Source organism: Pantoea graminicola, from assembly GCF_048452665.1.
Lineage (GTDB): Bacteria > Pseudomonadota > Gammaproteobacteria > Enterobacterales > Enterobacteriaceae > Pantoea.
In genome coordinates this window covers 55,427-516,799 of sequence record NZ_JBLWSJ010000002.1, presented here as the reverse complement: position 1 = coordinate 516,799, position 461,373 = coordinate 55,427, and the positions used below count along the sequence as shown (strand labels likewise).

The 461,373-nt window shown below is 56.4% G+C and carries 410 protein-coding genes, 5 tRNA genes, 3 pseudogenes, 1 riboswitch and 1 other annotated feature (1 of these 420 running past the window's edge); of the genes and pseudogenes, 262 read left to right on the top strand and 156 right to left on the bottom strand.

All coding sequences use genetic code 11. The features are described from left to right. Positions 1–196, top strand: partial view of an SMP-30/gluconolactonase/LRE family protein gene (locus tag ACNY69_RS06395; RefSeq protein ID WP_111141180.1) — the final stretch only. It extends 680 nt beyond the left edge of the window; 196 of the gene's 876 nt are visible here — the last part of the coding sequence; its start codon lies off the left edge, out of view; it ends in the stop codon at positions 194–196. A gap of 34 nt (positions 197–230) precedes the next feature. Here ACNY69_RS06395 and ACNY69_RS06390 read toward each other — a convergent pair whose 3' ends face one another. Continuing rightward, the gene (locus ACNY69_RS06390; protein WP_111141181.1) at positions 231–1,457 is read right to left on the bottom strand and encodes an L-lactate MFS transporter; all 1,227 of its coding nucleotides are present in this window, start codon (positions 1,455–1,457) and stop codon (positions 231–233) included. Between the two features lie 294 nt (positions 1,458–1,751). Between ACNY69_RS06390 and ACNY69_RS06385 the strand changes: the two genes are divergently transcribed. Then, positions 1,752–1,985, top strand: coding sequence for a hypothetical protein (locus tag ACNY69_RS06385; RefSeq protein WP_111142270.1), 234 nt, complete (start codon positions 1,752–1,754; stop codon positions 1,983–1,985). Positions 1,986–2,021: 36 nt separating this feature from the next. Here ACNY69_RS06385 and ACNY69_RS06380 read toward each other — a convergent pair. Further along, positions 2,022–2,591: pseudogene (locus ACNY69_RS06380) on the bottom strand (DMT family transporter); the annotation flags it as partial. Between ACNY69_RS06380 and ACNY69_RS06375 the strand changes: the two are divergent. Next, positions 2,592–3,122, top strand: a pseudogene (locus tag ACNY69_RS06375) (VasL domain-containing protein); the annotation flags it as partial. Between the two features lie 455 nt (positions 3,123–3,577). Here the strand turns inward: ACNY69_RS06375 and ACNY69_RS06370 are convergent. The 10 genes from ACNY69_RS06370 to ACNY69_RS06325 all read right to left on the bottom strand — a co-directional run bounded on the left by ACNY69_RS06370 (position 3,578) and on the right by ACNY69_RS06325 (position 12,642). Beyond that, the gene (locus ACNY69_RS06370; RefSeq protein ID WP_418797641.1) at positions 3,578–5,545 is read right to left on the bottom strand and encodes an ATP-binding protein; all 1,968 of its coding nucleotides are present in this window, start codon (positions 5,543–5,545) and stop codon (positions 3,578–3,580) included. 396 nt (positions 5,546–5,941) lie between these two features. Then, positions 5,942–6,754, bottom strand: coding sequence for a hypothetical protein (locus ACNY69_RS06365; protein WP_418797639.1), 813 nt, complete (start codon positions 6,752–6,754; stop codon positions 5,942–5,944). Positions 6,755–6,769: 15 nt separating this feature from the next. After that, the gene (locus ACNY69_RS06360; RefSeq protein ID WP_418797637.1) at positions 6,770–7,045 is read right to left on the bottom strand and encodes an ogr/Delta-like zinc finger family protein; all 276 of its coding nucleotides are present in this window, start codon (positions 7,043–7,045) and stop codon (positions 6,770–6,772) included. After that, positions 7,036–7,596 (bottom strand): phage polarity suppression protein, encoded by a 561-nt coding sequence (locus ACNY69_RS06355; protein WP_418797635.1) that lies wholly within the window; start codon positions 7,594–7,596, stop codon positions 7,036–7,038. The genes ACNY69_RS06360 and ACNY69_RS06355 overlap by 10 nt, the downstream gene beginning before the upstream one ends. Next, positions 7,593–8,336, bottom strand: coding sequence for a phage polarity suppression protein (locus ACNY69_RS06350; RefSeq protein WP_418797633.1), 744 nt, complete (start codon positions 8,334–8,336; stop codon positions 7,593–7,595). The genes ACNY69_RS06355 and ACNY69_RS06350 overlap by 4 nt, the downstream gene beginning before the upstream one ends. Positions 8,337–8,747: 411 nt before the next feature. Next, positions 8,748–11,420, bottom strand: a complete 2,673-nt coding sequence (locus ACNY69_RS06345) for a DUF927 domain-containing protein (RefSeq protein WP_418797631.1) — start codon at positions 11,418–11,420, stop codon at positions 8,748–8,750. Positions 11,421–11,429: 9 nt separating this feature from the next. Then, positions 11,430–11,807 (bottom strand): DUF5375 family protein, encoded by a 378-nt coding sequence (locus ACNY69_RS06340; RefSeq protein ID WP_418797629.1) that lies wholly within the window; start codon positions 11,805–11,807, stop codon positions 11,430–11,432. Further along, entirely contained in the window at positions 11,804–12,085 is a 282-nt protein-coding gene (locus ACNY69_RS06335) for a hypothetical protein (RefSeq protein WP_418797627.1), read from the bottom strand. The genes ACNY69_RS06340 and ACNY69_RS06335 overlap by 4 nt, the downstream gene beginning before the upstream one ends. Before the next feature lie 28 nt (positions 12,086–12,113). Beyond that, positions 12,114–12,470, bottom strand: coding sequence for a hypothetical protein (locus ACNY69_RS06330; protein ID WP_418797625.1), 357 nt, complete (start codon positions 12,468–12,470; stop codon positions 12,114–12,116). Further along, the gene (locus tag ACNY69_RS06325) at positions 12,463–12,642 is read right to left on the bottom strand and encodes a host cell division inhibitor Icd-like protein (protein WP_418797623.1); all 180 of its coding nucleotides are present in this window, start codon (positions 12,640–12,642) and stop codon (positions 12,463–12,465) included. Before ACNY69_RS06325 ends, ACNY69_RS06330 begins: the two co-directional genes overlap by 8 nt. Positions 12,643–12,773: 131 nt before the next feature. Here ACNY69_RS06325 and ACNY69_RS06320 point away from each other — a divergent pair, with 131 nt between their 5' ends. Continuing rightward, positions 12,774–12,947 carry a hypothetical protein gene (locus tag ACNY69_RS06320; protein WP_418797621.1) on the top strand — a complete coding sequence of 58 codons (174 nt, stop codon included), beginning with the start codon at positions 12,774–12,776 and terminating at the stop codon, positions 12,945–12,947. A gap of 33 nt (positions 12,948–12,980) precedes the next feature. Here ACNY69_RS06320 and ACNY69_RS06315 read toward each other — a convergent pair whose 3' ends face one another. From ACNY69_RS06315 to ACNY69_RS06290, 6 genes are all read right to left on the bottom strand, one after another. Further along, entirely contained in the window at positions 12,981–13,199 is a 219-nt protein-coding gene (locus ACNY69_RS06315; RefSeq protein ID WP_418797619.1) for a helix-turn-helix transcriptional regulator, read from the bottom strand. 101 nt (positions 13,200–13,300) lie between these two features. After that, positions 13,301–14,170, bottom strand: a complete 870-nt coding sequence (locus tag ACNY69_RS06310) for a hypothetical protein (protein WP_418797617.1) — start codon at positions 14,168–14,170, stop codon at positions 13,301–13,303. Between the two features lie 32 nt (positions 14,171–14,202). Continuing rightward, on the bottom strand, positions 14,203–15,456 hold the full coding sequence (locus ACNY69_RS06305; RefSeq protein ID WP_418797615.1) for a tyrosine-type recombinase/integrase: 1,254 nt from the start codon (positions 15,454–15,456) through the stop codon (positions 14,203–14,205). Positions 15,457–15,642: 186 nt separating this feature from the next. Beyond that, positions 15,643–15,714 (bottom strand) — tRNA-Arg (locus tag ACNY69_RS06300). A 316-nt stretch (positions 15,715–16,030) separates the two neighbouring features. Continuing rightward, positions 16,031–16,966: a formate/nitrite transporter family protein gene (locus tag ACNY69_RS06295; protein WP_293772083.1), complete on the bottom strand. Its 936-nt coding sequence runs from the start codon at positions 16,964–16,966 to the stop codon at positions 16,031–16,033. Positions 16,967–17,013: 47 nt separating this feature from the next. Then, positions 17,014–17,223: a hypothetical protein gene (locus tag ACNY69_RS06290; RefSeq protein ID WP_199560047.1), complete on the bottom strand. Its 210-nt coding sequence runs from the start codon at positions 17,221–17,223 to the stop codon at positions 17,014–17,016. Here ACNY69_RS06290 and ccmA point away from each other — a divergent pair. The 10 genes from ccmA to mlaA all read left to right on the top strand — a co-directional run bounded on the left by ccmA (position 17,210) and on the right by mlaA (position 25,090). Beyond that, positions 17,210–17,827: a cytochrome c biogenesis heme-transporting ATPase CcmA gene (ccmA, locus tag ACNY69_RS06285; protein WP_111141970.1), complete on the top strand. Its 618-nt coding sequence runs from the start codon at positions 17,210–17,212 to the stop codon at positions 17,825–17,827. The two genes, ACNY69_RS06290 and ccmA, sit on opposite strands and share 14 nt — an antisense overlap. After that, complete coding sequence (ccmB, locus tag ACNY69_RS06280) at positions 17,827–18,486, top strand: heme exporter protein CcmB (RefSeq protein WP_367395667.1); 660 nt, start codon at positions 17,827–17,829, stop codon at positions 18,484–18,486. The genes ccmA and ccmB overlap by 1 nt, the downstream gene beginning before the upstream one ends. Positions 18,487–18,553: 67 nt before the next feature. Next, positions 18,554–19,294 (top strand): heme ABC transporter permease, encoded by a 741-nt coding sequence (locus tag ACNY69_RS06275; protein ID WP_367395666.1) that lies wholly within the window; start codon positions 18,554–18,556, stop codon positions 19,292–19,294. After that, a complete protein-coding gene (ccmD, locus tag ACNY69_RS06270) occupies positions 19,291–19,524 on the top strand; it encodes a heme exporter protein CcmD (protein WP_293772077.1) in 234 nt (77 codons plus the stop codon). Before ACNY69_RS06275 ends, ccmD begins: the two co-directional genes overlap by 4 nt. Continuing rightward, on the top strand, positions 19,521–20,006 hold the full coding sequence (gene ccmE, locus ACNY69_RS06265; protein WP_111141974.1) for a cytochrome c maturation protein CcmE: 486 nt from the start codon (positions 19,521–19,523) through the stop codon (positions 20,004–20,006). Before ccmD ends, ccmE begins: the two co-directional genes overlap by 4 nt. Continuing rightward, the gene (locus ACNY69_RS06260) at positions 20,003–21,961 is read left to right on the top strand and encodes a heme lyase CcmF/NrfE family subunit (RefSeq protein ID WP_418797611.1); all 1,959 of its coding nucleotides are present in this window, start codon (positions 20,003–20,005) and stop codon (positions 21,959–21,961) included. Before ccmE ends, ACNY69_RS06260 begins: the two co-directional genes overlap by 4 nt. Further along, the gene (locus ACNY69_RS06255) at positions 21,958–22,515 is read left to right on the top strand and encodes a DsbE family thiol:disulfide interchange protein (RefSeq protein ID WP_111141421.1); all 558 of its coding nucleotides are present in this window, start codon (positions 21,958–21,960) and stop codon (positions 22,513–22,515) included. The genes ACNY69_RS06260 and ACNY69_RS06255 overlap by 4 nt, the downstream gene beginning before the upstream one ends. Beyond that, a complete protein-coding gene (locus ACNY69_RS06250; RefSeq protein WP_199560032.1) occupies positions 22,512–22,967 on the top strand; it encodes a cytochrome c-type biogenesis protein in 456 nt (151 codons plus the stop codon). The genes ACNY69_RS06255 and ACNY69_RS06250 overlap by 4 nt, the downstream gene beginning before the upstream one ends. Next, positions 22,964–24,175, top strand: a complete 1,212-nt coding sequence (ccmI, locus tag ACNY69_RS06245; RefSeq protein ID WP_111141420.1) for a c-type cytochrome biogenesis protein CcmI — start codon at positions 22,964–22,966, stop codon at positions 24,173–24,175. The genes ACNY69_RS06250 and ccmI overlap by 4 nt, the downstream gene beginning before the upstream one ends. Before the next feature lie 150 nt (positions 24,176–24,325). Further along, on the top strand, positions 24,326–25,090 hold the full coding sequence (mlaA, locus tag ACNY69_RS06240) for a phospholipid-binding lipoprotein MlaA (protein ID WP_111141419.1): 765 nt from the start codon (positions 24,326–24,328) through the stop codon (positions 25,088–25,090). A 92-nt stretch (positions 25,091–25,182) separates the two neighbouring features. On the opposite strand, the gene fadL is transcribed toward mlaA, so the two are convergent. Continuing rightward, positions 25,183–26,466 carry a long-chain fatty acid transporter FadL gene (gene fadL, locus ACNY69_RS06235; RefSeq protein ID WP_111141418.1) on the bottom strand — a complete coding sequence of 428 codons (1,284 nt, stop codon included), beginning with the start codon at positions 26,464–26,466 and terminating at the stop codon, positions 25,183–25,185. A gap of 357 nt (positions 26,467–26,823) precedes the next feature. Between fadL and ACNY69_RS06230 the strand changes: the two genes are divergently transcribed. The 4 genes from ACNY69_RS06230 to sixA all read left to right on the top strand — a co-directional run bounded on the left by ACNY69_RS06230 (position 26,824) and on the right by sixA (position 31,392). Further along, positions 26,824–27,120, top strand: a complete 297-nt coding sequence (locus ACNY69_RS06230; protein WP_111141417.1) for a YfcZ/YiiS family protein — start codon at positions 26,824–26,826, stop codon at positions 27,118–27,120. A gap of 158 nt (positions 27,121–27,278) precedes the next feature. Next, positions 27,279–28,589 (top strand): acetyl-CoA C-acyltransferase FadI, encoded by a 1,311-nt coding sequence (fadI, locus tag ACNY69_RS06225; protein WP_418797608.1) that lies wholly within the window; start codon positions 27,279–27,281, stop codon positions 28,587–28,589. Then, the gene (gene fadJ, locus ACNY69_RS06220) at positions 28,589–30,685 is read left to right on the top strand and encodes a fatty acid oxidation complex subunit alpha FadJ (RefSeq protein ID WP_111141415.1); all 2,097 of its coding nucleotides are present in this window, start codon (positions 28,589–28,591) and stop codon (positions 30,683–30,685) included. Before fadI ends, fadJ begins: the two co-directional genes overlap by 1 nt. A gap of 224 nt (positions 30,686–30,909) precedes the next feature. Beyond that, positions 30,910–31,392, top strand: coding sequence for a phosphohistidine phosphatase SixA (sixA, locus tag ACNY69_RS06215; RefSeq protein WP_111141414.1), 483 nt, complete (start codon positions 30,910–30,912; stop codon positions 31,390–31,392). 31 nt (positions 31,393–31,423) lie between these two features. On the opposite strand, the gene smrB is transcribed toward sixA, so the two are convergent. Next, positions 31,424–31,972 (bottom strand): endonuclease SmrB, encoded by a 549-nt coding sequence (gene smrB, locus ACNY69_RS06210; RefSeq protein ID WP_111141413.1) that lies wholly within the window; start codon positions 31,970–31,972, stop codon positions 31,424–31,426. A 159-nt stretch (positions 31,973–32,131) separates the two neighbouring features. Here smrB and prmB point away from each other — a divergent pair, with 159 nt between their 5' ends. From prmB to ACNY69_RS06180, 6 genes are read left to right on the top strand one after another with little or no spacing between them, the layout of a single operon-like run. Then, complete coding sequence (gene prmB / locus ACNY69_RS06205; protein ID WP_111141412.1) at positions 32,132–33,064, top strand: 50S ribosomal protein L3 N(5)-glutamine methyltransferase; 933 nt, start codon at positions 32,132–32,134, stop codon at positions 33,062–33,064. Between the two features lie 45 nt (positions 33,065–33,109). Further along, positions 33,110–34,195 carry a chorismate synthase gene (aroC, locus tag ACNY69_RS06200; RefSeq protein ID WP_111141411.1) on the top strand — a complete coding sequence of 362 codons (1,086 nt, stop codon included), beginning with the start codon at positions 33,110–33,112 and terminating at the stop codon, positions 34,193–34,195. Positions 34,196–34,199: 4 nt separating this feature from the next. Next, positions 34,200–35,024 (top strand): penicillin-insensitive murein endopeptidase, encoded by an 825-nt coding sequence (mepA, locus tag ACNY69_RS06195; protein WP_111141410.1) that lies wholly within the window; start codon positions 34,200–34,202, stop codon positions 35,022–35,024. An 8-nt stretch (positions 35,025–35,032) separates the two neighbouring features. After that, a complete protein-coding gene (locus ACNY69_RS06190) occupies positions 35,033–35,836 on the top strand; it encodes a sulfite exporter TauE/SafE family protein (RefSeq protein ID WP_111141409.1) in 804 nt (267 codons plus the stop codon). Between the two features lie 19 nt (positions 35,837–35,855). Then, positions 35,856–36,401, top strand: coding sequence for an elongation factor P hydroxylase (locus tag ACNY69_RS06185; protein WP_111141408.1), 546 nt, complete (start codon positions 35,856–35,858; stop codon positions 36,399–36,401). Positions 36,402–36,433: 32 nt separating this feature from the next. After that, the gene (locus tag ACNY69_RS06180; protein WP_111141407.1) at positions 36,434–36,718 is read left to right on the top strand and encodes a YfcL family protein; all 285 of its coding nucleotides are present in this window, start codon (positions 36,434–36,436) and stop codon (positions 36,716–36,718) included. Between the two features lie 34 nt (positions 36,719–36,752). Here the strand turns inward: ACNY69_RS06180 and mnmC are convergent, their stop codons facing one another. Next, the gene (gene mnmC, locus ACNY69_RS06175; protein WP_418797604.1) at positions 36,753–38,759 is read right to left on the bottom strand and encodes a bifunctional tRNA (5-methylaminomethyl-2-thiouridine)(34)-methyltransferase MnmC2/FAD-dependent 5-carboxymethylaminomethyl-2-thiouridine(34) oxidoreductase MnmC1; all 2,007 of its coding nucleotides are present in this window, start codon (positions 38,757–38,759) and stop codon (positions 36,753–36,755) included. Positions 38,760–38,913: 154 nt separating this feature from the next. Between mnmC and fabB the strand changes: the two genes are divergently transcribed. After that, the gene (fabB, locus tag ACNY69_RS06170; RefSeq protein WP_111140438.1) at positions 38,914–40,134 is read left to right on the top strand and encodes a beta-ketoacyl-ACP synthase I; all 1,221 of its coding nucleotides are present in this window, start codon (positions 38,914–38,916) and stop codon (positions 40,132–40,134) included. A gap of 146 nt (positions 40,135–40,280) precedes the next feature. Here fabB and pdxR read toward each other — a convergent pair whose 3' ends face one another. After that, positions 40,281–41,714: a MocR-like pyridoxine biosynthesis transcription factor PdxR gene (pdxR, locus tag ACNY69_RS06165; protein WP_418797601.1), complete on the bottom strand. Its 1,434-nt coding sequence runs from the start codon at positions 41,712–41,714 to the stop codon at positions 40,281–40,283. 87 nt (positions 41,715–41,801) lie between these two features. Between pdxR and ACNY69_RS06160 the strand changes: the two genes are divergently transcribed. After that, positions 41,802–42,245 carry a rhodanese-like domain-containing protein gene (locus ACNY69_RS06160; RefSeq protein ID WP_418797599.1) on the top strand — a complete coding sequence of 148 codons (444 nt, stop codon included), beginning with the start codon at positions 41,802–41,804 and terminating at the stop codon, positions 42,243–42,245. A gap of 1 nt (position 42,246) precedes the next feature. On the opposite strand, the gene flk is transcribed toward ACNY69_RS06160, so the two are convergent. The 4 genes from flk to ACNY69_RS06140 all read right to left on the bottom strand — a co-directional run bounded on the left by flk (position 42,247) and on the right by ACNY69_RS06140 (position 46,352). Next, positions 42,247–43,293, bottom strand: a complete 1,047-nt coding sequence (flk, locus tag ACNY69_RS06155; RefSeq protein ID WP_111140441.1) for a flagella biosynthesis regulator Flk — start codon at positions 43,291–43,293, stop codon at positions 42,247–42,249. A 111-nt stretch (positions 43,294–43,404) separates the two neighbouring features. After that, positions 43,405–44,910 (bottom strand): tripartite tricarboxylate transporter permease, encoded by a 1,506-nt coding sequence (locus ACNY69_RS06150; protein WP_111140442.1) that lies wholly within the window; start codon positions 44,908–44,910, stop codon positions 43,405–43,407. Positions 44,911–44,920: 10 nt separating this feature from the next. Continuing rightward, on the bottom strand, positions 44,921–45,352 hold the full coding sequence (locus ACNY69_RS06145) for a tripartite tricarboxylate transporter TctB family protein (RefSeq protein ID WP_111140443.1): 432 nt from the start codon (positions 45,350–45,352) through the stop codon (positions 44,921–44,923). 19 nt (positions 45,353–45,371) lie between these two features. Next, positions 45,372–46,352, bottom strand: coding sequence for a Bug family tripartite tricarboxylate transporter substrate binding protein (locus tag ACNY69_RS06140; RefSeq protein ID WP_293772035.1), 981 nt, complete (start codon positions 46,350–46,352; stop codon positions 45,372–45,374). 120 nt (positions 46,353–46,472) lie between these two features. Between ACNY69_RS06140 and tctD the strand changes: the two genes are divergently transcribed. After that, positions 46,473–47,144: a transcriptional regulator TctD gene (gene tctD / locus ACNY69_RS06135; protein WP_111140445.1), complete on the top strand. Its 672-nt coding sequence runs from the start codon at positions 46,473–46,475 to the stop codon at positions 47,142–47,144. After that, complete coding sequence (locus ACNY69_RS06130; protein WP_418797596.1) at positions 47,135–48,523, top strand: sensor histidine kinase; 1,389 nt, start codon at positions 47,135–47,137, stop codon at positions 48,521–48,523. The genes tctD and ACNY69_RS06130 overlap by 10 nt, the downstream gene beginning before the upstream one ends. Here ACNY69_RS06130 and ACNY69_RS06125 read toward each other — a convergent pair. Continuing rightward, positions 48,504–49,403 (bottom strand): DMT family transporter, encoded by a 900-nt coding sequence (locus ACNY69_RS06125; RefSeq protein WP_111140447.1) that lies wholly within the window; start codon positions 49,401–49,403, stop codon positions 48,504–48,506. The two genes, ACNY69_RS06130 and ACNY69_RS06125, sit on opposite strands and share 20 nt — an antisense overlap. A 267-nt stretch (positions 49,404–49,670) precedes the next feature. Between ACNY69_RS06125 and pdxB the strand changes: the two genes are divergently transcribed. From pdxB to hisP, 14 genes are all read left to right on the top strand, one after another. After that, entirely contained in the window at positions 49,671–50,804 is a 1,134-nt protein-coding gene (gene pdxB / locus ACNY69_RS06120) for a 4-phosphoerythronate dehydrogenase PdxB (protein WP_293772028.1), read from the top strand. A gap of 171 nt (positions 50,805–50,975) precedes the next feature. Next, positions 50,976–51,983: an aspartate-semialdehyde dehydrogenase gene (locus tag ACNY69_RS06115; RefSeq protein WP_111140449.1), complete on the top strand. Its 1,008-nt coding sequence runs from the start codon at positions 50,976–50,978 to the stop codon at positions 51,981–51,983. Positions 51,984–51,985: 2 nt separating this feature from the next. Further along, positions 51,986–52,789 (top strand): tRNA pseudouridine(38-40) synthase TruA, encoded by an 804-nt coding sequence (gene truA, locus ACNY69_RS06110; RefSeq protein ID WP_111140450.1) that lies wholly within the window; start codon positions 51,986–51,988, stop codon positions 52,787–52,789. Positions 52,790–52,818: 29 nt separating this feature from the next. Beyond that, entirely contained in the window at positions 52,819–53,481 is a 663-nt protein-coding gene (locus ACNY69_RS06105) for a DedA family protein (protein WP_111140451.1), read from the top strand. A 144-nt stretch (positions 53,482–53,625) separates the two neighbouring features. Continuing rightward, the gene (gene accD, locus ACNY69_RS06100) at positions 53,626–54,540 is read left to right on the top strand and encodes an acetyl-CoA carboxylase, carboxyltransferase subunit beta (protein ID WP_111140452.1); all 915 of its coding nucleotides are present in this window, start codon (positions 53,626–53,628) and stop codon (positions 54,538–54,540) included. Between the two features lie 94 nt (positions 54,541–54,634). Continuing rightward, positions 54,635–55,903, top strand: a complete 1,269-nt coding sequence (folC, locus tag ACNY69_RS06095) for a bifunctional tetrahydrofolate synthase/dihydrofolate synthase (protein WP_418797592.1) — start codon at positions 54,635–54,637, stop codon at positions 55,901–55,903. Beyond that, positions 55,893–56,681, top strand: a complete 789-nt coding sequence (gene dedD / locus ACNY69_RS06090; protein ID WP_418797590.1) for a cell division protein DedD — start codon at positions 55,893–55,895, stop codon at positions 56,679–56,681. The genes folC and dedD overlap by 11 nt, the downstream gene beginning before the upstream one ends. A gap of 263 nt (positions 56,682–56,944) precedes the next feature. Next, positions 56,945–57,430, top strand: coding sequence for a colicin V production protein (gene cvpA, locus ACNY69_RS06085; protein ID WP_111140455.1), 486 nt, complete (start codon positions 56,945–56,947; stop codon positions 57,428–57,430). A 37-nt stretch (positions 57,431–57,467) separates the two neighbouring features. Continuing rightward, positions 57,468–58,985, top strand: a complete 1,518-nt coding sequence (purF, locus tag ACNY69_RS06080; RefSeq protein ID WP_111140456.1) for an amidophosphoribosyltransferase — start codon at positions 57,468–57,470, stop codon at positions 58,983–58,985. 112 nt (positions 58,986–59,097) lie between these two features. Continuing rightward, positions 59,098–59,667 carry a UbiX family flavin prenyltransferase gene (locus tag ACNY69_RS06075; RefSeq protein WP_293772011.1) on the top strand — a complete coding sequence of 190 codons (570 nt, stop codon included), beginning with the start codon at positions 59,098–59,100 and terminating at the stop codon, positions 59,665–59,667. Between the two features lie 259 nt (positions 59,668–59,926). Further along, entirely contained in the window at positions 59,927–60,709 is a 783-nt protein-coding gene (gene argT / locus ACNY69_RS06070) for a lysine/arginine/ornithine ABC transporter substrate-binding protein ArgT (RefSeq protein ID WP_418797587.1), read from the top strand. Positions 60,710–60,867: 158 nt separating this feature from the next. Beyond that, positions 60,868–61,557, top strand: coding sequence for a histidine ABC transporter permease HisQ (locus tag ACNY69_RS06065; RefSeq protein WP_111140459.1), 690 nt, complete (start codon positions 60,868–60,870; stop codon positions 61,555–61,557). Further along, positions 61,550–62,266: an ABC transporter permease gene (locus tag ACNY69_RS06060; RefSeq protein ID WP_293772006.1), complete on the top strand. Its 717-nt coding sequence runs from the start codon at positions 61,550–61,552 to the stop codon at positions 62,264–62,266. The genes ACNY69_RS06065 and ACNY69_RS06060 overlap by 8 nt, the downstream gene beginning before the upstream one ends. An 8-nt stretch (positions 62,267–62,274) precedes the next feature. Then, complete coding sequence (hisP, locus tag ACNY69_RS06055; RefSeq protein WP_111140461.1) at positions 62,275–63,048, top strand: histidine ABC transporter ATP-binding protein HisP; 774 nt, start codon at positions 62,275–62,277, stop codon at positions 63,046–63,048. Between the two features lie 35 nt (positions 63,049–63,083). On the opposite strand, the gene ACNY69_RS06050 is transcribed toward hisP, so the two are convergent. Then, positions 63,084–63,983: a TIGR01777 family oxidoreductase gene (locus tag ACNY69_RS06050; protein WP_367395660.1), complete on the bottom strand. Its 900-nt coding sequence runs from the start codon at positions 63,981–63,983 to the stop codon at positions 63,084–63,086. A 182-nt stretch (positions 63,984–64,165) separates the two neighbouring features. On the opposite strand from ACNY69_RS06050, the gene yfcF reads away from it, so the two are divergent. Next, positions 64,166–64,780 carry a glutathione transferase gene (yfcF, locus tag ACNY69_RS06045; RefSeq protein ID WP_418797583.1) on the top strand — a complete coding sequence of 205 codons (615 nt, stop codon included), beginning with the start codon at positions 64,166–64,168 and terminating at the stop codon, positions 64,778–64,780. 135 nt (positions 64,781–64,915) lie between these two features. Next, on the top strand, positions 64,916–65,440 hold the full coding sequence (gene yfcD / locus ACNY69_RS06040; protein ID WP_293772003.1) for an NUDIX hydrolase YfcD: 525 nt from the start codon (positions 64,916–64,918) through the stop codon (positions 65,438–65,440). A gap of 96 nt (positions 65,441–65,536) precedes the next feature. Here yfcD and pta read toward each other — a convergent pair whose 3' ends face one another. Both pta and ackA read right to left on the bottom strand, forming a co-directional pair. Beyond that, a complete protein-coding gene (gene pta / locus ACNY69_RS06035) occupies positions 65,537–67,666 on the bottom strand; it encodes a phosphate acetyltransferase (protein WP_111140465.1) in 2,130 nt (709 codons plus the stop codon). A gap of 85 nt (positions 67,667–67,751) precedes the next feature. After that, the gene (gene ackA / locus ACNY69_RS06030) at positions 67,752–68,954 is read right to left on the bottom strand and encodes an acetate kinase (protein ID WP_111140466.1); all 1,203 of its coding nucleotides are present in this window, start codon (positions 68,952–68,954) and stop codon (positions 67,752–67,754) included. A gap of 337 nt (positions 68,955–69,291) precedes the next feature. Here ackA and yfbV point away from each other — a divergent pair, with 337 nt between their 5' ends. From yfbV to ACNY69_RS06015, 3 genes are all read left to right on the top strand, one after another. Then, entirely contained in the window at positions 69,292–69,744 is a 453-nt protein-coding gene (yfbV, locus tag ACNY69_RS06025) for a terminus macrodomain insulation protein YfbV (protein WP_111140467.1), read from the top strand. A 145-nt stretch (positions 69,745–69,889) separates the two neighbouring features. Then, a complete protein-coding gene (locus tag ACNY69_RS06020; protein ID WP_111140468.1) occupies positions 69,890–70,384 on the top strand; it encodes a YfbU family protein in 495 nt (164 codons plus the stop codon). Between the two features lie 13 nt (positions 70,385–70,397). After that, positions 70,398–71,057, top strand: coding sequence for a sugar phosphatase (locus ACNY69_RS06015; protein WP_111140470.1), 660 nt, complete (start codon positions 70,398–70,400; stop codon positions 71,055–71,057). A 27-nt stretch (positions 71,058–71,084) separates the two neighbouring features. Here the strand turns inward: ACNY69_RS06015 and yfbR are convergent, their stop codons facing one another. Both yfbR and ACNY69_RS06005 read right to left on the bottom strand, forming a co-directional pair. Beyond that, positions 71,085–71,684 carry a 5'-deoxynucleotidase gene (gene yfbR / locus ACNY69_RS06010; RefSeq protein ID WP_111140469.1) on the bottom strand — a complete coding sequence of 200 codons (600 nt, stop codon included), beginning with the start codon at positions 71,682–71,684 and terminating at the stop codon, positions 71,085–71,087. Positions 71,685–71,753: 69 nt separating this feature from the next. Beyond that, the gene (locus ACNY69_RS06005) at positions 71,754–72,971 is read right to left on the bottom strand and encodes a pyridoxal phosphate-dependent aminotransferase (RefSeq protein ID WP_293771996.1); all 1,218 of its coding nucleotides are present in this window, start codon (positions 72,969–72,971) and stop codon (positions 71,754–71,756) included. Positions 72,972–73,932: 961 nt separating this feature from the next. Between ACNY69_RS06005 and lrhA the strand changes: the two genes are divergently transcribed. The 15 genes from lrhA (at position 73,933) to ACNY69_RS05930 (ending at position 91,239) form a co-directional block, all read left to right on the top strand. After that, positions 73,933–74,856, top strand: coding sequence for a transcriptional regulator LrhA (gene lrhA, locus ACNY69_RS06000; RefSeq protein WP_003854247.1), 924 nt, complete (start codon positions 73,933–73,935; stop codon positions 74,854–74,856). A gap of 638 nt (positions 74,857–75,494) precedes the next feature. Further along, positions 75,495–75,938, top strand: a complete 444-nt coding sequence (locus tag ACNY69_RS05995; protein WP_003854246.1) for an NADH-quinone oxidoreductase subunit A — start codon at positions 75,495–75,497, stop codon at positions 75,936–75,938. Positions 75,939–75,953: 15 nt separating this feature from the next. Continuing rightward, the gene (locus ACNY69_RS05990) at positions 75,954–76,631 is read left to right on the top strand and encodes a NuoB/complex I 20 kDa subunit family protein (protein WP_009089012.1); all 678 of its coding nucleotides are present in this window, start codon (positions 75,954–75,956) and stop codon (positions 76,629–76,631) included. A 113-nt stretch (positions 76,632–76,744) separates the two neighbouring features. Next, the gene (gene nuoC, locus ACNY69_RS05985; RefSeq protein ID WP_293771992.1) at positions 76,745–78,544 is read left to right on the top strand and encodes an NADH-quinone oxidoreductase subunit C/D; all 1,800 of its coding nucleotides are present in this window, start codon (positions 76,745–76,747) and stop codon (positions 78,542–78,544) included. A gap of 2 nt (positions 78,545–78,546) precedes the next feature. After that, a complete protein-coding gene (gene nuoE, locus ACNY69_RS05980; RefSeq protein WP_111140112.1) occupies positions 78,547–79,062 on the top strand; it encodes an NADH-quinone oxidoreductase subunit NuoE in 516 nt (171 codons plus the stop codon). A 2-nt stretch (positions 79,063–79,064) separates the two neighbouring features. Beyond that, positions 79,065–80,405 (top strand): NADH-quinone oxidoreductase subunit NuoF, encoded by a 1,341-nt coding sequence (gene nuoF, locus ACNY69_RS05975; protein WP_208721853.1) that lies wholly within the window; start codon positions 79,065–79,067, stop codon positions 80,403–80,405. A 112-nt stretch (positions 80,406–80,517) separates the two neighbouring features. Further along, on the top strand, positions 80,518–83,241 hold the full coding sequence (gene nuoG / locus ACNY69_RS05970; RefSeq protein WP_418797578.1) for an NADH-quinone oxidoreductase subunit NuoG: 2,724 nt from the start codon (positions 80,518–80,520) through the stop codon (positions 83,239–83,241). Further along, positions 83,238–84,215, top strand: a complete 978-nt coding sequence (gene nuoH, locus ACNY69_RS05965) for an NADH-quinone oxidoreductase subunit NuoH (protein ID WP_009089020.1) — start codon at positions 83,238–83,240, stop codon at positions 84,213–84,215. Before nuoG ends, nuoH begins: the two co-directional genes overlap by 4 nt. Positions 84,216–84,226: 11 nt before the next feature. Further along, positions 84,227–84,769, top strand: a complete 543-nt coding sequence (nuoI, locus tag ACNY69_RS05960) for an NADH-quinone oxidoreductase subunit NuoI (RefSeq protein WP_111140108.1) — start codon at positions 84,227–84,229, stop codon at positions 84,767–84,769. Between the two features lie 10 nt (positions 84,770–84,779). Continuing rightward, complete coding sequence (gene nuoJ / locus ACNY69_RS05955; protein WP_111140107.1) at positions 84,780–85,331, top strand: NADH-quinone oxidoreductase subunit J; 552 nt, start codon at positions 84,780–84,782, stop codon at positions 85,329–85,331. Beyond that, a complete protein-coding gene (gene nuoK, locus ACNY69_RS05950; RefSeq protein ID WP_003854236.1) occupies positions 85,328–85,630 on the top strand; it encodes an NADH-quinone oxidoreductase subunit NuoK in 303 nt (100 codons plus the stop codon). Before nuoJ ends, nuoK begins: the two co-directional genes overlap by 4 nt. Beyond that, complete coding sequence (nuoL, locus tag ACNY69_RS05945; protein WP_111140106.1) at positions 85,627–87,462, top strand: NADH-quinone oxidoreductase subunit L; 1,836 nt, start codon at positions 85,627–85,629, stop codon at positions 87,460–87,462. The genes nuoK and nuoL overlap by 4 nt, the downstream gene beginning before the upstream one ends. A gap of 205 nt (positions 87,463–87,667) precedes the next feature. Continuing rightward, positions 87,668–89,188: an NADH-quinone oxidoreductase subunit M gene (gene nuoM / locus ACNY69_RS05940; protein ID WP_128084683.1), complete on the top strand. Its 1,521-nt coding sequence runs from the start codon at positions 87,668–87,670 to the stop codon at positions 89,186–89,188. Between the two features lie 6 nt (positions 89,189–89,194). Further along, positions 89,195–90,652 carry an NADH-quinone oxidoreductase subunit NuoN gene (gene nuoN, locus ACNY69_RS05935; protein WP_111140104.1) on the top strand — a complete coding sequence of 486 codons (1,458 nt, stop codon included), beginning with the start codon at positions 89,195–89,197 and terminating at the stop codon, positions 90,650–90,652. 128 nt (positions 90,653–90,780) lie between these two features. Further along, a complete protein-coding gene (locus ACNY69_RS05930; protein WP_293771983.1) occupies positions 90,781–91,239 on the top strand; it encodes a GNAT family N-acetyltransferase in 459 nt (152 codons plus the stop codon). Positions 91,240–91,279: 40 nt separating this feature from the next. Here the strand turns inward: ACNY69_RS05930 and ACNY69_RS05925 are convergent, their stop codons facing one another. Beyond that, on the bottom strand, positions 91,280–92,938 hold the full coding sequence (locus tag ACNY69_RS05925) for a glucan biosynthesis protein D (protein WP_111140102.1): 1,659 nt from the start codon (positions 92,936–92,938) through the stop codon (positions 91,280–91,282). A 335-nt stretch (positions 92,939–93,273) separates the two neighbouring features. On the opposite strand from ACNY69_RS05925, the gene elaB reads away from it, so the two are divergent. Together elaB and ACNY69_RS05915 are read left to right on the top strand one after the other, a co-directional pair. After that, entirely contained in the window at positions 93,274–93,585 is a 312-nt protein-coding gene (gene elaB, locus ACNY69_RS05920; protein WP_111140114.1) for a stress response protein ElaB, read from the top strand. Between the two features lie 201 nt (positions 93,586–93,786). Then, complete coding sequence (locus ACNY69_RS05915) at positions 93,787–94,983, top strand: nicotinamide mononucleotide deamidase-related protein YfaY (protein ID WP_418797574.1); 1,197 nt, start codon at positions 93,787–93,789, stop codon at positions 94,981–94,983. A gap of 99 nt (positions 94,984–95,082) precedes the next feature. On the opposite strand, the gene yfaE is transcribed toward ACNY69_RS05915, so the two are convergent. The 4 genes from yfaE to ubiG all read right to left on the bottom strand — a co-directional run bounded on the left by yfaE (position 95,083) and on the right by ubiG (position 100,055). After that, positions 95,083–95,343 (bottom strand): class I ribonucleotide reductase maintenance protein YfaE, encoded by a 261-nt coding sequence (yfaE, locus tag ACNY69_RS05910; RefSeq protein WP_111140100.1) that lies wholly within the window; start codon positions 95,341–95,343, stop codon positions 95,083–95,085. A gap of 2 nt (positions 95,344–95,345) precedes the next feature. Continuing rightward, positions 95,346–96,476 carry a class Ia ribonucleoside-diphosphate reductase subunit beta gene (gene nrdB / locus ACNY69_RS05905; protein WP_111140099.1) on the bottom strand — a complete coding sequence of 377 codons (1,131 nt, stop codon included), beginning with the start codon at positions 96,474–96,476 and terminating at the stop codon, positions 95,346–95,348. A gap of 75 nt (positions 96,477–96,551) precedes the next feature. Beyond that, positions 96,552–98,837 (bottom strand): class 1a ribonucleoside-diphosphate reductase subunit alpha, encoded by a 2,286-nt coding sequence (gene nrdA, locus ACNY69_RS05900; protein WP_111140098.1) that lies wholly within the window; start codon positions 98,835–98,837, stop codon positions 96,552–96,554. 492 nt (positions 98,838–99,329) lie between these two features. Further along, positions 99,330–100,055 (bottom strand): bifunctional 2-polyprenyl-6-hydroxyphenol methylase/3-demethylubiquinol 3-O-methyltransferase UbiG, encoded by a 726-nt coding sequence (ubiG, locus tag ACNY69_RS05895; RefSeq protein ID WP_111140097.1) that lies wholly within the window; start codon positions 100,053–100,055, stop codon positions 99,330–99,332. 177 nt (positions 100,056–100,232) lie between these two features. Between ubiG and gyrA the strand changes: the two genes are divergently transcribed. Both gyrA and rcsC read left to right on the top strand, forming a co-directional pair. Beyond that, the gene (gyrA, locus tag ACNY69_RS05890; RefSeq protein WP_111140096.1) at positions 100,233–102,905 is read left to right on the top strand and encodes a DNA topoisomerase (ATP-hydrolyzing) subunit A; all 2,673 of its coding nucleotides are present in this window, start codon (positions 100,233–100,235) and stop codon (positions 102,903–102,905) included. 443 nt (positions 102,906–103,348) lie between these two features. Further along, complete coding sequence (gene rcsC, locus ACNY69_RS05885; RefSeq protein WP_418797571.1) at positions 103,349–106,201, top strand: two-component system sensor histidine kinase RcsC; 2,853 nt, start codon at positions 103,349–103,351, stop codon at positions 106,199–106,201. 46 nt (positions 106,202–106,247) lie between these two features. Here the strand turns inward: rcsC and rcsB are convergent, their stop codons facing one another. From rcsB to ACNY69_RS05865, 4 genes are all read right to left on the bottom strand, one after another. Continuing rightward, entirely contained in the window at positions 106,248–106,898 is a 651-nt protein-coding gene (gene rcsB / locus ACNY69_RS05880; protein WP_111140094.1) for a response regulator transcription factor RcsB, read from the bottom strand. 1 nt (position 106,899) lies between these two features. Continuing rightward, positions 106,900–109,557, bottom strand: coding sequence for a phosphotransferase RcsD (gene rcsD / locus ACNY69_RS05875; RefSeq protein ID WP_418797569.1), 2,658 nt, complete (start codon positions 109,555–109,557; stop codon positions 106,900–106,902). Positions 109,558–109,576: 19 nt separating this feature from the next. Continuing rightward, a complete protein-coding gene (locus tag ACNY69_RS05870) occupies positions 109,577–110,731 on the bottom strand; it encodes an MFS transporter (RefSeq protein WP_418797567.1) in 1,155 nt (384 codons plus the stop codon). 127 nt (positions 110,732–110,858) lie between these two features. Further along, entirely contained in the window at positions 110,859–111,059 is a 201-nt protein-coding gene (locus tag ACNY69_RS05865; protein ID WP_128086569.1) for a hypothetical protein, read from the bottom strand. Positions 111,060–111,467: 408 nt separating this feature from the next. Here ACNY69_RS05865 and ACNY69_RS05860 point away from each other — a divergent pair, with 408 nt between their 5' ends. The 5 genes from ACNY69_RS05860 (at position 111,468) to ompC (ending at position 136,512) form a co-directional block, all read left to right on the top strand. Then, the gene (locus ACNY69_RS05860; protein ID WP_418797566.1) at positions 111,468–129,482 is read left to right on the top strand and encodes an Ig-like domain-containing protein; all 18,015 of its coding nucleotides are present in this window, start codon (positions 111,468–111,470) and stop codon (positions 129,480–129,482) included. A gap of 631 nt (positions 129,483–130,113) precedes the next feature. Continuing rightward, on the top strand, positions 130,114–131,469 hold the full coding sequence (locus ACNY69_RS05855) for a TolC family outer membrane protein (protein WP_418797565.1): 1,356 nt from the start codon (positions 130,114–130,116) through the stop codon (positions 131,467–131,469). Between the two features lie 16 nt (positions 131,470–131,485). Beyond that, a complete protein-coding gene (locus tag ACNY69_RS05850) occupies positions 131,486–133,630 on the top strand; it encodes a type I secretion system permease/ATPase (RefSeq protein WP_111138721.1) in 2,145 nt (714 codons plus the stop codon). Then, positions 133,627–134,796 (top strand): beta-barrel domain-containing protein, encoded by a 1,170-nt coding sequence (locus ACNY69_RS05845; RefSeq protein WP_111138722.1) that lies wholly within the window; start codon positions 133,627–133,629, stop codon positions 134,794–134,796. Before ACNY69_RS05850 ends, ACNY69_RS05845 begins: the two co-directional genes overlap by 4 nt. 600 nt (positions 134,797–135,396) lie before the next feature. Further along, the gene (gene ompC, locus ACNY69_RS05840) at positions 135,397–136,512 is read left to right on the top strand and encodes a porin OmpC (protein ID WP_111138723.1); all 1,116 of its coding nucleotides are present in this window, start codon (positions 135,397–135,399) and stop codon (positions 136,510–136,512) included. Between the two features lie 17 nt (positions 136,513–136,529). Here ompC and ACNY69_RS05835 read toward each other — a convergent pair whose 3' ends face one another. Both ACNY69_RS05835 and ACNY69_RS05830 read right to left on the bottom strand, forming a co-directional pair. After that, positions 136,530–136,724, bottom strand: a complete 195-nt coding sequence (locus ACNY69_RS05835; RefSeq protein WP_111138724.1) for a hypothetical protein — start codon at positions 136,722–136,724, stop codon at positions 136,530–136,532. 149 nt (positions 136,725–136,873) lie between these two features. Beyond that, positions 136,874–136,984, bottom strand: a complete 111-nt coding sequence (locus ACNY69_RS05830; RefSeq protein WP_199559966.1) for a response regulator — start codon at positions 136,982–136,984, stop codon at positions 136,874–136,876. A 168-nt stretch (positions 136,985–137,152) separates the two neighbouring features. On the opposite strand from ACNY69_RS05830, the gene apbE reads away from it, so the two are divergent. From apbE to ACNY69_RS05815, 3 genes are all read left to right on the top strand, one after another. Next, entirely contained in the window at positions 137,153–138,202 is a 1,050-nt protein-coding gene (gene apbE / locus ACNY69_RS05825; protein ID WP_418797564.1) for an FAD:protein FMN transferase ApbE, read from the top strand. Next, complete coding sequence (alkB, locus tag ACNY69_RS05820; RefSeq protein WP_418797563.1) at positions 138,202–138,843, top strand: DNA oxidative demethylase AlkB; 642 nt, start codon at positions 138,202–138,204, stop codon at positions 138,841–138,843. Before apbE ends, alkB begins: the two co-directional genes overlap by 1 nt. A 95-nt stretch (positions 138,844–138,938) precedes the next feature. After that, a complete protein-coding gene (locus ACNY69_RS05815; RefSeq protein WP_293771949.1) occupies positions 138,939–140,591 on the top strand; it encodes a multidrug ABC transporter permease/ATP-binding protein in 1,653 nt (550 codons plus the stop codon). A 170-nt stretch (positions 140,592–140,761) separates the two neighbouring features. Here the strand turns inward: ACNY69_RS05815 and ACNY69_RS05810 are convergent, their stop codons facing one another. Further along, complete coding sequence (locus tag ACNY69_RS05810; protein WP_418797562.1) at positions 140,762–141,478, bottom strand: 4'-phosphopantetheinyl transferase family protein; 717 nt, start codon at positions 141,476–141,478, stop codon at positions 140,762–140,764. A 71-nt stretch (positions 141,479–141,549) separates the two neighbouring features. Beyond that, entirely contained in the window at positions 141,550–141,753 is a 204-nt protein-coding gene (locus ACNY69_RS05805; protein ID WP_111138729.1) for a hypothetical protein, read from the bottom strand. 564 nt (positions 141,754–142,317) lie between these two features. On the opposite strand from ACNY69_RS05805, the gene ACNY69_RS05800 reads away from it, so the two are divergent. Next, positions 142,318–142,506 carry a DUF4225 domain-containing protein gene (locus ACNY69_RS05800; protein WP_293771943.1) on the top strand — a complete coding sequence of 63 codons (189 nt, stop codon included), beginning with the start codon at positions 142,318–142,320 and terminating at the stop codon, positions 142,504–142,506. Positions 142,507–142,872: 366 nt separating this feature from the next. Here ACNY69_RS05800 and ACNY69_RS05795 read toward each other — a convergent pair whose 3' ends face one another. After that, on the bottom strand, positions 142,873–143,877 hold the full coding sequence (locus ACNY69_RS05795) for a hypothetical protein (protein WP_111138732.1): 1,005 nt from the start codon (positions 143,875–143,877) through the stop codon (positions 142,873–142,875). Positions 143,878–144,859: 982 nt separating this feature from the next. On the opposite strand from ACNY69_RS05795, the gene ACNY69_RS05790 reads away from it, so the two are divergent. Continuing rightward, positions 144,860–145,975 carry a YecA family protein gene (locus tag ACNY69_RS05790; RefSeq protein WP_418797561.1) on the top strand — a complete coding sequence of 372 codons (1,116 nt, stop codon included), beginning with the start codon at positions 144,860–144,862 and terminating at the stop codon, positions 145,973–145,975. A 716-nt stretch (positions 145,976–146,691) separates the two neighbouring features. On the opposite strand, the gene ACNY69_RS05785 is transcribed toward ACNY69_RS05790, so the two are convergent. Beyond that, positions 146,692–147,174 (bottom strand): Hcp family type VI secretion system effector, encoded by a 483-nt coding sequence (locus ACNY69_RS05785; protein ID WP_418797560.1) that lies wholly within the window; start codon positions 147,172–147,174, stop codon positions 146,692–146,694. Positions 147,175–147,256: 82 nt separating this feature from the next. Between ACNY69_RS05785 and ACNY69_RS05780 the strand changes: the two genes are divergently transcribed. Next, positions 147,257–148,048 (top strand): DUF4225 domain-containing protein, encoded by a 792-nt coding sequence (locus ACNY69_RS05780; protein WP_034937997.1) that lies wholly within the window; start codon positions 147,257–147,259, stop codon positions 148,046–148,048. Here the strand turns inward: ACNY69_RS05780 and ACNY69_RS05775 are convergent. From ACNY69_RS05775 to ACNY69_RS05755, 5 genes are all read right to left on the bottom strand, one after another. Beyond that, entirely contained in the window at positions 148,036–148,362 is a 327-nt protein-coding gene (locus ACNY69_RS05775) for a hypothetical protein (protein ID WP_034937995.1), read from the bottom strand. The genes ACNY69_RS05780 and ACNY69_RS05775 overlap by 13 nt on opposite strands. Before the next feature lie 113 nt (positions 148,363–148,475). Further along, positions 148,476–148,856, bottom strand: coding sequence for a hypothetical protein (locus ACNY69_RS05770; protein WP_418797559.1), 381 nt, complete (start codon positions 148,854–148,856; stop codon positions 148,476–148,478). Positions 148,857–148,859: 3 nt separating this feature from the next. Further along, positions 148,860–149,444: a DUF4755 domain-containing protein gene (locus ACNY69_RS05765; protein ID WP_418797558.1), complete on the bottom strand. Its 585-nt coding sequence runs from the start codon at positions 149,442–149,444 to the stop codon at positions 148,860–148,862. 242 nt (positions 149,445–149,686) lie between these two features. Continuing rightward, positions 149,687–150,928 (bottom strand): relaxase/mobilization nuclease domain-containing protein, encoded by a 1,242-nt coding sequence (locus tag ACNY69_RS05760; RefSeq protein ID WP_418797557.1) that lies wholly within the window; start codon positions 150,926–150,928, stop codon positions 149,687–149,689. Beyond that, entirely contained in the window at positions 150,897–151,325 is a 429-nt protein-coding gene (locus tag ACNY69_RS05755; protein ID WP_418797556.1) for a hypothetical protein, read from the bottom strand. Before ACNY69_RS05755 ends, ACNY69_RS05760 begins: the two co-directional genes overlap by 32 nt. 202 nt (positions 151,326–151,527) lie before the next feature. On the opposite strand from ACNY69_RS05755, the gene ACNY69_RS05750 reads away from it, so the two are divergent. The 4 genes from ACNY69_RS05750 (at position 151,528) to ACNY69_RS05735 (ending at position 154,236) form a co-directional block, all read left to right on the top strand. After that, entirely contained in the window at positions 151,528–152,046 is a 519-nt protein-coding gene (locus tag ACNY69_RS05750) for a hypothetical protein (protein WP_418797555.1), read from the top strand. 66 nt (positions 152,047–152,112) lie between these two features. After that, positions 152,113–152,949 (top strand): Kiwa anti-phage protein KwaB-like domain-containing protein, encoded by an 837-nt coding sequence (locus ACNY69_RS05745; protein ID WP_418797554.1) that lies wholly within the window; start codon positions 152,113–152,115, stop codon positions 152,947–152,949. A 138-nt stretch (positions 152,950–153,087) separates the two neighbouring features. Continuing rightward, positions 153,088–153,762: a hypothetical protein gene (locus ACNY69_RS05740; RefSeq protein ID WP_418797553.1), complete on the top strand. Its 675-nt coding sequence runs from the start codon at positions 153,088–153,090 to the stop codon at positions 153,760–153,762. Positions 153,763–153,828: 66 nt separating this feature from the next. Continuing rightward, positions 153,829–154,236 carry a hypothetical protein gene (locus ACNY69_RS05735; RefSeq protein WP_418797552.1) on the top strand — a complete coding sequence of 136 codons (408 nt, stop codon included), beginning with the start codon at positions 153,829–153,831 and terminating at the stop codon, positions 154,234–154,236. A gap of 660 nt (positions 154,237–154,896) precedes the next feature. Here ACNY69_RS05735 and ACNY69_RS05730 read toward each other — a convergent pair. The 6 genes and pseudogenes from ACNY69_RS05730 to ACNY69_RS05705 all read right to left on the bottom strand — a co-directional run bounded on the left by ACNY69_RS05730 (position 154,897) and on the right by ACNY69_RS05705 (position 160,511). Beyond that, positions 154,897–155,025, bottom strand: coding sequence for a hypothetical protein (locus ACNY69_RS05730; RefSeq protein WP_004170291.1), 129 nt, complete (start codon positions 155,023–155,025; stop codon positions 154,897–154,899). Positions 155,026–155,601: 576 nt separating this feature from the next. Further along, positions 155,602–156,768 carry a restriction endonuclease gene (locus tag ACNY69_RS05725; RefSeq protein ID WP_418797551.1) on the bottom strand — a complete coding sequence of 389 codons (1,167 nt, stop codon included), beginning with the start codon at positions 156,766–156,768 and terminating at the stop codon, positions 155,602–155,604. A 104-nt stretch (positions 156,769–156,872) separates the two neighbouring features. Continuing rightward, positions 156,873–158,138 (bottom strand): annotated as a pseudogene (locus ACNY69_RS05720) (integrase domain-containing protein). A gap of 218 nt (positions 158,139–158,356) precedes the next feature. After that, positions 158,357–158,433 (bottom strand) — tRNA-Pro (locus ACNY69_RS05715). A gap of 73 nt (positions 158,434–158,506) precedes the next feature. Continuing rightward, positions 158,507–160,261 carry an LPS biosynthesis-modulating metalloenzyme YejM gene (yejM, locus tag ACNY69_RS05710; protein ID WP_111138733.1) on the bottom strand — a complete coding sequence of 585 codons (1,755 nt, stop codon included), beginning with the start codon at positions 160,259–160,261 and terminating at the stop codon, positions 158,507–158,509. 22 nt (positions 160,262–160,283) lie between these two features. Then, complete coding sequence (locus ACNY69_RS05705) at positions 160,284–160,511, bottom strand: YejL family protein (RefSeq protein ID WP_111138780.1); 228 nt, start codon at positions 160,509–160,511, stop codon at positions 160,284–160,286. A 158-nt stretch (positions 160,512–160,669) separates the two neighbouring features. On the opposite strand from ACNY69_RS05705, the gene yejK reads away from it, so the two are divergent. Beyond that, positions 160,670–161,674: a nucleoid-associated protein YejK gene (gene yejK / locus ACNY69_RS05700; RefSeq protein WP_111138734.1), complete on the top strand. Its 1,005-nt coding sequence runs from the start codon at positions 160,670–160,672 to the stop codon at positions 161,672–161,674. A 118-nt stretch (positions 161,675–161,792) separates the two neighbouring features. Here yejK and rplY read toward each other — a convergent pair whose 3' ends face one another. Beyond that, complete coding sequence (rplY, locus tag ACNY69_RS05695) at positions 161,793–162,077, bottom strand: 50S ribosomal protein L25 (RefSeq protein ID WP_111138735.1); 285 nt, start codon at positions 162,075–162,077, stop codon at positions 161,793–161,795. 151 nt (positions 162,078–162,228) lie between these two features. Next, the gene (gene radD / locus ACNY69_RS05690; RefSeq protein WP_111138736.1) at positions 162,229–163,983 is read right to left on the bottom strand and encodes a DNA repair helicase RadD; all 1,755 of its coding nucleotides are present in this window, start codon (positions 163,981–163,983) and stop codon (positions 162,229–162,231) included. 155 nt (positions 163,984–164,138) lie between these two features. Here radD and rsuA point away from each other — a divergent pair, with 155 nt between their 5' ends. The 3 genes from rsuA (at position 164,139) to ACNY69_RS05675 (ending at position 166,691) form a co-directional block, all read left to right on the top strand. Then, on the top strand, positions 164,139–164,858 hold the full coding sequence (gene rsuA / locus ACNY69_RS05685) for a 16S rRNA pseudouridine(516) synthase RsuA (protein ID WP_111138737.1): 720 nt from the start codon (positions 164,139–164,141) through the stop codon (positions 164,856–164,858). Positions 164,859–164,892: 34 nt separating this feature from the next. Further along, positions 164,893–166,089, top strand: a complete 1,197-nt coding sequence (locus tag ACNY69_RS05680) for a Bcr/CflA family multidrug efflux MFS transporter (RefSeq protein ID WP_111138738.1) — start codon at positions 164,893–164,895, stop codon at positions 166,087–166,089. Between the two features lie 281 nt (positions 166,090–166,370). Next, the gene (locus tag ACNY69_RS05675; protein WP_111138739.1) at positions 166,371–166,691 is read left to right on the top strand and encodes a YejG family protein; all 321 of its coding nucleotides are present in this window, start codon (positions 166,371–166,373) and stop codon (positions 166,689–166,691) included. Here the strand turns inward: ACNY69_RS05675 and yejF are convergent. The 9 genes from yejF to yeiP all read right to left on the bottom strand — a co-directional run bounded on the left by yejF (position 166,678) and on the right by yeiP (position 177,472). After that, positions 166,678–168,282: a microcin C ABC transporter ATP-binding protein YejF gene (gene yejF, locus ACNY69_RS05670; RefSeq protein ID WP_418797550.1), complete on the bottom strand. Its 1,605-nt coding sequence runs from the start codon at positions 168,280–168,282 to the stop codon at positions 166,678–166,680. The two genes, ACNY69_RS05675 and yejF, sit on opposite strands and share 14 nt — an antisense overlap. Next, the gene (locus tag ACNY69_RS05665; protein ID WP_111138741.1) at positions 168,283–169,305 is read right to left on the bottom strand and encodes an ABC transporter permease; all 1,023 of its coding nucleotides are present in this window, start codon (positions 169,303–169,305) and stop codon (positions 168,283–168,285) included. Next, positions 169,305–170,396 carry a microcin C ABC transporter permease YejB gene (gene yejB / locus ACNY69_RS05660; RefSeq protein WP_111138742.1) on the bottom strand — a complete coding sequence of 364 codons (1,092 nt, stop codon included), beginning with the start codon at positions 170,394–170,396 and terminating at the stop codon, positions 169,305–169,307. The genes ACNY69_RS05665 and yejB overlap by 1 nt, the downstream gene beginning before the upstream one ends. An 11-nt stretch (positions 170,397–170,407) precedes the next feature. Beyond that, entirely contained in the window at positions 170,408–172,216 is a 1,809-nt protein-coding gene (locus tag ACNY69_RS05655; protein ID WP_418797549.1) for an extracellular solute-binding protein, read from the bottom strand. Between the two features lie 24 nt (positions 172,217–172,240). Continuing rightward, the gene (locus ACNY69_RS05650; RefSeq protein WP_418797548.1) at positions 172,241–173,803 is read right to left on the bottom strand and encodes a cyclic di-GMP phosphodiesterase; all 1,563 of its coding nucleotides are present in this window, start codon (positions 173,801–173,803) and stop codon (positions 172,241–172,243) included. A gap of 219 nt (positions 173,804–174,022) precedes the next feature. Beyond that, positions 174,023–174,598 (bottom strand): bifunctional murein DD-endopeptidase/murein LD-carboxypeptidase, encoded by a 576-nt coding sequence (mepS, locus tag ACNY69_RS05645; protein ID WP_046102239.1) that lies wholly within the window; start codon positions 174,596–174,598, stop codon positions 174,023–174,025. A 512-nt stretch (positions 174,599–175,110) separates the two neighbouring features. Continuing rightward, a complete protein-coding gene (locus ACNY69_RS05640; protein WP_293771910.1) occupies positions 175,111–175,818 on the bottom strand; it encodes a phosphatase PAP2 family protein in 708 nt (235 codons plus the stop codon). A gap of 43 nt (positions 175,819–175,861) precedes the next feature. Continuing rightward, positions 175,862–176,830 carry a CobW family GTP-binding protein gene (locus ACNY69_RS05635; protein WP_293771907.1) on the bottom strand — a complete coding sequence of 323 codons (969 nt, stop codon included), beginning with the start codon at positions 176,828–176,830 and terminating at the stop codon, positions 175,862–175,864. A 69-nt stretch (positions 176,831–176,899) separates the two neighbouring features. Beyond that, entirely contained in the window at positions 176,900–177,472 is a 573-nt protein-coding gene (gene yeiP / locus ACNY69_RS05630) for an elongation factor P-like protein YeiP (RefSeq protein ID WP_111138747.1), read from the bottom strand. Between the two features lie 163 nt (positions 177,473–177,635). Here yeiP and ACNY69_RS05625 point away from each other — a divergent pair, with 163 nt between their 5' ends. The 4 genes from ACNY69_RS05625 (at position 177,636) to fruA (ending at position 181,963) form a co-directional block, all read left to right on the top strand. Further along, the gene (locus tag ACNY69_RS05625; protein ID WP_418797547.1) at positions 177,636–177,890 is read left to right on the top strand and encodes a YkgJ family cysteine cluster protein; all 255 of its coding nucleotides are present in this window, start codon (positions 177,636–177,638) and stop codon (positions 177,888–177,890) included. Positions 177,891–178,162: 272 nt separating this feature from the next. Beyond that, positions 178,163–179,293 carry a fused PTS fructose transporter subunit IIA/HPr protein gene (gene fruB, locus ACNY69_RS05620; protein ID WP_111138749.1) on the top strand — a complete coding sequence of 377 codons (1,131 nt, stop codon included), beginning with the start codon at positions 178,163–178,165 and terminating at the stop codon, positions 179,291–179,293. Then, a complete protein-coding gene (gene fruK / locus ACNY69_RS05615) occupies positions 179,290–180,228 on the top strand; it encodes a 1-phosphofructokinase (RefSeq protein WP_111138750.1) in 939 nt (312 codons plus the stop codon). The genes fruB and fruK overlap by 4 nt, the downstream gene beginning before the upstream one ends. A 16-nt stretch (positions 180,229–180,244) precedes the next feature. Next, positions 180,245–181,963 carry a PTS fructose transporter subunit IIBC gene (fruA, locus tag ACNY69_RS05610; RefSeq protein ID WP_111138751.1) on the top strand — a complete coding sequence of 573 codons (1,719 nt, stop codon included), beginning with the start codon at positions 180,245–180,247 and terminating at the stop codon, positions 181,961–181,963. 151 nt (positions 181,964–182,114) lie between these two features. On the opposite strand, the gene nfo is transcribed toward fruA, so the two are convergent. Both nfo and ACNY69_RS05600 read right to left on the bottom strand, forming a co-directional pair. Next, a complete protein-coding gene (nfo, locus tag ACNY69_RS05605; protein WP_418797546.1) occupies positions 182,115–182,960 on the bottom strand; it encodes a deoxyribonuclease IV in 846 nt (281 codons plus the stop codon). 51 nt (positions 182,961–183,011) lie between these two features. Then, positions 183,012–184,067: a YeiH family protein gene (locus tag ACNY69_RS05600; protein ID WP_418797545.1), complete on the bottom strand. Its 1,056-nt coding sequence runs from the start codon at positions 184,065–184,067 to the stop codon at positions 183,012–183,014. Positions 184,068–184,173: 106 nt separating this feature from the next. On the opposite strand from ACNY69_RS05600, the gene ACNY69_RS05595 reads away from it, so the two are divergent. From ACNY69_RS05595 to ACNY69_RS05575, 5 genes are all read left to right on the top strand, one after another. After that, complete coding sequence (locus ACNY69_RS05595; protein ID WP_418797544.1) at positions 184,174–184,548, top strand: YkvA family protein; 375 nt, start codon at positions 184,174–184,176, stop codon at positions 184,546–184,548. Between the two features lie 9 nt (positions 184,549–184,557). Next, complete coding sequence (yieE, locus tag ACNY69_RS05590; protein WP_111138755.1) at positions 184,558–185,424, top strand: DNA-binding transcriptional regulator YeiE; 867 nt, start codon at positions 184,558–184,560, stop codon at positions 185,422–185,424. A gap of 116 nt (positions 185,425–185,540) precedes the next feature. Further along, complete coding sequence (locus ACNY69_RS05585; RefSeq protein WP_111138756.1) at positions 185,541–187,007, top strand: amino acid permease; 1,467 nt, start codon at positions 185,541–185,543, stop codon at positions 187,005–187,007. A gap of 216 nt (positions 187,008–187,223) precedes the next feature. Continuing rightward, complete coding sequence (locus ACNY69_RS05580) at positions 187,224–188,300, top strand: FecCD family ABC transporter permease (RefSeq protein WP_111138757.1); 1,077 nt, start codon at positions 187,224–187,226, stop codon at positions 188,298–188,300. Further along, positions 188,300–189,088 (top strand): ABC transporter ATP-binding protein, encoded by a 789-nt coding sequence (locus ACNY69_RS05575; RefSeq protein WP_293772126.1) that lies wholly within the window; start codon positions 188,300–188,302, stop codon positions 189,086–189,088. The genes ACNY69_RS05580 and ACNY69_RS05575 overlap by 1 nt, the downstream gene beginning before the upstream one ends. A gap of 93 nt (positions 189,089–189,181) precedes the next feature. Here the strand turns inward: ACNY69_RS05575 and fghA are convergent, their stop codons facing one another. The 3 genes from fghA to ptrR all read right to left on the bottom strand — a co-directional run bounded on the left by fghA (position 189,182) and on the right by ptrR (position 192,173). Further along, positions 189,182–190,024, bottom strand: a complete 843-nt coding sequence (gene fghA, locus ACNY69_RS05570; RefSeq protein WP_111138758.1) for an S-formylglutathione hydrolase — start codon at positions 190,022–190,024, stop codon at positions 189,182–189,184. Positions 190,025–190,036: 12 nt separating this feature from the next. Continuing rightward, entirely contained in the window at positions 190,037–191,161 is a 1,125-nt protein-coding gene (locus ACNY69_RS05565) for an S-(hydroxymethyl)glutathione dehydrogenase/class III alcohol dehydrogenase (RefSeq protein WP_313653984.1), read from the bottom strand. A gap of 100 nt (positions 191,162–191,261) precedes the next feature. Next, positions 191,262–192,173 carry a putrescine utilization regulator PtrR gene (gene ptrR / locus ACNY69_RS05560; RefSeq protein ID WP_293771886.1) on the bottom strand — a complete coding sequence of 304 codons (912 nt, stop codon included), beginning with the start codon at positions 192,171–192,173 and terminating at the stop codon, positions 191,262–191,264. A 117-nt stretch (positions 192,174–192,290) separates the two neighbouring features. Here ptrR and ACNY69_RS05555 point away from each other — a divergent pair, with 117 nt between their 5' ends. The 7 genes from ACNY69_RS05555 to mglC all read left to right on the top strand — a co-directional run bounded on the left by ACNY69_RS05555 (position 192,291) and on the right by mglC (position 200,533). After that, entirely contained in the window at positions 192,291–193,418 is a 1,128-nt protein-coding gene (locus ACNY69_RS05555; RefSeq protein WP_111138761.1) for a YbfB/YjiJ family MFS transporter, read from the top strand. A gap of 125 nt (positions 193,419–193,543) precedes the next feature. Continuing rightward, entirely contained in the window at positions 193,544–194,209 is a 666-nt protein-coding gene (folE, locus tag ACNY69_RS05550; RefSeq protein ID WP_111138762.1) for a GTP cyclohydrolase I FolE, read from the top strand. A 50-nt stretch (positions 194,210–194,259) separates the two neighbouring features. Continuing rightward, complete coding sequence (gene yeiB, locus ACNY69_RS05545) at positions 194,260–195,420, top strand: DUF418 domain-containing protein YeiB (protein WP_111138763.1); 1,161 nt, start codon at positions 194,260–194,262, stop codon at positions 195,418–195,420. Between the two features lie 147 nt (positions 195,421–195,567). Continuing rightward, positions 195,568–196,608 (top strand): HTH-type transcriptional regulator GalS, encoded by a 1,041-nt coding sequence (gene galS, locus ACNY69_RS05540; RefSeq protein ID WP_111138764.1) that lies wholly within the window; start codon positions 195,568–195,570, stop codon positions 196,606–196,608. A 310-nt stretch (positions 196,609–196,918) separates the two neighbouring features. Then, positions 196,919–197,914, top strand: coding sequence for a galactose/glucose ABC transporter substrate-binding protein MglB (gene mglB / locus ACNY69_RS05535; protein ID WP_111138765.1), 996 nt, complete (start codon positions 196,919–196,921; stop codon positions 197,912–197,914). A 68-nt stretch (positions 197,915–197,982) separates the two neighbouring features. After that, positions 197,983–199,503, top strand: coding sequence for a galactose/methyl galactoside ABC transporter ATP-binding protein MglA (gene mglA / locus ACNY69_RS05530; RefSeq protein ID WP_111138766.1), 1,521 nt, complete (start codon positions 197,983–197,985; stop codon positions 199,501–199,503). A gap of 19 nt (positions 199,504–199,522) precedes the next feature. After that, positions 199,523–200,533 (top strand): galactose/methyl galactoside ABC transporter permease MglC, encoded by a 1,011-nt coding sequence (mglC, locus tag ACNY69_RS05525; protein ID WP_111138767.1) that lies wholly within the window; start codon positions 199,523–199,525, stop codon positions 200,531–200,533. 371 nt (positions 200,534–200,904) lie between these two features. On the opposite strand, the gene sanA is transcribed toward mglC, so the two are convergent. From sanA to metG, 6 genes are all read right to left on the bottom strand, one after another. Further along, the gene (gene sanA / locus ACNY69_RS05520) at positions 200,905–201,624 is read right to left on the bottom strand and encodes an outer membrane permeability protein SanA (RefSeq protein WP_111138768.1); all 720 of its coding nucleotides are present in this window, start codon (positions 201,622–201,624) and stop codon (positions 200,905–200,907) included. A gap of 136 nt (positions 201,625–201,760) precedes the next feature. Further along, positions 201,761–203,458 (bottom strand): NAD-dependent malic enzyme, encoded by a 1,698-nt coding sequence (locus ACNY69_RS05515; protein ID WP_111138769.1) that lies wholly within the window; start codon positions 203,456–203,458, stop codon positions 201,761–201,763. A 268-nt stretch (positions 203,459–203,726) separates the two neighbouring features. Beyond that, positions 203,727–204,617 (bottom strand): cytidine deaminase, encoded by an 891-nt coding sequence (gene cdd / locus ACNY69_RS05510; RefSeq protein WP_111138770.1) that lies wholly within the window; start codon positions 204,615–204,617, stop codon positions 203,727–203,729. Positions 204,618–204,737: 120 nt separating this feature from the next. Then, positions 204,738–205,430 carry a CidB/LrgB family autolysis modulator gene (locus ACNY69_RS05505; RefSeq protein WP_111138771.1) on the bottom strand — a complete coding sequence of 231 codons (693 nt, stop codon included), beginning with the start codon at positions 205,428–205,430 and terminating at the stop codon, positions 204,738–204,740. Then, positions 205,423–205,815, bottom strand: a complete 393-nt coding sequence (locus ACNY69_RS05500) for a CidA/LrgA family protein (RefSeq protein WP_111138772.1) — start codon at positions 205,813–205,815, stop codon at positions 205,423–205,425. The genes ACNY69_RS05505 and ACNY69_RS05500 overlap by 8 nt, the downstream gene beginning before the upstream one ends. Positions 205,816–206,012: 197 nt before the next feature. Beyond that, the gene (gene metG, locus ACNY69_RS05495) at positions 206,013–208,046 is read right to left on the bottom strand and encodes a methionine--tRNA ligase (protein ID WP_111138773.1); all 2,034 of its coding nucleotides are present in this window, start codon (positions 208,044–208,046) and stop codon (positions 206,013–206,015) included. Positions 208,047–208,223: 177 nt separating this feature from the next. On the opposite strand from metG, the gene apbC reads away from it, so the two are divergent. Then, positions 208,224–209,336, top strand: coding sequence for an iron-sulfur cluster carrier protein ApbC (apbC, locus tag ACNY69_RS05490; RefSeq protein WP_111138774.1), 1,113 nt, complete (start codon positions 208,224–208,226; stop codon positions 209,334–209,336). Here apbC and ACNY69_RS05485 read toward each other — a convergent pair. Continuing rightward, a complete protein-coding gene (locus ACNY69_RS05485) occupies positions 209,333–209,788 on the bottom strand; it encodes a GNAT family N-acetyltransferase (protein WP_111138775.1) in 456 nt (151 codons plus the stop codon). The genes apbC and ACNY69_RS05485 overlap by 4 nt on opposite strands. A gap of 236 nt (positions 209,789–210,024) precedes the next feature. Between ACNY69_RS05485 and ahpC the strand changes: the two genes are divergently transcribed. Both ahpC and ahpF read left to right on the top strand, forming a co-directional pair. Continuing rightward, positions 210,025–210,588 carry an alkyl hydroperoxide reductase subunit C gene (ahpC, locus tag ACNY69_RS05480; protein WP_111138776.1) on the top strand — a complete coding sequence of 188 codons (564 nt, stop codon included), beginning with the start codon at positions 210,025–210,027 and terminating at the stop codon, positions 210,586–210,588. 71 nt (positions 210,589–210,659) lie between these two features. Beyond that, the gene (ahpF, locus tag ACNY69_RS05475; RefSeq protein WP_111138777.1) at positions 210,660–212,228 is read left to right on the top strand and encodes an alkyl hydroperoxide reductase subunit F; all 1,569 of its coding nucleotides are present in this window, start codon (positions 210,660–210,662) and stop codon (positions 212,226–212,228) included. A gap of 307 nt (positions 212,229–212,535) precedes the next feature. Here the strand turns inward: ahpF and ACNY69_RS05470 are convergent, their stop codons facing one another. After that, positions 212,536–212,733, bottom strand: a complete 198-nt coding sequence (locus tag ACNY69_RS05470) for a hypothetical protein (RefSeq protein WP_111138778.1) — start codon at positions 212,731–212,733, stop codon at positions 212,536–212,538. A 504-nt stretch (positions 212,734–213,237) separates the two neighbouring features. Here ACNY69_RS05470 and ACNY69_RS05465 point away from each other — a divergent pair. From ACNY69_RS05465 to ACNY69_RS05450, 4 genes are all read left to right on the top strand, one after another. After that, positions 213,238–215,226: an alpha-glucuronidase gene (locus ACNY69_RS05465; protein ID WP_418797543.1), complete on the top strand. Its 1,989-nt coding sequence runs from the start codon at positions 213,238–213,240 to the stop codon at positions 215,224–215,226. 50 nt (positions 215,227–215,276) lie between these two features. Then, positions 215,277–216,839: an MFS transporter gene (locus ACNY69_RS05460; RefSeq protein WP_418797542.1), complete on the top strand. Its 1,563-nt coding sequence runs from the start codon at positions 215,277–215,279 to the stop codon at positions 216,837–216,839. A gap of 24 nt (positions 216,840–216,863) precedes the next feature. After that, on the top strand, positions 216,864–219,257 hold the full coding sequence (locus tag ACNY69_RS05455) for a glycoside hydrolase family 3 N-terminal domain-containing protein (protein ID WP_293771847.1): 2,394 nt from the start codon (positions 216,864–216,866) through the stop codon (positions 219,255–219,257). 226 nt (positions 219,258–219,483) lie between these two features. Further along, complete coding sequence (locus ACNY69_RS05450) at positions 219,484–220,197, top strand: oligogalacturonate-specific porin KdgM family protein (protein ID WP_111142197.1); 714 nt, start codon at positions 219,484–219,486, stop codon at positions 220,195–220,197. Positions 220,198–220,283: 86 nt separating this feature from the next. On the opposite strand, the gene ACNY69_RS05445 is transcribed toward ACNY69_RS05450, so the two are convergent. Beyond that, positions 220,284–221,465: a XylR family transcriptional regulator gene (locus ACNY69_RS05445; protein ID WP_418797541.1), complete on the bottom strand. Its 1,182-nt coding sequence runs from the start codon at positions 221,463–221,465 to the stop codon at positions 220,284–220,286. 428 nt (positions 221,466–221,893) lie between these two features. After that, positions 221,894–221,990, top strand: a riboswitch (TPP riboswitch). Between the two features lie 34 nt (positions 221,991–222,024). Between ACNY69_RS05445 and thiM the strand changes: the two genes are divergently transcribed. Further along, positions 222,025–222,822: a hydroxyethylthiazole kinase gene (gene thiM, locus ACNY69_RS05440; RefSeq protein WP_367396346.1), complete on the top strand. Its 798-nt coding sequence runs from the start codon at positions 222,025–222,027 to the stop codon at positions 222,820–222,822. Next, positions 222,809–223,609, top strand: a complete 801-nt coding sequence (gene thiD / locus ACNY69_RS05435; RefSeq protein ID WP_111139170.1) for a bifunctional hydroxymethylpyrimidine kinase/phosphomethylpyrimidine kinase — start codon at positions 222,809–222,811, stop codon at positions 223,607–223,609. The genes thiM and thiD overlap by 14 nt, the downstream gene beginning before the upstream one ends. A gap of 43 nt (positions 223,610–223,652) precedes the next feature. On the opposite strand, the gene ACNY69_RS05430 is transcribed toward thiD, so the two are convergent. The 13 genes from ACNY69_RS05430 to ACNY69_RS05370 form a co-directional block, all read right to left on the bottom strand. After that, a complete protein-coding gene (locus ACNY69_RS05430; RefSeq protein WP_111139171.1) occupies positions 223,653–224,339 on the bottom strand; it encodes a GntR family transcriptional regulator in 687 nt (228 codons plus the stop codon). 55 nt (positions 224,340–224,394) lie between these two features. Continuing rightward, complete coding sequence (locus tag ACNY69_RS05425; protein WP_111139172.1) at positions 224,395–225,900, bottom strand: mannitol dehydrogenase family protein; 1,506 nt, start codon at positions 225,898–225,900, stop codon at positions 224,395–224,397. Positions 225,901–225,963: 63 nt separating this feature from the next. After that, on the bottom strand, positions 225,964–227,247 hold the full coding sequence (locus ACNY69_RS05420; protein ID WP_418797540.1) for an MFS transporter: 1,284 nt from the start codon (positions 227,245–227,247) through the stop codon (positions 225,964–225,966). A 76-nt stretch (positions 227,248–227,323) separates the two neighbouring features. After that, the gene (locus ACNY69_RS05415; RefSeq protein WP_418797539.1) at positions 227,324–228,334 is read right to left on the bottom strand and encodes a Zn-dependent oxidoreductase; all 1,011 of its coding nucleotides are present in this window, start codon (positions 228,332–228,334) and stop codon (positions 227,324–227,326) included. Positions 228,335–228,344: 10 nt separating this feature from the next. Continuing rightward, complete coding sequence (gene manD, locus ACNY69_RS05410; protein WP_418797538.1) at positions 228,345–229,559, bottom strand: D-mannonate dehydratase ManD; 1,215 nt, start codon at positions 229,557–229,559, stop codon at positions 228,345–228,347. Between the two features lie 208 nt (positions 229,560–229,767). Next, on the bottom strand, positions 229,768–230,667 hold the full coding sequence (gene yegS / locus ACNY69_RS05405) for a lipid kinase YegS (RefSeq protein ID WP_111139176.1): 900 nt from the start codon (positions 230,665–230,667) through the stop codon (positions 229,768–229,770). Between the two features lie 218 nt (positions 230,668–230,885). Then, entirely contained in the window at positions 230,886–232,268 is a 1,383-nt protein-coding gene (gene trhP, locus ACNY69_RS05400; RefSeq protein ID WP_293771821.1) for a prephenate-dependent tRNA uridine(34) hydroxylase TrhP, read from the bottom strand. Positions 232,269–232,390: 122 nt separating this feature from the next. Continuing rightward, positions 232,391–233,098, bottom strand: a complete 708-nt coding sequence (gene baeR / locus ACNY69_RS05395; RefSeq protein ID WP_111139179.1) for an envelope stress response regulator BaeR — start codon at positions 233,096–233,098, stop codon at positions 232,391–232,393. 6 nt (positions 233,099–233,104) lie between these two features. Further along, the gene (gene baeS, locus ACNY69_RS05390; protein ID WP_111139180.1) at positions 233,105–234,493 is read right to left on the bottom strand and encodes an envelope stress sensor histidine kinase BaeS; all 1,389 of its coding nucleotides are present in this window, start codon (positions 234,491–234,493) and stop codon (positions 233,105–233,107) included. After that, the gene (gene mdtD / locus ACNY69_RS05385) at positions 234,490–235,896 is read right to left on the bottom strand and encodes an MFS transporter (RefSeq protein WP_293771817.1); all 1,407 of its coding nucleotides are present in this window, start codon (positions 235,894–235,896) and stop codon (positions 234,490–234,492) included. Before mdtD ends, baeS begins: the two co-directional genes overlap by 4 nt. A 51-nt stretch (positions 235,897–235,947) precedes the next feature. Continuing rightward, entirely contained in the window at positions 235,948–239,022 is a 3,075-nt protein-coding gene (gene mdtC / locus ACNY69_RS05380) for a multidrug efflux RND transporter permease subunit MdtC (RefSeq protein WP_418797537.1), read from the bottom strand. Further along, positions 239,019–242,141, bottom strand: coding sequence for an MdtB/MuxB family multidrug efflux RND transporter permease subunit (locus tag ACNY69_RS05375; RefSeq protein ID WP_418797535.1), 3,123 nt, complete (start codon positions 242,139–242,141; stop codon positions 239,019–239,021). Before ACNY69_RS05375 ends, mdtC begins: the two co-directional genes overlap by 4 nt. Beyond that, complete coding sequence (locus ACNY69_RS05370; RefSeq protein ID WP_111139184.1) at positions 242,141–243,376, bottom strand: MdtA/MuxA family multidrug efflux RND transporter periplasmic adaptor subunit; 1,236 nt, start codon at positions 243,374–243,376, stop codon at positions 242,141–242,143. Before ACNY69_RS05370 ends, ACNY69_RS05375 begins: the two co-directional genes overlap by 1 nt. Before the next feature lie 238 nt (positions 243,377–243,614). On the opposite strand from ACNY69_RS05370, the gene ACNY69_RS05365 reads away from it, so the two are divergent. Next, entirely contained in the window at positions 243,615–244,574 is a 960-nt protein-coding gene (locus ACNY69_RS05365) for an aldo/keto reductase (protein WP_418797534.1), read from the top strand. A gap of 208 nt (positions 244,575–244,782) precedes the next feature. Then, complete coding sequence (locus ACNY69_RS05360) at positions 244,783–246,120, top strand: carbohydrate porin (RefSeq protein WP_418797533.1); 1,338 nt, start codon at positions 244,783–244,785, stop codon at positions 246,118–246,120. Positions 246,121–246,255: 135 nt separating this feature from the next. On the opposite strand, the gene yegD is transcribed toward ACNY69_RS05360, so the two are convergent. The 3 genes from yegD to ACNY69_RS05345 form a co-directional block, all read right to left on the bottom strand. Further along, positions 246,256–247,608 carry a molecular chaperone gene (gene yegD, locus ACNY69_RS05355; protein ID WP_111139187.1) on the bottom strand — a complete coding sequence of 451 codons (1,353 nt, stop codon included), beginning with the start codon at positions 247,606–247,608 and terminating at the stop codon, positions 246,256–246,258. Positions 247,609–247,683: 75 nt separating this feature from the next. Continuing rightward, positions 247,684–251,016 (bottom strand): diguanylate cyclase, encoded by a 3,333-nt coding sequence (locus tag ACNY69_RS05350; protein ID WP_418797531.1) that lies wholly within the window; start codon positions 251,014–251,016, stop codon positions 247,684–247,686. A 163-nt stretch (positions 251,017–251,179) separates the two neighbouring features. Next, on the bottom strand, positions 251,180–251,794 hold the full coding sequence (locus tag ACNY69_RS05345) for a phosphatase PAP2 family protein (RefSeq protein ID WP_111139189.1): 615 nt from the start codon (positions 251,792–251,794) through the stop codon (positions 251,180–251,182). A 284-nt stretch (positions 251,795–252,078) separates the two neighbouring features. On the opposite strand from ACNY69_RS05345, the gene udk reads away from it, so the two are divergent. The 3 genes from udk (at position 252,079) to asmA (ending at position 255,218) form a co-directional block, all read left to right on the top strand. After that, positions 252,079–252,720: a uridine kinase gene (udk, locus tag ACNY69_RS05340; RefSeq protein WP_004571279.1), complete on the top strand. Its 642-nt coding sequence runs from the start codon at positions 252,079–252,081 to the stop codon at positions 252,718–252,720. An 83-nt stretch (positions 252,721–252,803) separates the two neighbouring features. After that, positions 252,804–253,385 (top strand): dCTP deaminase, encoded by a 582-nt coding sequence (gene dcd / locus ACNY69_RS05335; protein ID WP_111139190.1) that lies wholly within the window; start codon positions 252,804–252,806, stop codon positions 253,383–253,385. Positions 253,386–253,397: 12 nt separating this feature from the next. After that, positions 253,398–255,218, top strand: coding sequence for an outer membrane assembly protein AsmA (gene asmA / locus ACNY69_RS05330; protein ID WP_418797529.1), 1,821 nt, complete (start codon positions 253,398–253,400; stop codon positions 255,216–255,218). A 34-nt stretch (positions 255,219–255,252) separates the two neighbouring features. On the opposite strand, the gene ACNY69_RS05325 is transcribed toward asmA, so the two are convergent. Further along, positions 255,253–256,815: a TerC family protein gene (locus ACNY69_RS05325; protein ID WP_111139192.1), complete on the bottom strand. Its 1,563-nt coding sequence runs from the start codon at positions 256,813–256,815 to the stop codon at positions 255,253–255,255. A 797-nt stretch (positions 256,816–257,612) separates the two neighbouring features. Here ACNY69_RS05325 and wbaP point away from each other — a divergent pair. From wbaP to gndA, 22 genes are all read left to right on the top strand, one after another. Beyond that, complete coding sequence (gene wbaP, locus ACNY69_RS05320) at positions 257,613–259,046, top strand: undecaprenyl-phosphate galactose phosphotransferase WbaP (protein WP_111139193.1); 1,434 nt, start codon at positions 257,613–257,615, stop codon at positions 259,044–259,046. Positions 259,047–259,330: 284 nt separating this feature from the next. Next, the gene (locus ACNY69_RS05315) at positions 259,331–260,470 is read left to right on the top strand and encodes a polysaccharide export protein (protein ID WP_111139194.1); all 1,140 of its coding nucleotides are present in this window, start codon (positions 259,331–259,333) and stop codon (positions 260,468–260,470) included. 9 nt (positions 260,471–260,479) lie between these two features. Continuing rightward, positions 260,480–260,914 (top strand): arsenate reductase/protein-tyrosine-phosphatase family protein, encoded by a 435-nt coding sequence (locus ACNY69_RS05310; RefSeq protein WP_111139195.1) that lies wholly within the window; start codon positions 260,480–260,482, stop codon positions 260,912–260,914. Between the two features lie 12 nt (positions 260,915–260,926). Further along, a complete protein-coding gene (gene wzc / locus ACNY69_RS05305; RefSeq protein ID WP_111139208.1) occupies positions 260,927–263,110 on the top strand; it encodes a tyrosine-protein kinase Wzc in 2,184 nt (727 codons plus the stop codon). 276 nt (positions 263,111–263,386) lie between these two features. Then, a complete protein-coding gene (locus ACNY69_RS05300; protein ID WP_111139196.1) occupies positions 263,387–264,523 on the top strand; it encodes an EpsG family protein in 1,137 nt (378 codons plus the stop codon). A 128-nt stretch (positions 264,524–264,651) separates the two neighbouring features. Further along, the gene (locus ACNY69_RS05295) at positions 264,652–265,569 is read left to right on the top strand and encodes a glycosyltransferase family 2 protein (protein WP_367395630.1); all 918 of its coding nucleotides are present in this window, start codon (positions 264,652–264,654) and stop codon (positions 265,567–265,569) included. Between the two features lie 70 nt (positions 265,570–265,639). Then, the gene (locus ACNY69_RS05290; RefSeq protein WP_293771777.1) at positions 265,640–266,392 is read left to right on the top strand and encodes a glycosyltransferase family 2 protein; all 753 of its coding nucleotides are present in this window, start codon (positions 265,640–265,642) and stop codon (positions 266,390–266,392) included. 46 nt (positions 266,393–266,438) lie between these two features. Beyond that, positions 266,439–267,473 (top strand): glycosyltransferase family 4 protein, encoded by a 1,035-nt coding sequence (locus tag ACNY69_RS05285; RefSeq protein ID WP_367395628.1) that lies wholly within the window; start codon positions 266,439–266,441, stop codon positions 267,471–267,473. A gap of 82 nt (positions 267,474–267,555) precedes the next feature. Beyond that, positions 267,556–269,772 (top strand): phage tailspike protein, encoded by a 2,217-nt coding sequence (locus ACNY69_RS05280; RefSeq protein WP_418797527.1) that lies wholly within the window; start codon positions 267,556–267,558, stop codon positions 269,770–269,772. Between the two features lie 160 nt (positions 269,773–269,932). Then, positions 269,933–271,195, top strand: coding sequence for a colanic acid biosynthesis pyruvyl transferase WcaK (gene wcaK, locus ACNY69_RS05275; protein ID WP_111139199.1), 1,263 nt, complete (start codon positions 269,933–269,935; stop codon positions 271,193–271,195). Between the two features lie 4 nt (positions 271,196–271,199). Then, positions 271,200–272,423, top strand: coding sequence for a glycosyltransferase (locus tag ACNY69_RS05270; protein ID WP_111139200.1), 1,224 nt, complete (start codon positions 271,200–271,202; stop codon positions 272,421–272,423). Beyond that, the gene (locus tag ACNY69_RS05265; protein ID WP_367395626.1) at positions 272,420–273,760 is read left to right on the top strand and encodes a lipopolysaccharide biosynthesis protein; all 1,341 of its coding nucleotides are present in this window, start codon (positions 272,420–272,422) and stop codon (positions 273,758–273,760) included. The genes ACNY69_RS05270 and ACNY69_RS05265 overlap by 4 nt, the downstream gene beginning before the upstream one ends. Positions 273,761–274,038: 278 nt before the next feature. Continuing rightward, positions 274,039–274,941, top strand: a complete 903-nt coding sequence (gene galF, locus ACNY69_RS05260) for a UTP--glucose-1-phosphate uridylyltransferase GalF (protein ID WP_418797526.1) — start codon at positions 274,039–274,041, stop codon at positions 274,939–274,941. A 42-nt stretch (positions 274,942–274,983) separates the two neighbouring features. After that, entirely contained in the window at positions 274,984–275,997 is a 1,014-nt protein-coding gene (galE, locus tag ACNY69_RS05255; RefSeq protein ID WP_111139203.1) for a UDP-glucose 4-epimerase GalE, read from the top strand. A 304-nt stretch (positions 275,998–276,301) separates the two neighbouring features. Further along, the gene (locus tag ACNY69_RS05250; protein ID WP_288476118.1) at positions 276,302–277,069 is read left to right on the top strand and encodes an ABC transporter permease; all 768 of its coding nucleotides are present in this window, start codon (positions 276,302–276,304) and stop codon (positions 277,067–277,069) included. Beyond that, entirely contained in the window at positions 277,069–277,806 is a 738-nt protein-coding gene (locus ACNY69_RS05245; RefSeq protein WP_367395625.1) for an ABC transporter ATP-binding protein, read from the top strand. The genes ACNY69_RS05250 and ACNY69_RS05245 overlap by 1 nt, the downstream gene beginning before the upstream one ends. 11 nt (positions 277,807–277,817) lie before the next feature. Next, positions 277,818–279,722 carry a DUF4422 domain-containing protein gene (locus tag ACNY69_RS05240; RefSeq protein WP_418797525.1) on the top strand — a complete coding sequence of 635 codons (1,905 nt, stop codon included), beginning with the start codon at positions 277,818–277,820 and terminating at the stop codon, positions 279,720–279,722. A 3-nt stretch (positions 279,723–279,725) separates the two neighbouring features. Then, a complete protein-coding gene (gene glf, locus ACNY69_RS05235; RefSeq protein ID WP_367395623.1) occupies positions 279,726–280,877 on the top strand; it encodes a UDP-galactopyranose mutase in 1,152 nt (383 codons plus the stop codon). Beyond that, positions 280,874–281,776 (top strand): glycosyltransferase, encoded by a 903-nt coding sequence (locus tag ACNY69_RS05230; RefSeq protein WP_367395622.1) that lies wholly within the window; start codon positions 280,874–280,876, stop codon positions 281,774–281,776. Before glf ends, ACNY69_RS05230 begins: the two co-directional genes overlap by 4 nt. After that, a complete protein-coding gene (locus ACNY69_RS05225) occupies positions 281,776–282,900 on the top strand; it encodes a glycosyltransferase family 4 protein (RefSeq protein ID WP_293771743.1) in 1,125 nt (374 codons plus the stop codon). Before ACNY69_RS05230 ends, ACNY69_RS05225 begins: the two co-directional genes overlap by 1 nt. After that, positions 282,887–284,131 carry a capsular polysaccharide export protein, LipB/KpsS family gene (locus ACNY69_RS05220; protein ID WP_418797523.1) on the top strand — a complete coding sequence of 415 codons (1,245 nt, stop codon included), beginning with the start codon at positions 282,887–282,889 and terminating at the stop codon, positions 284,129–284,131. The genes ACNY69_RS05225 and ACNY69_RS05220 overlap by 14 nt, the downstream gene beginning before the upstream one ends. A 147-nt stretch (positions 284,132–284,278) precedes the next feature. After that, complete coding sequence (gene gndA / locus ACNY69_RS05215) at positions 284,279–285,688, top strand: NADP-dependent phosphogluconate dehydrogenase (protein WP_111141976.1); 1,410 nt, start codon at positions 284,279–284,281, stop codon at positions 285,686–285,688. A gap of 83 nt (positions 285,689–285,771) precedes the next feature. Here the strand turns inward: gndA and ACNY69_RS05210 are convergent, their stop codons facing one another. The 12 genes from ACNY69_RS05210 to hisL all read right to left on the bottom strand — a co-directional run bounded on the left by ACNY69_RS05210 (position 285,772) and on the right by hisL (position 296,207). Beyond that, the gene (locus ACNY69_RS05210; RefSeq protein WP_293771735.1) at positions 285,772–287,067 is read right to left on the bottom strand and encodes a succinylglutamate desuccinylase/aspartoacylase family protein; all 1,296 of its coding nucleotides are present in this window, start codon (positions 287,065–287,067) and stop codon (positions 285,772–285,774) included. 105 nt (positions 287,068–287,172) lie between these two features. Further along, the gene (locus tag ACNY69_RS05205) at positions 287,173–287,964 is read right to left on the bottom strand and encodes an ABC transporter substrate-binding protein (protein ID WP_418797521.1); all 792 of its coding nucleotides are present in this window, start codon (positions 287,962–287,964) and stop codon (positions 287,173–287,175) included. Between the two features lie 66 nt (positions 287,965–288,030). Beyond that, positions 288,031–288,507: a YbaK/prolyl-tRNA synthetase associated domain-containing protein gene (locus tag ACNY69_RS05200; protein ID WP_418797520.1), complete on the bottom strand. Its 477-nt coding sequence runs from the start codon at positions 288,505–288,507 to the stop codon at positions 288,031–288,033. A gap of 473 nt (positions 288,508–288,980) precedes the next feature. Next, the gene (gene hisIE, locus ACNY69_RS05195) at positions 288,981–289,592 is read right to left on the bottom strand and encodes a bifunctional phosphoribosyl-AMP cyclohydrolase/phosphoribosyl-ATP diphosphatase HisIE (RefSeq protein WP_293771727.1); all 612 of its coding nucleotides are present in this window, start codon (positions 289,590–289,592) and stop codon (positions 288,981–288,983) included. After that, the gene (hisF, locus tag ACNY69_RS05190) at positions 289,586–290,362 is read right to left on the bottom strand and encodes an imidazole glycerol phosphate synthase subunit HisF (RefSeq protein WP_128084194.1); all 777 of its coding nucleotides are present in this window, start codon (positions 290,360–290,362) and stop codon (positions 289,586–289,588) included. Before hisF ends, hisIE begins: the two co-directional genes overlap by 7 nt. Then, the gene (gene hisA, locus ACNY69_RS05185) at positions 290,344–291,081 is read right to left on the bottom strand and encodes a 1-(5-phosphoribosyl)-5-[(5-phosphoribosylamino)methylideneamino]imidazole-4-carboxamide isomerase (RefSeq protein WP_111142172.1); all 738 of its coding nucleotides are present in this window, start codon (positions 291,079–291,081) and stop codon (positions 290,344–290,346) included. Before hisA ends, hisF begins: the two co-directional genes overlap by 19 nt. Further along, positions 291,081–291,671: an imidazole glycerol phosphate synthase subunit HisH gene (gene hisH / locus ACNY69_RS05180; protein WP_111142173.1), complete on the bottom strand. Its 591-nt coding sequence runs from the start codon at positions 291,669–291,671 to the stop codon at positions 291,081–291,083. The genes hisA and hisH overlap by 1 nt, the downstream gene beginning before the upstream one ends. Then, a complete protein-coding gene (gene hisB / locus ACNY69_RS05175) occupies positions 291,671–292,738 on the bottom strand; it encodes a bifunctional histidinol-phosphatase/imidazoleglycerol-phosphate dehydratase HisB (RefSeq protein WP_418797518.1) in 1,068 nt (355 codons plus the stop codon). Before hisB ends, hisH begins: the two co-directional genes overlap by 1 nt. Further along, positions 292,735–293,811, bottom strand: a complete 1,077-nt coding sequence (gene hisC, locus ACNY69_RS05170) for a histidinol-phosphate transaminase (RefSeq protein WP_111142175.1) — start codon at positions 293,809–293,811, stop codon at positions 292,735–292,737. The genes hisB and hisC overlap by 4 nt, the downstream gene beginning before the upstream one ends. Then, the gene (gene hisD / locus ACNY69_RS05165; RefSeq protein WP_418797517.1) at positions 293,808–295,112 is read right to left on the bottom strand and encodes a histidinol dehydrogenase; all 1,305 of its coding nucleotides are present in this window, start codon (positions 295,110–295,112) and stop codon (positions 293,808–293,810) included. The genes hisC and hisD overlap by 4 nt, the downstream gene beginning before the upstream one ends. A 3-nt stretch (positions 295,113–295,115) precedes the next feature. Beyond that, positions 295,116–296,015 (bottom strand): ATP phosphoribosyltransferase, encoded by a 900-nt coding sequence (gene hisG / locus ACNY69_RS05160; RefSeq protein ID WP_111141500.1) that lies wholly within the window; start codon positions 296,013–296,015, stop codon positions 295,116–295,118. 48 nt (positions 296,016–296,063) lie between these two features. Further along, positions 296,064–296,184, bottom strand: a sequence feature (His leader region). Then, a complete protein-coding gene (gene hisL, locus ACNY69_RS05155) occupies positions 296,160–296,207 on the bottom strand; it encodes a his operon leader peptide (protein ID WP_100396937.1) in 48 nt (15 codons plus the stop codon). (Overlaps the previous feature by 25 nt.) Before the next feature lie 179 nt (positions 296,208–296,386). On the opposite strand from hisL, the gene ACNY69_RS05150 reads away from it, so the two are divergent. Beyond that, positions 296,387–297,214: an SDR family oxidoreductase gene (locus tag ACNY69_RS05150; protein WP_418797515.1), complete on the top strand. Its 828-nt coding sequence runs from the start codon at positions 296,387–296,389 to the stop codon at positions 297,212–297,214. 153 nt (positions 297,215–297,367) lie between these two features. On the opposite strand, the gene ACNY69_RS05145 is transcribed toward ACNY69_RS05150, so the two are convergent. The 3 genes from ACNY69_RS05145 to puuD are packed head-to-tail and all read right to left on the bottom strand — an operon-like array spanning position 297,368 to position 299,982. Beyond that, the gene (locus ACNY69_RS05145; protein WP_111141496.1) at positions 297,368–298,645 is read right to left on the bottom strand and encodes an NAD(P)/FAD-dependent oxidoreductase; all 1,278 of its coding nucleotides are present in this window, start codon (positions 298,643–298,645) and stop codon (positions 297,368–297,370) included. 19 nt (positions 298,646–298,664) lie between these two features. Continuing rightward, entirely contained in the window at positions 298,665–299,222 is a 558-nt protein-coding gene (gene puuR, locus ACNY69_RS05140) for an HTH-type transcriptional regulator PuuR (protein WP_111141494.1), read from the bottom strand. Beyond that, positions 299,215–299,982: a gamma-glutamyl-gamma-aminobutyrate hydrolase gene (puuD, locus tag ACNY69_RS05135; protein WP_111141492.1), complete on the bottom strand. Its 768-nt coding sequence runs from the start codon at positions 299,980–299,982 to the stop codon at positions 299,215–299,217. The genes puuR and puuD overlap by 8 nt, the downstream gene beginning before the upstream one ends. Positions 299,983–300,186: 204 nt before the next feature. Between puuD and ACNY69_RS05130 the strand changes: the two genes are divergently transcribed. Then, positions 300,187–301,602: a glutamine synthetase family protein gene (locus ACNY69_RS05130; RefSeq protein ID WP_367395615.1), complete on the top strand. Its 1,416-nt coding sequence runs from the start codon at positions 300,187–300,189 to the stop codon at positions 301,600–301,602. Positions 301,603–302,005: 403 nt separating this feature from the next. Next, on the top strand, positions 302,006–303,358 hold the full coding sequence (locus ACNY69_RS05125) for an APC family permease (protein ID WP_111141489.1): 1,353 nt from the start codon (positions 302,006–302,008) through the stop codon (positions 303,356–303,358). Positions 303,359–303,450: 92 nt separating this feature from the next. Here the strand turns inward: ACNY69_RS05125 and ygbI are convergent, their stop codons facing one another. Next, entirely contained in the window at positions 303,451–304,212 is a 762-nt protein-coding gene (ygbI, locus tag ACNY69_RS05120) for a DNA-binding transcriptional repressor YgbI (protein WP_111141487.1), read from the bottom strand. Between the two features lie 267 nt (positions 304,213–304,479). On the opposite strand from ygbI, the gene ltnD reads away from it, so the two are divergent. From ltnD to ACNY69_RS05095, 5 genes are all read left to right on the top strand, one after another. Then, positions 304,480–305,385: an L-threonate dehydrogenase gene (gene ltnD, locus ACNY69_RS05115; protein ID WP_111141485.1), complete on the top strand. Its 906-nt coding sequence runs from the start codon at positions 304,480–304,482 to the stop codon at positions 305,383–305,385. Further along, the gene (otnK, locus tag ACNY69_RS05110) at positions 305,385–306,647 is read left to right on the top strand and encodes a 3-oxo-tetronate kinase (protein ID WP_418797785.1); all 1,263 of its coding nucleotides are present in this window, start codon (positions 305,385–305,387) and stop codon (positions 306,645–306,647) included. The genes ltnD and otnK overlap by 1 nt, the downstream gene beginning before the upstream one ends. Next, on the top strand, positions 306,640–307,284 hold the full coding sequence (gene otnC, locus ACNY69_RS05105) for a 3-oxo-tetronate 4-phosphate decarboxylase (protein ID WP_111141483.1): 645 nt from the start codon (positions 306,640–306,642) through the stop codon (positions 307,282–307,284). The genes otnK and otnC overlap by 8 nt, the downstream gene beginning before the upstream one ends. Continuing rightward, positions 307,284–308,069 carry an HPr family phosphocarrier protein gene (locus ACNY69_RS05100; protein WP_111141482.1) on the top strand — a complete coding sequence of 262 codons (786 nt, stop codon included), beginning with the start codon at positions 307,284–307,286 and terminating at the stop codon, positions 308,067–308,069. Before otnC ends, ACNY69_RS05100 begins: the two co-directional genes overlap by 1 nt. Before the next feature lie 123 nt (positions 308,070–308,192). After that, positions 308,193–309,551 (top strand): GntP family transporter, encoded by a 1,359-nt coding sequence (locus tag ACNY69_RS05095; protein WP_111141481.1) that lies wholly within the window; start codon positions 308,193–308,195, stop codon positions 309,549–309,551. A gap of 67 nt (positions 309,552–309,618) precedes the next feature. On the opposite strand, the gene sbcB is transcribed toward ACNY69_RS05095, so the two are convergent. Beyond that, complete coding sequence (gene sbcB, locus ACNY69_RS05090) at positions 309,619–311,046, bottom strand: exodeoxyribonuclease I (protein WP_418797512.1); 1,428 nt, start codon at positions 311,044–311,046, stop codon at positions 309,619–309,621. A 181-nt stretch (positions 311,047–311,227) separates the two neighbouring features. Here sbcB and ACNY69_RS05085 point away from each other — a divergent pair, with 181 nt between their 5' ends. Continuing rightward, positions 311,228–312,409, top strand: coding sequence for a tyrosine-type recombinase/integrase (locus ACNY69_RS05085; RefSeq protein ID WP_418797510.1), 1,182 nt, complete (start codon positions 311,228–311,230; stop codon positions 312,407–312,409). On the opposite strand, the gene ACNY69_RS05080 is transcribed toward ACNY69_RS05085, so the two are convergent. The 7 genes from ACNY69_RS05080 to ACNY69_RS05050 form a co-directional block, all read right to left on the bottom strand. Then, complete coding sequence (locus tag ACNY69_RS05080; RefSeq protein ID WP_140029008.1) at positions 312,390–312,581, bottom strand: helix-turn-helix transcriptional regulator; 192 nt, start codon at positions 312,579–312,581, stop codon at positions 312,390–312,392. The genes ACNY69_RS05085 and ACNY69_RS05080 overlap by 20 nt on opposite strands. Before the next feature lie 51 nt (positions 312,582–312,632). Further along, on the bottom strand, positions 312,633–312,980 hold the full coding sequence (locus tag ACNY69_RS05075; RefSeq protein WP_418797509.1) for a hypothetical protein: 348 nt from the start codon (positions 312,978–312,980) through the stop codon (positions 312,633–312,635). Positions 312,981–313,109: 129 nt separating this feature from the next. Further along, positions 313,110–313,781 (bottom strand): hypothetical protein, encoded by a 672-nt coding sequence (locus tag ACNY69_RS05070; protein ID WP_418797508.1) that lies wholly within the window; start codon positions 313,779–313,781, stop codon positions 313,110–313,112. Next, a complete protein-coding gene (locus ACNY69_RS05065) occupies positions 313,774–313,998 on the bottom strand; it encodes a hypothetical protein (protein WP_418797783.1) in 225 nt (74 codons plus the stop codon). The genes ACNY69_RS05070 and ACNY69_RS05065 overlap by 8 nt, the downstream gene beginning before the upstream one ends. Then, positions 313,998–314,330 carry a hypothetical protein gene (locus ACNY69_RS05060; protein ID WP_418797507.1) on the bottom strand — a complete coding sequence of 111 codons (333 nt, stop codon included), beginning with the start codon at positions 314,328–314,330 and terminating at the stop codon, positions 313,998–314,000. The genes ACNY69_RS05065 and ACNY69_RS05060 overlap by 1 nt, the downstream gene beginning before the upstream one ends. A 10-nt stretch (positions 314,331–314,340) precedes the next feature. Further along, on the bottom strand, positions 314,341–314,499 hold the full coding sequence (locus ACNY69_RS05055) for a DUF1317 family protein (RefSeq protein WP_418797505.1): 159 nt from the start codon (positions 314,497–314,499) through the stop codon (positions 314,341–314,343). Then, the gene (locus ACNY69_RS05050) at positions 314,486–315,070 is read right to left on the bottom strand and encodes a hypothetical protein (RefSeq protein ID WP_418797503.1); all 585 of its coding nucleotides are present in this window, start codon (positions 315,068–315,070) and stop codon (positions 314,486–314,488) included. The genes ACNY69_RS05055 and ACNY69_RS05050 overlap by 14 nt, the downstream gene beginning before the upstream one ends. A 727-nt stretch (positions 315,071–315,797) precedes the next feature. Here ACNY69_RS05050 and ACNY69_RS05045 point away from each other — a divergent pair. Continuing rightward, a complete protein-coding gene (locus ACNY69_RS05045) occupies positions 315,798–315,959 on the top strand; it encodes a DUF2767 family protein (protein ID WP_418797502.1) in 162 nt (53 codons plus the stop codon). A 138-nt stretch (positions 315,960–316,097) separates the two neighbouring features. Here the strand turns inward: ACNY69_RS05045 and ACNY69_RS05040 are convergent, their stop codons facing one another. The 3 genes from ACNY69_RS05040 to ACNY69_RS05030 form a co-directional block, all read right to left on the bottom strand. Further along, positions 316,098–316,679 carry a type II toxin-antitoxin system VapC family toxin gene (locus tag ACNY69_RS05040; RefSeq protein ID WP_418797501.1) on the bottom strand — a complete coding sequence of 194 codons (582 nt, stop codon included), beginning with the start codon at positions 316,677–316,679 and terminating at the stop codon, positions 316,098–316,100. Beyond that, positions 316,676–317,374 (bottom strand): hypothetical protein, encoded by a 699-nt coding sequence (locus ACNY69_RS05035; protein WP_418797500.1) that lies wholly within the window; start codon positions 317,372–317,374, stop codon positions 316,676–316,678. Before ACNY69_RS05035 ends, ACNY69_RS05040 begins: the two co-directional genes overlap by 4 nt. An 88-nt stretch (positions 317,375–317,462) precedes the next feature. Continuing rightward, complete coding sequence (locus ACNY69_RS05030; RefSeq protein ID WP_418797498.1) at positions 317,463–318,176, bottom strand: LexA family protein; 714 nt, start codon at positions 318,174–318,176, stop codon at positions 317,463–317,465. 101 nt (positions 318,177–318,277) lie between these two features. Between ACNY69_RS05030 and ACNY69_RS05025 the strand changes: the two genes are divergently transcribed. The 7 genes from ACNY69_RS05025 (at position 318,278) to ACNY69_RS04995 (ending at position 322,325) form a co-directional block, all read left to right on the top strand. Continuing rightward, a complete protein-coding gene (locus ACNY69_RS05025) occupies positions 318,278–318,499 on the top strand; it encodes a Cro/CI family transcriptional regulator (RefSeq protein ID WP_418797496.1) in 222 nt (73 codons plus the stop codon). A gap of 28 nt (positions 318,500–318,527) precedes the next feature. Then, a complete protein-coding gene (locus ACNY69_RS05020) occupies positions 318,528–319,076 on the top strand; it encodes a YmfL family putative regulatory protein (protein ID WP_010246575.1) in 549 nt (182 codons plus the stop codon). 186 nt (positions 319,077–319,262) lie between these two features. Next, the gene (locus ACNY69_RS05015; protein WP_111533613.1) at positions 319,263–319,445 is read left to right on the top strand and encodes a DUF4222 domain-containing protein; all 183 of its coding nucleotides are present in this window, start codon (positions 319,263–319,265) and stop codon (positions 319,443–319,445) included. Then, the gene (locus ACNY69_RS05010; RefSeq protein ID WP_418797493.1) at positions 319,435–320,328 is read left to right on the top strand and encodes a conserved phage C-terminal domain-containing protein; all 894 of its coding nucleotides are present in this window, start codon (positions 319,435–319,437) and stop codon (positions 320,326–320,328) included. Before ACNY69_RS05015 ends, ACNY69_RS05010 begins: the two co-directional genes overlap by 11 nt. 13 nt (positions 320,329–320,341) lie before the next feature. After that, positions 320,342–320,776: a winged helix-turn-helix transcriptional regulator gene (locus tag ACNY69_RS05005; protein WP_418797492.1), complete on the top strand. Its 435-nt coding sequence runs from the start codon at positions 320,342–320,344 to the stop codon at positions 320,774–320,776. Next, positions 320,773–320,895 (top strand): hypothetical protein, encoded by a 123-nt coding sequence (locus ACNY69_RS05000; protein ID WP_418797491.1) that lies wholly within the window; start codon positions 320,773–320,775, stop codon positions 320,893–320,895. Before ACNY69_RS05005 ends, ACNY69_RS05000 begins: the two co-directional genes overlap by 4 nt. Then, positions 320,892–322,325, top strand: a complete 1,434-nt coding sequence (locus ACNY69_RS04995; protein ID WP_418797490.1) for a dATP/dGTP pyrophosphohydrolase domain-containing protein — start codon at positions 320,892–320,894, stop codon at positions 322,323–322,325. The genes ACNY69_RS05000 and ACNY69_RS04995 overlap by 4 nt, the downstream gene beginning before the upstream one ends. Before the next feature lie 187 nt (positions 322,326–322,512). On the opposite strand, the gene ACNY69_RS04990 is transcribed toward ACNY69_RS04995, so the two are convergent. Next, complete coding sequence (locus tag ACNY69_RS04990) at positions 322,513–323,613, bottom strand: hypothetical protein (protein WP_418797489.1); 1,101 nt, start codon at positions 323,611–323,613, stop codon at positions 322,513–322,515. Between the two features lie 402 nt (positions 323,614–324,015). Between ACNY69_RS04990 and ACNY69_RS04985 the strand changes: the two genes are divergently transcribed. From ACNY69_RS04985 to ACNY69_RS04825, 33 genes are all read left to right on the top strand, one after another. Next, positions 324,016–324,732, top strand: coding sequence for a phage antirepressor KilAC domain-containing protein (locus ACNY69_RS04985; protein ID WP_418797488.1), 717 nt, complete (start codon positions 324,016–324,018; stop codon positions 324,730–324,732). Further along, positions 324,729–325,745, top strand: a complete 1,017-nt coding sequence (locus tag ACNY69_RS04980; RefSeq protein ID WP_418797486.1) for a DUF968 domain-containing protein — start codon at positions 324,729–324,731, stop codon at positions 325,743–325,745. Before ACNY69_RS04985 ends, ACNY69_RS04980 begins: the two co-directional genes overlap by 4 nt. A gap of 20 nt (positions 325,746–325,765) precedes the next feature. Next, entirely contained in the window at positions 325,766–326,560 is a 795-nt protein-coding gene (locus ACNY69_RS04975) for an antitermination protein Q (RefSeq protein ID WP_418797485.1), read from the top strand. Between the two features lie 421 nt (positions 326,561–326,981). Then, complete coding sequence (locus tag ACNY69_RS04970) at positions 326,982–327,224, top strand: phage holin (RefSeq protein ID WP_418797484.1); 243 nt, start codon at positions 326,982–326,984, stop codon at positions 327,222–327,224. 3 nt (positions 327,225–327,227) lie between these two features. Further along, positions 327,228–327,737, top strand: a complete 510-nt coding sequence (locus ACNY69_RS04965; protein ID WP_418797483.1) for a lysozyme — start codon at positions 327,228–327,230, stop codon at positions 327,735–327,737. Beyond that, on the top strand, positions 327,721–328,191 hold the full coding sequence (locus tag ACNY69_RS04960; RefSeq protein WP_418797482.1) for a lysis protein: 471 nt from the start codon (positions 327,721–327,723) through the stop codon (positions 328,189–328,191). Before ACNY69_RS04965 ends, ACNY69_RS04960 begins: the two co-directional genes overlap by 17 nt. A gap of 76 nt (positions 328,192–328,267) precedes the next feature. Then, positions 328,268–328,492: a hypothetical protein gene (locus ACNY69_RS04955; protein ID WP_418797480.1), complete on the top strand. Its 225-nt coding sequence runs from the start codon at positions 328,268–328,270 to the stop codon at positions 328,490–328,492. A gap of 119 nt (positions 328,493–328,611) precedes the next feature. After that, positions 328,612–328,767, top strand: coding sequence for a hypothetical protein (locus ACNY69_RS04950; RefSeq protein WP_418797479.1), 156 nt, complete (start codon positions 328,612–328,614; stop codon positions 328,765–328,767). 153 nt (positions 328,768–328,920) lie between these two features. Beyond that, on the top strand, positions 328,921–329,259 hold the full coding sequence (locus tag ACNY69_RS04945) for an HNH endonuclease (RefSeq protein ID WP_418797478.1): 339 nt from the start codon (positions 328,921–328,923) through the stop codon (positions 329,257–329,259). Positions 329,260–329,430: 171 nt separating this feature from the next. Then, entirely contained in the window at positions 329,431–329,895 is a 465-nt protein-coding gene (locus tag ACNY69_RS04940; RefSeq protein WP_107319502.1) for a phage terminase small subunit P27 family, read from the top strand. Continuing rightward, positions 329,849–331,594, top strand: coding sequence for a terminase large subunit (locus tag ACNY69_RS04935; protein WP_418797477.1), 1,746 nt, complete (start codon positions 329,849–329,851; stop codon positions 331,592–331,594). Before ACNY69_RS04940 ends, ACNY69_RS04935 begins: the two co-directional genes overlap by 47 nt. Beyond that, positions 331,594–332,898, top strand: coding sequence for a phage portal protein (locus ACNY69_RS04930; protein WP_418797476.1), 1,305 nt, complete (start codon positions 331,594–331,596; stop codon positions 332,896–332,898). Before ACNY69_RS04935 ends, ACNY69_RS04930 begins: the two co-directional genes overlap by 1 nt. An 11-nt stretch (positions 332,899–332,909) precedes the next feature. Next, on the top strand, positions 332,910–333,755 hold the full coding sequence (locus tag ACNY69_RS04925; protein WP_418797475.1) for a head maturation protease, ClpP-related: 846 nt from the start codon (positions 332,910–332,912) through the stop codon (positions 333,753–333,755). A gap of 12 nt (positions 333,756–333,767) precedes the next feature. Beyond that, positions 333,768–334,988 carry a phage major capsid protein gene (locus ACNY69_RS04920; protein WP_126689581.1) on the top strand — a complete coding sequence of 407 codons (1,221 nt, stop codon included), beginning with the start codon at positions 333,768–333,770 and terminating at the stop codon, positions 334,986–334,988. 42 nt (positions 334,989–335,030) lie between these two features. Next, positions 335,031–335,339, top strand: a complete 309-nt coding sequence (locus tag ACNY69_RS04915; protein WP_418797473.1) for a DUF7210 family protein — start codon at positions 335,031–335,033, stop codon at positions 335,337–335,339. A 9-nt stretch (positions 335,340–335,348) separates the two neighbouring features. Next, a complete protein-coding gene (locus tag ACNY69_RS04910) occupies positions 335,349–335,678 on the top strand; it encodes a head-tail connector protein (RefSeq protein ID WP_418797472.1) in 330 nt (109 codons plus the stop codon). A gap of 1 nt (position 335,679) precedes the next feature. Beyond that, positions 335,680–336,069 (top strand): phage head closure protein, encoded by a 390-nt coding sequence (locus ACNY69_RS04905; RefSeq protein ID WP_418797471.1) that lies wholly within the window; start codon positions 335,680–335,682, stop codon positions 336,067–336,069. Beyond that, positions 336,062–336,568, top strand: a complete 507-nt coding sequence (locus tag ACNY69_RS04900) for a hypothetical protein (RefSeq protein ID WP_418797470.1) — start codon at positions 336,062–336,064, stop codon at positions 336,566–336,568. Before ACNY69_RS04905 ends, ACNY69_RS04900 begins: the two co-directional genes overlap by 8 nt. Next, positions 336,565–337,125 (top strand): phage tail terminator protein, encoded by a 561-nt coding sequence (locus ACNY69_RS04895; protein WP_418797469.1) that lies wholly within the window; start codon positions 336,565–336,567, stop codon positions 337,123–337,125. The genes ACNY69_RS04900 and ACNY69_RS04895 overlap by 4 nt, the downstream gene beginning before the upstream one ends. Before the next feature lie 3 nt (positions 337,126–337,128). Then, positions 337,129–337,317 carry a DUF2635 domain-containing protein gene (locus ACNY69_RS04890; RefSeq protein ID WP_418797468.1) on the top strand — a complete coding sequence of 63 codons (189 nt, stop codon included), beginning with the start codon at positions 337,129–337,131 and terminating at the stop codon, positions 337,315–337,317. Beyond that, a complete protein-coding gene (locus tag ACNY69_RS04885) occupies positions 337,317–338,813 on the top strand; it encodes a phage tail sheath subtilisin-like domain-containing protein (RefSeq protein WP_418797467.1) in 1,497 nt (498 codons plus the stop codon). Before ACNY69_RS04890 ends, ACNY69_RS04885 begins: the two co-directional genes overlap by 1 nt. Further along, complete coding sequence (locus ACNY69_RS04880) at positions 338,813–339,169, top strand: phage tail tube protein (RefSeq protein WP_126689574.1); 357 nt, start codon at positions 338,813–338,815, stop codon at positions 339,167–339,169. The genes ACNY69_RS04885 and ACNY69_RS04880 overlap by 1 nt, the downstream gene beginning before the upstream one ends. Continuing rightward, positions 339,166–339,489 (top strand): phage tail assembly protein, encoded by a 324-nt coding sequence (locus tag ACNY69_RS04875; RefSeq protein WP_126689573.1) that lies wholly within the window; start codon positions 339,166–339,168, stop codon positions 339,487–339,489. Before ACNY69_RS04880 ends, ACNY69_RS04875 begins: the two co-directional genes overlap by 4 nt. Positions 339,490–339,573: 84 nt before the next feature. After that, positions 339,574–341,595, top strand: coding sequence for a phage tail tape measure protein (locus ACNY69_RS04870; protein ID WP_418797466.1), 2,022 nt, complete (start codon positions 339,574–339,576; stop codon positions 341,593–341,595). A gap of 57 nt (positions 341,596–341,652) precedes the next feature. Continuing rightward, positions 341,653–341,847 (top strand): hypothetical protein, encoded by a 195-nt coding sequence (locus ACNY69_RS04865; protein WP_418797465.1) that lies wholly within the window; start codon positions 341,653–341,655, stop codon positions 341,845–341,847. 38 nt (positions 341,848–341,885) lie between these two features. Beyond that, complete coding sequence (locus tag ACNY69_RS04860) at positions 341,886–343,262, top strand: DNA circularization protein (protein ID WP_418797464.1); 1,377 nt, start codon at positions 341,886–341,888, stop codon at positions 343,260–343,262. After that, positions 343,259–344,329 (top strand): phage baseplate assembly protein, encoded by a 1,071-nt coding sequence (locus ACNY69_RS04855; protein WP_418797463.1) that lies wholly within the window; start codon positions 343,259–343,261, stop codon positions 344,327–344,329. Before ACNY69_RS04860 ends, ACNY69_RS04855 begins: the two co-directional genes overlap by 4 nt. Then, on the top strand, positions 344,329–344,886 hold the full coding sequence (locus ACNY69_RS04850; protein ID WP_418797462.1) for a phage baseplate assembly protein V: 558 nt from the start codon (positions 344,329–344,331) through the stop codon (positions 344,884–344,886). Before ACNY69_RS04855 ends, ACNY69_RS04850 begins: the two co-directional genes overlap by 1 nt. Beyond that, on the top strand, positions 344,883–345,296 hold the full coding sequence (locus ACNY69_RS04845) for a phage GP46 family protein (protein ID WP_418797460.1): 414 nt from the start codon (positions 344,883–344,885) through the stop codon (positions 345,294–345,296). Before ACNY69_RS04850 ends, ACNY69_RS04845 begins: the two co-directional genes overlap by 4 nt. Next, positions 345,289–346,356, top strand: coding sequence for a baseplate J/gp47 family protein (locus ACNY69_RS04840; RefSeq protein ID WP_418797458.1), 1,068 nt, complete (start codon positions 345,289–345,291; stop codon positions 346,354–346,356). The genes ACNY69_RS04845 and ACNY69_RS04840 overlap by 8 nt, the downstream gene beginning before the upstream one ends. After that, positions 346,347–346,928: a YmfQ family protein gene (locus tag ACNY69_RS04835; protein WP_418797457.1), complete on the top strand. Its 582-nt coding sequence runs from the start codon at positions 346,347–346,349 to the stop codon at positions 346,926–346,928. The genes ACNY69_RS04840 and ACNY69_RS04835 overlap by 10 nt, the downstream gene beginning before the upstream one ends. 2 nt (positions 346,929–346,930) lie before the next feature. Then, positions 346,931–347,767, top strand: coding sequence for a hypothetical protein (locus tag ACNY69_RS04830; protein ID WP_418797455.1), 837 nt, complete (start codon positions 346,931–346,933; stop codon positions 347,765–347,767). After that, complete coding sequence (locus ACNY69_RS04825; protein ID WP_418797454.1) at positions 347,767–348,018, top strand: hypothetical protein; 252 nt, start codon at positions 347,767–347,769, stop codon at positions 348,016–348,018. The genes ACNY69_RS04830 and ACNY69_RS04825 overlap by 1 nt, the downstream gene beginning before the upstream one ends. Here the strand turns inward: ACNY69_RS04825 and ACNY69_RS04820 are convergent. Beyond that, on the bottom strand, positions 348,010–348,819 hold the full coding sequence (locus ACNY69_RS04820) for an FkbM family methyltransferase (RefSeq protein WP_418797453.1): 810 nt from the start codon (positions 348,817–348,819) through the stop codon (positions 348,010–348,012). The two genes, ACNY69_RS04825 and ACNY69_RS04820, sit on opposite strands and share 9 nt — an antisense overlap. A gap of 838 nt (positions 348,820–349,657) precedes the next feature. Here ACNY69_RS04820 and ACNY69_RS04815 point away from each other — a divergent pair. The 5 genes from ACNY69_RS04815 (at position 349,658) to tmaR (ending at position 353,855) form a co-directional block, all read left to right on the top strand. After that, positions 349,658–349,897, top strand: a complete 240-nt coding sequence (locus ACNY69_RS04815) for a DNA polymerase V (RefSeq protein WP_418797452.1) — start codon at positions 349,658–349,660, stop codon at positions 349,895–349,897. A 1-nt stretch (position 349,898) separates the two neighbouring features. Then, a complete protein-coding gene (locus ACNY69_RS04810) occupies positions 349,899–350,222 on the top strand; it encodes a S24/S26 family peptidase (RefSeq protein ID WP_418797450.1) in 324 nt (107 codons plus the stop codon). 659 nt (positions 350,223–350,881) lie between these two features. Continuing rightward, on the top strand, positions 350,882–352,045 hold the full coding sequence (dacD, locus tag ACNY69_RS04805) for a serine-type D-Ala-D-Ala carboxypeptidase DacD (RefSeq protein WP_199560053.1): 1,164 nt from the start codon (positions 350,882–350,884) through the stop codon (positions 352,043–352,045). 264 nt (positions 352,046–352,309) lie between these two features. Then, entirely contained in the window at positions 352,310–353,368 is a 1,059-nt protein-coding gene (locus tag ACNY69_RS04800; RefSeq protein WP_111142096.1) for an FUSC family protein, read from the top strand. A gap of 160 nt (positions 353,369–353,528) precedes the next feature. Then, entirely contained in the window at positions 353,529–353,855 is a 327-nt protein-coding gene (gene tmaR, locus ACNY69_RS04795; protein WP_004571340.1) for a PTS system regulator TmaR, read from the top strand. A 94-nt stretch (positions 353,856–353,949) separates the two neighbouring features. Here the strand turns inward: tmaR and ACNY69_RS04790 are convergent, their stop codons facing one another. Continuing rightward, positions 353,950–355,011 carry a LacI family DNA-binding transcriptional regulator gene (locus tag ACNY69_RS04790; RefSeq protein ID WP_418797449.1) on the bottom strand — a complete coding sequence of 354 codons (1,062 nt, stop codon included), beginning with the start codon at positions 355,009–355,011 and terminating at the stop codon, positions 353,950–353,952. A gap of 134 nt (positions 355,012–355,145) precedes the next feature. After that, positions 355,146–356,060, bottom strand: a complete 915-nt coding sequence (locus ACNY69_RS04785) for a ketopantoate reductase family protein (RefSeq protein WP_111142097.1) — start codon at positions 356,058–356,060, stop codon at positions 355,146–355,148. Positions 356,061–356,376: 316 nt separating this feature from the next. Here ACNY69_RS04785 and ACNY69_RS04780 point away from each other — a divergent pair, with 316 nt between their 5' ends. Beyond that, a complete protein-coding gene (locus ACNY69_RS04780; RefSeq protein ID WP_111142098.1) occupies positions 356,377–357,399 on the top strand; it encodes an LLM class flavin-dependent oxidoreductase in 1,023 nt (340 codons plus the stop codon). Between the two features lie 391 nt (positions 357,400–357,790). Beyond that, positions 357,791–360,010, top strand: coding sequence for a catalase/peroxidase HPI (gene katG / locus ACNY69_RS04775; protein ID WP_418797448.1), 2,220 nt, complete (start codon positions 357,791–357,793; stop codon positions 360,008–360,010). Between the two features lie 256 nt (positions 360,011–360,266). On the opposite strand, the gene ACNY69_RS04770 is transcribed toward katG, so the two are convergent. Next, positions 360,267–360,342: transfer RNA gene (locus ACNY69_RS04770), tRNA-Asn, on the bottom strand. Between the two features lie 331 nt (positions 360,343–360,673). On the opposite strand from ACNY69_RS04770, the gene ACNY69_RS04765 reads away from it, so the two are divergent. Further along, positions 360,674–361,795 carry a Gfo/Idh/MocA family protein gene (locus ACNY69_RS04765; RefSeq protein WP_111140697.1) on the top strand — a complete coding sequence of 374 codons (1,122 nt, stop codon included), beginning with the start codon at positions 360,674–360,676 and terminating at the stop codon, positions 361,793–361,795. Positions 361,796–361,861: 66 nt separating this feature from the next. On the opposite strand, the gene ACNY69_RS04760 is transcribed toward ACNY69_RS04765, so the two are convergent. The 3 genes from ACNY69_RS04760 to ACNY69_RS04750 all read right to left on the bottom strand — a co-directional run bounded on the left by ACNY69_RS04760 (position 361,862) and on the right by ACNY69_RS04750 (position 364,802). Then, on the bottom strand, positions 361,862–362,692 hold the full coding sequence (locus ACNY69_RS04760) for a glycosyltransferase family 8 protein (RefSeq protein WP_111140696.1): 831 nt from the start codon (positions 362,690–362,692) through the stop codon (positions 361,862–361,864). A gap of 12 nt (positions 362,693–362,704) precedes the next feature. Next, on the bottom strand, positions 362,705–364,087 hold the full coding sequence (locus tag ACNY69_RS04755; protein ID WP_111140695.1) for a D-arabinono-1,4-lactone oxidase: 1,383 nt from the start codon (positions 364,085–364,087) through the stop codon (positions 362,705–362,707). A gap of 82 nt (positions 364,088–364,169) precedes the next feature. Next, positions 364,170–364,802 carry a TetR/AcrR family transcriptional regulator gene (locus tag ACNY69_RS04750; protein ID WP_111140694.1) on the bottom strand — a complete coding sequence of 211 codons (633 nt, stop codon included), beginning with the start codon at positions 364,800–364,802 and terminating at the stop codon, positions 364,170–364,172. Between the two features lie 139 nt (positions 364,803–364,941). On the opposite strand from ACNY69_RS04750, the gene ACNY69_RS04745 reads away from it, so the two are divergent. After that, a complete protein-coding gene (locus ACNY69_RS04745; protein ID WP_111140693.1) occupies positions 364,942–365,481 on the top strand; it encodes a DUF2058 domain-containing protein in 540 nt (179 codons plus the stop codon). A gap of 12 nt (positions 365,482–365,493) precedes the next feature. Here the strand turns inward: ACNY69_RS04745 and ACNY69_RS04740 are convergent, their stop codons facing one another. Together ACNY69_RS04740 and ACNY69_RS04735 are read right to left on the bottom strand one after the other, a co-directional pair. After that, positions 365,494–366,192: an RluA family pseudouridine synthase gene (locus tag ACNY69_RS04740; RefSeq protein ID WP_111140692.1), complete on the bottom strand. Its 699-nt coding sequence runs from the start codon at positions 366,190–366,192 to the stop codon at positions 365,494–365,496. A gap of 82 nt (positions 366,193–366,274) precedes the next feature. Next, entirely contained in the window at positions 366,275–366,397 is a 123-nt protein-coding gene (locus tag ACNY69_RS04735) for a hypothetical protein (RefSeq protein ID WP_367395611.1), read from the bottom strand. Between the two features lie 200 nt (positions 366,398–366,597). On the opposite strand from ACNY69_RS04735, the gene ACNY69_RS04730 reads away from it, so the two are divergent. Further along, entirely contained in the window at positions 366,598–366,858 is a 261-nt protein-coding gene (locus ACNY69_RS04730) for a hypothetical protein (protein ID WP_128084522.1), read from the top strand. A gap of 344 nt (positions 366,859–367,202) precedes the next feature. Here the strand turns inward: ACNY69_RS04730 and ACNY69_RS04725 are convergent, their stop codons facing one another. Beyond that, positions 367,203–369,125, bottom strand: a complete 1,923-nt coding sequence (locus ACNY69_RS04725; RefSeq protein WP_418797447.1) for a methyl-accepting chemotaxis protein — start codon at positions 369,123–369,125, stop codon at positions 367,203–367,205. Positions 369,126–369,995: 870 nt separating this feature from the next. Between ACNY69_RS04725 and ACNY69_RS04720 the strand changes: the two genes are divergently transcribed. The 5 genes from ACNY69_RS04720 (at position 369,996) to ACNY69_RS04700 (ending at position 374,044) form a co-directional block, all read left to right on the top strand. Next, positions 369,996–370,778, top strand: a complete 783-nt coding sequence (locus ACNY69_RS04720) for an alpha/beta fold hydrolase (protein WP_418797445.1) — start codon at positions 369,996–369,998, stop codon at positions 370,776–370,778. A 100-nt stretch (positions 370,779–370,878) separates the two neighbouring features. Beyond that, positions 370,879–371,460 carry a peptidylprolyl isomerase gene (locus ACNY69_RS04715; protein ID WP_418797444.1) on the top strand — a complete coding sequence of 194 codons (582 nt, stop codon included), beginning with the start codon at positions 370,879–370,881 and terminating at the stop codon, positions 371,458–371,460. A 24-nt stretch (positions 371,461–371,484) separates the two neighbouring features. Beyond that, complete coding sequence (locus tag ACNY69_RS04710; protein WP_418797442.1) at positions 371,485–371,811, top strand: hypothetical protein; 327 nt, start codon at positions 371,485–371,487, stop codon at positions 371,809–371,811. Between the two features lie 10 nt (positions 371,812–371,821). Then, on the top strand, positions 371,822–372,658 hold the full coding sequence (locus ACNY69_RS04705; RefSeq protein WP_418797441.1) for an MBL fold metallo-hydrolase: 837 nt from the start codon (positions 371,822–371,824) through the stop codon (positions 372,656–372,658). Between the two features lie 174 nt (positions 372,659–372,832). Next, complete coding sequence (locus ACNY69_RS04700) at positions 372,833–374,044, top strand: acyltransferase family protein (protein ID WP_418797440.1); 1,212 nt, start codon at positions 372,833–372,835, stop codon at positions 374,042–374,044. A 148-nt stretch (positions 374,045–374,192) separates the two neighbouring features. Here ACNY69_RS04700 and ACNY69_RS04695 read toward each other — a convergent pair whose 3' ends face one another. Beyond that, on the bottom strand, positions 374,193–375,080 hold the full coding sequence (locus tag ACNY69_RS04695; protein WP_111140683.1) for a LysR family transcriptional regulator: 888 nt from the start codon (positions 375,078–375,080) through the stop codon (positions 374,193–374,195). A 464-nt stretch (positions 375,081–375,544) separates the two neighbouring features. Between ACNY69_RS04695 and ACNY69_RS04690 the strand changes: the two genes are divergently transcribed. From ACNY69_RS04690 to ACNY69_RS04675, 4 genes are read left to right on the top strand one after another with little or no spacing between them, the layout of a single operon-like run. Further along, entirely contained in the window at positions 375,545–376,972 is a 1,428-nt protein-coding gene (locus ACNY69_RS04690; protein ID WP_111140682.1) for a bifunctional 2-methylcitrate dehydratase/aconitate hydratase, read from the top strand. A gap of 46 nt (positions 376,973–377,018) precedes the next feature. Then, positions 377,019–378,161: a hypothetical protein gene (locus ACNY69_RS04685; protein WP_418797439.1), complete on the top strand. Its 1,143-nt coding sequence runs from the start codon at positions 377,019–377,021 to the stop codon at positions 378,159–378,161. Next, entirely contained in the window at positions 378,158–379,138 is a 981-nt protein-coding gene (locus tag ACNY69_RS04680; RefSeq protein ID WP_111140680.1) for an aminoglycoside phosphotransferase family protein, read from the top strand. The genes ACNY69_RS04685 and ACNY69_RS04680 overlap by 4 nt, the downstream gene beginning before the upstream one ends. 28 nt (positions 379,139–379,166) lie before the next feature. After that, a complete protein-coding gene (locus ACNY69_RS04675; RefSeq protein WP_111140679.1) occupies positions 379,167–380,549 on the top strand; it encodes an MFS transporter in 1,383 nt (460 codons plus the stop codon). 232 nt (positions 380,550–380,781) lie between these two features. Here the strand turns inward: ACNY69_RS04675 and ACNY69_RS04670 are convergent. Beyond that, positions 380,782–380,857 (bottom strand) — tRNA-Asn (locus tag ACNY69_RS04670). A gap of 503 nt (positions 380,858–381,360) precedes the next feature. Here ACNY69_RS04670 and ACNY69_RS04665 point away from each other — a divergent pair. The 24 genes from ACNY69_RS04665 to ACNY69_RS04550 all read left to right on the top strand — a co-directional run bounded on the left by ACNY69_RS04665 (position 381,361) and on the right by ACNY69_RS04550 (position 412,921). Further along, positions 381,361–382,284, top strand: coding sequence for a sugar ABC transporter substrate-binding protein (locus ACNY69_RS04665; RefSeq protein ID WP_111140678.1), 924 nt, complete (start codon positions 381,361–381,363; stop codon positions 382,282–382,284). A 32-nt stretch (positions 382,285–382,316) separates the two neighbouring features. Further along, complete coding sequence (locus ACNY69_RS04660; protein WP_111140677.1) at positions 382,317–383,801, top strand: sugar ABC transporter ATP-binding protein; 1,485 nt, start codon at positions 382,317–382,319, stop codon at positions 383,799–383,801. A gap of 23 nt (positions 383,802–383,824) precedes the next feature. Continuing rightward, a complete protein-coding gene (locus tag ACNY69_RS04655) occupies positions 383,825–384,850 on the top strand; it encodes an ABC transporter permease (RefSeq protein ID WP_181162214.1) in 1,026 nt (341 codons plus the stop codon). 448 nt (positions 384,851–385,298) lie between these two features. Then, positions 385,299–386,216, top strand: a complete 918-nt coding sequence (gene nac / locus ACNY69_RS04650; protein WP_111140676.1) for a nitrogen assimilation transcriptional regulator NAC — start codon at positions 385,299–385,301, stop codon at positions 386,214–386,216. A 920-nt stretch (positions 386,217–387,136) separates the two neighbouring features. After that, complete coding sequence (cbl, locus tag ACNY69_RS04645; protein ID WP_418797436.1) at positions 387,137–388,096, top strand: HTH-type transcriptional regulator Cbl; 960 nt, start codon at positions 387,137–387,139, stop codon at positions 388,094–388,096. A 157-nt stretch (positions 388,097–388,253) separates the two neighbouring features. Beyond that, the gene (locus ACNY69_RS04640; protein WP_418797435.1) at positions 388,254–389,711 is read left to right on the top strand and encodes an NAD-dependent succinate-semialdehyde dehydrogenase; all 1,458 of its coding nucleotides are present in this window, start codon (positions 388,254–388,256) and stop codon (positions 389,709–389,711) included. A 444-nt stretch (positions 389,712–390,155) separates the two neighbouring features. Next, positions 390,156–391,625, top strand: a complete 1,470-nt coding sequence (locus ACNY69_RS04635) for an aldehyde dehydrogenase family protein (RefSeq protein WP_418797433.1) — start codon at positions 390,156–390,158, stop codon at positions 391,623–391,625. 27 nt (positions 391,626–391,652) lie between these two features. After that, the gene (locus ACNY69_RS04630; RefSeq protein WP_418797432.1) at positions 391,653–392,321 is read left to right on the top strand and encodes a haloacid dehalogenase type II; all 669 of its coding nucleotides are present in this window, start codon (positions 391,653–391,655) and stop codon (positions 392,319–392,321) included. Positions 392,322–392,331: 10 nt separating this feature from the next. Further along, a complete protein-coding gene (locus ACNY69_RS04625) occupies positions 392,332–393,609 on the top strand; it encodes an NAD(P)/FAD-dependent oxidoreductase (RefSeq protein WP_418797431.1) in 1,278 nt (425 codons plus the stop codon). A gap of 81 nt (positions 393,610–393,690) precedes the next feature. Then, complete coding sequence (locus tag ACNY69_RS04620; RefSeq protein ID WP_367395602.1) at positions 393,691–395,298, top strand: ABC transporter substrate-binding protein; 1,608 nt, start codon at positions 393,691–393,693, stop codon at positions 395,296–395,298. Positions 395,299–395,339: 41 nt separating this feature from the next. Beyond that, a complete protein-coding gene (locus ACNY69_RS04615) occupies positions 395,340–396,296 on the top strand; it encodes an ABC transporter permease (RefSeq protein ID WP_111140669.1) in 957 nt (318 codons plus the stop codon). After that, a complete protein-coding gene (locus tag ACNY69_RS04610) occupies positions 396,293–397,144 on the top strand; it encodes an ABC transporter permease (protein ID WP_111140668.1) in 852 nt (283 codons plus the stop codon). Before ACNY69_RS04615 ends, ACNY69_RS04610 begins: the two co-directional genes overlap by 4 nt. Beyond that, positions 397,141–398,805, top strand: a complete 1,665-nt coding sequence (locus ACNY69_RS04605; RefSeq protein WP_418797430.1) for an ABC transporter ATP-binding protein — start codon at positions 397,141–397,143, stop codon at positions 398,803–398,805. The genes ACNY69_RS04610 and ACNY69_RS04605 overlap by 4 nt, the downstream gene beginning before the upstream one ends. A 143-nt stretch (positions 398,806–398,948) precedes the next feature. Next, positions 398,949–400,280 (top strand): NAD(P)/FAD-dependent oxidoreductase, encoded by a 1,332-nt coding sequence (locus ACNY69_RS04600; protein ID WP_367395601.1) that lies wholly within the window; start codon positions 398,949–398,951, stop codon positions 400,278–400,280. 11 nt (positions 400,281–400,291) lie between these two features. Beyond that, a complete protein-coding gene (locus ACNY69_RS04595; protein WP_418797429.1) occupies positions 400,292–401,134 on the top strand; it encodes a GNAT family N-acetyltransferase in 843 nt (280 codons plus the stop codon). After that, positions 401,134–402,060: a 2-hydroxyacid dehydrogenase gene (locus tag ACNY69_RS04590; RefSeq protein WP_111140664.1), complete on the top strand. Its 927-nt coding sequence runs from the start codon at positions 401,134–401,136 to the stop codon at positions 402,058–402,060. The genes ACNY69_RS04595 and ACNY69_RS04590 overlap by 1 nt, the downstream gene beginning before the upstream one ends. A 1-nt stretch (position 402,061) precedes the next feature. Next, complete coding sequence (locus tag ACNY69_RS04585; RefSeq protein ID WP_293771593.1) at positions 402,062–403,195, top strand: M20 aminoacylase family protein; 1,134 nt, start codon at positions 402,062–402,064, stop codon at positions 403,193–403,195. A gap of 113 nt (positions 403,196–403,308) precedes the next feature. Next, positions 403,309–404,625: a 4-aminobutyrate--2-oxoglutarate transaminase gene (gabT, locus tag ACNY69_RS04580; RefSeq protein WP_367395599.1), complete on the top strand. Its 1,317-nt coding sequence runs from the start codon at positions 403,309–403,311 to the stop codon at positions 404,623–404,625. A gap of 285 nt (positions 404,626–404,910) precedes the next feature. Then, a complete protein-coding gene (locus ACNY69_RS04575) occupies positions 404,911–405,423 on the top strand; it encodes an Lrp/AsnC family transcriptional regulator (RefSeq protein WP_111140661.1) in 513 nt (170 codons plus the stop codon). A gap of 243 nt (positions 405,424–405,666) precedes the next feature. Further along, complete coding sequence (locus tag ACNY69_RS04570; RefSeq protein ID WP_418797428.1) at positions 405,667–406,113, top strand: GNAT family N-acetyltransferase; 447 nt, start codon at positions 405,667–405,669, stop codon at positions 406,111–406,113. Positions 406,114–406,131: 18 nt separating this feature from the next. Beyond that, entirely contained in the window at positions 406,132–408,177 is a 2,046-nt protein-coding gene (locus ACNY69_RS04565) for a hydantoinase/oxoprolinase family protein (protein ID WP_418797427.1), read from the top strand. Between the two features lies 1 nt (position 408,178). Beyond that, positions 408,179–410,137 carry a hydantoinase B/oxoprolinase family protein gene (locus ACNY69_RS04560; RefSeq protein ID WP_418797426.1) on the top strand — a complete coding sequence of 653 codons (1,959 nt, stop codon included), beginning with the start codon at positions 408,179–408,181 and terminating at the stop codon, positions 410,135–410,137. Between the two features lie 62 nt (positions 410,138–410,199). Further along, positions 410,200–411,987 carry a thiamine pyrophosphate-requiring protein gene (locus ACNY69_RS04555; RefSeq protein WP_418797425.1) on the top strand — a complete coding sequence of 596 codons (1,788 nt, stop codon included), beginning with the start codon at positions 410,200–410,202 and terminating at the stop codon, positions 411,985–411,987. Between the two features lie 91 nt (positions 411,988–412,078). Beyond that, complete coding sequence (locus tag ACNY69_RS04550) at positions 412,079–412,921, top strand: oxidoreductase (protein WP_111141378.1); 843 nt, start codon at positions 412,079–412,081, stop codon at positions 412,919–412,921. 210 nt (positions 412,922–413,131) lie between these two features. On the opposite strand, the gene ACNY69_RS04545 is transcribed toward ACNY69_RS04550, so the two are convergent. Continuing rightward, positions 413,132–413,788: a hypothetical protein gene (locus ACNY69_RS04545; protein ID WP_418797424.1), complete on the bottom strand. Its 657-nt coding sequence runs from the start codon at positions 413,786–413,788 to the stop codon at positions 413,132–413,134. A 355-nt stretch (positions 413,789–414,143) separates the two neighbouring features. Here ACNY69_RS04545 and ACNY69_RS04540 point away from each other — a divergent pair, with 355 nt between their 5' ends. Genes ACNY69_RS04540 through biuH form a run of 3 tightly spaced genes read left to right on the top strand, consistent with a single transcriptional unit; the run spans position 414,144 to position 417,560 of the window. Then, entirely contained in the window at positions 414,144–415,580 is a 1,437-nt protein-coding gene (locus tag ACNY69_RS04540) for an amidase (protein WP_418797423.1), read from the top strand. Then, positions 415,577–416,881 (top strand): purine-cytosine permease family protein, encoded by a 1,305-nt coding sequence (locus tag ACNY69_RS04535; RefSeq protein ID WP_418797421.1) that lies wholly within the window; start codon positions 415,577–415,579, stop codon positions 416,879–416,881. The genes ACNY69_RS04540 and ACNY69_RS04535 overlap by 4 nt, the downstream gene beginning before the upstream one ends. Further along, positions 416,874–417,560: a biuret amidohydrolase gene (gene biuH, locus ACNY69_RS04530; protein WP_111141382.1), complete on the top strand. Its 687-nt coding sequence runs from the start codon at positions 416,874–416,876 to the stop codon at positions 417,558–417,560. The genes ACNY69_RS04535 and biuH overlap by 8 nt, the downstream gene beginning before the upstream one ends. A 45-nt stretch (positions 417,561–417,605) precedes the next feature. Here biuH and ACNY69_RS04525 read toward each other — a convergent pair whose 3' ends face one another. Beyond that, positions 417,606–419,780, bottom strand: a complete 2,175-nt coding sequence (locus ACNY69_RS04525) for a putative bifunctional diguanylate cyclase/phosphodiesterase (protein WP_293771562.1) — start codon at positions 419,778–419,780, stop codon at positions 417,606–417,608. A 378-nt stretch (positions 419,781–420,158) separates the two neighbouring features. On the opposite strand from ACNY69_RS04525, the gene ACNY69_RS04520 reads away from it, so the two are divergent. The 3 genes from ACNY69_RS04520 (at position 420,159) to ACNY69_RS04510 (ending at position 423,530) form a co-directional block, all read left to right on the top strand. Further along, positions 420,159–421,250 carry a mechanosensitive ion channel family protein gene (locus ACNY69_RS04520; RefSeq protein WP_293771559.1) on the top strand — a complete coding sequence of 364 codons (1,092 nt, stop codon included), beginning with the start codon at positions 420,159–420,161 and terminating at the stop codon, positions 421,248–421,250. Positions 421,251–422,010: 760 nt separating this feature from the next. After that, positions 422,011–422,724, top strand: coding sequence for a bacteriorhodopsin (locus tag ACNY69_RS04515; protein ID WP_418797420.1), 714 nt, complete (start codon positions 422,011–422,013; stop codon positions 422,722–422,724). Further along, positions 422,721–423,530 carry a Brp/Blh family beta-carotene 15,15'-dioxygenase gene (locus ACNY69_RS04510; RefSeq protein WP_418797419.1) on the top strand — a complete coding sequence of 270 codons (810 nt, stop codon included), beginning with the start codon at positions 422,721–422,723 and terminating at the stop codon, positions 423,528–423,530. The genes ACNY69_RS04515 and ACNY69_RS04510 overlap by 4 nt, the downstream gene beginning before the upstream one ends. A gap of 52 nt (positions 423,531–423,582) precedes the next feature. Here the strand turns inward: ACNY69_RS04510 and ACNY69_RS04505 are convergent, their stop codons facing one another. Continuing rightward, entirely contained in the window at positions 423,583–424,395 is an 813-nt protein-coding gene (locus tag ACNY69_RS04505) for a hypothetical protein (protein WP_418797418.1), read from the bottom strand. A 341-nt stretch (positions 424,396–424,736) separates the two neighbouring features. Between ACNY69_RS04505 and phnF the strand changes: the two genes are divergently transcribed. The 14 genes from phnF (at position 424,737) to phnE (ACNY69_RS04435) (ending at position 436,036) form a co-directional block, all read left to right on the top strand. After that, on the top strand, positions 424,737–425,450 hold the full coding sequence (gene phnF, locus ACNY69_RS04500; protein WP_111141388.1) for a phosphonate metabolism transcriptional regulator PhnF: 714 nt from the start codon (positions 424,737–424,739) through the stop codon (positions 425,448–425,450). After that, entirely contained in the window at positions 425,450–425,896 is a 447-nt protein-coding gene (gene phnG, locus ACNY69_RS04495) for a phosphonate C-P lyase system protein PhnG (RefSeq protein WP_418797417.1), read from the top strand. Before phnF ends, phnG begins: the two co-directional genes overlap by 1 nt. Next, positions 425,896–426,471, top strand: coding sequence for a phosphonate C-P lyase system protein PhnH (gene phnH, locus ACNY69_RS04490; RefSeq protein WP_111141390.1), 576 nt, complete (start codon positions 425,896–425,898; stop codon positions 426,469–426,471). The genes phnG and phnH overlap by 1 nt, the downstream gene beginning before the upstream one ends. After that, complete coding sequence (locus ACNY69_RS04485) at positions 426,471–427,547, top strand: carbon-phosphorus lyase complex subunit (RefSeq protein ID WP_293771543.1); 1,077 nt, start codon at positions 426,471–426,473, stop codon at positions 427,545–427,547. Before phnH ends, ACNY69_RS04485 begins: the two co-directional genes overlap by 1 nt. Further along, complete coding sequence (locus ACNY69_RS04480) at positions 427,540–428,388, top strand: alpha-D-ribose 1-methylphosphonate 5-phosphate C-P-lyase PhnJ (protein ID WP_293771540.1); 849 nt, start codon at positions 427,540–427,542, stop codon at positions 428,386–428,388. Before ACNY69_RS04485 ends, ACNY69_RS04480 begins: the two co-directional genes overlap by 8 nt. Continuing rightward, positions 428,378–429,139 (top strand): phosphonate C-P lyase system protein PhnK, encoded by a 762-nt coding sequence (phnK, locus tag ACNY69_RS04475; RefSeq protein ID WP_418797414.1) that lies wholly within the window; start codon positions 428,378–428,380, stop codon positions 429,137–429,139. Before ACNY69_RS04480 ends, phnK begins: the two co-directional genes overlap by 11 nt. Then, positions 429,140–429,853, top strand: coding sequence for a phosphonate C-P lyase system protein PhnL (gene phnL / locus ACNY69_RS04470; RefSeq protein WP_418797413.1), 714 nt, complete (start codon positions 429,140–429,142; stop codon positions 429,851–429,853). It abuts the gene before it with no gap. Further along, on the top strand, positions 429,850–430,986 hold the full coding sequence (phnM, locus tag ACNY69_RS04465; RefSeq protein ID WP_418797412.1) for an alpha-D-ribose 1-methylphosphonate 5-triphosphate diphosphatase: 1,137 nt from the start codon (positions 429,850–429,852) through the stop codon (positions 430,984–430,986). The genes phnL and phnM overlap by 4 nt, the downstream gene beginning before the upstream one ends. Beyond that, positions 430,986–431,522, top strand: a complete 537-nt coding sequence (gene phnN, locus ACNY69_RS04460) for a ribose 1,5-bisphosphokinase (protein WP_418797411.1) — start codon at positions 430,986–430,988, stop codon at positions 431,520–431,522. The genes phnM and phnN overlap by 1 nt, the downstream gene beginning before the upstream one ends. Positions 431,523–431,575: 53 nt before the next feature. Beyond that, entirely contained in the window at positions 431,576–432,346 is a 771-nt protein-coding gene (gene phnP, locus ACNY69_RS04455) for a phosphonate metabolism protein PhnP (protein ID WP_111141556.1), read from the top strand. Between the two features lie 79 nt (positions 432,347–432,425). After that, positions 432,426–433,253 (top strand): phosphonate ABC transporter ATP-binding protein, encoded by an 828-nt coding sequence (gene phnC, locus ACNY69_RS04450; RefSeq protein WP_367395585.1) that lies wholly within the window; start codon positions 432,426–432,428, stop codon positions 433,251–433,253. 26 nt (positions 433,254–433,279) lie between these two features. Next, the gene (gene phnD, locus ACNY69_RS04445; RefSeq protein ID WP_111141535.1) at positions 433,280–434,206 is read left to right on the top strand and encodes a phosphonate ABC transporter substrate-binding protein; all 927 of its coding nucleotides are present in this window, start codon (positions 433,280–433,282) and stop codon (positions 434,204–434,206) included. Positions 434,207–434,294: 88 nt separating this feature from the next. Beyond that, the gene (gene phnE, locus ACNY69_RS04440) at positions 434,295–435,155 is read left to right on the top strand and encodes a phosphonate ABC transporter, permease protein PhnE (RefSeq protein ID WP_418797410.1); all 861 of its coding nucleotides are present in this window, start codon (positions 434,295–434,297) and stop codon (positions 435,153–435,155) included. Beyond that, positions 435,152–436,036 (top strand): phosphonate ABC transporter, permease protein PhnE, encoded by an 885-nt coding sequence (gene phnE, locus ACNY69_RS04435; RefSeq protein ID WP_111141540.1) that lies wholly within the window; start codon positions 435,152–435,154, stop codon positions 436,034–436,036. The genes phnE (ACNY69_RS04440) and phnE (ACNY69_RS04435) overlap by 4 nt, the downstream gene beginning before the upstream one ends. Here phnE (ACNY69_RS04435) and ACNY69_RS04430 read toward each other — a convergent pair. Beyond that, a complete protein-coding gene (locus ACNY69_RS04430; protein ID WP_418797409.1) occupies positions 435,990–438,593 on the bottom strand; it encodes an ATP-binding protein in 2,604 nt (867 codons plus the stop codon). The two genes, phnE (ACNY69_RS04435) and ACNY69_RS04430, sit on opposite strands and share 47 nt — an antisense overlap. 147 nt (positions 438,594–438,740) lie before the next feature. Here ACNY69_RS04430 and ACNY69_RS04425 point away from each other — a divergent pair, with 147 nt between their 5' ends. The 4 genes from ACNY69_RS04425 to ACNY69_RS04410 all read left to right on the top strand — a co-directional run bounded on the left by ACNY69_RS04425 (position 438,741) and on the right by ACNY69_RS04410 (position 443,002). After that, positions 438,741–440,255 (top strand): sugar ABC transporter ATP-binding protein, encoded by a 1,515-nt coding sequence (locus ACNY69_RS04425; protein ID WP_367395582.1) that lies wholly within the window; start codon positions 438,741–438,743, stop codon positions 440,253–440,255. 10 nt (positions 440,256–440,265) lie between these two features. Beyond that, entirely contained in the window at positions 440,266–441,246 is a 981-nt protein-coding gene (locus tag ACNY69_RS04420) for an ABC transporter permease subunit (RefSeq protein ID WP_111141546.1), read from the top strand. A 90-nt stretch (positions 441,247–441,336) separates the two neighbouring features. Continuing rightward, positions 441,337–442,275 (top strand): ABC transporter substrate-binding protein, encoded by a 939-nt coding sequence (locus tag ACNY69_RS04415; protein ID WP_111141548.1) that lies wholly within the window; start codon positions 441,337–441,339, stop codon positions 442,273–442,275. A gap of 43 nt (positions 442,276–442,318) precedes the next feature. Continuing rightward, positions 442,319–443,002 (top strand): D-lyxose/D-mannose isomerase, encoded by a 684-nt coding sequence (locus ACNY69_RS04410; protein ID WP_111141550.1) that lies wholly within the window; start codon positions 442,319–442,321, stop codon positions 443,000–443,002. Between the two features lie 56 nt (positions 443,003–443,058). Here the strand turns inward: ACNY69_RS04410 and ACNY69_RS04405 are convergent, their stop codons facing one another. Both ACNY69_RS04405 and ACNY69_RS04400 read right to left on the bottom strand, forming a co-directional pair. After that, positions 443,059–443,790, bottom strand: a complete 732-nt coding sequence (locus ACNY69_RS04405) for an AraC family transcriptional regulator (protein WP_418797408.1) — start codon at positions 443,788–443,790, stop codon at positions 443,059–443,061. Then, positions 443,774–443,947 carry a hypothetical protein gene (locus ACNY69_RS04400; RefSeq protein WP_418797407.1) on the bottom strand — a complete coding sequence of 58 codons (174 nt, stop codon included), beginning with the start codon at positions 443,945–443,947 and terminating at the stop codon, positions 443,774–443,776. Before ACNY69_RS04400 ends, ACNY69_RS04405 begins: the two co-directional genes overlap by 17 nt. Positions 443,948–444,082: 135 nt before the next feature. Here ACNY69_RS04400 and ACNY69_RS04395 point away from each other — a divergent pair, with 135 nt between their 5' ends. Next, positions 444,083–444,802, top strand: coding sequence for an SDR family oxidoreductase (locus tag ACNY69_RS04395; RefSeq protein WP_418797406.1), 720 nt, complete (start codon positions 444,083–444,085; stop codon positions 444,800–444,802). Positions 444,803–444,842: 40 nt separating this feature from the next. Here the strand turns inward: ACNY69_RS04395 and ACNY69_RS04390 are convergent, their stop codons facing one another. Continuing rightward, positions 444,843–445,586, bottom strand: coding sequence for a response regulator (locus ACNY69_RS04390; RefSeq protein WP_293771513.1), 744 nt, complete (start codon positions 445,584–445,586; stop codon positions 444,843–444,845). Between the two features lie 422 nt (positions 445,587–446,008). On the opposite strand from ACNY69_RS04390, the gene ACNY69_RS04385 reads away from it, so the two are divergent. Beyond that, positions 446,009–447,307, top strand: a complete 1,299-nt coding sequence (locus ACNY69_RS04385) for an NCS2 family permease (protein WP_233499003.1) — start codon at positions 446,009–446,011, stop codon at positions 447,305–447,307. Positions 447,308–447,662: 355 nt separating this feature from the next. On the opposite strand, the gene ACNY69_RS04380 is transcribed toward ACNY69_RS04385, so the two are convergent. The 3 genes from ACNY69_RS04380 to ACNY69_RS04370 all read right to left on the bottom strand — a co-directional run bounded on the left by ACNY69_RS04380 (position 447,663) and on the right by ACNY69_RS04370 (position 451,197). Continuing rightward, complete coding sequence (locus tag ACNY69_RS04380) at positions 447,663–448,328, bottom strand: PAS domain-containing protein (RefSeq protein ID WP_111141203.1); 666 nt, start codon at positions 448,326–448,328, stop codon at positions 447,663–447,665. A gap of 4 nt (positions 448,329–448,332) precedes the next feature. Then, on the bottom strand, positions 448,333–449,016 hold the full coding sequence (locus ACNY69_RS04375; RefSeq protein ID WP_111141202.1) for a helix-turn-helix transcriptional regulator: 684 nt from the start codon (positions 449,014–449,016) through the stop codon (positions 448,333–448,335). A 726-nt stretch (positions 449,017–449,742) separates the two neighbouring features. After that, positions 449,743–451,197 carry an AMP nucleosidase gene (locus ACNY69_RS04370; RefSeq protein ID WP_367395579.1) on the bottom strand — a complete coding sequence of 485 codons (1,455 nt, stop codon included), beginning with the start codon at positions 451,195–451,197 and terminating at the stop codon, positions 449,743–449,745. Positions 451,198–451,647: 450 nt separating this feature from the next. On the opposite strand from ACNY69_RS04370, the gene ACNY69_RS04365 reads away from it, so the two are divergent. The 3 genes from ACNY69_RS04365 (at position 451,648) to ACNY69_RS04355 (ending at position 454,634) form a co-directional block, all read left to right on the top strand. Further along, positions 451,648–453,057, top strand: coding sequence for an EmmdR/YeeO family multidrug/toxin efflux MATE transporter (locus tag ACNY69_RS04365; protein ID WP_128084378.1), 1,410 nt, complete (start codon positions 451,648–451,650; stop codon positions 453,055–453,057). A 174-nt stretch (positions 453,058–453,231) separates the two neighbouring features. Next, on the top strand, positions 453,232–454,344 hold the full coding sequence (locus tag ACNY69_RS04360) for a lactonase family protein (protein WP_418797405.1): 1,113 nt from the start codon (positions 453,232–453,234) through the stop codon (positions 454,342–454,344). A gap of 134 nt (positions 454,345–454,478) precedes the next feature. Beyond that, a complete protein-coding gene (locus ACNY69_RS04355; protein WP_418797404.1) occupies positions 454,479–454,634 on the top strand; it encodes a hypothetical protein in 156 nt (51 codons plus the stop codon). 544 nt (positions 454,635–455,178) lie between these two features. On the opposite strand, the gene ACNY69_RS04350 is transcribed toward ACNY69_RS04355, so the two are convergent. Together ACNY69_RS04350 and ACNY69_RS04345 are read right to left on the bottom strand one after the other, a co-directional pair. Further along, positions 455,179–455,559: a YidB family protein gene (locus ACNY69_RS04350; RefSeq protein ID WP_111141198.1), complete on the bottom strand. Its 381-nt coding sequence runs from the start codon at positions 455,557–455,559 to the stop codon at positions 455,179–455,181. Positions 455,560–455,585: 26 nt separating this feature from the next. Further along, positions 455,586–455,846, bottom strand: a complete 261-nt coding sequence (locus ACNY69_RS04345) for a GlsB/YeaQ/YmgE family stress response membrane protein (protein WP_111141197.1) — start codon at positions 455,844–455,846, stop codon at positions 455,586–455,588. Between the two features lie 154 nt (positions 455,847–456,000). Between ACNY69_RS04345 and ACNY69_RS04340 the strand changes: the two genes are divergently transcribed. After that, the gene (locus tag ACNY69_RS04340) at positions 456,001–456,255 is read left to right on the top strand and encodes a LysM peptidoglycan-binding domain-containing protein (RefSeq protein ID WP_111141196.1); all 255 of its coding nucleotides are present in this window, start codon (positions 456,001–456,003) and stop codon (positions 456,253–456,255) included. A gap of 224 nt (positions 456,256–456,479) precedes the next feature. Here ACNY69_RS04340 and ACNY69_RS04335 read toward each other — a convergent pair. From ACNY69_RS04335 to ACNY69_RS04325, 3 genes are all read right to left on the bottom strand, one after another. Then, a tRNA-Asn gene (locus tag ACNY69_RS04335) sits at positions 456,480–456,555 on the bottom strand. Between the two features lie 103 nt (positions 456,556–456,658). Then, on the bottom strand, positions 456,659–457,432 hold the full coding sequence (gene mtfA, locus ACNY69_RS04330; protein ID WP_233499002.1) for a DgsA anti-repressor MtfA: 774 nt from the start codon (positions 457,430–457,432) through the stop codon (positions 456,659–456,661). Between the two features lie 168 nt (positions 457,433–457,600). Beyond that, the gene (locus tag ACNY69_RS04325; RefSeq protein WP_111141194.1) at positions 457,601–458,278 is read right to left on the bottom strand and encodes an ASCH domain-containing protein; all 678 of its coding nucleotides are present in this window, start codon (positions 458,276–458,278) and stop codon (positions 457,601–457,603) included. 611 nt (positions 458,279–458,889) lie between these two features. Between ACNY69_RS04325 and ACNY69_RS04320 the strand changes: the two genes are divergently transcribed. Further along, a complete protein-coding gene (locus tag ACNY69_RS04320) occupies positions 458,890–459,594 on the top strand; it encodes a phosphohydrolase (protein WP_111141193.1) in 705 nt (234 codons plus the stop codon). 71 nt (positions 459,595–459,665) lie between these two features. Beyond that, positions 459,666–459,947, top strand: coding sequence for an Arc family DNA-binding protein (locus ACNY69_RS04315; protein WP_418797402.1), 282 nt, complete (start codon positions 459,666–459,668; stop codon positions 459,945–459,947). Between the two features lie 40 nt (positions 459,948–459,987). Here the strand turns inward: ACNY69_RS04315 and dcm are convergent, their stop codons facing one another. Further along, on the bottom strand, positions 459,988–461,373 hold the full coding sequence (gene dcm / locus ACNY69_RS04310; RefSeq protein WP_418797401.1) for a DNA (cytosine-5-)-methyltransferase: 1,386 nt from the start codon (positions 461,371–461,373) through the stop codon (positions 459,988–459,990).

The window sequence follows — 461,373 nt, the reverse complement described above, 5'->3', positions numbered from 1 at the left end:
CGTCGATGAGATCCTGCTGCCGGTGAAGTGGCCGACGATGGTGGCTTTTGGCGGTGCCGATCTGAAAACGCTGTTTATCACCAGTTCGCGGGAAGATCGCACGGTAGAGGAGCTGGCGCGCTATCCACACTCCGGCGATATTTTTGCGGCGGAGGTCGCTGTCGCAGGTATGGCAGAGCCGCTGTTTCGCGGCTAGAGAGAAGCGGGCCACGTAAGGCGGCCCGCGCTGTTTAATGACGTTGCAGAACCGGCGCCGTCGTGACGGAACTCTGTGGTAAGCGGATGGTGAGTGACAGGAACAGGGAGATAACCAGCAGCGTCATGATCAGGCTGAAGGTGACGGTGAAACCGCCAGACAGCGAGGCGACCAGGGAACCCAGCACGCTGCCGATACCAAATCCCAGATAGAGCAGACCGTAGTTTTTGGTCAGATTGTTGAGACCGAAAAAGTCACTGACCAGCGACGGGAACACCGTGATGGTTCCGCCAAAGCTGAAGGCGACACAGGCGAGCGAGAGGAAAAAAGTCACCTCGTTCATCCGGGTAAAGAGCAGCACGCTCATGCCGATCAGTGAGACGATCTGCGCCAGCGAGATAACCCGGATACGCAGCATTCTGTCAGACAGCACTCCAAGCACCAGACGGCCGCTCAGGTTAGCGATCGCTATCACGGTGACGGCGCTGGCGGCACTCTGAGTCGAAAGATGCACCAGACCTTCGCCGATATCTTTGGCGACACCGATAACGTAGAGCCCGCTCATGCAGGCGGTCAGAAACATCAGCGCCAGCATCCAGTACTGCGGCATACGGACGGACTGGGCCAGTGTGTAATCCCGCGCAGGCTGTTGTCCCTGATGACGGGAACTTTTTTCCTGAACGGGCGCGTCACGCATCAGCAGCGCACCCAGGATGATCATCGACATCGCTATCACGCCCCAGATCATAAAAGTCTGCTCCAGACCGATCGTCGCCAGCAGGGCCCCGCAGATAAATTTGAAGCCCAGGCTGCCCAGACCATACGCGCCAATGGCGCAGGCGGAGATCATCCCTTTGCGTTCCGGGAACCACTTCACACAGTTAGAGAGCGTCATCAGATAGCCCGCGCCATCGGCCAGACCGACCAGCAGACCGGCGCTGAAATAGAGCATCATCAGGTTATCCGCCTGCGACGTAAGCCAGAATCCCATTGCCATCAGGATCCCGGCGCCAATCGTCACGCGGCGTACCCCAAACCGCTCCTGCAATTTACCGGCCAGCGACGAGGCAATAGCCAGACCCAGACTCAGCAGGCCAAACGAAAAAGCAACCTGACTGATGGGTGCATCCAGCTTCTGCGACAGCTGGCCGTTGAACAAACTCCATGTATAAACTGACCCCAGTGCGAACTGAGTGATGACGGTGCCGAATAATGTCAGCCAGCGTGAACGCTGGTAAGAAACCTGCTGAGTCTGGTTCATCATTTATCTCTCCCATCCGGGAATCTGGAAACTGCGGTCAGCATAACGCAGTCGCGTGCGCGGGCAGGCGGCAAAGGTATGAACGGAACGGATCGGGGAATGAAATGCCTTTCATCGGGTATGAATGGCATTGCGTCGTAAATCGCGGCACGGCGGTGCTGCGTGAAAAGTAACCAAAAAGGCAGCTTAATCAGGAAGCGTAACCACCCGTAAGATAATGTTTCAGCGCGTCGGTTAGGTGTGCAGGTTTGCGGATTATTTGCCAGGCTAATAGTTCACTTAACAGGAGGAAATATGAAAGACCGGACATATGAATCCACCACCAGTGAGGATGAAGTTTGCTGCATCATCGGTCAGGCCGTGATTGAACTGAGTACAGAACAACAGCCTGTGACCAAATCGACGCTGGCATTGAAACTGCTATCGATGGCCGATCGCGACAGCGATGATGAGCGTGTTCTGCTCTACTGGATCGCCCGTAAGGCGATCAATCAACCACAACAACTTCTTCAGCAGCAGTGGGCATAGTGCCTCTCCGGATGCGGGCCACCGCCCACTCTCTTGTCAGACGGTGACCCGGCGACGGCTTGCCGGCCAGCGGGCAAACATCACGATATTGCCCAGCAGAATCATGACAAGGCCAGGGATGGCGCTGGCATGCCATTCATATCCTTCGTAACGGGTAGAGAGTGCCAGCGCCACCAGCGGAAACAGAACCGTCGTATAGGCTGCCCGACTGGCGCCAATCCGTCCCACCAGTGTGAAGTAGGCCCCGAAACCGACCACCGATCCTACGATAGCCAGATAAGTTAACGCCCCCAGCCACTGCGTATTCCAGGTCGGTTGCAGTGAAACGCCCTGCAACAGCGAAACCAGTGCCATGATCAGCGCACCGTACAACATGCCGTAACTGTTGGTGGTCAGCACATCACGCTGCAAACGCTGATGCCGCTGACTGATCATATTGCCGAAGGAGAAGCCCAGTGTGCCCAGCGCACTCAGACCGATGCCCCAGATCAGTCCGGCCGAGGCCTCCGTGCTGCGTAAATCGTGCCAGAACAGCGCAACGATGCCGGTCATCCCCAGGGCGATGGCCGGGATTAGACGCACGGAAGGGCGCTGACGGAAGAACAGCTACCCGCCGCGCTCACGCCGGAACAACTCGATGCATTACAGCACCGCAATCCGCTGCCGCAGGCTCTGCTGGCAGAAACAGCGCAGCAGCTTACCCGGCTGGACCGGCTGCCGCCTGACTGGAATATTCGCTACAGCCAGCAGCTGGCAGAACAGGCGCAGAAACTCTGGCCGGAACAGGCAAAACCTCTGATGCAACGGTGGCAGCAGCAACTCAGCGCGGCTGCCCTGCCAAAAGAGCAGCTTAATGGCTGGCATCAGGGGATGTCATCGCTTCAGAAGCTCAGCGACAGACTTAACGGCCTCGACGAGCAGAAGGGAAAATATATGACGGTCAGCGAACTGAAGTCGGCAGTTTTTTCCACCATTCAGGCGTTTAATCAGTCGCCACCGGCTGAAGAGCAATTGCGGATCCTGTCGCAAATGCCAGCGGATGAACCCCTGCCTGATGCAGCCAGCGCGCAGCTGGAGATGCATCTGAAACAGCTGATTGCCCGCTACGCCGAAATCAGGCAGCGAGCATCCAGATAAGAAAGGTTTTTCAGCCCCCGACGCTGGCGGATGATAACCGCCACGCTTCCACCGCTCAGACGGACAATGTCGCGCATTTGCGGAGCGCGCTGCGCTTTCCTTCAGAAGCGAACGGGTACCAGCCCGGACATCGTTTTGCTCTGCCGGTAAACAGTCAGCATCATCAGTTCGTGTCGGGTATTGATAAGTTTCAGGGTTGAGCAAGAGAGAAGGCTGGGGCGATGAAGGTGGATGGCGATCAGAGTGGTGTCCCCTGCAGGAATCGAATTTTATTTTAATTTCTTGTTTTTAATGTAAAAAAATCAAAATTAAAGATTGGATACCATCATGAATACCATCAGTGCAGCGAGTCTACTCATATGTAGAAGTGCTCACAAAGCAAACAAAGATCTTTGATTTACAAAATAGAGCACTTGACTAAACGAGATTAAATTATTTTCAATGTATGATACCTATCACGCCGTTTTTTTTGTTATCTCAGCACTTATTTCATCTGGCCCCATTTCTTGAGCAATTTCAATCTCTTTAAGCTTTAGCTTATCAATTAAGTCATTATATCTAAGATCATATTCATTAAGAATTTGCTTCCAAGTTCTAACATAAATCTTCATGTTGTTTGTTTTTTGCACTAAGCCAAACTCACCATGAATTTTGTTGGATTCAAGGTCTGATGCTAAATTAGCTGCCGTTATTTTACTTTGAGATATATCATTCCCAACCAAAATAAAATCCCATCTAGTATTACCATCGTTAAATTCATCAGTATTCGAAATAATGTTTTTATATAATTTAATTTGATTAAGTTCTTCATCGCCAAGTTTGATGCTTGGTTTTTTTAACTCGATTACAATGCAGTGAAAATACTCTTCATTGTTTTCTGTGTAGCGCTTTATTTTTTGAGCGGCAAATATATCCATTTCTTTAAGTTTATCAGGGTGAGAGACGCTGTATTTATTATAATGTTCCTCATTAAAGCCTTTGACTTTTTCTAGATAGTTTCTTAGTGCTTTATCAAATTTTTCTTCTTCGGATGAAACAAGGGTGTATTGCTCACCAAAAAGCCATAAATTATTTTCTATGTTTTTTTGCACGTGATTGACTTCATATGAGATCTTTTTGTTTTCATATATAACTTTTTTAAAGTAGTCAATTATATCTAGTCTGTCATTGATGAATGATAATGTCCGTGTAATATTAGACAAAGAACTTCTTTTTATAACAGATGAAAGCTTATCAATTTCATCTTCGCTTAGCGATATAATACCTTCAAAAATATCAAATAAATTGGATAAATTATTGGTTTCAATAATTCTATCTATAAGCTTTACTAGTACTTTCTTTTGCTTTTTATTAAGTGAAGAAAAGATTTGAGGTTCAGCTTCATAGATTACCTTAATAGTTTCAATGAGTTGATTCCTTTTGAATTCGCTAAGCATCCTATTTTCACCTTTGTACTCGGGAAATACTCCTTCAGTTAAATAAGTTTGGATGAGATTGTCGGCAGCGTTATCCTTGTACTTTCTATATTCTTCTCTGAGCTGCCTTTTAACTGTAGCACTGATGAACTTGAAAGCCTCGGACTCAATAATGTTATCGCTTGGGCTTAGAAGATCGCTCTCTTCGGTAAAGTTATTAAACCAATCTGAAGTTACATAGGAAGAACAATCAAATCCTTTTCTGTTCATTTCGGATGATTCTTTATGCACTACATTGTTATTACTATCTAAGTAATAAATGCAAGACTTCTCTATAACCGGCTTCTGCGACCAGATTACTGTTTTTAGGTTGAATGTATCAGTTTCAAATTCGGTGACTGTTGATGATGATGCATAATTAACTGGCTGGATGTTATTGCCATTTATAATTAGGTTTAATTCAGGGTTGGTTATTAATAGCCAGGAAACATCATTCTGAATAAATGGTACAACTTCTGAATTAAAATGCTCTTCAGTGATTGTGATTGGGTTGAAATATACTTTAGTGCCGGGTTTTTTTTCTGAGTTTGGCAGTAAGTCTGAATGCTCATATTCATTTAGATGAGATGAAACAATGCTAAGTTTAAATTCTTTGCCTGAGTTCCAGCTTGTCCACTCTGCTTTATCTGAAAACTTACAGAAAGAAAAACGACCTTTTCCTTTATGTCCTCTGGTGGTAGGCGTTCTTTTTATTCTTTTCTTTGAATCTAAAAATTGCCCGAAAGTGTCGTCAATTTCATCAAAGTTTATTCCCATCCCATCATCAATTATTTCTATTGATGTCAGTCCACTGAGTCCATTAGGAATGGTGTTAATAATCACAGTTTTTGCATTAGCATCAAAAGCATTCCAAACATACTCGGAAATGGCTTTTTCAGCTGTAAGCTTTTCCAGCTGGCTTTGTATGCTTGTTTCAGAGTTTTTAGTTTGTTTTTTTTGAATAGCCATAATCATCCTGCATCCATACCAAGACCCACTGTAAGGGAGATTGTAATGGTTTTTTTAAAAAACACTATAAGTTGCAATGAGCATACGCTGCGTTCATTTAAAGAGCATGCGCATGCTCTCATGGTTCTGTGCATTGTGAAAGCAGGTGTTAACCATGGCCTTTACCCCTCTGCGCGCGCTCGTAGCCCCGCCACGCCTGCCCGCTTTATGCAGTGGTTTTCATGCACCTGCATGAGTGGCTCCGGGCCGCGCCGCTGCTGGCCTTTGCTGCCGCTTTAGGGTGCCTGAGACTCATGCGTTTTCATGCAGCATAGACATGCACGCTCACGCTGACGAGCGCAGGCACAAAAAAGCCCGGCACATGGCCGGGCATCTGTGGGATTTTAAATCAGAGACTCAGAAAATTTTGCGCTTGCGCCGGTCGGTTCTGGCTCCCCTGACAGGATAAGCGCCAGCCAGGCTGATGACGTCATCGCGGAACATCAGCGGCAGGTTTTTATGCGTCCACTTCTCAATGAGGTTCACGGCAAATTTACGGTACAGCGTATCCGCATCGTTCGCTCCCTCAATCACGCCGGGCGCATGCACCGAGCCGTTTCGCTCAAACTGGCTGTATTTCATTCTGAGCAGGCTGCCGAGTTCAACGCCGTTCACCATAAAAAATTCATCAATGAGCGTGTCAATACGCTCGTCCGTAATGCCGTCATGGCAGAACACATAGGCATTTGCCTTTCGTCCGGTCGCATCGGCCAGCGCGGGCAGCTGTTTTTCTCTTTCGGCAATCAGTCCGGCAAGGTCAGATGCCGTTTCCTGCTGCTCCAGATATTCTGCGCGCAGCGCTTTCATTTCCGGCGTGACGGTGCCGCCGTTCTGCTCAAGCAGCTCACGAAAGCGCGCACGGTTGTCCTGGCTGGCCTGCTCCGTTTCGGCCTTACGCTGGCGCAGCGCGCTGATGTTCTCCTCAGCGGCGGCTTCTGCCTGTTTTGCCTCCAGCCAGGCCAGCATTTTGCACTGGAGGTCCTGTACGCGGGCCTGCCAGCCAGCGGGAAGATCCCTCACCAGCGCGGTCGTGTGGCTGATAACGTCGGCCTCGGGCAGCTTCAGGAGCCATCCCGCATCCTGCAGCGGCTTCCGGCTTCTTGCCACGAGCGAGCCAACGAGTTCAGCGGTTGTCTTCATCTCTTCTTCTGTCATGTTCTGCTGTGTCATGCTTTTTTCTCTCTGTCAGGGCTGTGCGTGGCGGTCGCGGCGGGTGCAGGCGTCGCCATAGCGGCCCAGCGTCTGCGGCTGACGCGCCGCGCTCAGTGGTTCAGTTGCGGGTTCTGACTCCACAGGCTTCTGCGGCTTCATGATGATTTTCTCGACGCTCTCCAGCGCGGTGAACGTGCAGGAGCAGTCAAGGTTGGTGCACTGATACCAGGTGCGCTTGACGGTCGCTGACTCGTAGGCGCTGGTGCGTGTGTGCGCGGTGGTGCCGCACTCCGGGCATTTCAGGGCCATTGCGCGCCCTCCTGCGAAATCCGGTCCCGGCGGTGCGCAAAGCGCAGGTGCTGCGCGGGGGTGTGGCTGCCCTGACAGTCGCGCAGCATACCGGCCTCCGGGGCAAGGCCCGATTCGGCCAGCGCGTCCTGATAGGCTGCGGCCACCGCCGGGCGCGTCCGCTGCACCTCACGCGCCACGGCGCTGCGCAGCAGCCGGGCGGCCACGTCAAGCCCGCCGGGGCCGTTCAGGAACGGGGCCAGCGCGGAGGTGAGCGCCGGGCCGTGTTCGCTCATAAAACCGCTGAGCGCATCCTCCGTGCAGGCCTCCAGCACCATCCGCTGTGCATAAACGCCCTCGCGCGCGGCGCAGTTAATCTGCCAGTCCAGCACCGCGATGCGCTCGCGCAGCTGCGGCACACGCTCACTGTAATCAGCCGTATTTTCGCCAGCCGTGAGCAGGGTATTCAGCGCCGCTTCGGCCTCCTGACGCTCACTCAGGTGTGTCTGCCACTGGCTGCGGGCGGTGCGGAACTGCGCCAGCGCCTGTGCGGGTGTGGTTGCAACGGTCATTGTGCCTGCTCCTTCTGCGCCATTTCGCGGCGGATCAGCATTCTGTTCCGCGCTGCCGGTGTCGGGCCTTTGCTGAGGTCAGCGCGGGCTGCATGGTCCGGGAACACACCTGCCAGCCTGAAGGCTGCGTCCTCCTCCGGCAGGGCGTCGCGCTCAAGCGCAGGGCGCGTGATGTGTTTAGCGATGAATTCCCTGAGCACGCTTTCCGGGTCGTTGACGCCCCGGACGACGCCGGTGGTGATGGATGCCTCGCGGCCCAGCGTAATTTTCAGCAGGCTCAGCGTCTGAATCAGCGGCCCGCCGTGCGCCTGCATGAAGTCCTGCCACAGCTGCATGGCGCGCAGCCGGACGAGTTCGTTATGGGCGCTGATGTAATCTTTCGCGCGGTCGGCAGTCTCCCACGGCAGGAACTCACTTTCCTGTACGTGCAGGGCCAGCAAGGCGTCAAACTCTTCCAGCGACTCGCGGTCGAGCGCAATCTCCGTGCGCAGCTTCTTCATCTCCGGCGTCATCACGCCGCCGTTCTCACGGAACAGCCTGCGCCATTCGTCGTTCTGTGCGGTCGCGTTCGCCTCAGTCTCCGCGCGGCGCTGGCGGATGGTGTCAGCCTGCGAGGCCGCTGAATCCTGTTTATGGCGCGTCTCAATCCAGGCGTTTCGGGCTGCGTTTACTTTTTCCAGCGCGCTCTGCACGGAAGCGGGGAGCGCATCAGCTGCTGTTACGATGGTGTTATCGGTCATGGGCATTCCTGTCGGGTTATTTTCGGTCAGTCAATTGTGCCGTGGCTGGCACAGTGCATCTATCTGCGGGCTGTGTGTGGTGGCTGGTACAACGCCGGTTGGCATGACCGCCGTGCCTGACTACCGGCCTGCCAGAAAAAGAGGCTTAAACGGCGCTGCATATCAGACTCCTTCCTTTTCTGATGTAACACGGGTAACAGGTGTTACATCGTTGTATCTGAAAAGGTTTTTATAAAATATCTGGTGTAACACGACGGGTAACAGGGTGTAACAGCGGAGAGGAGAACTGTTACACCCGTTACACCTCACCGATTTATAAGGTGTAACAGGCTCAGCCCTTGCCGGATGCCGCTGTTACACCTGTTACACCTGTTACCCTTTAAAAATAAGACTCACGCAAAGCTCTTAACGTCAGCCCGGCACCTCGCTGTTGAAGACGTAGAGCCTGCGCACGTTCATCTCTGGCGGGCGGATGCTGGTCTGAAGCTTGCCGTCGGCGGAGGCCATGAGATAGCCACGGTCGGCGCACAGGCGCGCCACCTTGCGCGGGTCAAACCCCCTGCAGATTTCCTTCCAGCCGGACGGCATGACGTAGAACGTCGTGGCCGCCTCGGTGCCCTGCGCGGTATTGCCTTTTTCCACCCTGCGCCAGCCCACCATGTTGCCGGGGCGGTTGCGCTCGTCGTGCCAGTCGGCAAAGCGGCTGTACTGGTTGGCCGTGAAGAAGCTGCGCACCTGCTCAAGTGCGGCAATGTCTTCCTGGTTGGCGGTATGGCCGCGGTCTTTCAGCCAGGCGTTCAGGCATACGCGGGTTGCGCGCAGCGCCTCACCTTCCTGCCAGCCGGTAATACCCAGCCGGGTCGCCAGCTCACCGGCCATTGCCACCAGGGCAAAGCGGTTGACCGCGCGGCCCACCTGATTGCCCGCGTCAGACGGGGTCAGGGCGGCGGTGTACTCCTTCAGCAGCGTTTTAGCCTGGGCCGTCAGCCCGTTCAGGTCGGCGGTCAGCGCCTTCAGCCACTCGCGGAACGGTGCACCGTAGTAGCTGGCCGTGGCCCATTCCAGATGTTCGGCCAGCGCCTTGCCGCTACCGAAGCCGTGCAGCTCCTCAAACACGCCGAACTTCCCTGAGTCGCTGGGTATCTGGATCATCCTCACCTCCATTCCGGCAAAGGTGCGCTCACCCGCCTTCGCGGCGTGCTCGGTCAGCGACAGTTCGCCGGTGGAGAAGAACAGCAGCCGCCACTGCTTGCGGGTGCGCAGCTCGCCGTCCGTACCGGCACGGCCCTTGCCCTGACCGTTTGCCAGCATGTAGGCGATGTTGCCCGCTTCGCGCCCGTCCACCTCGCGGATTTCGTCGAGCATCATGGCCGCGTCGTTGCGGCGGCTGGCGCAGCCCTCCAGCGCGTTGCCGGTGGCGCGCCACGTCTGCCAGTAGTCCGGCCCGCCGCACACGGAGGTGGCCGCCTTCATGGTGGTGGTCTTGCCGTCCGTGGATTCCCCCTTGAGGTGGTAGCCGCCGCCGTCCATGCCGACCAGCCGCAGCAGCGGGGCGGCAAAGGCGAGGCTGACCGCAAACGCCACGCGGGAGTTGCCGGTGCAGAAGCGGGAAACGTGCTCGCGCCACTCCTCCGTGGTGCCGGACACGCGGAAATCGCGCCCCTGTACGGAGGTGGTCTGGAGTATCACGCTATCGGCCCCGTCGCCGCTCACCTCGTCCTGGAGGACGTAAACCTGACCGTGCCAGCCGGTGCGGCTCACGCAGGTCACGCGGCGCTCCGGCTTGCACAGCGAGATATATTCCATCAGGCGCGCGCGGGCCTCGCCGGTGGTGCTGATGTACGACAGGCCGTTGACCAGCAGCACCCGTCGCAGCTCCTCGCCGCTGCCGCTCAGCATCTCCATCGGCATGGCCCAGCGGCGGCGCTCGCCCCAGGTGTCCTCCCACTCCAGCAGGCGGCCAAAGTTGCCGCCGTCGGCGTCGCAGGTGATGGCCGTGACGCGCAGCGGATTGCAGATTTTGACGTTCTGGATTTCGGTTTCGCCGTTGCGCTGCACCTGCTTTTCGTACCAGAGATACTCCTGCGTCAGCCGGAACCCTTGCGGCAGCTGCGTGCGGCCCTCACCGCACAGCACCAGACCGTTACGGAAGGCTTCGCGGGCGCGGGTCAGGCCGTGCTCCCGGTGAAAGTCGTTCCAGTCGGCTTTGATTTCGCCCGGCGGCAGGCTCACCCAGCCACTGACGGCTTTTGCTGCCTTCTCCGCAAACGCCCTGCCGGGATTCTCTCCCGCATCCTGAAAATCGTTGTCACCGGCGATGATGATTTTCACCTCCGGCCAGCGCGCCCGCAGCGCCTGCGCCACGTTCGGCAGGTTGCCCGCCGAAATCGCGGCCACCACGCACCCGGCGGTCAGCTGGCTTACCGTGAGCGCCGTGGCGTAGCCCTCGGTGATGGCCACCTGCACCGGCGGCTCAGGCGGCAGCGGGTTGATCGCCACAAACGCACCCTTCATGGTGCTGCCGGGCAGCAGGCTCTTTTCACCCGTGGGAGCAATCAGCTGCGCGCCGGTCACCGCGCCGTCTGATGTGGTCAGCGGCAGCAGCAGGGAACCCGCAGGGAAGGCCGTGCCGCCAACGCGCTGTGCGCTGCCGGTCAGACAGGCCGGATAACCGGCAAAGCCTTTGCCTGCGAGGTAAACACTTTCACCACTGTGGCTGCCCTTCACCAGCGCACTGACGGTGGCGGCCATGTCGCGCTTCGGGGCTTTTTCTCTGGCAGGCTTAACCGGCAGGGCCTGCACGTCACGCCCGTCCAGCACCTCTGCCACCGCCTGCGCAGCCTGCTTTCCCCCTTTGCCCGTCACCAGCTTTACCAGGTCAAGGCCGTCACCGTGGCCGCAGTGGCTGCAAATCCACGTACCCCGGCCCTCAAGGTCATCCATGCGGAAACGGTCTTTGCCTTCACACTTAGGGCAGGGGCCGTGCCTGCCGCCGTCGGGCACGTTCACGCCCAGCACCTGAAGAATGACCGGCCAGCGGCCACGCGCGGCGGCAGTGATGTGTGATACTGACTGTACTGTCATAACGCCTCCTTAATGCCGGTACAGCGACGCGCCGGTGTCGCAGAACGATTCAAAAGCCGCCGGAAGCGTGGCGTAAAGCCCTTCCATCACCTCACACCCGCGCGCCGTCAGAGCGGGCGGCGCGGTCAGGAGCGTCGGCTCCACCATGTCGGTAAGCAGGGCCAGCGCCGCCGCAGCGCCGTGTGCTTCGCCATACTCGTTAACCATCGCGCTCTCAACATGCAGGGCGATAGCCATCTCGATACGCTCCACCGTCATGCGGTGCGGGCCGCGCATTTCGCTGCCGGTGTCGGCCAGATGCCTGGCCCGCCATGCGGAAGCAATGGCGCGGCGGTACAGTGCCGTGGTCAGTTCCGCCGGAAAAACGGATACCTGTGGCTTCTTCATGCGCGGATCTCCTCAATCAGTGCGCAGCAGCGCGTGACGTCTGTCAGGTCGGCGCGCAGGTAATCCATCAGTGCGGCCAGGCCGGGCACGCTGTGCGCGCTGAATGAACCCGGACAGGAATGCTCGGAAAACAGGAGCTGGAGGAGGTCGCAGGCTTCCTTTGCACGGGTCAGCTTTTCAAAAGCGTCTTCCGGCAGGCCGTAGGTAAAGGCGGCAAAAGTACCGTTTTCAGGCAAGGGGATGCCCTGAGCACCGTTGTGCCCGATTGAAACTGTCATGATTTACTCCGTTAAAGCTGGCTGTATGTCAGAGGAATTTTGAGTAGTGGCCGTCGTCAGGCTCCGCAGGCTGCTGTGCAGCCCGCTCCCGCCAGCGCTCGTACTTCACCGTGGGATGCAGATTAAACGGGCTGAACCCGCCGCTGCCTCCGGTCGGGGCGGTGAGGCGATGCGGTGCACCGGCAAGCCGGGTGTAGTTTTCCTCAAACCACGCCAGCGGGGAGGAGGTCACCTGACCGTCGCTGTCGTAGCGATACAGCACCTCGTGACTGAACTCAGGGTTAGCGGATGCGACTGACGCAGGCGCATCTGTAAAGCGCAGTACCGTCACCGTCCAGCCCTGTGAATGCTGCCAGCGTTCGCCGCTCTGAGGATATTCACGCATGGCAGCCTCCGCGGCAGGGCAGGCGGCCCGCAAAGAGCAGGATGTAATCAGTCGCCATCCGGCTGCGGGCGCTGCGCTCGTCAATGGCACTAATACGCAGCATGGCGGGGCGGCAGGACAACTGAGAACGGTTGATTGCCGCGAAGATCCAGGTAGACTTTTGTTTAGCCATTTTCGTTATCTCATCTAACGAGTGGTTAGGTGCCCGAGTTATGTTCCAGCATGCTCGGGCATTGTCTTTTATGGTAAGTGCCAGTACAATGGTAATTACCATGTAGGTTAATATAGGTATTGGTAATTACCATGTCAACACAAAAAGAGAAAAGATCACCGCCTTTCCAGATGCGGCTTACCGATGAGTTTAGAGAGCAATTAGAGAATGAAATGCGCAAAGATGGTGATGCAGCTTTAGCGTCATGGATAAAAAGAATTCTTCGTAAAGAGCTGCAAGATCGCGGCATAACACCAAAAGTTTGATATTCAGAAAACAGGCATAATTTCGCCTGTTTTCTAACTATGATTTTCATCATTGCTCTTAGCTCTCAAGTCTACCCATTCACGAATTTCCTCAGCTTTAAAGATTGATACCCTTTCGGATAAGCGGGTGGATTTTGGAAAGTCGCTTTTATTTTTCTGCCATCTCCACAATGTGACAGTACTTATCCTGAGGAAATCAGCTGTTGCTTTGGGGCGAGCATGGCCTTCAAGGGGGTAGGAATTGTTCTTCATGAATTTACCTGCTGTGTTAAGTTAACTATGAAATCAACACAGCGGATTAAACTATAAAAAAAACGGAGTTTCTTCGAAATTTTGAACTTGTTGTTAAAAATTTAGAGCTTCAAGTATCTTTCTAATGTTGGTGATGAAGGTATGTCATAGTCAACTTCAATACCTTTCCTCTTTAAGTTTTCTATATATTCTCTAAAAAGCTTATGCCTGTTGTTTGCAGTAGTGCTTAAAATATTTTTACTGATGGTTGGATTTGTTTTTATTAAAAATTTAATGAATTCAGAAAGTTTCTCTTTATGAGGGGATATGATTGTTTTTTCATTTTTATTATCGTCATCGAAATTTCTAGCGCCATCAACTAATGGCATTTCATTTCCGCTAATGGCGTGCGAATGAATTTTTTCGATGTATTTTTTAGTTATGAATATATTTGAAATTGATACGTCCATGCATTCTTGATTGTCTGGATGAAATAAGCATGACATTATTTGACTGGATGGTGAGACTATCGCAGTTATCGATTCATAATGTTTTTCATTGTTATTTAATAAATCCAGTAAGTTCCTAGAGGTTATTGACCAGATGCCCGATGCAAATGCTGGTATTTCATATTTTGTAATATGATTTTTAACTACAACTTTGGGTTCAAGCCTCTCCATATTTTCTTTTTTTATACTAAACAATTTTGAGTGGTGAGACCAAAGTTTTTGAACTCTGGCGAGTTCATTTAGAGTCATAACATTCTCATTATATAGCTTGAAAGCATCACCTTTCTTATTGTGTATTTCGGTGATTAATTTTCCTTTTTTTTCGGATAGTCTCAGGCACAAAGTTATTGAACCTACATCATGCCAATGAAGTAAATCTTCTATTTCGCATTTTAATAGTCTTATTGCTCGTGAGAGTGAGCAAAATTCAAGGGGAGCGATTTCGTTGGCTGACCACACATTTTTGCTGTTTCTATTACTCATAATTATTCCTCTAAATTTTGATAATTATGGAATTACATCTCATGCGGAGAAATAAAACCTTCAGAGTTTCTTGAAATATAATTAGACCACCACTGCATCATTTTGCGCCGTTCATGCATGTGCTGTGCCAGGTGAGTGTAAGCTGCACGGACTTCGTTTCTTTCTATATGACTCATTTGACGTTCAACTGCATCTCTTGACCACAGTCCAGACTCAGTAAGAGCTGAGCATGCCATAGCTCTGAATCCATGAAGACAAATATCTACCTGTGTGTCGTACCCCATGTTGCGTAGTGACTTATTAACTGTGTTTTCACTCATGGGTTTATAAGGATTGCTATCTCCGGGGAAAATAAGCTCATATTTCCCACTAATTTCTTTTATATTTTTTAAAATATTTATTGCTTCATTAGATAGAGGAACATAATGGATGCTGCCCATTTTAGCACCGCGTTCTGAGTGCTTTACTCCATCAATTTTTTCCCTCTTAGCAGGGATAATCCACATAGCAGTCTCGAGATTAATTTCTGCCCATCTTGCGTGCCTAAGTTCGCTGGATCGAACAAAGGTGTGAAGGGACAATAAGACCGCTAGTTTGGTTAATGGTCTTCCTGTGTACTCTTCAATTTTTGAAATTAACTCACATAATCTTTCTAACGGAAGCGCAGGGCGATGTTTGGTTTTGGGGTTGGTAATTGCCCCTTTGAGATCGTGCGTAGGATTGTATTCAACAATCCCAAGCTGAATAGCGTATCGAAAAACACTTGCAAGAGTAGTTTTCACTCTTCCTGTTGTGGATCCAATGCCTTGCTCACTCATTCTTACCAGCAACTTTAGAAGATCGCTTGTTTTTAGTGAATTTATAGGTTTAGTTCCAATAAACGGAAAAATATGATTTTCCATTTCTCTGAGTATCTTTATGCTCGTAATTTCTTTCCACTCAGGATGACCAATAGCGCCTTTGTGCCACTCTAAAGCGATAGTTTGGAATGTCGATGATGTTGGTTCTGTCGGAGCTATCCTTTTAGTAACCCTTGGGTCAACCCCCTCAGCTAATAGTTGTCTGGCTTCATCTCTGCGTTTACGTGCTAGTGCTAGCGAAACGTCAGGGAAGACGCCCAGCGCTAACGTAGCTTGCTTGCCGTTGTATCTGTAGTTCATTCGCCATGCTTTAGTCCCGTTCTTTTTGACTAAAAGATACAGGCTGCCACCGTCGGTCAGCTTGTAGTCTGTCTCTTTGGGTTTGGCGTTTTCAACTTTTTTGGGGGATAGCTCATTAAGTGCCATGAGGAGTGATCTTAGCTATTGGTTGATGGTATCGGCTTATCGAACCGTGAATACCATCAACAATACCATCAGAAGCATGCAATGTCATGAAATGAACTGAAACCTATTCGAGGCTTCATTCATTGATTTTAAAGGGTTTATCGGGGATTTTGTGATGTTATGAAACGTGATGAAATGAAAGAAAATTGTCCCCTGCAGGAATCGAACCTGCAACTAGCCCTTAGGAGGGGCTCGTTATATCCATTTAACTAAGAGGACCGCGGCGCGCAGTATAGCGCAAACAGGCCGGGAGATTCACTACATCGGTGTGCGTTTGCTCATTCCGCCAGCAATCGGGTAATTTGCCTGAGCATAACAGGGCACCACGTGGCGGAAACCGTTACATTCTGGCGCGGGATGATGCTCAGTTGCAGAGGCGGTGGTAACCGGCAGAACAGTGGCGCGTGCGGCCAGGGCGGGTGCAGGCGTTGCTGCACCCGTTAAGTTCCCGCTGGCGGCGCAAACGCTCAACTGCTGCACTATCTCAACGCAGAAAGCAGACCGGTCCGCTAAAGTGGCGCTGTCTGCCAGAGCGTTACTCTGCGTTTTCCTGCTCTTCGCGCTGACGGCGCTTCTCCTGCTTACGCTTCTCCGCCTTCGCTTTAGCCACGGCAGCTTCACTCATGTCATTGCGGATCTGCGCATGACTGATCAGGGCAAAAATCAGCGTGCCGCCGGTAATGTTGCCGAGCAGGGTCGGCAGGGCAAACGGCCAGAGGAACTCATGCCAGCTTATGCTGCCACTGAACACCAGATAGAGCACTTCTACCGATCCTACGACGATATGCGCCAGATCGCCCAGCGCAACCAGCCAGGTCATCATCACAATCACCAGCAGCTTGGCCCCGCCCGCAGAGGGGAACATCCAGACCATAGTGGCGATAATCCAGCCGGAGATCACCGCATTGGCAAACATCTCGCCAGGCGTGTTCTCCATCACCTTCTTACTGATCTCCGTAAATGCCTGACGGGTCGCCTCGTCGAATATCGGCATCTCATTAAAGGCCAGCGCACCCAGCGCTGTGCCAATCAGGTTACCCAGCAGCACAATCCCCCACAGCCGTAACAGCAGCCCGCCATTACCCCAGGTGGGCTTATGCATCACCGGCAACACGGCGGTCACGGTGTTTTCGGTAAAGAGCTGCTGCCGGGCCATGATGACGATGACAAAACCAAAGGTATAGCCGAGGTTCTCCAGCAGGAACGCACCCGGAACGCCATCAAGGTGGACCTGGAATATACCTTTCGCCATCAGTGACGCACTCATAGAGAGGCCCGCCGCAATCGCAGACCAGAGCAGCGCCATGCCGTCGCGCTCCAGCTCTTTTTCCCCATCCTGGCGGATCTCTTCATGGATTGCCGCTGCACGGGAGGGCAGCGCCTCCTCATCGACTTCAATATCAGTGCCCTGTTCCTTCTCTTCACTGTCTACGTCATTAGGACCCTGTTCATTACCTGATGAAGGCTTCATATTTTCTCCTGGTGATAGTGCTGCTGCGTAATAAGCGTAGCCCTTTTTTATTTGCCGATAATGTTACGGCTGATGCGAATAAGCGTAACAACCTTTTTCAGAACTGCATTTTTATTCAGATGCCAGGCAATACCGCACGAATAAGCCGCTGAGAGCAAAACTGAGCGGTAGCTCACACTTCGGCCCGCAGCAACATTGTGGTAATATCCCGGCCACTTTTTAGCTGGTGTGACTCCCCCCTCGATGTTGGAAATCATTACGCTCACTTGTGCTTATGACGAACGTTCGCTGTTCCGTCGGCTCTCATTTCGCGTTTCCGCAGGTGACATTGTGCAGATTGAAGGGCCCAACGGGGCGGGCAAGACGTCGCTGCTGCGCCTGCTGGCGGGCCTGAGCCGTCCGGAGGAGGGTGAAATACGCTGGCAGCAGCAGCCGATTCAGCGGCAGCGTGAAACCTGGCATCAGGCGATGCTCTACCTGGGTCATCATCCGGGCATCAAAGGCGTGCTCACGCCACTGGAAAATCTGCGCTTTTATCATCCCGACCGCAGTGACGCACAGATCTTTGCGGCGCTGGAGGCGGTGGATCTTACGGGGGAGGAAGAGGTGCCGGTCAGCCGTTTATCCGCGGGGCAGCAGCGCCGCGTGGCGCTGGCGCGACTCTGGCTCAGCCCGGCGCGCATCTGGATCCTCGACGAGCCACTCACCGCCATCGACAAAGCGGGTGTTGAAAAATTAATGGCACAATTTGCCCGCCATGCCGATAACGGGGGCGCTGTGATCCTGACCACCCATCAGGATCTGCCTGCGGAGGCGGCACGGGTGCGCAAAATCCGTCTCGGCGATGAGGAGGCTGACTGATGCTGTTTCGCCTGATCCAGCGTGAACTGCGCATCGCCTTTCGTGGCGGGGCGGATGTAATTAATCCGCTCTGGTTTTTCCTGATCGTGATTACGTTATTCCCGCTGGGCATTGGACCCGATCCGCAGCAGCTGGCGCGCATCGCCCCGGGGGTGGCCTGGGTTGCCGCCCTGCTGGCGTCGCTGCTGGCGCTGGAGCGGCTGTTTCGTGACGACTTCAGCGATGGTTCGCTGGAGCAACTGGCGCTGCTGCCAACGCCGCTGCCGGTCATCGTCATCGGTAAAGTGATGGCGCACTGGCTGGTGACCGGCGTGCCGCTGATTGTCCTGTCACCGCTGGCCGCACTGCTGCTGTCGCTGGATATAAACGGCTGGTGGGCGATGGCGTTAACGCTGCTGCTGGGCACACCGACCCTCAGTTTCCTCGGGGCGATTGGCGTGGGACTGACCGTAGGTTTACGGCGCGGCGGTGTGCTGCTCAGCCTGCTGTTACTGCCGCTGGCGATTCCGGTTCTGATCTTCGCCAGCGCGGCGATGGAGGCGGCCAGTCAGGGATTGCCGGTCGGCGGTTATCTGGCGATTCTCGGCGCGATGCTGCTGGGCAGCGCCACGCTCTCGCCGTTTGCCACGGCGGCGGCGTTACGCATTACTTTGCAATAACCGGTGTGGGAGTAACGCGCGTAAAAGACGCGGCAACCCTTTTTTATCGTTAATGTGAGCACTTGATATGTGGAAAGCGTTACATCAGCTGGGCAGGCCCGAACGGCTCTATCAGTTGTCAGGGCGACTGGTGCCCTGGTTCGCCATTTCAGGGCTGGCGGCGTTGCTGCTGGGCTGGGTCTGGGGATTTGGATTTGCACCCGCTGACTATCAGCAGGGCGACAGTTTTCGCATCATGTACATTCATGTGCCCGCCGCGATGTGGTCGATGGGCATCTACGCCTCTATGGCCATCGCCGCTTTCATCGGCCTGGTGTGGCAGCTGAAAATGGCCGATCTGGTCTCTGCCGCGATGGCACCAGTGGGCGCGATCTTTACCTTTATTGCGCTGGTCACCGGGGCCGCCTGGGGCAAGCCGATGTGGGGCACCTGGTGGATCTGGGATGCACGCCTGACTTCGGAGCTGGTGCTGCTGTTTCTCTATATGGGCGTGATTGCGCTCTATCACGCGTTTGACGATCGCCGCACCGCAGGCCGGGCCGCGGGCGTTCTGATTCTGGTCGGCGTGGTGAATCTGCCCATCATTCACTTCTCGGTGCAGTGGTGGAATACCCTGCATCAGGGATCGTCGGGCATTCTCCAGCAGGCGATTGCGCCGGTGATGCGCACGCCGCTGCGCTGGGCCATCATCGGTTATCTGCTGCTGTTTGTGACGCTGACCCTGATGCGGCTGCGCAACCTGATTCTGTTAACGGAACGTCACCGCCCCTGGGCCCTGACGGTTGCAACACGGGGAGAGCAGGGATGACGCCAGCCTTTTCCTCCTTGCACGCCTTCTTTGCGATGGGGGGCTACGCCTTCTACGTCTGGCTGGCGGTGGCCTTCACGCTGCTTCCGCTGATCGGTCTGACGCTGCACACGCTGCTGCTGCGCCGCCGCCTGCTGGCTGAGATCCGCCAGCGCGAGGCGCGTGAACGTCGTATCCGGGCAGCAAAAACTAAAAAAGCCGCAGCTGAAGCGGCAGGAGAGAGATTGTGAATACCCGTCGACGCAACCGCCTCTATGCGGCGGTGGCGATTCTGCTCGGCCTTAGCCTGGCGACCGCGCTGGTGATGTATGCGCTGCGCTCAAACATCGATCTCTTCTATACGCCGGGTGAAATCCTCTACGGCAAAGGCGAGTCACACGAGAAGCCCGAAGCGGGCCAGCGACTGCGCGTGGGCGGCATGGTGATGCCGGGCAGCGTCCGGCGCGATCCGAAAACGCTGGCCGTCTCCTTCAAACTCTACGATGCCCGCGGCGTGGTCAGTGTCACTTTCGAGGGCATCCTGCCGGATCTGTTCCGGGAAGGGCAGGGCGTGGTGGCGCAGGGCGTTCTCACGGCGGGTAACCGGGTTGTCGCCAAAGAGGTGCTGGCGAAACATGATGAAAAATATACGCCGCCGGAGATCGAAAACGCGATGAAGAGTCATCCGGGTGACCCGCAGTCGCCTTACCTGGCAGGAAGTAAATCATCATGATGCCAGAAATTGGAACCTTTCTGTTCTGTCTGGCGCTGGGCCTCGCGCTGCTGCTGAGCAGCTATCCGCTGTGGGGGGCCGTGCGTCAGGACGCCCGCCTGATGGCGATGGCGCGACCGCTGGCCGGTGGCCTGTTTGTCTGCATCGCGGCGGCGTTTGCCCTGCTGGTCTGGGCCTTTGTCAGCAACGATTTTACCGTTGCCTACGTTGTCACCAACTCGAACAGCCTGCTGCCGGTCTACTACCGTATCGCCGCCACCTGGGGCGCACATGAGGGGTCGCTGCTGCTGTGGGTGCTGCTGCTCAGCACCTGGACACTGGCGGTGGCGATCTTCAGTCGCGGGATGCCGCAGGATGCGCTGGCGCGGGTGCTGGCGGTGATGGGGATGATCAACCTCGGCTTCCTGCTGTTTATCCTGCTGACCTCCAATCCCTTTGCCCGCACGCTGCCGGACTTCCCGATCGACGGGCATGACCTGAATCCGATGCTGCAGGATATCGGCCTGATCTTCCATCCGCCGCTGCTTTACATGGGCTACGTCGGCTTTTCCGTGGCGTTCGCTTTTGCCATCGCCTCGCTGATGGCCGGACGGCTGGACACCGCCTGGGCGCGCTGGTCGCGTCCCTGGACAACGGCAGCCTGGGTCTTTCTGACCATCGGGATTGTGCTCGGCTCTGCCTGGGCCTATTACGAGCTGGGCTGGGGAGGCTGGTGGTTCTGGGACCCGGTAGAGAACGCCTCCTTTATGCCGTGGCTGGCGGGAACGGCCCTGATACATTCGCTGGCGGTTACCGAAAAGCGCGGCACCTTCAAGGCCTGGACCGTGCTGCTGGCTATCACCGCGTTTTCACTCAGCCTGCTGGGCACCTTCCTGGTGCGCTCCGGTGTGCTGGTGTCGGTGCACTCTTTTGCCTCCGATCCGGCGCGCGGGATGTTTATCCTCGCGTTTCTGGTGATTGTGATCGGCAGTTCGCTGCTGCTCTACGCCATTAAAGGCGGTCAGGTGCGTGGCCGGGTGCAGAATGAGACCTGGTCGCGCGAATCGTTTCTGCTGGGGAACAACGTGCTGCTGATTGCCGCGATGCTGGTAGTGCTGCTCGGCACGCTGCTGCCGCTGGTGCACAAACAGCTGGGCCTGGGCAGCATTTCGGTCGGCGAGCCGTTCTTCAACACCCTGTTCAGCTGGCTGATGGCACCCTTTGCGCTGCTGATGGGGATCGGCCCGCTGGTGCGCTGGCGGCGTGGTGAGCCGCAGAAACTGGCTAAGCGCCTGGCGCTGGCGCTGGTCGTCACCCTGGCCTGTTCCATCATCATTCCGTGGTGGCTGCAGGATCGCATCGCGGCGATGAGCGTGGTGGGTCTGCTGATGTCCCTCTGGATTATCATCCTGACGCTGCTCGAACTGCACGAGCGCGCCACGCATCGCCATCGCTTCTTTGCCGGTTTACGGCACCTGTCGCGCAGCCACTGGGGAATGGTGCTGGGGCATCTGGGCGTGGGCGTCACGGTTATCGGCATCGCGTTCAGCACGCAATACAGCGTGGAGCGCGATGTCCGCATGAAGGCGGGCGACAGCATTGATATCCATCACTATCACTTTGTTTTCCGCGGCGTGCAGAATCTGCAGGGGCCTAACTACAGCGGCGGCATGGGGATCATCGAAGTCACCCGCGACGGCAAACCGGAAGCGACACTGCAGGCAGAAAAGCGCTTTTATACGGCTGCCCGCACCATGATGACCGAAGCAGCGATTGATGGCGGCTTCAGCCGCGATCTCTATGCGGCGCTGGGTGAAGAGCTGGATGACGGCGGCTGGGCCGTGCGCATCTACTACAAACCCTTTGTGCGCTGGATCTGGGCCGGTGGCGTGCTGATGGCGCTGGGCGGCCTGTTCTGCCTGTTTGATCCCCGTTACCGTTCGCGCAAAAAAGCCGAACGTGAGGAGCGGACGTGAACAAAAAAATTCTGTTTATTCCCCTGATGCTGTTTCTGCTGCTGGCGGCGGCGCTGCTGTGGCAGCTGACACGCAACGCAGAGGGCGACGATCCGACCCGTCTCGAATCTGCCCTGATTGGCAAGCCAGTGCCGCTGTTCCGGCTGGAAGCACTGGATCAGCCGGGCCAGACCTACGATCAGCGCGTGCTGACGGAGGGTAAACCGATCCTGCTGAACGTCTGGGCAACCTGGTGCCCGACCTGCCGCGCCGAACATCACTACCTGAACAGCCTGGCGGAGCAGGGGATTCGGGTGGTGGGACTGAATTACAAAGACGATCGTCAGAAAGCGGTGAACTGGCTGAACACGCTGGGGAATCCCTATGCGCTGAGTCTCTATGATGGCAACGGCATGCTGGGGCTGGATCTTGGCGTCTATGGCGCGCCGGAGACCTTCCTGATCGACGGCAAAGGCATTATCCGTTATCGCCACGCGGGCGATCTCAATCCGCGCGTCTGGGAGCAGGAAGTGAAACCGCTGTGGGTGAAATACAGCGCGGAGGCGGGATCATGAGAGCGCTGATAGTGATCTGCGGCCTGCTGTTCAGCTTCTCACTCTGGGCCGCCATCGACACGTTGCAGTTTGACTCGGTCGCGCAGGAGGAGCAGTACCGCGATCTGACCGCCTCGCTGCGCTGCCCGAAGTGCCAGAACAACAGCATCGCCGATTCCAATGCGATGATTGCTGCCGATATGCGCCTGAAGGTCTATCAGCTGATGAAGCAGGGCCAGAGCCGCCAGCAGATCATCGACTATATGGTGGCGCGTTACGGCAATTTCGTCAGCTATTCGCCGCCGGTCACCCCTGCAACGCTGATTCTGTGGGTAGGGCCTGCGCTGTTTGTGCTGCTGGGCGGCGCGGTGATTATCGTGCGCAGCCGTCAGCGCAAAACCCGCAGTGAGCTGAGTGAAGATGAACAACAGCGTCTTGATGCGCTACTGAAATCTGACAGGAAGCCGTCATGAGTGCATTCTGGATCACCCTTTTTCTATTACTGCTGGCGGCCTGTACGCTGTTTCTGGCCGCAGGCTGGCGGCAGCGTGAGGCCAGCCCGGGCGATCGCGACCGTCTTAACCAGCGTTTCTACCATCAGCGGGTTGAAGAGCTGGCACAGGATGAGGCGCAGGGCGTCGTTGCTGAGCGACCGCTGATGGAGCGTGAGCTGCAGCAGACGCTGCTGGCAGATATTCCGCCAGCAGAAGCCCAGGCCTCACACCGCAGCCACCGCTGGATTCTGCTGCCGGGCGTTGTCGTGCTGGTTGTGGTCTCGCTGGGCACTTATCTGAAAACCGGCGGCCTGGCACAATTCTCCGGCTGGATGCAGGTCCGGCAGGCGTATCCTGAACTGCGGGCTCGCCTGATGGACCCTGGCGCGAAACCGCTGAGCATGGAGGAGCTGGCGCGTCTGCAGCTCGGATTGCGTACCGCACTGCAGCAGGAACCGGATAATCTGGCCGACTGGACGATGCTGGGACGGCTCGGCATGGTGCTCAACAATGCGGAGATCGCCAGCCAGGCCTTTGAGCGCGCATTGCAGCTCGCTCCCAACGATCTGGCGCTGAAGCAGGATTATGCAGAGGTACTGACGCGATCTTCCGATCCGCAGGATAACCGTCAGGCGACCCTGCTGCTGCAATCGCTGCGCAAAGCGGATCCGCAGAATCTGCGCACGCTGAGCCTGCTGGCGTTTAACGCCTACGGGCAGCAGCAGTACGATCAGGCTATCGACGCCTGGCAGACGCTGCAGGGGCTGCTGCCAGCGGGCGATGCGCGCCATGCGATGATCGCCCGCAGTATCGAAAAGGCCCGGAGTGCGGCCGGACAGCAGGGGCGTCAGCTGGCGCTTAAGGTGACGCTGACGCCGCAGGCAGAAAAAATGTTACCGCAGGACGGAGTGTTGTATATTTCGGTTTCTGACGGGGTGTCACCGGTGCCGGTGGCGGTTAAACGCCTGCCGCTCAGCCACTTCCCGCTGGCGCTGACGCTGGATGACAGCAACGCCATGATGCCGGATCGTCTGCTTTCGGCGCAGCATCAGGTGGCGGTCCGGGTGCGGATCTCCCGCGACGGCAGCGCCACTCCTCAGCCGGGCGACTGGCAGGGCCAGAGCGCGGTAACGCCCTGGGACGGGCAGCAGCCGATAGCGGTAGAGATTAGCCAGCAGACCCCCTGATGAGGCTCTGCGACAACATTAATAACCACAGGTGCCATTGCCTGCTGCCTCTGGCACAAAGTCAGCTATGCTCATCGGGTAAGCCGCTTCGATACCCGGCCGTAACCTGAACGATGGGTAGACCTTTTTCATCCGCACAGGGAGATTGGAATGAATTTTCGCCTGACCAGCCTGGCTGTTGCCAGCGTCCTTCTGGTGGGTTGTGCCAGTTCAAAGCCGGCGAATAGCGATCCTGCTGAACGCAGCGATCCGTTCGAAGGCTTTAACCGCACGATGTTTAACTTTAACTACAACGTGCTGGACCCCTATCTGCTGCGTCCGGTAGCGGTGGCCTGGCGTGACTATGTGCCGGTCCCGGCGCGTACCGGCCTGAGCAACTTCCTGGGCAACCTTGAGGAGCCAGCCAGCATGGTCAACGCCATTCTGGTAGGGGATGGACGCGATGCGGGCATTCACTTTACCCGTTTCTTCCTGAACAGCGTGCTGGGCCTGGGCGGTTTCATCGACGTTGCCGGTAAAGCGAACCCGGCGCTGGCGCGTGAAGAGCCGCACCGTTTCGGGACCACGCTCGGCCACTATGGCGTCGGCTATGGCCCCTACGTCGAACTGCCTGCGTACGGCAGCTTCACGGTCCGTCAGGATGGCGGCGACTACGTGGATACGCTCTATCCGATCCTCGGCTGGCTCACCTGGCCGATGTCGATCGGTAAGTGGACGCTTGAAGGGATTGAGTCCCGTGCGCAGCTGCTGGATTCCGATGGCATCCTGAAACAGCAGCGCGACCCTTATGCCTTTATCCGCAACGCCTACTTCCAGCGTCACGACTTCCTGGCGCGCGGCGGTAAGCTGAAGCCGGAAGATAATCCTAACGCGGCGGCGATTCAGGATGACCTGAAGGATATCGACGCGCCGTAGTTGCAGGCGAGCAGGCTGCGGATCCGGTATGCGATCCGCAGCCATAAAAAAAGGGCGACTCATCCGGGTCGCCCTTTTTTTCATGCCGTCTGTCAGAACTTATAGTTAAAGTTTGCGCCGTAGAGCCACGCCTTACCTTCAGAGGTAAAGGTATAGGGGCCTTCTTTCACCGTCACTTTTTGTCCATGCATGTAAGAGATGCCTACATCCACCGAGGCATCATCGTTAAAGGCATAGGAGGTCCCGGCGCTCAGCCACAGGCGATCCTGGTCGGGAATGGAGATGGAACGCTTGTCGGCGGGCACCGGACTGTCGTCAAACGCGATACCGGTGCGGAAAGTCCAGTTTTTGTCGTAGGAGTAGGTGGTGCCCAGCGCGATGCGGTAGGCATCGTGGAAGCTCTCATCTTTATAGAACAGCGTCTGGCCATTCGATCCGGTCGCTTTCAGCTCCTGGAACTGACTCCAGCTGGTGTACGCCATGCTGTAGTGCACCGCCCACTGCGGCGCCACTTTATGCCAGCCCGACACTTCCCACATCTCAGGCAGATTCAGGGTCAACGCACCCGGAACGGTGGTGCCGCTGGTGCCATAAGGGATGCCGGTCACGGTCGGATTGTTCACCGCATTCAGGCGCGATGAGAGGCTGCTCTTATAATCGCCATCGAAATCGACTTTGACTTCTGAACGGTAGGTAAAGCCGAAGCGGTTATTCTCATCCACTTCATACAGGACACCGGCGTTCCAGCCGTAGCCCCACTCGTCGCCTTTCAGATGGGCCACCTGCGTGTCTGCCGGTACGCCCAGTCTCGCGCCGGATTCACCCGCATAACGTTCAATTTTAGCTTTCGCATAGACCGCATCAAAACCGACGCCTACGCTGAAATGTTCATTTAACCGGTAGGCGGTGCTCAGATTGAAGTTGCCGGTGACCAGGTCGGTCTTGCCGCCATAGCCGCCTGCGGTGTAACCATTATTAAACTCTGTTGCTAAGCCGTAGTTAGAGGTGGCTGACGCCCCGATCCACCACTGATCGTTAATAGGCTGAACGTAATGAATATTCGGCACCCACTGATTCGGGGCAATATTATTCGCATCCAGGCTGCGTCCGCTGGGACTGCGACCACTGATATTGACGTCCGGCGCAATATACACCGCACCGATAGAAAACTCGGGGCGATCCATTAACGCCATGGTTGCCGGGTTACGGCTGGCGGAGGCTGCCGTATCACCCATTGCCCCTTCGCCTGAATATGCGCGACCTAAACCAATCGAAGAGAACTCATTTAACTGAAACCCAGCTGCGTAAACGTGTGAAGAGACAAGCGCCACTGCAGCCGCCACGGCTGACTTTGCAAACAGGTTTTTATGGTTCATGACCACAACCTCATGTGAATTATTATTTAACGCTATAACGTCGCGTAACAAAGGACGGCGGATTGTAGGGACTGACGTAAAGCGCACATATCAGACCAGTGCGGAGAGTATAGGTCCGACCTGTGTGCAAGTTGCAATATTGTTTTTAAAATATTTCAGGTTTGATCGTTTAAAAGTCGATCTGCATAACAAAACTGACCTGATTCTGCACAGCATACCGATTCCAGTTTGTTCTGGATCAATTTTTATTGTGATATTCGTCACTTAGCGCCAGGCGCGTGGCACATCCTCAGGCAAGCAGGTAAAATTTCGGCCATAAAATCGCTCAACCACCCGATTGCGGGTCAGGAGAATGAAATGACTGATGCCATTAAAAAATGCAGTGCGAATGAAACCGCCGCCTGCTGTTGTGTCGATGTGGGTACGGTGATGGATAACACCGATTGCACCGCCAGCTGGTCTGAGTGGTTTGCCAGCCGCGCGGAAGCGGACGCTAAATTAGCGCAGCTGACCCGGCGCGCCCGCGAGGTAGAGTCGGAACCCTGTGTCATTGCAGCCCGCTTCAGCGACGTGAATCAGGGCGTGCAGCTCGACATCGATTTCACGTTCAGCTGCCAGGCAGAAACCCTGATTTTCCAGCTCGGTTTGCGCTAAATCCCCCGACGCCGCGTCACTGCGGCGTTTTTCATTTTCGTGTTTCTCTTCGCACTTTTTCCTTTCCGGTATTGGCGGCTCACCCGCTTGTGGTTAACACTGATCAGGTCAGACCTCTTCAGGCAATGATGCCACAGTCCCAGCCACAGGTGAGAACAATGAGCAAAGCGCAGCCGCTGCTGACGCGCGATGGTGAACGCATCGCAATAACCCACGGGTTACGCACCCCTTTTCTGCGCCAGGCGACCGGCTTTCATGGCATCCCCGCCATTGAGCTGGGGCGAATGGTGGTCAGCGAATTAATGGCGCGCAGTGAGCTGCCGCCGGAGGTTATCGAACAGCTGGTCTTTGGTCAGGTGGTGCAGATGCCGGAAGCGCCAAACATTGCGCGCGAGATTGTCCTGAGCAGCGGGCTCGGCGTGCAGACCGACGCTTACAGCGTCAGTCGCGCCTGCGCCACCAGTTTTCAGGCGGTTGCCAGCGTGGCGGAGAGCCTGATGGCGGGCACCATCTCGGCGGGCATCGCCGGTGGCGCGGACTCCTCGTCCGTGCTGCCGATTGGCGCCAGCAAAACCCTGGCGCGTGCGCTGGTGGATCTCAACAAAGCCCGCAGCGTCGGACAAAAACTGCAGATCCTGCGCCGTCTGCGCCCGCGCGATCTGCTGCCGGTGCCGCCCGCCGTGGCGGAGTACTCCACCGGGCTGCGGATGGGCGACACGGCAGAGCAGATGGCGAAAAGTCACGGCATTACGCGGCAAGCCCAGGATGCGCTGGCGCTGCGTTCTCATCAGCGTGCCGCCCGAGCCTGGCAATCCGGCGTTCTGCAGCAGGAGGTGATGGCAGCCTTTGTGCCGCCGTGGAAAAGCGCCATCGATCAGGACAACAATGTGCGCATGGACGCGAAAGCTGAAGACTACGCCCGGCTGCGTCCGGCGTTTGACCGTCAGCACGGCAGCGTCACCGCCGCCAACAGCACGCCGCTGACCGATGGTGCGGCCGCGGTGATTCTGATGCGCGAAGGCCGCGCCCGGGAGCTGGGCCTCAGCCCGCTGGGCTATCTGCGCAGCTACGCCTTTACGGCAATTGATGTCCAACAGGATATGTTGCTGGGGCCTGCGTATGCCTCGCCGCTGGCGCTGGATCGGGCCGGGGTCACGCTGGATGATCTGACGCTGATTGATATGCATGAAGCTTTTGCAGCCCAGACGCTGAGTAACCTGCAGCTGTTCCGCGATGAGCGCTTTGCCCGGGAGGTGCTGAATCGTCCGCATGCGCTGGGCGAAGTAAATGAAGAGCGCTTCAACGTGCTGGGCGGATCGATTGCCTATGGTCATCCGTTTGCCGCGACGGGCGCGCGCATGATCACGCAGACGCTGAACGAACTCCGGCGGCGCGGCGGCGGGCTGGGACTGGTCACGGCCTGCGCGGCGGGTGGTCTGGGTGCGGCAATGGTTCTGGAGGCCGAATAATGGAGCAGAAAGCGTTTCATCTGACGATGCGCGGCGATCACGTCGGCATCATTACTATTGATGTTCCCGGCGAGAAGATGAACACCCTGAAAGCGGAATTTGCCGCAGAGATCACGGCCATTATTGCGGAGGCGCGGCGCGATCCGCAGCTGGCGGGGCTGGTGCTAATCTCCGGTAAAACGGACAACTTTATCGCTGGCGCAGACATCAGCATGATCGACCGCTGCCAGAGTGCGCAGGAAGCCGAAGCGCTGGCAAAGCAGGGCCAGGAGGTGATGGCCGCCCTGGATGCGCTGCCGTTTCCGGTGGTCGCGGCGATTCACGGCGCCTGTCTCGGTGGCGGCCTGGAACTGGCGCTGGCGTGCGATGCGCGCATCTGCTCGCTGGATGATAAAACCCGGCTCGGGCTGCCGGAAGTACAGCTCGGCCTGCTGCCGGGGTCAGGCGGTACCCAGCGATTGCCGCGGTTGATCGGCGTCCGGCAGGCGCTGCCGCTGATCCTGACCGGCAAAAGCGTGCGGGCGAAGCAGGCGCGCAGGCTGGGGATCGTTGACGACGCCGTGCCCCGGTCGATTCTGCTGGAAACCGCCATCGCCAGGGTAAAGAAAGGCAAGGTCAGCGGACGAGCGCTGCCGCTGCGTGACCGTCTGCTGCAGGGTCCAGCCGGTCGTCAGGCGCTGTTCACGCTGGCGGCCCGCCAGACGGCCGCGAAAACCCAGGGTAACTATCCGGCGGCACAGCGCATCATCGATGTAGTGCGCACCGGGCTGGCGCAGGGCAGCCGGGCCGGTCACGAGGCGGAAGCGCGCGCCTTCGGTGAACTGGCGATGACGCCCGAATCAGTCGCACTGCGCGGGATTTTCTTCGCCACGACCGCCATGAAAAAGGAGCGGGGCGGAGAGGCGGAACCCGCCAGCGTCAGACATGTTGCGGTGCTTGGCGGCGGTCTGATGGGCGGCGGTATCGCCAGCGTCACCGCCATCCACGCCGGCTTGCCGGTGCGCATCAAAGATATCAGCCTGGAAGGGGTTAACCACGCGCTGAAAAGCAGCTGGGAGCTGCTGAGCAAAAAGGTCAGGCGACGTCAGATTACCCCGGCACAGCGTCAGCAGCAGATGGCCCGCATTACCGGCGGCATCGATTATCAGGGCTTTGCCCGGCGCGATGTGGTGATCGAAGCCGTCTTTGAGGATCTGGCGCTGAAGCAGCAGATGGTTCGCGAAGTGGAAGCACACTGCCAGCCCCATACGCTGTTTGCCTCCAACACCTCCTCGCTGCCGATTGCGGAGATCGCCGCAGGTGCGCAGCGCCCGGAGAATGTGATCGGGCTGCACTACTTCAGTCCGGTAGAGAAGATGCCGCTGGTGGAGGTGATCCCCCATCTCAATACCTCCACCGCGACGCTGGTGACCACGGTGGCACTGGCGCGCAGCCAGGGCAAAACGCCTGTTGTGGTGGCGGACAAGCCTGGCTTTTATGTTAACCGTATCCTGACGCCCTACATCAATGAGGCGATGCGTTGTCTGCTGGAAGGGGAGCCGATCGACCATATCGATCGCGCGCTGGTGAAGGCCGGGTTCCCGGTAGGGCCGCTGCAGTTGCTGGATGAGGTCGGTATCGACGTTGGCAGTAAAATCAGCCCGATTCTGGAGCAGGCTTACGGTGAACGCTTTGCCGCGCCCGCCGCGTTTGATGCGGTGCTGAAGGATGGGCGCAAAGGCCGTAAAAACCGCAAAGGCTTCTATCGCTATGACCAGCCTCGCTGGCAGCGTAAAAAACCTGATGCTTCGCTCTATGCGCTGCTGAAGGTGACGCCGCAGGCCCGTCAGAGCGAAGCGGAGATTGCGGAACGCTGCCTGATGATGATGCTCAATGAGGCGGCTCGCTGTCTTGATGAACAGGTGATTCGCTGTGCCCGCGATGGGGATATTGGCGCGGTGTTTGGCATCGGTTTTCCGCCTTTCCTGGGCGGTCCGTTCCACTACATCGACCGGCTGGGGGCGGCAGAAGTTGTTAACCGATTAACCCGGCTTACGCAGCGTTATGGCGACCGGTTTACCCCCTGTGACGCGCTGATTCAGGCGGCCAGAAAATAGACGAAATTTTACATTTCTGCTGAAAGTGGAATAACCAACCCAATTCAGCGGGTTAGAAATGCGCCGCCAGAGTGTGCGGCGCAGCATGATTCTGAGAAGTGCTTATTTAATAAACAACCGGTTGACTATACTGAAGTCATTAGGGTAAAACACAGCGTTCACTCGCAGAGTGAAGAGTCTGGCGCGACGCGCCGGGCGATATCGACAAACAACAGCGGTGCTTTATGCAAGTTTTTATCATGCGTCACGGCGATGCGGCTCTGGAAGCAGCCAGTGATTCTGTCAGGCCTTTAACCTTATGTGGCTGCGATGAATCCCGTCAGATGGCTCACTGGCTGAACAGCCAGACGCCGGAAATTGAGCGTGTCCTGGTGAGTCCCTATTTACGCGCGCAGCAGACGCTCGCTACCGTGCGTGAAGCCTTCTCCCTGCCTGAAAATCAGGATGTGCTGCCGGAGTTAACGCCGGGTGGCGATCCCGAACGCGTCGGCTGCTATCTGCAGATGCTGGCGAACGAAGGCGTGAAATCGGCTCTGGTGATCTCACACCTGCCGCTGGTTGGCTATTTAGTCTCTGAGCTCTGCCCGCAGGAAGCACCGCCGATGTTTGCCACGTCTGCGATCGCCTGCGTAGAGTTTGACCCTGCAGAGCATGCCGGCAAACTGCTCTGGCAGGTCAGTCCGAAAAAGCTGGCCAAAGCTATCTGATCCCGCCGGGCCGCTAACACCGGCCCTCTTCTTAAGGCAACACGGGCGGTTGCCACTCCTCAATTTCAATCAGCACCAGCAGCGCGGCGTCGCCGCCGAACAGTTTCGGTGCCTGATGAAAAGCCATCACCCACGGATGCTGGGCCAGCCAGAGCGGCGTCTGCTGCTTCAGAATATGTTTTCCATGACCGGTCATAACGCTGGCGCAGAACAGATGTTCACGGCGGCAGGCGGCGATCAGAGCGCCCAGCTCCTGCTTGGCCTGCTGCTGTGTCAGGCCGTGCAGGTCGAGGAAAATTTCCGGCGTGTAGTCGCCGCGACGCAGTTTTTTCAGCTCAAAGTGGCTGACGTCGGCGCGCACATAGCGGGTTGCGCCTTCGGTCGACAGCAGCGGCTGAAACTCATCCGAGAAGTAGTGGCTGTTGTCCGCCTGCTCTGAAAGCAGACGTTTTATCGGCACCTGGCGCGTTTTTACTGGCGCTTTATGGACAAAAGTGTCCTGTTTTAACTGACGCGTGCCAGTCATTAACTGGCGAAACAGCGCCTGATCATCCGGGCTTAAGGGCGTTTTTTTACTCATGGCAGGTCAGTCATATCAGAAAAGGCTGTCACACAGCAGAGCCGATACCTTACCGTTAAGTATGATTAATTGTCAGCTTTTTCACCTCGCTGCGCTGAATTCTCTCCGGCTTCATGGCACACTACTGGCCGATTTAGCAAAAGGCCTGCGGAGGGCTACGTGGACAAAATTTTCGTCGATGAGGCAGTGAACGAACTGCACACTATTCAGGACATGCTGCGCTGGGCGGTCAGCCGCTTTTCCGCTGCCGGAATCTGGTACGGGCATGGCACAGATAACCCCTGGGACGAAGCCGTTCAACTGGTCCTGCCGTCACTCTGGCTGCCGCTGGATATTCCTGAAGATATGCGCAATGCGCGTCTGACCGCCAGCGAACGTCTCTTAATCGTTGAACGCGTGATCCGTCGCGTCAACGAGCGCATCCCGGTCGCCTATCTGACCAACAAAGCCTGGTTCTGCGGCCACGAATTTTTTGTGGATGAGCGCGTGCTGGTGCCGCGTTCACCCATCGGCGAACTGATAGAGAACCGCTTTGCCGGTCTGGTCAGCACACCACCGCGTCATATTCTTGATATGTGTACCGGCAGCGGCTGTATCGCGATCGCCTGCGCCTACGCCTTCCCGGAAGCGGAAGTCGATGCGGTTGATATCTCGACCGGTGCGCTGGCGGTGGCCGAGCAGAACATCGAAGAGCATGGCCTTATCCATCAGGTTACGCCAATCCGCGCCGACCTGTTCCGTGAACTGCCGCCGCTGAAATATGATCTGATCGTCACCAATCCGCCTTATGTGGATGCGGAAGATATGGACGATCTGCCGAACGAATATCGCCACGAGCCGGAGCTTGGTCTGGCGGCCGGCAGCGACGGCCTGAAGCTGGTGCGCCGCATTCTGGCCTGCGCGCCTGACTACCTCAGCGAGCAGGGCGTTCTGGTCTGCGAAGTGGGCAACAGCATGGTGCACATGATCGAGCAGTATCCTGATGTGCCGTTCACCTGGCTGGAATTCGACAACGGCGGGGATGGTGTCTTTACCCTGACGCGCCAGCAGATCGTCGACGCACAACACCATTTCTCTTTTTACAAAGACTAAAAGTGGGGCGACGCCTCGCCCGCCGAACTCTGACAAGGAAACAGCATGGCCGGAAACAGCATCGGGCAATTTTTTCGAGTAACCACCTTTGGCGAATCCCACGGTCTGGCGCTGGGCTGTATCGTTGACGGCGTGCCGCCGGGCATTCCGCTGACGGAAGCCGATATCCAGCACGATCTCGATCGTCGTCGTCCTGGCACCTCGCGCTACACCACACAGCGCCGCGAGCCGGATCAGGTGAAAATTTTGTCGGGTGTTTTTGAAGGGGTCACCACCGGCACCTCCATCGGCCTGCTGATTGAGAACACCGATCAGCGGTCGCAGGATTACGGTGCCATTAAAGATCTCTTCCGTCCGGGCCATGCTGATTACACCTACGAACAGAAATATGGTCAGCGCGACTATCGTGGCGGTGGCCGCTCGTCAGCGCGCGAAACCGCGATGCGCGTGGCGGCGGGGGCGATTGCCAAAAAGTATCTGCAGATGAAGCATGGCGTGGTGGTGCGCGGCTATCTGGCGCAGATCGGTGACGTCGCCTGCGAGCTGAAGGACTGGAGCATTGTTGAACAGAACCCGTTCTTCTGCCCGGATGCCGACAAGCTGGAGGCGCTGGATGAGTTGATGCGTGGCCTGAAAAAAGAGGGCGACTCCATTGGCGCAAAAGTCACGGTGATGGCGGACAACGTGCCGCCGGGCCTGGGCGAGCCGGTGTTTGACCGTCTGGATGCCGATCTGGCGCATGCGCTGATGAGCATCAATGCGGTGAAAGGGGTCGAAATCGGTGACGGTTTTGCCGTCGTGAACCAGCGCGGCAGCCAGCATCGCGACGAAATCCGCCGCGAGGGTTTCCAGAGTAACCATGCGGGCGGCATTCTGGGCGGCATCAGCAGCGGCCAGACCATCAGCGCCAACCTGGCGATGAAACCGACCTCCAGCATCACCGTACCGGGCAAAACCATTACCCGTGACGGCGAAGAGGTGGAGATGATCACCAAAGGCCGCCACGATCCCTGCGTCGGGATCCGCGCTGTGCCGATCGCCGAGGCGATGATGGCGATCGTCCTGATGGATCATCTGCTGCGCCAGCGGGCGCAGAACGGTGACGTCAACAGCACCGTGCCGCGCTGGTGATGGGATGAAGAGACTCCTGCTTATCCTGAGCGCGCTGCTGGTCAGCGCCTCCAGCCTGGCAGCCACGCCGTGGCAGCGTATTCAGCAGCCTATCAGCGGCGCACCGCAGTCCATCGGTGGCTTCGCCAACGGCTGCATTGTCGGCGCCGAGGCGTTGCCGCTCAATTCGCCTCACTATCAGGTGATGCGTCAGGATCAGCGTCGCTATTTCGGTCATCCCGATCTGATTCAGTTTATTCAGCGACTCAGTAACCAGGTGCACAACCTGCAGCTGGGCAATGTGCTGATCGGCGATATGGGGATGGCAGCAGGTGGCCGCTTCAGCAGCGGTCACGCCAGCCACCAGACCGGGCTCGACGTCGATATCTGGCTGCAGCTGCCGAAAACCCGCTGGAGCGCGCAGCAGCTGCTGAAGCCGCAGCCGCTGGATCTGGTGGGGCCGGGCGATCGCAATGTGATTGCCCGCCACTGGCAGCCGGAAATCGATAGCCTGATCAAACTGGCTGCGAAAGATGATGAAGTCACACGCATTTTCGTCAATCCGGCGATCAAAAAGCAGCTGTGTGCCGATGCCGGAAGCGACCGGGCATGGCTGCGAAAAGTGCGTCCGTGGTTCGCGCATCGCGCCCATATGCATGTGCGGCTGCGCTGCCCGGCGGGCAGTCCCGGCTGTGAAGAGCAGCCAGAACCGCCTGTGGGTGACGGCTGTGGTGCCGAGTTGCAGAGCTGGTTCCTGCCGAAGCAGCCGGGTTCCGGTGCGCCCGTGAAACGCGAGCCGCCACCGCTTCCGCCTGCCTGTCAGGCCCTGCTGGATAAACATCTACTGTAAGGGATTCCATGGATTGGTTTGTGGTCAGCCCGCTGCTGGTCGGGCTGCTGTTTTTAATCGCTATGCTCGCCGGTTTTATCGATTCCATCGCGGGTGGCGGCGGGTTACTGACCGTGCCTTCGCTGCTGGCTGCGGGTCTCTCTCCGGCTCAGGCGCTGGCGACCAATAAACTGCAGTCGGTTGGCGGATCGTTCTCCGCCAGCCTCTATTTTGTCCGGCGCGGTGCCGTCAAACTCAATGAGCAGTGGCTGAACATCGCCATGACGCTGCTGGGCTCGGTGCTGGGGGCAATCCTGATCCAGCGCCTGCAGGCTGATTTCCTGCGCCAGATGCTGCCGCTGTTTTTAATCGCTATCGGCCTGTGGTTCCTGCTGATGCCCCGCCTGGGGGAAGTGGATCAGACGCGCCGCCTGCACGGCCTTGCCTATGCGCTGGTCGGCGGCGGGGCGATTGGATTTTACGACGGATTTTTCGGACCCGGAGCAGGCTCCTTCTATGCGCTGGCGTTTGTCACGCTCTGCGGCTACAACCTCGCCAAAGCGACTGCCCATGCCAAGGTGCTTAACTTCACCTCCAACGTGGGCAGCCTGCTGTTCTTTATGTTTGGCGGCAAAGTTGTCTGGGGAACCGGTCTGATTATGATGCTCGGTGCGTTCTGTGGCGCACGCATGGGCGCCCGGCTGGTACTGAGCCGCGGACAGAAACTGATCCGCCCGATGGTGGTGATTGTCTCCGCCGTCATGAGCATGAAATTATTGTGGGACAGCCACGGCAGCGCCGTTATGGCCTGGCTTGCCACGCTGCAATCGTAACTTTTCGCGTGATACCGTCATGAACCCGACCCATCATTACGAACAGCTGATTACGCTGTTCGATCGCTGCTTCAGCGATGAATTTCAGACCCGTCTAATTAAAGGCGACGATGAACCCATCTATCTTCCCGCTGACGAAACGTCGCCGTGGAACCGGGTGGTCTTCGCCCACGGCTTTTACGCCAGCGCCCTGCATGAAATCTCTCACTGGTGCATCGCCGGGGAAGCCCGTCGCAGGCTGGTCGATTTTGGCTACTGGTATTGCCCGGATGGCCGCGATGCACAGACGCAGAGCCAGTTTGAAGCGGTCGAAGTGAAGCCGCAGGCGCTGGAGTGGATGTTTTGTACCGCGGCAGGCTTTCCCTTCAACGTGAGTTGTGACAATCTCGATGGAGATTGTGAGCCGGATCGCATTGCGTTTCAGCGTAAGGTACATGCTCAGGTGATGAGTTATCTGACGTCGGGCATTCCCGCTCGTCCCGCGCGTTTTATTACCGCCCTGGCGGAATTTTATGGCAGACCGCCATTAACCGCGTCACAGTTTCCCTGGCCGGACGATCTGTGATGCAGCAAGGCATGATTAAAAGAGGAATTGAGATGATCGCAGAATTTGAAGCGCGTATTCTGGCCCTGATTGACGACATGGTTGATCATGCCAGCGACGATGAGCTGTTCGCCAGCGGTTATCTGCGCGGGCACCTGACTCTGGCGGTCGCGGAAGTCGAGCAGCTGGATGAACACACCCCGGAGGCGCTGCAGATCCAGGTGTCACGCAGCCTGCAAAATGCCATTGCCGCCGGTGAACTCTCGCCGCGCGACCAGGCCCTGGTCGTCGGCATGTGGGATAACCTGTTCGTTCAGGCTCGTCAGATTTCCGCGTAAATCGTGTCGGGCGGCGTGCCGCCCGATGCGTCTGTCAGACTGCTTTTCCCTTCAGTAATTTTCTGACCCAGTAACGATTCGGATTGAGCGCCGCCAATGTCGCAGCATCCAGCGGCTGCGGTTCGCCCGCCAGCTGGGCTGCCAGCACTTCGGCCACCAGCGGTGCACTGCACAGGCCGCGTGAACCCAGCGCGCCAGCGATAAACAAGCCCGGCAGATCGGGTGCCTCAGCGACCTCACCGCCGCTGGCCAGTGTAGCCTGCAGGTCGGCATACTGCGCCAGCGTCGCCGCATAATCGGGTACGCTGCCCACCATCGGCAGGTGATCGCGCGATGCGCAGCGCACGCCCATTCTCGCTTCGCCGTCACTGACATCGACGGTTCTGGCCCACTCGCCGTCCGGCAGACAACGCACCAGGCGACTGCGGTTCTCCTGCTGATCCGCTTCGCGATAATCGGTGGCCGTCTCGCCCCGACGGTAGCTGGCACCAATGCAGTGCGTTCCAAACTGCGGGCTGACAGGCGTCAGATAGCCGTCGTAGCAGAGCACCGTCTGCAGCGCATCGAGGCCCGGCGTGGAAGGAACGTGGCTGACCTGACCGGCCACCGCATAGGTCGGCAGCGGGGCGCTTTGGATAAAGTCAGCAATCGTGTGACCGTTCGTCAGCACGACGCTGGTGTGGCGAACCGCCGGACGATCGCGGAAGGTCAGCGTCCACTGTTCATCTTCGCGTGAAAGCGCCTCGACACGGTGCAGCCAGTGAATGCGCAGACCCTGGGTTTCGCCCCAGGCCAGCATCGCTGTGGTCAGTTCAGCCGGTGAGAGCCAGCCGCCCTGCGGATAGAAAATACCCTCATGACCATGTTTAACATTCGCCAGCCTTTCTGCCTCAGCGACATCGACACGATGGGCGATCGTCTCAGGCAGCCCCATCGACAGCATCTGATCGATCTTTTTACGGCTCTTCTCATCCCAGCCCAGCTGTAGCACGCCGCTCCAGGCGTGTTCATAGCTGACGTTCAGCTGGACATAGCACCGCCGGGCGAAGCCAAAGGCCGCCGGAAAGAAGGTCGCCAGGGCTGGATCGTGCTGGTTAAGAAGCGGATAGAGCGCCCCCTGACGGTTGCCGGAGGCACCCAGTGCAGGCGCTTCATCGGCACAATAGAGCGTCACCCGCCAGCCACGACGCAGCAGCGCCAGCGCCAGGGTGGCACTGGCAACGCCACCGCCAATCAGGGCCACCTCGCGCTGTTCAGCGGCGCGACGGTGATACCACGGCTGCGGGCAGCGCAGTAAAGGCGCATCCTGCAGTGTGCCGCACAGCATCTCCCGCTTGGGGCCAAATCCTTTGCGACGGATAACCTCAAAGCCCGCCTGCTGCAGCCCGCGCCGCACAAAACCGGCGGCGGTGAAGGTAGCAAAGGTCGCCTGCGGCCGCGTCAGCCTTGCCATCATGCCGAACAGCTCTGGCGTCCACATATCGGGGTTCTTCGAGGGGGCAAACCCATCCAGGAACCAGGCATCCACCTGGCGATGCAGACTTTCATCCAGCTGATCCCTCAGCGCGTTTATATCCCCCAGCCAGAGATCCAGCGTGACGCGGCCGCCATCAAACAGCAGCCGCTGACAGCCGGGCAGGGCGGCAGGCCACTGCGCCTGCAGCGCCCCGGCCCAGTGTGCCAGTTCAGGCCAGTGCTGATGGGCCGCCGCCAGATCGGCGCGGGTCAGGGGGAATTTTTCAAAGCTGATAAAATGCAGCCGTCGGAGGGTGGCATCCGGCTGTTCACGCTGGAAGGTGTCAAACGCCTGCCACAGTGTCAGAAAATTGAGGCCGGTGCCGAATCCGCTTTCCGCCACGATCAGCAGGTCGCGTGGATGCGCAGCAAAACGTTGGGGAAAACCGTTCCCGCCGAGGAAGACATAGCGCGTCTCCTCCAGACCGTTGTCATTGGAGAAATAGACGTCATCAAACGCTCGGGAAACAGGTGTACCCTGTTCATTCCAGTTTAGCTGTGCATGTTCAACCGGGGTTAATTTCACGGCAAAGGCTCATTTTTCAGGCAGTGGCGCGATTCTAACGACCCGCGTGACATGACGCAAATTTACAAAAGGAAATAGCTGATCGGACTTGTTCGGCGTACAAGTGTACGCTAGAGTGCATGCCAATTAAGAAGAAGTGGATGAGGAAGATTGAATGAAACGTGCTGTGATTACTGGCTTAGGGATCGTTTCCAGTATTGGTAATAACCAGCAGGAAGTGCTGTCATCTCTGCGTGAAGGACGCTCTGGCATCACCTTTTCTGAAGAGATGAAAGATTCCGGCATGCGTAGTCACGTCTGGGGTAACGTTAAATTAGATACCACCGGCCTCATCGATCGCAAAGTTGTGCGTTTTATGAGTGATGCGTCCATCTATGCTTATCTCTCCATGGAAGAAGCGATTAAAGATTCCGGTCTCAGCGCTGAAATGTATCAGAGCAACCCGCGCGTGGGTCTGATTGCAGGTTCAGGCGGCGGTTCGCCACGTTTTCAGGTCTTTGGTGCCGACGCCATGCGCAGCCCGCGTGGTCTGAAAGCCGTGGGTCCCTATGTCGTGACTAAGGCGATGGCTTCCGGTGTCTCTGCCTGCCTCGCCACGCCATTTAAAATTCATGGCGTAAACTACTCGATCAGCTCCGCCTGTGCCACCTCTGCGCACTGCATCGGTAACGCGGTTGAGCAGATTCAGCTGGGCAAACAGGATATCGTTTTTGCCGGTGGCGGCGAAGAGCTGTGCTGGGAAATGGCCTGTGAGTTCGATGCGATGGGCGCACTCTCTACCCGCTACAACGACACGCCAGAAAAAGCGTCACGCACCTATGATAACGAGCGCGACGGCTTTGTTATCGCCGGTGGCGGTGGCATGGTTGTGGTTGAAGAGCTGGAGCATGCGCTGGCCCGTGGTGCGCACATCTATGCCGAAATCGTCGGTTACGGTGCAACCTCCGACGGTGCAGACATGGTTGCGCCGTCAGGCGAAGGCGCAGTGCGCTGTATGAAGATGGCGATGAACGGTGTGGATACCCCAATCGACTATCTGAACAGTCACGGCACCTCCACGCCGGTGGGTGACGTGAAAGAGCTGGGTGCCATCCGTGAAGTGTTCGGCGACAACACGCCATACATCTCTGCAACCAAAGCTATGACCGGTCACTCACTGGGTGCGGCGGGCGTGCAGGAGGCGATCTACTCACTGCTGATGCTGGAACATGGCTTTATCGCGCCAAGCATCAACATCAGTTCACTCGATGCGGCGGCGGAAGGCATGAATATCGTCACCCAGCCGATGGAAAAAGAGCTGACCACGGTGATGTCCAACAGCTTCGGCTTCGGTGGCACCAACGCTACGCTGACCATGCGTAAATATCAGGCGTAATCGTTACGTCAGGACAGAGAAGGGCCGGCCTGCCGGCCCTTTTTATTTGCCCGCCGCCGCGCGCTTCGCTGTCACATTGACGTTTCACCTGGCGTAGGGCGCATCCGTCTGAACGCTCCCTCCCCGCACCTGTTTCACGCTCCGCCTTAACCCGCCTGCAGCAGCTCTGACAATTTTTCGCATCCTGCCACGATCTCGTCCGGCGTCAGCGCCGCAAAGCCCAGGATCCAGCCCTGCTGGGGCATGGGCCCGGCATAGAGCGGGCTCAGACGCGGCAGCAGCAGACCCCGTTGTGCCGCCAGCGCCGTGAGCCGCACCTCCTCCTTTGGTGCCTGCTGCTGAAGTTTCACCGTGACCTGCAGGCCGCCGCCGCTGGCCATCGGGGTGAGCCAGGATGACAGCCGCTGCGTAATCTGCGCCAGCAGAAGATCCCGACGACTGTGATAGAGCTGCCGCATCAGCCGCAGATGGCTGGCGAAGTGTCCCTGTTGCAGAAAAGCGGCGGTGATCGCCTGTGACAGCAGGGCACTGTGGCCGTCCAGCACGCTGCGCGCCTGGCCGAGAGGGGTAATCAGCGCGGGCGGAACCACCATCCAGGCCAGCCGCAATGAAGGAAACAGCGACTTAGAAAAGGTGCCCAGCGTGATCACCCGCTGACAGCGATCCAGGCCCTGTAGCGCCGGAATGGGACGTTCGTCGTAATGAAATTCGCTGTCATAATCGTCCTCGATCAGCCAGCTCTGGTGGCGCTGCGCCCACGCCAGCCACGCCAGACGTCGTGGCAGGCTCAGCGTGACGCCCGTGGGATAGTGATGCGAGGGGGTCAGGTACATCAGCTTTGCGCTGCCGCTGGCGGGCAGGGCACCTTCAGCGTCCACCTCAATGCCGCGCACCTGCGCGCCTGCGGCCAGAAACGCATTGCGGGCGCCGGGATAACCGGGCTCCTCCATCCACACCTCATCACCCGGATCGACCAGCATCATAGCCAGCAGCTGTAGTGCCTGCTGCGAACTGGTTAGAATGATGACCTGCTCCGGCTGGCACACGACGCCCCTGGCAAGCGACAGATAATCGGCGAGGGCGCTGCGCAGCGGCAGATAGCCGCACGGGTCGCCATACCCCATGGCAGCACTGCCCAGGCTGCGCTGCACGCTGCTGGTTAACCGCCGCCAGAGATCGTGAGGAAACGCGCGCAACTCCGGCGAACCGGCGGCAAACGCATGGGGAAAAGGGGGATCCTGACAGCCGCCGGTCGCCAGCACCTGCCGGCCTCGCGCCGAGAACCGGGCAGGCTGAGGGCGGACCGGCGACGACGGCGGGCTGACGGGAACGGTAATGGCAACAAAGGTGCCACGGCCTGTCTCGCGTCGCAGATAGCCTTCACTCTCCAGCTGCCCGTAAGCCGCCTCCACCGTGACGCGGGAGAGTCGCAGGTCCTGCGCCAGCTGTCGGCTGGAAGGCAACTGCTGCCCGGCGTGCAGATGGTGACGGTGGATTGCCAGCCGCAGTGTGGCGCAGAGACGTTCCCGCACGCCGCCGCTCGTCTGATGCTGAAAAAGCTGTAACAGCGGAGAGCTCATATGGGTCTTATACCTGATGGGGAATGGGTATCAGAAAGCAGTCCAATTTGCCCTAAACTGGTCGTTCACCACAACAGGAGAAGCGCGATGTCATCAGTTTTACGCACAGCGGCCGCAACGCCGCAGGAAAGCCTGGCGTATTTACAGGCAAAACTCACTTACTACACCGATGCCTGGGATCTGGCGGAAGACTTAGGGCAGCAGTGCACCGGGATCGTGGTGATCGATGCGCGCGCCCCGGACGCCTATCGCGCCGGGCACATCAGCGGCGCGATTAACTTCCCGCATCGCAGCATGAACGCGGAGACCACGGCCCGGCTCGACCGCAGCAAAGTCTATGTCACCTATTGTGACGGCATCGGCTGCAACGGCTCGACCAAAGCGGCCCTGAAGCTGGCTTCGCTGGGATTTCAGGTCAAGGAGCTGACTGGCGGGCTGGATTCCTGGAAACGGGAGGGTCATCCGCTGACGTGGGGGGAGGCGGCGGGCGAATGGCCCGTTTCCGGGCCTGCGGCATCCTGCGGCTGCTGACTCAGAACACCAGCCAGAGCAGGAAGATGACTAACAGCGCGACAAACAGGCCCAGCAGGGGACGCTGAGCCAGAGGTTGCAGGCCCGCGGGCAGGGAGGCGACAAACGGCGACCAGATCGGCTGCGGCCTGATTTCGCCGGGCGCCAGCGGCTGCTCATGCAGCTTTTCTGCCCGCTCAGCGCGACGGCTGAACAGGAAGTTAAGCAGATCCTGCGTCTGGGTCACGGTGAGCACGGTCTGCGGCGTCGCCTGGAAACGCTGCTGGCTGTACTCCTCCAGCTGACTCTGCTCCTGCTTATCCAGCGGCTGTTTCAGGGACGCTTCCAGCAGTTGCAGCGTCGGTGCGCTCTGCTGGCTCAGCGTCTGGCGCACCTGCAGATACTGGGTCAGCAGCGGAAAGTGGCGCGACGGGATCGGGTCGCCGCTGGTCAGATTCACCAGCTTCAGGGCCGCCGACCACAGCTTGCCGGTTGATTCACCGGTAGCAGCCGCCAGACGAATGACCTGCTGGTTCAGCGTATGGTGCTCAGCAGGCAGCAGGGTGCGATCGCTGACGCGGATCTGCTGCGGCTGCGGGATCGTCATCTGCCCGTTCTGCAGCATGGTCAGCACCTGGCGCAGCTGATCCTGACTCAGTGCGCTCAGCACGGTCTGACCAAACTGCTGACGGATAAAATCGCTGACCGCCTGACGGTTGTTGCCTTTTGGCAGCAGTTCGGTGAGCTGGGTCATCAGCTGACGCGTGGCATGCCCGTTCTGGGCCTGGGTCAGACGGCTGTTAAGGTACTGTTCCGCTAGGGGAAAGTGGCGCGACTGCAACTCAGCTTCGCTCTTCACGCCGACCTCATGCCGCACACCCGCCCAGAGTTCAGGCGCTTTGAGATTGCTCAGTGAGGAGATACGCACGATCAGACGTTCTAAGGTGGTGCGCTGAGCAGGGGAGAGCGGCTGCTCACCAGCCACCGAACCGTGACGTGACGCGCCGGTTTGCGGATTGACAGATGAACGATCGCCGACCGGCACACCGGGGCCGCTGAGAGGTTGCATGGCGGATTCCTTGGAAAAACAGAACAGCGTGGGGTGCGCCGGAATAAGAATAGGCCATGATAGCAAAAGCCCCCGTGAAATCCCACGGGGGACATCTGTTTGATGCGAGATTTACTCTTCCGCCAGCTTCAGGCGATGACGACGCCAGCGTTTCCAGAGTGGCGGGACAAGCAGGACTGCAATCGCCAGCACCAGCAGCACTTTGCAAATCAGGCTTTCCCACAGGATCACCAGATTGCCGTTACTGATCGACAGGGCGCGGCGCAGGTTCTGCTCCAGCATTTCACCCAGCACAAAGCCCAGGATCAGAGGCGACATCGGGAAGTCCATTTTGCGCAGGATATAACCGAATATCCCCAGGCCGACCATCAGCAGCAGATCGAAGGTGGTGCTGTGCACGGCATAAACGCCCACGGCGGAAATCGCGGCGATGGCTGGCACCAGGAACCAGAGCGGGATGCTCAGCATGCGGGCGAAGACGTTGATCATCGGAATGTTCATCACCAGCAGCATAACGTTGCCAATCAGCAGTGCCGCGATCAGACCCCAGACGATATCCGGCTGCTCGACAAACATCGCCGGCCCCGGCGTGATGTTATAGAGCGTCAGGGCGCCGACCATCACCGCCGTCGTGCCGGAGCCAGGGATCCCCAGCGTCAGCATCGGGATAAAGGAGCCACAGGCGGAGGCGTTGTTTGCCGCTTCCGGGGCGGCCACGCCGCGAATATCACCTTTACCGAACTGGTCACTGCCGCTGATTTTTTTCTCCGTCATATAGGCGATGGCGCTGGCGATGGTCGCACCGGCACCCGGCAGAACGCCGACAAAAAAGCCCAGGAAGGAGGAGCGCAGCGTTGCACCGGTTGCCATCGCCGCCTCTTTCATGTTGAACATCATGCGGCCGCTGGCCCGCACCGCCTTCTGACCACTGCTGGTGGATTCCAGCATCAGCAGAATTTCACTCACCGAGAACAGGCCAATTACGACGACCACAAACTGAATGCCGTCGGAAAGGTGGACGCTTTCGAAGGTAAAGCGGTAGACGCCGGTATTCGCATCCACCCCGACCGTCGCCATGCCCAGGCCGATTAAGGCGGCAAGGAACGACTTCAGCGGATTGTGGCTCATCATGCTGCCCAGGCAGGCGATGGCGAACACCATCAGGGCAAAATATTCTGCCGGGCCGAACGCCAGCGACCAGCTGGCCAGCAGCGGAGCAAACAGAATGATCCCCAGGATAGCGATGGTGGAGCCGATAAAGGAGCTGACCGCCGAGATGGAGAGGGCAACGCCCGCTTTGCCCTGTTGCGCCATCGGGTAACCATCCAGCGCGGTCATGATGGCTCCGGCATCGCCCGGCACGTTGAGCAGAATCGAGGAGATTCGCCCTCCATATTCACAGCCGATGTAAACCGTTGCCAGCAGGATCAGCGCCGATTCGGCCGGCAGGTGCAGCGCAAACGCCAGCGGCATCAGAATCGCCACCCCGTTAATCGGGCCGAGACCAGGCAGCAGGCCGACGATGGTGCCGATAAAGCAGCCGATCAGGGCAATCAGCAGATTCTCTGGCGTCATGGCGACGGCAAAGCCCTGCATTAAAAAGGACCAGGTATCCATGATGCTCTCCTTAACTCAGCCAGCTGCCGACCGGAAGCGTGACTTCCAGCAGACGGTCAAATGCGTAAAACAGTGAGGTGCCCATCACCAGCCCGGCCAGCGCGGCGGCCCACCAGCGCGCGCCAAACAGCAGGCCAATGCCAAAGGTCAGCAGCGTCGTGCAGATGGCAAAGCCCAGCGTCTCGAACAGCCAGCCATAGAGCATCATCATCACCGCCAGCGCCGCCAGCCGTTTCAGGGTGCCGCTGGCAGGCCACTGAATAGTGTCCGGTTTACGAAAAAGCATCAGCACGGCGCAGATAGCCATCAGGCCCAGGATCGCCATCGGGAACGGACGCGGCCCCACCGGTTCGTAACTGTATTCACTCTGAATCTGCCAGGCCACCACCATGCCGCCGAGGCACAGTGCCAGCCACAGGGCAGCAAAAATACGATCGCTCATCATCTGCTCCCGTTATTTGTTATTTGGCCAGGCCAAAGGATTTTGCCTGCTCACGGTAATCTGCCACCTGCTTCTTCACGTAGCTGTCGAGCGCCTGACCGGTCAGGTTAAACTCGAACAGGCCGCGCAGGTCGCGCTGCTTTTTGAACTCCGGCGTCTCTGTCATCTTTTTGAACGCCTCTTCCCACCACTGATAATCGGCATCGCTGACTTTGGGACCCAGGTAGTAGCCGCGGATCACCGGCCAGACGATGTTAAAACCCTGCTCTTTGGCGGTCGGCACCTCCGCCAGCTGGCCCGGCAGACGCTGATCGGACATCACGGCCAGCACCCGCATTTTGCCGCCCTGCAGGTGCGGCACCATTTCACTCATGTCACCGGAGACCACCTGAATGTGGTTGCCGAGCAGCGCCGTCACCGGCTCACCGCCGCCCTCAAAGGCGACATAGCGCATCTTGCGGGGATCGATACCGGCTTCGCGTGCCAGCAGCGCGGTCTTCATCCAGTCCTGGCTGCCGATGGACGCTCCGGCACCCACCACCACTTTGGTGGGATCTTCTTTCATAGCCGCCATCAGCTCACCCAGGGTTTTCCACGGCGCGTCATCACGCACCGCCACCATGCCGTAATCGGTGCCGACGGCCGCCAGCCACTTCACGTCGTCAACGGTATAGCGGCCAAATTTGCCCTGAGAGAGGTTAAGCAGCGAGCCGCCGGAGAAGGCGACAACGGTGCCCGCTTCGGCCGGACGCTGGGCGATAATGGCGTTATAGGCGACCGCACCGACGCCGCCGGGCATGTAGGTGACGCGCATCGGCGTCTTAATCTGGCCGGTTTCCTGCAGTGAGACCTGCAACAGTTTGCAGGTCAGATCAAAACCGCCGCCGGGTTTCGCGGGCGCGATACATTCGGTGCGGCCCGGCCCCTCTGCGGCGACGGCATGGGTCGCCATCAGCGTCAGCAGGGTGGTGGCGAGGGCGGCAGGCATTAATTTTTTCATTGCAGGCTCCATTCATTCATCCAGAGTGTGATTGCTGCTGAAACATCAGCGTTATCGAATTGTTAAGACAGCTACCTTTCATTTACCTTTCAGGGAGCGGATTTAATAACAGGATGTGATATGCGTCTCTTACTGGTGGAAGATACGGCTGACCTGGCGCGCTGGCTGCAGAAGGCGCTGACGCAAAAAGGGTTTGCGGTTGACTGGGTAGCGGATGGCGTGGCGGCCGATCACGCGTTGCAGTGTGAAGCCTATGCGCTGGTGGTGCTGGATGTCTCTCTGCCTCGGATCGATGGCCTGGAGGTGCTGACCCGTCTGCGGCGGCGGGGTCAGAGCGTGCCGGTGCTGTTGCTGACCGCGCGCAGCGCGCTGGACGATCGGGTGCGCGGCCTGAACCTGGGCGCGGATGACTACCTGACCAAACCCTTTGAGCTGGATGAGCTGGAAGCGCGGCTACGGGCGCTGCTGCGGCGCAGTCAGAGTCAGACCCCGCAGAATCAGTCGCTGGGCCAGCTGAGGCTGGACAGCGAAGGCTATTTCCTGCTGGCCGACAGGCCGCTGGCGCTGACGCCGCGCGAATCGAGCGTCCTGACGACGCTGATGCAGCGTCATGGCCGGCCGGTCTCCCGGCAGTTTCTCTATGAGCAGACCTTCAGCCTGGCGGATGAAGCCAGCCCGGAGAGTATCGAGCTTTACGTGCACCGCGTCAGAAAAAAACTGGCAGGCAGCGATGTGGCGATTGTGACGCTGCGCGGGCTGGGCTACAGCCTGGAAACGCTGCCATGCGGCTGACGCATTCGCTGCGGGGTGAGCTGCTGGCCTGGTTTGGCCTGCCGCTGCTGTTGCTCTGGGCGCTGTCGGTTTACACCCACTATCAGAGCGGGCTGGCGGCCGCGAATCAGGCTTACGATCGCTCGCTGCTGGCGTCCGCCCGGACGGTGGCGGAGCGGCTGGTGGTGCGGCGGCAGCATCTGGAGGTGGATGTCCCCTGGGTCGTGCTCGACAGTTTTGAGCGCAACATGAACGATCAGCTCTTCTACCAGGTGATCTCCCCGGAGGGCAAAACGTTATCCGGTTACAACGACCTGCCGCCGATCCCCATCACCAGCAAAATGTCCACTGCCTATCCGGCGCTGGTGCACTTCTATGACGGCCGCTATCACCAGCAACGCATCCGGGTTGCAGCACTCTGGCAGCCGGTGAGCGAGTCAGGTGTGGATGGCATGGCGCTGGTGCTGGTGGCCGAAACCATTCACTCCCGGCAGGAGTTTGCCCGCGGGCTGATGCGAACCGCGCTGATCAGCCAGAGCGGACTGGTACTGATGACACTGCTGCTGGCGGGCCTGATGCTGCGCCGGGTGTTGCGCCCGCTGCGGCGGCTGTCCCGCACCGTGTTACAGCGCGACGGCGGTGAATTGACGCCACTTCCCTCGCTGCCCTGGTCGGAACTGCAACCGCTGATCATCGCCTTTAACCGCTATCTTGCCCGGTTGCGGGGGCTGCTGGCGCGCCAGGATCGTTTCAGTGCTGACGCGGCGCACCAGCTGCGGACGCCGCTCACCATCCTGAAAACGCAGGTCAGCGTTGCGCTCAGCAGTGAACGTCCCGAAGCCTGGCAGGAGAGTCTGCTCGGTATGCGCCATACGCTGGATGAGACTATTGTCCTGACCGATCGGCTGTTGCAGTTAGCCCGCATCAAAGCGCGTCACGGCGAGGATAAACCGATGACGCGGGTGGATCTGGCGGCCATCGTGCGCGACGCCTGCTTCAGCCGCTATACGGCGGCCCGCACCCGGCAGATCGATCTGGGCTATGAAGGAGAAGAGAGCAGCCTGATCGCGGGCGATGGCGTGCTGATTGGCGAACTCTGCGCCAATCTGCTGGACAACGCGATCAAATATACCCCCTGTCACGGCATTGTCACCGCCCGGGTAAGGGCGGGCGGGCTGGAAATTGAGGACAGCGGGCCGGGCATCGAGGGGGCGGAGCAGCTGAAAGCGTTACAGCCTTTTCAGCGGCTGGACAATGCCGGGATGCAGCCGGGCGCCGGTATCGGCCTGGCGCTGGTGCAGGATATCTGCGCCTGGCATGGCGCGACCCTGCAGCTGGATCGCAGTTCGCAGCTCGGCGGACTGCGGGTGACGGTACGGTTTACAACGGATGCAGGTTAGTCGCTTTTCGCCGGGTGAGGGGAGTACGCAGCCGCTGCGCCAGGATCACACCAGCGAGGGTCAGACCGCCACCAATCCAGTGGTAGCTGTGCAGATGTTCATGCAGAAACAGCACGGCGATCAGGGCGGTAAACAGCGGGATCAGATTCATAAAGATACTGGTGGTGCTGGCCCCCAGGCGCTGCACGCCGTGGATCCACAAAAAGGGCGCGATGATCGAGGCGAACAGGCCGGCAAACAGCACCAGCGGCAGGTTGTGCAGGTTCAGTGCGATCGTCGGTGCCAGCAGGAAGCCTGGCAGTAACAGCAGCACACCAAAGAAAATCTGTACGTAGAGGCTGTGCCAGATCGGCAGCGGCAGCGCCCAGCGGCGGGTCAGCACGCCATAGAGCGCATAGGCAGTCGAGGCGGCCAGCATCATCAGTTCTCCCTTGCCCAGCCCCTGGCTCAGCAACCGGGTGACGTTGCCCTCGCTCACCAGCCACACCAGGCCGGTAAAGGAGATCACACTGCCGAGCAGGATCCCGAGCGTCGGGGCAATCCGCAGGATCACCACGCTCAGCAGCACCGTAAGCAGCGGGATCAGCGCACCAATAATCCCCATAAAGAGTGCGCTGACGCTGTGCGCGGCGTAATAGGCCAGGCTCTGATAAAGTGCCATTCCCAGCAGACCGAGCAGTGCCAGCCGCCACAGATGCGGCTTAATCGTCTGACGCGTGCGCCAGACGCCAGGCAGCACAAACGGCGTCAGCACCAGCAGCGCCAGCAGCCAGCGATAGAATGAGATCGCCGAGGGATCGATCGCGCTGGCCGAAAGCTTGCTGACAATCGAGTTAATCGACCAGATCACGACCGCAACAAGCGGGTAAAGAAAAAACATGCTGACGCTCCGGAAACCTTAAAGAGGCGCAGTGTACGCTTCTGCGGATTTATTCCGATAGTGAATATCGGACAAAATAATGTGTCAGGGGGACAGAATGATCCTGCAAGTCACCAGGCAGCCGCCGATGGATACGCCGCAGTCAGGCTACGTTCTGCGTCATGAGCAGGCAGGCACACCGTCAGATCGCTACCGCGCGCGGTTAGGCTAACGCGCCGCTTTGTGCCAGAATAATCCCCCTCATATGTAACTGACAGGAAAGCCGTGGTGAAAATTCTGGTCGATGAAAATATGCCCTATGCCCGTGAGCTGTTCAGCCGGACCGGCGAGGTGGTTGCGGTGCCGGGGCGTCCGCTGCCGGTGGCAGAACTGGCCGACGCTCAGGGGCTGATGGTGCGCTCCGTCACCCAGGTTAATGAGGCGCTGCTGGCGGGCACGCCGGTGAAGTTTGTCGGCACCGCCACGGCAGGCACCGATCATATCGACGAGGCGGGACTGCAGCGGGCAGGCGTCGCGTTCTCCGCAGCGCCCGGCTGCAACGCCATCGCGGTTGTGGAGTATGTCTTCTCCGCGCTGCTGCTGCTGGCGGAACGTGATGGGTTCCAGCTGCGCGATCGTACCGTCGGGATTGTGGGGGTTGGCAATGTTGGCGGGCGGCTGCAGAAGCGGCTGGAAGCCTGGGGCATCCGCACCCTGCTGTGCGATCCTCCGCGCGCCGATCGCGGTGATGAAGGCGAGTTTCTGTCGCTGGACGCCGTGGCAGCGCAGGCCGATATCCTGACGTTCCACACGCCGCTGTTTAAAGAGGGCCCCTACAGGAGCTGGCATCTGGCCGATGCGGCGCTGCTGATGGGGCTGAAACCCAATACTATTCTGATTAACGCCTGTCGCGGCGCGGTGGTGGACAACGCCGCCCTGCTGGAGGTGCTGAACATGCGGCACGATCTGAGCGTGGTGCTTGATGTCTGGGAGCCGGAGCCGGATCTCTCGCTGGCGCTGCTGGACAAGGTCGATATCGCCACGCCCCATATCGCGGGCTACACGCTGGAAGGCAAGGCGCGCGGCACGACCCAGGTGTTCGAAGCCTGGTGCGACTTTATCGGTCAGCCGCAGCAGGTGCCGCTCAGCACTTTACTGCCGGTGCCGGAGTTCAGCGAGATCACCCTGAATGGCCCGCTGGATCAGCCAACGCTGAAACGCCTGGCGCATCTGGTGTATGATGTGCGCCGCGATGATGCCCCCTTGCGTAAAGTGGCGGCAAAACCCGGTGAGTTCGATCGCCTGCGTAAGCAGTATCAGGAGCGCCGCGAGTGGTCATCGCTGCAGGTAAACTGTGATGATGCCGCCACGGCGGCGATGCTGAATCAGCTGGGCTTTAATGCACTCTTCTCCCCAACATAATACCGGCTGCGGGCCTGCCAGCTGTTTCCGTATGGAATAAGACGGAACGGTCGCGGTGCGCAGTGCTGACGCCCCATCGGACGGCGGGTTAAAGGGGGGGATAAATCTGAATCCCCGGGCGGTGAATATCACCGCCTTCTGTTTTTATGTCATTGTCTGGAGTAAACCAACATGTCTGACGGCTGGAATATTGCGCTACTTGGCGCGACAGGCGCAGTAGGGAACGCTGTACTGGAACTGCTGGCGGAACGCCAGTTCCCGGTTGGTGAATTATATTTACTGGCCAGCGAGAACAGCGCGGGCGAAACGAAACGCTTCGAGGGCCGATCGCTGCGGGTTGAAAATGCAGAGTCGTTCGACTGGTCACAGGCGCAGCTGGCCTTTTTCGTCGCGGGACGTGACGCCTCCGCGCGCTACGCCGACGACGCGGCCAACGCGGGCTGTCTGGTGATCGACAGCAGTGAGCTGTTTGCGCTGGAACCCGACGTGCCGCTGGTGGTGCCGGATGTAAACCCGCATGTGCTGGCGGATTATCGCAATCGCAACATTATCAGCGTGGCCGATAACCTGGTGAGCCAGCTGCTGACCGCCATTAAACCGCTGGTGGATGCGGCGGGCCTGGGGCGTCTGCAGGTGACGAATCTGCTCTCTGTCTCCAGCTACGGCAAAGTCGCCGTGGATGCGCTGGCGGGTGAAAGTGCCCGTCTGCTGAATGGTATTCCGGCCGATGAGCACCATTTCGGTCGCCAGCTGGCTTTTAACCTGATGCCACAGCAGGCCGATGCCGAAGGCAGCGTGGAGAGCGAGCGCCGTCTGATCGATCAGGTGCGTAAGGTGCTACAGGACGAAGGCTTACCGATTGCGGTCAGCAGCGTGCAGGCGCCGGTGTTTTACGGCAATGCGCAGATTGTCCACATCGAAAACCTGCGTCCGCTCTCGGCGGAAGAAGCGCGTGCCGAACTGGCGCTGGCGGCAGATATCCGTCTGAGCGAAGAGGATGAGGTGCCGACACCGGTGACGGATGCGTCGGGCAATGGCGAGCTGAGCATTGGCAGCGTGCGCAATGACTACGGTATCCCGGAGCTGCTGCAGTTCTGGTCTGTAGCGGATAACATTCGCTTTGGTGGCGCGCTGATGGCGGTGAAAACCGCCGAGAAACTGGTTCAGGAGTACCTGTAACCATGTCAGAAGGTCAGACGCACAAACTGGCGCTCGGCATCGAGTATGACGGCAGCCACTACTATGGCTGGCAGCGTCAGAACGAAGTCCGCAGCGTGCAGGAGAAGGTGGAGCGCGCCCTGTCGAAAGTGGCTGACCATCCGGTCAGCATTTTCTGCGCGGGCCGGACCGATGCGGGCGTGCATGGAACCGGGCAGGTGGTGCATTTCGACACCACCTCGCAGCGACCGGATGGGGCCTGGACGCTGGGCGTCAACGCCAATCTGCCGCCGGATATTGCAGTCCGCTGGGTAAAGGCGGTGCCGGACGATTTCCATGCCCGTTTCAGCGCCACGGCGCGACGCTATCGCTACCTGATCTACAATCAGCGCCTGCGTCCGGCGGTGCTGGCGAAGGGCGTGACGCATTTTTATCATCCGCTGGATGCGGAGAAGATGCATCGCGCCGGGCAGTGCCTGCTGGGCGAGAATGATTTCACCTCGTTCCGCGCGGTGCAGTGTCAGTCACGCACGCCGTGGCGCAACGTGATTCACCTCAACGTCACGCGCCTGGGCGCTTACGTGATTGTGGATATCAAAGCCAACGCCTTTGTGCATCACATGGTGCGCAATATCGTGGGCAGCCTGATGGAGATAGGCTGCGGCAATCAGCCGGAGTCATGGATGGCAACGCTGCTGGCGGCGAAGGATCGGACATTAGCTGCAGCCACAGCCCGGGCAGAGGGGTTATACCTGGTGGCGGTGGATTATCCATCGCACTTTGCGTTACCACAGCCGCCGATGGGACCCTTGTTCCTCGCGGATTAATTCACTTTCAGGACTTTAAAGGGCGCGCTATGGAGTTTCTCCATTTTCTGGTTGATTTTATTTTGCACATTGATGTGCATCTTGCCGAACTGGTTGCGCAGTACGGTGTCTGGATTTACGCTATTTTGTTCCTGATTCTGTTCTGCGAAACCGGACTGGTGGTCACGCCGTTCCTGCCAGGTGACTCGCTGCTGTTTGTCGCGGGCGCGCTGGCGGCGCTGCCGGGCAACGATCTCAATGTGCACCTGATGGTGACATTGCTGGTGGTGGCGGCCGTGCTGGGCGATGCGGTGAACTACACCATTGGCCGTCTCTTCGGTGAGCGGTTGTTCAGCAACCCGAACTCGAAGATTTTCCGTCGCAGCTATCTGGATAAAACCCATGCGTTTTACGCCCGTCACGGCGGAAAAACCATTATCCTGGCGCGTTTTGTACCGATTGTCCGGACTTTTGCGCCGTTTGTGGCCGGAATGGGCCATATGTCTTATCGCCACTTCGCGCTGTTCAACGTGACGGGTGCGCTGTTATGGGTGCTGCTGTTCTCCTATGCCGGCTACCTGTTTGGCGATCTGCCGGTGGTACAGGAAAACCTGAAGCTGCTGATTGTGGGCATTATCCTGGTCTCTGTTCTGCCGGGTGTGATCGAAGTCTGGCGTCATCGCCGTCAGGCTAAGCAGCAGAAGCTGCCATAACGTTTCGCTCAGGGGTAAGACCAGATTTTTATCCACAGTCTGAACAGGTTGTGGTTTAATGAGCGACATTTACCGTCTGCTGAAGCGGTTTTCAGCAGTATCAAGACGACTGGACCAGGTCAGTTTTAAACAGAAAGGTCATCAATGAGCTGGATTGAACGCATTCTTAATAAAAGCACCACGACGCCTGCGCGCAAAGCTAGCATCCCGGAAGGGGTGTGGACGAAGTGTGACAGCTGTGGACAGGTGCTGTACCGCGCTGAACTGGAGCGCAATCTTGAGGTCTGCCCGAAGTGTGACCACCACATGCGTATGCATGCCCGTGAGCGCCTCGGCAGTTTCCTCGATCAGGGCACTATGGTTGAGCTTGGCAGTGAACTTGAACCCAAAGATCTGCTGAAGTTCCGTGACTCGAAAAAGTATAAAGATCGTCTGGTTGCAGCGCAGAAAGCGACTGACGAGAAAGATGCGCTGATCGTGATGAAAGGTCAGCTGCACGGCATGCCGGTTGTGACAGCCGCCTTTGAATTTGCCTTTATGGGCGGCTCAATGGGCTCTGTCGTCGGCGCCCGTTTTGTCCGTGCCGTTGAGCAGGCGCTGGAAGATAACTGCCCGCTGATCTGCTTCTCCGCCAGTGGTGGCGCACGTATGCAGGAAGCACTGATGTCGCTGATGCAGATGGCGAAAACCAGTGCGGCGCTGGCAAAAATGCAGGAGCGCGGTCTGCCTTACATTTCTGTGCTGACCGACCCGACCATGGGCGGCGTCTCCGCCAGTTTTGCTATGCTGGGCGACCTCAACGTCGCGGAACCGAAAGCGCTGATCGGCTTTGCCGGTCCACGCGTTATCGAGCAGACCGTGCGTGAAAAACTGCCGCCGGGCTTCCAGCGCAGTGAGTTCCTGATTGAGAAGGGCGCGATCGATATGATCATTCGCCGCCCGGAAATGCGCTACAAACTGGCGAGCCTGCTGGCAAAAATGATGAACCTGCCGGCACCGCTGCATGACGGTGAACAGTCCGTTCCTGCGACGACTGAATCGGAAAGCAACGAGGCCTGACAGGAGATAGAGAGGCACGCCCGTCGTGCCTCTTACCAATGCACCGTATACCGCAGCATCAGTCTGACGGGTATCAATAAGCAAAACGGGACATATGGACAATCTTCACCTTCCTCAAGCCACGTCGCCTTTGGCCGCGTGGCTTTATTATCTTGAGCACCTGCATACTCAGGCTATCGAACTGGGTCTGGACCGTATTCGCCAGGTGGCACAACGTCTCGACCTGCTGAAACCCGCCCCTTTCGTCTTTACCGTCGCCGGAACCAACGGCAAGGGCACCACCTGCCGCACACTGGAAGCGCTGCTGATTGCCGCAGGCTATCGCGTGGGCGTCTACAGTTCGCCACATCTGGTGCGCTACACCGAACGCGTCCGGGTGCAGGGTGAGGAGCTGAGTGAGGCGCAGCACTGCGCCAGCTTCGCGGAGATCGACGCCGGACGTGGCGAAATCTCGCTGACCTACTTTGAATTTGGCACGCTCTCGGCGCTGAACCTGTTCCGCCAGGCGCAGCTCGATGTGGTGATCCTCGAAGTCGGTCTGGGCGGACGGCTGGATGCCACTAATATTGTGGATGCCGATGTCGCCGTCATCACCAGCATCGCGCTGGACCACACTGACTGGCTTGGCCCGGATCGCGAAAGCATCGGGCGCGAAAAGGCCGGTGTCTTTCGAGCCGGCAAGCCGGCCGTCGTCGGCGAAGCCGATATGCCGCAGAGCATTGCCCGCGTTGCGCAGGAAAAGGGCGCGCAGCTGCTCCAGCGCAACATTGACTGGTCATGGCATGCGCAGGCCGGGAGCTGGTCGCTGCGCGACGCGATCGGTGAACTGAACGATCTGCCACTGCCGCAGGTCCCGCTGCCGAATGCGGCGACCGCGCTGGCGGCGCTGCGGGTTTCCGGGCTGACGGTCAGCGAGGCGCAGATCCGCGCCAGCCTGCCGCTGGCGATGCTGCCGGGGCGCTTTCAGACCCTCAGCGAGTCACCGCGCGTGATTCTGGATGTTGCTCACAATCCGCACGCAGCGACCTATCTGGCGTCGCGACTGGCGGCGCTGCCGAAACAGGGCAAAGTGCATGCCGTTGTGGGCATGCTGCATGATAAAGATATCGCCGGTACGCTGGCGGCGCTGGTACCGGTCGTCGATGCCTGGTACTGCGCGCCGCTGGAAGGACCGCGCGGCGCTACGGCTGAGCAGCTGCTGGATGCGCTGCCGCAGGGCGAGGCGTTTGGCTCGGTTGAGCTTGCCTGGCAGCAGGCACGTCAGCGTGCCGCGCCGCAGGATATTGTGCTGGTCTGTGGTTCATTCCACACCGTAGCACAGGTCATGGAATCGATTAAAACGGAGAAAGGACGTGGCGAGTAAGTTTCAGAACCGTTTAGTCGGTACCATTATTCTGGTGGCCGTGGGCGTGATTGTGCTGCCCGGCCTGCTGGATGGTCAGAAAAAGCATTACAAAGAGGAGTTCGCCGCCATTCCGCTGGTGCCCAAACCCGACGATCAGCAGGATAGCGAGATGGTGCCGCCGGTCACGCAGTCGTTACCGGCTCAGCCGCCGGAAGGCGCGGGCAGTGCGGTCAGCAGCAGCAACAGGAGTAACGCTACGGCGGAGCAGGGGCGGACGCAACCTGAAGAAGAGAGCGAGCCGGTTGTGGTGTCGCCACCGCCTGTGCATCAGTCTGTGCCTGCACAGACGGTGACGAAGCCGAAAGCGGAAGAGACGCGCAAGCCCAAAGTGACCGAGCAGACGAAGCCGAAAACGGTCGAGCAGCAGAAGCCAAAAACGGCAGAGCAGCCTAAACCGAAGCCGGTCGAACAGCCAAAAGTGGTGGAGCAGCCGAAGCAGGAGCAGCCGAAGCAGGAAGAACCGCCGAAAGCCGCAGAGAGCACGGCCCCGGCAGGGCAGGCTTACGTTGTACAGCTGGGTGCGCTGAAGAACGCCAGCAAGGTGAATGAGATCGTCGCGCAGCTGCGGCTGTCGGGCTACCGCGCCTTTACCGTGCCTTCCACGCCGGTACAGGGCCACATCACCCGCATTTATGTGGGACCGGATGCCTCCAAAGCCAAAATGCAGAGCGCGGTGGGCGAGCTGAAAAGTATCTCCGGGCTGGGCGGCGTCGTGAAGCCGTACAGCGCACGCTAAGGGATCATTGACGCTGCCGATAGCAGTAACAGGCAGCGTCTTTGCGCCGCCAGACTCACCGGTTAAGCCGGTCTCTGGTCTGAAAATATGAAGATTTTCAACGGATTGTCTGGCTGAAAATCACCCGGGCGATGGTCTTTTTTTTCATCGCCCTTTTTATGGATGCAGAAAAAGAAAACCGCTACGCAAACGTTTTCTTTTTCTGTTAGAATGCGCCCCGAACTGGATGCAGGGGTGCAATTGCACTGGCGCTGGAAAAGTTCATGATCTGGATTGATTACGTCATTATTGCGGTAGTTGGTTTTTCGGCTCTGGTCAGCCTCGTTCGCGGGTTTGTCCGGGAAGCCTTATCTCTCGTTACCTGGGGATGCGCGTTTTTTGTCGCCAGTCATTACTACGCCTACCTTGCAGTCTGGTTTACAGGCTTTGACGACGAACTGGTTCGTAACGGTATCGCCATCGGTGTGCTGTTTGTGGCTACCCTGATTGTGGGGGCTATCGTGAACTACGTTATCGGCTCGCTGGTGGAAAAAACCGGCCTGTCGGGAACCGACCGGGTGTTGGGCGTCTGTTTCGGGGCGTTGCGGGGTGTGCTGATCGTAGCCGCTTTGCTGTTCTTCCTTGATACATTCACTGGCTTTTCCAGAAGTCCGGACTGGCAGCAGTCCCAACTCATTCCCGAGTTCAGTTATATCATCAGGTGGTTTTTTGATTACCTGAAAAGCACGTCGAGTTTTTTACCCCGGTGATGTGACCGGGAGTGCGGCTTAATGAGGAAATGACAACATGTGCGGTATTGTCGGTATCACCGGTTTCATGCCGGTCAACCAGTCGATCTATGACGCGTTAACGGTGCTCCAGCACCGCGGGCAGGATGCCGCAGGCATTTGTACTATCGATGCGCTGAAATGTTTTCGCCTGCGAAAGGCAAACGGCCTGGTCAGCGACGTTTTCGAAGCACGCCACATGCAGCGTCTGCAGGGCAACATGGGGATTGGTCACGCGCGGTATCCCACAGCGGGAAGCTCCAGTGCCTCTGAAGCGCAACCTTTCTACGTAAACTCGCCGTATGGTATTACCCTGGCGCACAACGGTAACCTGACTAACGCCCATGTGCTGCGTAAGCACCTGTTCGAAAAGGGCCGTCGTCACGTTAACACCACATCAGATTCTGAAATCCTGCTGAATATCTTTGCGCAGGAGTTAGACCGTTTCCAGAACGACCCGCTGGAAGCCGACAACATTTTTGCGGCGGTCGCCGCCCTGCATCAGCAGGTGCGTGGCGCCTACGCCGTCGTCGCAATGATTATCGGTCACGGTATGGTCGCCTTCCGCGATCCGAACGGCATCCGTCCGCTGGTGCTGGGTAAGCGCGTCATCGCCGACGGCCGCACCGAATACATGGTCGCCTCCGAGAGCGTGGCGCTGGATACGCTGGGCTTTGAGTTCATTCGTGACGTGGCACCCGGCGAAGCGGTCTATGTCACCGAGCAGGGCCAGCTCTCGACCCGCCAGTGTGCGGAAAACCCGAAGAGCAATCCGTGCCTGTTCGAGTATGTCTATTTTGCCCGTCCTGACTCTTTCCTGGACAAAATCTCGGTCTACAGCGCCCGCGTTCGCATGGGCACCAAGCTGGGCGAGAAGATTGCCCGCGAATGGGAAGATCTTGATATCGATGTGGTGATCCCGATTCCGGAGACCTCAACCGATATCGCGCTGGAAATTGCCCGTATTCTCGACAAACCCTATCGTCAGGGCTTTGTGAAGAACCGCTACGTGGGCCGTACCTTTATCATGCCAGGTCAGCAGTTACGCCGCAGCGCGGTGCGCCGCAAGCTCAACGCGAACCGTGCCGAATTCCGTGATAAAAACGTGCTGCTGGTGGATGACTCGATCGTGCGCGGCACCACCTCCGAGCAGATTATCGAGATGGCGCGTGAAGCGGGCGCGAAACGGGTCTATCTGGCCTCTGCGGCCCCGGAGATCCGTTTCCCGAACGTCTACGGTATCGATATGCCGAGCGCCACCGAACTGATCGCACACGGTCGTGAAGTGGAAGAGATTCGTCAGCTGATCAAAGCCGATGCGCTGATCTTCCAGGATCTGGACGATCTGATCGAGGCGGTGCGTGAAGAGAACCCGGAGATTGCCCAGTTTGAGTGCTCCGTGTTCAACGGCGTCTACGTCACCAAAGATGTCGATCAGCAGTATCTGGAGTATCTCGAATCGCTGCGTAACGATGATGCCAAAGCGCTGCAGCGTCAGAACGAGGTCGAGAACCTTGAGCTGCACAACGAAGGCTGATGCGGTGTTAAGCCGGGTCGCATAGAGCAGGGCGGGAGCAATCCCGCCCTGTTTGTTTTCAGAATCCCGCTGGCCGCGTATGATGGCGCACTGGCAGACATAAGGTTGGACTATGAAACGACTCATCATTGGCATCTCTGGCGCAAGCGGGGTGATCTACGGCGTGCGCATGCTGCAGGTGCTGCAGCAGGTGGAAGGGGTGGAAACGCATCTGGTCATGAGCAACGCGGCGCGTCAGACCCTGGGGCTGGAGAGCGACTATTCGCTGCGCGATGTGCAGGCGCTGGCCGATGTGGTGCATGACGTGCGCGATATTGCAGCAAACATCTCGTCCGGCTCGTTTAAAACCCTGGGCATGGCGATCTTACCCTGCTCGATGAAAACGCTGTCGGGCATCGTACATAGCTACAGCGATTCGCTGCTGACCCGCGCCGCTGATGTGGTACTGAAAGAGCAGCGCAAGCTGGTGCTGTGCGTGCGGGAAACTCCGCTGCACGTGGGACACCTGCGGATGATGACGACCGCGGCAGAGCTGGGGGCGATTATCATGCCGCCCGTGCCGGCGTTTTATCACCGTCCTGAAACCATCGACCAGCTGATCGATCAGACCGTAAACCGGGTCATCGACCAGTTTGATATTGAACTGCCGGAAGATCTTTTCACGCGCTGGCAGGGTGCATAAAGTTCCGCTGGCGCACTTATTTAGTGCATAAGCGCGCCACGGATCACTCTTCGTGCATTTGATGCACCAAAAGTTAACAACGTCGCTTTTTCTCTTTTACTTCGCTGCTATATTCCCCTCACAAACACAGCGTTTTCACCTGTCTGACATCACGCTAACTGCGTGGATTACTTGCAGAACTGGCATGAAACATGCAGATTAATTTGCGCAAGCACATCATGAACCACATAACAAAAAGCACTTTACTTGAGGGTAATCTATGAAAAAGCGTGTTCTGGCTCTTTCCCTGATGCTGGGCTTATCCAGTGCTGCCAGCGTTTTTGCGGCGGTACCGGGTTCCATCCGTATCGGCACAGACCCAACTTACCCACCGTTTGAGTCGAAAAACGCGCAAGGCAAGTTAGTGGGCTTCGACATCGACCTCGCTAACGAAATCTGTAAACGCATTCATACCCAGTGTACCTACGTGGAAAGTGACTTTGATGCGCTGATCCCGTCGCTGAAAGCGAAGAAAATCGACGCCATCATCTCCTCACTCTCGATCACCGCCAAACGTCAGGAAGAGATCGCCTTCTCAGAAAAACTCTACGCGGCAAATGCGCGTTTAGTGGCACCGAAAGGCTCTAAAATCGAACCGACCATCGAGTCGCTGAAAGGGAAAAATATCGGTCTGCTGCAGGGCACCACGCAGGAAACCTATGCCAATGAGAACTGGCGGCCAAAAGGGGTGACCATCACGCCTTACGCCAACCAGGATCTGGTTTATCAGGATCTGAATGCCGGACGTATCGATGCGGCCTTCCAGGATGAAGTGCAGGCCAGTGAAGGTTTCCTGAAGCAGCCGGTCGGTAAGAACTACGCGTTCGCCGGTCCTGCCGTGAAAGATGACAAGATTTTTGGCGTCGGCACCGGCCTGGGTCTGCGTAAAGATGACAGCGAGCTGAAAGCGGCCATCGACAAAGCGTTTACTGAAATGCGTAAAGATGGCACCTACGACAAGATTGCGAAGAAATACTTCGACTTTAATGTGTACGGCGACTAACCATCCTGTCGCTTTATCCGCTCTGCAGTACGCCGTTCTGCCCGCCTGAGCCGCTTCGCTCAGGGCAGAGGGTGTCTGCAACCACGAGATAGAGCTAAACTGCCCGTCGGACGCTGGCGGGCAGCGTTTCGTTTTCACCCCACGACAGGACCCTCTCGATGCTGTATGGCTATTCTGATGTAATTCTTCGGGGCACCCTGGTGACGCTGGAGCTGGCGCTGACCTCTGTGCTGCTGGCAGTGCTGCTGGGCCTGATAGGCGCTGGCGCAAAACTGTCGCGCAACCGGCCACTGGCGTTCGTCTTTGAAGGCTACACCACGCTGATTCGCGGCGTACCTGACCTCGTACTGATGCTGCTGATCTTCTATGGTCTGCAGATTGTCCTCAACCAGGTTACCGATGCGCTGGGCATGGCGCAGTTTGATATCGACCCGATGGTGGCCGGTATCATCACGCTCGGCTTTATCTATGGTGCCTATTTTACCGAAACCTTCCGTGGCGCCTTTATGGCGGTGCCGAAAGGGCAGATCGAAGCGGCCACCGCGTTTGGCTTTACCAGCGCGCAGGTGTTTCGTCGTATTCTGTTCCCCGCCATGATGCGCTATGCGCTGCCGGGGATCGGCAATAACTGGCAGGTCATTCTGAAAGCCACCGCACTGGTTTCGCTGCTGGGGCTGGAGGATGTGGTGAAGGCGACCCAGCTGGCAGGCAAAAGCACCTGGCAGCCGTTCTACTTCGCCATTGTCGCCGGTGTGATCTATCTGGTGTTTACCACCCTCTCCAACGGGGTGCTGTGGTGGCTGAACCGGCGCTATACCGTCGGCGTGAAGAGGGCGAGTTATGATTGATATTATTCAGGAATACTGGAAATCGCTGCTCTGGACCGACGGCTACCGTTTTACCGGCGTCGCCATCACCCTGTGGCTGCTGATCCTGTCGGTGACGCTGGGCGGATGTCTGGCGATTCTGCTGGCGATCGCGCGGGTTTCGCCTAACCGCTTTATCAGTTTTCCGGTCTGGCTTTTCACCTACGTGTTTCGCGGTACGCCGCTCTATGTGCAGCTGCTGGTGTTCTACTCCGGCATGTATACGCTGGAAGTTGTGAAGGGCTCGGAACTGCTGAACGCCTTTTTCCGCAGCGGACTGAACTGTACGCTGCTCGCGTTTACGCTCAATACCTGCGCCTATACCACGGAAATCTTCGCGGGAGCGATTCGCTCGGTGCCCCACGGCGAGATCGAAGCGGCGCGGGCCTACGGCTTCTCCACCTTTAAACTCTATCGCTGCATCATCCTGCCCTCGGCGCTGCGGACGGCGCTGCCGGTTTACAGCAACGAAGTGATCCTGATGCTGCACTCTACGGCGCTGGCCTTTACCGCCACGGTGCCGGATCTGCTGAAAATCGCGCGGGATATTAACTCCGCAACCTATCAGCCGTTTACCGCTTTTGGTCTGGCGGCTGTGCTCTATCTGATTATCTCTTACGTGTTGATCAGCCTGTTCCGCCTGGCGGAACGCCGCTGGCTGGCTCACGTGAAACCCTCTTCATCGCATTGAGTAGAACTATGGCTGACAACAAATTAAGCGTCACCGAATTGCATAAGCGTTACGGTGAACATGAAGTGCTGAAAGGGGTCTCGTTGACGGCTCAGGCGGGCGATGTGATCAGTATCATTGGCTCGTCCGGTTCAGGGAAAAGTACCTTTTTACGCTGCATCAACTTCCTCGAAAAACCGAGTGAAGGCGCCATCGTGGTCAATAATCAGCAGATCACGCTGGTACGCGACAAAGATGGCCAGCTCAAAGTGGCGGACAAGGAGCAGCTGCGGGCGTTACGCACCAGCCTGACCATGGTGTTCCAGCACTTTAATCTCTGGAGCCACATGACGGTGCTGGAGAATGTGATGGAAGCACCGATTCAGGTGCTGGGGCTGAGTAAAGCGGACGCGCGTGAACGCGCCATACGCTATCTGGATAAAGTGGGCATCGATGCGCGCGCCCAGGCGAAGTATCCGGTGCACCTCTCAGGGGGCCAGCAGCAGCGCGTGTCGATTGCGCGCGCGCTGGCGATGGAGCCGGAGGTGCTCCTGTTCGACGAACCGACCTCTGCGCTGGACCCGGAGCTCGTCGGTGAGGTGCTGCGTATCATGCAGAAGCTGGCGGAAGAGGGCAAAACCATGGTGGTTGTTACCCACGAGATGGAGTTCGCCCGTCACGTCTCCAGCCATGTGATTTTCCTGCATCAGGGCAAAATCGAAGAGCAGGGGCCGCCTGCCGAGCTGTTCGGCAATCCGCAAAGCCCGCGTTTACAGCAGTTCCTGAAAGGGTCGCTGAAGTAAGCCACTGCCCGCGTCGGATCGGCGCGGGCAGAAGCTTAAGCCTTCACCACATCCTGCAGCGCCTCCTGCAGATCGTACCAGCGGAAGCCAAAACCAGAGGCTTCCAGCCGCTTTGGCAGCACATGCTGTCCGCCCAGCACCAGAACCGACGACTCTCCCATCATCAGCTTAATGGCGCTGGCCGGCGTGCGCATAAAGGCCGGACGATGCATTACCCGGCCCAGCGTGGCGGCGAACTGCTCATTGCGCACCGCGTAGGGCGCGACCATGTTGAACGGGCCGCGCAGATCGTCATGATCCAGCAGCCAGAGGATGGCGTTGACCATATCATCCAGATGGATCCACGGCATATACTGCTTGCCGCTGCCGAGCGGGCCGCCGATCCCGAGCTTAAAGGGCAGTTTCATCCTGCTGAGCGCGCCACCTTCGGGGGCCAGCACGACGCCGGTGCGCAGCAGGCAGACGCGGGTTCGTTCGCTCTCCGCCGCCAGCGCAAGCTGCTCCCAGCGGGCGCAAAGCTGATGGGTAAACTCATCGTGACCCTGATCCTCTTCCGTCAGCACCAGATCGCCGGTATTGCCGTAATAGCCGGTCGCCGATCCTGAGATCAGTACGGCGGGCGGCGTACTGCTGGCGTTGATCAGGGAGGCGATCTGCTCGGTGATCTGCCAGCGACTCTCGCACAGTTGCTGCTTGTGAGGCTCCGTCCAGCGTTTATCGGCGATCGGTTCGCCCGCCAGATTAATTACCGCATCGATATTATTCAGGTCCGGCTGCTGTGCCAGACCGGACCAGAGCGCGACCTGATCGCCCAGTTTCTCACGCGCGCTGACCACATCCCGCGTCACCACGCTGATCTGATGCCCCAGCTGCTGCAGGCGCGGAATCAGGTGACGGCCAATCAGTCCCGTGCCACCGGTAATGAGAATGTGCATGTTGCGGCTCCCTTGATGTTTTTGTTATTTGCACCTTTCAGCATAGAAGAGTCGTGCCACTCTATCGTGCGTCGCGTCGCGCTTTCTTCTTCCGGCAGCAGAGATCGGATGAGCCCGCCGTTGCCTTCCCAAAAAAAAATCGGTAAACATGATGCAACCCTGACAGCCAATTGAGGTAACCGATGAATTATCCGCCCATCACCCTGTGGTCCGATTCATCATTTTTCAGTCCTTACGCCATGTCGGCCTATGTTGCTCTCTCCGAAAAAGGGATCCCCTTTCAGCTTAAACGCGTCGATTTGTCTCAGAATCAGCAATATGCCGAGGCGTACCGCGCGCTGTCGCTGACCTGCCGGGTTCCGACCCTGCAAATCGATACTTTTCTGTTAAGCGAATCTTCGGCAATTACCGAATATCTCGAAGAGCGGTTCCCGGCACCCGAATTTGAACGCCTGTATCCCCGTGACCGGGAGAAGCGCGCCCGCGCCCGGGAAATCCAGGCCTGGCTGCGCAGCGATTTTCTCTGGATCCGTCAGGAGCGACCGACCGAGGTGCTGTTTGCCGGAGAACGCTTTGCGCCGCTGACGGCCTCTGCGCAGCAGGCGGTGGATAAACTGATTACCGCGGTCGAGCGCCTGCTGCCGGACGGGCAGCAGAACCTGTTTGGCGAGTGGTCCATTGCCGATACCGATCTGGCGGTGATGCTTAACCGGCTGGTCCTGCATGGCGACCCCTTGCCCGCTCGTCTTCGGCATTATGCTGAGTTTCAGTGGCAGCGAGCCTCGGTACAGCTGTGATTAGCAGAAAGTGGTAAAAATCGGTAAGCGCCAGGGCTTGCTCAGGCTGGCGGAAGTGATTACCTTACGCCACATAAAAATAACGACGTGGCAAACTGCGTACCCAGGTGTACGCCAAACTGGAAAGGGTTACTGATGGTGGATCAAACCGCGGGTGACGGCATCGAGTGGGTCGATATCGTTAACGAAGAGAATGAAGTCGTTGCTCAGGCGACACGCGCGCAGATGCGTGCTCAGTGTCTGCGTCATCGTGCCACCTATATCGTGGTTCATGACGGCATGGGCAGGATTCTGGTGCAGCGCCGCACTGAGATAAAAGATTTTATGCCGGGCAAGCTGGATGCGACCGCAGGCGGCGTAGTGCAGAGCGGTGAAGATATGCTTGAATCTGCGCGCCGTGAAGCAGAAGAGGAGCTGGGGATTGCCGCGGTGCCGTTTGCTGAGCATGGCAAATTCTACTTCGAAGATCAGCACTGCCGCGTCTGGGGCGGTCTCTTCAGCTGCGTCTCGCATGGGCCTTTCGCCATGCAGGAGTCGGAAGTCGATGAGATTATCTGGATGACGCCCGATGAGATCACTGCGCGCTGTGACGAGTTCACTGACGATTCGCTGAAAGCGCTGTCACTCTGGATGAGCCGCAACGGCGATAACCGCGCCTGAGTGAACGCTCCCGGTCGCGTGACCGGGCGTATTGCCGGCTAACCGGCAAAAAAAAAGGCATGCCCTGCGGCATGCCTTTTTCGTGAGCACCAGAGGTTAGCCTTCCGCCTGCTGGGACTGAATGGCGGTCAGAGCGATGGTATAGACGATGTCATCTACCAGTGCGCCGCGCGACAGGTCGTTGACCGGCTTACGCATACCCTGCAGCATCGGCCCGATAGAGATCAGGTCAGCTGAACGCTGTACCGCTTTATAGGTGGTGTTACCGGTGTTGAGATCCGGGAAGATGAACACCGTTGCGCGACCGGCAACCTGCGAGTCTGGCGCTTTCGATTTCGCCACATCTTCCATGATCGCGGCGTCATACTGCAGCGGACCATCAATCACCAGATCCGGACGTTTCTCCTGAGCGATACGGGTCGCTTCACGGACTTTCTCCACATCGCTGCCTGCACCTGATGTGCCGGTAGAGTAGGAGATCATCGCCACGCGCGGATCGATGCCAAAGGCTTTGGCAGAATCGGCTGACTGAATAGCAATCTCTGCCAGCTGCTCAGCCGTTGGATCGGGGTTAATCGCGCAGTCACCGTAGACCAGCACCTGCTCCGGCAGCAGCATAAAGAACACGGAGGAGACCAGTGAGCTGTTCGGGGCGGTTTTGATCAGCTGCAGTGGCGGACGAATGGTGTTGGCGGTGGTGTGTACTGCACCGGACACCAGACCATCGACTTCGCCGCTCTCCAGCATCATGGTGCCCAGCACCACGTTATCTTCCAGTTGCTCCTGAGCGACCACTTCGGTCATGCCTTTATTCTTACGCAGTTCGACCAGGCGCGGCACGTAGTTTTCACGCACCTGTTCAGGATCAACAATCTCTACGCCTTTACCCAGTTCAACACCCTGAGCCGCAGCGACGCGCTGGATCTCATCCGGGTTGCCCAGCAGAACGCAGGTCGCGATACCGCGTTCGGCACAGATGGCGGCGGCTTTCACCGTACGCGGCTCATCGCCCTCTGGCAGCACCACGCGTTTGCCCGCTTTACGCGCCAGCTCGGTCAGCTGATAGCGGAAGGCTGGCGGTGAAAGGCGACGGCTGCGCTCTGAGGTGGCGGTCAGGGACTCAATCCACTCCGCGTTGATGTAGCCGGCGACATACTCCTGCACCTTCTCGATGCGCTGCGTATCGTCAGCCGGCACTTCCAGGTTGAAGCTCTGCAGGCTCAGTGAGGTCTGCCAGGTATTAGTTTTCACCATAAACACCGGCAGGCCGGTCTGGAAGGCGCGTTCACAAAGACGGGCGATGCGGTCGTCAATCTCGTAGTTACCGGTCAGCAGGATGGCACCGATCTCAATGCCGTTCATGGCGGCCAGACAGGCGGCGACCAGCACATCGGGGCGGTCGGCTGAGGTGACCAGCAGTGAGCCCGGACGGAAATGTTCCAGCATGTGCGGGATACTGCGCGCGCAGAAGGTAACCGATTTTACCCGGCGGGTCTGAATCTCACCTTCGTTAATGATGCGGGCATCCAGATGGCGGCACATATCGATCGCACGGGTTGCGATCAGATCAAAGCTCCACGGTACGCAGCCCAGCACTGGCAGCGGGCTGTCCGAAAAGAGCTGTTTAGGATCGATGTTGGCGATGCTGGCTTTGGACGAGTCATCGAAAATCTCTGACAGGTCAGGGCGGGTACGCCCCTGATCGTCAACCGGCGCGTTGAGTTTGTTGATGATCACGCCGGTGATATTTTTGTTCTTCTGGCCGCCGAAGCTGCTCTGTGTCAGCTCGATGCGCTCTTTGAGCTGTGCCGGAGAGTCATTGCCCAGCGCCATCACGAAGACGATTTCCGCGTTCAGGGTTTTGGCGATTTCATAGTTCAGCGCGTTGGCGAACTGATGTTTACGGGTCGGCACCAGACCCTCAACCAGCACCACCTCAGCATTCTGGCTGCTGGCATGGTAACGGGAGATGATCTCTTCCATCAGCGCATCCTGCTGGTTCGAACCCAGCAGTGATTCCACGCGTGACATCTGCAGCGGTTCGGCGGCAGGAATGGAGGAGTTTTTACGGATGATGGTGGTGGTCTGATCCGGGTTGTCGCCGCCGCTGCGTGGCTGGGCAATCGGCTTGAATACGCTGAGGCGGACGCCTTTGCGCTCCATCGCGCGGATCACACCGAGACTGACGCTGGTCAGGCCGACGCTGGTGCCGGTCGGAATGAGCATTATTGTACGTGACACGTTTAAACCTCTCAGTCATGGCTGGGTGTCAGAAACAACGCCGTCAGCCTGGGCTGACGGCGAAAAGGACTCAGGCGGTCAGACGCGCGGCGTCCTGGGCGATGACCAGCTCTTCGTTGGTCGGGATCACCAGCGCCGGGCGGGTGCCTTCCTTATTGATGTAGCCTGACTTGCCGAAACGGGCTGCCAGGTTGCGATCGTGGTCAACATCAAAGCCGAGCAGCGCGAGCTTTTTCAGTGAAAGTTCACGCACCATCGCGGCGTTCTCACCAATGCCGCCGGTAAAGACCACGGCGTCAAGGCGGCCATCCATCAGCGCAGTGTAGCTGCCGATATATTTCGCCAGACGATGACAGAAGACATCCATCGCACGCTTCGCATCTTCTTTAGTGGCGTAGTTATCTTCCACGTAACGGCAGTCGCTGGTCACTTCGGTCAGGCCCAGCAGGCCGGACTCTTTGGTCAGCAGTTTATTGATGGCGTCGACGCTCATGCCCAGGGTGTCGTGCAGGAAGAAGACGATGGCCGGGTCGATGTCACCGCTGCGGGTGCCCATGACCAGACCTTCCAGCGGGGTCAGACCCATGGAGGTGTCTACGCACTCGCCGTTGCGAATCGCGGAAACGGAACCGCCGTTGCCGAGGTGACAGGTAATGATGTTCAGTGACTCAAGCGGCTTGTTCAGCATTCTGGCGGCTTCGTGGGTCACGTAGAAGTGGCTGGTGCCATGCGCGCCATAGCGACGGACGCCATGCTCTTTATACAGTTTGTACGGCAGGGCGTAGAGATAGGACTCTTCCGGCATTGTCTGATGGAAAGCCGTGTCGAATACCGCCACATTCTTATCTGACAGGTGAGGGAAGTTTTTCATCGCTTCATCAATCCCGATCAGGTGAGCCGGATTATGCAGCGGTGCAAAAGAGGCGGCATCTTTAATGCCCTGAACTACCTCTTCCGTAATGACGACAGACTGCGTCAGCTTCTCGCCACCGTGAACGATGCGATGACCGATTGCAGCAATTTGTGCCGACAGCTCAGGTTTTTGTGCCAGAATGGTTTTAACGATAAAGTTCAGCGCTTCGCTATGCGCTGCGCCAGCACCCAGAGGCGCTTCCTGTTTTTCGCCTTCCAGCTTCCATTTGATGCGGGCTTCAGGAAGGTGGAAACATTCTGCCAGGCCCGACAGGAATTCTTCACCGCTTGCAGGGTTAAGGATGGCAAACTTGAGGGAAGAGCTGCCACAGTTCAGGACCAGAACTAACTTACTCGACATGGAAGTACCTATTTTTTGAGAGTGGCTAAATAAAACGCAATCAGACTAACAGCGTAGCCCATGAAAGCTGGTAGATTAATGACAAACATCATGCGGTAGACAGAATTCTGCTTTTCCGCAAAAAATTTCGTTAATCTTACGTGAAAATTTGAAAATTGCCTTGTCAAAAATAGGGCTCAGGCCTCTTCCCAAAGGCGCATTCCGCATCCGAAGGGTATCGGAGCGGCGTCAGGATAGCCGGAGTCCCCTTTAAAGACAAAAATAATTGAAGGATGTCACGTAAAGTTGTGTAGTTGTAACTATTTTTTAATCTTTGCAGTATTAGTTGAGGTGAGCCATGGCGAATGAATCTGGCAGTACCAGTTGGTTTCGGATATTTCAGCGCGGCCAGCACTATATGAAGACCTGGCCTGCTGATAAGCGCCTGGCACCCGTGTTCCCGGAAAATCGCGTTTCAACGGCGACCCGTTTCGCCATTCGTTTTATGCCGCCTCTGGCGATCTTTACGCTGACCTGGCAGATTGCGATGGGCGGGCAGTTAGGTCCGGCCGTGGCGACGGCGCTGTTTGCCTGCAGCCTGCCGATGCAGGGGTTGTGGTGGCTGGGTAAACGCTCTGTCACGCCACTGCCGCCGACGCTGCTGAACTGGTTTCACGAAGTGCGTACCCGGCTGGAAGAAGCGGGGCAGGCGATCGCTCCGGTAGAGGGCAAGCCAACCTATCAGGCGCTGGCCGATCTGCTGAAGCGCGCGTTTAAACAGCTCGACCGCACTTTCCTCGACGATCTCTGATCTTTCCCGGGCTGGCGGTATAATATTTACCGCTGACCTGCGGCCAAATCAATGAAAGGCGATACGGCGATGTCCGTGTCGCTGACGCTATGCAATCATCACGCTATTGTCGGTTAACTGAGCGGTCTCTGACCGGGAGCGAATGATGGAAATGACCCATGCACAGCGTTTGATACTCACCAACCAGTATAAAATCATGGCCATGCTTGAACCGGAGAATGCCGAGCGCTTTCGCCGCTACCAGACCATTATCGAACGCGGTTACGCGCTGCAGATGCGGGAGCTGGACAAGGAGTGTGGCGAACTCAGCGAAACGGTCTGCCGGACGGTTATCGACATCATGGAAATGCATCACGCGCTTCACGTCTCCTGGTCGAATCTCAAAGAGCGCCCGCAGCTGGATGAACGGCGGCTCGCTTTCCTGGGCTTCGATGCCGTCACAGAAGCCCGCCTGCTGGGCTATGTACGCTTCATGGTCAATACAGAAGGGCGTTACACTCACTTCGAATCCGGTACGCACGGCTTTAATGCGCAGACCCCGATGTGGGAAAAGTATCAACGCATGCTGGCTTTATGGCAGACTTGTCCGCGCCAGTACCATTTGAGTGCAAATGAAATTGCGCAAGTGATTAATGCCTGATGAGGAGGAGCGCGTGACCTACAGAGGTTTTCTTTTTGATTTAGACGGCACGCTGGTGGATTCCCTGCCAGCCGTTGAACGAGCCTGGAGCCAGTGGGGTGCCCGTCATGGCATCGCGGCGGATGAGATTCTGGATTTCATTCACGGCAAACAGGCGATTACCTCTCTGCGTCATTTTATGGCAGGCCAGCCGGAAGCCGCGATTCAGGCAGAGTTTATCGCGCTGGAACAGGCGGAGGCGGCGGACACAGAGGGCGTGCAGGCGCTGCCAGGCGCAGCATCGCTGCTAAACCAGCTGAATGCGCTGCAGATCCCCTGGGCGATCGTCACGTCCGGCTCAATGCCGGTGGCGCATGCGCGTCATCGGGCTGCGGGCTTACCGACGCCTGACGTGTTCATTACGGCGGAGCAGGTTGCAAAAGGAAAACCCGAGCCCGATCCCTATCTGCTGGGCGCGGAGAAGCTCGGCTTAGCGGCATCATCCTGTGTGGTGGCCGAAGATGCTCCCGCAGGGATCGTATCCGGCCTGAGCGCGGGCTGTGCGGTGGTCGCGATCAAGCCCTCCGCGCACACGCCACGCCTGGATGAGGTCGCGCTTCAGCTCGACTCACTGGCCCAGCTGGCGATAACCCGTAAGTCTGACGGCAGCTTCAGCTTCGGTCAGAAAGAGTAAGCAGAGCCCGGCGGCCTGGCCGTCGGGTTACAGCGGTGTCTCCTGCGAGATCTCATCCAGTGACAGGCTGAAACTCGGAATAAATACCTCAACGAAGTAATCCATCTCCGGTGAACGCCGCTGCGCCAGCGTCTTCTCCAGCCGCGCTTTGGCCAGTAAGAACTCGTTGTTCCCGGCAGAGAGCTCCTCAAGGCATTTTACATAAGCACAGAGCGCATCCGCCTGCTTTACGACGGCCTGCTCCTCTTCGCTGTGCTGATGCTCGTCGATCAGCGGCGCATAGATCGCCTGAAACTCTTCGGGCAGCATCGCGATCAGCTTCTGCTGGGCAATCTTCTCGATCTTCTTATATTCGTGGGCGATCTGCGCGTTGTAATACTTCACCGGCGTTGGTAAATCCCCGGTGAGTACCTCACTGGCGTCGTGATAGAGCGCCAGCATCGCAATGCGATCGGCATTGAGCGTTCCGCTGAACTTAAGGTTTTTGATCACGGCCAGGGCGTGCGCCACCATGGCGACCTGCAGGCTGTGCTCGGACACATTTTCGGTACGCACATTGCGCATCAGGGGCCAGCGATTGATCAGCTTAAGACGTGAGAGGTGAGCAAAGAAATGGCTTTGAGTCATGCGCGTTCCTGTTGGCCGGCAGGGGAGAGATCGGCTCTCCCCAAATAGCGTCAGTATACGCGCGCGTGATTACTGACGATAGCCTTGCAGGAAACGGCCAAACTTATTGATCGCCATCTCCAGATCGTCCACACGCGGCAGCGTCACGATGCGCAGATGATCGGGCCACGGCCAGTTAAACGCGCTGCCCTGAACCAGCAGCACTTTCTCCTGCAACAGGAAATCCAGCACCATCTTCTGGTCGTCGAAGATATTGAATTTTTTTGCGTCAATTTTCGGGAACATATAGAGCGCACCCTGTGGCTTCACACAGCTGACGCCCGGGATGTCGTTAATCAGTTCCCACGCGCGCTGGCGCTGCTCATAAAGACGACCGCCCGGCATGATAAATTCGCTGATGCTCTGATAGCCGCCCAGTGCCGTCTGAATAGCATGCTGTGCCGGCACATTGGCGCAGAGACGCATAGAGGCGAGCATCTCAAGCCCTTCAATGTAACCTTTTGCATGCTTTTTCGGCCCGTTCAGCACCATCCAGCCCTGACGGAAACCGGCAACGCGATACGTTTTGGAAAGGCCATTGAACGTAACCGTCAGCAGATCGGGTGCCAGTGCCGCAATAGAGTGATGCTGGGCCTCGTCATAGAGGATCTTGTCGTAAATCTCATCGGCGAAGATGATCAGGTTGTGCTGACGCGCAATCTCCACCACTTCCAACAACAGCTCTTTGCTGTACACCGCGCCGGTCGGGTTGTTGGGGTTGATAATGACGATCCCGCGCGTGCGGGGAGTGATCTTGCTGCGGATATCATCCAGATCCGGGAACCAGCCTGCTGACTCGTCACACAGATAATGCACTGCTTTACCGCTGGAGAGCGAAACGGCGGCGGTCCATAAGGGATAGTCCGGGGCGGGCACCAGCATCTCATCGCCGCTGTTCAGCAGCGCCTGCATCGCCTGTACGATCAGCTCTGAAACGCCGTTACCAATGTAGATGTCCTCTACCGTGACATCGCGCATCTCGCGCGCCTGGTAATGCTGCATGATCGCTTTACGGGCGGAATAGAGACCCTTGGAGTCGCAATAGCCCTGCGCGCTGGGCAGATTACGAATCACATCAACCAGAATCTCATCGGGCGCTTCGAAACCAAACGGCGCGGGGTTGCCGATGTTCAGTTTAAGAACTTTGTTGCCTTCTTCTTCGAGGCGCTTCGCCTCTTTCAATACCGGACCACGGATGTCATAGCAGACGTTATCGAGTTTTCCGGATTTATCAATTTGAAAAGTCATTGTTACCGCCTTAATGGGCAGCATCCTTTCGGCTGCCACAGAAATCGAACCAGCACAATGTACTCTCCTCACGGACACAAAAGAAGGGCGGTGCCCCGTTTTGGCGGGTTCAACAACTTTTCGCCCGGCGCACAGCGTAAAAATGATAGAGTGGGGAGAAGGGCGGTTAATAAAACCACTATTGATTACTGTTTCGATATTTTAATCTGGTGAAAGCCGAGCCCAGCCCACATATCGCTTTGCAGATGGTCGGGCAATAAAGAGGGTACGCCGCAACGTTTTTCCCGGAACAGGAAATACCCACTTAGTGAAATAGTTAAAATATATTTTACAAACGATCAATTTTCAGGCGTTTTTGGGCTATCCGCCAGGATGACGCCTTAACAGCGCTTAAGGGTCGCCATTTTAAGGCCACGCAAGCGCGGAAAAAGTGCCTGAAGAAGAGGCGCATATGAGACTCAGGTCGCACGATTGTGAGCCGCACTTAACACTTCCTCACTAAATTTCAGAATGCTGAAGGCTTAAAAAGTGATCAGTAATGTGGCATAAGGGTCCGTAAATGCCTTTGGCACAAAATTTACAGCGCTTTTCACAAAATCATTTCCATTTTGAAGTCAAAAATGATTAAGTATAATTTATTATTTAATGCACTTTGCCGCATCGTTCTGCCAGCGAGCAAAGCGTTATTTTTGTCCCGTCCGACACGTCCGGAGGGAATTGAGACAATTACGCAGCTTCCTGCATTTCCGCACCCAGTGCCATTGGTTCAGAAGTTGTCTCTGTCTTGAGGCGCATTGTGACCCCGTCAGGAGCGTCATCAGTGCAGGCTCCACATGAAAATTTCTTTGTGCCAGTCTTCACACAGGACTGTCATTGAGCACCATTACTGCTTATCACTTTGATAAGCCTGTAATAACACCAGGGTAGTAGTTCGTAAAAATCTTATAAGTGAAGAAAAAACATGACTAATGCAAATCGTCCGATACTGAATCTCGACCTCGATCTGCTGAGAACTTTCGTTGCCGTTGCGGATTTGAATACCTTTGCAGCTGCCGCTGCAGCGGTCTGCAGAACCCAGTCAGCAGTCAGTCAGCAGATGCAGCGTCTGGAACAATTGGTAGGTAAAGAGCTGTTTGCCAGACATGGACGTAATAAGTTGCTGACAGAGCACGGGATCCAGCTTTTAGGCTATGCCAGAAAAATCCTTCGTTTCAACGATGAAGCCTGTACCTCTCTGATGTACAGCAATATTCAGGGTGTCCTGACCATCGGTGCCTCTGATGATACCTCAGACACGATTCTGCCGTTCCTGCTGAACCGGGTGACCTCGGTTTATCCGAAGCTGGCAATCGATGTGCGGGTCAAACGTAATCCATTTATGATGGAGATGCTGAATCAGGGTGAAGTGGACCTGGTTGTGACCACCTCCAGCCCGGGCAACTTTACCTATCAGGTACTGCGTACTTCACCCACATTGTGGTACTGCGCCGCAGACTATATCTTCCAGCGCGGCGAAGCCATTCCGCTGGTGCTGCTGGATGAGCCAAGCCCTTACCGTGACATGGCGATCGACCACCTCAATGAGGCGGGCATTCCGTGGCGTATCTCCTATGTGGCTTCGACCCTGGCTGCTGTTCGTGCCGCGGTGAAAGCAGGCCTGGGCGTCACCGCACGTCCGGTAGAGATGATGAGCCCGGAACTGCGTGTGATGGGGGCGGCCGAAGGTCTGCCGGTACTGCCGGATACGCAGTATCTGCTGTGCCGCAATCCTGACAGCGACAATGAGCTGGCGCTGGCTATCTTTAATGCCATGCAGTCCACCAACGATCCTTATAACCTGAGCAACAACCCGGACGGTGCGCTGCTGCTGGATGACGAAGAGTAATATCGTTAACGTGTTCTCCTCAATGTCCGCTGGGCTGTCTTAATAAACGCTTATAAATAAGCCTCTCGTTCCCTGAAGAGAACGAGAGGCTTTTTTATGCCTGATTCCCTCTTTTTACCTTTTTTCAGTTAACCCTCCTGCCTTTATCCTGTCTGTAAATTCCACTCAAGCCTGAACTGAAATTTATCAGCCGAAAAAATGAACGCGCCGTTTCGTATCGCCATTTGAAGTGGAGAATTTTCACGCAAAAAGGGCAAAAGTGTGTTCTGGATCAAGAAAATACCCCTGGTAAGGGGAAGGAAAACAGAGTGATACCTGTCAAAATATGTTTGTTAAATGCACGATCCATGCATGTGAATACCCGCTACACTAAAATTAACCCTACAGACTGAAGCGATTTAGCTGGAAAGCGGGGCATCATTTGTTAATAATATGATGCAGGTGTGAAATAATGTTTGGATACTTTTGTCAAAGTTGACAAAAGGTTATAGAAAGGAGTAAAAAACCCCATAAAATTGCTGTTTATTAAATAATAACAGCAACATTTAAAAGGTTTTTACCCTTCCCTTGAATCGATGTGGTCAGTTTGCTGCGGGAAACGCGTGCAGGATGCCAGCGCCACTTTTGATGAGTAAGCAATGAGTATGTCAACTACCACCGAAATCATCGCTCAGCACTGGGCGTTTATCGTCTTTATCGTTATTGCCTTTGGCCTGTGTGCTTTCATGCTGACCGGAGGATGGCTGCTTGGCGGCAGAGCACGCGCACGCTACAAAGATACGCCATTCGAATCGGGCATCGAATCCGTTGGTGATACCCATATCCGCCTGTCGGCAAAATTTTATCTGGTTGCGATGTTTTTCGTCATCTTCGACGTCGAAGCCCTCTTTTTGTACGCATGGGCGACCTCGATCCGTGAAAGCGGATGGGTCGGCTTTGTGGAAGCCGCAATTTTCATTTTGGTGCTCCTGGCGGGTCTGGTCTATCTGGTACGCATCGGCGCACTGGACTGGGCGCCAGCTCGCCGTCGCGTAGTGGTGAAAACGACTACGGTCAGTCACACCAATCCTCATAAGCAGTAAAAGAGAGGCAATAAGATGGACTATACGCTCACCCGCATAGACCCGAACGGTGGTGAGAACGACCGTTACCCTCTGCAAAAGCAGGAAATCGTCAGTGATCCGCTGGAGCAGCACGTTCACCGCAGCGTTTACATGGGCAAACTCGAAAATGCCCTGCATGACATGGTGAACTGGGGACGTAAAAACTCACTCTGGCCTTATAACTTCGGCCTGTCCTGTTGTTACGTGGAAATGACGACCTCGTTCACCGCGGTTCACGACGTCGCCCGTTTCGGTGCAGAAGTTATGCGTGCCTCGCCACGTCAGGCTGACTTTATGGTCATCGCCGGCACCCCTTTCACCAAAATGGCACCAGTGATTCAGCGCCTCTACGATCAGATGCTGGAACCGAAATGGGTCATCTCCATGGGCGCCTGTGCGAACTCCGGCGGCATGTATGACATCTATTCGGTTGTGCAGGGCGTCGATAAATTCCTTCCGGTTGATGTTTATATTCCAGGCTGCCCGCCACGTCCAGAAGCGTACATGCAGGCGCTGCTGCTGCTGCAGGAGTCGATCGGCAAAGAGCGCCGTCCGCTCTCATGGGTAGTGGGCGATCAGGGCGTTTATCGCGCCAATATGCAGTCGGAGCGTGAAAGAAAACGCGGCGAGCGCATCGCAGTCACAAACCTGCGCAGCCCGGACGAAGTTTAACACCGTATGGATGGACAATCGCGCCTGCAGCAGAACATCACAATTTAATGCATGGCCCCATCCTGACGCCTTCATTTGAGTGCCTGAGACCAGGCCGGAATGGTGAGTAACGTATGACAGATTTGACCACGCAAGATCTCGCTCAGCCATCATGGCAAACCCGTGATCACCTCGATGACCCGGTGATCGGCGAGTTGCGTAACCGTTTTGGGCCGGATGCCTTTACCGTTCAGCCAACCCGTACCGGTATTCCGGTGGTGTGGGTAAAGCGTGAACAGATACTGGAAATCACCGAATTCCTGCGTAAATTACCCAAGCCTTACGTCATGCTGTATGACCTGCATGGCGTCGATGAGCGTTTACGTACCCACCGCGCAGGCCTGCCTGCAGCGGATTTTTCCGTTTTCTATCACCTGCTGTCGATTGAACGCAATCGCGACATCATGCTCAAGGTGGCGCTGTCTGAAAATGACATGCACCTGCCCACCATTACCCGCCTGTTCCCGAATGCCAACTGGTATGAGCGTGAAACCTGGGAGATGTTCGGGATTACTTTTGACGGTCACCCGCACCTGACGCGCATCATGATGCCGCCGACCTGGGAAGGGCATCCGCTGCGCAAAGATTACCCGGCGCGCGCGACCGAATTTGATCCCTTTACGCTCACCAAACAGAAAGAAGATTTAGAGATGGAGGCGCTGACCTTCAAGCCCGAAGACTGGGGCATGAAGCGCAGTACCACCAACGAAGACTTCATGTTCCTGAACCTCGGGCCTAACCACCCGTCTGCGCACGGTGCGTTCCGCATCATTCTGCAGCTGGATGGTGAAGAGATCGTCGACTGCGTTCCCGACATCGGTTATCACCATCGTGGTGCCGAGAAGATGGGCGAGCGCCAGTCCTGGCACAGCTACATTCCTTACACCGACCGTATCGAATACCTCGGTGGCTGCGTCAACGAGATGCCTTACGTTCTGGCGGTGGAAAAGCTGGCCGGTATCGTGGTGCCCGATCGCGTTAACGTGATCCGCGTGATGCTCTCTGAGCTGTTCCGCATCAACAGTCATCTGCTCTATATCTCCACCTTTATTCAGGACGTCGGCGCCATGACGCCGGTGTTCTTTGCCTTTACCGATCGTCAGAAAATCTACGACGTGGTCGAAGCCATTACCGGTTTCCGTATGCACCCGGCCTGGTTCCGTATCGGTGGCGTGGCGCACGACCTGCCGCGCGGCTGGGAACGTCTGCTGCGTGACTTCCTGGACTGGATGCCGAAGCGCCTGAAAGAGTATGACAAGGCCGCACTGCGTAACTCGGTGCTGATTGGCCGTTCTAAAGGCGTCGCCGCTTACAATATGGAAGAGGCGCTGGCGTGGGGGACCACCGGTGCCGGTCTGCGCGCCACCGGTCTGGACTTCGACGTGCGTAAATGGCGTCCTTATTCAGGCTACGAAAACTTCGATTTTGAAATCCCGGTCGGATCGGGCGTCAGCGATGCCTACAGCCGTGTTCAGCTGAAGATGGAAGAGATGTGGCAGTCGCTGCGTATTCTTGAGCAGTGCCTCAACAATATGCCAGAAGGGCCGTTCAAGGCGGACCACCCGCTGACCACGCCGCCGCCGAAAGAGCGCACGCTGCAGCACATCGAAACCCTGATCACGCACTTCCTGCAGGTTTCGTGGGGACCGGTCATGCCCGCCAATGAATCCTTCCAGATGATTGAGGCGACCAAAGGGATCAACAGCTACTACCTGACCAGCGACGGCAGCACCATGAGCTACCGCACCCGCGTGCGTACGCCAAGCTTCCCGCATCTGCAGCAGATTCCTTCGGTAATCCGCGGCAGCCTGGTATCCGACCTGATTGTCTATCTGGGTAGTATCGATTTTGTTATGTCAGACGTGGACCGCTAATTATGCACGATCAACACATTGCCATTAAAACGATCGACCCTAACGAGGTCTTCGTGCTGAGCGCGGAAGAACATCACGCCATCGAGCACGAAAAACACCACTATGAAGATGCGCGTGCAGCCTCAATCGAAGCGCTGAAGATCGTGCAGAAGCAGCGCGGCTGGGTGCCGGATGGCGCTATCAACGCGATTGCTGAGGTGCTGGGCATTCCGGCCAGTGACGTGGAAGGCGTGGCGACATTTTACAGCCAGATCTTCCGTCAGCCGGTTGGCCGTCATGTGATTCGTTACTGTGACAGCGTGGTCTGTCATATCACGGGTTATCAGGGCATTCAGGCTGCGCTGGAGCAGCAGCTGAACATTAAACCAGGCCAGACGACGGCCGATGGCCGCTTTACGCTGCTGCCAACCTGCTGTCTGGGCAACTGTGACAAGGGGCCAACGATGATGGTGGATGAAGATACACATGTTCATCTGACGCCGGAAGGCATCCCGACTTTGCTGGAGCAGTATCAATGACAATGAAAACGATCATTCGTACTGCTGAAACCCATCCGCTGACCTGGCGGATGCGTGATGACAAACAACCAGTCTGGTTTGACGAATACCGCAGCAAAAACGGCTACGCCGGTGCGGATAAAGCGCTGAAGACCATGTCACAGGATGAAATTGTCGCAGCCGTTAAAGATTCCGGCCTGAAAGGGCGCGGCGGTGCAGGCTTCTCTACCGGACTGAAGTGGAGCCTGATGCCGAAAGATGAGTCGATGAACATCCGTTACCTGCTGTGTAACGCCGATGAGATGGAGCCGGGCACCTATAAAGACCGTCTGCTGATGGAACAGATGCCGCACCAGCTGGTGGAAGGCATGCTGATCAGCGCCTTTGCCCTGAAAGCGTATCGCGGCTACATCTTCCTGCGCGGCGAATATATCGAAGCTGCGGTGCATCTGCGTCGTGCGATTGCCGAAGCGACTGAGGCGGGCTATCTGGGGAAAAATATTCTCGGAACCGGTTTCGACTTTGAGCTGATCGTCCACACCGGTGCGGGCCGTTATATCTGCGGTGAAGAGACGGCGCTGATTAACTCGCTGGAAGGCCGTCGTGCTAACCCGCGTTCCAAACCGCCATTCCCGGCGAGTGCGGGCGCGTGGGGTAAACCGACCTGCGTCAACAACGTCGAAACCCTCTCCAATGTCCCGGCAATTCTGGCTAACGGCGTGGAGTGGTACAAAGGCATCTCGAAAAGCGAAGATGCCGGCACCAAGATGATGGGCTTCTCCGGACGGGTGAAAAATCCCGGCGTCTGGGAGCTGCCATTTGGTATCACCGCGCGTGAAATTCTTGAAGATTATGCCGGTGGCATGCGCGACGGACTGAAGTTTAAAGCCTGGCAGCCCGGTGGCGCCGGTACGGACTTCCTGACCGATCAGCATCTGGATCTGCCAATGGAGTTCGCCAGCATCGGTAAAGCCGGAAGCCGTCTGGGTACCGCGCTGGCGATGGCGGTGGATCACGAAATCAACATGGTCTCGCTGGTGCGCAATCTGGAAGAGTTCTTTGCGCGCGAATCGTGCGGCTGGTGTACGCCTTGCCGTGATGGTCTGCCGTGGAGCGTAAAAATTCTGCGTGCGCTGGAGCAGAAGCAGGGTCAGCCTGGTGATATCGAAACGCTGCTGCAACTCTGCCGTCAGCTTGGCCCGGGTAAAACCTTCTGTGCGCATGCGCCGGGTGCGGTTGAGCCACTGCAGAGTGCCATCAAATATTTCCGTGAAGAGTTTGAAGCCGGCATGGCACCGCAGGTGTTTGGTAATACCCGCGCAATTGGCGGTATTCAGCCTAACCTGCTGAAAGCACGCTGGTAATCCGCCGCAGAACACGGAACAGGCCTGGTGCCGCCGCCCCGACAATGTCGTGTGTCGGGGCAAGAATATGATTAACGCTCGTCTCTGACGAGCCTTACGGAAGCATGTCACTATGGCTACAATTCATGTAGACGGTAAAGAGTATGATGTGAACGGAGCGGACAACCTGCTACAGGCATGTCTTTCTCTGGGCCTTGATATTCCTTACTTTTGCTGGCATCCGGCGCTGGGAAGCGTTGGGGCCTGCCGCCAGTGTGCGGTAAAGCAATTCCAGAATGCCGAAGATACCCGTGGTCGTCTCGTCATGTCCTGCATGACGCCGGCCTCTGACGGCACATTCATCTCCATCGATGATGGCGAAGCGAAAGAGTTCCGCGAAAGCGTGGTGGAGTGGCTGATGACCAACCACCCACACGACTGCCCGGTGTGCGAAGAGGGCGGTAACTGTCACCTGCAGGATATGACAGTGATGACCGGCCACAGTTTCCGCCGCTATCGCTTCACCAAACGTACCCACCGTAATCAGGATCTCGGTCCGTTTATCTCCCATGAGATGAACCGCTGTATCGCCTGCTACCGCTGCGTGCGTTACTACAAAGATTATGCCGACGGCAAGGATCTGGGTGTCTACGGTGCGCACGACAACGTCTACTTCGGCCGCCCGGAAGATGGCACGCTGGAGAGCGAATTCTCCGGCAACCTGGTGGAGATCTGCCCGACCGGCGTCTTCACCGACAAGACCCACTCCGAACGCTATAACCGTAAATGGGACATGCAGTTTGCGCCGAGCATCTGTCAGCAGTGCAGCGTCGGCTGTAACACCAGCCCGGGTGAGCGCTATGGCGAACTGCGCCGTATCGAAAACCGCTACAACGGCAGCGTCAACCACTACTTCCTCTGCGACCGTGGCCGCTTCGGCTATGGCTACGTGAACCGTAAAGATCGTCCGCGTCAGCCGATGCTGCTGCGTGGCAACGACTGGGTCACGCTGAACGCCGAACAGGCGGTCAACGCCGGTGCCGATCTGCTGCGTCAGGCGAAAAAAGTGATTGGTATCGGCTCGCCGCGCGCCAGCATCGAAAGCAACTTCGCGCTGCGTGAGCTGGTCGGTGCAGAAAACTTCTCGACCGGGATGCCCGCCGATGAGCAGGCACGTCTGGAACTGATGCTGAAAGTGCTGCGAGAAGGTGGGATCTATACGCCATCGCTGCGCGAAATTGAAAGTTACGATGCGGTGCTGGTGCTGGGTGAAGATCTGACGCAGGTCGGCGCCCGCGTCGCCCTGTCGGTGCGTCAGGCGGTGAAAGGCAAAGCCCGCGACATGGCGGCGGCGCAGAAAGTGGCTGACTGGCAGATCGCTGCGATCCTGAACATCGGTCAGAACGCGAAGCATCCGCTGTTTGTCACGCACGTCGATGAAACCCGTCTGGATGATATCGCCGCGTGGAGCTATCGCGCGCCGGTTGAAGATCAGGCGCGTCTCGGCTTCGCGATCGCCAGCGCGCTGGATGAATCCGCGCCTGCGGTTGCCGATTTCGACAGCGCGCTCAGCGGAAAAATGGATGTGGTCGTTCAGGCGCTGGCCGGAGCGAAAAAACCGTTAATTATCTCCGGCACCCACGCGGGCAGCACGGCGGTAATTGAAGCCGCAGCGAACGTGGCCAGAGCCCTGAAAGCGCGCGGCGCGGATGTCGGCATTACCCTGCTGGCCGATCACGCTAACAGCATGGGCCTGGGCATGATCGGCGGTAATCCGCTGGAGCATGCGCTGGAGCAGCTGAGCAGCGGTGAAGCGGATGCGCTGGTCGTGCTGGAAAACGATCTCTATCGCCATGCGCCAAAAGCGCAGGTGGACGCCGCCCTTGCCCAGACCACCAACGTTATCGTGGTTGACCATCAGCGCACTGCAACGCTGGAAAAAGCCGGTCTGGTGCTGTCGACCGCCAGCTTCGCGGAGAGCGATGGCACCTCGATCAACCATGAAGGTCGCGCTCAGCGTTTCTTCCAGGTTTACGATCCGGCGTACTACGACAACAGCGTGGTGATGCTGGAGAGCTGGCGCTGGCTGCATTCGCTGCACAGCACCCTGGAAAGCCGTCATGTGGACTGGACGCAGCTCGATCATGTGATCGATGCCGTGGTGGCCCGTCTGCCGCAGCTGGCTGGCATTAAAGAAGCGGCACCGGATGCCAGCTTCCGTATTCGCGGTCAGAAACTGTCGCGCTCGCCTATTCGTAACAGCGGACGCACAGCGGCACGCGCCAATATCAGCGTGCATGAACCGCGCCAGCCGCAGGATCAGGACACGATGTTCGCCTTCTCTATGGAAGGGAACAACCAGCCTTCGGCGCCGCGTTCGCAGATTCCGTTTGCCTGGGCGCCAGGCTGGAACTCACCGCAGGCGTGGAACAAGTTCCAGGCCGAAGTGGGCGGCAAACTGAGTCACGGCGATCCGGGCGTGCGCCTGTTTGACGCCAGCAGCGCTCAGCTGCCGTGGTTCACCACCGTTCCGGCTGCCTTCAGTCGTGATGCGCAGTGGCGCGTAGCACCGCTTCATCGCCTGTTCGGCAGCGAAGAGATGTCACAGCGTTCACCGGTCTTCCAGCAGCGTATGGCCGAGCCTGCGCTGGTGATTAACCCGGAAGATGCAGCGAAACTGGGCCTGAACCAGGGCGCAGCGGCAGAGTTCAGCTGTGCCGGTGAAACCGTGCGTCTGCCGGTTCGTCTCTCGGCGTCACTGCAGGCGGGACAGATTGGCCTGCCGCTGGGCATGCCGGGCGTTCCGCCATTCCTGGCGAACGGTAAAATTGAGACTCTGCAGGAGGCGGCGCAATGAGCTGGTTAACACCGGACGTTATCGACATTCTGCTGGCCATTGTTAAAGCCATCGTCATTCTGCTGGTGGTCGTGGCCTGCGGCGCGTTCATGAGCTTCGCCGAGCGTCGTCTGCTCGGCCTGTTCCAGAACCGTTACGGACCTAACCGCGTAGGCTGGGGCGGCTCGCTGCAGCTGGTCGCGGACATGATCAAGATGTTCTTTAAAGAGGACTGGGTCCCGCCGTTTACCGATCGCTTTATCTTTACCCTGGCGCCGGTTATCGCCTTCGTTTCACTGCTGCTGGCCTTTGCTATCGTGCCGGTGTCGCCGACCTGGATGGTGACAGACCTGAACATCGGTCTGCTCTTCTTCCTGATGATGGCGGGCCTGGCCGTGTATGCCGTGCTGTTTGCTGGCTGGTCGAGTAACAACAAATACTCGCTGCTGGGTGCTATGCGCGCCTCGGCGCAGACCCTGAGCTATGAAGTGTTCCTGGGGCTGTCGCTGATGGGCGTCGTCGCACAGGCGGGCTCGTTCAATATGAACGACATCGTTAACAGCCAGACGCATCTGTGGAACATCATCCCGCAGTTCTTTGGTTTCGTGACCTTCTGTATTGCGGGCGTGGCGGTGTGTCACCGTCACCCGTTTGACCAGCCGGAAGCGGAACAGGAGCTGGCAGATGGTTATCACATCGAATATGCCGGTATGAAGTTCGGCCTGTTCTTTGTCGGCGAATATGTGGCTATTACCACCGTATCAGCCTTGATCGTGACGCTGTTCTTTGGTGGCTGGCACGGCCCATTCCTGCCGCCGTTCATCTGGTTCGCCCTGAAAACGGCGTTCTTTATGATGATGTTCATCCTGATCCGTGCTGCGCTTCCGCGTCCACGTTACGATCAGGTGCTGTCATTCGGCTGGAAAGTGTGTCTGCCGTTGACGCTGCTGAACCTGCTGGCTACGGCCGCAGTGATTCTCTACACAGCGTCGTAAGGGGTTAACAAATGACTTTGAAAGATATTGTCGTAGGCTTTGGCACGACAGTTCGCAGTATCTGGCTGATCGGCCTGCACGCCTTCGCCAAACGTGAAACTCAGATGTACCCGGAAGAGCCGGTTTATCTGCCGCCACGTTACCGTGGTCGTATCGTGTTAACCCGCGACCCGGATGGCGCCGAGCGTTGCGTCGCCTGTAACCTCTGTGCGGTGGCCTGTCCGGTCGGCTGTATTTCGCTGCAAAAAGCAGAAACCAAAGATGGCCGCTGGTATCCGGAGTTTTTCCGCATCAACTTCTCACGCTGCATCTTCTGCGGCATGTGTGAAGAGGCCTGTCCGACCACGGCGATTCAGCTGACCCCCGATTTCGAACTGGGTGAGTTCAAGCGTCAGGATCTGGTGTACGAAAAGGACGATCTGCTGATTTCGGGACCGGGTAAATATCCGGAGTACAACTTCTACCGCATGGCGGGTATGGCGATTGACGGCAAAGATAAGGGCGACGCGGAAAACGAAGCGAAGCCTGTCGACGTCAAAGGCTTATTACCTTAAGGAGCAAGGCATGGAATTTGCGTTTTATCTTTGCGGACTGGTAGCGGTGCTGACGACGTTGCGCGTCATTACCCATACTAATCCGGTACATGCGTTGCTGTACCTGATCGTGTCGCTGTTATCGATCGCCGGTGTCTTCTTCTCAATGGGTGCCTACTTTGCCGGTGCGCTGGAGATCATCGTTTACGCCGGGGCCATTATGGTGCTGTTCGTCTTCGTGGTCATGATGCTGAACCTGGGCAAACAGACTGAGAAGCAGGAGCGTGAATGGCTCAGCCCGTCACTGTGGATTGGACCGGGTCTGGCTTCGATGCTGCTGCTGGTGGTGATGGTCTATGCCATTCTGACGGCAAATGATCAGGGCATCGATGGCACCGTCATCGACGCGAAAGCGGTCGGCATCAGCCTGTTTGGTCCTTATGTCCTGGCCGTTGAGCTGGCTTCCATGCTGCTGCTGGCGGGGCTGGTCGTGGCGTTCCACATTGGTCGTGAAGAGCGTCAGGGTGAAGTTCTGAGCAACCGTCCTGCTGACGCCGCCCAGGTGAAAAAGGAGAGCGCATGATCCCGTTACAACATGGATTGATTCTTGCCGCCGTGCTGTTTGTCCTCGGACTGACATCACTGGTGATACGCCGCAATCTGCTGTTTATGCTGATCGGCCTTGAAATCATGATCAACGCCGCCGCTTTAGCTCTGGTGGTTGCCGGAAGCTACTGGGGTCAGGCCGATGGACAGGTGATGTATATCCTGGCGATCAGCCTGGCGGCAGCGGAAGCCAGTATCGGTCTGGCACTGCTGCTTCAGCTCTATCGTCGTCGTCAGACGCTGAACATTGATACTGTGAGCGAGATGCGCGGATGAATCTTCTCTATTTAACTGTCTTGTTTCCGCTAATCGGCTTTCTGCTGTTAGCGTTTTCGCGCGGTCGCTGGTCTGAGAACCTGTCGGCCACGGTAGGTATGGGATCGGTGGGTCTGGCGGCCCTGACTACGGCGATGATCGGTTTCGACTTCTTCGCTAACGGTCAGCAGGCTTACACCCAGTCACTCTGGACCTGGATGCATGTCGGCAACTTTGACATGAAAGTTAACCTGACGCTGGATGGCCTGTCGCTGACCATGCTGTCGGTCGTGACCGGCGTCGGCTTCTTCATTCATATGTTCGCCTCCTGGTACATGCGTGGAGAGGAGGGCTATTCCCGCTTCTTCGCCTATACCAACCTGTTTATCGCCAGCATGGTGGTTCTGGTGCTGGCCGATAACCTGATGCTGATGTATCTGGGCTGGGAAGGGGTAGGGCTCTGCTCCTATCTGCTGATCGGCTTCTACTACAGCAACCCGGAAAATGGCAAAGCGGCGATGAAAGCGTTCATCATCACCCGCGTCGGCGACGTCTTCCTGGCTTTCGGCCTGTTCATCCTCTACAACGAGCTGGGCACGCTGAACTTCCGTGAGATGATGGAACTGGCACCGGCACATTTCGCTGCTGACAACCATATGCTGCAGTGGGCAACGCTGATGCTGCTGGGTGGCGCGGTCGGTAAATCGGCGCAGCTGCCGTTACAGACCTGGCTGGCGGATGCGATGGCCGGTCCGACCCCGGTTTCGGCTCTGATCCACGCCGCGACCATGGTGACGGCGGGGGTTTATCTGATCGCCCGCAGCCACGGTCTGTTCCTGCTGACGCCGGAAGTGCTGCATCTGGTGGGCATTGTCGGCGCGATTACGCTGGTGCTGGCAGGTTTTGCGGCGCTGGTGCAGACCGACATCAAACGCGTTCTTGCGTACTCCACCATGAGTCAGATTGGCTACATGTTCCTGGCGCTGGGTGTTCAGGCATGGGATGCGGCGATTTTCCATCTGATGACGCACGCTTTCTTCAAAGCGCTGCTGTTCCTCTCGTCGGGCTCCGTCATTCTGGCCTGCCATCACGAGCAGAACATTTTCAAAATGGGTGGCCTGCGCAAGAGCATTCCGCTGGTCTACACCTGCTTCCTGGTCGGTGGTGCGGCGCTGGCGGCACTGCCGCTGGTGACGGCGGGCTTCTACAGTAAAGATGAGATTCTGTTTGGCGCACTGGCTAACGGTCACATCAATCTGATGGTGGCGGGTCTGGTCGGGGCGTTCCTCACCTCCATCTACACCTTCCGCATGATCTTTATCGTGTTCCACGGTGAAGAGAAAATCCACGCGCACGCCGGCAAGGGTATTACTCATCACCTGCCGCTGATCGTGCTGCTGCTGCTCTCCACCTTCATTGGTGCGCTGATCACGCCACCGCTGGCGGGCGTTCTGCCAGCCAATGAATCTGGTGAAGCGGGCAAAGTGGGACTGGAAATCACCTCTGGCGTTGTCGCAATCGTCGGCATTCTGATCGCGGCTGCGCTGTGGCTGGGCAAACGTGAACTGGTTACCCGTATCGCAAACAGCGCACCGGGCCGTTTCTTCGGCACCTGGTGGTTTGCGGCCTGGGGCTTCGACTGGCTCTACGACAAAGTGTTCGTCAAACCTTATCTGGGCATTGCGTGGCTGCTGAAGCGCGACCCACTGAATGGCGTGATGAACCTGCCTGCACTGCTGTCACGTGTAGCTAACAAAGGCCTCGTCGTCAGTGAAAACGGCTACCTGCGCTGGTACGTGGCGTCAATGAGCGTCGGTGCCGTGCTGGTGCTGGCTCTGCTGCTGGTGATTTAAAGATTGATGAGCGGGGTGAGTTCGCTCACCCCAATGAAGAATGTCAAAATAACCTGAGTAATGAGCGTTATCGACGCAGCCCGTTTCATCATCGCCAGCGCACAGCGACCGGAGCATACTAAGGTATGTGAGGGTTGCCAGCACTGCCGGGGGTGAAAATGGCGAGTAGGGTAGCTCAGAAAAGGAAATATAAGGGAAGTGTGCCGTGTTATTACCTTGGCTAATTATCATACCCTTCGTCGGCGGTCTGATCTGCTGGCTCACTGAGCGCCTCGGCGCGAAGGTGCCACGCTGGATCGCGCTGATTACCATGGGGCTGACGTTGGCGCTTTCGCTGCAACTCTGGTTGCAGGGAGGCTATTCACTGACGCAGGCAGCGGGCATTCCGCAGTGGCAGTCAAGTTTCTCCGTTCCCTGGATCCCACGCTTCGGCATCAGCTTCCATTTAGCCATTGATGGGCTGTCGCTGCTGATGGTGGTGCTGACCGGCCTGCTGGGTCTGATGGCGGTGCTCTGCTCCTGGAATGAGATCTCAAAGTATCAGGGCTTTTTCCACCTGAACCTGATGTGGATCCTGGGCGGCGTGATCGGTGTGTTCCTCTCCATCGACCTGTTCCTGTTCTTCTTCTTCTGGGAAATGATGCTGGTGCCGATGTACTTCCTCATCGCGCTCTGGGGTCATAAAGCGTCAGACGGTAAAACCCGTATCTCCGCGGCGACCAAATTCTTCATCTATACCCAGGCGTCGGGTCTGGTGATGCTGATTGCGATTCTGGGACTGGTGTTTGTTCACTACAACGCGACCGGCGTCTGGACATTCAGCTATGAGCAGCTGCTGCAGACCCCGATGTCGAGTGGCGTGGAATACCTGCTGATGCTGGGCTTCTTTATCGCCTTCGCCGTGAAGATGCCGGTGGTGCCTTTGCACGGCTGGCTGCCGGACGCGCACAGTCAGGCACCGACCGCGGGCTCCGTCGACCTGGCCGGTATTCTGCTGAAAACCGCAGCGTACGGTTTGCTGCGCTTCAGCCTGCCGCTGTTCCCGAACGCCTCCGCCGAGTTTGCGCCGATTGCCAACTGGTTGGGCATCATCGGTATCTTCTACGGCGCCTGGATGGCTTTCTCGCAGACCGATATCAAACGCCTGATCGCCTACACCTCGATTTCGCACATGGGCTTTGTGCTGATTGCCATCTACACCGGCAGCCAGCTGGCGCTGCAGGGTGCGGTGATTCAGATGATTGCGCACGGCCTCTCCGCCGCCGCACTCTTCATCCTGTGTGGTCAGCTTTATGAGCGTCTGCATACCCGCGATATGCGTCAGATGGGTGGACTCTGGTCGCGCATCAAGTGGATCCCGGGTCTGTCGCTGTTCTTCGCGGTCGCCAACCTCGGGATGCCGGGTACCGGTAACTTCGTCGGCGAGTTTATGATCCTGACAGGCAGTTTCCAGGTGGTGCCGACGATTATCGTCATCGCGACCTTTGGTCTGGTGTTCGCCTCCGTTTACTCGCTGGTGATGATGCAGCGCGCTTACTACGGCGAAGCGAAATCGAAAGACCCGCTGCCAGGCATGTCCCCGCGTGAGTTTATGACCATCGGTGTTCTGGTGGTGCTGCTGGTGCTGCTGGGCGTCTATCCACAGCCGATTCTGGATACTTCGCACGCTGCCATGAGCAATATTCAGCAGTGGTTTACCGCTTCAATTTCAACTACAAGGCCGTAATTCGCCATGACAATAACTCCTCAACAATTGATTGCGTTGCTGCCGCTGTTAATCGTCGGATTGACGGTGGTGGTTGTGATGCTCTCCATTGCCTGGCGACGCAACCACTTCGTTAACGCCACGCTAACGGTGGCTGGCCTGAACCTGGCGCTGCTCTCGCTCTACTTTGTCGGGCAGGTCGGCGCGATGGATGTGACGCCGCTGCTGCGTATCGACGGCTATGCGATGTTCTATACCGCGCTGGTGATGCTGGCCAGTCTGGCGACCTGTACCTTTGCCTATCCGTGGCTGGCAGGTTATCCCGATAACAAAGATGAGTTCTATCTGCTGGTCCTGATTGCGGCCCTGGGCGGCATCGTGCTGGCCAGCGCTAACCATCTGGCCTCGCTGTTCATCGGGATTGAGCTGCTGTCACTGCCGCTGTTTGGTCTGATTGGCTACGCATTCCGCCAGAAACGTTCGCTGGAAGCGGCGCTGAAATATACCATTCTGTCGGCGGCGGCCTCCTCATTCCTGCTGTTTGGCATCGCGCTGATCTACGCGGACTCCGGCAACCTGAGCTTTGTGGCGCTGGGCAAAAGTCTGACTGACAGCATGATCCATGAACCGCTGCTGCTGGTAGGGCTGGGCATGATGATCATCGGTCTGGGCTTTAAGCTTTCGCTGGTGCCGTTCCATCTCTGGACGCCGGATGTCTATCAGGGTGCGCCTGCGCCGGTCTCCACCTTCCTGGCCACCGCCAGTAAGATTGCGATCTTCGGTGTCATCATGCGCCTGTTCATGTATGCGCCGGTGACCGACAGCGAAGCCGTTCGCACCGTGCTGGCAGTGATCGCCTTCGTATCGATTCTGTTCGGTAACCTGATGGCGATTTCGCAGAGCAACATCAAGCGTCTGCTGGGGTACTCCTCGATTGCGCACCTCGGCTATCTCCTGGTGGCGCTGATCGCGGTAAAAGATCATCAGCTGTCGCTGGAAACCTCCGGCGTCTATCTGGCAGGTTACCTCTTCAGCAGCCTGGGCGCCTTTGGCGTGGTGAGCCTGATGTCCAGCCCGTATCGTGGCCCGGATGCCGACTCGCTCTATTCCTATCGTGGTCTGTTCTGGCATCGTCCAATCCTCTCTGCGGTCATGACCGTGATGATGCTGTCGCTGGCCGGGATCCCAATGACGCTGGGCTTTATCGGTAAGTTCTACGTCATCGCATCAGGCGTCAGTGCCCACCTCTGGTGGCTGACCGGTGCCGTGGTGGCGGGCAGTGCGATTGGTCTCTACTACTATCTGCGCGTGACCGTGAGTCTCTACCTCAGCCCGCCGGAACTGCATACCCGTGACACTCCGGCGAACTGGGCGTTTACGGCCGGTGGTGTGGTGGTGCTGATCTCCGCCATTCTGGTGCTGCTGTTAGGGGTGTACCCGCAGCCGCTCATCAGACTGGTGCAGCTGGCCCAGCCACTGATGTAAACCGCACTCTGCGACGAATTAATCAGGCCTTCGGGCCTGATTTTTTTTATCTGCAGTTCGGGGCACCGGCAGGTGCGGGGGATGGCGCGCTCAGGTAATGTATCCCTTTCATTCAGCAGGGAGAGACCATGGACATTGAGTGGCAGGACAGACATCACAGTGAACTCACGCCGCATGAACTCTATGCGCTGCTGGCGTTGCGCAGCGCCGTGTTCGTGGTGGAGCAGCAGTGCGCCTATCTGGACGTGGATGGTAACGATCTGCGGGCAGACAACCGCCATCTGCTGGGCATGGCCGGGGGACAACTGGTGGCCTATGCGCGACTCCTCTCCCCGGAGGATAAGAGCAGTCCGGTGAAGATCGGACGCGTCATCGTTTCGGGTCGGGTGCGGGGTGCACGGCTGGGCAACCGTCTGATGGAGCAGGCCATCGCCCGCTGTCAGCAGCACTGGCCGGGGCGAGACCTGTTTCTCTCCGCGCAGGCTCATCTGGAAAACTTCTACCAGCAGCACGGCTTTATCGCGGTGGGGGAGACCTATCCGGAGGATGGTATTCCGCACGTTGATATGCGAAAGCGCGCGCCATAAGACATAAGAAAAGGCGAGACCGGAGTCTCGCCTTTTTTCATCAACCCACCGTCATCTGACGGTCGTCGACATATTTCCGCTGATCCGGCGCAGGCGGGTGGTACTGATAGAGCCAGGTTTCGCTCAGCGTCTCCTCTTTGCTGCGCAGGAACAGGCGCATCTCCACCGGCTGCGTGGAGTCGCTGTTCGGATACCAGTCAAACAGGATGCGATAGCCTTTCAGCGGATCGACATAGAGGATCTCAACCTGCTTCACGCTGCCGGATGAGACGGTGATCACCGGCTCAATGCCTTTGGGGGCCGCGGCCTGCAGGTCACCACCAATAAAGTCGATAGCGAAGCGGCGGCACCAGGTTTCCGGGAAGTGTTCGCCAGGCGCCCAGCCTTCCGGAAAGCCACCGATACCGGTACGGGTGGCGTCAACGCGCGCCAGACCGCTGCGCACCGGCGGCAGACCGCTCCAGTAGAGTTTATAGGCGAAGCTCAGCTCGCTGCCCGCTTTGACCGGCTCAGATGGCTGCCAGAAGCAGACGATATTATCCAGGGTTTCACCGGTGGTCGGGATCTCCATCAGGTTGATCGCGCCTTTGCCCCATTTGCCGACCGGCTCCACCCACAGGCTTGGCCGTTTGTCATACCAGCCAATCACATCCTGATAATCTTTGAAGTCGTGATTGAGCTGCAGCAGGCCAAAGCCACGCGGATTCTCATCTTCGTAGGCGTTGAACTGCAGACGCTGCGGATTGTTGAGCGGACGGGCAATCCATTCACCTTTCCCGGTCCACATCGCCAGGCGATCGGAGTCGTGGATCTGCGGATGATAGGTGTTGCACATGCGGCGCTCGTTGGTGCCGCAACTGAACATACTGGTCATCGGCGAGATACCAATCTGACGGATCTCTTTACGGGCGAACAGGTGGTTCTCCACTTCCATCACCACGCGCTTCTCTTCGCAGTGGATAATAAACTTGTAGGCGCCGGTGAGGCTGGCACCATCCAGCAGGGCGTAACAGGTAAAGGTGGTGTCCTCCGCTTTTGGCGTTTCAAACCAGAAGGCGGTGAAATCCGGGAACTCTTCCTGTCCATTGCTGAAGGTGTTGATGGCGACGCCGCGTGCGGAGAGGCCATACTGGAAGGTTTCGTCAACCGCGCGGAAGTAGCTGGCACCGAGGAAAGAGACGATATCGCGACGAGCCAGTTCTGGTTTTTTAAAGGCGCGGAAACCAGCGAAGCCGAGATCAGTCTTGCCCTCCAGCTGCTTTGTGTCGACACCGGCATTGTTGTAGTTGAACAGCTCCGGGCGGAAGTGAATTTCGCGCGCCTCACGGCTCTCGCCATCCACAGAGAACATACGGATGCGCCGCTTAAAACCCATGCCTACATGGAAGAACTGCACATCCAGCTGACGGTCCGGCAGATTGTTCCACAGCGAGTGATTCGCATCATACTGAATTTCGTTGTACGCCTGCGGCGTCAGCGTGGCCAGGGTCTCCGGCAGTGCGCCAGGCGCGCCGCCCCAGGGCTTTTTCGCCAGTGCCGCCGCGTTTTTCTTCAGTACGTCGAAATCGAAGCGCACGGCATTCCCGTCAGCAATGCCATCTTCTGCCCATGCGGATTGCGCAAACAGCGTGGAGAGGCCGGTCATGCCGCTGACGGCCGAGAAGGCCATTGACGCTTTCATAAACATTCTTCGATTCATGCCAGAAATCATTCCTTAGCTGTTCGAGGGTGTCGTGACTGTCGTGCAGAATGCACTTTCATGGCCCGATAATCACAGGCAACAGAGGGTTACGACAGCAGGGTTACTGGAAAATTCAGTCACGTTAAAATTTATCAGATTAATCAAAGAAGCGAAGCGAAATTCAGGGGCGGCGGCCGGGTCTTACACTTCTTTGCGCAGCGAAGCGGCAGGCCGCCGGGATCGTCCGCTTTTAGCAGATGAAAAATCAGGGGATTCCTGGCGCAGGAAATCAGCAGTTCGCCAGATTGTGACTATAGTTAATGAACTGCTTTGCAATTCACACGGAGGAAACGATGGTAAATCAGACAAATCAATTCGAAACGGGCCTCGATGACGATATTGCGTTACTGACTGAAACGCTGGAAGAAGTGCTTAAATCATCAGGCGATCCGGCCGATCAGAAGTACATTGAGCTTAAAAGCAAAGCCGAACAGGCGCTGAACGACGTGAAATCCCGCGTCAGCCAGGCGTCCGACAGCTACTACTATCGCGCGAAACAGGCCGCATACCGGGCTGACGACTATGTGCACGAGAAACCGTGGCAGGGTGTCGGTATCGGCGCAACGGCTGGCCTGGTTCTGGGTCTGCTGCTGGCGAGTCGCTAATCGCGACCGGCTGACACCATGAACGTGAATAAATAAACGGCGGGGCGATCCCGCCGTTTTTGTTTTCCACTCCTGCGCCATTCCCCGGTTTTATACGCTACGTGCTGCTCCGGACGTCACAGCCATATTCGCTGACGCGGCCAATTGTGTTTCTCTGGCGGACTTCCTACAGTTAAGCAAACGTGAAAAGGAGAACCCGACGTGATTAGAGTAGAGATGCTGTCAACCGGGGATGAGGTGCTGCACGGCCAAATCGTCGATACCAACGCCGCCTGGCTGGCGGATGTGCTGTTTCAGCAGGGGCTGCCCATGACCAGCCGCACCACGGTAGGCGATTCACTGGAATCGCTGATTGCCACGCTGCAGTCACGCAGCCGCGAGGCCGACGTGCTGATTGTGAATGGCGGGCTGGGACCGACCAGCGACGATCTCAGTGCGCTGGCCGCCGCCAGAGCCTGTGGCGTGGCGCTGGAGATGCAGCACGAATGGCTGGCACAGATGGAAGCCTGGTTCGCCAGCCGGGGGCGCGTCATGGCTGCCAGCAATCGCAAGCAGGCTGAGATCCCGGCTGGCGCGGAATTGATCGATAATCCAGTTGGCACCGCCTGCGGTTTTGCTTTGCAACTTAATCGCTGCTGGATCTTCTTTACGCCCGGCGTGCCGTCGGAATTTAAAGTGATGGTGGAGCAGCAGATCATCCCGCGACTGAAAGCGAAATTCTCGCCGCCTGAGCCACCGATCTGCCTGCGGCTCACCACCTTTGGTCGCGGTGAAAGCGACATCGCCGCGGAGCTGGAGCCGCTGTCGCTGCCGGAAGGGGTGGTGATGGGTTATCGCTCCTCTATGCCGATCATCGAGATCAAGCTCACCGGCCCGGCGAGCCAGCGGGTGGCAATGGAGCAGGTGTGGCAGCAGGTTCGTCTGCAACTGGCAGAGTGCACGATTTTCGAAGGTACGGAAGGGTTACCGGCGCTGCTGGCCCGCGAGCTGGTGCAACGGGGGGAGCTGCTCGCGGTCAGCGAGCAATACACCGCCGGGCTGCTCTGCTGGCAGCTGGCGTCGGCCAGCGTACCGCTGCGCGGTGGAGATATTCTGCCGCCGCAGACGGAGACGCTGGAGCAGCAGGTCGCCCGCACCCGCCAGCTTGCAGCGCAGCAGCAGGCGAGCCTCGCGCTTTCGGTGGGCAGTCTGGATCAGGAGGCGATTTCAATCGCGCTGCACACGCCGGACGGCAGCGTGGGTCAGCGTGTGAAGTTCAGCACCGGTCGCCATAATCTGGAGACGCGGCAGAAGGTGGTGGCAATGATGGCGATGAACATGCTGCGCCGCTGGCTTCACGGCAGTGAGGTTAGCACGGGTCACGGCTGGATTGAGGTAGTGGAAACGGTCCGGCAGTAACATCTGCACATTAAAACGGGCGCCTGAGGCGCCCGTTCTGATTCTGACCTTTGCCTGCGCTGGCGCGACTTCACGCAGCGCGAGATCTCCTGGCCAGCCTTATAACTCAAGCTCAATCTCGCCTTTGGCTTTGCAGCAGCAGGGCAGGATCTCATCCTGCTGCACAAAAGCCAGTGGCTGCTGCGGGTAGTGTACTTCGCCTTTCAGCAGCCGCATCCGGCAGGAGCCGCAGTAGCCTTCGCGGCACTGAAACTCCACACAGAAGTTATTCGCCTCCAGCAGCGTCAGCAGGCTGGTGTGCTCGTCCGTGCATTCCAGCCGGGTGCCGGAACTGCGCAGAATAACAACGTCGCGGCTCATAATCAGAGCTGGAAGTCGTCGAAGTCGTTAGCGCCCACTTCAGAATCGATCTGACCCACCAGATAGGAGCTCACTTCCACTTCCTGTGGCGCGACCTGCACGTTGTCAGAGACCAGCCAGGAGTTGATCCACGGAATCGGGTTTGAGCGGGTCTGGAACGGCAGATCCAGGCCCACTGCCTGCATACGGATGTTGGTGATGTACTCGATGTACTGGCAGAGGATATCTTTGTTCAGGCCGATCATCGAACCGCCACTGAACAGATAGTCCGCCCACTCTTTCTCCTGCAGTGCGGCTTTCTTAAACAGCTCGAAGCACTCTTCGCGGCACTCTGCGGCAATCTCTTTCATCTCGGGATCGTCTTCGCCGCTGCGCAGCAGGTTCAGCATGTGCTGCGTGCCGGTCAGGTGCAGGGCTTCATCGCGGGCGATCAGTTTGATGATTTTGGCATTGCCTTCCATCAGCTCACGCTCAGCGAAAGCGAACGAACAGGCGAAGCTGACATAGAAACGGATCGCTTCCAGCGCATTGACGCTCATCAGGCAGATATAGAGCTGCTTCTTCAGGGCGCGCAGGCTGACGACGACCTGTTTGCCGTTAACCTGATGTGTGCCTTCGCCCAGCTGATGCCAGTAGTTGGTCATCTCAATCAGATCGTCGTAATAGCGCGAGATATCCTGCGCACGCGCCAGGATCTGCTCGTTGGTGACGATATCGTCGAACACCAGCGCCGGATCGTTGACGATGTTACGGATGATGTGGGTGTAAGAACGGGAGTGGATCGTCTCGGAGAACGCCCAGGTTTCAACCCAGGTTTCCAGTTCAGGAATTGAGATCAGCGGCAGCAGTGCCACGTTCGGGCTGCGGCCCTGAATCGAATCCAGCAGCGTCTGGTACTTCAGGTTGCTGATGAAAATATGTTTTTCATGCTCAGGCAGTGCCTGGTAGTCGATGCGGTCGCGCGAAACGTCCACTTCTTCCGGGCGCCAGAAGAAGGAGAGCTGCTTTTCAATCAGCTTTTCAAAGATGTCATATTTTTGCTGATCGAAGCGCGCCACGTTTACCGACTGACCGAAAAACATCGGCTCTTTCAGCTGATCATTTTTGTTCTGTGAGAAAGTGGAGTAAGCCATAAATGTTGTCCAAAAAAGTAGACGAAGCCAGGCCTCGTGAAATGAATGAGGCGGGAGGGATCTCCCGCCTGACCATTAGATCTTACAGGCGCCGCTCTCGCAGCCATCATCCTGGATAGAAGGTGCCAGGTCATCCTGCGCATCTTCTGCACCGTCACGGGTGTTCTGATAGTAGAGCGTTTTCACGCCGAACTTATACGCGGTCAGCAGATCTTTCAGCAGCTGCTTCATCGGCACCTTGCCGTTGGCAAAGCGTGACGGATCGTAGTTGGTGTTGGAGGAGATCGCCTGGTCGATGAATTTCTGCATCAGACCCACCAGCTGCAGGTAGCCGTCGTTGTTTGGCATTTCCCACAGCAGCTCATACTGATCTTTCAGACGGTCATACTCCGGCACCACCTGGCGCAGGATGCCATCTTTGGAAGCCTTGATGCTGATGTGGCCGCGTGGCGGCTCAATGCCGTTGGTGGCATTGGAGATCTGCGATGAGGTCTCAGATGGCATCAGTGCCGACAGCGTGGAGTTGCGCAGGCCGTGCGTTTTGATCGCTTCACGCAGCGCTTCCCAGTCGAGATGCAGCGGTTCATTGCTGATCGCATCCAGGTCTTTCTTATAGGTGTCGATCGGCAGAATGCCCTGCGCATAGGTGGTTTCATTGAACCACGGGCAGGCACCTTGCTCTTTCGCCAGTTCGTTTGAGGCTTTCAGCAGGTAGTACTGAATGGCTTCAAAGGTTTTGTGCGTCAGGCCATTTGCACTGCCGTCGGAGTAGCGCACACCATGTTTCGCCAGGTAGTAGGCGTAGTTGATGACGCCGATACCCAGAGTACGACGACCCATTGCACCACGCTGTGCAGCCGGAATCGGGTAGTCCTGATAATCGAGCAGGGCATCGAGGGCGCGGACGGCCAGGGTCGCCAGCTCTTCCAGGTCATCGAGGCTTTCGATCGCACCGAGGTTGAAGGCGGAAAGCGTACAGAGGGCGATCTCACCATTTTCGTCGTTAACGTCTTCCAGCGGTTTGGTCGGCAGGGCGATTTCCAGGCAGAGGTTAGACTGGCGAACCGGCGCGATGCTCGGATCAAACGGGCTGTGCGTGTTGCAGTGGTCAACGTTCTGGATGTAGATACGGCCGGTTGAGGCGCGTTCCTGCATCATCAGCGAGAAGAGATCGACCGCTTTCACGCGCTGTTTGCGGATGCTCTCATCCTGCTCATATTTGGTGTAAAGGCGCTCAAATTCATCCTGATCAGCGAAGAAGGCGTCATACAGGCCAGGCACGTCAGACGGGCTGAACAGCGTGATATCTTCGCCTTTCAGCAGGCGCTGATACATCATCTTGTTGAGCTGGACGCCGTAGTCCATGTGACGCACGCGGTTGCCTTCAACACCACGGTTGTTTTTCAGCACCAGCAGGCTTTCGATTTCCAGATGCCACATCGGGTAGAACAGCGTAGCGGCACCGCCACGCACGCCGCCCTGAGAACAGGACTTCACTGCGGTCTGGAAATGTTTGTAGAACGGGATACAGCCGGTGTGGAACGCTTCACCGCCGCGAATCGGGCTGCCCAGCGCACGGATACGGCCCGCGTTGATGCCGATACCGGCACGCTGAGAAACATATTTCACGATGGCGCTGGAGGTGGCGTTAATGGAGTCGAGGCTGTCGCCGCACTCGATCAGCACGCAGGAGCTGAACTGACGCGTTGGGGTACGCACGCCGGACATGATCGGGGTCGGCAGCGAGATTTTAAACGTCGAGATCGCATCATAGAAACGCTTGATGTAATCCATACGTGTGTCGCGCGGATAGCCGGAGAAGAGGCAGGCCGCGACCAGAATGTAGAGGAACTGCGCGCTCTCGTAGATTTCACCGGAGACGCGGTTCTGTACCAGATATTTGCCTTCCAGCTGCTTCACGGCGGCATAGGAGAAGTTCATGTCGCGCCAGTGGTCGAGGAACTCGTCCATCTGTGCAAACTCTTCCTTGCTGTAATCTTCCAGCAGGTGGCGATCGTATTTGCCCAGATCAACCATTTTAACCACCTGGTCGTAGAGCTTCGGCGGCTCAAACTGACCGTACGCTTTTTTGCGCAGGTGGAAGATAGCCAGGCGGGCGGCCAGGTACTGATAGTCAGGGGCATCGCGAGAGATAAGGTCTGCTGCGGCCTTGATGATGGTCTCATGAATGTCAGAGGTTCTGATGCCATCATAGAACTGAATGTGAGAGCGCAGTTCCACCTGTGAGACAGAGACGTTGTTCAGCCCTTCGGCAGCCCAGTCCAGCACACGGTGAATTTTGTCGAGGTCAATGCGCTCCTGGCGGCCATCGCGTTTAGTAACGAGCAGACTCTGGTTCATGTCGCGTTTTTACCTTTGCGTGAGTATCCAAAAATTAAAAGAAATCCCGGTTTATACACAGCCTATTCATTGTGAATAATATGTGGATAAACACTACATCTAGGGGGTGATGGGAAAAGCTACAACTACATGGAGGCATATTTTAGTATTTTGCGGCGGGTTAACAAGAGCAAAAAATGATGGCGGGAGGGGTTGTAATTCTGTCGAAAATTCTCAGGCCACGCCTTGTAAGGGCTGCCATCGTGTCAACCAGATCACACTTTTTTTTCTAACTTTGATCGGGCGCGTATTTCTTATTCAATCCTCCCGATTCTTCGCCAGCGGGGAGGAAAAATAGTCAAAAGCCGCTAGCAGGGTCATCGGCAGCCTGAAATCCGGCGGTCGCAAACGTGGCCTGAGCGCCGTAACCTGCTGGTAAGGCTCAGAATAGCGCGGGATGAAAAGCGGGCGGGGAGATGATGAGGCCCGCCCGGATTCGGGCGGGCGGCTCGCTTACACGGCGCGGTGGGTGTGGACCATGTAATTGACGTCGGTCCCAGGTGCCAGTTTGAAACGGTTGGTCACCGGGTTGTAGTGCAGGCCAATGATGTGGCGTTCGCGCAGAGCGGTTTCATCGACCCAGCCCAGCAGCTCAGAAGGGCGGATAAACTTTTTCACGTCATGCGTTCCGCGCGGCACCATGCGCAGCACATATTCTGCGCCAAACACCGCCAGCAGCCAGGCTTTTGGATTGCGGTTCAGCGTAGAGAAAAAGACGTCGCCGCCCGGTTTGACCAGCTTTGCACAGGCGTGAACCACCGAGCGCGGGTCCGGGACGTGCTCCAGCATCTCCATGCAGGTCACCACATCATATTTCCCGGCATGCTCTTCCGCGTGCGCTTCCACGGTCTGCTGCACGTAGTCCAGCGTGACGCCGCTCTCCTGCGCATGCAGGCGCGCCACGGCCAGCGGTTCCGCGCCCATGTCCAGGCCGGTGACGATCGCGCCTTCACGCGCCATGCTTTCGGCTAAAATGCCGCCGCCGCAGCCGACGTCGAGCACGGTTTTACCAAACAGGCCGTTGCTGTGCTCGGCGATATAGCCTAGGCGCAGGGGGTTAATACGGTGCAACGGTTTAAATTCACCCTCCAGATCCCACCAGCGCGAGGCAACGGCCTCAAACTTGGCAATTTCCTGCGCATCGACGTTCTGCTGATGATTCTGCGGTTGTGCATTCATTGAATCGTAACTCCTGACAAAATGTGCCCACAGTATAAACGCTTAACCGCAGATGGCACACCTTTCAGGCGGAAGGAAAAGCGGGCGATATCGGTGGTTAACGTTCACCAGAGGATTGCAGTGTGATATACTTTCGCACCTTTAAAATCCGGGATTAAGTAGAGGGATAGCGGCTCCATGAGCGACCTTGCGAGAGAAATTACACCGGTCAACATCGAAGAAGAATTAAAAAATTCTTACCTCGGTTACGCCATGTCGGTCATCGTTGGCCGAGCTTTACCCGATGTGCGTGATGGCCTGAAGCCGGTTCATCGTCGTGTACTTTATGCGATGAGCGTACTGGGTAACGACTGGAACAAACCCTATAAAAAATCTGCCCGCGTTGTCGGTGACGTTATCGGTAAATATCACCCGCATGGTGATTCCGCCGTTTACGACACTATCGTACGTATGGCCCAGCCTTTCTCCCTGCGTTACATGCTGGTGGACGGACAAGGCAACTTCGGTTCCATCGACGGCGACTCCGCCGCGGCGATGCGTTATACCGAAATTCGCATGTCGAAAATCGCCCACGACCTGTTAGCTGACCTGGAAAAAGAGACCGTCGATTTCGTGCCGAACTACGACGGCACTGAGCAGATCCCTGAGGTTCTGCCGACCAAAATCCCGAACCTGCTGGTGAACGGCTCTTCCGGTATCGCCGTAGGTATGGCAACCAATATCCCGCCGCACAACCTGCGCGAAGTGATTAACGGCTGCCTGGCTTACATTGAAGATGAGAATATCAGCGTTGAAGCGCTGATGGAGCACATTCCGGGGCCTGATTTCCCGACCGCCGCCATCATCAATGGACGCCGTGGCATCGAAGAGGCGTACCGCACCGGACGCGGTAAAATCTATATTCGTGCGCGTGGCGAAGTCGAGGCCGATGCGAAAACCGGCCGCGAAACCATCATCATTCATGAGCTGCCCTATCAGGTGAACAAAGCCCGCCTGATCGAGAAGATTGCGGAGCTGGTGAAAGAGAAGCGTGTCGAAGGCATCAGCGCACTGCGTGATGAGTCTGACAAAGACGGCATGCGCATCGTGATTGAGATTAAGCGTGATGCGGTCGGCGAAGTGGTGCTGAATAATCTCTACTCGCTGACGCAGCTGCAGACGTCGTTTGGCATCAACATGGTTGCCCTGCATCAGGGTCAGCCAAAGATTATGGCGCTGAAGGAGATTCTGGACGCCTTCGTTCGTCATCGTCGTGAAGTGGTGACGCGTCGTACCATTTATGAACTGCGCAAAGCCCGTGACCGTGCCCATATCCTGGAAGGTCTGGCGATTGCGCTGGCGAATATCGATCCGATCATCGAGCTGATTCGTCGTGCGCCAACGCCGGCAGAAGCGAAAGCGGGTCTGATCGCACAGGCGTGGGATCTCGGTAATGTGTCCGCGATGCTGGAGCGTGCAGGCGATGACGCTGCGCGTCCGGAGTGGCTTGATGCGCAGTTTGGTATCCGCGACGGTCGCTACTATCTGACCGAGCAGCAGGCTCAGGCGATTCTGGATCTGCGTCTGCAGAAACTGACCGGCCTTGAGCATGAGAAGCTGCTGGACGAGTACAAGGCGCTGCTGGAGCAGATTGCCGAGCTGCTGCACATTCTGTCGAGCGCCGAGCGTCTGATGGAAGTGATCCGCGAAGAGCTGGAGCTGATGCGCGACCAGTTTGGCGACGATCGTCGTACCGAGATCACCGCGAACTCTGCCGATATCAATATCGAAGACCTGATCAATCAGGAAGACGTTGTGGTGACGCTGTCGCATCAGGGCTACGTGAAGTATCAGCCGCTGAGCGACTATGAAGCACAGCGTCGTGGTGGTAAAGGCAAGTCGGCCGCACGTATCAAAGAAGAGGATTTCATTGATCGTCTGCTGGTGGCCAATACCCACGATACGATCCTCTGCTTCTCAAGCCGGGGCCGTCTCTACTGGATGAAGGTGTATCAGCTGCCGGAAGCCAGCCGTGGCGCGCGCGGACGTCCAATCGTCAACCTGCTGCCGCTGGAAGCCAACGAGCGTATTACGGCGATTCTGCCGGTACGCGAGTATACCGAAGGCTTCAATATCTTTATGGCGACCGCGCTGGGAACCGTGAAGAAGACTGCGCTGAAAGAGTTCAGCCGTCCACGCAGTGCGGGCATTATTGCCGTGAATCTGCGTGACGACGATGAGCTGATCGGCGTGTCGCTGACCAATGGTAACGATGAAGCGATGCTGTTCTCCGCAGCCGGTAAAGTGGTGCGCTTTGCAGAAACCGCTGTCCGTGCGATGGGGCGTACCGCCTCGGGCGTACGCGGCATCAAGCTGGCGGAAGGCGATCGCGTCGTGTCGCTGATTGTGCCGCGTGAAGAGGGTGCCATCATGACCGTGACGCAGAATGGTTACGGTAAGCGTACGGCCAACAGCGAATATCCGACCAAGTCGCGTGCGACGCAGGGTGTGATTTCCATCAAAGTGACCGAGCGTAACGGTCCGGTGATTGGCGCGGTTCAGGTTGTCGATAGCGATCAGATTATGATGATCACCGATGCCGGTACGCTGGTACGTACCCGCGTGTCAGAAGTGAGCGTCGTGGGTCGTAATACCCAGGGTGTGATTCTGATTCGTACCGCAGAGGATGAGAATGTCGTGGGTCTGCAGCGTGTTGCTGAGCCGGTTGAAGAAGAAGAGCTGGATTCCATCGACGGCAGCGTAGCGGAAGGCGAAGATGATATTGCGCCGGAAGCAGAGATCGATGATGAAGAGATTGCACCGGAAGAGGATGCTGACGGTGAAGACGACGCGGCGGAAGACGAAGAGTAATTTGTCTGGAATAAGCTAAGGTCGTTGCAGAAACGGCAGGTCAGGGGAAACCCGGCCTGCCGTTTTTTTTGGCTGTCGGTAGAGGAGGGGTAAATCGCTTTGAGCCGGGCGCTGCCGAAAGACCCGCTATGCCCGATTGCCAGGGAGGCCCGCATCCCTGCGGATCGGCCACGCCCTCCCTGGCGTGGACGCTTTGCTCCTGAGGCATGGCGGCTCTTGCCCGTTTAAAGGTGGAGTTGCTTAAGATTATTGTGAACAGGTGTTGGTTTATGGAGCAGAAGCGACCCTCTGGGGCAGGCGTTAACGATGTTGTTACGCTGTCCTAAAAGCGTCTCAAATCCCGCGCTAAGCCTGCGGCTGGCTGGCTTTTTACGCCCGATAAAGCTAGTGTATGAGCATTAAAAATCGACGATGCGACTAACCTTGCCAACTGCGAGTTACCTTTGAAATATCCTGTCTCTTTCCGCACCACGCTTCGCATCTCGCGTTATCTTTTCCGCGCGCTGGCGCTGCTAATCTGGACGCTGGGCGCCGTTCTGACGGCGTTTTACATCATCAGCGTGCTGCACAATAAAGAGACGCAGGTTCGTCAGGAGTTTGCCAGCAACTACGGCACGATACAGTGGTATGTGCGCCATTCGGCGGACATGATGCGTGAGCTGAAATATATCACCGAGAATCGCCTGACCAACGCCAGCAGCGGGCTGGATGTCCTGACGGGCATGATGCCGGGCAAAACCACCCAGCCGCAGTTTACACCGCTGTTTTCTGATGGCGACTGCACCGCGATGAGCAACACCTGGCGCAACTCGCTCGATTCCCTGAGTTACTACATCAATTACTGGAAAAGCAATTTCGCCTCGTCATATGAACTGAATCGGGTGTTCTTTATCGGTGGCGAGAGCCAGTGTCTGGCCGACTTCACCATCGGCAGCAGCAATGCTGACCGGGAGCGCAGCCTGAAATCGCTGCGTGAAAATGTGCTGCGCTACCGCAACAACAGCGAGGAAGAGCGCCGTAATCCGATGTACTGGATCAACAGCAGCGCGCAGCCCGGCGTCGGCACTTTCTATATGGTGGTGCCGGTTTACGTCGCGAATAAACTGCAGGCGCTGCTGGGTGTTGAGCAGAACATCCGGCTGGATGAGTTTATCCAGCCTGGCAGCCTGCCGATTATCGCCTCCATTACCGATGAAAATTACCGTCCGCTGCTGAACTCGCGGCGCGGCGGGCTGGGCTTCTCGCTCGATAGTCTGCCCGACGATAAAACCTGGTTCGGCTACCTGAACGGTTATCGTCAGCTGGTGCTGAAAAAGCCGCTGCCGCCTTCAGATCTCAACGTGGTCTGGTCGATACCGACCGACGTGATGGTGGATCAGCTTAAGCTGATGATTATCAATGCGCTGCTGCTCAACATTTTCAGCGCCGTGATCCTGATTACACTTGCCTGGATATTTGAGCGCCGGATGTTCCTGCCGGCAGAAGAGAACGCCCATCGGCTGGAGGAACATGAGCAGTTCAACCGCAAGATTGTCGCCTCGGCGCCGGTCGGGATCTGTATCTTACGCACCAGCGACGGCACCAATATTCTGAGTAATGAGCTGGCGCATAACTATCTGACGCTGCTGACTCAGGAAGATCGTCTGCGGCTGAATGAGATCATCGGCGGGCAGCAGGTCAACTTTGTCGATGTGCTGACCGGCAGCAATACCAACCTGCAAATCAGTTTTGTTCATTCGCGCTATCGTAACGAGAACGTGGCGATCTGCGTGCTGGTTGATGTTTCGGCGCGCGTGCGGATGGAGCAGTCTCTGCAGGAGATGGCGCACGCGGCAGAGCAGGCCAGCCAGTCAAAATCGATGTTCCTTGCCACGGTCAGCCATGAGCTGCGAACGCCGCTCTATGGCATTATCGGTAACCTCGATCTGCTGCAGACCAAAGAGCTGCCCAGCGGGATCGATTCGCTGGTAACGGCGATGAACAACTCCTCCAGCCTGTTACTGAAGATCATCAGCGACATTCTCGACTTCTCGAAAATCGAGTCGGAGCAGCTGAAAATTGAGCCGCGTCCGTTTGCCCCGCGTGAAATTGTCACTCACATCGTCGGCAACTATCTGTCGCTGGTGGTGAAGAAGCGGCTGACGCTCTACTGCTTTATTGAACATGATGTTCCACAGGTGCTGGATGGCGACCCGCTGCGCCTGCAGCAGGTGATTTCGAACCTGCTGAACAACGCCATCAAGTTCACCCACACCGGCTGTATCATCCTCCACGCCTATGTGGAGCAGGGCTATCTGGCGTTTCGTGTGCGTGACACCGGCGTGGGGATCCCGGCCAAAGAGCTGCCGCGCCTGTTTGACCCCTTCTTCCAGGTGGGAAATGGCGTACAGCGTAATTTCCAGGGCACCGGGCTGGGGCTGGCGATCTGCGAAAAACTGATCAATCTGATGGATGGCGATATTGAGGTCGACTCCGAGCCGGGTATGGGCAGCCAGTTCATCGTGCGCATTCCGATTTACAAAGGGCAGAAACCGTCACTGCTGCTGCTGGAAGATTTACAGGATAAGAAGATCTGGCTGGCCATGCGCAACGACTATCTTGCCGCCTTCATTACGCGGCAGATCCAGCAGCAGGGTATACAGGTGGCGGAGTACGACGGTAAGTCTGGCCCCGACGATGTGGTGATGACCGACTACGATTTCGAACCCGAACTGCCGCTGCGTGCGCTGGTCACCTTCGACGGATCGCATGTGGATATGCCGCGTGAACGTCAGCCCGGTCACTGGGTCCACTCTACCGCCACGCTGCATGAGGTTCCGGCGCTGCTGGCGCGCATTTACCGGATCGCGCTGGGACAGGATGCAGCGGATGCGCTGCTGCTGGCCGCACCGGTCGAAGAGAAGGTGCATAATGATGACATCATGGTGCTGATTGTTGATGATCATCCAATCAACCGTATGCTGCTGTCGGAACAGCTGGGTACGCTGGGCTATCAGGTGAAGACCGCCCAGGATGGCGTCGATGCGCTGAATGTCCTGAGCCGTAATGAGATCGACATCGTGCTCACCGACGTCAACATGCCAAACATGGATGGTTATCGTCTGACACAGCGGCTGCGCCAGCTGGGTCACCTCTTCCCGGTTATCGGTGTCACAGCGAATGCGCTGGCGGAAGAGAAGCAGCGTTGTATGGATGCGGGTATGGACAACTGCCTGTCGAAACCGGTGACGCTGGATGTGCTGAAGGGAACGCTGGCAATCTATGCGGAGCGGGTACGTAAAACGCGGGCAGGATAGGGCAGGTGAGGAGAGGCGGTACGGGCTGTACCGCCTCAGAAACACGTTAGTCTCTTTCGACCTGCGTCTGGCTGACAGATGACAGATAGTTCAGCAGTGCGATATCGTTATCCACGCCCAGCTTCATCATCGCTGATTTCTTCTGGCTACTGATAGTTTTGATACTGCGGTTCAGTTTCTTGGCGATTTCGGTCACCAGGAAGCCTTCGGCAAACAGGCGCAGCACTTCGCTCTCTTTCGGTGACAAACGTTTGTCGCCGTAACCGCCCGCACTGATCTTCTCCAGCAGTTTCGCCACGCTTTCCGGCGTATATTTTTTGCCTTTCTGCAGTGCAGCCAGGGCTTTTGGCAGATCCGTTGGCGCACCCTGTTTCAGCACGATCCCTTCGATATCGAGATCCAGCACGGAGCTGAGGATAGCCGGGTTATTGTTCATGGTCAGAACAATAATCGAGAGATCAGGGTAGTGACGTTTAATATATTTAATCAGCGTAATGCCGTCGCCATACTTCTCACCTGGCATAGAGAGATCGGTGATCAGGACGTTGGCGTCGAGCCTGGACAGATTATTGATCAGTGCTGTTGAGTCTTCGAACTCACCTACAACGTTGACCCATTCAATTTGTTCCAGAGATTTTCGGATACCGAAAAGGACAATTGGATGGTCATCGGCAATAATTACATTTAAGTTATTCATCTTATTGGTTACCTTGCTGCAGCAGTTGATTGACGTAAGCGTCAATATCACTGGTGGTATTTGTAATGTTTGAATCGTCACACGCTTTAATGTGGTGTTCTAACTCTTCACAAAGCTGTTTGCCGGGAGTCAGATTGAGCATGGCAAACACGCCCTTCAGGCGATGCGCTGTCTGAGCAAGCGAAGCGTAGTCCTTTTCCGCCGACTCAGTATACAGTCTCTTCACATCATCCGGTACTGTCTCCGTAAACAGCTGGAAATAGCCACCGCTCATCAATGGCGTGGCTGCGTCGTCTTCCGTGTCGTTATCCATCACATCATGCGACAGTTGCTTCTCAATCAGGGCCAGCAATGCATCAAGCAGCGCATTACTGAGATTGAAGTTAACCCGATACTGCTGGTCGTTGAGGGCATGATGCCCCAGTTCATCCCCGGCCAGCAGCAGTGCCCAGCCGCTGAGCTTTGAGGGATCGTCGGTGACCAGCACATCGTGATCCTGACCGGAGATACGCTCGTCAGGCGTCAGACAACGCGCTCCCCAGTTTTCCAGATGCCGGCAGACGATCTTATGCACGTCCTCCACGGTGATCTCCACCAGCGCGGTCACGCCATCCAGAATCTTTTCCTCTTCTTCTTCATGCTTCTGCTGCAGGGCCAGCGGCAGCTGCATGTTGTAGCGCGTGCCGATATCCGCTTTGGCCACGATATCGAGACTGCCGCCCATCTGCTTGCAGAGCTGCTTACACAGGAAGAACGCCATGCCCGACGCCTGCCCGTAGCGATCCTGACTGGTGTCGCCCAGGAACGGGAAGTCAACGTTAGCCAGCTCATCCACCGTCAGTCCGGCCCCGGTATCGACCAGTTCGATGATCAGTCTGTCGGGCTGCTTTTCTGTCGTCTTCACTTCCAGGGTGATTTTTCCCCAGCGGGTGGTGGTCAGAGCATAGTGCATCAGCGTGGTCAGCACCTTGCGCAGGGCGCGACGGTCGCCAAAGCGCGTCTCGTCATTCGCCCGATGGTTGTTCACCACCAGCGACAGCCCTTTGCGTCGCATCAACGGCAGGCTCTCCAGCGCAATCTCATCCAGCAGATCCTGCAGGTTAAAGACCGTCGCATCCGGTGACCAGTCGTGCGCCTCCAGACGGTTGAGCAGAACGATATCATCGACCAGCCGCGCCAGCCCCTGGCTCTCATCGAGCAGGTCGAGCACGGTTTCATCGGCATCGCGCTGACTCAGCTGCACCAGTTGCGCCACCATCTTCTCCAGCGGCTGATTCAGCGCATGGCCCAGATTGTGCAGCAGCTGCTGCCGCATCTGGTGGTTGCGATCCAGCACCTGCTGCGCCTTCTGCAGTTTTTTGTTCACCAGCAGCTCGCGATCCTGATCGCGCATCATAAACAGCTGCGTATGCGGCGACAGCACGCTGCGGGCGTGGCGGATCTCATACACTTCATTGTTGATCGTAGCCTGAAGCACGCCCTGATGCTGGTCGGACATATTAATAATCTTCTGCAGATTGAGGTGAGGCAGAAGATGTTCGGCAATTTTATTGCTCAGCAGGGTGCGGTTGCTGGCGAAGTCATAGACCAGCAGGCCAACCGGCAGGCTGGCCACGATCTCTTCATTCAGTACCCGCAGCGAATCGAGTTCCGCGCTCTGGTTTTCGCTGGGGCGCAGCGACTGCTGACGCAGCAGCACAATCCCGGCCAGCGACAGCAGGAACAGCAGCAGGTTGATCAGCAGCGGCCAGAGCAGGTTGTAGAGGCTGTCGAGGAGCAGACGGGTAATCGGCACCTGATAAACCAGCTGCAGCGAGGTGCTGGGCAGGGTCGCTGTGATTTCGATGTTCGGGTTCACCAGCGAGATGCGGGTGTTTTCCACCTCCTGCTGATCGCTGCTGCTGGCAGGCAGGCTGCTGTCCTGGCGCAGCTGGAAATTCTCCAGCGGCATGTTCTGCGGAATCAGGTCGTTGACCGGCAGATCGAAGGCGACCACCGTCGCCAGGTGGCCCGGCTGGTTAAAGGTCGTGCGCAGCGTGAAGTAGTGATCGTTCTGGAAAGCGAGATGGCGAAGCGGCGAGAAACTTTCCCGCTCATCCAGCGCATTGGCCTGCTGCAGCATCTCCGCGCGGCGCCCGTCAACCATAGAGCTGATGGCGCTCTCTTTGTAGCGCGTTGCCATATCTTTCAGCGGCAGGGTCGAGATCATAATCAGGCTGTTATCCTGACCGTTGAGAAAATACATCGACCAGGTGGGATTTTCCGCGCCCCACAGGGTATCGAGATAGTTCGACATCCGCATCGTCATATCCAGCGTGCTGCTGTCGTGCGAGCCGAAAATCAGTGCTTCGGTTTTACGCCGGGTTTTTTCCAGATAATAGACATCAGGACGCAGCCGCGTCTCCTGCAGATTGCTGCCGGGTGTGGCGCCCGCCGCGCTGGTGGAGAGATTTTCATAGATCTGCCAGGTCGCAAAGCGATAGGCGTCGATGCGCTTCTGTACGTCGCGCGCCAGATCGTCCATGGCATAACGTTTCCCGGTCAGCCAGGCATTCACCGAGTTATGCACCATAAAGCCCAGCGCCAGCAGGAGCACCAGATTGAAAACCACAAAAAAGCGGGTGACGTTGCCGGAGGTCAGTGGAAACTTATACAACATAGCGTGTCAGGTACCTGAATTATCGCGCAACTTTTCGCGCACTGGCGGCTACCGCTAACAGCAACAGGGCAATAACTAAAAATGCACCACTGAGGCTGATCCATTGCGAAATGAATCCGATTAAAGCCGGACCTGAGAGAATACCCGCATATCCCAGCGTTGTCATGGCAGAAATCGCCAGGTTCGCAGGCATATCCCGTTGATTCCCGGCAGCATTGAACAACATCGGCACCGTATTAGACAAACCGAAGCCAACCAGCAGGAAGGCGAGCAGGGCGATCTCCGGCCACGGCAGCCAGACGGCCAGGCTCATGCCCGCTGCAGCGGTCAGCGCACCCGTCAGCATTACCGGATAGCGGCCAAAGCGTGCAATGATCTTATCGCCGCTGAAACGGCCCAGCGTCATTGCCACTGAGAAGATCGCATACCCCAGTCCGGCATAGGCCGGGGTCATCGCCGGATTCTGCAGCAGCAGCAGGGCGCCCCAGTCCAGGACGGCGCCCTCCGCCAGAAAGAGAATAAAGCAGAGCAGGCCAAGAAATGCGACCCAGCCGCGCGGGATCACCAGCCAGGGCTGGTCGGGCTGGTGCAGGCGCTCGTTCATTAATACCGGCAGCCGCCACAGCAACAGCAGCAGCATAACGGCCATCACCACCAGCGTGGCGGCCAGCGGGGTAAAGGACCGGCTCAGCAGCAGGCTGACCGTGCCCGCGCCCAGAATGCCGCCCAGACTGAAGAAGCCATGAAAGCCGGACATCATCGGTTTGTCAGCGGCCTGCTCGACCTGCACCGCCTGATAGTTCATCGCCACATCCAGCATGCCCAGCCCGGCACCAAACAGCATCAGCGCCGCCGCCATCACCAGATGCGAGTCAGCCGTTGCCAGCAGCGGCATCATCATCAGCACCAGCAGCGTCGAAAAGGCCATCACCCGGCGGCAGCCAAAGCGTGCCACCAGCGTGCCGGTGACGGGCATGGCGGCGAGCGACCCGATCCCCAGACAGAGCAGCAAGGCACCCAGCGAAGCGCCGCTGAGCTGCAGGCGATCGCGGGCAAACGGAACCAGCGGTGCCCAGGCGGACATCCCTAAGCCATTGATCAGAAAGATGGTGCGCGTGCCCCAGTTCAGGCGGCTCTGCTGTTTATGTTGTTGTGCAGCGTCCAGTGCGGTCATAGGTCAGATTCATCAAAGGTAAAGCGGAAAAGTGTAGCACTGGCCGTGAGTGAGCGGCCCTTGCACCTCTTATCAGAAGTCGTGCAGCAACATCGTATAAATCATAAAGCCGGGAGTTTACCGACTTTTATTGCGCCGCGAATTTTTTCCAGAACTTTCCTGGCATCAGTCGGCGGTGCGCCTGTCGACTTAACGCAAATTTCCTGCTCGCTTTGAACGGGTTAACGGCGGCCAGCGAAAAAAGGGCCACCAATAAATGCTGGCCGACTCGCATATTTAACAAATTTTTTAACGCGCTATAAAGTTTCTGAAACGCGGGTTTGTTCACCTTTTTACATCATTTATGGAAACAGTCAGCAATAAATTGACATGAAAAAACAATGGGGAAGCGCATTTTCAGAAAACGCTTTTCCACGTTTCTCTTATGTAAAAAGTATTAAATCATAATGAAATCTGCACATTGAAATTGATTTTTCATCGGGCTACGCTAAAAATCAATCTGTCAGAACCGTTACGTTTCCCGCGAGTCTGTACGAAAACTCCAACAAAAAATAGCGACACTTCCCGTGATGATTCGGGTCTTTGCCGTAGTTTTGCTGCGCCGTTTATCCGGCCACCAGGTGGATATGCCTTCCGTTTCCGGGAGGATAACCTACATGTGAATTTCATAAGCATAAAAATAATTTATGTTTATGGATTCAGTATATTAGCCAGTCTGGTGGAATAGAGGTTAAAAATGGCAGAACTCACGCAAGGCCGTGTAGACATTATCTCGCGCGAAAATGGCACGCTCATCTCGCAATCTGTTGGCGGTTCATCACAATCCATTAACCTCACCGAGCCCAGCGTCGTGCGCATCAATGGCACGCGCGCCCTGGTGACCCAGTATGAACGTCAGGGCAACGACCTGGTGCTGCACATGCGCGATGGCAGCACCGTTCGCTATCAGAAATTCTTTCTGGACGACGCTGATGGCCAGCACAGCGAGCTGGTGTTCGACGATGGCGTCAATCCGCCGGAACATGCGCTTTTCCCGCAGACTGCCGAGAGCGCTGAACTGGCATCCAGTTCGGTTACGCCTACCTATGAATCCCTGGACAGCGTAGAGCCGCTGCTGCTGGCCGATAACACCAACACTTCGATGGGCGTGATCACGGCGGGCGGTCTGGGCGTGCTGGGCTTAGCCGGACTGGCCGTGGGCTTAGGCGGTGGTGGTGGCGGCGGCGGTGGCGGGGGGAACGGTGGCGGCAGCGATCCCGGAACCCCGGTCACGCCAGGCACCCCCGCCATCACCCTGAACGCCTTTGCCGGCGATGGCGTACTGGATAACGCCGAGAAAACCAGCGATCAGGTGGTGAGCGGCAGCACCAGCAATGTCGAAGCGGGCCAGATTGTCACCGTGACGCTGGGCGGCCAGACCTACAACACTACCGTCGGGGCGGACGGCAGCTGGAGCGTCACCATTCCGGCCGCCGCGCTGGCGGCCCTCCCGGCGGGCGCCACCACCATCGATGTCAGCGTCACCAACGGCGCGGGCACGACGGCGAATGGCAGCCTGCCCGTCACCGTGGCCGCACCGGATCCTGGCACGCCCGCCACGCCTGGTATCAGCGTCAATCCGTTTGCCGGCGACAATCTGCTGGATAACAACGAGAAAACCTCACCGCAGACCCTCTCCGGCAGCACCAGTAACGTCGAGGCCGGGCAGATCGTGACGGTCACCCTGGGCGGTCAGACCTATAACGCCACCGTGGGCGCAGATGGCAGCTGGAGTGTCTCCATTCCGGCCGCCGCGCTCTCCGCGCTGGCCGCAGGCAGCAGCACCATCAACGTCAGCGTCACCAGCGCCGCCGGCACCACGGCATCCGCCAGTCTGGGCATTCAGGTGCAGGCCCCGGATACCACGCCTGGCGTGCCAGCCCTGACCATCGCGCCGTTTACCGGCGATGACGTGCTGAGCAACGCCGAAAAAACCACGCCGCAGACGCTCTCCGGCAGCACCAGCAACGTCGAGGCCGGACAGATCGTGACGGTCACCCTGGGCGGGCAGAGCTACAGCGGCAGCGTCGCGGCCGACGGCAGCTGGAGCATCACCGTGCCTGCCGATGCGCTGGCGGCACTCGCCTCCGGCACCACCACCGCCACGGCCACCGTCACCAGCCAGGCGGGCACCGTCGCCAGCGGCAGCCTGACCTTTACCGTCGAGGCACCGGTGACGCAGCCGGGCACGCCGGTTATCACCATCGATCAGTTTGCGGGGGATGACATCCTCAGCAACAGCGAGAAAAACAGCGACCAGCTGCTGAGCGGCAGCACCGCCAACGTGGAGGCGGGGCAGGTTGTGACCATCACGCTGGGCGATCAGACCTACAGCGCGGTGGTGGATGCGCAGGGCAACTGGAGCGTCACGCTCTCGTCTGCGGCGCTGAATACCCTGGCCGCCGGATCGATCGCAATCTCCGCCGTCGTGACTAACCAGGCGGGCACCGAGGCCAGCGAAAACCGCACCATCAGCGTCGATACGCCGGTAGTGACCGGCCCGCCAGCGATCACGCTGGATGACTTTACCGGCGATAACCAGCTGAGTAATGCCGAGAAAACCACCGACCAGACCGTGACCGGCAGCACCAGCAACGTCGAGCCGGGTCAGCTGGTGACGGTGATCCTCGGCGGACAGACTTACAGCGGCACCGTGGATGCACAGGGCAACTGGAGCATCACGCTGCCGTCGGCAGCCCTGAGCGCACTGGCGGCGGGCACGACCACCCTGACGGTGTCGGTCAGCAATGCGGCCGGTGACACCGCGACCAACAGCCTGCCGCTGAATGTCGAGGCCCCGGTCACGCAGGCGGGCGATCCTGTGATCACCATCGGTCAGTTTGCCGGGGATGACATCCTGAGCAATGACGAAAAAGGCACCACCCAGACGCTCTCCGGCACCACCACCAACGTCGAGGCGGGTCAGACAGTGACCGTCACCCTGGGCGGCCAGACTTACCTGGGCACCGTGGATGGCGATGGAAACTGGAGCGTGAGCATCCCGGCCGCCGCGCTGGGGGATCTGCCTGCAGGTTCCAGCGCGATCGACGTATCGGTCAGCAACGCCGCGGGCGTCATCGCCACCGAAACCCGCGACATTGCGGTGGAGGCTCCGGCCACGCAGCCGGGCGAGCCGGGTCTTATCCTTGATAACTTCGCGGGCGATAACCTGCTGAGCAACGAAGAAAAAGCGGTCGGTCAGCCGGTCAGCGGCACGACCACCAATATTGAACCTGGTCAGATTGTCACGGTCACTCTGGGCGGGCAGACCTACAGCGCCAGCGTACAGAGTGATGGCAGCTGGAGCGTCACGGTGCCTTCAGAGGCTCTCAGCGCGCTGGCGGCAGGCAGCACCACGCTGACCGTTTCGGTCGCGAATGCGGCGGGCGACAGCGTTACCGCCACACTGCCGATCACCGTCGAGGCCCCGGCAACGCAGCCGGGCGCCGCTACCCTCACCATCGACGCCTTTGCCGTGGATGACATCCTCAGCAACAGCGAAAAAGCCAGCGATCAGCTACTGAGCGGTGGCACGACCAACATCGGCGAAGGCCAGCAGGTCTCCATCACCCTGAACGGAGAACTCTTCACGGCTACGGTTGGCGCGGATGGCCGCTGGAGCGTCACGATCCCGGCCAGCTCTCTGGCGGCGCTGAACGCTGGCAGCGCAACCCTGAGCGCCACGGTCAGCGATCAGAACGGCACGGCGATCAGCGAAACGCGTGACTTCCTGGTCGAGGCATCCGGCACCGCGCCCGGCGCGCCGACCCTGGTCATCAACGTTTTTGCCGGTGATAACATCCTCAGCAACGATGAGAAGCTGGAGGCGCAGGCAGTCTCCGGCAGCACGACTAACGTCGAGGCGGGCCAGCTTGTCACGGTGACGCTGGGCGGTCAGAGCTACAGCGGCACGGTCAACGCCGACGGCAGCTGGAATATCGCCATCCCGGCGGATGCGCTTGCCGCCCTGGCCGCCGGAACGGTCACTCTGGTGGCCACGGTCAGCAACGCGGCGGGAACCGCCGTCAGCGACAGCCTGCCGATCACCGTTGAGGCGCCGGTGACCCAGCCGGGCGAGCCCGTGATCACCATCAATCCGTTTGCCGGTGATGATGTGCTGAACAACGATGAGAAGAACAGCGAACAGCTGCTCAGCGGCACCACCTCGAATGTCGAGGCTGGTCAGATTGTGACGGTCACGCTGGGCGACCAGACATACAGCGCCACGGTCAACGGGGATGGCAGCTGGAGCCTGAACGTTCCCCCCAGCGCCCTGGCCGCTCTGGCGGCGGGAAGTGTGACCATCAGTGCCAGCGTCACCACCCAGGCCGGGATCGTAGCGAATGAAGATCGGGCGATTGTGGTAGAGACCCCGTCACAACCGGGCACACCGGCGATCGCGATCGCCATCTTTGCGGGTGATGACCTGCTCGATAACAGCGAGAAAGCGCTGGATCAGACCCTCTCCGGCAGCACCAGCAATGTGGAGGCGGGCCAGACGGTCCTGATTACGCTCGGCGGCCAGAACTACAGCAGCACGGTCAATGCCGACGGCAGCTGGAGCGTGTCGATTCCGTCTGCGGCACTCAGCGCCCTGGCGGCGGGGAGCGCCACCATCGCGGTCAGCGTTTCGACGGCGGCGGGGCTTCAGGCGACCAACAGCCGCGACATCAATGTGGAGCCCGCGCCAGGACAGCCGGGTGTTATCACGATCACCGAACCTGTCAGCCTGGATGGCTTCCTCAACCTGCAGGAGCTGAGCAGCGACCTGGTTATCAACGGCTCTGCGGTGGGTGTCAATCCGGGACAGGCGGTGCTGGTTGATTTCAACAACAGCACCTACAGCGCGGTGGTGAACAGCAACGGGTTCTGGAGCATCACCGTACCGGCGGGCGATCTTGCGGGGATCACCGACGGCATCAAACTGATTTCGGCGACGACCACCGACGCCACCGGCGCGCTGCTGACTGACGCCGCCCAGCTGAACGTGGTGGTGAACACGCTGCCACAGATTACGCTGGCAGAGAGCGCGATCAGCGATGGCGTTCTCAATCAGCTGGAGGCGGGCAGCGATCTGCTGATCGGCGGCAGCACCGGGAAAGCCGTGGCGGGCCAGCGGGTCGAGCTGCAGCTTAACGGCAGAACCTACAGCACCACCGTCAACGATGACGGAAGCTGGAGCCTGTCGCTGCCAGCGGGCGATCTGGCTCTGCTGCCGCAGGGTGCCAACAGCCTGACGGTCACGGCGATCGATGAGGCGGGCAACCGCGTGGACGAGACGCTGAACTTCAGCGTCAATACGCTGCCGCCGGTTCTGATTGTGGGGGAGATCGCGGGCGGCGATGGCATCCTCAACAGCCTTGAAGTGGCGGCAGGCGTGCCGGTCAGCGGTTCAGGTGCCCGGCCGGGCGAGGTCGTTTCTGTTTCGCTGAACAACCAGACCTACACTGCTACCGTGGATGGGGAAGGCAGCTGGCGTGTGGATCTGCCTGCGAGCGCGCTGCAGGCGCTGGCCGATGGCAGCAGCTATCCGCTGACCATAACGCTGACCGACGCCAGCGGTAACACGGCTTCGCAGACCGAAACCCTGACGGTCAGCACGCAGCTTCCGGTGGCCACCGTCAATGCGCCGGGCGGCGATGGTGTCCTGACAAACAGTGAACTGACGGTGCCCCTGCAGATCAGCGGCACCGGTCAGCCAGGCGACAGCGTGTCGGTGACGCTCAATAACAAAACCTACAGCGCCCTGGTTGGCGATGACGGCAACTGGAGTGCCGCCGTACCGGTAGCCGATCTGACTGTGCTGCCGAATCAGACCCTGCCGGTGACGGTCACGGTGACCGATCCGGCCGGGAACAGCAGCACCCGGAGCACCGCGCTGCGGGTGTCGACGGCGCTGCCGTCGCTGACGCTGAACGATCCTGCTCCGGATGGGGTGATTAACGTCGAAGATGCCCGGCAGCCGCTGATCGTCAGCGGAACCGGCGATGAAGGGGATATCGTTCGTGTCACCCTGAACAACCTGACCTATTCCGCTGTTGTGGCGCAGGATGGCAGCTGGAGCGTGACCGTTCCGGCCGCCGACCTGACCCGTGTGCCTGACGGCACGCAGCTGATATCGGTCGTGGCGACAGACGCCGATGGCAACAGCACCCAGACCGGCAGTTCGCTGATCTTTGCGACCACACCGCCGCTGCTGGAGCTCGCTACGCCAGCCAGCGATGGCTATATCAATATTGTGGAACATACTCAGGATCTGGTGCTTGACGGACGTGGCGGCGCGCAGGGCAACCTGGTCAGCGTGACGTTCAACGGTGAAACCTACACGGCGACCGTGGGCACTGATGGCCTCTGGAGCGTGACGGTGCCTGCCGCGATCGTCAGCCAGCTGGGCGATGCGAACTATCCGATTAACGTGGTGCTCAGCGACGCCTATGGCAACAGCAGCACGCTGAGCTCCGGCGTCACTGTGCTGGCGGAGAACCCGCCGGTGCTGACCATCAATGCCGTCACCGGCGATAACCAGATCGACAGCGCCGAACAGCTGACGGACATTCTGGTGACGGGCAGTGTCACCAACGTTCCGGCCGGCCAGCCGGTGCTGCTGACCATTAACGGTCAGTCTTATGATGGCGTCGTCCGGGCTGACGGCAGCTGGCTTGTCACGCTGCCCGCCGGATCGCTGGGCGCGGCGGGGGATAAACCCTTTACCGTGGCGATTTCGGACCTGGCCGGTAACCCGGCGCAGCCTTCCGGCGGACAGCTCACCGTCGTCACCTCTGCGGAACCGCTGCTCTCGATTGCGCCAGTCAGCGATGATGGCACGCTGAATGCGCTGGAAGCGGAGAGTGATCTTATCCTTAGCGGTGCATCGGCGAACCTGCCTGCGGGCAGCCCGATCAGCGTAACCCTGGTGCCGGGCGGGACGGTTTACACCACCCTGACCGATGAAAACGGTGCCTGGACGCTGAGCATACCGGCCGCCGATCTGGCGAATCTGCCGCAGGGCACGCTCACCGTCACCGCGTCGTCAGGTGGGGTGCAGGCCAGTCAGCCCCTGCTGGTGGCGACCACACCGCCAGGCGAACCGCAGGTGAATACGCCTTTTACCGATGGCGTCCTCAATACGGCGGAAGCCAGCGTGGCGCAGACGCTGACCGGCTCGGTCGAACCGGGGCAGGCGGTCAGCGTGACCCTGGGCGGTATCAGCTATCCGGCCACGGTTGAGGCGAACGGCAACTGGAGCGTGACGCTGCCGCCGTCCGTACTTCAGGCACTGGCGCAGGGCAGCAACCCGATTACCGTGACGGTCACGGATGTCGCGGGCAACAGCAACAGCATCAGCGTACCGCTGACGGTCGATACCGGACTGCCGGTGCTGACCGTCGATCCGATTGCCACCGATGGCATCATCAGCGCGGCGGAAGCGGCAGCCGATCTGACCATCAGCGGATCCGTGACGCCAGGCAGCAGCGTCAGCCTGACGCTGAACGGGGAGTCCTATGACGCGGTGGTGGACGCTGCTGGTCGCTGGACCGCCACGCTGCCCTCTGCCGACCTGCAGTCGCTGAACGATGGACGTTACGATCTTAACGTGACCGTGACCACGGCGAACGGCAATGTGGCTACCACGCCGTTCCCGGTGACCGTCGACACCGCCGCCCCGGACTTCAGCCTGAATACGCCTGCCGGGGATGGCATCCTGAATAACGCCGAGCAGGCGGCCGGCTTCAGCTTCAGCGGGTCGGGAAGCGCGGGCGACCGCGTCAGCGTGACGCTGAATGGCGTGACCTACACCGGCACGGTTGACGAGGCGGGTAACTGGTCACTGCCGGTGCCGCCTGCGGCGCTTGCCGGACTGACCAATGGCAGCAGCTATCCGGTGGTGGTGACCGTGACCGATGCCATCGGGAACAGCAACAGCCAGAACAGCGTGCTGACGGTAGACACCACGCTGCCGCCGCTGGCCGTCGCCCCGATCGGCGGGGACAATGCCCTGAACAGCAGCGAAGTCCTGCAACCGCTGCAGGTAAGCGGCAGCGGTCAGAATGGCGACATTGTCACCGTTCAGTTTAATGACCAGCTCTACAGCACCACCGTCGGTGTCAACGGTCAGTGGACGCTGCAGATTGCGCCTGAGGCGCTGGCTGCGCTGCCGCCGGGCACGCTTCCGGTTACCGTTACCGAAACCGGCACGAACGGCAACCAGAGCAGCCAGGTAGTGAATCTGAACGTTGCCACTGCGCCGGAGATCCAGCCGGTGCTGAGTGTCGACAGCAGCACCTTTGCCGGCGACGGCATCGTCACGGCGGCCGAGCAGCTGCAGCCGATTACGGTCAGCGGCAGCAGCAGTAACGTCGAGCCGGGGCAGCAGGTCATCCTCTCCCTGAATGGCACCGACTACAGCGGGGTCGTCGGGGCCAGCGGCAACTGGCGTATTATTCTGCCTGCGGGGGCGCTGGCGGAGCTGGGTGAGGGCAGTCAGAGCCTGAGCGTCAGCGTGATCAACGCCGTGGGGAACAGCACCAGCAGCCAGCTTGATTTCACGGTCGACACTACCCTGCCGTCGCTGGCGCTGGCGCCGATCAGCGGCGACAACTACCTCAGCGCGCTGGAGCGGGGTGAGCCTGTCGCGGTCAGCGGCAGCACCAGCGGCCTGCCTGCGGGCACGCTAATCACCGTGGTCGCCAGCGGCGCCACGGCCAGCACGACGGTAAATGCCGATGGCAGCTGGAGCCTGACGCTGCCGCCGGAGACCTTCAGCACGGCGGCCGATGGCCCGCAGACGATCACCGCGACCGCCAGCGACGTTAACGGAGTGACGCTGGCAACCGGCGACGCCACCCTGACCGTGGTGGCCAGCGCCCTGCCGGTCGCCACACCGGGCGTGGCCTTTACGGATGGCATTCTCAACGCTGAGGAAGCCGCTGCCGGTGGCGCGATCACCGGCAACACCGGCGTGACGGGCGACGGCCAGACCGTCAGCATCACCCTGGGCGGGATCAGCTACAGCGGCACGGTCGATGCCGCAGGCAACTGGCAGGTGGCGCTTCCGCCACAGGCGCTGGCTGCGCTGCCCCAGGGCAGCACCCCTTACACCGTGGAGGTCAGCGATGTCGCGGGCAACAGCAGTCAGGCCGGGGGGACGCTGCAGGTCGATACGCTGCCGCCGGCGCTGAACTTTATCACCCCGTCCGATGGCATCATCAACGCGGTGGAGAGTCAGCAGCCGCTGACGCTGAGCGGCAGCAGCGACGGCAATGCGCTGATCGTGGCCAGCTTCAATGGCACCACCCTGAGCACCACCGCTGACATCAACGGCAACTGGTCGCTGGCGCTGCCCGCCACTGTTTACAGCGGGCTGGGCAACGGCAGCTATCCGCTGACGGTCACCGCCACCGATGAAGCCGGAAACAGCACCACCAGCAGCCGCGATCTGACGCTGAAAGTGGAGGCGGGCACGCTGCCCACCCTGACGCTGGATGCCTTTGCCGGTGACAACGTGGTGGATGGCGCGGAACGCCTGACCGATCAGCGTCTGACCGGCACCACCACCAACGTCGAAGCGGGCCAGCTGGTCACGCTGGCGTTCGACGGTACGGTTTACAGCGGCGTCGTGCAGGCCAGCGGGGCATGGAGCCTGATCGTGCCAGCCGGTGCGCTGGCCGCCCTTGCCGATGGCAGCGCCACCTTCACCGTGGCCGTCAGCGATGCGGCGGGCAACACCACCACCCGTGATCTGACCTTCGACGTCAACAGCAACGCCTCTGGCCTGTCGCTTGACGCCATCAGCGGTGACAACTACCTGAATGCGCTGGAGCTGGGTCAGCCGCTGATCGTCACCGGCAGCGCCGTCAACGTGCCGCAGGGCGATCTGGTTACGCTGCTGTTCAACAGTGTCAGCTACACCGCCCAGGTGTCGGCCGACGGCCGCTGGAGCGTTATCGTTCCGGCTGAGGCGCTGACGGCGCTGGCTGACGGCCCTTACACGCTGACGGTCACGGCGACGGACAGCGGGGGGGCGGCCCTGAGCAGCGAAGCCTCGCTCAGCGTGCTGACCACGCCGCCGGCACCCCAGATTGTGTCGGCCTTCGGTGACGGCACGCTCAACAGCAGCGAGATCGCCACCGCCCAGACGCTGAGCGGCACCACGGGCATCACAGGCGACGGTCAGACGGTCAGCGTGCTGCTGAATGGCCTCACCTACACCGGCACGGTCGACAGCAACGGCAACTGGCAGGTCAGCGTGCCCGCCACGGCGCTGGCCGATCTGCCGGAAGCGGTGGTGGACTACACCGTGACGGTTCAGGATGCCGCCGGGAACAGCGGCAGCAGCCAGGGCAGCGTGACGGTCGATCTGACGCCACCGACCCTGACCCTGAATGCCGTCGCGGATGACAACATCGTCAATATCGCTGAAAGCCTTGCCCCGATTGAACTGAGTGGCAGCAGCAGTGCGGAGGCCGGACAGCGGGTCACCGTGACCCTGAATAATCAGATTTGGACCACCACCGTGGGCCAGGATGGCGACTGGAGCCTGACGCTGCCTGCCGGGGCGCTGGCGGGCATTCCGGCCGGGGCCTATATCCTGACGGTAACGGTCAGTGATGCGGCAGGCAATCCGGTGACTGAAACGCGCGAGATCAGCGTGGCGACCGGCGACCTCGCGATCAGCCTTAACACCCCGTTTGGCGACGGCTATCTCAACCTGGCCGAGTCGGCGCTCAGCCAGACGCTGAGCGGCACCACCGGCGTCGCGGGCAGCGGCCAGTCGGTAACGGTAACGCTGGGCGGAAATGATTACTCTGCGACGGTGGATGCGCAGGGCAACTGGACACTGACCTTAACGCCGGAACAGCTGCAGTTACTGGCCCCGGGCGTCAATGATCTGGTGGTCACGGCCAGCGATGCCGCCGGTAACAGCGGGTCGCTGACCCGCGCGGTGACGGTGGATCTGACGCCACCGGCGCTGACCCTGAATCCGATCGGCGGTGACAACATCATCAACTCACTGGAGGTGCTGGAACCCGTCACCATCAGCGGCAGCGCGTCGGTCGGGGATGCCGGACAGACCGTGACCGTCAGCTTCCAGAATGTGGATTACACCACCCTGGTACTCTCTGACGGCAGCTGGCAGGTCACGCTGCCCGCCAGCGTCCTTCAGGGGCTGGCAGACGGCAACTATCCGGTTGAGGTGACGCTGACGGATGCGGCGGGCAACCCGACCACGGTGCCGCAGACCCTGACGCTTGCTGCGGACAGCGCGAATCTGCCTGCCCTGACCATCGATCCCATCAGTGGCGATAACTTCCTGAATCAGGCCGAAGCGCAGCAGGATCTGGCTATCAGCGGCGGCAGCACCAACCTGGCGACAGGCCAGCTGGTGACGGTTACGCTGAACGGGATCCAGTACAGCGGCACGGTCGACGGAGAGGGACTCTGGACGGTGACCGTTCCTGCCGCCGATCTCGCTAATCTGCCGGATGGCGACCAGCTGCTGGTGGTGGTCTCCGCCGATGCATCGGGCAATCCGGCCAGCAGCAGCGCCTCGCTGGTCGTGCTGGCCAGTGATCAGGTTCAGCCGACGCTGACGCTCGATGTGGTGGCCGGGGATGATGTGATCAATGCGATTGAGGCCGCCGCGGATGTGGTGGTCAGCGGCGCCAGTACCCGGCTGGCCGCCGGCACGCAGGTCACGGTATCGTTTAACGGCAATGATTACACCACCACTCTCGACGCTGACGGCAACTGGAGCGTAACGGTGCCGTCCGGCGCCTTTACCGGCCTGGCGTCCGGCAGCACGCAAACCTTTACCGTCACGGCCAGCGACGCGGCCGGTAATCCGGCCACCGTCAGCCAGGAGGTCAGCTTCATTACCACCCCACCTGCACTGACCGGCATCACGGTCAGCGCAGGTGATATCCTGGACGTGGCGGAATCGCTCCAGGATCTCACCATCGGGGGCACCACCACTGGTGGCCTGCCGGTCACGGTGACGCTCAATAACGTCAGCTACACCACCACGGCCGCGGAGGACGGCAGCTGGTCGGTCACGATACCCACCGCCGATCTGCAGCAGCTGGCGGATGGCACGAACGGCATCAGCGTGTCGGTCACCGACGCCGCGGGCAATGTCACGACGAACAGCGATCTGTCGATCGATGTGGCGATTAATGCGCCGCCCGCCCTGACCCTGCAGACGCCGTTTGGCGATGCGCTGGTCAGTGACGCCGATATTGCAGGGTCGCTGACGCTGAGTGGCGGCAGCACCAACCTGGCGGAAGGCACCGTACTGAGCATCACTGTCGGTTCGCAGCCGTTCAGCACCACTACCGATGCCAGCGGCAACTGGACGCTTACGCTGGATCCGGACGCGCTGGACGCGCTGGTCGATGGGGTGACGCAGGTGGTGGTCACCGCCACAGATGCGGCCGGCAATCCGGCGCAGGTAACCGCAGACGTGGAGGTCCTGAGGACACCTCCGGTTTCCGCCGTTTTCACCGATATTCTGTTTGGTGACAACATCATCAACATCACGGAAGCGGGTGTGGTTCAGCAGGTCACCGGCACCTCAACGGTGGTGGCCGGTCAGACCCTGAGCGTCACGGTGGGCGATCAGAACATCCCGCTGGCAGTCACGGTTGACGCCAGCGGGAACTGGAGCGCCAGCCTGACGCCGGAGGTGATCGCCAGCCTGGGCGCCGGTGTGCACACGCTGACCCTGGTGACGACCGACCGCGCAGGCAACAGCAGCCAGGTGAGCAAAACCTTCACCTCGGCACTGACGCCACTGGCGGAGCCGACGCTGGATACGCCCTTCACCGATGGCCGTATCAATGCCGCAGAGGCGGCCGAGGGCGGTTTCCTGACCGGGGCCGTGAACAGTCAGGATGCCGAGAGCGTGACGGTGACCATCAATGGCACGCGCTATGACGCGGAACTGAGTGCAGACAGGACGCGCTGGACGCTCGACCTCTCTCCGGCCCTGCTGCAGAGCCTGCCGGACGGTAACTGGCCGGTCAGCGTGACGGTCACCTCCGCCAGTGGCAACAGCGCCAGCATCAACGGCACGGTGCTGGTGGCCATCAACACGCTGCCGGATGTCACACTGAATCTGCCGTTTGGCGACGGGGCGCTCAACGTGGCCGAGGCTCTCAATCCGCAGGTTCTGACGGGATCCACCGGTATTACCGGTGCCGGACAGACGGTGGCGGTGCTGATCTCAGGTTTCAACGACAATGAGCCACTGGCCGCCACGGTGCAGAACGATGGCAGCTGGTCGCTGACGCTCTCGCCAGATCAGTTAGCGACCTTTACCACCGGCAGCCACACCATCACCGTGACCGCGACAGACATCGCCGGTAACAGCGACAGCACCGCGCTGAACGTGGTGACGGCGGTTACCCTGCCGGTACCGACCTTTAGTCCGGACACCTTTGGCGGCGATAACCAGCTGAACATCAGCGAAGCCGCGGCCGGGGTCACTCTGACCGGTACTACCGGCAGCACCGGGGCAAATCAGGCGGTCAGCATTACCGTTGACCTCAACGGCAGCCGCTATTCCGGTACGGTGGATACGGACGGCAACTGGACGGTGGACATTCCGGCCAATGCCCTGAATTCGCTGACGAATGGCGCGCAGACGCTGACGGTTAACGTCGTGGATGCGGCGGGCAACAGCGCATCAGCGCAGCTGCCGTTCTTCGCCAGCTTCATCGCACCGAAACCGGTGGTCAGCCCGGATTTCCTGGGCAGCTATGTGAATGCTGATGAGGCTGCCGCCGGGATTAACCTGAGCGGCACGACCGGCAAGGCGGAGCCGAATCAGCGCGTCGAGCTGACGCTGGGGGGCGAACGCTACACCACCACGGCCGATAGCAGCGGTAACTGGGCGGTGCCGCTGACAGCGGACCAGCTTTCGGCGCTGACGGATGGCACCTATCCGGTCACCATCACGGTCACCGATGGCGCGGGTAACAGCGCGACGATTAACAGCTCGCTGGTGCTCGACACCACGCCGCCGGTGCTCAGCATCACGGACTTTACCGGCGACAACGTGCTGAATTACGGCGAGAGCATTCAGCCGCAGCTGCTCAGCGGCACGGCGACTGGTGCCGAACCGGGAACTGTGGTGACGGTTTCGCTGAATGACACGCTGCTTGGCACCGCGATTGTGGCGGCCAACGGCAGCTGGAGCGTGACGCTGACGCCAGAGCAGATGGCGACCTTTGGCACCACGACAACCCTGGCCCTGGCGGTGACCGATCTGGCCGGCAATACCGGCACGGGCTCGGTCAGCCTGGCGGTCGATCTGACGCCTCCGCCAGGGCCGCTGGTGACGCTGGGCACCGTCTCGGGTGACAACATTATCAGCACCCAGGATCTGGCGGGCGGGGTGGTAGTGAGCGGCACCTCATCCGGGCTGGGTGCCGGTGGCGTGGTCACGGTGGTGATCGCGGGGCTGGATTACAGCACCACGCTGGATGCGCAGGGCAACTGGTCAACGGCGGCCCTGCCGGTCAGCGCGTTTGGGGAGGCGGACGGCAGCGTGACGATCACGGTGAATGCCACTGACGGCACCACGCCGGTCAGCACCAGCGGAGATATTCTGATCGACCTGACGCCACCGGCGCTGTTTATCAATAACTTTGCCGACGATAACCAGGTGAACAGCAGTGAAAGCGGTGTCAGCCAAGTCATCAGCGGCACCACCGACGCCAGCGAAGCGGGCCGCCAGGTCACCGTCACCTTCGATAATCAGACCTACAGCGCCGTTGTGCAGAGCGACGGCAGCTGGTCCACCACCGTACCCGCCAGCGCCATGCAGGCGCTGACCGACGGCTCGACGCTGGTGATCACCGCGCAGCTCACCGATCTGGCGGGCAACGTGGGCACAGCCAGCCAGCCGGTCACGGTGAATACCTCTGCGCCGCTGGTGCAGGTGGATGCATTCCTGGGCGACAACCTGATCAACGCCGCTGACCTGGTGACCAGTCAGGTGCTGACCGGCAGTGCGCAGGGGGCCGAGGGCCAGACGATCGCTCTCTACCTGGGCGATGCGGCGCCTCTCGCCACCGCGACCGTCGGTGCGGATGGACGCTGGAGCCTTAACCTGACGCCGGAGGTGCTGGCGGGCCTGACGGAAGGTGTGCTGGTGTTTGGCGTGCGGGTCAGTGACGGCGCCGGAAACCAGACAGACGCCACGCTGACGGTCAACAAAGTGGTCAACAGCGCGCTGACGCTGGTGGTCGATTCGGTGTTTGGCGACGGCACGCTCAGCGCGCTGGACGCCACCGTGGCGCAGACGATTTCCGGGGTGGCGACCTCGGCGGGCGTGGGCGCGACCGTGTCGGTGCTGCTGGGCGGAACCACGCTCTCCGCCAGCGTAGGTCAGGATGGAAAATGGGCCATCGTGGTGCCGCCGTCGGTGCTGGGTCTGTTGGGCGATGGCAATCTGGCGTTTAACGTGACCCTGACGGATGGCGCGGGCAACACCCGTACCGTGGGGGAATCCGTGACGTCGATTGTCAATGCGGTGCCGGTGGTGGGTGAGCTTACCGGGCTGTTTGGCGGCGATAACCTGCTGAACATCGCGGAAGCCGCGGCCGGGCAGCTGGTCGGCGGCGTGATCCAGAATGCGGCGGCCGGTTCGCAGGTGACGGTTACCTTTGGCAGCAAGAGCTACACCACCACGGTGCAGGCGGGCGGGGCCTGGAGCGTAAACCTGCCGGCCAGCGATCTGACCGCACTGCTCGATGGCAACCTGACGCTGGGCGTCAGCGTCCGGGATGCGGCCGGCAACGTGGCCTCCGGCAGCACAACCATCGGTGTCTTTACCCAGGCGCCGTCGGTTTCGCTGACGTCGCTGTTTGGTGATGGCGTGCTGAACCTGGCCGATATCGCCACCAGCCAGGTGATCAGCGGCGTGGTGACCAACGTTGCCCAGGGCGCCACGGTGACGCTCACGGTCGGCAACAGCCAGGTCACCGCGACGGTGGGTGCGGGCGGGGCGTTCAGTGCCACGGTCACGCCGGATATTCTGGGCACACTGGCGCAGGGCAACCTGACCGTCGGCGCGTCGGTGACGGACGCGGCGGGCAACACCGCGTCCACCAGCGCCGGGTTCCGGGTCGATACGCTGCTGCCGACCATCACCATTAATCCGCTGTTTGGTGACGGTCTGCTGAATGTGGCAGACGCGCTGCTCGCACAGACGGTGGGTGGGGTGATTGGCGGCGCGGAAGCGGGATCGCGCGTGGTGGTTTCTGTCGGCGCGCAGCAGTTTGTCACGTCGACCGATGTGAACGGCAACTTTAATGTTCCGCTATCGCCAGCCCTGCTGCAGGGGCTGGCGGATGGCACGCTGACGGTCGGCGTCAGCGTAACCGACAGCGCCGGTAACACCAGCAGCGCGAATGCCACCGCCCTGGTCGGCATCCACACTCTGCCAAAAGTCACGCTGAATCCGCTATTCGGGGATGGCGTGCTGAACCTGGCGGAATCGCTGGTGACGCAGACCATCAGCGGCACCGTTTCCGGGGTCGCAGCAGGCAGCCGCGTCACGCTGGCGATTGGCAATACCACCGCCACGGCGCTGGTCAACGCAGACGGCAGCTTCTCAACGACGGTGTCGCCAGCGGTGCTCTCGACGCTGCTGAACGGTAACTTCACCGTCAGCGCGTCGGTGACCGACCTGGTCGGCAACGTCAGCAGCACCAGCGCGGGCGTTTCGCTGGGGCTGGTTCAGCCCACGCTATCCGTCAATACGGTGTTTGGCGATGGCGTGCTGAGCGCGGCGGATCTGGCCTCTAACCAGACGCTGAGCGGCACCTCCAGCCTCTCAGCAGGCTCTGTGGTCAGCGCCACGCTGAATGGCCTGACCTACACCACCAAAGTGGTCAGCGGCGGAAACTGGAGCATCAGCGTACCGAAGGCGGATCTGACGGCGATCACCGATGGCACGAAGACCGTCACGGTGACCGGTACGGACGCCTACGGCAACGTGGTCAACAGCAGCGGTACACTCAGCGTTATCAGTCAGTCGACGCCGGTGGTCGCCATTACCTCACTGTTTGGCGACAGTGCCCTGAGCGCCGTGGATGTGAAAACGGCCCAGACCATCAGCGGCACCGCCAGCAACGCCGAGGGATCGGTGGTGCGGGTGACGCTGGGCGGCCAGACCTACAGCACCACGGTCAGCAGCAACGGCAACTGGAGCCTCTCCGTGCCGGCGGCTAACCTCGCCGCCATCGCGGATGGCCTGCAGACCGTGACCGCCAGCGTGGTCAACGGCGCAGGCAGCACCGGTACAGTGTCGTCGTCGCTGGCGGTGGTGAGCCACACGCTGCCGACGGTGAGCGTGAACAGCTTCTTTGGCGGCGATGGTTACCTCAACATCGCGGAAGCAAACAGCGGTGAAATCATCCGGGGAAGCAGCACCAACGCGGTGGGCGGCAGGGTCACGGTTAACGTGGCGGGTGCGGTTCTCACCACCACGGTCGGGGCGGATGGCACATGGAGCGTCAGCGTGCCGTCAGCAACGCTGAAAGGGATCGCGGACGGCAGTCATCCGCTGACCGTGACGGTGGCGGATATCGGTGGCAACACCGCGACCAGCAACAGCACCTTTACCGCGCTGTCGCATAACCAGCCGCTGGTCGGGGTCGATCCGGTGCTCAGCCTGGTCGGTTCTGCGCTCTATGGCCTGGTGGTGCAGGGCGGTTCGCTGAATGCGGCCCAGGGCTCGAAAGTCAGTGTGACGCTGCTGCTCTCCAACGGCAGTAACGGACCAACGCTGACGACCACGACCGATGCGCTGGGACGTTACGCCGTTAACTTCTCACCGTCGCTGCTGTCGGTTGGCGGTCTGCTGCTGTCGCTGAATACCCTGGCCAAAGTCTCGATTGTCGATGCGGCCGGAAACAGCTACACCACCACCAACACCCTGATCCTGGGCTCGCTGCTGCCGGTGACGCTGGCGGCAACCGAGTCGGTTGCCCTGTTCTCGGTGGTGGATGACAGCGCCACGCTCGCCAGTGTCGGCTCTGAGACGCAGCACACGGCCAGCACCAGCGGCGAGGAGAGCAGCGCCACGGTGGCGGTAGCCTCCACGCTGGTCACGGAGGCGGATAGCGTGACGCCGGTCAGCAGCAGCGAAACCGCTCCGGTCAGTGAGACCGTGGCGGCAGTGGCCGCAGACCCGGCCCCGGCAGAGGAGGTGGGCTACACCATCGGCGGCGTGGTGATCACGCTGGCAGATGGCAGCACGGCAGAAGGCGCCTCGGTGGTCGGCAGCAGCGGTGCGGATATCGTGACGGTCAGCGACCTTAACTTTACCCACATCGACGGCGGTGCAGGCACCGATACCCTGGTGCTTAACGGTGAGAATCTCACGCTGGATCTCACCGCGCTGGGCCTGAAGGTCGAACACATTGAGGTACTCGACCTGGGCAGAACCGGCACCAACGCCGTGAAGCTCGATCTCAATGAGGCACTCAACATCACGGATAAACAGAGTGACGATCTGCTGATCAAAGGGGCGGATGGCAGCCAGGTGACGCTGGCGAACAGCAACGGCGGGATCTGGGAAGTCAGCGGCGAGCGCACGGTGGAGGGCAGAGTCTTTGAGATCTACCACAACTCGGCACTGAGCAGCGATAACACGCTGGGGGATGTGCTGGTGCAGCAGAATCTGCAGGTTCACGTCGTGTAACGACCCCGAACGCTGACAGGGTAAGGGACGAAGCGGGTGCGAAAGCACCCGCTTTTTTGCGTGTCTTCATCCCGGCACTTTCCAGACTATCGCCACTATCCATCAACAGCCTGAAAGTTTAGGGTAAGCGCAGCAAACGGCATCGCACCAGGGGGCCCGTTCCGGCGCTCTGTATCAGCGGCCCGCGCTGACAGGTCAGACGGTTCCGGAAGCGTGACAGAGGGTGCTGTTGCCTGTTTCAGGTGGCTGATTCAGAACGGCGTTACGCGATCACTACAGACCCGCTTAAACAGCGGCTGACGCCGTCTGCGGCACGCCCGGGATCAGGCGCGAATACATTAATAAAATCACTGCCTGCTGCGCCGTACTGTTCACTCAGCCTGGCGGCATGTGAGGCTGGAAGGTGGCTATTTTTCAGCCATCCGGCAGAAATATCAAAGATTTCATCTGTTTTTAGCAGGAATCTGCGCGTGAAATGATCTAATAATGTTAAAGGTCGTGGAGCGTCTGACTTGCGACCCATAAATAAAATATTGAAAAAGTACCCTCAGCTTCTGAGCAGCACCCCTTTTGCACGCTTTGTTCACCGGGAAAAACACCATGATGATAAGAACCCCTGTTGGTATGGATAATGAACAAAGCGCGATTAACTTTTTTGCTCTACGCCCTGAGTGGTGTTGTCACTCCTGCGGCACTGGCCGCACCCTTACCTAAAGCCGAATTTAACTGGCGTGCCGCCCCCAGCGAAGAGCAGGTTGCCAGCTTAACGCTGCGTGACGCCATTCTCCGTGCCTTCGCCCGCAATCCGAAAATCTCGGAAGCGGCGGCACAGATCCATGTGGGGCAGGGCGATCTGGATGCCGCCCGCAGCGCCTGGTATCCGCAGATTGCCCTGCAGGGCGCGGCGGGGCGCTCTCATCAGACCGACTCCGCTGGCAGCCTGAACAACAACGGTTCGGGCGGGATTACGCTCAGCCAGCTTCTCTATGACTTTGGTCGCACCGGCAGTGCCATCGATGAGCAGCATGCGCTGTCGGATGCCTATCGCTATGGGTTGTTCGACTCGATGACGACCGTGGCAGAAGATACCCTGCAGGCCTACCTCGAAGTCAAACGCTATCAGGCGCTGGCCGACACGGCGCGCACCAATATCACCTCGCTGCAGCGGGTACGCGATATTGCAAAACTGCGCGCTGATGCCGGGCTCAATTCGCAGTCAGATGTGCTGCAGGCGGAAACCCGCATCGCCGCTATGCAGGCAACGGTGGAGCAGTATCGCGCGCAGCTTCGTTCCGCTACCGCGCAGCTGACCGTGCTGACCGGCGTCGTCCCCGCCACGCTGCCTGAACTGCCTCAGGCGCTGCTGAAACAGCAGATCACCCTCGACCGGATCGCCTACGAAAGCAGCGCGGCGGTGCGCAGCGCCCAGGCGAAGCAGGAGGCGGCCCGTGAGCGGGTGCGTCAGGCCGAATCGGGCCACTGGCCGACCATCAAAGTGCAGGCGGGGCGAACCCGTTATGAAAACGATCGCCAATCCTACTGGGACGATGAAGTGCAGCTGCAGGTGGAAGCCCCGCTTTATCAGGGCGGCCTGGTCAATGCCAGAACCCAGTCAGCCGAGGGGGATCGTGAGGCGGCTCAGGCCGCGGTTCAGCAGGCCAAGCTCGCCATCAATCAGAACGCCTCGACGGCCTATGCTGACATGATCGGCGCACAGCAGCGACAGGCGGCCGGGGAAGTACAGCTCGCCAGCGCCGACCATACCCGCAATGTCTACGCCGATGAGTATCGCCTGAGTAAGCGCAGCCTCAACGATCTGCTCAGCGTAGAACAGGATGTCTTTCAGGCTGACAGCTCACGCATTACCGCGCTCTACGATGGCTGGGATGCGACCGTGCGTTATGCCGCCGCCGTAGACAATCTGCTCGACATCATGGGCATCGATCGCCAGCAAAGCAGCGGCGATCTCCTTCCTTCGCTGCAATAGGGATAAGGCATTAATCATGAGTATGAATACGGACAACTGGATCGCCGCCATGCTGCGTGTGGCCGCGCGATTCGGCAAGCCTGCCGAGGGTAAAACCCTGCGTCAGCAGATGCGCTGGTTCGAACATCTGCCGGTGGCACAGCAGCTCGAACGGCTCTCCGGGCTACTGGGGCTGCATCTGACCATGGTGCCGCAGGATTCGCTGCGCTGGCGCCAGGAGATCACGCCGGTGGTGCTGGTGCTGGAGAATGCCAGCGTGGCGGTGCTGGAGGAAATTGATGCCGATGAGAGTGCGCGTTACTGGCTCAGTGAAGGCGGCGATGTGGTGCGTGAGAGCCCCCTGTCAGAACTGCTGGCACGCGCCAGAGGTGATGTCGGTGTCGTGGGCGTGGCCGCGCGTGGCCGGGATGCGCGCATCGACGAGTTCATTCAGCCCTATGAACCGCACTGGTTCTGGAAAAATTTTCGCGGCATGGGACGGCGCATCACCGAGATCTCGCTGGCTTCGGTGGTCAGCAACGTGCTGGCGCTGGCCGGGATCCTCTTTTCGATGCAGGTCTATGACCGGGTGATCCCGGCCCAGTCGGAATCCACGCTGTGGGTACTGTTTGTCGGTGTGCTGATCGCGGCGGCCATTGAATATCTTATCCGGCTGATGCGAACCCAGGTCTCCGACCTGATGGGGAAACGCATCGACCTGAAAGTCTCGTCTATGCTGTTTGCCCGGGCGATGAGCATCCGCAATGAGGCGCGACCGAAATCGACTGGCTCCTTTATCTCGCAGCTGCGTGAGATTGACCAGGTGCGAGAGCTGCTGACCTCGACTACGGTCGGGGCGGCGGCCGACCTGCCGTTTGTGATCCTGTTCCTGTTTATCATGTCGTTTGTGGGCGGCTGGCTGGTGTTGATCCCGCTGGCGGCGATCCCACTGATCGTCATTCCCGGCCTGCTGGTGCAGATCCCGATGGCGCGGCTGGCGAAAGAGGGGTTGCGGGAAGGGGCACTGCGCAATGCGGTACTGGTGGAAACCATCGAAGGCATTGAGGATATCAAGGCGCTGCAGGCAGAACCCTACTTCCAGCGTCAGTGGGAGCAGACGCACGAAGTCAGTGCCTCAATCAGTAATCAGCAGCGGCTCTGGGGCGCGCGTCTCACCGGCTGGGCCTCAACCGTACAGCAGCTGACCTACGCAGGAATGCTGGTGTTTGGTGTCTATCTGGTGCTCGACTCGCAGATTACCACCGGGACGCTGGTCGCCTGTAGCCTGCTCTCCTCGCGCACCATCGCGCCGCTGATGCAGCTCACCATGGTCTTCTCGCGCTGGCAGCACGCCAAAATGGCGATGAAAGGGCTCGATGAGCTGCTGAAAAAGCCGCTCGATCAGCCGGACACGGCGACCCTGGCCCACTGTCCGACGCTCACCGGCCAGTACGATCTGCGCAATGTGCATTACAGCTATGACGAGGAGAACGAAAAGAATGTGCTGAATGTGCAGCAGCTGCAGATTAAGCCCGGCGAGAAGATCGCCATTCTGGGCAAGGTCGGGGCGGGCAAATCGACGCTGCTGAAAATTCTGGCCGGTCAGGCGCTGGCGACCCAGGGCAAAGTGATTGTCGATGGCGTGGACATTGAGCGTATCGACCCCATCGATTTACGCCGTCAGCTTGGCTGGCTCTCGCACGACTCCCGCCTCTTCTTTGGCACGCTGCGGCAGAATCTGATGCTCGGCAATCCTCATGCCAGCGAGCAGGAGATGCTGCAGGCGCTGCGCATCAGCGGCGCGCTGTCGCTGATCCAGCAGGATGCGGCCAGCCTGGATCGGATTATCAATGAAGGCGGGCGCGGCCTCTCGGGCGGTCAGCGGCAGATGGTGATGCTGAGCAGGATGATCCTGCGTCAGCCGCAGGTAGTGCTGCTTGATGAGCCCACTGCGGCGATGGATGAGCAGCTTGAGGAGCATGTGATCCGTCAGCTGCAGGGCTGGATCAGCGGCCGGACCCTGCTGCTGGTCACACACCGTCCGGCGCTGCTGAAGATGGTCGATCGTATTGTGGTGATGGATAACGGCCGGATCGTGGCCGATGGCCCGCGCGACGAGATCCTGCGCCGCGCGACGGTGCCGGCGACCTCGCCATCAACGAATAAAGGAGAGGGCGTATGAGTCTGGTTATCGTGGATAAAGATCTTGCCCGTCATGAACGCCGCACCTCGGCGATTATCTGGCTCTGCACCGCCGCGCTGGCGGTTTTCCTGATCTGGGCACACTTCGCGATACTCGATGAGGTCACGGTCGGCAGTGGCAAAGTTACGCCCTCCAGTCGCGCACAGGTGATCGACAGCCTGGATGGCGGCATCGTCAAACAGCTCAACGTGCACGAAGGTGACATTGTTGAGAAAGGGCAGGTGCTGGCAACGCTTGACCCGACCCGCTTTCAGTCAAACTTCGGTGAGGCGCAGGCTAAAGTGCGCACGCTGCGCGCCTCCTCGGAGCGACTGGAGGCGGAACTGGCGGGCACGCCGCTGACCTTCAGCGCCGAAACGCTGAAGGAGCCGCAGCTGGTGCAGCGTGAACGCCAGCTCTATGAGTCACGGCGTCGCAACCTTACGGAAACCATCAGCAACCTGCAGCAGTCGCTGCGGCTGGTCCAGGATGAGCTGCGGCTCACAGAACCGCTGGTGGCTAAGGGCGCGGCAGGGCAGGTAGAGGTGATCCGTCTGCGTCGTCAGGTCAGCGATCTGCGCGGCAAAATCGATGAGGCGCGCAACGACTATCTGGTGCGCGCCCATGAAGAGCAGGTAAAAAACAATGCGGAGCTGGATGCGCAGTTGCAGGTTGCCGCCGGTAAAGAGGATCAGCTGACACGCGCCACGCTCTACTCGCCCGTTCGCGGTATCGTAAAAGATATTCAGGTGACGACGGTGGGGGGCGTTCTGGAACCGGGCGGCAAACTCATGGAGATCGTGCCGCTGGAGGATCAGCTGCTGATCGAGACGCGCATCAACCCGCGCGATATCGCCTTTATCCGGCCGGGCCTGGCGGCGATTGTCAAAGTGACCGCCTATGACTCTTCTATCTATGGCGACCTGCCCGGCGAGGTGGAAACGGTCTCGCCAGATACCCTGCAGGATGAGGTGAAACGTGACCAGTACTACTATCGCGTCTACGTCCGCACGCAGAAAGCGGAGCTGACCAACCGTGCAGGCCGAAAATTCCCGATTGTGCCCGGCATGGTGGCCAACGTGGAGATTAAAACCGGACAGAAATCCGTCATGGATTATCTGATTAAGCCACTGAATAAAGTCAAAGAATCGCTGCGTGAGCGCTGATCATCCGGCGCACCCGAAATCGCCGCCTGCTTAATTACGCAGGGAAATTAACATGGCGGATATTTCACCACTACGCGACCCGATAGCGCCGGAATTTATCAATCTGTGCGGAAAGAAGGTGGGGTTATTTTAATCGGGTGAAGAAAGTTGACAGAGATATAGCGAAACGGCGGAGAGCAGGCAAAAAAAAGCCGGACGAATAGTCCGGCGGGAAATATTAAGTTGTACATCTCATTCGGGGAGAATGAAGGTAATAATGGAATAAATGATGATAGCGGGGGCTATTCTATTCCCGGATGAGACATAAGTTTTATCATTCAGTGCTTCGGAATGGTCTGATGTAACCCCTTGATAATCATAATTGAGGATCCGGATTAACGATTCGTGCGCCATTTTTTATCGATCTGTGCTGATGATAAGTTCCCCGAAAATTACATCCTGAAATAACTGTTTCGCATTATGAAACAGTTTTGGAAATTTCGTAGCATTTTCCTGGTGGATTATTACCCGCTATAAAACAACAATGGCCTGCCGGCTGAATTTTTAAGCGTTCAGCTCGCAGTGGCAAATAATAAAAGGCACATAACAGAGGGTAATAAAATGAAACGTCGCGTTCTCTCCCTGATGATCCCTGTATTGCTGGTGGCAGCAGGATCAGCAAACGCAGCTGAAATTTATAATAAAGATGGCAATAAACTGGACCTGTTCGGGAAGGTAGATGGCCTGCACTACTTCTCTGACAACAGCAGCGCCGATGGCGACCAGTCCTACGTGCGCTTTGGCTTTAAAGGCGAAACCGAAGTCAGCGATCAGCTGACCGGCTATGGCCAGTGGGAATACCAGGCGGCTCTGAACAACTCTGAAGATGAAGGCACCGCCAACAGCTTCACCCGTGTCGGCTTTGCCGGGGTGAAATTTGGTGATGCAGGCTCGTTCGACTACGGTCGTAACTACGGCGTAGCCTATGATATCGGCGCATGGACCGACGTGCTGCCTGAGTTCGGCGGCGACACCTATGGCGCGGATAACTTCATGTATCAGCGCGGTAACGGCATGGCGACCTACCGCAACAACAACTTCTTCGGCCTGGTGGATGGCTGGAACTTTGCCGTGCAGTATCAGGGCAAAAATGGCAACAGCAGCGAGTCACCGAACGGTCGTGACGTGCTGGGGCAGAATGGCGACGGCTGGGGCCTGAGCACCACTTATGATCTGGGTTCAGGCTTTGGCATTGGTGCGGCGACCTTCCAGTCCGACCGTACCAACGACCAGAACAGCGCCACCTCCGGCATCCTGGGCCGTGGCGACAAAGCCCAGGTCTACACTGGCGGTCTGAAATATGATGCGAACAACGTCTACCTGGCGGCGATGTACTCACGCTCACTCAACGCAACCCGCTTCGGCGACAGCAGCAACTCCTCAGCCTTTGGTTACGCGGATAAAGCGGATAACTGGGAAGTGGTGGCACAGTATCAGTTCGACTTCGGCCTGCGTCCGTCTCTGGCCTATGTCACTCAGCGTGGCACCGACGTTCAGAACTGGGGCAAACAGAATCTGAAAAAATATATCGACGTTGGCGCGACCTACTACTTCAACAAAAACATGTCTACCTACGTGGACTACCAGATCAACCTGCTGGACGACAACGCGTTCACCGACGCCGCCGGTATCAATACCGACGACGTAGTGGCGCTGGGCCTGGTTTACCAGTTCTGAGTTGTCAGGGCGCGCGGTTACGGCTGCGCGCCCGCCTGATCCTGCTGGCGGGGGGCATCTGCCTTTCGCCATGTCGTGGCTTTTGCCGCCACGGTCGCCGACGGCACGACGCAGCCGAAACGTGCGCCTTCAAACGCCACGCCTGCCAGGGTGAAGGCTGAAAAGCTCAGCCAGTGCTGCCAGACCGACTGCCACTTCTGTGAATTTTTCATTCTGCACCTCTCAGGGATAAACACTGTTTCAACAGTGCAGAATTCATGCCAGCTCTACCGCTCTCACAGCCACAGACATTTCGCCCGTTTTGGTACACTTGCCGCGCTGGTCACGGCTGCGTTGCCCCAAACTGGTGCAGTAAAGCCTGTTAATGGCGCGGACGTGACGGGGCCATGTGGCGATGACGGCGCTGTTCGATGGCTTTATAACTGCCAAAAACAAACAGGCCGAGGGCGATGGCGAGAATCATATAGATCATCTGCTGCTCCTTTATGTGATTCAGAGGGATCGCCTGTCGACAGGCGGGCTCAGGATAGATGACGGGTGAATGTTCTCGTGGTTCGGAGGAAGATTCAACGCTCTTTAAGCTAATTTACCCGAAGTTTATGCTTTGTAGTGGCTATTAATAAAGTGTTACATGCGAGGAATGATGCGTTATAAGCTTAATCTGCTGTTTGTGCCGCTGCTGGCGCTGATGCTGACCGGTTGCGATAAACCTGCGGCGACCTCCGCGCTGGTGCTGGAAGGTAAAACCATGGGCACCGTCTGGCGGGTAAGTCTGGCTGGCGTGGACAGCGAACGCAAAGCGGAGCTGCAGCAGCGTATCCAGCAGCGGCTGGACGCCGACGATGCCGAGCTTTCCACCTGGAAGCCGGACTCCGTGCTGTCGCGCTTTAACCAGAGCCGCGATCTCTCACCCCAGCCAGTCAGTGAAAACATGGCCGATATCGTCACCACCTCCCTGCGGATCGGCCGCAAAACCGGTGGCGCGATGGATATCACGGTCGGCCCGCTGGTCAATTTATGGGGCTTTGGCCCGACGAAACAGCCTCTGCATACCCCGGATGCGGCACAGATCGCGGCCGCCCGGGCAGAGACCGGATTACAGCATCTGCGGGTGCTGCAGGGCGCGAACGGACAGTGGCTGCAGAAAGATCTGCCGGGCCTCTATGTCGATCTCTCCACGGTGGGTGAAGGGTTTGCCACCGATCACCTGGCGCGACTGATGGAGCAGCTGGGGATAAATAACTATCTGGTGTCGGTGGGGGGCGCCGTGCTGAGCCGCGGCCTCAATGCGCAGCAGCAGCCGTGGCGGGTGGCGATTCAGAAACCCACTGACCAGGAAAACGCGGTTCAGGCGCGTGTGGATCTGCAGGGGCATGGGATCAGCACTTCCGGCAGCTATCGCAACTATTATGAACTGGACGGCCACCGCATTTCTCATGTCATCGATCCCGTTACCGGACGACCGATTGAGCATAAACTGGTGTCGGCCACGGTGATCGCCACTACGGCGCTGGAAGCCGACGGCTGGGACACCGGGCTGATGGTGCTTGGCACCGAGAAAGCCAAAGCGCTGGCGACCCAACAGCATCTGGCGGTCTATCTGATCAGCAAACAGGGCGATAAGTTTGTCAGCTGGATGTCGCCACAGTTTGCTGCTTTCCTGATCCCCGCCGAATCCGGAGAAAACTGATGTTAGATCTTTTCAGTGAAGAGCAACCCTGGCAGGAGACGCTGGCTGAGGGTGCGGTCATCCTGCGGCGCCGGGCGCGCGCTGACGCAGAGGCGCTTTATCAGCAGCTGCTGGCGATTGCCGAACAGAACCCCTTTGCCCATCGCATCACGCCTGGCGGGCATCGCATGTCGGTCGCCATGACCAACTGCGGCGATTTTGGCTGGTCGGTGGATTCGCGCGGCTATCGCTATCAGCAGGAGGACAACCTGAACGGACGTCGCTGGCCGGCCATGCCGCCGCTGTTCCGGACGCTGGCACAGGAGGCTGCGTCAGAGGCGGGCTTCGCCGGGTTTAATCCGGATGCCTGCCTGCTTAACCGTTATGAACCGGGCGCAAAGCTGACGCTGCATCAGGATAAAGATGAGAAAGATATGCGCCAGCCTATCGTGTCGGTGTCGCTGGGCTTACCGGCGGTCTTTCAGTTCGGCGGTTTCGAGCGGGGCGATGCGACCCAGCGCGTGCTGCTGGAACATGGCGATATCGTGGTGTGGGGCGGGCCGTCGCGCCTGCGCTACCACGGTATCCTGCCGCTGAAACCGGGCGTGCATCCGCTGGTCGGCGCCTGGCGCTATAACCTGACGTTTCGCCGCGCCTTATAATCCGTCATGCCCGCAGTGGCATGATGCGAATAACTATTGCTATCATTTGGCATCCTATTACACTGCAGGCAGTTTTTTGCTGATGGATTGCCTGCATGACGTTGCTAAGCGTTGTTTTTCGCCAGTTCCGCTGGCCTTTTATCGGGGTGATTGCGCTGACGCTGCTCAGCGCCGTGCTGGGGATCGGCATGATCGCCTTTATCAACCGCGAGATGATCGTCGCGATAAACACTTCGTTTGCCGTCCTGCCACAATTTCTGCTGCAGCTGGTGCTGCTGATGGCGGTAACGCTGGCGTCACAGCTGGCGCTGACGATGCTCGGCCATCAGTTTGTCTGGCGTCTGCGTGGCGAATTTATCAAGCGGATCCTCGATACCCGGATCGAACGCATTGAGCAGCTCGGCAGCGCCCAGCTGCTGGCGGGACTGACCAGCGACGTGCGGGCCATTACCCTGGCCTTTGTGCGTCTGCCGGAGCTGTTCCAGGGCGTCATCATCACGCTCGGCTCGGCGATCTACCTGGCCTGGCTCTCACCCGCGATGTTGCTGGTCACCAGCCTCTGGCTGGGCGTGATGCTGGTGGGCGGCTGGATGCTGGTGTCGCGGGTCTATCAGCACATGGCGAAGCTGCGGGAGATCGAAGATAACCTCTATCGCGATTACCAGACGGTGATCGAAGGGCGCAAAGAGTTGCAGCTCAATCGTTCACGCGCGCAGCAGGTCTATGACACCGTCTATCAGGAGGATGCCCGCGCTTGGCGTCACCACATCGTCCGCGCCGACACCTATCATCTCAGCGCCGTCAACTGGTCGAATATCATGACCCTGGGCGCTATCGGCATGGTTTTCTTCATGGCTAACAGCCTGGGCTGGGCCAACACCGCCGTCGCTGCAACCTTTTCTCTGACACTGCTCTTTTTACGCACGCCACTGCTCTCGGCGGTTGGCGCACTACCCACGCTGCTCAGTGCTCAGGTCGCCTTTCGTAAGCTCAACGCTTTTGACCTCGCCCCCTATCAGCCGGGATTCCACCCCCCTTCGGCCACCACTGAGTGGCAGACGCTGGAGCTGCGCGATGTCGCTTTTCATTATGGCGACAACGGTTTTCAGGTCGGGCCGGTTAACCTGACGCTGCGCCGGGGAGAGCTGGTATTCCTGATTGGCGGCAACGGCAGCGGGAAATCGACCCTGGCGATGCTGCTGACCGGACTTTACCGGCCGCAGTCCGGTACGCTGCTGCTGGATGGCAAACCGATCACAGCGGACGAACTCGACCACTGGCGCAGCCATTTCTCGGCGGTCTTTACCGATTTGCATCTGTTTGACAGGCTGATCGGACGCGAAGGCGTCGCGGCGAATCCCGCCCTGGTTCAGCAGTGGCTGGAGCGGCTGAAGATGCAGGATAAGCTGAAGATTGAAGGTAACAGGGTGCTGAATCTGCGGCTCTCCAAAGGGCAGAGCAAACGGCTGGCGCTGCTGCTGGCCGTCGCAGAGGAGCGCGACGTGCTGCTGCTGGACGAGTGGGCGGCGGATCAGGATCCCCATTTCCGTCGCATCTTTTATCGCGAACTGCTGCCGTGGCTGCAGCAGGCGGGGAAAACGGTGCTGGCTATCAGCCATGACGACCACTATTTCGTGCATGCCGACCGGCTGCTGGAGATGCGCGAAGGTCAGCTGACGGAGCTGACGGGCGGAGAGCGCGATCTTGCCACGCTCGACGCGGTAAAACGCACCGACACCGGCCTTTGAACGCGGCTGGCATAACTTAGCAGAAATGCGCACTGGCGCCTCTGCCGTGAATCAGGCTACGTTAGCCAGCGGCAGACGCGCCGGTTTCTGCCATCCTGAATATCTTCTTTTATCTGTGTTAACCCGGCTAAACCGCACACGCCCCGCAGCGTACTGTTTAGCCGGTTTTTTTACAGCGGATGGGTCACCTGCGTCATCACCTGATCCGCCTGCCACAGGAAGCTGGCCTGCAGTAACGTCCCCGCCGGAAAGCCTGTACTGAACGTCTGCGTCAGTCGCAGCGTGGCGCGCCCCTGCGTCCAGTCGACCGCCTCCAGCGCCGCATCCGTAAAGTCCATCGGCTGATGCAGTTGTGGCCACAACGCCTTGTACAGACTCTCTTTCAGCGAAAAGAGCAGGGTCGCGGCCGCGTGGAAGGGCACGGGCAGGGTGCCTAACAGCTGCTGCTCCTGCGCGTTCATCAGATACGCCGCCGTTTCACGCGCGGTCGTCTCAGACATCCACTGCTCAACATCGACACCAATAGCCAGATTCTGCCGGGTAGCCACGACAACGACGGTGCCTGTTGTATGCGACAGCGACGCCTGAATACCGGCGGGCCAGCGGGGGGAGCGGTCAGGGGCGCTGTTGAGAATAAAATCCGCGATGCCAAACTCCGCCATTACGGCGCGGACCAGCAGGCGGCTGGCCAGATATTCGGCCCGCCGTTTGACCACGGCGCGCTGCAGCCGCTCAGGGAGCGTAAGACCCCACTCCTCAGCCAGCGCGTCATGATAGTGCTGCGGATCAAAGTAGCAGACCGCCAGTAACGGATCACCGCGGTGAAGAAGACGGGAAAGAATAAAGCCGCCTGAAACAGGCGGCAGCGGCTGATCGGGAAAGTGCATGCGAAACCGTGACAAGGGCTAAAAAGCCATTAAATCAGGCGCAGCAGAGCAGGGCAAGGCGCCCGCGGCGATCAGTCGTTAGGCGGGATGGCAAAACTTTTCAGGGAAACGACGAAATGGTGATGACCTCTGCTGATGCGCGCGCCCCTGTCGCACCAGTGGCTTGCGAGACGAAAGAAGTCGTCGCTGCCAATGTCATACGCCAGTTCCACTTTGCTGATGCCCGAGTGCAGTAACGCTTCTGCATCTTTCAGGCTTTTCGCTTTGATCGGCATGATATTTATCCAACAATTTCCGGGGAGTTCAGAGTAAGTATTTTCTGTGACATTTTTGTTTCAGTTTGATGAAAAAGCGCTGAACGTGGCGAGTTTTGTGAGGCGGATCAGGTTATGAAATGCAGGCTAACCTGCTGTTCAGGAAGGAAATAACGTTTAAATGGGAAAACTCTGAATCTGTCATGAAGCCGGAGCAGAAACAGAAAGGCCGCGTCGTACGCGGCCCTGTGGGTTACTTCTGGTCTGGCGGGGAAGGTTGCTTGTCGCCAGATTCCGGTGCTTCAGTTGGATCGTCTTTTTCGATAAAGGTCATAAACTCTCCTCTGCTTACCCACGGACGTTTAAGTATAGAACGGATTACGCAGGGTGCCTCTTAAATCCGGACTTATAGGAAAAATGAGAGACACGAATCTCTGTTCATAAACGTATAAATTATAATTCTCTGTTTGCTTCACTACCCCAATCTAAGCTTCTTCGGACGGATCAGGTGGCATTGCATGCTTTAGTAAAATTCATTCAGCAAGGGGGGCCTTTGAGGATACGTTATTAACGGTGTAGGCGGGAATGAGTGGGATACAGGTGGTCGCTGGCTTTGAAGTCATAGCCGCTTCAGCTGCAACCGCAAATCTGACAGGGGTTGAATTTGGTGCGATGCTTTCACTTCATAGAGTGAATGGCATTCAGGAAACTGTAATGAATGTCATCACTGGAAAAAACTATCCTGGTGTAGTTAAAGAATTTGATAGCGGATAAGAATAGCAATCAACCCAAGTAGCAGACAGCATGAAAAACCCAATAAAAACGTATAGTAAAGTGGTCTGATGCTGTTGATCTTTTTTTGATTACTTTCTTCCTGGGGAAATTTATAAGCATGGTTATTACTGTCTAAAAAAATGATTTTTTTATTCTTTTTCAACCGGGTAAAAAAGTAGGTCATTAGTGGCGAACCTAAGTACCCCATATTACTATGCAAAAGATAAGGGGTTGGCAGAGTGTGCTTTTTCTGAAAGTCGGAAATCAACTTCTGGTAGCGCGATCTGTTGGTCAGATACAAAACAACGCTAACCACTAAGCAAACTAAAGGAAGCATAATTAAAACCATGATGACCGACTTCATTTTCAAATTCCCATGTATTCATAGATAGTATCCATGATAGAGTCGCTCGCTTTGGCACCTGCATAACCGGCAGCGATCGAACCAACTGCTGCGCAGACTACCGCTCCGGTTCCCGCAGTGGCTATCCCTATTGCTGCACATGCCCCTAATCCTGCTAAAGAACCTGCTGCACCAGCCCCCACTCCTGTTAAAGTTGAAGCGCCAAACTTCCCATACTCTTTGAATGCTGTCCTTTTACATTCGCTTTCACGCCCTTTAACGCAGGCATTGACCACGTCATTCGTTGTTCCGGCAAAGGAAAAACCTATACCTATATAGCCACCAGATTTTAAAAATTTTGCCGCTTTAGCTGCATTACCTGCATAAGTTGAATAGCCTGGTATCCCCCCAAGTCCTACTGTGGACCATTCATGTACTATAGAGCGGCTGGATAGATTCAGTGCTCTGCGCATGTCTTCGTAAGGTCTGAATTTAACCGTATTACGTATCAACGATTTTAGTAGCGGCTTGTTTACAAGCTCTTTTAGTTGAGTGAAGAGCTGGTTACGCTCTGCGAAGAATTGCTGACTAATCAGTGTTCCCTGCGTACGAAACTGGTTTTGATAGCTGACTTCTATCTTTTTAAGGGTATTCTCGATTTCTGAAAAATATCTCTCACCCACGTCACCAATAGTGCTAAAAATTTTATCTCCCGCAGTTGTGAGTGCAGCGATCAAACCGTAGTGTTGCTGCATGAAACTCGCTTCTTCAGAAGTTACGCCAACGAACGCAATATTGGTTTTTTGTTTAGCTTGCCTTAGCGTGCTCAACATTTGTGCAGTTTGCGCAGAAGCTGGGTCTGCTACAATGACTATCTGACCTGGGTTCAGCCATGGCGTGTCTGCATTGGTTTTTATAAAGAGGCGTGCAGCTTCTGAATTGCTGTCATTGAAAAGCATCCTTGCCTGAAATCCTAGACTGCCAGATTGCTGAACTACACAATATGCAGGGGAGAGGTTGCGTGACATTCCATTTGCTCCGCTAAAACAATGATTTAAAGAATGAGCCAGGCCTGTTGGTCCTGAATAGCCTGAATCAATTGTGCCGGGTACTGTAAATAAATTTAATGATTATGGCAAAAACTATCACCTCTTTACCGGGGGCAGGCAACGAAAAATTTCTCCTGAAGCAGATACAACACTACCTCTGTAATATCGTGATGTTTTTCCCTGTTTCCGTTTAGCTGTAGAGTACAAATCTAAAAGACAGGCTCAGGTAGGTTAGTGATGTTTGTGAGCAGTTTTCCTGATAGCCTGCCATTTTGCTGACAATGCTGTTCTGTCTTTCCGTACCTTCAGGGGCGATCGCTTTGCTGAAAATCGCGGGCAGACTCACCATGCTGGCGAACTCTTGAAAGCGAAGGGAAGGGGATAAACCAAAGCTGGTCGTGATGCATTCAGGCGTCCGGGGTCGGTAGTCACGACATCTTCAGAGCTGTGTAACTCCGGCAGTGACCTGTGATTCCCCTTCCAGGACCAATATCCGAATGTATGCCTGGCAAACGGCATCAGGCAGGTTTTGATCAGAAAACAGCAGGTCGTGAGAAGCAGATGTTCAGAGGATTTGCACTGACAGCAGCAGGCAGAAACGAAAAAAGCAGCCTTTTGGGCTGCTTTTCGGGAGAATTTGGTCGGCACGAGATCACTGGAGTTAGTTTCAATAAATCAATGATTTGTATCAGGAAATACTGATTTTGACTTTCTGACGCTAGGCCTAATATTAGGCCATAAATCTTGGCATACAATCAGACCGTTCAAATCAGACTAAGGTAATCTAAAATCTCTTCGATCTTGTAAGGTTCAGGGTAACGATATTCAGTAAACAGTTTACAATAGTAGTCACCAGCTATGTTATAAAGTAACAAATTTTTTTGAATGAAAATTTTAGCCCAAAATTGAGTGTGACTAGGTTATTTAAGCATTCCGTATTTAGAAAATTGAGGGATTCAATGTGATCAAGCTTGGAAGAAATGATAGGTGTTGGTGTGAGTCTGGTAAAAAGTATAAAAATTGTCATTTAGGACGCGATAAAGCAGCTCCTTATTCCAGTGGTGAAGCACACAGGCTTCTTAAAACATTCACAAATACGAGCAAATGCAGTGTTCCAGAAAAATTAAGAAAGGAATGTAATTCAAGAATAGTCAAAGCTCATACATTGTCTAAAGGAAACAGTTTAAAATCGATAGCTCATGAAGGTCATGTATTAGGTATCAAACATGGTTTAGGTGGTTTAGAGAAAAATAAAGGGCGAATTGTTTTGGAGAGGATAGGTATAAATCAGGCTTCTACTTTTACAGGATTTTGTTCACACCATGACAAAGAGCTTTTTTCAAGCATTGAAGACAGACCATTTGTCGAGAGTAGAGAACAGTGCACCATGCTCGCTTACAGGCCATTGATAAGAGAAATTTACGTCAAAGAAGCAAATTATAAAGTAATGGAAGAATCGAGAAATTTTGACAGGGGAATGTCTTTTCCTGAACAGTTGGAATGGGCTAGAATGAGCCAAATCAATCTAAAGGCTGCAGAATTATCGCTACAAGATTTAAGTCATATCAAAAATAAAGTTGAAATATCTATCGAAGAAAGAAAGTACAATGTGCTAAATCATTTTATATTACGTTTGATTGAACCTCCCAAAATTATGGCTTGTGGAGTACATGGTCCATTTGTCGATATCAATGGAAAAGATATTCAAAACATAGATTTAGATGAAAATGTCAGACCTGCGTATGTGGCTGTTAATCTTATAGCTTTGGATGGTAAAGGGTACATGATATTTTCGTGGTTGCCAGAAGACGATGAGGTTATTATGAGATTTATCAGTAGTATCCAAGAGTGTCCAATAGACTTTATAGGAGATAAACTCACAAAATATACTTTTACTTTCTTTGAAAATATTTTTTGCTCAGAGGTGTGGTGGGAGAAAATTGGAGGGTTACAAGAGAGGGTTAATGAAATGATGATGCAAGGTGTGATTATGAACATATATAATTTCTCTAGCATTGAAAATGACAGCAATAATTATCAAGCTATTAATGTTCAATCTATGACATTGCTTCGATAACTGTAAATAACCATAAATACCATGATTTTCAATCAAATTCTATTATTGGAGTATTTTTTTGATTCACAAACTGAAACCTTGCCGTTTAAAATTAACTTCTCAAATCTGATTTTCTCGGTAAGATGATTATCTAGTAATAATTCAAAGTGTTCTTTTATATCATTATAACTGGAGAAGTCTATACATAAATCTTCAGTTAATTTATCATTTAATAAGTATTTTAAATTTAAATAATTTTAGAAAGTTGTAATGAGCGCCTATCATAAAGCTTAAGCCAGTCATAGCAATGTCCACACTTGAATTAGTGAAAGTATTCTTCGAATCCCAGAATATAAAAAAAGTAATTAGTGATATTATGAAAAGAGTTGCAACTTCAAGCCTGCAACTCTTATATAATTTACGCATGTATGGCGTATTATAGTTCAGAGTGGACGTAACAAAATCAAAACTATAAATGATAAAAGTAATCCAGCTGGCAGAAATTAAATTATATTTAAACATGCCTACTGTAAGATTAAATGAATCAGCGAATATTTCATTGATATTTGTGCTAGGAGAGGTTAGCATTTTTAGTGGACTGTAATCTGGGAATGCATGCCAGCACCAGAAAGTGGATATAAAAAGAACAATCAAAATTATATATTTCATATGCGATATTAACTTCTCGTTACGTTGGGCGTAAAAAATTCTATACTTTAAAAGATTAAAGATAAGCGCTAAATTTCTTGGCTGGTTTTAATATTCCAACCCGACTGACTTTCTGCGCCTTTGCCGCCAGTAGAGGATTGCTCCCAATACTGGGTTTTGACTTTTGAACCCTGAAACTGGTAGGACAATCCGATAAGGTCACGATTTGTCGTACCATGGAATGTTACGTTTGTGATTAATACGTCTTCCAGAGTTATACGGCAATACTCTATCTGGCTGCCGCCTGCTTTACAGACTGATAGCTCTATTTTGCCGATATGCTTGCCGTTTGAGACGTATCGCATGATAGCGGGTGTTGCTTTGTCGATTTGGGTCTGTACTGTTAGATCGCGAAACTGAACCTTACCAGCGCCGCCGCCGCCGCCAACTGACATATTACCAGGTTGCGTTGCACCCCATGTGAAAGAGTCTACGTTGATCCAGCCTTTGTGGTTGCTGTCCTGAGATTCACCTGTAATGCCATCGATTTTTAAGAAGAGATCAGTACTCATGATTGGTCCTTTTTCTTTAACTCAGCAAACTTATCTGATTAAATAAACTTATAGATAAACATAATGACATAAAGGGTCAGTCATGGACTACTGGAAACCGAACAGATTCGCAGATTACTTCCTGACGATGGCTAATGCCGAGGCAAATCAGCTTCTTGCTCATGCTAATCACCTGTCTCTTATTTATCTTAAAGACGGGCTTAATCGCTTGCAGTTTCAGGACGATGTCAAAGCTTTTGTGAATGCTCAACTTAACATAATCCGGTCAGGATCTTCAGATGAGCAGTGCCAGAACTGCATACAGAATCTGAAAAAGGAAAATGAATATCTAACGATTCAGGACAGAATGCTTCGTGCTGGTACAGCTGCTGTACATGCGTCAGTTGAGCTCGTTAAGAAGGGAGATATCTGGGGCTATGTGATAAATGGAGTAGGTGTAGTTCTAAGTGGTCTGCAGGTCATAGCCGGAGTATCGGTCGTTGGCGCTTCCCTTGCTACCGGAACAATCATTGGAACGGCTTTTGGCGGAATGTTAGTTCTCCATGGGTTAAACGGTGTTCAGGAATCAGTTGAGAATCTGATTTATGGCAAAAGCGATAGCGAAGGGCTGCTGAAGCAGGGCTATGTAGCTACTGCGGAATTTTTGGGCTTTGATCAAAAGGTCGGACAGATAGCCTATAGCTCAATGGATCTCGCGCTATCGGTGTATGGCATTGTTCGTCTGGTTCAGAAACCGGAGGCTTGGAGACTTTTCTACTTCCTCAACACTGACTACGTTCGCGGTATCAAGGAAATGAGTAGAAAAGAGTTGTTTATTGAAGTTTATAACGACGGCATGGCAATCAAATCAATCAGTGATAATTATAATGAATGACCATGCTTTCTCATGAATCTGAACGCTTTAAATGCAGGTTTCAATGGAACAAAAACATACATGATTCCGAAACCTATTAAAAACGTAATCGAGTAAGAGACAAGGCTCTCATGAGTACCATGGCTTAATGTGAAGATAAAGCCTGCGAAAAGTATGATCAGCAGGATAATGGAAACAATAAATCTCTTTGACAGTTGAGATAACAACCAAGGATAGGGGTAGGCGTCTTTCTCAGCATGTTGACGAATCACGGAAATTTCTTTAGGTGTGAACCCTTCCTGTCGTAAAAGTTGTTCGATTTGTAGTTTATTCATATCCATTATCCGTGAAACATAAGAACATTTCAGGATTGTAACCGATAAGCTGTGCTTAACACAAACTAAAAGACCCCAGGTTTAAACCCGAGGTCTTAGCCATTAAGAGTTCTTTAAAGTCCGTTATGAACTGAATCGTTGCTCTCACTGAAAGACCAGTTCTCGACTTTGTCACCTGCAAATGTGATAGTCAGATTTTTACTTTTCATATCAGTTCCGTTCGAGAATAGTCCTACAATTGGGATATACGACGTTGCTGACATATTCGAGTTCATGATTGAGTAAAACCACATGTCTTCATTAGTATCAACGGTGGTTTTACGCGTTGGCTCACCGAATTGCTGCAAAATGTCCTGCTTAGTAGTTCGACCTTTCATAATCTTTGACGCAATACTTTGCTGCGTCTCATTTTTAATTGATTGATTCCCTGCTGTTGACGCACAACCGGATAAAACGATAATAGTTAATAAAGCTCCTGCAACCTTAGCTTTCATTATTTATTCCTTGTTAATAACCTGAGAAAGAACTCTCAACCAGCGTTTAATTTGCATTTCCATATCTTTATAACCCGTGTCCTGGTGAAACTTCCCTTTTTGCGGATAGAACCTGATCTGCCATTCGGGAAACATGACGTCCTTAACTTCAATGAAAAGACCTGAGTTGTTGAGATTTTGCTGTCTGATAGCGCCGGTACCAAAGCCGCCGTCATATCCGCCTGAGTCAAGATTGAAATGCCAACTGATTACTGAGCTAAACGGATACGTTTTTTCGTTAGCACCATTTTTGATAGTGATAGTTTGCTGCTTCTCATTAAGCAGTAGCTTTGAGTCGTTGAATTCATGGCTCCAGAAGCCGTCATTGCCTTCGTTGAAGCAATCAACTGTAGAAGCATTGTCTTTCTTATGTTTGTAGCTGACCCCTGCGGTTACCAGAAGAAAAAATGCAGGAATGCACCAGAGGAGCAGCATACCGAGAACGTCAGTGTGCTTCGCTTTGAAAACGATGAGGAGAGCTACACCAATAGTGAATAAAACTCTAACCGACCGAAAATATGAAGGTTTACGAATACTCATGCTGCTCATGTTGAATTCCTTGTAAAACCAATAGTTGAGGAATTTGTGGTTTGTAACTAACTGATTGGTCACTGCTTTTAGTGGGCATTTTTGAGCAAGCTCAAAACTTAAGCAAATCACTTGTACCGATCAATCGATCTTGTTTGATAGTCAATACCTATCATATATCGATTAATTGATCTGTAAAAACGATCAATTGTTTGTGTATTGAAGTGGTTAGGCAGGAAAGATGATGTTCTTCAAAGGTTTGGTTAATGAGGCGTGTATAAGCTTTTTGAAAAGTCTTCAGGTGCTTCGTTTGAAGTTTTGACGTCAGGCTCAGCTGATCTGACCGTGCTGATAACGGAAAATGAGGATTTTCTGTGGAGAAACGTTTTACCGGCCTTTTTAAGCAACTCTGTGAACACTGTAAGGTAGGGAATGCTCAGTAGCCATTTTATGACTGCTGTCATGATGTAGTCTTTCTTCCTTGCTGGTTCCAATGCTGTTAGAACAATGCTGGCAGGCGTATGTGCTTCGCAGGTTTCCGCTGTCTCTACTCTATGTGCTTGCTGGGGAGGAGGTACAATAATTTCTGACTCTAACGAAGCCGGTAATGACGGCGTAGTATCCTCGGTCGTAGCTTCTGTTACTGAATCACCCGTCTCATTACTTCTCATAGCCGGGGCTTTCAATGAAAAGAGCAGGGGGTTGTCGCGTTCAGGTGCGTAGCGAAGCTTCTCTTGCAGCGTTGCCCATGAGTAAGCTTTACCTAATTGAGAGGCTTTGAAAGCTATACCGGAATATTCGAACGAAAAACCATTCATACGACCCGTGGAGGAAATGTTAGGTAAGGGTTTTATCCCATTCTCAGCAAGTGCTTCAACGAAGCTCTGAATATCATTGTGAGTACGGAGGATTGTATCTATTGTATTCTGCAGGAACGCCTTGGGGCTTGGCTGACCTTCGCGCTTCTCTTTCTGTTCCTCACCACGTGATAGTCTCTTACGTCTACTGGAGGGGGAAGGACCTTGTAAAGGGGAAGGGCCCTTGGTTCTGGTCAGGTCATGTGCTGACTCGAGTTCCTGAATTACTCGTGTACTAATCAGATTTTCATTTTTGCCCAGGTATAGCTTCCCTCCTACCAAGTCGACTCTGGTGGCAATTATATGAATATGCTGGCCGGCCTCGTCGTCATGTATGACATAGCAGCGTAGGTGTGTCTCACTGAACCCCATGCGATTCATATAGTCGTCGGCAAACATAACCCATTGCTTACCTGTCAGGGATTCACCCTGTGGCAGGCGAAGCGAGTTGTGCCATACAGGTTTTGCAACGTCAGCCCGAAGTGAAGCAGAAGCGCTGAACTCAGTAATCAGTTCAGGTGCTGAAGCGCCCAGCATGTTCCCCCCTATAACCACTGGGTCAGTTTTATGGTGAATGCCTGGCTTTAACGCATATAGAACAACCCCTGCGAAGCTCTTACCTCGTTTGATCTTCTGCATGCCCTTCATGAGAGGGGATACTCCAAAGATCGGTTGTAATGAGGCGAGAGCGAAGATCACTGATTTGACGTTTCACAGCGAAGAGTTCTGTCTTGGTCAGAGGGCTGCATGATTGCTTAGCATTCAAGTGGTTTAAGAGCTCGTTGAGTTTGTGATTTATGTCAGCAAACATTTTCCATGCTGCTTTGTTGATCTCAGGAACGATAACAGGTTGGTTTTTCATGAAGCAAATTCGAAGCCATTCGCCTTTGGCATGCTTATCACGCTCTTTGTCTAACTTTGAGAGTTCACTGCTATTGAGTCTCACACTTACACAGCTGAGGCGAAGCGCCCGAGGTTTATGTTCGTAATTTGGATTAAGACAAAGTTTGTCTTCAGTTTGATTAGTTTGACTTGATCTTTTCATAGCAACTCCTTTTGCTGTAAAAGATTAAAAAAAACATAACCCATTGATTATGATGATAAATAACAAATATCAAATAAATTGATTTTGTCAACACGGTCACTATAATGAAAAGTATTATTAATGATGCTTGGCATTGAAGCTGATCGCTATGACCACAAATTGCATGTATACTGTGTTTTTATACAGTTATAATAGGTGGTGTATGCTAAACGGATTCGCTCGTTACGCTTTGACAGCTAGTTCAGTAGCACCCGTATGCCTGACACTGGCATTTTTAGCCTTCATTAATGATAATAATAAAATTCTTATATGCTCGGTTTCATTAGCTGTAATAAGCATACTTTTTTGTGTGTTTATTATTAACCAGGCTAAAAAGTATAACCCTGTGACTACCAAGAATCTGGAATCAGCTTCACCTGCTGATAAAGAGATAACGAATTACTTTTTAACTTATCTCTTTCCATTGATTTCAGGTCCAACAACCTTTATGGATTGGAGGCTTGCTTTATTTTTCTATTTAAGTCTCTTTTTCTATATAAAACACTCGTCTTCATATAGTTTTAACCCGATTTTATCCATTATTTTCGGATTCAAATTTTATGAAGCTGAAGACGATACCGGGGTGAGTTTTGTTCTTTTGTCAACCAAACCACTCACCGACGCCAAAGTAAAGGGTTTAAAGGTTAAAAAACTCACTGAACATACTTACCTCATAGTATAAGGACCATAAATGTAACTTTTTGCGATTACAGACAGCGAGATACCTACAAGAATTGTTAAAATTGATTTGGACGCTCCAGCTCAGACACTTGTTGAAAACTTATTCAGAACACAAAAAAGCGAGCTGTTTAACGATGAGTCAGAAGAAATTGATTTTTGCGCTTCATATAATGTGCAAGATAATGAAATCTTTTCAATAAACCCGTTCGATGACGAAATGGGGCTGATAAACGCTATTGAGCGACCAGACGCAGTGCCTGTTTGGGATCCAGACGATATCTCTGTTCATTATTTTAAAGCTCTATTTACTGGTGAACCTGCTTCAAATGGTAATCCTGCCGAAGTATTGATTCAATGCTTCGATAGAAGGCAAATAATCAATAATGAAAAGTCATTTTTCAAAATGGCAACTCAACCTGGAAATAGATTTTCAGTTTCAACCCGTCCAGGTTTTTCACTCAGTGACAGATTGACGGCTATTCTTATTGGAGACAAACTGGTATTCAAAAGCTTCTTTATGCTTCGCCGCTTCTTTAATATGGAAGAGTATTTTAATGAGGCAACAAAAGAGGATTTAGATAATTTTATAGCTAAGGAAATTTTTCATGTTGAAAGTAATGAGGGGTTCATGACATTCGCAGATTCTGCGATTAAGAAAAAAGTATCCTTGATCATGAGTTCAGGCATTTTAAATGACCAACCTATACAAAATCTAATAGAATGCGCACAGAAAATAGGATATCAGTTAGGTATAACAAATGTCGATGGTGCTGATAAAATCACTATGCCCAACTCAAAAAAAGAAGTGAAGCAACTATTATACTTTTTAGATCAAGGCTACTTTAATTCTATCATTACCAATGAACTAATGTTGACGAATTCTAAGCGTCCAATAAGAATTTGAATTTAGGGTTTCCCTTTACCAATCGAAGAGCGAGTAAAGCAAGGCTACACAGCTTCGCTGAGTTAGCCCTTGCTTAGTACGTATTATACAATATTTTAATTTTAAGACTGATGTAATTTGCATGCGCTGAGGTATAACATGAATTTTAGCAATCAACTAATATTGGCAGTTCTTATTACGAGTACTAACTCTTTTGCATCTGATAATTTAATTGATCAACAATTATTGTTAACCCGGAATGCAGTATCGTTATGCCGCGTTTTTGAAGCCTCGGGGAGTGAGTCTTCAATATCAGGAGGTGGTGATGCTAATATCGAGCTCAACTTAAAAAAACTAAAAAGTCTCGATTTGGGAGAATTGAAAGGGAATTTTAATGGTTCCCACTCAGACTGGGATGGTATACCGAGAGTAGAGAAAAGAGATCAGCTTTCTGAAAATAAGAGAATGTCTGACTGTGTTCTAAAGGCATTTTCTATGTTATCTCAAGATTATCTAAATAGACTCGAGTTACAAGATAAAAAACAAAATTTACTAAATCAAGAAAAAGTAATTCCAACATCGAATGAACTGCCTCGTGAATATATTTTTAGCAGTAATAAGTTGCGTTTATTGCCAGGGCTGTATATTGTCAGTAAATCTTATTTTTCCTTAGGAAATGATGAATCTTTGGATATTGAAACCTCTAATAATCATAAAATTCGAATGACCAATGGGGTTAAAGAAACTTTTGATTTCAAAGATAAATATTACAAAATATCATTTCGTACAAATAGTAATGGCCAAGTAATTATTAAATTGGAGGATGATAAATAGAAATAAATTTGATGTTTGAAATTTAATAAAGCATCCTTGTTAAATTATTAACAAGGAGCTATTGAAATGAAAAAAAATACCTTACTATTTTTTATGTTTTTGCCTGCATATTATGTCAATGCACAAAGTATTTGTGTAGATTATAAAAATGAGGCGCAGAATGAAAAGCTTTATGAATTGATTATTAAAAGGAGTTTTAGTTCTATAGAGCACAAAGATATAATAAAGGTTAAAAGTTTCGGTAATAAAACAATCCAAGTTTATGATATCAATAAGGATGCTTTTAAATCAACGAATAATGGTTATAACACAAAAGTTTCTTTTCTCAGAAATACAAAGATTTATATTGATATGTATTCAATGGATAAAGTCTCTTTAAACAATTGCACTATGATAGTGTTAGGCAACAATAAAAATAAGACTGCTAAACTAATTATCGATAATGATATCACGGTTGAGATTAAGAGAGACTAGGCTTGCAGGATATTTTTTAGTTCATTGGTGCTGGTTTACTTTGTCTTAGTCAGATTTTTTCTGCAAGAGTGCATTTAATTCCTCGCTGTCTATAGACTCCTAAAAGTGACCGCAATGCGGTCACCAATTATTAAGCGTACTGAGTCAGCCTCCAGGTAACCGACTTTCCGTTGTACGGAGGAAAACGATTGTTTTTTGCAATCGGTGCAGTCGTAGAGGGCGTTCCAACAACAGTCCATACTCCACTTTCAGGACATGTTCCGCCAGTAGTGCCAGTAGTTCCGAGTGGTACTTTTGACATATATCAATCTCCAGAGGTTTTGTTAAAATTGTTGACATGCTTTTTTCCTAATGCAGATTGATATTATCATGTTTATAAAGGCTGTTAACTTTGTTTGACTTAAGCGATTAAAAATTTGATAGCTGGAGCGATTAAGCTTATAAAATTTGAGTTAAATTGTAATGGTAATTAATTTCTACCAATACTTTTTTTACTAGTAGCTATTTTATGTATTTGATTGTTATCTTACGAATAAATATAGTAAATATAAGGCTTTAAGAAAGTAAAATATAAAAATTTCGGTGAGATATTACAGCAGGCCGAAGTTCCGCGATTAAAAAAAGCCCCGAAGGGCTTTTATACGTTTAAATTTAAAGTTATCATTTTTTCGAAGATTTACTAGGCTTCAGATCTGGAGTATTTCCAGGCGTGTTTTTGTTATCACGCTGGCGCTGATCAGGTTTGCCAGTTGATTCAGCAATGCGTTTTGGTCCTGGTTTAAGTGACATGATTGGTATCCTATATGTTCGAGAGGGAAATCTCTCAAGAATAGATATATACGTACTTGCAGGTGTTATCAAGTCTAATGAGAGAATTATTTTTTTATAATAAAAGAATCATTATTAATAATTGACTACGTTTTTTATGAGAGGATTTATGGAATGGATTATTGGTGGGGTCATTTTATTGGCAATTATAGGCGCGATTCTGAAACCACGAAGATGTGATATCTGTGGAGTGTTATTTAAAAGAAACTACTATACTTGGACAATTGAAGGTCGTAAACAACATTTATGTCCTAATTGCAACAATAAAATGAGCCGAAGAGTCAGTAACAAAAGATTTACCGACAGATTCGGATAATGAGATTATTGTAGATACTCTGTGCGGGTCTTTATTTTTTATTTTCTAAAGGTCAGGGTGGTGTAGTACTAGGATTGTATGTCCAAGATTACTAGATAACCACCCTTAAATAGTGTTCCAATTATACACTCAGTCAGCAAAATTTGTGCTAATTCTTTAAATGCCTTGTTTAACATCAACTTTATTTGTTTCGCGAAAACTATAGTTATTCGATTATTCAATCATTCGAAGTCTTCAATTATTTTTTGGTTATAATCTTCCAAGTATTTCTGTAATTCATTTCTGTCAATCAAACGTACTTTTGCTGATTCAGCAAGTTCTTTAGCCGAATTAGTGAAATGTGAATTTGTAATAACCATTGCTTCGTCACATGAGTAAAATGCCTTAGCGGAGATAGCTTGTTGTACTGCTGAATTACCAACTGAGCCAGAATAATTTTTTGCCTGAATAACAATATTTTTATCGAAACGAGTGACAAATAGATCTGCACCTTGATCTTGAGTTCTCTTAGTTTCTTTAACATCGTATCCAAGAGTTTGGAATATCTTGACTAAGAAGTCTTCAAATTCAAAACCATTCATTGAATCAACTGAGTACATATTAACATATTTATCGGGATTGAAATGTTCAAGGCGTATAGCCAATCTTTCTACCAGTATGTCAAAATATATAGTTTCACAGATTGATATATACTTTCTAACATTATCAATTGAGATCAATGGTTTGCCCGGAGTGTTTTGTGCGTTCTCATTGAATTCTAATGCAGAGAAGGCTATGTTATTGCTCCAGACAAAGTATAGAAACAATGATAGATCAGATCTAAATGTCGTTCCTGCTTCTTCAATCCATGATTTTAAAGATTCTGTTAATGTAGGTTTGATATGTCTTTTGATCTCTTTCGCAAACCCGTTATATACAGCGTTAAATGATGTAGTAAGTAAAAGCTTGTCCAAAAGCATTGGCAGCTCTTCCAATTCATTAAACCCCTTTCGAACAAGTACTTCACGAAATAATACAAAATCAGAATAAGTGCTTTTGTCTTCCGATAAATCACTTTCTGATCGCTTATCATGTGAAAACTTTGTTGTGTAAATGAAATTAGTGAAATAAGGATCCTTAAACGTTGCATATTTATCTAAAACATTTTGCAAGAGACTATTGAGTTGGGACTGCTCTTTCTTTTTCCCGAACAAGTCTTTGATAATTCCTTTTGACTGATACTGAAATTCTGGATAAAAAGAGGGATTAAGAGGGATCATTTGTTCTGAGGTAATAGGGGTGGGCGTTTTTGTGCCCCATGAATTCGTTGCAGTTGGTACTCCGCCAGAACACCAGGGACAAATAATTTCGAAAGATGTCTTGCTGCATGAGTAACACTGATAAATCATTAGGCTATTTCCTTATATAATTATTAGGCTTAGTCATGATCTTTGGATCATAAAGTTGAGTTGCTATTCTTGTAGTAGAGTACAATGTTAAATGCAAATAATTATTATACTTTTAAATCATGGTAATGATTTAATGAATCATTTTCCAATCCTGATGAAAAGCTGTAGTTGCAACTTGCTGAAAGTTCAACATGCCTTCCCCACCACGCCATCATATCTCTTCGTTGCTCTAGATATTGAGAACGGTTGTAAGCTCTTCTGACCTCATTAGTATCAATGTGTGCCAGTGCTGCTTCAATCACGTCAGGCTGAAACCCTTTCTCATTGAGAACAGTTGAGGCTATGGATCTCATACCATGCGCAACAAGGATATCTTTGAAGCCCATACGTTTTAGCGCCATGTTTGCCGTCTGACTGTTCATTGGTTCCAGTGGATTACGGTAGCCCGGAAAAACGTGTGGTCTATGTTTACTGATAGCCTTCATGATTTCTAATACGGCAAGTGCCTGGTCAGACAACGGAACAATATGCATACGTTTCATTTTCATGCGCCCGGCAGGAATGCGCCATTCCTTTGTCTCAAAATTGATCTCGTCCCACCGGGTCATTGCTGCTTCGGCTGGCCGCGTCATAGTAAGAAGCTGCTATTCAATCAGGCAACGCGTCTGTCTGCCAATACTCGCAAATGCGAGAGCCTTCATAAGTAGGGGGAGTTGTTCGGGTGCAAGGGCAGGGCGGTGCTTTACTGTCGGCTTATGGAAGGTTCTACTGATTCTCGCAGCAGGATTGAAAGTCACTAATCCTGAATTGAGGGCGTAGTCCATGACTTCATTGATACGCTGCGTAAGACGTTTAACTGTTTCCAGCCTTCCGGCTGAGTGAGTTGGTTCAAGCGCCCCAATGAATTGCTGAGCGGTGATTTTTGCGATAGGCAATGAGCCAATGTGTGGAAACACATACTTACTTAGAGAGCGCCAGATGTCGTTTAGCGTGTGCTGGGTTAGTCCGGCAGCTTCTTTAGTCTTGAACCATAATGCAGCAACCTTTTCGAATGTGTTTTCTGTTGCTTCTCTTTGTTGAAGTCTTTGCGCCTTCCTGTGCTCTTGCGGATCAATGTCCTGCTGCAGAAGTTTTCGGAAGTCTGTACGGAACTGGCGAGCTTCTAAGAGAGAGATTTCTGGGTAGGAACCGAAGCTGAGGATAGTGCGTTTGCTTGTAAAAGGTCTGTAGTAACGGAAGCGCCAGAGTTTTGAACCGGCTGGATTGATCTGAATTTCTAGTCCGTCTCCGTCATAGAGGACGATGGCACGTTCTGAACACTTGGCGTTTTTGATTTCAGTATTTGTAAGAGGTTTAGTCTGTCTTGCCACAGTAGCTCTCCATTTCAGTCCTTAGCAGTGATAGGCATATCGCTTTTCAAGTCAATGTATGACTAAGCCTAGAGATAGGCCTATCAATCGTGGATTTCAATGTAAGACTATGGACGTCACTAGACAATAAAAAGTACAGCGGATCATGTTAACCCACTGTACTTTCAATATTTATAGTCTTGTCTGGACTTAGCTGGACAAAACTTTGAAGAGGTTTATGGTCGGCACGAGAGGATTTGAACCTCCGACCCCGGACACCCCATGACCGTGCGCTACCAGGCTGCGCTACGTGCCGAACACTGGAGGATTAGTCTACTGGTTATCGTCATGAATGCAAGATACCTGTTGACTATTTGCCTGATAATTAATCAGTTAGCGATAAATCGCTTCTCTTCCGTTAACACCTGCAACAACAGTGTCAGTTCCGGCTTGTGATCTTTCAGCGCATTGCCCTGTGCATCATACGCGCGATAGCTGCCGTTGTTGTTGAGCACCAGCGTCACCTGCGGCGTGGTTATCACCAGCTTATTCTCTTCGCTGCTGGCAACCCAGTCGTGGCGACGACGTGCCGCGAACAGATCCTCACCCTGCGAGTAGTTCACCGGATTGGTCCGCACATGCAGCAGTCGCTGCATCAGCGTGGTCATCACATCCTGATGATCGGAGAGCCGATCGACAGTCTGCGCAGGCGTGTCGGGCCAGTGGATCACGAGCGGCACCTGCAGCGTCTGGCGATTACCGGCGCTGTCAGGATTGCCATCCAGCGCCAGACCGCGCTGTGCGGTGATCACCACCACGGTGTTCTTCAGCAAATCACGCGCCTGCAGTTCGTTAAGCACGGCGCGAATCTGATCGTCCACCGCAGGTGCCTGACGCAGATAGCTGCGCTGACGCGCCTTCGCACTCTCACCGGTTACGTCAGGGCCGTTCAGGGCAATCCATGAGAACCACGGTGCCTGCGAGCCTTTCTGCCTGTCCAGCCAGTTCTGCCATTGCGCTACGGTACTGGCGTTAGGCTGGCTGTTGGTGGCAGGCAGCGAATAGTCGGTCAGCAGCGCCTGTCGGTAGAGCGGCGGATTAAAGCCTTCCGACGAGAAGAGGCCAAACTGATAACCCTGGGTGCTCAGCGCGCCGAGAAGGGCGGACGGCGTCCGCGAGGCCAGAATACCGTTCATATAGCTGGAGGAGATGCCGTAGAACAGGCCAAACAGCCCTTTCTCCGGGGTATCTCCGGCGCTGTAGTGCTGCGTGAAGCGCACGTTCTCGCTGGCGAACTGATTAAGTGCCGGCAGCGCCTTAGGCAGCGTAGCGTTGTTCAGGCCATCGACCGTCAGCACCAGCAGGTTGTTGCGTGTGCCGCCATCGCGGAACGTAATATCACTGAGCGGATACTCCACCGCCAGTGCTTCCGGGTCGCCCTGTTGTACCAGCCGGCGCTGATACTCCTGCGCATCCAGCAGACCATGACGCTCCAGGAAGCGACGGGCGGTCATCGGGTAGGAGAGCGGCAGGTTGGCGCGCTGCATCGTAATCGGGCGATAGAAGTTCGCATCGGCCCAGATATACATCAGGTGGCTGGCAAAGAAGGCGCTGATAAACAGGCCAGCCAGAGGCTTGCCAAACGAACGGCGGTTCAGGCTGCGCAGTTTCTGCCAGCTCCAGGTCGCAAACAGCATCTCGACCAGGAATATCAGCGGCACGCTGATAAACATCAGCTGCCAGTCACGCGCCATCTCGCTCTGATCGGGGTTGATGACCAGCTCCCACACCACCGGATTAAGATGCAGGTGGAAGCGGCTGAAGACCGCGCTGTCGACCATCACCAGCGTCAGCCCGGCGGTGGCGACGACGGCCGATAACACCCGCATCAGCCGTTGCGACATCACCACAAAGGTCAGCGGGAAAATAATCAGCAGGTAAGTGGCGAAAACGATAAAACTGAAGTGGCCTACCCAGCTGGTATAGGCGTAGATACGCCCCGCCAGAGAAGAAGGCCAGTCGGCGACCAACAGGTAGCGACTGCCTAAAATCAGCGCGAATAGGATATTAAACAGAGCAAACCAGTGCCCCCAGCTAATCATCTGAGAGACTTTTTCGCGGTAGCGCTGCCGGTTGGTTACCATATTATAAAATCAAATCAGCTAATTAATGGGCGTTGTCGTCACGCACGGATGCCTGCAGGGCATCGGCGAAAGAGCGGGCCAGTGAGCGACGCTGCGCCGGCGCGACATCGCTGTTAATTAAGTTAGTCACCATGTTTCCCAGCACCATCAGGGAGAGGTCGGTGGGGGCTTTATCCTTGTGCAGGATTTGGGCCAGATCCGCGAGGAGTTGTTCCACGCGTTCGTCACTGTAACGGGATGATTGTGCCATATCGTCGTCTAAGCTCATTTCAAAAGGCGATATATTACCGGAACAACGCACTTTTTACCGCAATTTTATCGAAAGCAGCGCGTTCACTTTACGCATGGAGTTGAAAGCCGATGCTGGCGGTGTTTGAATACGCGCCTGTGCTAAAAGGAGAGTCTACCATGAGTCTGGATATCGACCAGATTGCCCTGCATCAGTTAATCAGACGCGATGAAAACCAGCTGGACGTGGCGCTGCGCGATTCGCTGCTGCCTGCGACCCAAACCGTCAACGCGATGGTGGAGGAGTTACACCGGGTTTACAGCGCAAAGAGCAAAGCCTACGGCCTGTTTAATGCGGAAAGTGAACTGGCAGAAGCCCTGCGCGATTGCCGTAAGGGCAACGACGATTTTCTTGCTTTTAGCCGTGCCGCGACGGGCCGCCTGCGCGACGAACTGTCAAAATATCCCTTCGCCGAAGGCGGCGTGGTGCTGTTTATCCACTATCGCTATCTGGCCGTGGAGTATCTGCTGATTGCGGTACTGAACAGCCAGTCCAGTATGCGGGTGAATGAGCAGCTGGATATCAGCAGCACTCACTATCTCGACATCAATCATGCCGATATCGTCGCGCGCATCGATTTAACCGAGTGGGAGACCAATCCTGAGTCGAGCCGTTACCTGACCTTCCTGCGCGGCCGCGTCGGCCGGAAAGTGGCGGACTTCTTTATGGACTTCCTTGGTGCCGAAGTCGGGCTGGACACCAAGGCGCAGAACCGTGGGCTGCTGCAGGCGGTGGATGACTACTGCAACGAGTCGGCGCTGGATAAGCAGGAGCGGCAGAACTATCGCCAGCAGGTCTACAGCTACTGTAACGAGCAGTTGCAGGCGGGCGAGGAGATTGCGCTGGAAGATCTGTCGAGCGAGCTGCCTCCGCTGGGCGAAAAAAGCTTCCAGGCGTTTACCCAGGAGCAGGGCTATGAGCTGGAAGAGAGTTTCCCGGCTGACCGCTCGACGCTGCGTCAGCTGACCAAATTCGCCGGCAGCGGCGGGGGACTGACCCTGAACTTTGATGCGATGTTACTGGGCGAACGTATTTTCTGGGATCCGGCAACGGACACTCTGACGATCAAGGGAACGCCACCGAATCTGCGCGACCAGCTGCAGCGCCGGACCAGCGGCAAATAAAAAAGCCGGGCTCAGCCCGGCTTTTTTACCCCTCCCGGCGATAAGTTTCACCGGGAGGGGACAAAACAAAAGGGCCGGTTTCGCAACCGGCCCTTCTGCTTTTCAACTCTGTCAGCGATTAAGCGCGAACGAAGTCGATATGGAACAGTTTTGGCTTGAACGGGTGACGCTGAACAGCCTGAACTTTCACTTTGGTTTCTTTACCGTCAACAACCAGAGTCAGCACTTCTTCGTAGAAACCAGGCTTAGCCTGCATGTTCATTACGGAGTCGTGATCCAGGTCGATGGCAACAGCCGCTTCAGAACCACCGTAAACGATAGCCGGGAAACGGTTAGCTGTACGCAGGCGGCGGCTCGCACCCTTACCCTGCTCTTTACGTTCTACTGCATTGATAGTGAACATTAATACGTCTCTTTATATATTTCCTGCTACAGGCGACCCAGTAACAGGCAGGTTATTCAACACTGCTGATGCACATGCAAAAGCGGGCGGCATTATAGCCGTAATGCCAGGCGGTAGCAAACGATATACCCATCCGCTCGGGGCCGGGCGGTCAGCGCAGCTCATTGGCCCGGCGATAGCGCCCCTGATAGTCGAACATCTTCTCGCGGATCTGCCAGTACTGGCCTTTGGCGCGCGCCACCACAAAGTCGGGATGGCGTAACAGCGGCTGCAGCGCCACGACGTCAGCGGCGGTCTGCCAGCCCAGCGGCACGCCGGGCGCGCGCTGGTGCGGACGCATAAACAGCTGCTCGAAGGCTTTGCGCTGGGCTGGCGTCTGCAGGCGAAATCGTTCGCTGACGCTGGTGCCGTCCTCGTCAAAATAGGTCGCCTTCAGCCATTCGCCTTTGGCATCCGCCCCCTGTTCCAGCGTCATGCCGCCACAGCGCAGCACCAGCGCATCTTTGAGTTTCAGCGCCGCTTTAAGCATATCGTCCGGGTCGACCAGAATTTTGTCGCACTGGTGGCAGCGGCGGGCGGCAATATCGTTCTCTGCGCCACAGTCCGGGCAGCTCTTAAAGCGGAAGCGGAAGTCACACTGCTCACGTTCGCCCTCATCATCTTCCAGCACGCCCTGGCAGCGGCGGCCAAAATGCTCGATCACCATGCCATCTTCTGTCGCTTTGCCCCAGAAGGTGTTGGCGAAACCGCAGGCCGGGCAGAAGACCTGTACCGGCTGGTTATCGCTTGCCCCTTTGGGCGCGCCGACTTCCGGCGTGAAGAGATCGTGCGGATTACCGGCATAATCGAGGATCAGACAGCTGGTTTTACCTGGCGAAAGCCGCAGGCCGCGTCCGACGATCTGCTGATAGAGGCTGACCGACTCGGTGGGGCGCAGGATGGCGATCAGGTCAACGTGCGGCGCATCAAAGCCGGTGGTCAGCACCGCGACGTTCACCAGGTATTTCAACTCCTGCGCCTTAAAGGCCAGAATCAGGGCGTCGCGCTCACGGGCGGGCGTTTCGGCGGAGATCAGCGCGCTGTTGTCGGGCAGCAGCCGCAGGATTTCATGCGCATGATCCACCGTGGAGGCGAAAATCATCACCCCGAGCCGCTCCTCCGCAAACTCCACAATCTGACGGATGATATGCGGCGTAACGCGCTGCTGCTGTTTCAGTTCACGATTGAGATCGGCCTCGCTGAACAGGCCACTGGCCTGCGCCGTCAGCCGGCTGAAGTCATACTGTACCACCGGCATATCCAGCCGCTCCGGGGGCACCAGAAACTGATGTTTGATCATGTAGCGCAGCGGCAGTTCATAGATACAGTCGCGGAACAGCGATTTTTCGTCGCCGCGCACCATGCCGTGATAGTGGAACTGATAGATCCAGCCTTTGCCCAGCCGGAACGGTGTGGCGGTCAGGCCCAGCAGACGCAGTTGCGGATTGTGTTGCCGCAGATGATTAAAGATCTGCTGATACTGACTCTCTTTGTCATCGCCAATGCGGTGACACTCATCCACGATCACCAGCGAGAAGGCGCTGTCGAACTGGTCGAGGTTGCGCGCGACGGACTGTACGCTGCCGAACACCACCTTGCGCTGGCTCTCTTTGCGCTGAAGGCCCGCCGCAAAGATATCCGCTTCCAGACCATAAGCCTGATATTTGCTGTGGTTCTGCGCCACCAGCTCTTTGACGTGCGCGAGCACCAGCACCCGGCCACGCGCCAGCCGGGCCAGTTCAGCGATGACCAGACTCTTTCCGGCACCGGTCGGCAGCACAATCACCGCAGGCTGGTGATGACGACGGAAATGCGACACGGTGGCATTCACCGCATCCTGTTGATAGGGGCGTAAGGTAAAGGACATGTTGCTCACTTTTGCAAAACTGGTGGCAATTATGCCACGAAAGGGCGGTAAACGCGCTGTCAGGCTGGCGTGGATCACGTTATACTTCCCGCACATTTTCAACGGTTAACCAGGCCGTTTCAGATTCCCTCCGCAGTAACAGGCAAAACGAATTCATGCGACTCGACAAATTCATCTCTCAGCAACTGGAAATCAGCCGCGCCATCGCCCATCGCGAGATCCGTGGTCAGCGTGTCACCGTGAACGGTGAAGTGGTGCGCGATACCGCGTTTAAACTGCTGCCCGATCACGAAGTGATGTATGACGGTAACCTCCTGCAGATGCTGACCGGCCCACGCTACTTTATGCTGAACAAGCCGCAGGGCTATGTCTGCTCTACCGACGATCCCGATCATCCCACCATCCTCTATTTCATCGAAGAGCCGATGGCCTTTAAGCTGCATGCAGCAGGGCGCCTCGATATCGATACCACCGGGCTGGTGCTGCTGACCGACGATGGCCAGTGGTCACACCGCATTACCTCGCCACGCCACCACTGCGAGAAGACCTATCGCGTCACGCTGGAGTCGCCGGTCGCGGACGATACCGCCGCACAGTTTATGGCGGGTGTGCAGCTGCACAACGAGAAGAGCCTGACCAAACCGGCCCGGCTGGAGGTGATTACGCCGACAGACGTGCGGCTGACGCTGAGCGAAGGGCGCTACCATCAGGTGAAACGGATGTTTGCGGCCGTGGGCAACCGGGTCGTGGAACTGCATCGCGAGCGCATCGGTGAGATTGTGCTGGATGAGGATCTGGAACCGGGTGAATACCGTCCGCTGACCGAAGATGAGATTGCCAGCATTGGTCTGCCAAAAGAGCTGCAGGCAAAATAGGGCCTGCGTCAGGATGATAAGGAGAGGAGAGGGCGTGCGTAAGGAAAAAAATTCGCCAACGGGATTGGTCGTTATCCTGGGGCTGTTAGCCATGCTGATGCCGTTATCGATCGACATGTATCTGCCGGCCATGCCGCAGATTGCCCGTGAGTTTGGCGTCTCCGCCGGCAGCGTGCAGATGTCGCTCAACCTCTATATCCTGGGCTTCGCGATCGGTCAGCTCATCTACGGGCCGCTGGCCGACAGCTATGGCCGCAAGCCCGTGATCGCGCTCGGTACGCTGATCTTTGCCTGTGCCGCCGCAGCCTGTGCGCTGTCGCAATCGATCGACCAGCTCATCCTGATGCGCTTTCTGCATGGCCTGTCGGCCGCCGCCGCCAGCGTGGTGATCAATGCGCTGATGCGGGACAGTTACTCGAAAGAGGACTTCTCGCGCATGATGTCCTTTGTGATGCTGATTACCACCATTGCGCCGCTGCTGGCCCCGATTATCGGCGGCTGGCTGCTGGTGCTCTGGAGCTGGCACGCCATTTTCTGGGCGCTGGCCGGGGCCGCGTTAGTGACCACCGTGCTGGTGACCACCCAGATCCGTGAAACCCTGAAGCCCGAGCAGCGGCAGCGCTTTCATCTGCGCACCACGCTGGGCAATTTCGTCACGCTGTTTCGTCACAAGCGCGCCTTCAGTTACATGCTGTCGAGCGGCTTCTCCTTTGCCGGGCTGTTTACCTTCCTCAATGCCGGGCCGTTTGTGTACATCGAACTGAATCACGTCTCACCGCAAAACTTCGGTTACTACTTTGGTCTTAACGTGGTGTTTCTGTTTGTGCTGACGCTGATTAACAGCCGCGCGGTGCGCCGCTTTGGTCCGGTAGCGATGTTCCGGCTGGGGCTGCTGATTCAGTTCTGCATGGGGATCTGGCTGTTGCTGGTCAGCGCCTTTGACCTGGGCTTTCTGCCGCTGGTGATGGGCATCGCGATGTTTATCGGCTGCGTGTCGATGGTCTCCTCCAACGCAATGGCGGTGATCCTGGATGAGTTTCCGCATATGGCCGGCACCGCGTCGTCGCTGGCGGGCACGCTGCGGTTTGGCGTCGGTGCGTTTGTCGGTGCACTGCTCTCCCTGCTGAGTTTCAACAGTGCCTGGCCGATGGTCGGCACCATCGCGCTCTGTGCCTCTCTCTCGCTGCTGCTCTTCTTCTACGCTTCCCGGCCCCGCGCATCCTCCCGCTGATTCGGCGCATTTTGCTGCCCGCCATCTCCGGCGGGCGGCGCGCCAGCACTATGTTTATTTAATGTGAAGATTTTTAGTTAAAAAAGTAACCATATTGCGTCTAAAATGATTGTTAACAGCGTGTGAACGCGGTAAATATAGCCTGAAGTGCGACATGAGTCGCAAAAATGCGCTTCTGCAGTTCGCACGGCGAAGAGATCCTGCCGGATTCCGCCACCACCGGCCGTTTTCGCGTCGGTGTCTGTGCGTTGCGACATACACTCATCCGGGGAGAGTAAATTATGCTGCAACTTTCAATCGTGCATCGCCTGCCGCAGCGTTTTCGCTGGGCCAGCGATCACCACAGTACCATCGAATCCGATGACGCTGTGCTGGATGATCAGGAGTTTGTGGCGCTGCGGCTGATCAGCCATGACGGCATACCGGCATGGGAGATCCTGCAGCAGCTGAAAGAGGTGCTGGCTGGCATTCAGGTTGACTGTAAAGTGGCCGAGTGTGAAGGACAGCCCTGCCTGTTCATTCGCCGTCGTGACGAAAGCGCGACCAACTGCTGCCTGAAAAATCAGGGCGTGGCGATCGCCGAAACCTTTATCGCAGGCTAGCTGGCGAGGCCTGCAGCAGCGCCCGGGTATACGCCGTCGCAGGTGACGTAAACAACTTTTCGCATTCGCCCTGTTCCACCACTTCCCCCTGACGCAGCACAATGAGCTGGTGACACAGGGCGCGCACCACATCGAGATCGTGACTGATAAAGAGATAACTGAGCTGGCGCTGCTGCTGTAAACGGCGTAACAGCGTCAGGATCTGCTTCTGCACCGTGCGGTCCAGCGACGAGGTCGGTTCATCCAGGATCAGTAACTCCGGTTCCAGAATCAGCGCCCGCGCGATAGCGATACGCTGCCGCTGCCCGCCGGAAAATTCAGCCGGATAGCGATGACGACTATCAGCATCCAGGCCCACCTCTGCCATTACCGCCATCACCCGCTGCTGCTGCTGCTCCCGATCGAGCGCGGGCTGATGCACCGCCAGCCCTTCAGCGATAATCTGCTGAACCGTCATGCGTGGATTAAGCGAAGAGTTCGGGTCCTGAAAGACCACCTGGATGCGCTGCCGCAGCGGCAACAACGCCCGGCGCGACAGCTGATGCAGGGGCTGCCCCGCAAACCAGACATCACCGCGTGAGGCAATCAGCCGCAGCAGCGCCAGGCCAGTCGTGCTTTTCCCCGATCCCGACTCGCCCACCAGCCCGAGACTTTCGCCCCGGCGCAGGCGGAAACTCAGACCGCTCAGCACCGTTTTCTCATCGTCCTGCCGACGGAACAGGCTGCGCCGCCGTGGAAAAGTGACCGCAAGCCGATCGACCTGCAGAATGACCGGCGCATCTGCGGGCAGCGGCAGCGCCCGTCCTTCCGGCTCGGCGGCCAGCAGCTGCTGACTGTAGGGATGCTGCGGCTGACTCAGCAGGATCGGGCTGCGGTTCTGCTCCACGATGCGCCCGTTACGCATGACGCTGATGTTATCCGCCAGCTGGCGCACGATGTGCAGGTTGTGAGTGATAAAGAGCATCGCCATGTTGCTCTCACGCTGCAGGTCGCGCAGCAGCGTCAGGATCTGCGCCTGTACCGTCACATCCAGCGCGGTGGTCGGCTCATCGGCAATCAGCAGCTGAGGCTCTGTCAGCAGCGCCATTGCGATCATCACCCGCTGACGTTCTCCCCCCGACAGCTGGTGGGGAAAATCATTGAGCCGAGCGGCGGGCTGGCGGATACCGACCCGATCAAGCACGCTGAGGATCTCCATCCGCGCGGCCGCGCGCCGCAGCCCGCGATGCAGCGACAGCACTTCATAAAGCTGCTTCTCTACGGTGTGCAGCGGATTGAGCGACACCATCGGTTCCTGAAAAATCATCGCGATCTGGTTGCCACGAAGGGCGCGCAGCCGCGGCTCCGGCGCCCGCAGCAGATCCTCACCGTTAAACAGGATCTCGCCGCCGGGATAAGCCACCGTCGATTCATGCAGCAGCCGCATCACGGAGAGCGCCGTCACGCTCTTGCCGGAGCCCGACTCACCGACCAGCGCCAGCGTTTCACCTGCCGCAATATGCAGGGAGAGATCATCCACCACCTGGCGAAGCGTCTCACCCTGACGAAAGGCGACAGAGAGGTGGTTAATGGCAAGCAAGGGCGTTGTCATCTAGGCTCCTTTGCCCGGATCAAAGGCGTCGCGCACCGCTTCGCCAATAAAAATCAGCAGCGACAGCAGGATCGCCAGAGTAAAAAAGCCCGCCAGGCCCAGCCAGGGGGCCTGCAGATTATTCTTGCCCTGCAGCAGCAGCTCACCCAGCGAGGGCGAGCCGAGCGGCAGACCAAAACCCAGAAAATCGAGCGAGGTCAGGGTGGTAATCGAACCGCACAGGATAAAGGGCAGAAAGGTCAGGGTGGCGACCATCGCGTTAGGCAGCATATGACGCAGCATAATCCGGCCATCGCTGACGCCCAGCGCCTGCGCCGCACGGATATAGTCAAAGTTGCGGGTTCGCAGAAACTCCGCCCGCACCACGCTCACCAGACTCATCCAGCCAAACGCGACGGTGACCAGCAGCAGCCACCAGAAGCCCGGCTGGATCACGCTGGAGAGCAGAATCAGCAGGAACAGCGCAGGCATCCCGGACCAGACCTCAATCAGCCGCTGCCCGATCAGGTCTATCCGCCCGCCGAAATAGCCCTGCAGCGCACCGATTACGATCCCGATGACGCTGGAGATAAGCGTCAGCAGTATGCCGAACAGCAGGGAGATGCGGGTGCCGTAGAGCAGTCGTGCCAGGACGTCGCCGCCATTCGCATCCGTGCCCAGCCAGTTCTGCGCCGACGGCGGCGAGGGGAAGGGAACCCGGGTGGCAAAATTGATGGTGCTGTCGCTGAAGCGGATCGGTGCCCATAGTGCCCAGCCGTTCTGGCTGATGCGCTGCCGCAGCCAGGGATCCTGATAATCCGCCGTGGTCGCCAGCACGCCGCCATAGTCGGCCTCGCTGTAGTCAGACAGCAGCGGGACCATCCAGCGCTGCTGATAGTGCACCAGCAGCGGCTTCTCATTGGCGATCAGGTCGGCGCCCAGCGACAGCAGGAAGAGGATCAGAAAGATCCACAGCGAACAGTAGCCGCGCCGGTGATGGCGAAAGCGCTGCCAGCGCTGCTGGTTAAGAGGAGAGAGCGGCATCAGCGGCGTCCAAAATCAATGCGGGGATCGACCAGCATATAGGTCAGATCGCTGAGGATATTCATCAGCAGACCTATCAGCGTAAAAATATAGAGTGTGCCAAACATCACCGGATAGTCGCGCTGCAGGGTAGCGTCGTAGCCCAGCAGCCCCAGGCCATTAAGGGAGAACATCACCTCGATCAGCACCGAACTGGTAAAGAACATGCTGATAAAGGTGGCAGGAAAGCTGGCGATCACCAGCAGCATCGCATTGCGAAACACATGGTGATAGAGGATACGTCGCTCCGGCACCCCTTTCGCGCGTGCGGTGACCACATAGAGCTTGCGGATCTCATCCAGAAAGGCGTTTTTCGTCAGCATGGTCAGCGTGGCGAAGCCGCCGATCACGGTAGCCAGCACCGGCAGGGCGATATGCCAGAAATAGTCCAGCACTTTGCCATACCAGGGCAGGGTGTCGGACTGCGCGGAGGTGAGCCCGCGCAGCGGAAACCAGTCGAGATAGCTGCCACCGGCAAACAGCACGATCAGCATGATCCCGAACAGAAACGCGGGGATGGAGTAGCCGATGATAATAAAGGCGCTGCTCCAGACATCAAAGGCGCTGCCGTTGCGCACCGCTTTGCGGATCCCGAGCGGAATCGACACCAGATAGATGATCAGCGTGCTCCAGAGCCCCAGGCTGATCGAAACCGGCAGGCTCTCTTTGATCAGCCCGATCACCGAGGCGCTGCGAAACAGGCTGTCGCCAAAATCCAGCCGCAGATAATTCCACAGCATCTCGCCATAACGCTGCCAGATCGGCTTATCGAAGCCGTAACGTTTTGTGATCTCCGCAATGACTTCCGGGTCCAGCCCGCGCGCGCCGCGATAGGTATTCCCGGCCGGGTTCAGCGGCGAGACGCTGGCGCGTGCACCGGCGCTTTCCGTCGCGCCGCCGGGCATACCGGTGGTCTGCCCGAACTGAATATTCGCCAGCGCCTGATCGACAGGTCCGCCCGGCGCAATCTGGACGATAAAGAAATTGAGCGTGATGATCGCCCACAGGGTGGGAATAATCAGCAGTAACCGGCGCAGAAAATAGGCGGCCAACGGTTCTCTCCTCAGCGTTTGCTGGCCGGCAGACGCCCGGCTTTGTGCGTGTCATACCACCAGTTGTCCAGCCCGCTGCTGTAGGCGGGCTTGATGGCGGGATGAGAAAACTTATTCCAGTACGCCAGCCGCTGCTCGGCGCTGTACCACATCGGGATCATATAGGCATTCCACAGCAGCACGCGGTCCAGCGCCTGGGCCAGCGGCCGCAACGCAACGGGATCGCCCTGATGCGCGACAATCTGCTTCACCAGGTGATCGACCAGCGGATCCCGGACCCGCGCGGTATTCCACGACGAGGCGATATAGTCAGACTGCCACAATATCTCCAGGCTGGAGGTCGGAATCGGCATCGCGCCATAGACGGTGGCTATCATGTCATAGTCCCCTTTGCGCAGGCGACGCAGATATTGTGAGCTGTCGACCTGCCGCAGGTTCAGCGCAATGCCGAGCCGGGAAAGATTGTGCTGCAGCGGCAGCGCCCAGTCGATGTTGCTGCCACTGCGCAGCAGCAGCTCCACGGTAAAAAGCTGACCGGTTTTCGCATTCACCAGACGGCGATCTTTTATCTGCCAGCCCGCCTGTTGCAGCAGGTCATAGGCTTTTAACAGGCTGGCGCGATCGTAGCCGCTGCCATCGTTCACCGGCGGCTGATAGGACTGGCTGAACAGCTCAGGCGGGAGCCGGGCGCGCCACGGTGCGAGCAGGGCCTGTTGTTCTGCGTCGGGCAGCCCGCGGGCGGCGTATGCCGTGTTCTGGAAATAGCTGCTGGTGCGCTGCCAGGCACCATAATAGAGGGCCCGGTTCATCCATTCAAAATCAAACATCTGTGAGAGGGCCTGACGAACGCGGCGATCCTGAAACAGCGGGTTTTCGTTGTTAAACGCCAGCCAGCGGGTATCGGTGGCGGCGCGAAAGGGCGTCGTCTCTTTGACGATGCTGCCTCTGGCGAAATTGCCGCCGCGATAGCGGATCGCCCAGTTCTTTGCTGAGGTCTCTTCACGCCAGTCATAAGCGCCCGCCTTGAAGGCTTCAAAGGCCACATTGTCATCCAGATAGTAGTCATAGCGCATCCGGTCGAAATTAAAACGTCCGCGATTGACCGGCAGATCGGCGGCCCAGTAATCCTTTACCCGGCTGAACTCAATAAACTGGCCCAGTTTCCAGCGCGTGATGCGATAAGGTCCGCTGGAGAGCGGAGGGGCGCTTAACGGCTCATTAAACTTTTTATCATGCCAGAACGCCTCCGCGATCACCGGCAGCGTCAGTAATCCCAGCATCAGATCTCTGTCCGGTCTGGTGGTCTCAATACGCAACGTCCGCGCGTCCAGGGCTTTCAGGCTCACCCCACGGTAGGCGACGCGGAACGGCGGCACACCTTCGGTCATAAATTTCTGAAAGGTGAAGGCCACGTCGCGGGCGGTGATCGGGGTGCCATCCTGAAAACGGGCGCGGGGATTCAGGCGAACCTCAATCCAGCTGAAATCGCTGGCGTAGCGTGCAGATTCGGCGATCAGCGGATAATAGCTGCCCGGTTCGTCGTCGGAGCTGGTGTAGAGTCCATCATAAAGCGCGCCGGTGTTGATGCCCGGATTGCCGCGTGAGGCGTAGCGGTTAAAATTATCGTAGGTGCCAGCCACCGCCAGCGTGATGCTGCCGCCTTTGGGCGCATCGGGATTGGCATAGTCATAATGATGGAAGCCGGGGGGATATTTCGCCTCACCGAGCTGCGTAAAGGCGTAGCTTTGCAGGACGGTTACCGCCTGAAGCGAACCGCTGAGCAGGGCGCACAGCAGCAGAAGTCCGGAACGAAGCAGCATAGCGGTCTCTTCTCCTGTCAGCGATCAGCCGTTATAACGCCGGAAATAGTCTATCAGCGTTTCCGGCCGCAGCGGACGGCTGAAGATGTAACCCTGCAGATGTGTCACACCACGATTGATCAGCCAGGCCGCCTGCTCGCCGGTTTCGACCCCTTCCGCCACGCTCTTCAGGTTCAGTTTCTTCGCCAGCTGTAGCACGGTATCCAGCACCGGTGAGGTCAGCGTCTCCGTTCCGATACTCTGAACAAAGCCGCGATCGATTTTCAGGTAATCAAACGCATAACGCTCCAGGTAGATCAGCGCGCTGTGACCGGTGCCGAAATCGTCGATCGCGATATGGATCTGCTGCTGATGGAGCCAGTCAAACTGCTCGCCGACATTGTCGTCGCGCACCATCGCGCGTTCGGTGATCTCAAACACATAATTAAAGTGAGCCGCAGGCATGGTATCCAGCCAGCGTAGCACATCCTGACGGAAACTGCTGTCAGCCAGATGCAGAGGCGAAATGTTGAGACTGAGACAGGCGTGGCGGGGAATGGTATGGCACAGCAGATGCGCATCGCGGGATACCAGCTGAAACAGATGCCGGGTCAGGGGGATAATCAGGCCGTGCGACTCAGCATAGTGAATAAACACATCGGGCGGAATCGCACCCTTCGTCGGATGGGTCCAGCGGAGTAATGCCTCCATCCCATAGGGCTGCCCATCGCGCGAGGTCACCAGCGGCTGATATTCAACATGAAACTCGCCGCGTTTCATGCCCTGAATCAGCTCTTTACCCGGACGCAGATAGATCGACAGCAGCAGCCAGCAGGCCCCGGACACCAGCAGCGACAGCAGCAGACTGCTCAGCAGGATGGCCTGATAATCGCTGAACGCCAGCGTGGAGCCGTAGAGCGCCAGCCGGAGCGGGTAGCCTGTCAGCGCCTGCTGATCCAGCGCCGCTGGCAGATTCTGACGCTCGATGATACCGGGCTGCCAGCTGGTCAGGGCGCTGCGCGGGTCGATCAGCGCCACACCGGTGATCTCCGGCCGCGTTGACGCCATCAGCTGATAGGGCGCCAGGGTAATATTCAGCGTGGCGAAGACGCCGGATTGCAGATTGCCGGGATTTTTAATCCACAGTGCGAGCGCCGGTTTATTGGGCTGCAGCGGCGTGCCGGGCATCAGCCGCAGATCGAGATCGCGCGAAATATCACTCTGCGGCGCAATCACATTGAGCGGCAGACTGAAGCTGCCGGTCGCCGAGGAGCAGAAAGCGTTGCCATTATTGACCAGCAGGATGGCGCGGAGATTTCCGGCGAAGGCGGCGCGTGAGGTGAGTTCACGATTAATGGTATGGCAGGCGGTCTGGGTGAACGGAAGCAGGGGGCTGAGGGTACTGTTGAGCAGCGAAGAGAGCGTCTGCTGTAATGCCGTACGGCTTTTTTCCAGCAGCTGCTGATGCTGCCGTTCGCGCTTTTGCCAGGTCTGATGAAGCGTCAGTGCGGCAAACAACAGAAAAAATAAGCCGCCCGCCATCGCGCTACTCCATGCGATACGGCGAGGATAGTTGGTGTGGCGCCGCAGCGCCCCCGACAGTGGCATGAGGTGCTTCCCCTGATCAAATTATTATTATGTTATTGCGCACGACTGCTTCGGTTTAAGCGACCGAGAATATAACGAGAACGTCCGTAATGTCTCGTTAATAATCTGAAATGCAATGCTTTTATCTTATGTCACCGCTGACGCTCAGAACAGGCAAAAAAAAACGCTGCATAGGCAGCGTTTCCTGTTCTCTGGCTGAGAGAAGATCGAAGGTGATTGTCAGCTCGGGTTACGGCTTAACACGCGGCGTCCTTCACGGTAACGCTTTTTCCAGTAGTCATCATTGAGGCTGGAGATCATCACACCACTGCTGGTGGAGGCATGAACGAAGTTGTCATTGCCCAGATAGATGCCGACATGGCGGCCGGTGGAGCCAGCACGGAACATCACCAGATCGCCAGGACGCAGTTTACTGCGGGTGATCTCTCTGCCGGTGTCCTGCTGCTCAGAGGTGGAGCGCGGTAATTCTAAGCCAAACTGATCGCGGAAGGTGCGCTGAACAAAGGCGGAACAATCGATCCCGCGTTTGGTATCGCCACCAAGGCGATAGCGCACACCTTTCCAGACGGCGTATTGTTCCATGATGCGCGACTTAACGTCGACATTACGCACCATTTCTTCAAACTCATCCTGAGACGCCTGAAGTAAAAAACCATTCTGGTTGTTAACTTCATGATTCTCGTTATTCGCGTTTTGACTGCTATGGGTACTGCTACATGCTGAGAGGAGTGTTGCCAGCGCCAGTGCGGGCACGATCCGCAAGATATATCTCAGTATTGGTTGAGACTTGACCATTATTCGGGTTTTCCTTCGGGTTCCTTACGACACAATTGTCGCCAGCCAGATGACAAAGCAGGGAGATTAATAAGCGAAACAGACTAAGACAAATCCTTAATCACTAAAATGTGTTAATGGACACATTTTAATGTAAAAAAAACTGGCTTTTCTGACGCTGTGGCCTCACTGCGACTGAGGTTAACTGATTACAGACGCCGTGGCGAGTGCTTTTAATCAATTTCACATAGGTTTTTTTGATGAGAATCAAAACGTAACACAATGACTAATTTAGCGACAATTGTGAGCGAATGATGGTGAGAACAGGCGGTGAAACGGGCGTCAATTCAGGGCATAGCCCCGTTTTCGCGGTTTTCTGAAGAATTAACAGGGAATGATGACTATTTAACCGGTCTGCGGAAAAGATAACCTTTTCTTTTCGTCATATTAATTAGCAGGCTAATAGTGAGAGGGTGTTTCTTATAAGCGCGGACGGTTCAGTGGCGGATGATTAAACCGACCGCGCTTATCATTTACATCACGGGCTTATATTTGCCCGGTAATTTGCGATTAAACCAGTTAACCAGCACGTCGCTGGCTGGCGTTAATAACCACCAGCTCAGCCCGACCAATACCACCGACAGCGATCCGACGGCAATATCAGTAAACCAGTGCGCACCGGCCATAACGCGCGGCAGCGAAAATAGCACCACAATGGCGGCGGCAATTAAAAAACGGCTGAAACCAAAATAACGCCAGATAAAGCAGGCAAAAATAATCAGCATCATACCGTGGTCGCCAGGGAAGCTATCTTTCGACGCATCCTTCGCCGGGATACCGGTGAGTTCGCTGACACGATGCACATTCTCAAAGAACAGCGTCGGGCTGGAATGCTTCACCGGCAGCAGGTGGCCCAATTGATTGAGGATAACGGCCGTCAGCAGCATGGTGATGCCGATCGCCAGCATCCGGCGCCGAGCGGGCGGTGTCTCCTGACGCCAGATCGACAGATAGAGCAGGCCCATCGCCAGCAGTGATACCACATCAAAACCCCGGAAGTTGGTGATCGCGACGATCAGGGCAAACAGGGGATGAGTCACCATCTGGTTATTGAAGCCATAAAAGATCGCTTTATCGATGCCGAACCAGAAACCATGTTGTGGTGGCAGATACCAGGACAGAAACAGTACTACACCCAGTGCATTCAGCAGCAGGATGGTAACGAGGCGGGTTGCGCGCATAAGTAAACTCATTTCAAAAAAATAACCGCCGACAATACCTTTACTAGCGTAAACGGCACTTCAACAACGCCGATTGTAGTCGATTCCAGTCAGCCTGCTGAGAATGAATGACTTCAATACGGCTATCGGGTGGCGACACAGCAGAGGTTTCACTGTGCAGCGCTTTTGCCTCGCCGTTAATACGCATTGTGCCTTCGGCCGTGCGCATCACCCCTTTTATCCGATCAACCTGCGCCTGCTGCGCCCACGCCAGCAGGGCGGCGCTGTCGAACAGCGTGTCGCCATCAAACAGCCAGCCGCAGGCGCTGTAGCCCTGGCCCTGATTCAGCGACCGGCGCCAGCGCGCGCCACCCGTCAGCCGCAGCGCCGCTACGCCGCTGGCGGGCACGGCCGGATGATGATGGTGCGGAAGGGGAAGCGCGCGAGGCTGATGGGGCGCATCCAGCAGATGAAGGGGGATGCGGCCAAATTCTGTTTCTGTCACGGGACGTGGCGGCTGGCTCTGCTGCAGCCACTCAGTCAGCCGCTGGCGATCCTGCGTGTCCCAGCTATCGCGCTTGCTGGCGATGATGATATCGGCGGCCGCCAGCTGATCGCGAAAGTTTTCATTGGCTGCGATACGCGGATCGGCGAGCTGACGGGGATCAAGCAGCGTCAGGGTGGCATTGAGCTGCAGCCAGGTCTGATAGACCGGGGACTTCAGTATTTCCAGCACCCGGCGCGGATGACCGAGGCCGGTAGGCTCAATCAGCAGCCGGTCGGGCTTATCTTTCAGCAACAGATTCAGCCCGACCTGCAGCGGCAGACCATTCACGCAGCACAGGCAGCCGCCGGGGATCTCTTTAACGGTTGCGCCGCGATCGGCCAGCAGCGCACCATCGATTCCGATCTCGCCAAATTCGTTGACCAGCACCGCCCACTTTTCGTTCTGCGGCCGGGCGGCCAGAAGATGGCAGAGCAGCGTGGTTTTTCCGCTGCCCAGAAAACCGGTGATCAGATTAACGCGTGTCATGGTGCGGGCTCCTGCCTGGAATGCTGATAATGTTATATTATAACACTACCAGACTCCGGCCTGCGCCAGTTAATCGGCACGACCCATATAGCGGCGTTCAGCGATATGAATACGGATGCGGTCACCGTTGCTGAGGTATTCCGGAACCTGAATGGAGAGACCGGTACTCATTCCGGCGGGTTTGGTGCGGGCGCTGGCGGAAGCGCCTTTGATGCCCGGCGAGGTATCCACGATTTCCATATCCACCGTCTGTGGCAGCTCCAGCGCCAGCACCTGGCCATCCATCGTCAGTACGTGAATGCCAGGAATGCCGCCTTCGGGGATAAACAGCAGCTCTTCTTCGATCTGATCCTGCTTAAAGGCGTAGGGGGTGTAATCCTCATCATCCATGAAGATATATTCGTCACCATCTATATAAGAGAAGGTGACGCTGCGACGGCTGAGCGAAATGGCATCGATAATCTCGTCGCCCTTGAAGCGCTCTTCCACTTTTAAACCGGTGCGGACATCGGTAAAGCGCATTTTGTAGAGGGTCGCCGCACCGCGTGCGCTGGGGCTCTGGACATCAATATCTTTAACCAGCAGCAGTTTGCCGTTGTGCGTGACGGCCATCCCTTTTTTGATTTCATTGGCTTTTGGCATTGCTGTTCTCGCTATCATGAGAGTGAAGTGCGCGCAACGTTACCCGCGCCAGGGAAAACTGGCAATATCGCGGGTGCGAAATTTTGTGTCAGGCCGTGGCTTTCATGGTAATTGTCGTCACGGGCTGCTATTGTCAGCGCCTCTTTTTCTGCCGGAGCACAGCATGCAATGCCGTAGCCAATGCGGTGCCTGCTGCACAGCACCCTCTATCTCATCGCCTATCCCCGGCATGCCTGACGGCAAGCCTGCCAACACGCCCTGCGTTCAGCTTGATGAAGATCTTCGCTGTAAACTGTTTGGCTCGCCGCTGCGGCCTGCCGTCTGCGCCAGTCTGCAACCCTCATTCAGCATGTGTGGTCAGTCGCGCCAGCAGGCGATGACCTGGCTGCTGAAACTTGAAGCCGATACCGCCCCCTGAAAGGCTGACACAGCTGACGCTTTTTGCCTGATGAGTGGGACGTGACAGCAACTGCGTCAGCCTGACTCTCCGCTGGTCCTCTTCCTGCCGCCGAAATGTGCGTAACGTCAAAAATCTGCTACGCCGTTTGCGCATTTTCTTGCCTGACGAAAGCGTCTGCATCACAATTCCTGAAACGTTTCAGCGGTGACGGGGCTGGCTGACAGAGACAGCAAGGCGTGAAAACCTGCCTGCTAGCTGAAACGATTCAATCTCAGCAAGCGAGGAGAATTATGTTCCAGCTCGAATTGCAGGCCATCCACACCGGAGCCAGCGCCCAGAATAAAGAAGAGGCCATTCGTCAGGTTGCTGCCGCGTTAACCGCGGCGGGCAATGTGGCTGAAGGCTATGTCAACGGTATGCTGGCGCGCGAACAGCAGACCTCCACCTTTCTTGGCAACGGCATCGCAATCCCGCACGGCACCACCGACACCCGCGACCTGGTGCTGAAAACCGGCGTCCAGGTGTTTCAGTTTCCGCAGGGTATTGCCTGGGGTGACGATCAGACCGCCTATGTCGCGATCGGGATTGCCGCGAAGTCAGATGAACATCTGGCGCTGCTGCGTCAGCTGACGCATGTGCTCAGCGATGACTCCATTGCCGAACAGCTCAAAACCGCCTCTGCTGAAGATCTTCGTGCGCTGCTGATGGGCGAGAAACAAGCCGCCGAATTCAGCTTCGACACCTCACTGGTGACGCTTAACGTCGCGGCCAGCGATCTGATTACCCTGCAGGCGATGAACGCCGGCCGGCTGCAAGCCGCGGGCGTGGTTGATGCCAGCTACGTCGCCGATGTCGTCTCAACCCCGCCGCTGAGCCTGGGGCAGGGCATCTGGCTCAGCGACAGCAGCCTGGGCAATCTGCGCAGCGGCGTGGCCGTCAGCCGTACCGAGCATGCCTTTGAACATCAGGGCGAACCGGCGTCGATGCTCATCAGCGTGTCAGCCACCGATGAACGTCCGCTGGAAGTGCTGGGTTACCTCAGCGCGCTGCTGCAGCAGGGCAAAGCTGATCGTCTGCTGAAAGCCGATGCGGCGGGTGTCTACGCCCTGCTGACCAGTGAAGTCGATGAGCAGGCCGACGTGCTGACCGCCGAATTTACCATCCGCAACGAACATGGCCTGCATGCCCGTCCGGGCACGGCGCTGGTCAGTGTGATCAAGCAGTTCAACAGCGACATCACCGTGACCAACCTCGACGGCAGCGGTAAACCGGCTAACGGTCGCAGCCTGATGAAAGTCGTGGCGCTGGGCGTGAAGAAAGGCCACCGCCTGCGCTTTACCGCCAGCGGTGAAGATGCACAGCAGGCGCTGAACGCGATTGAAGAAGCGATCACCAGCGGTCTGGGTGAGGGGGCAGCATGAGCAGACGTGTCGCCACCATTACGCTGAATCCGGCGTATGACCTGGTGGGATATACCCCTGAAATTGAACGCGGCGAAGTCAACCTGGTGAAAACCACCGGACTGCACGCGGCGGGCAAGGGGATCAACGTCGCCAGAGTCCTGAAGGATCTGGGTATTGATGTCACCGTGGGTGGCTTCCTGGGCAAAGAGAATCAGGATGGCTTTCAGCAGCTCTTCAGCGAGCTGGGCATTGCCAACCGTTTCCAGGTGGTGCCGGGCCGGACCCGTATCAACGTTAAACTGACCGAACAGACCGGTGATGTGACCGATCTGAACTTCTCCGGTTTTCAGGTGACGGCGCAGGACTGGGATCGTTTTACCAGCGATTCACTGACCTGGCTGGGCCAGTTCGATATGGTCTGCGTCAGTGGCAGCCTGCCAGAAGGTGTGGATCACGAAGCCTTTACCCGCTGGATGACCGAACTGCGTACCCATTGCCCCTGCATCATCTTCGACAGCAGCCGCGAGGCGCTGGTGGCAGGACTGAAAGCCGCGCCGTGGCTGGTCAAACCTAACCGCCGTGAGCTGGAGATCTGGGCCGGTCGTAAACTGCCCACCTTGCAGGATGTGATTGGCGCGGCGCACGAGCTGCGCGAACAGGGCATCGCCCATGTGGTGATCTCGCTGGGCGCAGAAGGCGCGCTGTGGGTCAACGCGTCTGGCGAATGGATTGCGAAACCGCCGGTGTGTGAAGTTGTCAGCACCGTCGGTGCCGGTGACTCAATGGTTGGCGGGCTGATCTATGGCCTGCTGATGCGTGAATCCAGCGAGCACACGCTGCGTCTTGCGACGGCGGTGGCGGCCATGGCCGTCAGCCAGAGCAACGTTGGTGTGTCCGATCGTACTCAGTTGGCCGCAATGATGGCGCGCGTCGACTTACAACCCGTTAACTGACAGCAGGAGAGCGATAATGAAAACGCTGCTGATTAAAGACCCTACACTGGGACTGGCCTCCGCCTATATGGCGCAACAACGTCTGGCTGCCGCTGCGGCGGCGGCAGGCCTGACTCTGACTGAAAACCCTGCTGAGGCGGAACTGGCGATTGTGCTGGGCAAAAAGGTGCCGGACGATGCGGCCCTGAACGGCAAGCCGGTCTGGCTGGGCGACCTCCAGCTGGCGGTTCGCGAGCCGGAAAACTTTCTGAACCGGGCGAAGGCAGAAGCCAGAACCTGGCAGGCTCCGGCTGCGGCGGCAACCCCGGCGGCGGCGTCAGCCGCGACCCCGGCGCAGGCGGGTGCACCAAAACGTGTGGTTGCCGTGACAGCCTGTCCGACCGGCGTCGCGCACACCTTTATGGCGGCTGAGGCGATCCAGGCCGAAGCGACCCGTCGCGGCTGGTGGGTCAAGGTTGAAACCCGCGGTTCCGTAGGTGCCGGAAACGCGATTACGCCAGAAGAAGTGGCGGCGGCCGATCTGGTGATCGTGGCGGCGGATATCGAAGTGGATCTGGCGAAATTTGCCGGTAAGCCGATGTACCGCACCTCCACCGGTCTGGCGCTGAAGAAAACCGCGCAGGAGCTGGATAAAGCGGTCGCAGAAGCGAAGCCTTATAAAGTGGCGGCCAGCGGCCAGAGCACGGCAAACAGCGAAGAAGAGAAGAAACAGGGCGGCGCGGGCGCCTATCGCCACCTGCTGACCGGGGTGTCCTACATGCTGCCGATGGTGGTGGCGGGGGGGCTGAGTATCGCTCTGTCGTTCGCCTTTGGTATCACCGCCTTTAAAGAGCCAGGTACGCTGGCTGCCGCGCTGATGCAGATCGGTGGCGGTAGCGCCTTTGCCCTGATGGTCCCGGTGCTGGCGGGCTTTATCGCCTTCTCCATCGCTGACCGTCCGGGTCTGACGCCGGGTCTGATTGGCGGCATGATCGCCACCAGCATCAACGCAGGCTTCTTAGGCGGGATTATCGCGGGCTTCATTGCCGGTTATGCGGCGAAGCTGATCAGCGGCAAAGTGAAACTGCCGCAGAGCATGGAAGCGTTGAAACCGATACTGATTATTCCGCTGTTCGCCAGCCTGATCACCGGCCTGCTGATGATCTATGTGGTCGGTAAACCGGTGGCGGGTATCATGAGCGGCCTGACGCACTGGCTGGCAAACATGGGTACGGCGAATGCGGTCCTGCTGGGCGCGATTCTGGGCGGCATGATGTGTACCGATATGGGTGGCCCGGTAAACAAAGTGGCCTACGCGTTTGGTGTCGGCTTACTGAGTTCGCAGACCTATGCACCGATGGCCGCCATCATGGCAGCCGGTATGGTGCCGCCGCTGGCGATGGGTCTGGCCACCCTGGTTGCCCGTCGTAAATTCAACAAAGGTCAGCAGGAAGGCGGTAAAGCGGCACTGGTTCTGGGGCTCTGCTTTATCTCTGAAGGGGCGATTCCGTTTGCTGCCCGTGACCCGATGCGCGTTCTGCCATGCTGTATCATTGGTGGCGCCGTGACCGGTGCGATCTCAATGGCGATTGGTGCCAAACTGATGGCCCCGCACGGCGGACTCTTTGTACTGCTGATCCCTGGCGCAATTACACCGGTGATCGGTTATCTGATGGCGATTGTCATCGGCACCGCAATTGCCGGTCTGAGCTATGCGGTTCTGAAACGCCCGGAAGAGCAGCTGGCGAAAGCCTGATTAACGCGGAAGTGAAGATAACAGGGAGCCGGATGGCTCCCTGTTTGTTTTTGCAGACGGCGCAGGCAGAGCAGGGCAGGGATGGCAGGGCACAGATTTTCTGAAGCTGCAGGCGATAGCCGCGAAAAGGGAGCCAGACGGCTCCCTTTGATTATCCCTGCTGCTCGGCTTTCAGCCAGGCGATCTCATCTTTCCAGATATCGGGATTGATGGTCTCCAGAATCAGCGGGATCCCGTCAAACCGGGGATCTTTCATCAGCCAGCTGAACACCGTCCGGCCGATGTTGCCTTCCCCCAGGCTGTGATGGCGGTCAACGCGGCTGTCAAACGCGCTTTTGGCATCGTTGAGATGCATACCGCGCAGATAATTGAAACCGACGACGCGCTCAAACTCTCTGAATGTCGCTTCGCAGTCCGCTTCGGTACGGAGGTCATAACCGCCAGCAAACGCATGGCAGGTGTCAATGCAGACGCCGACGCGCGACTTATCTTCGACATGCTCAATGATGGTCGCGAGATGCTCGAAGCGGAAGCCCAGGTTACTGCCCTGGCCTGCGGTGTTTTCAATCACGGCGGTGACGTTCTGGGTCTGGTCGAGCGCAACGTTAATCGACTCGGCGATCCGCTTCAGGCAGGCTTCTTCCTCAATCTGATGCAGATGGCTGCCGGGATGGAAGTTCAGCAGCGTCAAACCCAGCTGATCGGCCCGGCGCAGTTCGTCGATAAAGGCCGCACGGGATTTCTCCAGCGCCTCCTCAACCGGATGACCGAGGTTAATCAGGAAGCTGTCGTGCGGCAGGATTTGCTGCGGGCTGAATTTATAGGTCTCGCAGGCGGCGCGAAAAGCATCAATCATCTCTGTGGAGAGCGGGGCGGCCTTCCACTGACGCTGATTCTTGGTAAAGAGCGCGAAGGCGGTGGCTTCCAGTTCATGGGCGCGAATCACTGCCTGATCCACGCCCCCTGCCGCACTCACATGTGCGCCGATATATTTCATGCCTTTCTCCTGGGGCTATGCACGGATGAAACGGCATGATACCTGATGGCGTCAGCCCATGAAATGTTGCACCAGCAGATTGATGGTGCCGCCCCCCGCGATTAACCAGCCAGAGACCAGCGCGCCCAGCAGGAGCGGCCTGACGCCCGCCTCGCGCAGCGCCCCGAAACGGGTGGTCACGCCCAGCGCGGCCATCGCCATCGCCAGCAGCAGCTCCGCCAGCGCATTCAGCGTGGCCACCAGCGCCGCAGGCAGCAGTTGCAGTGAGTTAAACAGGGCAACGGCGATAAACAGCAGCGCAAACCACGGGAACGTCACCGGCTGACGGGCATTGCCCGCGTGGCGTTTACCACGGATGACCGCACTCAGGCAGAGCAGGAACGGAGCCAGCATCATCACCCGCAGCATTTTGGCGATCACCGCGCTGTTTTCCGCCGCCGGGCTGATGCTGTGCCCGGCGGCCACCACCTGCGCCACTTCATGGATGGTGGATCCGGTGAAGACCCCGAACTGTGCCGCACTCAGTCCCGGCAACAGATGGTGAGCCAGCGGCCACAGCAGCGGATAGACAAAGATCGCCAGGGTGCCGAACAGCACCACGGTCGCGATCGCCACCGCGACTTTCGACGGCGCGGCTTTCACCACCGGCTCGGTCGCCAGCACGGCCGCAGCACCACAGATACTGCTGCCCGCGCCAATCAGCCAGACGGTATCGCGGTCCAGCTTCAGCAGCCGGACGCCCAGCAGGCAGGTCACAAAGAACGTGCTGCTCAGCGTCAGCGCATCGATCAGGATGCCGCTAAAACCGACATCTGCGATCTGTTGTAAGGTGATACGAAAGCCAAACAGGATAATGCCCAGCCGCAGCAGCTTCTGTTTCGCCAGCACCACGCCGCTGTCGCAGCGGGAGGCCAGCGGGTGATAGAGGCTGTTGCCGACCACGATGCCCAGCATAATCGCCAGCGTCAGCGAGCCCAGCCCCAGCGAGGCGATCAGAGGCTGCTGCGCCAGCCAGCTGGCGGCGGCAGCAATAGCGGCAGTCAGCAGCAGGCCGGGGAACCAGAGCGAAAGAGGGTGGTGTGGTTTAGCGATGCTCAGTTCGGTCATGGTGGTCACTCCTCGTGGTTGAGTCATGATCATGAAGGCGACTGGCTTAAAAGTGAAATTGATAATATATTTATAATTGACCAGAATTTACGATAAGGCTGCTGTCATGATAGTGTCACGTCTGCGCCGCTGGGCGACGCTGATCAAACGAGATGTGTTTGTGCTAGGGTTCGCCTTCCGCGATCCGCGCACGCCCTGGTGGAACAAGCTGGGGATGCTGGGGCTGGTTGCGTACGGCATCAGCCCGATCGATCTCATTCCCGACGTAATCCCCTTTGTGGGGTTGCTGGATGACGCGGTCATTATTCCGACGGGCGTCATGCTGCTGCTGCGGTTACTGCCGAAAGAGGTGCGCATCAGCAGCCTTGCCCGGGCAGAGGCGCAGCGCAGCCGCGGCAAAAAGATCGCCGGCTGGCTGGTGGCGATGGGGCTGATCTGGCTGGCGCTGATCGTTTATCTCCTCAGGCAATCACTGAGTTAAGAGGCAACCATGCACATTACGCTGCGGCAGATTGAAGTGTTTACCGAAGTGCTCAAGAGTGGTTCCACCACCCAGGCGTCTCAGCTGCTGGCCCTGTCGCAGTCGGCGGTCAGCGCGGCGCTGGCCGATCTGGAGAGTCAGCTCGGGGTGCAGCTGTTTGACCGGGTCGGTAAACGGCTGGTGCTGAATGAACATGGAAGGCTGCTCTATCCGCGTGCGGTCGGGCTGCTGGAGCAGGCGGGTGAGATCGAGCAGCTGTTCAAAGAGGACAACGGCGCGATCCGCATCTTCGCCAGCAGCACCATCGGTAACTATCTGCTGCCCGGCATGATGGCGGCCTATCGTCGCGATTTTCCCGGCCTGCCGCTGGAGCTGAGCGTCGGCAACAGTCAGGATGTGATCCAGGCGGTGTCCGATTTCCGCGTGGATGTGGGGCTGATTGAAGGGCCGTGCCACATGACCGAACTGGTCAGCGAACCCTGGCTGGAGGATGAACTGGTGGTGTTTGCCGCGCCCGATGCGCCGGTTCTGCAGCAGCCGGTGACGCTGAAAACCCTGGCGGAGGCGCCGTGGATCCTGCGCGAACGCGGCTCCGGCACGCGGGAAATCGTCGATTATCTGCTGCTGTCACATCTGCCCAGTTTTCAGCTGGGAATGGAGCTGGGTAATTCTGAAGCCATCAAACATGCGGTGCGGCACGGCATGGGGATCAGCTGCCTGTCACGCCGGGTGATTGCCGATCTGCTGGAAGCGGGGACGCTGGTGGAACTGGCGATCCCGCTGCCGCGGCTGACCCGCACGCTCTACCGTATTCATCACCGGCAGAAGCATGTTTCAAAAGCCCTGACGCGCTTTCTCTCCTACTGTCGTGAGTGACTGCTAATAATCCGGGCGCGATCATGAACTTAACTAATAACAGCATGGCATCGCTATACAGAGGCGGTCTGGCTGCTACAATCGCGCCTCATTTTTACCCAGCGTAGCGTTAACACATGCATAATGACTCAAAAACAACACAACAACCTGCATTACGACGTGCGTTAAAAGCCCGTCATCTGACGATGATTGCCATCGGCGGCTCCATCGGTACCGGCCTGTTTGTGGCCTCGGGTGCCACCATTGCCCAGGCCGGCCCCGGCGGCGCACTTCTCTCCTATATCCTGATCGGCCTGATGGTCTACTTCCTGATGACCAGCCTGGGCGAACTGGCTGCCTTCATGCCGGTGTCAGGCTCCTTTGCCACCTATGGCGCAAAATATGTCGAAGAGGGCTTTGGTTTCGCGCTCGGCTGGAACTACTGGTACAACTGGGCGGTGACCATCGCGGTTGACCTGGTGGCCTCACAGCTGGTGATGAACTACTGGTTCCCCGACACGCCCGGCTGGATCTGGAGCGCACTGTTCCTGGGGCTGATGTTCCTGCTCAACTACATCTCGGTGAAAGGCTTTGGCGAGGCGGAATACTGGTTCTCGCTGATCAAAGTGGCGACAGTGATTATCTTTATCGTGGTCGGCGTGCTGATGATCACCGGAATTATGCGCGGCGCGGAGCACGCGGGCTGGCATAACTGGCAGGTCGGGGATGCGCCGTTTGCGGGTGGCTTTGCCGCGATGATTGGCGTGGCGATGATTGTCGGATTCTCCTTCCAGGGCACCGAGCTGATCGGTATCGCGGCGGGCGAATCTGAAGATCCGGCGAAAAACATTCCGCGTGCGGTCCGGCAGGTCTTCTGGCGTATCCTGCTGTTCTATGTCTTCGCTATCCTGATCATCAGCCTGATTCTGCCCTATACCGACCCGCAGCTGCTGCACAACGATATCAACGATATCAGCGTCAGCCCGTTCACTCTGGTCTTCCGCAATGCCGGTCTGCTCTCGGCGGCGGCGGTAATGAACGCCGTGATCCTGACGGCGGTGCTGTCGGCGGGTAACTCCGGCATGTACGCCTCCACGCGCATGCTTTACAACCTGGCCTGCGAAGGCAAAGCGCCGCGCATTTTTGCGAAGCTCTCAAAGGGCGGCGTGCCGCGCAATGCACTCTGGGCGACTACCGTGGTAGCCGGGCTCTGTTTCCTGACCTCGAAGTTCGGGAATCAGGAGGTCTACCTGTGGCTGCTGAATACCTCCGGCATGACCGGTTTCATCGCCTGGCTGGGCATTGCCATCAGCCACTATCGTTTCCGCCGGGGCTACATCGCCCAGGGATATGACCTGAACGATCTGCCTTACCGTTCCGGCTTCTTTCCGCTGGGGCCGATTTTCGCCTTCGTGCTCTGCCTGATCATCACGCTGGGTCAGAACTATCAGGCGTTTCTCAACGAGAGCATCGACTGGTACGGCGTGGCGGCGACCTACATCGGCATTCCGCTGTTCCTGATTATCTGGTTCGGCTACAGGCTGGTGCGCGGCAGCCGTCTGGTGAAGTACAGCGAGATGGAGTTCCCGGTTCATAAGGATTAACGCTGTACGCTGACGCCGTTCAGTCAGCCAGCAGACACAGCGCGTTGAGGTGCCTCTTCTGCCACTTCAATGTGTTGTGTCTGCACTTTCCCGCCCATATCAACACCCTTTTTTACTGTTTTTTCGCGTCTCGCTTGTGCTAACGAATTGATAATTATTATCACCTGGACTATTGTGGCTGCGTTTTCTGACGTGATAGCCACACAGGGTTAAAACATGACTACCGAAACTTCGCTGCTGGCGGGGGAAGAAACGCTTCACCACACCATGCAGAACTATCATCAGGTGCTGCGCCGCCGCCTTGTCTGGATTGGCGTGCTGCTGCTGGCGATCGTCGCCTCACTGATCCTCGATTTCACGCTGGGTCCGGCCGGACTCTCCCTGGATACGCTGTGGAATACGCTGCTCAATCCTGACAACGTCGATGCCGGCACCCGCGTTATCGTCTGGGATATTCGTCTGCCGTATGCGCTGATGGCGCTGGTGGTGGGGCTGTCGCTGGGCCTGGCGGGCGCGGAAATGCAGACCATCCTCAATAACCCGCTGGCGAGTCCGTTTACCCTGGGGGTTTCCTCGGCGGCAGCCTTTGGCGCGGCGCTGGCCATCATCCTTGGCATCGGGATCCCCGGCATTCCCGATCAGTGGTTAATCTCGGCCAACGCCTTTGTTTTTGCGCTGTTAGCCGCGCTGATGCTCGATGCCGTTACCCGCTGGACGCAGGTCTCCTCGGCGGGTGTGGTGCTGTTCGGTATTGCACTGGTCTTCACCTTCAACGCGCTGGTCTCCATGATGCAGTTCATCGCCAGCGAAGATACCCTGCAGGGCCTGGTGTTCTGGACCATGGGCAGCCTGGCGCGCGCCTCCTGGGAGAAGCTGGGGGTGCTGAGCCTGGCGCTGATTATCCTGGTGCCGTTCTCGATGATGAGCAGCTGGAAACTCACGGCGCTGCGTCTGGGCGAAGATCGTGCGGTTAGCTTTGGCATCGACGTGCGTCGTCTGCGCCTGACCACCTTACTGCGCATCAGCGTGCTCTCCGCGCTGGCCGTGGCGTTTGTCGGGCCGATCGGCTTTATCGGCCTGGTCGCGCCGCACATTGCCCGCATGATGTTTGGTGAAGATCACCGTTTCTATCTGCCTGCCAGTGCGCTGGTCGGCGCCCTGGTGCTGTCGCTGGCATCGGTCGCCTCGAAAAACCTGATCCCTGGCGTGATCATCCCGGTCGGCATCGTGACCTCACTGATCGGTGTGCCGTTCTTCCTGAGTATTATCTTGCGTCATCGGGGGACAGTATGATGGAACAGGGTCTGACCTTACGCGGCTTCTGCGCCGGGTATCCCAAACATAAAGTGATTGAGAACCTGAACGTTGCGCCACTGCCGCGCGGCGAGATCACGGTGCTGCTGGGGCCGAATGGTTGTGGTAAATCGACGCTGCTGCGTGCGCTGGCAGGGCTGAATAAAGGGCAGGGCGAGATGTGGCTGAACGGCGAGGATCTGATGACCCAGCCGTTTGCCCGCCGTGCAAAGAATGTGGTCTATCTGCCGCAGTCGCTGCCTGCGGGTGTACATCTGCATGTCCTGGAGTCCATCATCGTGGCGCAGCGCGCCTCGGGCGGGCTGCACAGCGCGAGCAGCGAAGCGGAAATCATGCATCTGCTGGAGCAGCTTGGCATCGCGCATCTGGCAATGCGCTATCTCGATCAGCTCTCCGGGGGGCAGAAGCAGCTGGTCGGTCTGGCGCAGTCGCTGATCCGCCGCCCGGCACTGCTGCTGCTGGATGAACCGCTGAGCGCACTGGATCTCAACTATCAGTTCCACGTCATGGATCTGGTGCGGCGCGAAACAGCCCTGCGTAACATCGTTACGGTGGTGGTGGTGCATGATATCAATATCGCGCTGCGGCATGCGCAACATGCCCTGATGCTGAAGCAGGGGGCGCTGGTGGCGCAAGGGCAGCCGGATAAAGTGATCACGCCTGACACGCTGGCGAAGGTCTATGGGGTAAATGGCCGTATCGAACACTGCTCACGCGGCATTCCGCAGGTGATGATCGATGGGCTGACCGGCCCGGCGCTGGTCTGACAGGGCTGAAGCCCGTGATGAGGCGAGCGGCAGTAACCTTAATCCTCTCCCGCAGTAAAAATTCAGGGCCGCTAATGCGGCCCTGAATGTCAGCTACACCAGCAGATGCTGGGCATGGAAACGCAGATGATCTTCCACAAAGCTGGCAATGAAGAAGTAGCTATGGTCATAACCCGGCTGAATACGAAGGGTCAGCGGGAAGCCCACGTCGCGGGCAACCGCCTCTAACCGCTCCGGCTGCAGCTGATCGGCCAGGAACTGATCGTTGTCCCCCTGGTCAATCAGCATCGGCAGCCGGTGTGACACCTCTGCCATCAGCTGGCAGCTGTCATACTCACTCCACGCCGCCCGATCCTCGCCCAGATAGGCCGTAAAGGCTTTCTGCCCCCAGGGCACCTGCATCGGATTGACGATGGGTGCAAAGGCAGAAGCCGAGGCGAAACGGTTGCCCAGACGCAGCGCCAGCATCAGCGCGCCGTGACCGCCCATAGAGTGCCCCATAATCGACTGACGTTCACTGACCTTGAAGTTATCCGCAATCAGGGCGGGCAGCTCGCTGCTCAGATAGTCGAACATGCGGAAATGGCTGGCCCAGGGTTGCTGAGTGGCGTTGAGATAAAACCCCGCCCCCTGGCCCAGATCGTAAGCCTCATCATTTGCGACCCCTTCGCCACGCGGGCTGGTGTCCGGCATAATCAGCACCAGACCCAGCTCCGCCGCCACCCGCTGCGCGCCCGCTTTGGTGGTAAAGTTCTCATCGTTGCAGGTCAGCCCGGCCAGAAACCAGACGACCGGTGGCGGCGCATCACCGTGCGGATCGGGCAGATAGATGCTGAAGGTCATCGGGCAGTTCAGCACCGCTGACGGATGCCGCCAGCGCTGCTGCCAGCCGCCAAAGATACGGTGTTCTTCCAGTAGCTCCAGAGTGGATGCCATAACGCCTCCTGATTACTTATTAAAATGCACGACCGAACGAATTGATTTCCCTTCATGCATCAAATCAAAGGCGTCGTTGATCTCTTCCAGCGGCATGGTATGGGTGATGAAATCATTCAGCGCAAATTTGCCGTCGAGATAATCCTGCACGATGCCCGGCAGCTGCGAACGTCCCTTGACGCCGCCAAAGGCGGAGCCACGCCAGACGCGACCGGTCACCAGCTGGAAAGGACGAGTGGCGATCTCTTCACCGGCACCGGCAACGCCGATAATCACGGACTCGCCCCAGCCTTTATGGCAGCACTCCAGCGCCGAGCGCATCACGTTGACGTTACCAATACATTCAAATGAGAAGTCCACGCCGCCGTCGGTCAGCTCGACAATCACATCCTGAATCGGCTTATCGTAATCTTTCGGGTTGATCAGATCGGTGGCACCCAGCTTGCGCGCCAGATCGAATTTGCTGGTGTTAAGGTCGATGGCGATGATGCGGCCCGCCTTCGCCATCTTCGCCCCGATCACGGCGGAAAGACCGATGCCGCCGAGACCGAAGATCGCCACGGTGTCACCCTCTTTGACCTTGGCGGTGTTCATCACCGCGCCCATACCGGTGGTGACACCGCAGCCCAGCAGACAGACCTCTTCCAGCGGCGCTTCTTTGCTGATTTTAGCCAGCGCGATCTCCGGGATGACGGTGTATTCAGAGAAGGTCGAGGTGCCCATGTAGTGGAAAATCGGTTTGCCATCTTTGAAGAAGCGGGTAGTGCCATCCGGCATCAGCCCTTTGCCCTGGGTGGCGCGGATTGCCTGGCAGAGGTTGGTTTTGCCCGACAGGCAGAACTTACATTTGCCACATTCCGGCGTATAGAGCGGGATCACATGGTCGCCCACTTCCACACTGGTCACGCCTTCGCCCACGGCTTCCACGATGCCGCCACCTTCATGGCCCAGGATCGCCGGGAAAACGCCTTCCGGATCGGTGCCGGAGAGGGTATAGGCATCGGTATGGCAGACGCCGGTCGCGACAATACGCACCAGCACTTCGCCTTTCTGCGGCGGCATCAAATCCACTTCTTCGATTTTCAGCGGTTCGCCAGCAGCCCAGGCAACAGCGGCACGGGTTTTGATCATGTTCATGCAATCCCTCTTCCAGTCAGATTGTGGCGCGCAGACGCGCCGGGTGGTCGTGATGATTCAGGGCCGGATGGGCCAGACTCTTAAACATAGCGCGGAACGCTTATTCCGCCGCCTGTAATGGATGCATCAGCTCATCATTGAGCGGACGATCGTCAAACTGTTCGATAATCAGATACTTCAGCGCCTCAACATTCGGCGTAAAGGCGTCGCGTCGCCACATCAGCCAGGTGGCCGTGTCGCGGTAAGCGGGAGGCAGCGTGTGGACCTGCACACGCGACCGATCCGCCATCTGTTTCAGCACCGACGCCGGGATCATCGCGACCCCGGCGCCGCCCGCCACGCAGGCCAGCATGGCGTGATAGGACTGAATCTCCATCACATTATCGGGCGCGGTCTGGCTGTCGCGATACCAGCTTTCCAGCTTGACCCGGTAGGAGCAGCTGTTGCGGAAGGCGAACAGGGTGTCGCCCTGAACGTCGCGCGCTGTGGTAATCGGCGCATGGTCGAGCCCGGTGATCAGCACCATCTCCTCACGAAATGCGATACAGCCATTCAGGTCGTCGTGGGCGACCGGGCCATCCACCAGTGCGGCGGCCAGGGTGCCTTCACGCACCCGATCGATAATTTCGCCCGAGGTGCCGGTGATCAGCGACAGCGCCACCGCCGGAAAACGCTGGTGATAGGCGGCGAGCAGGCCGGGCAGACGGGTCGCTGCCGTGCTCTCCATGGAGCCGAGCGCAAAGTTGCCCGCCGGTTTACCGGTGCGGGTCATGCTCATCGCTTCTTCGCTCAGTGTCAGGATGCGCTGCGCATAGTTGAGAAAATTATGGCCCATCGGCGACAGGCGAATGCGCTGCTTCTCACGAATAAAGAGATCCACCCCTAATTCTTCTTCCAGCTGGCGCAGCCGCGTGGTGAGATTAGAGGGAACGCGATGCAGCTGCTCTGCCGCGCGAGCCAGTGAACCCGTTTCGGCGACGGAACAGAACATACGCAGCTGAACCAGATCCATATCTTCTCTTCCTGTAAACAAGTTGGTTAATAATATTCACTTTCCGTGAGTTTAGTCATCCTGCATGCTGTTAGCAAGTCAGATGAGATCTCAGGGCAGCACAGCAGGAGTTCAGCAATGGCGTTACGCGTCGCGCTCAGCGCGTTTTTAACTTTATTTGTGGCTATGGGGATTGGCCGCTTTGCCTTTACGCCCCAGGTGCCGCTGATGATTCAGGCACACCAGCTGACGCTTACCAGCGCCAGCCTGGTCGCCGCGTTTAACTATCTGGGCTATCTGTGCGGCTCGTTTGATGCGATGCGGGCGCACAGACGGGTCGAGCTGCGGCTGCAGGCGGGCGTGTGGGGCGCAGTGATCCTGACCCTGCTTTCCGCCTTCGCCAGCGGGCCATGGCTGCATGGCGCAATCCGCTTTCTGATTGGCTGGGCCAGCGGCTGGGCGATGGTGCTGGTCGCGGCCTGGAGCAATGAACAGCTGCATCGTCACGGGCGGGCAGGGCTGTCGGCCGCCGTTTTTGCCGGGCCAGGGTGCGGCATTTTTGTCAGCGGCCTGCTGGGCGTGCTGCTGCATACGCTGCAGGTCTCTGCCGGTGTGGCCTGGGCCGCCTACGGTACGCTGGCGCTGCTGCTGATCGCGCTCATCACCCGACATCTGCCGCGTCCGGGTGAACTGCATCGCCCCGATCAGACGCCTGTACCGCTGGTGCTGGATCGCAACCTTAAACGTCTGGTCGCGAGTTACACGCTGGCGGGCTTCGGCTACATTCTGCCCGCCACCTTTTTGTCGCAGATGGCGGCCACGCGCTTTCCTGACGGCATCTTCGCGCAGTTTGTCTGGCCCGTTTTTGGGGGCGCAGCGGTGATCGGCATCGGGCTGGGGATCCTGACACGCCGATGGGGGCACAGCCACGTCCGGCTGGCGCTGGTGCTCTGGGCGCAGGCGCTGGGCGTTTTTGCTGCGGCTCTGCTGCCAGGCTTCAGCGGTCTGCTGGCAGGCGCGTTGCTGGTGGGCGGCGGCTTCCTCAGCGTGGTGCAGCTCTCAATGCTCTGTGCCCGCGAACTGGCACCTGACCATCTGCGCTACATGGCGGGCCTGCTCACCACCGGCTATGCGATCGGCCAACTGGCCGGGCCGCTGCTCTCCTTTCTCTCTGCCATCCTCTGGCACCGGCTGGAGCCTGCCCTGTGGGTCGCCGGGATCAGCCTGGTCTGGGCGGGTCTGCTGGTCTGGCGACGAACCGGATAAAAAGCTTTCTTCACCAATCTGATTGATTGCTGGATTCCCCGCAAAGAAAGTTTCACAATACGCGCCTGATTACAGGGCCCGCTGGCAAAGGCTTGCGGGCGCAACACCAGCCGGAGAAGAGTACGATGAGCACCTTAAGTCAGGAAGCTGCCCTGGTCCATGAAGCGCTGCTGGCGCGAGGACTGGAAACGCCGTTACGTGCACCGACGCGCGACATTGATGACGAAACGCGTAAGAGCCTGATTGCCGGGCACATGACGGAGATCATGCAGCTGCTGAATCTGGATCTGGAAGATGACAGCCTGATGGAAACGCCACACCGCATCGCCAAAATGTATGTGGATGAGGTCTTTTCCGGTCTCGACTACGCCAACTTCCCGAAAATCACCGTTATCGAAAATAAGATGAAGGTTGATGAGATGGTGACCGTGCGCGACATCACCCTGACCAGCACCTGTGAACACCATTTTGTGATCATCGACGGTAAAGCCACCGTCGCCTATATCCCGAAAGATAAGGTGATTGGCCTGTCGAAAATCAACCGCATCGTCCAGTTCTTTGCCCAGCGTCCGCAGGTGCAGGAGCGTCTGACGCAGCAGGTTCTGGTCGCGCTGCAGACGCTGCTGGGCACCAATAATGTCGCCGTCTCCATTGATGCGGTGCATTACTGTGTGAAAGCGCGTGGCGTGAAAGATGCCACCAGCGCCACCACCACGACCTCCCTGGGCGGTCTGTTTAAGTCCAGTCAGAATACCCGCCAGGAATTTTTGCGCGCGGTGCGCCATAGTTGAATTTACGGCGGGCGCATAACGTAGCCCGCCTCATTGGGGCAGGGTGCCGCATGCAACGCTATCACGCGCTGGATTTCATTCGTGGCTGTGCCATTCTCGGCATTCTGCTGCTTAATATCGTCGGCTTTGGCTTGCCCTCGGCCGCCTATCTCAATCCCGCCTGGCAGGGCAGTGTCACCCTGAGCGATGCCTGGACCTGGGCGCTCTCTGACACCTTCGCCCAGCTCAAATTCCTCACCCTGTTTGCCCTGCTGTTTGGCGCGGGTCTGCAGCTGCAGCTGCCGCGTGGCAGCCGCTGGCTGACGGCCAGGCTCTCACTGCTGGTGATAATCGGTTTCCTGCATGCGGTTTTTTTGTGGGAGGGCGATATCCTGCTGGATTACGGTGTGATCGGGCTGGTGGTCTGGCGGGTGTTGCGCGACGTTCCATCCACCCGCAGTCTGATGAATACCGGTATTCTGCTCTATCTGGTGGGCTGTGGCGTGCTGCTGGTGTTCGGGTCGATCTCCGACCCCGAACCGACCCGTTCCTGGCTGCCAGGCGCTGCCGATCTGCAATATGAACAGTACTGGAAACTCACCGGCGGGTGGGAAGCCGTACAGAACCGGCTGGACCATCTCTCTTCCGGGCTGATGGCGCTGGCGGCGCAGTATGGCTGGCAGCTGGCGGGCCTGATGATGATCGGCGGCGCACTATTACGCAGCGGCTGGCTGACCGGTCAGTTTTCCGCGCAGCACTATCGCCAGGCGGCGGCACGACTGCTGACGCCCGGATTCGCCATCGCGGTTGCCGGGGTGGCCGCGCAGTGGCTGTTACACTGGGAGTTTCGCTGGAGCGGCTTCTATCTGCAGACGCCGCGCGATCTCGCCAGTCCGCTCATCAGCCTAGGCTATGCCGCGCTCTGTCTGGCTTACTGGCCGCAGATAGCGCGCTGGCGTATCAGCCATGCCATCCAGTGTGTTGGCCGCATGGCGCTGACCAACTATCTGTTACAGTCACTTATCTGCACCACGCTTTTTTATCGCTTTAACCTCTATATGCACTTTACCCGGCTGGAACTGGTCATGATGGTGCCACTGATATGGCTCATCAATATCCTGTTTTCACTCATCTGGTTACATTTCTTCGCTCAGGGTCCGCTGGAGTGGCTGTGGCGGCGGCTTACGCTGTTCTCCGCCGGTAAATCGCGCCTCACCGATCGCGCAGGATAATGACCGCCATCACAAAGGTTACAGAATTGTATGTAACCGTTTTCATTGATGTGACGCAATTCACGCTGCACATTGCCTGCCCCTGACAAAATAGCGCCGGTGTACAACCCGGCGTGATGCCCTCTTTTTCCTTTCTGGAACTGCTGCATGATAACAATCCGTGATGTTGCCCGTCAGGCTGGCGTATCCGTAGCGACCGTGTCGCGCGTGCTTAATCAGAGCAACGCCGTGACCTCTGACACCCGCGACGCCGTGTTACAGGCAGTCGAAGCGCTGGGCTATCGTCCCAATGCCAACGCCCAGGCGCTGGCCACGCAGGTCAGCGACACAATCGGGGTGGTGGTAATGGATGTTTCCGATCCCTTCTTCGGGGCGCTGGTGAAAGCGGTAGATACCGTGGCGCAGCGCGTCCATAAGCATGTGTTAATCAGCAACTCCTGGCATCAGGAAGAGAAAGAGCGCCATGCGATCGAAGTGCTGATTCGGCAGCGCTGCAGCGCCCTGGTGGTCCATGCCAAGACCCTGCCGGACGCGGAGCTGGCGGAGTTTATGCAGCATGTGCCGGGCATGGTCGTCATCAATCGCATCGTCCCCGGCTTTGAACATCGCAGCGTCAGCCTTGATAACGTTACCGGGGCACTGATGGCCTCACGCACTCTGTTACAGCAGGGACATAGCCGCATCGGTTATCTCTGCTCCAGCCATCCTATCGAGGATGTGGCACAGCGTCGCGAGGGCTGGCTGCAGGCGATGGCAGAGCAGGGCATCCGGCCTCAGGAGAGCTGGATCGCCAGCGCGGAGCCGGATATGCAGGGGGGTGAAGCCGCGATGGTGGAGCTGCTGGGACGAAATCTGAATCTCACTGCCGTGTTTGCCTACAACGACGGCATGGCGGCGGGCGCGCTCACTGCGCTGAAAGATAACGGCATTCAGGTGCCACAGCATTTTTCTGTCATTGGCTTTGATGACATTCCTATCTCACGTTACACCGATCCGCAGTTAACCACCGTCCGCTATCCCATTATTTCTATGGCAAAAATCGCCACTGAGCTGGCGTTACAGGGCGCGGCTGGCGTGCTTGATGACACCGCAACACACATCTTTATGCCGACCCTGGTGCGGCGTCATTCGGTGGCGCTGCGGCAAAATGTGGAGTCCGTCACTAATTCAGGCGATTCAGGCATGTAACCGTTTTCAATCTGTGATTACATTCACAGTTAATTAACATTGCCCTCACTATGATGGCAGCGTCTTACCGGACTGAAACATTATGTAACGCCAGTGTAACGGCATCAGTTGTGGTCTCAGTAGCCGGTTATCGGGTTTACACCCGCCTCAGGGAAGCATTCTGGCACAGGGAAGTCAGGTTTGAGATGGCGTTCAAAGGCTTAACGCCCTTATTACGTTAGCCAGCGCGCCCGTCTGTTTTACCGATTGGTCTGCCGCCTGGTTGCGCGGCAGCGCTAAAAAGACCCTGCATAATAAAACCGGAGATACCATGAATAAGAAGGTTTTCACGCTTACCGCCCTGGTCGCCAGCATGATGTTTGGCGCAACCGCTCACGCAGCTGATACCCGCATCGGGGTAACCATTTACAAATATGATGACAACTTCATGTCAATGGTGCGCAAAGATATCGAGAAAGAAGCGAAAACCATCGGTGGCGTGCAGTTGCTGATGAATGACTCGCAGAATGACCAGTCTAAACAGAACGACCAGATTGACGTGCTGATGGCTAAAGGCGTGAAAGCACTGGCGATTAACCTGGTTGACCCGGCCGCTGCTGCGGTGGTGGTGGATAAAGCGCGTGCCAACGACGTGCCGGTTGTCTTCTTCAACAAAGAGCCGAATGCCAAAGTGCTGGCCGGTTACGACAAAGCCTATTACGTGGGTACTGACTCTAAAGAGTCCGGCATTATCCAGGGCAAGCTGATTGAGAAGCACTGGAAAGCGACGCCAGCCTGGGATCTGAACAAAGATGGCACCATCCAGTTTGTGTTGCTGAAAGGCGAGCCAGGCCACCCGGATGCGGAAGCCCGTACCAAATATGTGATCGACACCCTGAACAAAGATGGCCTGAAAACGCAGCAGTTAGCGATGGATACGGCGATGTGGGACACCGCGCAGGCTAAAGATAAGATGGATGCGTGGCTCTCTGGCCCGAACGCGAAGAAAATCGAAGTGGTGATTGCTAACAACGACGCCATGGCGATGGGTGCGGTTGAAGCGCTGAAAGCGCATAACATGTCCTCTATTCCTGTCTTCGGCGTCGATGCCCTGCCAGAAGCCCTGGCGCTGGTGAAATCCGGTGCGCTGGCCGGTACCGTGCTTAACGATGCTGAAAACCAGGCGAAAGCGACGCTGGATATTGCCAACAACCTGGCAAACGGCAAAGCCGCTACTGACGGAACCAACTTCAAGATGGTTGATAAGATCGTCCGCGTTCCTTACGTGCCGGTTGATAAAGAAAACCTGTCTCAGTTCCAGAAATAAGATCGATTACGGGCGCGACCGCTGTCGCGCCTTTTTTATGTCACCACCGTTTTTTAGCCAGGTAAATTATGGCCAGTGATAATACGACCGCGCAGCGAGAATATCTGCTGGAAATGACGAATGTCTCTAAATCATTTCCCGGTGTTAAAGCGTTAGATAATGTGAATTTAAAAGTGCGGCCTCACTCTGTTCATGCATTAATGGGCGAGAACGGTGCCGGGAAATCCACCTTATTAAAATGCCTGTTTGGTATTTATAAAAAAGATACCGGCAGTATTCTGTTCCAGGGTAATGAGATCGATTATAAAAGTTCCAAAGAGGCGCTGGAAAATGGCGTGTCAATGGTGCATCAGGAATTAAACCTGGTTCTGCAGCGTACGGTCATGGACAACATGTGGCTGGGACGTTATCCGCGCAAAGGATTCTTTGTTGATCAGGATAAAATGTACCAGGATACCAAAGCGATTTTTGACGAGCTGGATATCGATATCGATCCGCGCGACAAAGTGGCCAATCTGTCTGTCTCACAGATGCAGATGATTGAAATCGCCAAAGCGTTCTCCTATGACGCGAAAATTGTGATTATGGATGAGCCGACCTCCTCGTTAACCGAGAAAGAGGTTAATCATCTGTTCACGATTATCCGTAAGCTGAAAGATCGCGGCTGTGGCATTGTTTATATTTCGCACAAGATGGAAGAGATTTTCCAGCTGTGTGATGAGATCACGATTCTGCGCGATGGTCAGTGGATCGCCACTCAGCCGCTGGAAGGGCTGGATATGGATAAGATCATCGCCATGATGGTCGGCCGTTCACTGAATCAGCGTTTCCCTGATCGTACCAACGTGCCGGGTGAAACGATTCTTGAGGTGCGTAATCTCACCTCTCTGCGTCAGCCTTCGATTCGCGACATCTCATTTGATCTGCGTAAAGGGGAGATCCTCGGCATTGCCGGGCTGGTGGGCGCCAAACGTACCGATATCGTCGAAACGCTGTTTGGCATTCGCGAAAAGTCGGGCGGCACCATAAAACTCCATGGCAAACCGATTAATAACCACAGCGCCAATGAAGCCATTAACCACGGCTTTGCGCTGGTGACGGAAGAGCGCCGTTCGACCGGTATTTATGCTTACCTCGACATTGGATTTAACTCGCTTATTTCCAATATCAAAAAATATAAAAACAGTATGGGGCTGCTGGATAATAAACGCATGAAGAGTGATACCCAGTGGGTGATAGATTCAATGCGGGTAAAAACGCCAGGCCACCATACCCAGATTGGTTCGCTTTCGGGCGGTAACCAGCAAAAAGTGATTATTGGCCGCTGGTTATTGACCCAGCCTGAAATCCTGATGCTTGATGAACCTACCCGCGGTATTGACGTGGGGGCAAAATTCGAAATTTACCAGTTGATTGCTGAGCTGGCGAAAAAAGAGAAGGGCATCATTATTATCTCATCCGAAATGCCGGAGCTGTTAGGCATTACCGACCGTATTCTGGTAATGAGTAACGGACTGGTGGCAGGCATAGTTGATACCAAAACGACCACGCAGAACGAAATATTGCGTTTAGCGTCATTACACCTTTAATGAAGCAAGGGCTGTTAACATGAAAGCGACTACAAAAAAGAATGCGCTAACCTGGTTAAAAGAGGGCGGCATTTATGTCGTTCTGCTGGTATTGCTGGCTATTATTATTTTCCAGGATCCTTCATTCTTAAGTTTAATGAACCTGAGTAATATCCTGACTCAGTCGTCGGTGCGTATTATTATTGCACTGGGTGTGGCAGGGCTGATCGTGACCCAGGGTACGGACCTGTCAGCCGGTCGTCAGGTAGGTCTGGCGGCGGTGGTTGCGGCAACGCTGTTGCAGGCGATGGATAACGCCAACAAGGTCTTCCCGACGCTGGATACGGTGCCAATCCCTCTGGTTATCCTGACCGTGTGCATCATCGGCGGGGTGATTGGTCTGGTCAACGGTGTGATTATCGCGTACCTGAAGGTCACGCCATTTATCACCACGCTGGGCACCATGATCATCGTTTATGGTATCAACTCTCTCTATTACGACTTTGTGGGTGCATCACCGATTGCGGGTTTTGATGCCGGGTTCTCTAAATTCACCCAGGGCTTCCTGCGTTTCGGTGATTTTAAACTCTCCTTCATCACCTTCTATGCCGTGATTGCCATTGTTTTCGTCTGGGTGCTGTGGAACAAAACCCGCTTTGGCAAAAACATTTTTGCTATCGGCGGTAACCCGGAAGCGGCGAAAGTGTCAGGTGTGAACGTGCCGTTGAACCTGATCATGATCTATGCGCTGTCAGGTGTGTTCTATGCCTTTGGCGGGATGCTGGAAGCGGGTCGTATCGGTTCGGCGACTAACAACCTCGGCTTTATGTATGAGCTGGATGCGATTGCTGCCTGCGTGGTCGGCGGCGTCTCCTTCGCCGGTGGTGTGGGAAGCGTGGCGGGTGTGGTTACCGGTGTGTTGATCTTCACCGTAATCAACTACGGTCTTACCTATATCGGCGTTAACCCTTACTGGCAGTACATTATCAAAGGCGGCATCATCATTTTCGCCGTGGCGCTGGATTCACTGAAGTATTCGCGCAAGAAGTAAGGCTGATCGAACAACAGGAAAGCGACCTTCGGGTCGCTTTTTTTATGGGTCAGATAGGGGGGTAATGCTGTGAGATGGCGTAAGCGAGTGGAACAGCAGGGCTTCAGAAGATGCTAAGCAAGTCCGTGAGGCGCCCGGTCCGCTCGTTTCAGGCGGAGTGCTGTGCGGTGACGCTGTCAGACGGGGCAGGCGCAGGGAACAGGGTCAGATCGGAAAGACGCTAAACCTGTCATCCGTGACACGCTCGGCCCGCGTCGTCACTGACGCGGGACGCTTTCCTCTTCTGAACCTGTTCCCTGCGCGCTGAGCTTATTGATTGCGGTGAGAACTACCGGGCTCTGCGCATCAGCGCCGGAACTGCTTTTGTGTCGCTATTTGCGCAGCTTCTGCTCGAGTTCCAGCAGCTGCTCCGGCGTCACTGCCGGATAACTTTGCGTATCTTCGGGCACATCGCGCACGGCAGGAATTGGCACCAGCGGACCCAGGAAGCGGGGCTCGCGTTTCAGCAGGAAAAGATCCGCCAGCGCACCCAGCCGGGCACCGACCTCACGGAAGCGTACGCTAAGCATATTTTTTGGCGATGGCACGGCGTAGCACTGCGCCTGAATACCGAGTTGCAGGGCAATAAACAGGGCCCGCTCACAGTGGAAGCGCTGCGTAATAATAATGAAGTCGTTGGTGTCGAATACCTTGCGGGTGCGCACTATCGAATCGAGCGTGCGGAAACCAGCGTAATCGAGCACGATATCGGCCGGATCGACCCCTGCCTTGATTAAATCGCGGCGCATGGTCATTGGCTCGTTGTAGCTCTGCTGCGCGTTATCGCCGCTCAACAGCAGATAGTTTATTCTGCCGCTGTTATAGGCGTTCAGCGCACCCTGTATGCGGTAAAGATAATACTGATTGATGACGCCGGTCCGATAATATTTCGCCGTTCCCAGCACCACGCCAACCTGACGATGAGGCAAAGAGGCGACATTCTCGTAGATAAAGGGCGCAGTTTTCCAGCTGATCCAGCGATCAAGGCCGAGCGCCGTCGCCATCATCAGTAAGATGATGAAAAGCAGACCAATGAGAACGCGTTTCAGCATGCGCCTGGAGACTCGATGTCAGAATTTTGAGATGGGACAAGGCTACTTGAGCTGTCGCAGCGAAGCAAGTTAGCGGCGGCTGGCTGTGCTCTTTTTGAACACTGCCGGATCGAAAAGCGATCCGGCAGTCTGAAGATTAAATCGACGTACGGCGATAATGACGATACTGCGGCAGCCAGAAGTTATTGGCGATAGCCTGCGACAAGACATCTTCAGAAGTTACGACGGCAACGCCGGCCAGCTGCGCGGCTTTACCCACTTCCATCGCAATAATCTTCGAAACGCCCTGAATATCTTTGATCTCCGGCAGAACCGGACCTTCACCTTCGTTCACCAGTGGCGAGCAGTCGGCGAGCGCACGGCTGGCGGTCATCAGCATGGTGTCAGTCACGCGGCTGGCACCCGATGCGATCACGCCCAGACCAATACCCGGGAAGATATAGGAGTTGTTGCACTGCGCAATCGGGTAGGTTTTACCATTCCAGCTCACCGGTGAGAACGGGCTGCCAGTGGCAACCAGTGCAGCACCGTCGGTCCAGGCAATGATATCGGCAGGTGTGGCTTCCACGCGTGATGTCGGGTTCGACAACGGCATCACGATAGGGCGGCTACAGTGCTTGTGCATCTCGCGGATAATCTCTTCGGTGAACAGGCCCGGCTGGCCGGAGACGCCAATCAGGATATCCGGTCTGGCATTGCGCACCACATCCAGCAGTGAGATAGAGTCGTTGGTGACATCCCAGTCCTGCAGGCTTTCGCTCTTCTGCACCAGCTTGCTCTGGAAATCGAGCAGGTTCGGCAGTTTGTCCGTGAGCAGACCAAAGCGATCCACCATAAGAACGCGGCTGCGTGCTTCATCATCACTCAGACCTTCAGACTTCATCTGCGCGATGATCTGTTCCGCGATGCCACAACCGGCGGAACCGGCTCCCAGGAACACCACTTTCTGCTCACACAGGCGGCTTCCGGCGGCGCGACTGGCGGCGATCAGCGTTCCCACGGTCACGGCGGCGGTGCCCTGAATGTCATCGTTGAAGCAGCAGACTTCATCGCGATAGCGGTTCAGCAGCGGCATGGCGTTCTTCTGGGCAAAATCTTCAAACTGCAGCAGCACTTTCGGCCAGCGGCGTTTCACGGCCTGGATAAACTCGTTCACGAACGCGTCATACTCTTCGCCAGTGATGCGCGGATGACGCCATCCCATATAGAGCGGATCGTTCAGCAGCTGCTGGTTATTGGTGCCGACATCCAGCACCACCGGCAGGGTGTACGCCGGGCTGATGCCGCCACAGGCGGTATAGAGCGAGAGCTTACCGATCGGGATACCCATGCCGCCGATGCCCTGGTCGCCGAGGCCCAGGATACGCTCACCGTCGGTGACCACAATCACCTTCACATTCTGTTTGGTGGCGTTCTGCAGCATGTCTTCGATGCGGTCGCGGTTAGGGTAGGAGATGAAAACCCCACGCGCACGGCGGTAGATTTCAGAGAAGTGTTCACAGGCAGCGCCGACGGTCGGCGTGTAGATAATCGGCATCATCTCTTCGAGATGGTTATCCAGCAGGCGGTAGAACAGCGTTTCGTTGGTGTCCTGAATGTTTCGCAGGTAGACATGCTTATCGTTATTGTTTTTGAAGTCCTGGAACTGACGCCAGGCGCGCTTCGCCTGCTCTTCGATCGACTCCACCGCTTCTGGCAGCAGACCGTTGAGGTTAAATTCGTTACGTTCTTCGAGGGTAAAGGCGCTGCCTTTGTTCAGAAGGGGAAATTCCAGCAAAATCGGGCCAGCATAAGGGATATACAGCGGGCGTTTACTTTCGTATTCGAGTTCCATGCAGTGATGCTCCGGTTGCAGTGTTGTCTGGCGTCACGCCGGACAGGTAGCGCCAGTTTTTTTACTTCTCATAGTTCAGACTGCAGGCCCGGCAACGGCAGCGTGCCGCTGCCGAAAAATTCACGACCGTGCTGCCATCCCGCAACCTGAATTATTCAGAGTAATTTGTAATGACGTGAATTCTGGCGCCAGATCCTATGAAATTTCCCACAGAAATACAGCGTTTTTTCATAAAAGCTCACAAAAGTGTGGCCGCGCTGGCAGCGGGTTATGCTTTGTGCAGCGTCACCTGTAGCAGCTCACGGCAACCAAATGTCTCAAGCGTCGCCTGTGTGGCGGCGAACTGGCTTAACGTGGCATTTTCTGCTTCCGCCAGTACCGCTTTTTTTATCTGATGCACATCGCCACCCTGCATATTCAGCAGGACCAGCGCCGCCTGAAGCGGGGGAAAGCTCGGGTTAAACGCCGCGTTTTCGGCATAGCGACCGGCGACGATCGTGCCGTTTTCAGTCAGGAGCGCCACGCCTGCGTGTGACTGACTGTAAGGCGCGTGGCTGGTATTGGCTGCGGCCACCGCCGCCTGCACCAGCTCGTCGCCTGCGGCTTTATAACCATGATCCACCTCATCCATCAGGAAGGTGGTGATATCGAGATCACGCGGGCCAAACGCATCCGGCAGATAGTCGGCCAGCGTACTGACCGCACGTTGCGGCAGGCTGATCCGAATGGTGGTGCCGCTGTTCAGCTCGTTCATGAACTGACGGCAGTGGCCACACGGCGTGTAATTCACGGTGATGGTTTCTATCTGGCGTTCACCCCGCAGCCATGCGTGCGTAATGGCGCTCTGCTCGGCGTGCACCGTCTGCTGCATAGGGGTGCCGACAAACTCCATATTGGCCCCGAAGTACCAGTTGCCGCTCACGCCACGGGCGATCGCGCCGACGTTGAAATGGGAGACCGTGGCAACCGCACAGGCGGCCGCCAGCGGCAGCAGCGCCAGCGCCAGGGCATCGGCTTCCATCCGGGTCTGTTGCTGCAGCAGGGCGACCTGGTCGGCGCTGAGCACCGCCTGAAAATCGGGATCGTTCAGCAGGGGAGCGAGTGCGGTCTGCAGCGTTGACGGCAATGCCTCAAACGCAGAGAGGAAACGGGATTGCATGTGAGCCTCATTAAAGTCAGCAGGGCGATATGCCGGTCAACGGTTTATATGTGATCTACATCGCTCTGACAATGTAACCTGCGTTGCATGTTTCAACTTTGCGAGATCTCTCGCAAACTTTCAGCTTAAGCTGTGCAGCAACAGCGGGAAAATAAACGGTGCCAGAAGTGAGGTGATAATCCCGCAGATCACCAGCGCCAGCGAGCTGAAGGCCCCTTCCTGAAAGTCCAGTTCGGCGGCGCGCGCCGTGCCGAGCGCATGCGAGGCGTTGCCGATTGCCAGTCCTCGTGCTGCTTTCGATTTCACGCCGAGCAGATTCAGCACCATATGTCCGAAGACTGCGCCCAGCACACCGGCGATCAGCACGCAGATCGCACTGATGGCGGGAATGCCATGCAGCGATCCAGAGACGGCCATCGCGATAGGCGTGGTCACTGATTTGGGGACAATCGTGGCGGCAATTTCGGGCGTCGCGCCGAGCCACAGGGCAATGGCGGTGCCGGAGGTCATGGCGGTGAGGCTGCCGATAAAGCAGACGCCGATAATGGATTTCCAGCGGGCACGAATCTGGTGCATCTGCTCATACAGCGGCAGCGCCAGCGCCACCACGGCGGGCTGCAGGAGCTGATTGAGAATCTGGCTGCCCGCGAAATAGCGCGAATAGGGCAGATGCAGCAGCAGCAGGATCGGAATAATAATCGCCATCGCCACCAGCAGCGGGTTAAGCAGCGAAATTTTCAGCCAGATTGCCAGCCTGCGCGCCAGGAAAAAGGCGGCCAGCGTCAGCGGCAGCGACCACCATATTTCACTCATCGTCGGCGTCTCCTGCCGGGCGGCGGCTGTGCAGATGCTGGGCGCTGACACCCACAATCGAGAGCACCAGAAACGTGCTGACGACACAGGAGATGACGATAGGCCCGAACTGGGCGCTCAGAATATCGGTGTAGCTCATCACCCCGACGCTGATTGGCACAAACAGCAGCGCCATATAGCGAATCAGCAGATGGCAGCCCGGTTTAACCCAGTTTACCGGCAGGATCTGTGAGGCCAGCAGTGCGAACAGGATCAGCATGCCCAGAATACTGCCGGGCAGTTTAATCGGCAGCAGGGCGGCGAGGCCGATGCCGGCGTACAGGCAGAGATAGATAATGATAAAGGCGCGAAGATATCGGCCGCAGACAGAGAGTAGGGTGCGCATGGCAGGCTCCTGTTTTTACTGCGTATCATCATACGCATTAACCGCTTAGCGTGCTAGCGATCACATTTACAGGGCAGGGTGACAGACAGAAGAACGAAGATTGTGCGCAGAGGAAGAGAGTGACCCTTTGCGCCTGCGGGAGACGCAAAGGGTCAGGACAATACGTCACCGTGGTTTACGCGGCGGCGTGCAGCGGCTTACTTAACCGGCATGCCCGGAACGGCACCGCTGTCTACGGAAAGCACAAACAGATCTTTGCCGCCCGGTCCGGCGGAGAGCACCATACCTTCAGAGATACCGAAGCGCATTTTACGCGGCGCGAGGTTCGCCACGATGATGGTCATCTTACCGACCAGCACAGACGGGTCCGGGTAGGCCGCGCGGATGCCGGAGAAAATCTGGCGCTTCTCACCGCCCAGGTCGAGTTGCAGACGCAGCAGTTTGTCTGACCCTTCAACCAGTTCCGCCTGCTCAATCAGGGCAACGCGCATATCCACTTTGGCAAAGTCATCAATGGTGATGGTGTCACCAATTGGCGCGTCTGCCAGCGGACCGGTGACGGCTGGCGCATTCGCGGCGGCAGCATCCTCTTTCGACGCTTCAATCAGCCCCTCTACCTTCGCCATCTCAATGCGACTGTAGAGTGCTTTAAACGGCGCAACCTGATGATCGAGCAGTGGCTGTGCAATCGCATCCCAGCTCAGTTCGGTGTTCAGGAAGCTCTCTGCACGGGCGCTCAGTGAAGGCAGCACCGGCTTCAGCCAGGTCATCAGAATGCGGAACAGGTTGATGCCCATTGAGCAGATCGCCTGCAGATCGGCATCGCGGCCTTCCTGCTTCGCCACCACCCACGGAGCCTGCTCATCGACATAACGGTTTGCCAGGTCGGCCAGCGTCATGATCTCGCGGATAGCGCGGCTGTACTCACGGCTTGCCCAGGCTTCGCCAATCTTCTCAGAAGCCTCAACAAAGGTCTGATAGAGCGCCGGATCGGCCAGCTCAGAGGCCAGCTTGCCGTCGAAGCGTTTGGTGATGAAACCGGCGTTACGCGACGCCAGGTTAACCACTTTATTGACGATGTCGGCATTCACGCGCTGCACGAAATCTTCCAGGTTAAGGTCGATGTCGTCGATACGGGAAGAGAGCTTCGCCGCATAGTAGTAACGCAGGCTGTCGGCATCCAGATGCTGCAGCCAGGTGCTGGCTTTAATAAAGGTGCCGCGCGACTTCGACATTTTGGCACCGTTGACGGTGACATAGCCGTGTACGAACAGGTTGTTTGGCTTGCGGAAGTTGCTGCCTTCCAGCATCGCTGGCCAGAACAGGCTGTGGAAATAGACGATGTCTTTACCGATAAAGTGATAGAGCTCGGTAGTGGAGTCTTTGCGCCAGAACTCGTCGAAGTCGATGTCGCCACGTTTGTCGCACAGGTTCTTGAACGAGCCCATGTAACCGATAGGCGCATCCAGCCAGACGTAGAAATATTTGCCTGGCGCGTCCGGAATTTCGAAGCCGAAGTAAGGCGCATCGCGGGAGATATCCCACTGCTGCAGGCCGGATTCGAACCACTCCTGCATCTTGTTCGCCACCTGATCCTGCAGCGCACCCGAACGGGTCCAGGCCTGCAGCATCGCGCTGAACGACGGCAGATCAAAGAAGAAGTGCTCGGAATCACGCATCTCCGGCGTCGCGCCAGAGACCACCGATTTCGGCTCAATCAGTTCGGTCGGGCTGTAGGTCGCGCCGCACACTTCGCAGTTATCGCCATACTGATCGGCCGCTTTACATTTCGGGCAGGTGCCTTTCACAAAACGGTCCGGCAGGAACATCCCTTTTTCCGGATCGTAGAGCTGGGAAATGGTGCGGTTCTTAATAAAACCGTTCTCTTTCAGACGTCCGTAGATCAGCCCGGCCAGCTCACGGTTCTCGTCGCCGTGGGTCGAGTGATAGTTGTCGTAGCTGATATCGAAACCGGCAAAGTCCGCTTCATGCTCGCTTTTCATTTCGGCGATCATCTGCTCCGGTGCAATTCCCATCTGCTGGGCTTTCAGCATGATAGGCGTGCCGTGCGCATCATCGGCGCAGATGAAAAAGACCTGATTGCCACGCATTCGCTGATAACGCACCCAAATGTCTGCCTGAATATGCTCGAGCATGTGGCCGAGATGGATTGATCCGTTTGCGTAAGGCAGTGCGCACGTTACCAGTATTTTTTTAGCGACTTGAGTCATAGTTTGCGTAGCTTTCTGTTGATTGAAAAAACGGGCTTAGATGGTAACTGAAGGCTTCTCCGGCGTAAACACAAGGGATTCACCCCCGCCAGTCGCCGCGAACCGAAGTGCATCTGATATCATTGAGATTACCTCGCTGAGACACAGCGTAAGCAGAGCAGAAATAAGGAGCAGGGGATGACAGCACAATCCCGGGAAACGCATACGCCAGAAGGGCTGCGCGCCATTGTCGCGGGCGTATTAAGAAGCTTTGAGCATCCGACCCTTAAACAGAATCTCACCGCCCTGAAGGCGCTGCATCATGTGGCGCAGCTCGACGGAACGCTGCATGTGGAACTGCTGATGCCGTTTGCCTGGGCCAGCGGCTTTGACGCGCTGAAAGAGCAGGTCAGCGCCGAGCTGCTGCGTCAGACGGGCGCACGCGCCATCGACTGGCGGCTCAGCCATGAAATTGCCACCCTGAAGCGGGTAAAAAATCAGCCTGGCGTGAACGGCGTCAAAAACATCATCGCGGTCAGCTCCGGCAAAGGCGGCGTCGGCAAATCCAGCACCGCCGTCAACATGGCGCTGGCCCTGGCCGCAGAAGGGGCGCGGGTCGGTATTCTCGACGCCGATATCTATGGCCCGTCGGTGCCGGACATGCTCGGCACTCAGGACCAGCGGCCTACCTCGCCGGATGGCACCCATATGGCCCCGATTATGGCGCATGGACTGGCGACAAACTCGATCGGCTATCTGGTCACGGATGACAACGCGATGGTGTGGCGTGGGCCGATGGCCAGCAAAGCCCTGATGCAGCTGCTGAACGAAACCCTGTGGCCGGAGCTGGATTATCTGGTCCTGGATATGCCGCCGGGCACCGGCGACATTCAGCTGACGCTGGCGCAGAATGTGCCGGTTACGGGCGCGCTGGTGGTGACGACGCCGCAGGACATCGCGCTGATCGATGCCCGCAAAGGGCTGGTGATGTTTGAAAAGGTCAACGTGCCGGTGCTGGGGGTGGTGGAAAACATGAGCATGCATATCTGCAGCCAGTGTGGTTTCCACGAGCCGATTTTCGGCACCGGCGGCGCCGAAAAACTGGTCAGGGATTATCAGACGCAGCTTCTGGCACAACTACCGCTGCACATCGATCTGCGTGAAGATCTCGATGAGGGGCAGCCGACGGTCATCCGCCGACCGGAAAGCGAGTTCACCACGCTCTATCGCCAGCTGGCCGGACGGGTCGCCGCACAGCTCTACTGGCAGGGCGAGGTCATCCCGGGCGATATCGCGTTCCGCGCGCTCTAAGTCCGACCCGACCCGCTGGCAGAGTGCGAGGCCAGCGGGTAGTGCATTAAGACATAGCCGCCGTGCTCGCCTTCCCCCTGCGAAATCTTCTTCCAGCCATGTTTCAGGTAGAAAGCCTGCGCTGCGGTGTTCTTCAGCAGGCACTTCAGCGCGCCGGTGGAGGTAAAATGCGCCTCGGCCGCCCTGAGCAGGGCGCTGCCGATGCCGCGCCCCTGCCAGTCAGGATCCACATAGAGGCTGTGCAGAAAATTATCGTTCTCCAGCAGGCCGGCAAAGCCGGTACGCCGCCCGTCCGTTTCGGCGACCAGCACGGTTTCCCCCAGGATTACCTCATCGAAATCTTCCAGTTGCCACTCGCTGCCGTCCAGCCAGTGCCAGTTATGCCGGCGTGCCGCCAGGAAAAGCGTACGCAAAAAGGGACGATCGGCTTCAGTAAACGGACGAATCTCCACAAGTCAGCTCCTTTATCATCGGGTCTTACAAAATTAGCAGCGATTCGCGGAAAGGGTTGCAGAGGATAAAGCGGGTTTCATGTCAGGGAAATCGCTGTACACTGCCTGCCGGGCCAGAGAGCATGAGGCTTTCAGCGTTTGATAGCTTTCGTTAATCAGATTGATAACGTCTGCATATTAGATGTTGGCCCGGAAATTATGTAACCTGCATCACATATTTTAACGGAGGCCACCAGATGTCTATTATCAATACCAAAATCAAGCCGTTCAAAAACGCAGCATTTAAAAACGGCGAATTCATCGACGTAACCGAGAAAGACGTTGAAGGTAAATGGAGTGTGTTCTTCTTCTATCCAGCTGACTTCACCTTCGTCTGCCCGACCGAACTGGGCGACGTGGCTGATCACTACGAAGAGTTCCAGAAACTGGGCGTAGATATCTACTCCGTTTCGACTGATACCCACTTTACCCACAAAGCCTGGCACGGTTCTTCTGACACCATCGCAAAAATTAAATATGCGATGATCGGTGACCCGACTGGCGCGCTGACCCGTAACTTCGAAATCATGCGTGAAGACGAAGGTCTGGCTGACCGTGGTACGTTCATCGTTGACCCGGAAGGCGTTATCCAGGCTATCGAAATCACCGCTGAAGGCATTGGCCGTGACGCCTCTGACCTGCTGCGTAAAGTGAAAGCGGCTCAGTACGTGGCTTCACACCCAGGTGAAGTATGCCCGGCAAAATGGAAAGAAGGTGATGCTACCCTGGCGCCATCTCTGGACCTGGTTGGTAAAATCTAATTCCGCTTCGGCCTTTCGACCATTCTCCAATCGGGTGCTGCGGCACCCGATTTTTTGACCAGGATATCACTATGCTCGACACTAATCTGAAAACACAGCTCAGGGCTTACCTTGAGAAATTAACAAAACCTGTTGAGTTGATTGCCACCCTGGATGAGGGCGCAAAATCAACCGAGATCCGTGAACTGTTGGTTGATATCGCTGAACTGTCTGACAAAGTCAGCTTCCGCGAAGAGAACGATCGTCAGGTGCGCAAGCCCTCTTTCCTGATCACGAACCCAGGTTCGAACAGTGGCCCGCGTTTTGCCGGTTCGCCACTGGGTCACGAATTTACCTCACTGGTGCTGGCCCTGTTACAGACCGGTGGGCATCCGTCGAAAGAAGCACAGAGCCTGCTGGATCAGATCGCAGCGCTGGACAGTGACTTCCACTTCGAAACCTACTATTCGCTCTCATGCCATAACTGCCCTGACGTCGTTCAGGCGCTGAACCTGATGGCGGTGATTAACCCGCGCATCAGCCACACCGCGATCGACGGTGGCCTGTTCCAGAACGAGATTCAGGAACGAAACGTTATGGGCGTGCCAGCTGTTTTCCTCAACGGCAAAGAGTTTGGCCAGGGCCGTATGAGCCTGGCGGAGATTGTCAGCAAAGTCGATACCAATGCTGACAAACGTGCGGCCGACGAACTGAACAAGCGTGACGCTTATGACGTGCTGATTGTCGGCAGCGGCCCGGCGGGCGCTGCTGCTGCTATCTACTCGGCACGTAAAGGGATCCGTACCGGCCTGCTGGGCGAACGCTTCGGCGGCCAGGTGCTGGACACGGTCGATATCGAAAACTATATCTCCGTGCCGAAAACTGAAGGGGCAAAACTGGCGGGTTCACTGCGCGCTCACGTTGATGATTACAACGTCGATGTAATTGAGAGCCAGAGCGCGATTAAGCTGATCCCGGCCGTGAAAGAGGGCGGCATGCACGCCATCGAAACGGCATCAGGTGCCGTGCTGAAATCGCGCAGCATCATCCTGGCGACAGGCGCACGCTGGCGTAACATGGGCGTGCCGGGCGAAGAAGAGTACCGCACCAAAGGCGTGACTTACTGCCCGCACTGCGATGGCCCGCTGTTCAAAGGCAAGCGCACGGCAGTTATCGGTGGCGGTAACTCCGGTGTGGAAGCGGCTATCGACCTGGCGGGCATCGTCGAACACGTTACGCTGCTGGAGTTTGCCGGTGAGATGCGCGCCGACAAAGTGCTGCAGGATAAACTGCGCAGCCTGAAAAACGTCGATGTGATCCTGAATGCACAGACCACCGAAGTCAAAGGTGACGGCAGCAAAGTTACCGGTCTGAACTACATTGACCGCACCACGCAGACAACCCGTGAGCTGGCGCTCTCCGGTATCTTCGTCCAGATTGGTCTGCTGCCGAATACCCCGTGGCTGGAAGGGGCGGTTGAGCGCAATAAGATGGGTGAGATCATCATCGATGCTAAATGCGAAACCAGCCTGAAAGGCGTATTCGCGGCAGGTGACTGCACCACCGTACCGTACAAGCAGATTATTATCGCCAGCGGTGAAGGTGCAAAAGCCTCGCTGAGTGCGTTTGACTATCTGATTCGGACCCAGTCGGCAGAGTAATCTGCCGCAGACTGAAAGCCTCCCGTCATCGCGACCGGGAGGCTTTTTTTTGCCCGTAAGCGTCACGCTGTATGACGGCCTCTTTGTATCGCTTTGCCGGTGTGCGACGCGCACTGTTAAGCGCTTGCAGGCGTCTCTGCGCAAAAAGCGCAGACTGACCCGTTTGTATCATTACGCAGAGTCAGGCGTTGTCATCTTCCGGGGTAATAAGCATATCAATTGAAAAGCGCGCCCCGCCGGACGCCCCGGCAGCATTGACAGCGAAACCTGACCGCCAGCGACGTGATGTTGTTCTGTCTGACCCATTTCATCCCAGCCAGCGTCGCGCCTGGCGATCGCTGATATCACGATAATAGATACGATGGATAGTTTCACCGCAGCCTGAACACCAGGCGGAAAGAGAGGTGGAGAGATAATATCTGCCATTGGGAGCGATAGCACCGCGCCGCTCGATAATAATATTCTGCCATCGATGACAGTGTGGAATAATCGCTGAAAATCGCATCATACGTCCTGAATAGTATGAAGTTCAGTTTCTGAAATAACCTGGCCGGGTGCGTAAAACTTAATGTGAAGCCCGATATTTACCGACAGCCATCGCGGCCACTGCAACAAAAAGGCGTTCTGGAAATGACTTTACGGGTGATACCTCTAAAGAGGTATTTCACTGGCCCGCAGCATTAGGCCTCTTTTTGCACCACGCGGTGTTGATCAGGATCATAGTAAAGAGGCGATGCAACCCGGTTTTCTCAGCCTGGCGCCATGCTGAATTGCAGCAGGAGGCGTGCAAAGGCGACCGATCATGACCTGTCACGCTTTCCGTTTTATTACTCGCAACCTTGAGTCTCTGTTTGCGTGCCCGGGTGACATTACCGCCATAATATCTCTTTATTCAGGTGATCTGATTCACAGTTGCTAAGAAACGGAACGGGAGTTTTAAAAAAAGTAATTGCGGCAAACAGAGGCGGTGCTGCATAAATCAGACATGGAAAGTCTGAGGTAAAAATTAATGGAACAGGTAAAAGAAAATGACTCTTTCTGCTGGTTAGTCGAACGGGAGAATATCAGATCGTTATTCAACGACAACGCGCTATATATTAACGCTATCCTTTTCCCGGATATAGCGTCACCTGTGCTCGACAATCTGAAAAAAGAGTTTCTCTCTTTTTCACCGACGATGGCAGAAAAGGGTAAAAGATTCATTTTCAGCTTAGACGGCGATGGGCGCAGGGCCGGAAGTTTTACTCTGCGTCACGATGAACAGGTTATTGAAGTCTCGGCCAGTGAGATGACCGGATTACTCTATGGCTGGTTTGAGCTGTTAAAACGTCTCCGGCTGAACGATTTTTCCTGCGGCACGTACATCTCCGACTCTCCCGCCATCACTATCCGGATGCTGAATCACTGGGATAACATGGATGGCACCATCGAGCGCGGCTATGCTGGCCGGTCACTGTTCTTTGCTGATAACAGATTCACGGGCGATCATGAGAAAACAGGCCGCTATGCTCGCCTGCTGGCCAGCGCGGGCATCAATGCGCTGACCATCAATAACGTCAACGTTCATCAGGTAGAGACACGGCTGATTACGCAGGAATACCGGCAGGCGCTGATTGAGCTGTGTGACCTCTTTCGCGGATGGGGGATTCAGCTCTTTTTATCCGTGAATTACGCCAGTCCGATAGAGCTGGGGGATTTAACGACAGCCGATCCACTCGATGCGCAGGTCAAAGCCTGGTGGCGTCACTGTTTTGATGCGCTTTATCGCGACATTCCCGATTTCGGTGGCGTGGTGGTGAAAGCGGACTCAGAGCATCGTCCCGGCCCCTTTACCTATCACCGAACCCATGCGGACGGGGCCAACATGCTCGGCGAGGCGCTGGCTCCCCACGGCGGACTGGTTTTCTGGCGCTGCTTTGTCTACAACTGCCAGCAGGACTGGCGCGATCGTCAGACCGACCGGGCGCGCGCCGCCTGTGAACATTTCGCGCCGCTGGATGGTCAGTTCCGTGAAAACGTGATTCTGCAGATCAAAAACGGCCCGATGGATTTTCAGGTGCGTGAACCGGTTTCGCCGCTGCTGGGGGCAATGCCTGCCACCAATCAGGTGCTCGAACTGCAAATCACCCAGGAGTATACCGGGCAGCAGATCGACCTGTTCTGGCTGGTGCCGCAGTGGAAAACGATTCTGGCGTTTGATACCCGACTCTCATCCGGCCCCTCCACCATCGAAGATCTGGTCTGCGGGCGGGCAAACGGAATGCCACATGCCGGTGTAACTGCGGTCGCTAATACCGGCGACGACCGCTTCTGGACCGGACATCTGCTGGCGCAGGCCAATCTCTATGGCTATGGCCGGCTTCTCTGGGATCCAGCTATCGAAGCTGAGGGGCTCGCCAGGGAGTGGAGCCAGTTAACCTTCGGGACAGATGCAGAGGTGACCCGCACGGTCAGTGAGATGCTGCTGTCCAGCGGTCAGATCTACGAAGATTACACCGCGCCGCTGGGCGTGGGCTGGATGGTCAATCCCCATCATCATTACGGACCAAACATTGACGGCTATGAATATGACGTATGGGGAACGTATCACTATGCCGATCGCAATGGCCTGGGCGTGGATCGCACGCTCGAAAGCGGCACGGGCTATGTCTCGTTATATGCGCCAGAAAATTGCCAGCTTTATAACGATCTGCAGCGTTGCCCTGATGAATTAATCCTCTTTTTCCATTTTCTGCGTTACGACCACCGTCTGAAAAATGGTAACAGCGTCATTCAGCATATTTACGACACCCATTTTTCTGGCGTTGAGGCCGTAGACGAGTTTATTCATCGCTGGCAAACGCTGGCGGGTTTAATGCCCTCTGATATTCATGAGCACGTCGCTGAGCGTCTTCAGAAACAGAAAAAGAATGCCAGCGAATGGCGTGACAGAATTAATACCTATTTTTACCGCAAGTCGGGAATTGACGATAACAAGGGACGGAAAATATATAAATAACGTTTGAGGACGGTGGGCAATCGTGCCCACCCTACTGCATGGAGCTGATTATGAAAGAACCTCGTAAGATAACCTTAAAAAATTATATGGGTTATGGTGTCACCGATATACTCGGCAGTGGCGCTTTTGCCGTAATGGGTGCCTGGCTGATGTTTTTCTATGTCACCTATTGCGGCTTAAGCCCGATGCAAGCCGGTTCAATCCTCTTTATTGCCCTAATCCTGGATACGATTATCAGTCCGCTGGTTGGCTATTTGACGGATAATATCGGCAATACCCGTATCGGACGGCGATTTGGCCGTCGCCGATCTTTTTTATTACTCTGCTGCCCGCTGCTGATTATCTTCAGTCTGATGTGGGTGGAGGGGATGCACTATTTTTATTACCTCGCCACCTATCTGTTAATGGAAGTGGTTGCGGCCATGATCATTATTCCCTATGAAGCGATCGCCTCGGAGATGACCAGCGACTATAAAGAGCGAACCCGGCTCTCAGCTTCAAGGATTATTTTTGCCGGACTGGCCGCCTCACTGGCTACCTTTATTCCGGGGCAGCTGTTTAAATTATCAGGCAATCAATCTGCGCAGGCGTTCCTGATTAATGGTGTCATCTTTACGGTGCTCACGATGATTGCGGTGATAATTACCTATCTGACAACCTGGGAGCGCGACGACGCGGCTGACGCACGGCGTCCGGAACCGTGCAGATCCGGAAGGAAAGTCGTTTCATCGGTTATCAGAGAGATGCTCACAAGCCTGAAGGTCAAAGCCTTCAGACAGCTTCTGCTGATGTATCTTCTCTCCTTTACCGCACTGGATCTGCTGAGTTCCGTCTTTGCTTTTTTCATCATCTTTGCCCTTCATCAGGATGCGACCCTGGCTGCGAACCTGATGTCAGTAGGGATCTTCTGCTTCGGCTGGGGAACGGCGCTTTTTGCCTGGGCTTTTATCCGCTATAAGCCCGCCAGATTACTGCAGCTCTGTTATCTGATGGTGATGCTATGCATGCTGGCATTTACCGCTTTCTATTTTTATCAGCCTGCCTGGATGATTCCGGCACTCTATGGCATCGCCTTTATCTACCAGTTATTTAAGGGTGGCTATGTCTACCTGACCTGGAATATCTATCCGTTTATTCCCGACGATGATGAAGTGATCACGCGAAGACGTCGTGAAGGCATTTTTGCCGGCATGATGACCTTTGCGAGAAAAAGCACCCTGGGGGCATCCGCATTGATTGTGGGCGCACTTCTCGAAATGAACGGCTTTGTCTCAGGGGCTGCGACGCAGACAACCTTAGCGACAGAGACGGTTGTGGGTATTGTCTGCCTGGGCACGCTGGGGTTACTGCTTCTCGCGTTTCTCGTCTCTACCCGCTTTGCGTTAGATCGCCGCACGCATCAGATCCTGCTTGAGGAAGTGGCGCGCCTGAAAGAGACAGAAGGCGACCTCACCAACAGCCCTGCCGGGACACGCGCTGTAATTGAAAGCCTGACCGGAATTAAATATGAAAATATCTGGCAGGGTGAAAGCCGCGCGCATCCTCACTCCAGCCCTGATCCGTCCGAAAGGAAAGACGCAAACAGCGCAGAGCCAGCTACGTCGGATCGGTAAGTTTCAATCACACAGAGGTTATTCATGGATCGTCATTATCAGGATCCCTCATTGCCTGCGGAGGCGCGTGCCCGCTATCTGCTCAGCCAGATGACACTGGACGAGAAAATCGCGCAGATGCATGGTTACTGGCTGATGGTTTCAGATGAGGGAGCGGTCACCGAACGGCAGGATGCCAGTGACCAGTTCAGCCACCGGGACGCGCAGGCATCGTTTGAACAGAAGATGGCGCTGGGGGTGGGGCAGATTACGCGGCCCTTTGGTTCCGGGATGCTGAATGCTGAAACCGGGATTGCTCTGTTTAATGCGCTGCAAAAACGCATTATGGCAGCAGGCCGTTTCGGTATTCCGGCGATGTTTCATGAGGAGTGTCTGACAGGATTGATGTGTATGGGGGCGACCCTGTTTCCGTCATCGCTGAATATGGCCTCCACCTGGCATCCCGGGCTGATAAAGGCGATGGCGGACTGTATTGGCAGAGAGGCACGCAGCATTGGCTGTCGTCAGGCGCTGGCGCCGGTTCTTGATGTGTCGCGCGATTTGCGCTGGGGCCGTACAGAAGAGACGTTTGGCGAAGATCCCTATCTGGTCGGGATTATGGCGACAGAATATGTGAGGGGGCTGCAGGGAGAGCAACGTGATCTGCTGGCGACGCTGAAACACTATGCGGCGCACTCGTTCAGCGAGGGGGCACGTAACCACGCACCGGTTCATCTGGGGTTCAAAGAACTTAATGATATCTTTCTGCTGCCTTTTGAGATGGCGGTTAAGCTGGCGAATGCGGGATCGGTGATGCCCGCTTACCATGATATCGATAATCAGCCCTGCCATAACGATGCCTTCCTGCTGACCGAAATATTACGCAACCGCTGGGGATTCGACGGGCTGATCGTAGCCGATTATGGCGGCGTCAGCCTGCTGCATCAGCATCATGGCGTCACTGCCGATCGCGCCGAATCAGCTGCCAGTGCCTTTAACGCCGGCCTCGATGTGGAGTTGCCGAAAGATGACTGCGCGGCGGCCCTGACAGAGGCGCTGGCACGGGGGCTGATCGCGGAGGAGAAAATCGATCAGATCGTCGCCAGAATCCTGACGGAGAAATTCAGAACGGGACTTTTCGACAATCCCTTTATCCCGGATGCCCGGCCCGATTTTCAGTCGGTGCGGGCGCGTCAGGTTGCCCGGCAGGTGGCACTGGAATCCATGATCCTGCTGGAGAATGACGGCACCTTACCGCTGCGGGCGTCAGCACTGGAGTCGGTCGCGGTCATCGGCCCGACGGCGGATGACCCACTGGCGCTGTTATCGGGATACAGTTTTCCCGTGCACCTGATTCTGAATGATACCGAGGCGAATACCAGCCAGGTCACCACGCCATTAACTGCTCTGCAGCAGGCGCTGCCAGAGTGCCGGATCACGTATCGGAAAGGGTGCCATATTCTGACGGAGCGTGCCGCAGGAACCCCGGTGTTTCCGGGGGATGTCGGCAGGCCGCTGGCCGTCTCACCGGTGTCGCGCGATGAATCGCTGATCGCCGACGCGGTTCAGGCTGCGCAAGAGTCGACGCTGGCGATCTGCTTTGTGGGCGATCTGGCCGGGCTGTTCCAGAGTGGCACGGTCGGCGAGGGATCGGACAGCGATACCCTGAACCTGCCTGGCGTACAGCAGAAATTGCTAGAGGCGGTGGTGGAGACGGGCGTTCCGACTATCGTGGTTATGACCAGCGGCCGCCCCTACAGCCTGCAGGGGCTTGAAGATCGGCTGGCGGGATTTCTGATGGCGTGGCAGGCCGGGCAGGAGGGGGCCTGCGCCATTGCAGACATTCTGACGGGCAGGCAGAGTCCCGGTGGCAGACTGGTCGTCTCAGTGCCGGGAAACGTGGGGGCGATGCCCTATTTTTATAATCATAAAATGAAGAGCAGCGGCACCCCGGTCGCCTTTCATTTTCCACCGCGCTACGCCTTTGGTTACGGCCTGAGCTACTCGTTATTCAGACTTTCGGCCCTCACTTTACCAAAGATGATTTTCACTATGGATGAGGCGGTGACCTTTACCGTGACGGTGGAAAATAGCGGAGAGCGGGAGGCCGACACCGTCATTCAGGTCTATGTCCGCGATATACAGGCTTCACTGGTGCGCCCGGTTAAAGAGTTAAAAGCGTTTCAGCGTATTCGGCTGGCCCCGGCGCAGTCTGCTGAAATCAGCTTTACGCTTCCGGTCGACATGCTTAATTTTACGGACAATCAGGGCAGGCGCAGGGTAGAGCCGGGAGACTTTATTTTAATGATTGGTGAAGCCTCAGATAATATTGTGCTTCAGCAGACGATTACGCTGGCAGGGCCGCTGCGCATTCTGGATGAGCACTGGTCAATGGAGAGTCATGCCACCATCAGTTATCGCTCACCATCCACAACCTGATTATTCCAGCCAGATCTATCCTGCCTCTGTTTTCTATTCACCGCTCTCCGGAGCGGTTTTTTTAATTAAACCTTTAACGTAATGGCTCTCTTGTTTTTTATATTTTGCACACAGTCACAGTTGCTATATTTAATAATTAGCCAGTAAAAAATGATAAAATTATATTCATGCGCTTTCGGTTATTCTATAACCATAAAAAGGATTACTACCATAAAGGGAAAAGACGATGAAAGCGATGATGAAAAAACAGGCGTTAGCCAGTGCAGTAATAATTTCTGCTATGCCACTTTCTGCCTTTGCGTTAGATTTCTCATCCACAGGCGTGGATATTCGTGAAGCCTATACCACCGGCAGTAAAATGTTCCAGACCCGACTGCAGATTTCAACCGTGATTAATGACAGTGTTTCTTTCTCATATCAGAACACGATCAACAACGGTAGTAATTACACTGAATTTAAGAACAACTACTCAGAGGTAGAGGTCACCTACGCGATTCCGCTGACAGACCGGTTTTCGTTTATTCCCGACATGGTCTTCAGCTGGGGGCACAAGGGCAGCCACATCGATCCCTACCTGAAGTTTAATTATCAACTCAGCCCTCAGTTCGGCGTGATGGCCGGGTATCGCTACTATCACTACAACTATAAAACACCCTGCCTGGATGACAGTCTGCAACGAAACAGCTCGCACGAATATGATCTATGGCTGAACTGGCAGGTCACGGATAAGTTATTTGTTAACTATAACCCGGTCTATCTGCAGAAGCAGAACGATTTTCACTTCGGAAATAACAAAAAAGAGATGTGGCAGCATACGCTCTATCTCAGCTACCAGTATGACTCACACTGGAAACCTTTTGGTGATATTTCCGATCTGGGCCGGGCAGGAAACGGCGATAAAGAGTACCGGATGCGTATCGGCCTGAAATATCTGTTCTGAAGCATTCTCTCTGGCGGGCCGGCGTAGATTTTAAACGTGCCTTCCCGCCAGAAAATACGGTTTCGCTGACGGATAGATTCAGCCAGTTAACTGGCACGATTCTGCTCCTGATAACGGCTGCGGTAGGCTTTAGGGGTCAGATTATAGGTTTTCCTGAAGACCAGATAGAAATACTGAACAGAGGGATAACCCGCAATCAGTGAGATCTCTTTCATCGGGAGATCTGTGGTGATGAGTAAGTTGCGGGCATGTTCGATTTTTTCATTATGAATGACGGTGTGAATGGTCGCACCCAGATGCGCTTTAAAACGGATTTCCAGACTGGTTCGTGAAATACCGGTAAAACTGATGACCTGTTCAGCCTTGATACCCTTACAGGCATTATCGCGGATAAAGTTCATTGCCCGGATAACATAGGGATCGACAATAGAACGATAATTGCTCGAACGGCGTTCCACCAGTTTCAGCGGGGGAACCACCACGCGCTGCAACGGCAATGACTCTCCCTTTAAGAGTTTATGAAGAATTTCAGCCGCGCAGGAACCCATTTTTATTGCGCCATGAACCACGGAGGAGAGACTGATGCCCGACAGATGTTGCGTTAACTCTTCATTGTCGATGCCAATCATGGCTAACTTTTCCGGCACCGGGATCCCTATATTTTCACAGATCTGCAGTAAATGTCTGGCGCGGGAATCTGTCACCGCGACGATGCCGGTGCCCTCTGGCAGAGACGTTACCCAGTCAGCCAACTGGTTCTGCGCCGTCTGCCAGTTATCGATAGTGATATCATGGCCGCGATAAATTAATCCGGTCCGGTCCTTTTGCTGCAGGATCGCAGCAAATGCGTTCTCACGTTCGGTTGCCCAGCGTTTATCCGGACATACAGGGAAGCTGTACAGGGCAAAATGTTCCATACCCTTGTTAATCAGATGCTCCAGCGCGGTCGCGACCAGGCTGTAGTTATCAGTAGCCACATAGTGCAGATTCGGAAAAGCCTTTCCGGAGGAGTAGGAGCCACCAATACCGACAACAGGCATGGTCAGCTTATTGAGTTCCTGTTCAACCGCCAGCACATCGCAGTCAGCAATTACACCATCCACGTTCCAGCCATTGATGCTGTCAATGTTACTGCGGAAATCGTCTGCGATGTAAACATCCCACAGGGTACGGGAACGCTGCAGGTATTTACCCACGCCCTCGATTGTCTGGCGGTCATACGCCTTATTCGCATTAAATAAGAGCGCGATATGAAAGGTCTTCTCCATTCCGTCAGCCTCCCTGGCAGGTTTATCCTGCACTGTGAATAGCACAGGTCGGTGCTTTCTTTAACCGTTTTGTGTTTGTCCTGTAAGCTGGCGCACTCTTTTTCTGCGTTGCGTGAAAAAAGTCCAGTGCGGCAACGCGTGTAGTGTGTGAAAAAGATAAATGCCCAGATTGATCAGACAGTTAACCTGTATAGGTAATCTGGAACGCGACAGGTGAAAGCTGCGCGAAATAAACGGGATCGCCTGGTAAAGTGTTACGGGTTTCTTCGCGAATCCGGATGTGGCAGAAGCGGGGCGGCGCAGACTGCCCGCGCGGTTTCTGCCGGTGAGTGAGGACGCCAACGGAGTCCGGGAGTGATGCCGTAATCGTGCGGTATGCGTTTACAGGACCGCCTGCTGACATTACTATCCTGACTGACTGAATTTAGTTAAATGACTCGGGGTGCCCTTCTTTGTGAAGGCTGAGAAATACCCGTATTACCTGATCTGGATAATGCCAGCGTAGGGAAGTCTGATGCCTGACCGCATTCGCCTTCTTGTTCGCCGGTTGGGAGCTATGATGTCACAGCCATCTCAACACCTTTCTGCCGCGCACTTCGCGCCCTGTCTGCACGCTTTTCGCCGTCACTCACCGCTGGTCCACTGTATGACCAATGAGGTGGTACAGAACTTCACCGCCAACGTGCTGCTTGCACTGAACGCCTCGCCGGCGATGGTCATCGATGCTGACGAAGCCGCTGAGTTCAGCCGCTTTGCCGATGCGCTCCTCATCAATGTCGGCACCCTGACCCGCGAGCGCCAGCAGGCGATGCAGGCCGCCGTCAGCGCCGCCCGAGAGGCAGGCACCCCCTGGACGCTCGACCCGGTCGCCGTCGGTGCTCTGACGCTGCGCAGTGACTTCTGCCAGCAGTTATTGAGCCAGGAACCGGCTGTGATCCGCGGCAACGCTTCAGAGATTCTGGCGCTGGCAAAGCAGGCCAGTGGCGGACGCGGCGTGGATACGCTGCACCAGGCGGATGCGGCGCTCGATGCCGCCCGTCAGCTCGCCATTCGCTGGCGCACGCTGGTCATTGTCAGCGGTGAAGTGGACTACGCCACCGATGGCACGCGGATCTTTGCGCTTCGCGGCGGCTCGCCCCTGATGACGCGGGTGGTGGGAACCGGCTGTGCGCTCTCTGCGGTCGTGGCAGGGTTCAGCAGCCTGCCCGGCGATCGGCTGTTAAATGTGGCCGCCGCCTGTCAGGTGATGTCGTCAGCGGGAGAAAGGGCAGCGTCTCAGGCCGCCGCGCCGGGCAGTTTTGCCACGGCGTTTGTCGATGCACTCTGGACGCTGGAGGCGCATCATGAAGCGCATTAATGCCCTGACGATTGCCGGGACCGATCCCAGCGGCGGCGCCGGGATTCAGGCCGATCTGAAGACGTTCTCCGCGCTGGGTGCCTATGGCACCAGTGTGATCACCGCGCTGGTGGCACAGAACACCTGCGGGGTTCAGTCGGTCTGCCGTATTGATCCGGACTTTGTGACCGCTCAGCTCGATTCGGTGCTGAGTGATGTCCGCATTGATAGTGCGAAAATTGGCATGTTGTCGGAAACGGCTATTGTGGAGCAGGTGGCCGCCCGGCTCAGGCAGGCGAGCATCCCCTTTGTGGTGCTGGATACGGTGATGGTGGCGAAAAGCGGGGATGCGCTGCTTTCACCGGCTGCCGTAGCCAGTGTCCGTGAGCTGTTATTACCGCAGGTCTCGCTGATTACCCCTAATCTGCCGGAAGCGGCAGCCTTACTGGAGTGTGCCATCGCCACCGACGAGGCGGAGATGCGCAGGCAGGGGCGGGCACTGCTGGCGCTGGGCTGTCAGGCTGTGCTGATGAAGGGCGGTCACCTGGCCGCGGGCGAAAGCCCGGACTGGCTGATCGCGCCCGACGCAGAGCAGCGATTCAGCACGCCGCGCGTCAACACCCGCCATACGCACGGCACGGGTTGTACGCTGTCGGCGGCCTTAGCGGCCCTGCGTCCGCGCCATGCTGACTGGGCGGAAACGCTCGCAGAGGCGAAAAACTGGCTGCAGCAGGCGCTGTTGCAGGCGGATTCACTGGAGGTCGGGAAGGGCATCGGGCCGGTTCACCATTTTCATCAATGGTGGTAGTGATGCAGACCCTCATCGTCCTGGCGGACGGTGAGGGCCTGGCTCAGGGGGTTTCAAACCAGGCGCTGTTGCGCTCGGCAATCGGGGTGATAGAGAAGATCATCTCCTGCAGGTGCAGACGCATGGCCGTTTCGGCCGCATCCGCATTGTGAGACGTCAGCGCGGCAAAGATCTCTTCATGCTGCTCAATCAGCTTTTCCGGCGGCGAGACTTCACTCAGCGTCAGAAACCGAACCCGGTCCATGGTGGCTTTGATGTTCTCCACCGTTTCCCAGGCGAGCCTGCAGTCAATGCTTTCCGCGATCAGGCGATGAAACTCATCGTCGAGGCTGAGAAAAGCCTGGCTGTCGTGACGTGATGCGGCCATGCGCTGCAGCTGCAGATTATGCTCCAGTGCCATCAGCGATGCTGCCGTAATCTCCTGCGCTGCACGACGCACGACCGAGATTTCCACCGCTTCACGGATAAAGCGGCCATCCGCGACCCGTTTGGCAGAAATTTTCCGCACGAAGGTGCCACGTTGCGGCAATACCTGTACCAGTCCCGCTTCGGCCAGCTTAATAAATGCTTCCCGCACCGGCTGGCGCGAGACGTTAAAGCGCGCGGAAACCTCTTTTTCTGAGAGCAGCGAACCCGGCTCAATTGCGCAGGTGACAATATCTTTGCGCAGATAGCGGTAAATCTGCTGATTCACCGGTTCGCTGGTTGTAATGGTATAGGCGATCGACATGCAGCAATATCCATATTACGGCTGGCCGGGACCAGCGCGATGGGAAAGTGTCAGTCTAATCAGCACGCTGCATCTGCGCCAGCCCTTTGTTAACCCGCTGCTGGCGGCGATCGAGGCAGTGATGCACCGTCGCGCGCGCGCCCTGTTCAGAGAGTTGCTGATACCAGTCGGTCAGCCGCGCGACTACATCAGCATTCTGCAGCAGATCCTCGCCAAACACCTCGCGCAGGGAAAGGAGTGCGCGCACGCGCGCCTCGCCCTCTTCGCTGGCGGCCACACATTCCGCCAGCTGTTTCTTCATCGGATCGCGGATCTCAATCGGCTGGCCCTGTTCGTCCACGCCGCCGACGTAGCGCATCCAGCCCGCCACTCCCAGCAGCAGCAGGTCGCAGTCGTTACCGCGCTGCAGATGCCAGCGCAGGCTGTCGAGAAGACGCTGAGGCAGCTTCTGGCTGCCGTCGGTGGCGATTTGTCCGGTGCGGTGTTTGATCGCGCGATTCTCATAACGGGCAATCAGCGAATCGGCATAGGCGTTAAGGTCCACACCCTGGGTGCGCAGGGTAGGGGCCTGCTCATCCACCATCAGTGAACGGGCGGCGGCACGAAAGTGGGGATCGGCCATGCAGTCGCTGATGTGCTCATAGCCCGCCAGGAAGCCGAGATAGGCCAGAAAAGAGTGGCTGCCATTCAGCATGCGCAGTTTCATCTCTTCATAAGGCAGGACATCGCTGACCAGCTCTGCGCCCGCTTTCTCCCAGGCCGGACGACCACTGACGAAGTTATCTTCAATGACCCACTGAAAAAACGGCTCTGCTTCCACGGCGACCGGATCGCAGGAACCCAGGCGCGCGCTGAGTGCGCTAAACGCGGCATCGGTCATGGCCGGAACGATGCGATCCACCATGGTGGACGGGAAGGTGATCTGCTGCTGAATATAATCGGCCAGCGTTGGATCCTGAAGCCGGGCCAGCTGCACAATAACGTTGCGGGTGACATGGCCATTCTCCGGCATGTTGTCACAGGACATCACGCTGAAGGGCGGCAGATCCCGATCCCGGCGGCGGCGAATCGCGGCCAGAATCAGTCCCGGCAGTGAGCGCGGTGCGTCCGGGTTCTGCAGGTCATGCACAATATCGGGGTGATCCGGGTTTAAGTGACCACTGGCCGGCTGGTGGCAGTAGCCTTTCTCGGTCACGGTCATCGAAACAATCGCGACATCGGGCTGAGACATCGCCTCGATCACCGCCTCAATTCCATCACTTTTAGCGTGCAGCGCCTGGGTAATAACGCCAATTACCCGGGTGTGCAATGCGTCATCGGCCATCTCCGTCAGGGTATAGAGGAGATGCTGCTCGCGCAGAGCCTGAATCAGTGCGCCGCTGTTGAGATTCACTTCGCAGTATCCCCAGTCGCTGCCCTGGTCAGCCAGTTTATCGCTGCACAGGGCCTGATGGGCGCGATGAAAGGCACCGAAACCGATGTGCACCATGCGGGTTTTTAACTGACTGCGATCGTAAGCGGGGCGCCTGATCGCCGGGGGCAGGCGGTCGATCTGTAACATAATCCGTCCTTATGGCAAAGGGGGCGAAAAGCGCCCCAAATAAAGGTTCTGTCAGAAATAACTTCAGACCGAAACCGGTTTATCGCGGATCTTCGGACTGCGAATGACAAACAGCACCAGGAAAGCACCCAGCGCAGCAACACACCCGGCCAGTACGAGGGCGCTGTCAAATTTACCGGTGTGCTGAACAATAAAGCCCGTGACAACAGGCCCGATGATGCCGGAGAGACTCCCTGTCAGATGGATAAAACCGCTGATGCTGCCGATGCGGCTCTTGTGGACCACATCCTGAATAATGGCCCAGTAGATCGCGCCGGTGATATAGAGAAAGAAGATCGACACCGACATCATCATTACGGCGGGAACCACCTCTTTTATCGTACCCGCCAGTGCCACACAAATTGCGGCTGCCAGCAGTGAGACCACCAGCACAATTTTGCGCGACAACAACAGTTTGCCGGTAAGGTTGAAAATCTTATCGGAGATCCAGCCGCCCAGCGCCAGGCCGACGAAGCCCACGATCCACGGAATCATCGTCGTGATACTCATCGATTTAATATCCAGCCCGTGCGCCTGCACCAGGTAGGCCGGGAACCAGCTCAGGAAGAAGAACAGGATATAGTTGTAGCAAAAGAAGGCGAAGGCGGTGACAAGGATAATCGGCTGGCGCAGGTAGTAGCCAAAGGGATGCGGTGTCTCTGAGAGATCGACCTCATCATTCGGGTTCGCGCTCTTCAGACGCGCGATCAGCTGACGTTCCTCCTCCGTTACCCGTTTACTTTTCTCCGGATTATCCGCAGCAAAAAAGAGCCAGAATGCCATCCAGACCAGACCGATGCAGCAGACAATGACGAAGGCCGGTCGCCAGCCGAAGGCCAGCGCCAGATAGCCTATGATCGGGCCAGCGACAGCTCCTCCCAGCGGTGAACCGGCACTCAGCAGCCCCATAGCCGTCGCGGCCTGTTTCCTGGGAAACCAGCCGTTGATCGCTTTGTTAGCCGACGAGCAGATCGGCCCCTCCGCCATGCCGAAGAGCACGCGCAGAATCAGCAGCGACCAGAAGCCGGTCGCGAGGGCAGTCATGCCGCAGAAAATGGACCAGGCCCCCACCGCCACGGCCAGCACGATTTTGGGGCCGAAGCGATCGGTGGCCAGACCGCCGACAAAATTAAACAGGGCGTAGCCAAAGAAGAAGCTGCCGAAAATGATGCCGAACTGCTCAGCATTAATCACCAGATCTTTTTCAACCAGCGGCACCGTCAGCGACAGGGCAACGCGGTCCAGATAGTTAATCATGTAAACCAGGAACAGCAGTAAAACGAGGGTCCAGCGCAGGTTCTTGAACATACAAACTCCGGGGTCTGTTTTATCGTTTTAAGGGTGCCCGCGAAAATGTACCGGCACCGCCTCGGCACAGCGGCTGTTAATCCATTTGCAGGATCACTTTGCAGCAGGTGCGCGGATCTTTTTCAAACAGGGTCATTGCGCGTTCCACCTCCCTGAGCGGAAAGGCGTGTGTCACCAGTTTTTCGGGCTGGAGTAACCCCTGTTCCATCCAGCCAATGACCTGTGGGAAGCGGTTACTGTTAAGGCGCGAGGTAAACAGCGACAGCTCTTTACTGGTCAGGCTCTGCTGCGTAATGCTGCAGGGTTCGCCAGAGAAGCCCAGCAGGCCGATGCGACCGGCCGGTGAGGCGAGCGCCGCCGCTTCAGCCAGAATGGCGGGATGGCAGGCGGCGTCAATAATCAGCGTCGGCTGCACACCGCTGAGCTGCTCCGCCAGCGGGATGTCACCGTTATCGAAGCACTGGTCCGCACCGCTCTGCGCGGCCAGTGCCAGCCGTTCCGGCAGCCGATCTGCCACCATCACGCTCTTCACGCCATAGACCCCTTTCAGCACCTGCACGGCGGTAAGTCCCATCGGACCGGCACCGTAGATCAGGGCGATATCGTCGGGACGCGGCTGAAGAAACGCCGTGATGTTGGCGGCGATAGTGAATGGCTCAATCAGGCTGGCGAGCCGATCGGGGATCGTCTCCGGCAGCGGCCAGGCATTGCGGGCGGGCGCCAGCGCATAGTCGCTGAAGCCGCCATCGCGGTGCACGCCGATCACCTGCAGCGTGGTGCAGACATTGGGTCGCCCGACAGAGCAGGGATAGCAGCTCCCGCAGCTGATGACCGGATCGACCGCAACGCGCTGACCCAGACGGGCCGCGTCAACCCCGTAGCCCACCGCATCGATCACACCAAAAAACTCATGGCCGATGACCCGGGGATAGCTGGCGAATGGGTTGTGGCCGTGCCAGATATGGATATCCGAGCCGCAGATGCTGGCACAGGCCACTTTTACCCGCACTTCGCCCGACGCCGGTTGAGGCAGGGGGCGCTCCGCGATCGCCAGTTTTCCCGGCTGTTCAATCACTACGCTTTTCATCCGTTTCTCCTTACCAGTTCCAGAGGGTGCCATCTTCAAGACGGGCGACCGGCAGATAAGCAGGCTCATAGGGATATTTCGCCGCCAGTTTTTCGTTAAAGTCGATGCCGAGGCCGGGCTTGTCGCCAGGATGCATGTAGCCCTGGTCAAAGCGCCAGCTCGCATCAAACAGCGCCATCATCTGTTCAGAGAAGCCCATATACTCCTGCACGCCGAAATTCGGCACCCAGAGGTCAAAGTGCAGCGCCGCCGCCATGCAGATCGGCGAGAGATCGGAAGGACCGTGCGAGCCGGTGCGTACCTGATAAAGCGAGGCAAAATCAGCGATACGCCGCATGCCGGTAATGCCGCCTGCGTGTGTAATGGTGGTGCGGATGTAGTCGATCAGCTGCTCTTTAATCAGCTGCTTGCAATCCCAGATGCTGTTGAACACTTCGCCCACCGCAATCGGGGTCACGGTGTGCTGACGGATGAGGCGAAAGCAGGCCTGATTTTCCGCAGGCGTTGGATCCTCCATCCAGAACAGGCGATAGTCCTCCACGCTCTTGCCAAAGCGGGCCGCCTCAATCGGCGTCAGGCGATGGTGCATGTCATGCAGCAGATGCTCATCGAAACCAAATTTATCGCGGATGGCGGCGAACAGTTTTGGGGTGAAGTCGAGATACTTCTCGGTTGACCAGAGCTGCTCTTCCGGCCAGTTGCCTTTGGTCGCCGGTTCATACGCCAGCCCTTTGCCTTTCGCCATGCCATAGGTGGTTTTCATTCCCGGCACGCCGCACTGCGCGCGAATCGCTTTAAAACCCAGCTCTTTGTGCCTGGCGTAATCATCCATGACTTCATCGATAGAGTGGCCGGTGGTGTGGCAATAGACCATCACCCCGGTACGGGAAGCGCCGCCCAGCAGCTGGTAAACCGGCATATTTGCGGCTTTGCCTTTGATATCCCACAGCGCCATATCGACGGCAGAGATCGCGGACATCGTTACGGGACCGCGACGCCAGTAAGCGCCCTTATAGAAGTATTGCCAGATATCCTCGATCTGATGGGCATCGCGGCCGATCAGTTGCGGACAGACATGATCTTTCAGGTAGGAGGCGACCGGCAGCTCGCGGCCGTTGAGTGTGGCGTCACCCACGCCGGTCAGGCCCTGATCGGTGGTGATCTTCAGCGTGACAAAGTTCCTGCCTGCACAGGTGACAAAGACTTCCGCCTTAACAATTTTCATTCCAGGTACCTTCCGTCAGTGTTTAATGACGAAAAAATACGCGCATTAATACTACCATACAAGTAAGGCTGGCAGAGTTGTGAAGGGAATCACAGAGTGCAGTGCAGGGGAAATCACAGGGCAGAAAGGCGGCGGCGTGGCAGGGGACGGGTTGACAACAGGGCGTAAGCAGATAGCAGACGGGGGCTATCACCCCCGTTAACGATAATCAGGAAAGCAGGGCGCACTGCGGCGGCAGGCGGCAGCTCAGCGCCCCAGCCATAACCTCAATAACAAATTCGCGGCCGGAAAGCGGCTCACCGTCCAGGTTAAAGGTCATCTCATGTGGAGAGCGGATGGTCAGAGATTCGAGCTGCGTGGTGACGATACCCGGATTGTCATCGTCGCCGGTCAGGGAGTGCAGCAGCGTGGGCAGCAGCTCCTGAGCGGTCACGATACTCACATCCAGCCGGCCATCGTTGATCAGGGCAGAAGGGCATAACCGCTGACCGCCGCCCGCCTGGCGACCATTACCGATGCCGATCACCAGCGCATCGCCCTGCCAGGCGAAATCGGGACCGCTGATTTCACAGGTGTCGGGTTTGAGCGTATCCATGCGCATCAGGCCGTGAATAAAGTAGGAGACGCCGCCCAGCGCGGACTTGAGCTTTTCCGGTGTCTCAGTCGTGATACGGGTGCCAAATCCACCGGTCGCCATATTAATGAAGTAGTGGCTCTGGTTAACCCGGGCCAGATCGATAGCATGCGCCTTACCCTGGATCGCCAGCCGCAGAGCGGGTTCCATCTCTTCGGGAATGCCGACGCTGGTGGCAAAGTCATTGGCGGTGCCCAGCGGCAGAATGCCCAGAGCCGGACGATATTCCGCATCAGACGCGGCCAGCGCCGTCGCGATTTCATTGATGGTGCCATCGCCACCGCCTGCCACTACGGTTTCCGCCCTCAGCGCAATCGCCTCTTTGACGTAACGGTCGCCGTCCCCTTTTTCAAACGTGACACGCACCGCAATGTTGAAACCTTGTTCACGCAGGGCAGTAATCGCGTCGCGCAGATCTTCATTACCCGCGCCTTTTCCGTTCAGGATGAGCAGCGTAAGCGGTTTATTATCCATTTTGCGTTCCTTGAGGATCTACAGAGTAAGAGAGGAGTTTATAACATAGCTGCCAGCAGCAAATTATTGGAGAAAGAGAGAAAAAAGAAAACCCGCACGGGGGAGCCGGGCGGGTAAATGAGGTGGTTCCTGATAATTCTGCCGTTTATTGTTACTCGTTAGCAGCAGGCGGGACTATAAAGCAGTGGCTGGCAAGGGTCTGTGATCCTGTTCTGATTTCAACAAATTGTTTCCGTTGGTAAACGGTTGTGCGGATCGCGGGTATCCTCGCCGTGATCGAAGTTACGCAGCAGCAGGGCAAACTGCAGATCCACCTCTTCAGGGACCTGCAGCCAGACGCGATGACCATCGCCCGGCGCAATCTCCGTGGGCTCACCGCGCGCATTCTGCAGCGCATCGATCCGGCACTGCAGATTCCCTGCCGGTGTCATGATCTCTGTGCTGTCATGCAGCATAAACTTGTTCTTCACCGCCACTTCCGCCCACGCACCCCGGCGCTCACCGGTAAATTCACCGACAAACTGCTGGCGATCGGAAACCGAAAAGCCCTGCTGATAGTTCTGATAGCTGTCATGGGTGTGGCGGCGCAGAAAGCCTTCGGTATAACCGCGATGGGCCAGACCTTCCAGGGTCTGCAGCAGCGAAGGATCAAAAGGTTTACCGTCGGCAGCATCATCAATCGCCCGGCGATAGACCTGTGCGGTCCGGGCGCAGTAGTAGTAGGACTTGGTGCGGCCCTCAATTTTCAGCGAATGCACGCCCATCCCGCTGAGCCGCTCCACATGGGCGACCGCACGCAGATCGCGCGAATTCATAATGTAGGTGCCGTGCTCATCTTCGAATGCGCTCATCACCTCGCCCGGTTTCATCTTCTCTTCCAGCAGAAACACCTTATCAGTCGGCTGGCCTACGCCCAGCGTAGGGGTCACATCCTGTACCGCGATGGGCTCATGGATACCCACAATATTGCCCACCTCATCCTGCTGACCTTCGGCCACTTTGTACTCCCAGCGGCAGGCGTTGGTGCAGGTGCCCTGATTCGGGTCGCGCTTGTTCATGTAGCCCGACAGCAGACAGCGACCGGAATAGGCCATGCAGAGCGCACCGTGAACAAAGACTTCCAGCTCCATCTCCGGTACCTGCTGGCGGATCTCGGCGATCTCCTCCAGCGACAGCTCACGCGACAGGATCACCCGGCTCAGCCCCCTCTGCTGCCAGAATTTTACCGTCGCCCAATTGACTGCGTTGGCCTGCACCGACAGGTGAATCGGCATCGACGGAAAGGCCTCCCGCACCAGCATAATCAGGCCGGGATCGGACATGATCAGCGCGTCGGGCTGCATGGCCACCACCGGCGTCAGGTCGCGGATAAAGGTTTTCAGCTTGGCGTTGTGCGGCGCAATGTTGACGACCACATAGAATTTTTTGCCCAGCGCGTGGGCCTCGCTGATGCCCAGGGCAAGATTCTCGTGGGTAAATTCGTTGTTGCGCACCCGCAGGCTGTAGCGCGGCTGGCCGGCATAGACGGCATCGGCACCGTAGGCAAAGGCGTAACGCATGTTTTTCAGCGTGCCGGCGGGGGAAAGAAGCTCAGGTTTCATATTTTTCTCACTGATGTCAGGTCAGCATGCCGCCGCAGGCAGCAGGTGCAGGGCCTTAAGCCCTGCAAAAGGTGCGGAATTGTAGGCAGTGAGAAAAGGGAAGTAAATTGATCAGGATCAAACTAGATCAAATGACAGGCGTCGGCCTCCCAGCGATACCCCATGCCGTAAACGGCGCGGATAAAGGGTTGCTCGCTGTCGAGCAGCTCCAGCTTGCGGCGCAGATTCTTGATGTGGCTGTCGATTGTGCGATCCGTCACCACGCGATAGTCATCATAGAGATGGTTAAGCAGCTGTTCGCGTGAAAAGACCTTGCCCGGCTCCAGCGACAGCGTTTTCAGCAGGCGGAACTCCGCCGGGGTGAGATCAAGTGGTTTCTCGCGCCAGCTGGCGGAGAAGCGGCTTTCATCGACCCGCAGCAGCGAGGCACTCTGCGGCTCCTCCGCTGAACGTCTGACCCGACGCAGAATGGTTTTCACCCGCGCCACCACCTCACGCGGACTGAAGGGTTTGCAGATGTAGTCATCCGCGCCCAGCTCCAGCCCCAGCAGCCGGTCGATCTCTTCGGTGCGCGCCGTCACCATAATAATCGGCAGGTCGGAATGGCGGCGGATTTCGCGGCACAGCGTCAGGCCGTCTGTGCCGGGCAGCATTAAATCCAGCAGCATCAGATCGGGTGGCGTCTGGCGGACATACTCCAGCACCGCACTGCCGTCGGCGATGTGATGGGTACGGTAATTTGAGGCGAGCAGATAATCGATCATCAGCTGCGCCAGTTTCGGCTCATCTTCGACCACCAGAATCAGCGGATCGGGGGTTTCCTGGCTCATAAGCGTCTACACAGGGGGAACATAGCGCAAGTGTAGCGCGATTTTCAGTCCACCTAAATCAGAGTGCGCCGCATGAAGGTCGCCACCATGCGCGGCCGCAATATTTTTGCAGATCGCGAGGCCGAGGCCTGAGCCGCCGCTGGCACGGTTGCGTGACCCCTCGGTGCGGAAGAAACGCTCAAAAATCTGCGCCTGATACGCCTTGTCCACGCCGGGCGCACTGTCATCAAATTCGATATGCCAGTCGGGAGCCTCATAGCGGAGCGTCACCTCTACCCGGCCTCCGCTGTCGGTGTAGCGCAGGCTGTTCTCCAGCAGGTTGGTGAAGAGTTGCATCAGGCGGTCGGGATCGCCAAAGAAGGGGGCCTGGTCGGGCAGATTCAGTTTCAGCGTCAGCTGGTGCGCGCGATAGCGTTCGGCAAAGCTGCCCGCCGTCACCTCCAGCAGCTGTACCAGATCGGTCGCCTGTTTGCGGTAGGCGAGGGCTCCCACGTCAGAGAGCGACAGCTGATGCAGGTCATCCACCAGCTTGGTCAGTACCACCACTTCACTCTGTAACGAGGCGATCGCTTCCGGCGTCAGCTTGCGCACCCCATCCTGCATCGCTTCCAGCTCACCCCGCAGAATCGCCAGCGGGGTGCGCAGCTCGTGGGAGATATCGGCCATAAAGGCGCGACGCATGCTTTCGTTTTTCTCCAGCGAGCGGGCGAGAAGGTTGAAGTCGCCCGCCAGCTGACCCAGTTCATCCCGGCTGCTGACCTCGACGCGGGTGGCGAAGTTACCGGCCGCCAGATGATGGGTGCCGTCGACCAGCCGCTTAACCGGGGCCAGCAGACCGCGCGCCATCAGCCAGGTCGCCAGCGCCGCCAGCAGGGTCGAGAGGCCGACGATGATCCAGCTGGTGCGCCGCTGCTGAAGATCAAAGTTAATATCGGTACTGCGCGTCAGCCGCTCCGGTGGAGAGCCGATCACCCAGCCGACTATCCTGCCCGTGCTGGTGGTGATATTGCGCCGGGTGCCTTCCGGCGGCACCGGCCCCGGCGGGCCGACCATCACCTTGTACTGCTGATCGAGCACCCAGAACTGGGTACGCCAGCCGTGGGGCGGCAGCTGACTGCTGCTGTCCGGGTTCTGCTCCAGCGAACGCAGCATGGTGAAAATCAGCCGATCGTTGTGACGCAAAAAATCCCAGTTGCCGTGCTGCTCATACTGGTCAGCCAGCGCATCGCTGAGCAGGTTCAGGCGCTGCTGATTGCCGCGCTTGATGTAGTCGACGAAGCCATGCTCGAAGCTGAGCCGCACGCCCCAGTGCATGGTGATCAGCACCAGCATACAGGTGGCGAAGATCGCCATAAACAGTTTCGCCCCGATACCCAGGCGCAGGTTCACTCTCATTTTTTTCTCCGGCGTCGCAGATCGACGTTGGTACTCACCTGGGAGGGAACGCGCCAGAATACCAGCGCGGGCAGGATGATAATCAGCGACATGCAAAGGTAGGTATAAATAAACATCTGGTGCTCTGCGGCGCTGCCCGCCACGCTCTCCTGCGCAAACGCCCCCAGCAGCAGCCCGGCCACGGTGACGCCAATACTCATCGACAGCTGCATGATCATCGACAGCAGGCTGTTGCCGCTGGAGGCCAGCTCATCGGGCAGCTCCTTCAGCGTCAGGGTATTCATCGACGAGAAGCGAATGGCGTTCACCATCCCCTGCAGAAACAGCACCAGCGGCAGCAGCCAGACCCAGCCCAGCATCGCCACCAGCGGGAAGAGCAGCACCACCAGCGCCAGCGCCACGGTCGACATCACCAGCACCCGGCGATAGCCATAAAGATTAACGATGCGCACCACGATGCGCTTCATCCCCATATTGCCCAGCACCATCGGAATCATCATCAGACCAGCGTGGAACGGGCTGTAGCCCATGCCGAGCTGCAGAAATATCGGCGTCATAAAGGGCAGCATGCCACTGCCGATGCGGCCGGTGAAGCTGCCGAGCAGGCCGATGGCGTAAATCGGGTTATCGAACAGCTTCAGGCTGAACAGCGCATTATCATTGCCGCGCGCATGCAGCAGATAGAAGAGCAGCGAGAAGGTGCCCGCCAGAATCATGCCGCCCAGCAGCAGGGGAGAGCCGCCGCTGCTGCGCTGACCATCCAGCGCCAGGGTCAGGGTCGCCATGCCGGCGGCCAGCAGGATAAAACCGGCAAAGTCAAAGCGCCGCGTCTGCATACGGTAGTTGGGCATCAGCATCAGGGTGGCGATAGCGCCCGCGATGCCGACCGGAATATTGATCAGGAAGATCCAGTGCCAGCTGGCGTACTCCACCAGCACGCCGCCCAGCGCCGGGCCGAGCAGCGGGCCGATCTGACCGGGCAGGGTGACAAAGGTCATCGCGGACATGTACTGCTCACGCGGCACGATCTTCATCACCGTCAGGCGGCCCACCGGCACCATCATCGCGCCGCCAATCCCCTGAACCACCCGCGACAGCACCAGCTGATCCAGCGTGGCGGAGAGGGCGCACAGCAGCGATCCCAGACTGAACAGCAGAATCGCGCTGAAGAAGATGTTGCGCACGCCAAAGCGATCCGCCAGCCAGCCGCTGACCGGCAGCATCACCGCCACCGTCAGCACGTAGTAGACGATGACCGCGTGCATGTGCAGCGGGCTGACGCCCAGATCGTGCGCCATAGCGGGGATCGCCGTGTTCACGATGGTGGTATCCAGCGTCTGCATAAAGAAGCCGATGGCAACGATCCATAACTGCCAGCGGACGTTAGTGCTTTGCGTACTCATCGCTCCCCCCGATAACGGCCTTACCCCCGATGTCTCACGCCACTGCCGCCATTACGGCTGCGGCGTGGCGACCAGCGGACGTTTTTTGCGCCGCAGTTTATCCATCATCAGATAGACCACCGGCGTCGTGTAGAGCGTCAGCAGCTGGCTCATCACCAGACCGCCTGCGATGGTAATCCCCAGCGGCTGACGCAGCTCCGCGCCATCGCCGCTGCTCAGCACCAGCGGCAGCGCACCAAACAGGGCAGCCAGCGTGGTCATCATAATCGGCCGGAAGCGCAGCAGGCAGGCCTGGAAGATCGCCTCGCGCGCGCTGAGCTGGCCGTTGCGCTCCGCTTCCAGCGCGAAATCGACCATCATGATAGCGTTCTTTTTCACGATGCCGATCAGCAGCAGAATGCCGATCAGCGCAATCAGGCTGAAAGGCGTATCGAACAGCTCCAGCGCCAGCAGCGCGCCCACGCCCGCCGAGGGCAGGGTAGAGAGGATGGTCAGCGGATGCACATAGCTCTCATAAAGGATCCCCAGCACGATATAGACCGCCCCGATTGCCGCCAGCATCAGCCAGAGCTGGCTGCTTTGCGACTGCTCAAACACCTGCGCCGTTCCGGCAAAGCTGCCGCGCACGCTGGAGGGAACGCCAATGGCAGTCATGGTGCGATCGATCGCCTCTGACGCCTGCGACAGCGACACCCCTTCCGGCAGGTTAAACGAGATAGTGGATGCGGCCGACAGGCCTTCATGGTTCACCGACAGCGGCGCGTTGGCGGGCTGCCAGTGCGCGAACCACGACAGCGGAATCGCTTTACCCGCGTCATTAATCACAAACATCTGCGACAGGGCGCTGATATCCTGGGTGTAGCGCGGATCGACCTCCATGACCACTTTGTACTGATTGAGTGGTTGATAAATAGTGGATATCTGACGCTGCCCAAAGGCGTTGTTCAGCAGATCGTTGGCCTTTGAGACGTCGATACCCAGCCGCGCCATGCTCTCCCGATCGTAAGTCAGCGCCATCTCGCTGCCCTTATCCTGCTGATCGGAGTTCACATCTGCCAGCTGCGGCAGGGCAGAAAACGCCTCGCGGATTTTCGGCTCCCACGTCCGCAGGGCGCCCAGATCGTCCGACAGCAGCGAATACTGGTAGCTGGCGTTCGCCTCCCGTCCACCGGCGCGCAGATCCTGCACCGCATTCAGATAGAGACTGGCGCCTGGCTCTTTTGCCAGCTTGCCGCGCAGCCGGGCGATAACCGCCTGCGCGCTCTCTTTGCGCTCAGAGAGCGGTTTCAGCGAGATAAACATTGAGCCGCTGTTGGTGCGCATTCCGCCGGTAAAGCCCACCACGCTGTCCACAGCCGGATCGGCCCCGACAATCTCCATAAAATCCTGCAGCTTACTGCGCATCGCCTGGAACGAAATACTCTGGTCGGCAGAGATAAAGCCGGAGAGCCGTCCGGTATCCTGTTCCGGCATAAAGGTTTTCGGCACATGCACAAACAGCCAGCCGGTCAGGACAATGGTGGCGACAAACAGCAGCATGACCCAGCGCGCATGGTTCAGCACTACCCTGAGCGAACGGCCATACCCCTGCTGGATCGCCATCAGCAGACGACCTGCCCCGCGACGACGTGGCTGGCTGCGCGGCGCGTGCGGCTTCAGCAGATAAGCGCACATCATCGGCGTCAGGGTGATTGAGATAAACAGGGAGATGACGATAGAGACCGACAGGGTAATGGCAAATTCCGAGAAGAAGCGGCCAATCAGCCCGCCGATCATCAGCAGCGGCAGGAACACCGCCACCAGCGACAGGCTCATCGACAGCACGGTAAAGCCGACTTCCTGCACCCCTTTCAGCGCGGCCGCCAGCGGCTTCATGCCCGCTTCGACGTGGCGGGCAATGTTCTCCAGCACCACGATCGCGTCATCCACCACAAAACCGGTGGCGATGGTCAGCGCCATCAGCGACAGGTTGTTCAGGCTGAAGCCGCAGAGGTACATGGCAGCGAAGGTGCCGATCAGTGAAACCGGCACGGCAACGGCGGGGATCAGCGTGGCCCGGCCTGAACGCAGGAAGAGAAATACCACCATGATCACCAGCAGCACGGCGATGATCAGTGACTGCTCGACCTCATGCAGCGAAGCACGAATCGTTGGTGAGCGATCCTGCGCAATCTGCAGGTCGATAGCGGCCGGGATCACCTCATGCAGCCGGGGCATTTCAGCGCGGATACGGTCCACGGTGTCGATCACGTTAGCGTCAGGCGTTTTGCGGATCAGCAGCAGCACCGCAGGCTTGCCGCGCGACATCCCGGCGTTGCGCACATCCTGTACCGAATCCTGGACCGTGGCCACATCCGACAGCCGGACGGCCGCACCGTTTTTATAATGGACGATCAGTGGCTGATACTCACGCGCGGTCTGCAGCGCGTCATTGGTCCGAAGCTGCCAGCGCCGCTGGGTATCATCCAGTGCCCCCTGCGGACGTCGCTGGTTGGCACTGGAAATGGCGGTGCGCACGTCATCCAGAGAGACACCCTGGTTAAACAGTGCCTGCGGATTCAGTGCCACGCGAACCGCAGGCAGCGAGCTGCCGCCTACGGTTACATCACCCACGCCCTCAATCTGCGACAGCTTCTGCGCCAGCTGGGTGGAGGCGTAGTCGTAGAGCTGACCCGGATTGTAGGTATCCGACGTCAGCGTCATGATCATGATCGGCGCATCGGAAGGGTTAACCTTGCGCCACGTCGGACGCGACGGCATCCCGGTCGGCAGCAGGCTCTGCGCGGCGTTAATCGCGGCCTGCACGTCGCGCGCGGCTCCGTTGATGTCACGGTCGAAATCAAACACCAGGATGATGCGGGTGTTGCCCAGCGAGCTGGTGGAGGTCATTTCGCTGACGCCTGAGATCCGTCCCAGCGAACGCTCCAGCGGCGTGGCCACCGATGACGCCATGATCTCCGGCGCGGCACCCGGCAGCGAGGCGGAGATCACGATCACCGGAAAATCGACCTGGGGCAGCGGGGCCACCGGCAGCAGGCGGAAACCCAGCACCCCGGCCAGCGCGATAGCCAGCGTCAGCAGGGTGGTTGCTACGGGCCTGTGGATAAAGAGGGTAAAGAACTTCACTCTGCGGCCTCCCTGCGGCTGAAGCGGCGGCGTGTCGCGTGAGCCAGCCGATCAAACAGCAGGTAGATCACCGGCGTCGTAAAGAGGGTCAATACCTGGCTCAGAATCAGCCCGCCCACCATCGCAATGCCCAGCGGATGACGCAGTTCGGCACCGACGCCCGTGCTGAGCATCAGCGGCAGTGCGCCGAGCAGGGCCGCCAGCGTGGTCATCAGAATCGGACGGAAACGCAGCAGGCAGGCCTGATAGATGGCGTCATAAGGCGTCATCCCCTCTTCACGCTCGGCCGCCAGCGCAAAGTCGATCATCATGATGGCGTTCTTTTTCACGATGCCGATCAGCAGGATGATGCCGATGATCGCCACAATATCCAGCTCATTGCCGCTGAGCATCAGCGCCAGCAGCGCGCCGACCCCGGCGGTAGGCAGCGTGGAGAGAATGGTAATCGGATGAATAAAGCTCTCATAGAGCACGCCCAGCACGATGTACATCGCAACGATGGCCGCCACGATCAGCCAGACGGTGCTGCTCAGCGCCGCTTCAAACGCCAGCGTGCTGCCCTGGAACTGAGTCATCATCTCTGCAGGCATGCCCAGCGCGGCTTCCGCCTGCGACACCGCCTTCACCGCATCCTCCAGAGAGTAGCCCTCCGCTACGTTGAACGAGAAGGTTGCCGACGGGAACTGGTCGAGGTGATTAATCGTCAGCGGCGCGAACCGCTGTTCAATACGGGCAATGGCGCTGAGCGGCACGCTGCCACCGTCGCTGCTGTTGAGGCGAATCGCTTCCAGACTCTCCAGCCCTGGCGTGGCGTGATTATCCTGCTCCAGCACCACGCGATACTGATTCGCCTGGGTGTAGATGGTGGAGATAAGCCGCTGCCCAAAGGCGTTGTAGAGTGCATTGTCCACGTCCGCCATGCTGATGCCGAGGCGGCTGGCGCTGTCACGGTCGACGTTAACAAACGCCTCCAGCCCCTGATCCTGCCAGTCGCTGCTGACATCACGCAGTTGTGGCAGCGTATTCAGCCGGGTCAGCAGGGCCGGAACCCAGGTGCTGAGCGAGGTGAGCGAACCGGACTGCAGCGTAAACTGGTAAGGCGTCCGGCTCGCCTGGGTATCGATAGTGAGATCCTGCACGGCCTGCAGCCAGAGCTGCACGCCCGGCACCTGACTCACCGCCCTCTGCAGACGCTGCTGAATCGCCGGAATCCGGTCGTCGCGCTGGTCCAGCGGTTTGAGGTTGATCTGCAGCCGGGCGCTGTTGAGCGCGGCATTGGTGCCATCTACGCCGACAAACGAAGTCAGGCTCTGCACCGCCGGATCTTTCATGATGATGGAGGCGACATCGCGCGTGCGCTGCGCCATGCTGGCGTAGGAGACCGACTGCGGCGCCTGCAGCGTGCCCTGAATAATGCTGTTGTCCTGCTGCGGGAAAAAGCCTTTCGGGATAATCATCCACAGCATCAGCGTCAGCATCAGGGTGCCGACCGCCACCGATAGCGTCAGCCAGGGGTGATTCAGCACCCGGCGCAGGCCACGGCCATAGAAGGCCACGATGCGGTCAAACATCGCTTCGCTGGCGCGGGAAAAACGGTTCTGTTTGCGCAGCGACTCCGCGCTGAGCATCCGGGCGCACATCATTGGCGTCAGGGTTAGTGAGACTACCGCCGAGATCAGGATGGCGACCGCCAGCGTCACGGCAAATTCGCGGAACAGCCGGCCAATGACATCCCCCATAAACAGCAGCGGGATCAGCACCGCAATCAGCGAGAAGGTCAGCGAGATGATGGTAAAGCCGATCTCGCCAGCCCCTTTCAGCGCGGCGGTCAGCGGTTTTTCACCCTTCTCGATATAGCGTGAGATGTTCTCGATCACCACGATGGCATCATCGACCACGAAACCGGTGGCGATGGTCAGCGCCATCAGCGTCAGGTTGTTGATCGAAAAGCCCAGGAAATACATGGCGGCGAAGGTGCCGATCAGCGACAGGGGAACCGCCACCGCCGGGATCAGCGTGGCAGGCACGTTGCGCAGAAACAGGTAGATAATCATCACCACCAGTGCCATCGCCAGCACCAGCTCAAACTGGGTGTCGCTGACCGACGCGCGGATGTTGGTGGTGCGGTCGGTGAGCAGCGTCACCTCAACGGACTTCGGCAGGGTCGCGGTCAGCGCAGGCAGCATGGCGCGGATATTGTCCGCCGTGGCGATGATATTGGCGCCAGGCTGACGCTGGACGTTGAGCACGATCGCCGCATCGCGGTTGGCCCAGGCACCCAGCCAGCTGTTTTCTGCACCCTGTTCGATGGTGGCCACGTCGCCGAGCCGCACCGGGGCGTTGTTTTTATAGCTGATAATCAGCTGGCGGTAATCTTCCGCGGACTTCATCTGGTCATTGGCCGACAGCGTGACAGAGCGGGTCGGGCCATCCAGACTGCCTTTGGCGGAGTTGACGTTGGCGTTGCTGATGGCGGTCCGTACCGTTTCGCTGGTCAGGCCGAGTGCCGACAGCGCCTGCACGTTCAGCTTAACCCGCACGGCCGGACGCTGACCGCCCGACAGGGTGACCAGCCCGACGCCACTCACCTGTGAAATCTTCTGCGCTATCCGGGTTTCGATCATGTCCTGCACCTGCGTCAGCGGCATGCTGCGGGTGGTGACGGCCAGCGTCATGATGGGCGGATCGGCGGGATTCACTTTGTTGTAGACCGGCGGATTAGGCAGGTCGTTGGGCAGCAGATTGGTGGCGGAGTTAATTGCCGCCTGCACTTCCTGCTCAGCCACATCCAGCGGCAGCGTCAGCTGAAATTGCAGCGTCACCACCGAGGCACCGCCGGCGCTTTGCGACGACATCTGCTTCAGGCCGGACATCTGACCAAACTGATGCACCAGCGGGGCGGTGATGGAGGAGGTGACCACATCCGGGCTGGCACCCGGATAGAGGGTGACGACCTGAATGGTCGGATAATCCACTTCCGGCAGCGCCGAAACCGGCAGAAAGCGATAACCCAGCACGCCAGCCAGCAGAATCGCAATCATCAGCAGCGTGGTGGCGACCGGGCGCAGAATAAACTGGCGTGACGGTCCGCCATGCTGATCGGGAGGCATGACCTGCATTACTCACGCTCTCCTTTTGACGGCAGCGTGGCGCGACTGCTGCGCGGCGCGCTGCTCTGCGGTGCCACAACCTCCACTTTTGCCCCCTCCGTCAGGCGGTCCAGACCATCTGTGACCACGCGCTCACCCGCCTCCAGACCAGCCGTGATCACCACCTTCTGGCTGTCCTGCAGGCCGGGCACCACGCTTTTCTTACTCACTTTGTTATCGCTGTTGACGACCCAGACAAAGTTCCCCTCGTTGCCCATCTGCAGTGCAGCAGGCGGGATGACAATCGCATCCTGCAGCGTGTTGACCTTCAGGCGCACATTAACGAACTGATTAGGAAACAGCGCGTCATCCTGATTATCGAATCGCGCCTTGATTTTGATGGTGCCGGTGGTGACATCAATCTGGTTGTCCAGACTCAGCAGTTTGCCGCTGGCGATCAGGTTTTTATTGCTGCGATCCCAGGCCTCAACCAGTAGCGGCTGGCCGCTTTTCTGCGCTTTAAGAATGGCGCTGATGCTGTTCTCCGCCAGCGTGAAGAGCACATCGATCGGATGCGTCTGGGTGATCACCACGATGCCGGTGCTGTCGCTGCTGGTGACGTAGTTGCCCACATCCACCTGCTTCAGGCCGACCCGCCCGGAAATCGGCGCGGTGATCCGGCTGTAGGTCAGATTAAGCTGTGCGCTGGCAGCGTTTCCTTCATCCGCCTTTAGCGTGCCGAGCGTTTCAGCGACCAGTGAACGCTGGGTATCCAGACTCTGTTGCGACACCAGGGACGTTTTCGCCAGCTTCTCGTAGCGCGCCAGGTCGCGACGGGCATTCGCCAGCGTGGCCTGATCCTTGACGACCTGGCCCTGAGCCTGTGCTAACGCCACCTGGTAAGGGCGCGGATCGACCTCCGCCAGAAGATCGCCTGCTTTAACCTGATCGCCTTCGGTAAAGTGGATCGCCAGCAGATCGCCGTTGACCCGGCTGCGCACGGTGGCCGTATTGGCGGCGGTGACCGTACCCAGTCCGCTCAGGTATTGCGGCACGCTTTCGCGAGTGGCGGTGGCAGCCTGAACAGGGGCCAGTGGGCGATGCGCGCCCTCACCACGGCCTTTGTCGCCCGGGGCAGACGCATCACGCTGGCTGCCGCTTTCCGGTGCCGCACTGCGCTGCCAGCCATAATAACCGCCTGCCGCGACAGCAATCAGGGCCAGCACAATCAGGGTTTTCTTCATAACAGGATGTCGGGTGCTCATGATTCGGTGCTCTCCAGCAGTGACGTAGTCCCAGGCGCAGGCATCAAAAGGTTAGCCTGCAAACGACAGATTGTAGTCGCCTCTGACGGGCAGAAGTTGAAGGAAATAAGGAATCTCTGTCAGGGCGGGGTCATTATGCCTGTTCTTTCATTAATCGCAGCACAATCGTCATAAAGAGGCAAAACCCCTTTGCTATGCTGAGAAACAGGCAGTTTTTCCGGTAAATAAGGAGCCAGAAATGCATCAGAATCAGACACGGCAGTTAGGTAACAGCGGTATCGCCGTTCCGCGACTGACGTTTGGCGGCAATGTGTTTGGCTGGACGGTGGATCGCGCTACCTCATTTTCTCTGCTGGATGCGCTGGTGGAGCGGGGGCTCTGGTTTATCGATACGGCCGACGTCTATTCCCGCTGGGTGCCGGGCAACAAAGGCGGTGAATCGGAAACCCTTATAGGCGAGTGGCTGCAAAAAAGTAGCAAACGGGACCGGATCGTTCTGGCAACCAAGGTGGGGATGGAACTGTCCCCGGCGAAAAACGGGCTGAAACCGGACTATATCCGTCAGGCAGTCGATGCGTCGCTGCGCCGTTTACAGACGGACTATATCGACCTCTATCAGGCGCACCGCGACGATGCAGATACGCCCCTGGCGGAGACACTGAACGCCTTTGACGGCCTGATCCGCGAAGGCAAGGTGCGGGCTATCGGGGCTTCAAACTACAGCGCCGCACGACTGCAGGAGGCGCTGGCGATCAGTGACGCGCAGGGACTGGCGCGCTACGAAACCCTGCAGCCGGAATATAACCTCTATGACCGCCAGCCCTATGAGTCGGAACTGGAGCCTGTGGTGCAGGCGCACGGACTGGGCGTGATCAACTACTATTCTCTCGCCAGCGGTTTCCTCAGCGGCAAATACCGTGAAGCAGCGGATGCGGCGAAAAGTGCGCGCGGGCAGAGCGTGGTCGAAAAATATCTCAATCCGCGCGGGTTGAGGATCCTCGACGCGCTGGATGCCATCAGCGCAGCGCAGCAGGTGACGCCGACGCAGGTGGCGCTGGCATGGCAGATCGCCCGTCCCGGCATCACCGCGCCGATTGTCAGCGCCACATCGCTGAAACAGCTCGACGATCTGACCGGGGCGATGCAGCTTACGCTCTCACCCGCAGAGATTGCGCAACTGGACCAGGCGAGCCGTTAAGCGCAGGGGCCATCGTGCCCCTGTTTTGCGCTGACCCGGCAGAAACTGCCGTTTCTGGCTGAAACGTAACCGCTAAGAGATCCCGATCACAGTTACGCGAACAATCTGCTGTTTCCGGAAAGTATGCGCACGTATTTACAAAAGCCGTTCAATAGCCAGCACTATCCTCTGCGCGTCACTTTCGGTCACTTACATAAGAATCAGCACGATGAAAAACAGAAAAGCCCGCTTTCCCTCTGCCCGTGTGGCAAGCGGTACCCTGCTTATGGCCATGCTTTCCACGTCAGCCCTGGCCGCTGACGCGCTGAGTCCCGACTCCGAATGGATGGCTGGTGACTGGGGCGGTTACCGGACGCAGCTGCAGAATGACGGCATTAAATTTGACGTCAACTACACCATGGAAAGTGCGGCCAATCTGGGCGGTGGCGCGGACAGCAACACGACTATGCGCTACAGCGATCAGTGGACGTTTGGCACCAATTTTGACCTGGAAAAACTGCTGAACTGGCAGGATGCCGAGTTCCAGATGACCGTGACCAATCGCGACGGTCAGAACCTGTCGGATCAGGTAGGGGACCGACGCGCCGGGATGCTCTCTTCGGTTCAGGAGGTCTACGGTCGCGGCCAGACCTGGCGCCTGACGCAGTTCTGGCTGCGCAAAGGGCTGTTTGACGATGTGGTCGATGTGAAAGCCGGCCGGGTCACGGTGGGCGAAGACTTCGATAACTTCGATGGCAATCTGTTCCAGAACCTGGCACTGGGCAGCGGCCAGGCGGGGAACTGGCGCGGCGATCGCTGGTTCAACTGGCCGGTGTCGCAGTGGGGCGGCCGCATTAAGTTCAATCTTACTCCTGAGCTTTTCTTCCAGGTCGGTTTCTATAATCAGAACCGCGCCAACTACGATCGCGGCGACGGCTTCCGTCTGGACACCCGCCATTCTGAAGGCAATCTGGTGCCGATCGAGCTGGGCTGGAAACCGACCTTCGGGCCGGAAAAACTGCCGGGTAACTACCGCATCGGTTACTACACCTCGTCGGTGGATGGCGATGTCTACAGCAGCTGGCGCAACGGCGGCTATCAGGATCAGGCGCGTGCCTATGGCGGCTATCTGTTATTGCAGCAGCAGCTGACCGCACAGAGCGGCGATGTAAATCGTGGACTGGGCATTCGCCTGCAGGCGGTGATGAACGACCACAAGACGTCAAAAACCGACAACTATCAGTCGTTCGCCCTGACCTGGACCGGGCCGTTTGATGCCCGTCCGCAGGATGAGATTGGCGTGGGCGCAGCACGTATTCATGTGAACAGCGACTATACCCGGTCACTGCGTCAGCAGAATCAGGCTAACGGCGAAAGCCGCTTCGACAGCCCGACTTATCTGCCGGTTCAGTCAGGTTCGGAATACAACTATGAGATCTACTACAACGCTAAAGTCACAAACTGGATGTCACTGCGCCCTAATCTGCAGTATGTCGTGGCACCGGGCGCGGTCAGCGAAGTGAAAGATGCGTTTATTGGCGGTATCAGCGCCAATTTCGCCTTCTGATAAAGAGTGAAAGGATGGCGTACCGGACAGACGGCCTGGACGTGCTGAGCCCTGTGAGCCTGCGCCTGCTCATCGCCGTTGTCGGCAAATAAAAATGGCACCCTCGGGTGCCATTTTTGTTGTCGCAGGGCAGGATTAGCGGAACATCACTTCTGCCCAGCGGGCCAGTCCGGCGGTGACTGAGGCGAAGTCGTCGCCGCCCGCAATCGGCGTATCCGGCAGCGTCTGCTGCAGGGCTGCACGCAGCAGCGGTGAACGCGCGCTGCCGCCGGTCAGGTAGATCACATCAGGTTTAATCTGGCTGGTGGCCAGCGCCAGCTGCACCTGCTCCAGAATTTTCTCCAGCGGCTGACTGATCGCCTCCTGCAACTGGTTCACCGCAATCTCCGTCTGCAATGCCGCGGCAATGAAGTCGAGCGAAGCGGTGTGGGCCGGGCTGGCTGACAGCGCGATCTTGCTCTCTTCGGCCGCTCGTACCAGACGATAGCTCAGTTTCTGCTGCCACACCTTCAGCAGGCGGGCCACGACGTCGCCCTGTTCGGCATCGCGCACCAGATCCCGCAGCCATTTTCCACAGGCCGCACTGTAGAAGTCGCTCTGTGCCGGCACATCATTGATGGCAATCGCATTCCACCACGGCAGGGCGGGCAGGGCGGTGCCTTTCTGGGTGTTGCCGCCGAGCCCCAGCAGAGGCATCAGGGTTTTAAACGCCAGCATGATGTCCAGGTCGTTTCCGCCAACGCGGCAACCGCTGTGGCCCAGCAGGCTTTCACGGCGGTCCGCCTTGTCGCGCCATTTCGGCCCCATCAGCAACATTGAGCAGTCGGTGGTGCCGCCGCCGATATCGACGACCAGCACCCGCGTCTCCTGCTGCAGCGTCGCCTCGAAATCGAGTCCGGCCGCGACCGGCTCGAACTGAAACTCGACGTCGCGGAAACCGGCACGGTGTGCGGCGCGCAGCAGAATACCTTCAGCCTGCTGGTTAGACTCTTCGCTGCCCGCGCCCTGGAAGTTGACCGGTCGGCCGATGACTGCCTGCTGAATGGTCTGACCGAGCTGGCTCTCGCCCTGCTGACGGATGTGCAGCATCATGGCGCAGACCAGATCTTCAAACAGGGCAAGCTGCTGAGGCTTCAGGCCGCTGGCACCGAGAAACGATTTGGGGGATTTAACGAACCAGACATCTTCCGGGTCAGCCATGTAGTGCTGCAGCGCGGTCAGGCCAAACTGCACGCTGTTCGCCTGAACCTCGATATCCTCTTCGCGGTTGAACCGCAGTGCGCGCTGTAGCAGTGCCGTGGTTTCGCTGTCCGGCGTCGCAACCTGATGATGACGATAAAGCCATTCGCTGATCGACTCGCGTGTCGGCGCACAGATCATTGATGGCAGCAGGCGCTGATCGTTTTCCAGCGTTAACAGGCGTGGCGTGCCCTTTTCGCTGACTGCAATAGAGCAGTTAGCCGTGCCGTAATCGAATCCTATGAACATTTTCGCCCCCATGCCGGAAAAAAGGGGGCGACTTTAGCGCAGCTTCAGCGGGGTGGCAAGCGGCCAGCGCGGGAATTAACGGATAGCGAAGAGGCGAGCTTCGGCCAGCGAACGCAGCGGCTGACGCTCGGCGACAGCACTGCCCCAGACGCCATCCACATCCAGCGTCGCCAGGGTATTCAGCACGGCTGGCACGGAAACCGGACCGGCCAGCACGGAAATGTGGCGCTGCGTGGCCTGCCCCTGAATAATGGTCAGCAGCATCTCATCCATCAGACTGGCATGCACGTTTGCCACCAGATCAGGTGCCAGCACCAGATAATCGACCACGTCATCACTCAGCAGATTGAAGGCATCCAGATTACGGCCAAAATGCTGCAGGACGATACGGCAGCCGCACTGCCGCAGTTGCCGCAGCGCTGCATAGATCTGATCGCCTTTACCGATGACGCTCGCCGCCGGAAAAGCAAAACCTGCGTGGCTATCGGCCAGACCGGCGGCGACAAAGCGCTGACAGAGCTGGTGCACAAAGGCGGCATCACTCAGTATCTGCGCATGCAGTGGCAGAACCACCGCAATGCCCTTGTGATTCAGCGCCTCTACGTCGTGGCGGAAAAAAGCCTCCAGAATGTTGTTATCCAGCCGGCGACGCAGCGCCTCATCGGCAAGGTTACTGCGCAGCAGCATTTCATCCATCAGCAACCCGTCCGCGCTTAACAGCTGGACATCCAGCAGCCAGATAAAGGCCGCCTGCGGCGTTTTCGGCGGAGCAACAGCCCAGGCGGCCAGTTCGATCTGCAGGGCATCGATCATGCCGGCATCCAGACCCTGATGATGACCCGGCAGTGGCAGGCGATGCTGTTCATAGATCATCAGCCGTCCGCGACCGCTGCGTTTGGCGTTGTAACAGGCGATATCCGCCTGCGACAGCACGTCGCTGCTCTGACAGTTTTCGGCGGAGATCTGGGTCACCCCGGCGCTGGCACCGACCTGGTACAGGCGACCCAGCCACTGGAAGCGGTAGTCATTGACTGCGGCAACGATACGCTGCACCACGTCATGCGCCTGCGCGACCTCACAGTCAGGCATCAGCAGGGCGAACTCGTCGCCGCCCAGTCGGGCCAGAAAATCGCTGCTGCGAAGATGGTGCTGCATCAGTTCAGAGAGTTCGCGCAGGAGTGCATCCCCGGCGGCATGGCCGGCGCTGTCGTTAACGGCCTTAAACTTGTCCAGATCGATAAACACCAGCACATGGTGATGGTGATGCTCCGCGGCATCGAACAGCAGACGCTTAAGCTGCAGTTCGAAGCTGGCGCGGTTAGGCAGGCTGGTCAGCGTATCATGCAGCGCACTGTAGCTCAGACGCTTCATCAGCTTACGTGACTCACTGACATCCTGAATAATCATTACGGCACCCTGTTCCAGACCGGCTTCTGAACGCAGCGGGGTGATGCTGTAGTGAATATCAATATGACTGCCATCGGGGGCATGCAGCACCAGATCTTCCGCAAAATCCGGGGTGACCTTTTCTGGCGGCAACTGGCACAACAGCAGATTTTCGACCTCGGGGCCGTTGCGGCCCTGAGTAATGTGCAGCACCTTACTCAGCGGCTGACCTGTGGCCTGCTCCTGCGTCCAGCCACTCATCTTCTCCGCTACCGGATTCATAAAGGCCACGCACATCTCTTTATCGGTGCTGATCACCGCTTCGCCGATCGAATCAAGGGTAATCGCCATGCGCTCTTTCTCCTGAAACAGCGCCTCATTCAGGTTGCGCAGCGGCGTAATGTCCTGACAGATACCCAGCATCCGCTCAATGCGTCCCTCTTTACTCAGCAGCCGGTTAGCCTGGGTTCGCACCCAGCGCTGTCCCTGCCTGTCAACGACGCGATACTCCATATGAAAGGCGCTGCGCAGCTCAATGGCCTGCTGCACCGTCAGCGCCGCGTATTCGCGATCGGCGGGATGCAGCAGATGGATCCAGAGGTCGTAGCTCGGCGACTCATGTGGTTCCAGACCAAACAGGGCGTACATACGCTTATCCCACAGCATCTCGCCGGTCAGCAGGTTCCACTCCCAGACGCCGATGCCGCCCGCTTCGTTGGCCAGCGTGATACGCTCCATCAGCCGCCGGTTCACCTGTTCGCTCTGCTTCAGCTCAGAGATATCGATGATCTGCGCAATGAAGTAGAGGGGGGCATGGCTGCTGTCACGCACCAGCGAGACCGTGAGGCGTGCCCAGACGATTTCGCCATCTTTGCGGAAGTAGCGTTTCTCAAGGGTATAGGTGTCGATGTCGCCTTCCAGCAGTCGGCCTACATGCTGCATATCCTTAGAGAGATCGTCGGGATGCGTGATCTGCTGAAAGGTCAGTCGCTTCAGCTCATCCGCCGGGTAGCCGAGGATCTGACAGAGTGAGCGGTTGACCTGCAGCCAGTTGCCCTGCGGGGAGACCAGCGCCATACCGATTGCCGAGTACTCCATGGCATGACGGAAGCGGGTTTCACTGTCGGAAATATGCAGTTTCTCGCGCCGGGAGGCATCCATCACCAGCGACATGATATGGCTGGGTATCAGCACCAGCAGAAACGGCAGCCAGCTGGAGACCGGACCCAGCGCGCTGTTGTTGCTGACCACGTTGACCAGATCTAAAGCCAGCAGCATGGAGATAAAACTGGCGTTGAGGAAGAACAGGATAAACGCCTGCAGTTTAGGCAGGCGAACGGCGCACCAGAACAGAATCACCACAATAAAGGTAAAGGGCCAGGGCAGAAAGCGCAGTGACAGGTAACTGGAACCAAGGGTAAGCAGCAGCGTCAGGGCGAGTTCGGCCAGACGCAGATCGCTGAACTGCGCGCGACGCAGCGGCCAGGGCAGCAGCAGCAGCATCGGGCCGAGCACCAGCATACCGATGATCTCGGAGATCACCCAGGTATAGAAGAAGGGAAACGACGCCTGGCCGCTGACCTGGAGCGTCCAGAGCGCCAGCAGGCCGCCGAGCACCGGCGTCATAATGCCCACCGACAGCACCAGTCGTGCCCAGTCACTCAGCGAATCCAGCGGTGTGCGACGATCCAGCAGAGCGCGCAGCAGCATACCGCCGACACCCGCCTGAATCAGGTTGAGCAGCGTAAATTTAAGGTTAGAAAAGGCGGGGCCGATGACCAGGGCGTTAGCACTCGCGGTGCCCAGGACGCAGGCTGTCAGCAGCAGCGGCAGCTGGCGCGTCGGACAGCGGAAAACCACGACGGTCATCAGCGTCGTGGGGAACCAGAGCGGGGAAATCTTCCCGCTGACCACAATCAGTTCAAGACAGAACAGCGTCAGGAAAAAGAGTATCCCGCCCAGAACCAGCGCCTGAAGCCAGCGGTTGGGCGTGTTGTTTTGCGGGGATAAAATCTCAGTCATGCGGGCTTCCGGCAGGGTGCAGGGCTCCGCAACGGCGAATCAGGCACCAGTCATTCTCTGACTGCATGCTAGCACATTCGGCAAAGAAAAAAGGGGTGAAATCAAAATTGCCCGTTATTCGGCGAATTGGCGGGCAGGGGGGGATGACGAGCCAGCCTATTGATTACTGACGAAAAAGATCGGCACGGGTGTAAGGTTTTTCCATCCCCGCAAGGCTGGCAGAGAACCGCTCCAGAAACTGCTGCGTGGTAGCGACGCGCCCGTGACTCATCAGAATAAAGGGTATGACCAGTGCAGCGCCGACCTGGGTCCAGCTAAAGCCTTTGAGCGTGGTGCGCCGCTGCGAGATCAGAAACGCGGTGCTCAGCGTGAAACCCAGCAGCAGACCGGTCGCGACCTCGCTTCTGGAGTGCGCATGGATCACCAGACGGGAGAATCCCACCATCAGCGGGATAAGGTAGCCTACCCCGATCGCCACCACGCGACCCGGCAGCGACCAGCGACCCGAGATCAGCCACAGCATCACCGGCCACAGCGTAGCGGACATCGCACTGTGACCGCTGAAACCGGTGAAATTAAAACGGGCGCTGCCGATGCCGAATCCCAGGAACAGAATCTTCGAAATGCTGACCGTGAGCCCGGCCAGGCCGAAAGCGACAATCCAGTAGAGGACGGTAAGACGGTTGTCACTCTTCCAGGGTAAAATCAGCGCAATAATCACGGCTGTCGGAATCAACAGCATGCTGTCGCCAAAATAGGTCAAAGTCTTCCAGTGCATACTACTCCTGCTGCCTTCTCGGGTCGTTATGAGAGCGTCGCGCGCGGGCTGTCCGGCACGCTGAAGGGGCCATTTTAGTTATAATTGGCTGTGACAACAGTTTATCGGTGAAATGAGTGGCGTCCAAAGGGGAAAGTCTGAAAAGTCGCCGACGCCATTTCTCTGGCATCAAAAGACCGAAATCCCTATACTTAGCGCGAACACACCCTCTCCATTTCGGCCCGTCCGCTGCCCGCGTAATGTGTGTCCAGTGGCAGGCTCCAGTTATCAGGTCTTAAAAAAGTATGACTGACAAGTCTCATCAGTGCGTGATTGTAGGCATTGCCGGCGCTTCCGCATCCGGTAAAAGTTTAATTGCCAGCACGCTCTATCGTGAAATCCGTGATCAGGTAGGTGACGAGCACATCGGGGTCATCCCGGAAGATGCTTATTACAAAGATCAAAGTCACCTCACCATGGAAGAGAGGGTTAAAACCAATTATGACCATCCGAGCGCGATGGATCATGATTTACTGCTGCAGCACCTGCAGGCGGTGAAAGCCGGTCAGGATATCGAACTGCCGGTCTACAGTTACGTTGAACACACCCGTACGCAACAGACCCAGCATCTGAAAGCCAAAAAGGTGATTATCCTGGAGGGCATTCTGCTGCTGACCGACGCCCGTCTGCGTCAGGAACTCAACTTCTCAATCTTCGTGGATACGCCGCTCGACATCTGTCTGATGCGCCGTATGAAGCGCGATGTCAATGAGCGCGGGCGCTCGATGGATTCAGTAATGAGTCAGTACCAGAAGACGGTTCGTCCGATGTTCCTGCAGTTCATCGAGCCCTCTAAACAGTACGCCGATATTATCGTGCCGCGCGGCGGAAAAAACCGTATCGCCATCGATATCCTCAAGGCAAAAATCAACCAGTTTTTTGAATAATCCACGTCCGGTGGGACGTGGCGCAGACCGACGGCAGGCAGACTGAAGTCGGTTCGCTACACTTATGTCATGGAGTTTCCGCAATGAGATTATGCGATCGCGATATTGAAGCCTGGCTCGATAGTGGCAAACTGGCCATTGAGCCGCGCCCGCCGGTCGAACGCATCAATGGTGCTACGGTCGATGTGCGGCTGGGTAATCAGTTCCGTACCTTCAGCGGGCATACCGCGGCCTTTATCGATCTGAGCGGGCCGAAGCAGGAAGTCAGTGCCGCCCTGGATCGGGTCATGAGCGATGAGATCGTGCTGGCAGAAGGCGAAGCCTTCTTCCTGCACCCGGGCGAACTGGCGCTGGCGGTCACGCTGGAGTCGGTGACGCTGCCCGATGATCTGGTCGGCTGGCTGGATGGGCGCTCGTCGCTGGCGCGTCTGGGCCTGATGGTGCACGTCACGGCTCACCGCATCGATCCGGGCTGGCAGGGCCGTATCGTGCTGGAGTTCTACAATTCAGGTAAACTGCCGCTGGCACTGCGTCCTGGCATGTTAATCGGCGCACTGAGTTTTGAACCCCTTTCCGGCCCGGCTGCGCGCCCCTATAACCGCCGTGAAGATGCGAAATATCGCGGTCAGCAGGGTGCTGATGCCAGCCGTATCGACAAAGATTAATCTGAGGATGTAATGAAAAGAGTGATAACCACGCTGGCCATCCTGTTAGTGGTGGTCGTATCGGGAATGAGCGCGCTGGTGCTGCTGGTCAATCCCAACGACTTTCGTGCCTATATGGTACAACAGGTTGAACAACGCAGTGGTTATCGGCTGGAGGTCAGCAGCGATCTGCGCTGGCACGTCTGGCCTCAGCTCAGTATCCTCGCCGGCCGGATGAGCCTGACCGCACCAGGGGCCAGTCAGCCGCTGGTGTCGGCTGAAAATATGCGGCTGGATGTCAATCTGTGGCCGCTGCTCTCCCACCAGCTCAGCGTCAGTCAGGTGATGCTGAAAAATGCGATAGTGCGTGTCACCCCCGACAGCAGTCCACAGCCCGCCAAAAACGCGCCGCAGGGACCGCGTGATGCGGAGCCTGCGTCACCCGCCAGCGGCTGGTCTTTTGACATCGCAAAACTGCGCGTTGCCGACAGTCTGCTCATCTGGCAGCAGCCGGGCGGCGATGAGTACAATTTCCGTGACCTCAACATCAGCATGGATCAGGATGCCAGCAATCTGGCGACCCTGGCGCTGAGCACCAGCCTGATGCGCAACCAGCGCAACGTCACCCTGTCGCTGAAGGGGCAGCTCGACGCCTCACAATATCCTCATCGTCTCAGCGGCCAGTTGCAGCAGCTGGATTACACCCTCTCCGGTGCGGATATCCCGGTGCAGGGCATTAAAGGCTCGCTGAGTCTGCAGGGGGAGTGGAATGGCGACCGCCAGCGCTTCGCGTTCAGCAATCTGCAGCTAACCGCTAACGACAGCTCGCTCACCGGGCAGGGCAGCGGTCACCTGATGCCTCCGCAGCAGCTGGCGCTGGATCTGAAAGCCAGTTCGCTCAACCTCGATAATTTACTGACCAGCGCGCCCGCGTCTGAAACGGCAGGCGCGCAGCACGCCACAGTGGCCCGTTCACCGGTGATTGCGGCGCCACGCGAACGCATTAATGCTGACTCTCCGCTGAACGACATGGATCTGGCGCTGAAGCTCCAGGCAGAGAGTGTCGTCTGGCGCGGCCTCGCGCTGACCGGCCTGACGCTCGACGCCAGCAATCAGCAGGGGCTGATGACGCTTAATACTCTTAGCGGTAAGCTGGGCAATGGCAGCTTCTCGGTTCCCGGCCGCATTGATATCCGTCAGCCAGAGACGCAGGTGACGCTGAAGCCGCAGCTCCGGCTGATTGCGATTCAGCCCCTGCTGAAAGCCTTTAACCTGCCGGAAAGCCTGCAGGGCAATCTGAGTCTTGACGGCGATCTGGCGGGCGACACGCTGAGTGTCGAGGCAGCTAAACGTCGCTGGCAGGGCAGGGCGACCCTGAGCGCCAGCAACCTTAAGCTGGCGCAGCTCAATCTGCAGCAGATGGTGCAGCGCGCCGTGGCGCGGGTCAGCGATAAGGTCAGCCGTGAAGAGGCGGAAGATGCGGCCGATGAGGGCATTGAGTCGATCAGCGGCCAGGTGGCCCTCAATAAAGGCGTGCTCAGCTTCAGCGATATCAACGGCAACGGCCATAATCTCGACCTGCAGGGTGCCGGCAAAGTGGATATGGCGCAGCAGCAGCTGGATGTGACGCTGGGGCTGAAGCTCAGCGGCTGGCGGGGTGCTGAGACGCTGGTGAAAGCTCTTGCCGATCAGCCGGTCCCGCTGCGCATCTACGGCGACTGGAACAACCTGCAATATTCGCTGCCCGTGGATGACGTGCTGCGCGAACGCCTGCAGAGTGAGGCCAGGACACGGCTGAACCAGTGGATCGATCGACAGAAAGAAGAGAGCAAAAAACCGAATCTGAAGAAATAAGGGCGCCTGGGAAAGACACAGCGCCCTGGACGTCCTACTCCCTATCGGGCTGCTGCAGGATCTCGACCTTCTGTACCCGATGATTCTCGACCTGCAGGGTACGCAGCTGATAGCCCTCCAGCTGCAGCACTTCGCCTTCCTGCGGAACGTGCTGCAGCCTGTCCATCAGTAACCCGGCCAGCGTGTGGTAGTCGCGCTGCTCATCCAGCGGCAACTTCACATAGAGCGCCAGATCCTCCAGCGGCATATGGCCGTTGGCAATCCAGTGACCTTCGCCCTGAATCTGAATATCGTAACGGGCATCAATTTCACCCGCCTCATTCGGCAGATTTCCGGCGATGGTCTCCATCACATCGCTCAGGGTCACGACGCCTTCTACCGAACCAAACTCATCGACCACAAACGCAAAGTGCGTATGCGCCTGGCGGAACTGTTCCAGCGCCTGCAGCAGCGTCAGCCGTTCAGGAAAGACCAGCGGCTGCCGGATAAGGGCGCGCAGGTCGAGCGAATGATGATGCAGTGACTGATGCAGCAGATCGATAACGTGGACCACGCCCAGGGGTTCGCTGGAGTTATTGGTGATCAGGATGCGCGTGTGCTGGTTGCGATCCAGCCGGGCCATAATCTCAGCCGGATCGTCACTCAGGTCGATATGCTCCACATCGTGACGTGAGGTCATGATGCTGTTGACGTGGCGCTGACCCATACCCAGCACCCGGGCAATCATCACCCGTTCCTGGCGGTTAAACAGCACGCTGGCATCGCTGTCCGCAATCAGTGACGAGGTTTTCGCATCCAGCTCTGCCGGTTCTGCCGCGCCACGCAGCATACGCAACACCGCTTCCGCCGTCCGCTGCCGGAGCGGACGACCTGCTGACAGCACCCGACGGCGATTGAAGTGCGCCAGCTGGTTCAGCGCCTCAATGATCACTGAGAAACCAATCGCGGCGTAGAGATACCCTTTGGGGATCACAAAACCAAACCCTTCCGCCACCAGGCTGAAGCCTATCATCAGCAGGAAGCTCAGACAGAGGATCACAATGGTGGGGTGGTTATTCACAAAGCGGGTTAAAGGTTTACTGGCGAGCAGCATCAGCAGAATCGCGATAGTCACCGCCAGCATCATGACCGGTAGATCGTTGACCATACCCACGGCCGTGATCACCGCATCCAGCGAGAAGATGGCATCCAGCACCACAATTTGCGCCACCACCGGCCAGAATTTAGCGCCGCCTTTTTGTTGACCGGACGCCTCATCATGACCCTCAAGCCGCGCATTTAACTCCGTCGTGGCTTTAAACAGCAGGAAAATCCCGCCTGACAGTAGCAGAAGATCGCGCGCACTAAAGGGGTGATTCGCCAGCGTAATCCAGGGCTCCTTGAGCGTAACCAGCCAGGAAAGCGAAGCGAGCAGCAGGATCCGGCACGCTAACGCCAGCAGCAGTCCGATGACGCGCGCGCGGTCGCGAAGCGGCCCCGGCAGCTTTTCAACCAGGATGGCAATGAAAATCAGATTGTCGATGCCTAAAACCAGTTCCAGAACGATTAGCGTTACTAATCCCGCCCATAGCGAGGGATCGGTAATTACCTCCAGCATCTCTTATTCACCTGAATGTCTTAAATTGCGTTTTCTCTGATGATAGTGGAGTGACAGGCCGGGCACAAATGGCAGGGCAGGGGAGAGGTGGCCGGGCCGGACCACGCGATTGTGCAAAATGTGACCATAAATGCGTGACGGTTTGATTAATTCCGCAAAGGGGAACAGAGATAATTCTGGGCCGGATTGTACCGGAAAGATGATATTCACCTGCCGGGCTTATGCGATTTATCTTATCGCGGGTATGGCATTAATCCGAATTGTGCGGAAAGGATTGCACTCTCTGTCCGGCATCAATACTAATTGCTGGTAGTCTTTTTCCTAAAATAGTCCAGGGATGGCGGGACCTGCTTGTAAACAAGCCAGTAATAACTAGTATAGCAACAAGTTAGCAAACTCTGCCCCAGAGTCGTAATTTGCGTAGCGATTCGACTTTACCCGTGATGTCACGAATAGGTAATTCATCATTCAACATCTGCATGATGCGTTACCGAAACGCTGACGCATTTTGGGGAGCAATATGAATGATGACAGCGATATTGGCAGCGACAGCCAAGGGCGGTAGCGTGCCTGAATCGCGTTTTTCGTTGATAAAATGAGCAGCGCTGGCGATGATTAAAGTCAGAGTAATCTGTTGGTATTCATCACAATATTATTGGTTTTATGGTTAAGATCATTGGCGTAAACGCCGCAGGAGCTCCCCTCAGAAACGGCTCAGTCTTGAGAGGTTACATCGCTCAACGATTAAACAGGCGATAGCCGTTGCGGGTTAAAGGAAATAAAATAAAGAGTTAAATATGCGCGATACAGAATTTACGTTTAAAAGTCTTATTACCAAATTAATGCTGGCCTGTTCAGATTTAATTTGTTTCAACGCAGCGTTATTTATAGCGATGATGCTAATTAATGTTCAGTCAGATTCGCCTCTGGCAGATATTTCTGAAAAAGAACTGCATTTAAAAATTGCTACACACATTTGTCTGTCAGTAATTTGTATTGGCTGGTTCTGGGTAAGGCTTCGTCACTATACTTACCGCAAACCTTTCTGGTTCGAATTAAAAGAAGTTTTTCGTACCATTCTGATATTTTCCGTCATAGACCTGTCGATTACCGCGCTGTCCCAGTGGCAGATGTCGCGCTTCGTCTGGTTGCTGACCTGGGTACTGGCACTGATTTTAATTCCGACCTGCCGCGCGCTGGCCAAACGTCTGCTGAATAAAAATGGCCTGTGGAAAAAGCAGACCATCATTATCGGCAGCAGCAAAAACGCGCACGAAGCCTGGCAGGCGCTGCAGAGCGAAGAAGTGATGGGTTTCGACGTTATCGCCTTCTACGATGTCGACGGAACCTGTCCGCAGGAGATCATGAACGGCGTGCCGGTGCTGCGTGATGAGCAGGAGCTCTGGAGCCTGACCAGCAGCGAAACCCAGTTTATTGTGGCCGTTGAGTATGAGCAGAGCCAGTATCGCGACATGTGGCTTAAGTCGCTGGCGATGCACAACTGCCGTTCTGTTTCCGTGATCCCGACCCTGCGCGGCGTGCCGCTCTACGGCACCGACATGGCCTATATCTTCAGCCACGAAGTGATGATCCTGCGGGTTCAGAACAACCTGGCAAAACGAACTTCGCGCTTCCTGAAGCGGACGTTCGATATCGTGGGCGCACTGTCAATTATCCTGATGCTGATGCCGGCGCTGCTGGTACTGGGCTTCCTGGTGGGCCGTGATGGCGGACCGCCGATTTATGGTCACGAACGTGTTGGTATGAATGGCCGCAAATTTAAATGTCTGAAATTCCGCTCGATGGTGATTAATTCCAAAGAGGTGCTGGAAGAGGTGCTGCGCACTGACCCGGTTGCTCGTGCGGAGTGGGATAAAGATTTCAAACTCAAAAATGATCCCCGTATTACTAAAGTGGGCCATTTCATCCGTAAAACCAGTCTCGATGAGTTACCTCAGCTCTGGAACGTGGTGCGCGGTGATATGAGTCTGGTCGGCCCGCGTCCGGTCATTGAAGATGAACTCTGTCGTTATGCAGGCGATGTTGATTATTACCTGATGGCTAAGCCGGGCATGACGGGATTGTGGCAGGTCAGCGGTCGTAATGACGTTGACTATGAAACCCGCGTCTATTTCGACTCGTGGTATGTAAAAAACTGGTCGCTGTGGAATGACATCGCCATTCTGTTCAAAACAGTGGGCGTGGTATTGAAACGCGACGGTGCTTATTAATCGTGAGTCGGGAGCGTGTTAACGCACGCTCAGAGGGGTTGGGCCGTTGTCAGGCGTGTCGTTGTTCGTGGCCATCATCAGGGATATCGTCGCGCATCATGAGTCCGATATGATGCGTAGCGTTTCGGGTAGACCCTGACAGATGGTTATGACGTATAACAAGTGGAGCAAGGATAATGAACGACAGGTTCAGAGCTTAAGTCAGCCAGGATTTACTTTTTGTTGGACGCTTACACAGCGGCGGTTTCGCCTCTATCAATAAATAACTGATAGCGAAGATCTAAATGATTACAATCAAAATGAAATTGATACCCTTGCTGGTATCCGCCACAATCCTCAGCGGGTGTACGATCGAACCCGGTCAGCATCTTTCTACATCGGGAAAAAATGTTGTTGAGCAGCAGGATAGTAACTTTGACATCGATAAATATGTCAACGTCTTCCCGTTAACCCCTTCGCTGGTTGAGAAGATGCGTCCGAAGCCACTGGTGGCCCAGACCAATCCTTCTCTGCAGAACGAAATTCAGAACTACGAATACCGTATCGGTGTGGGCGACGTCCTGACGGTGACCGTCTGGGATCACCCGGAACTGACGACCCCAGCGGGTCAGTACCGTAGCGCCAGCGACACCGGTAACTGGGTGCACTCTGATGGCACCATCTTCTATCCCTACATTGGCCGTGTGCGTGTAGCGGGCCGTACCGTGGGTGAAGTGCGTAACGAAATCGCGCGTCGCCTGGCACAGTACATTGAGAGCCCACAGGTCGATGTCAGCATCGCCTCCTTTAAATCGCAGAAAACCTACGTCACCGGTTCGGTCACGACCTCAGGTCAGCAGCCGATCACCAACGTGCCGTTGACGGTGCTGGATGCAATCAACGCCGCAGGCGGCCTGGCCGCCGATGCGGACTGGCGTAACGTCGTGCTGACGCATAACGGCCGCGAACAGCGCATCTCGCTGCAGGCCCTGATGCAGAATGGCGACCTGAGCCAGAACCACCTCCTCTATCCGGGCGATATCCTTTACGTTCCGCGTAACGATGACCTGAAGATCTTCGTGATGGGTGAAGTGAAACAGCAGACCACCCTGAAAATGGACCGCAGTGGCATGACGCTGGCGGAAGCCCTGGGCAATGCGGCGGGGATGGATCAGACCACCTCTGACGCCACCGGTGTCTTCGTTATTCGTCCACTGCACGGCACCGATCGCAACAAGATTGCCAACATCTATCAGTTGAACACCAAAGATGCGGCATCCATGGTGATGGGAACCGATTTCCAGCTTCAGCCTTATGACATCGTCTATGTCACCTCAACGCCGCTGACGCGCTGGAACCGTGTGATTTCGCAACTGATACCAACCATCGCCGGTATCAACGATGCGACACAGGCCGCATCGCGTATCCGTACCTGGGGAAGATAAGGTCCGTCCATGATTACGTCCGTGCTCGTCGTTTGCGTCGGCAACATCTGTCGCTCTCCTACCGGAGAGCGGATGTTTAAACGCGCGTTGCCTGATTTAGATGTCCGCTCGGCCGGCCTGGGGGCGCTGGTTGGCCACCCGGCCGACAGAATGGCGTCTGAGGTCGCTGCGGCGCAGGGTCTGTCGCTGGAAGGACATCAGGCGCAACAGTTGACGGCAGAGATGTGCCGCAACGTTGATCTGATTCTGGTGATGGAGAAGCGGCACATCGATCAGGTGAACCGCATCGACCCGGCAGCACGGGGTAAAACCATGCTGCTTGGACACTGGCTGAATCAAAAAGAAATTGCGGATCCGTACAGAAAGAGCCGTGAGGCCTTTGAAGAGATTTACGGGTTACTGGAAAACGCTACCCAGAAATGGGTCAACGTATTAAGCCGATAGTTGGGATTATCCATGAATATAAAAAATAAGGTCAGTACCGCGCCGGGAGAGGATTCGAATGGATGGGATCTGGCGCATCTTGTGGGACAGCTAATTGATCATCGCTGGATCATTGTTGCCGTTACCGCTTTTTTCATGCTGGCGGGAACACTCTACACACTCTTTGCAACACCGATTTATAGCGCCGATGCGCTGGTTCAGGTTGAGCAGAAGAATGCCAGTACCGTTCTGAACGAAATTGACAGCATTCTGCCCCCGACGCCTGCGTCAGATACTGAGATCGAGATTCTGGAATCCCGTATGGTCATCGGTAAAACCGTTGACGATCTGGGTCTGGATACCGTGGTTGAGCAGAACTACTTCCCGGTGATCGGTAAGGGTCTCTCCCGCCTGATGGGTAACAAGCCCGCCACGATTGCGATTTCGCGCCTGGAAATCCCACGCACTATCGACAAACGTAACGTTGAACTGGAAGTGACCGGCCCGGACAGCTACACCGTTTCTAAAGATGGTGATGAGCTGTTCAAAGGTAAAGTAGGTCAGCTGGAGTCGCACGGCGACGTCAGCATGCTGGTCAGCGACATCAAAGCTGACGAAGGCACCAGCTTCACTGTAACCAAGCTGAACGATCTGCAGGCTATCCGCTCTGTGCTCTCTAACCTGACCGTGGCAGACAAAGGTAAAGATACCGGCGTTCTGGGTCTGGAGTATCTGGGTGAAGATCCGGATCAGATCAGCAAAGTGCTGAACCAGATCGTGAACAACTATCTGCTGCAGAACGTTGAGCGTAAATCAGAGCAGGCAGAGAAGAGTCTGCAGTTCTTACGCACTCAGCTGCCTGCCGTGCGCAGCAAGCTGGATGAAGCGGAAGATAAGCTGAACACCTTCCGTCGTCAGAACGAATCGGTTGACCTGTCACTGGAAGCGAAGTCTGCACTGGACTCTTCTGTCAGCGTCCAGAGCCAGCTGAACGAACTGACCTTCCGTGAAGCCGAAGTTTCTCAGCTGTTTACCAAAGATCACCCGACTTACCGCGCGCTGCTGGAAAAACGCAAAACGCTGGAAGGTGAGCAGGCGCAGCTGAACAAGAAAATTTCGGCCATGCCACAGACTCAGCAGGAAATTCTGCGTCTGACCCGTGACGTTCAGTCCGGTCAGGAGATCTACATGCAGCTGCTGAACCGTCAGCAGGAGCTGGGCATCAGCAAGGCGAGCACCGTGGGTGATGTCCGCATCATCGACAGCGCGCAGACCGCTAATGCGCCGGTTGCACCGAAGAAACTGCTGATCATCGCGGCAAGCCTGATTGCAGGTCTGTTCGTGTCAGTGGGCCTGGTGCTGCTGAAAGCCCTGCTGCATCACGGCATCGAAAACCCGGATCAGCTGGAAGAGCTGGGCATGAACGTCTATGCCAGCGTGCCGCTCTCTGACTGGCAGCGTAAGAAAGATACCGAGGCTCTGGCGCGCCGTGCCAGCAAGTCGAAGGTGAAGACCGACCCGCATGAAACACTGCTGGCGCTGGGTAACCCGACTGACCTCTCCATCGAAGCGATTCGTAGCCTGCGTACCAGCCTGCACTTCGCGATGATGGAAGCCAAAAACAACATCCTGATGATCACCGGTGCCAGCCCGGGTATTGGTAAAACCTTTATCTGTGCCAACCTGGCGACCCTGATTGCGAAAGCCGGTCAGCGCGTCCTGTTCATCGATGGCGACATGCGTCGTGGTTACACCCACGAACTGCTGGGCGCAGAGAACAAAGCGGGTCTGTCAAACGTCCTCTCTGGCAAAACTGAGTTCAGCCCGGCGCTGATTCAGCAGGGTGTTTACGGATTTGATTTCCTGCCACGCGGTCAGGTGCCACCTAACCCGTCTGAGCTGCTGATGCACCGTCGCATGGGCGAGCTGCTGGACTGGGCGAGCAAAAACTACGATCTGGTATTAATCGATACGCCACCGATTCTGGCCGTCACCGACGCCTCCATCATCGGTAAGCTGGCGGGTACCTCGCTGATGGTGGCGCGCTTCGAAGCCAACACCACCAAAGAAGTGGATGTCAGCTTCAAACGCTTCGCCCAGAACGGTATTGAGATTAAAGGTGTGATCCTCAACGCCGTGGTGCGTAAAGCCGCCAATGCGTATGGCTACGGTTACGACTACTACGCCTACGACTACGGTAAGACAGAGAAAAGCTGATTACTGAGCAATAAACAGGGGGCGGTCTGACCGCCCCTTTTTATCGTCTCTCTGAATGACGACACGCAACAATTTACACAGGTTATTCTGTCCAACCCAGATAAGCGATGAATCTATACATCGCATGGCGAACGTCACTCAACAGAATTCATTACCAGCATGGCATCGCCTGCACACCGATTGTCACCGTGCTGACAGGCTTGCTGAAAAGCCAGCCGGGAAGGCGAAGCGGGATTATTGCTGGCATGAGCACTTGTGGAATTAAGGAATCACACCATGGCTCCATATTGGTATGTATCAGGTTTTTTACTGCTGCTTTCACTGTTTGAAATCGCGCTTAAAAAAGACGAACGCACAAATCATGTTCTGACCTGGCTGCTCTGTTTTGCCGCCGTTGTTTTAATTATTTTCGGGGGGATCCGCGGTCTCGGCACCGGCATGGATGACTTCCAGTACCGCAGTTTCTTCGAAGACTTTGTCCGTCGTATCGAGATCAATGGCTTTTTCAAAACCGTGGCGTTTTTCCGCTACGAACCGCTGATTTTTGTGACTGCCTGGCTGACCAGCCTGATTTCGCATAATGCCAGCATCTTCCTGTTTGTCTTCTGCGCCATCGCGGTTTCCATTAATACTTACTTTTTCAGAAAGATGTCGCCCTATCCGGTGCTGGCACTGGTGCTCTATTCGGCGCACATCTTTATCAACAAAGATATTAACCAGATTCGCTTTGGCCTGAGTTCTGCGCTGTTCCTCGGCGTATTGTGGTCGATCTATCTCAGGCACTACTGGTGGGCGTTCGTCTTCTTTATTCTCTCGTTCACCAGCCACAACACCGGTGTCATGGTCGTCACGCTGATTCCATTCCTGTTTATTCGTGACTGGCGCTGGTGGCCGGTCATTATCATCGTTGCCAGTCTGCCGCTGTCCGTGGTGGGGGGATCGAGCTTTATTGCCCTGATCGCCGGGCATCTGGGTTCGCTGGGGGAGAGGGCGTCGGGCTATAACAATGACCCCTCCTACGCCATGGGTGGCAGCATCCTGGCCGTGTCGAACCTGAAAAACATCATGCTGGTCTTTGTCTTCTTCTATTTCATGCTGACCGATGAGCTGAAGCGGGAAAACTATGCGCAGTATCGCCTTAACTACCTGCTGATTCTGAGTTTTGCTATCGGCGGCGCGATCAGGATCTTCCTCTACAACTTCCCGTCAGGTTCGCGTCTCTCCAACTACCTGCAGCAGGTGGAGCCGATCATCCTGACCTCGCTGATCTACCAGGCCAGACGATCCTGGAAGCCCGTGCTGTTTGGCATGCTGGTCTTCTTCCTGCTCTATTACCTCTACTACAACACCATTTCGACCAAACAGGCGGTAACCGGTTATGAAGTGGCGCGGGAGTTTTGGTTGATCCATTAATTAACCCGATGACCGGCCTGGTGTGAAAAGCGTCACGCCGGGCCGGCCATCGGTCAGAACACCGGTTTTTCATCGACCCTTGTCGGATGAACGGTCTATTTTTGAACTATTTTAATGAGGTGCTGGCAATGAAGGACATTCGTTTCTCCATCGTAATTCCGGCTTATAACGCGTCAGAATCGATTGTCACGACGCTGGATTGCGTTAAAGCACAGACGTATCGCAATTTCGACGTCATCATCGTGGATGACAAATCGGCGGATGCGGCGGCGCTGGCGGAGGTGGTTCGCAGCGAACGCTATCAGGATCTCGACATCAATCTGGTGCTCTCTGAGGTCAAACTCAACGGCGCGGGCGCGCGCAACAAAGGCATTGAGCTGGCCACCGGAGATTATGTCAGCTTCCTTGACGCCGACGATGAGTGGGCCGCCGACAAACTGCAGCAGGTCAGTGAAAAAATTGCCCGGCTGGAGGCCCAGGGCAAACAGAACTTCATTATTTTCAGCCAGGTGAATATCTATCAGGATGGGTCCTTCCTGAAGGTGATGCCGATGCAGCCACCGGGCAAAAATGAGACCGTCGCCGAATATCTGTTTGGCTGCTACGGCTTTATCCAGACCAGCACCATTGTATTGAAGCGGGAAGACGCGGCGAAGATTCAGTTCGATACCCGTTATATCCGCCATCAGGATTATGACTTCTGCATTCGTGCCGACCGCATGGGCTATGAATTTGTGATGATCGCCGCGCCGCTGGCGAACTACCATCTGATCACCAAATTTGGCTCGAAACACAAAGGCGAATCGGTAAAGTATTCGATGTTCTGGCTCGATGCTATGAAACCGCATCTTACCCCGCGTGATATTCACACCTACAAAGCCTTTAAGCTGCCGCTGCGCTACAAGATGGATGGCAAATCGCTGATGGCCAGCCTGAGCTTTGCTCGCTACTTCTTCCTCACCAATAAAGACAACCGTGCTTATTTCATGAACCGTGTCCGCGACAAGGTCAAAGCGCGTTTTGGCGGTGAGAAAGCGATCTCCTGACGCGCAGCGCGCCTCGACTCGCTCCTGAAGCCAGGAGCCCCTCTCTATTTCATTACATTCAGGGTTGAAGATGAATACTTCTGTTGGAACCGTTGGCATTGTCATGCCGATGTATAATGCCCGTCAGACGGTGTTACGCGCTGTGCAGTCGGTGATCAATCAGAGCTATACCGACTGGCACCTCTATCTGGTGAATGATAAATCGACCGATGACTCGCTGGAGTTTGTGCGTGAACATTGTCAGGACCCGCGTATTACTATTCTCGATAACGCGGTCAACATGGGCGCCGCCGAGACCCGCAATGTCGGGCTGCGTGCCGCCACGGAAGAGATTATCGCCTTTCTGGACAGCGACGATGAGTGGCATGCGGACAAACTGACGCAGCAGGTGGCCGCCATCGCTGCCGGCGACGATTTCGTGATCACCGAGTATCACTACAAAACCCGCAAGGCCGAGCACGACATTACCTACGGCAAACCCTATCTGCAGCAGGAAAACTTTGTGAAGAAACAGTATCGCGTCTGTTTCTCCTCGGTCTGTTTCCGCCGTCCGCCGCAGGGGCTGTTCTTCCAGCGCAAAGGCCATGAAGATTTCCTGTTTTTGTATGAATTATTCACCCGCTATAAGCAGGCGCGCGTAATTCAGACGATTCTGGTCAACTATTACGAATTAGGTGATTCCCTTTCCCGTAATAAGAACAAAGCCGCCCAGTGGCACCTTGAATTATTAAGAATTATCTATAAAAACAATCCTTTAAAAATCTATTACTATTACGCCTGGTATATGGTGAATGGTGTGCTGTTTACCCTTAAGCATCGTTAAGCCCGTCGGCAGGATTGTCTTTAAAATTTGAGGTGGATAGCGTTTCATGAAAAAAATTGTCCTGGTGATCAAAGATGCTTATTCGTATGCGGGCACCGAAAACATCTGTAACTTTATGTCAGAGTGTCTTGGCGAAACGCACGACGTCACCATCTACTCGCTGGAAGGCAGCGGAAAAACCTTCTATCCGTTTGAACATGTCAGAGAGATTGTCAGCTTTGAAGGGCAGAGCAACCCGATTAAGAGCGCGGTCACCCGGATTAACAGAGAGGGGTTTGATACCGTCTTCCTGATCAGCATGGGTCGCCTGAGCGTGATGTTCGCCTTCTGGAACCTGCTTGCGATGAAAAAGAAGCGGGGCAAAGCCTACGCCTGTGAACACATCGCCATTAACTCCTTCAGCAAACCGATCAGGTTTCTTAAGTTTCTGCTGCTGCGCTACTACGACCGCGTGATCGTGCTGACCGAAAAAGATCATCAGGTGTTCAGCCGCTGGCGCATTCCGAGCATGCCCATCCCCAATCCGGTGGTTTACAAAAACTATCCGCGTCAGACCCGTCATCGCCAGGCGCTGGCGGTAGGCCGTCTGGATAATCAGAAGGGCTTTGATCTGCTGCTGGATATCTGGCGCGACTTCGCCCGCAACCATCCGGACTGGACGCTGGTCATCGCCGGTGACGGCGAACTGCGTCAGCAGCTGCACGACCAGGCGGCCGTGCTGGGCATCACCGACAGCGTGAAGTTTGTCGGCAAGGTCAGCAACATCAATGACTACTACCGCGACAGCGACATGGCGCTGATGACCTCGCGCTATGAAGGCCTGCCGCTGGTGCTGCTGGAGGCCAAATCCTGGTCACTGCCGGTTGTGGCGTATGACTGCCCGACCGGCCCGCAGGAGATCATCAACCACGGTGAAGATGGCTTCCTGGTGCCGATGAATGACAAAGCGACCTTCCTGGCCCGAATGGAGCAGCTCGCCAGCGATGATGCGCTGTTCTATGCCATGAGCGAAAAAACCAAACAAACCGCGCTGAAATTCGACGGTAATCAGATCAGGCAAAGCTGGCTGTCACTGGTTTAACCGGAGCTGGAAAAGCTCACTTGCGACGTGCCTCAGGGACACCGCCATGGCCACTGGCCTTATTGACTACGGGAATTGATGCATGAAAAGAAGAGAAGTTTTACAGACCGCCGCCTCCGCCCTGGTGGGGGCTCTCTCCGTGAGCACCTTTTCCAGCTATGCGGCTAAAAGTAACGGTATTGCCCTGAAGCCGGTTGACGCCACGGATGTGCCAAAAGGCGACGTACCTATTCTGACGCCGGAAAACGTCTACGCTATGCCCCCCCAGTTCTGGCAGGGCTTCGAAGGGAAACTCTGGATCGGTAAAGCCGGGACGGATGCCAGCAAGCCGGGTAATCAGATCCCGGTTTACCTGCGTGATGCCAGCGGCAAAGTGTCGCAGATCGCCCAGCCTATCGCGCTGAATAAAGGCAACTTTGCCCAGTTTATCCAGGACAACGCTGCGCTGATTGCCGACCCCTCGCACTCCATGGCGGTCGAGGACAGCAACGGTCAGACGCTGTTTAACATTACCGACGTGAGCCGTCCGGGCGCGGCAGATTTCAGTCAGCGTCTGGCACAGCCTGCGGGCTATCAGCTGATTGGCGAGATCCCCTCTGTGGCGGAGCTGCGCAAGACCCGTCCGCTGTTTGAAGGCGCCAAGGTGAAGCTGAAAAGCTGGCACGAAGGGCGGGAGGTTGGCGGCGGTGAGTTCGTCGGCAGCTTCCAGACCGCGCAGAACGATGGCGGCGTAAACTTTTCCGGTGAAGGCTTTTACTGGCGTCGTGTGGTTGACGATTTCAACCGCCTGACGCTGTTCGATTTTGGTGCGATTGCTGACGGTAAAACCGACTGTGCGCCCGCCATTATGGCGATGTTCCAGTGGTCGCAGCAGGCCAACCAGCAGATCTGCGTCCAGTTCCCGGCGGGTACCTTCATGGTCTCCGCCTGTAACCTGGGCGACAAGTATCTCAACTTCTTCCGCATCTCTGGTGCGATGGTGAACTTCGGTTACTTCCCGGCGACCACGATCGTCTCCGATGGTAAGTCCGATTTCGTCTTCCAGATGAATGCCCGTCGTGTTGAGCTGTCGAACCTGATTTTCAACGGCAACAGCGATAAAAGTCCAAACCAGCAGGGCTTTTTCCACAACACCTGCCCTGGCGGACAATATTTCCGCGGGGCCTGCCTGCGCTTTAACGCCGTCGGCGGCACCGCCATCAGCCTGCAGGACACCCTCGACTGTAAGATCGACCAGTGGTACGCCTCACGCTGCAGCGGCGATGTGATCAAGTCGGGCTGGTCAGGTCAGAAGCAGGGCAAATGGGACCACAGCACGGCGATCGAGCTGTCGAACTTCAACGCGCAGCACTGTCGCGGCGGTAAAGTCCTGAACCTGCCACGCTGCGGCCAGTCGATTATTCACAACGGCTGGATTGAGCATTGCGATAATCCGGGCGATCTCTCCAACGGTCAGTGGATCGTCGATGCGCTGAGCCTGGAGGATTGTAAGAATCCGCTGATCGCCCATAACACCCGTCTGAACATGCGGCAGACCAGCCTGCAGTCCGGCAGCTGGATCGACAACTCCATGCAGGGCGAGCGTCTGCTCAGCATCTGGGAGATGGGCTCAACCCGCGTGGAGTCCTGGGGCGTCGCGCTGGATGGCAGCCTGAAATATAACTACCTCACGTCGCGCTGGCGGCTGGAGAACAACACCAATCAGGAAACCTGGTTCGATCTCGGCTCGCTCTATTCCCCGACGGTAGGGGATTCGTGGGAGATCGAAATCTTTGGTCAGTCGCAGTTCAGCAACGGCAGCGGCGACAAGCCACTGATGAACCTGATCGGGGACAAGACTACCGGCGGCCGCGCGGTCATCCATGTGCAGCGCAAGAAAGATCGCTCAGAAGCGAGCTGGTCAGCAGAGGGCAGCTCGCCGGTTATTGATGTTCGTTATGTGGCCGAGCATGACACCGATGTCCGAATCTTCGTCAAACTGGCTGGCTGGACGCCATCGGCCGGCGTGCTGGTGAAAACCAACGGTAAAGATCGCTTTGTCACCGGCCGCTGCGCGCGGATTAACGCCCGCATGGAAAAATCCAATCCACCTGCGGGCGACGCCACCAAACGCGCGCCGCAGCGCTTCAGTCTGCACAACGGCAAAGCGGGCGTGGGCGCGAACGAGCAGGGCGATCTGCTGATGGCATCCCGGCCGCTCTCCGCCGATCAGGTCGACACCAGCAAACCGGAAGGCTTTGTTTCGGTGGTGATCAACGGCAGGCAGGTCGCACTGCCTTATTTCGCCATTAAGTCTTAACACTTTGCAGGACGGCCGCCACAACGGAGGCGGCCGGGTCAGACAGGAGCACTACCTTTGGGTGCGTTATCCCGTAAAGCATTACTTTAATCAGAGTCCATTTTGCCCATTTCGGATCCGGGCGGCTTAGAGAATTAAAAAAAATTCATTCGGAGTTGTTATGAAAATTTTATTGGTGGGTAACCATACGTGTGGGAATCGCGGGGATGGCGCGATTCTTCGTGGACTGATCGATTCGATGCGGTCCGCACGCAGTGATTTAGACATTGATGTGATCAGCCGTTATCCAACCAGCTCCGGTTATCTGCTCCAGCAGGATATTCAGCAGGATGCGCTCTACCTGCACAACAGTAAGTCAGGCAAGGGCCTGGTCGGTTCGTTTAAGCGTAAGGTTGCCAACCGTCTGATGCCTGACATCATGATGGCGCATCTGGGCAAAGGCGGCGTCTTTAAGTCGTTTGCCGTGCCACCGCACCTGAAAGCCTTTACCGAAAGCCTGGCAAAATATGATGCGATCATTCAGGTGGGCGGTTCGTTCTTCGTCGATCTCTATGGCGTGACCCAGTTTGACCACGCGCTCTGTGCGCTGATGGCGAAAAAACCGATCTACCTGATCGGCCACTCGGTCGGACCTTTCCAGAACCCGCGCGTCAATGCGCTGGCGAACTTTGTTTTCGACCGCGTTGACAGCCTGGTGCTGCGTGAATCCGTCAGCCTCGATCTGATGAAGCGCGATGGCGTGACCAGCTCGAAAGTAGCCCCTGGCGTTGATACGGCCTTCCTGGTGCGGGCGCGCGAGGTGGAAAATCCGAGCCATAACCTGCTGCACTGGCAGGGCATTATCGACGGACGTAAAACCATCGCCATCACCGTGCGTGAACTGGCACCGTTTGATAAACGTCTGGGCGTGACACAGAAAGAGTATGAGGCGGCATTTGGTCGGGTGATCAACGCGATGATCGCCGAAGGCTATCAGGTCGTGGCGTTCTCGACCTGCACCGGTATCGACAGCTACGCCAAGGATGACCGCATGGTCGCCCTGACGCTGCGCGACCACGTGACGCAGCCCGAACATTATCATGTCATCATGGATGAGTTTAATGACCTTGAGCTGGGTATCCTGCTGAGCCACTGCCATCTGACCATCGGCACGCGCCTGCACTCGGCGATTATCTCCATGAACTTTGGCACCCCGGCCGTGGCGATCAACTACGAGCACAAGTCGATGGGCGTCATGAACCAGCTTGGTCTGCCACAGATGGCAACCGATGTAAAAAGCCTGATGGATGGCTCGCTGATCGACAAGGTCAAAACTGTCCTTGCCGACTACGACAACATCAAGGCGAAGGTCGACACGGCCGTTGCGAATGAAAGGGAAATTGGCAACCGGATCACTGAAGAGATTCTTAAAGTATTAGGGTAATGTGATGAAACTGACTTTTTTCACCATGCGTTTCCCGGTTGCCTCTGAGACATTCGTTTTAAATCAGGTAACCCACTTTATTGATGCCGGTTACGAGGTGGAGATTATTTCAGTCTTTCCCGGCGATTTAGTGAACCGGCATGCCGCGTTTGACGAGTATGGCCTGGCGGCCAAAACCCACTATCTGCTGCCGGAAGAGAAGATCTCGATCGTCGATAAGCTGAATCAGCGCATCAGGCTGGTTCTGCCTAAAGTGACGAAGCCTTCGCTGCTGCGTTCACTGAATATGCGCCGCTACGGCGCGCAGTCCAGCAAACTGCTGCTGCCGTCGATTGTGGCCAATGCGAAACAGGTCTTTACCGCCGATGTGTTTCTGGTGCATTTCGGATATGCCGGTGCGCTGGCGAACAAGCTGCGTGAACTGGGCGTGCTTCAGGGTAAGCAGGCGACCGTGTTTCACGGTGCCGATATCTCCCGCCGCCATATCCTGGAAGAGCACAAGCTAGACTACGTCAATCTGTTCCGTCAGAGCGAACTGATGCTGCCAATCAGCCACCTGTGGAAGAACAAGCTGATTGAGATGGGCTGCCCGCCGGAAAAAATCCATGTCACGCGCATGGGCATCGAGCCGGAGAAGTTTAATTTCCAGCCCCGCCAGGCGTTTCAGAAACCGCTGCGCATCGTTTCGGTGGCGCGTCTGACCGAGAAAAAGGGGCTGGATGTGGCCGTTAAAGCCAGTGCCATCCTGAAGCAGCGTGGCGGTCAGTTTCAGTACACGATTATCGGCAACGGCGACCAGGATGAGATGATGCGTGACTTCATCGCCCGCGAGGGAATGGAAGATTGCGTCAGCATGCCAGGCTTTAAGCCACAGGAGGAGATCCGTCGTGCGCTGAGCGAGGCGGACATCTTCCTGCTGCCCTCCAAAACCGCCGCAGATGGCGATATGGAGGGTATTCCGGTCGCGCTGATGGAGGCGATGGCGGTCGGTCTGCCGGTCGTTTCAACCTTCCACAGCGGTATCCCCGAGCTGATCGAGAACAACGTCTCCGGCTGGCTGGTGGATGAGGATGACCCCGAGGCGCTGGCGGAGACGCTGCTGAAGCTCTCTCAGGGTGAGGTGGATGTGGCGCCGGTGGTTGCGGCGGCGCGCCATAAAGTTGAGACTGAATTTAATCAGCATATCGCCTATGGCGAACTGGCGCAGATTCTGGAGCGACTGGTGTGAGTGGATTTAAGTCACAGGCGATTTGGCTGTTTGGCAGCACCTGCTTCTCGGCGGTGCTGCAGGTTGCGCAGCTGAGCTTTCTCGCCCGCAAACTGGAGACCCACGAGCTGGGGCTGCTGGCCATCATCAACGCCATCCTGGCGGTGGCGGGGGTGCTGCAGGATATGGGGATGAGCAGTTATCTGGTGCATCGCCAGAACATTACCCGTCGCGAGCAGAGTACCATCTACTGGGTGAACGTCTCGCTCAGCTTGTGTACCGGCCTGATCATGCTGCTGATCGCCTTCCCGGTCTCCTGGTTCTATCATCTGCCGGAGCTGACAGGGTTGATCATGCTGACCAGCCTGAACTTCCTTGTGCTGGGGCATCTGTCGCAGTATCAGGCGCATTACATCAAAACCAAGCGGATGGTATCGCTGGCGAAGATCGAGATGGGCACCAAGCTGTTGGCCTTCCTCTGTGTGGTAGCGATGCTGGAGTTCACCTCGCTGACGGTAGCCGCGGCGATTCTTGGTCTGTTTATCAACGCCTTTACCCGTATCCTCTGCATGATTGCGCTGGGTGAGAAGTCGTGGCGTCCGACCTGGGAGTTCGACAAGGCGACCTTCTTCGGTGCGATTCGTTACGGCAGCTACCAGCTCGGCTCACAGACCATCAACCAGCTGCGCACCCAGGCGGATGCACTGGTGGTCGGTAAGGTGATGGGGGCCGAGATGCTGGGCGTCTACTCGCTGGCGAAAGAGCTGGTGCTGCAACCGCTGAAGCTGGTGACGCCGGTGATCAACCGTCTGGCGCTGCCGCGCTTTGCGGAAAAGCAGCACGACCCCGAGCAGCTGAAGAAGCTGTTCCTGAAGGGGACGCTGGGTATCATGCTGTTCAGCAGCGCCATGTACCTGGCGATTGGCATCCTCTCACCGGTTATCGTCCGTCTGCTCTACGGCCCGTCACATGAGCAGGTTTATCACCTGATTCCGCTGATGCTGCTGTTCGGGATGCTGCGGCCGATGGGCGGCCTTACCGGGGCGATTTCGCAGGCTAACGGACGCACCAACGTTGAGTTCTACTGGAACATTGTGGCGAGTATCGTGGTGCTGGCCGTTCTGGCAACCACCTTTATCTGGCCAAACGTGCTCTATGTTGCGCTGACGCTCTCTATCTCGCAGATCCTGATTTCCGCCCTGGCGCATCCGTTCTTTATCAGGCCGGTAATTGGCATTCGGTTTATACCCTATGCCCGCCAGTGGGTCGCGGTGTCGGTGGTGTTTGTCGGCGTAATGCTGCTGGTTAATCACTTTAATCTGTTTGTGATGCCAGAGTGGTTTGAGGGCTGGCTGTAATCACCAGATGAATATATTTGCGGGCGACCTCCGGGTCGCCCGTTTTCATTTATGGCTGGCCTCAGCGACGTCGTGCGCATTTGCAAAAAGAGCAGTGACTATCTTCGATTACTGATTGTCTTTGTTCAGTTTATGCTGCCACTGGCAATGGGCAAAATGCCGAATTTCTAAGTTATCACAGAGAGTTACTGTCCGCTTTTCAGATAAAGATTATACTTGCACTTCCGGCCGATCCTGCATAATCGACCCACATCTTCATTTTATTAAACGGAATAAATATGACCAAGCTTAAAGCAGTAATCCCGGTTGCGGGCCTCGGTATGCATATGCTCCCTGCGACTAAAGCCATTCCGAAAGAGATGCTGCCCGTCGTCGACAAACCGATGATCCAGTACATCGTTGACGAATGTGTTGCCGCGGGTATTAAAGAAATTGTGCTGGTCACGCATGCCTCAAAAAATGCGGTCGAAAACCACTTCGACACCACCTATGAGCTGGAAGCTCTGCTGGAAGCGCGCGTGAAGCGTCAGCTGCTGAGCGAAGTGCAGTCTATCTGTCCGCCGGGCGTAACGATCATGAACGTGCGTCAGGCACAGCCACTGGGTCTGGGCCACTCCATTCTCTGCGCCCGCCCGATGATCGGTGATAACCCGTTCGTCGTGGTGCTGCCGGATGTCCTGCTGGATGACTCTACTGCAGACCATATGCGCTATAACCTCGCGGCGATGGTAGCCCGTTTCGAAGAGACCGGCCACAGCCAGGTTCTGGCGCAGCATATGCCCGCGACTGATCTCTCCGAATACTCGGTCATCACCACCGAAGAGCCAATAGCTCATCCGGGCGATATCAGTAAAATCAAAACTTTTGTTGAGAAGCCAGAGCATCCGGCTGAACTGAACTCCGATCTGGCCGCTGTAGGGCGTTACGTGCTCTCTGCCGATATCTGGGCCGAACTCGAGCGCACCGAGCCAGGTGCCTGGGGCCGTATTCAGCTGACTGATGCGATCGCCAGCCTGAGCAAACATAAAACCGTTGATGTTTCACTGCTGACCGGGCACAGTTTCGACTGCGGCCGCAAGCTCGGTTATATGCAGGCGTTTGTCTCCTATGGACTGCGCAACAACGCGCAGGGTCGCGATTTCCGCGAAGCGATTCAGACCATTCTCGCCAAACAAAAGTAATGAATTTGCCGCGCGCTGCGCGGCCGATTGAAAGGAGTTCACATGGCCATTTTAGTCACGGGCGGAGCAGGGTATATCGGCTCCCATACGGTACTGGCGCTGCTGCAGCGCGGTGATGATGTTGTAGTGCTGGATAACCTCTGCAACGCCTCACGCGAAGCGATCAATCGCGTTGAAAAGCTGGCGGGTAAAAAAGCGACCTTCGTCGAAGGCGATATCCGCGATCGTGCCTGTCTGCGTGACCTGTTTGCAGCCAACAGCATTTCTGCGGTCATCCATTTCGCAGCACTCAAAGCGGTAGGTGAATCGACCCGTATGCCGCTGGAGTATTATGAGAACAACGTTGCAGGCACCGTGGTTCTGCTGGAAGAGATGCGCAATGCCGGTGTCTGGAACTTTATCTTCAGTTCATCAGCCACGGTCTACGGCGCAGATGCGCCGGTTCCTTATGTGGAAACGACCCCGATTGGCGGCACGACCAGCCCTTACGGCACCTCCAAGCTGATGACCGAATTCGTTATGCGCGACTTCGCAAAAGCTGAGCCGAAGTTTAAGGCAATTGCGCTGCGTTATTTCAACCCGGTTGGCGCGCATGAGTCAGGCGAAATCGGTGAAGACCCTACCGGCATCCCGAACAACCTGCTGCCCTATATCGCCCAGGTGGCCATTGGCCGTCTGGAGAAGCTGGGTGTCTTTGGTGGCGATTACGATACGCCAGACGGGACCTGTCTGCGCGACTACATCCATGTGGTCGACCTGGCGGAAGGGCACCTGAAAGCGCTGGATCACCTGAGTCAGGTCGACGGCTATACTGCCTTTAACCTGGGCGGGGGCAAAGGCTTCTCCGTGCTGGAGATGATCAGGGCGTTTGAAAAAGCGTCTGGCAAAGCGATTCCTTTCGAGATCAAGCCACGTCGTGACGGCGACCTGCCGGCGTTCTGGGCCGATGCCTCGCTGGCGAACACAAAGCTTGACTGGCGCGTGACGCGCGGCATCGACGAGATGATGCGCGATACCTGGAACTGGCAGAGCAAGAACCCGGATGGGTTTAAGTAAACGTTAAAGCAGCTGAAAAGCCTGTCTATGGACAGGCTTTTTTGCGTTATGAAACATGTAAATTCGCAGACTTTGAACTGCATCAGGAAGATGATAACATCGCAGGTTTAATATCGGTTTTTCTTTCTACGAGGGATGATTAACCAAATCTAATCAGCCCTTCTCTGTAATATAAAGAAACAATTCAAAAATCTGGTCTGTTAAATAGTCTTGTGGTAGCTGTTAAGCCAGGGGCGGTAGCGTGGTGTAAGCGCCCGGCGAACATAAATTAATCATTTTAAAAGTTGAAAACAGAGCGTAATTTATGAAGTATAGTTTAGGTTATCTCATTGATTTAGTTACAGTAATCACTGAGAAAGAGCTAAAGGTTCGATATAAAAGTAGTTTCCTTGGTTATTTATGGTCGATTGCCAACCCGCTTCTTTTCGCGATGATTTACTACTTTATTTTCAAGCTCATCATGCGGGTTCAGATCCCTAATTACACAATATTCATCATTACCGGATTATTCCCATGGCAATGGTTTGCAAGTACGACTTCTAACTCGCTGTTCTCATTCATTGCAAATGCACAGATTATAAAAAAAACAGTTTTTCCCAGATCGGTTATCCCCTTCAGTAATGTCATGATGGAGTGTCTGCACTTTTTGTGCACCATCCCTGTAATTATCGTGTTCTTATTTATATATGACATGACCCCCCACTGGAACTGGTTATATGGGATACCGCTAATAGGGATAGGGCAGTTGATATTTTCCTATGGGATAGCGCTTTTCCTGTCCACGCTGAACCTGTTTTTCAGAGATTTAGAGAGATTTGTCACACTAGGCATTATGTTACTTTTCTACTGCACCCCAATTTTATATGCAGGAGATATGATACCAGCCAATTATCAGTGGTTAGTTAATTATAACCCTCTGGCAGACATGGTATTAAGCTGGAGAGAGCTGTTTATGAACGGTAATGTTGATTATGAAAAAATTCTCTCACTGTACGGGATGGGCATAATCACAGTTATTATCGGCTCCTGGGTATTTAATAAATTGAAATTCCGATTTGCAGAGATCTTATAATGGAAGTAGCAATAGAATTCAAAGCAGTTACCAAGCGTTATCCTCTATATCATCATATTGGCTCCGGGATAAAAGAACTTATTTTTAATCCCAAGCGCGCGTTGACTCTGCTTTCAGGCAGAAGCTATCTCGCCATCGAAGATATAAGTTTTACTGTTTATAAAGGTGAGTCCGTTGCGCTGATTGGCCGCAATGGTGCCGGTAAAAGTACATCGCTTGGGCTTGTGGCTGGAGTTATCAAACCCACTGCCGGGGTTGTCAAAACCAACGGCAGGGTTGCCTCGATGCTGGAACTCGGCGGCGGGTTTCATCCGGAACTCACGGGGCGTGAAAATATTCGCCTGAATGCAACCCTTCTTGGATTGCGACGTAAGCAATTAAATGAAAGAATAGACAAGATAATAGAGTTTTCTGAGTTAGGTGAGTTTATCGATGAACCTATTCGTGTCTATTCAAGCGGGATGTTAGCTAAGCTGGGGTTTTCGGTGATTACCCAGGTTGACCCGGATATTCTCATCATTGATGAAGTCCTGGCAGTCGGAGACTATGCATTCCAGAAAAAATGTATTGAGACAATAAATAATTTTAAAGCCAAAGGTGTAACAATTCTATTTGTAAGCCACAATCTAAGTGATATCGAAAAAATTTGCGATCGTGTCATCTGGATTGAGAATCACAAATTGAGAGCAAGTGGTAGTGCCGAAAGTTTATTGCAACAGTATCGTTCTTCTATGTAAGGAAACATCGAATGAGTATTTATACCAATAAAGTCAAACTCTATACAAGTCATCATAAGCCTAGCGCTTTTCTTTCATCTCCAATAATCAAGCCTATCCATGTTGGAAAAGCGAATAGCTTTAATGATATTTGTTGTGGTGGTGATGATTCTGGTGAAAACATTTCGATTAAAAATCCATTTTATTGTGAGCTGACAGCTCAATATTGGGTGTGGAAGAATGATATTTCTTCTGAATATGTAGGTTTCATGCATTACAGGCGCCATCTGAATTTTTCAGATAAGCAGGATTACCCTGAAGATGTCTGGGGCGTTGTGAATGACGAAATTATTTCAGAAGAGTATGAAACTAAGTTCGGCCTGAATGAAGAGTCAATCGTTAATGCTATCGCCGATAACGATATCTTACTGCCCAAAAAATGGAGTGTCAGACAGGCGGGGAGCAAAAATAATTACGAGCACTACAAGATTTCACAGCATCTGCATATTGAGGATTATCAGTCAGCTATAGACAGTCTGCTTTATCTGTATCCGGAGTATGCTGCAGCAGTTAAGATTTTTAACAGTGCCCATGATGGTTACTACACTAACATGTTTGTTATGAAATCTGAGCTATTTGCAGAATACTCAGAGTGGCTGTTTAGCATCTTTGATGACCTGGAAAGCAATTTCTCAATGAGAAATTATAATGGTCAGGAGAAGCGCGTTATCGGACATATCTCCGAACGTCTGTTCAACATTTTCCTGATTCACAAGGAAAAGTCGGCGGGCCTGAAAAAGAAAGAACTCCAAAGGACTTTTGTTAAAACTGAAACATTTAACGGAAAGCTAAAGCCGGCTTTTAGCCACAATAACATTCCTGTGGTTATTTGTTTTGATGATAATTATGCACTTAGCGGCGGTGCGCTGGTCAACTCAATTATTAAAAATAGTAGTGAAAGCGATAACTACGACATTGTGGTTCTGGAAAACGGTGTTTCACAAAGAAACAAGTCCCGTTTTCTCTCTCTAATCAAAGGCAGGAGCAATTTCTCATTACGCTTCTTTGATGTAAACGCTTTTAGTGAAATGAAAAGCGTATATACACGTGCTCACTTCAGTGCTGCTACTTATGCCCGGTTGTTCATACCCTCTATATTCAGTGAGTTTGAAAAAGTTCTGTTTATAGACGCTGATACTATCGTGGAAAGCGATGTTGCAGAACTGGTTCATACTGAAGTGGGCGACAATTTAATCGCTGCAGTGCGTGACATCGTAATGGAAGGCTTCGTTAAGTTTGGCGCGATCGCACATATTGATGAACCTGCAAACCTGACTGCTGGCCAGTATCTGGAACAGATTCTGGGGATGAAAGAATCCCAAAATTACTTCCAGGCTGGTATTATTCTTTTCAATATTTCTCAAATGAGAAAAGAAAACACGTTTGCCAGTCTGATGGCGGCGATGAAGGCCCGCAGATACTGGTTCCTCGATCAGGATATCATGAATAAAGTATTTTATGACCGTGTTCATTATCTGCCAGGCGAATGGAACGTATATCATGGCAATGGAAATACCGATGATTTCTTCCCCAACCTGAAATTTGAAACCTATATGGGTTTTCTGAAATCAAGAAAGCAGCCTAAAATGATCCATTTCGCGGGTGAAAATAAGCCGTGGGATGCGCCTCATGTAGATTTCTTTGACAATTTTATGTCTTATATCAATGCAACCCCCTGGCAGAAAGAGGTTTATGACCGTTTAAATAAAACCGGTTTTACAACACAACCTGTAGTAGTGAATCAGCATGTTCTGTTTCAGACCAAGGTTAAAAGAAAGATTATGCCTTACTTTAACAGATTTGCTCCGGTTGGCAGTAAGCGCAGGCAAATGATCGCTCGTAACTATTACAAAATTCGTCGTGTGATTTTAGGTTAATTTATGAAAAAAAATATTCTGATTGTTGGTGCTGGTTTCTCTGGTGCGGTAATTGGCCGCGAACTGGCTGAAGATGGCCATAAAGTACGCATTATCGATGCACGCAATCATATTGCGGGTAATTGCTACAGCGAAAGAGACGCTAAGACGGATGTGATGGTTCATACCTATGGACCCCATATTTTCCATACCGATAATGAAAAAGTGTGGGAATACATTAACTCGCATTGCGAAATGATGCCTTATATCAACCGCGTTAAAGCAACTGTAAATGGCAGCGTTTATTCGCTTCCCATTAACCTGCATACCATTAATCAGTTTTTTGGTAAAACCTGCAACCCGACGCAAGCTAAAGAACTCATTGAATCCAAAGGCGACAAAAGTATCACCGATCCTCAGACATTCGAGGAGCAGGCATTACGTTTTGTCGGTAAAGAGTTATATGAGGCCTTCTTCAAAGGCTATACAATTAAACAATGGGGAATGGAACCTAAAGAGCTACCCGCGTCTATTCTGAAAAGATTGCCCGTCAGATTCAATTATGACGATAACTATTTCAATCATAAGTTTCAGGGCATGCCGAAAGAGGGCTATACCCCTATCGTCGAATCGATTCTTAATCATGAAAATATCACTGTTGAATTAAATACCCTTTTTGATCGTAACGAAAAAGAGAATTATGATCATGTTTTTTATAGCGGTCCTTTAGACGGGTATTTTGATTTCAAGGAAGGACGTTTAGGTTACCGAACATTAGACTTTAAGCGTTTTGAAGCTGAAGGTGATTACCAGGGCTGCGCCGTAATGAACTATGGTGAGGTTAGTGTTCCTTATACGCGCATTACTGAGCACAAATATTTTGCGCCGTGGGAACATCATGAGCAGTCTGTGTGCTATGAAGAATACAGCAGATCCTGCACTGAAAACGATATTCCCTATTACCCTATCCGGCAGATGGGCGAAATGCAGTTACTGAACAAGTATCTGGATGAAGCGGAAAAGGAAGAGAACATTACGTTCATCGGTCGCCTGGGTACCTATCGCTATCTTGATATGGATGTGACGATAAAAGAAGCCCTGGATGTTGTTGAAAAATATCGCCACGCGCTGCAAAACGATCAGAAAATGGCTGTTTTCTCGGTCAATCCCAGATGAAAATTGCCGCTTTAATTGTCACCCACAATCGTCTCGAAAAACTTAAAAAGTGTTGGACTGCGGTAGCGCCTTTACCCTTTTATGAAATAGTTATTGTGGATAATGCTTCAACCGATGCTACTTCTGACTGGTTAAAGAATCTGAACGACCCTCGTCTGAAAATAATTTCAAGTGAAGTTAATGATGGCGGAGCTGGTGGCTTTTACAGAGGCTCTGAATGGATAGCAGCAAACAGCACCCCGGACTGGGTGCTGTTTTTTGATGACGACGCCTATCCGGACTCAACATTACTCGAAAACTTCATTGTCAGTGATAAGCAACATGCTCAGGCGATTGCGACCCGCGTTCTGGATACGCGAGGTTCGCGTTGTAAAATGAATATTCCGTGGAAAAAAATCCCCAATACTGTCGGTGAATTACTGCAGTATTCTGGTGAAAGTTCCGAATTTGAAGCTGTTGAATTGTCCACTACAGAGATTCAGGCATTTTCATTTGTAGGCGTATTTATAGCGTTTAATACGCTTAAAGAGACTTATCAATTCATTGATAAGTCCCTTTTTATCTATTTCGATGATGTCTTTTATTCATGGAAATTGCATATTGAAGGTTGTAAATTAGTATATAATCCCGATCTGGTTTTTCATCACGATGTTGTTGAGTCCAGTTCTGCTATGATGCCATGGAAAATTTATTATTTAGCACGAAATTTGATATCATCGCGATATATTTTTTCCGACAGAAAACCGTTTAGCATTATTTCTATCTTTTTGCGGGTAGCTAAATATTATTTATTGGCAGGCAAGTCGAAAAGCAAATTTAGTTACCTCACGTCTCTATCCAGAGGTGTTATTGATGGCTTGTTCTTTGCGGCTAAAGGTTCTAAAAATGGCAGGCGTTAATGAAAAAGCTTTGTTTTTATATTAATTCTGATTGGTATTTCAATTTACATTGGAAAGAGCGGGCGCTGGCTGCAAAAGAAGATGGATACGAAGTTCATGTAATCTGCAATTTCGAAAGCGCGAAGATCTTCAGAGAATTCGAGTTATCAGGCATTAAACCTCATGACTCCCGAATGTCAGAGCAATCTCTTAATCCGCTTGTCATGTTCAGGGATTTAGTCCGATCGCTTCAGATTATCAGGAAAATAAAGCCCGATATTTTACACTGTATCACTATCAAGCCGTGCCTTATCGGCGGGTTTTATGCAAAAGTTTTCAGGAAAAAACTGGTATTAAGCTTTGTTGGTTTAGGCAGGGTATTTTCTTCGAATGCGAAAAAATATAAAATACTTAAACATAGTGTCTCAGCTTTTTATCGATGGGTTAGCAAAAAAAAGGACATATTCTTTATCTTCGAACATGAAATGGATCGAGATAAAATAATTTTAATTACAGGAGTTGACCCGACCAAAACGATCGTAATCGATGGTGCAGGAATCGATACTGAGAAGTTTGAATATCTGAATGAGCCCGATAATACGCCTCCTGCCGTTTTATTCGCCAGTCGTCTAATCTGGAGTAAGGGCCTTTCTGATCTTATTGAGGCAAGAAAAGTTCTACTGCAAAGAGGCGTGCATTTTAACCTTGTGGTTGCAGGTATTACAGTTAAGAAAGACCCTGACGCTATTCCCGATGATGTCATCAGAAATTGGTCCGAAGCAGAAGATATTATCTGGCTTGGTCAACGTGATGATGTTAAGACGCTTATAGAGCAAGCAAATATCGTTGCCTTGCCATCAGTTTATGCCGAGGGTGTGCCAAGAATTCTGATAGAGGCTGCGGCTGTTGGGCGTCCCTCAATCTCATATGACATGGGTGGGTGCAGCAGTATCATTGTTAACAACTGTACAGGTTTCATCGTTGATAAAAATATTGATGATCTGGCGCGAAAACTTGAAATCTTAATTACGAATAAAAAACTGAGAATGGATTTCGGAGTGAATGCTCGGGCCTGGGTAATGTCGCGTTTTTGCTCAACGTATGTGATAAAGAGAACACTGGGGGTATACAATGAACTTGAGTGACAAAGTAGAGAAATCCATGCCATCAAAAATCGTTGTAGAAGTTCCGGTCTCCTGGATGAAAAACCCAGTCGATGGACACAAGCACAGATTTTTTATTACTAACCTGATTCTGGCGCTCACAGAAAGAAAAATTCCTCTTTATTTCAGAGAAGTCCCTTTTGGCGCTGATGAGGCTCCCAGAAAGCCAGAAAAGGGAACTTTAGTCTTTTCATACCACTCGTGGGGTGAGGAAAAGAATATTGTCAGGATGAAAGAAGCTGCAGTTACTCCATTATTTTCAATGGATTTTTCCGGCTATTCCGGCTGGTCCGATATTTCGCTAAACTTTGATGAATATAAAGATAAAGTTGAAGGTTTAGGTGAAATAGAAGTCGAAAGAATTCTCGACGAATGGAAATTGAAGTTCATTGAAAAAAATGAATCAAAATATCCTCAGTCTGATGAGGCACTGCCTGAAAGTGCTAAAGGGTTTGTCTTTTATCCTATGCAGGTCCAGAATGATCCGGTCGCTATTCATAGTCACTATGATGGCGTCCGTTTACTGTTAGATGCGGCAGAAGTTGCGCGAGAAAAAGAGATCTATTTATTCGTTAAACGACATCCGTTCTGCCAGTCTTTTGCTGTTGAAGAGACGATTACATTGCTCACGCAAAGCAATCCCTGGGTGGTCAGAACTAACAGCAACATTCACCACCTAATCAGAGAATCCCGGTCGGTGATTACCATTAATTCCGGCGTTGGAATTGAAGCATTAATTGATGGAGCCTCTGTTTTTTGCGCAGGTAAATGTGAATGGCAGCAGTGCTCAACTATTATTAAAGATAAAAAAGATCTGGAACAAGCGTTTTCTGATAATCCGGAGAAAATGAATGCTAATCAGAAAAAATTACTTGCTTTCCTTCTGACCGATTACTGGATCGATCCCAATATTACGTCAAAATTTGACGATGCTATCGATAGAGCGCTAGCCAGCTTTGATCCTGAGTATGGAGATTTGGCCACGGAATTGAATCCATCAGATGTATTATTGCCTATCATTCTGGACCTGCACGGCCGTCTTGAATATGAACAGCGCAAAGCCAAACAATCTACTCTTGATGCGTATGCAGCAATAGACTTGTATGAAAATCTTAAGAAAGAAAAGGAAAGCATCGTCACTGAACTTCAGCGCTACATTGAACGTGTCAGAGTTTGTGAAGAAGAGTTAGAGCAGTTACGCAACAGACTATAGAACCGCATTGGATTTCAGGCATGAATGCGGTTTTTGTCTGTTAGTGCTTGATTTTACAAGCCGATGTAATTTTTGATTTGCATCATGTATTATGAAAAAGTGCATTTTTGAATGATTATTAGTCTTAAAATCAGACAGGAGTATGTAATGTCCAAGCAACAGATCGGCGTTGTAGGTATGGCAGTGATGGGCCGCAACCTGGCTCTTAACATTGAGAGCCGCGGTTACACTGTTTCTATCTTTAACCGTTCACGCGAAAAGACTGATGAAGTCATCGCCGAGAATCAGGGCAAGAAGCTTGCTCCTTTTTACACCGTTGAAGAGTTCGTTGAATCGCTGGAAAAACCACGTCGTATCCTGCTGATGGTTCAGGCGGGTGAAGCGACCGATAAAACTATCGCCTCGCTGACGCCTCATCTGGATAAGGGCGACATTCTGATCGATGGCGGTAACACCTTCTACAAAGATACCATCCGTCGTAACAAAGAGCTGTCTGACCAGGGCTTCAACTTTATCGGTACCGGTGTGTCTGGCGGTGAAGAGGGCGCACTGAAAGGCCCATCCATCATGCCTGGCGGTCAGAAAGAAGCTTACGAGCTGGTTGCACCAATCCTGGACAAGATTGCCGCGCGTGCCGAAGATGGCGAAGCCTGTGTAGCTTACATCGGTCCGGACGGCGCCGGCCACTACGTGAAGATGGTCCACAACGGCATCGAATACGGCGACATGCAGCTGATCGCGGAAGCCTACGCACTGCTGAAAGGCGCGCTGGGTCTGAACAACGAAGAGTTGGCTCAAACCTTCACCGAGTGGAACAATGGCGAGCTGAGCAGCTACCTGATCGACATCACCAAAGATATATTCACTAAGAAAGATGAAGAGGGTAAATACCTGGTCGATGTGATTCTGGATGAAGCGGCGAACAAAGGCACCGGTAAATGGACCAGCCAGAGTTCTCTGGACCTCGGCGAGCCACTGTCATTGATCACCGAATCTGTCTTCGCCCGTTACCTCTCTTCACTGAAAACGCAGCGTGTAGCCGCCTCTAAAGTGCTGAGCGGCCCTCAGGCTCAGGCCTTTACCGGTGACAAAGCGGAATTTATCGAGAAAGTGCGTCGTGCGCTCTATCTGGGTAAAATTGTCTCTTATGCACAGGGCTTCTCGCAGCTGCGTGCCGCATCAGAAGAGAACAACTGGGATCTGCACTACGGTGAAATCGCGAAGATCTTCCGTGCTGGCTGCATCATCCGCGCCCAGTTCCTGCAGAAGATCACTGATGCTTACGCAGAAGATGCAGGCATCGCAAACCTGCTGCTGGCACCGTACTTCAAAGATATCGCGGATCAGTATCAGCAGGCGCTGCGCGATGTGGTTTCCTACGCGATTCAGAACGGTATCCCGACGCCGACCTTCTCTGCTGCGATTGCTTACTACGACAGCTATCGTTCAGAAGTTCTGCCTGCCAACCTGATTCAGGCGCAGCGTGACTACTTCGGTGCGCATACCTATAAACGCATTGATAAAGACGGTGTGTTCCACACTGAGTGGTTAGATTAATCACTAAAAAAGGGCGTCCTTCGGGAAGCCCTTTTTTTATCATGGCAGTAATCAAAGGGCTTCCTGCGGGAAGCCCTTTTTTATCATGCCAGCAAATCCCCACTCCGAATCTCCTGTTCGCCCGCCAGCCTGACGACCAGCATGCCTGCCGTCGCAAAGCGCACCCAGTGCCTCGCATAGAGAATGCCGCCATATTCGGCGACCAGCGGCGTAATGTGATCGGTAACGGGATCGACAATCTCGGCCACGACTTCGCCAGGCCGGATTTGGGCACCCAGCGGCTTACGATGCAGGATCAGACCTGACACGGGTGAGTGGATATATTCGCAGGCCGCTAACGGCGTCGGCGGATTTTTCAGGGCAGGGGAGGAGGCCGACGTTCCTTCGCTGTGACGCTCCTTAATCACTCCTGTCTCTCCCGGCGCTTCCGTCACCTCAGGCACGGTCAGGCCGATGGGGCCATCGTTTATCGCCACTACATCATCGCCCGCCGCATTCGCCGGCACCAGTTCATCCCCGCCAATCACCGGTGCAGCCACCTCTACCGAAATAGCCGGTTCGCTATAGGCGATATAGCCGCCCTCCTGCAGTGCTGCAATAATCGCATCTGCATCCTTCTCCGCCTGTTCAGGCGTCACATCCCGTACGCCACGCAACTCCAGCGTCACCGGCAGTAATCCGCGCGGCATCGGATACGCCTCCCCAAAGCGTTCAGCCAGCGTCAGCCAGGGTTCACAGCAGGCCTCATCAAACGGCTCACCACCGGAGATCTGCGCCAGCAGTTGCACCTCACTGCCCAGCCAGCGCGCCAGTGGCTCAATCTCCGGCCACGCATGTGGTGTGGTGTAGAGATGCGGCACAGCTTCCCAGTCACAGTGCAGGTCAATCATCAGGTCTGCCTGACTGGCCATGCGCATCAGCGTGAAACGCTGTGCATCCAGCTCAGTTTTTGGCACGGTGTCACGGTAGTGGCGATCGATTGCCTCGCGGATCAGGTTGCGGTTCTGGGACTCGCTCTGCGTCAGGCTGTCGGCCAGAGTGGCCGCCAGGGTCGCGCCCAGAGAGGGAAAGCGACGATTAAAATCCTGCCCAGAGAGCGTATGGTAGCGGCCAAGATGGGTGCCATGCCAGTGCTGTCCCAGCGCCAGAGGATTGGCAACCGGTACGAGAGTGAAGGCGGCTTTAAGTTGTCCGGCGGACTCCAGTGCCTGCAGCCGCTGCTTTAAAAACCAGGCCACCGCCATACCGGGCAGTTCATCGCCATGCAGCGCAGCCTGAATATAAACCTGACGTTCATGATCCCCGGCAAAGTGGAAACTGATGATTTCACGCTGGGTGCCTAAAGAGGCGCTTAACAGTGGATGATGTTGTTGATGCATACCGTGTTAATGTCCTTTAATCGGCAAAGGACGACAGCGCGCCGTCCCGAAAAAGTAACAGTATAGTGTCGGATCGCGGTGAGGACGAACGGCGGCGACCGGACCTTACTGCTGGATGGAGATATCCGTGGCAAAGTAGCGTTTCTGAATCTGATCAAAGGTGCCGTTCTTTTTGATCTCAGCAAAGGCGTTGTCCAGCGCACTCTTCAGTTCACTGTCTCCTTTACGCAGGCCAATAGCGGTGCCGGGGCCGATAATCGGATCCTGAATAATCGGACCGGCCAGCTCAAAATCTTTGCCCTGCGGTTGTTTCAGGAAGCCGATGGCCGCCTGCGCCGCATCGGTAAAGACGGCATCCAGCCGGCCCGACACCAGATCGCTTTCCACCTGCGCCTGATCGCCATAGGGCACCACGGTCACGCCATAGGGCTGCCACTTCGCCAGCGCATAGCGCTCCTGTACCGTTCCCTGTTCCACACCGACAGTTTTGCCCTTCAGTGAATCCACCGCAGGCAGGATGTTGGCGCCTTTACGGGCGATAAGCTGAGTATGGGTGTCGTAAAGGGGAACGGTGAAATCGATCTGTTTCAGGCGCTCTTCGGTGATGCCCATATCGGAGAGGATGGCGTCAAACTTACGCGCTTTCAGAGCCGGGATCATGCCGTCAAACTGGCTTTCAACCCAGACGCACTTCGCCTGCATCTGAGCACAGAGCGCATTGCCCAGGTCGATATCAAAGCCGACCAGCTTGCCCTGCGGCGTCTTTGATTCAAACGGCGGATAGGTCGGATCGACGGCGAAACGAACCTGGTCGATTTTTGCCTGGGCGCCGAACGCGCAGCCTGCCATGACCGCTACAGCCAGCGTCTGGCGCAGACCTTGAGGGAAAATGTTCATGATTTTGCTCTTATTCTGTCGTGATGAGTGTCTCTGCAGAGTATCGCCGGGCTGGCGGGATGGCAATTACTGTGTGATCTGCACCACTTCTGCCGCGCAGAGCGCCCGATAATCCTCGGTGTTCAGGATCACTGAGCGTTCCAGCAGACCGGCGTTAAAGGCGATCTCCGGATAACGTTCAAACAGCGCAGGGTCCACGATGAGTCTGAGGTCGGGATGAAAACTAAAGGGTGGGATCGCGCCGAAGACGCAGCCGGTCAGTTGGGCGGTCTCCGCCGGGCTGGCGAGTGAGGCGCGACGTCCTCCCGCAGCGACGGCGACTTTGCCGAGATCGGCCTGCCGGTCGGCCGGTAACACCGCCAGCACATGCTGCTTAACACCATTGCCTTTCACATGGCAGACCAGCGCTTTCGCACCCTGGCCGATTTCGGTGCCGCGAATCGCCGCGACCGCTTCACATTTTCCGGTGGCCTCATGCTCCATCAGGCGATAGCGGGCCTGATGCTGGTCGAGCAGGGCGATGAGTTTCTCATAAGTCGTCACGTTTCTCTCCTGCTGTCAGTTGCAGCATCAGTGTCTCCAGCATATGCGATTGACGCGGCAATAGGCCGGTTTTCAAACCCAGGGGTTAAGCGCCCGGTTGAGGGGAGCCAGCGTGCTATTCTCCCTGTCCAGCTTAGTGTAGGGCCAGTGCAGCATAACGCCCCTAGGAGAATCCCGGCACGTTTTTGCGAAGCTGCATCAGAAGTGCACCTTGCGATAATTTCTCTTCAGGTAACAGCTGAAGAAGATCCGGTAGCATCGACTCACGTTCAAAAGGGGACAGCGTTTTTTTCATCATTGCCAGCCTTCAATAGGCGGATCCAGATAATTGAATCCCATCGCAGGCATCGTCAGAAGGGATGCCGGAACGCCCCTCCGCTGCAGGCGCTCTCTGAGCCCGGTTACTGGAATTTTTGAGAAGAAGTCTGCTCAGAATTTGCATAAAACGTCATTCTGAGCAGTTTTTTGCATAATTACTGGTGGCGGGCGCGCAGGTTATGGATGACGGCGCTGAAGTCGAGATCCTGATCCTGCAACAGCACCATCAGGTGATAGACCAGATCGGAGGCTTCGTTCGTCAGCTCGTGACGATCGTTGACCGTCGCCGCCAGTGCGGTTTCGACGCCTTCTTCCCCCACTTTCTGGGCGATACGCTTGGTGCCGCTGGCGTACAACCGCGCGGTATAGGAGCTCTCCGGGTCGGCCGTTTTACGCGAAGCCAGCAACTGCTCCAGCTGATAGAGGAAGGTCCACTCCGGCGCGGCGGGTGAGAAGCAGCTGGTGGTGCCGAGATGGCAGGTGGGGCCAATCGGGTTCGCCAGCACCAGCAGGGTGTCATTATCACAGTCAGGCGTGATGCTCACGACCTGCAGAAAGTGACCGGAGGTTTCGCCCTTGGTCCATAAACGGTTTTTGGTGCGGGAGAAAAAGGTGACATTGCCTTCAGCCAGGGTTTTATCCAGCGCCGCCGGGTTCATGTAGCCATGCATCAGCACTTCGCCGGAGACGTTGTGCTGCACGATGACCGGCATCATGCCCCCGGTTTTATCCCAGTCGAGAAGGGCCAGTTGTTGTTCGGTTAGCACGCGCGAATCTCCACTCCGTTGTCGATAAGAAAGCTCTTCAGCTCACCAATATTAATAATCTGTTTGTGGAACACTGACGCGGCTAACGCGCCATCCACGTTTGCCTCAGTAAAGGCGTCGAGGAAGTGCTGCATCGTGCCTGCGCCGCCAGAGGCGATCAGCGGCACTTTGCAGACGTCGCGCATCTTCTTCAGCTGCACCAGGTCATAGCCGTTACGCACGCCATCCTGATTCATCATGTTCAGCACGATCTCACCTGCGCCCAGCTTCTGCACTTCCTGCACCCAATCCAGCGTTTCCCACTGGGTTACGCGGGTACGCGCTTCGTCACCGGTGTACTGATTGACCTGATATTTGCCGCTGGCTTCATCGAACCAGGTATCAATCCCGACCACGATACACTGCACGCCAAAGCGGTCGGCAAGCCGGGTGATCAGCGAGGGATCTGCCAGCGCCGGTGAGTTAATCGAAATCTTATCCGCGCCAAACTCAAGGATACGCGCCGCGTCTTCCGGCGTTTTGATGCCGCCCGCGACGCAGAAGGGGATATCGATCACTTCAGCGACCCGCGATACCCAGCTCTTATCCACGACCCGGCCATCAGAGGAGGCGGTGATATCATAAAAGACCAGCTCGTCGGCACCTTCGGCCGCATAGCGCTGTGCCAGCGGGACGATGTCACCGATGATCTCGTGATTGCGGAACTGTACGCCCTTGACCACCTGACCGTCACGAACGTCAAGACAGGGGATTATCCGTTTTGCCAGCATGCGATCGCCTCCGAAACCGTAAATTTATCTTCCAGCAGCGCGCGTCCGACAATCACGCCCTGCACGCCGCAGCCGCGCAGGGCGGCAATATCGTTGAGGTCGCCAATACCGCCCGATGACTGGAAAGCAATCTCCGGGAAGCGCGCCGTTACTTCCTGATAGAGCGCGACGTTAGAACCGCTCAGGGTGCCGTCGCGGGAAATATCGGTGCAGAGCACATGCTTCAGGCCCACCTGCCGGAAATCAGTGATTACCTCTTCCAGCGTGACACCCGCCGCTTCCTGCCAGCCACTGATCGCCACCTCTTTACGGTTGCTGGCGTCAATACGCACATCCAGCGCCAGCACAATCGCCTCTGCACCAAACTCCGCAAACCAGCGTTTAACCTCATCGGGCTGTTTCACGGCGGTGGAACCCACCACCACGCGGCTCGCACCGGCCGCTAACAGCGCCTCGACGTCGTCACGGCTGCGGATGCCGCCGCCGACCTGCACCGTCACATCAACGCCATCCAGCAGCGTTTTCAGCAGCGCAATCTGCCGTTTTGCCGGATCTTTCGCACCGGTCAAATCCACCAGATGGAGCAGGGTCGCGCCCTGGCTTACATAATCCTGCAGACGCGGCAGCGGATCGCTGCCGTAGTCGCGCTGCTGGCCATAGTCGCCCTGATGCAGACGCACCACTTTGCCATCAATTAAATCTAACGCGGGGATAATCATTACATCTCCAGGAAGTTTTTCAGCAGCTGCGCACCGGCTTTACCCGAACGTTCCGGGTGGAACTGGACGCCAAAGAAGTTATCTTTCTGCACCGCGGCGGTGAAGGCTTCACCGTAGTGGCACTGCGCGATGGTGCTGGCGTTGACCGGCATCGCATAGCTATGAACAAAGTAGAAGTAGGAACCTTCATCGATGCCACGGAACAGATGATTGCCCGCCTGGGCGGTGATCTGGTTCCAGCCCATGTGCGGCAGGGGCAGGCCGTGCGTATCCATCAGCGAGACTGGCTCATCGATAATGCCCAGCGTCGGCACGCCGCCATTCTCGTCGCTGCCGCGCCCCAGCAGCTGCATACCCAGACAGATCCCCAGCACCGGCTGGGTACAGGCTTTCACCAGATCGATCAGGTCGCGCTCCTGCAGCTGATTCATCGCCGCCTGCGCGGTGCCCACGCCGGGCAGAAAGAGTTTGTCGGCGCGCAGCACTACATCGGAATCGCGGCTCACTTCCGGGCTGTAGCCCAGACGTTCAATCGCCCATTTCACCGATGAGAGGTTGGCGCATCCGGTATCCATGATCACCACGTTCATCACAGCACTCCTTTTGAGCTCGGCAGGGTATTCCCCTCAACGCGGATCGCCTGACGCAGCGTTCGGCCAAAGGCTTTAAACAGGCTCTCAACACGGTGATGGTCGTTTTTGCCTTTGGTTTTCAGGTGCAGGGTGCTCATCATGGCGTAGGAGAGCGAGCTGAAGAAGTGCTCGACCATCTCGGTGCTGAGATCGCCGACACGCTGATAATTGAACTCGGCTTTAAATTCGATGTGCGGACGGCCGGAGATATCCAGCGCACAGCGGGCCAGACATTCATCCATCGGCAGCACAAAGCCAAAACGACCGATTCCGCGCTTGTCGCCCAGCGCCTTCAGCAGGGCTTCGCCGAGTGCCAGACCGGTATCTTCCACCGTATGGTGATCGTCGATGTAGAGATCGCCTTTGACGTCGATGTGCAGACGGAATCCGCCATGCACGGCGATCTGATCCAGCATGTGGTCGAAGAAGCCGACGCCGGTATTAATTTTGCTGCCACCTTCGCGATCCAGCCAGAGTTCGACCCGGACCTGCGTCTCTTTGGTGTTGCGCTGCACCAGCGCATGGCGGTCGCGCTGGGTCAGACGCTGCTGAATGGTCTGCCAGGTCTGGCCGTCAGCGCCGTAGCGGATGGAGGGGATACCCATGTTCTCCGCCAGCTGTACGTCAGTCAGGCGGTCACCGATAACGTAGCTGTTGCCGGTGTCCAGCGCGCCCTCAGCCAGCCAGGCCTCCACCATCTTCGTTTTCGGCTTGCGGCAGTCGCAGTGATCTTCCGGCATATGCGGACAGATCAGCACATCGTCAAAGGCGATGCCCTGCGACGTCAGAATCTGCATCATCAGATTGTGCGGGCCATCGAAATCGGCCTGCGGGAATCGGGAGGTGCCCAGCCCATCCTGGTTAGTGATCATCACCAGGCGATAACCGGCGGCCTGCAGCGCCAGCAGCGCCGGGATAACGTCTGGCTCAAACGCCAGCTTATCCATACGGTCCACCTGAAAATCTTCAGGTGGCTCAGAAATTAACGTACCGTCGCGGTCGATAAAAAGGGTCTTCTGGCTCATGCTTGCTCCACAGTAAAGGCTTGCAGCGCGGCGATCACTCGCCCGCACTCTTCACGCGTGCCGATGGAGATGCGCAGACATCCCGACAGGCCCGGATTTTTGTTCTGATCACGCAGGATAATGCCCTGATCCCACAAGGTTTTGAAGACTTTCGGTGAATCGGTAAAGCGTGCCAGCACATAGTTGGTTTCGCTGGGGAAAACCTGCACGACGCACTCCAGCTTCGCCAGTTCAGCCAGCAGCCAGCCCCGGTTATCATTCAGCAGCGCCACATGCTCACGCATCAGGGCGATGCCTTGCTCACTCAGGGCCTGACCCGCCACATCGGCCACCGGCGTTGCCAGCGGATAGGGCGCAATCACCTTCATCAGCAGGTCGATCACCGGCTTGTTCGCCAGCGCAAAGCCGCAGCGTAGTCCTGCCAGCGCAAAGGCTTTGGAGAGCGTGCGCAGGATCACCAGGTGCGGATACGCCTTCAGCCAGCCGGTCAGGGTCGCCTGCGGGCAGAATTCGATATAAGCCTCATCTGCCACCACCAGGGCTTTTCCGGCGGTCATCGCCAGCAACTGACGGATGTCATCCTGATTGATCAGGTTGCCGGTGGGGTTGTTCGGGCTGCAGAGGTAAACGACCTTGACGCCATCCAGCTGTTCCGCGATAGCAGGCAGGTTAAGCTGCCAGTCGCTGAGGGCCGGAACGGTACGATATTCGATGCCGATGGTTTCGGCGCTGACGCTGTACATGCCGTAGGTTGGCGGACAGAACAGAATCGCATCCTGGCCCGGCTCACAGAAGGCGCGCATGATCAGTTCGATCGCCTCATCCGCGCCGCGGCTGACCAGCACCTGCTCCGGCGTTAAGCCTGCGTAGGCGGCGTAACGCTCAATGACCACCTTAGGCTGGCACTCGGGATAGCGGTTCAGCGTCTGCTGCGACAGCTCAAACGGCACCGGCAGCGGAAACTCGTTGGCATTCAGCCACACGTCGCCATTGCCGCCCAGGCGGCGCGCCGACATATAGGGGGTCAGGGCGCGCACATTGGCGCGTGCCAGCTGCTCAATATCCTGACTCATGCTTGCTCCTTGAGTGCGGCAACGCGCAGGGTAACGGCATTTTTATGGGCATCCAGCTGCTCGGCGGCGGCCAGGGTTTCGATAGTAGCAGCCAGATTCAGGAAGCCCTGCGGGGTCAGTTCCTGAACGGTCATGCGCTTCTGAAAATCGGCCAGTCCCAGGCTGGAACAGGTCGAGGTGTAACCGTAGGTCGGTAAAACGTGGTTGGTGCCGGACGCGTAGTCGCCCGCCGATTCCGGTGACCAGTCGCCCAGGAACACCGAACCGGCGCTGGTGATCGCGTCCACCAGTTCGCGCGGCTGACGGGTCTGCAGGATCAGGTGCTCCGGGCCGTAGAGATTGGAGATCTCAATGCACTGCTCAAGATCCCGCGCCACGATCAGGCGGCTGCTCTCCAGCGCCTGACGTGCGGTGCTGGCGCGTGAGAGCTGCGCCAGCTGCTGCTCTACTGCCTCCGCCACGGCCTCTGCCAGCGATAAGGAGGGGGTCAGCAGAATGACCTGGGAGTCCGGGCCGTGCTCGGCCTGCGAGAGTAAATCGGAGGCGACAAACGCGGGCGTCGCGCCTTCATCTGCAATCACCAGCACTTCGGACGGTCCGGCCGGCATGTCGATCGCTGCCCCATCCAGGCGCTGACTGACCTGACGTTTCGCCTCGGTCACCCAGGCGTTGCCCGGGCCAAAAATTTTGTCCACGCGCGGCACGCTTTCTGTACCAAACGCCAGTGCGGCGATGGCCTGCGCGCCGCCCACCTGGAACACCTCTTCCACGCCGCAGAGTTGTGCGGCATAGAGGATCTCATCGGCAATCGGCGGCGGCGAACAGAGCACGACACGGCTGCAGCCGGCGATACGCGCCGGGGTAGCCAGCATCAGCACCGTCGAGAAGAGGGGGGCGGAGCCACCCGGAATATAGAGGCCAACCGACTTCACCGGACGGGTAACCTGCTGGCAGCGCACGCCAGGCTGGGTTTCTACATCCACCGGCGGCAGGATCTGCGCGTTGTGGAATGTCTCGATATTTCCCACAGCCACGGCCATCGCCTGCTTCAGTTCATCGCTCAGACGTGCGCTGGCTTCTGCAATCTGCTGCGGGGTAACGCGCAGATTCTCCACCTGGGCTTTATCAAAGCGGGCGCTGAATTCGCGCAGGGCCTTGTCACCGTTCAGCCTGACCTGCTCCAGCACGTTACGCACCGTCAGCGTGACGTTCTCCGACGCGGCGATGGCCGGACGTAACAGCAGCGCCTGCTGCTGTTCGGCAGTGCACGCCTGCCACTCGATAGGGGTAGAAAAGGCCATGGCTTACTCCATCATCTTCTCAATTGGCAGCACCAGAATTGAACTGGCACCCAGCGCTTTCAGTTTTTCCATGGTTTCCCAGAACAGGGTTTCGCTGCTGACCATGTGCATCGCCACGCGGCTGACATCGCCTGCCAGCGGCAGCACGGTCGGACGCTCTGCGCCAGGCAGCAGGCTGATCACCTCTTCCAGACGCTCACTCGGCGCGTGCAGCATGATGTACTTCGATTCACGCGCTTTAATCACGCCCTGAATACGGGTCATCATCTTATCGATCAGCTCCTGCTTGGCGGCAGGCATCTCACCGTCACGCTGGATCAGGACCGCTTTGGAGCGGTAGATCACTTCCACTTCACGCAGGCCGTTGGCTTCCAGCGTCGCACCGGTCGAGACCAGGTCGCAGATGGCGTCAGCCAGCCCGGCGCGGGTCGCAACTTCCACAGAACCATTCAGCATACAGGTTCTGAAGCTGACGCCTTTCTTATCAAGGTACTGTTTCAGCAGGTGCGGGTAGGAGGTGGCGATGCGGGACTTATCCAGGCACTCCGGGCCGGTGTACTCGGCATCGGTCGCCATCGCCAGTGAGAGACGGCAACCGCCGAAGTCCAGGCGGCGCAGCGTAAAGTAGCGGGGATCTTCACCCTGAGCACGACGCGAGAGCAACTCCTCTTCCAGCACGTTCTCACCGATGATGCCTAAATCGACTACACCATCCATCACCAGACCAGGAATATCGTCATCGCGCACACGCAGGATGTCGATGGGCATATTCTCCGCAAACGCAATCAGGCGCTGTTGCTGAAGATTGATTTTAACGCCGCAGCGCGCCAGCAGTTCGCGTGAATCATCACTTAAACGGCCGGATTTCTGCATAGCTATGCGTAAACGGGTGTTATCTAACATGGTTCCTGTCCTCTTAATCCTGTCCTGAATCGCTGGTTACGTCAGCCCATAAAAAAACCCCCGGAAGACGATCTTCCGGGGGTTCTCTTGCGTTCACACCACTGGAAGATCCTGAAAGTCTCCCAGCACCAATCGCCTGAAAGACTAGTCAGGGTGATGGTGGTGATGATGGTTGAACTGAACGCGTGTCATAATAATCTCGTCGATGAATGAGTATTCATTTGTGGGGTTTAACCTAGCGAAGATGGCTGCGCTTGGCAACACTTTTTTAAACATGACGTTCGGAAAGCGCTGAAACAGGTTGTTCCGGTTTGCAATCCGGGCGCAAACTACGGTGAAGTCAGGGTGGATGTTTTACGTCAGGAGTGAACATGAAAAAGGTCGCGATTGTGGGGCTGGGCTGGTTAGGTATGCCGCTGGCCACCGCGTTAACAGCCCGGGGCTGGCAGGTTACCGGCAGCAAAACAACGCCGGACGGGGTGGATGCGGCGCGCCGCTGCGGCATCGAGGCATTTCAGCTGGAGCTGACGCCGGAACTGCAGTGTGATGCTGCAGATATCGAGCCGCTGTTTAACGTGGATGCGCTTATCGTCACGCTACCAGCGAGCCGGACCGCCGAAGGGGGGGAAGCCTATCTGCAGGCGGTGCAGAACGTGGTCGATACGGCGCTGGTCTATAAGGTGCCGCGCATCATTTTTACCAGTTCAACCTCCGTCTATGGCAGCCGGTCAGGGCCTAAGCGGGAAAACAGCCCGCTGGAGCCCGAAACGGTAGCCGGGAAAACCCTGGTCAGGCTGGAAAACTGGCTGCACGATCTGCCGGGTACCAGTGTGGACATTGTGCGCCTGGCCGGTTTGGTCGGGCCTAAGCGTCATCCCGGACGCTTCCTGGCGGGTAAGCAGGATGTGGCCAACGGCTCGCAGGGCGTGAATCTGGTGCATCTGGATGATGTGGTGGAAGCGATCACGCTGCTGCTGCAATCGCCGAAAGGGGGCCGGATTTACAACCTCTGCGCGCCAGCCCATCCGTCGCGCGACACCTTCTATCCCGCGGTCACGCGCCAGCTGGGCCTGCAGTCGCCGCAGTTTGCGCCTGAGGCGGTGAAGGAGAGCGGCAAGCTGATCGACGGTTCCCGCATCTGTAGCGAACTCGGTTTCGACTATCGCTACGATGACCCGGTGAAGATGCCGCTGGAGTAACAAGGGAGGCCGCACCAGGGCGGGGGCCGTTCGCTCCCGCTTTTTTACGAGCGGGATCCCTGTGACACATAGTTACAACATACTAAATGCCAGGTTACGGCAGGTGCCCCGCCCTAACCTCATAGCCGGGCGGGGCAGGGGTAAGAGCTTGCCTTACACCCCCAGTCGATCCCGCAACGCATACCATACCGCGCCCATCGCGGTCAGCGGCACGCTGAAGCGCCGGCCGCCGGGAAACGGCAGGTGGGGCAGGCGGGCAAAGGCATTGAACCGCTCGGCGTTGCCGCGCAGCAGTTCGCTGATCAGCCTGCCGGAGAGATGGGTGCTGGTCACGCCGTGACCGCTGTCGCCCTGCATAAAATAGACGTTGTTCTCCAGCTGGCCAAACTGCGGCATACGCGACAGCGTCAGCAGGAAATTGCCGCTCCAGCCAAAGTCCAGTTTCACGTTCTGCAGCTGGGGAAAGGTGCGCCGCAGTTTGGGGCGGATCAGGGCTTCGATGTCAGCGGGTTCCCGTGCGCCATAGACGACGCCGCCGCCATAGAGCAGGCGGTTGTCCGCAGTCAGACGGAAATAGTCCAGCAGATAGTTACAATCTTCGACGCAGTAGTTGTTCGGCAGCAGCGACAGCGCCTGATCCGGCGACAGCGGCTCGGTCGCAACAATCTGCGATCCGCAGGGCATGCTTTTCCGGCTCAGTCGCGGTTCCAGCTGGGGAGCCAGATAGGCGTTTCCGGCGAAGATCACAAAGGTCGCGCTGACCTCGCCATGGGCTGTTTTCACGCGGTTGGGGGAGCCATACACTACTTTTGTCGCCGCCGACTGTTCATAGATGCGTCCGCCATGCCGGCGAATCGCTTCGGCTTCACCCAGCGCCAGGTTCAGCGGGTGCAGATGGCCGCCGCGCCGATCCAGCAGTCCACCCGCATAACGATCGGTCGCGACTTCGCGGCGAATAGCGCGTTCATCCAGCAGCTCCAGATCGTGATTGCCATACTGCTGCCACAGCGATTTCTGCTTCTCCAGATGCGCCATCTGACGCGCATTCAGAGCCGCAAAGATGCCGCCAGGCCGGTAATCACAGTCGATAGCGTAACGATCGATGCGATCGCGGATGATCGCCGCCCCTTCAAACATCATATTGCCCAGCATCCGGGCGCTCTCCTTGCCGTAACGCTGCTCAATCACATCCACATCGCGGCTGTAGGAGTTCACCACCTGACCGCCGTTTCGTCCGCTGGCGCCAAAGCCGACCCGCGCCGCCTCCAGCACCACCACGTCGTAACCCACCTCGGTCAGATGAAGCGCCGCCGACAGGCCGGTGAAACCGCCGCCGATAATGCAGACGTCACACTGAATGCTCTCCTGTAATGTTGGCCACGGCGCATGGGGATTGGCGGTCGCTGCGTAATAACTCTCCACGTAATTCATAACAACCTCCAGGAAGCGCCTAAAAATTGGCTGGCGTATGGGCACTGACAATGCGGCAGGGAACTTCAGCCCGATTCGTAAAGCTGTGTGGCAGACCGGTATCGATGACGTAGCTCTCTCCGGCCGTGAGATGAAACTGCTGACCATTAATGACCAGTGTAATTTCGCCCTCCAGCAGCGTGCCGGTCTCTTCACCCGGATGGCGCAGCTTTTCGCCCGTGCTGGCGCCGGGCTGATAGGTTTCCAGCAGCATCCCCAGCGTGCGCTGTGTCTTGCCGTTGTCGATCAGCCTGAGCGAAACGCCCTGGCTGCCAATCTCCAGCAGCTCGCTGGCGCGCACAATCACTCTGGGCACAGCGTCCGGTTTTGGTTCCGAAAAGAACTCTGACAGCGACAGCCCGTAGACTTTCAGCAGCTTCTGCAGAGTACTGACGGCCGGGCTGACCTTATCCTGCTCGATGGTGCTGATGGCGCTGTGGGTCAGTCCGGCCAGTTCCGCCACACGCCGCTGCGACAGGCCCAGCGTCTGCCGGATTTGTGCCAGTCGGCGTCCCGGAGCCAGCGTGGCGTCACTCATCCTCTTTTCCTCTGTGATAGTGAAGGGCGGCCTGAATAAAGCCCTGGAACAGCGCCAGGGATCCCGCCGTCTGTTCCGGCTGCCATTCGGGATGCCACTGCACCGCCAGGGCAAAAGGGTGATGGCGCAGGCTCACCGCCTCAATCAGCCCATCCGGCGCGCGCGCTTCAACGCGCAGCTGCGGACCCGGCTCGCGGATACCCTGATGATGGAGTGAGTTAACCTGCAGCGGCTGGTGGCTGTCCAGCAGCGTCGCCAGCAGGCCGTCCGGCTCAATGGCGACCGTATGTGCAGGCGCATACTGTTGATCGAGTGGCTGCGTCTCATCTTCGTGATGCCCCTGCAGGCCCGGCTGTTCGCTGAGCTCCCGCCAGAGCGCGCCGCCGTTCGCCACCACCAGTTCCTGCATCCCGCGGCAGATGCCGAACATCGGCATTTTATGGCTGGTGGCCCAGGTAATCAGCTGAAAGGCGAGACGGTCCCGGCCGGGATCGGCGTGCGGCTCCTCCCCGGCCTCGCCATAATGCCAGGGTTCGATATTGCTGGGACTGCCCGTCAGCAGCAGACCATCCAGCACAGCCATAGCGTTTTCTGATAGATGCGGCGCTGCGAGCAGGCTGTGAGGCAACGCGAGGGGGACGCCGCCCGCCTGGACAAGCGCATCGATATATTTGTTATGAACCGTCTGCGTGGCGTGACCCCCCAGTTCTTTCTGGCACATCACTACGCCAATCAACGGCTTGTCAAAAATAATGCCCATCTCACGTCCTCGCATCGCTGTTCGAAATATCTACCGAAAGGGCACGTCTGGCGGTTAAGTGTGCAATATTTTTTCAATCTAGCAATCCACTGTTTGTTCTTCAAACAGATTTGTTACATTTGCACACTTTTTATGTTGGCGCTATGTTAGTGTTGTGGCCGTTATTTTGAGCATTACGCAAACCTTACAGGGGCGGGTGAGATCATGACTAACCTGGTAGAAGTGGAAGACTTCACGCTTCACAGTGAAGAGAAACGAACCAGCGCGTTCCAGCTTGAGGTGAAAACCTGGCTGGAGCGCCATCCTGACACGCAGTATGTCGATATCCTGTTAAATGATTTAAATGGTGTGTTCCGCGGCAAGCGCATTCCGGTCTCTGCGCTGCCTAAGCTGGAAAAAGGATGTTATTTCCCCGCCTCGGTGTTTGCGATGGATATCCTGGGCAACACGGTGGAAGAAGCGGGACTCGGCCAGTCACTGGGCGAACCTGATAATCTCTGCCTGCCCGTTTCCGGTACCTTAGTTCCCTCCGCGTCTGACCCTCAGCACATTGCGCAACTGCTGCTGACCATGTGTAACCAAGATGGCACTCCCTTTGACGTTGAACCCCGAAATGTCCTGAACCGGCTGTGGCAACAGCTGCGTAACCGCGGGCTGTTTCCGGTGGTAGCGGTAGAGCTGGAGTTCTATCTGGTGGACAAAAAGCGCGATGCGGAAGGCTTTATTCAGCCGCCGTGTTCGCCGGGCAGTGATGAACGCAATATGCAGAGCCAGGTCTATTCAGTCGATAATCTCGACCACTTTGCCGATGTCCTGCGCGATATCGACGACCTGGCGCGACTGCAGGGGATCCCGGCCGATGGTGCGCTGGCGGAAGCCTCGCCCGGACAGTTTGAGATCAACCTGCATCACACACGCGACGTTCTGCGCGCCTGCGACCATGCGGTTCAGCTTAAGCGCCTGATCCGTCAGGTGGCGGAGAACCACGGCATGACCGCCACCTTTATGGCCAAGCCCTATGAGGAGTATGCGGGCAGTGGGATGCATGTGCATATCAGTATGCTGGATGCGGCCGACCATAACGCCTTTGCCTGCGACGACGGCAGTGATTCCCCGCTGATGAAGCGTGCGCTGGCCGGAATGATTGACCTGATGCCCGCCTCGATGGCGCTGCTGGCACCCAACGTCAACGCCTACCGTCGCTTTGTGCCGGATGCCTATGTGCCGTTACAGGCGTCGTGGGGGCATAACAACCGGACCGTTGCGCTGCGGGTCCCCTGTGGCGATATCGACAATCATCGTATCGAGTACCGGGTTGCCGGGGCGGATGCGAACCCCTATCTGGTGGTCTCGGCCATTCTCGCCGGGATGCTGCACGGGCTGGATACCCAGCTGCCGTTGCCGCATCCGGTCACCGGCAACGGTCATCACGCCGAAGGGCTGGCGCTGCCGATCCGTCAGAGCGATGCCCTGTATGAGTTTGACAGCAGCTATCCTTTACAGAAGCTGCTGGGCGAACGTTTTGCCAGTGTCTGGCATAGCTGCAAGAACTATGAACTGATGCAGTTTGAGCGGCTGGTGACGGCAACAGAAATTGACTGGATGCTGAAAAACGCCTGATGCCCCTTTTATGTGCAAAGTGGCTTACTTTTTTTGCATAAGATGCCCCGATGGCTTGAATTTCTGCCACGGGTTAGGGCAGAATACGCGGCCTGCAAAATCAGATGATAACCGTCGCTCTCAGCGCCGGTTATTTTTTTTGCATCCAGTTTTAACAGAGCGTTTTTGCTGACTTAACCGAGGCCGGGCACGCACCCGGATAGATAAACACTGAAAACACGCACATGCGTGAGATTGAGGATTACAAAGATGGGGATGTTTTACACTCTGCCAGCCAATGCTGGCACGCGTTTTCGTGATGACTACGGTGCCGTGTCAACCACCAGCCTGACTCCCTGTCGCTTAATGCGCAGTTGCCCTGTGACCCAGCCCAGCCAGGTTGTCGCACATGGGGGACTGAAGCATGTCGCTTAATACCTCCGCCGCACCACAGCGTGCGCAACTCAAAAAAACACTTACGTTACTTCCGGTCGTCATGATGGGCTTAGCCTACATGCAGCCTATGACCCTGTTCGATACCTTTGGCATCGTTTCCGGGCTGACCGATGGTCACGTCGCCACCGCCTATGCTTTCGCGCTGATTGCGATTCTGTTCACTGCTGTGAGTTACGGTAAGCTGGTACGCCGCTTCCCCTCTGCGGGCTCCGCTTATACCTATGCTCAGAAGGCGATCAGTCCGCACGTCGGCTTTATGGTGGGCTGGTCATCCCTGCTGGACTACCTGTTCATGCCGATGATCAACATCCTGCTGGCGAAAAACTATTTCGAATCGCTGGTGCCGGGTATTCCGTCGTGGATTTTTGTGGTGCTGCTGGTGGGCTTTATGACGCTCTCCAACCTCAAGGGCATCAAAACCGTCGCCAACTTTAACAGCGTGATTGTGGTGTTGCAGGTCGTCGTCATGGTCGGGATCACCGGCATGGTGATCTACGGTGTGGCAAGCGGCGTAGGTTCCGGCACGCTGGTGAGCAGCCGTCCGTTCTGGTCTGAGAATGCCCATGTAGTGCCGATGATTACCGGTGCGACGATACTCTGCTTCTCGTTCCTCGGCTTTGATGGCATCAGCTCGCTGTCGGAAGAGACGAAAGATGCAGAACGCACCATCCCACGCGCCATTTTCCTGACGGCGCTGATTGGCGGTGTGATCTTTATTGCTGCATCCTATTTCCTGCAGCTCTATTTCCCGGACATCACCCGCTTCCAGCACCCGGACTCTTCACAGCCTGAAATCATGCTGTTTGTAGCCGGTAAAGCGTTGCAGGTCGGCATCCTGATCTTCTCGGTGGTCACGGTACTGGCATCCGGTATGGCGGCGCACGCTGGCGTATCGCGTCTGATGTATGTGATGGGTCGTGATGGCGTATTCCCGGAGCGTTTCTTCGGCTATATCCATCCGAAATGGCGTACCCCGTCGCTCAACGTCCTGCTGGTGGGAGCGATTGCCCTGATGGCGATCAACTTCGACCTGGTGACCGCCACGGCGCTGATTAACTTTGGTGCACTGGTCGCGTTTACCTTTGTCAACCTTTCAGTCATCGCGCAGTTCTGGATCCGTGAGAAGCGTAACCGCACGCTGAAAGATCACGTACAGTATCTGCTGCTGCCGCTGCTTGGCGCGCTGACCGTGGGTGCACTGTGGGTGAATCTGGAAGAGAGCTCCATGGAACTGGGCCTGATCTGGGCCGCCATCGGCGTGATCTATCTGGCCTTCGTGACCCGCAGCTTCCGTAATCCGGTGCCGCAGTTCAGCGAATAAGCCTCATCGCGTTGACGTTGCCGCCTTCCTGAAGCCGGGAAGGCGGCGACAGCGACATCAGCTTCCCGCCTCCTGCCACTCCGGCAGCAAACCTAACCCGCCAGCACCAGCTCCCAGCTTCCCGCACTTAACTGCGCCAGCGCCGCTTCGCCCAGTTTTTTGTCGGTCACCACCTGATCAAACGTCTCCATCGGCAGTGCCAGAAACGTCGCAATCCTGTTGTATTTCGAACTGTCACTCAGCAGCACCCGCTTGCTGCTGACGTCGCTGACCGCCTGCTTGACCATCACTTTATCTTCATCCGGCGTAAACAGGCCGCGTGGCCCCCAGCAGGAGGCGGAGATAAACGCAATATCAATGGCCAGATGCCGCAGGCTGCGCGCCGCCGACTCACCCACACAGGAGCGGTTTTCGCGACACACGCTTCCGCCCGTGTGAATCACCCGACACTGACTCGCCTCCATCAGCAGATTCGCCACCATAAAGTCGTTGGTCACCACCAGCAGATCATCGCGATCGACCAGCTCCCTCGCCAGAGCCAGGGTGGTGGTACCCGCATCCAGATAGATGCAGCTGTTACGGGGAATATGGCGTGCGGCGGTCCGGCCAATCGCACGTTTCTCATCATTGAACAGGGCGCTCTTTGTCAGATGTGAGGGTTCAGCCGCCAGACGATCCGCGGTACGCACGCCGCCGGAGACCGACAGCACGGCACCCTGTTCCTCCAGCTTCTGCACGTCGCGGCGGATGGTCATGTGTGACACCCCCAGCCGCTCCGTAAGCTCAGCAATACTGACTACGCCGCGATCGGCCACCAGCGCCAGAATCTGTTGATGACGTTCAACCGGAATCATATCTGCTCCCTGACAATTACCATTTTTTCACATTGTAAGGGATCTGCCGCCCAACCAGAACAGAAAATAACAGCCAGCGTCAGGCTCCACGTTACGGGAAGACCAGCCAGGCAGGCATGTTGCGGCGGACACAGCGATGTTAAAAATTGTTCCACTTCACATCGATGATGTTTTTTTGTGAGGCGAGACACGTTTTTACCGGCAGGAAGCTGGCAGGATTAACAGTAACAAACAAATAATCACTTAATTTAACAGAGGAGGCCTGTCGTGCCAGCTGAAAATATCTGTGTTATCGGGTTAGGCTCAATGGGTATGGGTGCCGCCCAATCCTGTCTGCGCGCCGGGCTGAATACCTGGGGCGTAGATCTTAATCCCGCCGCGCTGGAGAGCCTGCGCCAGGCCGGGGCGCGTGATGCGCAATCTTCAGCGTCCGCTTTTGCTGACCAGCTCGATGCCGTTTTGCTGCTGGTGGTCAACGCGCAGCAGGTCAACGCTATTCTGTTCGGCGAGGATGGCCTGGCACCAAAACTGCGCCCCGGCACGGCCGTGATGGTCTCCTCCACGCTCTCCGCCCGGGATGCGCAGCAGATCGAACAGCAGCTGGCGCACTACCAGTTGCTGATGCTGGATGCACCGGTTTCGGGTGGCGCAGCCAAAGCCGCCAGCGGCGAGATGACGGTGATGGCCTCCGGCAGTGACGCCGCCTTTGCAAAACTTCAGCCGGTGCTGGATGCGGTGGCGGCCAGGGTCTACTGCGTCGGCAGTGAGATTGGACTCGGCTCAACGGTGAAAATCATTCATCAGCTGCTGGCCGGGGTGCATATCGCGGTCGGCGCAGAAGCGATGGCGCTGGCGTCCCGCGCCGGTATCCCGCTGGAAACCATGTATGAAGTGGTCACCAATGCGGCGGGCAATTCGTGGATGTTTGAAAACCGCATGAAGCACGTCGTCGATGGCGACTACAGCCCAAAATCGGCTGTCGATATCTTCGTGAAAGATCTTAACCTGGTCGCCGATACTGCGAAGTCACTGCACTTCCCGCTGCCGCTGGCTTCTACCGCGCTCAACATGTTTACCGAAGCCAGCAACGCCGGGTATGGACGCGAAGATGACAGCGCGGTCATTAAAATCTTCAGCGGCATCACGCTGCCGCAGGCCGGGGAGAAAAAGTGATGCGTCTTGGTGTGATAGCAGACGACTTTACCGGAGCAACGGATATCGCCAGCTTCCTGGTACAGAACGGTCTCAGCACGATTCAGTTTAACGGCATTCCCGGCGGAGAAACGGTCACGGAGGCGCAGGCGATTGTGGTCAGCCTGAAGAGCCGTTCCTGCCCGCCGGAACAGGCTGTTGAGCAGTCGCTGGCCGCGCTGACATGGCTGCAGCAGCAGGGCTGCGAACGCTTCTACTTTAAATATTGCTCGACCTTCGACAGCACCGCGCATGGCAATATCGGTCCGGTGACCGACGCGCTGCTGAAGGCCCTGGGTGAGACGCAGACGGTGATCTGCCCGGCGCTGCCGGTGAACGGACGCACCGTCTATCAGGGCTATCTGTTTGTCGGTGACCAGCTGCTGTCGGAGTCAGGTATGCGGCACCATCCGGTGACGCCGATGCATGACAGCAACCTGCTGCGCGTGATGAGTGCGCAGGCCAGCGGCAAAGCGGGCCTGATTGCGGCCGCGCAGGTTGATCAGGGCGCCGCCTCGGTCCGTCAGGCGCTGGATCGGCTCGCGGAGCAGGGCGTGAACTACGTGGTCACGGACGCGCTGCATCAGGATCACCTGCTGACGTTAGGCGAGGCCGTGCGGGATCTGCGGCTGGTGACCGGTGGCTCCGGTCTGGCGATCGGTCTGGCGCGGCAGTGGGCGGGCGGACAAACAGATGCCTGCGCTGAGCAGGCGGGCCGTCCGCAGGGCGAGCGCGCCGTGGTGCTCTCCGGCTCCTGCTCACAGATGACTAACCGTCAGGTCGCCGCCTACCGCCAGCTGGCTCCAGCCTGTGAAGTAGAGATCGCACCCTGTCTGGACGATGCGGATGCCTATGCCCTCCGGCTTTGCGACTGGGTGGAAGCTAACCACCATCAGCCGCTGGCGCCACTGCTGTTTGCCACGGCGGATGCGCAGCAGTTACAGGCGATCCAGCAGCGCTATGGCGCCGCGCGCAGCAGCGAGGCTATTGAACAGCTGTTCGCTGCCGTTACCCGTGAGCTGAAAAGGCGGGGCTGGCAGCGCTTTATCGTGGCGGGCGGTGAAACCTCCGGCGTGGTGGCGCAGAGTCTGGGTGTGACGGCCTTTCACATCGGCCCGACGATCTCTCCCGGCGTGCCCTGGGTTCGCGACATTCATCAGCCGCTTTCACTGGCGCTGAAATCGGGCAATTTTGGCGACGAAGCGTTCTTCCGCCGGGCACAAACGGAGTTTACTTATGTCTGAATCAACCTCTTCTGCTGAGCAGCAGGCGCGCGACGAGATGGTGCGTCTGGGTGCCTCTTTCTTTCAGCGCGGCTATGCCACTGGCTCGGCGGGCAATCTGTCGATGTTGCTGGATGACGGCAATCTGCTGGCGACCCCGACCGGCTCCTGCCTGGGAGAGCTGCAGGGCGATCGGCTGTCAAAGGTGACGCCCGAAGGGGAGTGGCTTTCCGGCGATAAGCCCTCCAAAGAGATCGCGTTTCACCGCGCGCTCTATCTGAACAATCCCGACTGCCGGGCGGTGGTGCATCTGCACAGCCACTATCTGACGGCGCTCTCCTGTCTGGAGGGGCTGGATACCACAAACTGCATTCGTCCCTTTACCCCCTATGTGGTGATGCGGGTCGGCGACGTGCCGGTGGTGCCTTACTACAAGCCGGGCGATGAACGACTGGCGGCGGATCTGGCCGCGCTGGCGCCGCACTACCGCGCCTTCCTGCTGGCGAATCATGGTCCCGTGGTCGTGGGGAAATCCCTGCGGGAGGCGGCCGACAATACGGAAGAGCTGGAAGAGACGGCCCGTCTGATATTCACCCTGGGTGACCGTCCGATCCGTTATCTCAACGAAGCCGAAGTGGCTGAGCTAAGGAGCCGATAATGCCGAAGTTTGCTGCTAACCTCTCAACGCAGTTTACCGAGCTGCCCTTTGCTGAACGCTTCGCGGCGGCGGCAGAAGCCGGTTTTACGGCGGTTGAGTTCCTCTTCCCCTACGACTATCCTGCCACGCAGATCAGACAGTGGCTGGATGAGAACCAGCTGCAACTGGTGCTGTTCAACACCGCACCCGGTAACGTCGCGGCAGGAGAGTGGGGCGTGTCGGCCATCCCCGGACGGGAAGCGGACGCCAGGGCGGATATCGATCGTGCCCTGAGCTACGCGCTGGCGCTGAACTGTCCGCAGGTGCACATCATGGCCGCGACGGTACCGCCTGAAGCCGACCGTCAGCGTTACGTCGACACTTTTATCGCCAACATGCGCTATGCGTCTGAACGCTTTGCGCCGCACGGCATTCATCTGCTGATCGAGGCGCTTAATCCGGTCACCAAACCTGGCTATCTCTATGCCAGCCAGTATCAGACGCTGGAGATGGTCGATCAGATCGATCGGCCCAACGTCTTCACCCAGCTCGACCTGTTTCACGCACAGCGGGTGGATGGCAACCTCAGCCATCTGATTCGCCACTATGCCGGACGCTATCGCCATGTGCAGATCGCTTCGGCACCGGATCGCCATGAGCCGGATGAGGGCGAAATTAACTATCCCTGGCTTTTTGCGCTGCTGGATGAGGTCGGCTACACCGGCTGGGTAGGCTGCGAATATTTTCCGCGCACCACGACCACGGCGGGCCTGGGCTGGTTCGCCCCCTGGCGCACACGCCACTGATCACCCGCAGCGATGCCCCCCCGTTTGTCCGCCAGACGGGGTGAATCGCTGCAGCTTAATGACACCAGTGCTGAATTAAAAAACATAACTTACTGAAAATTATAATTAATCAGAGGTCTTCCGATGTCCACTACGCTGCTGTTATCCATCGCGCTGGTCAGCGTGATTCTGCTGTTGTTGCTGGTGATCAAAGCCAAAGTCCATCCCTTTATTGCCTTGCTGATTGCCAGTCTGTTTGTTGCCATCACCACCGGTATTCCGGCCGAAAACATCATGAAAGTGATTCTGGGCGGGATGGGAAGCCTGCTCGGCAGTATTGCCGCCATTATCGTGCTGGGCGCGATACTCGGCGCAATTATTGAAACATCGGGCGGTGCGGACCAGCTGGCGAATCGCTTCGCCCGGCTCTGCGGGCCACAGCGCATGGTCGCTGCGCTGACGACCGTTGCTTTCATCCTGGGGCTGCCGGTATTTTTTGACGTCGGATTTATCATCGTGGTGCCACTGATCTACGGTTTTACCAAAGTGATGCGCGTCTCGCCGCTGAAATTCGGCTTACCGATGGCGGGGATGATGCTGATGGTGCATGTGACGGTGCCGACCCATCCGGGCCCGGCAGCGGCAGCGGGCCTGCTGAATGCGGATCTTGGCTGGCTGATGATGACCGGTATCGCCCTGTCGATCCCCACGGGCATTGTCGGTTACTTCGTGGCGAAAGTGTTAAACCGCAAAAAATATCACCTCTCCGTTCAGGTGCTGGAGCAGCTGCAGCTGACGGAACCCTCCGGCCAGACGACGCCGGACAGCAACAAAGAGGCGCCAGGGGCGCTGCTGATTTCGGGCTTAATCGTTCTGCCGATCCTGCTGATTATGCTCGGGACCCTGCTGCCGCCGCATCTGACCCCAGGCAGCCTGCCGCTGCAGATCCTGACGCTTGTCGGATCACCGGCGGTCGCGCTGCTGATTACGCTGGCGCTCGCCGCCTGGCTGCTGGGACTGCGGCGCGGCTGGACGACCGAGAAGCTGGAGACGCTGTCGAACAACGCTATCTCTACTGCGGCGGGCGTGATTTTAGTCTCAGGAGCCGGGGGGGCGTTTGGCAAGGTGCTGGTGGAGTCGGGCGTCGGTAAAGCACTGGCGGGTTCCCTGCAGACTATTCATCTGCCCCTTATCCCGGCGGCGTTTATTCTCTCGCTGGCACTGCGCGCCTCGCAGGGCTCGGCCACGGTGGCGATTGTGACAACCTGTGGTCTGCTGAGCACGGCCGTAACGGGACTGGGCGAGATGCAACTGGTGCTGGTCGCGCTCTCCGCCTGCTTTGGTGCGCTGGGACTGTCTCACGTCAACGACTCCGGCTTCTGGGTCGTGACGCGCTATCTCGGGCTGTCGGTTGCTGACGGGCTGCGCAGCTGGACGGTACTGACGACATTGATGGGATTGTGCGGTTTTGCGCTGACCTGGGGGGTGTGGACGCTGCTGTAGGTCACGCCATTTCAGCAAGAGACAGTCTGACCCGGCGCAGGTGTCCGGGTCAGTGTGTTTCAGGCGGTCAGGAAACCAGCTCCTGAGCATAAAGATAGAGCGCCTTCAGCTGCCCCAGTTTCTCAGCATCCGCTTCATGCAGGTTAGCCAGCCCCTCCAGCTCCTGCATAAAGGCCTGCACCCGATCGCTGTTAAGCACTTCGCGGCGGTGCTGCAACCAGCGCTGCTGTTCAGCATCATCCAGCGTGCCGGGGAAGTTACGCGCGCGATAGCGGAACAGCAGTTTCGCCACCCGGGCGCTCTCAAAACTCAGATCCAGCGCAGGCAGGTTAGCCGGGGCGGTCTGCCGGATGATGTTCATCCCGGCGCGATCGGCATCACTGAAGAAACCATCATAAAGCTGGGTGTCCACGTCATCTGACGGCGTAAAAGGTTCGGCTTCGGCAAACAGCGTAACCAGTTTTTCCCGCACTTCGGGCTGCTGACGCAGCAGGGCCAGATTATCCAGGCAGTGCTGACGATCGATACCCAGCCGGGCCGCATCCTCCGGCCGCAGCGTACTGGCAGGGGCCAGCACCGGGCACTTGTTGATGTGCACCAGTTTCACCGGCACCGCAGGCAGATCGCCGAGGTCATTTTTCGGGGTGTAAAGGCGCTCGCGCAGCGTGTCGGCATCCAGTTGCAGCAGCGGCGACATATCGCCCGCCAGGTCGACCACGATCAACGCATTGCGGTTATCGGGATGCCAGGCCAGCGGCACAATCCAGCTGGTGTTGCCGCGCGCCGCGCCGAACATGCCGGAGACGTGAACCAGCGGTTTCATCTGCGGAATATCGATCAGGTTCATCAGCTTGTTTTTGTTTCGATGAGTAAACAGAAACGAAAACAGCTTTGGCTGCTTCTCTTTAACCAGCTTCGCCATCGCCAGCGTGGCATAGACATCGGACATCGCATCGTGCGCATTTTCATGCGCCACACCGTTGGCTTTGGTCAGATGTTCCAGCCGGAAGCTGGGAAAACCCTCCTCGTTTTCCGGCCAGTTGATGCCTTCCGGACGCAGTGCGTAGCAGGCACGCATAACGTCGAGCAGATCCCAGCGTGAGTTGCCGTTTTGCCAGCTCCAGCCATAGGGATCGAAGAAGTTGCGATAGAAGAGATTACGCGTTACTTCGTCATCGAAACGGACATTGTTGTAGCCCACCACACAGGTCTGCCCGGTGGTGAACAGGGTATGAATACGCTCAGCAAATTCTGCTTCACTGACGCCGCGGCTCATCGCTACCTGCGGCGTAATGCCGGTGATCATGACCGCTTCCGGCTGGGGCAGGTAGTCATCAGGCGGACGGCAGTAGAAGACCTCGGGTTCGCCCACCGGATTGAACTCGCTGTCGGTGCGGAGGCCGGCAAACTGGGCGGGCCGATCCCGCGAGGGGCTGGTGCCAAAGGTTTCATAATCGTGGAAGAGGAAAGTAGGCTGTATTGGCTCGTCTTTCACTGTCTTGAAGTATCCATTATTAATTGTCTATCCCCTTGTTTTGACTGTTTAATGTCAGGAAAAAAATAGCCATTCTTTATGATTTGTACAAGGCTGCGTGTTGCTGTATTTGTTAGTCCATGTCACATTAAGTACATGATGAGTACATAAATGCATGTTTCGATGAGTACAAAATATTATTATGGCTATCAGCGACACTAAGCTCCGCTCCATACATGGTAAACCATATTCAGGCGCACCGGAAATCACCGATTCAGATGGACTGGGTGTAAGGGTCACGCCTCGTGGGATTATCAACTTCCAGTATCGATACAGATGGCAGGGAAAACAGCACCGTATCGGCATCGGCAAATATCCAGCCATTTCGCTGCATGAAGCCAGAAACAAAGTAGCTGAGCTGCGCCTGAGCCTGGATAAGGGGATCGACCCTAAAGCGGCTGCTTCTCATGGCAGAGCTACTGCCAAACCTACCGTGGCAGATTGCCTGGCATACTGGAAGAAGACCTATGTCGATGTCAGCCTCAGAGAGAAAACTCAGGCGCTTTACAAATCTACCGTCATTAAGCACATGACCAATGTGTTCCCCGGCGTTCCTGCAGAAGAAATACCCGTTAGAAGCTGGGTCGATCTGTTCACAGAAGAGGAGAAAATAAATCAGCGGCGTGCTCGTGAGCTGCTGGTTCAACTGCGATCAGCTATCAACTGGTGCATAAGGCGTCAGTATTTACCTGAATGCAGCATTATGAAAATAAGCCCCAAAGATGTTGGCGTTAAGGCCGCAGTTGGCGAAACAGTGCTGAGTTACAACCAGCTGGCAAAAGTCTGGCTGGCTATAGAACGCAGCCGGGCATCGACTTCAAACAAGCTGCTTCATCAAATGCTCATGCTATATGGCGCGCGAAATAGCGAACTACGCCTAGCAGTTAAAGGCGAGTTTGATCGAGAGGAGGATTTGTGGCTTGTGCCCGCTGAAAAAAGCAAAATGCGAAAAATTATTCGCAGACCTATTTTTCCGGCTATTGAGCCTCTTCTTGATAAGGCCATCATGACATACGGAGATGTGCTTTTTCCTGGGCCCGATCTGAAAGCCCCGATGTCAATATCTGGCGCAAATCGCTTTCTTGGTAGAATCAAAGATGTTGCTGGAGTTGGTGATTTCACTGCGCATGATTTTCGCAGGACTTTAGCAACCAGACTTTCTGAAGAGGGAGTGGCCCCGCATGTTATCGAAAAGATGCTGGGCCATGAACTTGGGGGGGTGCTTGCAATATACAACAAGCATGACTGGATAGCAGAGCAGAGGGCGGCTTATCAGCTTTACGCGGATAAAATTCTCTCTCACGTTAAGATGATCTCTGGTTAACTCCACCGTTTAAAATCCAATTTTCTACCTCGGCTTGCAGAAACTGTTTGGGATGAGTTCTTACAGGCCGGGGAAAATTGAACTGCTTTGTGTATTTATAAATTGTCATGCGTGATGAAACTTTCAATTTTTCCATCACATCTTTTTCCGAGATCATTTCTATATTAGCCATTCTATTTTCTCCACACATTCCTGCTGCATCAGGTTTATAAGCCGTGACATGTCACAGCGTGTTGATATTCAATTTCAGTTCGTGCCAGCCGCTGGTGGCCCAGCACGCTGCTTCACCCTGGCAAGGGCATGACTGCACCGGCAGTTGCTCTTTGCACTTCCCGCACTGCAGATGGGCCAGTGTCTTAAGCTGCTGCTCCAGCTCAGCGGCATCCTTTCGGATCAACAGCGCTATGTACTCGTTCAGCTCATACGGTTCACGACCGGGGCGGCGTGCGGCGCAGTTATGCGCCAGCATCTCCAGTTCCTGACTATCCAGCGCCAGCTCCAGCTTTTTACCACCGGCAGCGGACTGTCTGGCACGCTGCGCGGCTTTGCGTTCGGCGGGGGATTTAGGCATTTGTCACCGCCGCTTTAACGGCTTGCCACACAATTTCAAGTATCGATGACCAGGCCAGATATGTATGAATGCCCGCCACAAATCCAAACCCAACAACCATGGCATACAGTAAAGCGTTGCACTTAGACATCACTTCACCTCCACGCGCTTAAACTCAATGACCCACACCCACGGGTTAGCCTGCCAGCTTTCCTCGCCGTAGATTGATGCCCATAGCGTTGGAAAATGGTCTGATGGGTTTACGGCAAAGTCTGGTTCCCCGCCGCCGCGACCGTACCAGCAACCCTCAGACTTAGCATCAGAGTCACTTATATCCTGCAACCTCTCCACACGAACGCCGGTAATCTCCAGCGTAATGCGGGAAGCCCAGCGCGGCATGTGGATTGATGGTGTCCAGTTATACGATGACTGTTTATTGCATTTATTAATTGGCACGGTGCGGGTTGATTCGGTGAAGCTGTTGCGCTCACGGGCCTTATACATCAGTCGCGCGACATCAGTTGCGCGCCCCATTACTCGGAAAGCCTCACGCACCCACAGGCGATCACCTGCTGCACCGAACGGACACTTAGCTAGAAACTGCTCATGCTTATAGTCCTGCCACACGCCGCTACGATCACGCATTGAGAACACATAGTCCTGATACCATTGGTCACCAGGAGCACGATAGGAAATGCACTCATGACCGCGAGCCTGCATATTTTTGGCCGGTGACTGGATGATCCGGCGCGTTTGCGTCTTTCTGCCGTCGAGAACTGCACGAACCATGTCGGCGTTAAAGATGATTGGGAGGTCACGCATGGCGAACCGCCTTTTCATCCATTGACCAAGCAGTAGCGAGAGCTTGGGTTACCTGGTAGAAATCATGTTTGACAACGGCTTCAGAAAAGGTCCCGTCAGAGTTGACCGTTTCAATTTTTGTGTAATTGCCACCATGAACCTGATCAGGGCTGAATTGCGTTACCGCATTGGTTTCGATGATGGTAGAGCCATCAAGCGTCATCATTTTCAGCTTCATCACTCACCATCCTTACCAGCATTGCCGGCACGGGTCAGCAGGGATAAAGCAGTATTAATTCGGGTTTCAGTGCCTGCATTTGGCTCTAATTGCTGCACTCGACGCGCATCTTCAAGCAATAAAGCGACTGCATCTTTCAGTCCCACACTCTCCAACGCCAGTTGGTCGCGCTGTTTACCTGCTTCAGCAGCAGCTGCCAGCGCGACATCGAGCTGAGTGGCCAGCTCACTGACCATCTTCGCCATATCCAGTAATGAGGTTTCCGATCCGATGTTTTTGGCGAACTGGTGGCCGGCAGCGACGACTTCTTTATTCGATTTGAAGTGATGCATGTCATTGCCCTCAGTGGATGGTGATGGTTCTATTAAGGCGCTCAGCTTCGTTCTGCGCCTTAATGGGATTAGTGATTACTGAGCCGTCAGGCATGACCCATCCGTTGAGGATATAGCTGTAGGGCAGGGTGATGATGCCGACCTTGATGTGGTCTTTACTCGTTTTCATTCATACGCTCCCGTTTTGCTTGGTCGAACTCACTACCCAAGATTTCGATAGCGCCAGCTGAGGCTTTTGGCGTGGCTGAGGTTTCCACATAGATCGCATCACCATGACGAAAATAAGTAATGCCGGTAAAAAGTAGGGTTCCCCAATCGAGTCCAAGCAGGGGATAGAAAACAGCTTTATCTACAAACATTTTTGGACGCTGCGCGTTCCAGGCATCAGATAAAGCCTTGTGCTCATCAGATTTACCGGCTGGAGCTTTACTCTTAGGCCAGCACGCAAAACCTGTTCTGCTGGTAGGCTTCGTCCAGATTTCAGATGAGGCGTAGATGGGCCCAGCGAACTTAACGCCAGCGAATGACTCACGGACGCCATCCGAGGTGAATACCGCTTTGCCGCCGAATAGAGCAGCGAAAGACTCACCCGCGCCACGAAGCTCCTGAGCGTCAGCCTGCAGCTTGTCCCAGCCTGCTAATGCTTCTGCGCTCGTGAATTTAAAAAAGCTCATAAACCTGTCTCCACACACGATTTTTGGTCGCATGAATCCCTTGCCAGTGACGGCAATAAAAAACATTTGGGATTCGTTTAAGTAGGCTGGTGAGCTACTGCAATAACCCACAGCCCGATTACTCCACACATTTGAAATGTTGCTGCGATGCCGGGTGCCCCCCGGTGCTCTGGTCAGACTGACAGACTCCAGAGCGGAGACTCTCAGACTGTATGCAGTTTTGTCAGTCTTCCGCGTGCACTTGCCGCATTTACCACAACGAAAAGGACACTTACTCCACGTCTCTAAAGCGTTCGAAAACACCCGCTTTGCAAATGCCCTTATCGTTGTGAAAAAGGGCGGTTAAACAAACCCTGATGAGTAACCGCCAACACAGCAATTCCGTACTCTTAAAACGCTGGACCGCGAACTACGTTTTTAACCTCACAAACCACGCTTACTACAACTGCATCACCACAACAGATCACATCAGCATCAGGGAAGAGGCGCAGAAAAGTAATCAGGTCCCGGACCGTTGTATTCGCCATGTTCTCAATCATTTTCACAGCACTGTCCCCACACCACTGAAACTTGTTTAGCGAATCATCCCCATCTTCTTACGCCTCGGGCGGCTACTTCGTGGGCGTCCTGCCTGTTAGCTTTTAATGAGTTCATTATTGCCGTAAGTGATAAATCAGTCAACACCGCTAGAGATATTATATTTCTGGCGGTGTTTATGTTGTTGATTGGACTGAAATTAAAAAATTTTTGAACGCAAAGCGATCTATCTGGACGTGTGTTAATACTTTTTTGAGTGCTTTTTGAGTATTTGTGTTACAGCCAGGCATCTAGGGAGCTCTGTGCCGAAATGTGCAGAGTTATCGGTGACGCGGTGTTCACGCTTAACGATTACGGGATTGAGTCGAAGCAGGTAGTTATAGCAGCTGCACCTATAACGGCTTTGGCCGTGTGTTGAAAAAATCCACGGCCTCAAAGACTGGATTACGAAATGCAGATATAGGAGATATTCTTGGGAATATAATGATGAAGAGGCCCACTCAGTGGTAGGCTATGTTAATCATGATTAATTATCTAACTTGATATAAAGAAATTATTAATTCATTTTGTCTTTATCTGTTGCTGGTGTATTGTCTAAAAAATTCAACGGAAACTGATCAGATAAGGGTATAGGCATCATTTCTTCTATAGACTTTACTTCGATTCCTACCTCTCTGCCTTTCTTCATTACTTCACCATCACAGCTCCAAATTTCATTGATACCATTGGCTTTTGCGATAGATATTATCTGTCTGTCGAATCTTATTTTGTTAGCTGTTTGATTCGAATCAATTTGCTTTGCAAATTGCTTGAATTCATGGAGAGAGGGTAGCAATGAGCACTCAATAGCAGCTAACTCCTCAAATGAAATTATTTCAAAACAATTCATGCTTGATATTTGAGCGATTTGTGAGTGCTTGTTTTTTTCACCATCTATCCCCAAGAGATACTCAGCTAGTACAGGAGTAGGAATTACTATCGTCCCTCCACTTCGCTCAATATGATCTAGTAAGGCCCTTGCCCGAAGTTCTAAGTTTTCAACAGGCGTAAAGCCGTCTTCACCAAGGAGGTTTGCGCGTGGGGAGTTTTTTTTCATCAATGCAATTAGGATGTTGGTGTCTACTATTATTTTTTTCAACTGAAACTCCTGTTTTTCAGTATGAGCTCACCCTGATTTTCAACTTCATCCCATTTGTTAGCAGGATCACTGGATAAGCGCTCAAGTCCTTCTGATAATTTCGTATCTTCCAGTTCAACAAATTTTTCAATTTTTAAGTTTTTAAGCTTCCATACGCCGTCTCGTTTTTCATGTTGAGAATCGCCGTAGACTCTAATTTTTTTAAAGAGATACTTAGCTAGTCTCACTGCATCTGGCTTGGTTGCGGTGCAGATCAGAATTTCACCACCATTCCCTCTGAGTCTTACAGAGACAGAATCTTTGTTCTTTTCAACTATATGATAAAGTTCGCCTTGGATTTTTGTATTTTTCTTCGTGACAGTTATAGGCTTTTCATCGGTCGAAGCTCTAACTGAGCTTAGGAGGCTATCATTCGCATAAATTTCAGCGGAGAAATTATCTTTTGAAATCCGCTTGGCTAATTTGCTAATTTCTAAGTTTTCAAGTACATTTGCACATATAACATTATGAGCTGCAGCGTTTGTTGTATAAGTGTTAATCTCAACGCAGCCTTCAGTAACAGACTCGAATCTAACGTCTTTTTCCTCCCCGTAAAGCGCAGCGAGATCGGCTAGATAGCCAGCCAGCTTATTCATTGGAATTTCGCTTGGGCTAGTGCCGTTGATTACTAGTTTTAAACTAAGTAATTCGCTCATAAGAGAAACCTGTAAAATCCATGTTCTGACTCATCACTATAAAACATGTGCCACCTTTGTAAATGACACAGAGCACTATCTCTGCGATTTACTCGAACGTTTCTTCTGGCCACTGAGCCTTAACAACCTTGCCGATGATGCGACAGCTGTGGTCACAGTCCAGAATTCTATAAGCAGGATTGAGCGGCACCAGATAGCTAACGCCTGCGTCCTTCTCATACTTTTTGAAAGTCACTTCTGAATCAGCGTTAGCTGACGCCACACAGAAGTCACCAGTCTCAACATGCTCTGCCGGGTCTATAAGGATCAACATACCTTCCGGGAAGCTTGGACGAACGCCCTGCGGTGCGGTCATTGAGTGACCCTTGACTTCAAGCCAGAACGCTTTATCGCTGGCCTTCTTCGTTGTAGGTACCCATGCTTTAGCATCTCTGGAAGTAAAACTACCTACCTCAGAAAAATCACCAGCCTGGACATAAGTGAACAGCGGATATTCATAGTGATTCGACCTAATGCTTTCTTCACCTATCGACTGATACATTTCGGCGATCTCAGCAGCGATCCTAGGACTGAACTCCCCAACACTCACCTTCAAAAATCTGGCTAAAGCAGAGGCATTGCTGGGATTTAAGGCGTTCACACCATTGAGCAAAGATGCCACAGCTGATTGACCTACGCCCAAAGCGTCCGCCACTGACTCTTGGGAAATTCCCAATTCAACTTTTTTGCGCTCGTAGATTGATTTCAGTCTCTGCGCGTCTTCGATTTGCTCGTTAGTGAGCGGCTTTTTCTTTGCATTCATACGTGAAATTTATCACCGCACGGAATAAATAACTAACACCGCGAGTGTTGACTATTTTACCTCTGGCGGTGATAATTAAGCCTGTCCATTAGGAGATGATTATGAGCCAGAGAATAAAACTCAAAGATTATGTAGAGCAGTTTGGCCAGACAAAAGCAGCAACCGACTTAGGCGTTTACCAGAGCGCGATTTTTAAAGCGATTTCTCTCAAGCGTGACATCACAGTAATCCTTCATGAGGACGGGAAAATTACAGCGGAAGAAGTGAAGCCCTTCCCTGCAAATCGTAAGTGTGATCACAAGTCTATATCGACGGCTTTCTAATTTTAACCACAGGCAAGAGGGCTTAACCGTGGATCAGAAGCACTGGCAAGTAGAAAAGCAACCGGCCTGGCTGGTGGCAGCAATCAAGAAGACGATTTCGAGTCTTCCTGGAGGTTATGCAGAAGCTGCTGAATGGCTGGGTGTAACCGAGGATGCACTGTTTAACCGTCTGCGTACCAATGGCGATCAGATTTTCCCAATGGGCTGGGCGATGGTCCTGCAGCAGGCAAGCGGCACCAAGCACATCGCTAACGCGGTCTCCCGTCAGTCAAACAGCGTCAACGTCCCGCTGGTGGACATTGAGGATGTGGATAACGCGGACATCAATCAGCGCCTTATGGAGTCTGTCGAGTGGATTGGTAAGCATTCTGCCTACATCCGCAAAGCAACCGCTGACGGTGTGATTGATGCGGCTGAACGTGAGCAGATTGAAGAGAACAGCTATCAGGTAATGGCGAAGTGGCAGGAGCATCTGACGCTGCTATATCGCGTTTTCTGTGCTCCAGAAAAGGTGAACGCCGCTGGATTGCAGTCCGCGGCGTTCGATGCGACTAAATCAACGTGTGTGGAGAACTAATCGCGTGATCAATTTAACCAGAAAATCAGGATTACCGCAATTCCGTTGCCTTCCCTCAGCTGGTGGCCGCTTCAGCAGTGAGCCGCTGCGGTATGTACTCAATGTACCGGGCGTCAGCGAAGAAGTTAACCACGGCTTTGTTAAGTGGGCTGTGGGTGATGCTAACCAGCGAATGAAGGCGACCAAATGCGAGAGCTCGATCGAATCTTCCGAGATAAGCGCGGTATCCCTGTGCGTGTCATCCGCTGGGAGCCAGAGAACGACCGGGTTATCTACCTGCGTGACAACTATGAACATGGCGAGTGCTTCAGCTCTCTCGAACGGTTCAGGCAATATTTCAGAGAGGTTGGGGTAAATCATGAGCGTTAAATTATCTGCATTCGTCTGGGACGGCTGCGCATCTTCTGGCATGAAGATCACGATGGTTGCCATCATGGCCCGCCTGGCTGACTTCTCAAGCGACGAGGGCGTTTGCTGGCCTTCAATCGCTACTATTGCCCGTCAGATAGGAGCTGGCCCGAGCACCGTTCGTACTTCGATCCGTAAGCTGGAAAGCGAAGGCTGGCTGACCAGCACGTCACGCCGCAAAGGTAACCGCAATAACTCCAATATGTATCAGCTGAACATCAAGAAGCTTCGCGAAGCGGCGGCCTCTCACCTGACAGAATCTGAGGCGTCAGAATCTGACACATCAAAATATGACGCATCAAAATCTGACGCACCGAATTTTGACGCATCAAATTTTCACCCGTCAGAATCCGGCAAAAATAAGAGTTTTGACCCGCCAGAATCTGGCGACGATCCGTCAGTAAATTCAAAACATGATCCATCAGATAAAAAACCCTTTTGTCAGGTTGCGTCGCAACCAGACGATGAGAGGTCAGTTGTTAATCGCTCCCGTCAGGTTTTACGTCACCTGAACAAAGTCACCGGCGCTAAGCACACTGAGGCTCAGTCGTCGATGGGTCACATAAAATCCCGACTGAAAGATAAGTTCACGGTGGAGGAACTTTGCCTGGTGGTGGATTACAAGCATGCCCATTGGGAAGGTACCGAGGAATACCAGTACATGCGCCCCAAAACGCTTTTTATTCCGGGCAATCTTCCTGGTTACCTCCAGTCAGCCACTAAGTGGGATAAAGCCGGTCGTCCGCCGCGTTCTGAGTGGAGCGCCCTGAAGCGCAATATGCAGCGGGATATCACAGTGATACCGCAACCTGACAGCTCAGTGCCTCACGGCTTTCGAGGGTAACGGGAGATAAATCATGATCAATTACGAATCCAAAATTCTTGAACTGATTACCCGCAATGGCCCGCTTAAGGTCCGCGAACTGTGCAAGCTAACCGACCTGAATGAGACATCGGTCAAACGCTTCATCAAACCACTGTTCACCAAAGGGCTGCTAAAGCGTGCCAGCGACTGGAGCTACTCGATCAACACTGACCCGTTACCGGTCGAGAGCGAGAAATACAGCCGCATGGCGCGGCAAGCCGCCGAACTGGAAAGCAAAGAGTTCTGGCTACGTGCAGCACGGGTGTGGCGTGAAGCGATGCTGGTGGCAAAGTTCGATGCATCACGTAACGCAGCCAAAGAGTCATGCGATCGCTGCGCGGTGAAGGGATCACTGAATTGTGGCAGCTACGGCGGCCTGGACACCGGGCGCATCATTTCAGCAAGTGTTAACAGGGATTTGCTATGAGAGCGCACCTGAAGAGCCACTACCAACGCAATGAGATTTTCTGCCTGGCCATCCGTGACGCAGCCGTGATGATTGCCGCCCTGATTATTGTCCTGACACTGGAGCTGACCACAGCATGAGTACTTTAGCGCGCATTTACGACGATAAGAAAAACAGCGACACCGATATCACCACCCGCAAAACATACCTGCTGGGCGTTGATGAGCTGTATGTCGAAACTAATTACAACATCCGTGATATCGATCAGACCCATGTCGAGGAATTCCGTGACGCCTTTATCGCTGGTGAGCATGTGCCTCCGCTGGCTGTTAAGGTCACGGAGAAGGGCATTAAGATCATCGACGGCCATCACCGCTATTACGGTGCGAAGCTGGCGCAGGACGCTGGCTATACGCTGCGCCTTGAGTGCAAGGACTTCGTGGGTAGTGAGGCTGACAGTGTGGCTTTCATGGTCACCAGCAGTCAGGGCCGCGCTCTGTTGCCGCTTGAACGTGCAGCAGCCTATCAGCGCCTGGTTAATCAGGGCTTAGAGCCCGCGGAGATTGCCGCCAAGGTGAAACGTTCGATCACCGACGTTGAACAGCACCTGCAGCTGCTGACCGTTGGCGAACCGCTGATTGAGATGGTGAAGTCAGGCGAAGTGGCTGCAACCACAGCAGTAGCCCTGCAGCGTGAGCATGGCGTGAAAGCCTCTTCGGTTGCGCAGCAGCAGATGGAAAAGGCTAAAGCCGCTGGCAAAAAGAAGCTGACCCGCTCAGCAGCCATCGTATCACCGGCAAAACTGCGTGAAAAAATCCGGGCAGAGCATGCGGTGTGGTCACAGGAAACTTTCGGCGATGTTGGTCCGGTTGGACCCCTGAAGCACCTGGCAAAAGAGGCGATGGAAGCAGCCGAAGCACCAGACGACCTGTCGGAATGGGCTGACCTTCAGTTTCTGCTGTGGGATGCCATGCGCCGCGCCGGTATCAGCGAAGAAGAGCTTAACGCTGCTATGGAGCTGAAGCTCAGCGTCAACAAGGCACGCAACTGGCCGGAACCCAAAAACGGTGAGCCGCGTGAGCACCTGAAAGCTGATGGCGCGGGCGCTGCTGAGTCTGATAAAGATTATGGCGATGACCTGCCATTGCTGAAGCAGGATATTCTCGAACAGAGCGGCGTTGAAGTGTGGGCCTGCGTCCAGGCCGCTTTCAAGATGAAAAACGAATATACCTACGCTGAGTCAAAATTCGCACATACCTGGGCGGCAGACTCAGTTGAGCATCCGGAGCACATCGTTGTGCCACCGGACACCATTGAGAGAGCTGTGAATCTCATTCAACAGCGACAGGACGAACTGGCCGTCAAGCACTGGCTGACCGAGCAGCTCAATGATGAGGAAATGGTGTCTGAGCATCTGCTGCGGTTCACAGGAGCGCTGTCTGATTTGCGCCAGAGCCAGCCCTGCACCGTGGATGAGTTTACCGCGCTGGTGGCGCAGACAGACCGCAGCTGCTGGTCGAATTACAGATTATTGCGTCAGGCTATCAGCGATATTGCTTATCAGTTTTAGTTTCAGCGTTTCTAAAGGCCGCAGTCATCTCCATTTTAAATTGCATTAAGGTGAATATAATATAGAGAAGCACCAAGGAGCTTCTCTGATATTGCCTTGCTAATTCTTAATCTTATGTAGCATGGTGAATTATGTACATTGGAATTAAAATACCTTATGACATAGCTGAAATGCTTAAAATTTAAATTTATAAGTTCGATTTTGTGCAAAATAGTACGGCCATGTTTTTTGGTCTAGTTTCAGGTCCTAAATCACCATCTTTTGATTTTCCTTCGTCAGTTTCAATTAATGTAGAGTCCTTTTTGTTTGGGTCTGCGCCAGTCCCACTATTTGACTGTCCATCGTGGAATCCGGATTTATAATTATGAGTATGCTTTTTAAGCATATCTTCTTGAATCGAACCAGGGGTTCTCTTGCCTGATGGGTCTATATTATTTGACCCGGAGCTATCTATACCTCTGAGGAATCGACCCTGAGCATTTACAACAGGAGTCCATCCTGTCGGACAATTATCTGACATAAAACCAACTACACTTCCTTTTTGTAAGTTAATCATGTCCATTTCTAATGCTTTAAGACGACTACCGAATTCTTTGAGGGTGTCTAAAGGATACCCATTTTTGTCATATGCTTGCCAGTTAAGCGTGAGAGGCTGGATTGTTGCCGAGTCAGTTCTTATAATTTTGACATATGCTTTTTGTGTTTGATCTGTTCTATTACACTCAATATAAGATGTTGAACCTGTTGGTATGATTTTTTCAACTCCGGGTGTATTATTCCAGTGGCAAGAAACACCAGTAGATGCAGAGTAGGAAACAGAGGCGTTTTTCACACTAGAATCAGATGATACAAAACCTACAGACATTGAGAACTGCGCAGGGAGAACGCTATCGACATTGAACTGCATATCTTTTTTTATGGTTGTGCATTGCTTATATGCTTCATACGCACCCGGAGCAATAATTTGAACATATTGTTTATAGGCATCTCTACTCTTGGAATAGTTGTCAGACGCAGAACAATATTTGCTGGCAACCTCTGTGACTGTTACATTGGAACTTCCAAAACTTGCTGCAAGGAACTTGTAACTTGCACCAAAGTTAGAATCATTAGATATGCTGGTTCCTTGACTGTATGCATGGCAAAAATAATTTGCATTTTGTTCAACCGCATCTTTATCGTAAGTGGTTTCGCTGACAATTCGTGATAAGGAAATAATGCTTTCACAGTCGTCCGCACTTGCGCTTGCACACATTAACCAAGGTATAATTACAGTTAGTTTATGCATATTTATTTCCTTCAATCACTAGTTATAGTATATTCAGTATATAGTTTGGTGAATTGATATGAAGAACACTTCATCTCTTCTTCATAGTAGCCAAGAGGAGTGTATTCAACGAAGTGAACCTCACGAAGAAATATAGCGAGTGCAATGAATTATTGTGATGCGCATGTCACATTTTTTTATTAAGCACACAGCATAAAAACTGTAATATTGTAACATTCGTTAAGGCATGGAATACACGTTTTCCTGAGCTAAGTCTTAAATAAAATGTATAGAGAAATTAATTATTTATTTTTTATGACTGTGTCTGGCACAGATGATTTAGACGTTGTTGGCAAAAGGTGGCCCCAGTAATTTGCAGATGATGGGGTGCAGCCAGTTAATACTTTGTGTGGAGAAGACAGAATGCTAAACCAATCAACTGGCGTCATTACGCCTGCCGCCAGCACTATTCGTGCTCCAATCATGACCAGCCGTGAAATTGCCGCTCTCACAGCTAAGCGTCATCCAGATGTCAAAAGAGATATCGAAGCCATGCTTCTTCAGCTTCAGGAAGATGCGAGCAGATTTGCTCACATCTATTTTGACAGCATGAATCGTCAGCAAACCGAGTATCACCTCGACCGTGAGCACACCCAATGCCTCATTACCGGTTACAGTGCAATCCTTCGCATGAAAGTGATCAAGCGACTGCATGAGTTAGAGGAAAGCCAGCCGGTCAAAATCCCGCAGACCTTTGCTGAGGCACTCCGCCTGGCCGCTGAAGCGGAAGAGGAGAAAGAGCGCCTGCAGCTGCAACTTACTGAAGCCGCACCAAAGGTTGCGTTCGTGGATCGCTACGTCACGGCCACCAGTTCAATGACATTCCGGCAGGTGGCAAAACTTCTTGAAGCCAAAGAGCCTGAATTACGCCTGTTCCTGATTGAAAGCCGGGTTATGTACCGACTCAATGGCGTACTGACACCTTACAGCCAGCACATCGATGCTGGTCGGTTTGAGGTCAGAACCGGAACCACTACCGAATCAAATTACATGTTCAGCCAGTACCGCTTCACCGCAAAGGGCGTTCAGTGGATTGGCGGGCTGTGGACGGCGTACAAAGCTGCAGGCGGTGCTGAGTGAGGGCATTGCTTACACCTGAAATAGCGCCGCGCACAGGGATAGTGCTGCTCAAGCCGGGACCGGAGCTGCTGAAGCTGTTCAAATCCCGCATTGTGATCAGCACTCCGACAATGGATATGGCAGACCTGCCATCAGGACGGCTGAACGAAGGCACTCAGCCGCTGCTTGATGAACCCTCATTGATTCCCTTCTTCAGCCACGAACGTGTGATAAAGGCCGCTGGTGGCCCGAGTGCGCTGGCATCGTTCGTCCAGTCATTTAGCTGCTGTCAGTGGGAGCAGCCGGGTGCCTGGCACCACCACGATTTCACAGTGTCAGAAATCGAAAGCGGACTGGTGTCTCTCTGCTACAGCCACGATAATGAGTTCAGGGAAAACGGCGTTCCCGGCAGCCTGGAGAATATCGCCGAAGGAAATACCGCTCTCTGGATCATCAGGGCTGCATGTAGCCAGATGGCATTACCACCCGATCACCACCTGACTATGCCTGAACTGTGCTGGTGGGCGACCCTGAATGATGTAATTGACCTGATACCGGAGGCACCGGCCCGGCGCGTTCTGCGCATGCCGAAAGAGCCTGTGCAGTCTGGCGAACTCAAAGAAGCCAGGATTGTGCCAGCCCGTCCCGCCCGTGAAGTTATTCAGGACGCCGCTCAGGTCGTCAAAAAGATAATCAGCCTTCAGGCCGATCCGGAGTCGCCTGAGTCATTCATGAAACGCCCTAAGCGCAAGCGCTGGGAGAGTGAGAAATACACACGATGGGTTAAGTCACAAAGCTGTGCCTGCTGTGGTAGCCCGGCAGACGATCCTCATCACATCATCGGACACGGTCAGGGAGGAATGGGAACAAAGGCCCATGATTTATTCGTGATACCGCTTTGCAGGGCGCATCACGACGAGTTACACCGCGACCCAAAACTTTTTGAGTCGAATTACGGCAGCCAGGTTGAGCTGCTATTCAGGTTCCTGGATTTCGCGATTGCAGTCGGCGTGATTGGGACAGATAAAAAATAAAGTGTGTGGAGAAGGTGAGCATGAAAATAGAATCGGCGCTGAAGCATTTCAACCCGAAGAGTCTGCAGATCAGTGACTCTTCCCGTGCAACCGGTAGTGAAGGGCTTACAGGTACAGACCTGATGGCTGCTATCGGGATGTGTCAGTCAAAGTCACCAATGGGGATTGCAGCCGTTCTGGCTAAGTCCGGCGTCAGTGAAGAAGATAAGGACCGTGTAATCGGCCTGCTTATGATGCATGCAAGACGTAATACCCCAAAGCTCGTTATTAAAGCGGCGGGCTCAAAGCTGCCATCCTGCATCCGTGTTCTTGCAAAGCTGGCCTATGAGGATTATGTCCGCTCTGCGTCAAGCACCCACTCATGTCCTGACTGCAATGGGCGCGGCCTTACCAACAGCATCGAGCATGTGATGACCCATCCCGGATGTTCAACGCCTGACAATGATAACTACGTACCACCAAAGTACCGACTGGATACGGTGGAAAAGATGTGCGTGACATGTCACGGCAAGGGCGCGGTAACAGAGCGGTGCCGTTGCAATGGCACTGGCCGGGTGCGGGACATTGAAAAATCCAGGCTGACCAACACCATCGTCGAGAAAAATTGCAAACGCTGCGGGGGAAGAGGATTCACGCGGTCGCCAGGCACAAAAGCCTACCGGGCTATCAGTGCGCTGATTCCTGACCTGCAGGAGAGAACGTGGAACCGTAACTGGAGGCCGTTCTTTGATGCACTGGTGGCCAAGCTTGAGCAGGAAGAGTCTCACGCTGACCAGACCTTCCAGAAGATTACCCGCCCAACAAACAGCGACTGACCAAAGATAACTGTTGCTTTTGTCCGGGAATGGATTAATATCTTCTCATAGTGGGGATTTTATGAGTCTTCCGCACTAAACAGATTTATCTGGTTCGCTAAGCGCGGGTCAGTTGCACATTAAGTGGATGTCCGAAAGCCCTGCAGCCTCACCAGCTGGCGGGGCTTTTTTATTTGCTTATCCCCTGCAAGGGATACGCAGCAAATTATCCCCGACAAGGGGTAAAGAAATTAACCCTGTTGCTGACGGGCAAGGCAGTTACCGCTGTAGCGTCAGGGTTCCCACACAAAGAGGTCGCCAGAGAGCGACCTTTTTTCGTTTTTGCGCACACCAATCAGTCTCCACACACACTTTTGACACCGTGGTGTTGCGCATCTTTCTTCTGGCTACCGACAGCACCGCCCGTAATCACGGAGGTGATATGAGTATCGATATGAGCAAACTGGCTTCAGGCGCAGCTTATGGCGCATCTGCCGGGACGATCGCCAATGGTCTTTTGACCCGGCTTAGTCCCGATGAATGGAGTGCTGTAGGCGTCCTGGCCGGTATTCTGGTCGCGCTTTTCACGCTCGGCATCAACTGGTATTACAAGCGCAAGGCTACGCTGGCGCAAATCAAAGCCCTTCAGCGCTGGCCTACTGCACCAGACATTAGCGAGGAATAACCCATGGCTATGTCAAACAGCCTGCGCAATAAGCTTATTGCTGTCGCGGGTGGCGGAGCTATGGCTATCGCTACAGTATTCCTCGGCGGAAAGGATGGAGTGGAGGGCAGGGTATACGAGCCCTATAAGGATGTGGCTGGCGTCTGGACTGTCTGCGACGGTCACACCGGCACCGACATCATTAAAGGCAAGAAGTACACCGATCGGGAATGTGATCGCCTGCTGTGGAGTGACCTGCAGCCTGTTAAGAAGTCGGTAGACAGCATGGTCAAAGTGCCGCTGGGTGAATATCAGCGGGCGGCGCTCTACAGCTTCACCTATAACGTTGGCACCAGCGCGTTCTCCAAATCAACCCTGTTGAAGCGCCTGAACTCAGGTGATGTTGATGGTGCATGCGAAGAGCTTCGGCGCTGGGTATATGCCGGCGGCATGAAATGGCGGGGTCTGATGAACCGGCGAGACATGGAGCGCTCATTGTGTCTGGCGGAGAGTGTCGATGACCTTAAAGGCTAAGCTGCTACTGGCGATCGGGCTGCTGATTATCGTCGCTATCGCCACTTCAACGGCGTTTGCACTCTATTACCGGGGCAATGCCATTGACTATAAGGCTCAGAGTGACACTGCTACCAGCAACCTGAAGCAGGCCAATGAAACTATCACCGATATGCAGACGCGCCAGCGTGACGTGGCTGCCCTCGATGAGAAATACACGAAGGAGTTAGCGAGTGCGAAAGCCACTATCGATCAGTTGCATGATGATGTTGCTACTGGCAAGCGTCGGTTGCAGCTCAACGCCACCTGCGCGAAGCAGTCCGCCACCGGCCCCGCCGGCCTGGATGATGCAGCCAGCGCCCGACTTACTGACGCCGCTCAACGGGATTATTTCACCCTCAGAGAGCGAATCGAAGTCGCCAGAAAGCAAATAGCCGGGCTGCAGCAGTACATCAGAGAACAATGCCTGAAATGATATCCCTCTTTTTCACGTTTCAGCTCAGCTGACACTAATGCATAATCTTCGGTAAAGGCTTTTACCTGAGTAAATCATGGAAATTGAGATTGGAAGTTTTACACGAGTTGAAGAGAAATCTGTCTACGCTGAAGTGACGATTTACACCGATCCCGACTCGGGTGGTGAAAACGTGTCCTTGTACCTGAAGTTACCTTATGAGGTGGAAACAACTTTAGCTGAGTTAGAAAAGGTGGCTAAAGCCCAGGCAATCAAACAAATGAGATCTGCTGCAGACTGGTTAGCCGCAAAATCTGACTAATCACCGCGGCATCATCACAAGGCGCATTTGCGAGTGCACCCGATGATGGATTTTACCATTTTCGAGGTTTAGTATGATTTCCCCATGTTTTCATGGTGGATAAATCATAGGAGTTTGGAATGTCTGATTTTGACGATGAAGATTTACCAGAGATGGACGATGAAGACGAGGAAGGGCCTGATAGCATCAATGAAATCTATGGATATGACGATCCAGAAGATAATGAAGAGGCCGCTTTTGATGACGTTTTGAAAGCCATGGAAAAGGGTGAGTAATATCTCGATATAAACCGCCTCCGGGCGGTTTTTTTATTTTGTGCTGAAAACTGCATTCGTAGAGTTCACTTTTCAGCATAAACACTATGAATCATCGGCTGGTGGCCTTACCAGTTCCGAGGATTTAACGCATCCAGCCAGCAGGAAAATCTGATGTCCGAGCCTCGCATTTATAACAGCCGCTGGGATAAAGCCAGACTCTCATTCCTGAAGTCACATCCTCTCTGCTCCATGTGCCATCGGCAGGGCAGGGCAGTGGCTGCTGCTGTTGTTGACCACATCAAACCACACAGGTTGAAAGAGGCCATCAACGGTGGCAAGCAGGACGAGATAGCAAAGGCTCAGAAGCTCTTCTGGGACAAGGCCAACTGGCAGCCTCTCTGCAAGCAGCATCACGACTCGACCAAGCAGCGCGAAGAGAAGCGCGGACACGTCATAGGGTGCGATGAGAACGGCCTTCCCCTCGACCCGTCATCCCATTGGCGCAAATGAGAATGAATATCACTTGACATCGGGAGTGAGAGGGTCATGACCAAATGATAACGATTATCATCACCATCGGGGTGGGCGGGTGCAGAGTTCAGGGGATAGCGACCTCCTGACCGCCCGCCCCCCTTTTTATGCACAACCGCGAAATGAAAAGTTTTTTTCTGGGAGGTTTTTATGGCCGGAAGACGACCAAAACCGACCCACCTTAAGGTCGTTACCGGCAATCCGGGCAAGCGAAAACTCAACGACAAAGAGCCTGCACCCGCGAGAGAAATCCCCAGCCCGCCGTCACACCTCACTGATTGGGGAAAGGTAGCGTGGGGAAAGCTGACTGTCCTGCTCGACGGGATGGGCGTGCTGACCGTTGCCGATGTGCTGGCGCTGGAAAGGCTCTGTGATATCTACGCCGATATTCTTCAGCTGCGGATCACTATTGCCGAAGAGGGCAGAACTTACACGGTCCAGACCGATGGCGGATTTCTGATTAAAGCCAACCCGGCTGTTTCGATGCTGGCTGATGCAGACCGGCGCTTCAAAAGCTACCTGGTAGAGTTCGGCCTTACACCGGCTGCCCGGTCAAAGGTGAACGTGAATGGTGGAGAAAAAGAAGAAGACCCGCTCAACCAGTTCTTCGGTTGATCCGGCGACGCAGTATGCAATGGATGTTACCAGCGGTGCGGTCGTTGCCGGGCCAGATATCCGCGCGGCATGCGCCCGTCACCTTCGCGATCTGGAGGAGGGTCCGAAGCGCGGCCTGTTCTGGGATGTTGAAGCGGTAACGCGCGTTGTTAACTTCTTTGCTCAGGTTCTGAAGCTGAATGGCGGTGAACATGAGGGGAAACCTTTCATACTGCTGCCGTGGCAGTGTTTCATTGTTGGCTCCCTGTTCGGCTGGAAAGCGGAAGACGGCACGCGCCGCTTTCGCATGAGCTATATCGAGTCCGGTAAGGGCTCGGGTAAATCGCCACTGGCGGGCGGAGTTGGTCTTTATCTGCTGATGGCAGACAAAGAGCCCCGCGCCGAAGTTTACGCGGCGGCCACGAAAAAAGACCAGGCGATGATCCTGTTCCGCGATGCGGTGACGATGGTCGATCAGTCGCCCGCGCTTGCGCAGCGCATCACCAAATCCGGTACTGGCCTGAACGTGTGGAACCTTGCGTTTCTGCAGACGGGCTCTTTCTTCAAGCCGATCAGCTCCGATGATGGTCAGTCAGGCCCGCGCCCGCATGGCGCACTGATTGACGAAGTGCACGAGCACAAAACAAACGCCGTTGTTGAGATGATGCGTGCCGGTACTAAAGGCCGCCGTCAGGCCCTGATGTTTCTGATCACCAACAGCGGCCACGATAAAACCAGCGTCTGCTATGAGTACCATGAGTACGGGCGGAAGGTTGCCGCCGGAGACCTGGAGGATGACAGCTTTTTCAGCTTCATCTGTTCGCTGGATGAAGGCGACGACCCGTTTAAGGACGAATCCTGCTGGGGGAAGGCTAACCCTTCGCTGGGCCAGACCTTCACTGACAAATATCTTCGGGAGCAGGTGACACAGGCGCGTGGCATGCCGTCAAAAGAGAGCATCGTCCGCCGCCTGAACTTCTGCCAGTGGGTGGAGGCGTCCGACCCGTGGATTGACAGCGACACCTGGATGAACTGCGAACAGGACTTTGACCCCGAAGATTTGGCAGGCGAAGAGTGCTATGGCGGTCTGGACCTGTCCGGCTCCCGTGACCTGACGGCGCTGGCGCTTTACTTCCCGAAATCCAAAAAACTGCTGGTTGAGTTCTGGACGCCAAAAGATTCTCTGCTTGAGCGCGCCAAAACGGACCACGTTCCTTATGACGCCTGGCTGCGTAACGGCTTTATTCACGCGCCGCCAGGCAAGGCGGTCAATTATGGCTTCGTGGCGGTGCGCATCGGTGAGCTGGCGGCCAGATACGATATTAAGTGCATCGCGTTTGACCAGTACCGCATTAAGTATCTGGAGCCCGAGCTGGAAAGCGAGTCTGTGAGCGTTGACCTTGTTCCGCACGGTCAGGGATTTTACAAGGCTCAGGAGTCCGGGCTATGGATGCCGCGCTCTATCGAGCTGTTTGAGGAGCATCTTAATAACCGGGTGCTGACTATCCGGCCCAATCCCTGCCTGCGCTGGAATGCCGCCTGTGCGGTGCTTGAGGCTGATCAGAAGGACAACCGCATATTTGCCAAAAAGAAAAGCACCGGCCGCATCGATGGCGTGGTGGCTTCGGCTATGGCAATCGGCGCAGCGGAGGATGCGGTACTGGTGGACAGCGGCGATCCTGATGATTTTTTTGATGACCCGATCATGGTAGGTATCTGATGAAGGAAAAAAAACGGCCGGGTCGCATCAAGAGCGCGATTGTGAACTGGCTCGGTGAGTCGATTGGGCTTAATGACGCTGCGTTCTGGCAGGAGTGGTACGGCACAAGCAGCAGCGGTAAGGTTGTGACAGCCGAGAAAGCGCTGGCGCTGGCCTCTGTCTGGGCCTGCGTGCGCCTGCTGAGCGAGTCAGTTTCAACCCTGCCGATGAAGGTTTACGAACGTGCTGCTGACGGCTCGCGCAAGCTGGCGCTCAATCATCCGGCCTATCAGCTGCTGTGCCGCCGCCCGAACAGCGAAATGACACCATCGCGCTTCATGCTGATGGTCGTTGCCAGTATCTGTCTGCGGGGTAATGCCTACGTTGAGAAAAAGATGATCGGCACCAAGCTGGTCTCACTGGTTCCGCTGCTTCCCCAGAGCATGAAGGTGGAGCGGCTGGACAGCGGCGAACTGCAGTACACATACACAGAGAAGGGCGTACCGCGCATCATCCCGGTTAAAAATATGATGCACATCCGGGGTTTTGGACTGGATGGTGTATGCGGAATGATGCCGATGCGCACCGGGCGAGACGTGTTTGGCGCAGCGATGGCGGTCGAAGAATCAGCCGCAAAAATTTTTGAAAACGGTATTCAGACGTCAGGTTTCTTTCTGTCAAAGAACCTGCTGACCAAAGAGCAGCGCCAGAAAAACCGCGAAAACCTCAACCGGTTCGTTGGTTCAAAAAACGCGGGCAAGGTGATGGTCCTTGAGGGTGACATGTCCTATCAGGGCATTACCCTTAATCCTGAAGATGCTCAGATGCTGGAGTCACGATCATTCAGTATTGAGGAAATCTGCCGCTGGTTCCGCGTGCCGCCGTTTATGGTGGGTCATGTTGATAAGCAGAGTAGCTGGGCGTCGAGCGTTGAAGGCATGAACCTGCTGTTCCTGACGAATACGCTGCGCCCGATGCTGGTGAACATTGAGCAGGAGATTTCACGCTGCCTGCTGAACGGTGATGAAGACCTGTTTGCTGAGTTCTCCGTTGAAGGCCTGCTTCGTGCCGACAGCGCCGGACGCTCCGCTTATTACACCACTGCCCTGCAGAACGGCTGGATGTCCCGTAATGACGTGCGCCGTCTGGAGAATCTGCCGCCGATTGAGGGTGGTGATATCTACACCGTGCAGCTGAATCTGACACCGCTTGAAGACTTACGCAAAAACAGCACCGCCGCAAGGGCCACACTATTGCGTGAAGTTCACAACGCCGTTTTCCCGGACATTCCTTTCGAACAATCACCGCTTAAACAGGCGGCTTAGGAGCACCCCCAATGACAGTAAAAAGTCTTCCGGCAGCGCCGGAGGGGCGGCCTTTTGCGCGCGAAAATCGCGATCTGCCGTCTTCTGCAATGGAGCGCTGGAACGGCGGCATCAAGGCCGCAAAAAGTGATGACAACAGCATTTCCGTGTTCGACGTCATTGGCGCTGACTGGTACGGCGACGGCGTTACCGCCAGCCGCATTGCTGCCGCGCTCCGCTCAATCGGTGGTGCCGACGTGACCGTGAACATCAATTCGCCGGGCGGCGACATGTTTGAAGGCCTGGCGATTTATAACCTGCTGCGTGAGTACGAAGGGAAGGTAACCGTCAAGGTGCTGGGCCTCGCAGCTTCTGCTGCGTCGATTATCGCGATGGCAGGGGATGAGGTTCAGATTGGCCGCGGTGCTTTTCTGATGATCCACAACTGCTGGGTTTATGCGATGGGCAACCGTCACGACCTGCAGCAGATTGCGGCGGACATGGTGCCTTTCGACAAGGCGATGAATGACATCTATGGCGCACGTACCGGTCTGGATGCTGCCACCATCGACGCGATGATGGATGCTGAAACCTATATCGGCGGCAGTGATGCCGTTGAAAAAGGTTTTGCAGATCGCCTGCTGGCGGCGGATGAAATCGCTGACGGCGACGACAGCCCTGCCGCCGCACTACGCAAGCTGGACGCGACACTGGCAAAAACTGATATGCCACGCTCCGAGCGCCGAAAACTTCTTAAAGCATTAACCGGCAGCAAGCCTGGCGCTGCTGCCACCCCTGAAGGTATGCCGGGCGCTACCGACGAAATCAACCCCGAAAATATTGCTCAACTTAAAAACGCGCTGGCCGCGTTCGGCTAATAAGGATTCATCATGTCAGATGTAAATGAGTTACTGAAAAAGGTATCTGCAAAGCTGGAGGAAGTGTCCGGCACCTTCAGTCAGAAAGCTGAAGATGCGCTTAAAGAAGCAAAAAACTCCGGCCAGCTCTCTGCCCAGACCAAGGAAGCTGTAGACAAAATCGCCACTGAGTTTAACGCGCTGACGGAGGCTAACAAGGCCTTGAAAGCTTCGCTGGGCGATCTGGAACAGCACGTTGCGCAAATGCCACTGGCTAACGCAAAAAAGGTCATCGAAACCGTCGGTCAGACCGTGATCAGCAGCGAAGCGCTCAAGTCTTTCGCCGCCAGCATTGAGGGAAACCGCCGCCTGAGCATTCCGGTTAATGCTGCACTGCTTTCAGCGGACGTTGCCGATGGTGTTGTTGAGCCACAGCGCCTGCCGGGTATTGATACGCAGCCAAAACAGCGCCTGTTTATCCGCGATCTGATTGCCCCCGGTCGCACCTCGTCTCCGGCTATTTTCTGGGTGCAGCAGACAGGCTTTACCAATGCCGCAAAAGTGGTGCCTGAGGGCACGACCAAGCCGTACAGCGGCATCAAGTTTGCCACCAAAATCACGCCGGTAGTCACTATCGCTCACATGTTCAAAGCCGCGAAGCAAATCCTTGACGACATGCCGCAGCTTCAGTCAACCATCGATGCAGAAATGCGCTTCGGCCTGAAGTATGTCGAAGAGCAGGAGATTCTTTTTGGCGACGGCACCGAAGGCGCACATCTGCACGGCATTGTACCTCAGGCCACCGCGTTTGAGGCCGCGTTCGAAGTCGCAAATCAGAGCGGTATTGATGACCTGCGTCTGGCGATGCTTCAGGCACAGTTAGCGCGTTTCCCTGCGTCGGGCCACATTCTGCACTTTATCGACTGGGCCAAAATCGAGCTGACCAAAGACACGCTGGGCCGCTATATCCTGGCAAATCCGGCTGCGCTGACCGGCCCGACACTCTGGGGGCTGCCAGTTGTGGCCACCGAAACTGCCGCATTCCAAGGGAAATTCCTTACCGGTGCGTTCAATGCTGCCGCACAGCTCTTTGATCGTGAAGAGGCCAACGTGGTCATCTCAACTGAGAACGCCGACGACTTTGAGAAAAACATGATCTCAATTCGCTGCGAAGAGCGTCTGGCGCTGGCGGTTAAGCGCCCTGAAGCCTTCATTTATGGCTCGTTCACCGCTCCTGCTCCGGCTGGCGCGTAACCCATCACGGCGGCCTGCGGGCCGCTTCACGGAGAAAGCACGATGAAACTGACTCTTGTCCGGCCCAACTATCACGAAGGCGTTGTCGTTCCTGAAGGCGGCACGATTGAAACCACGGAGCAGCATGGCCGCGAGCTGGTGAAAAAAGGTTACGCGCGGGTAGTGGCTGACGATGACGCCAAAGCGAAAGCGGCAGCTGAAGCGAAGGAAAAAGCTGAAGCTGAAGCCAGAGCAAAAGCCGAAGCCGAAGCCGATGCTAAGGCTCAGGCAGAGGCAGAAGTCAGAGAAAAAGCGGACGCGGAAGCCAAAGCGAAAGCGGCAGCTGAGGCGAAAGAAAAAACTAAAAAATAAGGCGTTACCATGCTGCTGACACTTGAAGAAATCAAACAGCAGTGCCGACTGGAGAGCGACTTCACGGAAGAAGATCGGCTGCTTGAGCTTTTTGCTCTGGCCGCCGAGGCAAAGGCGGTGACCTACCTCAACCGTAATCTGTATAAAACGGTGGCTGATATTGCACCGCTGGATACCGATGGCATGATTATTACTGAAGATATCCGGCTTGCATTGCTGATGCTGGTCAGCCACTGGTATGAGCATCGTAGTTCAGTTTCAGAGCTGGAGATGACGGAGACGCCCCAGGCGTTTGAGTTCCTGCTCAATTCGCGACGTCTGCCGGTATCGGGGTATTAGCATGCAGCGACGCTCATCAAACACCAGTGCCATATTCACGCTGCCCGACCCCGGTGAACTTAATAAGCGCATTCACCTGCGCCAGCGCATCGACCTGGCGGCAGCGGATTACGGCATAGAGCCGGTCTATCAGAACGAAAAAGACGTGTGGGCGAAGGTCAGGCAGGTGGGTGCCACTACCTATCACGAATCCATTCAGGCTGATGACACCATAACCCACTATATGACGATCCGTTACCACCGTGGCATCACGTCAGATTTTGAGGTGGTTTACGGCGGTTATGTGTATCGCGTCAAGCGCCTGCGCGACCTAAACTCTGCCGGTCGTTATCTGCTGCTGGAGTGTGAGGAGCTGAGGGCTGTCGACAGCGACGGAGAGATGTATGGCTAAGCCGCTTCTGCACGTTGATTTTCAACAGCCTACAGATTTGACATTCAACCGGGCAAAAATGCGCCGCGCCTTTATTCAGATTGGTCAGGTTCACATGCGTGATGCCCGGCGTCTGGTCATGCGCCGCGGTCGTTCTGCACCGGATGAATATCCGGGATTCAGGACCGGCAGGCTGGCGCGATCAATCGGCTATTACGTTCCCCGAGCATCAAAAAGCCGTCCGGGTCTGATGGTGCGCATCGCGCCAAACCAGAAGCGGGGCGAAGGTAACCGCCTCATTGAGGGCGACTTTTATCCGGCGTTTCTGTTCTACGGCGTGAAGCGCGGCGCTAAGCGCAAAAAGAGTCACCACAAAGGCAAGTCGGGGGGCAATGGCTGGCGCGTTGCCCCGCGTAAAAACTACATGACCGAGGTACTGGAGGCGCGCAAAACGTGGACGCGCTACGTCCTTAGTCGTGCGCTGCGAACCTCCCTGCGGCCTGAAAGGAAAAAGAAATGAAACTATCACTGGTGATCGCTGCACTCCGGGCGCGATGTCCGATTTTCGCGGGCAACGTCGCCGGGGCGGCTGAATTTAAAGCCATCCCTGAAACAGGAAAGATGCGTCTGCCGGCGGCGTATGTGGTGCCGACCGAAGACGTCACCGCTGAGCAGAAGTCCCTGACTGACTACTGGCAGAACGTGACTGAAGGCTTTGCGGTAGTCGTGGTGCTGGACAATACGCGCGACGAGCGCGGTCAGGCAGCCGGGTATGACGCCGTGCACGATGTCCGGCAGCAAATCTGGAAGGCGCTTCTCGGCTGGGAGCCTGATTCCGACGCAGGCCCGGTGGCGTATTCCGGCGGTCAGCTGCTGGATATGGACCGGGGCCGCCTTTATTACCAGTTCGAATTCATGCTGACGCGGGAAATCACCGAAGAAGACACGCGCCAGCAGGATGATCTTAACGCTCTGGACGAGCTGAAAACGGTCGAAATCGACGTTGACTATATCGATCCGGGTAATGGCCCTGACGCCATCATTGAGCACCATACCAAAATCAATCTCAGCGAGTAAATCATGCAACTCAGACCCAAGCGCGGGCGGTCAGTTCCTGACCCTGTCCGGGGCGATCTGCTGCCTTCAGAAGGCCGGAACGTCGAAGAGAGCAGCTACTGGCACCGCCGCATTGCGGATGGTGATGTCGAAGAAGTCAGCGCGGAAAAAGAAAAGCCTGCTGCTGACCCCAAGAAAAAGGGCGGTGAATAATGTCAGTCTCGTTCCCCACTATTCCGTCAGACCTCCGCGTACCGCTGTTCTGGGCGGAGATGGACAACAGCGAAGCGAACACCACACAGAGCAGCGGCCCGTCGCTGCTGCTTGGCTTCGCCTCAGCCGACAGCACCATCACAAAAAATAAACTCACCATCATGCCGTCTGCCGCGCTGGCGGGCAGGGTTGCAGGCCGTGGCAGCCAGCTTGCCCGTATGGTGGCACGCTATCGCGCTGTCGATCCGTTTGGTGAGCTATGGGTTATCGCAGTGACCGAGCCGGAAGGCGAATCCGCCACAGGCACCGTGACGCTGACCGGCAATGCTCAGGCTTCAGGTTCGCTCAGCCTGTATATCGGCGCGGTACGGGTCCAGGCCCCCGTGGTGACCGGCGACGCTCCGGCAGCCGTGGCCGCGACGCTGGCCGCCGCCATAAATGCCAACGCTGACCTGCCGGTGACCGCTGCTGCCGAGACAGGTGTGGTAACACTCACTGCCCGCCACAAAGGGCTTACCAGCAACAGCATTCCGCTGGCGCTGAACTACTACGGCACCGTGGGAAGTGAAACCACGCCTGACGGTGTAAACGTTGTGATTTCCGCGATGTCTGGCGGCACGGGCTCACCGTCACTGGCTGCGACCGTAGCCGCGATGGGCGATGAGCCGTTTGACTTCATCGGCACGCCGTTCAGTGATTCCGCCTCGCTGGCGACGATGGCGCTGGAAATGAACGACTCTTCCGGTCGCTGGGGCTATGCACGCCAGCTTTACGGCCACGTTTACACGGCGAAAATCGGTACGCTCTCCGAACTGGTGGCCTTTGGCGACACCATGAACAACCAGCACGTTACCGTAGCCGGTTATGAGCCTGCTGTTCAGACGGCTGCCGATGAGCTGGTCGCACTGCGCACCGCCCGTAACGCCGTGTTTATCCGCACTGACCCGGCCCGCCCGACGCAGACCGGCGAGCTGACTGGCGCATTACCGGCACCGGCAGGAAGTCGCTTTACTCTGACCGAGCAGCAGTCCCTGCTGAAGCACGGCATTGCCACGGCCTACGCTGAAAGCGGGGTGCTGCGCATCCAGCGCGACATCACCACCTATCAGAAAAACGCCTATGGCGTGGCGGACAACAGCTACCTCGACAGTGAAACGCTGCATACCAGTGCCTACGTTATCCGTCAGCTGAAGAGCATCATTACCAGCAAATACCCGCGTCATAAGCTGGCGAATGACGGGACGCGCTTCGGTCCGGGGCAGGCCATCGTGACGCCTGCGGTACTGAAGGGGGAGATGTGCGCCAGCTATCGCACCATGGAGCGGGCAGGCATTGTGGAGAACTTCGATCTCTTCAAGCAGCATCTGGTGGTTGAACGCAACGTAAGCGACCCGACCCGCGTGGATGTCCTGTTCCCTCCGGATTATGTTAACCAGCTGCGCGTCTTTGCGTTGCTTAATCAGTTCCGTCTGCAATACAGCGAGGAGAGCGCGTAATGTCAAAGATTGCGGGTACAGCATACGTCAAGGTGGACGGCCAGCAGCTGTCGCTGACCGGCGGCATCGAGGTGCCGATGAACACCAGGGTGCGTGATGACGTGATCGGCCTGGCCGGTGACGTGGATTACAAAGAGACGCACCGCGCACCTTACGTCAAAGGCACCTTTAAGGTGCCGAAAGCGTTTCCGGTCACCAAGCTGATGGACTCAGACCAGATGACCATCACCGCCGAACTGGCTAACGGCATGGTTTACGTGCTGTCTGAAGCTTTCCAGTTCGGTGAAGCCAACCACAATGCGGAAGAGGGTACGGTTGACCTCGAATTCCACGGCTCAGAAGGATTCTATCAGTGAGTGAACTTCAGCTTTCAAAACCTATTACGGCGCATGGTGAGACTATTCATGTGCTGGAGCTGCGCGAGCCATCGTTTGACGAGATCGAACAAATCGGCTTTCCGTTCACCATTGGCAGTGAAGGAAATATCAAAATCGACAGTTCAGTATCACTGCGCTATATCCCGGTGCTGGCCGGGGTCCCCCGATCGTCTGCCAGCCAGATGGCGAAGATTGATATTTTCAAAGCCTCAATGACGATTCTGGGTTTTTTTACCGGCTCGGGAGCGGGAGAAATCTCCGGCAGCGATGTTACAACGTCGCTCACTTCTGGCGAATAAACCCTCTTGAACTGAAGCGGTCAGCTCTTTCCGATTTTCTGGAGCTTGAGGAAGAAGCAGTGCGTATAAGCGAGGAAATTAAGAATGGCTGACAGCTTCCAGTTAAAAGCCATAATCACGGCCGTTGACCAGCTTACCGGCCCGATGAAAGGGATGCAGCGTCAGCTGAAGGGGTTCCAAAAGGAATTTTCATCGCTGGCAGTCGGTGCAACAGCTATCGGCGCATCCATTCTGGGTGCGCTGGCTATCCCGGTAAATCAGGCCATTAAGTTCGAATCAACGATGGCTGATATCCGCAAGGTTGTTGACGGTCTTGATAACGCTGATGCTTTCAGGAAGATGAGCCAGGACGTTATTGATCTTTCAACGAAGCTGCCGATTACTGCCGACGGTATCGGTCAGATTGTCGCTGCTGCCGGTCAGGCAGGCATTGCCCGAAGTGAGCTTGTCGGGTTTGCGGAAGATGCTGCCAAGATGGGTATAGCGTTCGACCAGACCGCAGAAGAGTCAGGTCAGATGATGGCGACATGGCGAACTGCTTTCAAAATGACGCAGAAAGACGTTGTTGGACTGGCGGATAAGGTGAACTACCTGGGCAATACCGGCCCTGCCAGCGCAGCTAAAATTTCTGAAATAGTCACCAGCGTGGGCTCTCTTGCGGCGGTCAACCACGTTTCTACGGGCAATCTTGCCGCGCTGGGTGCCACCATCGCAGGGATGGGTGTTCAGTCTGAAGTAGCCAGCACTGGTATCCAGAACTTCATGCTTTCGCTTTCCAACGCTAATACCGGTAATGCCAAGAAGGTTCTGAAACAAATTGGTATGACGCCTAAATCTCTTGCCAGCGGGATGGTGAAAGATTCTAAAGCAACCATGCTTAAAGTGCTGGAAGGTATAAAGAAACTACCTGAACAAAGCAAATCAAAAGCACTCGAATGGCTGTTCGGCAGAGAGTCGATAAAGGCTATCGCACCGCTTCTTAACAATCTCGACCTGCTTCGCGAAAATTTTGGAAAGGTTGCAGATGCACAGCAGTACGCTGGCTCAATGCAGAAGGAGTATGACTCCCGTGCGGACACGACCGAAAACAAACTCACGCTGATGCAGAATGGCATAACGGCGGTAAGCATTGCCCTGGGTGATGCGCTTACGCCACAGCTTAAGCAGGGTGTTGTTGCGCTAATGCCCTATATAAAGCAGACGGAAAAGTTTGTCAGAGACAACCCCGAACTGGTCAGATCGGTAGCGAAATTTGCTATTTCCCTGATTGGAGTTGGTGTTGCGGTCGGGACCGTTTCGCAGTCTTTTAAAGTGCTTAACATGGTAATGAACCTGTCGCCTGCCAAGCTGGCTATCGCAGCACTTGCTGCCGGCGCCATGCTGATAATTAATAACTGGGAGCAGGTTGGCCCTGTAGTTAAGCAGGTCTGGACTGAGATAGATAATGTCGCTCAGGAGATGGGGGACTGGCAGACTGTTATTGAAGGCATTGGCGCCGTAATGGCCGGTTCTTTCGCCATTAAAACTATCGGTTCTCTGCAGCAGGCGGTAAATCTGGCAGGATCACTGTCTGGCCTGCTGGGTAAAATCAGCCGCCTCGGCGCAATGACCATCACGATCGGCATTGCTGTTTCGCTTCTTAAGCAACTGCAGGATTTGGATAAACAAGCCAAAGCTCAGGGGTTGAGTAAAGGGGAGGTGCTGGTTAATCGTATGCAATCAGAGGAGCGTGAGCGGGGTTATAACGGCTTCATTCCAAGACTCCGTGAGATATTTGGCCTGGATAATCCTATTCCGGACGCCAAATATCAGCCTAAAGTTCCATTACAGCAATCCGCTTCGTCTGATGCGAAACCTGTCGTCAATTATAAAACTCCAAATCTGCTTGATGTTTTGGGTGCCGGCATCTTAACGCCTGATCTCGCCCTTAAACCTAACCTTGCGCTGGAAAAACCATCTGCATTTTCTGCGCCACAGCAAGGTGAGCTAAAAGTCAGCTTTGAGGGTGCACCTCCTGGCATGCGAGTCGCCACTCCACCGGGTAGCGCTACTCCATGGCTCACGTATGATGTTGGATATAACCGGTTTAGCGCCAATAGGAACTAGGAAAAAAATAATTCAGGAGCTAACCTGAGCTTTCTGAGTTTAATCGCGGTGATAATTATGATCTTTGTGCGTGGCATTTCAATACTGTTGGCTGTATTTGGTGCGGTTTACATTTTAGTGATGATGGGAAATCGCGCAGCAGAAAGTCCCGATCTTATCCCAGTTTATCTTGCAGGGCTTTCACTTGTTATTATCCCTTACTGCATAACGAGAATGATATCTGATCAAATCGAAAGCAGAAATAAACAATAACCCGCTTCGGCGGGTTTTTTATTGCCCGGAGTAAAGCCATGAGCTGGAAAGATAATCTGCAGGATGCCTCACTGCGTGGTATCGCGTTTAAGGTAGACAGCGATGAGGCAACTTTTGGCCGGCGCGTGCAGGTGCATGAGTATCCCAATCGCGATAAGCCGTGGTCGGAGGATTTAGGCCGGGCAACGCGCCGCTTCAGCGTACAGGCCTATCTGATTGGTGATGACTTTTTTGAGCAGCGTAACCGGCTTATTGAAGCTATCGAAAAGCCAGGCTCCTGTACGCTGGTGCACCCCTATTATGGGGAGATGACCGTGGTGGTGGATGATGCCGTGCGTGTCAGTCACTCGCAGAGCGAAGGGCGCATGTGCCGCGTCAGCTTCAGCTTTGTAGAGTCCGGCGAACTGTCTTTCCCGGCTGCGGGGCTGGCAACCGGCCAGAAATTATCATCTTCTGTTTCCTTTCTGGATGACGCCATATCATCGGCATTCGGTGCCTTTGGTATGGATGGTATGCCGGACTTCCTGCAGGACGGCGTGCTGGATGAGGCAGCGGGCATGTTCAGTACTGTCACCAGTGCCTTTCAGTATGTTGACTCTGGCATCAGCGCTGCATCCCGACTGATGCAGGGAGATTTATCGGTGCTGCTTAAACCGCCATCCAGTGGCATGAGCTTTGTTAACCGCCTGCAGACCATGTGGCGTGCCGGAACGCGGCTGACCGGCAATGCCTCTGACCTCATGTCGATGATTAAGGGCCTGACCGGTGTCACGGTTGATTCCGGTCTTGCACCGCGTGGAGTGTGGAAAACGGACAGCAAAACTGTTCAGGCGCAGACCACACAGCGAAATTTCGTGGCGCAGGCGGTACGCACCACGGCTATCAGCGAGGCAGCAGCCACCGTCATAAGCCTTCCGCAGCCAGCAATCCGCACCGTCACGCGCCAGCAGGACCCTCAGCAGCCGGTTTTGGTATCGCATCCAGCCGTCAGCAATATTCGGCCCGACTCTGGTAATGCTGCTTCAGATACTGATACGTCAGCGACCGCGACGGTTTCCGCATCATCTGGCGTGACGACCTCTCTGGATAACAGCTCAATTATTTCATGGGATGACCTTGCGCAGGTGCGTGACAGTCTCAATGAGGCCATTGACCTTGAAATGGAGCGCGTTTCAGATGACGGGCTTTATCAGGCACTGGTGACGGTAAGAACAGACGTTAACCGCGATATATCAGCCCGCCTGGAGCAGGTCGAGCGCATGACGGAGCGCACACCTTCGCAGGTCATGCCCGCGCTGGTGCTGGCCGCAGACTGGTTCGACTCCGCATCGCGAGCAGGTGACATCACGGCGCGTAACGGCATCCGCCATCCCGGTTTCGTGCCGGTTCAGTTACTGAGGGTGCCGGTACGATGAATAACACAGTTATTTTAAGGGTGAACGGTCAGGAGTGGGGCGGCTGGACTTCGGTCAGGATTGCCGCAGGCATTGAGCGTATTGCCCGCGACTTTACCGTTGAAATTACCCGCAGCTGGCCGGGCGACACAGACCAGGCAAACCGCAGCAACCGGATCAAAAACGGCGATCTCGTTGAAGTTATGATTGGCACCGACAAAGTGCTGACCGGATACATCGAGGCAACACCGGTCCGGTATGACGCACGCAGCATCAGCGTGGGGATATCCGGGCGCAGCAAAACGGCTGACCTCATCGACTGCTCAGCCACGCCGTCACAGTATGCCGGTCGTTCGCTGGCGCAGGTGGCCGCTGAGCTGGCAAAGCCATTCAGCATTACGGTGGTGGACGCGGGCGGCGCTTCCGGTGCGCTTCAGGGCATTCAGGCCGACCAGGGTGAAACAGTCATGGACGTGCTGAATAAAATGCTCGGGCTGCAGCAGGCGCTGGCGTATGACAACGCGCAGGGCAATCTGGTTATCGGCGGCATCGGTTTTCAGCAGGCGCACACCGCGCTGGTGCTGGGTGAAAACATTCTTTCCTGTGATACCGAAAAGAGCATCCGCGACCGCTTCAGCGACTATCAGGTGTACGGTCAGCGCAGGGGTAACGACGACGACTTTGGCGAGGCCACAACTACGGCCATCCGCTCCAGGACCATTGATGGCGGCCTGAAGCGCTACCGCCCGATGATTATTCGCCAGACCGGCAACGCCACCACGGCAACCTGCAGCGCCCGTGCAGAATTTGAGATGCGCCAGCGTGCTGCACGCACCGATGAGGTGACCTACACCGTGCAGGGCTGGCGGCAGGGTGACGGCTCACTCTGGCTGCCAAACCTGCAGGTGATCGTATTTGACCCCATTCTGGGTTTTAACAATCGCCAGATGGTGATCGCCGAGGTGACCTACCAGCAGGATGAAAACGGCACCATAACTGAAATCCGCGTAGGACCTCCGGATGCTTATCTCCCTGAGCCAGCGAAACCCGGCAAGCGAAAGAAAAAGAAAGAAGAGGATGATTTCTGATGGCTAACCCGATTTCAGGCATTGGCCGTGCGCTGTCAAACCTGCTGGCGCGTGCGGTGGTTCGCGGACTGAGCACGGCCACAAAGTGTCAGATGCTTCAGGTTGAAATGGCCGGGGGCGAGGGAAAAAGTGACATTGAGCACATGGAGCCATACGGGTTTACCGCCGCGCCGCTCACTGGTGCTGAAGCCGTTGCCGCTTACTTTGATGGTGACAGGTCACACGGCGTTGTGCTGGTTGTCTCTGACCGTCGATTCCGTATCAAAGGTCTGACGTCTGGTGAAGTAGCGGTATATGACGATCAGGGGCAGTCGGTGACGCTGACCCGCGCAGGAATTGTCGTAAATGGCGCAGGCAAGCCGATCACCTTTACCAACGCGCCAAAGGCCCGGTTTGAAATGGACATCGAATCTACCGGCGAAATCAAAGACAGGTGCGATTCTTCCGGGCTGACCATGTCAGCCATGCGCATAGCCTATAACGGTCACACGCATAAAGAGAACGGCTCTGGTGGCGGCACTACCGACGCGCCCACGCAGAAAATGGAGGCGTCATGATAGTTATGATTAATGGCGTCCAGCGTGATGTGAAGTGGCCACCAGATCCTCTGACACGCGCCGTCATTATCTCATTGTTCTCCTGGCGAAAGGCTGAGCCTGACGATAACCCGGAGCAGAATAACGGCTGGTGGGGCGACAGCTTCCCTACCGTGCAGAATGACCGCATCGGTTCCCGCCTTTACCTTCTAAGCCGACAGAAACTCACCAATAAAACGCCGCTCAAAGCGCGTGAATATATCAGTCAGGCGCTTCAGTGGCTGGTGGATGACGGCGTGGCAGTAAGGGTGGACGTTAAAGCTGAGAGAAACGGGATTAACACGCTCAGCGCCTCAGTGGTTATCAGCCAGAAAGACGGCACCCGTACAGCATTTTCCTTTGACGATTTATGGAGTGAACTTAATGGCTGACAGTGGATTTACCCGCCCGACACTCCCTCAGTTAATCACCATCGTCCGCAACGATATTCTTACCCGACTGGCAGCTGATTCAACGCTGGCGGCATTGCGCCGCAACGACGCTGAAGTTTATGGGCGCGTTCAGGCAGCGGCGGTACACACCGTTTATGGCTATATCGATTATCTGGCACGTAACCTTTTGCCTGACCTGGCAGATGAGGAATGGCTGACGCGGCATGCCAACATGAAGCGATGCCCGCGCAAAGCGGCTATAGCGGCTGCAGGATACGTGCGCTGGGACGTTACTGCAAAAGATATAACCGTTCCGGCCGGTGTGACTATCCAGCGTGATGATCTGACCTCCTACACTACAACAGCAGCGGCCACGTCAGCAGGGGGATTGCTGCGCGTACCGGTTATCTGTGATGCGGCTGGAAAGTCCGGCAATACTGATGATGGTCTGGCGATGCGACTGGTGAGCCCTATCACCGGCCTGCCGTCTGCGGGAGTGGCCGACAGCATTCAGGGGGGCGCGGATGCTGAAGACCTCGAAGTCTGGCGGGCACGCATCATCGAGCGATGGTACTGGACCCCGCAGGGCGGCGCTGACGGTGATTATGAGGTGTGGGCTAAAGAGGTGCCGGGCATCACACGCGCCTGGACTTACCGGCACTGGAGCGGTCGGGGTACGGTTGGCGTAATGGTGGCAAGCAGCGATCTGACTAACCCTGTTCCGGATGCGGCCACAGTGGCAGCAGTGCAGGCCTATATCGAACCGCGAGCACCGGTAGCCGGCGCAGACATTTACGTTTTCGCCCCCTCTGCTCATGTTGTTGATTTCCAGATTCGGCTCAACCCTGACACGCCGGAAGTCCGGTATGCCGTTGAGGCAGAGTTGCGTTCGATGATGCTGCGCGACGGCGTACCGGAGGGAGTGCTTAAGCCGTCCCGCATCAGTGAGGCAATCAGCATTGCCGCGGGTGAATACAGTCATACACTGGTCAGCCCGACTGCGGATATCCCGATTGCAAAGGGTGAAGTAGGGGTGGTGGGGAGTATTTCATGGACCTGACAGCTCAGTATCACCAGATGCTGGGGGCGCTTCTTCCGCGAGGCCCCGCATGGGATGCAGATGATCTGCTGCTGGCGGGTTTTGCACCGTCGCTGGCTGCGATTCATGGTCGTGTTGATGCGCTGATGCAGGAGATCGATCCACGCTCAGTTACTGAGCTGATCGACCGCTATGAGCAGATTAGCGGACTTCCTGACAGCTGCGCACCGCCAGGCGTTCAGACCCTTCAGCAAAGGCGCCAGCGGCTGGATGCAAAGTTAAACCTGCCCGGTGGTATCAATGAAGCTTTCTATCTGGGACAGCTGAGTGCGCTTGGCTATACCGATGTGACCATCACCCGGTACAGCAGGAGCCAGTTTACCTGCATGTCTGACTGCACTGATTCGCTTTACAGCGATGAGTGGCGTTACTACTGGCAGGTGAACATGCCAGTGACGACTCAGATAGCACCAATGACAACCATCAGTAACTGCATTGACAGCCTCAGAACATGGGGAGACACCGTTGCAGAGTGCGTGCTTAATAAGCTGGCTCCCTCCCATACTTACTTAATTTTCAGATATCCGGAGTAAAAATGCATCGTATTGATACATCTACTGCCCAGAAAGATAAATTCGGCGCGGGTAAAAATGGATTCACTGGCGGTAATCCGCAGACAGGTGAATTGCCCACAGCACTTGACGCTGATTTTTTTGATTCGGTGCAGGAAGAGATTGCCAGAGTTATTGAATCGGCGGGGTTGTCTTTAGACAAAAGTAACAATTCTCAACTACTGGCGGCCATAAAATCCTTATTAAGCAATGGAAGGCTGCTAGCAGTTAAACCAATTCTCACATCAACCAACTACACGCCGAGCCCGGGAACCAAGTTTCTGCGCATTAAAGCAGTGGCGGGCGGTGGCGCCAGCGGCAGTGAACCAGCCACTACTTCTGGCAACGGAGGAATGTCACAGGGAGGATATTATGGTCAGTATATTGATATTTGGATTCCTGTATCTGCGTTCACTGCTCCAGTTTCGGTTGTGATTGGATCGGGCGGAAGCCCTGCGGCGGCCGGGCAGAATACAGGCGGAACGGGAGGTGCAACTTCTTTCGGATCTGTTTTCACACTTCCCGGCGGCCCAGGAGGCGTATCAATGCCGCTTTCTACAGGGGCAAATGCGGCTGGAGCCAGTATATCCAGTAGGCCGATCACCTCAACAATCACACCTATTAACTCATCAGGTGGCATCACCAAGGCAAGCACGGTCATTCAGGTAGTGCCTGGAACTAACCTTGGTCAGATGCCATTACCTTCTCCAATTGAAGGGGGTTATTACGGGTCTGGGGGAATCGGCCTGCCTGCTACAACTACGGCCGTGCAGGGAAATCCGGGGGTATCAGGATTAATGATTATTGAGGAGTATGCGTAATGACAGTTAACCTGGCTATGATTGCAGATGGCGATATTGAAGTGCTTAACACCATTGTTGCAGAAAACTATGACTTCAAAATGTCCGGTTATTATTTTGTTCCAATTGCAGATAAGCCGTGCCAGATAGGTATGTTTTACAACAAAAAGAATGGTCTTTTTTATTTTGATAAAGGGTTCAAGCTGACGTCAAACCCCATTGAAGATCCATCCCAAGTCCCAGCTGAAGCAGAAACTAAAGAATCAGACTGACCCTGCGTACGGTTCCTGAAGAAAGACAAAGGTCGGGGAAATGGAGTGATAATCGCTCTCAGCGTCCTGAAACTGTGCAGGCTCTATAAGCCTTAGATTATATCCATCCTTTGAAATTACTGCTCTATAAGCGTATTGATGTGTGTGCCTGATAATTTCATAGAAATCTTCAAATTTATCTCCCCACAGTTCAGAAAATATTACTCTAGGGGGATTGGTTTCTAGTGTTTTGCAGGCGCCCATCAATGCGTCCTTTTCCGCCCCCTCTATATCCATTTTCCAGACGTCAAAATCTCCGTTGATTCCATCAATGGTTATTTTAGGTACACATATTTTCTTAGGTTCTTCACTGAAGATGTGCCTGAACATATTTACGCTTTCAAGGTCATATGTAGAGCCTTGGTTGTGCGCCTCGGAAACATATATGTCAATCAACCCCTCCTTGTCGGACAAGGCAGCCTTTAGCGGCTTAATTTGAGAGCAACCAATGCTTTTAATTCTGCTGTAAATCTCAGGTATAGGCTCAATTGCAGTTACCGAAGATGCCCCACTATCAAGGAAAAGCAACGCGGTCAGACCAATATTTGCGCCGGCATCTAAAACACAATCGCCTTCACGAACAAATTTGCTGATAAGCATCCTGTCTATGTCATATTGCGGATACTGCACATCCAGAATGGCGCAAGCCGCATAGCGTCTCTCATGCGGATTTGAAAGGTCAAGCTTTACCGGGAAGTCATTTATGCTTATATAGGCACTTCCTGTTTTTTTAACATTCCCTTCAATTTCAGTATAATACATAAAAAACCCTCTAGTTTATTTTGCTCCATTAGCCTCTCAGCGGTAGCTTTTTAAAGATTACCTTATCTTAACTCACAAGCCCAATTGTAGTTTTGCTTGAAACTTAGAAAGTTAATTTCTGAGCGACACAAAAAAGTCCCGACTACGGGGCAGGGGTATACCGCGCCTCTCTGATCAGACTGCAGGATGGTAAATCTTAGGGTATACCTTTGCATGAAAGGTAACCAAGAGGCAGGCACAAAAAAGCCCGCGTTACACGGGCGTAAAGTAAGACCAACCAGGAAATCCATATCATCAGCTAAAGCTGACATAGGAAGCTTAGGGCGGATTTGGATTTCGAGTGTGACGCCTGTACAAGAAATGATTCAACCGTTCATAAACGGCAGAGGGAAATGCGCGGCATGAAAAAAAATACCTGCCCCGAGGTTGGTGGCAGGCATAAGTTGTGGTGGAGCAAGTGACACTCTTACGAGGCATCTCATGCTGTGACGAGGCGGCAGGCGAGCCAGCCCGGCGTCTCATTGGCAAGCGGTAGGAGCGCAGGCCGTTCACAACATCTTGAGGTTATAGAGTGACGAGCAGATAACAAGCGTAAGCGGCAGATAATTTTAAATTTCCAATAAAAAAAGCCCGCTACGCGCGGGCTAACCAATATGCGGATAAGAAAAACTTTTTCTCAGGGAAAGCATGACTTCATGTATCGAGCACCAGGCATAAAACTTTAGCGGCTCTGGAGGCCGACGCGAGGTTTACAAAATTCAGCGCAATGCGACTTGATCAGATTCACCGATCGATATTACTGTTCATATATACAGTATTTATCAAAGGAGGATTGTTCATGCCGCGTGACTATGAGATTAAAGACGCATTTGTAAACGCTATAAGACGCGTACCGGGCGGAGGGGTGACAGTCACTACTCAGGAATTCGTGCGCCAGCTGGAGCTGCTCAACTGGCGCTTCAGCCTAAGAGAGGCCAATCAGTGGATAAAGTCGAACACAGCGACGTTCCGGGATATCTCTGAGCAGGAGGGTGAAGCTAAGACCTATAAGCAGTTCAACCCGAACGGTGGCATCTGATATGGGCTTTCCATCGCCGGCGCAGGATTTCGTCGATAGCCGCCTCGACCTGAATCAAATGTTTGCCCCGCATCCGGACAATATGATCCGCATTGAGACGCCGACAGGGTTCGCTCTGGTTGACCGGTCACTGACGCCGGCGCCGGGCGACACCGTAGCATTCCAGCATGATGACTATCCGCAGCTGGGTAAACTCTTCAGGTCAGGCATCATCACTCAGGATGGCGAGACGATCGACGGGGAAGGGCTGGAAGGGGTTATCGTGCTGGGGAAGGTGACGGCCGAGATTCTGGCGGTTTATGAACATTCTCGCCCGATTATCTAAAGCAAACCTGCAGGTTAATTATTGATGAGTACATAATTGCGTACATAATTTTAGTTTCATATTGATTTTATTATAAAAATCAGATGCTTTTTGTATGAGTCTCATAATCGTGGAAGAGGAAAGTAGGCTCTACGCGGTCGTTATTCAAATTTCATATCCGTTCATTGCGTTCACTGACTTAATGAACAAAGTGCGATAAAACGCCGCTCTGTTCGCTCTGTATCGGGTTACACGCCGCAGGGTGAGTGAGTGTCATTATCTGACGGAAAATTCCGTTGTGCAGTGCCAGTATAGTGGCCCGGGCGGCGTCTGAGGCTATGCCTGTATGGTAAACCAAATTGGGGCGTCACAGAAATATCAGACACGCCGGACGGAGTCTGTGCTTATCCCGCGCCGGGTGTGCCGTTAACACTATCAGCTGACGCACGCGCTACGCACAGAGAGGAATCAGTGCGCTACACGCTAAAACTCGCACGGGGGAGAGGGGACACGCGCCAGCATTACCAGCGAACACACGCACAGGCCTGATTCTCAACCCGACGGAAAATTTCATACTTTTTTTCAATTTAATCAAACCTTCACAACGCTTTTGCCGTAAAACGTGCGGCTGTTTCCGTTTCGTTTTAGAAATTATCTCCCGTGCAATTAAGGATGAAGTGTTGAAAAGGCGTCTGCTGTTCACCGTTACCGCTACTGTTTTCTGGACCTCACTGGCACAAGCTGATGCGATCCCCTTTCCTGTTACGCCTCCGGCGATTGATGCGGCGTCCTGGGTCCTGATGGATGCCACGACTGGCCAGGTTCTGACCGCAGGCAATCCCGATGAACGCCGTAATCCTGCGAGCCTGACCAAACTGATGACCGGTTATGTGGTGGATCGCGCCATCGACCAGAAGAAAATCAGCCGTGATGACATGGTCACCGTCGGAAAAGATGCCTGGGCGGCGGGCAATCCGGTATTTAAAGGCTCCTCGCTGATGTTCCTGAAGCCGGGCGATAAGCTGAGCGTCCGGGATCTAAGCCGTGGGGTGATCATCGATTCCGGTAATGATGCCTGTGTTGCGCTGGCTGACTATGTGGCGGGCAGCGAAGCGAACTTTGTTGGCATGATGAACCACTATGTCGAAAAGCTCGGCCTGCAGAACACCCATTTTGAAACGGTGCATGGTCTGGATGCGCCGGGTCAGTACTCCAGCGCACTGGATATGGCGAAGCTGTCACGCGCCATTATTGATGGTGAGCCTGACTTTTACGCGATGTACAGCGAGAAGACCCTGAGCTGGAACGGTATCACCCAGAACAACCGCAACGGCCTGCTGTGGGACAATAATCTGCACGTTGACGGACTGAAGACCGGTCATACCGAGACCGCGGGCTTTAACATCATCGCCTCAAACGTGGTGGGCAAACATCGCCTGATCGCCGTTGTGATGGGCGGCAAAAGCCCGAAAGGGCGCGAAGAGCAGGCGCGTAAGCTGCTGGTCTGGGGTCAGAACACCTTTGACACCGTTCAGCTGTTCCACGCCGGTAAGAAAATCGGCAGTGAAAACGTCTGGTACGGCAATCCGCATCAGGTCGATGTGGGCACCGCAGACGATGTTTATCTCTCTCTGCCGCGCAGCGAAGTGCAGAACGTGAAGGCGAAATATGTCATCGACCGCAAAGATCTGGAAGCCCCGCTGAAGGCTGATGAGGTCATCGGTGAAATCCAGGTGATGGATAAGGATCAGGAGATTGCGCACTATCCGCTGGTGGCGCTGAGCGCGGTCGAACCGGCAGGCGTGATCACCCGTCTCACAGACTATCTGAAGCAGAAGTTCTGATCAGCCGGTTACCGGTTTATCAACGGGCAGCCCACAGGCTGCCCGTTTTACGTTCCGCCACATGAGCCGTGCCTGTTACCAGCAGCCAATAAAGGTTAAAAAACCTGGTTGCGTTGTTTTTATCTTGCGGCCAGTGATGTGAGGTGAATGTTGATAATTGTAAGGGAACGTCAAAACCGATTTGAAACCGCAGGGCAATGCTGAGTCTGCGCCTGATTCAGGGTTAAGATAGCCGCATCATCATCCCGCAACCGGAAAGTCACTTTGCGTTCTGACAAGCCTATCTCAAAACTGGAGTTCTGGTTTTATCGCCACTATCGCTCCGTCCACGGCGTGCGTATTGCGATCGCCTTTATACTCTGCTTTATCTTTGTCCGGGCGACCGGGATCCCGGAAGGCACCTGGCCGCTGATTACGCTGGTGGTGGTGATGGGGCCCATCTCGACCTGGGGAAATGTCTTTCCGCGCGCGCTTCAGCGCATCAGCGGCACGGTGGCGGGCTCCATCTCTGGCCTGATTGCCCTCAAGCTGGAGCTGATCTCCATGCCAGTGATGCTGGCCTGGTGCGGTCTTATCATGGTGATCAGTGGCTACCTGACGCTGGGCAAACATCCCTATATGGCGCTGTTAATCGGCATCACGCTGAGCGTGGTGGTGGGGGCACCGACCGGTGATTTCACCGTCGCCCTGTGGCGCGGCGGCGATGTCATTCTGGGATCGCTGATGGCGCTGCTGTTTACCGCGATCTGGGCGCAGCGTGCCTACACCCACTGGCGCATTCAGCTCTCCGACACCCTGGCGGCCATGGCGAAAATCTATCACGCCGGTTTTTCGCCTAACCTGGTTGAAAAGCCGCGCCTCAATAAGCCGCTGGGCAAACTGCTGAGCAGCGTCATCAAAATGCGGGCGCTGCTGGAGCCCTCCAGCAAAGAGACGCGCATCCCGAAGTCGGTGCTTGAAGCCATTCAGACCATAAACCGTAATATGGTTTACACCATTGAGATGCAGATTAATGCCTGGTGGGCCTCACGCGAGAGCCATCTGATCATGCTTAACGCGCCCGCGCTTCGCCGTATGCAGCAGATGACCGAGAACACGCTGCGGGCGCTGTCGGTGATGGCAACAGAGGGCGTTACGGATGAGGTGGTGGCGAACAGTCATGAGCTCACCGAAATCAGCACTGAACTGCGGCGGCTGATCGCCGATGCGCGCAACGACGGACTGGAGGAGACGCCCATTTACGGTTACGTCTGGCTGACGCTGGAACTGGCGAAACAGCTGGAGCGGATGACCGACCTGATGCGCATGGCGCTGCGCAAATAATCACCTCAGACAATGACTTAATGTGAAACCGGGTTTCTTTGCGCTAAGATAAGAGCCAGTCTGAATTTAGCTGTGAAAATTGCTTACCTGGCGGGCTAGCCGCTAAGCTGATCGTTTTGACTCTCTCCCTGCGTCAGCAGGCTCAAAGAAAGGTGCCATCATGGAAAATGCCAAGCAATCATTTCAGGACGTACTGGAGTTCGTACGTATGTTCCGCCGTAAAAACAAGCTGCAGCGTGAAATTGTCGACAACGAGAAGAAAATCCGCGACAACCAGAAGCGCGTACTGCTGCTGGACAACCTGAGCGAATATATCAAGCCGGGCATGAGCGTAGAGGCGATTCAGGAAATCATCGCCAGCATGCGTGTTGACTATGAAGATCGCGTGGATGAGTACATCATCAAGAACGCCGACCTGTCGAAAGAGCGCCGCGAGCTGTCGAAAAAAATCAAAGCGATGGGCGTGGGCGAACACCCGAAAGCCTGATGTCAGCCGGTTGTGCCTGAAAGCGCGATCGGTCTGAGGCGAACCCGCATCCACTCCGGTGATGCGGGTTTTTTATTGCCTGTCACCCGGCGGTTTACTCGCCTGCCAGCCTGCGGGCAATCTCCTGCAGCTGCTGCGACAGCGCCGCGAAATCGGCCCGCTTATCACCCGGCGGAGCCGTGGTCTCTCGGATCACCAGCGTGGGTTTCAGCGCATCGTTTTCCGGCTCTCTGGCCTGCAGCCGGGCCAGCATCCGCTCAACGCTTTGTGCGCCCAGCGCCTGCAGATCCTGCCGAACCGTGGTCAGCGGCGGCTGATACCAGGCGCTTTCAGCCGTATCGTCATAGCCGATCACCGAGATCTCACCCGGAATCGCCACGCCATACTGATGCAGCGCGCGCATCGCACCCAGTGCCATCTGGTCGTTGGCCACCAGCAGCGCCTGCGGCAGATTCGCCGGGAGCTGCGCCATCAGCGCCTGATAGCCGGACTGCGCGCTCCAGTCACCGCGCAGCGAACAGTGCGGCGTTAACTGATGTTCCGCCAGCGCCTGCCGCCAGGCGTTCTCACGCTGCCGGGCCGACACCGACCGCTGCGGCCCGTTCAGCAGGCCGATCTGACGATGCCCCAGCGCCACCAGATGCTCAACGGCGGCACGCGCGCCAGCGTCATTGGGATACTGACACTGCGCGACAGCGGCCTGAGGTTCCACATCCAGAAACAGCACCGGCTTGCTGCCACACAGTTGCTGGATTTGCTGCGCCGCCTCCGCCTCCAGCGGCAGGTTGATGAGCAGTCCATCGACCCGCTGCGCCAGCAGTTCATTCACGGTAGCGGCGGCATCGTTGCCGCTGTCCATTGCAATCACCAGATGATACCCCTCGCTGGCGGCGCGCTGCTGAATCGCCGAGGCAATCTGCGCAGGCGCCATCAGGGCCAGATCGCTGGTGGCGAGACCCAGAGTGCGCGTCGCCTTGCCCGCCAGCTGCTGCGCCACACGATTCGGCACATAATTGAGCTGCTGCATCGCCGCCTCAACCTTTTCCCGCGTGCGCAGAGAGACCTGTTGAGATCGATTTAAAACGCGTGAAACGGTCTGGTATGAGACGCCAGCCAGTTGAGCAACATCATCGAGGGTCACAGAGCGGGAAGTCATTGAACTCTCCAAAAAATAGAGCGGTGAGTGTAGCAAATTTTCCCGCTGCGCTGCTGCTGCAAACCACACTTTCATCGTCACGCAGGCCGGATGCACCAGGGCATCCGGCCTGCTCAGGTCTGTAACAGGTGAAGTTATCGCTGCTGCAGATAGACCTGCAGATTCACATCCACGGCATTCAGCAGCGGCGTGACGAGGCTGTGGCGTTTTGCCCGCAGCAACAGGTCGCCAATCACCTGATCGGCCTCTATATCATAGCCCTGGGTGAGATCGCGGTACATGGAGGAGGTCATCGGCGTCGCCGGGTTGTTTAACAGTTCGAAAATGCGGGCGGTTGCTGCCGGACGTGGCTGATAGCCTTCGGCAGTGATCACGCTCAGGATCTCGGCGAAAACAGCCTGGAGCAGGGCTTCGCCGCCGCGTGAAGTGAGAATCTGCCGGGTGTCGCCCCGCGCCAGACAGCAGACCGCGCCGAGCGTACTGAGCAGCAGCCACTTCTCCCACAGTTCATCCATGATGTTATCGCTGAAGCGGGTGTCGACCCCGGCATCGCGCAGTGCCGCATCCACCCGCTGCAGCCGCGCATCATTATTGCCATCCAGCGCGCCATAATAGATCTGATGCAGCGGCGTCATCTGGATCACCTCGCCATTATCACCCAGCGTAGCGTTGATTTTGCACAGGCCGCCGATCACCTTATCTTCGCCAAAACGCTGTTGCAGCGTAGCGATGTGTCGCATGCCGTTGAGAATCGGCATGATCAGCGTCGCCGGTCCGACCGCAGGTGCAATGTCATCCATCACCTGCTCAAGGCCAAAACTTTTTACCGTCACGATAATCAGATCATAGTGGCCCGTCAGGGTGCTGGCCTGCGCCAGTTGCGGTTGCAGCGTTTCCGTGCCCTGCGGCGTCTGTAACACCAGCCCATGAGCCTGAAGCTGCTGATAACGCCGCTCGCGCACCAGAAAGGTGACGTCCTGGCCTGCCTGAGCCAGTCGGCCACCAAAATATCCGCCGGTCGCGCCAGCGCCTGCCATCAGAATGCGCATATCACTCTCCCTCTGCTGAAAAGCTCTACCTTAAAACGGTGTGGCCGGGCTTGCCAGCGTTAACCGCGACTGAGGTGGCTAAGCGAGCAGGGCAGGCAGGGGGAGAGATAAAATGGCACAGGAAAAGCCGGACAGGTTACAGCCGGGTGACGCCACGTCCGGCGGCCTGTTTGCCTGACCGCGTCGCTATGTCGAAAATCCTGAATATGGCGCTGAAAGATATTGACTATCAGTGGCAGCAAAGAGGGCGTAACCTTTCACGTATCAGAAATTGCCTTTGTCTGCGGGCGTTTCAGGCCCGTCAGGAGAAACACAGATGAAAAATATTGGCTTCTTATCGTTTGGTCACTGGACGCCGTCGCCGCAGTCCGCCACACGCACCGCGCAGGATGTGCTGCTGCAGTCGATCGACTTAGCGGTGGCCGCCGAAGAGCTGGGCGCAGATGGTGCCTACTTCCGCGTTCACCATTTTGCCCGGCAACTCAGCTCGCCGTTTCCGCTGCTGGCCGCCGTGGCGGCGCGCACGAATAAGATTGAGATCGGCACCGGCGTCATCGATATGCGCTACGAGAACCCGCTTTATATGGTCGAGGATGCCAGCGCGGCAGACCTGATCTCCAATGGTCGTCTGCAGCTGGGTCTGAGCCGTGGTTCCCCCGAGCAGGTTATCGATGGCTGGCGCTATTTTGGCTTCGAACCGAAAGCGGGTGAGAGCGATGCGGATATGGGCCGCCGTCACACCGAAGAGTTTCTGGAAGTCCTGCGCGGTGAAGGCTTTGCTAAGCCGAATCCTCAGCCGATGTTCCCAAATCCACCGGGACTGCTGCGTCCTGAGCCGCTCTCTGAAGGACTGCGCGACCGCATCTGGTGGGGCTCCGGCTCCAATGCCACCGCCGAATGGGCGGCAAAAATGGGAATGAACCTGCAAAGTTCCACCCTGAAAGATGATGAAACCGGTGAGCCGTTCCATATCCAGCAGGCGAAGCAGATCCGCGCCTACCGTGAAGCCTGGAAAGCGGCGGGGCATCAGCATACGCCACGGGTTTCCGTCAGCCGCAGTATCTTTGCGCTGGTGAATGACAGGGATCGGGCCTACTTTGGCCGCAGCGGTAACGATCGGGATTCCGTGGGCTTCCTCGATGAGAAAACCCGCGCCATCTTCGGCCGCAGCTACGCCGCTGAACCTGAGGTGCTGATTAAGCAACTGGCGCAGGATGAGGCGATTGCCGAAGCCGATACGCTGCTGCTCACCGTGCCGAACCAGCTTGGCGTGGCCTACAACGCCCATGTTATTGAGGCGATTCTGAAGTATGTCGCCCCGGAACTTGGCTGGCGTTAAGCCTCTGACAGCGTGCCCGCAGACGCCGGGCGCGCTCTATCCGCCTCTTTTCCCGCAGTTTTCCCCTCTCTCTCTTTCTTTTTATCCTGTTCCGTTGCATGACGATCGCGCGATTCAGATACCTGTCCGCCTGACTGTGACAGAGCCAGCGAATTGTGATCCTGCCCGTCATAAGCGGGTTGTGAAACCGTGTCGGCCGGAATAGTCTCAGGGGGAGCCTGCCGCTTCGCTGGCCTCGTCAGCGCAGTAAAGCGTGTCAGTTCATTGTTTTCAGCTTTTGAAGAAGGTGTATAAAAAGGTAAAAGCTATCAAACAGATAGGATGAGACAGGTGTGCGATCCTGAAAATCCTCTATAGAGTAGCGATGAAAATACAAAAAAGAGGTGTGACCATGAGCAATTCCGTTGATGAAGATGCAAAAGATGCCAAGCCTATCGCCGAAGCCGATCGCGAAGCGCCCGAAAGCAAATGTCCTTTTCATGCAGGTAAGTCTGCTCAGCCGAATCAGGCGCCGGGTGGCGGCAGGACTAACCGCGACTGGTGGCCGAACCAACTCCGTGTTGACCTGCTGAATCAGCACTCATCCCGTTCTAATCCGCTTGATGACACCTTCGATTACCGTAAAGAATTTGCAAAACTGGATTATTCAGCACTGAAAGCCGACATAAAAGGGTTGCTGACCGAGTCTCAGGCCTGGTGGCCGGCTGACTGGGGCAGTTATATCGGCCTGTTTATTCGCATGGCCTGGCACAGCGCCGGAACCTATCGCTCCGTTGACGGACGCGGTGGTTCAGGTCGTGGTCAGCAGCGCTTCGCTCCGTTAAATTCCTGGCCGGACAACGTCAGTCTGGATAAAGCGCGTCGCCTGCTGTGGCCAATCAAGCAGAAATATGGTCAGAAGATCTCCTGGGCCGACCTCTATATCCTCGCGGGCAACGTCGCGCTGGAAAACGCCGGCTTCCGCACCTTCGGTTTCGGTGCCGGTCGTGAAGATGTCTGGGAACCGGACCTGGACGTGAACTGGGGTGAAGAAGCTGCCTGGCTGGAACACCGTCATCCGGAGTCTCTGGCGCAGTCTCCACTCGGTGCAACCGAGATGGGCCTGATTTACGTCAACCCGGAAGGGCCGGAACACAGCGGCGATCCCGCGTCGGCTGCCCCGGCGATTCGTGCGACCTTTGGCAACATGGGTATGAACGATGAAGAGATCGTGGCACTGATCGCAGGCGGCCATACGCTGGGTAAAACCCACGGTGCGGCACCCGCCAGCCACGTTGGTGTCGACCCGGAAACCGCGCCGATCGAAGCCCAGGGTCTGGGCTGGGTGAGCAGCCACGGCAGCGGTGTCGGTGCCGATGCGATTACCTCCGGTCTGGAAGTGATCTGGTCGCAGACGCCGACACAGTGGAGCAACTACTTCTTCGAAAACCTCTTCAAATATGAGTGGGTTCAGACCCGCAGTCCGGCGGGGGCTATTCAGTTTGTCGCGGCGGATGCGCCGGAAATCATTCCTGATGCCTTCGACAGCACGAAGAAGCACAAGCCCACTATGCTGGTGACCGATCTGACGCTGCGTTTTGACCCGGAGTTTGAAAAAATTTCGCGTCGCTTCCTTAACGATCCGCAGGCGTTTAACGAAGCCTTTGCCCGCGCGTGGTTCAAGCTGACTCACCGTGATATGGGGCCGAAAGCGCGCTACATCGGACCTGAAGTACCGCAGGAAGATCTGATCTGGCAGGATCCGCTGCCTGCACCGGTGTTCCATCCGACCGTTGCGGACATCGCGCAGCTGAAAGAGAAGATTGCCGCCTCCGGCCTGAGCGTCTGCGAGCTGGTGTCGGTGGCCTGGGCTTCAGCCTCGACCTTCCGTGGCGGCGACAAACGTGGCGGAGCCAACGGCGCACGTCTGGCCCTGCTGCCGCAGCGCGAATGGGACGTTAATGCCGTTGCCGCACGGGTTCTGCCGACGCTGGAAGCCATTCAGCGCGAAGCCCACAAGGCTTCACTGGCGGATGTGATTGTGCTGGCAGGTGTGGTCGGTGTGGAGCAGGCGGCGAAAGCGGCGGGCGTCCCGATTGATGTGCCCTTTACCCCTGGCCGGGTGGATGCGCGTCAGGATCAGACCGACGTTGAGTCGTTCAACCTGCTGAAACCGCGTGCAGATGGTTTCCGTAATTACGGCACCGGCTTTGGCAAAACCACCACCGAAAGCCTGCTGATTGATAAGGCGCAGCAGCTGACGCTGACCGTACCGGAGTTAACGGTGCTGGTGGGCGGGATGCGTGCGCTGGGCGCTAACTTTGATGGCAGCCAGCACGGTATCTTCACGCAGCATGTCGGTTCACTGAACACTGACTTCTTTGTGAATCTGCTGGATATGCGCACCGAGTGGAAAGCTGCCGATAACAGCAATGAGAAGTTTATTGGCCGCGATCGCGTCAGTGGCGAAACCCGCTTTACCGCCACCCGTGCCGACCTGGTATTTGGTTCCAACGCGGTGTTACGCGCCTCGGCGGAAGTCTATGCCAGCAGCGACGCCCGCGAAAAATTCGTCAGAGACTTTGTGGCCGCCTGGACCAAAGTGATGAATCTGGACCGGTTTGATCTCTAATCGCTGAAACCCTCTGACAGACCACTGCACCCCAAACGCTGGCATACCCGCTGAGTAGGGTGCAGTTTTTTTTCGTTCCTCTTTGTCCGCCCGCTGTCTGTAATCAGCAGAGGCCAGACGCGCACGCATTCTTTCATCCGTTCTGACAGCATGATTCGGCCTGGCCGGAAGCCATGCTGAACTGAGTATCTGAGAAGGGGAGAACGCCAGCCAATAAAAAACCCGCTCAGGTTACCCTGAGCGGGTTTCTCGAATCTGGCTCCTCTGACTGGACTCGAACCAGTGACATACGGATTAACAGTCCGCCGTTCTACCGACTGAACTACAGAGGAATCGTTTGAACGGGGCGCATAGTAACGGCCACGCCGGGTCATGTCAAAGCTCTTTTTCATAAATCTTTCTGACTGCTGAAATAGTCGCCACTTCGGCGTGCCAGGCCCCGAAAATGCGCCTGAGCAGGCTGATGAAGCCGCTGAAAGCGGCGGAAAAACTGAGGTGTTTATGAGGTGTTCTGGTGCGGCCCGACGCTTGTCAGACGGCATCAGGCGTGATTTTAACGGATAGTTTTTTACTGCCGTCACAAACTGCTGTTTCCGGCTTTGTCAGCACCAGAAACGAAACGTAGATTTCACTTCAACCCTGAACTGAATCCCCGGAGTTGAAATGAACAAAGTCAGAATCGGTATGATCGGCAGCGGCTACATCGGGCGCTGCCACGCGATAGCCTATGCGCAGGCCCCGACCGTGTTTGCGCTGAAAGGTGAAATCGTGCGGGAGATGCTCGCCGAGGTGAATCCTGAGCTGGCAGCCCGCCAGGCCGCTACCTTTGGCTTTGCACGCTCGACGGGCGACTGGCGTGCGCTGGTCAGCGATCCGGCCATTGATGTGGTGGATATCTGCGCGCCCAATTTTCTGCACAAAGAGATGGCGCTGGAGGCGATACGCCACGGCAAGCATGTCTATTCAGAGAAGCCGCTCTCCTTAAGCGTGGCGGATGCGCAGGAGATGGTGGCGGCCGCGCAGGCCGCCGGAGTTAAAACCCTGGTCGGCTTTAACTACATGAAAAACCCGACCAGCCAGCTGGCGAAAGAGATTATCGCCGGTGGCGAGATCGGTGAGGTCGTTCATTTCTACGGCACCCATAACGAAGATTATCTCGCCCGCGCGGAAACGCCGCTCGACTGGCACTGCCAGAAAGCACTGGCGGGACTGGGCGCGCTGGGCGATCTCGCCGCGCATATCGTAAACATGGCGCACTATCTGGTGGGGGAGATTGCGGAGGTCAGCGGCGATATGATGACGGTCATCACCTCACGGCCGGACCCGAAAGCGCCCGGGCAGCGACTGCCGGTAGAGAATGAGGATCAGGCCAGCGCGCTGCTGCGGTTCAGCAACGGGGCGCATGGTGTGATTGAAACCTCACGCATCGCCTGCGGGGCAAAAATGGGTCTGACCTACGTCGTTACCGGCACCAAAGGCACGCTGCGCTATACCCAGGAGCGTATGGCCGAGCTGGAACTCTATCTGCACGATGAGCCTGCGGGACGGCAGGGGTTTAAAACCCTGCTGACCGGGCCAGCTCATCCGGACTACGCCAGTTTCTGCGTCTCCGCCGGGCACGGCATCGGCTTTAACGACCAGAAAACGGTGGAGATCCGTGACCTGATCAACGGGATTGCGGCGGGCGATCGGATGTGGCCTGACTTTGCAGAGGGACTACAGGTTCAGAAGGTGCTGGAGGCGATTGCGCAGTCTGCGGAGCAGCGTCGCTGGATTAGCGTGTAAGGGCGGACACCAGCGGACAGGCATAACCCTGCGGGGCGGGGAACCGGGGTTTCCCGCCCGTGTGCATCAGATCAGGCCGCTTTTTTCCCACCACAGCCTGTCGAGCGCATAAAAGCGGTCGCGCTCACTTTCGGGCTGGTTAAGATCGCGCTTCCACGGCTTGGCCAGAATATAGTGCAGGTTCTTCACCTGATTATCCTGCCAGAGACCGCTGTGCTGGAACGGCAGCGTTTTTAACGCATTGTAGATGTAAGAGAGGGGTTTCCAGCGTCCGGCAAAGACTTCGTTCAGCAGATCCTGCTCGGAGAAGGGATAGGCGCTGAGATCGTCAATGGCGGCAATGCGCTTTTCCAGCTCATCAAACACTGCGTTATCCGGCTCAAGCACCAGAAAACCGCCGTTCAGATAGACATCCAGCTCAGCGGGGGCCGTTTCACCGCGGGCCTGCCAGGTGTAATGGCACTGCTCGGGCTGCCACGCTGGCGGATAAGAGGCGATCTTATTCGGGTTACAGCGGCAGGCGTGACAGGCAGCCAGCGCATTATCTTCGAGATCCAGGGTAAACAGCTCATCCATGTTTTTCAGTACCAGCATATCGGCATCCAGAAACACCACGCGCTGATAATCGGTGAGCTGCCAGGCTCGCAGCTTGGTCCAGACTTCGCCGAACTGCGCCGATGCGTAATGCTGCGCCAGGTCGTCACGCGGATAGAGTGGCACTACCGGCTTAATCACACAGCCCGCATCCTGCAGGATCTGACAGTCAGCCTCAGAAATCGCTGGGGTGGTCATCACCACCAGCGGCCACGCGCTCTGGCTCTGTTGCAGTGAACGGTGCAGCGCTTTGACGCCCACCAGATAATCGGGTTGTGTTAACAGCGTTACCCAGGCAAACATAGCGTTCCTCAATCAGTCAAAAAGTGGCGTGATATAGTCATTGCCCAACCGACCCCGGGGATCGAGCTGGCTGCGCAGGGCGCGGAAGGCGTCCCACTGCGGATAGAGCTCACGCCAGTTATAGCGTTCTTCATCGTAATATTTACCCCAGTGCGGGCGGCCACCCTCCTCAGCCAGCAGTTTTTCCACTTCGGTCAGGAAGTGCAGCCCCTCCTGCGACAGCGAACCGTCGTCGGCGTAATAGACCACAAAGCCGAAGAAACAGGTGGGCTGATCCGCCGCCGGACTAAGCCACGCGGATGACGCACCGGTGCAGCGCAGGATAATCGGGTAGTGCATATGCGGACGATTCTCCGCATACCAAGCCTTGATCCGGCGGATAATGGCGGGCGTTTTGGCCAGCGGCACGCCGATCTCTACGTTGATCTGGGGCACCGCAATGCCGCGGCAGAAGAGCTGGTAAATATCCCCGGTCACATCGGTAAAGTCGCGGAAACGGGTAACGGTGCGAAACTGCTTGCCGCCTTTGCCGTGAATCTGCGTATCGCGGTGCATATGCGCCAGCGTCTGGTCGATGGTGTCGTTAAGACTTTCGTCAACGTCACCCTCGTGTTCTACCACCTGGCGGCCCTGTGCTTCGTAGCGCTGACGCTCTTCATCACTGGCTTCGTGCGCGTTCCAGACGTGCATCAGGTTATCGTCAACAAACCACCAGGCTTTGCTCAGCGTATACTCCTCATTCCAGCGCAGCAGATCCTCTTCCAGCGAGTCGGCAGAGACGGCGTTTTTATGGCAGGTAAAGATGCGGAACGGCTGCGTGCGCAGCGTTACCGCCGTCACGATCCCCAGCGCGCCCAGTGACACCTGCGCCGCCGGGAAGTCGGCTTCACCGCGCACAAATTCGCGCACGCTGCCATCGGCCAGCACCATCCGTACAGAGAGCGCCTCATCGGCTATCGAACTCTGCTGCAAACCCTGGCCGTGGGTGCCTGTGGCCATCGCGCCAGCCAGGGTCTGAATCGCAATGACGCCTGGCGACGAGGCCAGCATACGATTCATTTCGGTCAGGCAGCGATAAACCTGCTCCAGCGGCGTCGCGCCAGCAAAGGTGACGCTGTGGTCGTCATGGGCGATCAGGCCGCGCAACGCGCTGAGATCAAGCAGTAAATCGTCTTTGCCGACCTTCAGCATACGGCCCGGCGAAAGTTTGCTGCCAATCACCCGGATCTGACCGTGGGACGCCTGGATAAGTTTCTGCAACGCCGCTTCGCTGGCAGGGCGATGGACCTGGTGGCGTGTGCCGATTTGCGCATTCTGTGCCCAGTTCCACAGCGCATCATCGTCGGGTTCAATATGGGTCTGGCGAAGCGGATAGAGGCGTGCGTCTCTGCTCACAACAGCATTCCTTTTACAGGGTTTAATGACATAGATTTACTAAGCGTAGACCATGTGTAAGCGGAGCCCGGGCAACGCCCTGTTATTTGCGGATATAGCGAAGTGTTGCGGTCACAGCCAGCTGACGATTGCGGCGGATACTCTCCTCTTCGCTGTTGTCCGGCGTGAAGAGGGCGCTGAAGGTATAGCGGTTTGAGACATGATGCACACAGATGCTGCTGATCAGGCGATGGACATCAAGGGTTTCGACGTCGGCAGTGAAGATCCCCTGCTGCTGGCCGCGTGACAGGATGTCATCCAGCAGATCGAGCGCGCTGCGGTTAACGGTTTTAATCTGCGGCGACTGGGTGATGTAACGGCCACGCAGGAGGTTTTCACTGCAGACCAGCCGGATAAAATCGGGATGGGCGACGTGATAATCAAAACTCGCCTCCACCAGACGCGTCATCGCCAGTTCCGGCTCCATCGCCGCCAGATTCAGGCCCGTTTCATGCTGGCGAATCTGCTGATAAACCTGTTCCAGCACGGTAATGTAGAGCTGCTCTTTGCTGCCAAAGTGATAGACCACCATACGTTTGGTGGTCTGCGCATGTTCGGCAATCTGCTCCAGCCTGGCGCCCTGCATACCAAACTCCGCAAAGGTTTTCAGCGCGCCGGCAATAATGCGTTTCTTCAGCCCTTCAGGGTCATTTTTACGTTTTGTTAATTCAGACATGGTACTCAACAGGGTGATTTTGACCGGAGAATGGTAGCACAGTGTGCAGGGGGATCCCGCTATCGCCGCGGCCGCCTGGCACACGCCTGGCGATTGCGGGTATAATCCGGGGAATACTTTAACAGGTTCAGAGACGACAATGACAAAACTCACCTTGCAGGAGCAGATGCTGAAAGCGGGACTGGTATCCAGCAAAAAAATGGATAAGGTTAAGCGAACGGCAAAAAAATCCAGGGTTCAGGCCCGTGAAGCCCGGGCAGCGGTGGAAGATAACAAAAAGGCCCAGCTTGAGCGGGATAAGCAGCTGAACGAGCAGCAGAAGCTGGCTGTGCTGTCGAAAGAGTACCGGGCGCAGATCAAACAGCTGATCGAAATGAACAGGATCGACGTGTCGCGCGGCACCATCAGCTTCAACTTTACCGACAACAACCTGATTAAGAAAATCATGGTCGATAAGCCGACGCAGACTCAGCTGATCAATGGCCGCCTCGCCATCGCGCGTCTCGTTGCGGAGAAGGAAGGTGAAAACCAGTACGCGATTATCCCGGCCAGCGTGGCGGACAAAATTGCCCAGCGTGATGCCAGCGCCATCGTCTTAAACAGCGCATTAAGCGAAGAGGCTGAGGACGAAGACGATCCTTATGCGGACTTTAAGGTCCCGGACGATCTGATGTGGTAATGCCCGGCCGGGTCAGAACGGGCTGGGCGCGGAAAGCGTCAGGCGTTCACCGCTGACCGGATGCGTCAGCGTCAGTTCGCTGGCGTGCAGCATCAGCCGCGCTGCCTGCTCTGACCCGGGCAGTAATCTGCCGCCATAGAGGTCGCAGCCCAGAATCGGATGACCCCGTTGCTGGCAATGAATGCGCAGCTGATGGGTGCGTCCGGTTTCCGGCGTCAGCGTCACCCGCGTCACCGGCAATGCCCCATTGCCATTTCCCGGAAACATCCCCCGTTCAATAACCCGATAGCGTGAGCGTGCGGGTTTACCCGCGATTGCACAAATCACCATTCTGGGAAACTGCGCCGGATCTTTCGCTATCGCGGCATCAATCACCCCATCATCATCGGCAAGATGGCCGCACAGCAGGGCCTGATAGCTTTTGCTGACGCGACGCTGGCTGAACTGCTGACACAGCGCCGCATTAATCCCCTTGTTGCGTGCCACCACCATCAGCCCGGACGTGCCAAAGTCGAGCCGATGAACCAGCGTGCAGCCGGGAAAACGCGCCACCAGCCGATGATGCACGGAATCGAGATTCAGCGGATTTTTACCGGACAGGCTCAGCAGTCCGCTGGGTTTATTGATAACCAGCAGATGCTCGTCCTGAAAAATAAGGGTAATCGCCTCAACGCAGGGCGGGGCGATAAACGTATCGTTAATGGCAGACATCGGGCAACCAGCAGCAGAAGGGCAGCGGATTATACCCGATTGCCGGAGTAATCACGACGTCGGGCAGGATGTGCATTTTATGTCAGGATTCGTCGCTTTCTGTTACGGAAGACAGGCTCACCTGCTGCGAGGCAAGATGGCCATAAGCCGTAAAAACGGAGCAGACCGTCGCCGCCAGCAGCGTAAGGAGAACAGAAAGTTTCATGGTGACATCCGGAAGCAGAAGGATCAGCAAGTCTGGCAGGCCGGGTGGGCAGCGACAAACAGAACAATCCGGAAAAAATAGTAAGTACGTTTGTTCAGCAGGTTTCGCGATTATTAGTGATTTATTCGGGCAGTTATTCTTTTTACGACTACAGTCTCTGGTGAGGTTGTCATCAATTCGTACCTAATGGAGGATTTTCTGTGTTAATTCAAAACGACGAGAAAGGCCACGTCATTATTGGTGAAGCGGCACTTAGCCTTGCCTTGGGTGAAAAAGAAATCAGTATCGCAACGCTTTTTACTCAGTTGGGTTACATGGCGAAATCTGAAAGCAACCCGTCTCGGCTGGCGCAAATCTCCGAGGCCAGAAGCTGGCTGAGTAGTTTTAAGTCACCGACGGTTGCTCAACAGCAGGTGCCGTACCTGCAGACACTTGCAGGCCTGAACGACGAACTGAACTAGCAGCAACTGAACTGACGCCAGTGGACGTAGTCCGGCTCCGGCCGGAAAACGACGAAGCGGACGACCTCATCGGTTGCGCGAGAGCGTATACCGGCCGGAGAAACTGTCAGGGACGACACTCCTCCAGCCACACTGCCTTTTCTTACCTGAGCCTGGCCCCTCACAGAATCTCTTCAGACGCTGGCCAGACGGTTTCAGCTCTCACCATCAACCATAACGTTCTCCTCTGCCGCATCTTCGCAGACGTGCCTGTTCAGCAGAGACGTGTCAGGCAGAGAGGCGATCCCGGCCAGCCTCCTTTCAGCAAGGCTGGCGGGATGATTACGAATCGGTTGAGCCTGCCGTCAGAAGCTTTCCCAGCCTGCATCTGAGGAAGCTTTAACCGGCATGGCGGGCACCAGACGTGGCGTCACGACCGGCGCAGCCCGGCTGATGCTGTGCTGCACCGCAGAGAGACGGAACACGGCGACCGTTTTTTCCAGCTCATCCGCCTGGGATTCCAGCGACGTAGCGGCTGCGGATGACTCCTCAACCAGCGCCGCGTTCTGCTGGGTCGTTGAATCCATCTCAGCCATAGCGGTAGCGATTTGCGAAATGCCGCGGTTCTGCTCATCCGAGGCGGCAGCAATCTCACCCATAATATCCTTGACCTGACTGACCGAACGCACGATGTCATTCATGGTTGTTCCGGCGCGTTCCACATATTCAGAACCATCCTGCACCCGATCGAGTGACTCGCGAATCAGCGTTTCGATCTCTTTCGCGGCCAGTGAACTGCGCTGGGCAAGGTTACGCACCTCTCCGGCAACCACCGCAAAGCCGCGGCCCTGTTCACCGGCGCGTGCGGCTTCAACGGCAGCGTTCAGCGCCAGAATATTGGTCTGGAACGAGATGCCGTTAATGACGTTAATGATCTCACCAATTTTGCCCGAGCTGTGGCTGATGCTGCTCATGGTAGTGATGACGTCGCGGATAATCTCACCGCCGCGTCCGGCATTGACCGACGCCTCTGTCGCCAGCTGACTGGCATGGTGAGCGTTCTCCGCGTTCTGTTTCACGGTGGAGGAGAGCTCTTCCATGCTGGCTGCCGTCTGAACCACGGCGGCAGACTGCTGTTCGGTGCGGGAGGAGAGGTCGGTATTGCCTGCCGCAATTTCGGCTGAGGCGCGAGCCACGCTGCTGACGCCATCCCGTACCTTGCTGATGATGGTCTGCAGGCTGACGCTCATGGCATCGACGGCCTGCATCAGCTGGCCTAACTCATCTCTCCGTGTGGTGTTCAGGGAGGTGGTTAAATCCCCCTCAGCAATGCGCTGGGCCACATTCAGTGTCTCTTTGATCGGGCGTGTGATGCTGCGGGTAATCTGCCAGGCGATCAGCAGGCTCATTACGACGCAGATCAGTGACGCCACGCCAATGCGCCACTCTGCCTGCTTAATAAAGGCGGCGGAAGAGCGGGACTGGAAGGCAAAGATATCGGTTACGGCTGAGTTAAGCCGTTCTGCGGCCGTCGTCAGTATTGTGGACTCGCTTTTCTCTTTCTCTGCGGCAGCGAGGAAGAGTGTTACCGGCTGGCGCTGCTGGGCCAGCATGGTGAGGACGGCGCGGGAGAGATCGTTGATAGCTGGCTGGTTAAAGCTGTTCAGCTGCTCACTCAGAGTCGTGATAACGTTGTATTTTTCGATGACCGCATCACGGCCTGCCTCAGACGGCTTTGTCAGAAACGCTTTTTCAAGGTTCACGACGTCGTATAACGCAGCGGCCAGTCGGGAAACCGGCAGCATCACATCGGGTGTCTGAGCCAGGTCCAGCGATTCGAGCTGATGCCCCGCGGTACTCAGCTGATCCGTTTTGATTAATTCCAGATTGCTGGTGGTTGACTTAGCGGAGGCCAAAAATTTCTCCCGCTGTTTCAGATACTGATCGAGCAGTTGTCCCATCATGGAGACTTTCTGCTGGCCGATCTCATCCCATTTAAAGGCAGAGAGGCGTTCATAGTGGGCTTCCAGCTCTGTCAGCGCCTGAAGGTTAAGTGCCGCAAACTTAGGATCCTTGGTGTACTGGAAAAGGGTACGGTTCAGGCGCGCCTTACTGAGGGTGTTCACCATCTCCACCGTCACCGTGCGCCGTGCAGAGTTGTCTTTGATACTGCGAAAGCAGTCGAAAGCCATAAAGGTAATAGCAAGGGAAGCCGCGATGACGATAATAAATCCGGCACCCAGTTTTTTTCCGATTTTAATATCAGAGATGCGTTGAGAGAGGCCCATAGGTTTAACCCTTAGTGAGGAGCAGATAACTGAAAAATGTTTAAATTTAAGGCTCATTTTCTTATCGTCAAAAACGGGTTAAACTTTAATTCTATTTATCATACATCAGAGAGTGATTGATTTTTTTATAGAATTTCAAAGGGTTGCTGTTCTGTTTTGAAGGGCTGTTATGATGTAATATGTTGATTTTAATCTATTTACATTTTTTATAATGCGCTTGTCTTTTAAGTGATTAATTATTGATCTGCGGCAATACATTAAATTTATAAATAAAGAATCGGGGTGCGTTCGCTACCCTGACATGTCAAAGAAAGTCTGGTAAGGTCCCTTTAACAGGTGAAACCGTTCTTAATCGGTGTGGTTAAAACTAAAATTAAATTTTCATGCCCGTTATTCTTATAGTGTGAAAATTTTCTGTTATCAGTGCTCCTTAATTGGCTGGATGATCTTCCGGCAAAATAAATCACTACGATTTGCTGCATATCGGGCGATATTTTTTGCATACGCCGACTGATCCACCTTCGCATAGTTTCATTAAAAAATAGTCACGTACTGAGATGAAATTCACAGCGTTAACTCCTTACATGCTCCTGGGATCATTACGCAATAAAAGTCAGATTGATAAAATCGATAGCTGCATCGAAATTATTCACTGGAGGCAGCGCGTTAAGTGTTTTATTAATGATAGCGACAGCTGGCGTGATTTGGAAAGAGCTGGAAAGTTATTTCACGCAGCAGGATAACTTTTAAATAAGCACATCTACTGAAATTGCCTTGATAGTCTTTCATTGAAAAATGAACATTCATTTCATTTTCTGCTTGCCGGATTTTCACTGCAGCATAATTAAAAAATAAGGGCGCATTAATCAGATGTTTATACGACCGCTTAAGTTAACCCAGCATGTTGATGTGCAGGGAAAAGAAAATTCGCCAGTGCTGGTCCTTCTTCACTCGCTGGGAACAGATTTGCATCTCTGGGATTTACAAATGCCGCGTCTGATTGAACGCTATCGGGTTATTCGCCTGGATATACGTGGTCACGGATTAAGTGCTGTCGACGCGATTGAGTTTTCAATGTCAGATTTGGCCGACGATGTCATAGCTGCGCTGGACTACCTTCACATTAATACATTCTATGTTGCCGGTGTTTCAATCGGAGGAACAATAGCGCAATGGATTGGCTTCAGAATCCCAAAAAGGGTTCTGGGAATGATTATTGTGGATACCGCATTGGTCAATGCTGCGCCGCCAGCACTCTGGCGTGCCCGTGCAGAAGATGTATTCCAGCACGGTATTGAGCACCTTGAAATGGGCATTTTAAGTAAGTGGGTGACACCGATGTTTCTGGATTCGCCGTATGCTGACGGGATGAAGCAGATGCTACGGCGAACAACAGTTGAGGCTTTCGCGGGGTGCTCTTATGCCATTGCGAATACGGATTTAACCGATATGAACATTCAGGGTGTAAGAGCGGTTGTCGTCAGGGGAAGCGAGGATCAGCTTACGCCACCGGATTATGCAGAACGGCTTGCCAGAAAAAGAAATGCACAATTGCATACGCTTGAGGGGGCGGCGCATTTACCCAATTTCGAACAGCCTGACGCGCTGACCAATGAGATTATCTCTTTTATAGAAATGGATAAAAAACAGTAAACCGATAAGCAGTCACATAACTTGCGGAGAAGAGGCAAGAGTGAATTCATGCATCGGGCATGACGGGCTATGAGGTCAGGTTCAGAATCAGGAAAAACAGATGAATCGTCGAACGTTTATTGGCGGGGGGCTGGGCCTGTGCGCAGGAGCCATGATGCTTCCGGCCCTGTCTCAGACAGCCACACAGGAGAGCGATCTCCTTGAAATGGAACTCGGGAGCGGAATAGTCAGCATCCGATTATTTTCAGATCGGGCACCGGGCCATGTCAGACGTATCAAGGTATTGGCACAGGCCAGATTTTACGATGGCATGCCGTTTGCGAGAGTCATAAAGGACTTTATGGCCCAGACAGGTGATCCAGGGAATATGTCGCGAATCGATCCGCGACAGCTACCCCCACTCGCTGCTGAGTTCAGCACGCTGCCGTTTGAACGCGGTACGGTCGGTATGGCCAGATCACGCCATCCACACAGTGCGACCCACCAGTTTTTTATCACCACGAACAGAGCCAGATATTTAGATCAGAACTATACAGTTTTTGGCAAAGTCACAGCGGGAATGGATCTGATAGACCAGTTGCAAGGCGGAACGCATGAGACGGGAAAGGTATTAAACCCGGAAACGATAAAACGGTTACGGCTAGCGTCAGCCAGATCGGTCTGGCGAGTTTCAGAAAGTTAAAGTTACGAGAAGAGAGATTTCAGGGTGCCCAGTATTACGCTATATACCTCAGAAAATTATCGGTTGGATTGTGAATCCTGTGAAAAATTCTCAACGATTCTGGCCGGTCTTGCACAAAAGATACTTAACGCTAAACAGGATAATATTCATATCAGCTATCTCACCGCAAAGATAGGCTTTGGCACGCCCATTTATTTCGAAGCCAGACTGAGGCAGGAGGTGTTCAGAACGACAGAGTTGATGGAGGAGTTCATGCATCAGGTTGATGTGCTAATCAAGGAAATGACAGGGGTTTCAGCACGAATTCGCTGTTTTTCTTTTGACGCGAGTAATATTTATGGAAAGAACTAAGGAGCAATTTATGAACGCCGGTTTTCCTGTGAGAGATCTTGGCAATACAGAGGTGATAGCACTGAGCGATGGATATCTGGAAGTCGGTTTCAACATGCTCTCAAAGGTTGATGAAAAAGAGTGTGAAAAAATCCAGCGTGATGCTGACATCAGCGAGCCGAATGCGGTTCACATCAATACATTTTTGGTGCGTCGCAAAGAAAAAAATATTCTTATCGATAGTGGTGCGGGTGGCGTAAAAGGCTGGGGCGGGAGATTGGTAGCTAATCTTGCCAGGTTAAATATACAGCCCGAAGATATTGATGCAGTTCTTCTGACGCATGCGCACCCTGACCATATCGGCGGACTGTTAAATGGTGAAGATGAAGCCCTGTTTAATCGGGCGGAATTAATAATCAGCCGGGATGAGTACAATTATATTGAAAGTGATGAAAATTTCGCAGCGGTCAGCGATCGCATAAAAGGAAATTTCCTTTTAGCACGAAGTATATTCAAAAAGTATCAGAAAAAAATTCGTTTAATCGAAAGTGGCGAGGTGTTTCCTGGTATTTTTGCCATTCCTTTAAAAGGCCATACCCCGGGGCATACAGGCTATCAGATTGAAGGCGAACATAACAGTCTGTTGATCTGGGGCGATATTGTCCATTTCCCGCATATTCAACTGAGCAGGCCAGAGGTGGCGATAGCGTTTGACTATGATCCACATAGGGCGGCTGAGGTACGTATACGAATGCTTGAGGCAGTGAGTTCTGATAAGGTTTTGGTTGGGGGAATGCATTTCGGCGAACAGGCTTTTGGTTATATCGAAAAACAAGCGTCGGGATACCATATTGTGCATAAAGAGTAGATTCAGACGTCGTATTATTTTTTTCACCAAGCACTAATTTTTGCAGGGCAGCGTGATGATAAATTGCGGGCTTTCGGCCGCGCTTTATCATTATACGTTGCCCGGAGTTCTTAAACATTGTCACTCTGCCATCTGACAAAACGACCGGTATCTTTTATCCCCTGGGAAGAATCTATGAACGCTGAAATAAACAAAGAAGCCATTACTTATATTAATCCTGAGAAAGGAAAGTTATCAGGAGAATGCGCAATGCTCAAAGAAAGCTCAGCAAGGTTACCAAGGCTTTCATCACTTACCGGCAGCCGCTTCTGGGCTGCATTGTTGGTTTTCTTATTTCATTCATCCCTGCCGAGTGATCTTGCGCCCTTTTCAGATCCCACTATTCAACATGGATTCACTGTGATTGTAGGAAAAGCAGGGTGGCTCGGGGTTTCATATTTCTTTATTCTAAGCGGTTTTATAATGGTCTGGTCAGCCAAAAAAGACGATACCGCTGGCGATTTTTATCTGCGGCGGTTCGCAAAGATTTATCCTACACATTGCCTTACCTTGATTATAGCATTTATCTTTGGTGCGGTGAGTCTGTATCAGTATAAGCTCTGGTTTTCGAATCTGTTTTTACTGAACACATGGATTGATGATGTACATTACTTCTTTGTAGGGAACCGACCGAGCTGGTCTTTATGCATAGAAGCCATGTTTTATCTTTCGTTCCCATTTCTTTTCAGGGTAATGAAAGCAATTCCTGAAAAATTTGATATCCAGGGATTAATTATTGTTACCTTAGCCTCCCTGCTGGTACAAACAGGTATCTATTATGGGGTTGAATCCAATCATTTAATGGGGGCTTTTCCCATTTCTCAACGCCACTTTTGGGTATCCTATATTTTTCCACCATCGCGTATATTCGAATTTGTTGCCGGGATGTTTGCTGCCCGGTTGCTGATCAACGGCCGGGCATTGATCCTTCCGAAAACAGCATCAATGACTCTGCTTTTAATTACTTACATTGGGTCTATGTTTTTGCCTTATCAGTTCAGCATGAGTGTGGTTTTCATTATACCAGTTTGCCTTCTTATCATTTCAATGGCAGGCGATGATCTTAAAAATCGCAATACACTATTGAACTCAAAATTGTCTGTATGGTTAGGGGAAATTTCCTATTCGTTTTACATGGTTCATTTCCTGGTGCTTTTCTACTTTCTGAACCTTACGGCAGGCAAAAAGTTTGACCTTTTTCAGGGGGTGTCACTTATCGCGGTAGCATTGATTCTTTCCGTATCGATCGCTGGATTTTTATACAGATATTTTGAAGTTCCAGTCATGAAGTGGATTCTTGAGAAGTGTAAAACGAAGAAGTTAATCATTCTGCCAGAAACCGTATGAGTAGCCTTAGATAGTTGAGCCTGTTGTGCCGGGAGTCATAGCAGATTTGAAACCTGGCTGTCAGGAGGGAGAGCAACGCTGGACGTGTGCTCTCCCGCTCTCTGTTAACTGATTTTGACAGGGAAGTACAGGAAAGAAGGCAGTAAATTCAGTAACCGGAAGCATTCAGGCGTGGATCCTGAAACACTGAATTCATAATCCCTTTGAATTTAGCCCCCTCAATCTGCATTGAATCTGTGCGATAAACCAGCTCTATTTTGAAGTCACTAAACTGCCCGTTGAGCTCATGAATTTTAATTTTATTCTGTATTTCGTTGCTGATTGAACAGCGTAATACCATTGAAATACCCTTACCTGCGGCGATGCTTGAGAACAGTACCGGATAAGATCCGCATTCCACCATGCGTTTAGGAGTAATCCGAGCCTCATTGAACAGGAGATCATAATTTCGCGTCGTCGTTGCGCATTTTTTACTGCTTAGTAAGAAAATTTCTCCATCCAGACCTGAAAGGTCTTTGATATCAGGATAATCTTTTTCAGTAATAATAACGAGTTCGCTTGTTAGCAACGTGGAAGCAGTGTGGTGTGCATTTGAAAATCCGGCGCCAATGATAACGGCATCAAACTCTTTATGGTCAAAGGCATTTAGCAGACTGATGGTATTTCCGACAGTAATGTCAATATTCCAGCCAAGGTCATGGCCAAGGTCAATCAATGCACTGACAATGTAGGGTGGCAGGCACTCAATTATGCCGATACGCATATTTATCTGCCTGTTTTTTGAGCACTGAATGTTGTTTTTACAATCATCCGCCAGATCTAATATTTTCCGCGCATAGTCATAAAGTATCTGACCCTGTGATGTAAGTGAGCATCCATCGGCTTTTCGGTCTAATAATGTGACATCAAGATTGTCTTCCAGACTTCTGATTCGGTGAGAAATACTCGATTGCACACGATTAAGACGTTCGGCTGCCTGGGTTATGTTCCCTGTCTCCACGACTGTCACGAATGCAAGAAGCTCACTTATCTTCATTTAAAACCTCATGCGTAAAAGTGGTCTATCATTACAGAAATTATTTATATTCTTTATTAACAATTTTGTCACTCACTTTGCAATACTGGCCGACATGAAATGGCCAGATATCCGGGAAAGAAATTCGTGATGACAACGATTAAATAATCAATTTAGCAGGCATTAATTCTGGTTACGTAAATTACGCGATATATTGTGCTCTTCTGGTTTCTATTTAATCGGCAGTGACAGGCTAAAAAATTAACCTTATTCCACTATGACTTTACCTGCCATCAATATTTTCGATGCGCCCCCACGGTTTTATTCGCTGGTTTTTTAATACCACGGCATTTACGCTTTTAATAAGCGAAATAGATTATTTGCAGATAAATCAATGGATTGTCAGTTTCCGTAAATTACTTTCTGATGTATAGAGTCACTATTGTCGGTATATGGATAATTCTTATTCAATGATGGGGTAAATCATGGCGGATGCCGCGTACGATAAGGTATTGGTACAACTGGTTGATTATGTTTACGAGCAGACATCCTTCGATGATGAGACGTTACGTTTGGCACGCTATTGCCTGCTTGATTCGATAGGTTGCGCAATTGCCGCCTCGACGGATGCTGACTGTATGAAGCTGATGCAGGGATCTCAGTTCAGCAAGAGCGATAACGGTGTGCCAGTTGCGGGGACAGCGTTGAAGCTGGGGCCTGTCGAGGCTGCTTTTCATATCGGTTCTATGATCCGCTGGCTGGAATTTAACGATACCTGGCTGGCCCAGGAGTGGGGACATCCTTCCGACAATCTGGGGGCGATTCTGACCGCCGCCGCCTGGTACAGCCTCGCTGATGGTCAGCACCCGGCTATGCAGATGACCACAGTCATGAACACTATGATTCGTACTTACGAAGTTCATGGGGTGTTATGTCTGTCAAACTGCTTCAATGCGCTGGGTATCGACCATGTGGTACTGGTAAAAATGGCTTCGGCTATTGCTTCAGCACAGCTCATGGGCTTGTCAAAAGATCAGGCACTCAGTGCGCTATCAAATGCTGTCATTGATGGACATGCGTTGAGAACATACCGGCATGCACCGAATGCGGGAACGCGCAAATCTTGGGCGGCAGGGGATGCAACGGCGCGGGGTCTGCAGCTGGCGCTATTTGCTCAGACGGGAGAAATGGGATATCCCACTGCGCTAACCGCCAGTCGCTGGGGATTCGACGAAGCGGTGCTAAGGGGTAAACCTCTCAATCTGTCGCGTAGCTTATCGGATTTTGTCATCAAAAATATCCTGTTTAAAGTGCCTAATCCTGCCGAATACCATGCACAGACGGCAGTAGAGGCGGCGATTAACCTGCGCGCACGTATCCTTGCTGAGGGCTTCTCTCTTGAAAGCATTGAGTATGTACGGGTGGAAACAACGCGTCCGGCCATGCAGATTATTGATAAATCCGGTCCGATGAAGAATTCTGCAGATCGCGATCACTGCCTGCAATACATGGTTGCAGCAGGACTGCAAACTGGCAACCTCACGATTAATGACTTCCATGATCCCCTTGCTTCTGATCCAGACCTGGAAGCCTTGCGCTTGAAAATTAGCTGCGTTGAACGGCCCTCATTTACTGAAAGCTATTACGATCCTGAAAAGCGCGCCATTCCTAATTCTCTCTTCCTGAAATGTTACGGCAGAGATGAAGAGTTCTCCGAAACCATCGAATATCCGCTGGGTCATGTTCGCCGGCGTGAAGAGTGTTTCGACGCACTGCTGACAAAATTTCATATGAATCTTTCAGGTAGCCCATTACGTGATCGTTCTTCTGTGCTGGCTGGGATACTGACATCTGAATCGAAGCTGGATGCCATGACCGTCACCGATTTTTTGAAATTGTTCTCCTGGAACTAATTCGCACCTGAAACCTTTCAATTAATTATCGCATTCGGAGTGAAAGATGAAAAAAGCAATACTGGCAGGCTGCGGAGCAGAAATTGGCGCGAACCTTCTGATCCAGAATGATCCAGAAAAAGATGGGTTTATTATTGATACTGTGGTGACGAACCCGCCCTCGCTGGACAAACATTACCCGGATTTACGCCCAATTGATGGCATAGTGGCCCGTCTTGCTATGGCATCTCCGGGCATCCAGTCCAGCCTCACTGTTATCAATGATAAAACACTGCGTATTCAGGAACGCGAGGTTAATTTTTATTTTGGTGATCTTGCGAAGACCATTCCTCCGCAGGCAGGCCGTTTTGATATTGGCTTTATTGCCACAAGCAAGCTCGACATGGATAAGGAAAGCCCTGTTGCCCGCAACATGCAGGAAATTGCTGATGTCGTGCTGGGTGTTGCTGAAGCCAATGCGTTGCCGAGCATCTATGGCTGCCTGGAAGATTTGACTCGTGACGAGATTGGCACCATTGACCGTAAGGTAGTCCGTTCGGGAATGTATTGCCTGGGTTCCTGTCAGACTAACGGGATGCATGCCTCACTGCGTGTGCTCATTGAGGCGCTCAGAACCCTTAACTGTAATGCTTCGCATATTCTGTCGGTAGAAACCGATATTGTGCATCCGGATACGCCAAACGGCGTGCTTGGCACCCGCTCATTCGAAGGGCGTCAGCAGGATGCCCGGGACAATCTGCGCCCGAGTTTTTCTCAAATCGCGATGAGTCAGGATAAGGTGATGCCCTGGGCACCGCTGGTAAATACGGTTTCATTACGCGCACCTGTACATGCTCCCGGCTATCAGATTAATCGCTTTATCGTCAGAGATGCAGGCGCGTTAACCAGTAGTCTCATTGAGGCTGCAATAGAGAGGGTAAACAGTACCCATCCTCATGTGGTGAAAGCTTCGCGTTCGCCATTAGGTAGCAGAGCCTATGCCTATGAACGCCGTTGTTCAACCGTCCTGAGCGATCAGAACCATCTGCTGATTCTCAGGCCCCCCCATCTGGCTAGCCAGAATCTGAGTGAAATCATTATCCAGTCATTTGTTAATAACACCGTTGGCTATAGCGCAGTGGTCCGTGCCGTCGCACGGAGTATTGCGTCCGGCCTGCCCGTTGCCACTTTCCAGGAGATTGAAAAATGACCCGCTCCCACACCGTTGATTTTCTGAGTTCAGGTTTTGTAGTGAAGACAGCAAGATCTGCGCAATTTAATGAAAAAATAAAAGCCGAAGTCGAACAGATTCGCGTATTACACGCGATTTATCCGCAACTTATGGTACCCGTACTTCATGACGGACTGGCTGCGGGACGGCAATTCTACATTCTTGAAAAAATGAATTCCCTGCCGTTATCAGGGATCGTTTTTGATGAGCAGCGATCACTGGCAGGGCGCAGGATGATCGTGAGAAATGCGCTGGAAAAAATACAGGAGGCCATTGGTCTGGAATCAGAAACCTCGTCGGTGATGGTCAATGATATGGCCGAGAGATTGCGGGAGGAGTGGGAAGGGACACGCTTCGCGCATGCACTGTTTGATAAACCCGTGCTTCTGAATGGCGCCGGTTTTACCACTACCGCACGAGAAGTTTATGAAAAAGCTCTGAAAATGGCTCAGACAGAAGTGTTCAGAGCGGTGGACAAAGCTCATTTCAATTTTCATTTTGGCAATGTGCTTTATAACGAAGAATGTGCTGAAACGCGTTTTATCGATCCTGATTTTTCAGTTCGTGGCCTGGATCCTCTTTTTGGCTTCTCCCGATTTGCCTTTTCTTTCTGGCATGAGTTGGCGGCAGAGGTAAAAGATGCCGTTAAAGTCGTACCAATGGCGGATGCGCTGATGTTTGTACTGGCCAGACCTGATTACGCCAATATCCTTAGCGAAATACCTGAGCTGGGCAGCATTTCAGGCCTGTTGCCACTGATGGGAGAGAGCATGCGTAACCGATTTTACGTGCTCACTACATACTGTTTTCTGAGAAGCATACGCATCAATGGCAGTAAACAGACCTGGAATATGCCACGTTCGCCTGTTGTAGCCAGTCCTGAAGAAGTATTGATGCTGGGACTACTGGCTTATCTGGAAGGTACTGTTGCAGAAACGGTCACGCTCTGCGCGTAAACCCCAATTAATTAAGGATATCCGGGATATGTCGTTGGTTAGCAGTAATACATTAGAACAGGGGTTTGAAACACCAAGGCGCTATCTGGCGGCCGCAGCCATTCTGATCGGCGTTATCATGGCAGCGCTGGACGGTTCCATTGTTAACATCTCCTTGCCATCAATTGCTGAGGCTTTGCATGTCGATTCAGCCTCAGTCATCTGGGTAACCAACGGCTATCAGGTGGCGAGCGCGGCGACAATGCTGATCTGCGCATCACTGGGATCGCGGATAGGGGAACGACGCTTTTATACGCTGGGAATGGTGCTTTTTACGCTGGCATCATTGGGTTGCAGCCTCTCTTCAACGTTCGGCATGCTGGTTGCTATGCGCATACTTCAGGGGGTGAGTTATGCCGTGATGATTAGCGTAGGATTAGGTCTGTATCGGGTTATTTTTCCCGCGAATACCTTAGGCACAATTCTGGGACTTAACGCACTGGCTTTTGCCGTGGGGACAGCTATTGGTCCTGCGCTGGGTGGTTTGATCATCTCCTGGCTTGACTGGCCCTGGTTGTTTTATATCAACATTCCATTGGGCGCTCTGGCTACCGTTCTCGCACTGATTTCACTTGGCACAGATGATGTGCGGGAAAGCGGTTTTGACTGGGGGGGCGCAGTCACGTCAGCTGTATCCCTGGGACTTCTGGTTATCGCTGTCGATCAAATCGGACGCTGGGAGCATTCCATACTTATTCTGTGCGGTGCTGCTTCAGGTATTTTCATGGCTGTTTTTATCGTTCAGCAGACGCGCTCAGAACATCCCCTATTGCCGCTGGATGTGTTTCATTCAAAGCGTTACTCCTTTGCTGTGTTTTCATCCTTTTCATTGTTTATTGCTCAGGGAATGGCGCTGGTTGGTCTGCCTTTTGTTCTGCAGCATACCTATCATTACTCTGTACTCGAATCGGCTTTCATCTTCACGCCCTGGCCGATCGCCGTAGCAGTCTGTGCTCCCATTGCTGGCTGGCTATCGAACAGGTTAAATCCCACGCAAATTTCGACGATCGGCGTAGTCATTTTCAGCTCAGGTTTGGGGTTACTGGCAACGTTACCTGCAGTTATAACTATGGGTAATATCGTCTGGCGTGTCGCAGTATGCGGAATTGGTTATGGGCTCTTCCTGCCACCCAACAATAAGGAGATGTTCTCAAACGTTGCGAAGGACCGGACCGTTACGGCGTCAGGGCTTTTATCGACAGCCAGAACCGCTGGACAATCAATCGGTGCTGCCCTTGTTGCAATGGTTATAGCATTGTCAAACGGACTGGCTGAAGGGGCACAAGCATCATTCGCCATTTATGTTTTTGGCATGGCCTGTCTGATTTCAGCAGTTTCATCCGTCGCAAGCATGCTGCGTTTGCATCGATAATCTTTTGCATTAACGGGCTTACAAAAACCTGATCAATAGAGAACGAAAGAGGAATGAAGAAGATTGTTGCCAGGCTCCGGCCTGGTTGGCGCCTCTTAAATTATTTAACGACTTCAGGGCGCAGACAAAATTCAGGGCAGGATGCATCGCCACGCAGACAGCATCCCGTCAGCCCCGGACGCGCAAAAGCAAAAAGCCCGCTCAGGTTTCCCTGAGCGGGCTTTTCTAATTCTGGCTCCTCTGACTGGACTCGAACCAGTGACATACGGATTAACAGTCCGCCGTTCTACCGACTGAACTACAGAGGAATCGCTTGAACGGGGCGAATATTAACGGCACGGATCCCGCTTGTCAAAGCCCTGTTTACTGAAATGCGTTCAGATGCTCGTAAAAGCAGCGGATTGATGATTTTTCCCCATATCTGCTGGCTTTTCAAACTGCCAACAGGATCTCACTTTGCGGGCATTTCTCTACAGATGTTAGAGGCATGTCAAAGTTTTGTTGTTTGCCGATGTTAAAACAACCATTTCAGTGCTTTTATGATAAAAATTTCAAAACTGACTTATATGGAACAAATAAACTGCTTATCATCACGGTCGTCACTATCGGCCGGAAATGAAACGGCATTTTGAAAGTAACTGTCTGTAGATCAAGTGATTGTGAAAAGGAGCGGTCGATCACAAAAATAGTCGTAACCCAGAGTCTTACCTCAAATTTCCCGAAACAGACGCCAGTCAGACTGGATGAATGTAAAAGATATTTTTCATTCTCAAAGCGCTGCTGAGCAAGTTAACAAATAAGAAGGGTACCTATGAACATCAAAAAAACGATTGTCGCCTCACTGTTAGCCTGCATGTTACCTGCCGCGGTTATGGCAAAAGATATCTCGGTAGGCGTCTCTATGGCGCTGTTTGACGACAACTTCCTGACCATTCTGCGCAATTCAATGCAGAAAGAGATGCAGAAAGATAACGTTAAAGGGCAGGTTGAAGATGCGAAGGGCGACGTTTCACAGCAGCTGCAGCAGGTACAGAACTTTATCGGCCAGGGTGTTGATGCCCTGATCGTCAACCCGGTCGACACCAATGCGGTGAAACCGATTATGGATCAGGCGAGCAAAGCCGGTATCCCGCTGGTCTTCGTTAACCGCCGTCCTCAGGCAGAACTGACCGGTAAAATGGCCTACGTCGGTTCCGACTCTGAACTGGCCGGACGCTTACAGATGGAAGCGCTGGCTAAGGCGATGAACGGCAAGGGCAACGTCGCCATCCTGATGGGCGATCTGGCAAACGAAGCGACCCGTGACCGTACCAAAGGGGTAGAGCAGGTGGCGGCGAAATTCCCTGGCATCAAAATTGTTCAGAAGCAGACCGCTAAATTTACCCGTAACGACGCGGTGGATGTGGTGAGCAACTGGTTAACGGCAGGCGATCAGATCAATGCCATCGCCTCTAACAACGATGAAATGGCGATTGGTGCGCTGCAGGCGTTGGGCAAAAACCCGGATAAAATCCTGATCGCCGGGGTGGATGGAACGCCTGATGCACTGCAGATGCTGAAGCAGGGCAAGATGGTCGCGACAGTCTTCCAGGATGCGAAGGGTCAGGGCGAGGGTGCCGTACAGACGGCCATCAAACTGGTGAAAGGCGAACAGGTTCAGAAAGTGATCAATATCCCTTATCAGCTGATCACGAAAGAAAACATGGAACAGTTTACCAATCGTAACCTGAAATAATCGTTCCCGACCCAGCTGTACGGAGGTGATAAATGAACGCGTTTGCGCTTGAAGCCGAAGGCATCAGCAAGTTCTTCCCCGGCGTTAAAGCCCTCGACAACGTATCGTTGCGGGTGCGTCCGGGAACGGTACATGCCTTGATGGGCGAAAATGGCGCGGGCAAATCCACTTTAATGAAGTGCCTTATCGGGATGTATCGTCCCGATAAGGGCACCATCAAAATTAAAGGGGAGCCGGTGCAGTTTCAGGACACCATGGACGCGTTGCGTTCCGGCATTTCGATGATCCACCAGGAGCTTAACCTGGTGCCCTACATGACCGTCGCTGAGAATATCTGGCTGGGTCGCGAACCAATGAAGTTCGGCTTCGTCGATCACGCCCGACTGAATCAGGTGACGCAGGAGCTGCTTAACCGCCTCAATATCCGGCTCAAAGCCGAACGGATGGTGGGAGAACTGAGCATTGCGTCGCAGCAGATGGTCGAGATTGCCAAAGCGGTCTCCTGGGACTCAGACATTGTCATCATGGATGAGCCGACTTCCGCACTGACGGAAACCGAAGTGGCGCACCTCTTTACTATCATTCGTGACCTGCGCGAGCAGGGCAAAGCAATCATCTATATCAGCCATAAGATGGATGAGATTTTCACCATCACCGATGAGGTCAGTATCTTCCGTGACGGCAGCTGGATCGCCAGCGACCAGACGGCGAAGTATACCCGTCAGTCGCTGATCACCCAGATGGTCGGACGCGAACTGACCCAGCTGTTCCCGAAATTCAACAGCGCCATCGGCGAGGAAGTGCTGACGGTGCGCAATCTCAGCTGTCGGGATCGTTTTACCGACGTCAGTTTCAGCGTGCGGCGGGGGGAAATCCTCGGCGTTGCCGGACTGGTGGGCGCAGGGCGCAGCGAGGTGATGGAGAGCCTGTTCGGGATGGAGAGCTTTGACAGCGGCGAAATCTTAATTGATGGCGTGCCGGTGAAGATTGACTCGCCGTCTACCGCCATTGAAAAGGGCATGGCCTTTCTCACCGAAGATCGTAAAAAGTCCGGGCTGTTTCTGGTGCTGTCGGTGATGGAGAACATGAGTATCGTCAATATGCCCGAATACAGCGGCAAAAGTGGCTTTGTCAGTCATGTGAAGATGGCGCAGGACTGTATGGACCAGATTCGCCGCCTCAATATCAAAACCCCGACCATGGATCAGATCATCAACAACCTCAGTGGCGGTAATCAGCAGAAGGTGCTGATTGCCCGCTGGCTGCTGGCACAACCGAAGATCCTGATTCTGGACGAACCAACGCGCGGCATCGACGTTGGTGCAAAAGCAGAAATCTACCGCTTAATCAGTGAACTGGCCAACCGTGGCGTTGCAATCATCATGGTCTCATCTGAGCTGCCCGAAATTCTGGGCATGAGTGACCGGGTGATGGTCATGCACGGCGGGCGTATAACCGGCATCCTCGATAAAGAAGACGCCGATCAGGAAACCATTCTGTCGTTGGCATCCGAATGAGGCGCGAGAATACTATGAGCAATATGAAAGCTACTGCCACCCCGGCAGCCCCGCAGCAACCCTCTTTTTTTGCCAGCCTGCGTCATAAATTGCCGAAAGACACCGGCATTTTTGTGGTGATGGTCGGGATTGCGCTGATTTTTGAAATGTTTGGCTGGTACGTGCGTGACCAGTCTTTCCTGCTCAACACCAACCGTCTGATCCTGATTGTGTTGCAGGTGGCGATTATCGGGATCATTGCCGTCGGTGTAACTCAGGTCATCATCACTACCGGTATCGATCTCTCTTCAGGGTCTGTAATCGCGCTGGCGGCAGTGGTGGCCGCAAGTCTGGCGCAGACCTCTGACAGCCTCTCGCCGATGTATCCGTCTCTGGTCAATATGCCTGCGGTCATCCCTATTGCGGCCGGGATCGGTGTCGGCCTGCTGGCCGGTGTGGTCAATGGGGTGTTAATCACCCGCACCGGAATTCCGCCCTTTATCGCCACGCTGGGTATGATGGTGTCGGCTCGCGGTCTGGCGCAGTATTACACGCAGGGCAATCCCATCAGCTTCCTGTCTGACGGCTTTACCTCCATCGGCCAGGGTGCCATGCCGGTGGTCATTTTCCTGGTGGTGGCGCTGCTGTTCCACATCGCCCTGAAACATACCCGCTACGGCAAATATGTCTACGCCATCGGCGGCAACATGACCTCGGCGAAGGTCTCCGGTATCAACGTTAATAAGTATCTGATTATCGTCTACACCATTGCCGGCGCACTCTCTGGCCTGGCGGGTGTGGTGCTGGCGGCGCGCGTCAGCAGCGGCCAGTCAAGTATGGGGATGTCCTACGAGCTGGACGCGATTGCCGCGGCCGTGATCGGCGGTAGCAGCCTGATGGGGGGCGTAGGCCGGATCACCGGCACATTAATCGGCGCGGTCATTCTCGGGCTGATTAAAAGCGGATTCACCTTCGTCGGCGTCGATGCCTACATTCAGGACATCATCAAAGGCATCATCATTGTGGCGGCAGTTTCTATCGATATGCACCGTAACCGCAAAAAACGTTAACCGGCAGGCGTTGCCCTCTTCAGAACAGGGGAGAGGGCAGCGTTTGCTCTTATCTCTGCCCGCCCGTAATAAGTCTTCGTGCTGATAACGCTTACACCATTTCCCTCCGTTTATCCCGCTTTTCAGGCCTGGCAGGCTCCTTTCACAGGTGCCGGGTCCGCACTGGCTTAAAAGGGGGCACGTCTGTCATCACTTTTCTGCACGTCTGACTCGCAGCGTCTGCACTGTCATAGTGCGATCGGTCGCTGACCCCGCGGGAATGCGCTATCGATGATCCTTATTAACCCATCAGAGGTAATCAGAAACGCTTATTTTTCGGGCCGTTATAAAACATCCTTCTCCTGCGCGCATGACAGCCTTTAAACCTGGCCTGCATCTTGCAAAATTTCTCTCATCAGGGCGAAAAGCTGAGACCTTTTCGCGAATCGGGGTGAGTGACGGAGGCAGGATGAATTTAAGACGACTGAAATACTTTGTGAAAATCGTCGATATCGGCAGTCTGACGCAGGCAGCAGAAGTGCTGCATATCGCCCAGCCTGCACTCAGTCAGCAGGTGGCAACGCTGGAGAGTGAGCTGGACCAGCAACTGCTGATCCGCACCAAGCGTGGCGTGACGCCGACCGAGGCAGGCAAAATTCTTTATGGTCATGCGCGGACGATCCTGCGCCAGTGTGAGCAGGCGCAGACGGCGGTCATCAATGCCGGGCAGGTGCTGAGCGGTCAGGTGTCGATTGGTCTGGCACCAGGTACGGCAGCCTCATCGCTGACCATGCCGCTGTTGCAGACGGTGCGCGATCAGTTCCCGGAAGTGCTGGTCTACCTGCATGAAAACAGCGGCAGCGTGCTGAACGAGAAAGTGATGAACGGTCAGCTGGATATGGCGGTGCTGTACGACCGTGCGCCGACAGCCGGGATCAGCAGCATGGCGCTGATGAAAGAAGATCTCTATCTGGTGGGTGCCACCGACTATCCGGGCGCCAGCGTTGACCTGGCCGATGTGGCGCAGATGAGCCTGTTTTTACCGCGCGACTACAGCGCGGTACGCAAGCGGGTCGATGAGGCATTTTCACTGCGCCGCCTGAGTGCGCGTATTATCGGCGAGATCGAATCGATCTCTACGCTGACCGCCGCCATTTCGAGCGGGATGGGCGTAACGGTATTGCCGGAATCGGCCGCCCGCGCGCTGGTGGGCTCAGCCGATGCCTGGATGTCGCGCATCAACAGCCCATCGCTGAGTCTGCCGCTTTCGCTGAATATCTCCGCCCGTTTGCCACTGTCGCCTTCTGCGCAGGCCGTGAAAAATATTCTGCTGTCGCTACTCAATAAGCCGCTGAGTGAAGAGCGTGAGTTGATGTTAGTGGGGTAAGGGCGTTGGCGTGAGGGCAGGCGTGACGGGGATTCACAGAACAGCCGTTGAGCGTTAAAGGAGAACGTCACTACGGATTTGCGCTGAGCGGGTTTCGTCCGCCAGGCTGCGGGGTGTTTCAGGTTGCCCGTGCGGGCGGACGCCTCCTGACAATTCCGGCGTCCGGCTCTTTTCGCGCCCCGCTTTGCGGGTTGCCTCGTCACGCCCTGCGGCCTGCGGACCGTCCGGACGTGCCATCCCTGGCGCGTGCCGTCCTTTCGCCGACGTCCTGTCGGCTCATCCTGGCCTCCGGTTATTCCCCGGCGCTGCGGACGCCTCTGTCAGACTGTCGCCTGTGAATTCTTTTTGTTTATTACGATGCAGCGTTGTCTGCTGGCCTGGAAGCCAGAGCCAGAGCCAGAGCCAGAGCCAGAGCTAATCCTCTGAACCTGAAGCGATAAAGTACCCAACACAGAAAAAAGAAGTTACAGCGGGGAAGGGAGGCCGTCAGAGCCGCTGAGCGTATGAGGGATTTCAGGACGAGCGACAGGGATGTCGCGAAGAGGCGGGCTCGCGCCAGGGATGGCGCGTCCCGCCGGTCCGTGAGAAATCCGGAATAAGCGAAGGGACCGCGAAGCGGCGGTGATGCAGACTGGAGCCAGGGGGCAGGGGGGCGCGGCGACTGGCGCCCCCTTGTCGGTCGCCAGCAAAGGCGGCCTGAAACTGCCCGGCCTGCCAGGCGAACGAAACCCGCTCGGTGTCGTTTCACGTATCAATGCCGTATCTCCACCGGCAAGCAGAACTGACTGAACCTCTTATAGGACTACCTTATTCCTCCCGTTATTCCCTAAATTCATAAAGGTAAATTTTTTAGTATTTCCTGTTATCAATAATAGTTCTTACCATCAGGGAATCAGATTATGTAAAGGGAGGTAAATACCGTGAATTTCCAGCAACTTAAAATCATCCGCGAGGCGGCCCGCTGTGAGTTTAACTTAACGGAAGTCGCTAACACGCTATTTACGTCCCAGTCAGGCGTCAGTCGTCACATCCGCGATCTGGAAGATGAACTGGGCGTTGAGATCTTTATCCGTCGCGGTAAGCGTCTGCTGGGCATGACGGAACCGGGCAAAGCGCTGCTGACGATTGCCGAGCGCATCCTGGATGAGGCGGGAAAAGTGCGACGGCTGGCCGATGTCTTTACCAATGAAACCAGCGGTATCCTGACCATTGCCACCACCCATACTCAGGCGCGCTACAGCCTGCCGAAAGTGATTAAAGCCTTCCGCCAGCTCTATCCCAACGTCCGGCTCGAACTCAACCAGGGTTCACCGCAGGAAATCGTCACCATGCTGCTGGCGGGAGAGGCGGATATCGGTATCGCCAGTGAAATGCTGGTCAACAACAGCAGCCTGGCGGCGTTTCCCTGGTTCAACTGGCATCACGCGCTGCTGGTGCCCGCCGGGCATGAGCTGGTGCAGAATCAGCCGGTGTCACTCAGCACACTCAGCCGCTATCCACTCATTACCTATCGCCAGGGGATCACCGGCCGGTCGCGCGTCGATCGGGCCTTCCAGTCGGCGGGGCTGAAGCCGGATATCGTGCTCAGCGCCCAGGACTCCGACGTGGTCAAAACCTACGTTAAGCTGGGATTGGGCGTCGGGATACTGGCCGATCAGGCGTGTGAAACCGGGGAGAGCGAAGAGCTGGTGCGCATTGATGCCACGCATCTGTTCGACCCCAGCACGGTCTGGCTTGGCCTCAAGCGCGGCCAGCTGCAAAGAAACTATGTCTGGCAGTTCCTTGAACTCTGTAATGCTAACCTCTCACTGGAGGAGATTAAGCGGCAGGCGCTCTCCTACAGCAGCGACGATGAACCGGTTATCGACTTCCAGATCTGAATCGTGGCGCACCCGACGGAGGCGTCGGACGCCTGCACGGCATAAAATTTCAAATCCGGGCCAAAAACCTGCTGGCCCGCCTTTCTTATTTTGCACAACAACATCCTGCACGCATCAGGCGCGATAAAGTGGAATTTGCTTACCACAAGGGGATGTTATGTCGCGACTACAACTCAACGACAGCGATCTGCTGCGCCAGCAGGCGCTGTTTGCCGGACGCTGGCAGGATGCGCATCAGGGTGCCACGCTGCCGGTTACCGATCCGGCGACAGGCGAAACCCTGGCTACGATCCCGGCCCTGGGTCGGTCAGAGACAGAGCAGGCGATAGCCTGCGCGGAATCCGTGCGCATCAGCTGGGGCAAAACGACACATGCCAGCCGCGCCGCGCTGCTGGAAAAATGGCATCAGCTGATGCTGGACCATGCTGACGATCTGGCGATGATCATGACCGCTGAGCAGGGCAAACCGCTGGCAGAAGCCCGGGGTGAAGTTCTCTACGGTGCCAGTTTTGTAAAATGGTTCGCGGAGGAGGCCCGCCGCATCTACGGTGACACCATACCCGCGCCCAGCGACGATCGCCGCATTCTGGTACTGAAACAGCCGGTAGGGGTGGCCGCCGCGATTACGCCGTGGAACTTCCCGATAGCGATGATCAACCGCAAGGTCGCGCCCGCGCTGGCGGCAGGCTGCCCGATCATTGTGAAACCGTCGGAATTAACGCCGCTCTCGGCACTGGCGCTGGCCGTGCTGGCGGAGCGTGCCGGTTTTCCGCCGGGGGTGTTGCAGATGCTCACCGGCCTGCCTGCAGAAATTGGTGAGACGCTGACTGAAAGCCAGACGGTGCGCAAAATCTCCTTTACCGGCTCGACCCGGATCGGGCAGCTGCTGATGCAGCAGAGCGCCAACAGCCTCAAGCGCCTGAGTCTGGAGCTGGGCGGCAACGCGCCGATGATCGTGTTTGATGATGCCGATGTTGAGATTGCAGTTGCGGGCGTCATGCTCAGCAAGTTCCGCAACGCCGGGCAGACCTGCGTCTGCGCCAACCGCATTCTGGTTCAGCGGAACATCTATCCCCGCTTCACTGCACGCCTGCTGGAGGAGGTCGCCACTCTGAAGGTAGGGGATGGCTTTGCACCGGGCACTACGATCGGTCCCCTGATCAATGCCCGCGCAGTGGAAAAAGTGAATGGTCACATCGACGATGCGCTCAGCCAGGGCGCAACGCTGTTGACCGGGGGCATCAGTCAGGACCAGGGGACTTTCGTTCAGCCCACCGTGCTTGGTGAGGTTACGGTGAAGATGCGCATCGCCCGTGAAGAGACCTTTGGCCCTGTGGCACCCTTGTTCATCTTTGATGAGGAAGAGGAGGCGATTGCGATGGCGAATGACACCCCATACGGTCTGGCTGCCTATTTCTTTACCGAAAACATCCGGCGGGCATGGCGGGTCGCGGAATCGCTGGAGGCGGGCATGGTGGGCTTTAACACCGGCGCGGTCTCTCTGGAGGTGGCGCCCTTTGGTGGCGTGAAGCTCTCGGGTCTGGGGCGCGAAGGTTCCCGCTACGGAATAGAAGAATATCTGGAGCTGAAAACCTTTCATATTGGCAGTCTGTAATAAAAATAATAACGCGCCAGCCGATCAATCCGGCTGGCTTTTTTTTGCGGGTAAGAAAGCAGAAACGTCCCGGCGTCAAACAGTCTCTTTTAAAAATCTAAAAAATTTATCAGAGGTGTAAATCGGGTCAGTAAATCGCCGTGTGACGTGCGGCGAAATGAGCCCTCTTCGCCGGAATATCCGCGTTGGTGCAATTTTCATGCAGGCTGCACCCACAGGGTGCATAAATTTTGTGAAGTAAATCATCTGTTTAATGCTTCGGCAATTCCGCAAAAAATCGCGGGACAATACGGCAGAAAATTTTTTTGCGCAGTTTTAAACGCATTTTTATTTTTTGTCCGGCTGGCATACTTTCTGCATTAGTTAATTAACAGCGCAGAAATGGGTGGTCATAAAAAGTGATAATCCAGCCACTGATGGGTGTAACAAATAAGGAATGCTTCCATGTTAAGTTTCGACCCTGAAAAAGTTTCTCTTCCAGCCGGCCATTATATTGGCGGCCAGCACTGTCAGTGTCAGGGCGCCGCTTTCCAGGTAAAGCGGCCTTCTGATGGCCGCGTCTGTGCCACGCTGCAGGACGCCACGCCGCAGGATGTCGACCGCGCGGTGACCGTCGCCCATCAGGCGCTGAAAACCAGTGGCTGGTCCGGCTGCGCGCCCCGCGAGCGTGGACGGGTATTGCGGCGCTGGGCCGACCTGATTGAGCAGGATCCTCTGCTGGCCCGGCTGGAAGCCCTGGGTTCGACCCGGCCAATCAGCGACGTGGTGCTGCATGAAATTCCCTTTACTGCCGAAGCGATTCGCTTCTATGCCGAATGCGCCGACAAATACAGCGGTGACCTCTTTCCGACCCGTGACAGCAGCCTCGGCATGCTGATTGCCGAACCCTATGGCGTTATCGCCGCCATTACCCCGTGGAATTTTCCGCTGTCGATGGCGTCATGGAAATGCGGCCCGGCGCTGGCGGCGGGCAACGCGGTGGTGCTGAAACCCTCTGAGCTGACGCCGTTTTCAACCGTGCGCATGGCGGAGCTGGCGATTCAGGCGGGCTTACCGGCGGGGGTGCTGAATATTGTCCAGGGCAGCGGTGCCGTTACCGGCAGCGCGCTGGTCACTCATCCGCTGGTGCGCAAAGTCTCCTTTACCGGATCGACCCTGACCGGCGCGCGCATCATGAGCGATGCTGCGCAGCACGGCATGAAGCCGGTCACGCTGGAGCTGGGCGGTAAAAGTCCGCAGCTGGTATTTGATGATGCGGGCGACCCGGACATTCTGGCCCAGCGGATCCTGCGCGGCTTCACGGCCAACGGCGGCCAGGCTTGTGTGGCAGGCACCCGGCTTATCGTGCAGCGCAACATAGCGGAACCGCTGACAGAGCGGCTGATAGAGCTCTGTCAGGACGTCAGACCGGGCGTGACCTGGCAGGAGGAGAGTCGCTACGCGCCGTTAATCGACGAGCGTCAGGGCCTGAAGGTCAGCTCGGTAATCGAGGCGGCGAAAGCGCAGGGCGCTGAAGTGCTGGTGGGCGGAGAACGTTTCGCCGACACCGACGAAGGCTGGTTCTGGCAGCCCACTCTGCTGAGTCAGGTTACGCAGGACAATCCGGCGGTGCAGCAGGAGATTTTTGGCCCGGTGCTGACGGTGCAGACGTTTGATGAGGAGGAGCAGGGCCTGGCGATGGCGGCACATGACACCTATGGCCTCTGCGCCGGTGTCCACACTCTGAGCCTGCCGCGAGCGTTACGTGCCATGCGCGCCATCGAGGCGGGCACCGTCTGGATTAATCGCTATGGCCGTTCCGGCGACTTCATCATTCCGACCGGCGGCTTTCTCGGCTCGGGCATTGGTAAGGATCTGGGCCGTCAGGCGTTTCAGGCCTGCCAGCGGCAGAAGAGTGTACTCATCGATTTTTAAGCGCAACTGACAAGACGAGGGCGTTACATGGCACTGTTTAAACCGAAATTTATCACGTTCGACTGTTACGGCACGCTGATCCGCTTTGACATGGCGGGCGCAGCGCAGCGCCGCTTTAGCGACCACGTCGATCCGGACGACATGCACGCCTTTACCACCGATTTTTCCAGCTACCGTCTGGATGAGGTGCTGGGCGCATGGAAGCCGTATTACGACGTGGTCAGCAATGCGATTCAGCGTACCTGCAAAAAGTGGGGTGTCCGCTGGGACAAAGCAGACAGTGACTTTATCTACACCGACTGCGCCAGCTGGGGGCCGCATCCCGATGTGCCCGCCGGGCTGGCGAAAGTCGCCACAGAGTTTCCGCTGGTGCTGCTGACCAACTCGATGAAAGATCTTATCCCGCACCATATCCCTCGCCTGGGCGCTCCAATCCACATGACCATCACGGCGGAAGAGGCGGGTGCCTATAAACCGCAGATGAAGGGCTTTGAGTACATGCTCGACAGGCTCGGCTGCGGCCCGGAGGAGATCCTGCATGTTTCTTCCAGCTTCCGCTATGACCTGATGACCGCCCACGATCTCGGTATTAAAAACAAAGTCTGGGTCAATCGCGGTCATGAGCCGGCCAATCCTTACTACCAGTACACCGAAATCAACGATATCGGCGGCCTGCCCGGCGTAGTCGGACTCTGAGGAACTCCCTATGAAACTGGAATCGTTCTGGCAGGCCACCGCCCCGGCGTTTACCGGCGCCGCCCGCGAACCGCTGCCCGCTCAGGCGGACGTGGTTGTGATCGGTGGCGGTTTCACCGGTATCTCGGCCGCGCTCAGTCTGGCACGCAGCGGTATCCGCGTGGTGGTGCTGGAGAGTGGCGACGTAATGAGCCAGGCGTCGGCGCGCAACGGCGGCCACTGCAATACCGGGGTGGCCCACAATTTCGCTTCGCTGGTGGCGAGCCAGGGTCTGGAGCAGGCCAGCCGCTTCTACCGGGCATTTGACGATGCGGTGAGCTATGTCTGCCAGCTGATTCAGGAGGAGCAGATCGATTGTGACTTCCGGCTGTGCGGCAAGCTCAAACTGGCCAGCAAAGCGTCGCATATGGCCGGTCTGCGGGAAGCCTATGAACTGATGCGTCGCACTGTGGATCCGCAGATCGAACTGCTCGACAAAACGGCGGTGCGCGACGAGATCGCCAGCGACGATTTCCACGGCGGCCTGCTGCAGAAGCGGGGCGGCCAGATGCACATGGGGAAATTTGGCGTCGGCCTGGCGGAGGCGGCGGCCCGCAGCGGGGCGAAGATCTATCCGCACCACGCCGTGACGAAGCTGGAGCGCCTCAGAGGCTATCAGCATCGGATTCACACCGCGCAGGGCGCGATTCTGGCCGATAAAGTACTGATGGCGACGGGCTGCTCCAACGTCGGCCCGTTTCCCTGGTTTCAGCGCCGCATCGTGCCGGTCGGCAGCTTTATTGTGGTGACCGAAGCCCTCGATCCGGCGCTGCTGCGTCAGGTGCTGCCTCACGATCGGACCTACGTGACGTCGCTCAACATCGGCAACTATTTCCGCACCACCCGCGATCACCGGCTGGTTTTCGGCGGGCGGGCGCGGTTTGCGGTCAGCAATCCGACCTCCGATTCACGCAGCGGCGAGATCCTGCATCACGCCATGACGCAGATGCTGCCGCCGCTCCGCCAGGCACGGGTGGATTACTGCTGGGGCGGCATGGTCGATATGACCGCCGACCGTCTGCCCCATGCGGGTGAACAGGAGGGGCTCTTCTATTCACTGGGCTACAGCGGACACGGCACACAGATGTCGGTCTGGATGGGGCGCGTAATGGCCGATCTGCTGGCCGAAAAGCGCACCGAAAATCCCTGGCAGCGTGACGCATGGCCCGCGCTGCCCGGTTATCACGGCAAGCCATGGTTTTTACCGCTCGCAGGACTCTATTACAAAGCAAAGGATCGCCTTTCTTAACGTCCCGTCGGGTGCTGGTCGCCAGGTCATCAGCACCGCCAGACCCTGTTCCCGGTTCGCTTGACTATTGAGGGTAGAGAGATGAGTAAATTTGATAATAACGACGCTGATGCGGTAAATCCGGCACTGACGCGCATGATCACCGAGGGTTCCCTGTCCCGCCGCAGCCTGATGAAAATCCTCTCCGCCGGTGCGGTGATGAGCAGTGGCCTGGTCGGTTTTTCCGGGGCTGCACTGGCGGACGACAAGCCGGTCAGGGGCGGTAAACTGCGCGCGGCGATGTCGAATGCCTCCGCCACCGATACGCTCGATCCGGCCAAAAGCAATAACAGCGCCGACTATACCCGCCAGTTTATGTTCTACAGCGGCCTGACCGAGCTGGATAAAAACCTGACCGCGCAACCGGCGCTGGCGGAATCGCTGGAGTCCAGCGACGGCATCACCTGGCATATTAAGCTGCGTAAGGGAGTCACCTTCCATGATGGCAAACCGCTGACCGCCAGCGATGTCATCTTCTCGCTCAGCCGCCACAAAGATCCCGCCATCGCCTCTATCGCCTTTAAGCTGGCCGATCAGTTCAAAGCTTTCAGCGCCGTCAGCGACAGTGAGGTGCAGCTGGAGCTGAACAGCGCCAACTTCGATGTTCCTTATATGCTGGCGACCCCGCCGTTTTTAATCGTCAAAGAGGGCACGACCGATTTCAGTAAAGGCATCGGCACCGGGCCGTTTATCTGCAAAACCTTTATGCCGGGAACCCGCACCATCGGCACCCGGAACCCCAACTACTACAAGCCGGGACTGCCGCATCTGGATGAGGTGGAGCTGATTGGCGTCACCGACGGCGCGGCGCGCGTCAACGCCCTGATGTCGGGCGATCTGCAGATGGTCTCCACGCTTACCGCCGCCGACTGTAAACGTCTCAACGCCAGCGGTGAGTTTGGCGTACTGGAGAGTAAGTCAGGGATGTACACCAACCTGATTATCCGCACCGACATGAAGCCGGGTAACAACGAAGATTTCGTGCTGGCGATGAAATATCTGCAACCGCGTGAAATGCTGGTGAAAACGGTCCTGCAGGGCTACGGCGACGTCAGTAATGACACGCCGGTGCCACCGTGGCATCCACTCTATAACGCCGACCTCAAACCCCGTCCGCTGGATGTGGAAAAAGCGAAGTTTCATATCAAAAAAGCGGGCATGACCGGTTCCACGGTTGAGATCATTACTACGCCGAATATCGAAGGAGCGAACGAAGGCGGTCAGCTGATCCAGCAGATGGCGCGCGGGGCGGGGCTGAATGTCAAAGTGCGACGCGTGCCGTATGACGGTTACTGGTCTTCGCACTGGATGAAAGATCCGCTGGGATATGGCTCGATAAACCCGCGTCCCACGCTGGATATGCTCTTCTCGCAGTTTTATCTCTCAACCGCACCGAACAACGAATCGGGCTGGAAAAATCCCCGGTTCGATCAGCTGGTGGTCGCGGCGCGCGGCGAGCGCGATCAGGCCAGACGCAAGCAGATGTATGGCGACATGCAGACGCTAATTTATGACCACTGCGGCACCATCATCCCGACCTTTATCAGCTCGACTGATGGTTACAGCAAAAAGGTCAAAGGCGTCGAGCCCTGGCCGTCAGGCATGATGATGGGCTATCGCTTCCATGAATTTGCCTGGCTGTCCGCCTGATCTCCGCCTGCTCCATCAGGCTACCTATAGGGAGTTCGCCGATGAACCGATACATGCTGTTTCTGATTGCCCGGCGCACGGGTGCCGGCATCCTGACGTTGCTTATCGTCTCGGCGGTGGTGTTTTTCATCACCAGCCTGCTGCCCGGTGACGCGGCGCAGATGATCCTGGGCCAGAACGCCACGCCGGAAACGGTGGCGGCGTTACGGCAGCAACTGGGCCTCGACCAGCCTCTGTTGATGCGCTATCTCCACTGGCTGGCCGGGCTGGTGCAGGGTGATTTTGGCATCTCGTTTGCCAGTCATCTGCCGGTCTCGCAACTGGTGGCGCAGCGCATCCCCGCGACCTTTGAACTGGCGGCTATCACCACGCTGATCTGCGTGCCGCTGGCGCTGCTGATCGGCATCCTGGCTGCGATGAATCGTGGCTCCCGGCTCGATCGTGCGCTGGTCATTGCGACGATGGCAACGGTGGCGGTGCCTGAATTTCTGGTAGCGACCGTGGCGGTGCTGATCTTTGCCGTCCGGCTGCACTGGGTGTCAGCCATGTCATTCGGCAGCCCCGACAGCGACCTGCTGAGCTACCTCAAAGCGTACGCGCTGCCGGTGCTGACGCTCTGCTGCGTGCTGGTGGCGCAGATGGCCCGTATGACCCGCGCCGCCATTATCAATCAGCTCGACAGCCCCTACCTGGAGATGGCGCAGCTGAAGGGCGTGTCGCCGCTCAGGGCCGTTCTGCGTCACGCGCTGCCCAACGCGGTCGGGCCGATTGCCAATGCCATCTCGCTCAGCCTCTCCTATCTGTTTGGCGGCGTCATCATCATCGAAACCATCTTCAGCTATCCCGGTCTGGCCAGCCAGCTGGTCGATGCGGTCAGTAACCGCGATCTGCCCGTGGTGCAGCTCTGCGTCATGCTGTTTGCCGCCTGTTACCTGGTGCTGCTGCTGCTGGCCGATATTCTGACTATCGCCTTTAACCCGAAATGGAGAAGCGCATGAATACTCTCTTGTTGCCGTGGCGTTTCCTGCAGTCGCTCTCCTGGTCAGGACGGCTGGGGCTGCTGGTGTCGCTGTTCTGGCTGCTGATGGCGCTGTTCGGCACCGCCCTGGCGCCGCACAGCATTGACGATATCGGCGGCGGTCCGCTGATGGGAGGCCTGACCGCCGAGAACCTGCTGGGAACCGACTACCTGGGACGCGACATGCTGAGCCGCATTCTCTACGGTGCGAAGTTCTCTATCGGTCTGGCGCTGAGTGCCGCGCTGCTGGCCAGTCTGGTCGGCACGCTGCTGGCGCTGCTCGCCGCCGTAACCGGACGCTGGCTGGAAGAGCTGCTGGGCCGCATCAATGACGCGCTGCTGGTGCTGCCGGGCAAAGTGCTGTCGCTGATGATCGTGGCGGTGTTTGGCTCCTCGCTGCCGATGCTGGTCCTGACCGCCGTCTTTACCTACTGGCCGGGTGCCTTCCGCATCGCCTTTGCCATGGCCAGCTCGCTGCGCAGCATGGACTACGTGCGCGCCTCACGGCTGCGTGGTGAAAGCCGCTGGTATATCGCCATCCACGATATTCTGCCCAACATGGTGCACCCGATGCTGACTGACTTTGGCCTGCGCTTTGTCTACATCGTTCTGCTGCTGAGCGGCCTGAGTTTCCTCGGCCTGGGCGTGCAGCCGCCTTACGCCGACTGGGGCACGCTGGTACGTGAAAATATGCAGGGTCTGTTTGACGGCTCGCCTGCGGTGCTGATGCCTGCGCTGGCCATCGCCAGCCTGACTATCGGGGCCAACCTGTTTATCGACAGCCTGCAGGCGATGCGTCCGATGACCCTGGCGAAGGAGGGAGCATGAACGTGACACCACATACCGCAATGCCTGTCATTTCCGTCGACAAACTGCGCGTGACGGCGCAGACCGATCGCGGTGAAGAGATCGACCTGGTTTCTGACATTCACTTTACGGTGCAGAAAGGGGAGGTACTGGCACTGATTGGAGAATCCGGTTCGGGTAAAACCACTATCGCAATGGCGCTGATGGGCTATGCCCGCAGCGGCTGCCGCATAGCCGAAGGGCATGTGCACGTTGCGGGCACCGACGTTAACAGCCTCACACCGGGTCAGCTGCGCGCCTTTCGCGGCAACAAAGTCGCCTATATCGCGCAGAGTGCGGCGGCGTCGTTTAACCCGGGCATGAAAATAATGGATCAGGTGATCGAGCCGGTCGTCATTCATGGCACGCTGACCCGCAGGGAGGCAAAAGCCAGGGCGATCGGCCTGTTCCGTGAGCTGGCGCTGCCGGATCCGGAGACTATCGGCGATCGCTATCCGCATCAGGTCTCGGGCGGCCAGTTACAGCGTCTGATGACGGCGATGGCGCTGATCGGTGAACCGGACGTGGTGATCCTGGACGAACCGACCACCGCGCTGGATGTGACGACGCAGGTGGAGGTGCTGAAGGCGTTTCGCCGCGTGGTCCTGCAGCGTGGCGTCACTGCGATTTATGTCAGCCACGATCTGGCCGTGGTGGCGCAGATGGCTGACCGGATCCTGGTGCTGCTGCGGGGCAGAATGGCGGAGTATGGTTCGACCGCACACCTGATGGGCGCGCCGCAGGCGGACTACACCCGTCAGCTGATGGAGGCCGCACGGCAGAAAGAGCGGCCCAGCAACTGGTGCCCGGACTCGGCCGATATCCAGCCGTTGCTGGAAGTGCGCGACCTCAGTGCAGGATATGGCCCGCGAGGCAGCGACGGACAGCCAAAAATCCCTATTCTGGCGGGGATCAATCTTCAGCTGTGGAAAGGGCAGGCGATCGGCATTATTGGTGAGTCAGGCTCCGGCAAAACCACACTGGCCCACGCCATCTCCGGGCTGAATGCGCCGAGTCAGGGGCATATTCTTTTCAACGGCCACTACATCGCGGGCGATATGCAGAAACGCCCGGATAACGAGCTGCGGCGTATTCAGTATGTGTTTCAGATGGCAGACACGGCGCTGAACCCGGCCCACAGCGTGGAGCGGATCCTGTCGCGACCGCTGACGCTGTTTCACGGCCTGAGCGGGGCGGCCCGGCAGCAGCGGCTCTGGCAGTTGCTGGATCTGGTGCAGCTGCCGCGCAGCGTTCTGTGGCGGCGTCCCTGGGCGCTGTCGGGTGGGCAGAAGCAGCGTGTCAACCTGGCACGGGCGCTGGCGGCGGAGCCGGATCTGATCCTGTGCGACGAGGTTACCTCGGCGCTGGATACCGTGGTCGCCGCCGCGGTGCTCGACTTAATCAGCGAACTGCGCCGTGAGCTGGGGCTGGCCGTGATCTTCATCAGCCATGACATGCATGCGGTGCGCGCGGTGTGCGATGAGATTGTGGTCATGAAGAGTGGCCGCATCGTCACGCAGCTGGCGCGGCAGGACTACGATAAGCCAACCCGCGAACTCTATTTTGAGCGGCTGAAACGGGCAGTGCCGGAGCTGCGTCAGGGATGGCTGGACGAACACGAAGAGATTTTAAAAGCGGAGTAAGCGGCACGCTTTCAGCGAGGCTGAATGCGCCCACATTTACCCGTCTCTGCCGCCATTGCGGGCGGTGAGACGCATGGGTCAGTTGCAATGCGGCGATATTGCCGTGCAGCCGATCGGTTACTGACAACAGAGGTTCTCTTTTTATGCCTGCACCCCTTCGTTACGTACAGGATAGTGTCAATTTCCCCGATTCCGCCGATGTGGTGGTCATTGGTGCCGGTATCGCCGGGGCAGCGGCCACCTTTGAACTGGCGAAACAGGGCGTGAATGTCGTGCTCATCGAAAAAGGTCTGGTCGGAGCAGAGCAGTCGAGCCGCAACTGGGGCTGGTGTCGCCAGCAGAATCGCGATGAGCGTGAACTGCCGCTGATTATCTATGCGCTGCAGCGCTGGGGCGAGCTGAACGCGGAAACCGGGGAGGAGCTGGGATTCCGTCGCAGCGGGCTGGTCTACGCCACACAGGAGGAGTCAGAGATTGCGGCTTGGGATAAGTGGAACCAGATGGCCAAAGGCTACGGTATGCAGAGTTCCATCCTGACAGCGGAGCAGGCCAAAGCCATGACGCCCGGCAGCACCACGAACTGGCGGGGCGGCCTCTCCTCGCCCACCGACGGTCACGCTGAACCACGGCTGGCTGCGCCAGGGCTGGTGGCGGGCGCCCAGAAAAAAGGGGCGCTGCTGTTTCAGCAGTGCGCCGTTCGCGGACTGGATATCGCTGCCGGACGGGTCAGCGGCGTCTGGACCGAGCGCGGGCTGATCAAAACCAGCCGGGTGATCTGTGCGGCGGGTGCCTGGACCTCCATGTTCTGTCGTCGCCACGGCATCGATCTGCCGCTCGGCAACGTGATAGGTACGGCCTTCCGCACGCAGCCGATCGAACAGGCGATCGCCATGCCGCTCTATACGCCCGGCTTTGCCTGCCGGCCCCAGCTGGATGGCAGTTATACCGTGTCGGTCTCCGGCCGGGGACGGCTGGAGCCGGGGGCGCAGGGGCTGCGCTATGCGCGTCAGTTTTATCCGACCTTTAAAAGTCGCCGGAAAAACCTCACGCTGAACCTCGGCCTGTCGCCGTTTTTCAATGGCCCGGAAGCGATGGGACGCTGGGCTTTTGACCGCGAGTCGCCGTTTGAACGCATGCGAATTCTCGATCCGGCTGCCGATGCCGGGATTGTCGAAGAGGGGCTGGCGGCGATGCGACGGGAATATCCGGCGCTGGCCGGTCTCAGGCTGGCGCAGTCGTGGGGCGGCATGATTGACAGCACCCCGGATGCCATCCCGGTGATCTCGGCGGTGGCAAAAGTGCCGGGACTGATACTCTCGGCGGGCTACAGCGCCCACGGCTTCGGCATCGGACCGGGGGCCGGACGACTGGCCGCCGATCTGGCAACCGAAGCCACACCGGTCGTGGATCCGACACCTTACCGCTACAGCCGTCTGGTTGACGGCAGCGGACTTGATACGCCAGGCATGATGTAAGGAGAACGCGAATGAGCCTGACACTACGCGCAATGACACCTGATGATCTCGACGCCTGCTACCAGATGACGCAGGCGCTGAAATGGCCTCACCGCCGGGAAGACTGGCAGCTGGCGCTGCAACTGGGTGAGGGAACGGTGATTGAAGAGCAGGGCCGGATCATCGGCAGCGCGATACTCTGGCGCTGGGGCGAGCGCGCCGCCACGGTGGGGCTGGTGATTGTGGATAATCAGCAGCAGGGGCGCGGGCTGGGCAAACAGCTGATGCTGGCGCAACTGGAAAAAGTGCCCGACTGTCATGTCCGGCTGCACGCCACTGAAATGGGCAAGGGGTTGTATGAAAAGCTCGGTTTCGTCACCTGCGGCGAGATCCGTCAGCATCAGACCCGCGCCCTGACCACGCTTCCGGCGGTGGCGATCCCGGCGGGGCTGCAACTGCGTCCGGCGACCCTGGCCGATCACGCCACGCTGGTGAAGCTGGATCAGCAGGCAAGCGGCATGTCCCGTCCGGCACTCTATGAACATTTGCTGCGGGACTGCCAGACGGTGCTGCTGGAGGATGCGGCACAACAGATTCAGGGCTTCGCCAGCCTGCGCCGTTTCGGCCACGGCTGGGCAATTGGCCCGGTGATCGCGGCGGCGTTCCCGGTCGCGCAGGCGCTGGTCGCCACACTGATGCAGTCGCTTGAGGGGCAGTTTCTGCGCATCGACACCGATGCTCGCCTGCCGATGGCCAGCTGGCTTCATACCCTTGGGCTGGATCAGGTTGATGCCCCTGTCACGATGGTGCGCGGCACGCCCTGGACGCCGCAGGGTATGCAGGCATTCGGACTCATGACTCAGGCGATGGCCTGATGCACATCGTTTATAAATCCGAACCGGAACGTGGCCGCATCTGGCAACGCTGGCTGGCAGAACATGCGCCCGATATTCAGCTGCATATCTGGCCCGAAACCGGCGATCCGGCGCAGGTGGAGGCGCTGGTCGCCTGGCTGCCACCGGCTGACATTCCGGCACGCTTTCCCCGTCTGAAGCTGCTGTTTTCAGTGGGAGCCGGAGCCGATCAGTTTGACCTGCATGCGCTGCCGCCCGACCTGCCGGTGATCAGAATGGTTGAGCCGGGACTGACGCAGGGCATGGTCGAATATGTCACCTTCGCGGTGCTCGGCCTGCATCGCGACATGCCACGCTATTTCCATCAGCAACGTCAGCAGCAGTGGCTGGCTCACAGTGCCACACCCGCCGCGCAGCGTCGGGTGGGCGTGATGGGAATGGGGGAGCTGGGGCAGGCTGTGCTGGCGCAGCTGGTGGCGCTGGGCTTTGACTGTGCAGGCTGGAGCCGCACGCCGCGCCACTCTCCCGCTGTTCGCTGCTGGCACGGCGACGATCAGCTGGCGGCGTTTCTGGCGCACAGCGAGATTCTGGTCTGCCTGCTGCCTCTGACCGAAACCACGCGGGGTCTGCTCAACCGGACGCTGTTCAGTCAGTTGCCACCAGGTGCGGCGCTGGTGCAGGTCGGGCGAGGCCCGCAACTGGCAGAGGACGATCTGCTGCAGGCGCTGGCAGGCGGTCAGCTGCGCGCTGCCGTGATTGACGTGACCGATCCGGAGCCGTTACCGCCGGACCATCCTTTCTGGCACCATCCCGCGATCTGGCTGACACCGCACATCGCCAGCCAGACACAGAATGAGAGTGCTATTGCGGCCCTGCTGGAAAATCTGCGGCGTTATCAGCGAGGCGAGCCGCTGCACGGTGAAATCGACCGTTCGCGAGGATATTGAGATGGAACACTTAGTGGCCCTGCGCCGCGATTTACATGCCCACCCGGAGCTGGGTTTTCAGGAGCAGCGCACCAGCGACATCGTGGCCCGTTTTCTGCAGGAGCAGGGCATTGAAGTGCATCGCGGTATCGGTAAAACCGGTGTCGTCGGGATACTGAAAAAGGGCAGCAGTCCGCGCATAATCGGCCTGCGGGCGGACATGGATGCGCTGCCGATGCGGGATCAGAGCGGCACGGCCTGGCAGAGCGGAACCGAACAGGTGAGTCACGCCTGCGGCCATGACGGCCATACGGTGATGCTACTTGGCGCTGCCGAAACACTGGCGCGCGACGTCCATTTTGACGGCACGGTCTGCTTTATCTTTCAGCCTGCGGAAGAGGGGCTGGCGGGCGCCCGGGCGATGATTGATGACGGCCTGTTCAGCCGGTTTCCCTGCGATGCCGTCTACGCCATTCATAACTGGCCGGAGCTGCCGCTCGGCCAGGTGCAGACCCGGCCCGGTCCCATTATGGCGGCGGCCGATCGGTTCGATATCCGCGTGCTGGGCGGCGGCGGCCATGCCGCGCAGCCTCACCTGACGGGCGATACCCTGCTGGCGATCAGCGAGCTGGTAGTGCAGCTCAATACGCTGGTTCCGCGCGCGCTCGATCCGTGCGAAACGGCGCTGCTCACCGTGACCCGGATGCAGGGGGGCTTTTCGCACAACATGATCCCCTCAGAGGCGAGCATCACCGGCACGGTGCGCACCTTCAGCGCGGCCGCGCAGGATACGATCGAAGCCCGGATGCGTCAGATGGCAGAGCACATCACCGCTGCCCACGGCCTTCAGGCCGAGGTCAGTTACCTGCGCTACTACCCGGCAACGCTGAACAGCGCGGCGGAGGCGCAGTTCTGTCTGGAGGCCCTGACAGCCGCTGGCATCCGGGCGGATCTCGCGCCCCGGCCTGCGCTCACCTCCGAAGATTTTGCGTTTATGCTGCAGGCGCGCCCCGGTGCCTATCTGTGGCTGGGTTCGGCACCCAGTAAGCCGCTGCACCACGCCGCGTATGACTTCAATGATGCGCTGATTCCATATGGCGTTGACGTTTTTGTCACGCTGATCCGCCAGGCGCTGGCGGAGAAATTTCCCTGCTGAATGCTGCGGGATTTTGACAGGAAATGCCGCTGCATGGGGAATTACGGCAGCGTAATAAACCCGTGCATTGCGATACTTGAGCCAACCGAACGTTACGTGGATGAGGGTTTAGAATGCAGAATGTCATGGCAGAACAGCAAGCATACTCCGATAACAGCCTGTTACTGGATGCACGTGAGCAGAACGTCCCGCGCGGAGTTGTGACCGCCCATCCGCTGGTGATCGAACGCGCCAGAGGCAGTGAAGTGTGGGACGTAGAGGGCAACCGCTATCTCGACTTCGTCGGCGGCATCGGCGTGCTCAATGTCGGCCACAATCACCCGGCGGTGGTCAATGCGGTCACCCGTCAGCTGGGCCTGGTCTCTCACGCCTGTTTTCAGGTGGTGGCCTATCCGGGCTACATCGAGCTGGCGCAACGGCTGAACCGGCTGGTCGGCGGTGATGAGGCGTATAAAAGCGTCTTCTTTACCAGTGGCGCGGAAGCCGTAGAAAATGCGGTCAAGATTGCCCGCTCGCATACGCAGCGGCCTGGCATCATCGCATTTGATGGGGCGTTTCATGGCCGGACCCTGCTGGGCGTCACCCTGACCGGTATGTCCGCGCCTTACAAACAGAACTTTGGCCCGTTCCCCGGGGATATCTACCGGCTGCCTTTTCCGAATCCGCTGCACGGCATCACCGAAGCGGACTGCCTGAAGGCGCTGGATCAGCTCTTTGCCGTGCAGATCCTGCCGGAGCGGGTCGCGGCGATCATTATTGAGCCGGTGCAGGGCGACGGCGGATTCCTGCCTGCGGGTCCGGCCTTTATGCAGGCGCTGCGGCGGATCACCAGTCAGCACGGCATTCTGCTGATCTGCGATGAGGTGCAGTCCGGCTTCGGGCGCACCGGCACGATGTTCGCGTTCCAGCAGCTGGGCATAAAACCGGACCTGATCACCCTGGCAAAAAGTCTGGGCGGCGGCCTGCCGATTTCCGGTGTGGTCGGCCGGGCAGAAATCATGGATGCGCCGACGCCGGGCGGGCTGGGCGGCACCTACGGCGGTAATGCCCTGGGTTGTGCGGCGGCGCTGGCGGTACTGGATCTGTTTGAGCAGGAGAACCTGCTGCAGCGTTCCTGCCAGCTCGGTGAGCAGCTTAATGGACGACTGCGCCAGCTGGCAGAAAAATATGCCTGCATCGGTGACGTGCGCGGCGTGGGCTTTATGCAGGCGGTGGAGATTCTCGATTACGAAACCGGCCGTCCCGATGCGGCGCTGACCCAGAAGATCCTGGACAGTGCCTGCCAGGAAGGGCTGCTGCTGATTAAATGCGGTCTGCATCGCAACACCATTCGCTTCCTCGCGCCACTGGTCACCACCGACTCACAGCTGGAAGAGGCGCTGCATATTTTTGATATTGCACTGGCCCGCGCCACCGGCCGGTTGGGATAAAACCGTTCCTCATTGATTTTGTTAAAGTAAGTCGAAAATCTCCCGCTGGTATAACCACTGCGAAGTACTGGCGCATTAACTGTAAAGCGTGTTATATCTTCGGGAGGTTCTGCACATTTAACTAAGAGCCTATCCGGTCAGGCTATTTAAATTGTCAGTCTGCTTTGGGCAGTGCTCACCATCCCGACGGCTCTCTGTTCGTGCTGGTTGTTCCGCGCTGTCCCTCTCCGGACTGCCTGCCACCATGACGCCTGCCGGTACAGGCTCTGACAGTGAGGGGATGCTATGAACGGCTTAATGAAACTCGACCGCATTGACATCAATATTCTGGTGCAGCTTCAGAAAGATGGCCGTATCAGCAACGTAAACCTCGCCGATGCCGTAGGTCTCTCGCCCAGCCCCTGCCTGCAACGGGTCAAACGTCTGGAGCAGGCCGGATTTATCACCGGCTATGAAGCGCACATCAATCTTACCCGTATTACCGATTCGGTAACGGTTTTTACCGAAGTCACCCTGTCAGGCCATCGTCGCGAAGACTTTATGAAATTCGAAAGTGCGATGCGCGACGTGGATGAACTGATGGAGTGTCATCTCATCACCGGCGGCTACGACTACCTGCTGCGCTTTATTACCCGCAGTATTGAGCACTATCAGGAAGTTATTGAGAAGCTGCTTGATGCTCAGATCGGCATTGATAAATACTTCAGTTATATCGTGATTAAATCCCCGATTATGAAAAGCAGCGTGCCACTGCGATCGCTGATCGGCAAACATAACTCCGTCGAGTTCGGCGTATAAGGGGCGGCAGGCATTGCCCCTTTCTTGATGCACTCTGAAAGCGGGCCGTCACCCCGGTCCCGCGCCTCCCTTCCGGCCGTTTCGTCCTGCACGCTTTTCCCGCGCGAATCTGACGATCCTGCATCAGCATAAAATTTTTTTCCGCTGTTAATTTCAATGGCTTTACCGGGTTTTGTCGCCCGCTACAGCCTCAACCGTTGCATGAATCCTCTTACACTGATTTTCACAGAACAAGGAGTTGTCATGGACTCATTACAGATTGCTGACCAGCAGTGGCAGCGCGAGGCGTTCACCATCTCGACCTGCCGCCAGCGACTCGACCTGGCATGGATTCACCACCAGCTGGCGGAAAAATCGTACTGGGCCAAAGGCCAGCCGGAAGCGAAAACCCGCAGGGCGATAGCCGGGTCGCTGCCCTTTGGCCTCTATGACCAGACGTCACAGATTGGCTTTGCCCGGCTGATCACCGACTACACCCGCTTTGGCTGGCTGTGCGATGTGATAATTGACGAAAACTGGCGTGGTCACGGGCTGGGCAGCTGGCTGGCGACCTGCGTCCGTGAACATCCGGAGCTGCAAACGGTGCATCGCTGGATGCTCTCAACCCAGGATGCTCACCTGGTCTACCAGCGGCTCGGCTGGCGCGTGGTGCAGCACCCCGAAACGCTGATGGAGTTCCCCCCTTCCTGACACAGGAGTTAACCCGATATGCGATACCGCGTTGGCGTGGATATTGGTGGATCCTTTACCGATTTCGCCGTGCTTGATCAACAGACCCACCAGATCCACACCCTGAAAGTCCTGTCGCGACCGGATAAGCCCGGTAGCGAGATCGTGACCGGGCTGACGCAGTTTCAGCAGCAGCAGGGCATTGACCCTGCGGAGATTGGTTACTTTACCCACGGCACCACGGTCGGGATCAACGCGGTTATTCAGCGGCGCGGCGTGCGCCTGGCGCTGTTTACCACCGAAGGCTTCTGCGACGTGCTGGAGCTGGCCCGGCTGAAAATCCCCCATATTCATGACCTTTTCTCGCGGCGAGCGGCACCGCTGATCACCCGCGATCGGGTGTTTGCCATCCGCGAGCGCAGTGACGCGCACGGCAAGGTGCTGCAACCGGTGGATCGCCAGAGCGTGCTCAACGCTATCGACCAGGCACGCGCCGCAGGCTGCCAGGGCATTGTGGTCTCGCTGCTGCACAGCTATCGCAACCGGCACAACGAAGCGGCAGTGAAAGCGATTATCGATGAGGTGGCGCCTGAACTGCTCACCTCCTGCTCTGCGGACATCTGGCCGATTATCCGCGAATATGAACGCACCATTACCGCCACCATCAATGCCTACGTGCAGCCGATGGTGATCCACTACCTGACCTCTTTTGAACAGGCGCTGAAACGGCTGGGCGTCAGGCCGCCGCCGCGCATTACAAAATCCAATGGCGGCGTCATGGGCGTCGAACAGGCGAAGCGTGAATGCGTGCAGATGGTACTTTCCGGGACGGCGTCCGGGGTAATTGGTGCCAGCTATCTCGCCAGCGCCTGCGGTTTTGACAAAATCCTCAGCCTGGATATTGGCGGCACCAGCGCCGATGTGGCGGTGATTATCAATGGCAACGTGGCGCAGGGTAACGGTGAGATCATCGGCGACTTCCCGATATTTATTCCTTCGGTTGCCGTGACCTCGGTGGGTCAGGGCGGCGGCTCGCTGGCGTGGATCGACGGGCAGGGCGTCCTGCAGATGGGGCCAGACAGTGCAGGCTCGCTGCCCGGACCCGTCTGCTTCGGGCGCGGGGGAACGCAGCCCACGGCCACCGATGCCTTCGCTGCCTGCGGTCTGATGGGCCACGGTGCGCTGGGGTATGACGCGGTGACGGTCGATGTCGACGCGGCCTGTCGCGCCTGGCAACCCCTGGCTGAGGCGCTCGACATTTCGGTGCAGGAAACGGCAGAAACCGCCATCCAGCTGGCGATCTCCAGCATGTACAGCGACACCAGCGGCCTGCTGTCGCGCTTTGGCCTTGATCCGCGTGAATTCTGGTTCCTCGCCTTTGGCGGCGCGGGGCCGATGATGGGCTGTTTTCTGGCCCGCGAACTCAATATGAAAGGGGTGATTGTGCCGCCGACGCCGGGCGTCCTTTCCGCGCTGGGCGGTCTGGTGGCGGACATCCGTAACGACTTTATCCGCACGCTTTACGGCGATCTGACGCCCGCGCTGGCCGATACCCTGGCCAGTGAAGCTGCGGCACTGCAGCAGCGCGCCTGCCACTGGCTGGCAGAGGAGCACGGCAGCAGGATGCCCTATAGCCTGCAGTTCAGCGCCGATATGCGCTATCGCGGCCAGTCGTTTGAAATCGACGTGCCACTGGAGGCGGAGTGGCTGGCACAGGCGGATGTCACCGCGCTGCATGACGCCTTTGATCGTCAGCATCATCAGCTGTTTGGTCACTGCGACCCGCAGGCGCCCGTGCAGCTGATCACGCTGCGGCTGGTGATCGTCTCACCCACGCCAAAACCCGTGATAAGCCCGTTGCCCGTGGCTACAGACGCGGTGCCGGTGCTGAAGCAGACCCGGGCGTGGATAGACGGCGGCTGGCATCAGGTCGATCTGGTGCTGCGCGCGGCGCTGCGTGCGGGGCATGAACTCTGTGGCCCGGTCATTATCGCTCAGGACGACTGCACTACCTGTGTTCCGCCAGGGATGGGCGTCAGGGTCGATTCATTCGGTAACCTGCTGATTACGGCGAGCGAGGCATAACATGGCGATTGATGGTCGTAACTTACAAATTCTGGCGAACTACTGCGCCGCGGCGGCCGATGCGATGGCCTTTACCCTGATGCGGACCGCGCACTCCACCTTTGTAAAAGAGACGGAAGATTTCTCCTGCCAGATTGTCAGCCGAAGCGGGCTGGCTTTTGCCTCGCCGCGCAGCTTTGGCGCACCCTGGTACAGCGGCATCGACTACGCGCCGGTGCTGGCGCTGATTGAGGAGTATGCCGAGGGCGACATCTGTATCACCAACGATGCCTACGCCGGTAACGTGGCCACGCACTCGCCCGACATCCATATCTGGAAACCGGTTTTCCATCAGGGCGAGATTGTCTGCTTTGTTGTGGGTCACATCCATAACACCGACGTGGGCGGCGCGGTGCCGGCCTCTCTGTCGCGCTCGCTGACCGATATCGTGCAGGAGGGGATCCGCATCCCGCCGCTGAAGATCATGCGGCAGGGTCAGCTTAATGAAGAGGTTGCCAGTATTATGCGGCTCAACGTCCGGGTCCCAGAACAGAACTGGGGCGATTTCAAAGCGCAGCTGGCGTCGGTGAACGTAGGGGAGCGTAAGATCCATGACATCATTGCCCGCTTTGGCCTCGACGATTTTCTGCAGGGTATTGAGGGCATTCTCGATTACGCCGACGCGCAGGCGCGCGCCATCATCAGCACCATCCCCGATGGCGAATACTTTTATGCCGACTACGCCGATGAAGATGGTGAGGGCGGCTATCCCTGTCGCATCGCCGTTACGCTCCGGGTCTGTGGCGACCAGCTGGAGCTGGACTACACCGGCAGCGATCCGCAGCTGGCCTCGTCGCTGAACATGCCGACCGGCGGGCGGGAGCGGCACCCGCTGGCGCTGGTGGGCGTGACCTATGTGCTCTCAACCCTGGACCGCTCGCTGCTGCTCAACGCGGGCACGCTGCGGCCAACCCGGGCCATTCTGCCGCCCGGTACGGTAATGAACTGCGAGGCACCGGCGGCGGTCGGGATGCGATCGCTGACCTGCGCGCTGTCGCAGATTGCGACCCTTGGCGTCTTCTCGCTGGCGATGCCGGAACGCCTGCCGGCGAACTCGCCCGGCGGCAACTCCATTATGAATATCCGCACGCAGATCCATGACCGCAGCGTCGTCGCCTCGCTGGGGCCGGTAGGCGGCGGAGCGGGCGGTACGCCGCGTCATGACGGCCCCGATGGTTCCGGCGGGCTTTCCGCCTTCCTGAAAAACACCCCGATCGAGATTAACGAGGCGGAAGTGCCGGTTCGTTTTCATCGTTACGGGCTGGCGCAGGACAGTGCCGGAGCGGGCCAGTTCCGGGGCGGCTTAGCGACTGAAATGGCTTTTGAGATCTTCTCGCCTGATACCACCATTACGGCGCGCAACCGTAACCGATCGGTGTTTGCCTCGGCGGGCGTACTGGGCGGACGCAGCGGCGCGCTGTCCACCTTTTGCACCCGGCGCAACGGCGGGATCCTTCATCACGGCAACACGGATGTGATCCACTGCCAGCCGGGCGATGTGGTTGAGGTGCGCGGCCCCGGCGCGGGCGGATATGGCCTGCCGTCGCAGCGTGATGTGGAAGCCGTGATGCAGGACGTGCGCTGCGGCTATCTCAGTATCGCAGCGGCCAGAAGGGAGTATGGCGTGGTGGTGACAGATAACCGCGTAGATCATGACGCCACAGCGCGCCTGCGTGCCAGTATGCCGCAGCAGGCAACCCGCCATTTTGAGCATGGGGACGCCCGGCAGCGCTTTGAAGCACTCTGGACGCCAGCGCGTTATCAGTTGCTGACGGCTTTTCTGGCGAGCGTGCCGGTCAGCTGGCGTCACTTCCTGAAAACCCAGGTTTTCCGCAGGGTTGAGGAATCAGGCGAAACGGCGGAGATGGCGCAGATATTCAGTGATTTGCGTCAGAAGTACCCGGCTATCACGAACAATTAAAGGCAAAGGCTCATCGTCTACTACGCTTTAAGTCTGCATGGACTTCGAGGGGAAACGCGACGATGAGCATGAAAACCAGTGATTTTTTTGTCCAGCGCCTGAAAGAGTGGGGTGTGACACGCATCTACGGCTATCCGGGAGATGGCATCAACGGGGTGCTGGGCGCGATTCAGCGTGCGAATGCTAAAGGCGAAGGCATCGAATTTATTCAGGTGCGGCACGAAGAGATGGCCGCTTTTATGGCCGCCGGACATGCAAAGTTCACCGGCGAACTGGGGGTCTGTCTCTCTACCGGCGGACCGGGTGCCACCCATCTGCTGACCGGCCTTTACGACGCGAAAATGGACCATGCGGCGGTACTGGCGATTGCCGGTCAGGCGGAAGCGACCGCCCGCGGGGCCAGCTATCAGCAGGAGATGAATCTGGATCGCATCTTCTCCGACGTCGCTGACTTTGTTCAGGAAGCCTCGGCGACGAGCCAGGTGCGGCATCTGCTGGACCGGGGCGTGCGCATTGCCAAAGCGCAGAATGGCGTGGCGGTCATCATCATTCCCAAAGATATTCAGGATGAAGAGTGGCAGCCGCCTCAGCATCTGCACGGTTTCACCCATTCCGGCAGCGGTTATCAGCGTCCGAAAGTGATCCCCTATGAGAGGGATCTGCAACGCGCCGCCGACGTCCTCAACGCCGGTAAAAAAGTGGCGATTCTGATTGGTGCAGGCGCGCGCGGCGCGGCCGTTGAGGTGGTTCAGGCCGCCAATGTGCTGGGTGCCGGTGTGGCAAAAGCCCTGCTGGGCAAGGATGTGCTACCGGACGATGCACCCTTTGTCACCGGGTCGATAGGCCTGCTGGGCACCAGACCCTCCTCCGATTTGATGAAGAACTGCGATACGCTCCTGATGATCGGCAGCGGCTTCCCGTGGACAGAATTTCTGCCGGAAGAGGGCAAGGCGCGTGCGGTGCAGATCGACATCGATCCGGCCATGCTAGGCCTGCGCTATCCCAGCGAGGTCAATCTGCACGGCGATGCGGCGGAAACCCTGCGTGCACTGTTGCCGCTGCTGGAGCACAAGCAGGATCGCAGCTGGCAGGAAGAGATTGCCGTGCAGGTGCGTGACTGGTGGACCCTGATGGAGGAGCGCGCCCTGGCACCCGCGAATCCGGTTAACCCGCAGCGGGTAGTGTGGGAGATGTCCCCCCAGCTGCCCGATAACGCGATTGTGACCTCCGATTCCGGCTCCTGCGCTAACTGGTTTGCCCGCGATTACCGGGTTAAGCAGGGGCAGCGTGCTACGCTCTCCGGCGGTCTGGCCTGTATGGGCGCGGCGGTGCCCTACGCGATTGCGGCAAAATTTGCCCATCCGGAAAAACCGGTGGTGGCGCTGGTGGGTGATGGCGCCATGCAGATGAACAATATGGCCGAGCTGATCACCATTCAGAAATACTGGCAGCAGTGGGCCGATCCGCGCCTGATTGTCTGCGTGTTCAATAACCAGGATCTCAACCAGGTGACCTGGGAGCAGCGCGTGATGGAGGGCAACCCCCGTTTCGATGCCTCGCAGCAGTTGCCGGATGTGAAATATGCCGAATTTGCCCGCTCGCTGGGGCTGGTCGGGATTTATGTCGATAACCCGGACGAGCTGGCGGCGGCCTGGCAGCAGGCACTCAGCGCCGACCGGCCGGTTTTACTGGAGGTGAAAACCGATCCCGAAGTCGCCCCGTTGCCGCCGCACATTACCTTTAAACAGGCAAAAGCCTTTATGGCGTCGATGGTAAAGGGCGATCGCGGTGCGGCGCAGATCATCAGTGACACCGCCAGTCAGCTGTTTCATAAAAAGCAGCAGGGCTAAGTGAGGCCGTCGCGCTTCACTGACCTATACGCCCGGATGCTTTCGCGTCCGGGTTATCCGCCATTTCATCACACTCAACGGGAGTCTCTGTATGACTGCTCACTCTGCCCCTGTCTGGTTAATATCAGGCTGTTCGACCGGTTTTGGTCGTGAACTGGCCCGGCAGACGATTGCACGGGGTTTTAACGTCGTCGTCACGGCGCGTCATACCGACGCCATTACCGATCTGGTCGACGGACACGACAATGCGCTGGCGGTGGCTCTGGATGTCACACAGCAGGCGAGCATCGACCAGGCCGTAAAGGCGGCGCTGGACGCTTTCGGCACGATCGACGTGCTGGTGAATAACGCCGGTTATGGCTATCAGAGTTCGGTGGAAGAGGGCGTGGAGAGCGAAATCCGTGCGCAGTTCGATGCCAACGTATTCGGTCTGTTTGCCCTGACCCGCGCCGTGCTGCCGGTCATGAGAAAAGCGCGAAGCGGCCACGTCATCAACATCACTTCAGTCGCTGGCTTAATCGGCTTCGCCAGCTCCGGCTACTACTCTGCCAGCAAACATGCGGTGGAGGGCTGGTCCGATGCGCTGGCGCTGGAAGCGGGGCCGCTGGGCATTCACGTCACCTGCGTCGAGCCTGGCCCGTTCCGCACCGACTGGGCGGGACGTTCACTGCGTCAGACGCCGGGCACGCTGCCGGATTATGCAGAGACCGCAGCCGCACGGATGAAAGCGACCGCCGAAAGCAGCGGCACCCAGAAGGGCGATCCGGCGCGCGCCGCCAGGGCGATGATTGCTATCACGGAGAAGGATCGTCCGCCACGCCATCTGGTGATGGGTGCCTGGGGGCATGAAGCCGTCATCGGCAAGCTTAAAGAGAGGCTGGCGGAGGTCGAAGCCTGGAAAGAGACGTCGGTCGGAACTGATTTTCCTGATTAAGGCGAGTGCGGTGTGAGCGGCGGGACGCCGCGTGCGGATGAGCCTGAAGAGCGTGAAAACAGAGAAGGCCCTTAGCGGGCCTTGCAGAGTTAAGTGCGTGTTCCGGCTTCCTGCATTTCGCGCGCATTAAACTCTTTCAGTTTGCGGCGCAACAGGGCTGACGACGAGCGCTTTTTCGCCTGATCTAACTGAGCGTAAATCGCGGGCAGATCAGGTTGTGCCAGCCACGCCGCAATCAAGCGCGATCTGACCTTCCTGTACCGGGCATCCACTGATTCCAGAGGGGTAGTTTCGTGTTTTCCGTAAAACGACATAGCAAGCTCTCCCTGTAGTTACGACTTTATAAGCCCGGAAACAGTCCGGGATTAAAGGTTGCAGTGCTTTCTTCGGCAACCCTGTCCTGCGATTGTAGCGTAGTTCATTTTTTAACCCAAGTATCGCGTCATAGATCTCTTCCAGCGGCGTCGGACGATTGCGGTCAGCGATTTCGTCCGATGCAGCCTGAAAGACAAAACCACCGGTTGAGAAGCTTTCATGGTGGGCCATCAGCGCGGGTATCACGTTTTTTAAAACAACAGCGCTGCCCAGGCCTGCCAGCCTGATATGGCGGAAATCGCTCAGGCATTCCAGACCATCGAAAACGTCAAAACAGATCTCAGCCAGGCCATTAGCCGGGAAGGACATTCCCGGCGGCATCTGATAACCGATGCGGGCAAACGCCTCTTCATCAGCTAAATGACCCGCGATGACGGCATACGTTTCACTCGCGGCAACGAATACGTAGCTGTAATAGTCCTGACGACTGTAGATAAATCTTTTCCGCCTGATCGCATAATTTTCGAGATAGATATCTTCCTCAACGCGCACGTGTCATCCCTGCCGCCAGCCTGCGAATCCTCTTGCCGGAGTTTTCAGCCAGAGACCCGATTCGTCAAACAGCCCTATCAAAAATGGGGTTATCCCTTCCAGGCTGTCAGCCCTTGTTGCTGCTGACCGACAAGATTTTGTAAGCCAGCTCGCAACTCACGCCCCCTTATCGCGCAGCCCTGCGCCATCGTTGTGCTGAAAAAATAAACAGCTGCCCGCGCCTGACATCATAAGAATTCGATCTTGTATCCCAGGCCGTATTCCATCTGGCATCCCGCTTTCGGGAGGGGGATACGCCCGCTATCTGGCACGCTTCATGCACTCGCTGACAGGTACATTTCTGGCGAGGTAACCCATGTTTGACTCCTTATTAGACGACGATGCCACCACGATGGCCGCACGCATCCGCAGCGGGGAAGTCTCGGCCTGTGAGCTGACCGGGGCGGCGCTGGCGCGGATGGCGGAACGGGAACCGGCGATACGGGCGTTCTGTACGCCCACGCCCGACCTGGCGATGGCTCAGGCCCGCGCAGTCGATGCCCGCCGCGCGCGCGGGGAAACGCTGGGGGCGCTGGCAGGCGTTCCGCTGGCGGTAAAGGATCTGATCTGCACGGCGAAGGTCAGAACCACCTCCGGCTCGACGGCCTACCGCGATTTCGTGCCGGAAGATGACGACATTGCGGTGGAACGGCTGCTGGCCGCCGATGCGATCCTGCTGGGTAAAACCACCGCACCGGAATTTGGCTACAGCGGTGTCGGGCACAATCCGCTCTTCCCTTCGCCGCGAAATCCCTGGGATCTCACTATGACGCCCGGCGGCTCCAGTGCGGGATCGGGGGCTGCCGTGGCGGCGCGACTCTGCCCGATTGCGCTCGGCAGTGATGGCGGCGGCTCGGTTCGTATCCCGGCGGCGCACTGCGGCATTTTCGGCTTCAAAGCCTCAATGGGGCGGGTGCCGTTATGGCCCGGCTGTCGTGATGAACGCTATCCCGGTGTGTCGGGGTGGGAGTCGCTGGAGCATATCGGGCCGATGACGCGCAGCGTCCGCGATGCGGCCCTGATGCTCTCCCTGATGGCCGGGCCGGACATGCGCGATCGCCACTCTATTCCCTGCAGCGACGTGGACTGGCTGGGTGCGACACAGCATCTGCCAGGTAAGCTGCGCATCGCCTTCAGCGCGGATTTTGGCTATGTGGCCGTGGACCCGGCGGTGCGGGCGGTGGTCAGCACGGCGGTGCAGCGGTTTGCCGCTGAAATCGGTGCAGAGCTGGAGCTGGCCGATCCCGGCTTCAGCGATCCGGCCGCCGCCTTTGGCGCACTGGTGGCGATGGAGAGCGATCTGACGGGGATGCGCCAGATGATGGCGGAGCAGGGCAGCGCGATGTCGCCGCATCTGGTGGCGATGCTGCAGCGCGACTGGCGGGCGGAGGACTTTACTGATGCCATCGCCACCCGAAAAGCGGTCAGCAACAGCCTGTGGCGCTTTATGCAGCGCTTTGACCTGCTGATTACCCCGACGCTGGCGGTGCCGCCGTTTCCGCTGGGGATGCAGGGGCCGGAGATCATCGATGGCCGCATGGTCCGCAGCGATCACTGGCTCTCCTTCTGCTACCCGTTCAATTTTACCGGCCAGCCTGCCGCGTCACTGCCCGCCGGTTTCACCGCCAGCGGCCTGCCCGTCGGGCTGCAGATTGTCGGGCGTCATCTTGATGATGCCTTAGTGCTGGCTGCCAGTGCCGCTTTCGAGCGCATTCAGCCGTGGAATCACCTTCAACCCGGGATTGCCCAATGAAAACCTCATTTTCACCTGCGCTGGAGCAGGAGTTTGAACATCAGCCGGTGCCGCTGTCGCATCGTCACTCAACCCGTTCCGTCTCGGCGGTCTGGTTTGGCTTTCCGATGATCCTCACTAACGCGCTGTTTGGCGGCATCATCACCTGGCATCTGGGCTTCTGGCCCGCGCTGATCGCCATCCTGCTGGGCAATCTGGTGCTGTTTGCCTATGTCGGCGCGCTGAGCTGGTACGCCGGCAACAGCGGCATGAACTTCGCCTTGCAGGCCCGGCGCACCTTCGGCAGTAAAGGCTATATCCTCGTCTCCGGCTTTCTTTCAACGGTGGTGATCGGCTGGTATGCCTTCCAGACCGGGCTGACCGGCACCGTCATCAATCAGACCTTTGGCTGGAATGCGCTGGCGGTGACGGCATTTGCGATGATCCTCTATACCGGCATCACCTTTCTGGGTGTACGGGCGCTGTCGGTGCTCGGCATGATCGCGGCACCGCTGTTTGTGGTGCTGGGCGCGGTGGCGCTGTGGCTGATCAGCAAACAGCATGACTTCTCCGTCGTGACCCAGTGGAAGGGCAGCGCCAGCGCCGCCGGCGCCATGAGTATGGGCACCGCCGTCACTATGGTGGTGGCGGGTTTTGCCGACTCCGGCACCATGACCGCTGACTTTACCCGCTGGTCGAAGAGTGGTCACTCGGCCGTGATTGCCGCCTTCTCCGCCTTTCCTGTTGCCAACGTAATCTCCTACCTGTTCGGCGTCGTGATTGTCGCTGCGGGAGCCGCGGTCGATCCGCTGACCAACGGCGGCAATTTTCTGCCGATGCTGATGGGGCATGGCGCCTTCCTGTCGGTCGTGGCCTGTCTGTTTGTCTTTATTAATCTCGGCTCGGTCTGCACGCATTGCCTCTATAACGGCGCGGTGGGCTTCAGCCACCTGTTCAGCAGCAAAATGCGGCTCTGGACGCTGATCCTCGGAGCCATCGGCGGCGTGCTGGCGCTGGCGGGTGTCTGGTCCTATTTCCTGGAGTGGCTGAGCCTGCTGGGTATTGTGGTGCCGCCGTTTGGCGCGGTGATGATTGTGGATTTGATTTTTATGGCGCGCATCAGCGAGCAGCGTCCGGCGCAGCGTTTCCGGGGGGACGCCTTTGCGGCCTGGGCCATTGGCAGCCTCTGTGCGGTGATCGCCCATCTCGCCTTTCCACAGTTCGGTGAAGCGGTGATCGGTCTGGTCACCGCCGCAGTGAGCTACAGCCTGATCAGCAGAGTGCGCCTGCCGCGCCCCGTTATGGAGAAGAGCAATGTTTAGTGTTAATTCCACACCTTACAGCTGGCCGTTTGACGGCAGTTTCACCCCGGCCGATACGGCGCTGATTGTGATCGACATGCAGACCGACTTCTGCGGCGTGGGCGGCTACGTCGACAGCATGGGCTATGACGTCAGCCTGACCCGTGCGCCGATCGCCCCGCTGCAGCAGGTGCTGGCGGTGATGCGTGCCCGGCAGTTTCCGGTTATCCATACCCGCGAAGGGCACCGGCCCGATCTCAGCGATCTGCCCGCCAACAAACGCTGGCGTTCGCGTCGTATGAACGCCGGCATCGGGGATACCGGGCCCTGTGGCCGCATTCTGGTGCGTGGCGAACCGGGCTGGGAGATTATTCCCGAGCTGGCACCCTTACCGGATGAAGTGGTAATCGACAAACCGGGTAAAGGGTCGTTTTACGCCACCGATCTGGCGCTGATCCTCCGCAGCCAGGGCATCCGTAATCTGATCCTCACCGGGATCACGACCGACGTCTGTGTCCACACCACGCTGCGCGAGGCCAACGATCGCGGCTTTGAGTGTCTGGTACTTTCCGACTGCTGCGCGGCGACCGAGCGGCGGCATCATGAGGCGGCGCTGAGCATGATTCACATGCAGGGGGGGATTTTCGGTGCAGTTGCCTCCTCGGCTGCGCTGCTGGACAGCCTGGGAGCCGGGACGTAAAAAGCCAGCCTGAGCGCACAGCGGCGCTCAGGCTGCTTCTGGCGCTCACGCCTGTTGCGGGGAGGACTCAATCAGGGCCGCGAGCCGGTCGGCGGGCACGGCCTGGCTGAAGAGATAACCCTGCAACTGATTGCAGCCCGCATTCGCCAGCGCAGACATCTGCCCCGGCGTTTCAACGCCTTCTGCCGTGACCATCAGCCCCATGGCGTGCCCCAGTTTCACCACTGACTCCACAATCGCCACTGAATTTTCGGCCACGCCCAGCGACTGGGTAAAGGATCGATCGATTTTGATTTTATCGACCGGGAACGTGCTCAGATAGTTGAGGCTGGAGTAGCCGGTGCCGAAGTCATCCAGCGCAATCCGGAAGCCCGCGTCGCGCAGCGCCACAATAATCGCGCGCGCCTCGCGTTCATCTTCAATGAGCACCCCCTCGGTGATCTCCAGCTCCAGACGGGTCGGATCGCCGCCATGCTCGCTGACGATAGCCATCACCCGATCAACGAAGCCGGTCGCGCGGAACTGAACGGGTGAAACGTTGACTGCCACCAGCAGCGTGGGGAAACGCTGCTGCGTCGCGCAGGCTTCGGCCAGCACCCATTCGCCCAGCGGAATAATCAGGCCGGTCTCTTCGGCAATCGCGATAAACTCACCGGGTGCAATCGGGCCGCGGGTCGGATGATGCCAGCGCAGCAGCGCTTCGACGCCCACCATCTGCTGTCCGCTGATCTCCATCAGCGGCTGATACCACACCGCCAGCCCCTGATGCTGCTGCAGCGCGATCCGCAGGTCGGCGGCGATAGCCTGACGGGTGCGCACCGACTCATCCATCGCCCGTTCAAACTGACGGTATCTGCCCCGTCCGCCGCTTTTGGCCTCATAGAGCGCGATATCTGCCTTGCGCATCAGCTCCAGCCGATCGATGCCATCTTTGGGGGCCAGCGTTACGCCGATACTGGCCCCGCTCCAGATATCGCTGCCGAACAGCGTAAAAGGCCGGCCCAGTTCGTCGATGATGCGCTGCGCCAGACGCTGCACCTGACCGATGCTTTCCACCTCCGGCATCACCACGATAAACTCGTCGCCGCCCAGGCGGCCGACGGTATCGCTGGCGCGCACCAGACGGCTCAGACGCTGCGCCACCGCGATAATCAGCTCATCCCCGGCGTGATGGCCGTGGGTGTCATTAATGGTTTTAAAGCGGTCGAGGTCGATGAGCAGCAGCGCCACCCGCTGATCGTGACGTGTCGCCAGCGCCAGCGCCTGAGTCAGGCGATCCTCAATCAGCGCACGGTTGGGCAGCCCGGTGAGCACATCATGAAACGCCAGATGCTGCGCCTGGGCCTCCGACGCGCCGAGCCGGAGCATCGACTGGGAAAGGTTCACCGACGAGTGCCAGAGCCGCCGCACCATATAGAGGCAGAGCAGGGAGATCGCCAGCACCGCCAGTCCGGTAGAGGGGCCGATGGTCCGCAGCATGTCCGCGCCGGGCCGGGAGGGGATCCAGTTGAGATAGCCTACCGGATCGCCCGCCTGGGCAATCAGCAGATAGCGGGCGCTGGCCTCCGGCTGGGAGGTGCCATCGGAGAAGTGCAGCCCCTGCAGCTGATTGCGCTCCGCCAGGCTGGCCAGATAGCCATCATCGAGAAATTTCAGACTCACCAGCCGGAACCGTGGCTGGGTATCGCTATCCTGCTGGATCGCCCCCACGGCCAGCGCCGCCGCGCGCTGGCTTACGCGGGTATAATCGGCATCATCCTGGCGACCCGGATCGCTGACCAGCGGGTTCTGTAATACCTCACCAGTCAGCGGGTCGTTATCCGGGGCGGCGATCGGCTGGCCTTCACGCCAGACCCGGACAATCTGGTTTTGCGGGTCCAGCACCATGATCAGCTGATGGCCGAACATCTCATAGAGCCACTCGCCAATATTCTCATCCAGCCATTTGTCACTGTGACTTTCCGCCAGATGCTGCTGCAACGGTGCCCAGCGTGACAGGCTGTGCAACTGGCGCAGATGTTCACTCAGGCTCTGCGAAAAAGAGGCTTCGATCATCCGTTGCTGCTGATGCCGCGCTTCGCTGTTGGTCAGCGACGTGCCGGCAAACAGCGCAGCGCCCGCGCCGGTAAAGGTCAGCAGTAAGATCGCCACCAGCGGCACCAGCACCTCGCGCAGGAAACTGCGCCGGAAATCAGAGGAAAGTTTAAGTGTGCTAATCATACTGTTGTTCTTCTCGGCATCAGGGGAACTGCTTAAAAATTAGCAGATGCCAGCCGATCGTCCATGCCTTGCCCGGTTTAATCGGCGGCTGAATGACGTTTTCGCGCGTGGCGCACCGCGACGGTTGCGAACGATCAGGCGGGAAAATTGCGCCTTTCATCAGTGAATCTAATGAAGCGAGGCGGCCGGAAGGGTAAACAGCGTCTGTCCCGCGCGGGGTGAACGCGGGCTTTCCCGCATTCCCTGTGAACTTCGCGGCTATGGTTCATACTTGTCTGCGCTGATTGATTGACGAACGGATAACCGTGAACACAACGGTTACTGCATGTATCACTTGCCTGCCAGCCTGAGGCTGTCAGCTTACTGAAAGGGAAGATAATGTCTTTGTTATTCGGTGAGTTATCTGGTTTCCCCTCGTGGGTGCCTGTTGTATTACTCGTCTCGCTCTCGTTTATTCTGGGTTTTCTGGCCCGCCTGATCCTGCTCGGGTTTATCCGCTACTGGCAGATCCGCGACAGAAAACTGTTTAAATCCCTTGAGAAACACCTCAGGGGTTCCATGTTTTTCTTCATTCCGCTGCTGATGATCAATGTCGGTATCAACTACATTAACTTCCATCCTGATTCACTGGAGTTAATCACCAACATCATCAACGTCTTTATCATTATGTCCTTCTGCTCGGTCTTAATCCGGCTGACGAATGTGGCGCAGGATATGCTCTATATCCGCTATGACATCAACATCTCCAATAACCTGCGGGCGCGCAAAATCCGCACCCAGATTATCTATGTTAAAAAAGTGGTGATTGTCATCCTGGTGCTCTTCTGCGTTTCGCTGATCCTGCTGAGCTTTCCTGGCGTCCGCAAATTCGGCACCACCATCCTGGCCGGTGCCGGTGTGGCCGGGATTATTATCGGTTTCGCCCTGCAGAAGTCGCTGGTCAATCTGTTTGCCGGTATCCAGATCGCCTTTACCCAGCCGATTAAGATTGATGATGCGGTGGTGGTGGAGAAAGAGTGGGGCTGGATAGAAGAGATCAACCTGACCTATGTGGTGGTGCGTATCTGGGATCTGCGCCGTCTCGTGCTGCCGATCACCTATTTTACTGAAAACCCGTTCCAGAACTGGACGCGCAATAACGCCCAGATCTTAGGCTCGGTGTTTCTCTACGTTGATTACTCGATGCCGCTGGAGCCGCTGCGCCGGCATTTTGAAAAGGTGCTGAGCGAAACCCGCCTGTGGGATGGCGAAACCCAGGTTCTGCAGGTGACCGACACCACCGAGAAGACCATGACCATCAGGATGCTGATGACCGCACAGAACTCCCCGATCGCCTTCGACCTGCGCTGCTACGTCCGGGAAAAGATGATTGAGTTTATTCAGCAGAACTACCCGCAAAGCCTGCCGCTGGTCAGGGCGTCGCTGACGGATAGCGAAAGCGGGAAGGTGGTGCGCGAGAGCGCAGAGTAACGACGTTCAGAGAGCAGGGCGGCCGTCCGCAAAGGAAACCCGATCAGACGGGCGGCTGTCCGGCTTTTATCCTCTGCACATTCAGGCGATTTCTCCCGGAGAGCGAACGACGCGGATGCGCCGGATGGCTGCTGAACGCGGCGGCGTCACCCGTCAGGAAATAAGTCGCAGAAGCGCCTCTGTTTTATTCCCCTCTTTCAGGGCCGCACGGTGATGTCTGAAATCACGCAGGCGGATAAATCCTGCCTGCTGAACAGGTCGAGCCTATTCTGAGCATGGGTCGGCTTCTGGCTGTCAGAAATAATATCTGAGCAGACAACTTCCCGCCGGACTGACGCCTGACGATTAGCGTTTTCATAGACGGTTGCTGCACTTTTTCCAGCCAAAAATATTGTCATGGCAATGTCAGATGCTGATAGAAATGGTTTTCTGAAAAGCGGGGTAATTTATAAATAAATGATAAATAGCGTTTTTATTTAAATTTCGGGCTGGCCTGCGGCGTAAAGAGGCAGTCAGCAGGACATCACCAGAAACAGTTCATTACATTGTCAGGTTATGTAAAGGAGAAAAAATGTCCGAAAAAGAGACTTATTTAAACAGTTTTTTTGAAAATTAACGCTTGCTGCGCCTGTGACAGGCAGAAAGTTAATCCCGCCATATACTTTGAGCATATTCAGGCAATGAATATAAACGGGATTTTAACGCTAAATATTGCAGCACTGCGGACGTTTTCCGGCGTCTCAGTTCAGGAGAGAACAAAATGGATCAAACCGCGTTTATGATCGGATTTTCGATCATGGCTATTGCGTCACTGGTTATTTACGCCACAGGCGGAAAACAGTTTCCTGCCCGTCACCATACGCTGATGCACGCTTCCGTGCCCTTTATCGCCGCGACCGCCTATCTGGCAATGGCGATGGGATTCGGTAACCTTACGCTGGACAATGGCGTGACCCTCTACCTGGCACGCTATGTCGACTGGTCTGTCACCACACCGATCCTGCTGGCTGGCCTCGTTATGCTGGCCTTCCATGAGGAAGGCAAACCGGGCGAAATGGGGGGCTTTCTGACGGCCATCATCGTGCTGGATGTAATGATGATCATCACCGGTCTGGTCTCTTCGCTGGCTGAAAGCAGTGTTGCGAAGTGGGTCTGGTATCTCTGGTCCTGTGCCGCCTTCCTGGGCGTGGTTTACCTGCTCTGGGGGCCGCTGCGCACCATCGCCGCGACGCGGGGACGTGCCCTGGCAGCGGCTTACAACAAAGACGTGGCGCTGCTGACCATTGTCTGGTTCATCTATCCGATCGTTTTTCTGGTGGGTCCGGAAGGGCTCCGGATGATTACCGATCCGACCTCAGTCTGGGTGTTTTTAATTCTGGATGTCATCGCTAAGGTCTTCTACGCCTTCTACGCCGCCGGAAACCTGAAAAACGCGCTTTCGCAGAGCCGCTATGAGGGTGCTGCAAGCGCATGATCCGGCTAAAGCAGGGCGGATGGGCGGCGCTCTGGGGAGCAGCCTTTGTTGCCTCCCTGAGCCCCCTGTCGGTTCAGCTGGCCTTTGCGGTGATGGCGATTGGCTTCCTCGGGATGGCACACGGTGCCAGCGATCTTGAGGTGGTCAGACGCGAGCGTCGGCTGCCGTTTCTGCTCGCCTACGGGCTGGTTATCGTGCTCTGTCTGTTCTGGTGGCATGATGATTCAGCCCTGGCACTGCCCGGCTTTTTGCTGGCCTCCGCAATACATTTTGCCCTTGAGGATGCCCCGCGGGGGCATCTCATCGAACGCCTGGCGCGGGGGATCGGCATGATCGCGGCACCCGCCGCCCTGCATCTGAGCCAGTTCAGTACCATTCTGCAGCAGGCCGGGCTGACTTCAGCCATTCCGCGTTCTGTGGCAGCAGGCGTAGCGATAACGGGTGGGATATGTGCGGCGGGCCTGATCGTTACAGGCGTACGTCGTCACGACGGCTCACTGATTACCGGCATACTGGCGCTGGTGGTACTGCCGCCGTTTGTTGGTTTTTCGATGGGCTTTTTAATCCTGCATGCGCTGCCGCAAACCCGCTTACGGCGCGATCAGCTCGGGTGTGACAGCTACAACGGCTATCTGCACGCCACCTGGCCGGTACTGACGGCAGCCATTCTGCTGGCGGCGGGAACCGCAGTGATGCTTCATCCTGCCGACAGGGCGGGTATCCAGTCACTCTTTGCTGCGCTGGCGGCGCTGGCGATTCCCCATATGGTGATCACGCCCTGGTTTGAACGACGGCAGCCGGCATAACAACACCTTTCTCAGGCGTTCAGTGCTTACACCGACCGCAGAGCGGATGGCGTTAACTTAGCGAAAAGCCGGGATCAGCGTGCTGCGCCTTATGGACGAATTGCGCGATGTGCGATTCCAGTTGTGCAATATGGTCGTAGCTGATGCTTTTAAAGAAGTCGCTGTCACTACTCTGGCTGACCATCTGCCGGAAGCCGGACAGCCATCCGGCGCTGCTGTCTGTTGCATCCGTGAGGCTGAAGAGGGCATCGCGTTCTTTCTGCGTCTCATGCTCCCCACGGCTTAGCAGATCTAACTGCTGCTGAAACTGGTTTACGCCTGCGCTGTCGCCATACTGTCGGGCTATGTCCAGTGACTGCCGGGTAAGATCGTGCAGGAGCGTATCCTGCGTTTTTACCTTATCGGCGACAAATTTTGCCACTTCACGGAAGCTGTCGGCCTGTTTTTCCCCGGGGACAAAACGTTCAACCAGCTTATTCAGCATGCCTTTTGTGACGGCAAGATCCATAGAAAGCGTCGTGGAATTACCGGAACCGCTGTAGGATTGCAGCGCATCTGAAATCAGTCCGGACATATCAGTTGCAGAGAGCGTGGCGTCGGACTGCAGCGCGGAAAACCAGGTGTCGATCTCGTTGGTAATACCATGGGTGGCAGCACGGCTTTTATCCATTATCCCGTTACGAAGCTGAACCACCTCACTCAGATTTTTATCGCGGGCCGCCTGACTGAGCTGCGGCAGGGCGGAAGGGGCCGGGTCCATCAGTTTACTGACCTGTTCTTGTGTCAGCGTGATCGTTCTGGGCAGACTCTGCTGCTTGCTGAATACGTCTGCGCCGATCAGGCTGTTTTCAGATGCGCTAATCATTACTCTCTCCATGTTGTGTTAAAGACGCCTGCTTAGAATATCGGTCATCCGTTAACCAACTTTATATTTCCCGCCGGGCGGATTGCCGTTTTGTCACCGTGGTCAAAAAAGCGTGTGCGGCAAAAGGGCCGTGGCTGAAGCCCCGTCGTCTGCTTTAACTGTTTTTCCACGGCCGGTTCCGGGGTGTTCGCTGACGCATCCCGGTGCACACCTCTCCATCAGGTTCACCACTCCTTCACCGCGTCGTCACGGTAGTGTCATCTGATCCCCGCAAGCTACTCCCATCCCGCAGCGTCTTGTCACTGCGTTCCCACTCTGTAACCCGTGAGGATTTCATCGTGATGGAGTTATCCAGACATCCGACCACTGTCTATCAGGCCGTTGCCGCCCAGCTGGAGCAGGCGCTGAAAGAGCGTTATCGCTGCGGTGACTATCTGCCCTCCGAGCAACAGCTCGCCGATCACTATGCGGTGAACCGCCACACGCTGCGTCGGGCGGTGGATGAGCTGGTGCAGAAAGGCCTGCTCCAGCGCCGCCACGGCGTCGGCATCCTGGTGCTGATGCGGCCCTATGACTATCCGCTGCATGCCCAGGCGCGCTTCAGCCAGAACCTGCTGGAGCAGGGCAGCCACCCGACCAGTGAACGGCTGCTGGCGGTGCTGCGTCCGGCCAGCAACGACGTCGCCAGTGCGCTGGGCGTGAAAGAGGGCGACAACGTCATTCATCTGCGCACCCTGCGCCGCGCCAACGGCGTGCCGCTCTGCCTGATTAACCACTTCCTGGCCGATCTCAGCTGGTGGCCGCAGCTTCAGCACTTTAACAGCGGCTCGCTGCACGACTTTCTGGTGGAGCACACCGGCAAACAGCTGGTGCGCACTCAGACGCGCATCAGCACCCGCCGCGCGCAGGCCAAAGAGTGCCGTCAGCTCGATATCGCGCTGCATGCGCCGCTGCTCTGCGTGCGCACTCTGAACAAAACCTGCGATGGCGCGCTGGCGGAATACTCCGTCAGCCTGACGCGCGGTGACATGATCGAACTGACTCTGGAGCACTAATGGAACAGCAAACGGATCGCCAGCGCTGGCTGTCGGTACTGGCCCACAGCAACGCCGCCATGCTGGAAACCCACTGGCAGGCGCTGAATCTTCAGCCCGCATTCACCCTGGTCCGTCCGGCGGAGATCGGGCTGACGCGGCTTCAGGCGCGGATGGGCGCGACCGGCAACCGCTTTGTCATGGGCGATGCCACGGTGACGCGAGCGGTGGTGCAGCTGGAGGATGGCACCCTGGGTTACAGCTATCTGCTAGGGCGCGACAAAGCGCATGCCGAGCGCTGCGCCCTGCTGGATGCGCTGCTGCAGCAGCCGGAAACCCGGCCGTTGCTGGAAGAGAAGATTATTACCCTGCTGGCGGCGTGGCGTGAGGAGCAGCGTCAGCTGCGCGCCCGTGAAATCGCCAGCAGCAAAGTGGATTTCTTTACGCTGGTTCGCGGAGATAACTGATGACTTTACTGGCAAGTTTTAACCATCCGGTGGCGGATGCACAGCGCGCGTTTCGCCGCATTCTGAAAGCGATGAGCGAACCGGGCGTGATGGTCTCGCTGCCCCTGCAGCAGGGCTGGGGGGCACTGTCGCCTGCCGCCACGGCGCTGCTGCTGACGCTGGTCGATCAGGAGAGCCCGATCTGGCTGGATGCAAAAATCGACAGCGAGCAGCTGCGCAGCAACCTGCGTTTTCATACCGGCGCGCCGATCAGCAGCGGGCAGGATGCCCCGTTTGCCCTGAGCCATGCGGCGGCGCAGCCCGATCCGGCGCAGTTTGCGGCCGGTGACAATCTCTCACCGGAAAAAAGCACCACGCTGATTATCGAAGTGCCGTCGCTGAATGGCGGCTTAACGCTGCGCCTCTCCGGACCGGGCCTGCGGGAAACCCGCGCCATTGCGCCGCAGCTGCCGGAGAGCGTGCTGGAATACCTGCGTGCCCGGCCGCATCCGTTCCCGCAGGGCGTGGATCTGATCTTCACCTGTGGCGAAGCGATGATGGCCGTGCCGCGCACGACCGTTGTGGAGGTGTGCTGATGTATGTCGCGGTCAAAGGGGGCGAGAAAGCGATAGCCCATGCCCATCAGCTGCAGGCCGATCTGCGGCGGGGCGATCGGGCGGTGGCGGAACTCGGCTGCGACCAGGTGGCGCAGCAGCTTGGGCTGGCGGTCGATCGGGTGATGACCGAAGGCGGCATTTACGATCCGGAACTGGCGGCGCTGGCGATCAAGCAGGCCAGCGGCGATCTGGTTGAGGCGATCTTCCTGCTGCGCGCCTATCGCACCACGCTGCCCCGGCTGGCGGAAAGCACGCCGCTGGCGACCGGCGCGATGCGCATCGAACGCCGCATCTCCGCCGTCTATAAAGATTTGCCGGGCGGCCAGGTACTGGGGCCGACCTATGACTACAGCCACCGCCTGCTCGACTTTACGCTGCTGGCCAACGGTGAGACCCCGGCCGCACCGCGCGACGATAACCAGATGACCGGGGCGTGCCCGCACATGTTCAGCATGATGAGCAGTGAAGGGCTGGCCACCGAAGAGGTGGATGATGGCAGCGAGCCTGCCGATATCACCCGCGAGCCGCTGCATTATCCCACCTCGCGCGCCGCACGGCTGCAGCAGCTGGTGCGCGGCGACGAAGGCTTTCTGCTGGCGCTGGGTTACTCGACCCAGCGCGGGTATGGCCGCACCCACCCGTTTGCCGGTGAGATCCGCACCGGTTATGTCAGCGTCAGCCTCTGTCCCGAAGAGCTGGGCTTTGAGCTGGAGATTGGCGAACTGCTGCTGACGGAGTGTGAAATGGTCAACGGCGTGGCCCACAGCGAGGCGGCGGCACCGCACTTCACCCGCGGTTACGGCCTGGTCTTTGGCCGCGCCGAACGCAAGGCGATGGCGATGGCGCTGGTGGATCGGGCGCTGCAGAGCCGCGAACAGCAGGAGCGCATCACCAGCCCGGCGCAGGATGAGGAGTTTGTGCTGTCGCACGCCGACAACGTTGAAGCTGCGGGCTTTGTCTCACATCTCAAGCTGCCACACTACGTCGATTTCCAGGCCGAGCTGGCGTTGCTTAAGCAGCTGCAGCACGATTATCAGGAGCGCAACCATGGCTGAACTCACCGGCTATAACAACGGCTATCTCGACGAGCAGACCAAACGCACCCTCCGCCGCGCCATCCTGAAAGCGGTGGCGATCCCCGGCTATCAGGTGCCGTTCGCCGGACGCGAGATGCCGATGCCCTATGGCTGGGGCACCGGCGGTATCCAGATCACCGCCAGCGTGATTGGCGATCAGGATGTGCTCAAGGTGATCGATCAGGGCGCGGATGACACCACCAATGCGGTGTCGATCCGCCAGTTCTTTAAGCGGGTCAGCAATGCCGCCACCACCGAGCGCACCGCCGATGCGACCCTGATCCAGACCCGTCACCGCATCCCGGAAACGCCGCTGGAAGAGGACCAGATCCTGATCTTTCAGGTGCCGATCCCGGAGCCGCTGCGGTTTATCGAGCCGCGCGAAACCGAGACCCGCACCCTGCACGCCCTGGAGGAGTACGGCATCATGCAGGTGAAGCTCTACGAAGATATCGCCCGCTATGGCCATATCGCCACCACCTACGCCTATCCGGTCCGGGTCAACGATCGCTATGTGATGGACCCCTCGCCGATCCCCAAATTCGACAACCCGAAAATGCACATGATGCCCGCACTGCAGCTGTTTGGTGCCGGCCGCGAAAAACGCATCTACGCGTTGCCGCCTTACACCCGCGTGGAAAGTCTCGACTTCGAGGATCACCCCTTCACGGTTCAGCAGTGGGATGAACCCTGCGCGCTGTGCGGCTCGCGCCACAGCTATCTGGATGAGGTGGTGATGGATGACCAGGGCACGCGGATGTTTGTCTGCTCCGACACCGACTTTTGCCATCAGCAGCAGGAACAGCACCATGCACAGTGAACAGCCGCTGCTTGCGGTCAGCCAGCTCACCCATCTCTATGCGCCGGGCAAAGGGTTTGAGCAGGTCAGTTTCGATCTTTATCCCGGCGAAGTGCTGGGGATTGTCGGCGAGTCCGGCTCCGGTAAAACCACGCTGCTGCAGAGCCTGTCGGCGCGCCTGGCTCCCCAGCAGGGCACCATTCTCTATCGGGGAGGCGATCTCTGGCAGATGAGCGAGAGCGATCGCCGTCGCCTGCTGCGCACCGAGTGGGGGGTAGTGCATCAGCATCCGATGGCGGGGCTGCGTCCGCAGGTCAGCGCAGGGGGCAACATCGGCGAACGGCTGATGGCGACCGGGCAGCGCCACTATGGCGACATCCGCGCCGAGGCGAGCCGCTGGCTGCAGGCCGTGGAGATCGATGCCGGTCGCATCGACGATCTGCCCACCACCTTTTCCGGCGGCATGCAGCAGCGTCTGCAGATCGCCCGCAATCTGGTGACGCAGCCGCAGCTGATGTTTATGGATGAGCCAACGGGCGGGCTGGATGTCTCCGTGCAGGCGCGCCTGCTGGATCTGCTGCGCACGCTGGTGCGTGAGCTGAATCTGGCGGTGATCATCGTCACCCACGATCTCGGCGTGGCGCGACTGCTGGCGCATCGCCTGCTGGTGATGAAACAGGGGCGGGTGGTGGAGAGCGGTCTGACCGACCGCGTGCTGGACGATCCTCATCATCCCTACACTCAACTGCTGGTCTCTTCGGTGCTCAATTAAATGACGACGAATACTGCCCGCCTGCGGGTTGAAAATCTCTGCAAGACCTTTGTGCTGCATAACCAGAATGGCGCGGCGCTGCCGGTGCTGCATAACGCCAGCCTCACGGTGGGCGAGGGCGAATGCGTGGTGCTGCACGGTCACTCCGGCAGCGGCAAATCCACGCTGCTGCGGGCGCTGTATGGCAACTATCAGCCCGACAGCGGTCATATCCGGATCGCCCATCAGGGTGACTGGATCGACATGGCGCAGGCCCCGGCGCGCCAGATTATTGCGCTGCGGCGCGATACCCTGGGCTGGGTCAGCCAGTTTCTGCGGGTCATTCCGCGGGTGCCGACGCTGGAGATCGTGATGCAGCCGCTGCTGGAGCGTGGCGCTGAGCGCGCCTTCTGCGAGGCGCGGGCCGCTGAACTGCTGAGCCGCCTCAACGTTCCGCAGCGCCTCTGGTCGCTGGCGCCCTCCACCTTCTCCGGGGGCGAGCAGCAGCGGGTTAACATCGCCCGCGGTTTTATCGCCGACTATCCGGTGCTGCTGCTGGATGAGCCGACCGCCTCACTCGACAGTGTGAACAGCGCGGCGGTCGTCGAACTCATTGAACAGGCGCGCGCCCGGGGTGCCGCCATCGTCGGTATTTTTCACGATCGGGCGGTGCGTGAGCGGGTGGCTGACCGGCTGCACCTGATGCAGCCGATCGAAACAGGAGCGCAGGCATGATTATTAATAACGTCAGACTGGTGCTGGAAAATGAAGTGGTGAGCGGCTCGCTGGAATTCCGCGATGAGCGCATCAGCAGCTTCAGCGAAACCAGCAGCCAGCAGCCGGGTGCGCTGGATGGGGAAGGGGCCTGGCTGCTGCCGGGGCTGGTGGAGCTGCACACCGATAATCTCGACAAGTTTTTCACGCCGCGACCCAAAGTGGACTGGCCTGCGCATTCGGCGATGAGCAGTCACGATGCGCTGATGGTCTCCAGCGGCATCACCACCGTGCTGGACGCGATTGGCGTCGGCGATGTGCGCGACGGCGGACACCGGCTGGACAACCTCAGCAAAATGATCGACGCCATCCGCGACAGCAACCGCAAAGGGCTGAACCGGGCCGAGCATCTGCTGCATCTGCGCTGTGAGCTGCCGCATCCCACCACGGCGTCGCTGTTTGAGGCGCTGATGGGCACCCCGGAGCTGGCGCTGGTGTCGCTGATGGACCATTCGCCGGGCCAGCGGCAGTACGCCTCGCTGACCAAATATCGCGAATATTATCAGGGCAAATATCAGCTCAATGATGCGGAGATGGATCAGTTCGAACATGACCAGCTTACCCTGGCGGCGGCGTGGTCGCAGCCTAACCGTGAGACGATAGCCGGGCTCTGCCGGGAACATGGCGTCGCCATCGCCAGCCACGACGATGCTACCGCCGCGCACGTTGAGGAGTCGCACGCGGCGGGCAGCCGCATCGCCGAGTTCCCGACCACGCTGGAGGCGGCGCGCGCCTCGCGCTATCGCAACATGCAGGTGCTGATGGGCGCGCCCAACATCGTGCGGGGCGGCTCCCACTCCGGCAACGTCGCCGCCTGGGAGCTGGCCGCCAGCGGGCTGCTGAACATTCTCTCTTCCGACTACTACCCGGCCAGCCTGCTGGATGCCGCGTTCCGGCTGGCGCAGGATGCGCGCAACAGCCTGGGCATGGCGCAGGCGATCGCCCTGGTCACCTGCAATCCGGCGCGCGCGCTGGGGCTGTTCGATCGCGGGGTGATCGCCGAAGGCTGCCGCGCCGATCTGGTGCTGGCCCATACCGCCCACGGCTATCCGCATGTGCGGCACGTCTGGAGCAAAGGGCGGCAGGTGTACTGATGGCACGGCTCATCTGGCTGACCGGGCCCTCCGGCTCAGGCAAGGATAGCCTGCTGGATGCGCTGCGTGCGTCACCGCCGCCCCGGCTGCTAATCGCGCATCGCTACATCACCCGCGCCGCCGATGCGGGCGGTGAGAACCATGTGGCGCTGAGCGACGCGGAGTTTGCCCGCCGCGCCGCGCTGGGGCTGTTCGCGGTGAGCTGGCAGGCGCACGGCTTCTGCTATGGCATCGGCTGTGAGGCGGAGCAGTGGCTGGCGCGCGGACAGAGTGTGGTGGTGAACGGCTCCCGGCTGCATCTGGCGCAGGCGCAGGCCCGCTTCGGCGCGCAGCTGCTGCCGGTCTGTCTGCAGGTCTCGCCTGCGGTGCTGGCGGCGCGGCTCCGTCAGCGCGGACGGGAAGATGAGGCGGAGATTGCCCGGCGGCTGGCCCGCGCGGCGCAGCCGCAGCCCGACGGCTGTCTGATCCTGAACAATGATGGCGCCCTGGCGGAGACCGTCCGGCAGTTGCGCCAGCTTCTGGAGGCGCATCCATGACGCGGACGCAACCCGGCACCGGTTCCGGTGCGGATAACAACACATCGGCCTCTCTGAGACTCACGTTTCTGGGCACCGGCGGGGTGACGGCGGCACCGCTGCCGGGCTGCCGCTGCCGCGCCTGCCAGCGGGCCACACACGACCCCCGTCTTGCGCGGGCGCCCTGCAGCGCGCTGATTGAGTATGGCCGCGAACGGATCCTGCTGGATGCCGGGCTGCCGCTGCTGGCGTCCCGTTTCCCGCCCGGCACCCTGTCGCGCATTCTGCTGACGCACTACCACATGGATCATGTCCAGGGGCTGTTTGCGCTGCGCTGGGGGCAGGGCGACTCGATCCCGGTCTGGGGGCCGCCCGACCCGCGTGGCTGTGACGATCTCTACAAACACCCCGGCCTGCTCGATTTCCGGCCCGCCCTGACGCCGTTCGTGGCGCACGCCTTTGGCGAACTGCAGGTCACGCCGCTGCCGCTGCAGCACTCCCGGCTGACGCACGGCTATCTGCTGGCGTGGCATGACATCCGCATCGCCTGGCTGTGTGACACCTGCGGCCTGCCGCCCGACACCGCCGACTTCCTGCGCGGTCAGGCGCTGGACCAGCTGATGATTGACTGCAACGATCCGCCGCGCGCCGCGCCGCGAAACCACAATGATGTGACGCAGGCGCTGGCGATCGTGGCGCTGCTGCGACCGCGTCAGACCTGGCTGACGCACCTCAGTCATGAGATGGATAACTGGCTGGCAGAAAATGCGCTACCGGAGGGCGTGCAGCCTGCCCGTGATGGACAGACGCTGCGGTGCGATGCCGCGTGGCCTGTCACAGTTTGATCATCTGGCTGTCATCCCGCGTTCATCGCGCCACGCCTTAATAAGCCGCAGAACGTAATCAGCGATGACGGAGAACAGCATGGCACAGGCCCTCTTGAAAACGGTGGTCGATAACGATCTGCCGCCAGCCAGCCAACGCGGACAAAAAGTGTTGTCAGTGCAGAAACTGAGCAAAGCGTACGGCGACACGACGGTGCTGGATCAGGTCAGTTTCGACCTGCATGCCGGGGAGCTGGTAGGGGTCATCGGCCGTTCAGGGGCCGGTAAATCGACCCTGCTGCATATGCTCAACGGCACCATCGATGCCACGTCCGGCGCGATTATCAGCGCGCAGGGGGAGGCGGAGCGTAACGTGGTGACGCTCAACAGCCGCCAGATGCGCGAGTGGCGCAGTCAGTGCGGCATGATCTTTCAGGATTTCTGTCTGGTGCCGCGCCTCGACGTGCTGACCAACGTCCTGCTGGGACGGCTGAGCCAGACCGGCACGCTGAAATCCTTCTTTAAAATTTTCTCTGACCGCGACCGGGCGCACGCTATCGAACTGCTGCAGTGGATGAACATGCTGCCGCAGGCGCTGCAGCGCGCTGAGAACCTCTCCGGCGGGCAGATGCAGCGCGTGGCGATCTGCCGTGCGCTGATGCAGAACCCCAGGATCCTGCTGGCCGACGAGCCGGTGGCGTCGCTGGATCCGAAAAATACCAAACGCATCATGGATGTGCTGCGCCAGGTCAGCCAGCAGGGCATCAGCGTGATGGTTAACCTGCACTCCATCGAGCTGGTGAAAAGCTACTGTACCCGGGTGATTGGCATTCAGCGCGGCGTCGTGCTGTTTGATGATCATCCCTCCCGACTGACCGACAGCCTGCTGCAGCAGCTGTACGGTGATGAACTTAACCAAATCCATTAACGTCCACTGTAAGAGAACCACGTCGAATGAAACTGACTTTATTAGCACTCCTGACCTCCGTCATGGCATTGGGTGTCAGCGCAGCGGATGCGCCACAACAGCTTAACCTGGGCATTCTCGGCGGCCAGAACGCCACGCAGCAGATTGGCGACAATCAGTGTGTGAAGACCTTCTTTGATAAAGAGCTGGGTGTCGATACCCAGATGCGCAACGCCTCTGACTATTCGGGTGTGATTCAGGGCCTGCTGGGTGGCAAGATCGATATGGTGCTGAGCATGTCGCCCGCCTCGTTTGCGTCGGTCTACATTCAGAACCCGAAAGCGGTGGATGTGGTCGGCATTGTGGTTGATGACAAAGATCAGTCGCGCGGCTACCACTCGGTGGTGATCGTGAAGGCGGACAGCCCCTACAAAAAGATCGACGATCTCAAGGGCAAATCGTTTGGAATGGCCGATCCCGACTCGACCTCCGGCTTCCTGATGCCGAACCAGGCGTTTAAGAAGATGTTTGGCGGCTCGGTGGATGACAGATATAACAATACCTTCTCCAGCGTCACTTTCTCCGGCGGTCACGAGCAGGACATTCTGGGCGTGCTGAACAACCAGTTTGATGGCGCGGTCACCTGGACCTCGATGGTGGGTGACTACAACAGCGGCTACACCTCCGGCGCATTTGGCCGTCTGATCCGCATGGACCACCCGGATCTGATGAAGCAAATCCGCATTATCTGGCACTCTCCGCTGATCCCCAACGGTCCGGTGCTGGTCAGCAACAGGCTGCCCGCTGACTTCAAAGCGAAAGTGGTGTCGGCGATTAAAAAGCTGGATAAAGAGGATCACGCCTGCTTCGTGAAAGCGGTGGGCGGTCAGCAGCATATCGGTGAGGCGACGGTCGCCGACTATCAGAACATCATCGACATGAAGCGCGACCTGATGAAAGGCAGCCGCGGCTGAAACTGACTTATCTTTCCCGCGCAGGCGGGAAACGCGGGATGCGGCCGTCGGCTCGTTATCCCGCTGCTTTTGTGCCGGAGATCCCCCTTTGACTGAATTCGAACACTACTACCAGCGCATCCGCCGTCAGCAGAAACGTGACACGCTGATCTGGTCGCTGCTGCTGGTGGCACTCTATCTGGCGGCGGGCAGGGTCGCCGAGTTTAATCTGCTCACCGTCTGGCAGTCGCTGCCGCACTTCTTCGACTATCTGCATGAGATCCTGCCGGTGCTGCACCTGCCGCTGCTGTTTGCCGACGGTAAAACCGAAGGCTCGCTGGCGTACTGGGGCTATCGCTTGCCCATTCAGCTGCCGCTGATCTGGGAAACCCTGCAGCTGGCGCTGGCCTCGACGCTGGTGGCAGTGGGCGTGGCGGCGGTGCTGGCGTTCTTCGCCGCCGACAATACGCAGACGCCGATCAGCGTGCGGCTGGCGATTCGTGCGTTCGTCGCTTTTCTGCGCACCATGCCGGAGCTGGCGTGGGCGGTGATGTTTGTGATGGCGTTCGGCATCGGCGCCATTCCCGGCTTCCTGGCGCTGGCGCTGCACACGGTGGGCAGCCTGACCAAACTGTTTTATGAGGCGATCGAGTCGGCGTCCGATAAGCCGGTGCGCGGTCTGGCGGCCTGTGGGGCCAGCAAACTGCAGCGGATGCGCTTCGCCTTCTGGCCGCAGGTTAAGCCGGTTTTTCTCTCCTACAGCTTTATGCGACTGGAGATTAACTTCCGCTCCTCGACCATTCTCGGCCTGGTGGGCGCAGGTGGAATCGGTCAGGAGCTGATGACCAATATCAAACTGGATCGCTACGATCAGGTGAGCATCACGCTGCTGCTGATCCTGATTGACGTGTCGCTGCTGGATAGCGTATCCGGCCAGCTTCGTCGCCGTGTAACAGGAGATCGCGCATGATCAGCCACGTACCCGATATCGCGCAGATGAAGCAGCAGCATCGCGCACTCTTCGCCGCGCAGCCGCGCTACCTGCGTCGTCTGGCGCTGATTGCGCTGGCGGTGCTGCTCTACTACCTCTTTTTCTTCTCGGTGTTCGGGCTGGAGTGGTCGCGCCTGCTGGCGGGCTGCCAGCAGCTGGGGCGCTATTTTCTGCGGATGTTTGTCTGGCATGCGTTCGCCAGCTGGCCCTTTGGCTACTATCTGTCGCAGGTCGGCATCACCCTGGGGATCGTGTTTGCCGGTACGCTGACCGCCTCGCTGCTGGCCCTGCCACTGTCGTTTCTGGCGGCGCGTAACGTGATGCACGACCGCGCCGCTAAACCGCTGGCGTTCCTGATGCGGCGTCTGTTCGACGTGCTGCGCGGCATCGACATGGCGATCTGGGGGCTGATCTTCGTGCGGGCGGTCGGGATGGGGCCGCTGGCCGGGGTGCTGGCCATCATCCTGCAGGATGTCGGTCTGCTCGGTAAGCTGTACGCCGAGGGGCACGAAGCGGTGGAGCGTTCGCCGGGACGCGGGCTGAGTGCCGTCGGAGCCAGCAGCCTGCAGAAGCACCGCTTCGGTATCTTCACCCAGTCTTTCCCGCAGTTCCTGGCGCTGAGCCTTTACCAGATCGAGTCCAACACCCGCTCGGCGGCGGTGCTGGGTTTCGTCGGCGCGGGCGGGGTCGGTCTGGTCTATGCCGAGAACATGCGGTTGTGGAACTGGGACGTGGTGATGTTCCTGACGCTGATTCTGGTGGTGGTGGTGATGGTGATGGATGTGATCTCCAGCCGCCTGCGTAAACGCTACATCAGCGGGAAGCCGGTGCCGCTGTGGCAGCCTGCTGCGCGCGATTAAGCCGTTCGCTGCGCTGCCAGGCGCGCTGCAGCGCCTGCACCAGCTGGGCCTGCTGCCAGGGTTTTGCCAGCCGTTCACACAGCGGCAGCGTCACCGGCTGGTGGCGCAGATCCTGACCGCTGATGAGCAGTGTCGCCAGCTGCGGCCAGTTCTGCTGCGCCTGGCGGATCACCTCTGCGCCGTTGATCTCGCCGGGCAGCATCAGGTCGCTGATCAGCAGGTCAATATCGGGGGTCTGCCGCAACAGCGTCAGCGCCTCTTCGCCGTCGCCACACTCCAGCGTCAGATAACCCAGCTGATGGAGGTGCTCGCACAGGGTCTGGCGCACCGCCGGTTCATCATCCAGCACCAGCACCAGCCGGTTGCTGCCGGTCCCGGCGGGCGCAGGCGGGGGCGGGGCGACCGCCGGAGTCACGGCGGCGTCTGCTGCACGCGGCAACAGCAGTCTGACCGTGGTGCCCTGGCCCGGTGCGGTTTCCAGCTCGATCTGACCGCCCGACTGCCGCACAAAACCGTAGACCATCGACAGCCCCAGTCCGCTGCCGCTGCCGGTCGCTTTGGTGGTGAAAAAGGGCTCAAACACCTGTTCGCGCACGGCAGCAGACATGCCGCAGCCGTGGTCGATTACCTCGATTGTGACGCGGTCACGTTTTTCAGCCCCCTCCATCCGGCGCTGGTTCCAGATACGCAGCCGGATTTCACCGCTCTGCTGGTGCATCGCATCGCGTGCATTGACCACCAGATTCATCAGCGCATTCTCCAGCTGACCGGCATCGATCCAGGCGGGCCAGCCGGGACGCTGCGCATCGATAATCAGCTGCTGTCCGGGCAGCAATGAGTGCTGCAACAGCCCCTGCAGATTATCCACCAGCGTCACCACCGACACCGAACGGGGGAACAGGGCCTGCTTGCGCGAAAAGGCCAGCAGCCGCTGGGTCAGCTGGGCGGCGCGGTCGGCGGCCTGACGCGCCCGCTCAATGCGGCTGGCCAGCGGACCGGGCATCGGCTGGCCCTCGGTCAGCGCCAGGCTGCCGATGATCACCGCCAGCAGATTATTGAAATCGTGTGCCAGCCCGCCGGTCAGCTGCCCGACCGCCTTCATCTTCTGGCTGTGCTGCAGTGCCTCTTCCAGGGTTTTGCGTGAGGTGCGATCCAGCACGGTGTTGACCATGCCCCGGCGCGGGATCGGGCTGAAGCGCAGCTCCAGCGTGCGGCCATCGGCCAGCCGGATCTCCTGCGGTTCACCCGGATCGTGCAGATCCACCGCCAGCGGGGCCAGCAGCTGCTGATAGTGGACGCCGCGATGCAGCGCGCGTGGCGCAATGCCGAGCAGCTCCGCGTACTGAGCGTTCCACACCACCAGCTGACCGCCATTGTCGAACAGGGCGAAGCCGTCGCGCATCGCCAGAAACGTCGATTCCAGCTGGTTACTCTTCTCCTTCAGCAGCCGCGAGGTGTGCGCCAGCGAGGCGGTATTGCGCGCAAAGACGTTGAAGGCGCGCGCCAGCTCGCCCAGCTCATCGCGGCGTTGCACCCCCGGAACGCTGACGTTCTGCTCGCCCTGGGCCAGCCGCGTCATCGCACCGGCAATCGCCGTCAGACCTGAACCGAGGTTGCGGTAGATATAGATCCCGGCATAGCCGGTGATCGCCAGTGCCAGCAGCACAAACAGCGCGATAAAGCCGATGATTGAATCCAGCTCGCGATGGGTGGCCAGCGTCCGCGCCTCGCTCTGCAGCGCCACCTGCTGCACCGAGGCGCTGATATCCTCATTCAGCATCGCCACCAGTGCTTTAATCCGGTAGGTAGCGTAAGCGATCGCCAGGTCGCTCTGCTCCAGGGCTTCCGCCAGCGGCAGCAGACGCTGCTGCGTCTCCAGCAGTCGCCTGACTTTCTCGCCGGTAACGCCAGCCAGTGGCACGGCCCGCCACGCGGTCATCAGCTGCTGAAGCTGCTCAATGACCGCGATCGGCGAGGGCGTGCGGATCGCGATCGTAATCAGCCGTTCAGTCTGCTCGCGCAGCGCGGCATCCGGCAGGGTCCGCTGTTCCCGCTGCACCAGCAGGCCGATATGACTGAGCAGAATCTGTGCCTGCCAGAGATCGCTCAGCATCGTGTTGCGCTGCAGATGGCGCTGATGGCCGGTCAGCAGCAGGCGGTTAATGGTCTGTTCCAGCATCAGGCTGCGGGCGCGGATCCGGGCGAGGCGCTCGGGCTGACGGGCCGCCAGCGGCGCGCTGGCCAGCAGGCTCAGCGACTGCTGCAGCGCCCGCTGATTCTGCTGCAGCCGCTGCGATTCGCTCTGATACTCCAGCGCCCCGACCACCTGCGACAGCCGGACCGCCGCCGTCGCGACGTTGGCGGTGTCCCGCGCCAGCGCCAGGCTGCCGTTCATGTCTGCCAGCGTCTGTGCCTGCGCCTGCTCCTGAATCGCCCCGGCGTGGCGGAAGCCCACGATCGCCACCACGCTCACCATCAGCGTGACCAGCACTACCAGCAGATTAAACAGCAACAGGCGCCCACGCGCCCCGGCCTGCCACGGATAACTGTGCTGCATCCCACGACCTCTTTATCACTGCAACAGTGGGCCGAGTATAGGAGCGGTCAGGCCGCGCTTTATGACAAATATGAACGGCCGCTGACATTTTCCATTTATCTGGCGTTGCTTTACTGGCGGCTATTCACAGTCGGCAGGAGCGAGGCGATGACAGCCAGACCCATACTGGAAATGCGGGGTATTACCCGGCGCTTCGGCAGCTTTTATGCCCTGAAGGGCGTCGATCTCACCGTTTATCCTGGTGAGGTTCACGCGCTGATGGGGGAGAACGGCGCAGGAAAAAGCACGTTAATGAAGATTCTGGCCGGTGCCTATACCGCCAGCAGCGGGGAAATCCTTATTGAGGGCCGGCCTTACGCCCTGAAAGGGCCTAAAGAGGCGCTGGCCGCCGGGATCACCCTGATTTATCAGGAGATCAACCTGGCACCTAACCTGACGGTGGCGGAGAACATCTTTCTGGGCAGCGAAATCGCGCCGGGTGGGCTGGTCAGACGGCGGGCGATGGCGGAGGAGGCGCAGCGGGTCATCGACCGGCTCGGTGCGCAGTTCAGCGCCTGGGATCTCGTCAGCCGGTTGAGCATTGCCGAGCAGCAGCAGGTAGAGATCGCCCGCGCGCTGCAGCGCAACAGCCGCATTCTGGTGATGGATGAGCCGACCGCCGCGCTCTCCAACCGGGAAACCGAACAGCTCTTTGCGCTGATCAAACGGCTGCGCAGCGATGGTATGGCCATCATCTACATCAGCCACCGCATGGCGGAGGTGTATGAGCTGTCCGACCGCGTCAGCGTGCTGCGCGACGGGGAGTATGTCGGCAGCCTGACGCGGGAGCAGCTTAACGCCAGCGAACTGGTGCGGATGATGGTGGGACGGCCGCTCAGCGACCTGTTTAACAAAGACCGCACCATCGCTTTCGGTGATATCCGGCTGGCGGTCAATCATCTGACCGACGGCGGCAAAGTGCACCCCAGCAGTCTGGCGGTGCGGGCCGGGGAGATCGTGGCACTGGCCGGGCTGGTGGGCGCGGGCCGCAGCGAACTGGCGCAGCTGATCTTCGGGGTTCACAAGCCGAAGGAGGGTGAGATCTGGATCGACGGTGAGAAGGTCACCATCCAGTCGCCGCGTGACGCGATTGCACGCGGCATCGGCTTCCTCACCGAAAACCGCAAAGAGCAGGGGCTGTTTCTGGAGATGGCGGCGCAGGAGAACATCGTGATGGCGACGCTGGAGCGGGATGCCAGTTACGGGATGCTCAATCGCCGCAAAGGCCAGAGCATCGCCTCTGAGGCGATCGCCTCGCTCAATATTCGCGTGCCGCATGCGCAGGTCCGGGCGGGCGGCCTGTCAGGCGGCAATCAGCAGAAGTTGCTGATCTCACGCTGGGTAGCCATCGGGCCGCGCATTCTGATCCTGGATGAGCCGACCCGAGGCGTTGATGTCGGCGCCAAAAGCGAAATCTACCGGATGATGCAGCAGATGGCGCGGCAGGGCGTGGCAATTCTGATGATCTCCAGTGAGCTGCCGGAAGTGGTCGGGATGAGCGACCGCGTTTACGTGATGCATGAAGGCACCATCGTCGGTGAGCTGGAGGGCAGTCACATCAGTCAGGAAAATATTATGACGCTGGCAACCGGTGCGCACAGCGCGTCTGCCAGCGAAGTTTAAGGAGACCACGATGACTCAACTGGCCCGCACCAAAGCGCCAACGCTGAAACGAGCCCTGATGGGCGACCTGCTGCAAACGGTGGGGATCCTGCCGATTCTTATCCTGATTGTCGCGGTGTTTGGCTTTATCACCCCCAATTTCTTTACCGAAGCGAACCTGCTCAATATTACCCGCCAGGCCTCCATCAACATCGTGCTGGCGGCAGGCATGACCTTTGTGATCCTGACCGGCGGCATCGACCTGTCGGTGGGGTCGATGCTGGGGACGACGGCGGTGGTGGCGCTGGTGGCATCGCTCGACCCGATGCTTGCCTCCCTGACTATCCCGATGGCGCTGGGGGCGGGCCTGATCATGGGGCTGTTCAACGGCATCCTGGTCGCCTGGGCCGGCCTGCCGCCCTTTATTGTGACGCTCGGCACCTACACCGCGCTGCGCGGCGCCGCCTACCTGCTGGCGAACGGCACCACGGTGATCAACTCCGATATTAACTTCGAGTGGATCGGCAATGGCTATCTCGGCCCGGTGCCGTGGCTGATTGTGATCGCCTTTGCGGTCATCGCCATCTGCTGGTTTATCCTGCGCCGCACCACGCTGGGCGTCCATATCTACGCGGTAGGTGGCAATATCCAGGCTGCGCGGCTGACCGGCATCAAGGTGGGCGTCGTGCTGCTGTTTGTCTACGGCATGAGCGGTCTGCTGTCGGGGCTGGGGGGCTTAATGAGCGCCTCGCGGCTGTACAGTGCCAACGGGAACCTCGGCGTCGGTTATGAGCTCGATGCGATTGCGGCGGTGATCCTCGGCGGCACCAGTTTTGTCGGCGGGATCGGCACCATCACCGGCACGCTGATTGGCGCGCTGATTATCGCCACGCTGAACAACGGCATGACGCTGATGGGCGTCTCCTATTTCTGGCAGCTGGTGATCAAGGGGGCGGTGATCATCATTGCGGTGCTGATCGACAAATACCGTACCCGTCACCATGTGAGCTGAGATTTAACAGGGCGGACGCGTGAAGCCGTGTCAGCCCCGGTCCAAACGCCATTAAGTGGTTGGCACTCTGAAAACAGCAGGAGAAGGTCTATGCGTTTTAATCCGATTGTAACCGGGCTGCTGGCGGCAACGCTCTTCAGTTCCGGCCTGGCTCAGGCAAAAGAACTTAAATCTATCGGCGTCACGGTCGGCGATCTGGCTAACCCCTTCTTCGTGCAGATCACCAAAGGCGCGGAGATGAAGGCGCGTCAGCTGGCGGGCGATAAAGTGAATGTGACGCTGGTCTCCAGCGGCTACGACCTCGGCCAGCAGGTCGGCCAGATCGACAACTTCATTGCGGCGAAAGTGGACATGATTATCCTCAACGCTGCGGACTCCAAAGGGATCGCCCCGGCGGTGAAGCGGGCGCGTGACGCCGGGATCGTGGTAGTGGCCGTGGACGTGGCGGCCGATGGTGCCAATGCGACCATCACCTCCGACAACACCCAGGCGGGCGCGATGGCCTGTAAATATATCTCGGACCGCCTGAAGGCCAAAGGCAATGTGGTGATTATCAACGGGCCACCGGTCTCGGCGGTGCAGAACCGTGTGGAAGGGTGCATGAACGAGCTGAAAACCCATCCTGATATCAAGCTGCTCTCTTACAACCAGAACGCCAAAGGCAGTCGTGAAGGCGGCCTGGAGGTGATGACCGGGCTGCTCTCCGCCAATCCCAAAATCGATGCGGTGTTTGCGATCAACGACCCCACGGCTATCGGGGCTGATTTAGCAGCGAAACAGGCGCAGCGCAGCGAATTCTTTATCGTCGGCGTCGATGGTTCGCCGGACGGTGAAGAGGCGCTGAAGCGCAAAAACTCGCTGTTCGTGGCGACACCGGCACAGGATCCGCAGGTGATGGCGGCCAAAGCGGTGGAGATTGGCTATGACATCCTGCAGGGTAAACCGGCGCCGGATAAGCCGGTACTGATCCCCGTGAAGCTGATCGATCGCGATAACGTCGGCAGCTATCAGGGCTGGACGGTGAAATAAGGGACGGGGCGGCACCGCCGGGTGCCGCCCTCAGGAGGCAATCATGCAACGTTCAGCGGTCAATCACTACCTGCAACAGACCCGCGAGTTTTTCCGGCAGCAGGATGTCCATCTGCCGCCGTGGGCCGACTACGGATTGAGCCAGTGGCGCACCCGCGATCCTGATGTGATGCAGGAGATTCTGGCGCTGCGGCTGGGCTGGGATCTCACCAGCTTTGGCGCGGCAGATTTCCTGCAGACCGGGCTGACGCTGTTTACCCTGCGTAACGGCTCGCCGGGTGGACGACCCTGGCATAAACCCTACGCTGAGAAGATCATGCACGTCCGCGAAGGGCAGCTCACGCCGATGCACTATCATCCACGCAAGATGGAGGACATCATCAACCGCGGCGGCGGGAATCTGATCGTCGAACTGCATAACCGGGAAGGGGACAGACTGGCGGATTCACCGGTAGCGGTGTCGCTGGATGGCCAGCGCCAGACACACGCGGCCGGTTCACAGCTGCGGCTCTCGCCGGGTGAAAGTGTGACGCTGGAGGCGGGCGTCTGGCACAGTTTCTGGGGAGAGCGCGGCTACGGCGACGTGCTGGTGGGCGAGGTATCGATGCCCAACGACGACGAAAATGACAATGTCTTTCTGACGCCGCTGGCCCGTTTCAATCCGCTGGACGAAGATGAGGCACCACGCTGGCTGCTCTGTAACGACTATTCGCACGGTTTTTTCTGAGACAACATGCAAGGCCTGGGCGTGCGCAGTGCTGCGGCGCCAGTTTTACGCGCGGCTCACCGGCGGGAATCTGTGCCGTTCTGCCTGAACAGCCTGAGGCTGCGGGCAGGGGGCAGGCCGAACAGGCGGGTATATTCCCGGGTAAACTGCGTCAGGCTCTGATAGCCCACATCGGCTGCCACGGCGGCGACGTTTCCGGGATACCGCGCCAGTGTTTTTCGCGCCGCATAGAGCCTGAGCTGTTTCTGATACTGCAGGGGAGAAAGCCCGGTGCTGGCGCGAAAGCCGCGATGAAAAGCAGAGAGGCTCATGCCCGCGATCGCCGCCAGTTCTTCCATACAGCAGGCAGTGGCATAGTGCGTTCTCAGCCAGAGCAGCACCTTGCGAATGTTTGTGAAATGGCCGTTCACCGCCGCCGCCTCGCGCAGCAGTCCACCCTGCGGCCCCTGCAACAGCCGAAAGAGGATTTCGCGCTCCACCAGCGGGGCCATCACCCGCAGCTCATCCGGTTTTGCCAGCAGACGCACCATCCGCAGCCAGGCATCCGCCAGCGCATCCTCCACCTTATGGACGGCGATGCCGTGTGACGTCCCGGAAAAATCGGTCGCGGGAATCTGCTGAAGCAGATCGCGGATGGCCGCAAAATCGAGTGTCAGACGCACGGCCAGATAGTGTGACGCTTCGCTGGCATCGGTGATTTCACCCGTCGCGGGCAGATCGCACAACGCGGTAAAGCTCTCCGGCACAGTGACGAATTGACTGATTGCCCACCTAAAGCCTTTTCTCACCCTGGAGGATCAGGCTGACGAACGGCGGGTAGATTGCTTGTGGCAGGGCGATGGGCTGACTGACGCGATAGAGATCGACGCGCGGAATCGCGGTTGTCGTCAGGTCATCCGCCACACAGGTCAGTACCGCCTCTCTTAACGCTTCAAGCCCGGTCATCTCCGATCTCCCCGGCACGCGGTGCCAGAATGGGTGAAAAAGCAGGAACAGGCAAATTTTAGGCAGGATTGCAGCCGCCACGCAATCCGCTGAGGAGTACGCTGGCTTTCTGAATGTGTATGGCGGGGAGAAGAGATGAATATTAACGAATCCGTGATCGTGATTACCGGCGCTTCGTCGGGTATCGGGGAAGCCACCGCCCATGCGGCGTTACAGGCGGGTGCGCGGGTAATCCTGCTGGGGCGGCGTAAAACACGTCTGGATGCCCTGGCCGGAGCGTCTGCGCTGGCGCTCACCTGCGATGTGACCGATGCTGACCAGATTGATCATGCTGTCAGGGAGGGCGTGGCACGCTTTGGCCGGATCGATGTGCTGATCAACAATGCCGGGCAGGGGCTGTATGCAGCGGTTGAGGAGATTGATATCCCGCGGTTCAGGGCGCTACTCGACCTGAACCTGGTGGCCCCGCTGATGATGATGCAGGCCGTGATCCCCGTGATGCGACGTCAGGGCGCAGGCCACATTGTCAACATCAGTTCCGGGGCAACGCTGGCAACCTATCCGGGTTCGGCGGCCTACACCAGTTCCAAAGCGGGGCTGAACGAGCTCTCAGACGTGGCCAGGCTGGAGCTGGCTGACGCCGGGATTAGGGGGTCCACCCTCTATCCGTTTATGACTGACACGGAATTTTATCAGTCGGTATCCTCAGGGCAGGATGCGGCGATGGCGCAGGCGCAGCAGGGTGCAGGCTTTACGCATACTCCCGGCCGGGTCGAGGAAAAGATCCTGACAGTGATTGAAAGCGGGGAGGCTCATGCCGATCTGGTACCGCGCGCGTGGGGGGGAAACGCTTGAGGGATAGCCGCGGGCCGGCTGTGTTCAGGCCCGCGCTGATTCAGGCGATCTGGCTGGCGCGCGATGCGATCTCCGGCCTGACTACATCCGCCGAGAAGACATAGCCCAGCCCGCGGATGGTGCGGATCAGATCCGGCTGATGGGGGTTGGTTTCGATTTTCCGCCGCAGCCGCATGATCAGCACATCGATGGTGCGGTCAAACACATCAAGGCTCTCGCTATGGGTCAGCTCCAGCAGCTGATCGCGGGTCAGTACCTTGCGGGCGTGGCGAACCAGCGCCCGCAGCAGGCTGTACTCTCCCTGGGTCAGCGGCACCAGCTCGCGCTGCGGATTAAACAGCTGGCAGCGTCCATCGTCCAGTTGCCAGCCACCAAACCGCCAGCCCGTCTGGCCGGGATCGGCTAATGCCGTCCGCTCGCTGCGCCGCAGAGCCGCCCGGGCGCGCGCCACCACCACGCGGGGATTAAAGGGTTTCGCAATATAGTCATCTGCGCCCATCTCCAGGCCCACCACCATTTCTGCTTCCGATCCCATACCGGTAAGCATAATCACCAGCACCTCCGGCCGCTGCCGGTGCAGCTCCTGCAGTACCAGCAGCCCGTTGGTGTCGGGCAGCATCATGTCCAGCATCACCAGCGAGATTTCCGGGTGGTTGCTGAGCATCAACAGCGCCTCTCGTCCCTGATGACAGCGGTAAACTGTTAGCAGATGTTCACTTAACGCATCCTGCAGGACATCGCAGACGGCAGGATCATCATCCACCACCAAAATCGCTGGCTTCATGGCGCGGCCTCAATGTTGCGAAAGAGTTAATTCTGGAGTCTACACAGGCCAGAAAAGGTTGCTTAGCGAGCGTGCTGAAACGTGACCAGCTTCGCCTGTGAGAGTGCAGAAGCGTGCGCTGACGCAGAGTTTTTAGGGGTTGCGCATCCGTCGCAGGAAAACGATTGCGCAGGAACGGTGCATTGCACCATAATCGCGCCTCGTTTTGGCTCGGAATTGTCTCAGGCTTCTCCGGCCCTGCCAGGTAATCGATTGCGTCGTAAGATGGCATGGCAATTGCTTTTGGCAGTGGGTTAGTCACGGATGTCAGGCGAAATCGGTTTGTCAGTATGCAGCGGCCGCTCTCCCTTTCCCGGAAACAGAATAATCAGCATGCAACCCCCTTTGGCAAGAGAGACGGCTGTCTCCTGTATCGAGAGATGATGATGTTAGAAAAACTATTCAAACTCAAAGCGCATAACACCACGGTTCGTACCGAAATTATCGCCGGGTTCACGACCTTCCTGGCGATGGCTTATATTCTGTTTGTAAACCCGAGCATTCTGGGCGCGACCGGCATGGATAAGGGCGCGGTATTTGTCGCCACCTGCCTGGCCGCGGCGATTGGTTGTTTACTGATGGGCCTGATCGCCAACTACCCGATTGCGCTGGCGCCCGGCATGGGGCTGAACGCGTTCTTCACCTACACCGTGGTGCTGCATATGGGCTACACCTGGCAGGTTGCCCTGGGCGCCGTATTCCTCTCGGCAGTGATCTTCTTTGCGATGTCGCTGTTTAAAATCCGTGAGTGGATTATTACCAGTATTCCGCTGCCGTTGCGCGCCGGGATTGGTGCCGGTATCGGCCTGTTCCTGGCGATTATTGCGCTGGAAGGTGCGGGCATTGTCGTTGATAACCCGGCGACGCTGGTGGGCATTGGCGATCTGACCAAACCGGGGCCGCTGCTGGCGATGCTCGGCTTTATTGTCATCGTGGTGCTGGAAGCCCGTCGCGTAACGGGGGCGGTACTGATCGGTATTCTGCTGGTCACCTTTATTTCTATGGGCATCGGCCTGTCGCCGTTTGCCGGTGTCTTCTCTGCACCGCCGTCGATTGCGCCAACTTTTATGCAGCTTGATATCGCGGGTGCGTTTAACGTCGGTCTGGTCAGCGTGATTTTTGCTTTCCTGTTCGTGGATGTGTTTGATAATACCGGGACGCTGCTGGGCGTGACCAAACGCGCCGGACTGGCGGATGAGCAGGGTAACGTGCCGAAGATGGGCCGTGCGCTGATTGCTGACAGTGCGGCTGCGCTGTTTGGCTCACTGCTGGGTACCTCGACCACCACCAGTTATGTGGAATCGGCGGCGGGCGTGAGTGCAGGTGGCCGCACCGGCCTGACGGCGATCGTGGTCGCTGTACTGTTCCTGCTGGCGCTGTTTTTCTCGCCGCTGGCGTCAAGCGTACCGGTCTATGCCACCGCGCCTGCGCTGCTGTTTGTGGCGGTGCTGATGGCATCGGGCCTGGCCGAAATTGACTGGAAAGATATCACCACCGCCGCGCCGGTTACGGTGACGGCGCTGACCATGCCGCTGACCTATTCAATCGCAAACGGCATCGCGTTTGGTTTTATCACCTGGACGCTGGTGAAGCTGCTGAGCGGTCGTGCGAAAGAGGTGAATGCGGCGCTGGTGATCCTGTCGATTCTGTTTGTGATTAAGCTGGGATGGCTGAGTGCCTGAGTGATGCCTGGCGGCAGGGGAACATTACGCTGGGGCGCAGCGCAGGGGCTTCGTTTACATCGGGCTGGCGCCCGCCCCTTAACAATCCCGGCGTCCGGCTGCCACTGCGCCCCGCGAAGCGGGGTGCCCTCGTCACACCCTGCGGGCTGCGGACCGTCCGGACGCGCCGTGATAAATCCGGAAGAAGCGAAGGGAGCGCGAAGCGGCAGTGATGCAGGCCGGAGCCCGGGGTCAGGGGGCGCGGCGACTGGCGCCCCCTTACCGGTCGCCTGCTGAGGCGTTACTGAAACTGCTCAGGCGAACGAAACCTTCCTCATAGCCCGTTTGCGCAGCGAACAAACCCACTCTCTGTGCCTCAGGTCATCAGCACATGTCCTTTGTTCAGAAAAAAAGGGGGAATGTAGTTATCCCACCCCTCCTGCATACAATGCTGCTTTAATGCAGCGATGTTAGTCACACCTGTTTTGTCGTAACAGCGTATAAGCCGGTTGCGAAGGGCCGGAGCACTGATGCCCAGAATCTCCGGCATAAGGTTCTGCTTTACCCCACAAAACAGCAACAGAATCACTTCCCATTCTCTGTCGGTGAAGGTTTTCGCGGGCCGGGTAAAGACAAAGGGTTTTCTTCCGCGTGGTCTCAGAAACGTTGAAAAGTAAAGATTGGTGATCTCAAGGTAGGTGCAGATAATAGCGTCGCTTCCGTCACTCAACGTCCACGGGCGTTTCTCGACCATAAAGGTTTTCAGCCTGTTTTCTCTTCCATATTCGAAAGTTTTAAGAACAATGCTCATTTCTTTTGTTTTGAGGATCTTTTTATCGTCATGCAAAAAATGATGATAATAATCGCTGATATCTGGCGTCAGGTCGGTATCAAATGTTCCTGCTATTGTTCCTGACGGAATGTTGAAATAGCGGTGTGCAATGCTGTTCGCATAAACATAACGTGAGGCGCTATTTTTTATAGCCCAGCCAAAGCGTGAGTTATCAAAGTAATATTTAACAGGGTCCAGCTTTGAGAACATCTGTTCATCCTTTTATTATAATATGGCCTTTCTTCAGGAAAAACGGTGGAATATAGTGATCTAACTGATTATCACGACAATACCCAATCAGCGTGGCAAGCGAGTTCAGGTTAGTCTTTCTGTAACAACTTCTTAATCTGCCATTAATGGCGTCTGCTGAAACCCCCAGTATGCTGCTTATCTCTTTTATGCTCATACCACAGACCAGCAGATACACGACTTCCCACTCTTTTTCGGTGAAAATGGATGAGGGCGATTCAAAAGTCGCATGCTGAATGATTTTACCGTCGAGTAAGGCGCCTGGTGTGATAATCCTCACAGGCCTGACGCTGACCAGCGTACCTATGCAGTGCTGTGCGTCGTCGTAGAGTGGCTCCTGAACGCTGTATACAGGCTGCATGATCTTTTCTTTGCCCTGTATGTGAGTGGTAATGGCTCTGACTGCCAGACCCGTTTTTTCAATCTCTCTTTCCTGCTGGCTGAAAAGGTCAGCAAACTCTGCGACCGGCGCAGGAATATCCCTGATATGGCGACCTTCATAGTCAAATCGTGTTGAAAGCGTTTGCCAGCTCTTAAAGGTATTATTGACATAAATAAATCGGGACTGAGTATCTTTCACCCCCCAGCCAACAACAGGATCGCTTTCAAACATTCTGATAAGCCTGGCAGGCAACATAGTTTCTTTCATAAACGTGTCCTTACATTTTTCGTTACTCTACATTAATTTGACCTTGCAACTTAATAATCCTACAGAGAAATAACGTATTATATCCATCACCGTACTTTAATCGTACCTTTTGGTATGCAGAGATGAGTATAAAATTAATATCACAAGCCAACGCTCAGGGAAAGTTTGTTGAATAATAAAAAAGAAGTATGCCCATTACCGAAAGGTTATGGGCTTTTTTTTAATAAACCCGGTAATGATGGTTTCTGATTACGATAAACGAGAGAGCATCATGGTTCACAGCGCATTCATCTGGCTACGGATTTGCGCTGCGCCTCTTTCGCATGTCGGTCGTGGATGCGTTTCAGCTCGCCCGGATAGGCGAACGCCTATCATAATTCCCGCCAGTCATACTTTCAGGTTTAATTTGGTGCTGGGTTGGAAGCCAGAGTCAGAGCCGCTGAGCGGATGCGGGCCAGGGATGTCGCGAAGCGGCAGGTTCGCGCCAGGGATGGCGGGTTCCGCCGGTCCGTGAGAAATCCGGAAAAGGCAGAGGGAGCGCGAAGCGGCGGTGATGCAGGCCGGAGCCGGGGTCAGGGGGACGCGGCGACCGGCGCCCCCTTGTCGGTCGCCTGCTGAAGCGGGCCCGAAACGGCCCCCTTCACCACGCGAACGAAACCCGCTTAACGCCCGTTCAGGCAACAACCCTGCACCGCCGCCAGACGAACCCTCGCCAGCAGCAAAATCTTACCGGAATGGCGGCTCGTTAAAGGTCCGCAACTTACGGGAATGCAGCTTATCGCCTTCAGCCCGCAGCAGCTCAACCGCATGGATACCAATCTGCAGATGCTCTGAAATCGCACCCTCATAGAAACGGTTTGCCTGACCTGGCAGCTTGATCTCACCGTGCAGCGGCTTATCGGAAACGCACAGTAGCGTGCCGTAAGGCACACGGAAGCGATAGCCCTGGGCGGCAATGGTGGCGCTCTCCATATCTACCGCGACCGCGCGGCTCAGGTTGAAGCGCAGCGCCGACGCCGAGTAGCGCAGCTCCCAGTTACGGTCATCCGTGGTCACTACAGTGCCGGTGCGCAGCCGCTGCTTCACCTCTTCGCCTGGCATGTTGCTCACCGCTTTGGTGGCGTCATAGAGCGCGCGCTGCACTTCGGCGATGCTTGGGACCGGAATATCCGGCGGCAGCACGCTATCCAGCACATGGTCGTCACGCAGATAGGCGTGGGCCAGTACATAATCACCAATCCGCTGGCTCTCGCGCAGGCCACCACAGTGACCAATCATCAGCCAGGCGTGCGGACGCATGACGGCAAGATGGTCGCAGATGGTTTTGGCATTCGACGGGCCGACGCCAATGTTAATCAGCGTGATACCGCGGCGATTCGGTGACGTCAGGTGCCAGGCGGGCATCTGATGCTTCTTCCACGCCAGATCCGAAAGCATCGACTCGCTGTCGGCAGTGTCGGCGGTCAGCACCACATCACCGGCACAGGCCAGGCTGTCGTACGGGGTATTGGGATCGCGTACCTGCTCAATCGCCCAGCGCACAAACTCATCGACATAACGGGTGTAGTTGGTGAACAGCACAAACGGCTGGAAGTGTTCTACGCTGGTGCCGGTGTAGTGACGCAGACGGGCCAGCGAGAAGTCGGTGCGCAGCGCGTCGAAGTGCGACAGCGGGAACTGGGCATCTGCGTGGAACAGGCCATCGGTCGTCTCATCGCCAATCTGTGACAGCTCGGTGGTCGGAAAATGGCGCGCAATACCGGCGCTCATGGTGCGATCCAGGGAGAGATCGGAACCGTCGATCACATAAGGATAGGGGATCTCCTGGCTGGATGGCACCACGGCAATCTCCAGCTGATACTCCTTCTCCAGCATCTGAAGCTGTTCCGCAATATAGTGACGCAGCAGTGCCGGACGGGTGATGGTGGTGCTGTAACTGCCGGTATGAGTAAAGCGTCCCCAGGCGCGCGTGCGGTTCTGCTGCGGCCCTTCGCCGTGCCAGGTGATGCGCAGCTCCGGATAAACAAAGAGCCCCTGCGCCCGCTTGTCGGCATCGGGCAGTGTGCCGTTTTCCGTAAAGGCTTTAATCGCCGCGCGCAGCGCCTCAACAGCCCCCTCGTACAGGCGTTCAAGTTCATCCAGCGCCTGCTGGCTGGTCAGGTTTTTCCGTTGTGTCGGCATGGTTTCTCCTTCCATTTTTTTCCGCGATTTGCCCCAAGCTTAGCGGGTTTGTTGCCGGGATTGGTGAAGAATATTGAGTTGCTTTAATTTTGTGCTGAAGCCGGGCGTTATCTGAGCAGCGCGACGCGACGGCAGAAAAGAGAACATAAAAAGTCGTTAAGGAAACCTTTAGGATCCAGGGAGGAAAATGCCCCCTGAAGCAGCAGCAGGACACTCAATACGCCGTAACATCAACGTCAGGTAACACAGCGTCACGGCAGGGAAATCGTCAGGCCGACTGAAGCTGGCAGCGCACTGCGACAGAATCTGCCGGTACGACCCTAAAAAGTTTGTAACTATGATTAATTTCCACCGGAAAGACTTTGCATATTTCTCTGACCCCTATCATCATAATATCTCGTCAGTCTCTTCTGATTTGGTAATCCTTTGCAAAATCCCGGCGTAGCAGTGATGCAGGCGATCAGACGCACGGCGTGGTATCCGAAACGCCGCTCTTATCGCACGCTCTACTGGCGTGAAATATCGCCACTGGCAGTGCCTATCTTTTTCGAGAACGCCTGTGTGTTGTTGATGGGTGTGCTGAGCACCTTCCTGGTCAGCTGGCTGGGTAAAGAGGCGATGGCGGGCGTGGGTCTGGCCGACAGCTTCAACATGGTGATTATCTCTTTCTTTGCCGCTATCGATCTGGGCACCACGGTCGTGGTGGCATTCAGCCTCGCCAAACGCAACGGTAAGCGGGCGCGGGCCGCCACGCGCCAGTCGCTGGCCATGATGACAATCTTCGCCTTTGTGCTGGTGATCGCTATTGAGTTCTGGGGCCATCTGATTGTTGATGCGATAGCGGGGGCCGCAGACCCGAAAGTGAAAGCCCTGGCGCTCAGCTACCTGCAGACCTCCGCCTGGAGCTATCCGGCGGCGGCCATTACCCTGATCGGCAGCGGGGCGCTGCGAGGCGCAGGAAACACCAAAATCCCGATGCTGATAAACGGCGGCATGAACATCCTTAATATCATCATCAGTAGCGTGCTGATCTACGGCTGCTTCTCATGGGACGGTTTAGGTTTTGTCGGGGCCGGACTCGGGCTGACCATCACCCGTTATATCGGGGCGATTGCGGTGATCTATGTGCTGATGATCGGCTTCAACGCCTCGCTGAAAATCACGCTGTCGAGCTACTTCCGGCGCTGGAACAGCAGCATCCTGATGGAAGTGCTGGGGATCGGCGTGCCTGCCAGTATCGAGTCCGTGCTGTTCAACGGCGGTAAACTGCTGACCCAGGTGTTTGTCGCGGGCATGGGCACCAGCGAGATTGCCGGTAACTTTATCGCTTTCTCGGTGGCGTCCCTGATTAACCTGCCGGGCAATGCGCTGGGGTCGGCGTCGACCATTATCACCGGCACCCGTCTGGGCAGGAATCAGGTGTTCCAGGCGGAGCGTCAGGTGCGGCATGTATTCTGGCTGGCAACGGCCTGTCTGAGTGCCATTGCGCTGTTGACGGTGCCGCTGGCAGGGCTGCTGGCGCGTTTCTACACCAGCGATCCGGAAGTGATTAATGTGACGAAGCATCTGCTCTGGCTGAATGCACTGTTTATGCCGCTGTGGGCCGCCTCCTGGGTGTTGCCCGCCGGGCTTAAAGGCGCCCGCGATGCGCGTTATACCATGTACGTGTCAATGTTCAGCATGTGGGGTGCGCGCGTGGTGGTCGGTTATCTGCTCGGCATCCAGTTCGGGATGGGCGTGACCGGCGTCTGGCTCGGGATGTTCCTGGACTGGACGGTGCGCGGGATTTTCTTCTGGTGGCGGCTCAACAGCGGTAAATGGCTTAACCGCTATCAGAAAATGATCGAGAAAACCGGTTAGCGCCTTTGCCTTCCTCCGGCGGCGGGGGAAGGCACTATCAGAAATCCCTGCGCCGTCACATCTCCAGACTTTCGCGCCTGATTTCAGACAGTTGCACAAAGCCACTCTCGCCTCACCGGGTTAGCGTAAACCCTGCTGCGCACTGGCGCAGATCAAACTTATCGAGGTGACCCTATGACCCGTCTTAAACCGGCGCTGGCCCTGTTGCCACTGCTCTGCAGCAGCCCACTGTGGGCGACAACCTTTGTTTATGTGTCGAACGCGGAATCCGGCACGGTATCCCGCTATCAGCTCAGTGAGAAAGATGGCGGCCTGACATGGCAGGGCGATACCCCCGCCGGGAAAAAGATTATGCCGCTGGTGGCCAGCCCGGATGGTGAACATCTCTATGGTGCGCTGCGCACGCCGCCCTATGCGATCGTCAGCTGGCGCGTGACCCGGCCACAGGGTGAGCTGCAGAAGCAGGCGGTGACGCCGGTGTCCGCCAGTTTTCCCTGGATCACCACCGACAGACAGGGTCGCTATCTGCTCGCCGCCTCGTATGACAGCGATATCGTCATCAGCTACCGGATTGATGATAAGGGTGTAGTGACAGCGCAGGTGACCAGTGAGGTGAAGACCGGGCCGCACGCCCACTCGGTTATCACCGACGTCAGCAATCAGTCGCTTTATGTGGGCAATCTGGGTGCGGATCGGGTGCTGCAGTACCGATTCAGCGCTGATGGGGTGATAACGCCGCTGGGAAGCGGTTTTGTCCAGGGTGAGAAGAACAGCGGTGCGCGGCATTCTGTGATCTCGCCGGATAACCGTTTCCTCTATAACCTCGCAGAGATGAGCGGCACCATCACCCAGTTCCGGCGTGCAGCGGATGGCTCCCTGACAGAACTGAAACGCTGGCCGAACGCGGTGGCAAAGCAATATAACCTGCAGCATGGGGTGCAGCGTCCGGCGGGCTACAGCGATCCGACGCCGCGCATCTGGGCGGCAGACATTAAAATCACGCCGGATGGGCAATTTATTTATGTGACCGAACGCACCTCCAGCACCGTCAGCGGCTACCAGGCAGATAAGCAGTCGGGTGAGTTAACGCTGATCGGCAGCTGGCCGGTCGAGAAACAGCCGCGCAGTATGGCGATTGATGCGCAGGGGAAATGGCTGATCGTCAGCGGAGAGAAAAGCGCCGTCATTGGCAGCTACGCCATCGATTCCGCCCGCGGCACGCTCACACGGGTCGCTGAAGCGCCGGCAGGGAAAGGCGCAAACTGGGTTACGCTGATCACGCAGTAGCCAGCCTGAAGCGGGCTTTCAGCCAGTCAGAACCCGCTTTGTCATTTCTGGCATAAGCAGCGCAGAAATTTTTGCTTCTGTTGGCGCGCGCAAGCGGGTTTACTCAGGGCATCAACTGATGCGGAGATCCTGAGATGAAACAGAAACTGAAAGCCTGGTTTGAGCTGCTGCTGAGTGGTTCTGCGGCAGAGGCAGCCGGACATGATATCAACGTTGAACTGCTGCTGCCGCTGGGCCAGCTTTATGGACTGGAATATTATCCGGCCGTGCATCGCTACCATGAAAAATAAGGGTGGCTTTGTTTTTTCCGGTTAAAGGCTCGCTATTCCGCGGGCCTTTTTCATTTGTGGGGAAAGGTGTAGTCCGGTGGGTTTTATGTGGATATCTTCACCGTTTTATTCGTCTAAGTCAGCCTTAAGCTATTGCGTCGAAGGAAAAACAGCCTTAAGTCAGATGTTCACATTTGCCACCGAATAGATTTTTCCTTTTAGTTATTAGTTCAGGTGCAGCCTCTTTTATGGCTTTTGTATCATTTTTTAATCGTTAAAGGTCTGACGTTAATGCTCTGCTCAGAAGTGTGAAATTTTTATCAGAAGCTGAGTGAATCATGGTGTGGGGGAATATTATTTATAAAAATAAAATACATTATTTTTCAGAGGGAAGTCAGTGACAGCTATTCCGGTTTTTCGACGTTGCATGATATGCAGTGGGTAGTTGTGTCGGTCCGAACCACACCAGGGTAAATTCTTCCTGTTTCCTTATTGACACACCCAACCCAAAAGATAAAAGCCCACTACTTTAGCCGCAGGCTTTTATCCCCCGGTTGCCTTACGCTTAGTGTGTTAACTGACTGACCAGCCCGGTTAAATCGGCTTTCTTGTCAATTACGCCTGCGGAAGAGGCTTTATCAACCAGCTGAGGCAGATATTTTACCAGCAGGTTCAGTGCGTCGCTGGTGTTAATGCCCATTCGTGCAGCGAGCTGTTCAATGGCCTCAGAGTTAATCATCTTCTGCACCAGATCGCTGCTCAGGGCAACGTTCTGCTGATCGCCGAGCCAGGAATTAACCACTTCGCTGTACTCGCCGTTCTGAAGATGACTGACGATCGTGTGCAATCCGCCTTGCTGCTCAACCCACTCCAGCACGCCTCTCACTTCCTGACTGGTCTGATTATTCAGTCCGCACATTGCCAGCACGGAATCCAGTAAACTCATTCTGCTATCCCCTGAAAATTAATCCGTTACGCCTGCTTGCATGCTCTGATTTTATGAATAACGAACAGCACAATAATGGCACCGACGGTGGCAATCGCGATGCTGAAAATATTAAAACCACTGACCTGGCCAAAGCCCAGCGCCGTACTGACCGCACCGCCAATCAGCGCGCCGATAATACCCAGAACAATGGTCATAAAAATACCCATGTTCTCTTTACCCGGCATGATGCATCTGGCGATGACACCGGCAAGCAGTCCGAATAAAACCCATGACAATATACCCATTCTCAACATCCCTCTTTTTATAAAATTAATTCGCGTTTAACAGTGGTTTAATCCACAAAATTAAAGCGGGTGTATCGTACGCCGCGAAGTAATTGTCTGGCAATCCTGTTTTTTTAATTAAAGTAAACGTTTCAGAAACGATAGGGGAGTAAATATGAGCATTCTGGATAATATTAAAAATATTGGCGGTGAGTTGTTAAATGCTGTTGATAAAAATGTTGAAGATAAACCCGCGACGGCAGCGGGCACGCGCAGCTATACCGTGAAGTCCGGTGATACGCTGAGCGCAATTGCTAAACAGTTTTACAATGATGGCGCACAATATATGAAAATCTTTGAGGCGAATAAGGGCATCCTCAGTAACCCGGATCATATTGCACCGGGTCAGGTGCTGACGATCCCTGAATAATATTGTCAGTCGACTAAGCCAGCCGGTCTGTTTTGACGGCTGGTTTTTAGCGGATCGCTTTGCCTGTAGCCCGGTGAAATAGGGAATTGCGGCTGTGCAGAAAATTAACGCCAGCGGCTTTTTCATTATCGGCAGGGGAAATGACAACAAGCGTGCGCAGGAGAAATCTGCGGCTTCCGAAAAGCAAAAAAGCAGATATCCGGAGATATCTGCTTTTTCTAATCTGGCTCCTCTGACTGGACTCGAACCAGTGACATACGGATTAACAGTCCGCCGTTCTACCGACTGAACTACAGAGGAATCGTTGGAACGAGGCGAATATTAACGACGTCGCCCGAAGGTGTCAACAGCAAAAAATACATTATCATTCAACTGGCTAGCTTTAAAGCAAAGCGATCACGATTTAAGCACTTTGGGCCGTCTCTGCGGTTATTCTGCTCAGAGGGTCCTGCTGATAAAAGTGCTGAAGATGCTGATACATGGACGGAAAGCGTTCAGCCAGCAGAACCGGGGCCGTAAAAAAGTATTCAGAGAGGACGGCGAAGCACTCCGCCGGATCGCTGGCGGCGTAGGGATCGAGAGTCGCTGCCTGTTCACCGACCAGTTCCACTTCCGTTTCAATCTCTGCCATCGCGGCACGCAGATCTTTTTCCCACTGCGCCACATCGCGCAGTGGCATCATTGGCACGCCGCTGGTGTAACCACTGCCGCGTGCATCCAGCTTGTGGGCCACTTCATGAATGACCAGATTGAAACCGGAGAGATCAAACGAATCCTGAATATCGAGCCAGTTGAGCACCACCGGCCCCTGCGTCCAGCTCTGTCCGGCATGAACGGCGGGTGAGCTGTGAACCAGCCCATCCTCATCCTGCCACTGATCCGCCACGCTGAACGGTTCAGGATAGATAAGTACGTCATGAAAACCGTCCAGCCACTCCAGGCCCAGTTCCAGCACCGGCAGGCAGAAGAGCAGGGCGATGCGCACGCTGCGCAGTTCATCCAGCTCAGCGCCTTCCATCACCACCAGCTTTTTCTGTTGCAGAAAGCGCGTCGCCAGCGCGACCAGCGTCTGCCGCTCGGCCTCACTGAGCGGGCTGAAGATCGGTTGCGCCAGTCCCTGCTGCCAGGGCAAGGCAACCAGCCTGTCGTTATGCGTTTTCCAGGGCCATTTAAACATCGTAACTCCTGCACAGAACCGGACTCTCTGGCTATCCTGACGCGCCAGACATAAAAATGCCAGCATCGAATGCTGGCATCAGATTCTGACTTCAGGGCTGAAGGCCTATTCAACCCGTTAGCGCGGCCGTTGTCTGTGATTTAACCCGCAAAGCGCGGTTCTGGCGGGTTATTTGCGTTCAACACGCTGAAATTCAATGACCCAGACCCAGGGGTTAACTTCCCAGCTGGTGGCACCGTACTGTTTTTGCCACGCTTTGCGGTACGCCTCTTTGGGCGACTCCGAATTGACGTTCATGGTGAAGAAATTATTGAGGAAGTGCGAATCGGTCTGTACGCCTTCCGCCATGATGTCATCTTCACTGATATCCTGAATTTTTTCCGCACGTACGCCCGTAATCTCCAGATTGATGCGGCTGGCCCAGCGCGGCATGTGGATGGCGGTCTGCCAGCCAAACTCTTCGGCTTCCGGCGTACTCATCGCATGCTGACCCAGTTCGTTGCTGTCTGCCCGGTACTGGCAAAATTCCGGCTGACGAAACGGCGTCGGGTCGCGGTCATATTCTGCCAGATCGTGCTCTGGCACCATGGGACCACGCCAGGTTTCACGCACCCAGAGAATGTCGCCGGGTTTGCCATACGGGCACTGGTAGCTGATGTCCGTCATCGACATCATCTTATAGCCATGAAGATGGTTCGCGCTCACATCGAAAGCGTGTACGCCTTCGTGATGATCCTGTCCCGGACCAAAAGCCTGCGTTTTCATAATGCGCCGGGTTTGTGTTTGCTGGCCAACCAACAGGGCACGAACACGCTGTTCGGAAAAAAGAATCGGCCGTTCTTTCATGGATTACCTCTTTTTATTAGTAGAACCCGGTTACTGCTGTAAACGTCCATTTGCTTCACATCTGAGAGTTATCATAAAGGCTTTAAATCATTCTGCTTAATAATTTGTCGCCTGACAGTCACTTTGAAAGTGCCACTTTGATAGTTGAAAACCAGCAAAATGCAAAAAGCGCACCAACGCTCTCTGTCCAGGCGGCAGAAAGCGATGAAGAGCACGGATACAGTACGTTATAACGGTAAAAATAGGAACCTTTTCAGCTTTTTTCCCCTGTCATCACACATAATTTTACAATCACCGATGATGAAAAAAAAAGTTTAAACGGACCCGATAAGGGTTCTCAGACAGAACAAAACATTACGCCTGTTAAACTAATTTTCTTAGCAGCAATTCACTGAGGAAAGACTGAAAACCGCCGAAATTGCGGTTATTGTGTAACAGAGATGCTATACAGATGATCCAGATCTCATTTTTCTGCCAGAAATCGCTGGCAGCGCCGCGCTTTTCGACCGCACTGTAAAAAAAGTGTCATTAGCCAGTCGCTATGATGGCTTGCCGTTCGCGCACTGATCACGACAGAGAAACCGCTGTCGATCACTACAGGGAGACAGACTATGTCACTTACACTCTGGCAGACTCGTTACGAAAGCTGGTTTCAGGCGAACTGGATCCACGATGATGGCGCACACGATATCGCCCATCTGCGGCGCGTATGGATGAGCGCACAGCGAATCATGACCGGCACACCGGCCGATCCGCTGGTGGTGCTTACTGCCTGTTATTTCCACGATGTGGTTAATCTGCCCAAGAATCACCCGGAGCGTCATCTCGCCTCAACGTATGCCGCAGCGGAAACCCAGCGCATTCTGCAGCAGGACTTTCCTGACTTCCCGGCTGAGCGCATTGAAGCCGTCATGCATGCCGTGAAAACGCACAGTTTCAGCGCCGGCATTCCGCCGCAGACGCTGGAGGCGAAAATTGTGCAGGATGCTGACCGGCTGGAGTCGCTGGGTGCGATCGGGCTGGCGCGGGTCTTTTATACCGCGGGTGCGCTTAACCGTCCGCTGTTCGACAGCCAGGATCCCCTGGGCAAAGACCGCGAGCTGAATGACGTCAAATGGACGCTGGATCACTTCCAGAAGAAACTGCTGCGCCTGCCGGAGACAATGCACACGGAAACGGGACGCATGCTGGCAGAACACAACGCAGATTTTCTGGTGCGGTACATGGCCAAGCTCTATGCCGAACTCCAGGGCAATCTGGTGGGAATCGATGAGGGTGTGCTGCGGGATTTCACCCCGCTGCGCACCGAATATTAAATTTTTATGACAGTATGTTAATCGAAACGGTCATCCGGTAGCGTGTAGCAATAACAAAAAGGAGTGGCGCAATGACCGAAACTGTTAATTTAACGATTAAAATTGACCCTGAACTGAAAGAAACGATCAAACAGCTGGCGCTGGAAAATCAGATTTCAATGAGCCAGGAGATTGTGCAGCGCTTACAGGCCAGCCTGGAAACGCATCCGCATCCGGCCATTGATAGTCAGGACATCACTGAAGAGTCAGCAGAGAAAGCAACGTCTGCTGATGAAAACGCTGATGGGCTGACCGCGACCGAGCTGAAGCAGATTCGCCTGCTGCTGAAGAAGCAGGGTAAGAAAAAGAAATAAAACAGAAACCCGTCGAAAGACGGGTTTTTTTCAGCGCGATTCAGCGCGATGACGAGGTCAGCTGGCGGATATACGGCAGCAGGAGCTGAGCCACCGCTGCGAACACCGGCACCACCACTGAATTACCAAACTGCTTATACGCCTGGGTGTCTGATACCGGAATACGGAAGGGCGCCTGGCCTGGCACATCAAACCCCATCAGGCGGGCGCACTCACGCGGCGAGAGACGACGCGGACGGCGGGCCATATTTTCCGCATTCTGAAACGCTGCTTCTCCCAGCGCATTGTCCCAGCCACGGTCGATCAGGATTTCTGAACCATCTTTGTAATAGCGCGCTGACAGCGTTCGCACGCAGCAGTCAGGATTTCGCGGGTCGTTCAGGCCAAAACCAAACCCGTTGCCTCTGGCTTTATGTTTCTTCGCGTACTCATAGAGGTAGCGCCACAACACCGGCGACAGGATATATTTGTCGTCCGGGGCGTGCTCCAGCAGGCTCTGCAGGGTCGGCACCTGCGCGGGATAGAAGCGGCGGATATCGCGCAGCGTAAAGTCCTGCTTTTTCAGATCGCGACGGATGCCCACCAGCACAATGCGTTCGCGATGCTGGGGCAGAAAGTGACGTGCATCGATCACTTTGGCGTCCGGGCTGACAGCACCGGCATCGGCGATGTCATAACCCAGTTCATCCAGCGTCTCCATGATAATCGCAAAGGTCCGGCCTTTATCGTGGCTTTTCAGGTTCTTCACGTTTTCCAGCACAAAGAACGGCGGCTTTTTGGCAGCCAGGATGCGGGCCACATCGAAAAATAGCGTGCCCTGAACCTGACACTCAAAGCCATGTGCGCGACCCATCGCATTCTTTTTGCTGACGCCTGCCAGTGAAAAGGGCTGGCAGGGAAAACCCGCCAGCAGCACCTGATGATCGGGGATGGCGGCATCAATTGCCCGATAGATCTCGTCATCACCGGTCAGCCCTTCCGGCTGGGTGACCTGACGGATATCGGTATTGAAGTGATGCTCCAGCGGATCGCTGTAGTGGTTCGCTTTATAGGTGCGCACCGCCTCTTTGTTCCATTCACTGGTGAATACGCACTTGCCGCCAATCGCCTCAAAGCCTTTGCGAATACCACCAATCCCGGCAAAGAGATCGATAAAACGGAATTCGGGATCGTCATAATGGGCGGGCCGCGACGGCAGCAGTGACTGCAGCAGCAGCAACTCTGCCTCACACAGCGGTGGCAGGGCGCTTTTACCCTGACGTACCCGGTTCAGCAGGGCTGGCGTCCAGCCGGTAAAGCCAGCCTGCTGCAGGCGGGCCGTGAGATCTCGCACCGAATAGATTTCCAGCACCTGCTGCACGAGTTCAGCGCTATCGGCAGAGGAAGGGGCGGCAGAGAGTGGTTCAGCGAGGAGGGCGGGATGCAT

Coding starts and splice junctions, on each gene's coding strand:
- fruB (WP_111138749.1), top strand. CDS start 178,163: ATGTTCCAGCTCGAATTGCAGGCCATCCACACCGGAGCCAGCGCCCAG.
- ACNY69_RS05080 (WP_140029008.1), bottom strand. CDS start 312,581: ATGGCTAATATAGAAATGATCTCGGAAAAAGATGTGATGGAAAAATTG.
- argT (WP_418797587.1), top strand. CDS start 59,927: ATGAAAAAGCGTGTTCTGGCTCTTTCCCTGATGCTGGGCTTATCCAGT.
- ACNY69_RS05830 (WP_199559966.1), bottom strand. CDS start 136,984: ATGATCTATATGATTCTCGCCATCGCCCTCGGCCTGTTTGTTTTTGGC.
- tmaR (WP_004571340.1), top strand. CDS start 353,529: ATGGAAAATGCCAAGCAATCATTTCAGGACGTACTGGAGTTCGTACGT.
- ubiG (WP_111140097.1), bottom strand. CDS start 100,055: ATGAATGCACAACCGCAGAATCATCAGCAGAACGTCGATGCGCAGGAA.
- ACNY69_RS04945 (WP_418797478.1), top strand. CDS start 328,921: ATGTCCGAGCCTCGCATTTATAACAGCCGCTGGGATAAAGCCAGACTC.
- ACNY69_RS06075 (WP_293772011.1), top strand. CDS start 59,098: ATGAAACGACTCATCATTGGCATCTCTGGCGCAAGCGGGGTGATCTAC.
- ACNY69_RS06275 (WP_367395666.1), top strand. CDS start 18,554: ATGTGGAAAGCGTTACATCAGCTGGGCAGGCCCGAACGGCTCTATCAG.
- ACNY69_RS05925 (WP_111140102.1), bottom strand. CDS start 92,938: ATGAATCGAAGAATGTTTATGAAAGCGTCAATGGCCTTCTCGGCCGTC.
- ACNY69_RS06360 (WP_418797637.1), bottom strand. CDS start 7,045: ATGGCCCTGAAATGCCCGGAGTGCGGCACCACCGCGCACACACGCACC.
- gyrA (WP_111140096.1), top strand. CDS start 100,233: ATGAGCGACCTTGCGAGAGAAATTACACCGGTCAACATCGAAGAAGAA.
- ACNY69_RS04720 (WP_418797445.1), top strand. CDS start 369,996: ATGTTTATACGACCGCTTAAGTTAACCCAGCATGTTGATGTGCAGGGA.
- ACNY69_RS04920 (WP_126689581.1), top strand. CDS start 333,768: ATGTCAGATGTAAATGAGTTACTGAAAAAGGTATCTGCAAAGCTGGAG.
- ackA (WP_111140466.1), bottom strand. CDS start 68,954: ATGTCGAGTAAGTTAGTTCTGGTCCTGAACTGTGGCAGCTCTTCCCTC.
- ACNY69_RS06335 (WP_418797627.1), bottom strand. CDS start 12,085: ATGACAGTTTCAATCGGGCACAACGGTGCTCAGGGCATCCCCTTGCCT.
- ACNY69_RS04820 (WP_418797453.1), bottom strand. CDS start 348,819: ATGTATTATACTGAAATTGAAGGGAATGTTAAAAAAACAGGAAGTGCC.
- ACNY69_RS05750 (WP_418797555.1), top strand. CDS start 151,528: ATGCTAAACGGATTCGCTCGTTACGCTTTGACAGCTAGTTCAGTAGCA.
- ACNY69_RS06290 (WP_199560047.1), bottom strand. CDS start 17,223: ATGATTTCCAACATCGAGGGGGGAGTCACACCAGCTAAAAAGTGGCCG.
- yeiP (WP_111138747.1), bottom strand. CDS start 177,472: ATGCCAAAAGCCAATGAAATCAAAAAAGGGATGGCCGTCACGCACAAC.
- ACNY69_RS04765 (WP_111140697.1), top strand. CDS start 360,674: ATGAACAAAGTCAGAATCGGTATGATCGGCAGCGGCTACATCGGGCGC.
- ACNY69_RS06330 (WP_418797625.1), bottom strand. CDS start 12,470: ATGCGTGAATATCCTCAGAGCGGCGAACGCTGGCAGCATTCACAGGGC.
- ACNY69_RS05225 (WP_293771743.1), top strand. CDS start 281,776: ATGAAAAAGCTTTGTTTTTATATTAATTCTGATTGGTATTTCAATTTA.
- phnF (WP_111141388.1), top strand. CDS start 424,737: ATGGAGTTATCCAGACATCCGACCACTGTCTATCAGGCCGTTGCCGCC.
- cdd (WP_111138770.1), bottom strand. CDS start 204,617: ATGCAATCCCGTTTCCTCTCTGCGTTTGAGGCATTGCCGTCAACGCTG.
- ACNY69_RS04685 (WP_418797439.1), top strand. CDS start 377,019: ATGAAAAAAGCAATACTGGCAGGCTGCGGAGCAGAAATTGGCGCGAAC.
- ACNY69_RS04420 (WP_111141546.1), top strand. CDS start 440,266: ATGACTCAACTGGCCCGCACCAAAGCGCCAACGCTGAAACGAGCCCTG.
- ACNY69_RS04535 (WP_418797421.1), top strand. CDS start 415,577: ATGAAAACCTCATTTTCACCTGCGCTGGAGCAGGAGTTTGAACATCAG.
- ACNY69_RS04995 (WP_418797490.1), top strand. CDS start 320,892: ATGAGTACTTTAGCGCGCATTTACGACGATAAGAAAAACAGCGACACC.
- sixA (WP_111141414.1), top strand. CDS start 30,910: ATGCAAGTTTTTATCATGCGTCACGGCGATGCGGCTCTGGAAGCAGCC.
- yejK (WP_111138734.1), top strand. CDS start 160,670: ATGAGTCTGGATATCGACCAGATTGCCCTGCATCAGTTAATCAGACGC.
- ACNY69_RS04930 (WP_418797476.1), top strand. CDS start 331,594: ATGAAGGAAAAAAAACGGCCGGGTCGCATCAAGAGCGCGATTGTGAAC.
- ACNY69_RS06345 (WP_418797631.1), bottom strand. CDS start 11,420: ATGACAGTACAGTCAGTATCACACATCACTGCCGCCGCGCGTGGCCGC.
- ACNY69_RS04635 (WP_418797433.1), top strand. CDS start 390,156: ATGTTAAGTTTCGACCCTGAAAAAGTTTCTCTTCCAGCCGGCCATTAT.
- ACNY69_RS06020 (WP_111140468.1), top strand. CDS start 69,890: ATGGAAATGACCCATGCACAGCGTTTGATACTCACCAACCAGTATAAA.
- ACNY69_RS05230 (WP_367395622.1), top strand. CDS start 280,874: ATGAAAATTGCCGCTTTAATTGTCACCCACAATCGTCTCGAAAAACTT.
- phnG (WP_418797417.1), top strand. CDS start 425,450: ATGGAACAGCAAACGGATCGCCAGCGCTGGCTGTCGGTACTGGCCCAC.
- ACNY69_RS04700 (WP_418797440.1), top strand. CDS start 372,833: ATGAACGCTGAAATAAACAAAGAAGCCATTACTTATATTAATCCTGAG.
- ACNY69_RS04725 (WP_418797447.1), bottom strand. CDS start 369,125: ATGGGCCTCTCTCAACGCATCTCTGATATTAAAATCGGAAAAAAACTG.
- ACNY69_RS06140 (WP_293772035.1), bottom strand. CDS start 46,352: ATGAAAAAATTAATGCCTGCCGCCCTCGCCACCACCCTGCTGACGCTG.
- fadJ (WP_111141415.1), top strand. CDS start 28,589: ATGGAGCAGAAAGCGTTTCATCTGACGATGCGCGGCGATCACGTCGGC.
- ACNY69_RS04855 (WP_418797463.1), top strand. CDS start 343,259: ATGAATAACACAGTTATTTTAAGGGTGAACGGTCAGGAGTGGGGCGGC.
- ACNY69_RS05815 (WP_293771949.1), top strand. CDS start 138,939: ATGACGTTGCTAAGCGTTGTTTTTCGCCAGTTCCGCTGGCCTTTTATC.
- ACNY69_RS04935 (WP_418797477.1), top strand. CDS start 329,849: ATGGTGGAGAAAAAGAAGAAGACCCGCTCAACCAGTTCTTCGGTTGAT.
- ACNY69_RS05770 (WP_418797559.1), bottom strand. CDS start 148,856: ATGAAAGCTAAGGTTGCAGGAGCTTTATTAACTATTATCGTTTTATCC.
- ACNY69_RS05800 (WP_293771943.1), top strand. CDS start 142,318: ATGAGTGGGATACAGGTGGTCGCTGGCTTTGAAGTCATAGCCGCTTCA.
- ACNY69_RS05430 (WP_111139171.1), bottom strand. CDS start 224,339: ATGTCGATCGCCTATACCATTACAACCAGCGAACCGGTGAATCAGCAG.
- ACNY69_RS05930 (WP_293771983.1), top strand. CDS start 90,781: ATGGACATTGAGTGGCAGGACAGACATCACAGTGAACTCACGCCGCAT.
- phnK (WP_418797414.1), top strand. CDS start 428,378: ATGCACAGTGAACAGCCGCTGCTTGCGGTCAGCCAGCTCACCCATCTC.
- ACNY69_RS05515 (WP_111138769.1), bottom strand. CDS start 203,458: ATGGAACTCGAATACGAAAGTAAACGCCCGCTGTATATCCCTTATGCT.
- rcsD (WP_418797569.1), bottom strand. CDS start 109,557: ATGTTGTATAAGTTTCCACTGACCTCCGGCAACGTCACCCGCTTTTTT.
- ACNY69_RS04810 (WP_418797450.1), top strand. CDS start 349,899: ATGGGCTTTCCATCGCCGGCGCAGGATTTCGTCGATAGCCGCCTCGAC.
- yejM (WP_111138733.1), bottom strand. CDS start 160,261: ATGGTAACCAACCGGCAGCGCTACCGCGAAAAAGTCTCTCAGATGATT.
- ACNY69_RS05345 (WP_111139189.1), bottom strand. CDS start 251,794: ATGCACTGGAAGACTTTGACCTATTTTGGCGACAGCATGCTGTTGATT.
- ccmA (WP_111141970.1), top strand. CDS start 17,210: ATGTTGGAAATCATTACGCTCACTTGTGCTTATGACGAACGTTCGCTG.
- ACNY69_RS04515 (WP_418797420.1), top strand. CDS start 422,011: ATGGATCAAACCGCGTTTATGATCGGATTTTCGATCATGGCTATTGCG.
- apbC (WP_111138774.1), top strand. CDS start 208,224: ATGACAGCACAATCCCGGGAAACGCATACGCCAGAAGGGCTGCGCGCC.
- ACNY69_RS04955 (WP_418797480.1), top strand. CDS start 328,268: ATGGAAATTGAGATTGGAAGTTTTACACGAGTTGAAGAGAAATCTGTC.
- ACNY69_RS04745 (WP_111140693.1), top strand. CDS start 364,942: ATGACAAAACTCACCTTGCAGGAGCAGATGCTGAAAGCGGGACTGGTA.
- ACNY69_RS04740 (WP_111140692.1), bottom strand. CDS start 366,192: ATGTCTGCCATTAACGATACGTTTATCGCCCCGCCCTGCGTTGAGGCG.
- phnD (WP_111141535.1), top strand. CDS start 433,280: ATGAAACTGACTTTATTAGCACTCCTGACCTCCGTCATGGCATTGGGT.
- ACNY69_RS05805 (WP_111138729.1), bottom strand. CDS start 141,753: ATGCCGATCAAAGCGAAAAGCCTGAAAGATGCAGAAGCGTTACTGCAC.
- ACNY69_RS05460 (WP_418797542.1), top strand. CDS start 215,277: ATGAAAGAACCTCGTAAGATAACCTTAAAAAATTATATGGGTTATGGT.
- mglC (WP_111138767.1), top strand. CDS start 199,523: ATGAAAGCGACTACAAAAAAGAATGCGCTAACCTGGTTAAAAGAGGGC.
- ACNY69_RS05280 (WP_418797527.1), top strand. CDS start 267,556: ATGAAAAGAAGAGAAGTTTTACAGACCGCCGCCTCCGCCCTGGTGGGG.
- ACNY69_RS04970 (WP_418797484.1), top strand. CDS start 326,982: ATGAGTATCGATATGAGCAAACTGGCTTCAGGCGCAGCTTATGGCGCA.
- ACNY69_RS05635 (WP_293771907.1), bottom strand. CDS start 176,830: ATGACACGCGTTAATCTGATCACCGGTTTTCTGGGCAGCGGAAAAACC.
- ACNY69_RS04625 (WP_418797431.1), top strand. CDS start 392,332: ATGAAACTGGAATCGTTCTGGCAGGCCACCGCCCCGGCGTTTACCGGC.
- ACNY69_RS05050 (WP_418797503.1), bottom strand. CDS start 315,070: ATGTTTTTTATTGCCGTCACTGGCAAGGGATTCATGCGACCAAAAATC.
- fruA (WP_111138751.1), top strand. CDS start 180,245: ATGAAAACGCTGCTGATTAAAGACCCTACACTGGGACTGGCCTCCGCC.
- glf (WP_367395623.1), top strand. CDS start 279,726: ATGAAAAAAAATATTCTGATTGTTGGTGCTGGTTTCTCTGGTGCGGTA.
- ACNY69_RS06105 (WP_111140451.1), top strand. CDS start 52,819: ATGGAGTTTCTCCATTTTCTGGTTGATTTTATTTTGCACATTGATGTG.
- ACNY69_RS06005 (WP_293771996.1), bottom strand. CDS start 72,971: ATGACTTTTCAAATTGATAAATCCGGAAAACTCGATAACGTCTGCTAT.
- ACNY69_RS05010 (WP_418797493.1), top strand. CDS start 319,435: ATGAGCGTTAAATTATCTGCATTCGTCTGGGACGGCTGCGCATCTTCT.
- mdtD (WP_293771817.1), bottom strand. CDS start 235,896: ATGAGTACGCAAAGCACTAACGTCCGCTGGCAGTTATGGATCGTTGCC.
- ACNY69_RS04985 (WP_418797488.1), top strand. CDS start 324,016: ATGCTAAACCAATCAACTGGCGTCATTACGCCTGCCGCCAGCACTATT.
- mglA (WP_111138766.1), top strand. CDS start 197,983: ATGGCCAGTGATAATACGACCGCGCAGCGAGAATATCTGCTGGAAATG.
- ACNY69_RS04655 (WP_181162214.1), top strand. CDS start 383,825: ATGAAAGCTACTGCCACCCCGGCAGCCCCGCAGCAACCCTCTTTTTTT.
- ACNY69_RS06315 (WP_418797619.1), bottom strand. CDS start 13,199: ATGAAGAACAATTCCTACCCCCTTGAAGGCCATGCTCGCCCCAAAGCA.
- ACNY69_RS05500 (WP_111138772.1), bottom strand. CDS start 205,815: ATGCGCACCCTACTCTCTGTCTGCGGCCGATATCTTCGCGCCTTTATC.
- thiM (WP_367396346.1), top strand. CDS start 222,025: ATGTCACAGCCATCTCAACACCTTTCTGCCGCGCACTTCGCGCCCTGT.
- ACNY69_RS04325 (WP_111141194.1), bottom strand. CDS start 458,278: ATGAAAGAACGGCCGATTCTTTTTTCCGAACAGCGTGTTCGTGCCCTG.
- ACNY69_RS05595 (WP_418797544.1), top strand. CDS start 184,174: ATGATAGTGTCACGTCTGCGCCGCTGGGCGACGCTGATCAAACGAGAT.
- ACNY69_RS05025 (WP_418797496.1), top strand. CDS start 318,278: ATGAGCCAGAGAATAAAACTCAAAGATTATGTAGAGCAGTTTGGCCAG.
- ACNY69_RS05760 (WP_418797557.1), bottom strand. CDS start 150,928: ATGAAGGGCATGCAGAAGATCAAACGAGGTAAGAGCTTCGCAGGGGTT.
- wbaP (WP_111139193.1), top strand. CDS start 257,613: ATGCGCGATACAGAATTTACGTTTAAAAGTCTTATTACCAAATTAATG.
- ACNY69_RS04630 (WP_418797432.1), top strand. CDS start 391,653: ATGGCACTGTTTAAACCGAAATTTATCACGTTCGACTGTTACGGCACG.
- ACNY69_RS05285 (WP_367395628.1), top strand. CDS start 266,439: ATGAAAAAAATTGTCCTGGTGATCAAAGATGCTTATTCGTATGCGGGC.
- ACNY69_RS04505 (WP_418797418.1), bottom strand. CDS start 424,395: ATGATTAGCGCATCTGAAAACAGCCTGATCGGCGCAGACGTATTCAGC.
- yieE (WP_111138755.1), top strand. CDS start 184,558: ATGCACATTACGCTGCGGCAGATTGAAGTGTTTACCGAAGTGCTCAAG.
- ACNY69_RS05125 (WP_111141489.1), top strand. CDS start 302,006: ATGTCGCTTAATACCTCCGCCGCACCACAGCGTGCGCAACTCAAAAAA.
- ACNY69_RS05470 (WP_111138778.1), bottom strand. CDS start 212,733: ATGCGATTTTCAGCGATTATTCCACACTGTCATCGATGGCAGAATATT.
- ACNY69_RS06365 (WP_418797639.1), bottom strand. CDS start 6,754: ATGACACAGCAGAACATGACAGAAGAAGAGATGAAGACAACCGCTGAA.
- ACNY69_RS04600 (WP_367395601.1), top strand. CDS start 398,949: ATGCCTGCACCCCTTCGTTACGTACAGGATAGTGTCAATTTCCCCGAT.
- ACNY69_RS04830 (WP_418797455.1), top strand. CDS start 346,931: ATGCATCGTATTGATACATCTACTGCCCAGAAAGATAAATTCGGCGCG.
- yfbV (WP_111140467.1), top strand. CDS start 69,292: ATGGCGAATGAATCTGGCAGTACCAGTTGGTTTCGGATATTTCAGCGC.
- phnE (WP_111141540.1), top strand. CDS start 435,152: ATGATCAGCCACGTACCCGATATCGCGCAGATGAAGCAGCAGCATCGC.
- ACNY69_RS05365 (WP_418797534.1), top strand. CDS start 243,615: ATGCATCAGAATCAGACACGGCAGTTAGGTAACAGCGGTATCGCCGTT.
- ACNY69_RS05765 (WP_418797558.1), bottom strand. CDS start 149,444: ATGAGCAGCATGAGTATTCGTAAACCTTCATATTTTCGGTCGGTTAGA.
- ACNY69_RS04940 (WP_107319502.1), top strand. CDS start 329,431: ATGGCCGGAAGACGACCAAAACCGACCCACCTTAAGGTCGTTACCGGC.
- folE (WP_111138762.1), top strand. CDS start 193,544: ATGAGCACCTTAAGTCAGGAAGCTGCCCTGGTCCATGAAGCGCTGCTG.
- ACNY69_RS06050 (WP_367395660.1), bottom strand. CDS start 63,983: ATGCACATTCTCATTACCGGTGGCACGGGACTGATTGGCCGTCACCTG.
- trhP (WP_293771821.1), bottom strand. CDS start 232,268: ATGAAACCTGAGCTTCTTTCCCCCGCCGGCACGCTGAAAAACATGCGT.
- ACNY69_RS04555 (WP_418797425.1), top strand. CDS start 410,200: ATGAGCATGAAAACCAGTGATTTTTTTGTCCAGCGCCTGAAAGAGTGG.
- ACNY69_RS05505 (WP_111138771.1), bottom strand. CDS start 205,430: ATGAGTGAAATATGGTGGTCGCTGCCGCTGACGCTGGCCGCCTTTTTC.
- nuoL (WP_111140106.1), top strand. CDS start 85,627: ATGAATCTTCTCTATTTAACTGTCTTGTTTCCGCTAATCGGCTTTCTG.
- ACNY69_RS05245 (WP_367395625.1), top strand. CDS start 277,069: ATGGAAGTAGCAATAGAATTCAAAGCAGTTACCAAGCGTTATCCTCTA.
- ACNY69_RS04690 (WP_111140682.1), top strand. CDS start 375,545: ATGGCGGATGCCGCGTACGATAAGGTATTGGTACAACTGGTTGATTAT.
- ompC (WP_111138723.1), top strand. CDS start 135,397: ATGAAACGTCGCGTTCTCTCCCTGATGATCCCTGTATTGCTGGTGGCA.
- ACNY69_RS04525 (WP_293771562.1), bottom strand. CDS start 419,780: ATGATTAGCACACTTAAACTTTCCTCTGATTTCCGGCGCAGTTTCCTG.
- nuoE (WP_111140112.1), top strand. CDS start 78,547: ATGCACGATCAACACATTGCCATTAAAACGATCGACCCTAACGAGGTC.
- wcaK (WP_111139199.1), top strand. CDS start 269,933: ATGAAAATTTTATTGGTGGGTAACCATACGTGTGGGAATCGCGGGGAT.
- ACNY69_RS04715 (WP_418797444.1), top strand. CDS start 370,879: ATGAATCGTCGAACGTTTATTGGCGGGGGGCTGGGCCTGTGCGCAGGA.
- ACNY69_RS05860 (WP_418797566.1), top strand. CDS start 111,468: ATGGCAGAACTCACGCAAGGCCGTGTAGACATTATCTCGCGCGAAAAT.
- fadL (WP_111141418.1), bottom strand. CDS start 26,466: ATGAACCATAAAAACCTGTTTGCAAAGTCAGCCGTGGCGGCTGCAGTG.
- ACNY69_RS05465 (WP_418797543.1), top strand. CDS start 213,238: ATGGAACAGGTAAAAGAAAATGACTCTTTCTGCTGGTTAGTCGAACGG.
- hisH (WP_111142173.1), bottom strand. CDS start 291,671: ATGAACGTGGTGATCATGGATACCGGATGCGCCAACCTCTCATCGGTG.
- ACNY69_RS04785 (WP_111142097.1), bottom strand. CDS start 356,060: ATGCGCATTCTGATGGCAGGCGCTGGCGCGACCGGCGGATATTTTGGT.
- ACNY69_RS04950 (WP_418797479.1), top strand. CDS start 328,612: ATGTCTGATTTTGACGATGAAGATTTACCAGAGATGGACGATGAAGAC.
- ACNY69_RS04360 (WP_418797405.1), top strand. CDS start 453,232: ATGACCCGTCTTAAACCGGCGCTGGCCCTGTTGCCACTGCTCTGCAGC.
- hisP (WP_111140461.1), top strand. CDS start 62,275: ATGGCTGACAACAAATTAAGCGTCACCGAATTGCATAAGCGTTACGGT.
- yejF (WP_418797550.1), bottom strand. CDS start 168,282: ATGACAACGCCCTTGCTTGCCATTAACCACCTCTCTGTCGCCTTTCGT.
- flk (WP_111140441.1), bottom strand. CDS start 43,293: ATGCAACCTCTCAGCGGCCCCGGTGTGCCGGTCGGCGATCGTTCATCT.
- ACNY69_RS04895 (WP_418797469.1), top strand. CDS start 336,565: ATGAAACTATCACTGGTGATCGCTGCACTCCGGGCGCGATGTCCGATT.
- ACNY69_RS06350 (WP_418797633.1), bottom strand. CDS start 8,336: ATGACCGATAACACCATCGTAACAGCAGCTGATGCGCTCCCCGCTTCC.
- ACNY69_RS06230 (WP_111141417.1), top strand. CDS start 26,824: ATGACTGATGCCATTAAAAAATGCAGTGCGAATGAAACCGCCGCCTGC.
- ACNY69_RS06305 (WP_418797615.1), bottom strand. CDS start 15,456: ATGGCACTTAATGAGCTATCCCCCAAAAAAGTTGAAAACGCCAAACCC.
- ACNY69_RS04520 (WP_293771559.1), top strand. CDS start 420,159: ATGTCTTTGTTATTCGGTGAGTTATCTGGTTTCCCCTCGTGGGTGCCT.
- katG (WP_418797448.1), top strand. CDS start 357,791: ATGAGCAATTCCGTTGATGAAGATGCAAAAGATGCCAAGCCTATCGCC.
- hisD (WP_418797517.1), bottom strand. CDS start 295,112: ATGGCCTTTTCTACCCCTATCGAGTGGCAGGCGTGCACTGCCGAACAG.
- ACNY69_RS05005 (WP_418797492.1), top strand. CDS start 320,342: ATGATCAATTACGAATCCAAAATTCTTGAACTGATTACCCGCAATGGC.
- ACNY69_RS05220 (WP_418797523.1), top strand. CDS start 282,887: ATGAACTTGAGTGACAAAGTAGAGAAATCCATGCCATCAAAAATCGTT.
- aroC (WP_111141411.1), top strand. CDS start 33,110: ATGGCCGGAAACAGCATCGGGCAATTTTTTCGAGTAACCACCTTTGGC.
- nfo (WP_418797546.1), bottom strand. CDS start 182,960: ATGAAATATATCGGCGCACATGTGAGTGCGGCAGGGGGCGTGGATCAG.
- ACNY69_RS05555 (WP_111138761.1), top strand. CDS start 192,291: ATGGCGTTACGCGTCGCGCTCAGCGCGTTTTTAACTTTATTTGTGGCT.
- ACNY69_RS05415 (WP_418797539.1), bottom strand. CDS start 228,334: ATGAAAAGCGTAGTGATTGAACAGCCGGGAAAACTGGCGATCGCGGAG.
- ACNY69_RS04960 (WP_418797482.1), top strand. CDS start 327,721: ATGACCTTAAAGGCTAAGCTGCTACTGGCGATCGGGCTGCTGATTATC.
- ACNY69_RS05075 (WP_418797509.1), bottom strand. CDS start 312,980: ATGCCTAAATCCCCCGCCGAACGCAAAGCCGCGCAGCGTGCCAGACAG.
- ACNY69_RS04860 (WP_418797464.1), top strand. CDS start 341,886: ATGAGCTGGAAAGATAATCTGCAGGATGCCTCACTGCGTGGTATCGCG.
- lrhA (WP_003854247.1), top strand. CDS start 73,933: ATGACTAATGCAAATCGTCCGATACTGAATCTCGACCTCGATCTGCTG.
- ACNY69_RS05420 (WP_418797540.1), bottom strand. CDS start 227,247: ATGTTCAAGAACCTGCGCTGGACCCTCGTTTTACTGCTGTTCCTGGTT.
- ACNY69_RS06150 (WP_111140442.1), bottom strand. CDS start 44,910: ATGGATACCTGGTCCTTTTTAATGCAGGGCTTTGCCGTCGCCATGACG.
- ACNY69_RS04705 (WP_418797441.1), top strand. CDS start 371,822: ATGAACGCCGGTTTTCCTGTGAGAGATCTTGGCAATACAGAGGTGATA.
- baeS (WP_111139180.1), bottom strand. CDS start 234,493: ATGAGAGTGAACCTGCGCCTGGGTATCGGGGCGAAACTGTTTATGGCG.
- ACNY69_RS04615 (WP_111140669.1), top strand. CDS start 395,340: ATGAACCGATACATGCTGTTTCTGATTGCCCGGCGCACGGGTGCCGGC.
- ACNY69_RS05565 (WP_313653984.1), bottom strand. CDS start 191,161: ATGAACATGATCAAAACCCGTGCCGCTGTTGCCTGGGCTGCTGGCGAA.
- phnC (WP_367395585.1), top strand. CDS start 432,426: ATGGCACAGGCCCTCTTGAAAACGGTGGTCGATAACGATCTGCCGCCA.
- ACNY69_RS04640 (WP_418797435.1), top strand. CDS start 388,254: ATGTCGCGACTACAACTCAACGACAGCGATCTGCTGCGCCAGCAGGCG.
- galS (WP_111138764.1), top strand. CDS start 195,568: ATGATAACAATCCGTGATGTTGCCCGTCAGGCTGGCGTATCCGTAGCG.
- ACNY69_RS06370 (WP_418797641.1), bottom strand. CDS start 5,545: ATGGCTATTCAAAAAAAACAAACTAAAAACTCTGAAACAAGCATACAA.
- ACNY69_RS04550 (WP_111141378.1), top strand. CDS start 412,079: ATGACTGCTCACTCTGCCCCTGTCTGGTTAATATCAGGCTGTTCGACC.
- hisA (WP_111142172.1), bottom strand. CDS start 291,081: ATGATTATCCCCGCGTTAGATTTAATTGATGGCAAAGTGGTGCGTCTG.
- ACNY69_RS04965 (WP_418797483.1), top strand. CDS start 327,228: ATGGCTATGTCAAACAGCCTGCGCAATAAGCTTATTGCTGTCGCGGGT.
- pdxR (WP_418797601.1), bottom strand. CDS start 41,714: ATGAGCTCTCCGCTGTTACAGCTTTTTCAGCATCAGACGAGCGGCGGC.
- ACNY69_RS05210 (WP_293771735.1), bottom strand. CDS start 287,067: ATGCATCAACAACATCATCCACTGTTAAGCGCCTCTTTAGGCACCCAG.
- hisF (WP_128084194.1), bottom strand. CDS start 290,362: ATGCTGGCAAAACGGATAATCCCCTGTCTTGACGTTCGTGACGGTCAG.
- phnH (WP_111141390.1), top strand. CDS start 425,896: ATGACTTTACTGGCAAGTTTTAACCATCCGGTGGCGGATGCACAGCGC.
- hisC (WP_111142175.1), bottom strand. CDS start 293,811: ATGAGTCAGGATATTGAGCAGCTGGCACGCGCCAATGTGCGCGCCCTG.
- rplY (WP_111138735.1), bottom strand. CDS start 162,077: ATGTTCACTATCAATGCAGTAGAACGTAAAGAGCAGGGTAAGGGTGCG.
- mglB (WP_111138765.1), top strand. CDS start 196,919: ATGAATAAGAAGGTTTTCACGCTTACCGCCCTGGTCGCCAGCATGATG.
- dcm (WP_418797401.1), bottom strand. CDS start 461,373: ATGCATCCCGCCCTCCTCGCTGAACCACTCTCTGCCGCCCCTTCCTCT.
- ACNY69_RS04915 (WP_418797473.1), top strand. CDS start 335,031: ATGAAACTGACTCTTGTCCGGCCCAACTATCACGAAGGCGTTGTCGTT.
- ACNY69_RS05240 (WP_418797525.1), top strand. CDS start 277,818: ATGAGTATTTATACCAATAAAGTCAAACTCTATACAAGTCATCATAAG.
- ACNY69_RS04660 (WP_111140677.1), top strand. CDS start 382,317: ATGAACGCGTTTGCGCTTGAAGCCGAAGGCATCAGCAAGTTCTTCCCC.
- ACNY69_RS05445 (WP_418797541.1), bottom strand. CDS start 221,465: ATGGAGAAGACCTTTCATATCGCGCTCTTATTTAATGCGAATAAGGCG.
- ACNY69_RS06250 (WP_199560032.1), top strand. CDS start 22,512: ATGAGAGCGCTGATAGTGATCTGCGGCCTGCTGTTCAGCTTCTCACTC.
- ccmD (WP_293772077.1), top strand. CDS start 19,291: ATGACGCCAGCCTTTTCCTCCTTGCACGCCTTCTTTGCGATGGGGGGC.
- ACNY69_RS05350 (WP_418797531.1), bottom strand. CDS start 251,016: ATGACTGAGATTTTATCCCCGCAAAACAACACGCCCAACCGCTGGCTT.
- fabB (WP_111140438.1), top strand. CDS start 38,914: ATGAAACGTGCTGTGATTACTGGCTTAGGGATCGTTTCCAGTATTGGT.
- yfcD (WP_293772003.1), top strand. CDS start 64,916: ATGGTGGATCAAACCGCGGGTGACGGCATCGAGTGGGTCGATATCGTT.
- folC (WP_418797592.1), top strand. CDS start 54,635: ATGGACAATCTTCACCTTCCTCAAGCCACGTCGCCTTTGGCCGCGTGG.
- ACNY69_RS05035 (WP_418797500.1), bottom strand. CDS start 317,374: ATGAGCGAATTACTTAGTTTAAAACTAGTAATCAACGGCACTAGCCCA.
- ACNY69_RS05145 (WP_111141496.1), bottom strand. CDS start 298,645: ATGAATTACGTGGAGAGTTATTACGCAGCGACCGCCAATCCCCATGCG.
- mtfA (WP_233499002.1), bottom strand. CDS start 457,432: ATGTTTAAATGGCCCTGGAAAACGCATAACGACAGGCTGGTTGCCTTG.
- ACNY69_RS06065 (WP_111140459.1), top strand. CDS start 60,868: ATGCTGTATGGCTATTCTGATGTAATTCTTCGGGGCACCCTGGTGACG.
- ACNY69_RS06125 (WP_111140447.1), bottom strand. CDS start 49,403: ATGTTTTTTCTTTACCCGCTTGTTGCGGTCGTGATCTGGTCGATTAAC.
- mepA (WP_111141410.1), top strand. CDS start 34,200: ATGAAGAGACTCCTGCTTATCCTGAGCGCGCTGCTGGTCAGCGCCTCC.
- galF (WP_418797526.1), top strand. CDS start 274,039: ATGACCAAGCTTAAAGCAGTAATCCCGGTTGCGGGCCTCGGTATGCAT.
- nuoC (WP_293771992.1), top strand. CDS start 76,745: ATGACAGATTTGACCACGCAAGATCTCGCTCAGCCATCATGGCAAACC.
- ACNY69_RS06130 (WP_418797596.1), top strand. CDS start 47,135: ATGCGGCTGACGCATTCGCTGCGGGGTGAGCTGCTGGCCTGGTTTGGC.
- mepS (WP_046102239.1), bottom strand. CDS start 174,598: ATGGTCAAGTCTCAACCAATACTGAGATATATCTTGCGGATCGTGCCC.
- ACNY69_RS05990 (WP_009089012.1), top strand. CDS start 75,954: ATGGACTATACGCTCACCCGCATAGACCCGAACGGTGGTGAGAACGAC.
- sanA (WP_111138768.1), bottom strand. CDS start 201,624: ATGCTGAAACGCGTTCTCATTGGTCTGCTTTTCATCATCTTACTGATG.
- ACNY69_RS05015 (WP_111533613.1), top strand. CDS start 319,263: ATGCGAGAGCTCGATCGAATCTTCCGAGATAAGCGCGGTATCCCTGTG.
- ACNY69_RS04430 (WP_418797409.1), bottom strand. CDS start 438,593: ATGCAGCACAGTTATCCGTGGCAGGCCGGGGCGCGTGGGCGCCTGTTG.
- ACNY69_RS06180 (WP_111141407.1), top strand. CDS start 36,434: ATGATCGCAGAATTTGAAGCGCGTATTCTGGCCCTGATTGACGACATG.
- ACNY69_RS04585 (WP_293771593.1), top strand. CDS start 402,062: ATGGAACACTTAGTGGCCCTGCGCCGCGATTTACATGCCCACCCGGAG.
- ACNY69_RS04885 (WP_418797467.1), top strand. CDS start 337,317: ATGTCAGTCTCGTTCCCCACTATTCCGTCAGACCTCCGCGTACCGCTG.
- elaB (WP_111140114.1), top strand. CDS start 93,274: ATGGTAAATCAGACAAATCAATTCGAAACGGGCCTCGATGACGATATT.
- ACNY69_RS05085 (WP_418797510.1), top strand. CDS start 311,228: ATGGCTATCAGCGACACTAAGCTCCGCTCCATACATGGTAAACCATAT.
- ACNY69_RS06310 (WP_418797617.1), bottom strand. CDS start 14,170: ATGAGTAATAGAAACAGCAAAAATGTGTGGTCAGCCAACGAAATCGCT.
- yegD (WP_111139187.1), bottom strand. CDS start 247,608: ATGTTCATAGGATTCGATTACGGCACGGCTAACTGCTCTATTGCAGTC.
- ACNY69_RS04605 (WP_418797430.1), top strand. CDS start 397,141: ATGAACGTGACACCACATACCGCAATGCCTGTCATTTCCGTCGACAAA.
- ACNY69_RS04540 (WP_418797423.1), top strand. CDS start 414,144: ATGTTTGACTCCTTATTAGACGACGATGCCACCACGATGGCCGCACGC.
- ACNY69_RS04990 (WP_418797489.1), bottom strand. CDS start 323,613: ATGCATAAACTAACTGTAATTATACCTTGGTTAATGTGTGCAAGCGCA.
- ACNY69_RS04560 (WP_418797426.1), top strand. CDS start 408,179: ATGGCGATTGATGGTCGTAACTTACAAATTCTGGCGAACTACTGCGCC.
- nuoI (WP_111140108.1), top strand. CDS start 84,227: ATGACTTTGAAAGATATTGTCGTAGGCTTTGGCACGACAGTTCGCAGT.
- hisB (WP_418797518.1), bottom strand. CDS start 292,738: ATGAGCCAGAAGACCCTTTTTATCGACCGCGACGGTACGTTAATTTCT.
- ACNY69_RS05845 (WP_111138722.1), top strand. CDS start 133,627: ATGAGTCTGGTTATCGTGGATAAAGATCTTGCCCGTCATGAACGCCGC.
- ACNY69_RS04675 (WP_111140679.1), top strand. CDS start 379,167: ATGTCGTTGGTTAGCAGTAATACATTAGAACAGGGGTTTGAAACACCA.
- ahpF (WP_111138777.1), top strand. CDS start 210,660: ATGCTCGACACTAATCTGAAAACACAGCTCAGGGCTTACCTTGAGAAA.
- ACNY69_RS04735 (WP_367395611.1), bottom strand. CDS start 366,397: ATGAAACTTTCTGTTCTCCTTACGCTGCTGGCGGCGACGGTCTGCTCC.
- ACNY69_RS05000 (WP_418797491.1), top strand. CDS start 320,773: ATGAGAGCGCACCTGAAGAGCCACTACCAACGCAATGAGATTTTCTGC.
- tctD (WP_111140445.1), top strand. CDS start 46,473: ATGCGTCTCTTACTGGTGGAAGATACGGCTGACCTGGCGCGCTGGCTG.
- ACNY69_RS04870 (WP_418797466.1), top strand. CDS start 339,574: ATGGCTGACAGCTTCCAGTTAAAAGCCATAATCACGGCCGTTGACCAG.
- ACNY69_RS04905 (WP_418797471.1), top strand. CDS start 335,680: ATGCAGCGACGCTCATCAAACACCAGTGCCATATTCACGCTGCCCGAC.
- dcd (WP_111139190.1), top strand. CDS start 252,804: ATGAGATTATGCGATCGCGATATTGAAGCCTGGCTCGATAGTGGCAAA.
- ACNY69_RS04925 (WP_418797475.1), top strand. CDS start 332,910: ATGACAGTAAAAAGTCTTCCGGCAGCGCCGGAGGGGCGGCCTTTTGCG.
- asmA (WP_418797529.1), top strand. CDS start 253,398: ATGAAAAGAGTGATAACCACGCTGGCCATCCTGTTAGTGGTGGTCGTA.
- ACNY69_RS04565 (WP_418797427.1), top strand. CDS start 406,132: ATGCGATACCGCGTTGGCGTGGATATTGGTGGATCCTTTACCGATTTC.
- otnC (WP_111141483.1), top strand. CDS start 306,640: ATGTCTGAATCAACCTCTTCTGCTGAGCAGCAGGCGCGCGACGAGATG.
- thiD (WP_111139170.1), top strand. CDS start 222,809: ATGAAGCGCATTAATGCCCTGACGATTGCCGGGACCGATCCCAGCGGC.
- ACNY69_RS05375 (WP_418797535.1), bottom strand. CDS start 242,141: ATGCAGGTCATGCCTCCCGATCAGCATGGCGGACCGTCACGCCAGTTT.
- ACNY69_RS05775 (WP_034937995.1), bottom strand. CDS start 148,362: ATGAATAAACTACAAATCGAACAACTTTTACGACAGGAAGGGTTCACA.
- manD (WP_418797538.1), bottom strand. CDS start 229,559: ATGAAAATTGTTAAGGCGGAAGTCTTTGTCACCTGTGCAGGCAGGAAC.
- ACNY69_RS04315 (WP_418797402.1), top strand. CDS start 459,666: ATGACCGAAACTGTTAATTTAACGATTAAAATTGACCCTGAACTGAAA.
- ACNY69_RS05030 (WP_418797498.1), bottom strand. CDS start 318,176: ATGAATGCAAAGAAAAAGCCGCTCACTAACGAGCAAATCGAAGACGCG.
- ACNY69_RS04975 (WP_418797485.1), top strand. CDS start 325,766: ATGAAAATAGAATCGGCGCTGAAGCATTTCAACCCGAAGAGTCTGCAG.
- ACNY69_RS05315 (WP_111139194.1), top strand. CDS start 259,331: ATGATTACAATCAAAATGAAATTGATACCCTTGCTGGTATCCGCCACA.
- smrB (WP_111141413.1), bottom strand. CDS start 31,972: ATGAGTAAAAAAACGCCCTTAAGCCCGGATGATCAGGCGCTGTTTCGC.
- ACNY69_RS05600 (WP_418797545.1), bottom strand. CDS start 184,067: ATGACCGAACTGAGCATCGCTAAACCACACCACCCTCTTTCGCTCTGG.
- ACNY69_RS05290 (WP_293771777.1), top strand. CDS start 265,640: ATGAATACTTCTGTTGGAACCGTTGGCATTGTCATGCCGATGTATAAT.
- ACNY69_RS04410 (WP_111141550.1), top strand. CDS start 442,319: ATGCAACGTTCAGCGGTCAATCACTACCTGCAACAGACCCGCGAGTTT.
- pta (WP_111140465.1), bottom strand. CDS start 67,666: ATGCTCATTCCGACCGGCACCAGCGTCGGCCTGACCAGCGTCAGTCTC.
- ACNY69_RS05360 (WP_418797533.1), top strand. CDS start 244,783: ATGAAAAACAGAAAAGCCCGCTTTCCCTCTGCCCGTGTGGCAAGCGGT.
- nuoG (WP_418797578.1), top strand. CDS start 80,518: ATGGCTACAATTCATGTAGACGGTAAAGAGTATGATGTGAACGGAGCG.
- ACNY69_RS06340 (WP_418797629.1), bottom strand. CDS start 11,807: ATGAAGAAGCCACAGGTATCCGTTTTTCCGGCGGAACTGACCACGGCA.
- ccmI (WP_111141420.1), top strand. CDS start 22,964: ATGAGTGCATTCTGGATCACCCTTTTTCTATTACTGCTGGCGGCCTGT.
- apbE (WP_418797564.1), top strand. CDS start 137,153: ATGATGCGTTATAAGCTTAATCTGCTGTTTGTGCCGCTGCTGGCGCTG.
- ACNY69_RS04595 (WP_418797429.1), top strand. CDS start 400,292: ATGAGCCTGACACTACGCGCAATGACACCTGATGATCTCGACGCCTGC.
- ACNY69_RS04750 (WP_111140694.1), bottom strand. CDS start 364,802: ATGTCTGAATTAACAAAACGTAAAAATGACCCTGAAGGGCTGAAGAAA.
- fruK (WP_111138750.1), top strand. CDS start 179,290: ATGAGCAGACGTGTCGCCACCATTACGCTGAATCCGGCGTATGACCTG.
- ACNY69_RS05655 (WP_418797549.1), bottom strand. CDS start 172,216: ATGCTGCTTCGTTCCGGACTTCTGCTGCTGTGCGCCCTGCTCAGCGGT.
- phnM (WP_418797412.1), top strand. CDS start 429,850: ATGATTATTAATAACGTCAGACTGGTGCTGGAAAATGAAGTGGTGAGC.
- gabT (WP_367395599.1), top strand. CDS start 403,309: ATGCAGAATGTCATGGCAGAACAGCAAGCATACTCCGATAACAGCCTG.
- rcsB (WP_111140094.1), bottom strand. CDS start 106,898: ATGAATAACTTAAATGTAATTATTGCCGATGACCATCCAATTGTCCTT.
- ACNY69_RS05785 (WP_418797560.1), bottom strand. CDS start 147,174: ATGAGTACTGATCTCTTCTTAAAAATCGATGGCATTACAGGTGAATCT.
- ACNY69_RS04620 (WP_367395602.1), top strand. CDS start 393,691: ATGAGTAAATTTGATAATAACGACGCTGATGCGGTAAATCCGGCACTG.
- ACNY69_RS05300 (WP_111139196.1), top strand. CDS start 263,387: ATGGCTCCATATTGGTATGTATCAGGTTTTTTACTGCTGCTTTCACTG.
- ACNY69_RS04900 (WP_418797470.1), top strand. CDS start 336,062: ATGGCTAAGCCGCTTCTGCACGTTGATTTTCAACAGCCTACAGATTTG.
- otnK (WP_418797785.1), top strand. CDS start 305,385: ATGCGTCTTGGTGTGATAGCAGACGACTTTACCGGAGCAACGGATATC.
- ACNY69_RS04815 (WP_418797452.1), top strand. CDS start 349,658: ATGCCGCGTGACTATGAGATTAAAGACGCATTTGTAAACGCTATAAGA.
- ACNY69_RS04390 (WP_293771513.1), bottom strand. CDS start 445,586: ATGAAGCCAGCGATTTTGGTGGTGGATGATGATCCTGCCGTCTGCGAT.
- ACNY69_RS05575 (WP_293772126.1), top strand. CDS start 188,300: ATGGAACAGGGTCTGACCTTACGCGGCTTCTGCGCCGGGTATCCCAAA.
- ACNY69_RS05730 (WP_004170291.1), bottom strand. CDS start 155,025: ATGTCACTTAAACCAGGACCAAAACGCATTGCTGAATCAACTGGCAAA.
- ACNY69_RS04850 (WP_418797462.1), top strand. CDS start 344,329: ATGGCTAACCCGATTTCAGGCATTGGCCGTGCGCTGTCAAACCTGCTG.
- ACNY69_RS04365 (WP_128084378.1), top strand. CDS start 451,648: ATGCAGGCGATCAGACGCACGGCGTGGTATCCGAAACGCCGCTCTTAT.
- cvpA (WP_111140455.1), top strand. CDS start 56,945: ATGATCTGGATTGATTACGTCATTATTGCGGTAGTTGGTTTTTCGGCT.
- ACNY69_RS05995 (WP_003854246.1), top strand. CDS start 75,495: ATGAGTATGTCAACTACCACCGAAATCATCGCTCAGCACTGGGCGTTT.
- ACNY69_RS05810 (WP_418797562.1), bottom strand. CDS start 141,478: ATGCACTTTCCCGATCAGCCGCTGCCGCCTGTTTCAGGCGGCTTTATT.
- ACNY69_RS05735 (WP_418797552.1), top strand. CDS start 153,829: ATGAAAAAAAATACCTTACTATTTTTTATGTTTTTGCCTGCATATTAT.
- ACNY69_RS04780 (WP_111142098.1), top strand. CDS start 356,377: ATGAAAAATATTGGCTTCTTATCGTTTGGTCACTGGACGCCGTCGCCG.
- ACNY69_RS04340 (WP_111141196.1), top strand. CDS start 456,001: ATGAGCATTCTGGATAATATTAAAAATATTGGCGGTGAGTTGTTAAAT.
- phnN (WP_418797411.1), top strand. CDS start 430,986: ATGGCACGGCTCATCTGGCTGACCGGGCCCTCCGGCTCAGGCAAGGAT.
- ACNY69_RS06145 (WP_111140443.1), bottom strand. CDS start 45,352: ATGAGCGATCGTATTTTTGCTGCCCTGTGGCTGGCACTGTGCCTCGGC.
- nrdB (WP_111140099.1), bottom strand. CDS start 96,476: ATGGCTTACTCCACTTTCTCACAGAACAAAAATGATCAGCTGAAAGAG.
- yegS (WP_111139176.1), bottom strand. CDS start 230,667: ATGGATAATAAACCGCTTACGCTGCTCATCCTGAACGGAAAAGGCGCG.
- ACNY69_RS04320 (WP_111141193.1), top strand. CDS start 458,890: ATGTCACTTACACTCTGGCAGACTCGTTACGAAAGCTGGTTTCAGGCG.
- ACNY69_RS04350 (WP_111141198.1), bottom strand. CDS start 455,559: ATGAGTTTACTGGATTCCGTGCTGGCAATGTGCGGACTGAATAATCAG.
- nuoF (WP_208721853.1), top strand. CDS start 79,065: ATGAAAACGATCATTCGTACTGCTGAAACCCATCCGCTGACCTGGCGG.
- ACNY69_RS04880 (WP_126689574.1), top strand. CDS start 338,813: ATGTCAAAGATTGCGGGTACAGCATACGTCAAGGTGGACGGCCAGCAG.
- ACNY69_RS04680 (WP_111140680.1), top strand. CDS start 378,158: ATGACCCGCTCCCACACCGTTGATTTTCTGAGTTCAGGTTTTGTAGTG.
- ACNY69_RS06160 (WP_418797599.1), top strand. CDS start 41,802: ATGTCATCAGTTTTACGCACAGCGGCCGCAACGCCGCAGGAAAGCCTG.
- ACNY69_RS06355 (WP_418797635.1), bottom strand. CDS start 7,596: ATGACCGTTGCAACCACACCCGCACAGGCGCTGGCGCAGTTCCGCACC.
- ygbI (WP_111141487.1), bottom strand. CDS start 304,212: ATGATTCCGGTTGAACGTCATCAACAGATTCTGGCGCTGGTGGCCGAT.
- ccmB (WP_367395667.1), top strand. CDS start 17,827: ATGCTGTTTCGCCTGATCCAGCGTGAACTGCGCATCGCCTTTCGTGGC.
- ACNY69_RS04665 (WP_111140678.1), top strand. CDS start 381,361: ATGAACATCAAAAAAACGATTGTCGCCTCACTGTTAGCCTGCATGTTA.
- ptrR (WP_293771886.1), bottom strand. CDS start 192,173: ATGGATCTGGTTCAGCTGCGTATGTTCTGTTCCGTCGCCGAAACGGGT.
- ACNY69_RS05450 (WP_111142197.1), top strand. CDS start 219,484: ATGAAAGCGATGATGAAAAAACAGGCGTTAGCCAGTGCAGTAATAATT.
- metG (WP_111138773.1), bottom strand. CDS start 208,046: ATGACTCAAGTCGCTAAAAAAATACTGGTAACGTGCGCACTGCCTTAC.
- ACNY69_RS05325 (WP_111139192.1), bottom strand. CDS start 256,815: ATGCTGGAGGTAATTACCGATCCCTCGCTATGGGCGGGATTAGTAACG.
- ACNY69_RS05650 (WP_418797548.1), bottom strand. CDS start 173,803: ATGCCACTGTCGGGGGCGCTGCGGCGCCACACCAACTATCCTCGCCGT.
- ACNY69_RS05640 (WP_293771910.1), bottom strand. CDS start 175,818: ATGCGCGCAACCCGCCTCGTTACCATCCTGCTGCTGAATGCACTGGGT.
- ACNY69_RS05205 (WP_418797521.1), bottom strand. CDS start 287,964: ATGAACATTTTCCCTCAAGGTCTGCGCCAGACGCTGGCTGTAGCGGTC.
- ACNY69_RS04825 (WP_418797454.1), top strand. CDS start 347,767: ATGACAGTTAACCTGGCTATGATTGCAGATGGCGATATTGAAGTGCTT.
- ACNY69_RS05370 (WP_111139184.1), bottom strand. CDS start 243,376: ATGAGCACCCGACATCCTGTTATGAAGAAAACCCTGATTGTGCTGGCC.
- ACNY69_RS04760 (WP_111140696.1), bottom strand. CDS start 362,692: ATGTTTGCCTGGGTAACGCTGTTAACACAACCCGATTATCTGGTGGGC.
- ACNY69_RS05100 (WP_111141482.1), top strand. CDS start 307,284: ATGCCGAAGTTTGCTGCTAACCTCTCAACGCAGTTTACCGAGCTGCCC.
- ACNY69_RS04510 (WP_418797419.1), top strand. CDS start 422,721: ATGATCCGGCTAAAGCAGGGCGGATGGGCGGCGCTCTGGGGAGCAGCC.
- ACNY69_RS04370 (WP_367395579.1), bottom strand. CDS start 451,197: ATGCCGACACAACGGAAAAACCTGACCAGCCAGCAGGCGCTGGATGAA.
- puuR (WP_111141494.1), bottom strand. CDS start 299,222: ATGAGTGACGCCACGCTGGCTCCGGGACGCCGACTGGCACAAATCCGG.
- ACNY69_RS05310 (WP_111139195.1), top strand. CDS start 260,480: ATGATTACGTCCGTGCTCGTCGTTTGCGTCGGCAACATCTGTCGCTCT.
- hisG (WP_111141500.1), bottom strand. CDS start 296,015: ATGTTAGATAACACCCGTTTACGCATAGCTATGCAGAAATCCGGCCGT.
- ACNY69_RS04610 (WP_111140668.1), top strand. CDS start 396,293: ATGAATACTCTCTTGTTGCCGTGGCGTTTCCTGCAGTCGCTCTCCTGG.
- gndA (WP_111141976.1), top strand. CDS start 284,279: ATGTCCAAGCAACAGATCGGCGTTGTAGGTATGGCAGTGATGGGCCGC.
- udk (WP_004571279.1), top strand. CDS start 252,079: ATGACTGACAAGTCTCATCAGTGCGTGATTGTAGGCATTGCCGGCGCT.
- rsuA (WP_111138737.1), top strand. CDS start 164,139: ATGCGACTCGACAAATTCATCTCTCAGCAACTGGAAATCAGCCGCGCC.
- purF (WP_111140456.1), top strand. CDS start 57,468: ATGTGCGGTATTGTCGGTATCACCGGTTTCATGCCGGTCAACCAGTCG.
- nac (WP_111140676.1), top strand. CDS start 385,299: ATGAATTTAAGACGACTGAAATACTTTGTGAAAATCGTCGATATCGGC.
- ACNY69_RS05580 (WP_111138757.1), top strand. CDS start 187,224: ATGACTACCGAAACTTCGCTGCTGGCGGGGGAAGAAACGCTTCACCAC.
- yfbR (WP_111140469.1), bottom strand. CDS start 71,684: ATGACTCAAAGCCATTTCTTTGCTCACCTCTCACGTCTTAAGCTGATC.
- ACNY69_RS04480 (WP_293771540.1), top strand. CDS start 427,540: ATGGCTGAACTCACCGGCTATAACAACGGCTATCTCGACGAGCAGACC.
- ACNY69_RS05780 (WP_034937997.1), top strand. CDS start 147,257: ATGGACTACTGGAAACCGAACAGATTCGCAGATTACTTCCTGACGATG.
- ACNY69_RS04790 (WP_418797449.1), bottom strand. CDS start 355,011: ATGACTTCCCGCTCTGTGACCCTCGATGATGTTGCTCAACTGGCTGGC.
- yfcF (WP_418797583.1), top strand. CDS start 64,166: ATGAATTATCCGCCCATCACCCTGTGGTCCGATTCATCATTTTTCAGT.
- ACNY69_RS06060 (WP_293772006.1), top strand. CDS start 61,550: ATGATTGATATTATTCAGGAATACTGGAAATCGCTGCTCTGGACCGAC.
- ACNY69_RS04385 (WP_233499003.1), top strand. CDS start 446,009: ATGATGTTAGAAAAACTATTCAAACTCAAAGCGCATAACACCACGGTT.
- puuD (WP_111141492.1), bottom strand. CDS start 299,982: ATGGGCATTATTTTTGACAAGCCGTTGATTGGCGTAGTGATGTGCCAG.
- ACNY69_RS04840 (WP_418797458.1), top strand. CDS start 345,289: ATGGCTGACAGTGGATTTACCCGCCCGACACTCCCTCAGTTAATCACC.
- ACNY69_RS05130 (WP_367395615.1), top strand. CDS start 300,187: ATGACTAACCTGGTAGAAGTGGAAGACTTCACGCTTCACAGTGAAGAG.
- ACNY69_RS05705 (WP_111138780.1), bottom strand. CDS start 160,511: ATGGCACAATCATCCCGTTACAGTGACGAACGCGTGGAACAACTCCTC.
- yfaE (WP_111140100.1), bottom strand. CDS start 95,343: ATGAGCCGCGACGTTGTTATTCTGCGCAGTTCCGGCACCCGGCTGGAA.
- baeR (WP_111139179.1), bottom strand. CDS start 233,098: ATGAGCCAGGAAACCCCCGATCCGCTGATTCTGGTGGTCGAAGATGAG.
- ACNY69_RS05060 (WP_418797507.1), bottom strand. CDS start 314,330: ATGCATCACTTCAAATCGAATAAAGAAGTCGTCGCTGCCGGCCACCAG.
- nuoJ (WP_111140107.1), top strand. CDS start 84,780: ATGGAATTTGCGTTTTATCTTTGCGGACTGGTAGCGGTGCTGACGACG.
- ACNY69_RS05455 (WP_293771847.1), top strand. CDS start 216,864: ATGGATCGTCATTATCAGGATCCCTCATTGCCTGCGGAGGCGCGTGCC.
- ACNY69_RS06295 (WP_293772083.1), bottom strand. CDS start 16,966: ATGAAGCCTTCATCAGGTAATGAACAGGGTCCTAATGACGTAGACAGT.
- ACNY69_RS04375 (WP_111141202.1), bottom strand. CDS start 449,016: ATGAAAGAAACTATGTTGCCTGCCAGGCTTATCAGAATGTTTGAAAGC.
- ACNY69_RS05665 (WP_111138741.1), bottom strand. CDS start 169,305: ATGCCGCTCTCTCCTCTTAACCAGCAGCGCTGGCAGCGCTTTCGCCAT.
- ACNY69_RS04865 (WP_418797465.1), top strand. CDS start 341,653: ATGATCTTTGTGCGTGGCATTTCAATACTGTTGGCTGTATTTGGTGCG.
- ACNY69_RS05295 (WP_367395630.1), top strand. CDS start 264,652: ATGAAGGACATTCGTTTCTCCATCGTAATTCCGGCTTATAACGCGTCA.
- ACNY69_RS05855 (WP_418797565.1), top strand. CDS start 130,114: ATGAACAAAGCGCGATTAACTTTTTTGCTCTACGCCCTGAGTGGTGTT.
- ACNY69_RS04425 (WP_367395582.1), top strand. CDS start 438,741: ATGACAGCCAGACCCATACTGGAAATGCGGGGTATTACCCGGCGCTTC.
- ACNY69_RS06320 (WP_418797621.1), top strand. CDS start 12,774: ATGTCAACACAAAAAGAGAAAAGATCACCGCCTTTCCAGATGCGGCTT.
- yeiB (WP_111138763.1), top strand. CDS start 194,260: ATGCAACGCTATCACGCGCTGGATTTCATTCGTGGCTGTGCCATTCTC.
- ACNY69_RS04835 (WP_418797457.1), top strand. CDS start 346,347: ATGGACCTGACAGCTCAGTATCACCAGATGCTGGGGGCGCTTCTTCCG.
- ACNY69_RS04415 (WP_111141548.1), top strand. CDS start 441,337: ATGCGTTTTAATCCGATTGTAACCGGGCTGCTGGCGGCAACGCTCTTC.
- ACNY69_RS05095 (WP_111141481.1), top strand. CDS start 308,193: ATGTCCACTACGCTGCTGTTATCCATCGCGCTGGTCAGCGTGATTCTG.
- ACNY69_RS05870 (WP_418797567.1), bottom strand. CDS start 110,731: ATGACCGCACTGGACGCTGCACAACAACATAAACAGCAGAGCCGCCTG.
- ACNY69_RS04695 (WP_111140683.1), bottom strand. CDS start 375,080: ATGAAGATAAGTGAGCTTCTTGCATTCGTGACAGTCGTGGAGACAGGG.
- ACNY69_RS05740 (WP_418797553.1), top strand. CDS start 153,088: ATGAATTTTAGCAATCAACTAATATTGGCAGTTCTTATTACGAGTACT.
- fghA (WP_111138758.1), bottom strand. CDS start 190,024: ATGGCATCCACTCTGGAGCTACTGGAAGAACACCGTATCTTTGGCGGC.
- ACNY69_RS04485 (WP_293771543.1), top strand. CDS start 426,471: ATGTATGTCGCGGTCAAAGGGGGCGAGAAAGCGATAGCCCATGCCCAT.
- ACNY69_RS04380 (WP_111141203.1), bottom strand. CDS start 448,328: ATGTTCTCAAAGCTGGACCCTGTTAAATATTACTTTGATAACTCACGC.
- ahpC (WP_111138776.1), top strand. CDS start 210,025: ATGTCTATTATCAATACCAAAATCAAGCCGTTCAAAAACGCAGCATTT.
- ACNY69_RS05150 (WP_418797515.1), top strand. CDS start 296,387: ATGAAAAAGGTCGCGATTGTGGGGCTGGGCTGGTTAGGTATGCCGCTG.
- ACNY69_RS05725 (WP_418797551.1), bottom strand. CDS start 156,768: ATGATTTATCAGTGTTACTCATGCAGCAAGACATCTTTCGAAATTATT.
- wzc (WP_111139208.1), top strand. CDS start 260,927: ATGAATATAAAAAATAAGGTCAGTACCGCGCCGGGAGAGGATTCGAAT.
- ACNY69_RS04570 (WP_418797428.1), top strand. CDS start 405,667: ATGGACTCATTACAGATTGCTGACCAGCAGTGGCAGCGCGAGGCGTTC.
- ACNY69_RS05835 (WP_111138724.1), bottom strand. CDS start 136,724: ATGAAAAATTCACAGAAGTGGCAGTCGGTCTGGCAGCACTGGCTGAGC.
- alkB (WP_418797563.1), top strand. CDS start 138,202: ATGTTAGATCTTTTCAGTGAAGAGCAACCCTGGCAGGAGACGCTGGCT.
- ACNY69_RS05425 (WP_111139172.1), bottom strand. CDS start 225,900: ATGTTACAGATCGACCGCCTGCCCCCGGCGATCAGGCGCCCCGCTTAC.
- ACNY69_RS06115 (WP_111140449.1), top strand. CDS start 50,976: ATGTCTGACGGCTGGAATATTGCGCTACTTGGCGCGACAGGCGCAGTA.
- ACNY69_RS04845 (WP_418797460.1), top strand. CDS start 344,883: ATGATAGTTATGATTAATGGCGTCCAGCGTGATGTGAAGTGGCCACCA.
- ACNY69_RS04355 (WP_418797404.1), top strand. CDS start 454,479: ATGAAACAGAAACTGAAAGCCTGGTTTGAGCTGCTGCTGAGTGGTTCT.
- truA (WP_111140450.1), top strand. CDS start 51,986: ATGTCAGAAGGTCAGACGCACAAACTGGCGCTCGGCATCGAGTATGAC.
- ACNY69_RS06185 (WP_111141408.1), top strand. CDS start 35,856: ATGAACCCGACCCATCATTACGAACAGCTGATTACGCTGTTCGATCGC.
- radD (WP_111138736.1), bottom strand. CDS start 163,983: ATGTCCTTTACCTTACGCCCCTATCAACAGGATGCGGTGAATGCCACC.
- ACNY69_RS04345 (WP_111141197.1), bottom strand. CDS start 455,846: ATGGGTATATTGTCATGGGTTTTATTCGGACTGCTTGCCGGTGTCATC.
- ACNY69_RS05795 (WP_111138732.1), bottom strand. CDS start 143,877: ATGTCACGCAACCTCTCCCCTGCATATTGTGTAGTTCAGCAATCTGGC.
- accD (WP_111140452.1), top strand. CDS start 53,626: ATGAGCTGGATTGAACGCATTCTTAATAAAAGCACCACGACGCCTGCG.
- ACNY69_RS05585 (WP_111138756.1), top strand. CDS start 185,541: ATGCATAATGACTCAAAAACAACACAACAACCTGCATTACGACGTGCG.
- fadI (WP_418797608.1), top strand. CDS start 27,279: ATGAGCAAAGCGCAGCCGCTGCTGACGCGCGATGGTGAACGCATCGCA.
- galE (WP_111139203.1), top strand. CDS start 274,984: ATGGCCATTTTAGTCACGGGCGGAGCAGGGTATATCGGCTCCCATACG.
- nrdA (WP_111140098.1), bottom strand. CDS start 98,837: ATGAACCAGAGTCTGCTCGTTACTAAACGCGATGGCCGCCAGGAGCGC.
- ACNY69_RS05675 (WP_111138739.1), top strand. CDS start 166,371: ATGCTGCAACTTTCAATCGTGCATCGCCTGCCGCAGCGTTTTCGCTGG.
- mlaA (WP_111141419.1), top strand. CDS start 24,326: ATGAATTTTCGCCTGACCAGCCTGGCTGTTGCCAGCGTCCTTCTGGTG.
- phnL (WP_418797413.1), top strand. CDS start 429,140: ATGACGACGAATACTGCCCGCCTGCGGGTTGAAAATCTCTGCAAGACC.
- ACNY69_RS05625 (WP_418797547.1), top strand. CDS start 177,636: ATGCAATGCCGTAGCCAATGCGGTGCCTGCTGCACAGCACCCTCTATC.
- ACNY69_RS04590 (WP_111140664.1), top strand. CDS start 401,134: ATGCACATCGTTTATAAATCCGAACCGGAACGTGGCCGCATCTGGCAA.
- ACNY69_RS05755 (WP_418797556.1), bottom strand. CDS start 151,325: ATGAAAAGATCAAGTCAAACTAATCAAACTGAAGACAAACTTTGTCTT.
- ACNY69_RS04890 (WP_418797468.1), top strand. CDS start 337,129: ATGCAACTCAGACCCAAGCGCGGGCGGTCAGTTCCTGACCCTGTCCGG.
- ACNY69_RS06325 (WP_418797623.1), bottom strand. CDS start 12,642: ATGGCTAAACAAAAGTCTACCTGGATCTTCGCGGCAATCAACCGTTCT.
- ACNY69_RS04395 (WP_418797406.1), top strand. CDS start 444,083: ATGAATATTAACGAATCCGTGATCGTGATTACCGGCGCTTCGTCGGGT.
- ACNY69_RS05850 (WP_111138721.1), top strand. CDS start 131,486: ATGAGTATGAATACGGACAACTGGATCGCCGCCATGCTGCGTGTGGCC.
- ACNY69_RS06385 (WP_111142270.1), top strand. CDS start 1,752: ATGAAAGACCGGACATATGAATCCACCACCAGTGAGGATGAAGTTTGC.
- ACNY69_RS05270 (WP_111139200.1), top strand. CDS start 271,200: ATGAAACTGACTTTTTTCACCATGCGTTTCCCGGTTGCCTCTGAGACA.
- nuoN (WP_111140104.1), top strand. CDS start 89,195: ATGACAATAACTCCTCAACAATTGATTGCGTTGCTGCCGCTGTTAATC.
- ACNY69_RS04910 (WP_418797472.1), top strand. CDS start 335,349: ATGCTGCTGACACTTGAAGAAATCAAACAGCAGTGCCGACTGGAGAGC.
- ACNY69_RS05055 (WP_418797505.1), bottom strand. CDS start 314,499: ATGAAAACGAGTAAAGACCACATCAAGGTCGGCATCATCACCCTGCCC.
- ACNY69_RS05250 (WP_288476118.1), top strand. CDS start 276,302: ATGAAGTATAGTTTAGGTTATCTCATTGATTTAGTTACAGTAATCACT.
- ACNY69_RS06190 (WP_111141409.1), top strand. CDS start 35,033: ATGGATTGGTTTGTGGTCAGCCCGCTGCTGGTCGGGCTGCTGTTTTTA.
- ACNY69_RS04400 (WP_418797407.1), bottom strand. CDS start 443,947: ATGACCGGGCTTGAAGCGTTAAGAGAGGCGGTACTGACCTGTGTGGCG.
- ACNY69_RS06260 (WP_418797611.1), top strand. CDS start 20,003: ATGATGCCAGAAATTGGAACCTTTCTGTTCTGTCTGGCGCTGGGCCTC.
- nuoH (WP_009089020.1), top strand. CDS start 83,238: ATGAGCTGGTTAACACCGGACGTTATCGACATTCTGCTGGCCATTGTT.
- biuH (WP_111141382.1), top strand. CDS start 416,874: ATGTTTAGTGTTAATTCCACACCTTACAGCTGGCCGTTTGACGGCAGT.
- ACNY69_RS05070 (WP_418797508.1), bottom strand. CDS start 313,781: ATGCGTGACCTCCCAATCATCTTTAACGCCGACATGGTTCGTGCAGTT.
- ACNY69_RS05065 (WP_418797783.1), bottom strand. CDS start 313,998: ATGAAGCTGAAAATGATGACGCTTGATGGCTCTACCATCATCGAAACC.
- ACNY69_RS04575 (WP_111140661.1), top strand. CDS start 404,911: ATGAACGGCTTAATGAAACTCGACCGCATTGACATCAATATTCTGGTG.
- nuoK (WP_003854236.1), top strand. CDS start 85,328: ATGATCCCGTTACAACATGGATTGATTCTTGCCGCCGTGCTGTTTGTC.
- ACNY69_RS06390 (WP_111141181.1), bottom strand. CDS start 1,457: ATGAACCAGACTCAGCAGGTTTCTTACCAGCGTTCACGCTGGCTGACA.